The 461373-nt window shown below is 46.9% G+C and carries 368 protein-coding genes, 2 tRNA genes, 3 rRNA genes, 5 pseudogenes and 1 riboswitch (2 of these 379 only partly in view); of the genes and pseudogenes, 157 read left to right on the top strand and 221 right to left on the bottom strand.

Going from position 1 to position 461373, the window contains the following annotated elements; all coding sequences use genetic code 11:
* The 4 genes from OX890_RS06490 to OX890_RS06475 form a co-directional block, all read left to right on the top strand.
* Positions 1-305, top strand: partial view of an MFS transporter gene (locus tag OX890_RS06490; protein WP_268650287.1) — the final stretch only. The gene continues 904 nt to the left of window position 1, outside the view; only the last 305 of its 1209 coding nucleotides appear in the window; its start codon lies off the left edge, out of view; it ends in the stop codon at positions 303-305.
* A gap of 212 nt (positions 306-517) precedes the next feature.
* Entirely contained in the window at positions 518-1357 is an 840-nt protein-coding gene (locus OX890_RS06485) for a TIGR03899 family protein (protein WP_268650286.1), read from the top strand.
* Between the two features lie 142 nt (positions 1358-1499).
* Positions 1500-3734, top strand: a complete 2235-nt coding sequence (locus OX890_RS06480) for an EAL domain-containing protein (RefSeq protein WP_268650285.1) — start codon at positions 1500-1502, stop codon at positions 3732-3734.
* Positions 3731-5629 carry a sensor histidine kinase gene (locus OX890_RS06475; RefSeq protein ID WP_268650284.1) on the top strand — a complete coding sequence of 633 codons (1899 nt, stop codon included), beginning with the start codon at positions 3731-3733 and terminating at the stop codon, positions 5627-5629. Before OX890_RS06480 ends, OX890_RS06475 begins: the two co-directional genes overlap by 4 nt.
* Before the next feature lie 259 nt (positions 5630-5888).
* Here the strand turns inward: OX890_RS06475 and cysC are convergent, their stop codons facing one another.
* The 5 genes from cysC to cobA all read right to left on the bottom strand — a co-directional run bounded on the left by cysC (position 5889) and on the right by cobA (position 11676).
* On the bottom strand, positions 5889-6506 hold the full coding sequence (gene cysC / locus OX890_RS06470; protein WP_006082881.1) for an adenylyl-sulfate kinase: 618 nt from the start codon (positions 6504-6506) through the stop codon (positions 5889-5891).
* Between the two features lie 64 nt (positions 6507-6570).
* Positions 6571-8295: an SLC13 family permease gene (locus OX890_RS06465; RefSeq protein ID WP_268650283.1), complete on the bottom strand. Its 1725-nt coding sequence runs from the start codon at positions 8293-8295 to the stop codon at positions 6571-6573.
* Between the two features lie 3 nt (positions 8296-8298).
* Positions 8299-9741, bottom strand: a complete 1443-nt coding sequence (gene cysN, locus OX890_RS06460) for a sulfate adenylyltransferase subunit CysN (RefSeq protein ID WP_268650282.1) — start codon at positions 9739-9741, stop codon at positions 8299-8301.
* Positions 9742-9824: 83 nt separating this feature from the next.
* Positions 9825-10733, bottom strand: a complete 909-nt coding sequence (gene cysD, locus OX890_RS06455) for a sulfate adenylyltransferase subunit CysD (RefSeq protein ID WP_259560190.1) — start codon at positions 10731-10733, stop codon at positions 9825-9827.
* A 106-nt stretch (positions 10734-10839) separates the two neighbouring features.
* Positions 10840-11676 carry a uroporphyrinogen-III C-methyltransferase gene (gene cobA / locus OX890_RS06450; RefSeq protein WP_259562545.1) on the bottom strand — a complete coding sequence of 279 codons (837 nt, stop codon included), beginning with the start codon at positions 11674-11676 and terminating at the stop codon, positions 10840-10842.
* A 444-nt stretch (positions 11677-12120) separates the two neighbouring features.
* Between cobA and OX890_RS06445 the strand changes: the two genes are divergently transcribed.
* Together OX890_RS06445 and OX890_RS06440 are read left to right on the top strand one after the other, a co-directional pair.
* Positions 12121-13005, top strand: coding sequence for a phospholipase A (locus OX890_RS06445; RefSeq protein WP_006082886.1), 885 nt, complete (start codon positions 12121-12123; stop codon positions 13003-13005).
* A 193-nt stretch (positions 13006-13198) separates the two neighbouring features.
* The gene (locus tag OX890_RS06440) at positions 13199-14755 is read left to right on the top strand and encodes a S41 family peptidase (protein ID WP_268650281.1); all 1557 of its coding nucleotides are present in this window, start codon (positions 13199-13201) and stop codon (positions 14753-14755) included.
* 87 nt (positions 14756-14842) lie between these two features.
* Here OX890_RS06440 and OX890_RS06435 read toward each other — a convergent pair whose 3' ends face one another.
* The 6 genes from OX890_RS06435 to OX890_RS06410 form a co-directional block, all read right to left on the bottom strand.
* Positions 14843-16579, bottom strand: coding sequence for a hypothetical protein (locus OX890_RS06435; protein ID WP_268650280.1), 1737 nt, complete (start codon positions 16577-16579; stop codon positions 14843-14845).
* A gap of 265 nt (positions 16580-16844) precedes the next feature.
* Positions 16845-17558: a 2OG-Fe(II) oxygenase family protein gene (locus OX890_RS06430; protein ID WP_006082889.1), complete on the bottom strand. Its 714-nt coding sequence runs from the start codon at positions 17556-17558 to the stop codon at positions 16845-16847.
* A gap of 95 nt (positions 17559-17653) precedes the next feature.
* Positions 17654-18439 carry a monofunctional biosynthetic peptidoglycan transglycosylase gene (mtgA, locus tag OX890_RS06425; protein ID WP_259483531.1) on the bottom strand — a complete coding sequence of 262 codons (786 nt, stop codon included), beginning with the start codon at positions 18437-18439 and terminating at the stop codon, positions 17654-17656.
* Between the two features lie 755 nt (positions 18440-19194).
* On the bottom strand, positions 19195-19977 hold the full coding sequence (locus OX890_RS06420; protein WP_259483530.1) for a phosphoadenylyl-sulfate reductase: 783 nt from the start codon (positions 19975-19977) through the stop codon (positions 19195-19197).
* Positions 19970-21667 carry an assimilatory sulfite reductase (NADPH) hemoprotein subunit gene (cysI, locus tag OX890_RS06415; RefSeq protein ID WP_259578367.1) on the bottom strand — a complete coding sequence of 566 codons (1698 nt, stop codon included), beginning with the start codon at positions 21665-21667 and terminating at the stop codon, positions 19970-19972. The genes OX890_RS06420 and cysI overlap by 8 nt, the downstream gene beginning before the upstream one ends.
* A gap of 99 nt (positions 21668-21766) precedes the next feature.
* Positions 21767-23566 (bottom strand): assimilatory sulfite reductase (NADPH) flavoprotein subunit, encoded by a 1800-nt coding sequence (locus OX890_RS06410; RefSeq protein ID WP_268650279.1) that lies wholly within the window; start codon positions 23564-23566, stop codon positions 21767-21769.
* Positions 23567-23985: 419 nt separating this feature from the next.
* Here OX890_RS06410 and OX890_RS06405 point away from each other — a divergent pair, with 419 nt between their 5' ends.
* Entirely contained in the window at positions 23986-25512 is a 1527-nt protein-coding gene (locus OX890_RS06405) for a Re/Si-specific NAD(P)(+) transhydrogenase subunit alpha (protein ID WP_006082895.1), read from the top strand.
* A gap of 11 nt (positions 25513-25523) precedes the next feature.
* The gene (pntB, locus tag OX890_RS06400) at positions 25524-27008 is read left to right on the top strand and encodes a Re/Si-specific NAD(P)(+) transhydrogenase subunit beta (protein WP_006082896.1); all 1485 of its coding nucleotides are present in this window, start codon (positions 25524-25526) and stop codon (positions 27006-27008) included.
* A gap of 156 nt (positions 27009-27164) precedes the next feature.
* Here pntB and OX890_RS06395 read toward each other — a convergent pair whose 3' ends face one another.
* The 5 genes from OX890_RS06395 to hldE form a co-directional block, all read right to left on the bottom strand.
* Positions 27165-28247 carry a rhomboid family intramembrane serine protease gene (locus OX890_RS06395; protein ID WP_268650278.1) on the bottom strand — a complete coding sequence of 361 codons (1083 nt, stop codon included), beginning with the start codon at positions 28245-28247 and terminating at the stop codon, positions 27165-27167.
* 145 nt (positions 28248-28392) lie between these two features.
* On the bottom strand, positions 28393-28977 hold the full coding sequence (locus OX890_RS06390; protein WP_126491250.1) for a hypothetical protein: 585 nt from the start codon (positions 28975-28977) through the stop codon (positions 28393-28395).
* Positions 28978-29133: 156 nt separating this feature from the next.
* The gene (locus OX890_RS06385) at positions 29134-29613 is read right to left on the bottom strand and encodes a TetR family transcriptional regulator (RefSeq protein ID WP_006082899.1); all 480 of its coding nucleotides are present in this window, start codon (positions 29611-29613) and stop codon (positions 29134-29136) included.
* A 151-nt stretch (positions 29614-29764) separates the two neighbouring features.
* Positions 29765-30592 (bottom strand): hypothetical protein, encoded by an 828-nt coding sequence (locus tag OX890_RS06380; RefSeq protein ID WP_268650277.1) that lies wholly within the window; start codon positions 30590-30592, stop codon positions 29765-29767.
* A complete protein-coding gene (gene hldE / locus OX890_RS06375; protein ID WP_259576503.1) occupies positions 30589-32019 on the bottom strand; it encodes a bifunctional D-glycero-beta-D-manno-heptose-7-phosphate kinase/D-glycero-beta-D-manno-heptose 1-phosphate adenylyltransferase HldE in 1431 nt (476 codons plus the stop codon). The genes OX890_RS06380 and hldE overlap by 4 nt, the downstream gene beginning before the upstream one ends.
* A 103-nt stretch (positions 32020-32122) precedes the next feature.
* On the opposite strand from hldE, the gene OX890_RS06370 reads away from it, so the two are divergent.
* On the top strand, positions 32123-33049 hold the full coding sequence (locus tag OX890_RS06370; protein WP_006085939.1) for an LpxL/LpxP family Kdo(2)-lipid IV(A) lauroyl/palmitoleoyl acyltransferase: 927 nt from the start codon (positions 32123-32125) through the stop codon (positions 33047-33049).
* Positions 33050-33190: 141 nt separating this feature from the next.
* On the opposite strand, the gene OX890_RS06365 is transcribed toward OX890_RS06370, so the two are convergent.
* Positions 33191-34921 (bottom strand): potassium/proton antiporter, encoded by a 1731-nt coding sequence (locus OX890_RS06365; protein WP_268650276.1) that lies wholly within the window; start codon positions 34919-34921, stop codon positions 33191-33193.
* Between the two features lie 921 nt (positions 34922-35842).
* Here OX890_RS06365 and OX890_RS06360 point away from each other — a divergent pair.
* Complete coding sequence (locus OX890_RS06360) at positions 35843-36757, top strand: L,D-transpeptidase family protein (protein ID WP_006085940.1); 915 nt, start codon at positions 35843-35845, stop codon at positions 36755-36757.
* A gap of 94 nt (positions 36758-36851) precedes the next feature.
* Here the strand turns inward: OX890_RS06360 and OX890_RS06355 are convergent, their stop codons facing one another.
* Positions 36852-37679, bottom strand: coding sequence for an N-acetyl-ornithine deacetylase (locus tag OX890_RS06355; RefSeq protein ID WP_006082905.1), 828 nt, complete (start codon positions 37677-37679; stop codon positions 36852-36854).
* A 217-nt stretch (positions 37680-37896) separates the two neighbouring features.
* Here OX890_RS06355 and OX890_RS06350 point away from each other — a divergent pair, with 217 nt between their 5' ends.
* Both OX890_RS06350 and OX890_RS06345 read left to right on the top strand, forming a co-directional pair.
* Positions 37897-39315, top strand: coding sequence for a M16 family metallopeptidase (locus OX890_RS06350; RefSeq protein ID WP_259581837.1), 1419 nt, complete (start codon positions 37897-37899; stop codon positions 39313-39315).
* Positions 39312-40943, top strand: coding sequence for a M16 family metallopeptidase (locus OX890_RS06345; RefSeq protein WP_268650275.1), 1632 nt, complete (start codon positions 39312-39314; stop codon positions 40941-40943). The genes OX890_RS06350 and OX890_RS06345 overlap by 4 nt, the downstream gene beginning before the upstream one ends.
* Before the next feature lie 36 nt (positions 40944-40979).
* Here the strand turns inward: OX890_RS06345 and OX890_RS06340 are convergent, their stop codons facing one another.
* From OX890_RS06340 to OX890_RS06310, 7 genes are all read right to left on the bottom strand, one after another.
* Positions 40980-41660 (bottom strand): response regulator, encoded by a 681-nt coding sequence (locus OX890_RS06340; protein ID WP_268650274.1) that lies wholly within the window; start codon positions 41658-41660, stop codon positions 40980-40982.
* A 100-nt stretch (positions 41661-41760) separates the two neighbouring features.
* Complete coding sequence (locus OX890_RS06335; protein ID WP_268650273.1) at positions 41761-43374, bottom strand: ATP-binding protein; 1614 nt, start codon at positions 43372-43374, stop codon at positions 41761-41763.
* 15 nt (positions 43375-43389) lie between these two features.
* Positions 43390-44910: a tripartite tricarboxylate transporter permease gene (locus tag OX890_RS06330; protein WP_011623841.1), complete on the bottom strand. Its 1521-nt coding sequence runs from the start codon at positions 44908-44910 to the stop codon at positions 43390-43392.
* 2 nt (positions 44911-44912) lie between these two features.
* Positions 44913-45380, bottom strand: a complete 468-nt coding sequence (locus OX890_RS06325; RefSeq protein WP_006082912.1) for a tripartite tricarboxylate transporter TctB family protein — start codon at positions 45378-45380, stop codon at positions 44913-44915.
* Positions 45381-45390: 10 nt separating this feature from the next.
* Entirely contained in the window at positions 45391-46344 is a 954-nt protein-coding gene (locus OX890_RS06320; RefSeq protein ID WP_259574594.1) for a tripartite tricarboxylate transporter substrate binding protein, read from the bottom strand.
* Positions 46345-46356: 12 nt separating this feature from the next.
* Positions 46357-47637, bottom strand: coding sequence for an OprO/OprP family phosphate-selective porin (locus OX890_RS06315; protein ID WP_259576517.1), 1281 nt, complete (start codon positions 47635-47637; stop codon positions 46357-46359).
* Positions 47638-48245: 608 nt separating this feature from the next.
* Positions 48246-49049 (bottom strand): bactofilin family protein, encoded by an 804-nt coding sequence (locus tag OX890_RS06310; protein WP_268650272.1) that lies wholly within the window; start codon positions 49047-49049, stop codon positions 48246-48248.
* A gap of 282 nt (positions 49050-49331) precedes the next feature.
* On the opposite strand from OX890_RS06310, the gene zapE (OX890_RS06305) reads away from it, so the two are divergent.
* Together zapE (OX890_RS06305) and OX890_RS06300 are read left to right on the top strand one after the other, a co-directional pair.
* Positions 49332-50627: a cell division protein ZapE gene (zapE, locus tag OX890_RS06305; RefSeq protein WP_268650271.1), complete on the top strand. Its 1296-nt coding sequence runs from the start codon at positions 49332-49334 to the stop codon at positions 50625-50627.
* 672 nt (positions 50628-51299) lie between these two features.
* Positions 51300-52925 carry a methyl-accepting chemotaxis protein gene (locus OX890_RS06300; protein WP_268650270.1) on the top strand — a complete coding sequence of 542 codons (1626 nt, stop codon included), beginning with the start codon at positions 51300-51302 and terminating at the stop codon, positions 52923-52925.
* A 182-nt stretch (positions 52926-53107) separates the two neighbouring features.
* On the opposite strand, the gene OX890_RS06295 is transcribed toward OX890_RS06300, so the two are convergent.
* Complete coding sequence (locus tag OX890_RS06295) at positions 53108-54106, bottom strand: LysR family transcriptional regulator (protein WP_268650269.1); 999 nt, start codon at positions 54104-54106, stop codon at positions 53108-53110.
* Between the two features lie 138 nt (positions 54107-54244).
* Here OX890_RS06295 and OX890_RS06290 point away from each other — a divergent pair, with 138 nt between their 5' ends.
* Positions 54245-55204: a sodium-dependent bicarbonate transport family permease gene (locus tag OX890_RS06290; RefSeq protein ID WP_012586902.1), complete on the top strand. Its 960-nt coding sequence runs from the start codon at positions 54245-54247 to the stop codon at positions 55202-55204.
* A 62-nt stretch (positions 55205-55266) separates the two neighbouring features.
* Here the strand turns inward: OX890_RS06290 and OX890_RS06285 are convergent.
* The 3 genes from OX890_RS06285 to glnE form a co-directional block, all read right to left on the bottom strand.
* Positions 55267-56495, bottom strand: a protein-coding gene (locus tag OX890_RS06285; RefSeq protein ID WP_107946623.1) for an IS3-like element ISSba4 family transposase whose coding sequence is annotated in 2 segments (ribosomal slippage) — positions 55267-56144 and positions 56144-56495 — 1230 coding nt in all. Because the reading frame shifts where the segments join, the coding sequence is not laid out codon by codon here.
* Positions 56496-56597: 102 nt separating this feature from the next.
* The gene (locus tag OX890_RS06280) at positions 56598-57569 is read right to left on the bottom strand and encodes a GGDEF domain-containing protein (protein ID WP_268650268.1); all 972 of its coding nucleotides are present in this window, start codon (positions 57567-57569) and stop codon (positions 56598-56600) included.
* Between the two features lie 117 nt (positions 57570-57686).
* On the bottom strand, positions 57687-60542 hold the full coding sequence (gene glnE / locus OX890_RS06275; protein ID WP_268650267.1) for a bifunctional [glutamate--ammonia ligase]-adenylyl-L-tyrosine phosphorylase/[glutamate--ammonia-ligase] adenylyltransferase: 2856 nt from the start codon (positions 60540-60542) through the stop codon (positions 57687-57689).
* Positions 60543-60780: 238 nt separating this feature from the next.
* Between glnE and OX890_RS06270 the strand changes: the two genes are divergently transcribed.
* The 8 genes from OX890_RS06270 to OX890_RS06235 all read left to right on the top strand — a co-directional run bounded on the left by OX890_RS06270 (position 60781) and on the right by OX890_RS06235 (position 67817).
* Positions 60781-61755, top strand: coding sequence for a hypothetical protein (locus OX890_RS06270; RefSeq protein ID WP_268650266.1), 975 nt, complete (start codon positions 60781-60783; stop codon positions 61753-61755).
* A gap of 13 nt (positions 61756-61768) precedes the next feature.
* Positions 61769-62668 carry a DUF350 domain-containing protein gene (locus tag OX890_RS06265; protein WP_006085958.1) on the top strand — a complete coding sequence of 300 codons (900 nt, stop codon included), beginning with the start codon at positions 61769-61771 and terminating at the stop codon, positions 62666-62668.
* 4 nt (positions 62669-62672) lie between these two features.
* Positions 62673-64397 carry a polyamine aminopropyltransferase gene (locus tag OX890_RS06260; protein ID WP_268650265.1) on the top strand — a complete coding sequence of 575 codons (1725 nt, stop codon included), beginning with the start codon at positions 62673-62675 and terminating at the stop codon, positions 64395-64397.
* 78 nt (positions 64398-64475) lie between these two features.
* On the top strand, positions 64476-64889 hold the full coding sequence (locus OX890_RS06255) for a YjfI family protein (RefSeq protein WP_006082925.1): 414 nt from the start codon (positions 64476-64478) through the stop codon (positions 64887-64889).
* Between the two features lie 11 nt (positions 64890-64900).
* Complete coding sequence (locus tag OX890_RS06250; protein ID WP_006082926.1) at positions 64901-65590, top strand: PspA/IM30 family protein; 690 nt, start codon at positions 64901-64903, stop codon at positions 65588-65590.
* Between the two features lie 162 nt (positions 65591-65752).
* Positions 65753-66406 (top strand): hypothetical protein, encoded by a 654-nt coding sequence (locus tag OX890_RS06245; protein WP_268650264.1) that lies wholly within the window; start codon positions 65753-65755, stop codon positions 66404-66406.
* Between the two features lie 101 nt (positions 66407-66507).
* Positions 66508-66837 carry a hypothetical protein gene (locus OX890_RS06240; RefSeq protein ID WP_006082928.1) on the top strand — a complete coding sequence of 110 codons (330 nt, stop codon included), beginning with the start codon at positions 66508-66510 and terminating at the stop codon, positions 66835-66837.
* A gap of 155 nt (positions 66838-66992) precedes the next feature.
* The gene (locus OX890_RS06235; protein ID WP_006082929.1) at positions 66993-67817 is read left to right on the top strand and encodes an ion transporter; all 825 of its coding nucleotides are present in this window, start codon (positions 66993-66995) and stop codon (positions 67815-67817) included.
* A 145-nt stretch (positions 67818-67962) separates the two neighbouring features.
* On the opposite strand, the gene OX890_RS06230 is transcribed toward OX890_RS06235, so the two are convergent.
* On the bottom strand, positions 67963-69459 hold the full coding sequence (locus OX890_RS06230) for a CYTH domain-containing protein (RefSeq protein ID WP_268650598.1): 1497 nt from the start codon (positions 69457-69459) through the stop codon (positions 67963-67965).
* A gap of 231 nt (positions 69460-69690) precedes the next feature.
* On the opposite strand from OX890_RS06230, the gene OX890_RS06225 reads away from it, so the two are divergent.
* The 4 genes from OX890_RS06225 to putA all read left to right on the top strand — a co-directional run bounded on the left by OX890_RS06225 (position 69691) and on the right by putA (position 75914).
* Complete coding sequence (locus tag OX890_RS06225) at positions 69691-70371, top strand: TIGR00153 family protein (RefSeq protein ID WP_006082931.1); 681 nt, start codon at positions 69691-69693, stop codon at positions 70369-70371.
* Positions 70372-70396: 25 nt separating this feature from the next.
* Positions 70397-71686, top strand: a complete 1290-nt coding sequence (locus tag OX890_RS06220; RefSeq protein WP_259512851.1) for an inorganic phosphate transporter — start codon at positions 70397-70399, stop codon at positions 71684-71686.
* 227 nt (positions 71687-71913) lie between these two features.
* The gene (locus OX890_RS06215; RefSeq protein ID WP_259512877.1) at positions 71914-72462 is read left to right on the top strand and encodes a TIGR04211 family SH3 domain-containing protein; all 549 of its coding nucleotides are present in this window, start codon (positions 71914-71916) and stop codon (positions 72460-72462) included.
* A 257-nt stretch (positions 72463-72719) separates the two neighbouring features.
* A complete protein-coding gene (putA, locus tag OX890_RS06210; protein ID WP_172481204.1) occupies positions 72720-75914 on the top strand; it encodes a bifunctional proline dehydrogenase/L-glutamate gamma-semialdehyde dehydrogenase PutA in 3195 nt (1064 codons plus the stop codon).
* A 717-nt stretch (positions 75915-76631) separates the two neighbouring features.
* Here the strand turns inward: putA and OX890_RS06205 are convergent.
* Positions 76632-77291 carry a hypothetical protein gene (locus OX890_RS06205; RefSeq protein ID WP_268650263.1) on the bottom strand — a complete coding sequence of 220 codons (660 nt, stop codon included), beginning with the start codon at positions 77289-77291 and terminating at the stop codon, positions 76632-76634.
* A 61-nt stretch (positions 77292-77352) separates the two neighbouring features.
* Between OX890_RS06205 and OX890_RS06200 the strand changes: the two genes are divergently transcribed.
* A protein-coding gene (locus OX890_RS06200) for an IS3-like element ISSba5 family transposase (RefSeq protein WP_086012240.1) occupies positions 77353-78530 on the top strand; the annotation gives its coding sequence in 2 pieces (ribosomal slippage) (positions 77353-77611 and positions 77611-78530; 1179 coding nt in all).
* Positions 78531-78580: 50 nt separating this feature from the next.
* On the opposite strand, the gene OX890_RS06195 is transcribed toward OX890_RS06200, so the two are convergent.
* A complete protein-coding gene (locus OX890_RS06195; protein WP_197721138.1) occupies positions 78581-79144 on the bottom strand; it encodes an SLATT domain-containing protein in 564 nt (187 codons plus the stop codon).
* Positions 79145-79925: 781 nt separating this feature from the next.
* On the opposite strand from OX890_RS06195, the gene OX890_RS06190 reads away from it, so the two are divergent.
* Positions 79926-80669, top strand: a complete 744-nt coding sequence (locus tag OX890_RS06190) for a DUF599 domain-containing protein (RefSeq protein WP_268650262.1) — start codon at positions 79926-79928, stop codon at positions 80667-80669.
* Positions 80670-80762: 93 nt separating this feature from the next.
* Positions 80763-80939: a helix-turn-helix domain-containing protein gene (locus OX890_RS06185; RefSeq protein WP_006082937.1), complete on the top strand. Its 177-nt coding sequence runs from the start codon at positions 80763-80765 to the stop codon at positions 80937-80939.
* A gap of 357 nt (positions 80940-81296) precedes the next feature.
* On the opposite strand, the gene cyaB is transcribed toward OX890_RS06185, so the two are convergent.
* The 3 genes from cyaB to cydD form a co-directional block, all read right to left on the bottom strand.
* On the bottom strand, positions 81297-81884 hold the full coding sequence (cyaB, locus tag OX890_RS06180; RefSeq protein WP_268650261.1) for a class IV adenylate cyclase: 588 nt from the start codon (positions 81882-81884) through the stop codon (positions 81297-81299).
* A gap of 93 nt (positions 81885-81977) precedes the next feature.
* A complete protein-coding gene (gene cydC / locus OX890_RS06175) occupies positions 81978-83729 on the bottom strand; it encodes a heme ABC transporter ATP-binding protein/permease CydC (RefSeq protein ID WP_268650260.1) in 1752 nt (583 codons plus the stop codon).
* On the bottom strand, positions 83726-85678 hold the full coding sequence (gene cydD, locus OX890_RS06170) for a heme ABC transporter permease/ATP-binding protein CydD (RefSeq protein WP_268650259.1): 1953 nt from the start codon (positions 85676-85678) through the stop codon (positions 83726-83728). Before cydD ends, cydC begins: the two co-directional genes overlap by 4 nt.
* Positions 85679-85958: 280 nt before the next feature.
* Between cydD and OX890_RS06165 the strand changes: the two genes are divergently transcribed.
* Positions 85959-86477: a type II secretion system protein gene (locus OX890_RS06165; RefSeq protein WP_011847675.1), complete on the top strand. Its 519-nt coding sequence runs from the start codon at positions 85959-85961 to the stop codon at positions 86475-86477.
* Positions 86478-86589: 112 nt separating this feature from the next.
* Here the strand turns inward: OX890_RS06165 and OX890_RS06160 are convergent, their stop codons facing one another.
* Positions 86590-87636, bottom strand: coding sequence for a DUF3626 domain-containing protein (locus tag OX890_RS06160; protein WP_006085967.1), 1047 nt, complete (start codon positions 87634-87636; stop codon positions 86590-86592).
* A gap of 583 nt (positions 87637-88219) precedes the next feature.
* Between OX890_RS06160 and OX890_RS06155 the strand changes: the two genes are divergently transcribed.
* On the top strand, positions 88220-89764 hold the full coding sequence (locus OX890_RS06155) for a DEAD/DEAH box helicase (RefSeq protein WP_268650258.1): 1545 nt from the start codon (positions 88220-88222) through the stop codon (positions 89762-89764).
* Between the two features lie 312 nt (positions 89765-90076).
* Here the strand turns inward: OX890_RS06155 and OX890_RS21200 are convergent, their stop codons facing one another.
* From OX890_RS21200 to OX890_RS06125, 6 genes are all read right to left on the bottom strand, one after another.
* A complete protein-coding gene (locus tag OX890_RS21200; protein ID WP_268650257.1) occupies positions 90077-91033 on the bottom strand; it encodes a methyl-accepting chemotaxis protein in 957 nt (318 codons plus the stop codon).
* A 71-nt stretch (positions 91034-91104) separates the two neighbouring features.
* Positions 91105-91644, bottom strand: a complete 540-nt coding sequence (locus tag OX890_RS21195; RefSeq protein ID WP_268650256.1) for a PAS domain-containing protein — start codon at positions 91642-91644, stop codon at positions 91105-91107.
* Between the two features lie 464 nt (positions 91645-92108).
* Positions 92109-93485 carry an ATP-dependent RNA helicase DbpA gene (dbpA, locus tag OX890_RS06140; RefSeq protein ID WP_268650597.1) on the bottom strand — a complete coding sequence of 459 codons (1377 nt, stop codon included), beginning with the start codon at positions 93483-93485 and terminating at the stop codon, positions 92109-92111.
* A 320-nt stretch (positions 93486-93805) separates the two neighbouring features.
* Complete coding sequence (locus OX890_RS06135; RefSeq protein WP_126491229.1) at positions 93806-94663, bottom strand: pirin family protein; 858 nt, start codon at positions 94661-94663, stop codon at positions 93806-93808.
* Positions 94664-95465: 802 nt separating this feature from the next.
* Positions 95466-95936 (bottom strand): Dps family protein, encoded by a 471-nt coding sequence (locus tag OX890_RS06130; protein ID WP_259522133.1) that lies wholly within the window; start codon positions 95934-95936, stop codon positions 95466-95468.
* 1064 nt (positions 95937-97000) lie between these two features.
* The gene (locus OX890_RS06125; protein WP_012088350.1) at positions 97001-97204 is read right to left on the bottom strand and encodes a YheV family putative zinc ribbon protein; all 204 of its coding nucleotides are present in this window, start codon (positions 97202-97204) and stop codon (positions 97001-97003) included.
* Positions 97205-97457: 253 nt separating this feature from the next.
* On the opposite strand from OX890_RS06125, the gene OX890_RS06120 reads away from it, so the two are divergent.
* Together OX890_RS06120 and OX890_RS06115 are read left to right on the top strand one after the other, a co-directional pair.
* Complete coding sequence (locus OX890_RS06120; protein WP_006085975.1) at positions 97458-99371, top strand: ABC transporter ATP-binding protein; 1914 nt, start codon at positions 97458-97460, stop codon at positions 99369-99371.
* A gap of 54 nt (positions 99372-99425) precedes the next feature.
* Positions 99426-99887: a TIGR02444 family protein gene (locus OX890_RS06115; RefSeq protein WP_126491226.1), complete on the top strand. Its 462-nt coding sequence runs from the start codon at positions 99426-99428 to the stop codon at positions 99885-99887.
* An 84-nt stretch (positions 99888-99971) separates the two neighbouring features.
* On the opposite strand, the gene OX890_RS06110 is transcribed toward OX890_RS06115, so the two are convergent.
* Positions 99972-100382, bottom strand: a complete 411-nt coding sequence (locus OX890_RS06110) for a GFA family protein (RefSeq protein WP_268650255.1) — start codon at positions 100380-100382, stop codon at positions 99972-99974.
* A gap of 113 nt (positions 100383-100495) precedes the next feature.
* A complete protein-coding gene (locus OX890_RS06105) occupies positions 100496-100831 on the bottom strand; it encodes a winged helix-turn-helix transcriptional regulator (protein ID WP_006082956.1) in 336 nt (111 codons plus the stop codon).
* Between the two features lie 102 nt (positions 100832-100933).
* Between OX890_RS06105 and OX890_RS06100 the strand changes: the two genes are divergently transcribed.
* A complete protein-coding gene (locus tag OX890_RS06100; protein ID WP_268650254.1) occupies positions 100934-101716 on the top strand; it encodes an SDR family NAD(P)-dependent oxidoreductase in 783 nt (260 codons plus the stop codon).
* A 137-nt stretch (positions 101717-101853) separates the two neighbouring features.
* Positions 101854-102519 (top strand): cupin domain-containing protein, encoded by a 666-nt coding sequence (locus tag OX890_RS06095; RefSeq protein WP_107402586.1) that lies wholly within the window; start codon positions 101854-101856, stop codon positions 102517-102519.
* A gap of 139 nt (positions 102520-102658) precedes the next feature.
* Here OX890_RS06095 and OX890_RS06090 read toward each other — a convergent pair whose 3' ends face one another.
* Positions 102659-104254, bottom strand: a complete 1596-nt coding sequence (locus OX890_RS06090) for a GMC family oxidoreductase (RefSeq protein ID WP_259562499.1) — start codon at positions 104252-104254, stop codon at positions 102659-102661.
* A 69-nt stretch (positions 104255-104323) separates the two neighbouring features.
* Entirely contained in the window at positions 104324-104830 is a 507-nt protein-coding gene (locus OX890_RS06085; protein ID WP_063883924.1) for a hypothetical protein, read from the bottom strand.
* A 188-nt stretch (positions 104831-105018) separates the two neighbouring features.
* Between OX890_RS06085 and OX890_RS06080 the strand changes: the two genes are divergently transcribed.
* The 3 genes from OX890_RS06080 to OX890_RS06070 all read left to right on the top strand — a co-directional run bounded on the left by OX890_RS06080 (position 105019) and on the right by OX890_RS06070 (position 107269).
* On the top strand, positions 105019-106062 hold the full coding sequence (locus tag OX890_RS06080; protein WP_268650253.1) for a hydrolase: 1044 nt from the start codon (positions 105019-105021) through the stop codon (positions 106060-106062).
* Entirely contained in the window at positions 106046-106291 is a 246-nt protein-coding gene (locus OX890_RS06075; protein WP_006085983.1) for a YheU family protein, read from the top strand. Before OX890_RS06080 ends, OX890_RS06075 begins: the two co-directional genes overlap by 17 nt.
* Before the next feature lie 90 nt (positions 106292-106381).
* Positions 106382-107269, top strand: a complete 888-nt coding sequence (locus OX890_RS06070) for a phosphoribulokinase (protein WP_006082963.1) — start codon at positions 106382-106384, stop codon at positions 107267-107269.
* Between the two features lie 445 nt (positions 107270-107714).
* On the opposite strand, the gene OX890_RS06065 is transcribed toward OX890_RS06070, so the two are convergent.
* Positions 107715-108224, bottom strand: coding sequence for a GNAT family N-acetyltransferase (locus OX890_RS06065; protein ID WP_268650252.1), 510 nt, complete (start codon positions 108222-108224; stop codon positions 107715-107717).
* Between the two features lie 190 nt (positions 108225-108414).
* Positions 108415-109707 (bottom strand): aminopeptidase PepB, encoded by a 1293-nt coding sequence (pepB, locus tag OX890_RS06060; RefSeq protein ID WP_107946599.1) that lies wholly within the window; start codon positions 109705-109707, stop codon positions 108415-108417.
* Positions 109708-109888: 181 nt separating this feature from the next.
* On the opposite strand from pepB, the gene sfsA reads away from it, so the two are divergent.
* From sfsA to panC, 7 genes are all read left to right on the top strand, one after another.
* Positions 109889-110593 carry a DNA/RNA nuclease SfsA gene (gene sfsA / locus OX890_RS06055; RefSeq protein WP_107946598.1) on the top strand — a complete coding sequence of 235 codons (705 nt, stop codon included), beginning with the start codon at positions 109889-109891 and terminating at the stop codon, positions 110591-110593.
* A 163-nt stretch (positions 110594-110756) separates the two neighbouring features.
* Complete coding sequence (gene dksA / locus OX890_RS06050) at positions 110757-111200, top strand: RNA polymerase-binding protein DksA (RefSeq protein ID WP_006082967.1); 444 nt, start codon at positions 110757-110759, stop codon at positions 111198-111200.
* 163 nt (positions 111201-111363) lie between these two features.
* Positions 111364-112278, top strand: coding sequence for a tRNA glutamyl-Q(34) synthetase GluQRS (gluQRS, locus tag OX890_RS06045; RefSeq protein ID WP_107946597.1), 915 nt, complete (start codon positions 111364-111366; stop codon positions 112276-112278).
* 19 nt (positions 112279-112297) lie between these two features.
* Positions 112298-113839 (top strand): polynucleotide adenylyltransferase PcnB, encoded by a 1542-nt coding sequence (locus OX890_RS06040; protein WP_268650251.1) that lies wholly within the window; start codon positions 112298-112300, stop codon positions 113837-113839.
* Complete coding sequence (gene folK, locus OX890_RS06035; RefSeq protein ID WP_268650250.1) at positions 113839-114327, top strand: 2-amino-4-hydroxy-6-hydroxymethyldihydropteridine diphosphokinase; 489 nt, start codon at positions 113839-113841, stop codon at positions 114325-114327. The genes OX890_RS06040 and folK overlap by 1 nt, the downstream gene beginning before the upstream one ends.
* A 56-nt stretch (positions 114328-114383) precedes the next feature.
* Complete coding sequence (gene panB / locus OX890_RS06030; RefSeq protein ID WP_006082971.1) at positions 114384-115178, top strand: 3-methyl-2-oxobutanoate hydroxymethyltransferase; 795 nt, start codon at positions 114384-114386, stop codon at positions 115176-115178.
* Between the two features lie 27 nt (positions 115179-115205).
* Positions 115206-116051 (top strand): pantoate--beta-alanine ligase, encoded by an 846-nt coding sequence (gene panC / locus OX890_RS06025; protein WP_071940073.1) that lies wholly within the window; start codon positions 115206-115208, stop codon positions 116049-116051.
* A gap of 83 nt (positions 116052-116134) precedes the next feature.
* Here the strand turns inward: panC and tnpA are convergent, their stop codons facing one another.
* Complete coding sequence (tnpA, locus tag OX890_RS06020; protein WP_268650249.1) at positions 116135-116572, bottom strand: IS200/IS605 family transposase; 438 nt, start codon at positions 116570-116572, stop codon at positions 116135-116137.
* A gap of 509 nt (positions 116573-117081) precedes the next feature.
* On the opposite strand from tnpA, the gene OX890_RS06015 reads away from it, so the two are divergent.
* The 3 genes from OX890_RS06015 (at position 117082) to OX890_RS06005 (ending at position 120094) form a co-directional block, all read left to right on the top strand.
* Positions 117082-117609: a DUF4124 domain-containing protein gene (locus tag OX890_RS06015; protein WP_268650248.1), complete on the top strand. Its 528-nt coding sequence runs from the start codon at positions 117082-117084 to the stop codon at positions 117607-117609.
* A 560-nt stretch (positions 117610-118169) separates the two neighbouring features.
* Positions 118170-118589 carry a curlin gene (locus OX890_RS06010; RefSeq protein WP_259523455.1) on the top strand — a complete coding sequence of 140 codons (420 nt, stop codon included), beginning with the start codon at positions 118170-118172 and terminating at the stop codon, positions 118587-118589.
* A gap of 14 nt (positions 118590-118603) precedes the next feature.
* Positions 118604-120094: a curlin gene (locus tag OX890_RS06005; protein WP_268650247.1), complete on the top strand. Its 1491-nt coding sequence runs from the start codon at positions 118604-118606 to the stop codon at positions 120092-120094.
* Between the two features lie 172 nt (positions 120095-120266).
* On the opposite strand, the gene OX890_RS06000 is transcribed toward OX890_RS06005, so the two are convergent.
* On the bottom strand, positions 120267-120932 hold the full coding sequence (locus OX890_RS06000; RefSeq protein WP_063883912.1) for a helix-turn-helix transcriptional regulator: 666 nt from the start codon (positions 120930-120932) through the stop codon (positions 120267-120269).
* 361 nt (positions 120933-121293) lie between these two features.
* Positions 121294-121902 (bottom strand): DUF2238 domain-containing protein, encoded by a 609-nt coding sequence (locus tag OX890_RS05995; protein ID WP_106649534.1) that lies wholly within the window; start codon positions 121900-121902, stop codon positions 121294-121296.
* 154 nt (positions 121903-122056) lie between these two features.
* Here OX890_RS05995 and serA point away from each other — a divergent pair, with 154 nt between their 5' ends.
* On the top strand, positions 122057-123286 hold the full coding sequence (gene serA / locus OX890_RS05990; protein WP_106649533.1) for a phosphoglycerate dehydrogenase: 1230 nt from the start codon (positions 122057-122059) through the stop codon (positions 123284-123286).
* 153 nt (positions 123287-123439) lie between these two features.
* On the top strand, positions 123440-124402 hold the full coding sequence (gene ygfZ / locus OX890_RS05985; RefSeq protein ID WP_106649532.1) for a tRNA-modifying protein YgfZ: 963 nt from the start codon (positions 123440-123442) through the stop codon (positions 124400-124402).
* A gap of 179 nt (positions 124403-124581) precedes the next feature.
* Here the strand turns inward: ygfZ and OX890_RS05980 are convergent.
* From OX890_RS05980 to OX890_RS05970, 3 genes and pseudogenes are all read right to left on the bottom strand, one after another.
* Positions 124582-125597, bottom strand: a pseudogene (locus OX890_RS05980) (response regulator).
* Positions 125598-125642: 45 nt separating this feature from the next.
* Positions 125643-130997: a PAS domain S-box protein gene (locus OX890_RS05975; protein WP_268650246.1), complete on the bottom strand. Its 5355-nt coding sequence runs from the start codon at positions 130995-130997 to the stop codon at positions 125643-125645.
* Positions 130998-131140: 143 nt separating this feature from the next.
* Positions 131141-132499: an alanine/glycine:cation symporter family protein gene (locus OX890_RS05970; RefSeq protein ID WP_268650245.1), complete on the bottom strand. Its 1359-nt coding sequence runs from the start codon at positions 132497-132499 to the stop codon at positions 131141-131143.
* Positions 132500-132749: 250 nt separating this feature from the next.
* Positions 132750-132878: riboswitch (glycine riboswitch) on the bottom strand.
* Between the two features lie 463 nt (positions 132879-133341).
* Here OX890_RS05970 and OX890_RS05965 point away from each other — a divergent pair.
* From OX890_RS05965 to napB, 11 genes and pseudogenes are all read left to right on the top strand, one after another.
* Positions 133342-134052, top strand: coding sequence for an ABC transporter ATP-binding protein (locus OX890_RS05965; RefSeq protein WP_006082983.1), 711 nt, complete (start codon positions 133342-133344; stop codon positions 134050-134052).
* Positions 134042-136681 (top strand): ABC transporter permease, encoded by a 2640-nt coding sequence (locus OX890_RS05960; protein ID WP_268650244.1) that lies wholly within the window; start codon positions 134042-134044, stop codon positions 136679-136681. The genes OX890_RS05965 and OX890_RS05960 overlap by 11 nt, the downstream gene beginning before the upstream one ends.
* Entirely contained in the window at positions 136681-137919 is a 1239-nt protein-coding gene (locus tag OX890_RS05955) for a lipocalin-like domain-containing protein (protein ID WP_268650243.1), read from the top strand. Before OX890_RS05960 ends, OX890_RS05955 begins: the two co-directional genes overlap by 1 nt.
* 317 nt (positions 137920-138236) lie before the next feature.
* A complete protein-coding gene (locus OX890_RS05950; protein WP_310473064.1) occupies positions 138237-138617 on the top strand; it encodes a type IV pilin protein in 381 nt (126 codons plus the stop codon).
* Complete coding sequence (locus OX890_RS05945) at positions 138618-139055, top strand: GspH/FimT family pseudopilin (RefSeq protein ID WP_107946583.1); 438 nt, start codon at positions 138618-138620, stop codon at positions 139053-139055.
* A complete protein-coding gene (locus tag OX890_RS05940; protein WP_006086004.1) occupies positions 139052-139462 on the top strand; it encodes a type IV pilus modification PilV family protein in 411 nt (136 codons plus the stop codon). The genes OX890_RS05945 and OX890_RS05940 overlap by 4 nt, the downstream gene beginning before the upstream one ends.
* Positions 139463-139464: 2 nt before the next feature.
* Positions 139465-140034, top strand: a complete 570-nt coding sequence (locus OX890_RS05935; RefSeq protein WP_259560246.1) for a PilW family protein — start codon at positions 139465-139467, stop codon at positions 140032-140034.
* Between the two features lie 18 nt (positions 140035-140052).
* The gene (locus OX890_RS05930) at positions 140053-141696 is read left to right on the top strand and encodes a DUF7305 domain-containing protein (protein WP_268650242.1); all 1644 of its coding nucleotides are present in this window, start codon (positions 140053-140055) and stop codon (positions 141694-141696) included.
* Positions 141697-141949: 253 nt separating this feature from the next.
* The gene (locus OX890_RS05925; protein ID WP_006086007.1) at positions 141950-142219 is read left to right on the top strand and encodes a chaperone NapD; all 270 of its coding nucleotides are present in this window, start codon (positions 141950-141952) and stop codon (positions 142217-142219) included.
* A pseudogene (gene napA / locus OX890_RS05920) lies at positions 142216-144709 on the top strand (nitrate reductase catalytic subunit NapA). Before OX890_RS05925 ends, napA begins: the two are co-directional and overlap by 4 nt.
* Complete coding sequence (napB, locus tag OX890_RS05915) at positions 144706-145137, top strand: nitrate reductase cytochrome c-type subunit NapB (RefSeq protein ID WP_006086009.1); 432 nt, start codon at positions 144706-144708, stop codon at positions 145135-145137. Before napA ends, napB begins: the two are co-directional and overlap by 4 nt.
* A gap of 267 nt (positions 145138-145404) precedes the next feature.
* Here napB and OX890_RS05910 read toward each other — a convergent pair whose 3' ends face one another.
* Positions 145405-145557: a hypothetical protein gene (locus tag OX890_RS05910; protein WP_006086010.1), complete on the bottom strand. Its 153-nt coding sequence runs from the start codon at positions 145555-145557 to the stop codon at positions 145405-145407.
* Positions 145558-145650: 93 nt separating this feature from the next.
* On the opposite strand from OX890_RS05910, the gene OX890_RS05905 reads away from it, so the two are divergent.
* On the top strand, positions 145651-146538 hold the full coding sequence (locus OX890_RS05905; protein WP_006086011.1) for a LysR family transcriptional regulator: 888 nt from the start codon (positions 145651-145653) through the stop codon (positions 146536-146538).
* 176 nt (positions 146539-146714) lie between these two features.
* On the opposite strand, the gene fusA is transcribed toward OX890_RS05905, so the two are convergent.
* On the bottom strand, positions 146715-148808 hold the full coding sequence (gene fusA, locus OX890_RS05900; RefSeq protein WP_107402610.1) for an elongation factor G: 2094 nt from the start codon (positions 148806-148808) through the stop codon (positions 146715-146717).
* A 440-nt stretch (positions 148809-149248) separates the two neighbouring features.
* Positions 149249-150708, bottom strand: a pseudogene (locus OX890_RS21160) (diguanylate cyclase).
* Between the two features lie 574 nt (positions 150709-151282).
* Between OX890_RS21160 and OX890_RS05885 the strand changes: the two are divergent.
* A pseudogene (locus OX890_RS05885) lies at positions 151283-152277 on the top strand (IS110 family transposase).
* Between the two features lie 372 nt (positions 152278-152649).
* On the opposite strand, the gene OX890_RS05880 reads toward OX890_RS05885, so the two are convergent.
* The 5 genes from OX890_RS05880 to OX890_RS05860 form a co-directional block, all read right to left on the bottom strand.
* Positions 152650-152726 (bottom strand) — tRNA-Asp (locus OX890_RS05880).
* Positions 152727-152762: 36 nt separating this feature from the next.
* A 5S ribosomal RNA gene (rrf, locus tag OX890_RS05875) occupies positions 152763-152878 on the bottom strand.
* A 190-nt stretch (positions 152879-153068) separates the two neighbouring features.
* Positions 153069-155971: ribosomal RNA gene (locus OX890_RS05870) — 23S ribosomal RNA — on the bottom strand.
* Positions 155972-156338: 367 nt separating this feature from the next.
* Positions 156339-157882, bottom strand: a 16S ribosomal RNA gene (locus OX890_RS05865).
* The 16S, 23S and 5S rRNA genes sit together here with 1 tRNA gene alongside, the layout of an rRNA operon.
* A 960-nt stretch (positions 157883-158842) precedes the next feature.
* The gene (locus OX890_RS05860; RefSeq protein WP_268650239.1) at positions 158843-163396 is read right to left on the bottom strand and encodes an ATP-binding protein; all 4554 of its coding nucleotides are present in this window, start codon (positions 163394-163396) and stop codon (positions 158843-158845) included.
* A gap of 121 nt (positions 163397-163517) precedes the next feature.
* On the opposite strand from OX890_RS05860, the gene OX890_RS05855 reads away from it, so the two are divergent.
* Positions 163518-164429 (top strand): LysR family transcriptional regulator, encoded by a 912-nt coding sequence (locus OX890_RS05855; RefSeq protein ID WP_006082994.1) that lies wholly within the window; start codon positions 163518-163520, stop codon positions 164427-164429.
* Positions 164430-164593: 164 nt separating this feature from the next.
* Here the strand turns inward: OX890_RS05855 and blaOXA are convergent, their stop codons facing one another.
* Positions 164594-165481 (bottom strand): OXA-548 family class D beta-lactamase, encoded by an 888-nt coding sequence (gene blaOXA, locus OX890_RS05850; RefSeq protein WP_126491200.1) that lies wholly within the window; start codon positions 165479-165481, stop codon positions 164594-164596.
* Positions 165482-165814: 333 nt separating this feature from the next.
* Here blaOXA and OX890_RS05845 point away from each other — a divergent pair, with 333 nt between their 5' ends.
* From OX890_RS05845 to OX890_RS05800, 10 genes are all read left to right on the top strand, one after another.
* Positions 165815-166984 carry a hypothetical protein gene (locus OX890_RS05845; protein ID WP_268650238.1) on the top strand — a complete coding sequence of 390 codons (1170 nt, stop codon included), beginning with the start codon at positions 165815-165817 and terminating at the stop codon, positions 166982-166984.
* 247 nt (positions 166985-167231) lie between these two features.
* A complete protein-coding gene (locus OX890_RS05840) occupies positions 167232-167891 on the top strand; it encodes a SprT family zinc-dependent metalloprotease (RefSeq protein WP_126491198.1) in 660 nt (219 codons plus the stop codon).
* A 173-nt stretch (positions 167892-168064) separates the two neighbouring features.
* Positions 168065-168841 carry an endonuclease EndA gene (gene endA, locus OX890_RS05835; RefSeq protein WP_006082998.1) on the top strand — a complete coding sequence of 259 codons (777 nt, stop codon included), beginning with the start codon at positions 168065-168067 and terminating at the stop codon, positions 168839-168841.
* A gap of 8 nt (positions 168842-168849) precedes the next feature.
* Positions 168850-169581: a 16S rRNA (uracil(1498)-N(3))-methyltransferase gene (gene rsmE, locus OX890_RS05830; protein WP_126491197.1), complete on the top strand. Its 732-nt coding sequence runs from the start codon at positions 168850-168852 to the stop codon at positions 169579-169581.
* Between the two features lie 91 nt (positions 169582-169672).
* Positions 169673-170626 carry a glutathione synthase gene (gene gshB / locus OX890_RS05825; RefSeq protein WP_126491196.1) on the top strand — a complete coding sequence of 318 codons (954 nt, stop codon included), beginning with the start codon at positions 169673-169675 and terminating at the stop codon, positions 170624-170626.
* A gap of 74 nt (positions 170627-170700) precedes the next feature.
* A complete protein-coding gene (locus OX890_RS05820) occupies positions 170701-172020 on the top strand; it encodes an alkaline phosphatase (RefSeq protein WP_126491195.1) in 1320 nt (439 codons plus the stop codon).
* Positions 172021-172191: 171 nt separating this feature from the next.
* Positions 172192-173235 (top strand): methyltransferase, encoded by a 1044-nt coding sequence (locus OX890_RS05815; RefSeq protein ID WP_268650237.1) that lies wholly within the window; start codon positions 172192-172194, stop codon positions 173233-173235.
* Between the two features lie 480 nt (positions 173236-173715).
* Positions 173716-175404 (top strand): DUF342 domain-containing protein, encoded by a 1689-nt coding sequence (locus OX890_RS05810; protein ID WP_126491193.1) that lies wholly within the window; start codon positions 173716-173718, stop codon positions 175402-175404.
* A 229-nt stretch (positions 175405-175633) separates the two neighbouring features.
* The gene (locus OX890_RS05805; RefSeq protein ID WP_006083004.1) at positions 175634-176011 is read left to right on the top strand and encodes a DUF4144 family protein; all 378 of its coding nucleotides are present in this window, start codon (positions 175634-175636) and stop codon (positions 176009-176011) included.
* Positions 176012-176235: 224 nt separating this feature from the next.
* Complete coding sequence (locus tag OX890_RS05800) at positions 176236-177378, top strand: site-2 protease family protein (protein ID WP_006083005.1); 1143 nt, start codon at positions 176236-176238, stop codon at positions 177376-177378.
* Positions 177379-177518: 140 nt separating this feature from the next.
* Here the strand turns inward: OX890_RS05800 and OX890_RS05795 are convergent, their stop codons facing one another.
* The 4 genes from OX890_RS05795 to OX890_RS05780 form a co-directional block, all read right to left on the bottom strand.
* Positions 177519-178970 (bottom strand): efflux transporter outer membrane subunit, encoded by a 1452-nt coding sequence (locus tag OX890_RS05795; protein ID WP_268650236.1) that lies wholly within the window; start codon positions 178968-178970, stop codon positions 177519-177521.
* 7 nt (positions 178971-178977) lie between these two features.
* Positions 178978-181026: a MacB family efflux pump subunit gene (locus OX890_RS05790; protein WP_268650235.1), complete on the bottom strand. Its 2049-nt coding sequence runs from the start codon at positions 181024-181026 to the stop codon at positions 178978-178980.
* A gap of 2 nt (positions 181027-181028) precedes the next feature.
* A complete protein-coding gene (locus OX890_RS05785; RefSeq protein WP_268650234.1) occupies positions 181029-182261 on the bottom strand; it encodes an efflux RND transporter periplasmic adaptor subunit in 1233 nt (410 codons plus the stop codon).
* Positions 182262-182727: 466 nt separating this feature from the next.
* Positions 182728-183507, bottom strand: coding sequence for a TOBE domain-containing protein (locus OX890_RS05780; protein ID WP_268650233.1), 780 nt, complete (start codon positions 183505-183507; stop codon positions 182728-182730).
* A 205-nt stretch (positions 183508-183712) separates the two neighbouring features.
* On the opposite strand from OX890_RS05780, the gene modA reads away from it, so the two are divergent.
* From modA to modC, 3 genes are read left to right on the top strand one after another with little or no spacing between them, the layout of a single operon-like run.
* Positions 183713-184504 (top strand): molybdate ABC transporter substrate-binding protein, encoded by a 792-nt coding sequence (gene modA, locus OX890_RS05775; protein ID WP_268650232.1) that lies wholly within the window; start codon positions 183713-183715, stop codon positions 184502-184504.
* Between the two features lies 1 nt (position 184505).
* Positions 184506-185213: a molybdate ABC transporter permease subunit gene (modB, locus tag OX890_RS05770; protein WP_234371359.1), complete on the top strand. Its 708-nt coding sequence runs from the start codon at positions 184506-184508 to the stop codon at positions 185211-185213.
* Positions 185207-186292, top strand: coding sequence for a molybdenum ABC transporter ATP-binding protein ModC (modC, locus tag OX890_RS05765; protein ID WP_268650231.1), 1086 nt, complete (start codon positions 185207-185209; stop codon positions 186290-186292). Before modB ends, modC begins: the two co-directional genes overlap by 7 nt.
* Before the next feature lie 73 nt (positions 186293-186365).
* On the opposite strand, the gene OX890_RS05760 is transcribed toward modC, so the two are convergent.
* A tRNA-Leu gene (locus OX890_RS05760) sits at positions 186366-186452 on the bottom strand.
* A gap of 146 nt (positions 186453-186598) precedes the next feature.
* Complete coding sequence (locus OX890_RS05755; protein WP_006086035.1) at positions 186599-188188, bottom strand: bacteriohemerythrin; 1590 nt, start codon at positions 188186-188188, stop codon at positions 186599-186601.
* A 314-nt stretch (positions 188189-188502) separates the two neighbouring features.
* Between OX890_RS05755 and OX890_RS05750 the strand changes: the two genes are divergently transcribed.
* Entirely contained in the window at positions 188503-188634 is a 132-nt protein-coding gene (locus tag OX890_RS05750) for a DUF3149 domain-containing protein (protein WP_268650230.1), read from the top strand.
* A 142-nt stretch (positions 188635-188776) separates the two neighbouring features.
* Here OX890_RS05750 and OX890_RS05745 read toward each other — a convergent pair whose 3' ends face one another.
* A complete protein-coding gene (locus OX890_RS05745; protein WP_006083015.1) occupies positions 188777-189388 on the bottom strand; it encodes a superinfection exclusion B family protein in 612 nt (203 codons plus the stop codon).
* A gap of 168 nt (positions 189389-189556) precedes the next feature.
* Between OX890_RS05745 and OX890_RS05740 the strand changes: the two genes are divergently transcribed.
* Complete coding sequence (locus OX890_RS05740) at positions 189557-191188, top strand: ATP-binding protein (RefSeq protein WP_071938616.1); 1632 nt, start codon at positions 189557-189559, stop codon at positions 191186-191188.
* 87 nt (positions 191189-191275) lie between these two features.
* Here OX890_RS05740 and tcdA read toward each other — a convergent pair whose 3' ends face one another.
* Entirely contained in the window at positions 191276-192085 is an 810-nt protein-coding gene (tcdA, locus tag OX890_RS05735; RefSeq protein WP_268650228.1) for a tRNA cyclic N6-threonylcarbamoyladenosine(37) synthase TcdA, read from the bottom strand.
* A gap of 426 nt (positions 192086-192511) precedes the next feature.
* On the opposite strand from tcdA, the gene OX890_RS05730 reads away from it, so the two are divergent.
* Together OX890_RS05730 and OX890_RS05725 are read left to right on the top strand one after the other, a co-directional pair.
* Positions 192512-193576, top strand: coding sequence for a porin (locus tag OX890_RS05730; protein ID WP_268650227.1), 1065 nt, complete (start codon positions 192512-192514; stop codon positions 193574-193576).
* Positions 193577-194011: 435 nt separating this feature from the next.
* Positions 194012-195136: a porin gene (locus OX890_RS05725; protein WP_268650226.1), complete on the top strand. Its 1125-nt coding sequence runs from the start codon at positions 194012-194014 to the stop codon at positions 195134-195136.
* Positions 195137-195312: 176 nt separating this feature from the next.
* On the opposite strand, the gene parC is transcribed toward OX890_RS05725, so the two are convergent.
* From parC to nudF, 7 genes are read right to left on the bottom strand one after another with little or no spacing between them, the layout of a single operon-like run.
* Positions 195313-197589: a DNA topoisomerase IV subunit A gene (parC, locus tag OX890_RS05720; RefSeq protein WP_006083020.1), complete on the bottom strand. Its 2277-nt coding sequence runs from the start codon at positions 197587-197589 to the stop codon at positions 195313-195315.
* On the bottom strand, positions 197582-198754 hold the full coding sequence (locus OX890_RS05715; protein WP_268650225.1) for a PQQ-dependent sugar dehydrogenase: 1173 nt from the start codon (positions 198752-198754) through the stop codon (positions 197582-197584). Before OX890_RS05715 ends, parC begins: the two co-directional genes overlap by 8 nt.
* 52 nt (positions 198755-198806) lie before the next feature.
* Positions 198807-200693 (bottom strand): DNA topoisomerase IV subunit B, encoded by a 1887-nt coding sequence (gene parE, locus OX890_RS05710; RefSeq protein ID WP_106649494.1) that lies wholly within the window; start codon positions 200691-200693, stop codon positions 198807-198809.
* A gap of 56 nt (positions 200694-200749) precedes the next feature.
* A complete protein-coding gene (locus OX890_RS05705; protein ID WP_006086042.1) occupies positions 200750-201325 on the bottom strand; it encodes a YqiA/YcfP family alpha/beta fold hydrolase in 576 nt (191 codons plus the stop codon).
* 26 nt (positions 201326-201351) lie between these two features.
* Positions 201352-202191: a 3',5'-cyclic-AMP phosphodiesterase gene (cpdA, locus tag OX890_RS05700; protein WP_268650224.1), complete on the bottom strand. Its 840-nt coding sequence runs from the start codon at positions 202189-202191 to the stop codon at positions 201352-201354.
* Positions 202192-202206: 15 nt separating this feature from the next.
* Complete coding sequence (locus OX890_RS05695; RefSeq protein ID WP_268650223.1) at positions 202207-202647, bottom strand: DUF1249 domain-containing protein; 441 nt, start codon at positions 202645-202647, stop codon at positions 202207-202209.
* A 6-nt stretch (positions 202648-202653) separates the two neighbouring features.
* Complete coding sequence (nudF, locus tag OX890_RS05690) at positions 202654-203256, bottom strand: ADP-ribose diphosphatase (RefSeq protein WP_006086045.1); 603 nt, start codon at positions 203254-203256, stop codon at positions 202654-202656.
* 244 nt (positions 203257-203500) lie between these two features.
* On the opposite strand from nudF, the gene tolC reads away from it, so the two are divergent.
* Positions 203501-204808 carry an outer membrane channel protein TolC gene (gene tolC, locus OX890_RS05685; RefSeq protein ID WP_006086047.1) on the top strand — a complete coding sequence of 436 codons (1308 nt, stop codon included), beginning with the start codon at positions 203501-203503 and terminating at the stop codon, positions 204806-204808.
* Between the two features lie 89 nt (positions 204809-204897).
* Here tolC and OX890_RS05680 read toward each other — a convergent pair whose 3' ends face one another.
* From OX890_RS05680 to OX890_RS05670, 3 genes are read right to left on the bottom strand one after another with little or no spacing between them, the layout of a single operon-like run.
* A complete protein-coding gene (locus OX890_RS05680) occupies positions 204898-205635 on the bottom strand; it encodes a TIGR04219 family outer membrane beta-barrel protein (RefSeq protein WP_006083028.1) in 738 nt (245 codons plus the stop codon).
* 2 nt (positions 205636-205637) lie between these two features.
* On the bottom strand, positions 205638-206606 hold the full coding sequence (locus tag OX890_RS05675; protein WP_006083029.1) for a DUF2333 family protein: 969 nt from the start codon (positions 206604-206606) through the stop codon (positions 205638-205640).
* An 11-nt stretch (positions 206607-206617) separates the two neighbouring features.
* Positions 206618-207100 carry a copper chaperone PCu(A)C gene (locus OX890_RS05670; protein ID WP_012586826.1) on the bottom strand — a complete coding sequence of 161 codons (483 nt, stop codon included), beginning with the start codon at positions 207098-207100 and terminating at the stop codon, positions 206618-206620.
* Positions 207101-207133: 33 nt separating this feature from the next.
* Here OX890_RS05670 and OX890_RS05665 point away from each other — a divergent pair, with 33 nt between their 5' ends.
* Positions 207134-207871 (top strand): enoyl-CoA hydratase, encoded by a 738-nt coding sequence (locus OX890_RS05665; protein ID WP_006083031.1) that lies wholly within the window; start codon positions 207134-207136, stop codon positions 207869-207871.
* A gap of 139 nt (positions 207872-208010) precedes the next feature.
* On the opposite strand, the gene OX890_RS05660 is transcribed toward OX890_RS05665, so the two are convergent.
* The 5 genes from OX890_RS05660 to OX890_RS05640 all read right to left on the bottom strand — a co-directional run bounded on the left by OX890_RS05660 (position 208011) and on the right by OX890_RS05640 (position 213058).
* Positions 208011-208211, bottom strand: a complete 201-nt coding sequence (locus OX890_RS05660) for a PspC domain-containing protein (protein ID WP_063882269.1) — start codon at positions 208209-208211, stop codon at positions 208011-208013.
* A 144-nt stretch (positions 208212-208355) separates the two neighbouring features.
* Positions 208356-208646, bottom strand: coding sequence for a hypothetical protein (locus tag OX890_RS05655; protein WP_107402634.1), 291 nt, complete (start codon positions 208644-208646; stop codon positions 208356-208358).
* 209 nt (positions 208647-208855) lie between these two features.
* On the bottom strand, positions 208856-209860 hold the full coding sequence (gene dusA / locus OX890_RS05650) for a tRNA dihydrouridine(20/20a) synthase DusA (RefSeq protein WP_126491175.1): 1005 nt from the start codon (positions 209858-209860) through the stop codon (positions 208856-208858).
* A gap of 230 nt (positions 209861-210090) precedes the next feature.
* Positions 210091-210765, bottom strand: a complete 675-nt coding sequence (locus OX890_RS05645; protein WP_126491174.1) for a Fe2+-dependent dioxygenase — start codon at positions 210763-210765, stop codon at positions 210091-210093.
* 100 nt (positions 210766-210865) lie between these two features.
* On the bottom strand, positions 210866-213058 hold the full coding sequence (locus tag OX890_RS05640; protein WP_006083036.1) for a TonB-dependent receptor: 2193 nt from the start codon (positions 213056-213058) through the stop codon (positions 210866-210868).
* A gap of 843 nt (positions 213059-213901) precedes the next feature.
* Between OX890_RS05640 and OX890_RS05635 the strand changes: the two genes are divergently transcribed.
* On the top strand, positions 213902-214366 hold the full coding sequence (locus OX890_RS05635) for a chemotaxis protein CheX (protein WP_006083037.1): 465 nt from the start codon (positions 213902-213904) through the stop codon (positions 214364-214366).
* 550 nt (positions 214367-214916) lie between these two features.
* On the opposite strand, the gene alr is transcribed toward OX890_RS05635, so the two are convergent.
* Both alr and dnaB read right to left on the bottom strand, forming a co-directional pair.
* Positions 214917-215993, bottom strand: a complete 1077-nt coding sequence (alr, locus tag OX890_RS05630) for an alanine racemase (RefSeq protein ID WP_006083038.1) — start codon at positions 215991-215993, stop codon at positions 214917-214919.
* Positions 215994-216096: 103 nt separating this feature from the next.
* Positions 216097-217503 carry a replicative DNA helicase gene (dnaB, locus tag OX890_RS05625; protein WP_006083039.1) on the bottom strand — a complete coding sequence of 469 codons (1407 nt, stop codon included), beginning with the start codon at positions 217501-217503 and terminating at the stop codon, positions 216097-216099.
* Positions 217504-217628: 125 nt separating this feature from the next.
* Between dnaB and OX890_RS05620 the strand changes: the two genes are divergently transcribed.
* The gene (locus OX890_RS05620; protein ID WP_268650222.1) at positions 217629-219827 is read left to right on the top strand and encodes a S46 family peptidase; all 2199 of its coding nucleotides are present in this window, start codon (positions 217629-217631) and stop codon (positions 219825-219827) included.
* A 267-nt stretch (positions 219828-220094) separates the two neighbouring features.
* Here the strand turns inward: OX890_RS05620 and rplI are convergent, their stop codons facing one another.
* The 4 genes from rplI to rpsF are packed head-to-tail and all read right to left on the bottom strand — an operon-like array spanning position 220095 to position 221533.
* Positions 220095-220547 carry a 50S ribosomal protein L9 gene (rplI, locus tag OX890_RS05615; RefSeq protein WP_006086059.1) on the bottom strand — a complete coding sequence of 151 codons (453 nt, stop codon included), beginning with the start codon at positions 220545-220547 and terminating at the stop codon, positions 220095-220097.
* A gap of 36 nt (positions 220548-220583) precedes the next feature.
* Positions 220584-220811 carry a 30S ribosomal protein S18 gene (rpsR, locus tag OX890_RS05610; protein ID WP_006083042.1) on the bottom strand — a complete coding sequence of 76 codons (228 nt, stop codon included), beginning with the start codon at positions 220809-220811 and terminating at the stop codon, positions 220584-220586.
* A gap of 12 nt (positions 220812-220823) precedes the next feature.
* On the bottom strand, positions 220824-221129 hold the full coding sequence (priB, locus tag OX890_RS05605; RefSeq protein ID WP_006083043.1) for a primosomal replication protein N: 306 nt from the start codon (positions 221127-221129) through the stop codon (positions 220824-220826).
* Positions 221130-221137: 8 nt separating this feature from the next.
* On the bottom strand, positions 221138-221533 hold the full coding sequence (gene rpsF, locus OX890_RS05600; protein ID WP_006083044.1) for a 30S ribosomal protein S6: 396 nt from the start codon (positions 221531-221533) through the stop codon (positions 221138-221140).
* A 213-nt stretch (positions 221534-221746) separates the two neighbouring features.
* Between rpsF and OX890_RS05595 the strand changes: the two genes are divergently transcribed.
* Both OX890_RS05595 and OX890_RS05590 read left to right on the top strand, forming a co-directional pair.
* Positions 221747-222490, top strand: a complete 744-nt coding sequence (locus tag OX890_RS05595) for a DUF481 domain-containing protein (protein WP_006083045.1) — start codon at positions 221747-221749, stop codon at positions 222488-222490.
* 237 nt (positions 222491-222727) lie between these two features.
* Positions 222728-224170 carry an MFS transporter gene (locus OX890_RS05590; RefSeq protein ID WP_268650221.1) on the top strand — a complete coding sequence of 481 codons (1443 nt, stop codon included), beginning with the start codon at positions 222728-222730 and terminating at the stop codon, positions 224168-224170.
* Positions 224171-224315: 145 nt separating this feature from the next.
* Here OX890_RS05590 and rlmB read toward each other — a convergent pair whose 3' ends face one another.
* From rlmB to zapE (OX890_RS05550), 8 genes are all read right to left on the bottom strand, one after another.
* Positions 224316-225056 carry a 23S rRNA (guanosine(2251)-2'-O)-methyltransferase RlmB gene (gene rlmB / locus OX890_RS05585; protein ID WP_006083047.1) on the bottom strand — a complete coding sequence of 247 codons (741 nt, stop codon included), beginning with the start codon at positions 225054-225056 and terminating at the stop codon, positions 224316-224318.
* The gene (gene rnr, locus OX890_RS05580; protein ID WP_006083048.1) at positions 225057-227480 is read right to left on the bottom strand and encodes a ribonuclease R; all 2424 of its coding nucleotides are present in this window, start codon (positions 227478-227480) and stop codon (positions 225057-225059) included. It abuts the gene before it with no gap.
* Between the two features lie 39 nt (positions 227481-227519).
* Positions 227520-228176: a flagellar protein MotX gene (gene motX / locus OX890_RS05575; RefSeq protein ID WP_011847814.1), complete on the bottom strand. Its 657-nt coding sequence runs from the start codon at positions 228174-228176 to the stop codon at positions 227520-227522.
* Positions 228177-228288: 112 nt separating this feature from the next.
* Positions 228289-229584, bottom strand: coding sequence for an adenylosuccinate synthase (locus OX890_RS05570; RefSeq protein ID WP_006083050.1), 1296 nt, complete (start codon positions 229582-229584; stop codon positions 228289-228291).
* Positions 229585-229656: 72 nt separating this feature from the next.
* A complete protein-coding gene (locus tag OX890_RS05565) occupies positions 229657-229845 on the bottom strand; it encodes a DUF2065 domain-containing protein (RefSeq protein WP_006083051.1) in 189 nt (62 codons plus the stop codon).
* A 154-nt stretch (positions 229846-229999) separates the two neighbouring features.
* Positions 230000-230392 carry a 30S ribosomal protein S9 gene (gene rpsI / locus OX890_RS05560; RefSeq protein WP_006083052.1) on the bottom strand — a complete coding sequence of 131 codons (393 nt, stop codon included), beginning with the start codon at positions 230390-230392 and terminating at the stop codon, positions 230000-230002.
* Between the two features lie 14 nt (positions 230393-230406).
* Positions 230407-230835: a 50S ribosomal protein L13 gene (gene rplM / locus OX890_RS05555; RefSeq protein WP_012088240.1), complete on the bottom strand. Its 429-nt coding sequence runs from the start codon at positions 230833-230835 to the stop codon at positions 230407-230409.
* 290 nt (positions 230836-231125) lie between these two features.
* A complete protein-coding gene (gene zapE, locus OX890_RS05550; RefSeq protein WP_115335535.1) occupies positions 231126-232238 on the bottom strand; it encodes a cell division protein ZapE in 1113 nt (370 codons plus the stop codon).
* 413 nt (positions 232239-232651) lie between these two features.
* Here zapE (OX890_RS05550) and degQ point away from each other — a divergent pair, with 413 nt between their 5' ends.
* Both degQ and degS read left to right on the top strand, forming a co-directional pair.
* Positions 232652-234004, top strand: coding sequence for a Do family serine endopeptidase DegQ (gene degQ / locus OX890_RS05545; protein WP_011847817.1), 1353 nt, complete (start codon positions 232652-232654; stop codon positions 234002-234004).
* Positions 234005-234119: 115 nt separating this feature from the next.
* Positions 234120-235202, top strand: coding sequence for an outer membrane-stress sensor serine endopeptidase DegS (gene degS, locus OX890_RS05540; RefSeq protein WP_006083056.1), 1083 nt, complete (start codon positions 234120-234122; stop codon positions 235200-235202).
* Positions 235203-235318: 116 nt separating this feature from the next.
* Here degS and murA read toward each other — a convergent pair whose 3' ends face one another.
* Genes murA through mlaF form a run of 7 tightly spaced genes read right to left on the bottom strand, consistent with a single transcriptional unit; the run spans position 235319 to position 239950 of the window.
* Positions 235319-236578, bottom strand: coding sequence for a UDP-N-acetylglucosamine 1-carboxyvinyltransferase (murA, locus tag OX890_RS05535; protein ID WP_006083057.1), 1260 nt, complete (start codon positions 236576-236578; stop codon positions 235319-235321).
* A gap of 9 nt (positions 236579-236587) precedes the next feature.
* A complete protein-coding gene (locus OX890_RS05530; protein ID WP_006086065.1) occupies positions 236588-236845 on the bottom strand; it encodes a BolA family protein in 258 nt (85 codons plus the stop codon).
* 19 nt (positions 236846-236864) lie between these two features.
* The gene (locus tag OX890_RS05525; RefSeq protein WP_006086066.1) at positions 236865-237149 is read right to left on the bottom strand and encodes an STAS domain-containing protein; all 285 of its coding nucleotides are present in this window, start codon (positions 237147-237149) and stop codon (positions 236865-236867) included.
* Positions 237146-237808: an MlaC/ttg2D family ABC transporter substrate-binding protein gene (locus OX890_RS05520; protein ID WP_107946539.1), complete on the bottom strand. Its 663-nt coding sequence runs from the start codon at positions 237806-237808 to the stop codon at positions 237146-237148. The genes OX890_RS05525 and OX890_RS05520 overlap by 4 nt, the downstream gene beginning before the upstream one ends.
* 11 nt (positions 237809-237819) lie before the next feature.
* Positions 237820-238293, bottom strand: a complete 474-nt coding sequence (gene mlaD, locus OX890_RS05515; RefSeq protein WP_006083061.1) for an outer membrane lipid asymmetry maintenance protein MlaD — start codon at positions 238291-238293, stop codon at positions 237820-237822.
* Positions 238294-238349: 56 nt separating this feature from the next.
* The gene (gene mlaE / locus OX890_RS05510; protein WP_011847819.1) at positions 238350-239135 is read right to left on the bottom strand and encodes a lipid asymmetry maintenance ABC transporter permease subunit MlaE; all 786 of its coding nucleotides are present in this window, start codon (positions 239133-239135) and stop codon (positions 238350-238352) included.
* A complete protein-coding gene (mlaF, locus tag OX890_RS05505) occupies positions 239132-239950 on the bottom strand; it encodes a phospholipid ABC transporter ATP-binding protein MlaF (RefSeq protein ID WP_063882287.1) in 819 nt (272 codons plus the stop codon). Before mlaF ends, mlaE begins: the two co-directional genes overlap by 4 nt.
* A gap of 644 nt (positions 239951-240594) precedes the next feature.
* Between mlaF and OX890_RS05500 the strand changes: the two genes are divergently transcribed.
* From OX890_RS05500 to mgtE, 11 genes are all read left to right on the top strand, one after another.
* The gene (locus OX890_RS05500; protein WP_006086070.1) at positions 240595-241572 is read left to right on the top strand and encodes a KpsF/GutQ family sugar-phosphate isomerase; all 978 of its coding nucleotides are present in this window, start codon (positions 240595-240597) and stop codon (positions 241570-241572) included.
* Positions 241572-242123: a 3-deoxy-manno-octulosonate-8-phosphatase KdsC gene (gene kdsC / locus OX890_RS05495; RefSeq protein WP_006083065.1), complete on the top strand. Its 552-nt coding sequence runs from the start codon at positions 241572-241574 to the stop codon at positions 242121-242123. Before OX890_RS05500 ends, kdsC begins: the two co-directional genes overlap by 1 nt.
* Positions 242120-242680 carry an LPS export ABC transporter periplasmic protein LptC gene (gene lptC, locus OX890_RS05490; protein ID WP_006083066.1) on the top strand — a complete coding sequence of 187 codons (561 nt, stop codon included), beginning with the start codon at positions 242120-242122 and terminating at the stop codon, positions 242678-242680. The genes kdsC and lptC overlap by 4 nt, the downstream gene beginning before the upstream one ends.
* On the top strand, positions 242667-243221 hold the full coding sequence (gene lptA, locus OX890_RS05485) for a lipopolysaccharide transport periplasmic protein LptA (protein WP_126491165.1): 555 nt from the start codon (positions 242667-242669) through the stop codon (positions 243219-243221). Before lptC ends, lptA begins: the two co-directional genes overlap by 14 nt.
* Complete coding sequence (lptB, locus tag OX890_RS05480) at positions 243218-243949, top strand: LPS export ABC transporter ATP-binding protein (protein ID WP_006086073.1); 732 nt, start codon at positions 243218-243220, stop codon at positions 243947-243949. Before lptA ends, lptB begins: the two co-directional genes overlap by 4 nt.
* A gap of 107 nt (positions 243950-244056) precedes the next feature.
* Positions 244057-245535: an RNA polymerase factor sigma-54 gene (locus OX890_RS05475; protein ID WP_268650220.1), complete on the top strand. Its 1479-nt coding sequence runs from the start codon at positions 244057-244059 to the stop codon at positions 245533-245535.
* A gap of 28 nt (positions 245536-245563) precedes the next feature.
* Positions 245564-245851 (top strand): ribosome hibernation promoting factor, encoded by a 288-nt coding sequence (hpf, locus tag OX890_RS05470; RefSeq protein ID WP_006083070.1) that lies wholly within the window; start codon positions 245564-245566, stop codon positions 245849-245851.
* A gap of 2 nt (positions 245852-245853) precedes the next feature.
* Positions 245854-246297 carry a PTS IIA-like nitrogen regulatory protein PtsN gene (gene ptsN / locus OX890_RS05465; protein WP_006083071.1) on the top strand — a complete coding sequence of 148 codons (444 nt, stop codon included), beginning with the start codon at positions 245854-245856 and terminating at the stop codon, positions 246295-246297.
* Entirely contained in the window at positions 246294-247148 is an 855-nt protein-coding gene (gene rapZ, locus OX890_RS05460; RefSeq protein ID WP_006086075.1) for an RNase adapter RapZ, read from the top strand. Before ptsN ends, rapZ begins: the two co-directional genes overlap by 4 nt.
* Positions 247135-247410: an HPr family phosphocarrier protein gene (locus OX890_RS05455; RefSeq protein WP_006083073.1), complete on the top strand. Its 276-nt coding sequence runs from the start codon at positions 247135-247137 to the stop codon at positions 247408-247410. The genes rapZ and OX890_RS05455 overlap by 14 nt, the downstream gene beginning before the upstream one ends.
* 340 nt (positions 247411-247750) lie before the next feature.
* A complete protein-coding gene (mgtE, locus tag OX890_RS05450; RefSeq protein WP_063882291.1) occupies positions 247751-249115 on the top strand; it encodes a magnesium transporter in 1365 nt (454 codons plus the stop codon).
* A 118-nt stretch (positions 249116-249233) separates the two neighbouring features.
* Here mgtE and OX890_RS05445 read toward each other — a convergent pair whose 3' ends face one another.
* Together OX890_RS05445 and OX890_RS05440 are read right to left on the bottom strand one after the other, a co-directional pair.
* Positions 249234-250070, bottom strand: a complete 837-nt coding sequence (locus tag OX890_RS05445) for a molybdate ABC transporter substrate-binding protein (RefSeq protein ID WP_268650219.1) — start codon at positions 250068-250070, stop codon at positions 249234-249236.
* 261 nt (positions 250071-250331) lie between these two features.
* Positions 250332-251021, bottom strand: a complete 690-nt coding sequence (locus OX890_RS05440; RefSeq protein WP_162096847.1) for an OmpA family protein — start codon at positions 251019-251021, stop codon at positions 250332-250334.
* A gap of 935 nt (positions 251022-251956) precedes the next feature.
* Here OX890_RS05440 and OX890_RS05435 point away from each other — a divergent pair.
* Positions 251957-252190 (top strand): transposase, encoded by a 234-nt coding sequence (locus tag OX890_RS05435; protein ID WP_006083078.1) that lies wholly within the window; start codon positions 251957-251959, stop codon positions 252188-252190.
* Between the two features lie 912 nt (positions 252191-253102).
* Here the strand turns inward: OX890_RS05435 and OX890_RS05430 are convergent.
* Positions 253103-253963 (bottom strand): PA4780 family RIO1-like protein kinase, encoded by an 861-nt coding sequence (locus tag OX890_RS05430; protein ID WP_006083079.1) that lies wholly within the window; start codon positions 253961-253963, stop codon positions 253103-253105.
* A gap of 335 nt (positions 253964-254298) precedes the next feature.
* Positions 254299-254616: a hypothetical protein gene (locus OX890_RS05425; protein ID WP_006086079.1), complete on the bottom strand. Its 318-nt coding sequence runs from the start codon at positions 254614-254616 to the stop codon at positions 254299-254301.
* 179 nt (positions 254617-254795) lie between these two features.
* On the opposite strand from OX890_RS05425, the gene OX890_RS05420 reads away from it, so the two are divergent.
* Positions 254796-255344, top strand: a complete 549-nt coding sequence (locus OX890_RS05420; protein WP_259576907.1) for a DUF2799 domain-containing protein — start codon at positions 254796-254798, stop codon at positions 255342-255344.
* 75 nt (positions 255345-255419) lie between these two features.
* Here the strand turns inward: OX890_RS05420 and OX890_RS05415 are convergent, their stop codons facing one another.
* Positions 255420-256181 (bottom strand): phosphatase PAP2 family protein, encoded by a 762-nt coding sequence (locus tag OX890_RS05415; protein WP_268650218.1) that lies wholly within the window; start codon positions 256179-256181, stop codon positions 255420-255422.
* A 224-nt stretch (positions 256182-256405) separates the two neighbouring features.
* On the opposite strand from OX890_RS05415, the gene OX890_RS05410 reads away from it, so the two are divergent.
* Positions 256406-258346 carry a bifunctional diguanylate cyclase/phosphodiesterase gene (locus OX890_RS05410; protein WP_268650217.1) on the top strand — a complete coding sequence of 647 codons (1941 nt, stop codon included), beginning with the start codon at positions 256406-256408 and terminating at the stop codon, positions 258344-258346.
* Between the two features lie 227 nt (positions 258347-258573).
* On the opposite strand, the gene OX890_RS05405 is transcribed toward OX890_RS05410, so the two are convergent.
* The 7 genes from OX890_RS05405 to OX890_RS05375 form a co-directional block, all read right to left on the bottom strand.
* Positions 258574-259116, bottom strand: a complete 543-nt coding sequence (locus tag OX890_RS05405) for a hypothetical protein (RefSeq protein ID WP_063882305.1) — start codon at positions 259114-259116, stop codon at positions 258574-258576.
* A 752-nt stretch (positions 259117-259868) separates the two neighbouring features.
* The gene (locus OX890_RS05400; protein ID WP_268650216.1) at positions 259869-260699 is read right to left on the bottom strand and encodes a hypothetical protein; all 831 of its coding nucleotides are present in this window, start codon (positions 260697-260699) and stop codon (positions 259869-259871) included.
* Between the two features lie 98 nt (positions 260700-260797).
* Complete coding sequence (locus OX890_RS05395) at positions 260798-261505, bottom strand: LysE family transporter (RefSeq protein WP_268650215.1); 708 nt, start codon at positions 261503-261505, stop codon at positions 260798-260800.
* Positions 261506-261637: 132 nt separating this feature from the next.
* Positions 261638-262480 carry an AraC family transcriptional regulator gene (locus tag OX890_RS05390; RefSeq protein ID WP_268650214.1) on the bottom strand — a complete coding sequence of 281 codons (843 nt, stop codon included), beginning with the start codon at positions 262478-262480 and terminating at the stop codon, positions 261638-261640.
* 302 nt (positions 262481-262782) lie between these two features.
* On the bottom strand, positions 262783-263511 hold the full coding sequence (locus tag OX890_RS05385) for a hypothetical protein (protein WP_006086088.1): 729 nt from the start codon (positions 263509-263511) through the stop codon (positions 262783-262785).
* A 193-nt stretch (positions 263512-263704) separates the two neighbouring features.
* Positions 263705-265342, bottom strand: coding sequence for an alkaline phosphatase (locus OX890_RS05380; protein WP_006086089.1), 1638 nt, complete (start codon positions 265340-265342; stop codon positions 263705-263707).
* 40 nt (positions 265343-265382) lie between these two features.
* The gene (locus tag OX890_RS05375) at positions 265383-266879 is read right to left on the bottom strand and encodes an alkaline phosphatase (RefSeq protein ID WP_268650596.1); all 1497 of its coding nucleotides are present in this window, start codon (positions 266877-266879) and stop codon (positions 265383-265385) included.
* Between the two features lie 297 nt (positions 266880-267176).
* Here OX890_RS05375 and OX890_RS05370 point away from each other — a divergent pair, with 297 nt between their 5' ends.
* Entirely contained in the window at positions 267177-267992 is an 816-nt protein-coding gene (locus tag OX890_RS05370; RefSeq protein WP_268650213.1) for a hypothetical protein, read from the top strand.
* Positions 267993-268323: 331 nt separating this feature from the next.
* Positions 268324-270318 (top strand): diguanylate cyclase domain-containing protein, encoded by a 1995-nt coding sequence (locus tag OX890_RS05365; protein ID WP_268650212.1) that lies wholly within the window; start codon positions 268324-268326, stop codon positions 270316-270318.
* A 3-nt stretch (positions 270319-270321) separates the two neighbouring features.
* On the opposite strand, the gene OX890_RS05360 is transcribed toward OX890_RS05365, so the two are convergent.
* The gene (locus OX890_RS05360; protein WP_268650211.1) at positions 270322-271284 is read right to left on the bottom strand and encodes a hypothetical protein; all 963 of its coding nucleotides are present in this window, start codon (positions 271282-271284) and stop codon (positions 270322-270324) included.
* Position 271285: 1 nt separating this feature from the next.
* Positions 271286-271672 carry a PadR family transcriptional regulator gene (locus OX890_RS05355; protein WP_006086094.1) on the bottom strand — a complete coding sequence of 129 codons (387 nt, stop codon included), beginning with the start codon at positions 271670-271672 and terminating at the stop codon, positions 271286-271288.
* Positions 271673-272084: 412 nt separating this feature from the next.
* Here OX890_RS05355 and OX890_RS05350 point away from each other — a divergent pair, with 412 nt between their 5' ends.
* The 3 genes from OX890_RS05350 (at position 272085) to OX890_RS05340 (ending at position 273353) form a co-directional block, all read left to right on the top strand.
* Positions 272085-272738, top strand: coding sequence for an excalibur calcium-binding domain-containing protein (locus OX890_RS05350; protein WP_126491153.1), 654 nt, complete (start codon positions 272085-272087; stop codon positions 272736-272738).
* A 55-nt stretch (positions 272739-272793) separates the two neighbouring features.
* Entirely contained in the window at positions 272794-272943 is a 150-nt protein-coding gene (locus tag OX890_RS05345; RefSeq protein WP_006086096.1) for a hypothetical protein, read from the top strand.
* A gap of 62 nt (positions 272944-273005) precedes the next feature.
* Positions 273006-273353: a thioredoxin family protein gene (locus tag OX890_RS05340; RefSeq protein ID WP_006083097.1), complete on the top strand. Its 348-nt coding sequence runs from the start codon at positions 273006-273008 to the stop codon at positions 273351-273353.
* Positions 273354-273360: 7 nt separating this feature from the next.
* On the opposite strand, the gene OX890_RS05335 is transcribed toward OX890_RS05340, so the two are convergent.
* The 4 genes from OX890_RS05335 to OX890_RS05320 form a co-directional block, all read right to left on the bottom strand.
* Positions 273361-273888, bottom strand: coding sequence for a NifB/NifX family molybdenum-iron cluster-binding protein (locus OX890_RS05335; RefSeq protein ID WP_259527657.1), 528 nt, complete (start codon positions 273886-273888; stop codon positions 273361-273363).
* Positions 273885-274181, bottom strand: coding sequence for a DUF134 domain-containing protein (locus tag OX890_RS05330; protein WP_006083099.1), 297 nt, complete (start codon positions 274179-274181; stop codon positions 273885-273887). The genes OX890_RS05335 and OX890_RS05330 overlap by 4 nt, the downstream gene beginning before the upstream one ends.
* Before the next feature lie 454 nt (positions 274182-274635).
* On the bottom strand, positions 274636-276603 hold the full coding sequence (locus OX890_RS05325) for a M1 family metallopeptidase (RefSeq protein ID WP_268650210.1): 1968 nt from the start codon (positions 276601-276603) through the stop codon (positions 274636-274638).
* A gap of 407 nt (positions 276604-277010) precedes the next feature.
* Positions 277011-278507, bottom strand: coding sequence for an ATP-binding cassette domain-containing protein (locus tag OX890_RS05320; RefSeq protein ID WP_268650209.1), 1497 nt, complete (start codon positions 278505-278507; stop codon positions 277011-277013).
* Between the two features lie 166 nt (positions 278508-278673).
* Between OX890_RS05320 and OX890_RS05315 the strand changes: the two genes are divergently transcribed.
* Positions 278674-278925, top strand: coding sequence for a DUF2999 family protein (locus tag OX890_RS05315; RefSeq protein WP_268650208.1), 252 nt, complete (start codon positions 278674-278676; stop codon positions 278923-278925).
* Positions 278926-279083: 158 nt separating this feature from the next.
* On the opposite strand, the gene OX890_RS05310 is transcribed toward OX890_RS05315, so the two are convergent.
* From OX890_RS05310 to OX890_RS05280, 7 genes are all read right to left on the bottom strand, one after another.
* Positions 279084-279470, bottom strand: a complete 387-nt coding sequence (locus tag OX890_RS05310; RefSeq protein WP_219253638.1) for a carboxymuconolactone decarboxylase family protein — start codon at positions 279468-279470, stop codon at positions 279084-279086.
* A 116-nt stretch (positions 279471-279586) separates the two neighbouring features.
* On the bottom strand, positions 279587-280162 hold the full coding sequence (locus OX890_RS05305; RefSeq protein ID WP_268650207.1) for a hypothetical protein: 576 nt from the start codon (positions 280160-280162) through the stop codon (positions 279587-279589).
* Positions 280163-280920: 758 nt separating this feature from the next.
* Positions 280921-281595 carry an HNH endonuclease gene (locus tag OX890_RS05300; protein ID WP_268650206.1) on the bottom strand — a complete coding sequence of 225 codons (675 nt, stop codon included), beginning with the start codon at positions 281593-281595 and terminating at the stop codon, positions 280921-280923.
* 97 nt (positions 281596-281692) lie between these two features.
* Entirely contained in the window at positions 281693-282994 is a 1302-nt protein-coding gene (locus tag OX890_RS05295) for a HipA domain-containing protein (protein WP_268650205.1), read from the bottom strand.
* A gap of 3 nt (positions 282995-282997) precedes the next feature.
* Positions 282998-283234, bottom strand: a complete 237-nt coding sequence (gene hipB / locus OX890_RS05290; RefSeq protein WP_220591948.1) for a helix-turn-helix domain-containing protein — start codon at positions 283232-283234, stop codon at positions 282998-283000.
* A gap of 410 nt (positions 283235-283644) precedes the next feature.
* Positions 283645-285282 (bottom strand): chaperonin GroEL, encoded by a 1638-nt coding sequence (gene groL / locus OX890_RS05285; RefSeq protein ID WP_012196636.1) that lies wholly within the window; start codon positions 285280-285282, stop codon positions 283645-283647.
* 57 nt (positions 285283-285339) lie between these two features.
* Complete coding sequence (locus tag OX890_RS05280) at positions 285340-285630, bottom strand: co-chaperone GroES (RefSeq protein WP_006086113.1); 291 nt, start codon at positions 285628-285630, stop codon at positions 285340-285342.
* 224 nt (positions 285631-285854) lie between these two features.
* Between OX890_RS05280 and OX890_RS05275 the strand changes: the two genes are divergently transcribed.
* Positions 285855-287222, top strand: a complete 1368-nt coding sequence (locus OX890_RS05275) for an MATE family efflux transporter (RefSeq protein WP_268650204.1) — start codon at positions 285855-285857, stop codon at positions 287220-287222.
* A 1-nt stretch (position 287223) separates the two neighbouring features.
* Here OX890_RS05275 and OX890_RS05270 read toward each other — a convergent pair whose 3' ends face one another.
* Entirely contained in the window at positions 287224-288213 is a 990-nt protein-coding gene (locus OX890_RS05270; protein WP_268650595.1) for a LysR family transcriptional regulator, read from the bottom strand.
* Between the two features lie 128 nt (positions 288214-288341).
* On the opposite strand from OX890_RS05270, the gene OX890_RS05265 reads away from it, so the two are divergent.
* The 3 genes from OX890_RS05265 (at position 288342) to OX890_RS05255 (ending at position 293250) form a co-directional block, all read left to right on the top strand.
* On the top strand, positions 288342-289424 hold the full coding sequence (locus OX890_RS05265; protein ID WP_268650203.1) for an efflux RND transporter periplasmic adaptor subunit: 1083 nt from the start codon (positions 288342-288344) through the stop codon (positions 289422-289424).
* A 3-nt stretch (positions 289425-289427) separates the two neighbouring features.
* Positions 289428-292517, top strand: a complete 3090-nt coding sequence (locus OX890_RS05260; RefSeq protein WP_268650202.1) for an efflux RND transporter permease subunit — start codon at positions 289428-289430, stop codon at positions 292515-292517.
* 196 nt (positions 292518-292713) lie between these two features.
* On the top strand, positions 292714-293250 hold the full coding sequence (locus OX890_RS05255; protein ID WP_126491138.1) for a hypothetical protein: 537 nt from the start codon (positions 292714-292716) through the stop codon (positions 293248-293250).
* 125 nt (positions 293251-293375) lie between these two features.
* Here the strand turns inward: OX890_RS05255 and OX890_RS05250 are convergent, their stop codons facing one another.
* Positions 293376-293984 carry an FxsA family protein gene (locus OX890_RS05250; RefSeq protein ID WP_012088203.1) on the bottom strand — a complete coding sequence of 203 codons (609 nt, stop codon included), beginning with the start codon at positions 293982-293984 and terminating at the stop codon, positions 293376-293378.
* A 251-nt stretch (positions 293985-294235) separates the two neighbouring features.
* Here OX890_RS05250 and cutA point away from each other — a divergent pair, with 251 nt between their 5' ends.
* The 5 genes from cutA to OX890_RS05225 all read left to right on the top strand — a co-directional run bounded on the left by cutA (position 294236) and on the right by OX890_RS05225 (position 300888).
* Entirely contained in the window at positions 294236-294559 is a 324-nt protein-coding gene (gene cutA / locus OX890_RS05245; RefSeq protein ID WP_012088202.1) for a divalent-cation tolerance protein CutA, read from the top strand.
* A complete protein-coding gene (locus tag OX890_RS05240; RefSeq protein ID WP_126491137.1) occupies positions 294556-296415 on the top strand; it encodes a protein-disulfide reductase DsbD in 1860 nt (619 codons plus the stop codon). Before cutA ends, OX890_RS05240 begins: the two co-directional genes overlap by 4 nt.
* Positions 296416-296596: 181 nt before the next feature.
* The gene (locus OX890_RS05235; RefSeq protein ID WP_063883603.1) at positions 296597-298252 is read left to right on the top strand and encodes a cation:proton antiporter family protein; all 1656 of its coding nucleotides are present in this window, start codon (positions 296597-296599) and stop codon (positions 298250-298252) included.
* Positions 298253-298547: 295 nt separating this feature from the next.
* Entirely contained in the window at positions 298548-299693 is a 1146-nt protein-coding gene (gene galK, locus OX890_RS05230) for a galactokinase (protein ID WP_006086123.1), read from the top strand.
* Between the two features lie 160 nt (positions 299694-299853).
* Complete coding sequence (locus OX890_RS05225; RefSeq protein ID WP_006083131.1) at positions 299854-300888, top strand: aldose epimerase family protein; 1035 nt, start codon at positions 299854-299856, stop codon at positions 300886-300888.
* Positions 300889-301057: 169 nt separating this feature from the next.
* Here OX890_RS05225 and OX890_RS05220 read toward each other — a convergent pair whose 3' ends face one another.
* Both OX890_RS05220 and OX890_RS05215 read right to left on the bottom strand, forming a co-directional pair.
* Positions 301058-301462: a hypothetical protein gene (locus OX890_RS05220; RefSeq protein ID WP_006083132.1), complete on the bottom strand. Its 405-nt coding sequence runs from the start codon at positions 301460-301462 to the stop codon at positions 301058-301060.
* A 496-nt stretch (positions 301463-301958) separates the two neighbouring features.
* On the bottom strand, positions 301959-302960 hold the full coding sequence (locus tag OX890_RS05215) for an NAD(P)H-quinone oxidoreductase (RefSeq protein ID WP_126491136.1): 1002 nt from the start codon (positions 302958-302960) through the stop codon (positions 301959-301961).
* A gap of 449 nt (positions 302961-303409) precedes the next feature.
* Between OX890_RS05215 and OX890_RS05210 the strand changes: the two genes are divergently transcribed.
* Complete coding sequence (locus tag OX890_RS05210; RefSeq protein WP_268650201.1) at positions 303410-306535, top strand: M9 family metallopeptidase; 3126 nt, start codon at positions 303410-303412, stop codon at positions 306533-306535.
* A gap of 165 nt (positions 306536-306700) precedes the next feature.
* On the opposite strand, the gene OX890_RS05205 is transcribed toward OX890_RS05210, so the two are convergent.
* From OX890_RS05205 to OX890_RS05190, 4 genes are all read right to left on the bottom strand, one after another.
* Positions 306701-308518, bottom strand: coding sequence for a sel1 repeat family protein (locus tag OX890_RS05205; protein ID WP_268650200.1), 1818 nt, complete (start codon positions 308516-308518; stop codon positions 306701-306703).
* Between the two features lie 193 nt (positions 308519-308711).
* A complete protein-coding gene (locus OX890_RS05200) occupies positions 308712-311789 on the bottom strand; it encodes an efflux RND transporter permease subunit (RefSeq protein WP_268650199.1) in 3078 nt (1025 codons plus the stop codon).
* Positions 311789-313021, bottom strand: coding sequence for an efflux RND transporter periplasmic adaptor subunit (locus tag OX890_RS05195; RefSeq protein WP_011847873.1), 1233 nt, complete (start codon positions 313019-313021; stop codon positions 311789-311791). Before OX890_RS05195 ends, OX890_RS05200 begins: the two co-directional genes overlap by 1 nt.
* Before the next feature lie 294 nt (positions 313022-313315).
* Positions 313316-314671 carry a leucine-rich repeat-containing protein kinase family protein gene (locus tag OX890_RS05190; protein ID WP_268650198.1) on the bottom strand — a complete coding sequence of 452 codons (1356 nt, stop codon included), beginning with the start codon at positions 314669-314671 and terminating at the stop codon, positions 313316-313318.
* Positions 314672-314891: 220 nt separating this feature from the next.
* Here OX890_RS05190 and OX890_RS05185 point away from each other — a divergent pair, with 220 nt between their 5' ends.
* A complete protein-coding gene (locus OX890_RS05185) occupies positions 314892-316343 on the top strand; it encodes a LysM peptidoglycan-binding domain-containing protein (protein ID WP_268650197.1) in 1452 nt (483 codons plus the stop codon).
* 159 nt (positions 316344-316502) lie between these two features.
* Here the strand turns inward: OX890_RS05185 and OX890_RS05180 are convergent, their stop codons facing one another.
* On the bottom strand, positions 316503-317624 hold the full coding sequence (locus OX890_RS05180) for a sterol desaturase family protein (RefSeq protein ID WP_006083140.1): 1122 nt from the start codon (positions 317622-317624) through the stop codon (positions 316503-316505).
* Positions 317625-317875: 251 nt separating this feature from the next.
* Positions 317876-319249, bottom strand: coding sequence for a DUF4397 domain-containing protein (locus OX890_RS05175; protein ID WP_268650196.1), 1374 nt, complete (start codon positions 319247-319249; stop codon positions 317876-317878).
* 375 nt (positions 319250-319624) lie between these two features.
* Here OX890_RS05175 and OX890_RS05170 point away from each other — a divergent pair, with 375 nt between their 5' ends.
* A complete protein-coding gene (locus OX890_RS05170) occupies positions 319625-322342 on the top strand; it encodes a DEAD/DEAH box helicase (protein ID WP_268650195.1) in 2718 nt (905 codons plus the stop codon).
* Between the two features lie 56 nt (positions 322343-322398).
* On the opposite strand, the gene OX890_RS05165 is transcribed toward OX890_RS05170, so the two are convergent.
* From OX890_RS05165 to ansB, 6 genes are all read right to left on the bottom strand, one after another.
* Positions 322399-324099, bottom strand: coding sequence for a hypothetical protein (locus OX890_RS05165; protein ID WP_268650194.1), 1701 nt, complete (start codon positions 324097-324099; stop codon positions 322399-322401).
* A 180-nt stretch (positions 324100-324279) separates the two neighbouring features.
* Positions 324280-325239 (bottom strand): HTH-type transcriptional regulator YidZ, encoded by a 960-nt coding sequence (gene yidZ / locus OX890_RS05160; protein WP_268650193.1) that lies wholly within the window; start codon positions 325237-325239, stop codon positions 324280-324282.
* Positions 325214-326407 (bottom strand): MFS transporter, encoded by a 1194-nt coding sequence (locus tag OX890_RS05155; protein ID WP_268650192.1) that lies wholly within the window; start codon positions 326405-326407, stop codon positions 325214-325216. Before OX890_RS05155 ends, yidZ begins: the two co-directional genes overlap by 26 nt.
* A gap of 237 nt (positions 326408-326644) precedes the next feature.
* On the bottom strand, positions 326645-329452 hold the full coding sequence (locus OX890_RS05150) for a M16 family metallopeptidase (protein ID WP_268650594.1): 2808 nt from the start codon (positions 329450-329452) through the stop codon (positions 326645-326647).
* Between the two features lie 600 nt (positions 329453-330052).
* Entirely contained in the window at positions 330053-330778 is a 726-nt protein-coding gene (locus OX890_RS05145) for an NYN domain-containing protein (RefSeq protein ID WP_259541743.1), read from the bottom strand.
* 181 nt (positions 330779-330959) lie between these two features.
* Positions 330960-332018, bottom strand: coding sequence for an L-asparaginase 2 (gene ansB, locus OX890_RS05140; protein WP_006083145.1), 1059 nt, complete (start codon positions 332016-332018; stop codon positions 330960-330962).
* A gap of 554 nt (positions 332019-332572) precedes the next feature.
* On the opposite strand from ansB, the gene aspA reads away from it, so the two are divergent.
* The 6 genes from aspA (at position 332573) to OX890_RS05110 (ending at position 340474) form a co-directional block, all read left to right on the top strand.
* Positions 332573-334012 carry an aspartate ammonia-lyase gene (aspA, locus tag OX890_RS05135; protein ID WP_012196633.1) on the top strand — a complete coding sequence of 480 codons (1440 nt, stop codon included), beginning with the start codon at positions 332573-332575 and terminating at the stop codon, positions 334010-334012.
* Between the two features lie 114 nt (positions 334013-334126).
* Positions 334127-335428 carry an anaerobic C4-dicarboxylate transporter gene (locus tag OX890_RS05130; protein WP_006083147.1) on the top strand — a complete coding sequence of 434 codons (1302 nt, stop codon included), beginning with the start codon at positions 334127-334129 and terminating at the stop codon, positions 335426-335428.
* A 139-nt stretch (positions 335429-335567) separates the two neighbouring features.
* The gene (locus tag OX890_RS05125; protein WP_006086136.1) at positions 335568-336293 is read left to right on the top strand and encodes a fumarate reductase cytochrome b subunit; all 726 of its coding nucleotides are present in this window, start codon (positions 335568-335570) and stop codon (positions 336291-336293) included.
* 151 nt (positions 336294-336444) lie between these two features.
* Positions 336445-338454: a fumarate reductase flavoprotein subunit gene (locus OX890_RS05120; RefSeq protein WP_006083149.1), complete on the top strand. Its 2010-nt coding sequence runs from the start codon at positions 336445-336447 to the stop codon at positions 338452-338454.
* Positions 338451-339176, top strand: coding sequence for a fumarate reductase iron-sulfur subunit (locus OX890_RS05115; protein WP_006083150.1), 726 nt, complete (start codon positions 338451-338453; stop codon positions 339174-339176). Before OX890_RS05120 ends, OX890_RS05115 begins: the two co-directional genes overlap by 4 nt.
* A 230-nt stretch (positions 339177-339406) precedes the next feature.
* Positions 339407-340474: a porin gene (locus OX890_RS05110; protein WP_012196631.1), complete on the top strand. Its 1068-nt coding sequence runs from the start codon at positions 339407-339409 to the stop codon at positions 340472-340474.
* 176 nt (positions 340475-340650) lie between these two features.
* Here OX890_RS05110 and ssb read toward each other — a convergent pair whose 3' ends face one another.
* The gene (gene ssb, locus OX890_RS05105; protein ID WP_006083192.1) at positions 340651-341355 is read right to left on the bottom strand and encodes a single-stranded DNA-binding protein; all 705 of its coding nucleotides are present in this window, start codon (positions 341353-341355) and stop codon (positions 340651-340653) included.
* A 109-nt stretch (positions 341356-341464) separates the two neighbouring features.
* Positions 341465-342832, bottom strand: coding sequence for an MFS transporter (locus OX890_RS05100; RefSeq protein ID WP_126491123.1), 1368 nt, complete (start codon positions 342830-342832; stop codon positions 341465-341467).
* A gap of 415 nt (positions 342833-343247) precedes the next feature.
* On the opposite strand from OX890_RS05100, the gene uvrA reads away from it, so the two are divergent.
* The 3 genes from uvrA (at position 343248) to OX890_RS05085 (ending at position 349846) form a co-directional block, all read left to right on the top strand.
* Positions 343248-346130 (top strand): excinuclease ABC subunit UvrA, encoded by a 2883-nt coding sequence (uvrA, locus tag OX890_RS05095; protein ID WP_012586712.1) that lies wholly within the window; start codon positions 343248-343250, stop codon positions 346128-346130.
* 402 nt (positions 346131-346532) lie between these two features.
* Positions 346533-347729 carry a M28 family peptidase gene (locus OX890_RS05090; RefSeq protein ID WP_268650191.1) on the top strand — a complete coding sequence of 399 codons (1197 nt, stop codon included), beginning with the start codon at positions 346533-346535 and terminating at the stop codon, positions 347727-347729.
* A gap of 194 nt (positions 347730-347923) precedes the next feature.
* Complete coding sequence (locus tag OX890_RS05085) at positions 347924-349846, top strand: DEAD/DEAH box helicase (RefSeq protein WP_006083196.1); 1923 nt, start codon at positions 347924-347926, stop codon at positions 349844-349846.
* A gap of 145 nt (positions 349847-349991) precedes the next feature.
* Here the strand turns inward: OX890_RS05085 and OX890_RS05080 are convergent, their stop codons facing one another.
* Positions 349992-350516, bottom strand: a complete 525-nt coding sequence (locus tag OX890_RS05080) for a type II secretion system protein (RefSeq protein WP_006083197.1) — start codon at positions 350514-350516, stop codon at positions 349992-349994.
* A gap of 218 nt (positions 350517-350734) precedes the next feature.
* On the opposite strand from OX890_RS05080, the gene OX890_RS05075 reads away from it, so the two are divergent.
* Positions 350735-351100, top strand: a complete 366-nt coding sequence (locus OX890_RS05075; RefSeq protein ID WP_126491121.1) for a DUF6677 family protein — start codon at positions 350735-350737, stop codon at positions 351098-351100.
* Here OX890_RS05075 and OX890_RS05070 read toward each other — a convergent pair.
* Positions 351097-351711: an HAD family hydrolase gene (locus OX890_RS05070; RefSeq protein WP_126491120.1), complete on the bottom strand. Its 615-nt coding sequence runs from the start codon at positions 351709-351711 to the stop codon at positions 351097-351099. The genes OX890_RS05075 and OX890_RS05070 overlap by 4 nt on opposite strands.
* Before the next feature lie 76 nt (positions 351712-351787).
* Positions 351788-352761, bottom strand: a pseudogene (locus tag OX890_RS05065) (DMT family transporter).
* A gap of 319 nt (positions 352762-353080) precedes the next feature.
* Between OX890_RS05065 and OX890_RS05060 the strand changes: the two are divergent.
* Both OX890_RS05060 and OX890_RS05055 read left to right on the top strand, forming a co-directional pair.
* Positions 353081-353884 carry a hydratase gene (locus OX890_RS05060; protein WP_126491118.1) on the top strand — a complete coding sequence of 268 codons (804 nt, stop codon included), beginning with the start codon at positions 353081-353083 and terminating at the stop codon, positions 353882-353884.
* A 245-nt stretch (positions 353885-354129) separates the two neighbouring features.
* On the top strand, positions 354130-355242 hold the full coding sequence (locus tag OX890_RS05055; protein ID WP_126491117.1) for an energy transducer TonB: 1113 nt from the start codon (positions 354130-354132) through the stop codon (positions 355240-355242).
* A gap of 17 nt (positions 355243-355259) precedes the next feature.
* On the opposite strand, the gene OX890_RS05050 is transcribed toward OX890_RS05055, so the two are convergent.
* From OX890_RS05050 to slyA, 8 genes are all read right to left on the bottom strand, one after another.
* The gene (locus OX890_RS05050) at positions 355260-355589 is read right to left on the bottom strand and encodes a cysteine-rich CWC family protein (protein WP_126491116.1); all 330 of its coding nucleotides are present in this window, start codon (positions 355587-355589) and stop codon (positions 355260-355262) included.
* A gap of 325 nt (positions 355590-355914) precedes the next feature.
* Entirely contained in the window at positions 355915-356322 is a 408-nt protein-coding gene (locus tag OX890_RS05045; protein WP_115335588.1) for a hypothetical protein, read from the bottom strand.
* A gap of 75 nt (positions 356323-356397) precedes the next feature.
* On the bottom strand, positions 356398-356760 hold the full coding sequence (locus OX890_RS05040) for a hypothetical protein (protein WP_115335589.1): 363 nt from the start codon (positions 356758-356760) through the stop codon (positions 356398-356400).
* A gap of 770 nt (positions 356761-357530) precedes the next feature.
* The gene (locus tag OX890_RS05035) at positions 357531-358598 is read right to left on the bottom strand and encodes a c-type cytochrome (RefSeq protein ID WP_126491114.1); all 1068 of its coding nucleotides are present in this window, start codon (positions 358596-358598) and stop codon (positions 357531-357533) included.
* 10 nt (positions 358599-358608) lie between these two features.
* Positions 358609-359235, bottom strand: coding sequence for a c-type cytochrome (locus OX890_RS05030; RefSeq protein ID WP_006083208.1), 627 nt, complete (start codon positions 359233-359235; stop codon positions 358609-358611).
* Positions 359236-359441: 206 nt separating this feature from the next.
* Positions 359442-360470, bottom strand: coding sequence for a DUF2955 domain-containing protein (locus tag OX890_RS05025; protein ID WP_006083209.1), 1029 nt, complete (start codon positions 360468-360470; stop codon positions 359442-359444).
* A gap of 187 nt (positions 360471-360657) precedes the next feature.
* A complete protein-coding gene (locus tag OX890_RS05020) occupies positions 360658-361716 on the bottom strand; it encodes an HlyD family secretion protein (RefSeq protein WP_006086999.1) in 1059 nt (352 codons plus the stop codon).
* Positions 361717-361724: 8 nt separating this feature from the next.
* Entirely contained in the window at positions 361725-362198 is a 474-nt protein-coding gene (gene slyA, locus OX890_RS05015; RefSeq protein WP_006083211.1) for a transcriptional regulator SlyA, read from the bottom strand.
* Positions 362199-362419: 221 nt separating this feature from the next.
* Between slyA and OX890_RS05010 the strand changes: the two genes are divergently transcribed.
* Positions 362420-364321, top strand: coding sequence for a methyl-accepting chemotaxis protein (locus OX890_RS05010; RefSeq protein ID WP_006087001.1), 1902 nt, complete (start codon positions 362420-362422; stop codon positions 364319-364321).
* 73 nt (positions 364322-364394) lie between these two features.
* On the opposite strand, the gene metF is transcribed toward OX890_RS05010, so the two are convergent.
* From metF to metB, 3 genes are all read right to left on the bottom strand, one after another.
* A complete protein-coding gene (gene metF, locus OX890_RS05005; RefSeq protein ID WP_006083212.1) occupies positions 364395-365282 on the bottom strand; it encodes a methylenetetrahydrofolate reductase in 888 nt (295 codons plus the stop codon).
* A gap of 217 nt (positions 365283-365499) precedes the next feature.
* A complete protein-coding gene (locus OX890_RS05000) occupies positions 365500-367893 on the bottom strand; it encodes a bifunctional aspartate kinase/homoserine dehydrogenase II (protein ID WP_006087002.1) in 2394 nt (797 codons plus the stop codon).
* An 11-nt stretch (positions 367894-367904) separates the two neighbouring features.
* Positions 367905-369068: a cystathionine gamma-synthase gene (metB, locus tag OX890_RS04995; RefSeq protein ID WP_012196614.1), complete on the bottom strand. Its 1164-nt coding sequence runs from the start codon at positions 369066-369068 to the stop codon at positions 367905-367907.
* Positions 369069-369280: 212 nt separating this feature from the next.
* Between metB and metJ the strand changes: the two genes are divergently transcribed.
* From metJ to OX890_RS04980, 3 genes are all read left to right on the top strand, one after another.
* A complete protein-coding gene (metJ, locus tag OX890_RS04990) occupies positions 369281-369595 on the top strand; it encodes a met regulon transcriptional regulator MetJ (RefSeq protein ID WP_006083215.1) in 315 nt (104 codons plus the stop codon).
* An 81-nt stretch (positions 369596-369676) separates the two neighbouring features.
* Positions 369677-370420, top strand: coding sequence for a sulfite exporter TauE/SafE family protein (locus OX890_RS04985; RefSeq protein WP_268650190.1), 744 nt, complete (start codon positions 369677-369679; stop codon positions 370418-370420).
* A gap of 124 nt (positions 370421-370544) precedes the next feature.
* A protein-coding gene (locus OX890_RS04980) for an IS3-like element ISShes2 family transposase (RefSeq protein ID WP_268650189.1) occupies positions 370545-371773 on the top strand; the annotation gives its coding sequence in 2 pieces (ribosomal slippage) (positions 370545-370896 and positions 370896-371773; 1230 coding nt in all).
* A gap of 55 nt (positions 371774-371828) precedes the next feature.
* Here the strand turns inward: OX890_RS04980 and nrfD are convergent.
* From nrfD to OX890_RS04955, 5 genes are all read right to left on the bottom strand, one after another.
* Complete coding sequence (gene nrfD / locus OX890_RS04975) at positions 371829-372776, bottom strand: NrfD/PsrC family molybdoenzyme membrane anchor subunit (protein ID WP_268650188.1); 948 nt, start codon at positions 372774-372776, stop codon at positions 371829-371831.
* 2 nt (positions 372777-372778) lie between these two features.
* Positions 372779-373345 (bottom strand): 4Fe-4S dicluster domain-containing protein, encoded by a 567-nt coding sequence (locus OX890_RS04970; RefSeq protein ID WP_006087006.1) that lies wholly within the window; start codon positions 373343-373345, stop codon positions 372779-372781.
* 12 nt (positions 373346-373357) lie between these two features.
* On the bottom strand, positions 373358-375640 hold the full coding sequence (phsA, locus tag OX890_RS04965) for a thiosulfate reductase PhsA (protein WP_268650187.1): 2283 nt from the start codon (positions 375638-375640) through the stop codon (positions 373358-373360).
* A gap of 442 nt (positions 375641-376082) precedes the next feature.
* On the bottom strand, positions 376083-376745 hold the full coding sequence (locus OX890_RS04960) for a pentapeptide repeat-containing protein (RefSeq protein ID WP_268650186.1): 663 nt from the start codon (positions 376743-376745) through the stop codon (positions 376083-376085).
* A gap of 105 nt (positions 376746-376850) precedes the next feature.
* Entirely contained in the window at positions 376851-377330 is a 480-nt protein-coding gene (locus tag OX890_RS04955) for an SRPBCC family protein (RefSeq protein ID WP_268650185.1), read from the bottom strand.
* A 78-nt stretch (positions 377331-377408) separates the two neighbouring features.
* On the opposite strand from OX890_RS04955, the gene OX890_RS04950 reads away from it, so the two are divergent.
* Positions 377409-377837, top strand: coding sequence for a hypothetical protein (locus OX890_RS04950; protein ID WP_310473075.1), 429 nt, complete (start codon positions 377409-377411; stop codon positions 377835-377837).
* Positions 377824-378927 (top strand): phosphoribosylaminoimidazolesuccinocarboxamide synthase, encoded by a 1104-nt coding sequence (locus OX890_RS04945; protein ID WP_268650183.1) that lies wholly within the window; start codon positions 377824-377826, stop codon positions 378925-378927. Before OX890_RS04950 ends, OX890_RS04945 begins: the two co-directional genes overlap by 14 nt.
* A 499-nt stretch (positions 378928-379426) precedes the next feature.
* On the opposite strand, the gene OX890_RS04940 is transcribed toward OX890_RS04945, so the two are convergent.
* From OX890_RS04940 to OX890_RS04905, 8 genes are all read right to left on the bottom strand, one after another.
* Positions 379427-380185, bottom strand: a complete 759-nt coding sequence (locus OX890_RS04940; RefSeq protein WP_172599548.1) for a restriction endonuclease — start codon at positions 380183-380185, stop codon at positions 379427-379429.
* 48 nt (positions 380186-380233) lie between these two features.
* Entirely contained in the window at positions 380234-380863 is a 630-nt protein-coding gene (locus OX890_RS04935) for a hypothetical protein (RefSeq protein ID WP_126491101.1), read from the bottom strand.
* Positions 380864-381762: 899 nt separating this feature from the next.
* Complete coding sequence (locus tag OX890_RS04930) at positions 381763-382341, bottom strand: porin family protein (protein ID WP_012088141.1); 579 nt, start codon at positions 382339-382341, stop codon at positions 381763-381765.
* Positions 382342-382808: 467 nt separating this feature from the next.
* A complete protein-coding gene (locus tag OX890_RS04925; protein WP_268650182.1) occupies positions 382809-383498 on the bottom strand; it encodes a DUF4336 domain-containing protein in 690 nt (229 codons plus the stop codon).
* A gap of 346 nt (positions 383499-383844) precedes the next feature.
* Entirely contained in the window at positions 383845-384702 is an 858-nt protein-coding gene (locus OX890_RS04920) for a class I SAM-dependent DNA methyltransferase (protein ID WP_107946465.1), read from the bottom strand.
* 254 nt (positions 384703-384956) lie between these two features.
* Positions 384957-385418 (bottom strand): hypothetical protein, encoded by a 462-nt coding sequence (locus OX890_RS04915; RefSeq protein ID WP_126491099.1) that lies wholly within the window; start codon positions 385416-385418, stop codon positions 384957-384959.
* Positions 385419-385695: 277 nt separating this feature from the next.
* Positions 385696-386469 carry an EAL domain-containing protein gene (locus tag OX890_RS04910; RefSeq protein WP_268650181.1) on the bottom strand — a complete coding sequence of 258 codons (774 nt, stop codon included), beginning with the start codon at positions 386467-386469 and terminating at the stop codon, positions 385696-385698.
* 204 nt (positions 386470-386673) lie between these two features.
* Positions 386674-387387, bottom strand: coding sequence for an oxidative stress defense protein (locus tag OX890_RS04905; protein WP_268650180.1), 714 nt, complete (start codon positions 387385-387387; stop codon positions 386674-386676).
* 417 nt (positions 387388-387804) lie between these two features.
* Between OX890_RS04905 and rimO the strand changes: the two genes are divergently transcribed.
* Positions 387805-389223, top strand: a complete 1419-nt coding sequence (gene rimO / locus OX890_RS04900; protein ID WP_198573078.1) for a 30S ribosomal protein S12 methylthiotransferase RimO — start codon at positions 387805-387807, stop codon at positions 389221-389223.
* A gap of 210 nt (positions 389224-389433) precedes the next feature.
* Here the strand turns inward: rimO and fumC are convergent, their stop codons facing one another.
* Positions 389434-390837, bottom strand: a complete 1404-nt coding sequence (fumC, locus tag OX890_RS04895; protein WP_268650179.1) for a class II fumarate hydratase — start codon at positions 390835-390837, stop codon at positions 389434-389436.
* 216 nt (positions 390838-391053) lie between these two features.
* Positions 391054-391278 carry a ribosome alternative rescue factor ArfA gene (locus OX890_RS04890; protein ID WP_006083236.1) on the bottom strand — a complete coding sequence of 75 codons (225 nt, stop codon included), beginning with the start codon at positions 391276-391278 and terminating at the stop codon, positions 391054-391056.
* A gap of 275 nt (positions 391279-391553) precedes the next feature.
* Here OX890_RS04890 and OX890_RS04885 point away from each other — a divergent pair, with 275 nt between their 5' ends.
* The gene (locus OX890_RS04885) at positions 391554-392402 is read left to right on the top strand and encodes a substrate-binding periplasmic protein (protein ID WP_126491094.1); all 849 of its coding nucleotides are present in this window, start codon (positions 391554-391556) and stop codon (positions 392400-392402) included.
* A 269-nt stretch (positions 392403-392671) separates the two neighbouring features.
* Positions 392672-394798, top strand: coding sequence for a TonB-dependent receptor (locus OX890_RS04880; RefSeq protein WP_268650178.1), 2127 nt, complete (start codon positions 392672-392674; stop codon positions 394796-394798).
* A gap of 252 nt (positions 394799-395050) precedes the next feature.
* Here OX890_RS04880 and pmbA read toward each other — a convergent pair whose 3' ends face one another.
* Complete coding sequence (gene pmbA / locus OX890_RS04875; RefSeq protein ID WP_006083239.1) at positions 395051-396394, bottom strand: metalloprotease PmbA; 1344 nt, start codon at positions 396392-396394, stop codon at positions 395051-395053.
* Between the two features lie 437 nt (positions 396395-396831).
* On the opposite strand from pmbA, the gene yjgA reads away from it, so the two are divergent.
* Both yjgA and OX890_RS04865 read left to right on the top strand, forming a co-directional pair.
* Positions 396832-397368 (top strand): ribosome biogenesis factor YjgA, encoded by a 537-nt coding sequence (gene yjgA, locus OX890_RS04870; RefSeq protein ID WP_105251298.1) that lies wholly within the window; start codon positions 396832-396834, stop codon positions 397366-397368.
* Between the two features lie 29 nt (positions 397369-397397).
* Positions 397398-399911, top strand: coding sequence for an Ig-like domain-containing protein (locus OX890_RS04865; protein WP_268650177.1), 2514 nt, complete (start codon positions 397398-397400; stop codon positions 399909-399911).
* Positions 399912-400049: 138 nt separating this feature from the next.
* Here OX890_RS04865 and OX890_RS04860 read toward each other — a convergent pair whose 3' ends face one another.
* Both OX890_RS04860 and OX890_RS04855 read right to left on the bottom strand, forming a co-directional pair.
* Positions 400050-401381, bottom strand: coding sequence for an APC family permease (locus OX890_RS04860; RefSeq protein ID WP_268650176.1), 1332 nt, complete (start codon positions 401379-401381; stop codon positions 400050-400052).
* Positions 401378-401533 carry a hypothetical protein gene (locus tag OX890_RS04855; RefSeq protein WP_268650175.1) on the bottom strand — a complete coding sequence of 52 codons (156 nt, stop codon included), beginning with the start codon at positions 401531-401533 and terminating at the stop codon, positions 401378-401380. Before OX890_RS04855 ends, OX890_RS04860 begins: the two co-directional genes overlap by 4 nt.
* A 466-nt stretch (positions 401534-401999) precedes the next feature.
* On the opposite strand from OX890_RS04855, the gene OX890_RS04850 reads away from it, so the two are divergent.
* The gene (locus OX890_RS04850; RefSeq protein ID WP_006083244.1) at positions 402000-402401 is read left to right on the top strand and encodes a hypothetical protein; all 402 of its coding nucleotides are present in this window, start codon (positions 402000-402002) and stop codon (positions 402399-402401) included.
* Positions 402402-402486: 85 nt separating this feature from the next.
* Here the strand turns inward: OX890_RS04850 and OX890_RS04845 are convergent, their stop codons facing one another.
* From OX890_RS04845 to OX890_RS04685, 33 genes are all read right to left on the bottom strand, one after another.
* Positions 402487-403638: an ABC transporter permease gene (locus OX890_RS04845; protein ID WP_037392698.1), complete on the bottom strand. Its 1152-nt coding sequence runs from the start codon at positions 403636-403638 to the stop codon at positions 402487-402489.
* Position 403639: 1 nt separating this feature from the next.
* Positions 403640-404857, bottom strand: coding sequence for an ABC transporter permease (locus tag OX890_RS04840; protein WP_268650593.1), 1218 nt, complete (start codon positions 404855-404857; stop codon positions 403640-403642).
* Positions 404858-404937: 80 nt separating this feature from the next.
* Positions 404938-405912, bottom strand: a complete 975-nt coding sequence (locus OX890_RS04835) for an HlyD family secretion protein (RefSeq protein WP_268650173.1) — start codon at positions 405910-405912, stop codon at positions 404938-404940.
* Positions 405902-407323, bottom strand: a complete 1422-nt coding sequence (locus OX890_RS04830; RefSeq protein WP_268650172.1) for a TolC family protein — start codon at positions 407321-407323, stop codon at positions 405902-405904. The genes OX890_RS04835 and OX890_RS04830 overlap by 11 nt, the downstream gene beginning before the upstream one ends.
* Before the next feature lie 271 nt (positions 407324-407594).
* Positions 407595-409043 carry a metalloprotease TldD gene (gene tldD / locus OX890_RS04825; protein ID WP_268650171.1) on the bottom strand — a complete coding sequence of 483 codons (1449 nt, stop codon included), beginning with the start codon at positions 409041-409043 and terminating at the stop codon, positions 407595-407597.
* Between the two features lie 113 nt (positions 409044-409156).
* Positions 409157-409987 carry a carbon-nitrogen hydrolase family protein gene (locus OX890_RS04820; RefSeq protein ID WP_268650170.1) on the bottom strand — a complete coding sequence of 277 codons (831 nt, stop codon included), beginning with the start codon at positions 409985-409987 and terminating at the stop codon, positions 409157-409159.
* Positions 409911-414167 (bottom strand): YhdP family protein, encoded by a 4257-nt coding sequence (locus OX890_RS04815; protein ID WP_268650168.1) that lies wholly within the window; start codon positions 414165-414167, stop codon positions 409911-409913. The genes OX890_RS04820 and OX890_RS04815 overlap by 77 nt, the downstream gene beginning before the upstream one ends.
* The gene (gene rng, locus OX890_RS04810; RefSeq protein ID WP_006087039.1) at positions 414167-415633 is read right to left on the bottom strand and encodes a ribonuclease G; all 1467 of its coding nucleotides are present in this window, start codon (positions 415631-415633) and stop codon (positions 414167-414169) included. The genes OX890_RS04815 and rng overlap by 1 nt, the downstream gene beginning before the upstream one ends.
* Positions 415634-415882: 249 nt before the next feature.
* Positions 415883-416485, bottom strand: a complete 603-nt coding sequence (locus OX890_RS04805) for a Maf family protein (protein ID WP_115335620.1) — start codon at positions 416483-416485, stop codon at positions 415883-415885.
* 2 nt (positions 416486-416487) lie between these two features.
* On the bottom strand, positions 416488-416976 hold the full coding sequence (gene mreD, locus OX890_RS04800) for a rod shape-determining protein MreD (protein WP_006083254.1): 489 nt from the start codon (positions 416974-416976) through the stop codon (positions 416488-416490).
* The gene (mreC, locus tag OX890_RS04795; protein ID WP_268650166.1) at positions 416973-417983 is read right to left on the bottom strand and encodes a rod shape-determining protein MreC; all 1011 of its coding nucleotides are present in this window, start codon (positions 417981-417983) and stop codon (positions 416973-416975) included. Before mreC ends, mreD begins: the two co-directional genes overlap by 4 nt.
* Positions 417984-418027: 44 nt before the next feature.
* Positions 418028-419077, bottom strand: coding sequence for a rod shape-determining protein (locus tag OX890_RS04790; RefSeq protein ID WP_006083256.1), 1050 nt, complete (start codon positions 419075-419077; stop codon positions 418028-418030).
* Positions 419078-419417: 340 nt separating this feature from the next.
* Positions 419418-424025: a DUF6701 domain-containing protein gene (locus OX890_RS04785; RefSeq protein ID WP_268650165.1), complete on the bottom strand. Its 4608-nt coding sequence runs from the start codon at positions 424023-424025 to the stop codon at positions 419418-419420.
* Complete coding sequence (locus OX890_RS04780; RefSeq protein ID WP_268650164.1) at positions 424018-424494, bottom strand: MSHA biogenesis protein MshP; 477 nt, start codon at positions 424492-424494, stop codon at positions 424018-424020. Before OX890_RS04780 ends, OX890_RS04785 begins: the two co-directional genes overlap by 8 nt.
* A complete protein-coding gene (locus OX890_RS04775; RefSeq protein WP_268650163.1) occupies positions 424484-425332 on the bottom strand; it encodes a PilW family protein in 849 nt (282 codons plus the stop codon). The genes OX890_RS04780 and OX890_RS04775 overlap by 11 nt, the downstream gene beginning before the upstream one ends.
* Positions 425332-425886 carry a prepilin-type N-terminal cleavage/methylation domain-containing protein gene (locus OX890_RS04770; RefSeq protein WP_268650162.1) on the bottom strand — a complete coding sequence of 185 codons (555 nt, stop codon included), beginning with the start codon at positions 425884-425886 and terminating at the stop codon, positions 425332-425334. Before OX890_RS04770 ends, OX890_RS04775 begins: the two co-directional genes overlap by 1 nt.
* Positions 425876-426358, bottom strand: a complete 483-nt coding sequence (locus OX890_RS04765) for a type II secretion system protein (RefSeq protein WP_268650592.1) — start codon at positions 426356-426358, stop codon at positions 425876-425878. The genes OX890_RS04770 and OX890_RS04765 overlap by 11 nt, the downstream gene beginning before the upstream one ends.
* Before the next feature lie 187 nt (positions 426359-426545).
* Complete coding sequence (locus OX890_RS04760; protein ID WP_268650161.1) at positions 426546-427055, bottom strand: type II secretion system protein; 510 nt, start codon at positions 427053-427055, stop codon at positions 426546-426548.
* A 111-nt stretch (positions 427056-427166) separates the two neighbouring features.
* Positions 427167-427784, bottom strand: a complete 618-nt coding sequence (locus OX890_RS04755) for a prepilin-type N-terminal cleavage/methylation domain-containing protein (protein ID WP_071938714.1) — start codon at positions 427782-427784, stop codon at positions 427167-427169.
* A 75-nt stretch (positions 427785-427859) separates the two neighbouring features.
* Positions 427860-428354, bottom strand: a complete 495-nt coding sequence (locus OX890_RS04750; protein ID WP_268650160.1) for an MSHA biogenesis protein MshF — start codon at positions 428352-428354, stop codon at positions 427860-427862.
* Between the two features lie 50 nt (positions 428355-428404).
* Positions 428405-429625 (bottom strand): type II secretion system F family protein, encoded by a 1221-nt coding sequence (locus tag OX890_RS04745; RefSeq protein ID WP_012586663.1) that lies wholly within the window; start codon positions 429623-429625, stop codon positions 428405-428407.
* 2 nt (positions 429626-429627) lie between these two features.
* On the bottom strand, positions 429628-431388 hold the full coding sequence (locus OX890_RS04740; protein WP_115335629.1) for a GspE/PulE family protein: 1761 nt from the start codon (positions 431386-431388) through the stop codon (positions 429628-429630).
* Complete coding sequence (locus tag OX890_RS04735) at positions 431385-432737, bottom strand: tetratricopeptide repeat protein (RefSeq protein ID WP_268650159.1); 1353 nt, start codon at positions 432735-432737, stop codon at positions 431385-431387. Before OX890_RS04735 ends, OX890_RS04740 begins: the two co-directional genes overlap by 4 nt.
* Complete coding sequence (locus tag OX890_RS04730; protein ID WP_011847945.1) at positions 432734-433642, bottom strand: ExeA family protein; 909 nt, start codon at positions 433640-433642, stop codon at positions 432734-432736. The genes OX890_RS04735 and OX890_RS04730 overlap by 4 nt, the downstream gene beginning before the upstream one ends.
* Before the next feature lie 6 nt (positions 433643-433648).
* Positions 433649-435328: a pilus (MSHA type) biogenesis protein MshL gene (mshL, locus tag OX890_RS04725; RefSeq protein ID WP_268650158.1), complete on the bottom strand. Its 1680-nt coding sequence runs from the start codon at positions 435326-435328 to the stop codon at positions 433649-433651.
* Positions 435329-435342: 14 nt separating this feature from the next.
* Positions 435343-435663, bottom strand: coding sequence for an MSHA biogenesis protein MshK (locus tag OX890_RS04720; protein ID WP_126491071.1), 321 nt, complete (start codon positions 435661-435663; stop codon positions 435343-435345).
* On the bottom strand, positions 435650-436300 hold the full coding sequence (locus OX890_RS04715; protein ID WP_126491070.1) for an MSHA biogenesis protein MshJ: 651 nt from the start codon (positions 436298-436300) through the stop codon (positions 435650-435652). Before OX890_RS04715 ends, OX890_RS04720 begins: the two co-directional genes overlap by 14 nt.
* The gene (locus OX890_RS04710) at positions 436297-436899 is read right to left on the bottom strand and encodes a hypothetical protein (protein WP_012088113.1); all 603 of its coding nucleotides are present in this window, start codon (positions 436897-436899) and stop codon (positions 436297-436299) included. The genes OX890_RS04715 and OX890_RS04710 overlap by 4 nt, the downstream gene beginning before the upstream one ends.
* Positions 436896-437774 carry a hypothetical protein gene (locus OX890_RS04705; RefSeq protein ID WP_063883333.1) on the bottom strand — a complete coding sequence of 293 codons (879 nt, stop codon included), beginning with the start codon at positions 437772-437774 and terminating at the stop codon, positions 436896-436898. Before OX890_RS04705 ends, OX890_RS04710 begins: the two co-directional genes overlap by 4 nt.
* Before the next feature lie 245 nt (positions 437775-438019).
* Entirely contained in the window at positions 438020-439963 is a 1944-nt protein-coding gene (gene csrD / locus OX890_RS04700) for an RNase E specificity factor CsrD (protein WP_126491069.1), read from the bottom strand.
* 185 nt (positions 439964-440148) lie between these two features.
* Positions 440149-441393 carry a malic enzyme-like NAD(P)-binding protein gene (locus OX890_RS04695; protein WP_006083276.1) on the bottom strand — a complete coding sequence of 415 codons (1245 nt, stop codon included), beginning with the start codon at positions 441391-441393 and terminating at the stop codon, positions 440149-440151.
* A gap of 536 nt (positions 441394-441929) precedes the next feature.
* Positions 441930-442142, bottom strand: coding sequence for a 50S ribosomal protein L31 (rpmE, locus tag OX890_RS04690; RefSeq protein WP_006083277.1), 213 nt, complete (start codon positions 442140-442142; stop codon positions 441930-441932).
* Between the two features lie 181 nt (positions 442143-442323).
* Positions 442324-443385 (bottom strand): FimV/HubP family polar landmark protein, encoded by a 1062-nt coding sequence (locus OX890_RS04685; RefSeq protein ID WP_268650157.1) that lies wholly within the window; start codon positions 443383-443385, stop codon positions 442324-442326.
* Between the two features lie 102 nt (positions 443386-443487).
* On the opposite strand from OX890_RS04685, the gene priA reads away from it, so the two are divergent.
* From priA to OX890_RS04665, 4 genes are all read left to right on the top strand, one after another.
* On the top strand, positions 443488-445683 hold the full coding sequence (priA, locus tag OX890_RS04680; RefSeq protein ID WP_259560287.1) for a primosomal protein N': 2196 nt from the start codon (positions 443488-443490) through the stop codon (positions 445681-445683).
* A 134-nt stretch (positions 445684-445817) separates the two neighbouring features.
* A complete protein-coding gene (argS, locus tag OX890_RS04675; protein WP_006083280.1) occupies positions 445818-447563 on the top strand; it encodes an arginine--tRNA ligase in 1746 nt (581 codons plus the stop codon).
* 3 nt (positions 447564-447566) lie between these two features.
* Positions 447567-448283: an SPOR domain-containing protein gene (locus OX890_RS04670; protein WP_012088109.1), complete on the top strand. Its 717-nt coding sequence runs from the start codon at positions 447567-447569 to the stop codon at positions 448281-448283.
* Positions 448284-448639: 356 nt separating this feature from the next.
* Entirely contained in the window at positions 448640-448864 is a 225-nt protein-coding gene (locus OX890_RS04665; RefSeq protein WP_006083282.1) for a hypothetical protein, read from the top strand.
* Positions 448865-449070: 206 nt separating this feature from the next.
* Here the strand turns inward: OX890_RS04665 and OX890_RS04660 are convergent, their stop codons facing one another.
* Genes OX890_RS04660 through OX890_RS04650 form a run of 3 tightly spaced genes read right to left on the bottom strand, consistent with a single transcriptional unit; the run spans position 449071 to position 451427 of the window.
* The gene (locus OX890_RS04660) at positions 449071-450009 is read right to left on the bottom strand and encodes an SPFH domain-containing protein (protein ID WP_006087061.1); all 939 of its coding nucleotides are present in this window, start codon (positions 450007-450009) and stop codon (positions 449071-449073) included.
* A complete protein-coding gene (locus OX890_RS04655) occupies positions 450009-450944 on the bottom strand; it encodes an SPFH domain-containing protein (protein WP_006083284.1) in 936 nt (311 codons plus the stop codon). Before OX890_RS04655 ends, OX890_RS04660 begins: the two co-directional genes overlap by 1 nt.
* A gap of 12 nt (positions 450945-450956) precedes the next feature.
* Positions 450957-451427, bottom strand: coding sequence for an NfeD family protein (locus OX890_RS04650; protein ID WP_126491065.1), 471 nt, complete (start codon positions 451425-451427; stop codon positions 450957-450959).
* Between the two features lie 474 nt (positions 451428-451901).
* Here OX890_RS04650 and OX890_RS04645 point away from each other — a divergent pair, with 474 nt between their 5' ends.
* Positions 451902-452654 (top strand): outer membrane protein OmpK, encoded by a 753-nt coding sequence (locus OX890_RS04645; RefSeq protein ID WP_126491064.1) that lies wholly within the window; start codon positions 451902-451904, stop codon positions 452652-452654.
* Between the two features lie 102 nt (positions 452655-452756).
* Here the strand turns inward: OX890_RS04645 and udp are convergent, their stop codons facing one another.
* On the bottom strand, positions 452757-453515 hold the full coding sequence (udp, locus tag OX890_RS04640) for a uridine phosphorylase (RefSeq protein ID WP_006083287.1): 759 nt from the start codon (positions 453513-453515) through the stop codon (positions 452757-452759).
* Between the two features lie 413 nt (positions 453516-453928).
* On the opposite strand from udp, the gene OX890_RS04635 reads away from it, so the two are divergent.
* The gene (locus OX890_RS04635; RefSeq protein ID WP_006083288.1) at positions 453929-454141 is read left to right on the top strand and encodes a YdcH family protein; all 213 of its coding nucleotides are present in this window, start codon (positions 453929-453931) and stop codon (positions 454139-454141) included.
* 64 nt (positions 454142-454205) lie between these two features.
* Here the strand turns inward: OX890_RS04635 and OX890_RS04630 are convergent, their stop codons facing one another.
* Both OX890_RS04630 and OX890_RS04625 read right to left on the bottom strand, forming a co-directional pair.
* Positions 454206-455381 (bottom strand): type III PLP-dependent enzyme, encoded by a 1176-nt coding sequence (locus tag OX890_RS04630; protein WP_006083289.1) that lies wholly within the window; start codon positions 455379-455381, stop codon positions 454206-454208.
* A gap of 377 nt (positions 455382-455758) precedes the next feature.
* A complete protein-coding gene (locus tag OX890_RS04625) occupies positions 455759-456238 on the bottom strand; it encodes a hypothetical protein (RefSeq protein WP_011847957.1) in 480 nt (159 codons plus the stop codon).
* Positions 456239-456408: 170 nt separating this feature from the next.
* Between OX890_RS04625 and OX890_RS04620 the strand changes: the two genes are divergently transcribed.
* From OX890_RS04620 to OX890_RS04600, 5 genes are all read left to right on the top strand, one after another.
* A complete protein-coding gene (locus tag OX890_RS04620) occupies positions 456409-457245 on the top strand; it encodes a mechanosensitive ion channel family protein (RefSeq protein ID WP_011847958.1) in 837 nt (278 codons plus the stop codon).
* A 118-nt stretch (positions 457246-457363) separates the two neighbouring features.
* Complete coding sequence (locus OX890_RS04615; RefSeq protein WP_268650156.1) at positions 457364-458899, top strand: tetratricopeptide repeat protein; 1536 nt, start codon at positions 457364-457366, stop codon at positions 458897-458899.
* A 236-nt stretch (positions 458900-459135) separates the two neighbouring features.
* Positions 459136-459909 carry a substrate-binding periplasmic protein gene (locus OX890_RS04610; RefSeq protein WP_115335641.1) on the top strand — a complete coding sequence of 258 codons (774 nt, stop codon included), beginning with the start codon at positions 459136-459138 and terminating at the stop codon, positions 459907-459909.
* A 497-nt stretch (positions 459910-460406) separates the two neighbouring features.
* On the top strand, positions 460407-460736 hold the full coding sequence (locus OX890_RS04605; RefSeq protein WP_268650155.1) for a c-type cytochrome: 330 nt from the start codon (positions 460407-460409) through the stop codon (positions 460734-460736).
* Between the two features lie 193 nt (positions 460737-460929).
* Positions 460930-461373: the start of a DUF3373 domain-containing protein gene (locus OX890_RS04600; protein WP_259522112.1), read on the top strand. The gene runs 1281 nt beyond the window's last position; the window shows 444 of its 1725 coding nt (coding positions 1-444); its start codon is at positions 460930-460932; its stop codon lies off the right edge, out of view.

The raw sequence follows: 461373 nt of genomic DNA, 5'->3' as shown, positions 1-461373 counted from the left end.
ATTTACTGTTTGCTATGGCTATCGCGATGAAAACCTATTTTCAAAAAATCGCCGACAGCAAAGATATTGCCGCCACTATGTCGGTCAGTTTCACCATTAATCACATTGCCGCTGTGATTATTCCTGTGCTTTTGGGCTTATTATGGTTAACCGATCCCGCCTTGGTATTTTACATAGGCGCAGGCTTTGCCGTATGTTCGTTAATTCTGGCGCTCAATGTACCGCGCCATCCTGAACCGGGTAATGAAACCTTATGGTCTTGGACGAGCAAAAAAGCGAAATCCATCGCTAAAGCGATCGAATAAAGCGGCATAATTACGGGCCAAGGAATAAGCTAAGCTCAATGTTGAGTCTAGAACTGAACGCTAAAGTGATCGCCATCTAAGCTAGGCACTCAAGCGAGCTATTCAAACAAGATATTCAAGTTAAATGCTAAAGCTAGGCAAACAAGTTAGACAGATAAAGGTGAGCGCTTTGCTCTCACCTCCCCACCAATGCAGGCTCAAGGATTAACGCGATGAAGGATTCAGATATTTTAATGTTGGCAGAAGAAGGCGAGTCAACATCCGAGGCATCTGCTCGCAAAAAAGCCCTGCTACTCGGCCGTCAATTAGGCTTAGCCAGTGAGCAAGAATATCGCCCTGCGAATGCTTCCATCGCCGAACGCGCCCAACATAGAGCCCGCAAGTTATCGAGCCAGTATCAAGCCAATGTGGAAACCATTTTTGCCTTAGCCCTCAGTTATACGCCATCTGATGTGACTGGAGTCGATCTCGATCCCGATTGGAGTCATCAATTCTTTTTGATGGCGGAGCAAATCCATAACCGCAGAATGCAAGACTTGTGGGCACGGATATTATCGAGCGAGATAATTAATCCCGGCAACTTCAGTCTGCGCACCTTAGCGCTACTCAAGCAACTGACGCACAGGGAAGCACAAATCCTTGAAAAAGCCCTCGGCATGGCGGCTAAGGTCAATAGCGAACAGCGCCTAAAACTCATCAGCGGCTATCGCTTATCCGGTGGTATTGGCCAGTATTTTCGTAAAACGACCTCAGTCAATTTAGGCTTATCCCAGTTTGGCCTACCCTACTCGAGCATTCTGACCTTAGTCGATGCGGGAATACTGCACAGCAGCGAGTTCGAAACCGGCTTGCTCAACAATAAAACACCGATTCAATTTGCCCTGCAAGGCATACAAATGAAGCTCACGCCTAAGAGTGGCAATCTGCTTTTTAGCTATTATCGCTTCACGCCGATTGGTGATGAACTCGCCCAACTCGTGCAACCTAAACCAGATCAAGAATACCTCAAGGCCCTGCAACTCTTGTTCGCTAAGGATTTTAAGATCGAGTAGCGACATAATCGCTTATATTATTGACTAATAAAAATATTTGCTTGAATAAACTCCATCTGTCGCAAATACTCTATGTATAAAAAATGCTCGTTTTATTTGCTGAGTGAATAAGGATGCGAATGGCATCTCAAGGATGGAGATAATGATTAGTCAAGAACAAGATGTCTTTTTTTTAGACGAACAACCGTCACCACAACACCTCGAAAATCAAAAAACAGTCAAAATACTCACGGTCGACGATGACTCAAACTTCCAACGTTCGACCGCCTTCGCATTATCTACCCTCAAAGTATTAGATTGTAAAATTGAGCTGGCCCAAGCCTTTAGCTATGCAGAGGCCTGCCAAGTGTTAACGAAGGAAAATGATTTTGCGATCGCCTTAGTCGATGTGGTGATGGAAACCGAAGATGCAGGGCTACGGTTAGTCCGTGCTATTCGGGAAGTGCTCGGTAACGAAAAAATCCGCATTATACTGCTTACAGGTCAGCCCGGTATGGCCCCTATTTTCGATGTAATGCGAGATTACGATATCAACGACTATTGGACTAAATCCGAGTTATCGGCCGATAGACTGCAAACTATCCTGACGACTAACCTGCGCTCATATCAACAAATTAGCAGTATTGCCAATGCTAAGCGTGGTTTGCAACTGATTGCCGAGTCCAGCGGCGCGCTCTACACCTCACGCAATATCAAAGAACTCTCAGGCAAGATGCTGCGACAATTATCCCAGCTATTAAACCTGCCCCATGGTGGCATTGTGTGCGTGAAATCAATGGGGGAATTAACTGAACAGAGTATTTCCCACCAAATCATTGCCGCATCGGGCGAGTTTGAACCTTATTTTGGCTATGCTTTACAGCAGCTTGAGCAGCAACACATACGGGCACAACTTGAACTTTGCCTGAGCCGCAGGGAATCCCGTATCGAAAATGACTTTACTTGCCTCTTCTTCCCCGACGAACTCGCAGGCGCCGATTACTCCGTTTATTTAGCCACAGGCAGACCACTGGATATCACGGAAACTGAAATGATCCGTGTGTTTAGCATGAATATTTGTGGCGGCCTGCATAGCGTGTCGCTCATGAGCCAACTAGATAAGATTGCTTTTGAAGATCCGCTCGTCAAAATCCCTAATCTCAACGTGTTGCTCCGCACCTTAGAAGGCGTGCTGGCGGAAGACATTCGTGAAAAATTTAATTTATTGATCATTGATATTGATAAGTTTTCCGACTTTAATCGTGTATTTGGTTCGCCACAAGGCAACGAGATGCTCAAACACGTTGCCTCTTGTTTGCGTGAACACTTTGATGCTTGTGTGTTAGTCGCTCGCCTCAAGGATGATAAATTTGCCGTGCTCGGCCCTAAAACCTTAGTCACCGCCGACATTATTAGCCGACTGTTTATTCAACCCTATCAACAGGGAAAATCGAAGATCACGGTCAATATCAGCACAGTCACACTGCCGCTAGAATTAGCCGATGGCACTGCGGTTGATGCCATAACACAAGTCAACATGGCCCTGAAAACTGCCAAAAAGTTAGGTATTAGACAACATGTGACTTACCAACAAGCCAATGACGATAATGTGGCCTATCACTTTGAACTCTTACAATCGCTGCAACACAGTATTACCTGTAATGACATCCATATTGCACTGCAGCCGCAAGTCTTTATTAAAACAGGTGAAGTCGTCGGGGTTGAAGCGCTGGCTCGCTGGACCTTGCCAAATGGTCAAAATGTGCCGCCGTTGGATTTTATCCCCATTGCCGAAGCGACAGGTTTGATCACCCAACTCGGTGAGCAACTATTCGTGCAATCTTGCCAAGCACTCTGCGCACTCAATGAGGCGGGTTATACCAATTTGTGTATGGGAGTGAACTTATCGGCTATGCAGTTCGAGCAGGAAAACATCGTTGATATTTTAAAGCAGCACATTGCCGACGCTAACATGCCTCCAGGTCAGATAGAAGTCGAAGTCACTGAATCGATTGCGATGCAAAATTTCGAAACCATCCGCAAGCAGTTAAATGACTTACGCTCGATAGATATTAGAGTCGCGATTGACGATTTTGGTACCGGATTTTCCTCATTAGCCTATCTCAGCAAACTGACCTTCGACCGCATTAAGATTGATAAATCCTTTATCGACAATGTCACCTCTGATGATGGCGCCGCGGCGATAGTCGATAGCATTATCTTGTTAGGACAACGCTTCCACATGAATGTGATTGCCGAAGGCGTTGAGACTAAAGAGCAAGCGAAATGGCTAAGCGACCGCGGCTGCCACGATGCCCAAGGCTACTTTTATGCTAAGCCCATGCCACTACCGGAGTTATTAACTTGGCTTAAAAACTACCAAAAAACACCACTATGACAGCGCCATCGCAATTGACTCAGCCTACCTTCTGGGGCTACTGGCTCAGATTCATGCTGCCGTGGTTATTGTTGGTGCCCATACTCACCACTTTGCTTTATCAAAAGCGCCATGAAGATGCCATGGTGCCCTTATACCAAGAGGCGAATACCCTTTTAGGTGATGCCGCTAAAACCATTGCCTACCATATTGGTAATATTAAGCGCGACGCCCTATTTCTTGCTAAATATCAAACACTCCTCGATGCGGCGGCGGGAAATGAGCAAGATCTCACTCAGGTCGAACATTTCTTCGAGAGCTTTAGTGCCGCATCACAAAACTACGATCAAGTACGTTGGCTCGATAATAACGCCTTAGAAAAAGTCAGAGTCAATCTTGTCCAGAATCTCCCACACATAGTTGCTAAACCATTATTACAATTGAAGGCTAAGCGATATTACGCCATCCAGAGTTTAAGCTTAGCCCCTAATAGTTTTTACTTTTCGCCCTTAGATTTGAATGTCGAAAAGGGAGAAATAGAAAATCCAATCAAGCCCGTATTAAGAGTCACCACTCCCGTGTTTTTACCTTCGGGCGAGCGCCAAGGCTTTATTGCCCTCAATTTTCTAGCCCAATCAATGTTAGACGCCATTGCCAAAATTACAGCTAACAGCAATGTCGAGCTTTCACTGCTGAATAAAGAGGGTTACTGGCTACTCTCATCCAATCCCGAACTCACCTGGGCATTTATGTTTAATCGCCCGGAATTAACCCTAGCTAAGCTCAATCCCGATGCTTGGCAACAGATTACCCAAGATAGCGAAGGCGCCTTTATTACCCCCGAAGGGCTCTGGGATTATGAAAATGTACAAGATGCGACCAACACTTCTGACCAAGATTGGAAGCTCGTGATACGGGTTCCCAATGATCAACTCTCAAAGATTAATCAACGCAGCCTGCTGGAAGCGCTCAGTCTAGGGATTTTATTACTGTTACTCGGCGGTGGGATCTGTTGGCGCGCTGCAAAGTCCATGCGAGAACGGGATAAGTTAAATCAAGAGTTAACCGAGCAACAGCAAAAACTCACCCAATCCAATACCGCGTTAGCCGAATCGTTACAGCACTTACACGACACTCAGCAACAACTCATCGAGACGGGAAAACTCTCGTCCTTAGGCATGATGGTGGCTGGCGTCGCCCATGAACTCAATACCCCAGTCGGCGCAGCACAGGTCACGTTATCGAGCATGAAAAATGAATGCACTAAGTTGCAAACCGCCTTCGAAACGGGTCTTAAGCGATCTGATGTTGATACTTACTTTATTCACTTCCATGAAGGCGCGGAGATAGTGCAAGCCAACTTAAGCAGAGCCGCAACCTTAGTCAGTAGTTTCAAACGCTTAGCCGTCGATAGAACAAGGGAAGAGCGCCGTAGTTTTAAGCTCACGAGCCTCGTTCAGGACATGCTACATACCTCATGGCTGCGGATGAAGAAGCAATCCCATGAGCTCGAAATCGACGTTGATGCCAATATCGAACTGAACAGCTACCCTGGCGCACTCGGACAATCCCTTGAAAACCTCGTCACCAATGCGATAACTCACGCTTTTGAAGGGCGAGTTAATGGTCAAATCAAAATCTCGGCAAAGATGATAGAAGAGCAAATAGTCGAAATCACAGTCTCAGACAATGGCATAGGAATGAGCGAGGAAACAATGAAACAAATCTTCGATCCCTTCTTTACCACTCGTAGGGGAAATGGCGGAACTGGGCTGGGTTTACACTTAACCTATCAACTTGTCAGCCAACTTCTTGGCGGGAAAATTACGGTCAGCAGTACGTTAGGTAAAGGCAGCGTTTTTAGTCTAACAATCCCAGTAACAGCCCCAGAAGCCGCAGAGCTGAACCTGAATTAACCGGTTATACGCAACGGCAACAGATAGCCAATATGCTGGCCGAATATGATGCTAAAACTTGATGTCTAAACATGATGCTTGAACTATGGTGTTTGAACACGGCGCTTAAACCATGTTGCTTGAATATCAGCATTGAACATAGCGGACGCATTGCGCCCAAAACAAAACAGGAGCCCAAGGCTCCTGTTTTTTATGACCATTCAATCACTTGCTAAGGCATAACTTGGCTTGATATGGCTAGGTATAACTAGTCATAACACTAGGCGAGCGCTTTAGCCTTATCGGCATTGATAACATTGATTGCCGTTAGATAATCGATTAAGGCGCGGACTTGAGTCGCTAAATCGCCTTTGCTGGTATCTATGGTCAATTCTGCCGCTAATGGCGCTTCATAGGGTGATGAAATACCAGTGAAATTACTGATTTCACCACTGCGTGCTTTCACATATAACCCCTTAGGATCACGCTGCTCGCACACACTTAATGGCGTCGACACGTGCACTTCAATGAACTGACTGGCAGGGAAACGGGCACGAATGCTATCGCGCTCCTCACGAGTCGGGGAAATAAAGGCCGATAACACCACAAGCCCAGCATCCACCATTAATTTGGCCACTTCGCCGACACGGCGCAGGTTCTCGTCACGGTCTTCAACCGTAAACCCTAAGTCTTTACACAGGCCATGGCGCACATTATCACCATCAAGCAAATAAGTGTGGAATCCCGCCTCAAATAACGCCCGCTCTAATGCACCCGCCAGTGTCGACTTGCCCGCGCCAGACAGTCCGGTAAACCAGAGTAATACTGGATTTTGGCCTTTCTGTTCGGCTCTGGCGGCTTGATCTACAGGATGTTGATGCCACACGATATTTGTCATAAAAACTCCTCAATTCCCATGCTGTTAAACGGCTAACACAAGGGCAATAAACTCAAGCTAATCACTAAAATGGAAAGATGATCGGCACCATAAATATCACTATCAGGGAATACAGCACAGATAACGGCAATCCTAGGCGGACGAAGTCACTGAAGCGATAATTACCCGCGTTAAATACCATCAAATTGGTTTGATAGCCGTAGGGTGAAATAAAGCTCGCGCTGGCACCAAAGACCACGGCCATAATAAAGGGTCTTGCATCGACACCGTAATTAAGCGCAATCGCGTAGGCGATGGGGAAAGCTAGCGCTGCGGCAGCATTATTGGTAACTAATTCAGTCAACAACAAGGTCATAAAATACACACCGACAAAAGCGCCAAACACCCCATAACCATTGATAACCGAGAGCAATCCTTGGGCTAAACTGTCCGCAAGGCCAGTGCTCATCATCAAGTTAGCGAGCCCTAACGCACTCCCCACTATCACCACTAATTCCAATGGAAAACGGCGTTTAAGCTCAGCCAAAGTGACAGCGTCAATAACAAAATAACTCAGCAGCAGGAGCACTAAACCTTTAGCCAATGGCAATACACCGGTGACACTCAAAACGATCGTGACCGCAAAGCCGAACAATACCCAACGACCACGGCGACTGTCTAAGCGCACATTCAAATCTAAGCCGCTGATCGCCGCAAACTCTGAACTCAATTTTGCGCTATTGCTGAAACCATCGCCGGGCGTCAATAACAACACATCGCCGGGTTGCAGAATAATGTCGCCAAGCCCGCCTTTCAGCGGATGATTGCCGCGGCGAATGGCCATCACGGCCGCATCGAACTGCTCACGAAAACGCGACTCTTTCAACGAACTGCCGACTAAACGGGATGATGGCGCGAGCACAGCTTCAACTAAATTTTGTCCCTTAGCTTGATGCTTACCAAACCAATCTAAACCATCGAATTGATGTAATAACTCAACCGATTCCACCGCGCCACTGAAGCGCAGCACGTCGTCCGCTTGCAGTACTAACTGGGGCGGCACAGGGCAAATACAAATGCCACTGCGTTCTAATTCAACCAGATATAACTTTTTAAGCGCCCTGAGTTTGTTATCCACCACACTGCGACCCACTAAGGACGAGCCTTTTGCCACATGGGCTTCGAGCAAGTAAGGCAGCGCCTCTTCACCCGACTCTTCCCGTCTGTCGGGCAGAATGTTCGCTAGTAAGATCAATAACAACATACCAGCGACGACGATCACAACCGCGACCGGCGTGAACTCGAAGAAACCTAAGGCGGGTAAGCCGGCGTTTTCCACAAAGGAGTTCACAATCAAGTTGGTCGAGGTACCAATCAGGGTCAGTGTGCCACCTAAAATTGCCGCATAATTTAACGGCAATAATAACTTAGCGGGTGCGTGTGCTTGATTGCGACGCACAACCCCGATAAGCGACGCCACCACCGCAGTGTTATTGGTAAAGGACGACAGCAAGGCGGTCGATAGCCCAAGCTTTGCCATTGTCATAGGCAAAGAACTATTGCCTATGACTTGACTCAACTTCCCCAGCAGGGAGGTTTTTTCTAACGCCGTCGCGGCCAATACCAACAGAACAAGTGTGACTAAGCCAATATTTGTAAAGCTTGTTAATGCGGTATCGAGCGCAACCATGCCAAGCAAATAACACAGCAAAAATGCAAATAAAAACAATACCGCTGGATTGATACGGCCGCTAATTAAGCCAGCCACTAGACCTAACAAAATAATCGCTAACAGCCACAAGTCACTCACAAATTAAGCTCCAAGCTTAGAGATATCTATCGCTTGCCAATGTGGGTAGTGTTTACGCACTAAGGCATTAAACTCAACTTCAAAGGCACTAAATTGTGATGCTGTTTGCTTGTTAACATGCTGACCCGACACCACCATCACTGCGGCAACCGTCGCATTGCTCAGGCGATCGATTAGGATCATTCCGCCCGTATCACGCACTAATGAATACGCATCGAACACTATGTCTTCGGTCAGCTCTAAGGTCACGCGAGCAATCGCGTTTAACCCAAGCGTGTCCGTCGCGCTGCGCGCTAAAGTATTAACATCAACCACATAATCGATGCCAGTCACAGAGGCTTGCGTCTTCTTACCGGCCACTTTGATGTCGTATAACTGGCCGAGTTGCAATTGCTTTTCATCCATCCACACTATGTCGGCGCTGATCACGTTAGCGACGGCAGGTGCAGAATCCGGTCTTGCCAGTAAATCGCCACGGGAAATATCAATTTCATCTTCCAGCGTGATGGTCACAGCTTGGCCAGCAACCGCTTCTTGTATGTCACCATCGAAGGTAACAATGCGTTCAACCTTGCTGCGTTTGCCCGATGGCAAAGCGACTAACTCGTCGCCGACATTGATAATGCCAGAGGCTAAAGTGCCTGCAAAACCGCGAAAATCTAAGTTAGGACGCGACACATATTGCACAGGGAAACGCACTGGCAATGAGCTGAGTTCACGTTGAGTATCAATGGTTTCTAGCAGTTCCAGCAGAGTACCACCTTGATACCAGTCGCTTTGCGTACTGCGCTCAACCACGTTGTCACCATTAAGTGCCGATAACGGCACAAAGTGGATATCGAGGTTACCGAAATCTTTAACGAAATCGGTAAAGTCAGCACGAATGCGATTGAATACTTGCTCGTCAAACCCAAGCAAATCCATCTTGTTCACGGCAACAACGAAGTGACGAATCCCCAGTAATGACGCGATAAACGCATGGCGTTTAGTCTGAGTCTGCACGCCGTAGCGGGCATCGACTAAGATCACCGCCAAATCACAGGTCGATGCACCCGTTGCCATGTTGCGCGTGTACTGCTCATGCCCTGGCGTATCGGCGATGATGAACTTACGCTTATCACTTGAAAAGTAACGGTAAGCCACATCGATAGTGATGCCCTGCTCGCGCTCAGCTTGCAGACCATCCACCAGCAAGGCTAAGTCGATAGCTTCACCTGTGGTGCCCATCTTAGCGCTGTCGCTCTTTAGGCTCGCCAATTGATCTTCATAGATCTGGGCGCTGTCGTGTAACAGGCGGCCGATTAAGGTACTCTTGCCGTCATCCACACTGCCACAGGTTAAAAAGCGCAGTAAGCCTTTGTGCTGCTGCAGGGCTAGATATTCTTTCACACCATGGAGGGTAATTTCTGCCGCCATGAGATTGGTTTTATTGACCGCTTTGTCCATCTTATTCTCACTCTTGATCTGCTTGGCTGAAGGTCGCGCTTTACTTGCGCCACCTTCGCGAAATAGGGCTAACCTTGCCGAGATTAGAAGTAGCCTTGACGCTTCTTCTGCTCCATCGAGGCACTTTGATCTGAGTCGATCAATCGGCCCTGACGCTCGCTTGAACGGGTTAACAGCATCTCTTCAATAATCTTCTCTAGGCTGTCGGCCTCAGAATGCATGGCGGCCGTAAGTGGGTAGCAACCTAAGGTTCTAAAACGCACCACTTCTTCTTTAAACTGCTCGCCTTCGGCTAACTTCATCCGATCGTCATCGGCCATGATTAACTGACCACCGCGCTCAACCACTTGACGTTTAGCCGCAAAGTACAAAGGCACTAACTCAATGTTTTCTTGGTAGATATATTGCCAAATATCCAGCTCAGTCCAGTTAGATAACGGGAAAACGCGAATACTTTCGCCCTTGTTCACCGCGCCGTTATAGGTGCGCCACAGTTCTGGACGTTGATTTTTAGGGTCCCATCTGTGGTGACGGTCGCGGAACGAATACACACGCTCTTTGGCGCGAGATTTTTCTTCATCACGGCGAGCACCACCGAAAGCGGCATCGAAACCGTATTGGTTAAGTGCTTGCTTTAAACCTTGGGTTTTCATGATGTCAGTGTGTTTCGCACTGCCATGGTCGAAAGGGTTAATCCCCTGCGCCAACCCTTCTGGGTTGATGTGCGTCAGTAACTCGAAGCCAAATTTCTTTGCCTGCGCATCACGAAACGCGATCATCTCTTTGAATTTCCAACCCGTGTCGACATGCAGCAACGGGAATGGGATCTTGCCCGGATAAAAGGCTTTACGCGCTAAGTGCAACATAACGGAAGAATCTTTCCCGATGGAATACAACATCACAGGATTATCGAATTCGGCTGCAACTTCACGAATGATCTGGATGCTCTCGGCTTCCAGTTGTTGTAAGTGGCTTAATTCACGCCCGGCCATACTATTCTCCGTTTACCTTAAATTCGCTGCGTTACCACAGCATGGGTTAGCTTAATTTGCTCAATATCTTTAATTGCTAAATATCTGTAACTGTTTGCGGCTTAGCTTATCGACGCGGCGAGACTCTAACCGATTGAGTCTGCTCATCACTGGCATGACTCGATTCAACCGCTTCAGGGTTGAACCAATGCAAAGTGTCACTCAGTGCAACCACTTCACCTATGATCATCAAGGCTGGCATTTGTAATTCGGGATCGGCGGCAAGCTGTTCAAGCTCACCTAAACGGCCGATAAAACGACGTTGTTCTTTAGTGGTCGCCTTTGACACTATCGCGACGGGAGTGTCAGGGCTTCGGCCCGCATCGACTAAACCTTGGCGAATAATGCCGGCGTTAAGAATCCCCATATACACGACTAAGGTATTGTTAGGATTAGCATAACCTTGCCAATCCATAGGGCGGCTCTCTAACTGACAATGACCGGTGATAAAAGTGACGCCTTGGGCATGGTCTCTGTGGGTCAGGGGAATTCCCGCATAGGCCGATGTGCCGCTGGCGGCGGTAATACCAGGGACGACTTCAAACTCAACCCCAGCTTCGACTAAGGTTTGCAACTCTTCACCACCGCGACCGAAAATAAAAGGATCGCCGCCCTTAAGACGCACCACATTTTTACGGGTGTAGGCTTTAGTAACGAGTAACTGATTAATCTCGTCTTGTGCGGCGCTATGCTTACCCGCACGTTTACCTACGGCAATCTTTTCAGCGTCTTTGGGAATAAGATCGAGGATATCTTGACTGACTAAAGCGTCGTATAGCACAGCATCTGCGGTTTTAAGGATGCGCCAAGCCTTTAACGTCAATAACTCAACGTCACCAGGACCTGCACCCACCAGCCAGACTTTGCCTTTGGCCGCTTGGCCCGGTAAAGATAAAATTTCCATCAGCATCCCCAAGATCACTTTAGTCTGTAGAAATATAGCGCGTCTTATATTCCATAATAAATAGATAATTATTAGTTTTTATATCTTTTAGATATAAAAGAAATCACTGACGTCGATTTAAAGTGGAAAAATATTGAGTTTCAAAATCAAAAATGCCCCAGCACACTAATAACCAGTTGAATTTAAATAACTTAATGTAGATTCATCTGTTATATAAAACGAACACCGCTCAGCTAAGTGTGTGATTCTGGCACTATGTTATTGCCAAAAATTCTACCCAAACCAGCCCTAACAGGGCGAAACCTCACTAACAAGATAAATTGTCACCAAATGACGCAGAATTTTTACATAACCATAAATTCACTTTCTAATGGTAAGCTGGGCATAACTATCTTTGTTGAGTACGACTGACAAATACACAAATAAGCACATCAAGGAGGGCCGATGAAACGACTTTATTCAGGTATTGCAATGGCTGGGCTATTAGCTTGTACGAGTATAAATGCCGAAGAATCATTAGTAGAAGGAAGAGTCAAAGATGAACTTGCCACGGCAGAACTGCCTTTTGTGATTACACCCCATAAAGTGAATTACATTTTACCTGCGACCTATAGCCCAGATCCCAACATGGCACCGTTCGCTGAAGATGCCCTCATCAATCCCTACACTTTGGATGAGTTCGAGGCTAAGTTTCAAATCAGTTTTAAATTCCCTATTTGGTACAATGTCTTTGGTGATAATGGTCATTTATTCTTTGCCTATACCAATCAATCCTATTGGCAGGTTTATAACAAAGACACCTCATCTCCGTTTCGTGAAACCAATCACGAGCCTGAAGTCTTTATGCTGTTTAATAACGATTGGAAAATAGGCAGTGTGACCAATTCCTTTTGGGGCGTTGGTGCTGTGCATCAATCGAATGGTAAATCAGGACCGCTTTCTCGCAGCTGGAATCGACTCTATGCCACTATGATTTTTGATGCCGGTCCACTCGCCTTCTCAACCAAAGTCTGGTGGCGTATTCCTGAGGATGAAAAAACCGATCCGCATCAAGCTCGCGGTGACGATAATCCCAATATTGATGACTACATAGGAAGAGCTGAGTTTATTGGTGTCTATGGTATCGATGAACATAGATTCACCTTAACCCTTAAAACAAACCTAGAAGATATCGACAGAGGCTCAGCAGAACTGACCTGGAGTTATCCTATCGTCGGTAACTTACGCCTTTATACTCAATACTTTAATGGTTATGGCGAGAGCCTAATCGATTACAACTATCACAACCAACGTATTGGTATCGGGATTTCGCTCAACGATATTCTGTAGCAAATATAAAAGTGACAGAGTACAAAAATCAGCCATAATTTGCTGCTAATCTACAAAACCTGCTGCTAAATTGCTCAGATGGACCTGAGTTTATGGCTCAGCGGGACGATTTACATTGATCCTAATGGCATTTAAGCCGATAGTCGCACACCTTTTTGTGCCCTGAAGCAGCGCCTTAACATCATGGAGGAATATGAGTTTTAGCTACCGCAGCATAGTCATGCTACTCAGTGTCATTATTTTCGCGAGCTTACTTAAGCTCGCGTTTTTTGCTGTGCCAAAAGATAACACTGCACCTATGCTTAATGCGCAAGAGGTACGCCAAGATCTCTATGCCTTATTAGATCAAATCGAGCAACACTCGGCGTTTTATGCGTTAACGCCCGACAAAGCCAGTCCGCAACTCAAATATATGGCGAGCCTGATTGTCGAGCAGTATCAAGATATGACTCCCAATGACCGCTTTGCCGCTGAAATCACTAAGCTACTCAATAGCCTCAAAGATCCCGGTGCTCAAGTGCATGACTTCGATGATCAAAGCGGCGATCTCCCGTTAACCTTACGGCCACTCAACGACCAGTGGTTAGCCTTAGATAGCAGTAATAGTCCTATTAACAACGACTTTCCCTTTGTGACTCATATCGACGGTTTACCTATGAGTAAATGGGTGGCGGCCAGCCAAGCCTATCTACCTGAGCCTGCAAAACAGAGCCAAGAAATGCAGTTACCTTGGCTGAAAAAACTGAACCTGCTGCGTGAAGATTTAGGCCTCAGCATCAAGCCCTATGTGCTCATTACGCTGATTAATGATGATCTGCAAACCCAGCAGGTGACCCTCGCCCTGCCAAGCCACGAACCGCAGGCGCAATTAGCGGCAAGTAATCAAGAAGATAAGACACAAGATATGAGTGTTTTAGAATTCATTAATCAGTTGTCTCAATTTGAGCGCTCCGAATTCCAAGACGTTCCATATCAATTAGAGACGGTTAATAATACTACGGTCAAACTGAAGATCAGCGATCTGTACGCCTTTGAATTGGATAGAGATCTACAGCAAGAACTGCTCAAGGGCATGACACATCCCCTACTGATCATCGACTTACGTGATGCTAGTGGTTTTAGTCCAAAGTTATTGACCCTATTATCGCGATATCAAGATGCTGATTTAAATAACACTTTAGCGCCGAACGTGATGGGATTTGCACACTATCGCCGCTCACCAGAACTGAGAAATGACTATCTGCAGCCACTCAACTTTAAGCCTTTAGATGCGCTCGAATACAGTGTGCCTCGACTAAAATCCCTCACCCGCAACTTACCCTCAGTCGATGAAAATAAATTCAGCCCTTGGTATATTCGCACTAAACCTACGGTGACTCCTGAAGGGCGAAATCGCTTAGCGCTGCTCGTGAGCCCCAAATGCCGCCAAGAATGTGAGTGGATTGCCTATCGCACTAAATCTTGGTCTAGGGCGAATTTGATTGGTGAAAAAACCTCGGGCGACTTTGCTCGACAGTACCATTTTAAACTGCCAAACAGTGGGTTAGACATAAGATTCAGTAGTTCGTTAACCTATGACGCCCAGGGAAAACTCTTGTCAGGTGCTGGGACTGAGCCCGATATTTGGCTTCCCCAAAACAGTGATATTCAATGGCAAGGACTAGTGAGTTTAGTGCGTTCCACTAAGCCAAAAACTCAGCTCATTCAAACATCACAACCCACTAAGTTGGCTCAAGCTAAGCTGAATTGAATCCAAAAAAGAGCCAGCAATCTGCTGGCTCATTTCAAACATTGATTCGTTAACTGATATCAGTTAGCTAAAGAAGGGATTCTAGAATTATTTCTTTTCAGTCGCTTTAGAATTGGCAACTGAACCTATAACCAAACCTTGCTTATTCACATCAAAGCTCATTTGAACTCGCATGTTGTAATCTTTAAGCATTTTCATTTCTTCAGGGATTGGCTCGCCGCTCATTTCTAACAACGTCAGCATTGGAGTGAACATCTTGCCGTAGTCAGCAGATAAGCTGTACATGCCATTCGCAGACAGTTTCTCGCCCGCTAATTTGTTTGCCAACGCTAGACCTTTATCACCGCTATACACCACTAAATGCTGACCTTTAATCGCGAGCATAGGCTTAACACCTAACTCAGGAGGCAACATCAATATGGGTGATAAGTCAGTGGCATCGCCGTTATCGGCTAATTGCGCTTCGGCCAACATAGGCGCGAAAGGTTTCACCATATTGAACAGCATAGATGGGTTTTCGGCGCTGAGGCTGACTAACGCATCTAAGCTTTCTAACTTAGGCTCTTGATCTTGCGTGCTCATTTTAAAGTCGAGCAATGAAACGCTCATGCCTTTCACACCGTTCGCCATACCAGTGAACATGCCTAGCATAGCTGGGCTCTGTTGGCTCAACTCAGCTTGCAACTCGGCCAGTGGCTCACAGGTCAATTGCGGCTTTTGCAGATCATCCCAAATAGCCGTTAATGAAGGTGCAACTTCGTTGACATCTAAGCCTATGCCCATAGAGAAAATAGTGCTGTCGATATCCGCCAGATGTGCAGGAATAAAGCCACGCATCTTTTGCATTGCCGCAAGAATTGGTTGATTCTTAGTTTCAACCACAAATGAGGCCGCCATATGGCTTTCTTTTTCTGTCACAGAAAACGCGGTTAAACCCGCAACCGTGCGCGGCCAATTAGCCGCAATAGCGGTTAATTCGGTGCGACATTCTGGTGTTCTAATTTGAGCTAATGGATCTTCACCAACGCTTTCATTAGCAAAAAACTTTGTCAATTGCTTGGATAACATATTGCTATCGGCTGAAGTCAACGCCTTTACAATTTCCACATGGTTGATAAAGCTGATGCTGTCATCTTTAAAACCATGGGTCTTAATAATATCGTCTAATATGCCAGAAGCGGCCAATGAGTGCGGTGCCTTCTTAATACCGAATGCCATTTCTAATAACTCAGGCTCGGTAATAGAAGTGCTGAAAGTAATCGTTAAAATGCCATCTTTCTGGGCAAATAACAGTTCAGCTTTCTCATTTGAAGTCTCATCCGATAATGCATAAGCGCGATAATCAACATCACCCACTTTACGCATTTCGTGGGTCACACCACTGTCTTTTTCGGCTTTATCTAATACAGCCCAAAAAGCATCGACTTGATTAACGTCAATCTTTAATACAGGTAAAGCGCCTAACGTGTAGATATAAGGCTTAACTTCATCTGGAAAACCAAAGGTTTTCAACAGTAAGGCAGGCTCTTTAATGCCATCCATATACTGCTGATAAATGCTGACGAAGAACTTACCCATAGGGCTATCCAGCTCACCAAATTCGGCAAGCGGGTTACTTGGATATTGCTGGTAATTTCCAGAAATAGACTGTAAATACGCTTTTAACGGGAAGGGTTTTAGCTGACCCGAAAATATCGGCGTATCAGCAGGCACATAGTCGAGCAAAGGATTTGCAGAGGCACTCGAGCCAGTACCATTCTGCGTATACCAATAACCACCCGCACCAGCTGCAATAATTGCCGCGGCAATCACAATCTTTTTCATTTAAGAAACTCCATTTAATGACAATTCAATTTTATGAAATCAATACCTAAAGTAATCCCTAGGTATTTGAATATTTATCCGCTCTTACATATCCCTTACGCAGATAATGCAAAATCAGAACCTTATTACTTTTAGTTTGGTCATGAAGACGAAGTAACGACCAAGGCTAACAAGGGCTAATCGCCCAGAAAATTTGGCGATAATTTAGCATTAAAACGCCTCTGATGCTAATTACGACAGTATCAAAATCTAATCTTCACTAACCTTATTGAGGCGCTATAGTACGAAACCATCCGGTAACTGAAAATCTTGAGTGCCTCGCAAAAGGCGCAACATAAGAAACTGAATGTGGATGGTGCACGTCAAATAATGCCAAATTATTAAAAGTGGGAACCCAAGTGTCAGTAAGAACTCCTTGAGGTGTAAAAAATTGCAGTAAACCTCCCCAATCAGGATGCCACTCTGGTGTAAAACCAAAAACAAAAGCGACTTTACGTCCTTCGCTTTCCACTACATCATTATGTCTCGTTAAGAAATTTCCCTGTATATAGCGACTGGCCTGTAGTGAGGCATAGCAAATACCTTCAATACCTGTAATCGCTTGGATAAAGTTAAACATTTCAGGGCGGTTAATAAAACGATGTAGCGAAGTAAGTAACTCAGGCGATGCTTTTCCGTCAAGGCCGCCGACTAGATGACTACCATATAAAAACCCAATACCATTTGAAGCATTCTGTAATATTTTTTGCTGTAAATCCTTTTGAGTGGAGACAGGCAATTGGCGTATTTGTTGATCTGAAACTCTCATCGGCTTATTTTCAACAAACATTGCATTATCAAACATCACTTCACTCGCGAGTGTTTTGGCAATTATTGCAGCAGTATCATTCTGCCAAACTTGTTGAATGTTGATTTTTGCGTCTCTGGTATATTCTTCACGTAATAAAGCCATATCTCGCTCAAAATTAAACTCAAACATCATTTATTCCTTGAACTATTCAAACACTCTACTTTTCAAGCTACGAATCAAATATGCCATCATTACAATTTAACAACAAAATCACAATCGCATTTTCATCCCGCTTCGTGGACTTTTTTAAGCGTGACGTCACCTAACTGGCGCATTTGTTTGCGGATCCACGCGGAACGCTGCTGCACATAGGACGACGGAGGTGACACTTTATAACGCCAAGGATTAGGTAAGATGGCTGCGAGTAATGAAGCCTCATATTGGGTTAGTTTTGCCGCAGACTTTCCAAAATAATGCTTTGATGCCGCTTCGGCGCCGTAAATACCTGGGCCAAATTCGACGATATTTAAATACACTTCAAGGATGCGCGACTTATCCCAAGTCAGTTCCATCATTAAGGTAAACCAAGCTTCTAATCCCTTACGAAAGAAACTGCGGCTAGACCACATAAACAGGTTTTTCGCCGCCTGCTGACTTAAGGTACTGGCTCCGCGAACTTTAGTGCCTTTCTGATTGTATTTCAGCGCCGAGCTTATCGCGGCTAAATCGAATCCCGTATGCTCGGAAAAACGTTGATCTTCTGCGGCGATCACCGCCAATTGTAACTCAGGAGAAATGTGCGCTAAATCGCGCCACTGATGCATGACTTCCCCCATAGGTGCAGGTGGAAATAAGGCGCGCTCAATACGCCAAGTCCACATGGGTGGATTAACGAATCTGAGTAGAATAACCAATAAGATTGAGCAAATTAATGCCCATACTAATCCCTTGAATAGCCAAGACAATAAACGACGAAAGCCACGCTTACGCCTTTGAGGAGCAGGACTACTCGACTTATTGGCACTAGGACGCCTGACATGATCTCGCATCGCATATAAAGGAGCCGTCATTTACACCATCTCATCCGCGCACTCTCATCTCTCATTTATGATATCCAGTCAAGCCAATCCATTAGGCATTCTTTACAACACCCAAGGCTTATTAGAAAACCGCCTAAAGCGTTAAGGGAGTTGCGGGTCGATCATGCTACGACATTGGAGGAAACACCAAGGATATCTTACTCGAGAATCAAAGATAGGCAGAGAAATAGCCACAATAACAAATCACTATTGAAGATGGCGAGGGCTTGACTTAACTTGACCTCGGCAGCTTTGACGACAGCTGACCGAGGTAATGATGGCTGATTAACGAGGGCTAGCAAGTCAATCAAACTGCTTTATACTCGCAGCTGCGAGTCAGGTTTTCAACGCTTTCACTGCATCCAGTCGAATGATATCAATACACAGCAAACCCAGCCCATAAATACCGATATACAACCACTTAACCTCGGAAAAGACATGAATCATGTCAATTTCACAGTAAAATCCCTCAAAACCATCTACGGGAACTTCAAAATATAGTTCAGGCTTAACCAATGTGCATAACTCTGTGAGTAAAAATGTACAACATTTTTATCCTTTAAAGAGCCACCAACACTAACCCTATGAATATCAATATATCTCAGTGAAATGACGCTTAAATGACATCGATTCGCTTTATCGTCAATCCAGAGTATTAAATTCAATCAAAGATAACACTTATCACACAGAGATAAAAAATGCCCCAATGGCAATTGAGGCGTTTAATATTTTAAATCAATAAGATACTAGATATCGTAATGCAGACCACACTCACGTTTCAGCCCATTAAAGCGCGTTTCTTCCTCTGTCATGCCTAATTCAAGTGGTTTACTCGAATGGGTATCACCAACAGAAACATAGCCTTGGTCCCAAAGTGGGTGGTACGGCAAGTCAAACTCAGTCAAATATAGGTGCACATCTTTATTCGACCACTCGATAATCGGCAGTAACTTAAAGCGAGTGCCATGAATCGCCAGTATCGGCAGCGCCTCACGGGTGCTGGCTTGGCTACGTCTCAGCCCTGCAAACCAAGTACCAACGTCAAGCTCGGCTAAGGCGCGTTGCATAGGCTCAACTTTGTTTAAACGGTTGTATTGCTCTAACCCGTCTATGCCTTGCTCCCACAACTTACCAAAGCGTGCCTCTTGCCATGCGGCTGTCATCGGCGCTTGATATACTTTTACATTCAGTGATAAACGCTGTGTCAGCTCATCGATAAACTGATAGGTTTCAGGGAACAAATACCCTGTATCCGTGAGGATAACCGGAATATTCGCCTGTGCCTGGCTCACCATATGCAGCATCACTGCGGCTTGAATACCAAAACTTGACGACAGCGCATGATTACCGGGCAAATAAGTTAAGCCCCATAACACTCGCTCTTGTGCGCTCAATCCGGCTAAGAACTGATTTATGCGCTCAAGCTCTATCGTTTGCTCGGCCTTAGGCGCACTCAATAGCGCCGTTAACTCGGCCGTGCTGACCACAGTCGGCACTGTATCACTGGTTTTTTGTTGATGATCAACCATGAAAATCCTTAGCGGCATCAATCACCGCCTTCACAACGCCCACGCGGACGGTGAAGTTACCAAAGGTTTCGCCTGCATCACGCTCGACGGCGTAGCGGCCAAACAGGGCATCCAATTCGGCGAGAATTTCCGCCTCTTGGATATTTTCTCTGTGCATCTTGTTCAGACGAGTCCCTTCAAAGCTTGCGCCTAAGTACAAGTTGTAACGACCTGGTGCTTTACCCACAAGGCCAATTTCAGCGGCAAATGGACGTGCGCAACCGTTTGGACAACCTGTCATCCGCACTACAATCGCTTGCTCGCTGATGCCATGTTTTGCCTGCAGCGCATCGATATGATCGATAAACTCAGGGAAGTAACGCTCAGCTTCCGCCATTGCTAATGGACACGTCGGCAAGGCCACACAGGCAATCGAATGACCGCGGGTTTGCGTCAACACTTGGCCCAGTAGTCCGTGTTTGCGGGCTAAGCCTTCAATCGTGGCTTTATCTTCTGCCGCGACACCTGCAATGATCATGTTTTGATTCGAGGTCATGCGGAAATCGCCTTTGTGGATCTTAGCTATTTCACGCAGTCCCGTTTGCAGGGTTTGGCCCGGTAAATCTTTAATGCGGCCGCTTTCGATAAATAAGGTTAAATGCCATTTACCGTCAACACCTTCAACCCAACCATAACGATCGCCGCGATCGCCAATCACTACATCACGCTTAGGCTCAAACTTCACCCCAGCGCGCAGTTCGACTTCGGCTTTAAATTTCTCATAGCCATGGTCGACGATAGTGTATTTAAGGCGTGAGCGTTTACGGTTAACACGATTACCCCAGTCGCGTTGCACTGTCATGACAGCTTCGGCAAACTTCATCACGTCTGCAGTTTTGATAAAACCAAAGTCGTCAGCCAGACGTGGGAAGGTTTCCACTTCGCCATGGGTCGAGCCCATGCCGCCGCCCGCGGTTAAGTTAAAGCCAACCAGCTCGCCGTTTTCGGCAACGGCGATAAAGCCTAAATCATTAGTGTAAACGTCAACATCGTTATCGGGAGGAACCGCAACCGCCATTTTGAACTTACGTGGCAGATAAGTTTTGCCATATACAGGTTCAACGGTTTCATCTTCGGTTGAGAGTAACTTTTCTTCGTCTAACCAAATTTCGGCATAAGCACGCGTGTGTGGCAGCAGATGATCAGACAGTTGTTTCGCCACCGCATAGGCCTGCTCATGCAGTTTCGATTCCACCGGATTAGGATTACACATCACGTTACGATTAACGTCACCACAAGCGGCAATCGAATCCAGCGCTTCACGATCTAAGTCTTGAATAATGGTCTTCAAGTTACGCTTAGGAATACCGTGGTATTGGAAGGTTTGACGGGTCGTCAAACGAATGCTGTTTGAGCTGGTTAAGGTAGACGCAATTTTGTCTACGCCTAACCATTGCTGCGGCGAACAGATACCACCAGGCACACGAGCACGCAACATAAAGCTATATAAAGGCTCAAGTTTTTGCTCTTTACGCTCGTTACGTAAATCGCGATCATCTTGCTGATAGAAGCCGTGGAATTTGATCAACTGCTGATCGCCGTCACTGAAACTGCCGGTTACCGCAGAATCTAAGCCTTCTTTAATCGTACCGCGCAGGTAATCACTGTCGGTCTTTAGGTATTCGTTTAACGCTAACTTTTGCTCACTCATGGCAACTGCCTCTTCAAATTCGGTTCGCTAACTGCACAAGTCATCACGTGTGCAGCTTTGGCTATTCTTATGCGTTTCTTATATGCGCAACGGTTGAGATTAATACACGTCTTTTTGGTAACGTTTATCGCTGCGCAGTGTTTCAAAGTAGGCTTCGGCAGCTTCGGTATCCAAACCACCGACTTCGACTGCCACCTCTATCAAGGCTTGGTGAACATCTTTTGCCATACGTTCAGCATCACCACAAATGTACAGATGCGCGCCGTTTTGCAACCATTGCCACAGGGCTTGGCCTTGTTCTTTAATACGGTGCTGCACATAAACTTTATGGGCTTGATCGCGTGAGAACGCCACGTCGATACGGCTTAAATCACCATTTTTCAAATACTGTTGCCACTCAGTTTGATACAAGAAATCCTGCTCAAAGTGTGGATTGCCGAAGAATAACCAGCTATCACCTTGAATACCTTGGGCCACGCGCTCCTGCATAAAGGCACGGAACGGCGCAACACCTGTGCCTGGGCCAACCATAATAACTGGTGTGTCTGGATTCTCGGGTAAACGGAAATGCTTATTCGACTCAACATAAACCTTAACCTGAGTGCCTTCCTGCGCAGAGGCTAAGAAGTGTGACGCGCCGCCAAAACGGGCCGCGCCGTGACGCTCATCTTCCACTAACGCCACGGTTAAATGGACTTCGGTTTCCACTTCACTTTGGCTTGAGGCGATAGAGTAAAGTCTTGGGGTTAATGGGCGCAGTAACTCAAGCAATCTTGCCGCGCTTAACGTGACAGCGCTATTTGTTAACGGATACTGGGCGACTAAATCCGCAAATTGATGCTTAAGAATAAAATGACGAACTTGTTCTTTATTCTCAGTCAATGCTAGCAGTTCAGCGCTGCCGCTCAGTTCGGCCCACGCTTTGACTAATCCAGGATACAACTGAGTCAGCTCTTTCTTCTCAAGCAAAGCTTGCTTAAGGGTCAAGGATTCTGTGCCTAAGGTCACTAACTCATCGGCGGCCAACGACAGACCCACGAGGACTTCATCGACTAACACTTCATTATTGCTAAACCACACACCGAGGGCATCGCCCGCTTGATAGCTTAAGCCTGAATCGCCAAGGTCAATTTCAACATGGCGCACATCTCGGTCTGAACCGCGGCCGGTAATTTTTTGGCTCGCTAGCACTTCAGCGCTATAGGGGTTTTGCTTAGTAAACTCGCTTTCGCCAATCGTTTTAGCGGTACCGATAGATACCACACTGGCGGACGAGGTTTCGATAAGCGGCTTAACGGCCTCTAACACATCGGCGTGCCACTGACCAGCGGCGGCTTCATAGTCCACATCACATTCAACCAAAGGTAACAATGACTTAGCACCCAGTAGCGCTAGACGAGTACTAAAGTCTTTACCGGTTTGGCAGAAGAATTCATAGCTTGAATCCCCCAGCGCAAGCACTGAGTAATGTAGATTGTCTAACTTAGGCGCACGTTTCGATGCTAAAAACTTATGTAATTCAATCGCGTCATCCGGCGCTTCACCTTCACCATGGGTGCTGACCACCAGCAAGAGCACAGTTTCTTGTTTCAGTTGGCGAACATTGTATTCGCCCATTGAAGCCAGATTGACCGCATAACCTTGCGCCTGTGCTTTATCGGCGAGCGCTTTGGCGACACCACGGCCATTACCCGTTTGGCTGCCATAAAGAATCGTCACTGTTTGAGCGGTTTGCGCCTGCGCGGCGGGAGCTAGTTGGCCAGCATTGGCGGTGGCAGCAAGATAGCCACTCACCCAAGCCAGTTGCACAGCACTTAACTCAGAAGTGAGTTGTTTTAGCTTCTCGACTTGTCCTTGAGACAATGGCGAAGCCAGCGATGAAAGTTCTTTTAACAACATGAGACGGCCCTATGACAGTGTAATGTCCACAAGCTTATCGCGGTTTAAGAAAAGCAAAAAAGAATAAAATCGGATTTTTAATTCCATTTTGGAATATACAAAGTGCAAAATTTAAGCTACAAAAGTGTGCACTGGTTAAAAGTTTTTGATCCGACCAGTGCAGAAACGGCCTGCTTGAGAAATATGCACTTGTGCCAAGCTAAAGTATTGCCACAATGGTCATGAGCCTGTCGAACAGAAATTTCTGTTGCCCACAGAATAGTTTGTTTTTAAAACAAAAAGTGTCCATCCTAGATTGAATGCCCGAACTGACTCGAATCACCAGCCGAGTAATCGCTGGCGATGACAGATTTTGCAGTTGAGTACGATGAAGGAAGCACAGCAGGCGGAACGATTATATAAACCATCAGGGAGTAGTCATGCAGATTGGAATACCGAGAGAAAGTCTCGCCGGTGAAACTAGGGTCGCCGCGACTCCAGCCACCGTCGAGCAGCTTAAAAAACTCGGCTTTGAAGTTGTTATTGAGGCCAATGCGGGTCAACTGTCAAGTTTCGATGATGCAGCCTTTGAAGCTGCAGGCGCGAAAGTGACAACTGACGTTTGGCAAGCCGATCTGATTTTTAAGGTCAATGCGCCAAGCGACGCCGAAATAGAACAAATCAAAGACGGAGCAACTGTCGTCAGCTTTATTTGGCCCGCACAAAACCCTGAGCTGGTTGAGAAGTTATCTAAACGCAAGATCAACGTGATGGCGATGGACATGGTGCCACGCATCTCCCGTGCCCAGTCACTCGATGCCCTTTCCTCTATGGCCAACATTGGCGGTTATCGTGCCGTTGTTGAAGCCGCGCATCAATTTGGCCGTTTCTTTACCGGTCAAATTACCGCTGCCGGTAAAGTGCCTCCCGCTAAAGTGCTAGTGATTGGTGCCGGTGTGGCAGGTCTTGCTGCCATTGGTACTGCGGGTTCGCTTGGCGCCATAGTGCGCGCCTTCGATACTCGCTTAGAAGTGGCGGAGCAAATCGAATCTATGGGCGGCCAGTTCCTTAAACTTGATTTTGGTAACGAAGAAGGTGGCTCATCCGATGGTTATGCTAAAACCATGTCGGATGAATTTATTGCCGCCGAAATGGCGCTGTTTGCTGAGCAAGCCAAAGAAGTCGATATCATCATCACTACGGCGCTGATCCCTGGTCGTCCTGCGCCTAAGCTCATCACCAAAGCTATGGTCGATAGCATGAAGAGCGGCTCAGTGATCGTCGATTTAGCCGCTGCAACTGGCGGTAACTGCGAATACACGCAATCGGGCGAGCTGTTTGTCACTCCGAACGGTGTAAAAGTGATTGGTTATACCGATCTACCCGGTCGTCTGCCCGCGCAATCGTCACAGCTTTACGGCACTAACTTAGTCAACCTGATGAAGTTAATGTGCAAAGAGAAAGACGGCACTGCCAGCATCAACTTCGATGATGTGGTCATGCGCAACATGACTGTGATTAAAGAAGGTGAAGTGACCTTCCCGCCACCACCGATTTCGGTTTCTGCGGCGCCGGCAAAACCTGCCGCGAAAATCGCGCCTAAAGACACCACCCCGAAAGCGCCATCTAAGCTCAAATACGTGCTCGCCGCCTTAGGCGTTGCTGGATTTGCAGCCGTGGCATCGGTTGCACCGCCAGAGTTCCTGTCCCATTTCACGGTATTCTTGCTGTCCTGCGTCGTCGGTTATTATGTTGTGTGGAACGTATCCCACTCACTGCATACGCCTTTGATGTCAGTCACTAACGCGATTTCGGGCATTATCGTGGTCGGCGCCCTACTGCAAATCGGTCAGGGTTCAACTTTGGTCACTGTACTGGCGTTTATCGCCGTGCTGATCGCCAGTATTAACATCTTCGGTGGCTTTACCGTCACTCAGCGCATGCTGAAGATGTTCCGTAAGGATTAAGGGGGTTTAACGTGTCTCAAGGACTGGTAACAGCAGCTTACATTATTGCCGCCATTCTCTTCATCTTCAGTCTCGCGGGACTGTCTAAGCAAGAGACGGCAAAACACGGCAATTTATTCGGTATCTTAGGTATGGCAATTGCCCTACTGGCTACCATTTTCAACCCTGATACTAACGGTATTGCGTGGATCTTAATCGCCATGGTGATTGGCGGCGCGATTGGTATCCGTTTAGCATTAAAAGTCGAAATGACTGAAATGCCTGAACTGGTTGCCATATTGCACAGCTTCGTCGGTATGGCCGCGGTATTGGTTGGCTTTAACAGCTTTATCGACTTACACCCACAGGAAGTATCGCAAGTCGTCGTAGCTGTCGGTGGCGATATTAATATGACCCTCGCCGCAGTGCACGATGCCCTCAATGAAGCGGCCAAAGCCGCCAGCAAAGAACATCTCACTGGCGCCATGCTTAACATTCACTTGGTCGAAGTTTTCCTCGGGATCTTCATCGGTGCGGTCACCTTCACAGGTTCTATCGTGGCCTTTTGTAAGTTACGCGGCGTGATTTCATCTAAACCTTTGATGCTGCCACATCGCCACAAGTTGAACCTAGTGGCTGTGCTCGTGTCTTTCGCCCTGTTGGTGTACTTCGTCCAAACTGGCGGCACTATGCCAGCACTGCTATTGATGACCTTGATTGCCTTCGCCTTTGGCTGGCATTTAGTGGCATCGATTGGCGGCGCAGATATGCCAGTGGTGGTGTCTATGCTGAACTCCTACTCAGGTTGGGCAGCAGCGGCAGCGGGCTTTATGTTGTCGAACGACCTCTTGATTGTCGTTGGCGCATTAGTGGGTTCATCGGGTGCAATTCTGTCTTACATCATGTGTAAGGCGATGAATCGTTCGTTTATTTCAGTTATCGCTGGTGGCTTTGGCACAGATGGCGTGGCCTCGACTGCCGATGAAGAAATGGGCGAATACCGTGAAACCAACGCCGAAGATGTGGCGGATATGCTTAAAAATGCCACCTCTGTCATCATCACCCCAGGTTACGGTATGGCGGTAGCACAGGCGCAATATCCTGTGGCTGAAATCACCAAAAGACTGCGTGATCTTGGTGTGAAAGTCCGCTTCGGCATTCACCCAGTTGCAGGCCGTTTACCCGGTCATATGAACGTACTGCTGGCGGAAGCGAAAGTCCCCTACGATATCGTGCTTGAAATGGACGAAATCAACGACGACTTTAACGACACTGACGTAGTACTCGTAATTGGTGCGAACGACACGGTTAACCCTGCGGCAATGGAAGATCCAGGTAGCCCAATCGCAGGCATGCCAGTGCTCGAAGTGTGGAAAGCGCAAAACGTTATCGGCTTTAAACGCTCGATGAACACAGGTTATGCCGGCGTGCAAAACCCACTGTTCTTCAAAGATAATACCCAAATGCTATTTGGGGATGCGAAGGCCAGTGTCGAAGCGATTTTAAAAGCGCTTTGAGTCTGATGTAACCTTTACAGAGTGGCAATCGTTTAGGCGAAACACACTGTTTCAATGATAAAAAGGGAGCCGCTGGCTCCCTTCTTATATCGTATCTCGCGCTAACTGCCGAATTGATAAAGCCACTCAAGCACTAAGCGTAAGAAATGCTAACGTTTAGCGCGCTATCTTAACCTCAGGTTCGTTGAGCATGGCAATCAGTGGATTAGCTTGCATCACTTTGTCTTTTAGGAAAATACCCATCAACAGACCCGCGACAAAACCACCGATATGTGCCCAGTAAGCAACGCCTTCACCAGCCATAATTAAACCAATAATATTAAAGACTAACCAGATGCTGAAGAATGCCATAGGCGAAAGCTTCTTCTGATAAATGATAAACATGAAAGTCAGACTCGCATGTCTAAACCACATTAAATACATGCCAAATAACCCAGCAATGGCACCACTTGCACCAACCATATAAATATTCGAGCCAGGATCGGCAGCAATTTGAGTTGCAGCGGCGGCAAAACCACACACCAAATACAACACAAAAAAGCGGGCGCGGCCAAGCGCATCTTCGAGGTTATCGCCAACTACATATAAAAAGTACATATTACCGGCAAGATGCATTAAATCACCGTGTAAAAACATATGGCTAAATAGAGTCCAAACATTGCTACCGTGCATTACGTCGTCAGCCCGTAGTGCAAAACGAGCAAACACGTTATCAGTCATATCCAGATCGAATCCATAGCCAACAAAAACCAAAATATTGAGCGCCAGTAACAAGTAGGTCACTACAGGCGGCTTTTTCGGCTTGAGGTTAAACTCAACTGGCATCTGGGATAAGAATTGGAATATCCAAGTCTTAGTGCTTATTTTTGCGTCCAGTTCAGCGAGCAGGTTTTTAACAAGTGGAGATTTCACCACTTTGTCGCTTTCATCCCTGTCTATCCATATGCCGCTGCAGCTATGGCAAACATCGACTTCTATTTGGTAACCATCCATCAAGTGGTAGCGCTCAAGCGACACCTCACAATGGCCACATTGGCGCTTAGCCTGACCTAAATGTGCACCGAGTGTTTCTTCAACACGCACTTTGTCATCGCCATTGTCAGCCTTCGACAACGCTTTGTTGAGTTCACCGTTATCAAACCACAATCCTCCACAGGCCTCGCAAGTATCCACTTTTTCACCGTGAAACTCATATTCACGCATTTTATGGTTATGACAACCAGGACATTTGAAACTCATAATCTTCCCTTTCTTTGAGCTTTGAGCTGACTTTTTTAAATATAACAGTTCGACTTAATCACCAAAAAAGCCAGCAGTTTACACACCACTTTTCATGCTTGTGACGCGAATCAGACCCAGCGTTTTGGCAATGGCTTCCCTAGAATTAATCGAGCGAAATATCGTTTGCTCTTAATTCAGCGGCTAAAGACTCATAGTTTGCTTTTAATGCGGGCAAAGTGGATTTGGTCAGTTCTTCTGTTAACTCAACGAGTTGGGTGGCCCCAAAACGTGGGCCGTAGAATTTACTTTCTATCTTTTCAACCACATTTGCCGATGTGAGGTAGAAACGACGTGCATCACTCAGTATTTTGCTTGGAGTTTCTAAAGTATTGGCTGAATAACGCATATTTTCCCATACAAAGGTCGCCATATTGGGATGCACTGACTTTATGTCATAGGGTGCCTCAGTCCGAATCTTCTCTGCATACGCGTTTAGCACTTCAACGTTGTCACTCAACTCATCATAGAGCGCATGACGCAGATGATAGTTGTTTTGCATATTACTTAAGTTATCGAACTTAATCGCCTGCGATAAACCTTCTTGCGCGGCTAAATACACCCCGACAACCGTCGCAATGATCATAAAGACCTGACTCACCCAAAAACTGGTTTTGATGAGCTCTGTATTATCGAGCTTGATGTTACGTTTGGGAGCCTCGGCGACATTAGAGCTGGGTGTCATGTCCATATGTTTATCCTGTCAAATCAAGAGTAAAAGGCGGTATAACGCAATAAAGGGCATATCTTACACGACTAAAGAATGAGTTTCCTCAGTAAAAATCACGATTTTTACCTATAAAAAAGGAGCCATCAGGCTCCATTTTTATATTAATTGGTCAGTTTATTATGCTGCTTTTGCCACATCGAAATTGGACAACAACATCACAGCAGTACGGCCTAATAAGTGGTTGATCGTGCGATCGCCCGCTAAACCTAACTCAGCAATCGCTTGCTGACGTGCTGTGCTCACCGCTCTAAAGAGGGTAATTTCATTGTTGGCACCACCACAAAGACTAAAGAACAGTCTCAATACTGCGCGGTAATGTTCTTCCTGCATTGCCTGCATCCACGATGTTTCTAATGCCTCTTGGCTAGAAAAATCCAGAGCCGCAACAAATAGATTGCCGATACGGCTATCTAAACGAACGAGAAAATCGCTCTTGCGTGGAAAATGGTGACTAATACCTGTGCGGCTAATACCCGTTGCTTCAGATAACGTGGTATAAGACATAGTCTCAAAGCCGATAGTCAAAATTTGTCTTAACGCTTCATCCATAATCTGATTTATGGTTTGCTCAGTTTGTACTCGCGAGCGCTTAGCCATAGTAAAGTCTCCCCTCTTTTTTTTAGGGGGAAAGCTTACCAAAGCCGCTCAGGGATTACTGCTGTTCACTCGGCTGCAACCAGCGTATTTCGCTTTTGTTCAGCTAGGGTTCAGTTTAAAACAGGCTTAAACGCCGATTCTGTTAACACCTTCATAACATTGAATTTTGTACCAACCAGTTATGCGCTTTTTCCTCACCCATGAGTAAAACGAAGGTGGGTTGTAGATAGTGTCCAAGATCGGCTTTTCGCCAAAATAGATATTCAGGAAGGGGTTGCAACACACTCGCGCCAAAAGTCCGTTGCATTAAGCTCGAATACTCGCCTAATAACCTCGGCTCTAATTGCTCAGCGTTAGGATAAAAATCCGCCAGAAAATCCCGATAATCGGCGAATCTCGCCACTTGAGCCACCTCGTAGTGACGCAACACTTGTATCAACATTGGCGAGCTCCAATGCGACAAGTATTGCGGACTTGTTAACGCGTCAAGATTGCGTCTATGGTATTGCTGCCATGCCAAGGCAAAATCACCTCGCTCCCGCGCGATACGCCAAACCAGATAGATATCGGCTAGCCATTCATGCTGATATGCGCTCAATTGAGTCGGTAACACTGTGCCTTGTAGGGCGAGGTTCTCCAAATGACCAAGCTCATGCCATAGGGTTAATTGCGGCTGTTCGAGCAAAGGTAATTGATAAGTCACGAGATCGACACTGGCTAACTGCACTTGCGGCGTCTGCAACTCATTGACTAAGACTAGGCCCGCAATCTTATTGTCATCGACGGGCATGACCATGGCACTTCTGCGGCCTAAATCGCGCTTAAATTGATCTAACGTAGCGGGCAGCTGCGCCAACACTTGCTTAGGCAATAATGCCAAGCAAGTGTCCAGCTCTGGTAAAGGGCAAATCAAAGCCTGCTTATCGGCAATGGGCGTCCAAGACAAGCTAGATGCGAATACCAGAGCAACTAAGCTCACTGATTCGCCATGATATTTTGAATAATCGCCGTGGTTGAAATACCATCCTCAAAGCCCAGTACTTGCACTTGACCACCAGCGGCAATCACTTCAGCACCGCCTGCGATATCTTCAAGCTTATAGTCGCCGCCTTTAACCAGTAGATTTGGCAGCAGTCGAGTGATAATGCGCTGCGGCGTATCCTCACTAAAAGGCACCACCCAATCGACAGAGGCTAAGCCTGCGAGCACGGCCATACGGCGATCAACCTGATTGACCGGACGACCATCACCCTTAAGGCGTTTAACCGAGGCATCATCGTTTACTGCAACAATCAAACGATCGCCTAAGGCTTTGGCTTGTTTGAGGTAACTCACGTGGCCCGCATGCAAAATATCAAAGCAACCATTGGTCATCACCACACGCTCACCGCGCAGTTTGGCCTGCTCTAGGGCATAGGCGAGTTGATCTTCACTCACCACACCAAAACCCGATTCTCCATGATGCAAAGCCAAAGCTTCAATAAGCTCAATGCGGCTCACGGTAGAAGTGCCAAGTTTACCGACCACCACGCCAGCGGCGGTGTTCGCAATTGCGCAAGCCTGCGGTAAATCGGCGCCCGCGGCTAATGAGGTTGCTAAGGCAGAAATCACAGTATCGCCAGCACCCGTCACGTCATAGACTTCACGGGCAACGGTAGGAATATGCAGCTCGGGCGCATTGGTGGTCACTAAGGTCATGCCCTTTTCTGAGCGGGTGACTAAGATGGCATCAAAATTATGTTGCTTGAGTAAGCCACGGGCTTTTTCCAGCAGATCCGCTTCTGAGGTCACAGTGCCAACAACGGCTTCAAACTCGCTCATATTCGGGGTGATCAACGACGCGCCCTGATAACGGCCAAAGTCACTGCCCTTAGGATCGACTAACACCATCACACCTTTTGCGCGGGCAAGCGCAATGAAATCTCGCGGCTGATCGATAGCGCCCTTCGCATAGTCAGACAACACCACCACATCGACGGAATCGAGTAAAGCCTCAGATTGATTGAGCAAACGCACACTATCGGCCTTGTCAAAAGCTTCTTCGAAATCGAGGCGGATCAACTGCTGGTTACGTGATAACACCCGTAACTTAGTGATGGTTGGCTTGTCTGCAATGGTTAACCATTGTGGTTCAACCCCTAAGGTTTGCACGCCAAGCGTTAAGGCATGGGCGGTATCGTCTTGACCGACGAGCCCAGCAAGTTGGACTTGACCACCTAAGGTCGCGATATTGAGCGCCACGTTGGCCGCGCCGCCGGGTCTGTCTTCGACTTGATTAATCTTCACCACAGGTACGGGAGCTTCGGGGGAGATACGTCCCGTTGGGCCAACCCAATAGCGGTCTAACATCACATCGCCGACGACTAACACTCTGGCTTTTTCAAATGCTGGCAGAGAAACCTTCATAGTGCTCTTATCTTTATGCAGAAATTAAACCGTGATTGTACCTAATTTTCAGTAAAAATTGAGTTAGAATAAGCAGTAATTTTCAAAAGTAGTGAGTATTTTTGTGGTCGAGAAAGCCGAGTTTTCATCTTCTTTATATCATCCTAAGCATTGGCCCATGTGGTTTGGCGTATTTTTAATGCGCTTAACTCAGCTTCTACCGCTCTCTTGGCAGATGAAACTGGGTAAAGGTTTAGGTCGCTTAGTGATGAAATTTGCTGGCAGTCGTACTCATACGGCGCGCCGTAACTTGAGCCTCTGTTTCCCTGAAATGTCAGAAGCACAGCGAGAAGCACTACTCACGCGTAACTTTGAAGAAACGGGCAAAGCCATTTTCGATACCATCAATGCATGGTGGTGGTCCGATGAAAAAGTGCAGCAGCACATGAGCATCACAGGCAAAGAACACGTGCAAGACACCCTCGATGCTGGCCACGGCGTTATCCTGTTTGCAGTGCATTGTTTACCGCTGGAAATGGGCGCACGTATCTTCGGCCAATTCCAACCCGGCGTGGGGGTTTATCGCCCACACAACAATCCTGTGATGGAATACCTCCAAGTTAAAGGCCGTTTACGCTCGAATAAAGGTCTCGTTTCTAAACGCGACTTGCGCCAAATGGTGCGCTGCCTACGTAATCCCGATGTGATTTGGTACACGGCCGATCAAGACTTTGGCCGATCAAGCGCGGTATTTATCCCGTTTTATGCCATGCCAGATGCGGCAACGATTACGGGGGCCACCACGTTAGCCAAACTCGGCAAAGCCAAAGTATTACCCTTTTTTGTGGAACGTACCGAAGGTGATGAGGGCTATCGGATTGAAGTGATGCCACCGCTGGATAATTTCCCCGGCGAAGATGAATTAGCCGATGCGATTCGTGGTAACAAGATTATCGAATCCATAATAGATAAAAACCGCGCCCAATATATGTGGTTGCATCGCCGCTTTAAAACCCGTCCAGATCCAACGGACAAATCCTTATATCAGTAACTCATTCCGTTTTTGAATACAAAAATGCCAGCAAGTAAGCTGGCATTTTTTATGGCGACTTTCGATTACAATTGTCGATGACAACTTTCAACTTCAACTCTATGACAGCTCTCTATGGCAAGAAGCATCTAGCGCATGGGATTACAGCGAATGCTCGGTCGGTAAACGAATACCGACGTTAGTGACTTTACCTTCATACAGCCCCGCCACCACCCAATGCAACGACTGCCATTGGAACTGATCGCCCAGCACAGGATTAGCGCCAAGCTGTGACACCACCAGATCGGCGACTGTCATATCATCGGCGAGATTATCTAAACTCAAGCCATAAATTGGTGCGAGATCTGCAAGCTTAACGTCTGTTTCAATAAAGAAATCACCGAAGAAACGTTGTACTTCTTTATTTTCTGGCGCTTGGCTAAAGAGGTTACTCAAGGCTTCTAAACTTTTCTCCTGACCCAGCACACAGAGTATATCTCCCGCTTCGAGGCGAGTACTGCCCGACGGATGCAGTAAAGTGTCATTCCTAAATACCGCCGCAATCCGTGTTCCATCAGGCATAGCTAAGCGTTTTAGCGGCTCACCAATGCACCACTTACTTTCACTCAAACGATAGACAAACACTTCCCATTCGCTGCTCGGGTAAATTTCAATTCCCGAACGCGAAACGGGCAACGGCTTTGGGGGCAGTTCCACCTTAGCTAAACGCGCCGCAGTGGTCAAAGACGCACCTTGAACCAGTAACGATACTAATACGACGAAGAAGGCTAAGTTGAAGTACAACTGAGCGCCCGGTAAGCCCGCCATCATAGGGAACACCGCCAAGATGATAGGCACTGCGCCGCGTAGTCCTACCCACGAAATAAACCAGCGGTCGCGACTGCTGAAGCTCTTAAAGGGCAATAGGCTGATCCACACAGCGACAGGACGAGCGAATAGAATCATCCCAAATGCCAGTGCAAAACCTGGGATCAGGATATCGACTAAATCTGAAGGGGTAAGCAATAACCCTAATACCAAGAACATACCGATTTGGCTGACCCAAGTCATGCCATCCAGTACGTTTAAAATCGCATGGCGACCACGGGTCGGCTTATTGCCGAGGAAAAGCCCGACTAAGTAAATCGATAAAATGCCACTGCCGCCGAGTTTGTTAGACGCAGCATAAATAATCAGACCACCGCTTAAGACTAAAATAGAGTACAGGCCGTCGGCTAATTTGCTCAAATTAACCAGCTTCCACAGCATCCAGCCGCCGCCTAAACCTAAGCAAATACCCAGACCAAATTGCTTAATAAAGCTGATAAACATAAAGCTGAAGGACATCTCAGTGTCCACATTGGCGAGAATCGCAATCAGCGTCACGGTTAAAAACACCGCCATAGGGTCGTTACTACCGGACTCGATTTCTAAGGTTGCCCCAACCCGCTCGTTGAGACTGCGCCCTTTCAATAAGGAGAATACTGCGGCGGCATCGGTCGAGCCCACAATCGCGCCCACCAGCAAACCTTGCAACCAATGCAAGTCAAACAGCCATGCGGCCATCATGCCAGTGATACTGGTTGTGATAGCGACGCCAAAGGTCGCTAGCGATAAAGCAGGCCACAGCGCCACCCTAAAACTGGCGACACGGGTACGCATTCCACCATCGAGTAAGATGATCGCTAACGCTAAGTTACTGACTAAATAAGCGGTGGAATAATCATCAAACAATATTCCGCCAGGGCCATCTTCACCGGCCAAAATACCCACGGCGAGGAAGATCAAAAGAATAGGGATACCCAAACGGGAAGACATGGGACTGAGTAAAACACTCACTGCAGTTAGCAAGGCGCCAATCAGAAAAAAACTATTGATGGAATTTGCATCCACAAACGCCTCCTTATACAGGTTGTTTAGTTAAACGATAGACAAATCACCGAGGTTAAAAATGACTCAACTTACAATTTTATGATTTTATATTAGCACAAAAATAGCGAATTATTGGAGCGTTAAATATTAAATTTCAATCATCTACATAGAAAACGCCATAAATGTAACTTTTCATTAACCTTGAGATAAAGGCTAACGTAAAACCTAAAGAACCGCAGAACATTTTCACACGACTTATAAAAATTAAAATAAATAAATATCAGACAGTTAAAAATAACAAACTAAACGTAAACTTAAATCATTCAAGCAAAATTAAGCTCATAAACCTGTATAAACTAGGGTTATCATAGTGAATTCAGTACCAGACAAAACAATGTCGACTGAAACGGCGAATATTCGAACATCACCCTCAAGCCAATTGTTTTCACTCCATTTATCCGACAATCGGCTCAGCTAGGCGGACTTTGTCAGGTTGAGCATCACCCCGTTAGAAAAGTACTTTAAAAAAGTCTCGTAAACGCTGTTTTCGCGAAACCCATCAATTCAGCCCCCCTTAATTCGCTATCAAAGAAGACACTGTGCATAACGCCAATATTTTAGACGGAGCGATCACCATAGAAGCGTTGCAACACAGCAGCTTAGATCAGGGATTTGCAGCACATAGAACAATAAAGCAGGCACAGGGTTTAATGATAAGCCGAAATACTGACAATCTCAGTCGCCGATGAAAACCGTTAAAACAAAAATTAAGCGATAAATACGCTGTACGGATCATATTTCAGTTGAAATAATGTCCAAAATAAGGAAGGATGCGAGCTTCGCGCGCCAGTGCATTTTGCTCGTCAAATTGCCGCTCTCGTTTTAACAGAGAAAGCTGCGTTAAACACGCTTTTTTATTAACAGGAATCGTAGTATCCGCTTATGAGTATGCTTCGCACCACAGCTTTATTATTGACTTTGGTTTTCCCTAGTCTGTCCGCTTTAGCAACGGAATATCCTTTACCAGCCGCCCAAAGCAGGCTAATTGGCGAGAACCAGTATTATACGGTTCCAGAGGGTAAACACACTCTCGAAGATATTGCTGCCAAATACCAGCTCGGTCTCAGTAACTTACTCGAAGCTAACCCAGGTGTAGATCCATTTCTGCCAAAGCCAGGTAGCCAACTGTTAATTCCATTACAACTGATCCTGCCTAACGCTCCCCGTGAAGGCATAGTGATCAACGTGGCTGAAATGCGTTTGTACTACTATCCAAAAGGCAAAAAGACAGTTGAAGTCCTGCCTATTGGTATTGGCCAGATTGGTAAAGACACGCCAGAAAACTGGGTAACCTCAGTACAACGTAAGCGTGCCAATCCAACTTGGACACCGACACCACGCATTCGTAAAGAATATGCTGCTAAGGGTGAAATCCTGCCAGCAGTATGGCCAGCGGGTCCAGACAACCCTATGGGACTGTATGCGCTGTATATCGGTAATTTGTATGCGATTCACGGTACTAACGCGAGTTTCGGTATCGGTTTACGTGTGAGCCAAGGTTGTGTGCGTTTACGCCATGAAGATATCGAGCATCTATTCAAGACTGTACCTGTGGGCACCCGCGTACAATTCGTGAACCAGCCGATTAAAGCAACTGAAGAGCCAGACGGTAAGCGCTACTTAGCCGTGCATCAACCTCTGTCTCGCACTGTGGCTGAGTTTGAATCCAATGAGCCAGTCGCGATTTCATTACCTAGAGATATCGCCAAGTTTATCGCTAAAGCTGACACAAATTCTTCTGTGATCAAAAAGCTGCTCGATGAACGTACCGGTGTACCGATGCGAATTAACCAATAATTCACTGGCAAATATCACCTAAAAAAATACCCGCTATTAGCGGGTATTTTTTTGTCATTTATTAGATGATTAAACACCTAATAGAATAACAAGATCAATCACATAAAGGTGCACACAGGGCTAAGAAGTGAGTCATAGCAGCACTGTTTGCCAATACGCGTTGATCGAAGTTTTGCAGCGCTGGTGTTTCGGTACAAGCACCGACACGGGCACCACTTCGCACTAAACACGCTTCAAACGACGTATCGAAGTGATTGAAGATCAAGCCATCCTTCACAGGACACGCATCAATCTCGCCATCCACAGCAATCGGGAAATAACCGCCTAAGGTATCGCGCAAATCGAGGCTAAAGCGTCCTGGCACTTGGCTTGGCTCAAAAGAATACACATAGGCTTCACGGCTCAAGACATCTTCGTGGCAAGTTAAAATACCGTCACGGCAAGCGGCAATCAGTAACTGCGCATGATCTAACAACAACTTACCTTCCACCGACGTATGTTCGTTGGCTTTAGGTTTACCATTCTCAAATACAAAACCGCGATTTGGATTTTCACCGTATTTGTTAAATCTATGGCCGCGGCTGAATCCGGTTGGATTAACGAGGGGCAATAAACTCAAGTTCACCCGTTCAAATAGGTCTGCTGAAGCTTCACTCAAAAAATGCAGCAAACCCCAAGGGCCAGCAGATTCTTCGCCATGAAATCCTGCGCTGATCAATAAAGAAGGTAAGCCTGACTTAGCGGCGGGAGACTGATACAAGCTAACCTTGTATTTACCGACTTCACCCAAATTCTTTTCAACCATGCCCAAACGGGTCATTTCCTGCTCAAGCAGCAGATAAAAATTATCAATATCAGTGCTTTCACAGTTAAAAATATCGCTTTTCCACTGAAAGGATTCGAACGGGGATCTGCTTACCATATCTTGTACTTATGCCAGAAAAAGAACTGTGCCATCATAGCAGTTCTTTTTAAAAACTGAATGCTATTCAACTGATTTCGATGAAATCCGAGCAGTCGCTAACCACATCGCAATCGGTATCGATACCTGTTGATGGGTTAATCGCCACTTGGTAACGGCATTCAGCTTCGATGAGTTATTTAACGAATTCAAAAAATATGCTCGGCAGGATGCACTTATGAAAACTCACATCGCCTTTTTTATCGCCCTTGCGACCAGTGCTTTTAGCAATACGCTGCTGGCACAATGCAACGCCGAGTATGATGCACAAGCCTTATACGCGCTCGAAGCGAACCTAAAAACCTACACACTCGAAAATGGCTTGACGGTGCGGTTACTGCCCATGGCTGATAAACAGACAGTCACAATCGCCAGCCAATTTAATTTAGGCGCCCGCAACGAAGCTGAGGGCCAAAGCGGTTATGCCCATCTGTTTGAGCACATGTTATTTAAGGGCAGCGAAAATGCCCCCGGCGATACCTATGCCCAGCAGCTCAGTGCCTTAGGTGCACGTTTTAATGCCAGCACACATTTTGACTACACCAATTACTATGTGACGCTGCCAAGCCCAGCATTAGAACTGGGGCTGTATCTCGAAGCCGACCGCTTTATCCGTCCAAGCCTTAATGCCACTACCGTTAAAAATCAGCAGGAAACCGTACTGCAGGAAATGGCGCAAACCATAGATAATCAGCCCTATGTCCGCAGCGCGATGGCGTTCTTACTCGATCAAGTGCAAGGCACGCCCTATGGTCACGGTATTATTGGTAGTCGCGAAGATATCTTGCAAGCCACACCTGAAAGTCTCACCGCCTTTCACCGTGCTTATTATCGCCCCGACGCGATGCAGCTTTCCCTTGTCGGCAAGTTAAGCCCACAAACCCTGCAATGGATTGAGCAAGATTTGGCGACTTGGCCTAAACCAGCGACGACTAAGCCTAGATTCACTGAGCTGAACATCCAGCCTAAACAAGTGCATGCTGAGTTAGTCGATGAGCGCGGACCTTGGCCTGGATTACTGCTCGCTTGGCATACCGTAGGTAAAAATCATCCCGATGCGGCAGCGATTCAACTGCTCGAAGGCTATTTATTTCAAAATACCGCCAGTGCAATCGCGAAACTCAGCCAGCATAATCCCGCGCAGATGCTCAGCTATTCCCTGCCCTTTGAGCTAGAAAATCATGGGATTGCCAATATTGTCTTAGTTCCACGCGCTCGCACTTCACTCGATGCCTTAGTGGAAAAAGTGCTGGGGCTTGTCGCACAAACGCAACAAGAGACTCTGGATGAAACCAGCCTGTGCACACTTAAACAAGTGTGGTTAAACAATCGATTACAACAACTCAGTGACACCCAAGCATTAGCCACGCAGCTTTCGGCGACCTCAGTTCAAGATAAAGACCATCCCTTTAGCGCGCAGTGGCTGCGGATCAATGCTGTCACGGCAGGCGATATCCAAAGAGTCGCAAAACAGTATTTTACTCAAAACTATGTACGGGTCGACCTACTGCCACCTTGGTATATTCGCTGGGGAAAAACGCTGCTGGAATGGCTGCCTGGTGATATGAGCGACAGCCTAGAGGATGCGGTATTATGATGAACCTAACTCCTGTAACTCATAGACGACCTAAACAACTACAAAGCTTATTGTGCTGCGTTATGGCGTTATTACTGAGCGCCTGCCAGCAAACACAAATAGTCTTTACGCCGACTGAACCGCCAAGCTTAGCCAGCTTTGAAATACCCTATCCACTAGACAATCATTTACCCGAAAGCGGTGTCATCATCCCCGCAACGGATCCAATGTTTAGCGATGAAGTGCATACCGAGTTGGATTTACCCTATCAGTTACATAGACTTGCTTCAGTGCAAAGAACTCATGATCTAAGCAGTAATAGTCTAAGCAACAGGGTCAGTTTAGCGGCGATAAGTCCGCAGGCTCCCTTCAATAATCCCGATATTTTACAGATTGCCTTGCAAGAGAAAGCCCGCGCACTGGCCATTCATCTCGCAGATCCCTGCCTTGAGACCTTCAGTATTCGCGTCAGCTTGCATAGCATAAATCTAAGCCTCACCTGCCCTGACGATGTTAATCATATCTACGGTTTGCTAGTGCAATTTTGGCAGCCAAATACCTTTGTTGATGCGACAACCGCCCCCGTCGATATTGACAATATTCGCCGTCAACTCAAGCTCAATAAGCACTTGAATGCCTTTAGTGGCGCAGAGATAGATAAACTGTGGCGCGAGAAATTGCTCGGACCTGAACATCCCTACAATAAAGTACTCAATAATGATGCACTGTTCGATTCACTTAACCTAAAGCAGCTGCAACAGATCCAGCAGCAGGCGGCATCGCAAGCACAGTGGCATCTGTTTCTACCCAATATGCAGGCTAAAAACGCCAAATTTGATCTTCAAGCCAGCATAAAACTGTGGCCTCTGTTGACGACATCCTTACCTAAATCCTTGTCTAAATCGTCACCGCAAGCAGATAAGCGAGAAACAACCACACCTAAGCAAACCCAAAAGATTTACCTTATCGATGCGCCGGGAAGTGTGCAAACTCAAGTCCGCCTAGGCTATCGCATAGACTATCGCATAGACCATCCCATAAATCATGCCATAGGTCATACCATTGATAGTGAGTTAGGCGATATGTCCGAGACGAGTCAACTCAGTTCACAGGAAGTCGCCTTAAGCTGTCGCAGTTTATCCGCGCTGATGGGACGCAGTTTTTCGGGCAGACTCTATTATGATTTGCGGGAAAAGCGCGGCCTCACCTATGGCATTTACGGTCAATGTGCCAATGCACCGCTGTCCAGTAGCATCAAGTTTTACGGCAGTACAGCCATAGAACATACGGGTGCGTTTGTGGTGGGCATACTTGATCACCTCGCGCTCGTTAAAACCCAAAGTGCCAGCCAAGGCGAAATCAATGCACTTAAAACCTATTTGATAGGTGAGGATTTACTCAGCCAAGACAACAGCATTCAGCGTGAAAACCAATATCTCCAACAAGTTGCGACAGGATTAACTCAAGTTGATGTGCAAAAGCTAAATGCCGAGTTGCAGGCGCTAACGCCAAAAAGGCTGCAACAGTTAGCCAACGGGGCGTTTAGCGGTGAGCCATTGATTATCTTGCGGGGCGATATCGATAAAATAATCCCAGACTTAACCTCTAAGCTGCCAGAGTGGCAGCTTGAAAGGATCAAGGTGGACTAACTTCTTAAAGTAGAAAAGCAAAAGCTGAACAGAAGACTAGCGCACTCTGTGGTAGCAACGTTCGGGGCGGCCGATGGAACCATAACTCTGATCCGCCGCCAGCTCATTGCATTCCAACAAAAATTCTAAATAACGCCGCGCAGTAGAACGGCTAACGCCTAGCTTTTCACCCACCATTTGCGCCGTGAGTTTATCTTGCGGCTTAGCATCAAACACTTCACGGATTTTCTGTAGGGTCAATTGATCGACCCCCTTCGGCAAACGAGCGGCAGCCTTGGTCGTCCCTGTCGGCACTTCCATAAAGGCATCGACCACGGATTGAGTCAGCTCTTCTGTGGCAGAAAGTTTGAGCTGGCGACTCTCAAATCGACTCAAAGCTTGGTCTAACCGGCTCAAGAGTACAGGTTTCACCAAAAAATCGAACACCCCCAGCAGCATGGCTTTTTCTAAAATCTGCACTTCCTTGGCCGCAGTGAGCAATACCACTTCGCTGCGGATCCCTTGGCTGCGTAATTCTGCTAGTAAATTCAAACCATTACCGTCGGGTAAATACACGTCTAACAGTAAGAGGTCCGGCGTGATGGCGCCCAATAAAGATCGCGCCGTACTGATATCGCTGGCCATGCCAATCACTTTATAACGATTAGTCGAGAACAAATATTGCGCAACCAAATGGGCGACTTCGACTTCATCCTCGACGATGATCACTGTATGCATTAAACAATACCTACTTCAGGCAGAAGTTCAGGAAACAAATACGGTGCGGTTAACTCAGCAACACACACAACTTGGTCCGCAACAATCATGACGGTATGCATTAAACGGTACCTACTTCAGGTAAAGGTTTAGTGGGAATATACACAGAAAAACGCGCGCCACCTAAATCTGAGTCGGCGAACTCTAAGCTGCCATGGCAGGCACACAGGTAGGTATTGACGATATACATGCCCACTCCATGCTGCGTCCCTTGCTTAGAGCTGTAATCTGGATCGAATATCGTGCTGTACTCGGTTTTAGAAATCCCATCGCCGCTGTCTTCCACATCAAAAATCAGGTTAGAGGCGGTTTCATCTAAAGTTACGACCACGCGGCGGGGCTTATGATTGTTCGCCCTGTGCACGGCCTCAATGGCATTATCGATAAGGTTGCCCATAATCGACACCATCCGCTCAAGCATAATGGCGTCTTGCACATCGCTAAGTTGACTATCTGGGCTGATTTGAAACTCAATATTCAGCTCTTTCGCCTTGTGGTACTTACCCAAGAGTAATCCGGCTATCGTCGGCTCATGGATTTGCGACAGTAATAAATGGATTTGAGCCTGCCAACCTTGGCTTTCTTGGCCGATAAATTCGACCGCTTTGTCGTAGGCTTTGAGTTGCAACAAGGCGCCTAGAGTATGCAGTTTATTCGAGTAATCATGGGTTTGCACTCTGAGCATTTCGGCGAACTCTTGCACTTTGGCCAGTTGTTGGCTCAAGCGCTCAATTTCATCGGCTGGGCGCATCGTCAGTAGTAAGCCATCATTTTGATCCCGTACCTGAAACGGCACCCGCGACATCACCAGCCATTGCTCATTGGCAAATAACTCGAATCCCCTGATGGTTTTGTTTTGGTTCGTCAGTAGAAAGTCGGCGTGCTGCGGCAATAAATCACTCAACATCAGAGTATTAGGTTGGCAGGTCGGAGATAAAGCTAAAATCTCCCGCGCCCTTTGGTTCAACTTGCGGATACGGCCATCGGCATCCATTGCCACCACGCCCATTCGCACTGTGTTAAGAATCGCGTCCTGCTCGACGAATAAACGGCCAATTTCAGCAGGTTGCAAGCCGAACAACATCTCCCGCACTTGCCGTCCCATCCAAAAAGCCACCAGCACGCCCATCAATAACACCCCTAGGACTGTCATGATAATTTCAGGAATACGTTTATCGATTAACGCGCCCACGGACTGGCTCAAAAAGCCCACGGAAACCAAGCCGATAATCTGGCCTTGCTCGTCAAGCACTGGCACTTTACCACGAATAGAGCGACCTAAACTGCCCTGCGCCTCGGAGATATAAGACTCCCCTTCTAATGCCGCTTGGCTATCACCGCCCTCCATCTTCTTGCCAATTTTATCTGAATCTGGGTGCACGATACGGTATTTATGAGTATCGCCCACCACGATAAAATCGGCCTTAGACGCTAGACGTATTCCTTCTATCGCGGCCAGTAATTGGGGACTCGAATGCCCCGTTTTCAAAGCGGTAATCACATCGGTCCGTGTCGCGACCGCATGGGCCAGCCCTAATGCCTTAGCTCCCGATTGCTCAGTAATACTGCGACTCAAAATTTGATAGCTGATGCCGCCAAATAAGGCGCACAGCAACAAACTCAGGCAAGTCACCCCACTGATTAACCACGTTTCTAAGCGCTTAGGGCGTCTCATTAGCGTACCTTTACATTAAGAGGCTTTCGCCAATTTATCACTACGATGACTACGAATAAAACCGATCAATGGCACAGCCAGCATCGCAATTGCCACAATCAAGATAGTCAGTGTCAGCGGGCGTTCCCACAGGAAGCTCAAAGAACCATCGGAGGCGATCATAGCACGGCGGAAGTTACGCTCAATCATATCCCCAAGGATGAAGCCCAGTAGCAGCGGCGCCATTGGGAATGCCAGCAAACGTAGCACCACAGCGACAATCGCAAAACCTATCATCAAGAACAGATCGAAGGTATTAAATGAGACTAAATACACCCCAATCAAACTGAAGAACAGGATCATCACAGTCAGAATCGACTTAGGCAAAGCCAGCACTTTGGCAAAATAAGGGATCAGCGGTAAATTCAGCACCAGCAGAATAATATTGCCAAAATACATAGAGATAATCACAGACCAAAACACGTCTGGACGCTCTTGCATCAACATAGGGCCAGGTTGAATACCATAAGCGATCAATGCACCGAGCATGATGGCCGTGGTACCCGACCCCGGAATACCTAAGGTCAATAACGGGACAAATGAGCCAGTACAGGCCGCATTGTTAGCCGACTCAGGCGCCGCAACACCGCGAATCGAGCCCTTACCAAACTCATCGCGTTTCGCGCCGCGGGATAAATTACGCTCAGTGCCGTAGGCCATAAAGCTGGCAATCGTTGCGCCTGCGCCCGGTAATACCCCAATCAAAAAACCGAAAATCGACGAGCGACCAATCACAGGCGCTATCTCTTTCACTTCCTCTTTGGTTAAGCGAGTGCTGCCAATCGGCTGCGCCGAAAAGTTGATGTTTTCGGTCGACTTAGGCGGCTTAATCACATTCATTAAGGCTTCCGAGAGGGCAAAAGTCGCCATGGCGATTAACAGAAAACTGATGCCATCGAGTAAATCAGGCTGACCGAAGGTGAAGCGTTCCATCCCCGAGAAAGGATCGATCCCCACAGACGAGAGTAACAAACCTAAGTGAGTCATCATCATGGCCTTGAGGAAGTCGCCACGATTCGAAAACGCCGCAATGGCCGTCAAACCGAGGAACATCAAGACCACATAATCGCCCGATTGAAAGCTCAGTGATACTTGCGCTAATAATGGCGCCGCGACCATCAACATAATGGCGCCGATAGTGCCGCCGGTAAACGAAGCATAGGCCGCAATCGCTAATGCCTTACCTGCCATGCCTTTTTGCGCCATCGGATAACCATCGAATGACGTCGCAACCGTTCCTGCCACGCCCGGGGCGTTGATCAGAATTGATGAAGTCGACCCACCAAAAATAGCGCCGTAGTACACGCCCGCCATTAAGATCATGCCTGAGCTGGGGCCAATGCTGTAAGTCACAGGGATCATCAAGGCGATCGCTGTGATCGGCCCTAATCCCGGCAGCATACCGATCACTGTGCCGACCAAGCAGCCTAAGACCACATACATGAGGTTTTGCAATTCAAACGCGGTCGATAGACCAATAAACATTGCATCGAACATAGTTAACTCCAAAGAGAACCTGAGGCCAAGTAAATACCTAAGACTTGCGTCATCAACACCCAGAACACCAACACCACGGGCACAGAGGCGAGCAGCAAAATCTTAAAGCGGCGCTCTCCCATCAACCAAAATCCAGCGACCAAAAACAATAAGGTAGCGACAACAAACCCCAACGGTTCGAGTCCGGCGGCATACAAGACCATCAGCACAATCAGCGCCGCGGTTTGTTGTAAGGCGGCTTTTGTCAGCAGCGCCCCCCGCTGTTGAACCGTGTTTCCTTTCAGCAAGACGGCAACCAGAGAGAACAGACTAAACATCAGCCCCATGGCAGCATAAATCTTCGGCATAGTGGAAGACGTCACGACTTCAAATTCTTCAAACGGCAATAAGGGAATTTGCCATGCCAGCACGCCATATCCGGTAAACACGGCGACAAATAGCAAGGAACCAATCAGATCACGATTCAACATCTGTCACTCCTTACTTAATAAAGCCCAGTTGCAACATAGTGGCTTTAAGCTGTTGCTCCTGTGCTTCCAATGACTTAATGAATTCGGCTTGGGGTTCAAACAAATTGATCCAACCATTACGGGCACGCACTTGTTCCCATTCTGGCGTCTTAATCAGCGCCGCAAACTTGGCCACATACTCATCAACTTTGGCTTTAGGCGTATCGGGTGCCGCAAAAAAGCCGCGCCAGTTAGTAAACGTCATGTCATAACCGAGGGATTTAATCGTCGGAACCTCTGGATGCTCGGCAACGATTTCAGGTGCCGTCATAGCAAGGATCCGCCCTTGACCACTGCCTGCAATTTCTAACGCTTCACTGAATCCCGTCGACAATAAATCGACTTCGCCCGAAAGTAAGCCAGCCTTAGCTTGACCACCCGCATCGTAGGGAACATAACGTAAACGACCGCCATCTAAGCCCGCCGCCGCAATCGCTTGCGCCGCAACTAAGTGATCCATACTGCCGCGCGCCGAGCCGCCAGCGATATTGAATCTTTGTGGATCCGCCTTAAAGGCCGCCAACACATCGTCCCAGGTTTTCAACGGTGAATCGTTACGCACCACAAAGGCACCGTAATCGGCGACTATGCCAGCAACCGGCGTTAAATCACGATAACTAAACGGGATTTGCCCAGAAAGTGCACGGAGCACAATCGGAGTCGAGTTAACCAGTAAAATATCACCCTGTTTGTTTTTCGATTTGATCATAGAGGCAATCGCACGACCGCCACCGCCGCCCGAGAGGTTCTCAAAAGAGGCATTACCATCAATTTTCGACTTCACTAAGGCTTCACCGACGCCGCGCGCCGTAGTATCCCAACCACCGCCTGGACCGCCAGGAATGATAAAGTGGATATCAGCACTCGCCATGCCAGAGACACTCAGTAACAGCGCACTCATGACTAAAGATTTCATTTTCAACATGATTCATTACTCCTAAAACACGTATTGCAAACGGGCAGCAAAGGCATCACCCACATCTTCATTGCCGACTAAGGCAATCGTGCCAGCGCCATCGACGGAAGAATGGATGTAGTTAGCCATCACTTTGATTTTTGGATTGAAGTAGTAAGACACGCCTAAGGTATAGGTCTGAGCTTTAGTACCTTGGAAGTCGGAGCTCGCATCCACGCTAGAAAAACGTGCCGCCAATTCCCATGCATCGGTTACGCCCTTAGGCTGAGAAAACACCGCGCTGCCCTTGGAATAGCTGCGCTGTTCGCCCGTTAAGAAATAACTCGCCTGCAGGTAATACGCCTGATAACGCTCACCATCGAGCACTGACTGAGGATCTTGGGTGTTTAAACTGCGCTGGGCGTATTCGCCCTGCAACAACAAAGCATTATGTTGAAATGCCAGCTCTAAACCCGCTTGGTTTAGATTATCAATCGCTGCGGTTTCACCACCGGCGACATAGTTAATCAGGCGAGTATTAGTCTCGCGCAGTTCGCCGCGGGCAAAGCTGGCAGACAAGTCATCGCCGCCCATTTGACGTGCTGAGTACCACAAGCCCGCATGTAACACTTGGCCCGGTTCTTTGGCCTGTGACCAAGTCACTCGCGAGCTAAGGGCATAATTCAAATCATCGGTTTCATCTTTGCCATCGCTTCCAAAGGCATCGTTTTTATAAACACCCAAGGCGTAACGTAAACCTGTGCTTGGGAAATATTGATAGGCAGAAACACCCCAGCGGAAGTACGGCGACATAGTATCGGCGAGGCTAGAACGTTCGATCAGTGCAATGTGATTACTGCTGGTGAGCGCATCGAGGCTGATATCCTCACGCAACTTACCAAATTGCAGTTTAGGGCCATTCTCAAAACCCGAATAACGCATCCGAGCCATGACGATTTCAGCGGTATTTTCAGCAAATTCAAGCAACAGCTTGTAATCCCAATCCTGTAATTCGCCTTCAACAAAGGTTCGGACTCGGCGGGGGAAAATATCCTGCGCGCTACTGCCGTTATGTTCGGCGTTATAGGCACCATTGAAGAGGTTGTAATCGAGTTGAATGCGACCACCTATCTCAAAAGCTGGCGCGCTAGGCTTAGATGGAGTCACAGTGGCATTCGCTGCCTGCTGTTGTTTTAGCTGGTTAACTTCTTGAGTCAATTGGGTGAGTTGTGCTTGAAGCTCTTGTGGCGTTAAGTCTTGCGCATTCGCAAAACCAGTAAAAGCCACAGCGGTTGCCGCGGCAAGTAAGGTCAATCTAGGCATCAATGCCTCCTGTATTGCAGTCTGCCATTCCCTGTGGGAATGCCTGTGTTATTAGAATTGTGTCAGGTCTGTGACGGACTACTTCCTCGCCCAGAGGAGGAAATGTATCGTTAACATTTCGTTAAAGATATTTAACGCACTTAATCTTCATTAAGGGACTTAAGGTGACTAAAAATCATAAAGTTCATGAACAAAATGAACTTAACTCAATGGAAACGGCTTGAAGTGCACAAAACGGGTAAGAATGAGAGATAACTCAATGAAAATATAACAGGAATATTAGCGGACGCTGAATGTTAACAAATGAGTGAAATAGCAGAAAAATAGGACGAATTTACCCTTAGAACGTTAAATTAAGCATAGAAGCCATCCATAAAAGCAAAGCGCCGTTAAGCGCTTCTGAGGGAACTAGCAGCAATACTTGAAGAGATATTGAGTAGGATTGAGCAGGATATTGGGCGATAAGCATTAGCAACGATGAGCAAATAAGAATGGTCGAACAAAAAACACCAAATGCTCGACCCAACGATGCGAGTACCTATTTATTCGAGCTAATTGATTCAAGCTAATAAATTCAAGCTTATTGATTCGAGCTTATCGCTTAGCAATCAGAGCTTATTGCCTGCATTCTCGCTGGCGGGCGCGGTGCCATTATCACCCTGCGCCATCTGTGCATGGCCTTGTTCCATCTGCTGTAAATCTTCCATCGCCGAATCCTGCGATAAAGCCAGCGGATCGGGATCTGCGGATAACGCCGCCGTATTGTCGGCATTCGCGGTATCTGGCGCAGTCGTTTGTTCAGTCAGTAATGGATTGGCAGCCTTTTCAGCATCTAGCCCCTGTGCCACGGGAGACACCTCAGTATTGAGCGGACTATCACTCACATTCGGTAACCACTCACGCAATTGCTCGGGTCCAAAACTAAAGCCCAAGGCGATGACAACAGTTGCCGCAGCAACATACAACCAAGGGCGAATCGCCCGATTATCGCCTCTTAATGAACCGCTCTCACTGGCATATAGGTGCGCATCCGAGCGTTGAGCCGCTGGCGCGATCGCTTTTAGCATGTCAGGCAAGGCATCAAGCTCAGGGCCTTTAATCCGCTGACCAATAAACTGGCCACCTTCGTAAATCTCCATCTGATGGCTAGCAACTTCACCGTCAACCACACCAGAACTGGTAATAATCAACTTATTACAACAGACTCGACCACTAAATACGCCGCACACCCGCAACTCATCACAGCTGACTTCACCGGAGATCTCGCCGCCAAGTTCGATCTTAATTTGTCCCGCTGAACCAATCTTGCCCTGCAATTTACCCGCAATTAATGCCGTGCTCTCTAACTGGATGTCACCCTCAATCGAGGTTTGTGCACTGATAAAAGTAATGCCATTGCCTTTGCTAGCCATAGGATTCATTCCATATCATTATTTTTGTGACAAAGATGTTAAGGTAAAAATCCCCGAGAATAAAGCACTGGTTTCGTTTAGTATTTGACCTAAGCCTCAGAGCGAGATTTAAGTCACGCCAGCGACTATGTTACCCTGAGCATCTTGCAATATGGCTCCCGAGTACCTAAGTATGAGTAGCATGATGCCTCAAAAGGCGAGCGCTGATATCGCACTTAATCAAAGCTAAAGCACACACTGACTGCAGTAAACACCTTAAACAACCGCCAACGAGACCCCGACATGGCTCATTCAAACTTCGCTAGCTCGCAATCGATAACGCCAATGATGACGCCACTGGAAGTGTATCGCGCCAAAGTGAGCGAAAATCTAGTTGACGATCCGGCGCAACAACAGGCGGTGTTGGCGCTCGATATGTTATTTAAACACTTGATGCCACAACCCTATTCAGCACGCCACTCCCATTCACAATCCATCAAAGGCTTGTATCTGTGGGGCGATGTAGGTCGGGGTAAAACCTTTCTGATGGATTTGTTTTTCGATTGTTTGCCAAGTGAAGGCAAATTAAGACTGCATTTCCACCGTTTTATGGCGCGGATACACAATGCACTGCGTGAGCATTCGGGTAAACGCGATCCGTTAACCCTGATTGCTAAAAATCTCGCGAAAGAGTGCAAGGTGCTGTGTTTCGATGAGTTTTTTGTCTCAGACATTGGCGATGCCATGATACTTGCAGGGCTATTTGAGTGCCTATTCGAACAAGGTGTGGTGCTGGTCGCAACCTCTAATATTCCTATTGAGCGCTTATATGAGAACGGCTTAGCCAGACACAGATTTTTACCTTGTATCCAATTGCTGCAAACGCACACACAAATGCTACATCTCGATGGCAACCAAGACCACAGGATGCACGCCATCAATGCCGCATTAAACAACGGGATTGGCATTGATAGCGCTGAAATGAGTGCCTCGATTTCCCGCAATATCGGCATTACCGGAACACTCGATTTTGAGCAGATTTTTGACAAGCTAGTGAATGGGTTAACGCCAAATACACTCAGTATGAGCGCTGTTGGCATTAGCGGTTCTCACATTAGTGATAGCAAAATGAGCAATGCTAGCCTCACCATCTGTAACCGTGAAATCCCAGTGATCCGCGCAGCTTTAGAGCTCACAGACAACGCTGTTGCTTGGTTCGACTTTTATGCCCTGTGTGACGGCCCGAGATCCCAACTCGATTACATCGAAATCGCCAGTCGATTTAAGATCTTAATGGTGAGCGGTGTTCCCAAATTAGGCGGCGAAGTGAAAGGCTGGATCCGTGCCCGCGGCACGGAGGACGGCACAGGAGAAAACCAAGCCGCAGCTACGGGCGAGCGCAAACTCTCCTACGCCGCCAACGACGACCCTGCGCGACGTTTTATCAGCTTAATTGATGAGTTGTACGATCAAAATGTCAGCCTTTATCTCAGCTGCGACGTGCCACTGAGTGAACTCTACCAAGGTGGCGCACTTAGTTTTGAATTCCGCCGTACCTACAGCCGATTAATAGAAATGAGCCGACATGAATTAGCGTAAAAAAATTGATTATTTATCGCTTTGCAGAGACAACAAAAAGAGACAAGAAATAAGTACCAAAATTTTGTTCGAACTATTATTGGACAATCATTAGCAAAAAAATAAAAACGTCCAAAGGAACAGTGGATTACGAAGTAACTTATACAATCAGAATAGTAAAAGCTTGAATAACACCTTTAAAAAACTGGCATGACACATGAGTCTAAAGACCTAGATTGCCAATCTAAAACCTTATCAAATCAGCACAAAACTTCACTTTAACCATTTAGAATCAAAACACTAATCACAGCTCACTCCTTTATTTAGACTACTAACCTTAATAAAACCAGAGGCATTACTCCACTCAATTCAGCAATACGGTTTGCTAACCTAGATATTTAAGGTACGGTATAACTTAGTTTCAATTATGCTAATTTACGCCCTATAGGTTTTAATCAATTAAATTTACACTCTACGACAAGAAATTTTAAAAATATAATCTATAGTGTATTAAACCAAAGACTCATAGTTCCGACTCTGCGCAATAACGCTTAGTTTTAAAGTTAGGAAGCATAAGTTCGACTTTATTTACTCGAACTTTATGGCTCGACAGCAGTAGTTCGAAAGCATTAGTTTAAAAGCAGTAAGAACGACCTTAGACGGAACTAATTTAAATACAGGGACGATTCGCTTATGTGGTTACGACAAATTAAGATTGGCTCACGACTCATTACTGCGTTTGGCTTACTCGGTCTAGTATTGTTACTTCAGGGACTTATGTCTCTGCAAACTATGTCATCCATGCGAGTCTCCTCAGAAGAAATTGAAAAAAATACCCTGCCGACACTCGTAACGCTATCGAGCATCAATCTTAACGTGATGCGCGCTAGGGTATTTACATTTCGTCTATTACTCGCCGATTCGGCGGCTGAGCGCGATAAAGGGCTCGAAACCTTAAGGCAAATTCGCGAGAATATTAAAGCGGATCAAAAGGCCTACGAGCCTTTAATTAGTTTGCCTAGTGAGCAAGCCCTCTATCAGGATTTTAGTCATAATTTAGAGCTATATTTACAGAATCAAGATCAAATGATCAGTAAGCTGCAGTCCAATGACACGACTGAAGCTAAACGGATAATGGATGAAGTAATGACGTTACAAGCTGATAAAATAACTAAAACGCTTATCAGCATTGGCGACTTAAATACCGAATATGCAGGCAAACAGGGCGAGATCACCGCACAAGCCTACGAGGAAAGTAAGCTACTCAACAGCGTAGTGATAATAGCCTCCTTGATTGCCGCATTTGTCGTAGCCACACTGTTAACCCGCAGTATTGTGCAGCCGATGAAAGAAGCGGTAGATATTTCAGTGACGGTCGCAAGCGGTGATTTAACGCAGAAAATCCGTACAGATGGCAATGATGAAACCAGTCAGCTGATGCAGTCATTAGCAGGGATGCAGCAAAACCTGCGCGATACCTTATCCCATATAGCAAACTCCTCTAACCAGCTCGCCTCCGCCGCCGAAGAGCTCAATTCTGTGACTGAAGATGCTTCCCGCGGTATACAGCAACAAAATGATGAAATACAACAGGCTGCAACCGCAATTACCGAGATGAGTTCGGCGGTGGATGAAGTCGCTAATACCGCAGTCCTCGCTTCAGAGGCCTCAGAAGAAACCGCCCGCAATACTGAATTAGGTAAAAAACAGGTAGATCAAACCGTCGCTGCCATTATCGACATGAATCAGGATGTGACGCAAAGTTCGCAAATTGTCCAAACCTTAGCCATGCAAGCTGTCGATATTGGTAAAGTTTTAGATGTGATCCGCGCAATTGCAGAACAAACGAATTTACTGGCTCTCAACGCAGCCATTGAAGCGGCGCGAGCGGGCGATACTGGCCGTGGTTTTGCGGTGGTTGCCGATGAAGTGCGCGCGCTAGCCCATCGCACTCAGTCTTCGACCCGCGAAATTGAAGACATGATCAACAAGATCCAGCACGGCACCGAAACCGCTGTGCTATCGATGCAGCACAGTGGTCAAAAAGCGGAGCAAGCACTCGCTGTCGCAAGGCTCGCTGGGGATGCATTAAACACGATTAACACTCAAATCAGTACGATGAATAACAGCAATATGGTCATCGCAAGCGCCGCAGAAGAACAAGCCAAAGTCGCCCGTGAAGTCGATAAAAACATTGTGAACATTAGCGATCTCGCCAGCCAAAGCGCCGCGGGTGCCCAGCAAACCAGTGCATCGGCGCATGAACTATCAAGGTTAGCAGTTGAACTGAACAACCTACTGACGCGCTTTAAGGTATAAAGTCACCAGGTAAAGTCGTCTCGATTTAAGGCCAAAAGCCTCGCTTTTCGATTTGAGGTCAAATCTCGTTTTACAATGGGACCAGAGGGTAACGCACAAGATGTGCTAAAAGACGTTACCCTCAATGTATCAACACATATCTAACTTAATAAAATCATTCAGTATCAAAAACATGAACTCAGCTAAGACCGAGTTTGCTGCGCCTGATTAAAGTGCATAGCCAGTTCACTGATATCGGCGGCAACCCATTCTGGCTCGATACACTCGGCCAAATGCTCCGCCATAAAGTCCACCAGCTGCATGGCAGCATAGGGCAAGCGTCGATCTTTGCGGCCAACCAGATACCAGTTACTTTCGAGCGGAAAACCCGTTACCGGCAAAATAGCCGGTTTTTCGCGCCCTTCTTGCAGCGTGTGCGCCGAAATCACTGACAAGCCTAAGCCCGACGCGACGCTTAAGCGTATCGCCTCATTGCTCTCAATTTGCATAGTGTCACTAAGCGTGATGCCTTGACCGCTGCACCAAGACTCAAACATCAAGCGGGTGGCAGAACCTGGCTCGCGCACGATAAAACGCTCATTTTTGAGATCGTTAAAATTCACTTGCTCACGGCCCACCGCCCAATGATTTTTTGGCGCAATCAATTGCAGCGGATTTTTAATGATCCGCGCAGATAAGACGTTATCGCCACTAGGAGGATGACTAAACAGATATAAATCATCTTCTTGGCGCTCAAATCGACCTAATACATGGGCACGGTTACCTATGTTTAAGGTCACTTTAACCTGCGGAAACTGCCGATAAAAAGCCCCTAAAATCCGTGGTAACACGTATTTGGCGGTAGTGACGATACCGATATTAATGTGACCAACGCTGCCACCTTTAGCCTGCTGCATAAAGGCATCGAAATCCTCAAAACGACTCAAGGTATCGCAGGCTGCGCGGTAGAGTTCATTGCCAATCAAGGTCAGTAACATGCGGCCATCACGACTCTCGAGTAACGGCTCACCCAATACATCTGCCAGCTTTTTAAGCTGTAATGACACTGTGGGTTGGGTTAAATGTAAGGCCCTCGCCGCTGCGGAAATATTACCTAACCGCACCACTTGTACATACACCTGCAGCAAACGGAAACTCAAGTGCCGCAATTTAAGCTGAGTCGATGACGAACGCTTATCCATAGACAATTATCTATACCTAAGTGGTAAACAATTTATTTTTCAATATAACCAATTAGGTCCAAAATCACCAGCCATCAGGATCACCCGACATTTAAGCCTGTTTTACACGGCTTAAAAATCAAACTTAATGAGATACTTATGCCCGATATTGTCATTGCCTTTTTTGCCTTAGGCTTGTTAGCTGGCCTAGTAAAGTCAGATCTTAAAGTCCCCCCCGCGATCTACGAAACCCTATCTATACTGTTAATGCTCACTTTGGGCTTAAAGGGCGGAATGGCGCTCCACGGTCACACCCAAAACTTAGTGATCACTGAGCTGTTAGCGGTTGTTGCTTTAGGCTTTATTATCCCCTTGGCCCTATACCCAGTGTTAACTCGGCTGGTTCGCATTGGTCACACAGATGCTATTAGCATTGCCGCACATTACGGCTCCGTTAGCGCGGGAACCTTTGCGGTGGTGATGGCTATGGTGGAAAAATCTGGGCTGATCTTAAGGCCCGAAACCACCCTGTATCTTGTGCTGCTGGAACTGCCGGCGATCGTCGTGATGCTCTGGCTACACAGGTACTTAAGCGCCAAAAAAGCAATTGAAACATCACCCAAGAATGAAACTCAATCGAGCGTATTGCACGAAGCGTTAACTAGCCGCGGCGTTGTCTTACTCGTGGGTGGCGTAGTGATAGGTTGGCTTTACGGCCCAACGGGGCTTGCGCCGCTCACACCAGTGCTACTAGGCGGATTCAAAACTTTACTGGCATTATTTTTACTGGAAATGGGCTTAGTGACGGCCAAAGTGTGTTTGCCGCTACCACTAAAACAATGGCGCTTATTGGTGTTCGCCGCCGTAACGCCCTTTGTATTGGCTTGGTGCGGTATCGCCGTAGGATTATGGTTGGACTTACCTTCTGGCAGCATTTTAGTGCTAGCAGCATTAAGTGCCAGTGCATCTTATATTGCAGCGCCTGCGGCCATTCGAGCCGCAATACCCGAAGCCAATATTGGACTGGCTATGCTGGCCTCACTCGGCATTACGTTTCCGGTTAACGTGTTAATTGGCTTACCTTTATATCAACACTGGGTCATGCTCATTACGGCTTAATGGCGTAGCTTAGTACTTCTTAGCCGAATAAAGTGTCCCGTCCTAAGATAGGTTGACAGTTTCTAGGCCAGCTCCAGTAGCTGGCCTTTTCTATTATGCACCTGATTGGGTGTTTCCATATCCAAACTCAGATGCGGTCTCATTTCGTTGTATATCGCTATCGATTCTCTAACAAGTCTCTTCAACTCTTCCAGCGTTTTACACCGGTAGAGTAAAAACTCCTGCTTCAGGATCCCGTTTACTCGTTCTGCTAACGCATTTTGATAGCAATCATAACCGTCTGTCATCGACGGCTGAATATGGTTGGCCTGCAGTTCATCTTGATAAACAGCTGAGCAGTATTGCGAACCTCGGTCTGAGTGATGGACCGCATTAGCGCTATAGCGCTTATCTTTGACCGCCATTTTCAGTGCTTTCACTACGCTTTCTGCTTTCATGTCCGTACTCAAGTGATGACCGACTATCTTACGTGACGCGGCATCGGTCACTAGTGACAAATAGTGCACGCCTTGGTCTGATTCGAGATAGGTGATATCGCTGACCAGTACATGCTCGGCATCGTGTAGTCCCTCTTCCTTCAGCAGGTTGGGATGCTTCTTCATCCAATGCTTGCTGAATGTCGTTTTTGTGAAGCTTCTCTTGGGCTTAACTAGCAAGCCTTCACTTCTCAAGTAGGTAAAGAACCCGTCTCGCCCGAGTTTGATATCATGTTCAACCAGCTTAGGCTGTATCAAAGTATAGAGCTTACGCGTCCCCAATCGTGGCATATAGTTACGCCAATATTGGACCCAGTCTTTGATGACCGATAGCTCAGTGCTTCGGCTCGCCATTCGGGCGACAGCCTGATAAATACCTTGCCGTGAAATACCGACAGCGCGACATGCAACGGCGAGGTTTATTTTGCTTTGGGTTTTGGCTTGCCAGAGATACCGGATAAGTACTTTTTTCTGAGGCCGGCTCCGTATTCATTGTCCATGATATCGACCATACCATTGAGAATTTGGTTACGCAGTTTCGCTTCGGCTAACTCACGCTCAAGGCGCTTGATAGTTTCGGCTGGGGTTTCTTTTAAATGAGGCATAAGGGGATGCTGAAAGAGTTTCGACCAATCGAGTTTACCATGCTTTCTCAGCCAGACGAGTACCGTTGTTTTACCCTGAATGCCAAAACGAGTCTGCGCTTGCTTGTAAGTCATTTCGCCTTTTTCAACACGTTCAACAACGCCTAATTTAAAAGCTAAGGTGTAATCGCGTTGAGTACGCTTACGGCTTGAGTTACTTGATGTTGTCATAAAGAAGTCCTCTTTATGTCAACGTATTTCAGGACGGGACAAAGTCCAATGAAAAGGGAGACATAATTGTCTCCCTTTTCATCTTGCTTAAGCACACATCAATTAAGGCGCACCAGTGTGGTGGGCGGCTTTATCCTGATACATGGCCTTATCGGCGGAATCTAATAGATCCTCTAAACTCATCTCAGAATCTGGCGTCCAATGGGCGATACCAATACTGGTCGCTAAGCTATGTTGCTTAGGATGCTGTTGATTATATTGCTCAAGTAACTGCTTAAAACGCTCAATCACGCGATCGACTGTATCTCTATGCACAAAACTTAATAGCACCACAAACTCATCACCGCCAAGCCTTGCGATCACATCCGACTCCCTAAAAGCTGTCATCAAGATATGGGCAAAATCGTATAACACTTGGTCGCCCTTGAGGTGACCAAAGTTGTCATTCACTTCCTTAAAGAAATCGAGATCGAAGAAGAGTAAAGCCGCCTCAGATTCGGTACGTCGACAACTGGCCAGCGCCTGATGGGCCAGTAACTCAAATCCACGCCGATTCGAAATCGTAGTCAAAGGATCTAAGGTGTTTTGCGCGATAGAGAGTAATTCCGCCTCCACCATTTCGCCTAAATCCGTCAAGGTTTCAATATCTTCAGCCGTAAACTCCCGCGGTTCAGTGCCGATTAAACACAAGGTCCCTACTCGATATTGCCTGTGAATGGTTAAGGGATAGCCAGCGTAGAAGCGAATATGCGGCTGCTCGGTCACCAGAGGATTGTCACTAAAGCGCGGATCTTTGAGGGCGTCGTTTACGATAAAAATATCGTCTTGATTGATCGCATGGCCACAAAATGAAATTTCCCTTGGTGTTTCAGTCACCTCCAATCCTTGGCGAGATTTAAACCACTGCCGCTCGGCATCCACTAAGGTCACAACACAAATCGGCAAAGAGAAAATTCTGCGCGTGAGCCGAGTAATACGATCGAAACGTTCCTCGGCATCGGTGTCGAGCACATTGAGTGCGCGTAACGTGGCCAAACGTTGCAGCTCGTTTTCAGGGATAGTAGGTAATTGCATGGTGCTCTCTGCTAACTGCTCTCATTAAACTCTAGCCTAAATTGTGCATTCTTGCGGTGTTAAGGCTGATATTCGTTTCAGCCTTACTCCCTTTAAATGACTGTATAGATGACTGTACTATTCAAGCACAGCACGGTAGATATTGAGCACTCGCTCGGCATGTTCCTCAACCTCTAACACAGGTAACTGCCCCGCCTTTTGTTGCAGAGTCAGTCGATGATTTTCATCCCTGAGTAAGCAATAGGTTTGGGTTAAATGCTGGGCACTCATCATAGGTAAGAGTTCAAGCTCAGCCAACACCCCAAAAATCCGCACATTGTCAGACCAAATCGTCAGCTCAGGATACTCATGGGCATTAGCCAGCACTAAGTACTGGGCGATAAACTCGATATCTGCAATACCGCCGGGACTCTGTTTTAGATCAAACATGCCATCGCTGGCTTTGAGCAAGTGATCACGCATCTTCTGACGCATCTCACGTACTGCTTTTTGCAGCTCAGTTTTATCCCGTGGTTTTTCCAATACCGAGGCGCGAATTCGGCTAAATTTGACCGCTAAGCTATTGTCGCCGAAAACAAAACGCGAGCGCACTAAGGCTTGATGTTCCCACGTCCACGCCTCGTTAGCTTGGTATTCGCCAAAGCGTTCTATCTCACTAACCATCAAACCCGAGGCGCCAGAAGGACGCAAACGCATATCCACTTCATACAACTCACCCGAAGTGGTACGAGTAGAGAACAAATGCAGAATACGCTGGGCAAGTTTGAGGTAGAAATGGCCAACTTCAATCGGCCGTTCACCATTGGTCTGGCTGTTATCTGCTTTGTTTTCACACAGGAAAACTAAATCGAGATCAGAGCCGTAACCTAATTCGATTCCACCGAGCTTGCCATAACCAACAACGGCAAAACCTGTGTCATTGCCCTCAAGGAGAGCGGGCACGCCGTGACGCACGGAAACCTGTTGCCACGCCTGCATCACCACTTGTTCTATAATGGCTTCGGCTAAAAAGGTTAAGTGATCGCTCACTTGCATCACAGGTAAAACCCCAGTGACATCGGCGGCGGCGATTTTAAGTTGTTGTGACAGCTTAAATTGTCGCAGCGCTTCCATCTGCTGCTCCATATCATCCTCGGGAACGCGCAACATGTACTGGCGCAGCTCGCTCGGATAATCATCGATGGAGGTTGTGTCATAAAGCTGCGATGGATCGATAAGCTCATCGAGCAGCATGGGAAATTTAGCTAACTGCGCGGCAATCCAAGGGCTGGCGCAGCACAGGCTCACTAATTGTTGCCGTGCGCCTGGATTTTCACATAAAAGCTCAAGATAAGTGGTACGAGTTAAAATCTGCTCCAGCACCTTAGACACGGGCTCAAAGGCAGCCGATGGACTCTGTTGATTAATCAACTCTTCCAATAATCTTGGCATTAATTTATCTAAGGTTTCCCGCCCGCGTGGACCAATGGAACGCTTAGTGACAGTCTCACGCCAACTGCTGAGCATAGGGCACAGCTTGTCATCGTCGATTTGCTGTTCGGCCAATAGCGCGACGGCATCATCAGCATCTTGCACATTCCACAGCTGCGCCGTCCAGTGTTCGGCCTTTTCTTCGCCTTCTTCACCGCCCACGGTGGCTTTAAAGTGACGATGAATTTTGCTCATCGCCGCTTCAATATGGGTACGTAAATCAACCTCGTTGGCCATATCCAGCACATGGCACAATCGCGCCCAATCCAGTGGATTATTCGGCAAGGTTTGGGTTTGTTTATCATCTATAGCTTGCAGTAAATTCTCCACTCGGCGCAGCAGTAAATAGCTGTGTTTAAGCTCATCGACCGCCAAATATTCAAATTGCCCTAAGCTGTAGAGCGTATCGATAGCGCCGAATAAACTCTGCTGACGCAGCGCAGGCTCGCGGCCGCCACGAATTAATTGGAAACTCTGCACCACGAACTCGACCTCACGAATACCGCCCGCGCCGAGTTTAATATTGTCGGTCAAATGACGGCGACGCACTTCTTGGGCGATGAGTTGCTTCATTTTTCGCAGGGATTCAATCGCTGAGAAGTCGATATAGCGGCGATACACAAAGGGTCTGAGCAGGCTGTGTAATTCATCGGAGAAATGGCTCCAAGGTCCGAGCGCACGCGCCTTGACCATGGCATAGCGTTCCCAATCTCGGCCCTGTTCTTGGTAATAATCCTCAAGACCACTAAAACTCACCACCAGCGGGCCACTTTCACCGTAGGGGCGCAAACGCATATCCACGCGGAACACGAAACCATCGACGGTAACTTGGTCGAGCAAGTTCACTAGCCTTTGTCCCATGCGGATAAAAAATTGTTGATTGTCTAAACTGCGACGACCACCGACGGTTTCACCATGCTCAGGGAAAGTGAAAATCAAGTCGATATCAGAGGAGAAATTGAGCTCGCGGCCGCCTAACTTGCCCATGCCTAAAATCAGCAATGGCTGTGCATTGCCTTCTTTGTCCATCGGCGTGCCGTATTGGGCGCACATATCTTTATAGAGCCAGTCGCGGGCGCAAATCACTAACGCTTCGGCAAGCGCCGACAGATCGAGCAGAGATTCCTCTAAACTGGCGTAGTCTAAAAAGTCACGCCAGGCTAAGCGCACCATTTGGTAGTTACGAAACCGTCGCAGGCTGGCTTTTGCCATCTCTTCAGTTGTGGCGCTACTCAGCACTTCGTGTAACTCAAGATCAAAGTTTTTACGCTCAATCAAGCTTAACTCGCCGGCAAACAGCCTGTTAATCCACTCGGGATGTCGGCATAACTGGGCCGCCACGTAATCACTGAGCCCTAGAACCGTTTTGAGTTCTTGCTGCTGGGCAGGTGTTAATTGCACGAGTCCTTCGGACCATACTTCCTCTAACCGCAGCCAGTTATGCTCAGCGGTTTGATTAACGAGAATAGACAATGACTTATTACTGTCTTTTTGCATGGTCATAATAATCCCTAACAAATTTAGCTATCGACATATTATGTCGTAAATGATATAGATTGACGCCACATCATGTTATGTTCGACGAGACTTGCAGCTACCTGATGTAGCACACAAATAAAGGTATCCCCTTTTATCTGTGGCATTTAAGGGTACTATAACCTGCGCAGCAGGCATATTGGGCAAGCAGATTATTATTGCCTGCAAGTATTTGAGTTTTATTTCATTACCATTTGGAGAAAACATGGCAGGAATGCTAACCCGTGTTCTCACATCGATCCTCTTTTTAGCCGTTATGCTGTCGCTGACGGGTTGTGGCGATGAGAGACCGGATAAAATCGCGAAGTATCAACAACTCACGCAGCAACGTCTCGCTACGCTCACGACGATGATCGATGACGGGCAGTTGCGTAACGCTAACCTCTTAAAACAATACACCACACTGTTAAAGCAGCAGAAACCTGATTTAGCCCCATTACTTGATGAATTAGCAAAGGATTCTGGCACCCAAGGTCCCATGTATACCTCGCTGAAACGTCGATTAGATGAATCGAAAGTGGCGAGTAACTTTGCCGATCTCGATCAACAGCTGGCCGAAGCGGAAAATCTTTATCAAGCCGCAGATCCCAGTCTGTTTAACGATATGTTGTCCGACCCTGTCAACGTGGTCGCCGATATGTCCTACGGCAAACTGGCCCGCGTGAATGCGATTAGCCGTGAGGCCGCAACATTAGCCAATGGCGGCGAAGATTTTGGTCCAGGCAGTCAGCTCGTTGGTAATCCGTCTTACGGTAACTGGCAAACCGACTCGAGCGGCACGTCGTTTTGGGCTTGGTATGGCATGTATTCGATGTTTTCGAATGTCTTCAATCGCCCAGTTTCCTACGATCGTTGGTCGGGTAACCGGGGTTATAGCTATTACAATGACGTAGGTCGTTATCGCTATACCTCACCCAAACAAGCGGATGCGCAAAATAAGACCTTCGAACAAACGAAAAAACGTTTCGATTCCCAAGGTAAGCGCTTCGACAGCCCTTATGCCAAACCGCGTACCGGTGGCACGGCGTTATCCCGTGAAAGTACCAGCACGCCAAAGGCCAGCAACACCACGAGCGCAAGCAAGAGTTCGAGTAGTAAGTTCCGCTCTAACTATGCTAAAGACAGCAGTTTCCGTAATTCCAGTAATCGCACGACCCGCAGTGTGCGCCGGGGCAAGTAACTAAGGATTTCCAATGACACTATTTCAGGATTTCGGTATCACACCAGAGCTAGCCATCATTCTGGCTATCGATCTCACCATAGCCGTGATTTTGCTAACGCTAATGCGTTATTTGCAAGGTTGGAGCGTAAAGGTTAACAGCAGTAAAGAACTGGCGGAGCGTGATAACTTTGCCTTCGGTATCAGTACCGCGGGCGCCGTTGCTGCATTGGGTATAGTGCTAACGGGCGCTATCACTGGTGCTGCTGCGCACTCTTATCTTAATGAAGCCATTGGCATGAGCGCCTACGGTTTATTCGGCTTAGTGCTGATAAAATTGGGTCGTTTCCTCCACGATAAGATTGCCTTAAACGAGTTCGATAAGAACGAGCAAATCATCAAAGGCAATGTGTCTGTCGCGATTGTCGATGCCAGTGCCGCAATCGCCACTGCGATTATTATCCGCGCCGTGTTGTTATGGGCAGAAGACTTAACCCTAGATACCTTTATCGCTATCTTCAGTGCCTTTGCGATTTCACAGTTAATGTTAGTGCTACTGACGCGCTGGCGTGAAAACCGTTTTGCGAGCCGCAATCAAGACTCGTCAATGCAGCAAGCCTTAGTACAAGGTCATACGGCATTAGCGCTGCGTCATGCGGGTTATATGATAGCAATGGCGCTGAGCTTTAACGCTGCCAGCCACTTTATTATATTCAATCCAACGGCTTATGTGACTAACGTGATCGGTTGGTTAGTGTTCTCAGTCATCATGCTGATCGCGCTTTCCTTACTGCTGTTCGTAGTGAAGAAACTGGTATTAGCCCGTATCGATTTAGCCGATGAAGTAGAAAGACAACACAATATCGGCATCGCCGCCGTTGAAATGGCGATCAGTATCGCTATCGCACTTATCCTCACGGCACTGATGGCCTAATCGAATGCAAGAAACCAGCTTAACCCCCTCGGCGGCTAAACCTAGCCGCCTAGGTTGGTTCGACGATGTCTTATTATTGGGCATTATGGCCGTATTAGCAGGCTGCGGCCTGATTTACGAATATCTTTTATCCCACTATGCCGGGCGCATTTTAGGCGCATTAGAAGCCGCCATCTACACCATGATTGGCTTGATGATAGTCTCCATGGGACTAGGTGCCTTCGCCGCCCGTAAGATCCGTGATGCCTTTACCGGTTTTGTGATCTTAGAACTCACAGTCGCACTCTGTGGCTCACTCGCCATTTTAATCACAGCGGCGGTCATTGGTTTTGGACAACAACTGCCCTTGATGATTGCCAACACCTTAGGTTTACCGCCAGATCAACTGCCCGAAGGCGGCATGATAGGCTCGCTGCAAAAACTCAGCGAATACTTACCCTATGTGTGGGGCGTGTTACTGGGCCTGATGATTGGTATGGAAATCCCACTGATCGCCAGAGTGCGCCAGTCTCTTTCTGACGAGCATTTGCTGCACAATGCGGGGACAATTTACGGCGCCGATTACATAGGCGCTGGCATAGGGGCCGCCATTTGGGTGGGCTTTATGCTCGCCATCGATATCCAACTTGCCGCCGCCTTAACCGCCAGTTTCAACCTGTTGGCGGGCTTTGTGTTTATCGGGCGCTTTTGGCCTAAAATCCGCCGCCCTAAACTGCTTTTAACTGGGCATTTTATCGTGACTGGCATTTTACTCGTGTTAGCCATCCACGGCCCACGCTGGGAGCAAGAATTCAATAATTTGCTCTATAAAGACAAAGTGGTTTACGCCAAGGCGACACGTTTCCAACAGCTGACCTTCACCGAGCGACTGCGCGGTAACGGTCTGCCGCCCGTTTATGCGTTATACATCAATGGTCGCTTACAGTTTTCTAGCATAGACGAACACATCTACCATGCGTTTCTTGTGCACCCTACACTCGCAGCCAGTGCCCGCCATAACAAGGTGTTGATCATTGGCGGCGGCGATGGACTCGGTCTTAAGCAAGTGTTGCGCTGGGAGCCTGAGCAAGTGACGCTGCTCGATCTCGATGTCGGCCTAGTGCAATTATTTAAGTCGCCCGATACGGATATGCCCGAGCGTTTGAGCCGCGCTATGTTGACGCTCAACGGCAATGCGCTAAACGATCCCCGTGTCACTGTGATCAACGACGATGCATTTAATGGCGTCGATAAGCTGATTGCAACAGGCGTGAAATACGATGCGATTATCGTGGACTTGCCCGATCCGAGCCATCCCGATCTTAATAAGCTGTATTCGGATTATTTCTACCGTAAATTAAAGGAACTTATGAGTAGTGATGGTGCTCTGACTGTACAGTCAACATCGCCTTACCATGCCCCTAAGGCCTTTATTTCGGTAGCAAAAACCTTGGCATTGGCAGGATTTGACGTCAAACAGTACCACCATAATGTGCCCAGTTTTGGCGAATGGGGCTGGAGTATCGCCACCGCAGGCGGACTCGATGCACAACACAGATTAGCTAAGTTAATTGAGCTGCCCATCAAAGATGACTGGCTCACCTTAGGTTTAGTGGATGGCGCCTTTGAGTTTCCAGCAAATTTTTATAAAGATGCCGCCAAAATAAAACCCAATGAATTGGGTTCGTTGCAGCTGTATCACTACCATTTACAAGATTGGTCCGAGAATCAGGGACTGAATCTTTTTTAATAGGATGAGATAGTGCTTGACATATTATGTCTCAGTGCTATCTTTGAACACAGACATAATATGTCAATAAGGACAAATATGAATATCCATACCATTGCCAATCACCTCAACAGTCTTGGCAACACCAGCCAAACTGGCTTTCAATTTGATTGTTATCCAATCGATGGTGAAGTCGAAGTGTTGCAAGTGAATGTGGTTGGCCGTGAAGAAATCCCGGTATTTGTATCGGTAACGGACAACCAAGTGCTTTGCATCAGCTACCTGTGGGGCGAGAACGAAGTAAACCAAGATCGTCGCAGTGAAATGTTTGAAACCATGCTAGAGCTCAACATTCCAATGCCTCTGTCATCCTTTGCAAAAATTGATGACAAATACGTAGTTTACGGTGCGCTATCACTACAATCTAGCATGCTCGAAATCGAGCAAGAATTATCAGTTTTATCCGATAACTGTTTAGAAGTTATCGATGAAATGGTCGACTATCTGAAATAAGGAGCCACAAAATGGGCATTCTGAATAAAATTTTAACAGCGTTTCGTGGTGGTGCTACCGAAGTGGGTCAAGGCATCGTTGACGCAAACTCAACCCGTATTTTCGAACAGGAAATCCGTGACGCAGAAAAGCATTTAACCAATGCTAAACGTGAACTGACCGATGTCATGGCGAAAGAAATGCAAGCCAGCCGTGAAATCGACCGCCTGAAACGTTCGATTGCCGAACACGAAGGTTATGCGACTCAAGCATTGGACAAAGGTAATGAAGCCTTAGCAATTGAAATTGCAGAGAAGATTGCCGAGTTAGACCAAGAGCTGTCTGAGCAACAAAGCGCCAACGATAGCTTTAGCGCCCATGCTGCACGTTTGAAAGATTTAGTGAAGAAAACCGAGCGCCAACTGTCTGATTATCAACGTCAGCTGAGCATGGTTAAAACCACTGAAAGCGTGCAAAAAGCCACGGCTACCATTACTGACTCGTTCGCGTCTAGCAACTCTAAGCTGCTGAACGCTAAAGATTCACTCGAGCGCATCAAGGCACGTCAGCAGCAGTTTGACGACCGCCTGAAAGCGGCAGAAACCTTAGCCGATGAAAACAGTGACAAGTCACTGCAATCTAAGCTAGCCGAAGCCGGTATTGGTGAACAAAAGTCGAATGCAAATGCTGTGCTAGACCGAATCAAAGCACGTAAAAGCTAAGCAATGATTGACCGAATGCCGAGTATCAGTGGGATCATCACCCCCTACTGACCTCGGCATTTTTTTGTTTCATCCGCATAAAATAATTGACCACTATTGCCCGTTACGATCCGCAGCCAATCGATTTGAAGCCGCACGCGAGCATAGTCAGCAGGAGTCACTATGGGATTTTTCAATAGTATTTTTGGTAAGAAAGCAGCGCCACAGCGCGAGCTCAATCACCCATCCCAGCTCAATGTGGGCGACATGATCTCAATTGATGACAGCTTTGCCCTGCCGCCACAACTTCGTGGTCAACAATTGAGGGTCGAAGCCGTACATACCTACGAGTCTGAACGTAAACAGCAAACCGAATGGTTACTCAAAGGTCATGGCAGCGACACACTCTTTTTAAGTATCGAAGAAGACGACGAAACCTATCTCGCCTTTTCGATTAAGATTTCCCGCGCCCAAGTGGAACAGTTATTCGATCTTGAGCAGTTCAGCGCCCTGTTCGATGAACCGGGTCATGCCGAGTTAACCACTCAAATATTACCGGCAGACTTAGCGGAACAACTGGAACAATGGCTTGGAAAGCAATATCACCAAGTGACGTTTGCCGCTTTTGGCTATTTCCATCGTCAGGATTACCGCGGTCAAAAACCACCACAAGACGTCAATGGCGCCACGGGTGAGCCCTTCGAGTACTATTTACTGCTCGATGACGACGAAAGCTGCGCCGTCGAAGTGGAAGTCTACGAAGGTGGCGACACAGATGTTGTCTTGACCCTATATCGTCCACTGACGGATATTCGAGATTACTGGCCAGCGAAATAACCCAAAAATAAGATAAAGTGCGTGCTCGCACTTTATCGATAATCCCAATACAATCTCACAGATAAGCGCTAGAAACGGTTGATAGCAATAGGTAATACGCCATGAGTAAAACCAAACACCCTCTCCCCGAGCAATGGTTGAAGAACCAACAAGCCGCAAAAGCAACGCAAGTGGCTTTCGATCTCGATGAAAAATTTCAATACTCAATTCGTAAAGCCGCGTTAGATGCAGGCGTGAGCCCTTCGGATCAAATTCGCACTATTTTGGGCTTGAGCGTATCGAAGCGGCCATCGCGTCCGCGCCTTACCGTGTCACTCAATGCCGATGATTATGTGCAACTGGCAGAAAAATATGGGTTAAGCGCCGATTCACAGCTAGAAATTAAACGCCGTGTACTCGACGATTTAGTTCACTTTGTGGATGAAACCTAACGCCGCAATCACTTCACGCGCCAGCCCTTTATGTGAATGGCTGGCGTGATTAATCGACAAATAGCCCTTTTATTGACTAAGACAATTTACTCATAGCCTAAAGTCTTTTACTTTAGTTGAGATATTCGCCGCACTTAACAGGGATCATGTTTGGCATGACAGATAAAACCCCATGGTCACTTCGCACCCTTGGCACCCCTTCTCCATTCGAAATGGCGATGATGCTGTTATCCTTGCTGTCGGTGATCATTGTGCTCGTCATGACCTTCGGTCGCCTCGATAGCGAAACCTACCGTTTACTCTTTTTCGTCGATACCAGCATTTGTATGATCTTCATGATCAACTTCTTTATTGGGTTGGTCCGTGCTCGCGATAAGCGCTTTTTCATTCGGCATCATTGGATTGATTTTATTGCCAGTATTCCGGCAATTGAAGCCCTGCGCATGGCGCGGCTGTTTCAAATACTGCGGGTAATACGCCTGATCCGTATGAGTCGTTCACTGCTGCTTCCGCTGATCAAACAACGTAAACAAGCCACCTTAGCCAGTTTGCTCGTCGCCATGGTGACGATTCTGACCTTAGCCTCAGTGATCATTTTGATCGTCGAAAGCGGCACAGAAGGCGCTAATATCCAAACCGCAGAACAAGCGATTTGGTGGGCGTTAGTCACTATCTCGACTGTCGGCTACGGCGATTATTATCCGGTGACGACAGCTGGCCATATCATAGGCGGTATTGTGATTGTCAGCGGCGTGAGCTTTTTCGGGGTGATCTCAGGTTATATGGCGTCGGTATTTGTCGCTCCCGATGAAACTGAACGTCAGGAACGCCAAGAGGCACATAAAGCCGAAATAAAGTCAGAGCTTGAATTAGCCTTAGCGAGAATGGAAGAAAACCAGCAGAAAATGGAACAGAACCAAGCGCAAATGCTCGCCAAAATTGCAGAGCTTAAACAGGTTATCGAAACCAGAAATAACTGATTTAGCGAAGAATGGGCTAACAATCTACAAAAGAAAGGGCTCAATCCATATTGGATTGAGCCCTTAGTATTTTTCAGTGCCGAGCTAGAATCAGTGCTGCGCCAGTCAATAGACTTAGGATCAGTTCAACGTTATAAACATAACCCTACCAATAGGCCTGTTGCTGCATCGCATTACGACGCGTCGACTCCATGGCAAATAATAAACTTTGCTGTTTGTCTTCCAGCCATTCATTTAAATCAATATCCAACTCTCGGCTCGCATCCTGCACCGCGCGGTAGCAGGCTAAGGTTTTAATCCCGAGTACCAGATCTTGCCAAGGTGCGCGAAATGCATCCCGTGATTTCGCCTCATATAAACTGCCATAGGCGTGACCGACTAAGATGCTCTCATCAAGTACTGCAGCCACTTGCAGGTAATTTGCGGTAGTCATGACAGTATTGAGTGGCATTACCTCAACGATCGCCATCCAAGAGGCTTGCTGGGCAAGGTCGGCATGCTGGCGTAAGCTAGGCTGATTGCTGATATCCACTTCACCGGCACTGACCTTAAGCAAAATCTCGACAATCGCCAGCTGTAATTGACCATATTCAGTTTGCTGCCACAAGGAGAGTAAACGTTCTGTTAGATGTATTTCACTCAGCTGCGCCATGAGCCGCGCTTTAACTTGGGCATGTTGGCCAAGTTTTGCGAATAAGCCCCTTTGGCTCCCAAGCAAGGCGGTTAGCGTCTGTGCTTGCTCGATAAAATCGAGCTGTTTTTCAATCGACATGAATTGACTCGACAGTGTCACATTCAATAATCCGAACTGACTTAAGGTCATCCGCAGTAGACGAATACAGGCGCGCATCCGCCACCACAGTGCCACACAGGCTTCGGGTTTGCTTTCCTCTGCAATCATGCTTTCTAATAATTGCCAACGCTCAAGCGCGGTTTCAAGCAAGATTTGGCAGTTTGCGGTTAAATCCTGTGTAGAAGAATCGCGGGGTTCAGCGAGAGGCAGAAATTCTAACGCGGTTAAATCGAGCGGCTTAGCTTTACCCGCCAATCGATAGCCGCGCTGCGCCTTACTGGCTTTGCCTAAACGCACGGGCACCACACTAGCCACTTGCGTTGCCAGTTTAAGTAGCGCTTCGGTATCGCCACTGAGGAGTTCAAACTCTAACTCGCACAGGGCTTCTTGCTGACCATTAGCGGTGATTTCACCTATGTCTAACGCCACTTCAACCACGCTATTATCAATCTGAACATGCCAAGCGCGGCGATAAAAATCGGTGTGAAATATACAGGTCAACTGGGCTTGAGTGGCCGCTAAATCGGCATCGGCAGGCCAAATACTGGCTGGAAATAGACTTAAATCTGGGCTATCAGCTTGGATAGTCACGTTATATTCGGGCCTCGAATGAATCCCGCCCACGACTTGTCCTGCGGTTTTTATGGTCTGCTCCCTGTGCGCATCGTAACCGCGCACCCGCAAACCCATGTCCCACTGACGCAGTTGTAAGTCAGGGGTGTCGAAGTAACCATTCGCCAAACGACGTTTACCTTGAGGTACGGCATTATCGAGACTATCTAACTTATTTATCAGGGATTCTTGATATATCGGCAGGAAAAACAGTTTTAATTCAATCTCAGCATTCATTGCGTTACCGCTCATTTTGTCATCAAACATTCATTGATGCGTCATCTTTAGTTCATAATGTCACAAATGTGTCATAAAAATCCCGTAGGATTTGGTTTTGCAGTTGGTATATAACCCGTTAGAATAAACCTGTCGTTTTTTCTGAAAAAACACAGTTTCAATACGCGGACGCATAGGTTAACATGCGCCCGCTTTTTCCAATAATGGAACAATCTAAATAGGTAAACGGCAATGCCAGTAAACTCTATTTTGGGCGTGTTTGCAAAATCGCCAATTAAGCCTCTTCAAGAGCACATGGACAAAGTACACGATTGTGCATCGTTACTCGTCGCCTTTTTCGAAGCCACTATCACAGGTAACTGGGACAGTGCGGTTCAATTACGTAAGCAAATTAGTTTAGCCGAGAAGCAAGCAGATTCACTAAAGCGTGAAATTCGCCTTACTCTGCCAAGCGGTTTGTTTATGCCAGTAGAACGTACAGATTTATTGGAACTTTTAACTCAACAAGACAAGATTGCCAACAAAGCAAAAGATATTTCTGGTCGTGTTATCGGCCGTCAGCTGTTAATCCCTCAGGTCATGCAAGTCCCTTTTATTGCTTATCTACAACGCTGTATTGATGCGGTAGCACTAGCAAAACAAGTCATTAATGAACTCGAAGATCTGTTAGAAACAGGTTTCCGTGGTCGTGAAGTCGACTTAGTGGCAAAAATGATCAACGAACTCGATATCATCGAAGAAGATACTGACGATCTACAAATTCAGTTACGCCGTCAGTTATTCGCCATGGAATCTGAATTGAATCCTGTCGATGTGATGTTCCTATACAAAACGATTGAGTGGGTCGGTGGTCTTGCAGATCTCGCCGAACGCGTCGGTTCACGTCTTGAGCTTATGCTGGCTCGCGTTTAACAAATAAGGTTATCAAGGTATCAATATGGTTGATGCAGGTATTGAGGTGGCTAACGTCTTAGTCACCAATGGCCCGTGGCTTATTGCCGTTGCGGCTGCATTTGGTTTTCTCATGGCATGGGGTATTGGCGCGAATGACGTTGCCAATGCGATGGGAACCTCTGTAGGTTCAAACGCAATTACGATCAAACAAGCGATTATTATCGCGATGATCTTTGAGTTTGCGGGCGCGTTTTTAGCGGGTGGCGAAGTCACCAGTACAATCCGTAATGGGATTATTGATCCCAGCTACTTCACTAATACACCTGAATTGCTGGTTTACGGCATGATAGGTTCGCTATTAGCGGCAGGTATTTGGTTAGTCGTCGCGTCTGCTTTAGGTTGGCCAGTATCGACTACACACTCTATTGTCGGCGCCATTATTGGTTTCGCTGCAGTAGGTGTAGGCACTGATTCGGTTGAATGGGGTAAAGTGGGCGGTATCGTAGGTTCTTGGGTGATTACCCCTGCAATCTCAGGCTTTATGGCATTTATCATATTCCAAAGCGTACAGAAACTTATCTTCAACACTGATGACCCATTGAGTAATGCTAAGCGTTATGTGCCTTTCTACATGGCATTTGCTGGCTTTATGATGTCTTTAGTGACCATCCTTAAGGGCTTATCCCACGTGGGTATTCACTTAAGCGGCGCTGAAGCTTATATGTTAGCGGGCGCAATCGCGGTTGTGGTTGGTCTAGTGGGTAAAGTGGCGATTTCACGTTTAAAAATGAGCGACAAAACTGACCGTCAAACTCAGTTCAAAAACGTTGAAAAAGTGTTTGCGATCCTGATGGTACTGACAGCCTGTTGTATGGCTTTCGCCCATGGCTCAAACGACGTTGCCAACGCGATTGGTCCTTTAGCGGCGGTTGTTTCTGTCGTTAACAGCGGCGGTGAAATTGCATCAAAATCGCCATTAGTCTGGTGGATTTTACCTTTAGGTGCCATAGGTATTGTGATGGGTCTGGCGATTTTTGGTCAGCGCGTTATGCAAACCATCGGTAAAAACATCACTCACCTGACGCCAAGTCGTGGTTTTGCGGCTGAATTAGCAGCGGCTTCGACAGTGGTTATCGCATCGGGCACAGGCTTACCTATCTCCACCACACAAACCTTAGTCGGTGCGGTATTAGGTGTGGGTATGGCCCGTGGTATCGCAGCGATTAATATTGGTGTAGTGCGTAATATCGTTGTGTCTTGGGTTGTGACCCTACCTGCAGGCGCAGGCCTATCAATCATCTTCTTCTACATGATTAAAGGTATCTTTAATTAAGAAGTTTCGCTAAATAAGTTGCTGAAGTTAAGTAGCATTAGCGCCTAGGACTAGAAGGTCATAGGAAAGATTGAGTGAAAAGGGAATGGTCATAGCATGGATGCAGTAAAGTTGAGGGAAGTCTATGACTTCCCTCTTGCATTACAGGCCTCAAATCCCTAGCATGTGCAGACTATTTCGTTGATGAGAATACAAAAGTGTTTAGACTCCTGACTCTGGTAGGAATGATGTTACTGTCTTCCAACCTGCTGGCCGAAGGCCAATCCCGTTACATCTCGGATAACGTGTTTCTTTATCTTTTAGGTGGCCCTGGTACTGAGTTTCGAATTCTTGGCTCAATTGAAGCCGGTCAACCTGTGACACTGCTCAACGAAACCCAAGGTGATTACTCTAAGATCATCGACCATAAAGGCCGTGAAGGTTGGGTACAGACTAACTTAATCAGCTCGACTCAAAGTTTCCGTGAACAAGTGCCAGCGTTAACCACTGAGCTTGCACAAGCTAAAGCTAAGCTAGCGGAAGTATTAAGTTCGACAGATAACCACGCCGACGAAGTTGCCGAACTGAAGGCTAAGCTAAGCGAGTTAGAAACAAACCTAGCCAAAACTACCCAAGAACGTGATCAACTGAAGAATACAGTAGATCGCACCGCCCAAGACGAGCGTTTTGAACTTTGGCGTCAAGGTGGATTAATCGCAGGTTTAGGTTTAATCCTAGGCATTATTTTAGTGTACTTACCCAGACCACAACGTCGCAGTAAAAAACGTTGGATGTGAGTCTGACACACAAAAAGTCTTAATTTACCTTCTAAAAGCCAGTGTTTTCAAACACTGGCTTTTTTGTCAATCAAGCGTTACATCTACTTATTAACAAGCCAATCAAACAAGCTTCACAATCTTTCACGCTATAGTGTTGTCCGTCACATTTTGGTTGTATAATCGGCGCGCGCAAACCTTCATATTGTATACAAAATATCAAATGCGTTTGGCGCCTCCCAATTTGTTTCAACAATAGCGCCCCAATAACGGCCAAGATGGAAGCGATAACTATGTTCAAAGCGAGTGAAGTGCTGGCAGGCCGCTACGATTCTGCCAATCTCGACGAACTGTTCAAAGCGATCAGCGACAACTACATTGTCGATGAAGAACAATACTTGTCAGAGTTGATCCAACTAGTTCCCTCAAGTGATGAAGCCATAGAGCGCGTCACTCGTCGTGCCCACGAACTGGTTAACAAGGTTCGTCAATTCGATAAAAAAGGTCTGATGGTTGGCATAGATGCCTTCCTGCAACAGTACAGCTTAGAAACACAGGAAGGCATTATCCTGATGTGTTTAGCCGAAGCGTTGCTGCGTATTCCTGATGCGGCCACTGCCGATGCACTGATTGAAGATAAGCTTTCAGGCGCTAAGTGGGATGAGCACATGAGTAAGAGTGATTCTGTACTCGTTAACGCATCGACCTGGGGCCTTATGCTCACGGGTAAAATTGTTAAGCTCGATAAAAAAATCGATGGCACCCCAAGTAACTTACTCAGCCGCTTAGTTAATCGTCTCGGCGAGCCAGTGATCCGCCAAGCCATGATGGCCGCGATGAAGATCATGGGTAAGCAGTTCGTGCTGGGCCGCAACATGAAAGAAGCCCTGAAAAACAGCGAAGACAAGCGTAAGTTAGGCTATACCCATTCATACGATATGCTGGGCGAAGCGGCGTTAACTCGCAAAGATGCAGAGAAATACTATACCGATTACGCCAATGCGATCACTGAGCTCGGTGCTCAAAGCTATAACGAAAATGAATCACCGCGCCCAACGATTTCAATCAAGCTATCGGCATTGCACCCACGTTACGAAGTGGCCAATGAAGACCGCGTTTTAACTGAACTGTACGACACAGTTATCCGCCTGATTACACTGGCTCGCGGCTTAAATATCGGTATTTCTATCGATGCTGAAGAAGTCGATCGCCTCGAGTTGTCACTGAAACTGTTCCAAAAACTGTTTAATTCAGAAGCGGCAAAAGGCTGGGGATTACTCGGTATTGTGGTTCAAGCTTACTCTAAGCGTGCCCTGCCCGTACTGGTTTGGTTAACTCGCCTTGCGAAAGAGCAAGGAGATGAAATCCCCTTACGTCTGGTAAAAGGCGCCTATTGGGATAGCGAACTGAAATGGGCCCAACAAGCTGGCGAAGCCGCTTACCCACTTTACACTCGTAAAGCCGGTACTGACGTTTCTTACCTCGCCTGCGCCCGCTACTTGTTATCGGATGCGACTCGCGGCGCTATCTACCCACAATTTGCTAGCCACAATGCGCAAACCGTTGCGGCGATTTCAGATATGGCGGGCGATCGTCACCATGAGTTCCAACGCTTACACGGCATGGGACAAGAGCTGTACGACACGATTTTGTCGGAAGCTGGCGCCAAATCGGTACGTATTTATGCGCCCATCGGTGCCCATAAGGATCTACTGCCCTACTTAGTGCGTCGTCTGCTGGAAAACGGGGCCAACACTTCGTTCGTCCACAAGCTCGTTGATCCTAAAACCCCAATCGACTCATTAGTGGTGCATCCGCTAAAAACGCTGACGGGCTATAAAACCCTGGCTAACAATAGAATCGTTTTACCTGCCGATATTTTCGGTAGTGATCGCAAAAATTCCAAGGGACTCAATATGAACATCATTTCCGAATCTGAGCCATTTTTCGCGGCAATAGAACAGTTTAAAAATACCCAATGGCAAGCAGGCCCTCTGGTTAACGGCAAAACCTTAACCGGTGAGCACAAAACCATAGTCAGCCCATACGACACCACCCAAACAGTGGGTCAAGTAGCCTTTGCCGATGATGCGGCCATAGAACAAGCACTCGCGTCTGCTGAAGCGGCGTTTGCCTCATGGGCACGTACGCCGGTTGAAACCCGTGCCTCTGCGCTGCAAAAACTCGCTGACTTATTAGAAGAAAACCGCGAAGAATTGATCGCCTTGTGTACCCGTGAAGCGGGCAAGAGCATTCAAGACGGTATCGACGAAGTACGTGAAGCCGTTGATTTCTGTCGTTACTACGCAGTACAAGCCAAGAAAATGATGGCGAAGCCTGAACTGCTTCCTGGCCCAACAGGAGAGCTGAACGAACTGTTCCTCCAAGGCCGCGGCGTATTCGTGTGTATTAGCCCGTGGAACTTCCCATTGGCCATCTTCCTCGGCCAAGTGTCTGCGGCATTAGCGGCAGGTAACACAGTGATCGCGAAACCTGCGGAGCAAACCTCGATTATTGGTTACCGTGCAGTACAACTTGCTCACCAAGCAGGTATTCCTGTTGAGGTTCTGCAATTCCTACCAGGTACGGGTGCGACTGTGGGTAGCGCAATTACAGCCGATGAACGTATCGGCGGCGTATGCTTTACCGGTTCAACTGGCACTGCAAAACTGATTAACCGTACACTGGCCAACCGTGATGGCGCGATTATTCCTTTAATCGCCGAAACTGGTGGTCAAAATGCCATGGTAGTGGACTCAACCTCACAACCTGAGCAAGTGGTTAACGATGTGGTTTCATCGTCATTCACCAGCGCGGGTCAACGCTGTTCAGCATTGCGCGTACTCTTCCTACAAGAAGACATCGCCGATCGCGTGATCGAAGTGCTGCAAGGCGCGATGGATGAATTAGTGATTGGCAACCCAAGCTCAGTGAAAACTGACGTAGGCCCAGTGATTGACGCCACCGCCAAAGCCAACTTAGATGCGCACATCGACCACATAAAGCAAGTCGGTAAGCTTATCAAGCAAATGCCGCTGCCTGCTGGCACTGAGAACGGTCACTTCGTTTCGCCCACTGCGGTTGAAATCGATTCGATTAAAGTGCTTGAGAAAGAACACTTTGGCCCAATCCTGCACATTATTCGCTACAAGGCTGCAGAGCTAAGCCAAGTGATCAACGAGATCAATAGCACAGGCTTTGGCTTAACCTTAGGCATCCACAGCCGTAACGAAGGCCATGCCCTTGAAGTTGCAGATAAAGTGAATGTGGGTAACGTCTACATCAACCGTAACCAAATCGGCGCTGTGGTGGGTGTACAGCCTTTCGGCGGTCAAGGCCTGTCTGGTACTGGCCCTAAAGCCGGTGGCCCACACTACTTAACCCGTTTTGTGACTGAAAAGACTCGCACTAACAACATCACCGCCATCGGTGGTAACGCGACGTTACTGTCTTTGGGTGATGGCGAAGAATAAGCTTGCTACCGTCTTCGGCTTTAAGCTGAGACCATAATGTAAAGTTAAGGCCAGACACTGTCTGGCCTTTTTATTAGCCGAAAATTGACGTACGGAGTTAATGTTCATACCCAAACTTCCATTCGAGAAATGATCACTGAGATTATTCATTACAACAGGATCCCCATAACTCTTTTCTGGGATCTTTTTCGTCCTGAAAGTAGTGGGTGAAAGTTGTGCACAAACTTTTTTATTGGTTGATTCCGCTCATTTTTGCCAGTGTTTACCAACGGCGATGGGTTGCTAGTAGCTTAAAAGAGACTGATATCGAGTTCACTTTATCTATGCAGATAAGCTTGCCAGGGCATTCACTCATCGACACGCAGCTAGTCCGTCCTTGGATGCTCGACCGCCCCGTCCATGGGGCGGACGGTCGTCTCGCAAAAACCCCTAGCGCACCCTTTTAGCATTAGCGATATCTGTAGGTTCAAGAGGCAGGAGTTAGTATGTAATGGTGGCTAGAACTGTTTGTTTTGGTGTTTTTGGCTCATTAGAGCAGACAAAGAATAAGGGTGTCCCCACTTTTTTTATTATGTTGTTTTAACTTGGGTGGCCGGATTTCATGGTGGATATGATTATATAGGTAAGGGAAGTACCGGTGATTGGATTAAATATGCTTATGAAGGACGAATATCTAGATCAAAGTTAAAGACCTCGCACTTATTGGAAGGCATTTCGTTAGTAGCTAAAGTCTTTGATATCTACTTCTAGATCTTTGACTTGGCCACCAATTTTCTTATGGAATTCGTATTTTATTTCAGTAGCATTTAAGCCTTTAAGTTCGTAACCAAAGTACTGAACCAAAACTTCACTCATCTGAGCAATATCATAATCATCAAAGTTTGGCACATAAGTGGTCTCATATTTTCTATGAGTGATCTCTTTAAATGAACGCACAAATTTCTTGGGAACTACATCAACTTTAAATCGCTTGCAAAGCTTCGATACATAATGATCAAGTCTATGAAGAAGCTGTTCATCATTAATTTCTGAGAAGAAAAATAACCAACCTTTGCTCTTATTTTCGAATATACACCCTGTAATTCGTAAATTAATTCTCCATTCGAGAAATTCTTGCCTAGGAGAACTCGCATGTTTGTGACTAGTAAAGATACCAGATAGTGATGACTTTAGATTCTCTATAGTTCCATTTCTAGCAGATATTAACGTCCCCTTAAAATCATAACCTAGATAGTCGAATCCAGTACATATTGTGTCAATTTTTGATTTCTCAGGGCTTTTTATAGGGCAGTGAACTGTTAGACCAACAGCTTTAAATTTACTGATAACTTTATCAGCAATCTGCTTAGATTCATGCCGTTGACTGTAGTGGCACACTGATTTTGGCCACCTAAATAGAGGTGATATTATTGCCTCATAGATGACCTTAGGTGAACACATGAGATCGACAACCAGAAAAACATTTAGTGCTGAATTCAAACTTGAAGCAGCCCAATTAGTCCTCGATAAAAACCATAGCATCATCGAAGCTGCAAAGGCGATGAACGTAGGTAAGTCCACTATGGATAAATGGGTGAGACAGTTAAAACTAGAACGCCAGGGTGGCACACCAAAAGCATCTCCGATTACCCCAGAACAAATTGAAATCCGTGAACTGAAGAAACAAATAGCGCGTCTTGAGGAGCATAATCTAATCCTAAAAAAGGCTACCGCTCTCTTGATGTCAGACTCGATGAACAATTTACGCTGATCAGCGCACTCAAGCAGAGCCACTCTATTCTCACAATTTGTAATGCATTCAAAGTGCATCGAAGTAGCTATAAATATTGGCTAAAAAGAAAAGAACATATCGATGCTGATTTTACAATTTTATGCAGTGAAGTGAAGGCCGCGCATCGTATTAGTCATGGCTCTGCCGGTGCTCGAACGATAGCGCAATTAGTGACTAACAAAGGGATCTGTCTCAGTCGTTATCGAGCCCGTAATCTAATGAAAAAGCTTGGGTTATTGAGCTGTCAGCAGCCTAAACATTCTTATAGGAAAGCTGCACAAGAGCATGTAGCGATCCCGAATACGCTTAATCGACAGTTTGCCGTAACTCAACCAGATCAAGTGTGGTGTGGCGATGTGACGTATGTTTGGGTCGGTAATCGTTGGGCATATTTAGCGGTTGTTCTAGACCTGTTTTCCCGTAAACCTGTTGGGTGGGCTTTGTCATTATCACCTGACAGCGAGCTGACCTGTAAAGCCTTGAAAATGGCATTTGAGTTAAGGGGGAAACCTGAGAATGTGATTTATCACAGCGATCAAGGTTCACATTACACAAGCTTGAAATTCAGACAATTAATATGGCGTCTTCAGATTGAGCAAAGTATGAGTCGCCGCGGGAATTGTTGGGATAACGCACCAATGGAGCGTTTCTTTAGAAGTTTGAAATCTGAGTGGATACCCGCCAGTGGTTATGGGAATTTTACAGAAGCAGATAAAGAGATCACAAATTACATTACTGGATATTACAGTGAGACCAGACCCCATCAATATAATGGTGGGTTAACGCCAAATGAGTCAGAACGTTTATATTGGAATGACTCTAAAACCGTGGCCAATTTTACTTGACCACTACAAACACATAATTATTACTGGTAGAGTGTATAAAAAAGATAAAACTATAAGACTTTGATAAAATAGAAGAAAAACTGAATTTTTTGATAAGTTCTAGGCTCATGCGTACTCGTTGATGCAGGTATTATTGTAGATGTAGGTGTTGTTGGCTCGGCATTTACAGTCGTGTTGTTTGATGACCAATAATCGGTACAAAGAGCTATGACATAATCTTCATCAGTGTGATTTTCACAGGCGTTTAAAGATTGCTCATAGTCTTTTGAAATTATGGATAAAGTTACTTTATCATCTCCATTTTCTTCGTTGTGCTTAGCTTTTAAATGTAAGCTCTTGAGTCCAATGTAGCACTCTTTGATCAGGTTTGCTCTTTCCTTGAAGGATAAGCCATTGATAAAGCATGACATGACTAAAACTAGAACGGAGTACACTACCCAGTAAGTAGCACTTATCTGCGATTGAGGATCATTGAGATAATAAATTGAAACTGCAACAGAAAAGAATGAATACCACAATAACAATAATTGTGAATGAAGAGCATTTGATAAAAGTCGTTTTTCAGCCCTTATCCGAGATTTCCTTGTCCACCAAATATTACTAGATAATCCCACTATTCTTCTCCATAAATTAGTAGTGTGTCCCAAGGAGTTTGTGAGTTATCAAGTTAACACCCCATACAGGGCAAGCACGAAGCTAAGAGCAAGCTCTTCAAAATTAGTTTCACTCTCAAGAGAGTGGGCAACACAAGTGTTACCACTCCTTGAAACACTTCAAGAATGTAAAGGATCTGCGATATGTATACAATAGAAAAATTTTTAAAAGTAGATACTTGCTGCATTCATAAGAAGTTTAGGAATTTAATAATCCACCCATAATTAAATTTTTAGATGTTCAGTTCTTAATAACTCAATTTCAGGTTGTTGAAGGGTTTAGGGTAATTAAGTTTTGTCATAAAGTGGCCATTCGCGGCATGGTAACGCTAGTCTTTTGAATCGGCAGATTACGCTGATGTTCAAAAGGCAAACCATGGTAATGGGCGAGACGACCGTCCGCCCCATGGACGGGGCGGTCGAGCATCCACGGACGGACTAGCTGCGTGTCGTCGAGTCAGTACCATGATTGGCCTCACTCCTATGTTTGACCTGATGCCGATAATAACTATCTCTCAGCGAAACAGCACACTTACCCATTTAACTTTTTAACTCACGTTCCCAAACTAAGTCTCACCAATTGAGAGGTTTCAACACCAATGTGAGCGGCTTCAAATTGTGAATAGGATGGATTTCAAAGTGATACTAGGGGATTGCGCCTAGGAGATAAAAACCTTCATAATCAGCCTTCAATCAATCGATTGTTTTTTCACTTTCTCAAGGTCACTTTCTCAAGGTAACTATGGAATTTTCGTTGTTAGATATTTCTGCATTGGTGTGGTTTATCGTTTCTTGGGCTGGCTATACCGCCTTTGCCCGTCGTAAGGCGAAAGATACCGACTGTATTGCCCGAGGTCTGCATAAGCATAGAATTTACTGGATGCTTGAGGTAATGACCCGCGGCGTGCGTGTGGGTGATGCGGCACTACTGGCCAACCTTGAGCGCAATATTGCCTTTTTTGCCTCGACCACCCTATTTGTGCTCGCGGGTGTGCTGACCTTATTTGCACAAGTTGAACGACTAGAAAGTGTTATTGCGACGATTCCCTTCGCCACGCCACCGAATCATGCGCTGGTGCAAGTCAAGCTCGCCTTGCTAGTCAGTATTTTTGTGATGGCCTTCTTCCAGTTTACTTGGTCGATGCGCCAATACGGTTTTGTGAACGTGATGATAGGCGCGGGTCCTTTAGACAGCGATGGCTCGAACGACAATCTCAAAGCCTATGCAAGACAAATGGCGACGGTACAAGATCAAGCGGCGCACTCCTATAACTATGGCTTACGCGCCTATTACTTTTCGATGGCAGTATTGTGCTGGTTTGTACACCCGATACTCTTTATCTCGGCGAGCTTATTTGTGGTCGCGACCTTATATCGCCGCGAGTTTAAGTCCCGCGCGGTTCTGGCGATCACTGCGGCAAAAGGGCATCTGCAAATAGAGAGTCAAGTGCGGGAAACGGCACGCAACCACAAAATAGAGTCATAACCTTAGCGGTTTAGGTTGCAGGTATCATCTTGGTTGAAATTATTGTTCTATACTCTTTGGGTTATGTTTCTATTGAAATACTGGGAGAGTGCTATGAGCGATAACTTATTAACCTTAGATGAAGTGTGCAAAATGTTAGATAAAACACCTGCGACCATCAAACGCTTCGCTCGGGAGAATTTACTCTCGAGTGTTCAAGATGGTGACGAATTAAAATTCCCTGAAGCGGAAGTGAAACGCTACCTCGCCTTTTCACAACGCTTAGGCTAAAACGCATTTGGCAATTAACGGCAAATAAAGCGGGGTAACCGCTGCTTAAATCGTTTGAGTTTGAATTTGAGTTTAAGTTTGTGAAAGTGGCTTGAATGTAAATGCGATGCTTAAGTTTAAATACAAGGCTTAAGTTTAAGTCGTCGATAGCGAGTTAAAACAAACCTTGAATGCGATATGGACAGTGACGCTCAAAGGGATTTGAACTAAGCCATAGCGGTTTGTTGCGAGGGATTGATTAGCCGGATTTAGCATCCGGCCATTAAACTTACGCCACTAATCTTTAAGCTACTAAACGTTAAGCTATTAAACGTTAAGCCATGAACCTTAAGCTATGAATCCAACAAGATTGAATCATCACTGATCATTTAAAGCCTGCTGCAACTGCCGATAGGATAGCAACTCCCGCTGCGTTTCACTTAAACCCAAATCGGCGGCGAGTTGTTGTAATTGCGCTTCATATTTAGGCAACAAGGTTTCATCGTTAGTCATAATCGCAAGCTCGGCAAAATCCCCTAAACCTTCGATATGATCGATTGTTAGATGAAATTCACCCAGAAAATAGATACTGCGGCGCTTTTTAATTTCCAGTACGCACTCATAACCTAAGGTATGCAACATACTCTTTGCCTTGGTCGCTTCGGTGATATTAACGGCTTCACAGCGGTCTTTTTCTGGCCCTTTCACTATCCACAGCATTATCCCCGATGGCTGCATCTCACGGATACACAAGCTCTTGTGTTCGCCTTTAAGTGATTGTGATGGCAGATCAAAGTAACAATCATGCTCAAGATTATCTTCGAGCATGATCTCAGGATTTCTCATCTGCAAGGCAGCGAAAAAAGCGTGGCGATCCAATAAGCGATATTTAAGCTCGACCTCAAATTTACCATTAAAATGGGCATTGATTTGTGGGGCTAATGCTTCTGGCATCGCAGGGTTCATCGATTTATATCCGCTTTTAATGGGTAAAAAATATCGCTATTCATCATATTGAACGTCAAAGACTTGAACGTTAAAGGCTTGAATACAGGAGGCTTAAGCGAGTCTTTGGTATAAGGCCTGATACTCTGCACTGTTTTCAATTAAGCTCTGGTGAGTGCCAGAGGCAATAATCTTACCCTGACCGAGTAGATGAATGTGATCCATCTTCGCCATAGCAGTTAAACGATGGCTAATCATCAGCAAGGTTTTATCCTGAGCAAACTCAAACAGTAAACTTAAAATTTCTCTCTCGGTACGTTTATCTAGCCCTTCAGTCGGTTCATCGAGCAATAGCAGCGGCGCATCACGCAGCAGCGCTCTTGCAACACCAATTCGGCGCTGCTCGCCACCCGAAAGCTGACGTCCACCTTCACCAATCCACATATCCAGCGGTTTATCTCCCGTGAGTAAAGCGCCAAGTCCAACCCGCTGTAACACATCAATCAAGCGTGCGTCGTGGGCCGTGCGTTTCTCGCCTTCGATAACAGGTAGCGCTAATACTAAATTTTCCCGCAAGGTGCCCGCAAACAGATAGATGCGTTGGCTAATCACAGTTATCGCATCCCTAAGACCGCGCTCGCTGTAATCTGAAAGAGGAAGACCATCGAGCTTGATGTGCCCTTGCTGGGCTTGCCATTCGCGGGTAATCAGCGCCAGTAAACTCGACTTACCGCAACCCGTTGGCCCAAGTAACGCGACTTTTTGCCCCGCTTTTATCTCAAGGGACAAGCCTTGCAGCACGTGTTGATCGTCTCGATAACCAAAGTGGATATCTTCAATCTGTAAGGCGCCAGATTTTGCCCTCAGGCCAGTATCGGCAACAAATTGAATATCGGCCTCTTGTTCGGTGATTTCATTAATCCGTGTCGCCGCCAATACGCAGCCAGACAAATGCTGAAACGCGCCCGCAATCGGCATCATCATCTCAACGCAGGCCATAGTGGCAAACACCATAAGCGCAAACATGGGGCCCGGCGGCACGGCATCACCCACGCCTTGAGCGGCTAAATACAGCATCATGATCAAGGCTGAGCCAGTGGAGAGGATCAACATGGCTTGGCTGAGCGCTGTGATATTGGCCATCGCACTTTGGCTGCGAAACAGCTCTGTCTGCGCATCATTCAGTTTCTGCCTGAATCTGTCGTTGGCGCCAAATAGGCTGAGTTCGGCTTGGCCTTGCAGCATATCTAACAACTGCACCCGATAATGGCGCTTGGTTTCGAGCATAGTTCGGCTCGGCGCGTGTCCAAGGCGATAAAATAGCAGTGGCATCACCAGCCAAACGGCGACTAAAAATAGGCAAAGACTGAGGGCAAGTTTGGCATCGAACCAAGCGAGGAATAGATACAAGAGCCCAGTCATCAGCAGTGATGCCGCCATAGGCGTGAGCAGTCGCAGATATAGATGATCTAGGGTATCGATATCGGCAACTAAGCGATTGAGCATGTCGCCACGGCGTAGCCCCTGCAGATTTTTAGCACTGAGCGGCAAGAGTTTACGCCACGCCCAAACGCGAAGCTCAGTCAGCAACTTAAAGGTCGCCTCATGGGTCGCTAAACGCTCGCCATAACGACTGGCAGTACGGGCAATTGATAAGAAACGCACACCGCCAGCAGGAGTGAAAAAGTTAAAGGACTGCGCCGTGACTATCGTCAAACCCGCGACCGCGGTAGCGGAAAGAAACCAGCCCGACAGTGACAGTAAACCTATGCCAGCCATCAAGGTAATGATAGTCAGCAGTAAGCCCACGGACATCATCAGCCACTGGCGCGAGAACAATCGAATAAAGGGGATTAGCACTTTCATTGGGCGTCTCCTTTAGTGGGCTCGGCGGCACTGTCGAGTGGAGCGTCACTGTCAAGCTGCGTATCACTGCCGCTGACCGATAACGGTACAAGTTCAATATCCGCCACGGACTCAATATTCTCACGCAGCAAGGTTTGGAATAAGCCGTGCGTGTTAGACAAAGTGGTAAAGTCGCCCCGCTGTACTATCAAGCCTTTATCGAGCACAAGAATAGTATCCATTTGATCTAACTGATCTAATCTGTGGGTCACCATAATGCACATCTTACCCGTCATGGCCCGATTTAACGCAGAACTCACCGCCTGCTCACTCTGGCTATCTAAACTGGCCGTAGGCTCATCAAGGACAAACAAACTCGCCTTTTGCCCAAGCGCCCTTGCCAAGGCAATACGCTGGGCTTGGCCGACGGATAAACCGGAAGATTGCTCACCGACTGGCGCGTCTAAACCCAATGGCTGCGCCTTAACGAAGTCGCTAATATTGGCCTCTGCCAGCAAGTGCCACAGCGTATCGTCGGGCAGAGTGGGGTCGGCTAAAGCTACGTTATCCCGCACAGTACCGTGGAATAACTGCGGTTCTTGGCCCAGCCAAGCTAAATGCTGTCGCCAATGGGCTAAATCTAATGCGGATAACTCATGGCCATTAATCAGCAAATGGCCCTTATAGGGTAAAAATCCCAATAAGGCATTGAGTAAACTGGTTTTCCCCGCACCGCTTGGGCCAACTAAGGCTAAACGTTGATTGTCTTTTAATTCAAAACTCAGCGGGCCGAGTAAACGCGTGCCATCAACACTAAACACTTCAAGATGATCAGCACTCAGGGTTTCTATGCTATTGATACGCACTTGGCCGACAAACTCAGGTTCAGGATGTTCGAGCAAGGTAATCAAGGCTTCCGCGGCGCCGACGGCCTGCGCCTTAGCGTGGTAATGAGTGCCCATATCCCGCAGCGGTTGATAAAACTCAGGGGCTAAAATCAGAATAAACAGCCCAGTAAACAGGCTAAATGGAATACCGACTATTTGAGGATCTGTACTTGAGCTGATATTGGCATGCGCGCCATAGTAGCCAAAATCTAAGTGACCTAAGTAACTGAAACCAAAATAAACCGCCAGCACAGCAATCGAAACCGCCGCAAAAAACTCTAATACCGCCGAGCTTAAAAAAGCCATGCGCAGTACCGACATAGTACGACTACGGAACTCTTCCGAAGCAGTGGCGATTACCTTTAGCTCAGCGTCACCACGGTGGAAGAGTTTCAACGTGCTTAAGCCTTTTAATCTATCCATAAAGTGGCCGCTCAATCTTGCAAGCGCACTGAAATTCTTGCGATTGGCATCGGCAGCGCCCATGCCAACTAAAATCATAAACATAGGGATTAACGGCGCTGTGAGTAACAGAATTAATCCTGCCGCCCAGTTAATCGGGAAAACCGCCGCTAAGATGAGGATGGGAATAAAACCAGCTAGGCTGATTTGTGGGAGGTATCGGGCATAAAAGTCTTGTAAATCTTCGACTTGTTCTAAAACTATGCTGGCCCAACTGCCTGCGGGTTTACCTTTAATAAACGCCGGACCTAGCTTAGTCAACTTGTCCATCACTGCCGCGCGGATATGACCACGAAGGCGCTTACCCGCCTCAAAACTGGCGCGTTCACGGCCATAAGCCAGCAAGGCGCGCAGTAACATCAAGGCGATTAACGCAATCAAATGAGGAGTATAAGTATCAATACTCACGCTGGAACTGACCATTTGGGCATTGGCAGTTAGCGGTATGACTTGCTGCCCCATGATCACGCCATCCAGAATCGTCGCGATAATATAAGCCTGCGCCACCATAGCGACGGCGCTTATCATCCCAAGCCATAACGACAATTTAAGGAACAAGCCACAGGCTTTTTTTTGGGCTTTAAGCCAAACAAGAAGGGATTTTTCTAACGACTTATCCATGGTGCTCCAACAAGAAAACAATTAAGCGACTCGTAGCGGGGATCGGCTATCGATAACTACTCAGTTTACGGGGCTTGCAACGGCTAAAAAGTTCCGATAGGGACGCAGTATCGCAGGCATCTAAAGCAGATGAAACCCTATTACAGACTTTTGCTAGCAGACTCACAAAAACGAGCTAAAGATAAACAAATCCCTGAGTTAACGGAACTTTCCCTAGCACTAGCCTGTTTGGGGAAACTTAGGTAGCATGAACCTCTTTGTATTAATTATCCCCTTACCTATGCCAAATAAAAATGCCGGTTTTACCCTGATTGAACTCGTTGTGGTCATTATTATTCTAGGAGTATTAGCCGTAGTTGCTGCACCTAAATTCATTAATATACAATCAGATGCCTATAAGAGTCAGCTTTCAGGTGCACAGGCTTCGATGAAATCCGCCGTCACCCTATTCAAAGCTAAGTCGGAAATTGCTAACAGCGGCACCACCAATCGAGTCGTTTACGACGGGATCCGTGGCGAAAACTACCAACCTTGGGCTGCCAGTGCCAGCGGTACAGCACCAAGCGCCGCTTATACTACGCCGCCAGAGATCTTTAAGGCTGCTGGGCTCAATGTCGATGAATGGTCCTATCGAATCCATACTACTGGCGGTACCTACCAAGTCATTGCCACACCGAAGCAAAAACTGAACCTTGATACGCCGACTCAAGCGCAAGTCGAAGCGACAAATTGCTATATAGACTACAAGTGGGAGACGACGGGAATCCCCACCTATAACAAGGTCGACACAGGTTGCTAGAACGACCTTAAAGCTGAAATATAATAGAAAAACAGCGAGCTAACCTGAGGTTATCTCGCTGTTTTTGTTAGCGCCACATTTTACAATCAAACGTTTTTTAAAAACGTAATCCTTACTGCACTGCGCCGTATTTCACTAACACATGCCAGAGCAACTTAAGTTCGTGGGCGACTTGAGCACGGTTACCGCGTTCGCGCCAATGCTGGGGTGAATGATATAAATCCCGCGCGGCCACACCTATCGCATAGGCATCGACTCTGTCTTCTATGGCGATACGATTGGCCAGCGATGGCATAGTCGGCCCGCGAAAATCGCTTGGGATCTGCGCCGTATGTAGGCTAAAACCATCATGATATTGCAACTCGATATCATATCTGTCGCAAATCTTGCTTAAGCTGGCGCCAATATCAGTGCCTTTAAAACTTGGATCGGCCACCAGCATAGCGATATCTTCATCGAGGGAAACATCACCGTGGATCTGCGCCTCGATATAATGATCGAGATTATTCGATAACGGCCGCTCGAAACGTGACAGCAAGGAAGCATTGAGCTGATGCCCCAAATAATGAATCACATTCAGTGGCTTAAAGTCGGATTTGCCTAAGGCATAGTGACGCTCAAAACTCTCGGTCAGCAGCGCCGCTAACACATCATCGAAGCATGATAGCGTGCCCTTCTCTTTCGGATTGCGGTACGAGTCGAGATAACAAAAGGTTGAACGTGCCATCACACTGGCGTGGGTCAGCAAATAACAGCTACCAAAACGCGGCGCGGGGCCGTCCTGCCACATGCCCAGATCGAGTGCGCCATATTTAGGCCGAGATTTAGTGCCCTTGTATACATCACCAAACAGCTGATTTTCCCAGTGATCCCTTGGGCCACCTAATTCAGGGGATAACTGACCGTTAGAAATATGGGTCTCAAACTGACTGCGGTATTGACCATCGCGCAGCAAACCTTCGGCCACTGTCATACCACGGCTGTCGATTCTATCGGGGTGAAAATGCAGCGCAATTCGGCCGCAGTTGAGCAATTGTTTGAGGGCGAGTTGCATCTCATGCATGGGGATGTTCGACATCTGCTGCACATTTTTAATCACAGCGACGGCCTGTTCACTGCGACCTCGAGCAAGACGTTCAATATGCTGTATCGCTGTCATAATCCACCTATAAATGAGAGGCGTTTAACCATTTCCCGCGTTAGCTCATCCTAAAATAAACACGAGAGTAATCGCAAGCATGCAGAGAATAGATATTGATGAATTCTACTCCTATCGCCTTGAGTTTATACCACTCAAATTTATCTAGCGTGATCTACCGCTAACTCACTCTAACTTTTAGATAAAAAGTGCCGACAAGTTAACTTTAAACCGGCTTGTTTAGCTGATTGAATCAGCCTGATAGCCATCCTGTACATTTGGAGAATCCATTAAGCTCAACCGCACCCAAAAATAACAGTAAAAGTCCAACTCCAAAGCCTCTGCCAGTACAATACAGCACTTAACCGAATGCAGATTCGCCCTCAATAAGCTCAAATTCGACTGAGGAAACTTGCGCCTAAAAGATAAGCGAGACCGAGTGAAAGCCGCTGACAAGCGATTTATGTGCCAATATGAATGAAACCCGCTGTAAAAGTCTTTATTAGATGGCACTTAAAGCCCTGATCCTGTAAGCTGCACGCCCGCCAGCAGACCTGGCTATTGACCATAAATGCAGCAAAGCGTTGCCACAAGAGACCAATCTATGAGTTTTACCTCCCTGGGCTTATCGGCCCCGATACTTAAAGCCGTTGCCGAACAAGGCTACGACACACCTTCGCCAATCCAAGCTCAAGCAATTCCCGCTGTGCTTCAAGGCAAAGATGTGATGGCGGCCGCCCAAACAGGAACAGGTAAAACAGCAGGTTTCACCCTACCTATGCTCGAACTCCTGAGTAAAGGTAACCGTGCCCAAGCAGGCCAAGTGCGCGCATTAGTGTTAACTCCGACACGCGAATTGGCGGCTCAGGTTGCAGAAAGTGTTGAAACCTATGGTAAGAATTTACCACTGCGCTCAGCGGTGATATTTGGTGGCGTGCCTATCAATCCACAAATCGCGAAATTACGCCACGGTGTCGACGTATTAGTCGCCACACCAGGTCGATTGATGGATCTGTACAATCAAAAAGCGGTGAAATTCAGCCAGCTTGAAATCTTAGTATTAGATGAAGCCGATCGCATGCTCGACATGGGCTTTATCCGCGACATCCGTAAGATCCTGGCCATTTTACCTAAGCAACGCCAAAACCTGATGTTCTCAGCCACCTTCTCCGATGAAATTCGTGAGCTGGCAAAAGGCTTAGTGAATAATCCGGTCGAAATTTCGGTTACGCCACGTAACGCGGCGGCGACCACAGTAAAACAATGGGTTTGCCCAGTCGATAAGAGCCAGAAATCGGCACTGTTGATCCAACTCATCAAGCAAAACGATTGGCAACAAGTGCTGGTATTCTCGCGCACTAAACATGGCGCTAACCGTCTGGCGAAAAGCCTTGAAGATGCGGGCATTAAAGCCGCCGCTATCCACGGTAACAAGAGCCAAACAGCGCGTACTAAAGCCTTGGCCGACTTTAAAAATGGTCAAGCTCGCGTACTGGTTGCAACCGATATCGCTGCCCGTGGTTTGGACATTGACCAATTGCCACAAGTGGTTAACTTCGACTTACCGAACGTGCCAGAAGATTATGTGCATCGTATCGGCCGTACTGGCCGTGCTGGCGCATCGGGTCAAGCCGTGTCACTGGTGAGCAACGAAGAAATCAAACTGCTGAACGATATCGAGCGTTTGATCAATCGCGTATTAGACCGAGAAATGGTTGAAGGCTTTAACCATGTATTGCCTGAATCACGTTTAGGTGGCGGCGGAAAAAGCAGCGGTAAATCAGTGCCAAGCCGTAGAAATACCCGCAGCTCAAACCAACCTAGCTCACGCGATGGTGCCCCAAGAAGCGCCGAGCATAAAGATGGTCAACGCAGCGGTGACGTCGCGCGCGGCCACAAGCCAAACGACAAGAACCCAAGACACAGCGGTGAAGCCAGTAGCGCACCCCGCAGTGATGCCAAACCACGTCCAGCACGTTCAAACGATGGTAGTGCTAATAGCGCAGGCGCTAGTCGTCCAAGTGAAAGCCGTTCAGGCGCTGGCGAAAATCGTGGCCAAGCGGGTGAGAACCCTTACGCCAATGGCCCAAAGAAAAATACCCGTCGCCCAAATAACGGTGCGAGTCGTCCAAGAAATTCACAGGATTAATGTGATACCGTTTAATCGGTGCTTAATAGATTAAAAGATTAAGCACTAAAGTTAAGCGGTTAAATTAGATACTGATGTTTAGAATTGTTTTACAGTGGTTTGGTCGGTTTTATACGAGCCGCTCGTGATATGAATGGTGTCGACAGATCATTCCTAGTCTCGCGAGCATGAACTTACCCAAATAAACAAAACTCAATCTTAAAACGTCAGTACTCAAGACATTAACTCTCAATAAAGAAAGCCCAAGTTCTGATGAACTTGGGCTTTTTTGTTTGTTCAATCAAGCGATTTGATCACTATGATCGATTCATGTCATACCTTGCGAAAACGTGCGACTAACTCACGTAATTGCTCAGATGTCAGCTGTAAAGATTTACCACTTTCACTTACTTCAGTTCCTTGATGCAATGACGTGTCAGCAAGCTCAGAAATAAGCACAATTTGATGGTTAATATCTTCAGCTACATGTGCCTGCTCTTCCACTGCTGCGGCCATTTGTATTGCCATATTTGCAATGCTGCTAACGGCAAGACTAATACCCTCTAATGACTGCTGAGTAAGTTCTACTTGGGCAACGCCTAATTCAGTGTCTTTACAACCATTCTCAGCCACTAACACTGACGCTTTCGCTTTCGCCGACAACAGTTGAATAATACGGTAAATATCTTTGGTTGATTCAGTAGTTCGTGAAGCAAGCAGCCTTACTTCATCGGCAACTACAGCAAAGCCTCGGCCTTGATCACCCGCCCTCGCCGCCTCAATCGCGGCGTTAAGCGCGAGCAAGTTAGTTTGCTCCGCAATCTGTTCAATTAATTGTGCAGCACCGACAATATGATTCGTTTGCTCGGCTAAATCGGCGACAGACTGACTAATATCATTTACTGTTTGTTGTAGCTGCTGCATTGCAATCCGTGTTTGTCCCGCCACGACAGCACCAGAACGCGCTAGCTCATCAGCATCACTGGCTTTTGTTGCCGTATCTTGCACATGTGCAGAAACTTCGGCGATAGTCGTAGTCATCTGATTCATTGCGGTGGCAACTTGCTCAGTTTGCATTTGCTGCCTAAGGATGCAATCCGCAGCCTCTAATGATAAATGCATCACTTGGTCAGACTGACTCGCCACTTTAGATGATGCATCTTCAATCCGGGTTAGTACTGTATTTAAATGGGCTGACTCAGCGAGTAATGCCACCTCTAATTGCCCTAACCTACCTGAGTTCTTAGCATACGAAGCAACGGCAAGGGGATCAGTAAAAGGCGTTGGCATTAGTACCAGTAAATGAGTGAGTGATTGCTGTAAACGATATATTCCCAAACCGTGGATGAATAATGCGGTAATTAAAAAAGCAATAGCGGCTTCAGCGGACCTAGACTCCACCACAACAATAACGAAATAATAATTGCGGCTAAAGGTAAACTAAATCCGAATAAATGACTCATCAGCTTTGAAGTGGAGTTATGAGGATTTTTACCCGTATTAATAGCAGTATATAAACGCTCAGCATAGGCAACTTGCTCACGGCTAGGCATAGAGCGAACCGACTCATACCCAACGACTCGCCCATGTTCAGTTACAGGTGTCACGTAAGCATTAACCCAATAGTAATCCCCATTTTTACAGCGGTTTTTGACTAATCCCATCCAAGGTTTACCCTGCAGCAAGTAGCTCCACATTGTTTTAAATGCGGCTTCTGGCATATCAGGATGTCGAACAATATTATGAGGGCTCCCAACTAACTCTTCTCGACTAAAGCCACTGATAGCGATAAAAGCATCATTACAATGTAGGATAGTACCTTTAATATCAGTAGATGAAATAAGTTGCTGCTCCTTCGGAAAGGTTCTCTCATTCCCTGTAATAGGTAAATTCTTGCGCATCTATGGCACTCTCCCTAGTGAACAACGACAAACGTTAGATCAATCAAATTCAATTTATCTTAAAAATGCTGATCAAAATTTAGCAGCTGATTTAACTATTCGATAGTTTATAAAAATTTTATTTTAAAAATAAATCTATATTTCAATTACATCAAAGTGATATAAAATACCCACTAGAATTAAACTGCAAAAGTTAAACTAACGAAAAATATCGCTGCTTGATGATAGCACTGCGATTCCGCATTAGACCAACTCAAAAATGCCATAGTGAAAATGGGTTATGAATAATATTTAAATGTGAGTTCTAAAAAATAAACTATCTCATCCCAGTATATGGATAATCACATTGCGCCAATTGACGGCTACCACACGAATAAAGCATTAAACGTAAAATGAGCCGAAACGGCTCATTTTATTTTGTGCTTCAAAATAATTTTTCTAAAAATTTATTCGTAAAAGCAAGCTTACTTCATTGGCCAAGCGCGGTAAGATTTTCCTTTAATGCGGCCGCCAGTAATTTTGTTCAGCGCTTTCTTGGCAACCTTACGATTAACGGCCACATAGGCGCGATAATCGGTCACTTGGATTTTACCCACCTGTGAGCCTTCGATACCGTTTTCGCCCGTCAGCGCGCCTAAGATATCCCCTGGACGCAGTTTTTCTTTCTTACCGCCATCGATCTGCAAAGTGATCATGGTTGGCGCTGCAGGCGTGTTGCCGAGCAGGCTTTCAGATGGCAGTGATTCGCTGGTAATTTCGCGCTCTAAATACTCTTCTAACAAGGCAATTTTGTAACCGTCTTGATCGTTATAGAAGGTATAAGCGGCGCCTTTACTGCCCGCACGGCCAGTACGACCGATACGGTGAATGTGGACTTCGGTGTCGTAGGCAACGTGATAGTTAAACACGGCATCCAGCGCATCGATATCTAAACCACGGGCGGCAACGTCGGTCGCCACTAATACACAGGCACTCTTATTAGCAAATTGCAGCAAGGTTTCGTCCCTGTCTCTTTGCTCTAAATCACCGTGCAAAGCCAATACGCTAAAGCCTAAGCCTTCAAGCTCATCGGCCACTTTTTGGGTTTCGCGTTTAGTGTTACAGAACACCACTGCGCTTTCAGGCTTATGTTCTAACAACAATAATTGCAGCGCTTGCATACGCGCCTTGTCATCGTCTAAATGATAAAAATGTTGGGCTATGCTCAAGCTGTCGTGATTACCTTCAACTTTAACCATGCTTGGGTCATACATGATTTGCTTAGCAATCGATTGAATTTGCTCAGGGAACGTCGCGCTAAATAGCAACGTCTGACGCTCACGCGGGGCTTGTTCGATAATCGCATCGAGGGCGGGTTGAAAGCCCATTTCTAACATGCGATCAGCTTCATCGAGCACTAACATGTTGAGATTAATTAAATCTAGGCGATTGCGATCTAAGTGATCGACGATACGGCCAGGTGTACCCACAATAATGTGCGCGCCGTGTTCCAGCGAGCCAACCTGTGGCCCCATAGGCACACCGCCGCAAAGTGTCAGTACTTTAACGTTATGAATACCACGGGCAAGGGTACGGATTTCCTGCGCCACTTGGTCGGCCAACTCGCGGGTTGGGCATAACACTAAGGTTTGAATACGAAAGCGTTTAACGTCTAACTTGTTCAGTAATCCTAAGCCGAAGGCGGCCGTTTTACCCGAGCCAGTTTTACCCTGACCTATCACATCCTGCCCCGCTAAAATGGGTGGCAAACTTTGCGCCTGAATTGGCGTCATCTCGTTGTAGCCCATAGAAGAAAGGTTCTCAAGCAGTTCGGGTTTTAGCTTAAGAGTCGAAAAAGCCATTGATGGATTAGGCTTAGTATCAGAGTTGCTCAAGGTGAATATCCTGTGGTGGGTAACGAAGCGGCTGCTAGGTTACTGAAATTGCGTTACTTATCGATTAAACTGTTCTATCAAGATTCAGGCTAGCTTGAGTTAAGAATAAAGCGCTAGGCTCGCTCAACCCAAAAGCATGGGTATTGTAGCAACAAAGCGCGGCTTTTGCCTCAAGTCCTTAAGCAATAGAGATAGCAGACCGAACAGCAACAAAAAGCCCTGTAGGGATACAGGGCTTAGATTTAGGCTTGGGTTTAGAATTAGCTCAGCGCGACAGATTTAACAAATTACGCGATTTGGCCGAAACGCCCTTCTTGATAATCGCGAATCGCCTGCTGAATTTCCGCTTGGGTGTTCATTACAAATGGACCCATCTGGACGATTTTTTCACGGATAGGTTTCCCCGCAAACAGTAACATCCCAGCGCCGCGCTCATCGGCTTTAAGCTTAAGCACAGTTTGGCTATCGAGCACTAAAAACTCGCCCTGATGATATGACCACTGTGAATCTTCACCCTTGCTTAAGTCACCTTGGTACAAGTACAAGGCGACAAACTCGTGTTGAGACAAATCAAGCGTGGCCTCAGCATTTGGCGCTAGGCTCAAATCAGCAATGGCAGCTTCGCCCGCTAATCCTTGAATAGCCGCACTAATCAGTGGCTGATCTTTAAAGCCCCAATCACCCGCTAAGGCTTTTAAGCTAGCGCCAGTGTTATTGGTCGCTTCAACGCTCGCGCTACCCGCAGTATCTTGATACTTAGCTGGACGCAGCTTGTCTTTGGCGGGCATGTTGACCCAAATTTGGAATCCATGCAGACCATCGACAGCATCGGCAAGTGGCATTTCAGAATGCACTACCCCAAACCCGGTACTCATCCACTGCACATCGCCGGCACGAATCGCCTTCACATTGCCCATTTGGTCACGGTGCTCAAAACCGCCCTTACGAATATAAGTGAAGGTCTCCATTCCGCGATGGGGATGTGCGGGAAAACCGCCAATAAAGTCTTGTTCATCATCGGATTTTATTTCGTCGATCATCAAGAAAGGATCAAATTTAGTCGTCACAAAATCGGCGACACGGCGAATATTGACCCCATCGCCATCCATCGCGGCTTTGGCGGAAAACTGACTTAATACTTTCATTGCTGCTCTCCTATCGGTTGAGCAAAGCTGTGCGTGAAACGCCAAGATCATACGGCTAACACAAGACGCAAACGCTTTGCTGATGGAGGCAGAATAACAAGGAAGTTTACAAAAGAATAACGCGAAATCACGCTTGGATTTTTCGAAAAAGTAGAATGGTTGAAGATTGAGCACAAGGCGTTCTTGCTAGCCTAAACGAGACTGATCACTTAAGCGTTTTGAAAGAAAAACTGAATAACGTTTGATCACTGGTTCAGAGGTAATTGCCATTATCTCCCCAGTGACACGCCGTAAACTCTTCCATGAGGGCTCGACGGCGACATCCATGTCGCCAACGGTCACTGATGCCCCAATGGCAATTCTCACACCCGATACAACTGTTTTGTCATCTAAAAATGGAGCATAACCTTGTCAGATAATTTACTCTATATTAGTCAGATTCGGATTAGATATTCTATTAATAACGCCTCTTTCGACTACAAACCAATCAACGCTTGATATAACTAGTCAGAATGGGCGTAACAGGAACATGAATCAGTTCTCTAGAGATTTGATTCATCTTAAGGGAAAAAACCGCCCCAGAATAGCCGCAAACGGGGGGTTGGGACGGGTTTTAGCGGTTGGCGTGAATCAGTCTGGTGTAGAGTGATTCTACTAGCTCATTTTTGGACAAAAGCGTGATATACCCTTTGCTCTAACTCGTCAGTTTCGGATTCAAATTTCTATGGAGATAACGCCTCAAACACCGGCGCAGCTTTGCTGCGTCCGAGTGCTTTGACTTGTTAAGTTCTGAATCACTAATCTACTTTCTCGTAGCTCTCAGCATCCATGATGTTTTTTCATGTATGCGCAAACGATCAGAGACCAAAGCTGCCGTTGACTCGTCATCTGCAGACTGCGCAAGTTTTAATACATCTCTAGAGGTCTTAATTACTTGCTCATGCCCTTTAGTCAGTAAATCAACCATTTCTTCCGAACTTGGAACGCCTTCAACTTCTTCAATAGAACTAAGTTTTGAAAACTCTTTGTATGTCCCCGGAGCGGCCACATCTAGAGTACGTATACGTTCCGCTATATCATCAACAGCAATAGCCAGCTCAGTGTAGTGCTCTTCAAACATCAAATGTAGCTCACGGAATTGAGGCCCACTCACGTTCCAGTGAAAATTATGTGTTTGTAAATATAAAGTATATGAGTCAGCTAAAAGGCGTTTGAGACCTTCAGCGATCTTCACTCTATCTTCCGCATTAATTCCTATATCAATATCTGTCATTTTGCTTTCCTCTCTATGGTTCAATTAAACTACTGACCGAACTTAACATTTTATTCGTACGCATGCGCGTTTACCTCGTTGAACCAGTGAAAACGCACACGGTTAACTATTTGTATGTAAAGAACTTATCATCTTTCTGCTAAATAAACCATCTGGAAAAACGCGCATGCGCGTTTTCCAAACCTATTAACTAAAAGTCAGCTACTATAGTCATCTAATTTTATAGAGTTTTATTTGTTGCTAATGGAGTTAGTGCGCACTGTTCTTGTCTTCAAATCATCCAAAAATACCTAAATTTAAATACGACTGTATACCCATACATTGTAAGGCGATTTACGGCAGGATCAAACATTAGGAAAAAAGATGAGAATTTGTATGGTAACAGGAGCGGGAGTTTTTGATTAAGCTAACGAGCTGAAACACGGAATGGGGCAAAAACGCGTTAGCCCAAAGCTAACGCAAAAAGACGGTGTGTCAGGACATGAATCAGACTAGGCAAGTCTGATTCACTGTAACGGTGGTTGCAATCCCTCACGGTCAGGTCTTACTTTTTAGTATCTATTACTTTTTGTATCTCTAGCTATCAGACAACAAGGGACTAATCTTTGAGCCGTTGAGGCAATAGCTTTTTAGCTAAACGAACAGCGATAGGGTTAGTTAAGATTGGCATTGTTGCAACAGTGACCGTTGGCGGCATGGATGCCGCCGTCGAGCCTATAGGGATATATTTACGGCGAGTCACTGGGGAAACAACGACAATTCATGCTGCACAACTGACGACAAAGTTATCTTGCTTTGGGGCATGAGCTTTTTAGGACAGGCTGAGATATAGAGAACATTCCCAAGATTGGCATTATTGCACCAGTAAACGTTGGCGACACGGATGCCACCATCGAGCTTATAGGGATACTTTTTTAAATAAAAGGGCGGCGAGTCACTGGGGAAACAATGACAATTCATGCTGCACAACTGACGAGACCGTTATCTTGAATGGTTAGCCAAGCTTTAGAATGTGACCTTAAAAGTGGTCACATTCAGATTCTCACTTGAATTGAATCTTCAACCTAATCCGGTTTAAATACGCCGATCACTGCTCCGGTGGCTTTTTCTGTGACCTTTTCATCGGTTTGCTGTTCACGGTAATCACACTCAGTACATTCAACGGTTTCGATGCCGTTTTCCTTGTAGAGTAAAATGCTGTCTTTAGCGCTGCATTTTGGGCACTTAGCACCGGCTACGAAACGCTTTTTGATTTTAGTGTTTGTCATAATAGATAAAGGACCAGATAGCAGGGCCAAGGGACTCGGCCGAATAAATTGGCGCTATTTTGCCACACTGATGATTGAATACCAGTGTTACCTGAAAGTATGAGGCCTTAGGTCGATGTGATGCGATTCGCTGAAGATCGTCCTGAAAAGTCGAATAATTGTCCGAGTTATCGGGTCAGGCTGTGGTTTGAAACTGGGTTGTACGCTATTATCTGTGCCCTGACGAATTCACGTTCTAACCAAGTTGTAGTCAATGATCAGCATCAACCAAGCGCAATTAATCCGTGGCAGCAAAACCCTGCTAGATGAGACCTCTCTCACGATTTATCCCGGCCATAAGGTCGGTTTAGTCGGTGCTAACGGCACAGGCAAATCTTCACTGCTCGCATTAATTTTAGGTCACTTAAGCCTAGATAAAGGTGAATTTAGTCTGCCTTCTGGCTGGCAAATTGCCACTGTGGCCCAAGAAACCCCTGCGCTCGACGTCTCGGCACTGGAATATGTGATCGATGGCGATAGCGAATATCGTCAATTAGAAGCCCTATTACACAAGGCCCAAGAAGATAACGACGGCAATGCCATCGCACTCTTACACGGTAAAATCGACGCTATCGGTGGTTATGCGATTCATTCGCGCGCGGGTTCATTGTTAGCGGGTCTGGGCTTTAGTGAAGCCGATCAAAGCAATCCAGTGAAAAGCTTTTCGGGCGGCTGGCGTATGCGCCTCAACTTAGCCCAAGCGTTACTGTGCCGCTCTGACTTATTGCTCCTCGACGAACCCACCAACCACTTAGACTTAGATACCATGTACTGGCTCGAAGGTTGGATTAAGTCCTATCAAGGCACGCTGATTTTAATCAGCCATGATAGGGACTTTATCGATGAAATCGTTGATGAAATCGTCCACGTTGAAAATCAAAAACTCAATTTCTACAAAGGCAATTACAGTGCCTTTGAGCGCATTCGTGCTGAACGTATGTCGCAGCAACAGGTTGCCTTCGAGCGTCAACAAAAAGAACGTGCGCACATGCAGTCCTTCGTTGACCGTTTCCGTTATAAGGCCAGTAAAGCCAAACAAGCCCAGAGCCGCTTAAAGGCGTTAGAGCGCATGACTGAGTTGTTGCCGTCTCAAGCCGACAGCCCCTTTTATATGGAGTTTCGCGCCCCAGAAGCCCTGCCCAATCCACTGATTAAGATGGAGCAAGTCGCGATCGGTTATAGCGATAAGCCAATCCTGAGTAAGGTGCATTTAAACTTAGTGCCGGGTGCACGCATTGGTTTACTCGGCCGTAACGGCGCAGGTAAATCGACATTAATCAAGCTGTTATCGGGTCAGTTATCGCCAATGACAGGTTTGTATGAACCTAATCCTGGCGTCAATATCGGTTACTTTGCCCAGCATCAAATCGAATTTTTGCGCCTCGACGATACGCCGATGCAGCATTTAGTGCGTCTTGCACCCAATGCCAGAGAGCAAGAGTTGCGTAACTTCTTAGGCGGTTTTGGTTTTAACGGCGATATGGCGCTTTCTCCGGTGCGCCCCTTCTCCGGCGGCGAGAAAGCCCGTTTAGTGTTGGCGTTATTAGTTTGGCAACGCCCTAACCTATTGCTGCTCGATGAACCCACCAACCATTTAGACTTAGAGATGCGCCACGCCCTAACAATGGCACTGCAAACCTTTGAAGGTGCTATGGTTGTCGTCTCGCACGATAGGCATTTACTGCGATTAACCTGTAGCGATTACTATCTGGTCGATCAAGGTGAAGTGCGCGCCTTCGACGGTGACTTAGACGATTATCACCAATGGTTGCTCGATGCGGCGAAAGCCAACTCGAATCAAAACAGCACCAGCGACGAGATCAAACCTGCCGCCGATAAAAAACAGCAAAAACGCCTCGAGGCCGAAATCCGCCAAAAGGTATCGCCGCTCAAGCGCAAACAAACTAAGTTAGAAACCGAACAGCAAAAGCTGAGCGAACGCCTCGCCGAGCTAGAACACTTGCTGGCCGATAGCGAATTGTATGATCAAGATAACAAAGCCAAGCTAACCTCGGTATTAACTGAGCGAACGAGCTTGACGCAAACCTTAGAAGACAGTGAAATGCAATGGCTCGAGTTGCAAGAAGAGATAGATGCAATGGAACTTGAGGTCATGGAGCAACAATAACTCCAGCATTCTTTTACATAAAAGTCAGTAGCAGCGGCAATACAAGGAAATAGTATGGCGGTTTTAACCCAGTTCGACAGTCAACTCTGGCAATGGTGTGATATGAGCTATGCGCAAAACAAAGCACTCTGTCTCGAATTGCAAAATAGCTGTCAGGTGAACGTCAATCTACTGCTACTGGCACAATATTTAGATATCACTATGGATGTGTCTGGGCCGCAGCAATACAGCACAGACCAATGGCAAACGCTGATGAGCGCCGTGGGTGAATGGGATGAAAGATTTCTCATGCCCTACCGCAAATTACGCAAACTCGCCAAGTCCAGCTTGAATGAGCAAGAGTATCAACAAATGCTCGCCGTTGAGCTGATGATGGAACGTAAAGCGCAGCGAACCATCTTAAATAAACTCAATGAACTCAGCCCAAGCGGCCAAGCAACGAATCTGGTGAGCTACTTAAGCTTGTTTGGACTCAGTGACATGGACGCCAACGAAATCGGCCTCATCGCGCCCTGATCTAATCCAAACAAATCACGTTAAATCAAGCACAGCTAAGTTAGATCGAGCTCAATCAAATTAACACTATGATCATCTGAACCGCTAACAGCTGCGGCCTTGTGGATAGCGTTGACAGTCATCCTTGATCACCAACCAATTCAACTGACTCTCAGTATAAATATGGTACCTAGGCTGAACTTGGTTAGCGTCGTCCAGACTCGCTATGCTCAAGGTCGAATAATCGGGATATTGAGTATGTCGGTAAGTTAACGATGTACCGCACTTGTCACAAAATCCACGACGGATAAGTTCGGACGATGCGAACTCAGTTACCAGACCTTTCAACCATCTAACTTGGCCTCTCTTGAAATCCATCCAAGCACCAAATGCAGATCCCGTGCTTTTTTGGCACGAACGGCAGTGGCAATAATCCGCATCAAAGGGTTCACCTTCAATCTGATAACGAATCGCCCCGCATAAGCAGCCGCCTTCCCGTAATCTCTTTTTAGGCATATACACTCCTATTTCCGACTACCCGCACGCTCCCTTGAGTAGCGCTTCATCTCGATAAAATAAACCGCTGCGATTTACCTTATCGAAATTGAACTGCTACAAAAGAACGTTAATTAAGCGTCGATTTCTTGCTGTAACTTTTCCAGCTCATCCAAAATATGCAGAAATTTTTGGCCAAACTCAGTCACTTGATACTCGACACGCGGCGGCAGCTCGTTATAAATGACCTTATCTAAGATGCCAAATTCTATGTTCTTTTTTAAACATTGATTCAATACCTTAGTTGAGAGCCCCTCAACGGATCGCACCATTTCCCCCGGTCTTTGTACCCCACTGGCCAACAGCTGATAAACCGTTAATGACCATTTACAACCATAAATCGTCTCGACCATACGCGCTGAACGCTCAGGGGGCGATTTGCGTGAAATAATTTTTTCATTGTTATTCATAAAGATGTACCAAAAAGTACCTGCCTTACCTATTTGTACTTACTGTTCAGACAGTTATTGAGTTCTTAAGATTACCACCTTGATAATACTTAGGAGTAGAAAATGCAATTTAATACCTCAAATCTCGCCATTATTGTCGGTGGTAGCAGTGGCATAGGTTTCGAAACGGCCAAACAACTGGCCGAACAAGGCGTATCAGTGCTCATCGTCGGTAATCAACAAGATAAACTCACCGCAGCCGTTGCTGCGATCAAACAAGCCCATCCAGCAGCCGAGTTACGCGTCGACGGTTTTCAAGCCAACCTTTACCAAGCTGCGGATGTTAATCGGCTGATTGCGCACATTACCCAGCTTAAGCAAAAGGTCGGCTACCTAGTCAATGCGGCGGGGTATTTCAATCCCAAATCCTTTATCGACCACTCAGAGGCTGATTACGATCTCTATATGGCGTTAAATAAAGCCCTGTTCAAAATCACTCAAGCCGTAACCCACAAGATGATTGATGCGGGCGGTGGTAGTATAGTGAACATAGGTTCTATGTGGGCAAAACAAGCGGTTAAAGCCACACCTTCGTCAGCGTATTCCATGGCCAAAGCAGGATTACACGCATTAACCCAGCACTTAGCGATGGAACTGGCAGACAAGCATATTCGCGTCAACGCGGTTTCACCTGCCGTGGTGAATACGCCCATCTATAACGCTTTTATCCCAGAGGCAGAGCTAGACCAAGTGATTGAAAGCTTCAACGCTTTTCACCCTATTGGTAGAGTCGGCACGCCAGCCGATGTAGCAAACAGCATTTGTTTTCTTCTATCCGATGACACTAGCTGGGTTACCGGCGCGATTTGGGATGTTGATGGCGGCGTGATGGCTGGACGCAACTAATATTGCAGACACAGCGAGTATGCTAGTGCGTAGCTAACGGTGCGCTTACTCAATTAGCGCACTGTTAGCGCAGCAAGACGCAACGAACACAGTAAACAATCACTATTCTAAGTTAAGGTTAAATAAGGTCTAACACTATGCTCAATATGAACTTTAGCGAACGTGTCGTTATTGATACGCAGCAGCAACCCTGGTTGCCAAGTCCTGCTCAAGGCGTTTGGCGCAAACCACTCGAGCGGGAGGCTAAAGAGTCAGGACACACCAGCAGCATAGTGAAATATGACGCGGGTTCGCAGTTTGCGACCCACCCGCATCCGCTGGGCGAGGAAATTTTTGTACTCGAAGGGGTATTTTCCGATGAAAACGGCGATTACCCCGCGGGCAGTTATCTTCGCCATCCGCCAGGGAGCCAACACGCGCCGTTTAGCCAAGAAGGCTGCGTGATCTTAGTAAAGCTCAATCAATTCGATCCGCGAGATCTTGATGTGGTCAAGATTAACACTCAGAAGACTGAGTGGTTACAAGGCATAGGCGGCTTACAAGTGATGCCGCTACATGAGTTCGAGCATGAACATACTGCGTTAGTTAAATGGCCTAAGGGTGAAACCTTTCAACCCCATCGGCATTTTGGCGGCGAAGAAATATTGGTGTTATCGGGCAAGTTTCAAGATGAGCAAGGGGAATATCCGCGCCACACTTGGATACGCAGTCCGCACATGAGCGGCCATTTTCCTTTTGTCGAAGAGGAAACCATTATCTTAGTGAAAACAGGACATTTACCCATTAGCACGATTCAACCCTAAATCCACGGCGAGCATTGTCTTAGCCAACATACGTTTTTACAGTATAAGTTGCTGCTACATACGTTTTTGCAACTAAGCCTTCTGCAGCTGAGCTATCTGCAAGTAAGCTTCTGCATCAGAATCATTGGCTAAGGTAACATCACCCTTTGCCGTCGGTGAGCTTTTGCGCGAGTGCGGTGGCATTACGTGCTGTGATGCCATAAATCGACAGCTGCGGGTTAGCGCCAAGGCTGGTCGGGAAGATAGACCCATCCATTACTGACAGATTTTCTAAATAGTGCGACTGACCATAACTATTTACCATAGAAAGCTTTTCATCTTCGCCGAAGGGACAACCGCCCATCACGTGCGCCGATGCGACGATAGTGCGCAGTGGCGCGAGTGACATCTGCGCAATGCTCTCTTTGGCGTCTTTCCACGAAGATAAGTAAGGCATACCATCGCTGATCGGCAACACTTTTAAGGCACCCGCCGAGAATTGTAGCTCCGCCATACTGGCAAAAGCGCGTCTCGCTGCCCGCCAAAAGGCATCGGTCAGCGGATAATCTAGGGTAAATCCCTTAGGCGTTAAGTGCACTTCACCACCCTGACTGTCGGGATGATAACCATCGCGGATTAGGGCAATCGTCACTTGCAACTGATTGAACTGCGCCATTAACTCGGCATGACTCGCGCCATAACCTAAGGTTTTAGAGGCAATTAAAATCGGGTGCACTGGCGGCACTTCGAGTTTATAGCCGAGCTCCCCATCGGCGTCATTCTTCCACACAAATTCATCGGAATAGATAGATTGCGGCGCGCCACTATGGCCATTGATCGAATCGGCAAACACGCCGCCGGATAACAAAGTCGGATGTAAAAAAGTGCGTTTACCCAAAAGTTTGTGGGGATCGGGCACCTGCGAGCGCATCAAAATCGTCGGCGTATGGAGAGCGCCCGCACTCAAAATATAATGTTTAGCCTTAAATAACAGCTCAACGTTAGTGGGTCGTAAATTCACATCCAACGCCTGCGCCTTTAACGCAAACACTTGGCCGTTATGGTGCTCAATCTTAGTCACTTTAGCACGGCTAATCAGCTGCGCGCCTTTCTCAAGTGCCGAGGGAATCGTGGTCACTAACATAGATTGCTTCGCATTGACCGGACAACCCATGCCGCAATAGCCAGTATTCCAACAACCCGCCACATTGCGTTTAATGACTGTGTATTCCCAGCCAAGATTGATACAACCTTGCTTCAGGGCGGCATTATTACGGTTAGGCTCATAGTTCCATTCATGGATATTGAGCCGCTGCTCCATTTGCTCAAACCAAGGGTCTAAGCTCTCGCGATTAAGCCCTGCAACCGACTTATGTTGCGCCCAAAAAGCTAACGCTTCGGTCGGCGTGCGAATAGAAGTGGTCCAGTTAACTGTGGTTGAGCCACCGACTGCGCGGCCTTGAAAAATCCCAATCGCCTTGTCGGCGGTTTTCATCGCCGCGGCTTGTTGATACAAGTTGGGATAAGCGACCCGCTCTTCCATATTAAAATCACTGGAGGATTTTAGCGGCCCCGCCTCAATCATGATCACGCTTAGCCCAGCTTGGGTGAGGATTTCGGCCGCCACACCGCCGCCAGCACCTGTGCCGACAATAATAACATCGGCTTCAAACTGTTGGTTTTCTTGCAATTGGCTCGCGTCGGTATGTAACCAACCTGAGTTTAAACCATTCACTATAGGATCTATGACTGCCAACTTGAGTGCTCCACTGTCGCGGGTAAGATGCTTATTATTGGACGTTTTATTCGGTTACAAACGGGCGAGCTATTTGAACAGTTCAGGTTTGGCATAATGCAGGCGGCTCCAGTGTTCAGGGCAAGCGTAGTAACTGGCCATCACTAATTCCCGCAACCCGAGATAAGCGGTTTGTAACAGCGCAAAATAACTGTGGCGCCAAGTTTCTAGCATTTCAGTTAACTCGGCGGGAGAGCGCATCAATAACGGTGTCATGCTTGAGGTCAGTACGAGTAAGCCTAGGCGATTTTCGAGCATATCGAGCAGTTCAAATAACTCGGTTTGCTGCTCCTCGGGTAGCACAGAAATTGACTGTTTGATGGCATCTAAAGTGCGATTTTGCGCCGCGAGCTTGTGAGTTGCCACATCGGGCAAAGCGCCGTCGAGCATTACCGGTAAAAGCACGCTAAACAACAAACGATAATCTTTGCCTTCGCTGTCCTTGGGCAAACTAAACTCAGGAGAATAGAGATTGACCCCTAAGGCTAACGCCGCCGTACCGGCAAACGCGCCCATCAAAAAGGTTCGTCGCTTCATCTCTATCTCCTAAATATCAATCTAAATGTCGGCCTAAATATCAGCATAAAAAACAATTGTGCTAAACTGCCCACGCGTTTATATCCATGCGACCTCAAAATAAGAATTTCAGCATTTTGAAGTCGCTTGGATATAAATTAAACACACGTTTTAATTTTCAGCAATAGCCGATACCAAGATAAACACCCATGCCAAATTCCTTTATGCCGCCTTGGTGGGCCAAGAGTCCCCATGTACAAACGATTTTACCCGTATTCACTAAAGTGGCCAAACCAGCATTACAGCGGCAGCGCTTAGAGTTGCCCGATGGCGATTTTGTCGATTTAGATTGGCAGGATTTTCCGCAGTCTGGCAAACCTATCGTGGTGATCATCCACGGCTTAGAAGGAAGTGCTCAGTCCCATTATGCGCGGCGGATACTGCAAGCCTGTAAAGAACAGCAACTCGCAGCCGTCGTGCACCATCACAGAAGTTGCTCGGGTGAAGCTAATCGCCTCGCTCGCAGTTATCACAGTGGCGACACGGACGATTTACAGTTTAGTCTATCGACACTGAAAAGCGCGTATCCTCAATCGCCCTTATTAGCCGTAGGTTACAGCTTAGGCGGCAATGTACTGACTAAGTATCAGGGCGAATATCAGGATGACGGTTTATTAGCTCGCGCTGTGGTTGTCTCGGCGCCGCTGCAATTGTCCGCCTGCGCAAAACGTTTAGAAAATGGTTTTTCGAAAGTATATCAAAGCTATTTAATCAAACAGTTGCAGCAAAAAATCAGCCATAAACTGAACGATCCCGACTTAGCCATCTCTATGCCGTTGAGCCAGTTGCAGGTCGACCGTTTAAATACCTTCTATGATTTTGACGATAAAGTCACAGCGCCATTGCACGGCTTTGACGGCGTCGACGATTACTATACGCGTGCCAGTGGTTTACCCTTTGTCAGCCGCATTACTAAACCGACGCTTATCATCCATGCCAAGGACGATCCCTTTATGACCGATGAAGTGATCCCCCAGCAAAACCAATTATCGGGTTATGTCGAATACGAACTGCATCCCTATGGCGGTCATGTTGGCTTTATCGAAGGCGGTACACCTTGGAAACCGCGCTTCTATCTTGAGCGACGGATTTTACACTTTTTACTCGGCGATCAAAGTGTTGACCCACTTAGCGTAGAGCCCATCAACGGCGACAATATTCCCCAAGGAAGCACCGATGCTCATTCCCTATGAAACCCTATTACAACTCCCGAAGGAAACGCTCGCCAATCTGATCCGCGAATATCTCTTCGGTCAAGTGGAGGATGGCAGCTTTGCCAGTCTTGATGAGCAGGAACTAGCTCAGGCGATAGTCCAATGTCAACAAGCACTTAAACAAGGTAAGCTGAAATTAGAGTACAGTGAGGACGATGAGTCCTTCGCGATACGCTCGGCGGATCAAATAGCACAGCAGCAAGATTGACCAGTCCTACCTCTGTACCGTATAAATAGTACTCGCGTTTTTATCGCTTCCCCATAAGCGGCTCTTTTGGTTCCTAGCTAGGTAGAAAAAATGTCAGCAAAACATCCCATTATTGCAGTTACAGGCTCATCAGGCGCGGGAACCACCACGACTACCACCGCCTTTAGCCATATTTTTCGCCAACTAGGGATTAACGCCGCCTTTGTCGAAGGCGACAGCTTTCATCATTTTACCCGCGCTGAAATGGAAGTGATGATCCGCAAATCCCAAGCTGAAAACCGCAACCTCAGCTATTTTGGCCCAGAGGCCAATAACTTTGCCCGCTTGGAACAATGCTTTCGCGATTACAGCGCCACAGGCCAAGGCGAAACCCGCAGCTATTTACACACCTTCGATGAGGCAGTGCCTTTTAACCAGATGCCCGGCACTTTTACCCAATGGCGACCCTTGCCAGAAAATACCGACATGCTCTACTACGAAGGCCTGCATGGCGGCGTGGTTACCGGTGACGCCAATGTCGCCCAGCATGTCGATCTATTGATCGGCATGGTGCCCATAGTCAACTTAGAATGGATCCAAAAAATTATCCGTGACACATCAGAGCGCGGCCACAGCCGTGAAAAAGTCATGGGCTCAATTGTGCGCAGTATGGATGACTATATTAAGCACATGACGCCGCAGTTCTCCCGCACTCACATTAACTTTCAGCGGGTGCCAACGGTCGATACCTCTAACCCCTTTAGCGCCAAAGATATTCCGAGCTTAGACGAGAGCTTTGTGGTGATCCGCTTTCGCGGCATCAATAATGTCGATTTCCCCTATTACCTTAATATGATCCAAGGATCATTTATGTCACGGGTTAACACCTTAGTGGTGCCCGGCGGTAAAATGTCACTGGCCATGGAGCTTATCCTCACGCCTTTGATTAAAGATTTGATGGAAAAACGCCAGCAACTCAATACTCCAGAAGCGAACTAAACCCTAGCGGATTGAGGCGGGTTTGACTAAAGGCTAAGGAAATAAAGTCTTTTTTTGCAATAGATTAAGTTTGATTTAAGCCATTAGCGCTAATCTTGTCGGCATCGGGATTTCAGGCGAAAGAACGATAGTTGGCATACTCTTGGGAGTTAATTCCCCCATCTTGATCTGTTGATTTCCTTGAGTATGTCAGCAACCTCTTATGAACAGTTAATTCCACATCCATGCTTGATCTGTTGATTTCCTTGAGTGTGTCAGCAACCTTTTAACGTAACGTTAAGTCTTCAAAGTTAATTCCACATCCGTGCTTGATCTATTGATTACCTTAAGTATGTCAGCAACCTCTTATGAATAATTAATTCCACATCCATTGATTCCCTTCGGTTCGCCAGCAACCTCTTAATAAACAGTTAACTCCATACCTGTGCTTGATCCAGCCTGTATTTTAAACTGATTTTCTACGCACGAGATTCTTGTACATCACCATGCACTCTAAGGCTATGCCTCTGGGCGAGCAGTAGATGGATTCCTCTTCTAAACCTTCACCACCAAAACCACAGTGGCGATAAAAATCTACCGCATTCAAAGTCGATTCCAACCTCAACTGAGCAATGCCCTGATTAAAAGCCATGGTTTCAATAAATTGCAGTAGCACTTTACCGACCCCAAGCCCCATAGTATCGGGGGAGACAAACAGCGCTTCTAACTGGGCATAGGGTTCATCCAACATAACCATACCGACCACTCTCTTAAGCGGCGACGCATCACTGGATTGTTCTGCCACATAAAAATGCGCATCGACAATACGACTAAATTGCTCGGTCAGTTCGCCTTCGGTCCAAATAATCAGATCGCCCGCATCATAAAATCCGGCGCAGCCTTTATTGATGGCAGCATTGCGGATATCCCAGCAGGCCTGAGCATCTGCTTTCGTTGCTTTTCGTATAGTTATCATCATGTTTCCCGATTAAAAACGCTCAGCCATAACATGCCATGAAGCCGCTGAAACGCCAAGTAAACTATCGGCCTAGTATTTCACCCAATAAAAAACCGCCCGTAGGCGGTGTTAATCCAGTCAGCAGAACCTTAATGGATCTGCGCTAACCTATCTGACTTAAGTCTTAGCGTTAAGTGTAGAGCTAGGTTTAGCCTTTGATCAATTCACTAATGGTCAATACTCCGTGGGTCGTTGCACCCGCGCCCCACATGGCAGAAGCTGAATCTTCAAAGGCGCCCGCTAAATCAACGTGCAACCATTTAGCTTCTGGTGAAACAAAGCGCCATAGGAAACCTGCCGCATTAGAAGCACCACCGGCACCGCCACCTTTCATTGCGCGGCTGTTGGCTGTGTCAGCATAGGCTGATGGACACATTTCTTTGTGCCAAGGATCCAGCGGCAGCGGCCATACGCGCTCGGCAACACTCGTGGCTTTTTGCTGGGCCAGTTGCAACACATCTGTCTGTGGCGAGAAAATCGCGTTGTAGTTAGAACCCACCGCCATCACAGCGGCGCCTGTAAGGGTCGCTGCATCGATAATAAAAGGAGCGCCTGTCGCAGAAGCGGCTTGCAGACCATCGGCCAACACTAGGCGCCCTTCCGCATCTGTGTTCACCACTTCAACTGTTACACCATTTTTGTAGGTCAAAATATCACCTAACTTATAGGCACGGCCGCTGATCAAGTTTTCAGCACAACATAAGAAGAGTTTAACCCGTTTGTTTAGGCCAGATTTAATTGCTAAACCGAGCGCTGCAGTCACAGTCGCCGCGCCGCCCATGTCGCATTTCATGCCTAACATGCCTTCAGAGGCTTTGATGCTGTAACCGCCAGAATCAAAGGTAATCCCTTTCCCCACAAGCGCCACAGACACGGGTGCATCGGCGGCTAATGGGTTGAAGTCTAACTCTAACATTGCTGGTGGACGCTCACTGCCGCGACCGACAGCATGGATACCAATCCACTGTTCTTCGAGCAGCGCTTCGCCTTCGATAATCCGATAGCTCACTTTGTCGCCACCGATTTCAGCCAACCATTTCGCCGCTTGTTGGGCAAGCTTCACCGGCGATAGGTTTTCAGGCGTATCGTTGATCAGTTGACGGGCAAAGGTTGCCACATCGAGTCGACGTTGCAATTCAGCTTGTACAGCTTCATCACCACACCAATGGATTTGATAACCTGGTTTTGCCGTCGCGAAACCTTGGGCAAACACCCACTGGCTATTGAGATCCCAAAGCTGCCCGGCTAATACCACACAGCTAATGCCTTGACTGCGCAGTTTACGGGCCGCCATTTGAATTTGACGCAGCTCATCACCACCCGCTAAATGAATTTGCGCACCGTCGGCGGTATAAGTCACATCGGCTTTGCCCCAGTGGGCGGCCGGCGCTTCTTTGGTTAATTGCACTTTCATTAATTCAGTTACTTTTAGTTCACTCATTAGGGATCCTTATTTTTCGATTCGTTTTAGAACAATCAATCAGAACAAACTTTATGGCGGCAGTTTACTGCTAGCAGGCGATGACGCAAAGCGATTGGCTGAAGTTACTCAGGTAAAATCTGTAAACATTTGCGAAATTTGCTAGGCTTTGCGGCCTAGAACAGCCGATATAGGTCTACCGATGGAATTTACTCCGCCACTACAACAGGGCATTTTACTGCGCCGCTATAAACGTTTTCTGGCCGATGTGCAGTTAAGCGACGGCAGTGAGATCACTCTGCATTGCCCCAATACGGGTTCTATGCGTAATTGCCTGTATCCCGGTGAAACAGTATGGTTTTCTACCTCTGATAACCCTAAACGTAAGTATGCCCATACATGGGAACTGATGACCACGCCAGATACTGGCCTAATCGGTATCCACTCGGGTCAAGCGAACACCTTAGCCGAAGAAGCCATCAATAAAGGTATCATCAAGGAGCTCACAGGTTATGACAGCCTAAGCCGTGAAGTTAAATATGGTGATGAAAATAGCCGCATCGACATCCTGCTACAGGGTGCTCAAAAACCCGCCTGTTATATAGAAGTCAAAAGTTGTACTTTGCTCGAGGATGGCCAAGGTTATTTTCCTGATGCTGTAAGCCTACGAGGTCAAAAACATTTACGTGAGTTGATGCACATGGTCAGCCAAGGCCACAGAGCCGTATTGCTGTTTGTGGTGCAGCACAGTGACATATTCAGTGTTGCCCCCGCAGCACATATCGACCCTGAATATGCTAAGTTACTGAAAAAAGCAGTGTTAGCTGGAGTTGAAGTCCTTGCCTATCGCTGCGAAATGTCCCCGACTGAGATTCACCTAGCCCAAGCCTGTGCTGTCCGAGTATGATGTTAAGGCTGAGTTAAATTTGATTTCATTTGAATTAGCGAACATAGTCAAAAAATTCAATCAAAGCAGAATGAAAAGTTTGCCTCGATGTGAAGATTCTGCTATAGATAGCGGCCGTTCTTAAGGACGCCCTACAAACGCAAATGATTACAGGAGATGCGTTATGCCTGAAGGCACCAAAAAACTTGGCGTACTCGCTATCGCAGGTGTAAATCCTTACCAGGAAAAACCGGGTGAGGAGTATATGAACGCTAAGCAACTGGGTCACTTCAAGACAATTCTTGAAGCTTGGCGCAATCAGTTGCGTGAAGAGGTCGACCGTACTCTTAGCCACATGCAGGACGAAGCCGCAAACTTTCCCGATCCTGTTGACCGTGCAGCACAAGAAGAAGAGTTTAGCCTCGAACTTCGTGCTCGCGATAGAGAACGTAAGCTGATCAAAAAAATCGAAAAAACACTGCAAAAAATTGAAGAAGACGATTTCGGCTTCTGTGATTCTTGCGGTATCGAAATCGGCATCCGCCGTCTCGAAGCGCGTCCAACAGCCGATCAATGTATCGACTGTAAAACGCTTGCAGAGATCAAAGAGAAACAAATGGCTGGTTAATCAAGCATACTGGGCGGGGATTTCCCCGCCTATTTGTTTCTAACAACACCTTGACTCTTAGAGTTGAAGCCAAGCTCACTCCAATTTACCCCGATTCGCTTTTATCCTTGTATCCCTCTAAAATACGCCCACTTTGACTGACACTAACTGCTAACTCAGTAATATGGCGACTTTATCTTCTCCAACTTCAACTCATCGCCCCTATGTCGGACGTTTTGCGCCTTCGCCTTCGGGTGCCTTGCACTTTGGCTCGCTTATCGCCGCCCTTGGCAGTTATCTGCGTGCGCGTTCGCAACAGGGTAAATGGTTAATTCGCATTGAAGACATCGATCCTCCACGGGAAGTCAAAGGCGCCGCCGATGATATCTTGCGCACCTTAGAAGCCTATGGATTTGAGTGGGATGATGTGCCTTTGTATCAGAGCCAGCGCACTGCGGCCTATCAAGCACAAATTGATTCACTACTCGCCCAAGATAAAGCCTATTTCTGCCAATGTAGTCGCAAGCAAATTCAAGCCATGGGCGGTGTCTACGATGGCCGCTGTCACCGCTTGCCACAAACCCAAGCTGCAAATGTGGTTAAGTCTGGGGCGGTGCGGATAGTTAATACCGCGCAAGTGCAACAATTTGACGATAACCTCATGGGGCATATTTGCGTCGATAGCCATTTTGCCGCCGAGGATTTTATTATCAAACGCAGCGATGGCCTGTACGCCTATCAACTGGCCGTAGTGCTCGACGATGCCTATCAAGGCATCACAGAAGTGGTTCGAGGTTGTGACTTAATCGAAGCCAGTTGTCGCCAACTGAGTTTGTATCAAAACTTTGGCTTGGCTGCACCGCAATGGTTGCACTTGCCGCTTGCCTGTTTGAGCAAGGGATTTAAACTCTCTAAACAAAATCATGCGCAAGCGATTGATACACTTAATCCACAGTCGAGCCTCAATGCGGCGCTGGCATTTTTAGGCCAACAACCTGTTGAGACCCAAGGTTCTGTGGCACAAATGCTCGCTCAAGCCGTAAATCAGTTTCAATTATCCACTATACCGCAACAATCTGAGATACTGATCGAGCCCTGATATACTCATTAGGCTGCATTTGGTATATGATAGCCGCCAGATTTTTAATCAAATAACAGATCATATTTCGAGGTGTCCCATTTTTCGCCGTATCAGCCAATTCTGCAAACAGCTATTTGAAGACGCGCCTAAAACGACCGCTCCGACTCAAGCTCAGATTGAACCAACAACACCTGAACAAAGTTCCGGTGCGTTAAGCTTAGAGTTAGTGCCGAGAGATGCCCATACCATCTCGCGCAAACAAATCAGCGAAAATGCCCTTAAGGTATTATACAGACTGAATAAATCAGGTTTTAAAGCCTATTTAGTCGGCGGCGGTGTACGCGATTTACTCTTAGGGATTGAACCGAAAGATTTCGACGTCGTGACCAATGCGACGCCGGAAGAAATCAAAAAACTATTCCGCAACTGCCGAGTCGTCGGTCGTCGTTTCCGTCTGGCCCATATCGTTTTCGGCCGCGATGTTATCGAAGTGGCGACCTTTCGTGGTCACCATGGCGAAAGCAATGAGAAAGTCTCTAAAGCTAATGCCGAAGGGCGTTTGCTACGTGATAACGTCTATGGCGAAATCGACGAAGATGCTGAGCGCCGCGACTTTACCGTGAATGCCCTCTATTACGATATCAGCGATTACTCGATCCGTAGCTACGGCGGCGGCATGACAGATCTTAAAGCTGGCACACTAAGATTAATTGGCGATCCAGAAACCCGTTACCGTGAAGATCCGGTACGTATGTTAAGGGCGGTGCGTTTCGCCACTAAACTCAACATGGGTATCGAAACAGTTACAGCAGCGCCGATTAAACAATTAGCGCCACTGCTAAAAGATATTCCCGCAGCGCGTATGTACGAAGAAGTGCTGAAACTCTTCTTTGCAGGCAAAGCCTTAGCCAACTTCGAACTGATGCAAGAATACAAGCTATTCGCGCCGCTATTTCCGCAAGTGGCCGCTCTGCTAAAAGATGATCCTAAAGGCACGACCATGAAAATGGTGCAAGCCATCATGAAGAGCACAGATCAAAGAGTTAACGAAGATAAGCCAGTGACGCCTTCATTCTTCTATGCTGCGCTTCTCTGGTATCCACTGCGTCAACGCGCCGAAGATATTGCCGTTGAAAGTGGCCTGACGTTATACGATGCCTTCTTTGCCGCTATGGGCGATGTGATGGAGCAGCAATGCCAAACCATTAGCATTCCACGCCGTTTTAGTACGCCAGCAAAAGACATTTGGCAGTTACAGTTACGCTTTGATCGTAGCCAAGGCACTCGCGCCTTTAAACTGATGGAACACCCTAAGTTTAGAGCCGCATACGATTTGCTATTGCTCAGGGGCGAAGTCGAGGCGGGTAATGTCGCTAAGAGTGCCGCTTGGTGGCAACAGTTTGTTGAAGCCGATGAAACTGAACGCTTAGCCATTGCGCGCAGCGGCAGTCAATCGCCGAATCGTAACCGTAATGCCACTCAACGTCGTCGCCGTCCTCGCGCGCCGAATGCAGATGGTTCAGCCGCGACGAGCGCACCTAAAACAAGTGGCACGCCAAAAGCGAAAGCGGCTGAATAATGCCTCGCGTCTACGTCGCATTAGGCGCAAATCTTGAAGATCCCAAGACGCAATTGGACAATGCCGTCACGGCATTGTCCGCATTAGCCTTAGGCAATAGTCTACTGGTTTCCCCCTATTACCATTCGACGCCCATGGGCGATGTGGTGCAACCCGATTATGTTAATGCGGTGGCCAGTTTCGATACTGATCTTGAGCCATTAGCCTTACTCGATGCATTGCAGCATATCGAAAACACCCAAGGACGAGTGCGCCTTGAACGTTGGGGGCCCAGAACCTTAGATCTCGATATACTCCTGTATGGCAATGAAAACATTGACATACCTAGACTCAAAGTGCCCCACTACGGCATGAAAGAGCGCAGCTTTGTGCTCGTGCCTTTAGCCGCAATCGCACCGAATCTTATTCTGCCGTGCAACACTGCAATCGGCAGTCTTATCGATACAAAAATGTTGGCCGAGTTACAACAACTGGGCATTGATCATTGAAGTCCGTCCCCAGTTAGCTTATAACACCACTTCTATTTGGTTTGAAGATCATCCATATGTCTAAAATTACTAGCTCAACCCTGTTGAAATACAAACAGGAAGGTAGAAAATTCACGGCACTGACAGCCTATGATGCCAGTTTTGCCAGCGCGTTCGATAGCGAAGGTGTAGATGTGCTGCTCGTCGGCGATTCTCTAGGAATGGTTCTCCAAGGCCATGACGATACCCTACCCGTCTCTACGGCAGATATCGCTTACCATACTCGCTGTGTCCGTCGCGGTATCGAACGTGCCCTGCTGATCGCCGATATGCCCTTTATGAGTTACGCCACACCAGAACAAGCTATGGTTAATGCCACTGAGTTGATGCAGGCTGGCGCGAACATGGTCAAAGTCGAAGGTGGCCACTGGTTACTCGAAACGGTCACTAAGCTAACCGAACGCGGTATTCCCGTGTGTGCTCACTTAGGGCTAACGCCTCAGTCAGTCCATGTGTTTGGTGGTTTTAAAGTGCAAGGCCGCGACGCCGAAAATGCCCAGCGCATCCTCGACGAAGCAAAAGCATTAGAAGCAGCCGGTGCTCAACTATTGGTTGTGGAATGCATTCCAGCGCCACTCGCAGCGGCGATCACTCAAGCCTTAACAATTCCGGTTATTGGGATTGGCGCGGGCGCATCGACCGATGGCCAAATTTTGGTGATGCATGATGTGTTAGGTATTTCAAGTGGTTATATTCCACGTTTCTCGAAAAACTACCTGAAGCAAACCGGTGAAATTCGTTCTGCCGTGCGTGCTTATATCGACGAAGTTGCCCAAGGAACATTCCCTGGCGAAGAACACACTTTTAACTAATAACCGATTTATGCAAGGTAAGGCTCAATGATCACTAGCGCCCATATTGATGATATTCGCACCCAAGTGCGTGCATGGCGTGCCAAGGGCGAAACTGTCGCCTTTGTGCCTACCATGGGTAATCTCCATCAGGGACACATTACTTTAGTCAAAGAAGCGGCGAGCAAGTGCGACCATGTGGTGGCCTCTATTTTCGTTAATCCAATGCAATTTGGTCAGAACGAAGATCTGGATGCCTACCCACGCACACTCGCTGCCGACAGCGAAGCCCTCACGGCTGCTGGCGCTGAGCTGTTATTCACTCCAACGCCAGCCGTGATGTATCCCAAGGGTCTAGAGCAACAAACCTATGTCGAAGTCCCTGGGATTTCCAACGTGCTTTGTGGTGCGAGTCGTCCGGGGCATTTCCGTGGCGTTGCGACTATCGTTTGTAAACTGTTTAACATAGTACAGCCCGATGTGGCCCTATTCGGTAATAAAGACTATCAACAGCTATTAGTGATCAAAACTATGGTTGAAGACTTGTCATTGCCGATTGAAATTATCGGTGTCGATACCATACGTGAGGACTCAGGTTTAGCCATGAGTTCGCGCAATGGTTACCTCACTGCCGCAGAAAAAGCCGCAGCGCCTGCGCTAAAACAAGCCATAGATGCCATGGCCGCAGGGATCAAGCAAGGCGAAAGCTTTGAGCAAGTGACTGAGCAAGCAAAAGCCAGTTTAGTCGCGGCTGGTTTTACGCCGGATTACCTCGAAATTCGCCACGCTCACACGCTGGAACAAGCCCAAAATCAAGATCAAACCTTAGTGATTTTGGCCGCGGCCTATATAGGCAAAGCGCGGCTTATCGATAACTTAAGGTTCGATCGCTAACACTTAGCGTTATCAATCAGTAAAGAATCCGCCTTCTTAGAAGGCGGCTTTGACTTGCCCCTGGAAGGGGCTATTCCAAGAACCTACATCATCTGCAACGACAATTGAGCCTCATGTTCCTGATCTTGTTTATCTTGATGGCGTACATATCGTCTAATGATTTCTTCATTAATCCCTACTGTATCTACAAAATAACCTCTGGCCCAAAAGCTATTGCCCCATAGCTTTTTACGTACATAAGGGAATTTATTGAATAGCCTTATCGCACTTCTTCCTTTCAATACTCCCATCAGCGTTGATACTGACAGCTTCGGCGGGATTATGACTACCAAGTGAACGTGGTCTATCTGAACGTTTAATTCTAAAACCTCACAACCCTTCATATTGCAAAGGATATAAATTGACCTATATAACTCCTTACCAAGGTTTCCTTTTAAAATTTTAAAACGGTACTTCGGAGTCCAAACAATATGATATTTGCAACGCCAATAAACATGTGATGAACTTCTATAATCGCCCATGCTTTTCGTTTCCTCTTACTTGTGGTGAATAAGAAGTCTCTTTTAGCATGGGCGTAATTCAGGCTATAGCCTCAAGGAACAATCACCACCGCCAGAGGCGGTGGTTTTGGGATGACAATAAAAAGGAGCGCTCGCTCCTTTTTTTATGTTTTAATCTCCCTAGCACCCTCAATTTTCTTGTTTAGAATCAACCCTAGCGCCAAAAAATTGAATCGTCAAAAAACTGGTTTTATCCCTAAACTTACGCCATAGTATGATGCAGATGTTAACGCTAAGTAAAAAGTTGGCCACGACAATAAACGCAGTAAATTTGCCCCTTTACTGATATATGGCTAATACTTTAATGCCTTAGGTTTAATGGCTCAAGAACCCAGCGTCCCACCAGGACGAGACATAAATCACTGGTTGAACAGACTTAATAACGCGAGCGTTAAACTAACTTTTTATCAACTGTAATCAAATGATTAAATCATAATCGCTATGCTAGTGTACAAAGGATTTGTCGCCTAATGGCAAGACTGATACTCACCCTAATTTGTGTTATGTTGCCTAGTGCAGTACAGGCAAATACCATTTATAAATGCCGTAAAGATGACAAAATTGTCTTTAGCCAAACCGCTTGCCCGCAGGAATTTAGCCAACATAAAATCGAATATCAGTTGGGGATCACCACAGAAGTCGACTCAGATAAAAGGGACATTCCAGTCGATCCCCTGCAAGCGCTACTGAATCGCCAAACCATTTCTAAAGAAAAATTACTGCAATTACTCGATGGCGAGATCTATCGGCTTAAACAAGAGAACAGCTATTTTGAAATCCTGCGCGCCAGTGAATTACAAAAACTAGAACGTAAGCGTTATTGGCAAAATAAGGAAAAAAGCGATCCTGAATACATTAACGAAATGGACGATATCAATACTCGCTTCAATGCGTTAACCGTAAGCAATAACAGTGCGATGCAGCAACTGAAAGATCGTAAAAGCCAAATCAGTACTGAGGTATCCCCTGAAGAATCAAAAGAACCAGAAAAACACTGATCTGATATAAAAGTTAGTGCTCAGCTTGCTACTCATTCACCAAGGAATTCGACCACTATGGTCGAATTTTTCAACTCATTAAACCGCTCATTGACTCTTCATCACTCTCTAAGGACAGCCGTAGATAAAACCACCTAGCTCGCCTTTTAACACGCTGTAATACCGCTAAATAGCCTTTGAATTGAGTCAATCCCACAACACTATTCCCACCATATTTCCTATAACTTGTTTCCCCGAAAAATATCACGCTACAGTCGATGCATTGCTTAATTTTGTTGCACCATTGTTTAAAAGCCATGAGATAACTATGCAACGAATACGACTTAACTACTAGCCCAACTAGACTACTCAGCCTAAAAAAACATTCTCTAAAAAACAGATAAAAGTTACTGAATCAATTGGATAACGATACATTCATCATTTATCTACTGTGAATCCTTTGCGTAATAAATACCCTTTTGGCCAATTGCGACATATCAGCGGGACTCGTATCTTCAGGGCTGAATTTGGAGTGCCTGTTGTTTTAGGCAACCCAAGATATTTGATGCAAGGAGTCACCCGTGCCAAATACCTCGATACGCTTTTTGGTACCGCTGATCTTGCTCTGTAGTTGTATGACCTCAGCACAAGAGCTGAATGTCAATGAGTTACCCGTAACCCTGCAGGCATTACTGGAACGTTCCGGTCGCGATAATCTTATCGAGCTGGTGCAACAAGGCAATGCCAACCAAGGATTACTGTTCCAATCAGGCAACGATAACAAGGCCGATGTGACACAAGTAGGCAATGATAACGATGCGCTAATCACACAAATTGGTTCAAACAATGAAGTGCAACTACTGCAGGTCGGCAGTCAAAATACGGCTTCAGTGACACAAATTGGCAACGACAATCTAGTGCAACTGAACCAACTAGGAAGCGGCAACTTTTCGATTCAACAGATTGCAGACGGTGCTGCAATCTCAATAACTCAATATTAAACAGGGAGCGTCACATGAAATCACAAGCTAAAAAATCACTTATTGCTTTAGCCATTGCAACGGGTTTAAGCGGTCAAGCTTTTGCCGCCAGTACTGTGAGCGAGATTAGCGTAGTGCAAGCGGGTCAAGGTCAAGACACGTTAGTTTCACAAACGGGTGTCATTAACGCTGCAGCGGTTGTGCAAACGGGCACAGATCAAACCGCAACAGTTATCCAAGACGGTGTGTGGCATGAAGCCGCGATTAATTCGACGGGTGTTGATAACAAAGTCCAAATAACGCAACAAGTTGACTGGCATGTGGCAAGTGCAAATGTTGTCGGTGACAACAACAATGTCAATGTGTCGCAAGACGGTTTCTTTAACCAAAGCAGCAATGATGTTACTGGCAACAATAACACGGTATTCGTTAACCAATTGGGCGAAGTCAACGAAAGCCAAGTTGAAATCACTGGCGCTGAAAACACAGTGTTTGTTGAGCAAGAAGGCGATGCTAACTTTGCAGTATTCCGCGTTGAAGGCAGCAACAACGATGGGAAAATCACCCAAGTCGGTGACAACAACCAAGCGGGTTTAATTGCCCTTGATTTAACCGCTAACGTGGGTAACAACAACGACGTTTCTGTTAATCAAAAAGGTAACAACAACTTTGGCGCAGCTAAAGGTATTGCAGGTAATGACAACACTGTAGATATGGACCAAAAGGGTGATAACCATGTTGCCTTCGTTTACGCACTTGCAGGCAGCGACAACGATATTTCAATGGATCAAAAAGGTAACGGCAACACGGCTTATCTTGCTATGACTACGGGTGATGACAACACTGTCGATATTACCCAAAATGGCAGCGGCAACACTATCGGTGATACTTTAGTGGCCGATATCCAAGGTAATGACAACGATATTACTATCACCCAAAAAGGCGATGTCAACGGTGCAGAGTTCCAAGTATGGGGCGATAGCAACGACGTTGACTTGAAACAAAAAGGCGATGCTAACTTCGCGACCTTCGGTGCATACGGTACAGATAACGACTTCGATTTATCTTCTAAAGGCGATAACAACGAAATCGTTGCCTTCGCATCAGGTGAAGACAACAGTATCGAAGTGAGCCAAGAAGGCGATGCTAACTTTGCCTATGTCGATGCAGTGGGTAGCGATAACGAAGTTGATGTTGAGCAAGATGGCGCTCAAAACGAAGCCGTCATTTCCATTGCTGGCAACAATAATGCCGATGTCACTGCACTGCAAAATGGCGATCTTAACCTTATCGATTTAATTATCGAAGGTGATGAAAACACTGCACAAATTGCTCAATCAGGTAACGGTAACTGGATTGGTGGTGACGCAAGTAGTTCATTTGAAGTAAGCGGTGATAATAACAGCCTGTTGATCACTCAAACAGGTAACGATAACTTAGTACTAGGTTCTCAAGCTGGTAATAACAACAGCATCAGCGTTAATCAATCAGGTAATATGAACGTTGCTACTGTAGTGCAATACTAGTCAATCCTGTTAAAACCACCACAGCTACACTCTTTGGTGGTTTATCAAAAGGGTGTTGAACAAAAAGCGGGAATGTTTAAATAAACATTCCCGCTTTTCTATTCTGATTAACCAGTAATTATTAACATTAACCACTCAAAGCGAAAAGCTAACGATCAATATCTTTAACTGACTAACTGCACAGCTCAAAGTGAGTCTGATAGGTTTGTGCCCAACGCAACAACTCAACACGATTACGGGACTGGGTTTTACGGAAGATAGAGGAAATATGAGCCTTCACCGTATGTTCGCTGATGCACAATCTGTGGGCGATTTCTTTATTCCTCGCGCCACTCGACACAAATTGAATGATAGTGCGCTCACGGGAAGTTAGCATCTGCAGCATAGCCACAGTATCGGAGGGCATCTCATTGTTGCCATCGAGTTTTTGTACTACACGACGGAACATCTTACTCAGTAGTGTTCTGTCGTACCACAGCTCCTCTGCCACCATTTTACGTAAACCTGTTAACATCAAATCCATACGTTGATCGGCAAATAAAATGCCTCGAATGCCAAGTAACATAGCTGACTCTTGATCTAAAGAGTCTCGCTCGACTTGATACAGCGCCACGGGGAAGTGTGATACTAAGCGCGAAGCCAGTAAAGGGATCCCCTTGTTATCGAGTGCAGAGCCTTTTTGGGTGATCAGATAAAAACTTCGACGACTCTTATCTAAATCTAATTCCGCCGCATGCTTAACGATACGAGTTTTCAAGCCTATGGATTCAGCGAGTAACGCTAAATGACATGGCGCTGCCATTTGATGTAAAAAAACTAATTCATTAATTGTGCTCAATGACTCTCCTCCCTGAAAAGTATTTTCTATTAGCAAAATGGTATGTTTGACCAGCCTCTTTAGTTAGATTTTTAAACATTCCATTAACCTAGTTGATTTTGACTAGTTAAAGACTGAAAAACATCACCCAAATGTACTATTCCCTCTTTAATCCTAGTAAGTTCGACTAACTAACCACAGATAATTTGAATAACAGTAGAAAATACCATTGAACTTAATCAACTCACGAAACCTAGTACTTTCAAACTATGAAGATATCAGCCCAAAGTTGCAACATAAAGATAACATTAAAATGTGACAGCTAAATGCCATCACACTCACGCCAAATTTTTTATGGAAGGATGAACGCAACTCACTGCCACTAGCTCCTGAGTTTAAGTGCTGCTATTTGCTTATCTTGAAAACGAGACAATAAAACGAGTGCGACAATTGCGCCAATTAATGCCATCAACATATCTGATTGAGTATCCCATACATAGCCTTGGGTGCCCAAAAAGGCTTCGGCGCCTTCACCTGTTGCCACGGCAACCCACCATTCGATGAGTTCATAAAACGCCGAAAACGCGAGCACAAAACACGTGACTAAAAACGCACACCAAGCACCGGGTTTGACCGCTTGATTACGCAGCATAATTTCACGCGCTAACATGGCAGGGATAAAGCCTTGAGCAAAATGACCTAACTTGTCGTAATTATTACGTTCTGAGCCCATCCAATGGGCAATAGTGTCGAATAATGGCACTTCAGCATAGGTGTAATGTGCGCCGACAAACAACACACAGCAATGGGCTAACACTAAAACATACACCAGCGGCGTTAATGGGAAGCGTTTGCGGGTAAAAAATAGCAGTGGCACAGCCACTAATGCTGGAACCGCTTCGAGCCACCAAGTGAAAGAATCTGCGGGATTTATCACCGACCACACGAGCACTAAGAGGTAAATAGCACACCACGCGATTTTGTTATTCAATGTTTCTTCCTCTTATGCGATATTGTTCTTAATTTAGAATATTAACTTTAGCCATCTAGCCCTCCACACTGAGTAAAAAAAGTGCTATTTTGGTGGGTGAAGGTTGTCAGCATATCATAAGAAACATTTCTATTAATTAGAGGGTACCCATATCATGGCGAAACATTCGCTGGACAAGGATAAGATCAAGATCCTGCTGTTGGAAGGCGTCCACCAATCTGCGGTCGATGTACTTGAGCGTGCGGGATACACCAACATCGAATACCACAAAGCCTCATTAGGCGATGAAGCATTAATTGAATCCATCAAAGATGCACATTTCGTGGGACTTCGTTCACGTACCCAATTAACTGCCGAGGTGCTAAAACGCGCCGAGAAGTTGATCGCGGTCGGTTGCTTCTGTATCGGAACCAATCAAGTTGATCTTGCCACCGCCGAATCCCTTGGTATCCCAGTATTTAACGCGCCATTCTCCAATACTCGCAGTGTTGCCGAGCTCGTGATTGGCGAAATCATTATGCTGATGCGCGGTATCCCTGAGCGTAACGCCATCGCCCACCGTGGTGGCTGGATGAAAACCGCCGCTGGCAGCTACGAAGTGCGCGGAAAAACCTTAGGCGTAATCGGTTACGGTCATATCGGTACTCAGCTTGGCATTCTGGCTGAGACGCTGGGCATGCGCGTTGTGTTCTTCGATATCGAAGACAAACTGCCGTTAGGCAATGCACAGCAAATTCATTCAATGGAACAATTGCTGGCGCAATCTGACGTAGTGAGCTTACACGTACCAGAAACCCCACAAACCAAAGACATGATAGGCGCAGCTGAATTTGCGGCGATGAAAAAGGGCAGCATCTTTATCAACGCATCACGCGGCACTGTAGTCGATATCGAGGCCTTAACAGTCGCACTCAAAGAGCGCCACCTTGCGGGCGCGGCGATTGATGTGTTCCCAGTTGAGCCGCAATCGAATGACGATGAATTTATCAGCCCACTTCGAGGTCTTGATAACGTATTGCTGACACCGCATGTTGGTGGTAGTACTGCTGAAGCCCAAGAAAACATTGGTATCGAAGTCGCTGGCAAGCTCGCTAAATACTCAGACAATGGATCGACCGTATCTGCAGTTAACTTCCCTGAAGTTTCGCTGCCTATGCATAAAGGCACCTCACGCTTACTGCATATTCACCAAAACCGTCCAGGCGTGCTGATCAAGATCAACCAAGCCTTCTCGGAAAAAGGCATCAACATTGCCGCGCAATATCTGCAAACCACCGCAGAAATTGGTTATGTGGTCATGGAAGTTGACACCCACCAAGCCGAAGAAGCCTTAGTAGAGTTGAAGGCCATTGAAGGCACACTGCGTACCCGCGTGCTGTTTTAAGAGTTAAGCCGAATCGCATTAAGCGTTTCGGCTAAAGTACAAAGACTAAGGCGCACATATCATTCACAGATATGTGCGCCTTATGCTTTTGAGCCAACAGGAATTCCGTTACAATCTAGCCTCTCACATCGCCTTCATTTTCAGGATCTCGCTATGACTATTTCAGTTTCTACGCCCCATTGGGATCTGGACGCTTCTTTGCCTCCACTCATGCTTGCCAACTTATCTCATATGGGCCTTATTAAAGTGGTTGGAGAACAAGGCCGCAGTTTCATCCATGGCCAAGTGACCACTGACATCAGCTCATTAGCCGATAACCAATGGCGCTGGGGTGCACATTGCGATCCAAAAGGTAAAATGCTGGCCAGTTTCAGAACCTTTGCCATCCAAGATGCGCTCTTTATGCTGATGCCAAAGGATGCCATTGAAGTCGATTTACCCCAGTTACAAAAATATGCCGTGTTTAGCAAAGCCACCTTAAGCAATGCATCCGCTGAATGGACTCTGCTCGGGGTTGCCGGTGAACAAGCAAGCCAGTTCGTGAGCGAACATTTTGGCGACATTCATCAAGAATTCACGCCCATTGAACATGGCGCGATTTTAAAAGACGCTGACCGTTTCATTTTAATGTTAACCCCAGAAGCGGCTGCAGCTTTAGTGGCCAAATCAAAGTTGAGCGTATTTGATGCCAGTGCTTGGCAAGCGTTAGAAATTATCGCGGGTTACCCCAACCTTGCCGCCAGCCATGCCAGCCAATATGTACCGCAGATGTGCAATCTACAGGCAGTCAACGGTATCAGCTTCAACAAGGGCTGTTACATGGGGCAAGAAACCATAGCGCGGATGAAATATCGTGGCGGCAATAAACGCGCCCTGTATATTCTGCATGGTCATACTAATCTGCAAATCAGCCTAGAGTCAGGCCTTGAAATCGCGATGGAAGATGGCTTCCGCCGTGGCGGCCATATTATTGAGTTTGTACAGCGTGGCAACCAAGTGTTGTTAACTACGGTGCTTGCCAACGATACCAGCAACGATACTAAACTGCGTTTTGCCGACGATGAGCAATCAAGCTTAACGATTCAAGCCCTGCCCTACTCATTAGACGAAGCATAAGGCTTTGATTTAATAAAATGGTGTAGAGATTGAAACAGAATAAAGGCGCCAATGGCGCCTTTAGCTTATCTTATACTCAAGCCCTCGAGCACTTGAGCATTCGAGCATTCGAGCATTCGAGCATTCGAGCATTCGAGCATTCGAGCATTCGAGCATTCGAGCATTCGAGCATTCGAGCATCAGTTTTCCAAATAAGTATCTCGAATAGCGATCGCCTCAGGCAGGATTTCTTTAAACATTTCCACCAGCTTAGGATCAAAATGTTTTCCCGCTTGATTGTCAAATAACTCCATCGTCGCTTCGATCGTCCAAGCCTGCTTATAAGGCCTTTGCGAAGTCAAGGCATCGAACACATCGGCAATCGCAGTGATCCGCCCTTCAAGGGGAATATCCTCTCCCACCAAGCCATTAGGGTAACCTGAACCATCCCACTTCTCATGGTGAGTTAAGGCGATACGACGGGCCATCTGCAATAACGGACGCTGTGTTCACCGATAATTTCGGCGCCGATAGCGGCATGTTGCTGCATGATGCGCCACTCCTCGGCATCAAGCTTACCCGGTTTTTTCAGCACTGCATCGGGTGTGCCGATTTTACCGATATCGTGCATCGGCGCCGCATTAAAAATTAAGTCGCAGAAAGTGCTAGGTAAACCAAGCTTTATCGCCAATATTCGGGCGTAGTGGCTCATGCGTACCACATGTAGACCTGTCTCGTTGTCCTTATATTCGGCGGCGCGGCCAAGACGGCGGATGATTTCGAAGCGGGTTTCTTCTAACTCGTGGGTACGTATTTTAACTTGTTGTTCGAGTAGGCGTTTTTGATCATAGAGCGCAAGATGGGTTTTAACTCGCGCCTTAACCACAGGCGCACTCACGGGCTTAGTGATGTAATCCACTGCGCCCAAAGCAAAACCTTGGGCTTCGTCGGAGGATTCAGATAAAGCAGTCACAAAAATGATTGGAATATGACTGGTCAGCGGATCTTGCTTTAGCAGCTTGCAGACCTCATAGCCATTCATTCCCGGCATCATCACATCAAGCAGAATTAAGTCGGGCCGCGACTTTGCTACTAAGGCTAACGCCCTTGGCCCGTCGATCGCCACTTTGACTTTATAGTCATCACCCAAAATACCGATCAAAATATCGATATTCTCCGGTGTGTCATCGACGACTAATATTGTTGCCTTTTCCATTAACAACTCCACTTCATGCGCTTTGAATTTAGTGTGTCACTTTTTTTATCCAAACTGAGCAATGACATCATCAATCAAGTCGATCGCCTCATCAAACTGGTACTGATTAATCATAGACAAGGCAGGGCTTAACGCTTGCCACATTGCACTGCTCACCTGCGGCTTTAAGGCATCAATTTTTGCCACTGCGCTGGCATCGGCATCATCTAAGTTCTGCCGCAAGGCCAGTAATGCCGCCCTTAAATCTTCAGCAGATAATAAATCAACAGCTTGGGGTTCAGCTTGATTCACCGCTGCGGGTTTGGCGTATTCAATCGCATCACAGATAGAAGCCACTAGCGGTTGAATTTGAACTAACTCATCTTCAAAGGGCACATTCTCAGTTAAATGCAACTCAAGTAAACGCGCTAACTCCACCAATTTAGCCGAGCTTAAATTGCCCGCTAAGCCTTTAAGGGTATGGGCAATACGCACCGCATCTTCGATTTGATTCGCCGCGATAGCTTTGCGAACCTGTTCCACCACATTACGCTGACTGCTCACGAAACGATCAAATATGCGTTGATAAAGCCGCGTCGAGTGTTGCACCAGTTGCAAACCTCTATCGATATCCAGCTCTGGGTGCTCTGGCCACTTAAGCAATACGGTTTGTTCTGCACTATGGCCTGCCTCACCCTTAGTGTTACTCAATATCGATTGAGTAAAGGTATCTACTGCAGCCGTTTCAGATGCGGGTGCGAGGTATTTCAACAGGGTTTGATAGAGAACATTCACTTCTATCGGTTTGGCGATATGGTCGTTCATGCCCACCCTGATGCACATGTCCCTATCGCCCGCCATCGCATTGGCTGTCATGGCGACGACAGGTAAATTTGCCAACTCAGGCCTTTTTCTTATCGCCTGAGTGGCTTGATAGCCATCCATCACCGGCATTTGGCAGTCCATTAATACTAGATCGAAATGCTGCTGCGACAGTTTATCTAAGGCGATTTGGCCATTGGTCGCTATGGATAGAATAATCCCCACTTGCTCTAAAAACTCGCTTGCGACTTCGAGATTCATCTCGTTATCTTCCACTAAAAGGATACGTTTTCCCTGTAGCGGCACTAACAACTGCGGAGCCAACTCTTCGGTTCGGCGCCTCACGGGCAATATGCCTTCGCGGCCAATCGCATTCATTATGCCATCGAGTAAGCGTGAGGCACTGATGGGTTTACTGATATATCCCGCTAAAGCCAGTTGCCCAATTTGAGTGAGGAACTCATGATCCGCATGGGCAGAGACCATCAATATTTTGGGCTGAGGATGAGACTGAGGTTGTGATTGAGATTGCGACTGAGCCTGCAATTGGATTTGACGCGCGGTTTCCAGCCCATCCATGTTAGGCATTTTCCAATCAATTAACGCCACTTCATAGGCTTGCAGTAGGCAGCGGCTTATCGCTTCTTCACCCGAGCGAACCGTATCGACCCTAAAACCCATACTTTCGAGCGTAGTGCGCATAATATCTCTAGCGGTCGCGTTATCATCGACCACCAGCACAGACATGCCCTCAAGCTCTTGCTCGAGTACTAATTTCTGACCATCGGAAATGTGCAACTTGACCGTGAAATAGAAAGTGCTGCCATGACCGAACTGACTTTCAACCCCTATCTTCCCGCCCATGAGTTCGACTAGCTGCTTACAAATAGCCAAACCTAAACCTGTGCCACCGTATTTACGGGTGGTTGAAGTATCCGCTTGGGTAAAGGATTTAAATAATTTTGCTTGCTGCTGCTCAGTTAAGCCTATGCCGCTGTCACGCACGCTAAAACGCAGCACGACATCATCATCTTGTTGCTCAACTAAGCTTAGCGACAGCAAAACCTCACCGCGTTCGGTGAACTTAATGGCGTTATTCATCAAGTTAATCAACACTTGGCCTAATCGCAGCGAATCCCCTAACAGATAACGAGGCACGTTGGGCGCAACGGCGAACAATAATTCAATCTGTTTGTGGGCAGCTTTCTCAGAGAACATATCGCTGAGATCTTCCAACATAGTATCGAGCTGAAAGGGTACTGAATCTATGTCTAGCTTACCCGCTTCAATCTTAGAGAAATCCAGGATGTCATTGATAATCGACAGCAAAGACTGCGATGCCCGCTCAATCTTCTCTACATAATTCTTCTGTTTTTTATCTAATTCTGTCTGCAAGCACAGCTGGGACATGCCAATAATGGCATTCATTGGAGTACGGATTTCGTGGGACATATTCGCCAAAAAGTCACCCTTGGCTTTACTGGCCGCATCGGCTTGCTCTTTGGCGAGTAACAGTTCATCTGAGAGCAATTTAAGCTCTGTCATATCGACCATGCTGATCACGGCCGATTCAAATTGTCCTTGAGCATCAAGCAGTGCCGACACATTGACTGTCATCCACAAAGGCGCACCGGAAGGACGAATAAAACTGCGCTCGCCGCGATAATGGTCAATCTTACCTTCAACCAACTCCTGAAATTGCGCCTTGGCTATGGGTTGATCTTGCTCACTGAGAACCTCAAAAATAGCAGTATTACGTAAATGGTTACGTGACAGCGCCATATCGGCACAGAATTGGTCATTACAATCTAAAATAACGCCTTTAATATCCACATTGACTATGCCAATGGTCGCCCCATCGAACAGCGCCTTAAAGTGCGCCTCACTGAGGGCTAACTCTTGCTCTATGGTTTTGCGTTGGGTAATGTCCATCACATAACCATTCCACGTGATGGCACCCTCTTCACCCAAATGACCGCTCGCGCCCGCTTCCATCCAACGTATGCTGCCATTAGGGTGGCGATAGCGAAACTCGCGTATCCATTGCAGTCTGTCTTCACTCTGACCCGACAAGGCCCGCACAACATCGGGCCTTTCTTCATCAAAAATCCGCTCGGCTATGATGTCAAAATTACTCATCAGATCATCGCGATGCAGCCCAAGCATCTTCATTGCCGCACCAGAGAGGAAGGTAAATCTTCGGTCTGTAGGCGAGTGCCACTGCAATTGATAAACAGTGCAAGGAATAGACTCAGTAATATTGGTCATCTGTTGACGCGATTGCTCTAACTGTACCAGCGCGAGTTTACTCTCGGTAATATCGTCGATACTGCCGTCAAACCAGAGTGGAATGCCCTCTTCGGTATAACTCGCCTTACCTTTCTCATGTACCCAGCGAATACTGCCATCGCGGTGGCGAATACGATATTCCACTTCAAAGGTTTCTTGCTGCGCGAGTGCTCTATCAATATGCAAATGACATGTAGGCCTATCCTCCTCTAAAATCAGCGAAGCAAAGGTACGTTGGCGATTTTCAATAAACTGACTCGCTGCATAACCCGTAATCTCAGCAATATTGTCACTGATATATTCCATAAACCATACATCCCCGATGCGAGTCCGATAAACGGCGCCGGGAATATTAGTCACTAGCCCACGAAAACGCTGTTCGCTATCACGGATCTTCTGCTCAACGGCCAGTTTTTGTGTCATATCGCGTATTGAAGCCGCGACTTGCCTTTGTCCATCAAAGGCGGTGGGAAGAATACTCAGCGCTATTTCCGCAATAAATTCATTACCATCGGCTTTTAACGCCCGCACATGACGGGCATTTGCCATACTTCTATCACGGCCCTCTCGCAGGAATGTTTGCCGTTCAAGTACATGCCTTTCTCCCAATTCTTGCGGCAATAACGCCTCAACCTGCAACCCCAGCATAGCGCCCGTTTCGTATCCAAAGAGCTGCAGACAGCGACTGTTGGTGAACACGATTTGCCCTAGCTCATCGACAATCAACATGGCTTCGGGTGCGGCTTCCAGTACCGCATTTGACCAGACCGCCGCCGAGAACTGCTCTGTGACATCGGTAAATAACATCTCCACCGACATTAACTCACCGGTGTCAGACATTAATGGCTGCATAAACACATCGAGCCTTCTTAAATGCCCTTGATCATCCAGCATTTCCACTTGATGCGAAGGAACATTTTGGCCTTTTAAAGCCAAATCAGTGTATTGCCAGTTTTTCTCATTAAGGGGATTGGCCGAAAACAGTCTTTGGTATTTGCGCTTCAGCAGATCAGGGGAGATCCCCAGCACCTTAGTCACGCCCTCGCTCACTTGCGCCAGCTGGCCGTCAGGATCGAGGGAACAATAGAAAGACTTATCGCTCATACCATCAATCAAACGAGCAAAGCGGTTGCCACGGGAATCAAGAATGGCTTGCTCACGTTCGGCGAGTAATTCCGCCATTTGATTGAAGGTATTGCTTAGCGTCACAATCTCACTCACAGCACCTTTAGGAACAATGAGCTGCTGGGTTTTACCCTGTCCAAAGGACAAGATACCCGACTCGAGTAGCTCTAATGGCCGAGTCAGTCGCTTAGCGGCCAGATAGCAAGTCAACAATAATAAGAGGGTTAGCAAACTCAAATTGAGTATTATGGATGCCATATCATCGAGCAGGGAACTGAATAATTCTTGCTCTGGCGCTAGCACTATGACGCGCCATTTTAGCTGCGGAACGGTTGCAATACTCGCGAGGTAAACCACATCCTTATCGTCAACAAACCTTGCCTGACCATCAAGTCCTTTCGCTTGTAAGGCCCAAAAGTCAGCATTCCTGTATTTATTTTTATCGAGCCACTGTGTTGAAGTCGTGGCCAACACTTTTTCCCTATCGACATGATAAATCAGTCGCCCTTGATCGTCTAAAACCACCAGCCGATTAGGCGCAATTCCTAATTGCTTTGGCAAGCCATCTAAGGCTAAGTCAACCGTCGCGACACCAAAATAATGCTCGGCCTCACCAAAGGGAGCCGAATAAGTCACCATCAGAATATTGCCCGCCCCCTCATCAAAGTACGCCTTTGACCAGTAGCCCGCCGCTTGATTGATGGCATTGTTCCACCAGTCCCAAGTGCCATCGGTATAATCGTAACCCTCGGCACCAATATCGAGATAATGGAGATCGTCGCTGCCACTGGTGTCGCGGTAAACATAGGGAGAAAAGAGTTTGCGATTGGGGAAGGTGTTGGGTTTAAACGCGACTGCGGAGCCAAAGAAATCAGGATTACGTTTGAGTCGATTCATCAAGACACTTTTAACGCTCTCAGCGTCATTCATATCTTCTTTGCTTGACAAAAAACCAATAAAATCAGCAAGACCTTGGGTATTGGCTTGTGCGTGCTCGAGTAACAATTGCAGACGAGAAGCCGAGTGACTCGCCTCCTGCGTAAGGCTATGGTAGAGCCGTTTCTCCGAGGAGAGATAACTAAACCAAGCATTGACAGCATAAACGCTCGCCATGATTAAAATGAGAGGCAAGGCTATGTGGGATAAGATTCTGCGGCGAAAAGTACGAAGTTTACTTTTGTCCATGGCGTCGCCCTAAAGTCCTCGATTTTATATGCACTATTTTTTAAATAGTGCATATAAAGTAAACGAAGAATCCAGTGGCGACAATGTCAAAGTTAAAATAATGTGAAGTAATTTATTGTTTTAAAAACACTAATAAGCCGTCTCTAAGAAGCAGTCTCTAAGGTTTGATTTGGCAAGATACGGGCAAAATAGCTTTGGGTTTCAGCGATAATGATATGCCTCAAACCTACAATCGCGATCAAGTTTGGAATCGCCATCAAGCCATTAACCGTATCGGCCAGCAACCAAATCACATCGAGCTTGATAAAAGCACCACCTGCGATCAGTACTAAAAACACCACTTGATACAAGCGTAAACCGCGCTCGCCGACCAAGTAATACCAACAGCGTTCACCGTAGTAATGCCAACCTAAAATCGTCGTGAATGCAAAACACACCAGCGCAATGGTCACCAGATACTGACCCACAACCGCAGAGCCTCCGAGGGCGAACGCCGCGCTCGTCATCGCCGCGCCCGCAGTTTCACCACTCCATACTCCTGTGATGATCAGCACTAAGCCCGTCATAGTACAAATAATGATGGTATCGAAGAAGGTGCCCGTCATGCTGACTAAACCTTGCTCAACGGGTTCATTGGTCTTAGCGGCGGCCGCGGCAATGGGCGCACTACCAAGGCCAGATTCATTGGAGAACACGCCGCGAGCAATACCGATTTGAATCGCCTGCGCCACTGTCGCCCCTAAAAAACCTCCCGCTGCCGAGAGTGGCGTAAAGGCCGATTCAATCACTAAACCTAAGGCGGGTAAAATTTGCTCAGAAAATCCCACTAAAATCCACACGCAGGCCAGCACATAACCAATCGACATGGCAGGCACTAGCTTTTGCGCCACATTCGAAATGCGCTTAACCCCACCTAAAGTAACGGCGGCAACGAGCACTGTCAGCACGGTCGCCGTCAACCAAGTCGGCACTTCAAAGGCAATCGTCAGCGCATCGCTGATGGCGTTAACTTGTGCAAAAGTACCTATGCCGAAAAAGGCCACACCAACCCCGAAGATAGCGAACAATTTCGCCATCCAAGGCAGACCAAGGCCGTGCTCGATATAGTACATTGGGCCACCCGCAATCTGCCCGCGCGCATCGGTCGTGCGATATTTTACCGCCAACATACACTCGGCATATTTAGTCGCCATGCCAAAAAATGCCGCCAGCCACATCCAAAATAATGCGCCTGGCCCGCCCATTTTGATGGCTGTCGCCACACCGACAATATTGCCCGTGCCTATGGTTGCGGACAACGCAGTGCAAAGCGCTGCGAAGGAAGACAAGTCACCATGACCTTTTGCCGGTTTGAATAATAATCCCAGCGCCATAGGCAGACGGATAACTTGGATAAGCTTGAGGCGTGCAGTGAGATAAATCCCCGTGCCCACCAGCAAACAAAGGGTGATTGGGCCCCAGACGATGCCATTGATGCTGGCAAGAAAAGCTTGAAAACTCATGATATTCCTCGAATATTAAACAACAAAATTAATAAACGGAGGAGGAAAAGAAATGGCTGTGACGCGCCGCAGTCGGACGCTATTGCAAACTATTTCTAGCCTGTTCTCGACTGAGATTCGCCCCAGCTGAACGCGAAATGCGCAGCAAGCGAGTCCTCTAAACGAGTGCTTTTAATAGATGCAAAAATACACTATATCAAGCAAAGGGTAAAAATAGCCCACGACGACAAACGACAGGGACTGTGCAGTCATCCTCTCCTCTGTCCTTTTGCCTGAGCGTTTCGCGTCGCTTCAATAACACCACGACACTTTCGCCTTCGGCGCCACCTGATCACACTTTAAATTAAGTGCAATTGGCAGTCTCTCCAGAGGCTCGTCCAGTAACAGTCCACGCCTATCGGCACCTGAAAGAGTGCTTTGTTTTTATGGGAAGATTCGATTCAATAAAACCGTCGCTTCAAATAAAACCAAAGTTGCCTCGTCGGTGTGGGGTCAATTCCCCACTCTCCTGCTACCTTCATCCGAACGGATTGTTAGATTGAGATTGACTCCCAAGCTAACAGGACGCACAGAATGCAACAAACGCGGCGTCAGCTCAAGCCGTTTGCTCACAGTTCGTCGAGGATTTAATTCAATTGACTATTTTTACGGCAAGTGACGATTTATGTTTTGTGATCCCGTTTATGATCCCATTACTGGAAAAATCAGTATCTATCTGAATAGAAAATGCTTTATCTTGAACACGGGATTGCAATGCTAAATTGCAGCCAGGATATGTTGGAGCCACAGCTTGAAACACTGCTTACCAAATAAGCCGCCAATGGATATAAAGGAGTTGCTCAATGGCCGACGTCGCTAAACCAAATCCTGTCGACAAGCTTCACCCAGTCGCCAAGCTTAACCAAATCAGCAAGTGCTTTCGCGATGGCGAGCAATATCATCAGGTACTGCAAGCGGTTGACCTACAGATCCATAGAGGCGAAACCGTGGCACTCACAGGTCCCAGCGGCAGCGGCAAGAGCACCTTACTCAACCTGATCGCCGGTTTTGAAATGCCAGACTCGGGCGAAATCTTACTAGAACAAGCGTCCACCTCAACTTGGCAAGACAAAGATTGGAGCCGTTTCAGGCGCAATTCCTTAGGTGTCGTGTTTCAGCAATTTAACTTACTCACGCCACTCAACGTGAAAGACAATATCGCCTTCTCCTTAAGTTTAACCGCGCAGCCGTGGTCTGCCTGGTGTGACTATCTGGTTGAAAAACTTGGGCTGATGCCATTACTTCACCGCCAAGTTGAAGCCCTGTCCGGCGGTCAACAACAGCGCGTCGCCATCGCCCGCGCCTTAGCCCATAAACCGACATTGCTACTTGCCGACGAACCCACAGGTAACTTAGATGATGTATCGGGTAAGCAAGTCATGGCATTACTGTGTGAACTGGCACGGGAAAGCCAAACCAGTATCTTAATGGTTACTCACAGTGAAGAGTGCGCCGCCTTCATGCAAAAACGTTGGCACTTATCCCAAGGTGCAGTCGCTATCTATGAACAATAAACCGCTCACTAAGGCGACTCCCACAGAACTTAAGCAGATAGAACTTAAGCAAACTTGGCTGAGGCTGACGTGGCTCAGCCTAAAGGTGTTTATCGCCCATTATCGTCATGCGCCCTTGCAGGCGTGCGCGATTCTACTCGGTATCGCCTTGGCCGTGACTCTGCTGATTGGGGTTAAAGCGACCAACGACAATGCGGTGCGCAGTTATAGCGATGCGACTGAGCTTTTGAGCCAGCGTGCCGATGTACTACTTACTCCGCCCCTTGGACAAAACACCTTAGATGAATCTGTTTATTTCGCCTTAAGACGAGCCGGATTAAGTCAGGGTCTCGCCGTGGTGAATGGCAAAATTTCCGGTAAGAATGGTCAGTTTTGGCAACTGGAAGGCAGCGATTTGATTGCCGCATTAACGCTACAAAAATCGAGAAGTCACGCCTCGACTGAAACGCAGTCAACGACCTCGCCACAGATGAATGAGTTACCGCTTGCCGATCTCCTCAACGGCGCCCCCACAGTAATAATGAGCCACAGCCTCGCCACAAAAGTAGCGCCAGACGGTAAACTTGTTTTAGAAAATAGTACCTTAGATGTCATTGCAATTGATAACAATTTTGGCCTCGGCAGCGCCATCTTGGCCGATATTTCCCTCGCCCAGCAATTACTGAACATGCAAGGCCGATTAAGCTATATCGCCATGTTCAGCGAGCGAGAAAACTTACCTCAACTAAAATCCCAACTCGACGCTTTAGGGATTACGCCGCAAAAGGCCAGTTTTAGCCAGCAAGATCAAGGCCAAGCACTGATAGCGCTGACCCGCAGTTTTCATCTTAATCTCAATGCCATGAGCATGTTAGCCTTCGTTGTCGGCCTTTTTATCGCCTACAACGGTGTGCGCTACAGCCTAATGAAACGGCAAAAACTGTTAGTGCAGTTATTGCAACAGGGAATCGAGCGCCGCGCCTTGATGACGGCGCTAATGTTAGAATTAATTTTGTTGGTTGTCATAGGCTCAAGTTTGGGCTTTATCAGTGGCTTGCAACTCAGCCACTGGCTGCAACCTATGGTCGCCATGACCTTAGAGCAAATGTATGGCGCCCACTTACTCCCCGGTATTTGGCAATGGACTTGGCTTATCGAGGCAATTGCCCTCACCTTAGGCGCTGCGTTCGCCGCTTGCTTGCCCTTGTATTTAGATCTTACGCGCCAAGCATTGGCACAAGGGGCGAATCGTTATCAGCAGATGCAGGCACACCGCAAAACCCATAGTATTCAATTTGTCTTAGCCTGTGGTTTACTGACCGTAGCGGCGCTGCTATTTCCCTTCAGTCAAAGCTATAACATCAGCTTAGTGTTACTCGGTATCGTCGCTATCGCTATTCCCTTGTTGTTGCCGCAATTATTACATTGGGGCGTCAGTGCGTTAATGCCCTTGGCCCGCCCTGGACTTTGGCAATATCTGCTCGCCGAAACCCGTGAGCTTATCGCACCGCTCTCCTTGGCTATGATGGCAATCTTGCTGGCGCTCAGTGCCAATGTATCAATGAACACCCTAGTGGGAAGCTTCGAGCAAACCCTGCGGACTTGGCTAGAAACCCGCTTGCATGCCGATCTCTACATTCGCCCACCGAGCCAGCGCATCGACACGATTCAAACCCAACTGATGCACGATCCTAGAGTCAGCGGTCTTTATCAGCAGTGGCAAATTGAAGCCCAGCTTTCACCCCCTGCATCGACGGATAATTCAAGCGAGTTGACGATTCCAATTAGCCTACTTAGCCGTGATGAATATTCGATTCGCCACACCAGCGCCCTAAAAGAAAGCCTGCCTACACTGTGGCAATCCTACTTTAACGCCCCCGTTATCTTAGTGAGCGAGCCCTTAGCCATTAAATATCAATTGCAGCTTGGCGATAGCGTGTCATTGGATGCGCTTAAGCAAACCGGTAGCAGCAAAGCCATTATCGGCGGCATTTATTATGACCACGGTAATACCCGCAACGAGGTGATTATCAGTCAGCCGCTTTGGCAAAAGGCACAGTTACCTGTGCTGCCAGTCAGCTTGGCGGCGAGTTTTCATGGTGACGCGCAGGGCAGCAAGATAAGTGAAACACAGCTCGATGAACTGCAAATCCAACTGGCTACCGAGTTAGGCTTATCTCAAGCACAAATCTACAGCCAAACTAAGATTAAAACCCAAGCTATCGCCATGTTTAAGCGGACTTTTTCGATTACCTTAGTGCTAAATAGTTTGACGCTGATTGTTGCCGCGATTGGCCTCTTTAGTGCCTGTTTAATGTTGACTCAGGCAAGGCAGGCGCCACTGGCACGGCTGTATTCCCTCGGCGTCAGTCGTAATGCTCTGCGCGGTATGGTGTTTATGCAAATGCTGATAGTGGTGCTGATCACTTGTCTGCTCGCTATGCCAACGGGTGCGCTATTAGGTTACCTGCTCATCAACAAGATCACCTTGCAAGCCTTTGGCTGGACGATAAAAATGATTTGGGATTGGCAAGCCTATGGCGAAGCAATACTGATTGCCTTAGCCACCTGCACCTTAGCCGTGCTCTTGCCGCTATATTGGCAAACCCGCAAACCACTGGTCGCCAGTCTGCAGCAGGAGACACTGTGATGAAAACACTCAATCTGAACAGTATTGTATGGGCAGTCGTTGGGTTAATGCTGATCGGCGGCTGTGATAAAACACCATCGACCCCAAATACTCAGTCCAAATCCATGGCCAATGTGGTGGGGAAAACCTCGACTAATCAAGATGATTTAGCCTTTGCCCCTGTTGTTCCCGGCTATAGATTTGAATTTCCGCGGGATCACTTGGCGCACAATCACTTTCGCCAAGAATGGTGGTATCTGACCGCCAATTTAACCACAGAAACAGGTGAGCAACTCGGCGCTCAGTGGACGCAGTTTAGAGTTGCCCTTAACCCCACAGATTTGCAAACATTAGTTCCGCAAGAAACAACTCTGCAAGCAATCATTTCACACACAACAGATCTGCAAGCAACTGATGCAACACCCAAAAGTGAATCAACTTGGGCGACTCAGCAACTTTACTTGGCCCACAGCGCATTAACCTCGAGTCAAACTCATCTGGCTCACGAAAAGTGGTCGCGCCGCCATAGCGAGTTTGCCGAGGTTAAATTGGATCCCTATCAAATCCGCCTCGATAACTGGCGCTGGCAGAGCGAAACCAATGCACTCTTTCCCGCGACCTTAACGGTGGAGAATTCTGATTTTAGCTATCGACTTCAGCTTAATAGCCAAGCGCCACTGCAATACCAAGGCGTTAACGGCTATAGCCTTAAAAGCCGCGACGGCCAAGTAGCCTCTTACTATTACAGCCAACCCTTTATTGAAATTTCAGGTGAAATCAACCGCAATGGCAAAATGGAGCGAGTCACAGGCCAAGGCTGGCTCGACAGAGAATGGAGCTCGCAATTTCTCACTAAAACGCAACAAGGCTGGGATTGGTTCGCGCTCAGGTTAAACGATGACTCGACGCTGATGTTGTTTCAGCTACGGGATCAGTCTCCAGCAGAGTCCGCAAAAAATGCGCCTATCTCGGCATTTTATAGCGCCAGAAGAATGTTTACCGATGGCACTGGGCGCAATATCAATTCCACCGACAATCCCAATGACATTCAGATGACGCCTCTTAAATGGCAACACACAGTCAATGGCGACTATCCCGTCTGCTGGCAAGTTAAGATCCCCAGCGAGGATATCGATCTCACTATCACCCCGCTCAATCCTAATAGCGCCATGCCATTATCGACACCCTACTGGGAAGGCCCAGTACAACTCGCTGGCAGCCATACTGGTACAGGTTATATGGAACTGACGGGCTATTGAGCCCAAACATAGTTCTTATAACCAGAAATGCTAAGTCAGCGCGAAGTAGCATAACAAGATAGTTATTCAGAGAATGATCTTAAGCTGCTGTTGTATAAAGACATCGCAATACGCAATACGTGACCAAGCCCACAATAACACCCTATTTGCGATCGAGTTCAAGACTAATAATCAACCAATTGTTGCATTTTAATGTCAACCCAAATACATTATCATAAATTGAAATGACAACGTTGTCATAGCATACAGATAACAGTTTAACTCTCACGTTAATGAGTAACTGCAATACGCATCAACCAGCACAAATGGAGTTGTGAATGAGTTCTATCATCCGCATAGAGAAAGGTTTTACCTTAATTGAACTCATGATCGTCGTAACCATCATCGGCATTCTCGCCGCTATCGCTATCCCTTCTTTTTCCGAATACCTAAAGCAAGGTCGTCGTTTCGATGCCCAGCAATATTTGATGACGAGCGTGCAAGCATTAGAACGCAATTATTCCCGTCAAGGTAAGTATCCTGCTGCGCAAACCTTAACCAACAGTCCTTACTACACTTTTAGCTACACACCGGCGGACGACAAGTTAAGTTTCTCCCTCTCGGCAGTCCCAACCAGCCGCCAATCGGATAGCTGTGGCACCTTAAGCATTAATCAGAAAGGCGTGCGAACTCCTGCTGCCAATTGTTGGACAAATTAAATGTCGAACACGTGGAATCAAGGATTTACCTTAGTTGAGCTTATGGTTACCGTCGCGATTATCGGTATTTTAGGCAGCTTAGCACTCCCTTCGTACCGCGATGTTATGGCACGTGAACAGCTAACCGCTGCCGCGAATGAATTGGTCTCTAGCTATAAATTTGCCCGCAGCGAAGCGATAAAACGCAGCACTTCAATTACCCTCACGGCAACAGAAGCGGGACTTTGGGTCATTAAAGATAGCGACGATAACGAATTGAAGGTTTTTACGCCCCCGACACGTGGGGTTGCTGTAACAGGACTGGCTAGTATCAGTATCAGTGCCACGGGCAATACAGCCAAAACCAGTATTTCATTGGCGAACAGTCAAGGTGAAAACATGAATTTATGCATTTTACCGAGCGGCCAAAGTCAGCTTCAGAGCGGGGATTGTGCATGAAAGCCTTTAATCACATAGGTAAAAAACACCTTGGCTTTACCATGACAGAAGTTTTAGTCTCACTCGTGGTATCAGTCACTTCATTGCTTGCACTGGCAAAAGCGCAGCTATCATCGCTACAACATGCCACCAATAGCTTTCAATACACAGTTGCCACAGTGCAAGCGCAAAATGTCATTGAACAGATTTGGCCAAGATTATGCGAAGTGCAAAAGCAACCCGCCCGTTTCGAAGATATCAATTTTAGAGCCAGTTTAAGCCAAGATTTCCCCGTAGGCTTTGACTTAGTGTTACCCGCCACTTATCAAGACAACATGGCAATTACTGTGACTTGGCAAGATGGTCGAGTCGATACCGATAATAGCGTCAGTCTTAACGCCAGTTTTCCCCATCTGTGTAAGGCCTAACTGTGATTTCAGCTCATCACACTCAATGGAGACACATTAAACCCGCCTTAAGACAATCGGGGTTTAGCTTATCCGAACTGATGATTGCCATGGTATTAGGGCTGATCATCATGATCGCTGTGATCAATTTCTTTGCGCCACTTAAGGCCACCGTTGAGGAAAGTAAACGTCTAGAAAATGCCGCTGACGCCTTAAGATACGCCACGCTAACGCTCAGTAAAAGCATCAAACAGGCTGATAACGTCGCAAATGTATCGGCTAACGAACTCGTCTTAAGCACGCGCGCCTCCGCAAGCCAACCAAGTATTAGCTGTTTAGGCCAAAGTAAAACCGCTGATTATATTGAAACATTTAGCTTTATGGCACCTAACTTATCCTGCAACGATGGTGATGGCGCGCAAACACTCCTCACCGGGCTAGAAGCGGCTCACTTCTCTCAAGCTGGTGAACTCGTCAGTATCAATCTGAAGCCCTTAGCTTTGCCGACGCAATATGGTCAGGGTATTAGCTTGCAGGTCGCACTGCGTAAACCCCTTTGGCAACAAGCCATTAATTCACAACAAGTGCCATAGGCACAAGGAAGCACGGACATGCACACGGGACGTTCATTTGCTCACGCTTCGCCACCTCGCGGCAGTATCAATAAGCAAAAGGGTGCAGTGTTACTTATCGTCTTAGTCTTCAGCCTATTAGCCAGTTTATTAGTCGTGACATCATTGCGAGATAACTTAGTACAAGAGCGACTGAGCGGGAACTTCCAGAAGCAAGTCAATGCGCAACTCACCGCCGAACAAGGCATGTATGAAAGCTATAACACCCTCAAAGCGACTTTAATTAAAGCGCCTCAAAGCACGGCGGCCTCCTTAAATGACAGTCTGCCAAAGAGTGCCTCAGGCAGTATCGACAGCAGCGCCTATACGTTGACAAAAACCGTGACCCCGAGCGCCGAACTCAGCGTCAACAGCACTGGGCAACACTTAGAAGGTCAGGCCAAACTCAATGCACTCTTCGCTCTAAAAGGCGCAAAGGGCAATAACATTTTTAACGATGCCATCGTTTCCTGCGAGAGCCTCAATCTTACTGGTAGTAGCACAATCGATGGTTATGACTCACGAAAAGGCGCCTACGGCGATAGCTTCAATAATGATCAAGGCAACAGCCAACTCAATAAGCACGGCAAAGGCAATGTGACGACGGTTGAACCGAATGCCGATGTAACCTTGTCGGGCAATTCGCCGATTTACGGCGATGTCAGTGCAACGGGAAATGTTACATTGACAGGCTCATCTTCATTAATGGGCAATATTCAGAGCAATAAAGATGTCATCTTAGGCACAGGTACTGTCGGGGGGAATATCGCTGCGGGTCAGAATTTCGAGCTAAAGAACAGTGGGACAGTTGAAGGCTCAGTGCAAGCCAATAACAACGCATCAACGGCTCCCGGTGCCAAAGTGAATGGGACGCTTCAATATGGCGGTGATGGCAACTTCCATCAAAATAGCAGCATTGGCCAAGCAGTGAAACAAGTGCCTAATGTCCCTCCCGTCCCCACTAAGTCCTGTGATCCATTAGATATTGGTGCCGTAATGGGAGGGTTTAAAATGCCCAACAATGGCGCGAGAACAATTGCATCAACCCAGAATGTCACCCTTTCCCCAACGGGTTCGACTGCGAGTTCAGGTAACAGTAATGCGTTTCCAGCACTGTCCTCAAGCTCCGAAAACATCTTCGGTTCTGAAACCCCAGTATTTAATCTCGACAGTTTAGTCATGAGTAGCGATGGTGTATTAAACATCAGCGGTGGGGATGTCACACTGATCATCAATGGTGACTTTAAAATGAGTGGCGCAAACCAACTCAATATCGCCCCAGGCTCAAGCCTAACGCTATTTGTGAATGGTGAGATTTCCTTTACGGCGGGTACCAATAACGGTAATAGCATTAAAAGCCAAACCCTAACCAGCAGCAATAAACCGCCGTTAGCGATTTATTCGAGTTCAAATAAAGATGTTACTGTCAGTGGAAGCGTGCCGATTTACGCCGCGCTTTATGCGCCTAAATCCAAAGTCAATCTGCCCGGTGGCCCCGAAATCTTCGGCTCAGTAAGAGGAAAATCCATCACCGCCACGGGCAATGGCAAGATCCATTATGACAATGCCCTAGGCGAAGCCGATTTGGGCAGTGACAATGCCATTCCACCCGCGATATTGCTTAAAGGTTGGCAATATTTATAAACTTGAATTATTGGCCGTATCCCATATACGGCCAAGTACAACACACCTCATCAGCAATAAACTCACCGCTTAAATTTCAAACTGAGAGTTAGATCACTCGCAAAACTTTGATCCGGATCGACTATCGCTTGTAATACCTCTTGTGAGGTATACCCACATTTTTTATCAGGTCTAGACTCGCCAGTATCAGCACTCGGTTGCTCTCCTTTTTAATATTAAGCAACCGAGTTAACGCCAATACAGGTCAGCCCTTATGAGTCAGGAATACCACGTCACCAGCCTTGTGGTGCATGCCGCGCCTAAAGTCTTACAGCAGGTTGAAGCCAATATCCGCTCATTATTGGGCGCCGATATTCATGCGGTTACGCCCGAGGGGAAATTGGTTGTCACCCTCGAAGGGAGTAGCCAAAGGGCGATACTCGACAATATTGAAGCCATCAATGCCCTGTCGGGCGTGTTATCTGCCAGTTTGATTTACCACCAAGTCGCACCTTTAGAACAAGAGAGTGAGGAAAGATTATGAGCATAAGCCGCCGCGAGTTTCTCAAGGCCAACGCAGCGGTTGCCGCCGCAACAGCCGTTGGTGTCACGCTTCCCATTAAAATGGTTGAAGCCGCCGAACAGCCAGACAATATCAAATGGGATAAAGCCCTTGCCGCTTCTGCGGTGTGGGTTGTAGCGTATTAGTCGGCACCAAAGCGGGTAAAGTCGTTGCTACTAAGGGCGATCCTGAAAGTCCAGTCAACCGTGGCCTTAACTGTATTAAAGGTTATTTCCTCTCAAAAATCATGTACGGCAAGGACAGATTAACCACGCCCTTGCTGCGGATGAAAGACGGCAAATACCATAAAGAAGGCGAGTTCACCCCAATCAGTTGGGATATGGCCTTTGATACTATGGCGGCTAAATGGAAACACAGTCTCGCCACCAAAGGCCCGACGTCTGTAGGTATGTTTGGTTCAGGTCAATGGACTATTTGGGAAGGTTATGCCGCCTCTAAACTTCATAAAGCAGGTTTCCTTACCAACAATATCGACCCTAACGCACGCCACTGCATGGCCTCTGCCGTAGGCGGCTTTATGCGCACCTTCGGTATCGATGAACCCATGGGTTGTTATGACGATTTAGAAGCCGCCGATCAGTTTGTGCTTTGGGGCGCGAACATGGCCGAGATGCACCCAATTCTATGGGCACGTTTATCCGATAGACGTTTAAGCAGTCCAACTTGCCGCGTGCATGTGCTGTCGACCTTTGAAAATCGCAGCTTCGATTTAGCCGATAATCCTATGGTGTTCCGCCCGCAATCGGACTTAGTGATCCTCAACTTTATTGCCAATTACATTATTCAAAATAACGCGGTTAATACCGACTTTGTCACTAAACACACTAAGTTTGCCTTAGGCGTTGACGATATCGGCTATGGCCTGCGTCCAGATCATCCATTAGAGAAAAAAGCCAAAAATCCAGGCAATGGTAAATCGACACCGATTAGCTTTGACGAGTATGCCAAGTTTGTCAGCACATATACGCTGGAATACGCGGCTAAGATGAGTGGTGTGGAGCCCGAGAAATTAGCAACCTTAGCCAAGGCCTATGCCGATCCTAACGTTAAAGTGATGAGTCTGTGGACCATGGGCATTAACCAACATGTTCGCGGCGTGTGGGCAAACAACATGCTCTACAACATCCACTTACTCACGGGCAAAATTGCTACACCGGGTAACAGTCCATTCTCGTTAACGGGTCAACCTTCGGCTTGCGGGACTGCCCGTGAAGTGGGGACGTTCGCCCATCGTTTACCCGCCGATATGGAAGTGACCAACGACAAGCACCGCGCCATTACCGAAAAGCTATGGCAAGTGCCTGCTGGGACGATTCCCGCAAAACCTGGCTACCATGCCGTACTCCAGAGCCGTATGCTCAAAGATGGCAAGCTCAACTGCTACTGGACCATGTGTACCAATAATATGCAAGCTGGCCCTAACATCAACGATGAAATCTATCCGGGTTTCCGTAATCCAGAAAACTTTATCGTGGTTTCAGATCCCTACCCAACCATCACAGCCATGGCGGCGGATTTGATTTTGCCAACAGCAATGTGGGTCGAAAAAGAAGGAGCTTACGGCAATGCCGAGCGCCGTACTCATATGTGGCATCAGCAAGTAAAAGCCCCGAAGGCGCAACCTCAGATCTGTGGCAACTAGTCGAGTTTTCAAAACGTTTCAAAGTCTCCGAAGTCTGGCCAGCCGAACTGATAGCCAAACAACCGGAATACGCGGATAAAACCTTATATGAAGTGCTATTTGCCAATGGCGTGATCGACAAGTTCCCCACATCCGATTGCAAAGCCGAATTAAACGATGAGAGCGAACACTTTGGTTTCTATCTGCAAAAAGGCATTTTTGAAGAATACGCCACATTCGGTCGTGGTCACGGCCATGATCTAGCTGACTTTGACCGTTACCACGAAACCCGCGGCCTACGCTGGCCAGTCGTTAATGGCAAAGAAACCCTGCGCCGTTTCGTTGAGGGGAGCGACCCTTATGTCAAAGCGGGTGAAGGCTTTAAATTCTATGGCAAGCCAGATGGTAAAGCGGTGATCTTCGCCCTGCCCTACGAACCCGCCGCCGAAGAGCCGAATAAAGAATACGATCTGTGGATGTCGACTGGCCGCGTGCTGGAACATTGGCACACAGGCTCGATGACAGCCCGCGTACCTGAGCTTTACCGCGCCTTTCCCGACGCGCAGATTTTTATGCACCCAGAAGATGCCAAAGCCCGCGGTGTACAACGCGGTGATGAAGTCATAGTCGCATCACCACGGGGTGAAGTAAAAACTCGTGTCGAGACCAAAGGCCGTAACAAACCGCCACGCGGCGTGGTATTTATGCCTTTCTTCGATGCACGCCAGTTAGTCAACAAACTGATATTGGATGCGACCGATCCCCTGTCAAAAGAAACTGACTTTAAAAAATGCCCAGTGAAAGTCTTCAAGGCGGAGAATAACCAATGAGAAAAATACTCACCTTAACTGCGTTACTCGTCGCCATTACCGGCTGTTCCGGTCAGCAAACCGACACCAATGCAGCGCCAGTTAATATTCAATCCCTCGCAGGAAACATGGCGATCACCGACATTCGCCCAGCCGATGCCATGGCGATTTATCCCAATCGCGGCACCGCCATTGAGCGCAGCTTTAGCGAGCAACCACCGCTCATCCCACATAAGGACGATTACAAGATCACCTTAGATAAAAATGGCTGTCTAAGCTGCCATAGTTGGGACAAAGCAAAACGCATGAAAGCCACGCCTGTTGCTAAGTCCCATGTGATTGATGATAAAGGCACAGTTAACGGGCATAACTATTTCTGTACTCAATGCCACGTCGCTCAAGCCGAAAACAAACAACCACTCGTGGAGAATCAGTTCTCAGACAAGTAAATCACCTTCCCCTGCAAAGCAAAGCCACCCGAATTTATGAGGGTGGCTTTTTTGCTATTTAAGCGTCCTATCCTAATGAGTAGGCTTAGAGCCAGCAATGAGTATTCAAGTAAATATAAGACTAAACGTCTATCGCTGGTTCAGCGTCCGTTGCTGAACAGTGCTTTCACCAAGGAAGGGATTGAGCAGAAGTTAAAACGGCGAAGTAAGAATCGAGGGACATGAAGATAAGAGCAGAATCTAAAGCGCAGAAAAGTAAAACCCAGCCTAGGCTGGGTTTACTTGTTGTTTTGCTTTATGCAAATCACCCGCTGGAGCCGTTTTAGTTACTTGCGCCGCTTTTGCTTTTTGCACATCTTTTGCCACAGGCATAGCCGCCTGCCACAAAGCACCTACCCACAGACTTGAACTTGATTTCATCGGTATTCCCCTGTTTTGTTAACAAGGTCAAAGTAATACTTAGACTATCATTAGTAAAATGAATAAATTCCATAATATGGATTCCATTTGAGCATGAACATCCCAATCAAGACCTTACAGTGTTTTCTGACCTTAGTGGAAACTGAAAATTTTACCCGCGCCGCGCAGAAATGTTTTATCACCCAGCCGACACTAAGCAAAATAATCCAGAGACTTGAAGAAAGCCTTGGTGAAACCTTGCTGATCCGGAATAACCAAAAGGTTGAGTTAACTCAAGCTGGTCAGCTCTTTGAGCACAGTGCACGGGAAATCCTCGGCCAATGGCATAGACTGCAAGAGGACATGAGTAACCTTAGCGGTCTCAAATCGGGGCGGTTGCGACTGGGTGTATGTCCTATGATGAGCAGTCTTATTATTGGTTTGCTCACTAGCTATCGTAAGCGTTATCCGGGAGTTGAACTACACATGTATGAGTACGGTGGATTCGGCTGCGAACAAGCATTGCTCAATAACAGTCTCGATATCGCCTTTACCGCGCTACCCACGACCCATGAGACAGAACTCGTCAACCAACCCCTGACTAAGTACCCTTTACTCGCATGCCTGCCCGAGGGACATCCCCTAGCCGAGAAAGACCACTTAAACTGGCAGGACTTCCAGCCCTATCCTTTTATCCTCTATAACGAAGACTTCTCCCTCGCTAAACTGATTAATCGCCTCAGTCGCAAAGCAGGTGTTCAACTCAATATAGCCTTTCGCAGCGGCCAGTGGGATTTCCTCGCCGCCATGGTCGAAGCCGATATGGGCGTCGCTATTTTACCTGAGCCTATCTGCAATCGATTAAGCACCAGCAAACTGGTCTTTAAACCTATGCAGCCCGCAATGACATGGGATCTGGCGCTTATTTGGCGCCAAAGTTTACCTTTAACACCGGCAGCCAAGGCCTTGCTCGAATTGAGTAAACAAAAAACTGAACGCTGAGAAGATAAAGCAAGAACTAATACCAATCACATTATTTTAAACAACGGGATACGAAACTTCGTCAGCCGTAGCGGGTGATTACAGTTGGATCTATCCCATAAAAAAACCGCTGCGAGCCTAGAGGCCGACAGCGGTTTTTATTAGCTAACTAAATATTAGCCAAGATTAGTTAAGAATTACTTCTTAGCTTCAGCAGCTTTACGTTCTTTAACTTGAGCAACAACTTTCTCAGCTACGCTAGCTGGACATTGGCTGTAGTGTGAGAACTCCATAGAGAACTGACCACGACCAGAAGTCATTGTACGTAAAGTACCGATATAACCGAACATTTCTGATAACGGTACGTCAGCTTTAACGCGAACACCTGTCACACCAGCAACTTGGTCTTTGATCATGCCGCGACGACGGTTTAAGTCACCGATCACATCACCCACGTTGTCATCTGGGCTGAACACGTCAACTTTCATGATTGGCTCAAGAAGTTGTGGTTTAGCTTTAGCGATAGACTGACGGAAAGCGCCTTTAGCAGCGATTTCGAACGCGATTGCTGATGAGTCAACTGCGTGGAATGCACCGTCAGTTAATTCGAACTCAACGTCTAACACTGGGAAGCCAGCGATAGTACCTGTGTTCATCATGCTCGCGAAACCTTTCTCAACTGCTGGCCAGAATTCCTTCGGAACGCTACCACCAACAACTGAAGATTTGAACACGAAACCAGTGTTTGGCTCACCTGGGCGGATGATATATTCGATCTTACCGAATTGACCAGAACCACCTGATTGTTTCTTGTGAGTGTATTGATCTTCAACCATTTGAGTAATGGTTTCACGGTAAGCAACTTGTGGCTCACCTACGATCAATTCAACACCATAAGTACGCTTCAGAATGTCTACTTTGATATCTAAGTGAAGTTCGCCCATACCTTTAAGGATGGTTTCACCTGAATCTTCGTCAGTTTCTACGCGGAATGATGGATCTTCAGCGATCATCTTACCGATAGCGATACCCATTTTCTCAGAACCGCCTTTATCTTTTGGCGCTACTGCGATAGAGATAACTGGCTCTGGGAACACCATAGCTTCTAAGGTAACTGGGTGTTTCACGTCACATAAAGTGTGACCAGTTTGAACGTTTTTCATACCCACGATAGCGATAATGTCGCCAGCTTGAGCAGATTCAATTTCAATACGGTCATCAGCTAGCATTTCACACATACGGCCGATACGTTCAGTCTTGCCAGTCGCGCTGTTCAGGATGGTATCACCCTTCTTCAGACGGCCTGAGTAGATACGTACGAAAGTCAGGGCACCGAAACGGTCATCCATGATTTTGAACGCTAACGCTTTTAATGGCTCATCAGCAGAAACGATAGCGAATTCGCCAGTTTCGTTGCCTTCTTCGTCAGTTAATGGCTGTGGTTCAACTTCGTCTGGTGCTGGTAAATAATCAACAACAGCATCAAGAACCAGTTGCATACCTTTGTTCTTGAACGCAGAACCACAGTATGTTGGGAAGAAAGCCATAGTACGAGTACCTTTGCGGATACAACGCTTGATATCTTCGATAGATGGCTCTTCGCCTTCCATGTACGCTTCCATCACAGCATCGTCTTGCTCAACGGCAGTTTCGATCAGCATTTCACGGTATTCTTCAACCATGTCAACCATGTCAGCAGGTACATCTTGGATATTAAAGTTTTCTGGTAAACCAGACTCATCCCACACGTATGCTTTACGAGATAACAGATCAACAACACCAGTGAATTCGTCTTCAACACCGATTGGCAGAACCATAACCAGTGGAGTAGCAGCTAATACGTCTTTAGTTTGCTTAACTACGCGTAAGAAGTCAGCACCCATACGGTCTAACTTGTTTACGAAGATAATACGCGCAACTTCAGATTCGTTCGCATAGCGCCAGTTAGTTTCTGATTGAGGCTCAACACCGCCTGAACCACAGAATACACCGATACCGCCATCAAGCACTTTCAGAGAACGATAAACTTCAACGGTGAAGTCAACGTGTCCTGGAGTGTCGATAACGTTGAAACGGTGATCTCTCCAGAAGCAACTTACAGCAGCAGACTGAATAGTAATACCGCGCTCAGCTTCCTGTACCATGAAGTCAGTGGTAGATTCGCCATCGTGAGTCTCACCGGCTTTATGGATTCTTCCTGTTAACTTAAGGATACGCTCGGTGGTCGTGGTTTTACCCGCGTCAACGTGAGCGAAGATACCAATGTTTCTGTATTTGGATAATTCGGTCATGATTCAACTTTAATGAGTAGTTTAAGAAGTAGACGGAGTATGCGACAAATACCGACACACCGCACATCAGATTATTTTAGGCGCATATTGTAAATTGGAACCCAGCTACACGCAAATGGATAGCGCACTTTTTCACGATAAAGTCGCGTAATAATTTAGGTAAATAGCCATAAACACGAACTAAAACAGATAAGTAAAACACTTTAGCTTATTTTTCACCCAATCAATAAAAATCGTTAAATAAACCGCATTCTAATGGGATAAGGTGATTTTCAAGGGATTTCTATCATATCGTCAGTACAAACATCGAACATTAACCGATATGCATTGCTGCTGGCGCAATAATGTTAATCCTTTCTTTAAAATAAAGATGACATCATTGATTCAACTGAGTGGAAGCCATTTGCTCAGATAACGGCAAATCACGCTTGCGGAAATGCTTATTTGTCGGTGCACATTTGATTACGCCCTTGTGCTTTAGCGCGATAAAGCGCGCGATCAGCACGTTCAAAGCACAACATCATAGGTTCGTTATCGGCAAGCTTAGCAACACCAAAACTGCAGGTTAACTGCACATTGTCAGTAAATTGATAATGTTTGATCCTCTCAGCTATCCGCACACACAAGCTTTCAACTAAGGGCAAAGATGACTGCTGACAGAGGATTACAAACTCTTCGCCGCCCCAACGGGCAACCACCTCAGATTCACGCACACAGTGCTGTAGCACCTGCGACACTTGCTCAAGGATCCGATCACCGACGTTATGCCCTAGCGTGTCATTAATCTCTTTAAAGTAATCGATATCAATCATCACCAGGCACATGCCTGCTTTAGCAGATTTATCATGCTGCTCATTATTAATAAACAGGCGATTAAAGTAATGTCGGTTATACAACTTGGTCAGGGGATCATGGGTAGATAAAAACTCGAGTTCGGCATTTGAAGCCTCGAGCTGCTGTCGTAAGGTTTCGAGCTGCTGATTCTTATCGGTGAGTCTACGGTTATACTGGCTGATAAAGTAAGTTCTTGCCCCCAGCATTAGCAATAACAAACACGTCGCGCAGATAACTTGATAAACAAGCGAATAGTTAGTCTCATCTATGACAGTCACATTATTCCACTTCTGATAAATCAAGATCCGCTCCTGCTCACTCACAGCATTTAAGGCCTTATTTATCACAGGTAACAAGGACTCTTGACCATAGGCAACCCCATCCCCAACTCATCTTCTGGTCCGCCCCAACCGGCTATTTTCAAATGATTAAATCCAGTTTGTTGGATGTAGGAGTTAACCGAAAACATCGATCCCACAAACAGATCGGCACGTTTATCCAGCACCGACTGCAATCCTGCTGGCTCACTGGCAACGGTAAGCGTCTCAATTTGAGGATAATAATGCTGAATATATTCGGCTAAACGATAACCTTTTGGTACGGCTAAAGTACGCGCCCCAATATTCTCAAATCCTTGCAAGAAAGGCTGATCTTTAAGTGACACCAATACATTAGGAGAGCGGAAATAGACATCACTGAAGTGCAGATAAGTCTCTCGTATCAGGGTTTTATTCAGCATAGGGGTTAAATCACACTGCCCGCTTTGCAAAAAGTATAAGGTCTCGGTCCAAGAGGAAGTCGGCACCAGCTGAAACTTAAGGGAGGAATGCGATTCGATATAATTAATATAGTCTGACGAAATACCCAGATGTTTACCCTCTCGGATTCCTTCATAGGGTAACCAGTCAGGATCAACACAATAACGGACTGTCTGAGTCATGCTAACGCTAACGTCTTGGCCAGCAAGCTTAGCATTCGCCATCGCCATCGCTAAACGGTCAGCATGAGCCAGTAATGGCATACACATCAATAGCGGCAATAACCTCAATAAGTCACGCAATTCCATTGATAGTTTCAACCTAAAAGCAGACGCTCGATGGGGAATGTAAAAAAGTGTATACGTCAAAACCGCATAATACCAATTCCCATCATTACGAATGCGTAGCTATTATTTATCAATAGTCGGATCAAAACGCTGAAATATGTGCCTGCGCGACGCAATAATGGGTGTGTAGACTGGAAAGAAAACCTCTTGAGTGAGGAAGGTTAACGTCGCTGCAAGTGACAATTGAGGCAACGTATCACTTTTTTTCAGATTTCAGATTTGGGCTTTCAGCTTTAATGAGCCTAACAGGACGCAATGAATTGATAGTGATATCGAGGATGTACCTGTCTATAAAGATAAAGCAAACCCGCAATCGTTTTGGCAAAAGTGATATTGTCTAATATGCCGAAACGAAAAAAGCCTCTACATTGCTGTAGAGGCCTTCATCTTTATGTTGGCGGGTGAAATATCGCGCAGCGATAAGCCCATGAACGAGAGGCATGGATAATGGAATGGACCCATCCACTTTTAATCGGCCTCACAGTGGGCCACGATGTAGTCGCTAAAACTCATCAGAAAGAGGACGGGTCCACTTATGAAGATTACTACAATTGGTTTAGATATCGCAAAGTCTGTTTTTCATGCTGTTGGTGTCGATAAAGCAGGCAAGTTAATCAAAAAGAAAATGCTTAGACGCAAGGACTTACTTTCCTTTCTTGCTCAAATTGAGCCGTGTCTGATTGTGATGGAAGCCTGTGGTGGAGCAAATTACTGGGCCAGAGAATTTGAGCTGTTGGGCCATAACGTCAAGCTAATCGCACCTCAATTTGTGGTGCCTACTACAACGATGCGCTAGCCATCGCTGAAGCTGCGCAGCGACCCAACATGCGGTTTGTAAAACCCAAAAGCGTTGAGCAGCAAGATGTGCAACTGCTCCACCGCATGCGCGAACGATTAACTAAACAATCAACCGCCTTAATCAATCAAGTCAGAGGGATGTTAGCGGAATACGGCATTGTGATAACCAAAAGTAAATCGGCTTTTAAAGTACAGTTTCCAGATATTTTAGCGGATGAAACCAATGCGCTGACTACCAAAGGTCGGGCCATTTTTTATCAGTTATATGAAGAGTTTAGTGATATAGAAAAACGGCTTAAGGGTTGTGACGTTCAAGTGCTCACTGAAACTAAAAACAATGTGATTTGCCAGCGTTTAGAAACTATCCCAGGTATTGGTCCAGTCACCGCTACCGCCTTTTATGCCGCCGCAGGTGATGGTAAAGATTTCAGTAATGGTAGACACTTTTCAGCTTGGTGTGGCTTGGTTCCCAAGCAACACAGCAGTGGAGGTAAAGATAACCTCCTTGGAATAAGCAAGCGGGGAAATGCTTACTTACGTACCCTGTTCATCCACGGCGCCAGAGCTGTGTTACAGCACAGTTGTCATAAACAGGATAAATTTAGTTGCTGGGCAATCCAGTTAGCAGAACGCCGAGGTTTTAACCGAGCCTGTGTAGCCGTCGCCAATAAACTCGCGAGAATGGCATGGGTTATCGCGGCGCATGACGAAGAATATCGACTTCCAGTATAGTGCTGAATAGATTCAATAAACGTTAATAATTAACCAACCAGCAAGTTGCTAAGACACTTGAATTGATGATGAGACAGTCAGACTGATCTACTGAAAACCTTAGCTCGGCATAGGCTCATAATGAAGCCGCAAGGATGATAAGGACAGTAGAAGCAGATATCCATCAGGGCCAGAGGCATACCTCAATAACAGGCCGAATATATGGGTGCAATGAACTCTTCTCAAAATCGCTATCGAATGTCTTGCAAACCGGATGGGTCCATATATGCCGAGCTAGGCTGTTAAGCAGGAATGCTGTTCCGCGACGATTGAAATAGATAAATTCCAGATACGAAAAAGCCCTAACATTGCTGTTAGGGCTTATCGAAATGTTGGCGGAGCGGACGGGACTCGAACCCGCGACCCCCGGCGTGACAGGCCGGTATTCTAACCAACTGAACTACCGCTCCTTTAGTCTAACGTTTGCACGTTAACCTAAATTAGGCGCTTGGCGATGACCTACTCTCACATGGGGAGACCCCACACTACCATCGGCGCGTTTGCGTTTCACTTCTGAGTTCGGGATGGGATCAGGTGGTTCCACAAGGCTATTGTCACCAAGCAAATTCTGTTTATTACCGTGTCCATCTCTGGCTCACGCTAATAATAATTCGGAAAGCTGATTTGCTTTGTTTGAGTTCACACTTCATTAAGTGTCGATATTCTGTCTAAGGCTTTTCGTACGACCTCCATGGAAGGAGGAAGTGCTAGAAAATGTCTGGAACATTTTCAGTAAAACCCATCTGGGTTGTATGGTTAAGCCTCTCGAGTCATTAGTACATGTTAGCTCAACGCCTCACAACGCTTACACACCATGCCTATCAACGTCCTAGTCTCGAACGGCTCTTTAGAGGAATTAAATTCCTAGGGATGACTCATCTTAGGGCTCGCTTCCCGCTTAGATGCTTTCAGCGGTTATCGATTCCGAACGTAGCTACCGGGCAATGCCATTGGCATGACAACCCGAACACCAGCGGTTCGTCCACTCCGGTCCTCTCGTACTAGGAGCAGCTCCCTTCAATCATCCAACGCCCACGGCAGATAGGGACCGAACTGTCTCACGACGTTCTGAACCCAGCTCGCGTACCACTTTAAATGGCGAACAGCCATACCCTTGGGACCGACTTCAGCCCCAGGATGTGATGAGCCGACATCGAGGTGCCAAACACCGCCGTCGATATGAACTCTTGGGCGGTATCAGCCTGTTATCCCCGGAGTACCTTTTATCCGTTGAGCGATGGCCCTTCCATTCAGAACCACCGGATCACTATGACCTACTTTCGTACCTGCTCGACGTGTATGTCTCGCAGTTAAGCTGGCTTATGCCATTGCACTAACCGTACGATGTCCGACCGTACTTAGCCAACCTTCGTGCTCCTCCGTTACTCTTTGGGAGGAGACCGCCCCAGTCAAACTACCCACCAGGCACTGTCCCTAATCCCGATAAGGGACCTAGGTTAGAACATCAAAACTACAAGGGTGGTATTTCAAGGACGACTCCATCATGACTAGCGTCATAACTTCAAAGTCTCCCACCTATCCTACACATGTAGGTTCAATGTTCAGTGCCAAGCTATAGTAAAGGTTCACGGGGTCTTTCCGTCTAGCCGCGGGTATACGGCATCTTCACCGCAATTTCAACTTCACTGAGTCTCGGCTGGAGACAGCGTGGCCATCATTACGCCATTCGTGCAGGTCGGAACTTACCCGACAAGGAATTTCGCTACCTTAGGACCGTTATAGTTACGGCCGCCGTTTACCGGGGCTTCGATCATGAGCTTCTCTTGCGATAACCCAATCAATTAACCTTCCGGCACCGGGCAGGCGTCACACCGTATACTTCCTCTTGCGAGTTTGCACAGTGCTGTGTTTTTGATAAACAGTTGCAGCCACCTGGTATCTGCGACTCCCGTCAGCTTAGAGAGCAAGTCTCATCACCAACAAGAGCGTACCTTCTCCCGAAGTTACGGTACCATTTTGCCTAGTTCCTTCAGCCGAGTTCTCTCAAGCGCCTTGGTATTCTCTACCCGACCACCTGTGTCGGTTTGGGGTACGATTCCCACTAACCTGAAGCTTAGAAGATTTTCCTGGAAGCATGGCATCAACTACTTCAGTCCCTTAGGACCTCGTCATCAGCTCTCAGTCTGCACACTAAAGTGCGATTCCCCGGATTTGCCTAAGAAATCAACCTACCACCTTAAACGCGGACTACCAACGCCGCGCTAGCCTAGCCTTCTCCGTCTCTCCATCGCAGTTAGCGGAAGTACAGAAATATTAATCTGTTTCCCATCGATTACGCCTTTCGGCCTCACCTTAGGGGTCGACTCACCCTGCCCCGATTAACGTTGGACAGGAACCCTTGGTCTTTCGGCGAGGGGGTTTTTCACCCCCTTTATCGTTACTCATGTCAGCATTCGCACTTCTGATACCTCCAGCGTGGGTTACCCCTTCACCTTCAACGGCTTACAGAACGCTCCTCTACCGCGCACAGTAAACTGTGCACCCGTAGCTTCGGTGACTAGCTTAGCCCCGTTACATCTTCCGCGCAGGCCGACTCGACTAGTGAGCTATTACGCTTTCTTTAAATGATGGCTGCTTCTAAGCCAACATCCTAGCTGTCTAAGCCTTCCCACATCGTTTCCCACTTAGCTAGTACTTTGGGACCTTAGCTGACGGTCTGGGTTGTTTCCCTTTTGACGACGGACGTTAGCACCCGCCGTCTGTCTCCCGAGTAGTACTCATTGGTATTCGGAGTTTGCAAAGGGTTGGTAAGTCGGGATGACCCCCTAGCCTTAACAGTGCTCTACCCCCAATGGTATTCGCTCGAGGCGCTACCTAAATAGCTTTCGAGGAGAACCAGATATCTCCCGGTTTGATTGGCCTTTCACCCCCAGCCACAAGTCATCCGCTAATTTTTCAACATTAGTCGGTTCGGTCCTCCAGTTGATGTTACTCAACCTTCAACCTGCCCATGGCTAGATCACCGGGTTTCGGGTCTACACCTTGCAACTAAACGCGCAGTTAACACTCGGTTTCCCTACGGCTCCGCTATTCGCTTAACCTCGCTACAAAATGTAAGTCGCTGACCCATTATACAAAAGGTACGCAGTCACGGTCTCAAGAACCGCTCCCACTGCTTGTACGTATACGGTTTCAGGTTCTATTTCACTCCCCTCACAGGGGTTCTTTTCGCCTTTCCCTCACGGTACTGGTTCACTATCGGTCAGTCAGGAGTATTTAGCCTTGGAGGATGGTCCCCCCATATTCAAACAGGATGTCACGTGTCCCGCCTTACTCGTTTTCATCAATGGTTAGTTTTCATGTACGGGGCTATCACCCTGTGCCGCTGTGCTTTCCAACACATTCCACTAACACCCCACTGACTTAAGGGCTAATCCCCGTTCGCTCGCCGCTACTAGGGGAATCTCGGTTGATTTCTTTTCCTCCGGGTACTTAGATGTTTCAGTTCCCCGGGTTCGCCTCGCAACACTATGTATTCATGTTGCGATAACAGCTTATGCTGCTGGGTTCCCCCATTCGGACATCGTTAGCTCAAATGCTTGTTACTAGCTCGCCAACGCTTTTCGCAAGTTACTACGTCCTTCATCGCCTCTGACTGCCAAGGCATCCACCGTATACGCTTAGTCGCTTAACCATACAACCCAAATGAGTTTCACTCATCTGAGTCGCATTGCGACCAGCTTGGTTTTACTTGTCTCACTTCCGACCAAGAAAGTGGACGCGCCTTAGACGTAAACTATTCAGTAAAGAATAATTTACTTTTGAATATTCAAGACACTTAATAAAGTGTTTGAGAACTCATGATGCAAACGTTTCCACGTTTACATCGGTTTGTAAGTAACATGACGACAGACATCATCACGTTACATACTATCAGCTTTCCAAATTGTTAAAGAACAATGCGTACCGGCTAGCGGCGCATTCAGCTCTGACTTCTCCTAAGAGAAGATAAACAAGCAATCTGTGTGAACACTCAACAAACATTAAGTTAGTCGTATAGGTAAGGAGGTGATCCAGCCCCAGGTTCCCCTAGGGCTACCTTGTTACGACTTCACCCCAGTCATGAACCACAAAGTGGTGAGCGCCCCCCGAAGGTTAAGCTACCCACTTCTTTTGCAGCCCACTCCCATGGTGTGACGGGCGGTGTGTACAAGGCCCGGGAACGTATTCACCGTGGCATTCTGATCCACGATTACTAGCGATTCCGACTTCATGGAGTCGAGTTGCAGACTCCAATCCGGACTACGACGAGCTTTGTGAGATTAGCTCCACCTCGCGGCTTTGCAACCCTCTGTACTCGCCATTGTAGCACGTGTGTAGCCCTACTCGTAAGGGCCATGATGACTTGACGTCGTCCCCACCTTCCTCCGGTTTATCACCGGCAGTCTCCCTAGAGTTCCCACCATTACGTGCTGGCAAATAAGGATAGGGGTTGCGCTCGTTGCGGGACTTAACCCAACATTTCACAACACGAGCTGACGACAGCCATGCAGCACCTGTCTCACGGTTCCCGAAGGCACTAAGCTATCTCTAGCGAATTCCGTGGATGTCAAGAGTAGGTAAGGTTCTTCGCGTTGCATCGAATTAAACCACATGCTCCACCGCTTGTGCGGGCCCCCGTCAATTCATTTGAGTTTTAACCTTGCGGCCGTACTCCCCAGGCGGTCTACTTAATGCGTTAGCTTGAGAGCCCAGTGTTCAAGACACCAAACTCCGAGTAGACATCGTTTACGGCGTGGACTACCAGGGTATCTAATCCTGTTTGCTCCCCACGCTTTCGTGCCTGAGCGTCAGTCTTTGTCCAGGGGGCCGCCTTCGCCACCGGTATTCCTCCAGATCTCTACGCATTTCACCGCTACACCTGGAATTCTACCCCCCTCTACAAGACTCTAGTTCGCCAGTTCGAAATGCAATTCCCAGGTTGAGCCCGGGGCTTTCACATCTCGCTTAACAAACCGCCTGCGCACGCTTTACGCCCAGTAATTCCGATTAACGCTCGGACCCTCCGTATTACCGCGGCTGCTGGCACGGAGTTAGCCGGTCCTTCTTCTGTAGGTAACGTCACAGTAACAGCGTATTAAACTGCTACCTTTCCTCCCTACTGAAAGTGCTTTACAACCCGAAGGCCTTCTTCACACACGCGGCATGGCTGCATCAGGGTTTCCCCCATTGTGCAATATTCCCCACTGCTGCCTCCCGTAGGAGTCTGGGCCGTGTCTCAGTCCCAGTGTGGCTGATCATCCTCTCAGAACAGCTAGGGATCGTCGCCTTGGTGAGCCATTACCTCACCAACTAGCTAATCCCACCTAGGTTCATCCAATCGCGGAAGGCCCGAAGGTCCCCTCCTTTCCCCCGTAGGGCGTATGCGGTATTAGCAGTCGTTTCCAACTGTTATCCCCCTCGACTGGGCAGATCCCTAGGCATTACTCACCCGTCCGCCGCTCGCCGGCAAAGATAGCAAGCTATCTTCCCGCTGCCGCTCGACTTGCATGTGTTAGGCCTGCCGCCAGCGTTCAATCTGAGCCATGATCAAACTCTTCAATTAAAGTTTTTTGCTTCCGTCTTGCGACTTCAGCTGCTCAATGAATTCTGATTTTTTGTTTCTCGCACTCTTTATAAAAGAAGTGTCGAAACAAACTGTACATATTGCTATGAACACTCTTCATCATTGATTTAATTCTTTGATTACTCACTCGAAAGTAAAGTAATTTCGATTAACTCAACACCTGCGAGTGTCCACACAGATTTCTTGTTTTATCTTGTTAAAGAGCAACTCAATATTCGTAAGAGAACTTGAGTACCACACTGAGCGCTGAACGCTTCCAGTTGGCTAGGGCTGCGTATTCTACGCATTTCCCGTTTCACGTCAAGGAGTATTTTTCAACTTCTTGCTGCGCTTGAATTAAGTGCCATTCTCAACAGAGAGTAAGCCATTTAATTCAACCTAACTCGTCAGCTTGCTTTCGCTGTCTGCCGTGTCAGTGGATGCGCATTATAGGGAGATTGAGAAAGTGCGCAACCCCTTTTTTAAGGAAATCTGCAGTTAATTCATATCATTCAAGCTAATCACATCATACCCACCACTTACCCCCAAACTTATCCACACTCAGCTCAATTTTGAGTCAGTTTCAGCTTAATATGAGGTTGGATTGGCCTGTATTACTAAGGATAAGGCATGGGGTTTTCGTTGATTATCGAGGCCAAAGGTAGGTTCTTGGTGCTGCCTATTCAGTTTTAATAGGCGAACGGCTGATTAAAGAGACTCTTTGACGACTTAATCAGAAATACAGGTCGTATTGCACAAAGCTGATATTGGCCACTTGTTAGTTATGAGCTTATCTATATAAAGCTAAGTTGATTCATCAAAGACGTCATGCACATTATGAGCGGCATGCTCGCTGACCTATATTTTGTGACAGGAAATTTAGTGGCAATAATTTTGAAGCAAAAAATACCCGCCAGTGGCGGGTATTTTCTTATTTAGCTATGGCGTTAAACGCTGAGCTTATTCTTCTACTGGCGAGACCACGAACAGTAAGTCACCTTGAGACACTTGCTGACCATTGCTGTTCAGGATGCGCTCGATGCGATACTTCTTATTCTCAGGGTACAGAATCGCACTCTGACGGTTAAAGCCGGCTAAGGTCACTTGCGAGAACATCTTCATCGCTTCTGTTAATGCTAGCGTTTGATCGACTGTGACTATGTCACCTTCTTTCACGAAGTCCGCTTCACCCGGTGCAGAAGAGGTATAGAAGATACCTGCGCCTTGGGCTAACACTTTCAGTTCGTTACTTTCACCAACGCGCAGTGACTCAGTGTCCACTTCCACAGTTTCAGCGGCGGCTTCCATTTCAGCGATCAACGCAGGAATGTCCAGCTCAGCCATTAAACGTGGCAGATAGTTAGTATCGTAAACACCTTCGTTGAAGGTGCCGTCTTTCAGAATAAGCTTGAGTAACGGAATGTTAGTCGCGATGCCTTTCAGCACTACGCTGTCTAAGTATTCGTACAGTTTGGCAATCACATCCTCACGGTTTTCACCGCGCATGATGATTTGCGCAATCAAGCTATCGTAGTATGGCGATACTTCTTTACCTGGCGCTGCAATCGAAATGATTTCCACATCGGGATGATCAGGGAACACACACTCAGTGATCTTGCCCGGATTTGGGATCAACTGCAGTATACCATGGCTATCGAGCGCCGCTTTCTCAGCCGTCACACGTACTTCCATCGCATAACCAATTTCTTTAGGTTCTAACGCTTCAATTGAACGGCCAGCGGCAATATCAAACTGCGCACTAACGATATCAATACCTGAAGTCGCTTCCGTAACTGGATGCTCAACCTGCAGACGCGTGTTCATTTCCATAAAGTACACTTCGTTGGCATCTAAGTTATAGATAAACTCAACGGTACCTGCGCCCATGTAATCGGTCGCGTCACCTAAGGCACGAGTATAAGCCAGCACTTGTCGCTTCAGCTCATCTGGCAACATAGTTGAACCAGATTCTTCGACCACTTTTTGGTTATTACGTTGAACCGAACAGTCACGCAAACCTAATACTTTCGCATTACCGAACTTATCACGCAGTAACTGCACTTCGATGTGACGCAGTGATGTCACATATTTCTCTAAGTACAAGTCACCGTTACCAAAGGCTGCAGCCGCTTCGGTTGCCGTTTTTTGGAATAGACCAATCATGTCTTCAGGGCGTTTCACTACCTGAATACCTTTACCGCCACCACCTTGTACCGCTTTAAGCAGTACTGGATAGCCAATTTCGCTCGCCACGTTCACGGCTTGCTCTGCATTGGTCAGAATGCCGTGAGAACCAGGCACTACAGGTACATTTTGCGCTTGTGATGTCTTAATTGCGTTCGACTTGTTACCCATAGTCGTCATTGAATGCACGCTAGGACCGACGAAGTTAACACCGTTATTCACACACAGTGCAGCAAACTGCGGGCTTTCTGATAGGAAACCGATACCAGGGTGTAATGCATCCACTTGCTCATACTCGGCCACTTTCAGCACTGAGTAAGCATTCAAGTAACTTTCGTCCGAGGTATTACCCCCTAAACAAACTAACTTGTCGGTGTCTTTCAACATGTCGGCTGGTACTGACGTCATATCAGGATCAGACGCCACTAATACCACATTGATATTATTGTCGTGAGCCTTACGGATCAATTTCACCGCAGTACAACCACGGGCGTGAACCAATACTTTGTTAATTGGCTTCATTAACTGGCGTGGATCGTTCTGCACTATCACTTCTTCTTCAACAGTTGCTTCAACCACTAAGGTCGACAGTGCATTGATGATCACGTCGTTAATTTTTGCCGAAGGCATTGGCATCAGAGGATCGATACCCGCTAACTGAGAGTCTAAATTGTCGCTGAATGGGTTATGGACTAAGCCCGCCATTGCGCCAGGTACTTTCGACAAGTAGTTAGACAGAGTCGCCGTTGATGGTAAGTAAGCTGGCACTACCATTTGACCCGCGAATGGCATGTTAGTACCAGACAGGTAGTAAGTTTGCACTAATGGGTGAGTCACAAAACTCGCCTGCGCACCACCGGTACAGTCACCAAAACCAAACATCAATACTGGCAATTCGTTATCACGAACAAAGCGCGTGATACGGTCGTTCACCACAGCCATAGAGAATAGTGCCGCAGCACCTTCTTTAGTCTGCATACCGCCAGAACTGATAAAGCACACGACAGGTAATTTACGCTTAGCACACTCGATCAACAGCGCAGAGAATTTCTCGGCACTGGCCATATCGAATGCACCGGCTTGGAATGCAGTGTTAGACACAGCCACACCCACACGCACTTTTTGACCTTTCTCTTTGAAGTCAGCAATACCTGTGATCAAACCACATGGGCGAATGCCTTTATCTAACGCGTCTTCAATCGATAAACGGAAGCCAGGGAAGTTGAGCAAGTTAGCCGACATTTTGTCGCCATTGATCTCTTCGAAATGGGTAAAGAACTGCTTAACCACATTTTCCCAAGTCATGTTGCCTTTACGTTTTTCGTCACGCAGCACTTTTTGGATCAATAGATCCTGATAACCCATGGTCAAGCGGTTCCAGAAGTCCTTACGACGACCGATACGCACAGGGTTGATCGCGCCAGTGTACTTACTGGTATCGCTTTCGCTATCGAAATACTCAGGCAGTAAACGTTCGAAGAAGTAAGTCAGTACCACGAATAGACTGTCGTTAAGCTGCGGGAAACCCACACTCTTCCACTGTTCTACGCGGACTAATAAATCTGCACGGTTCGATTGACCCATGAAGTATTTAAGCCACTTGTAGAACTTAGCTTTGTCGTTCGAGGTATCTTGTGTCGACATTGCATGGTCAATTGACTTGTGCAGCAGGTTGTTCACTGAATTACGTGACAAACTCTTCGACATCATGGCTTCTTTCGCGATTGACGCTAAGCTGCCGACAACGTTGTCGTACAAGGCATTGAAGATCAGAATGTTATGGCATTGCCAAATAAAGTCTTCACGCAGCTCTTCATTCACAACCACATCGAGTACTGTCAGCTGATTCAGCTCAGGCCATTTAGCTTGAGTCACAGACTTTGGCAAACTTTCTAAGTGCTGAATCAGCCCTTTGAAGTTGTTGGCCGCATTACTCTTCCAGCGGTGATACAAAGACCAGCTGATGTTAAATAACAGCGCCTTACGTGCTTTCTTATAGTTCTCTTTTGGTTCACCCAAAATCAAACGAGTCAACATGTTACGCTCGGTAGACACTTCATCACGCTTAGCGACAAAAGTAGTCCACAATTTATTCAGTTCTTCGTCATAAACCAGTTTATCTGGGTTAGATAACCAAGCTTGGAACACACGATCTTGTTCCTGTTGGATACGCGCCAACAAATCACCTTCTGGCACACTAGCACGTGACAGACGACCATATTGCTCTTGAGAAATTGAATGGATACGGCTACGTAGCGTTAAATAACGCAGATAACGATAGGCGCTGCCGAACAGGTTGTGGTGACTGGTTGGGCTCGTTGCCACAGCCAATTCTGCGTTCAGTTCCAAAGCCATCAGGTTTTTAGATGGATTTAGGAAACGGGTTAAGCTGCGATCATAATGCTCACGTAAATCTTTAGATTCACGTACAAAATTCATCGCTGCACGCTCAACCGCTTCTACGCTGCTAATAATAGCGCGGCGCAGATTGTGCTGACGCTCATCACGGTCGCCCGGTGAAAAGTCGATAATACCGTCGATACAACCAGAGGTATAAAGCTCTTCTGGTGATACACCCACAGATTTCGCACATTCTTGCCAAGATAAGTTGTACTTACGGGCAATACTTTGCAGACCTTGTGGCTGGATCGTGTTGAAAATACCGTCACGCAACGACAACAGAATGTTCGCCGCCGCTAATGGAATCGCACCACCAGAATAACCGGCACCGATCACAATACCGACTGTCGGTACGTCAACGTTAGCGCTTTCTGCAATAGCTTTAGAAATTGAATGCGCTTGGTTTTGGCTGTTAGCGATTTCGCCAGCATCCGCTCCAGGAGTATCAATTAAATAGATAATAGGCATAGACAATTCGGCAAAATGACGAATTGCTTTACAGGCGGCGTAATGATGCTCAGGCATCCAAGCACCGTTTGCGGTAGTGCGTTCTTGGGCGATAAAGCCAATACGACGAGTGCGTGAACCAAAGTTCAGCTCGACCTCAGCACTGTAAAAAGAGCCCAAGTGAGTTTCAGTAATCAAGCGACCTTTAAGATCGGCAATGATACGTTTTGCACCAGGACGACCTTTATCTTGGGTCGGCTGGATTACTTTAGTAACGTAACCGTCGACATCTAACGATGCCAAGTCTTTCAAGTTTGCCTGAATGGCATCCTCATTTAAAAGACCTTTAATTTCTTCCGATAAACTCTGTTTACTGTGCTTAGGAAACAGAGAAAAATCCTTTGCCAAATGCTCGGCTTGTAAAAAAAGCGGATCGGGCGTTTGGGCTTGAGTCATGTGTGTGGGCTGATTATTGCTGGTCATCAAAAGATCCTCTGCTTAGCCTCTGAAAATTTTTAGCCAATAAATATAACTTTGTTATCCCGTCAAATGCCATTAAACTGCATAAGACGCTATGTTCCAAATATGAGACAGTGGGAAAAACATGCCAGATTTAAACGGTATGATGCTATTTGCAGCCGTAGTTAGAGCTAAGGGATTCTCCCAAGCTGCACGTGAAACCGGCCACCCAAAATCCACCATAAGTCGCAAAATCGCGCAGCTTGAAGAACAACTTGGCGTGCGATTGCTACAGCGCGACACCCGTAACTTGAGTCTGACCCAAGTCGGGGCACTCTTTTACCAACACTGTGATTCCATTCGCAATGAGGTGGAAGCGGCCAAGGCTGTTATCGAGAATACTCACGATGATGTGTCAGGATCATTACGGATTGCGATCCCTGTGTCATTTAGCCAAGAACTTATCGCTAACCTCTGTAGCGGATTTATGCGTTTATATCCCAATGTTGAATTAGATGTCCAGTTTACCGACAACGATATTGGTTTGGTCGGCGAAGGATATGACATAGCCATCAAATATGGCCCACTTCAATCATCGGACTTAGTCGCACGATTACTGTTTGAACGCCAACCGATTTTAGTCGCAAGCCCAGGTTACTTAAAACTAAAAGGCACGCCCGCAACGCCAAAAGAACTCAGCCTGCACAGTGGCATTTTATTGGGGACTTCTCGCTCGGCGCCGATTTGGCCACTGGGTAAAGGTTCGCGTAAAACCATGGCAAACTTCCAGCGTAAAGTGCGGGTCAACAGCCCTATCATGGTAAAACAGTTAGCCATGGATGATTTTGGCATCGCCATGTTATCCAATTCGGCCTGTAAGACCGAACTCGCCAATGGACAACTAGTACCGATTTTACAGGAATGGCCGATTGAACCCTTTAAGGTTTACGGGGTTTATTCGAGCCGACGTCAACTGGCCACCAACATCAGCGTCTTTTTGGATTTCTTCGTAAAACGCTTCAGCAGCCAAGAAAGCCTGCAATCCCTCATGGGTTAGAGTTTCCCGTCGCATCAAGGATGCCTGTTTCAAAAAAGCCCAATAAAAAAGCCTAGATCTGAGTCTAGGCTTTTAGTATTACGATTTAAGTCAGCCAAGTATCCGACTTAAATTCAATACGCAATACTGCAAGGTTTTAAGTTAGAGACGCGACCTAGCATGACCTAAGGAATAACGTGTTCCAGTTTTAAAACTTCTTTAGTGATGGCTTGACGCAATGGCAAACCTGCGGCGTCAGGTATATCCATATTCATTGCAAAAAACCACACATTATCATCGAGTTCTACCCAACCCACCCACCAGCCAATACTTGGCTCAGCTCTGACCGCATAGCCGGTTTTTGCGCGAATAATATAGTTAGAATTCGCCTCGGTGAGCATGGCCTGCTTAACGATTCGTTGACTGCGCTCTGAGGCATGGATCTTGTTGTGATAAAGCCGACGCAGGAAATCAATTTGCTCAGTGGCCGAAATCCGAATACCGCCATCGAGCCAAAAGCTATCTAAGTTACCCGAGATATCCTCATTGCCATAATCGAAAGAGGCGATCATCTTCGACATCCGCGCCTCACCAATTTGGCGGGCAAACTCTTGGTAGACGGGCACAACCGAATACTTCATCCCGGTAATCAAGTTGTGGTCACGATTCCAAGTGGCGATATCACGACTTTTACCATCCCATTTAAACACTTGATGCTCATCCTTCACCACACCCAACTCGAGCGCAATCAAGCTATTGGGGATTTTAAAGGTCGATGCCGGTAAAAAACCTTGATTGGCACGTTTGAGATTATTGGTATATCCCTGTTGCTTATTTTCGTTCCACAGCACCACTACGCCCGAGGCTTGTTGGGACTTAGTTTTTTGCGGTTTAGCTTGTTGTTGCTTAGCTTGTTGCGGTTCAACTTGGTGCTGAGTAAAAATGGCATCCCAACTGCGGGTTTCTTGCCACTCCGTCTTCGCCGCTGTTGAGGCAAATGTCGGGGCAGCTATGATTGACGACGCTAACAGTGAGGACATCACCAACACAGTCGATATGGCGAACGAACGCATAAAGTCTCCTTGTAGAAAACAAAAAATCCAATGAACTAAAAAAGTGCTTAAGGCTATCACTTAGCGTGTTTGCATGCCCTAGCAAACTGCTGACCAATTGTGGCAAAAAAGAGGCAAGTAAGTTCTGCCATAGAAGGACTGATGCCAGCTCCGCCGCCTTTGAAATAGAAGATGTTGAGATAGAAGATATTGGCATAAGATGACGAAGATCACTGAGCATAACTTTATTACCCTCAGCTTGTAGTGCATACTTTTTGGCATAAGAGCCTTCCGCAGGACGAGATGGACATCATTTCCAATCAATAACGTCTTATCACTACAGGGAAATCAAAAATGTTGAAGCCAGTATTGAAGCCAGTGTTAACGCTAATCCTCGCCAGTAGCTTGATCAATACGGCCAGTGCTATGCAGCTATTTGGTGATGTTGAAGTTTCCCGCCTACCGACAGCCGAAACAACCATGGGTGAAGTCGTGACTCGTTATCAAGCACTCGATGATGGCCTGACCCAGCAGCTAAGCTCTAAGAAAAACGAAGTCGATGCCACCCAATTAGCGGCGCGCCAAGGTCACAGATTATGGCAACAGGCGGTACGCGATGTGCAGTCCGGTCATGTTGACGACCGACCTTTATATTGGGCGCGCCTTGCCATGCTTAATAGTCTTAAGAGCACCAGCGCCAACTTTAAAATGGCCGATTGGCAACAAGACATATTAATGAGTGCGGTTGAAAAGGCCTCTCGGGGTTTTAGCGATATTCAATATGCTGATGATGTTCAAATCAAAATATTCCTCACGGGTTTCGATCCCTTCTTCCTCGATAAAGATATCACCCAGAGTAATCCTTCCGGCTTAGTCGCCCTCGCCTTGGATGGTTTCCGCTTTGATGTAAATGGCAAAACGGCGCAAATCGAAACTGCTATGGTGCCAGTGCGTTTTGAAGATTTTGACCAAGGACTTATCGAATCGCTACTGAGCCCGATATACCGCGATCCTAAAACCAAATTTGTATTTACCGTCAGCATGGGCCGAACTGACTTTGATATTGAACGCTTCCCTGCCCGAAATCGCAGTGCCGCGGCGCACGATAACCAAAATGTCCTCACTGGCGGCACTAAAACCGCACCGGTTGCCCCCAAGCTCAATGGCAAAGATTTTATCGGCCCGCAATTTGTCGAATTCTCGCTGCCTGTTGCAGCCATGCAAGTAAAAGATGGCCAATGGAAAGTCAACGATAACCACACTGTCACGACCCTTGCTCGCGGTGAGTTTAGTGCAACATCATTGAATGAGCTGCAAAACGAAACGTCGGTCGAAGGATCTGGCGGCGGTTATCTTTCTAATGAAATTTCCTATCGCGCCATAGTGTTGCAGCAAAAGTTTAATAGCCGTGCGAAAGTCGGCCACATTCACACCCCTAGAGTCAAAGGCTATGACGCCGATACTGAGCAAGCCATAATCGAACAAGTGCGCACTATGGTGATGCAAGCGGTGGCGAGTTTATAACCAAGCCACACTGGCTGAAACTGGCATTGTCAGATAGCGTTCGCTATGATGCGAACGCTTGGCCTGACTCTTATTTCAATCGCTGATTTGGAAGGCTGAGTATAAGAGCGGATTGCAAGAACAAGCGTTCGAACGCAGAAGCCAAGCGCCATACTTAGGATTGGCTTCATAACTGATGCTTTTATAACTAAATGAGTGTTAAGCACTCAATGTTTACCTTTAACCGACGAGATCCAACGCTAACCCTATGTTGAAACCTGCAGACTTACTCAATGCTTTACGTCGTCGCAGCAGTGAAGCACTCGCCCCACTGACAAAATCGACATACGCAGCCTTGGGCCAAAGCCAAGATAAGTCGCAGCTGATAACGAGTCCACCAGTACAAGATCTGGCTCAGGCACATATTTTCACCGGTTCATCACGCCCACTCTCGTCACTGCAAATACAAGTACTAGAGCGAATTGAAGCTTGTTATCAAGAAGCTGAGATATCGCTTAAGCGCGCTTTCCCACGCCCAGTCACACAATTTAGTCTCAGGGGAAAGAGCGCGGGTACGGCTCATCTGCAGCAGAATCATTTGCGATTCAATCCCGTGTTACTACGCGAAAACAGCGAAGCTTTTCTAACTGAAGTTGTACCGCACGAAATTTGTCATTTACTGTGTTTTCAGCTTTTTGGTAAAACCAAGCCCCACGGTAAAGAATGGCAATCTTTGATGCTAACGGTATTTAAGGTTAACCCGAGTACCACCCACAGCTTCAATACCACTTCTGTGGCAGGTCGCGACGTGGAGTATCGCTGCGCCTGTGGACCTATTCGGTTGAGTATTCGCCGCCATAACAAGGTGCTACGCGGTGAAAGCCGTTATATCTGTAAACGCTGTAAGACCCATTTAACGGCGATCTAAGCCCTCTTCGCGCACAATCCTCACACCCACTCCACAATTCGAATTTCAGCATTTGGGAATTGCGTGAGTAAAAAGTACGACGCAATTTGCATAAGCAGCGGTATTTCCCTTACCATCACGCCATAAAAGACGAGCCAAAGGCTCGCGTAGTGTTTGTTATTTTGGGATAAATTTTGAACAAAACTTCTTTAACCGTTAATTCGCGGCGACTTTTGTTGTGCCTAATCACTTGGGCCGCGACCTCATCTGTGCCCGCTAGCGCCTCAGTGTCACACCCCAGCAGTTTCAGCCAAGCGAAAACCAAGTCGCAGGCGCTCTACGCCGGAAGTCGCCAAGGCACTCTACCCGCCACCAGTTTTTACTGTGGCTGCGATATTCAGATCAAAGGCAAATCGTGGAAACCCGATCTCGCCAGCTGCGGTTATCAAGTCCGTAAACAGGAAACCCGCGCCAACCGTATCGAGTGGGAACACATAGTGCCCGCTTGGGAATTTGGCCATCAGCTCCAATGCTGGCAAAAGGGCGGGCGTAAAAACTGCGCCGATAACAGTAATGAATTTAATAAGATGGAAGCGGATATGCACAACTTAGTGCCCGCTATCGGTGAAGTGAACGGCGATCGCAGCAACTTCCGTTTTAGCCAATGGAACGGTAAAGCCGACCAGTATGGCCAATGCGCTATGGTGGTCGATTTTAAGAATCGTCAGGCGCAGCCGCCCGTAAACGCCCGCGGCAAGATAGCCAGAACCTACCTCTATATGCAGCAGACCTATGGGCTTAAAATCGCGTCGAGCCAATTAAAATTGTTTAAGGCATGGGATAAAACCTATCCAGTTGATACTATTGAGTGCAAACGCGATAACGCCATAGCGCAAACTCAAGGCAACCATAACCCCTTTGTGCAGAATGCCTGTAATGCGCCACCACTGCGTCAACAATTAGCCGAGTAAGGTCGACAATGAGAGTCCCAAGAATTTATCAACCTCAGCCATTAGCCATCAATCAACAGTTGAACTTAGACGAAGATGGCGCGGCCCATATCGGCAAAGTGCTGCGTATGGGTAACGGCGAACATATCAGCCTATTCAATGGCGATGGCCATGATTATCTTGCTGAAATTGTCGATGCGGGTAAAAAGCATGTCACAGTAAAACTGCTTTCCTGTGAGGCCAATTTATCTGAGTCGCCACTCAACTTGCACTTAGGCCAAGTGATTTCCCGTGGTGATAGAATGGAATTCACCATTCAAAAATCGGTCGAGCTGGGTGTGAATACCATTACGCCGCTGTTTTCCGATCGCTGCGGTGTAAAGCTTAATGGCGAACGCCTAGAGAAAAAAATTCAACAATGGCAGAAAATCGTTGTAAGCGCCTGTGAACAATCGGGCCGCAGCCAAGTGCCCCTGGTTCGCCCAGCGATGGACTTACACGATTGGTGCAGTGAGCCAACCTCGGCACTGAAACTCAATTTACATCCACGTGCCGCACACGGCATCAATGGCTTAGATTTAGCGCACACACGCGTGCGCCTGTTAATTGGCCCAGAAGGTGGTTTGTCGGCGGAAGAAATCGCCATGACAGAAACCTATCAATTTACCGATGTGTTGCTTGGCCCCAGAGTGCTTCGCACCGAAACTGCCTCGCTCACGGCCATTACAGCGCTGCAACTCAGATTTGGTGATTTAGGCTAAACCGCAGCCGCAAGCTGCGCTGGCATAACAGACCCCATTATCCAATAAATGCTTTTTTGCCTGCAAACGGCGACAAATAAGGAACAGATTAATGATAAAACTCGGCATAGTGATGGACCCCATCAGTGAGATCAACATTAAGAAAGACTCCAGTTTTGCCATGTTAATGGCCGCGCAGGACAGAGGTTATCAACTGTTTTATATGGAAATGGCCGATCTTGCCATGGTCAACGGTGTGGCGATGGCCAATATGCGTCCGTTAACGGTCATCAATGATGCGAGTAAATGGTATGAACTAGGTGAATCTGAAGACACGCCAATGAGCGAACTCGACGTGATCTTAATGCGTAAAGACCCGCCATTTGATACTGAGTTCATCTACGCCACTTACATGCTTGAGCGCGCCGAAGAACAAGGCGTGTTGATCGTCAACAAGCCACAAAGCCTACGCGATGCTAACGAAAAGCTGTTCACCGCATGGTTTAGCGAATTCACCCCAGAAACGATCGTGACCCGTGATGCCAAACGTATCCGCGCTTTCCACCAAGCTAAGGGCGATATCATTCTCAAGCCTTTAGATGGCATGGGCGGCACCTCGATTTTCCGCGTGAAGCAGGATGACCCTAACCTTGGGGTGATCATCGAGACCTTGACCAGCTACGGCCAACAATATGCGATGGCGCAAGCCTTTATCCCTGAAATTACCAAAGGCGATAAACGCATTTTAGTGGTCGATGGCGAGCCTGTACCTTACGCGCTGGCACGTATCCCAATGAAAGGTGAAACCCGTGGCAACTTAGCCGCCGGCGGTAGCGGTGTGGCGCAGCCTTTATCCGACAGCGATTGGGCAATTGCCCGCGCCATTGGCCCTGAGCTTAAAAAACGTGGACTGATTTTTGTCGGGCTGGACGTGATTGGTGACAAGCTGACTGAGATCAATGTGACGAGCCCAACCTGTATCCGTGAAATCCAAGCGGCATTCGATGTCGACATCACGGGCATGTTAATGGATGCTATCGAAGCACGCATTAACGCAAAAGCATAAGAATTTACCAACGAGTTTGTTGATTGTAAGGCGCGAGCAAATCGCGAGCGCCGAACCACTTCTAGGGATGTGATATGAGTTTCACCAAAGCGCCACTCTTGTTACTCGGCATCAGTTTGCTGTTATCTACGCCAGTTTGGGCAGATGAAACGGGTCCAACGAAAGCGCCATCGCGACCGAAAAATATCGTCATCATGATAGGTGATGGTATGGGGCCGTCTTACACCAGCGCCTACCGCTATTACAAGGATAATCCTGACACTGAAGAAGTAGAGCAAACCGTATTCGACCGTTTACTGGTGGGCATGGCGAGTACCTATCCCGCGAGCGTCAGTGGTTATGTGACTGACTCAGCCGCCGCGGCAACCGCACTCGCCACTGGGGTAAAATCCTATAATGGGGCGATTTCGGTCGATACCCAAAAACAACCGCTGCCGACCATACTCGAAAAAGCCAAATCCCTTGGCCTCAGCACAGGTGTCGCGGTAACATCGCAAATCAACCACGCTACGCCAGCGGCCTTTTTGGCCCACAACGAAAGCCGTAAAAATTACGACGCTCTGGCACTCAGCTATTTAGAAACCAACGCCGATGTATTTTTAGGCGGTGGTCAAAAGTATTTTCCTCCTGCGCTGTTAGAGCAGTTTAAAGCCAAGGGCTATCAACACATCAGCCGTTTTGAGGATCTCGCCAGCATCACCCAACCAAAAGTGTTGGGCCTGTTTGCTGAAGTACAATTGCCTTGGGCGATTGATGAGAAAGATGCAAGAAAACTCAGCACCTTAACCCAAAAGGCACTCAGCTTACTGTCGCAAAATGACCAAGGTTTTGTGCTGTTAGTCGAAGGGAGTCTCATCGACTGGGCGGGCCACAATAACGATATCGCCACTGCCATGGGTGAGATGGATGAATTCTCCAATGCCATTGAAGTGGTTGAGCAATTTGTGCGCGAACATCCCGATACCCTGATGGTGATCACCGCCGACCACAATACCGGTGGCCTATCGATTGGCGTCGATGGTAACTACAACTGGAACCCTGAAATCCTGCGTAATATCTCGGCTAGCACAGACACTTTAGCCTTAGCCGCCATCAGTGGCGAACAATGGCAAGCCGATCTTGCCCGCGGTTTAGGCTTTGAACTTAGCGAAGAAGAAGTCGCCAAATTAAACGTCGCCAGAATGCAGGGATTAGAAACCATGGCGGTGGCAATTCGCCATCTTATTGATAAACGTACTGATACAGGTTGGACAACCGACGGCCACACAGGCACAGACGTACAAGTCTTTGCCGCAGGTCCGGCATCTGAGCTGTTTAACGGCCATCAAGACAATACCGATATCGCCAATAAGATTTTCAGCTTATTGCCAAAACCGAAGAAACCTAAGAGCTAATGTCTAAGTGATTCAACGAATAGAAGGCAACCGCATAATGCAGTTGCCTTTTTTATTGGGTCTTTTTATTAGGGATTTTATTAGGTCTTGGCGCAGGGATTCGATGCAAACTGGCTCAGGCGTGAATAACGGGTATAATGCCCACACTTAAGTTTATAGGTGCCTGTAACCGTGTTAACCAATCCATCGCAAGTCATTATTCGTAATCAAGACAGCCTAAGCCAACATAAAGTTTTAGTGCTCAATCATGAAGCCGATCTACTGCCAAAAGCCCTGCTCGATGTCGCGGCATCAGTCGATGCACTCGCCTTGGATTACCACCATTACTTGCACTTAGCGCCGCACGCCAACTCAAAGCTGCGTTGCTATTTCGGCCATGAACTGCCAAACCAAGACCCAGTTGAGCGAGAAAAATACGATACGGTTATTGTTTATTTCCCCAAGGCCAAACCCTTAGCACCTTATTTGTTTAACCTCGCCGCCAATCATCTTGTGCCTAACGGCCAACTGTTAGTCGTTGGAGAAAACAAAGGCGGGATTAAGTCTTTAGTAAAGCTGTTGCCTGAGTATTTTGCGACTGGAATGAAGCTCGATAACGCTCGCCACTGCCTGTTATTTGGCAGCAGTTTAGAAGGCGGCTCACCAGCGATGAAGCTCAGCGACTGGGTCAGTCAGTATCAACTGACTACACCACAGGGCGAAATCAGTATCTGCAATTTAGTTGGGGTGTTTAGCGAAAAACGCTTAGATCTGGGTACTGAATTGTTACTGTCGCACCTGCCGACACTCTCGGGCCGAGTGCTCGACTTTGGTTGCGGCGCCGGCGTGATTGCCGCAGCCCTGCTCAAAGCGCAGCCGAGCTTATCTTTAGAGTGTGTCGATATTAATGCGATGGCCTTGGCTTCCTGCGAACTCACCTTAGCCGCCAATGGCATGACGGCCAAAGTCTATCCTTCCGATGGACTCGCGCAAACCACTGGGAAATTTAACGGCATTATCTCTAATCCGCCGTTCCACGATGGCCTTGCAAGCACCACCAGCATAGCGCAGAACTTTGTCACTGATAGTGCCAAGCAATTACAACATAACGGCATTTGGCAAATTGTCGCCAACCGCCACTTACCCTATTCCGATATCATTGCCGCCGAATTTGGCCAATTAAAAGTGGTTGCCGATAACAACAAGTACAAGCTGTATTACTTCCAGCACAAGTAAAACCCTATAGATAACGCGCTTATGCTTTGGTTATAGGCGCGTTATTGACTACGCCTCATACTCACTCGTATCACTATCCCTGTTTTTTCAGATAAAGCTTATCTTTCCTCACGTTACAAAACTCAATATTGTGATCTGCCGCATGTCAGCGATTCCGGTAAACAGGCTTTCATTTACATCAAACTGCCGTTCCTAGCATAGGGATTTGATTTAAAACATCAAAATAATGGCTAAATCGAAAGTTAGCATTAAGTTGCGGCTTGCACTGCTATTAGTAAAGATAAACCAGAGATAACACTGCTTATCCCATTCAATTTCTTATAAAAAACTATTTATAAATCACCCCATAGACCATTAACAACAAAATGCCAACATTTGCTGCTTTTGCAACCAAAAAGGCTTCTTTACCCTAAGTTTCTACTGTTATACTCAAATCAGCTTCTTAAACAATAATAAAACGCAATTACTAGGAATGCCCCTATGCTGGACCCTGAACTCCTTGAGCTAAGCAGCGATAAAACCAAAGCTGAGTTACGCCTAATTCCTAATGTCCATGGACCTGTGAGCCAAGATGACATCATGCGCCTGCTATCTTTACCCGAATTTTCCTCCCTGTTTCCGCTAGAGCCTGCCATTGCTAAAACCGTCGCTAAAATCAACTCTCTTTATAATCAGGATGATGGAAAATTTGAGCTGTTTGCTGTTTTAGCCGAACGCCGCGATGGCACCATAGCAATCGAAATTAGCCCAGATAAAATGCAAGCCAGCCTCAAACTGACCGCAGCATGGGGCGGTAAACAGATAGATTTGCCAGAGATCCTTACCCATCTCAAAAAGAACAACGTCTGCATGGGGTTGAGCAAACTCAAAATTCAAGCGCTACTGAAACAACTCGGTACGCTCAAGGCGGGCGAAGTCTGCCAAAGTGACATCGCCCAAGGTAAAGCCCCAGTCAATGGACTCAATGCGGTATTAGAACGCAAAGTATTCCTCGCGCGTGAACGCTTACTCCAGCCACAAGAGCGGGAAGATGGCAGTGTCGATATGCGCAATCTCGGCTCGCTTATCGTCGTCAAAGCCAATGATCTCTTGATGGTTAAGCACCCCGCCACCGAAGGCACGCCGGGTTACAACATCAAGGGCGAAGTGCTTAAACAAAAACCGGGTAAAGATGCCGTGCTTCAAGCCGGTACAGGCACAGATTTTCATCCCAAAGATCCCAACAAACTCATCGCCACAGTGCCAGGGCAACCCGTCGAAACCCGTACTGGTATGAATGTTGATGATATTTTGCAGCTTAAAGATGTCGACATAGGCACAGGTCATATCAGCTTTAAGGGCAGTATTTTAATCACCGGCGATGTCCACGAGGGCATGGTTGTTAAAAGCTCGGGCGATATTACCGTGATGGGCTTTGTGGACTCCGCTACCCTAGAGGCTGAAGGTGATGTCACAGTCAGTAAAGGCATCATTGGCAGACAAATCAAAGCCAATGAATACTCTACCAATATCCATTCTCAAGGGCAGATCAGCGCCCAGTTTGTGCAATATTCCAATTTGGTAGCCAAGGGCAATATCTTAGTCACTAAACAGTTGCTGCACAGCCATACCAAAACCGCCGGCAGTTTAACGGTCAGCGATCCGAGTGGTCGTCGTGGCGATCTGGTGGGCGGTGTCGCGCGTGCTGAGAAAGGCATCACGGCGGTTGTCATAGGGGCAACGGCGGGAACCAAAACCGACGTTTATTGCGCGATGGAACATGCCGAACTCAAACAAGATCTCAAGCTGCTCGATGAAAGCGTTAAAGCTATGGTCGTCGCCAGTTTAGATATTGAGGCTCGCCTCAATAAGCTGCCGCCTAAATCAGAATGGCAAGGCGACGCGGCGATGATCGAGCAAATCAAAATGATGCTCGATGAGAAGAATCGCATTATGGATGAACGCACCCGCGAAGAACTCGAGTTCGATACCTTCAAACAAGAGGTCGAAGGCTATTACGAGAAATACCGTATCGAAGTGCTTAAACACGTATTCCTTAACGTTGAGTTACATATAGGTCCAGCGAATCATCGCACCGCCCGTGAACACGGCACTTGCTGCATTGCCAATGTCAGTCAAGAGATTAACTTTGACTATAACGCCAAAGCCAAAGCCGCACCGACCGCATAATCTTGGCTAGGAGTGATGACTCAGTCGTCACGTCTTCCTCATTCAGCCAGACTCAGTGAACTTGCTCTGGCCTCTATCAATCTTCCCTCAGCGTGGCATACTGCTGTCAGATAAACTCACGCAGCAGCATGCCAAGTATCTTCTTGTATAATCCTAATCCTTGTCTACTGCCGCCGATTGTTCTCAGAGACTGTCTCGGAGCCCATTTTAAACTTCCTAAGGATCTGAAATGACTAGCGTTAAGATGTCGAGTATTGAATGGCCAGCCATTGTAAAACTGACTCAAAGTGACGAATTACTTTACCTAGAACACCAAAGGGATTGGCTCGAACTCGCCTGTCTCTATCAGCATCATTTTATCGATACCGATCAATTACTCGACTCAAAAGGCCAGCGTTATCTAATCAGTGCCTGTCCGCAGAAAATCCATGAAGACCCCGTCGGCGAACTGCCGCAATTACTGCGCCAAAAACAAGATTTGCCGCTCAATGAATTTATCAAGTGGGTTCAAAACCACGCCCAAGCACTGGGGCAATGCTGTGTCGCTAAACTGGCTTTCACAACGATTTCCCAAGGGATTGAAATTGTACGCACCCTCGATGAATAATCGGCAAGCAGCTGAGATACTATCTACCAACAACTCAGTTGCTCAATAAAAAACACTATGACCTTAAAAGCTAATATCCTCATAGTGAATTCACAGGCATAATTTGCCGCTGTGTAGCAGCGCCGAGTCCACTGGCAAAGCGCGGCTAAAATACACTTCAAAATGACCATTTTCAGCGTCGACTCAAGGGATGACGTTTAAGTTGGCACTAAATATACAAACAGATGGAACCGAAATTGGAACTACTTAAGATTGACTGCTTAGGCAAACAACTGCGCTTAGAAGGCTCACTCGCGGGCTGGCAACAACTCTTCTGGGACAACACCTTAGTCTCACAAAAAGAAGCTTCCGTCGACAATGGCGGCCTCAAGGTTCATGTCTTTGAGCTCACCCACCACAGCAGTCCATTGGCGACAGAAAGTGGCGAGCAAGCCATCGCCATGACAGAAAATAAAATTCAAGTTCGCCTCGAAACTGATCTCGTTTGGCAGCCTTTCCGCCTCGATTACTGCTTGCTGCAGGATGACAAAATTATCGACCAAGGGCGACGGACCGAAAAAGATATCGAACGCCAAACTCCTGAAACGCCCATCGTTAAGCAGCAAAAACTGAGCATGGTAGGACTTGCCTCCCTTGGTTTTAAACTGTTAAAGAGCGCCAAAGTCATAAAAGTGGTGTTAGCGGGCGCCAGCGTTGCCGCTTATTCTTGGCTATTCTCCTTCCAATTTGCCCTCGCGCTCATCGCCTGCTTGGTATTCCACGAATACGGCCATATCCGCGCGATGAAATATTTTGGGATGAAAACCAAAGGAATTTACCTTATTCCCTTTATGGGTGGGCTCGCGCTCTCCGATGAAAAAATTAATACGCGTTGGCAAGATGTTGTTATTTCCATCATGGGGCCAACCTTTGGCCTCCTGATGTCCATCGCGTCCTTGATTGCTTACCACGCCACGGGCAATGTGTTTTTTGCAGGCCTTGCCGCCTTTAATGCGCTGCTTAACCTATTTAATTTATTGCCAATTTTACCACTCGATGGCGGCCATATTTTAAAGAGCATCAGCTTTTCGATGAACAGCATCATGGGCTTGGTCGCCTGCGCCGCCGGTGCCGCTTTCGGTGTGTATATCAGCTACACCTTAGGCTTAGCCTTATTGGGATTCTTGTTGTTGATCGGCAGCTTAGAAATCATCTTCGAGTGGCGCACACGCCATCAAAGCCACCTGCTGCCATTAGACAGATACGGACAAATCTTCTCAGTGATTTGGTACTTGCTCACGGTTGGCGCTTTAGTCGGCATCATCTGGCACTTAGCCGGAACCGGCGATGATATGCTCAGTCTGCCGCTGCAAATATTGCGCAGCTAATTCAGCTTAACGGCTAAACGCAGCGCAAAGGCACTAGCAACTCAGAGGCTTGCGCTTGCCTGAGTTATATTAAAACGAAAAACCGCTATTAATAGCGGTTTTTGTTTTTCTATAGTGCCGTGATGCTTTACAACAATGCGTTATTCCTTTGCCAAAGGCGGGGCGATATCGCTGCCGCCAAGGGCTTGATAAAGCGTCGCTTGGGCGGTGAGTTGGTTGTAACGATTCTCGAGCAAAGCCGCCTCGGCGCTGCGACGATTCTCTTGGGCATCAATCCAATTCTGAATACCGATAGCGCCATTGCGGTACTGACTCTCATAAATGGCTTCAACGGCTGCCGCGGCGCTAAATTGTTGCGCCAACTTATCCCCTTGATAGCGATATTGCTGCTTAGCCGAAATCGCGTTATCGACATCTTCAAAGGCGGAATAGAGCGTCTTGCGATAATTCACCACAGCGGTTTGATAATCAATATCGGCAATGTCGTTATTGATTTGCATTTGATTCCACTGCAAAAAGGGCAAGACAAGCCCAGCGCCTAAGCTACCAACAGGATTGCGTAACAGCTCTTTTAACTCTGAGGTCGACTCTCCAATACCGCCGGTTAAACTCAGGCTGGGGAAATAACTCGCATAGGTGGCGTCTTTACTCGCCAAGGCGGAGCGCAGTTGATACAAGGAAGCCTTCACATCAGGGCGTCTGACTAACAAATCTGCGGGTACACCCACGCTAACGTCCGGCACTGCCACATCGGGGAGCTGCTTAATCTCAACCCAAGTATCCCCTGAGGCTAAACTCTGCGCTGGGTCAGCAGCAGGTGCCTGATTGAGTAATATCGCGAGGGCATTTTTAGCCACAGTTAATTGCTGGATAAGCTGACTATGGGCCGCCTCTTGTCCCGCCATGCTGCGCTGCGCTTCGAGCACATTCACTTGCGTCACGGCGCCAGAATCATACTGCCTTTGGGTTAAAGCCAGCGTTTGCTTGCTGTACGCTATGCTCTTTTGGCTCAAATCAACCCGTTGATTTAAATATCCTATCTGCCAATACAAGGATGCAGTGGTCGCCACTAGGCTTTGGGTGGTGCTTTCCCTATCTTCGGCGCTCGCCAGCGCCGCCCATTGAGCTTGGTCGATATTGGCCGACACTTTGCCCCACAAATCCACCTCATAACTGACAGACAAGTTGGCTTGGTAACTCTTAGTCGCGTCACCACCATCAAGTGGCTGATTACGGGAAGCACCAAGATTGGCCGATAATTGCGGGTATAGAGCGTCCCGCGTTAGCCCTGCCTGCAAGCGCGCTTTACGCAGGGTTAAGGTCGCTAGAGTTAAGTCATTGTTGGTACTCAATACTTGGCTAACCAGCTTATCAAGCTCAGGCTGATGAAACTGCTGCCACCAAGGATCGACCTTTACTTGCTCGTTCACTGTGGTGTTTTGCCACTGTTCAGGAATCGCCAATGCGGGCGGTTCAAAGTCTGAACGCATGAAACTGCCACAGCCACCCAGCAAGGTGATTCCCAAAGCCATGCCCACAGCAATCGCGCAGCTACGAGGCGAAAAGTGTCGATTAAATATTTTTGTATTCATGGTGTTATTACTCTCTGGCTAATGCGTCAACGGGATCTAACTGCGCCGCATTGCGGGCGGGTAAGAAACCAAATAGCACACCAATTAAGGTCGAACAGGCAAAGGCGGCAACGATGGAGGTGGTGGAATAAATCATTTGGAAACTGCCTCCCGTTTGAGCAAACACCACGCCAATTAAGTAGGACAAAGCAATGCCTAAGGTTCCGCCACACAAACACACTAAAATGGCTTCGATAAGGAACTGGCGCAAAATATCACTCTGACGCGCGCCCACTGCCATACGTACCCCGATTTCACGGGTCCGTTCAGTCACAGACACTAACATAATATTCATCACCCCAATTCCGCCAACGACAAGGGAAATCACCGCGATAGCCGAGATCAATAAGGTCATGGTTGCTGTGGTTTTTTCGATGTTCTGCCTAATGGTATCGGTATTGATGGTGAAGAAATCTTGAGTGCCGTGGCGCATTTTAAGTAGCGCGATAATGCCCTGCTCCGCCGCATTACTCGGCACAGTTTCATCGAGTCGTACTGTGATGCCATCCAAATAGTTTTTACCTATCATACGGCCAGAAACTGTGGTGTAAGGCACCCACACATTGAGCGCATCGCTGTTACCAAAGGCACTTTCTTTTGGCTGCGTCACACCTATGATGCGCACGGGTAAATCCCCGAGGAAAATCACTTGGCCGATGGCCGAGTTATTACCGCCAGCACTGTTAGGAAAGAGCTCCTTACGGGTGTTGTCATCAATCACCGCATCTTGGGCGAGTGTTGCAACGCTGGCATCATCCCAAAACTGCCCCTGCGCTAACTCATAACCTCTCACGCGAAAGAACTCTGGCCCCACCCCATTCACCGAGGCAGATACTGCTTTATTGCCAAAACGTACCGTCGCGCTAGAGCCAATACTAGGGGTCACGCTATCGACATAGGGCAGATTTTTAAGGGCATTGGCATCGGTCGCCGTTAAGGTACGCACCCGCGCCGAGCGTCGATCGCCAAAACCTGAACCCGGGCGAATATCAATCGTATTGGTTCCCATCGAACTGATACTTTTGAGAATGGCCTGCTGCGAGCCTTCACCTAAGGCCACCACAGAAACCACAGAGGCGATACCGATAATAATCCCGAGCATAGTCAAGAAGGTACGTAACCTGTGGGTCGACATCGCCACCAGCGCCATTTTAAGCGCCTCGACATATCTGTCCCACGAAGCCACTCGCGCACGCGAGCTGTCTTTTGCTGCCACTGTTTTTGCGATCACAGTGCCGTTAGGCTTTTGTGGCGCCGTATTTTGTGAGGTCGTGTTTTGTGATGACGAATGTTGTGACGCCAAGCTTTGCGGCTTAGCCGTCTGTTTATCCTGACTGCGCTCATCGCTGATGATCACGCCGTCTTTGATTTCGATAATGCGGTCGGCATATTGGGCCACGTGCATATCGTGGGTCACGATAATGATGGTATGACCGTCGCTGTGCAGCTCCTGCAACAGCTGCATCATTTCTTCACCACTGTGACTATCCAGCGCACCAGTCGGCTCATCGGCAAGGATCACATCGCCGCCATTCATCAAGGCTCGCGCCACACTGACCCGCTGCTGTTGACCACCACTGAGCTGATTGGGTTTATGGTCAAGCCTGTCGCCAAGGCCTAAACGCGTTAACAAATGCTCGGCCCTGTCTTTACGCACCGTGCGCTCTTTACCCGCATACACAGCAGGCACTTCGACGTTGCCTATGGCGGTTAAATCGCCCAGTAAATGATAACGCTGAAAGATAAAGCCAAAGTGCTCGCGGCGCAGCTGCGCCAACTCATCCACGTCCATCGTTGAGGTATCTTGGCCGTTGATAAAATACGCGCCCTTTGACGGCTTATCTAAACAACCAAGAATGTTCATTAGGGTCGATTTACCCGAGCCAGAGGCGCCCACTATCGCCACCATCTCGCCACGGTCAATCGACAGGTTCACATCTTTCAGCACAGTGAGTTGCTGCTCACCCGCCTGAAAAGTGCGATAACAACCTGAAATTTCAAGTAATGCCGTTGTCACTGTTAAAACCTCACGCTAGGTGGACGACGGAACTTGCTGCTGCCATCATCGGAAGACGGCATACCAAGCACGACCTGATCGCCTTCCTTTAAACCTGCGATGATTTCAGCATTGATTTTGTTGTTAATCCCCACAGTGACATCCACATATTGCACTTGGTTATCGACTAACACAGGCACTTGATATTGCGGGCCACTGCGGGCTTTGCGCTCGCCAGACTTAGCCTCTGGCGCCGCGGATTTCTCCCTCGGCTTGATACGTAATATCTGCGCAGGCACTAATAGCGCATCATCGGCCTTAGCTAACACTATGGACACCTGCGCCGTCATGCCGATACGCAAGGTGCGGTCAGGATTTTCAACATCAAATAACCCATGGTAATAAATGGCGTCTGAGTCGCTAGAGCTCATATTACTATCGTCGCCATCCATCGAAATCGGTCCAGGTTCAATCGCCCTTAAGATGCCACGGTAGGGATGATTTGGTTTGCCAAGAACCGTGAAATATACGGCTTGACCCGGATGGACATTGACGACATCGGCTTCGGAAATCTGTGCTTTAACTGTCATGGTATCGAGCTGCGCCATTTCCACTATCGTCGGCGTCGTTTGATTGGCGTTAACGGTTTGCCCCACTTCCACCGCCGAATACACCACAGTGCCATCCATAGGCGCGGTGATTTTGGTATAACCTAAATCGATTCGGGCACTGTCGACGTTAATTTCAGCCTGTTGTTTTTGCGCTTCTAATTGCTCAAGCTCGGCTTGATAAACCGTTAAATTAGCATCGGCCACTTCATAATCTGCGCGGGAACTGGCCTTGTCGGCAAGCATTTGCTGCTGGCGGCTAAATTCCAGCTTGGCTTGGCGGATCTGCGCCTGTTTGGCGCGGAACTGGGCATTGATACTCTTGAGTGATGCGAGGGCATCCTTCAAATTATTCTGCTGCGCTAGACTGTCAATTTGAGCAATCAAATCGCCTTTCTTTACTTCATCCCCCAGTGCCAGCGGCAAACTTAAAATTTGCCCCGATACCTGCGCGCCCACACTCACCAGTTTAGAGGCCTGCAACATGCCATTGGCCAACACTGAGTTTTCGATATCGCCACGGCGCACCGCTTCAGTCACATAGGCAGGTGCCGTTTCAGGCTTATGCCACATAAAATAAGCACCGCCACCTAGGAGGATTAAGCCGCTTAACGCGAGCAGCAATTTACGCTTTGAGGATTTTTTCATCGGTATTGTCGTGTCCATCAATGCTAAAGACAGCAAGCATTCATCTTGCTAAGGAACAGAAATTGTTCCAACAGTATATAGAGTTAGCCAAAGACAGTAGACGAAGGAAGTGTCGTTAACAGGTAAAGATTTGCAAATATCTGTGTAGAAATTTGCAAGGGAAGCACAGCTGAGCATTAGGTAGCAATGCCGATTGAGTGCGATACCAAATCGTTAGGCGGTAAATTGTAGGGGTTCGACGTTCTATGATTGTGCCACTTGTGGTAGTTCTGCCATTCAAACGAATCTAGATACAGACTTCATTTAATTCTTTTTCAAGAAAGATCAAGGTCGTGGGGTGAAGCCTTATGACTTTGATGTCGATTTAAATACAAAAACGACCAACCCGCTACGAAACATTCACGCCAAGTACTGACCATCCCCAGTGAATAACCCAGTGATTAATCGAATTAATCACTTCATTCGGTTAATTCATGCTGGCGAGGATCACCTGCGTGGCATCAAAACAGGCAAAACATGGCTCGCCGACAGCCAAACTCTGCATTTGGGTGAGTGGCATCACTGAATAGATGATGTCTTTACCATTAATATCTATGGCTAATTCGGCCTTATCGCCAAGCTCAGTCACGCTCAGCAAACGGCCGCTGAGGCAATTTTGCCCATCCAGTTCACAGGCATGTGTCGTCGCCCGTACCGCGGGGGCTTTAAACAGTAACAACACAGATTTATCCAAGGCTAACTGCAAGCGCTCGCGGCTCGAATGGGTCACAGAAATCTGAATCAGTTGTCCGCCCGCTAAGGTCACGCTAATTTTGTCATTTAATCCAAATGAATCAATGCCATTGATACGAGCCGTTAACTGATTGCGGGCGCTAGTATTGAGGGAGAAATGCGCCATCACATCCAATAAACTGTGCATATCGACGGACTCATCGAGCAAGGCAGCCAAAGCCATTTCTTGTACTTGGGAAGTGATGGAATACACCTTGAGCAACCGCTCGCCAAATTCGGTGAGTTTAGCGCCACCACCACCTTTGCCGCCCTTTTCGCTACACACTACGGGTTCGGGCATGGTGGTGTTCATCTCATTGATTGCATCCCACGCCGCTTTATAACTGATCCCCGCAAGCTTGGCGCCTTGGCTTATCGAGCCTGTGTTGGCGACCTGCTCAAGCAGGCTTATCCGCCTAGGATTGGCGAAGGGCTTATCCCCGAGGGAAAGCGTAAGTAATGCATGTAAATCCATCGTTTATCCCGCACCCAAGTCTGACTTGAGTCCTATTGTCCTTCATCACCTTGAGGATACCAATAAGATTGCCGAGATATTTCAGCGGATTAATACCATTAATCAGCAAGAAACCACACACAGATCACTGATTGATTGCTTAGGGCTTGAATGATCGATATATAGACTGGTATATATCGATCACTTTTTATCACGGAGGAATACAATGAAATCCATTCACCTTAAGCAATTACTGCGTTTTACCACGGCTTCATTATTCACAATTGCACTGACATCTAGCCCAATTTTTGCGGCAGACAATGAGCAAGTGACTGTTTTTGCTGCTGCATCACTCACCAATGCCCTTAACGAAATCGGCCAGCAATATGAAAAGGAACACAATACTAAGGTGGTCTTCTCCTTCGCCTCTTCTTCAACACTGGCAAAACAAGTGGCCAATGGTGCGCCCGCCGATCTGTTTGTCTCGGCCAATCAAAAGTGGATGGATTATCTGGTCGATGCCAAAGCGGTTGATGTTAACAGCCGTAAAACCTTGCTAAAAAACACCTTAGTCTTGATTGCCGAGAAAAATAGCCCCATCACAGAGGTGGTGCTCAATGGCGATTGGGATATCAAAACCGCATTAAAAGGCAGCCGTATGGCAGTTGGCGATCCTGATCATGTGCCCGCAGGACAATATGCCAAGCAAGCCCTAGAAAATCTCAAGCTGTGGCAAGCTGCTGAGCCCTTACTCGCCCGCGCTAACAATGTCCGCGCCGCACTCGCCTTAGTTGAACAAGGTGAAGCGCCGCTAGGCATAGTGTATTCAACCGATGCGAAAGTCGCCCAGAAGATCAAAATCGTGGCAACCTTCCCAGAGACGAGCTACAGCCCAATTGAATACCCTATCGCCTTAGTCAAACAAGAATCGACGGCAAGCGCCAAAGCGTTCAATGAGTATCTGCAAGGCCCAAGCGCAAAAAATGTGTTTGAAAAATATGGCTTTGGAGTGAATTAGGGTGCTGAGTGGTTCTCTACTAAGCGACTATGAAATTGCCGCACTGCTGCTCAGCTTAAAGGTGTCATCCGTTGCCGTTATCGCCAGTTTACCCTTGGGCATTTTATGCGCTTGGGTGCTGGCCAGAGTCGAGTTTCCTGGCAAGGCTATATTCGACAGTGTGCTCCATCTACCACTGGTGTTACCGCCCGTGGTAGTGGGTTACCTCCTGCTGATTAGCATGGGCCGCCAAGGTTTTATCGGCCAGTGGTTATTTAATTGGTTTGGTATCAGTTTTAGCTTCAGTTGGCGCGGTGCGGCCCTCGCAGCGGCGATAGTGTCATTCCCTCTGATGGTCAGAGCCATACGCCAATCCTTTGAAACTGTAGATATTCGACTAGAGCAGGCCGCACGCACTTTAGGTAGCAGTCGATGGCGGGTATTTCTCACTATCACACTGCCGCTCACCTCTCCAGGGATAGTGTCGGGCATGATTATCGCCTTTGCCCGCAGCCTAGGGGAATTTGGCTCGACTATTACCTTCGTCTCCAATATCCCCGGTGAAACCCGTACGATTCCGCTCGCCATGTACTCTTTTATTGAAACCCCAGGGGCTGAATATCAGGCCATGCGTTTATGCATTATCTCGATAGTAATCGCACTCGCATCTTTACTCGCCTCCCAATGGCTGAGTAAAAAAGCCCTGCAGAGGACGGCAAGCGTATGTTAACAATTAATATTGAAAAACAACTCGGACAACTGCAACTGAAAGTCGATACCCAATTGCCATTGCAAGGCGTGACCGCCGTTTTTGGCCGCTCGGGTGCAGGTAAAACCTCGCTCGTGAACCTGCTCGGCGGGCTTTCGACCCCAGATAGCGGTGAAATCCGCCTCGGTGACAAACTGCTTTATCAGCACGGCAAAGTGAACCTTCCCCCAGAAAAGCGCCATATTGGCTATGTATTTCAAGAGGCACGGCTGTTTCCACACTATAGCGTGAAGGGCAATCTCAACTATGGTGTGCGTAAAGCCAACCCAGTATTATTCGATAAAATTGTGCGGTTACTGGGAATTGATAAACTGCTCAGTCGTTATCCCTGCACACTATCGGGCGGTGAAAAACAACGGGTTGCCATTGGCCGTGCTCTGCTGACATCGCCCGACATGCTGTTGATGGATGAACCGCTGGCGTCACTCGATTTACCCCGTAAACGCGAGTTACTGCCCTACCTGCAAACCTTATCGCAGGAACTAAAACTGCCGATTGTGTATGTGAGCCACAGCCTAGATGAGATCTTACAACTGGCGGATTATATGCTGGTGCTGCATCAGGGGAAATTGATCGCCCAAGGCGCCTTAAGTGAAGTGTGGAATAGCGAGCAAATGCGCCCTTGGGTGCCATTGCAGGAACTCAGCTCACTCCTCAGTGCTAAGGTTGCCGACAGACATCCCGACTACCCCATGACGCGACTCGTGATGGCTGATGGTAACCATCTATGGGTAAGCGGTTATCTAGCTGAAACGACAAAGAAACTCAAAGTGCGTATTCAGGCAAACCATGTCTCGGTTTGCACCGAAATCCCCAAAGGGTCGAGTATCCGTAATCTATTGAAGGGAGAAATTAAAGACTTATACCCCAGCGATAATGGTGAGCAAATCCAATTAAAAATCGCCCTAGGCCGCGATGAACTTTGGGCCAACATCACCCCTTGGGCCTGCGATGAACTGCAACTCACCCATGGCAAAGCGATTTATGCACAAATCAAAGGTGTGACTATGACGCAAATGGATATCGCCGAATCCCACTAAATCGACCTACTGCCAAATTTCAGGTACAAAAAAACCGACGCTAGGTCGGTTTAGTTCCTTCATCAGAAGGATTTGGTACCAGTGGCCAGACTCGAACTGGCACGCTTTTAAGGGCGCGGGATTTTGAATCCCGTGTGTCTACCGATTTCACCACACTGGCATATCAAATATGCACTTAGAAGCAATCAAAACAACTGGCTGTCTCTAAGTGCTGGGAATTATACCTTTGCCCATGACAATGGCAAGTCTTTTGCCGCGACTTTAATACAAATTGCATTTAACCGCTCAAAAATCATGCTCTTGGGGTTATTCTGCGCCATGGGATAACAAAAAGGCGGTATATTCTTTATCACTTTTTTGGATATGGTTAACCAACCAAGCCTTCAAGAAAGTCATTAATTCGTCGGCAACATCTTCCCCTTTTACAACCCGCTTTTGAAAATCAAGTACTTGCCCGACTAACTTGCCGTGCTTTTCCTTATGACTGTCGGTTTGTGGGTAGCCAAAACGGGCAAAGAGCTCTTCTTCATAGGCAAAGTGATTGGCGGTGTAATCCACCAGCCCTTGCACGATACGTTTGATGGCTTCGAGTCCATACTCTTCGTTTAATGTGCGATGCAGTTCATTGATCAGCGACACTAATCGTTGATGTTGACGATTGATCTCTGGCATTCCTATGTCTAACTCAGGCCCCCATTTCACAAACAGTTTATTTTGTGCCTGACTCGAGTTAAAGAATGCCGCATTCACATGGAATCGGTGCAGCAAGGAGCCGATTTCCTGCGACATGTTATACACTTTCAAACTCGATAAGTTAGTGTTGTTGGTGTGGGACGCATTACTCAGTGCGAGCTCTGCCATCACAGTGATATTTTTATTAATTTCTTCAGCAACAGTGTGTTGTTGCCCCGATGCCGTGGCGATTTGATGGGACATATCGGTAATGGTCTCTACCTGCGTGACGATTTGTCCGAGCGCGCTGTGGGCTTGATTGACCATCTCAGCGGTTTCGTCGGCAATGACCACGTTTTTCAACATGACTTCAACGCCATGTTGTGCACCTTTTTGTAATGCTGCGATTTGTTGTTGGATTTCAACCGTGGCTTCAGATGTCCGTTTCGCAAGATTACGCACTTCATCGGCGACAACGGCAAAGCCGCGGCCATGTTCACCGGCTCTCGCACTTTCAATGGCGGCGTTTAAGGCAAGCAAGTTGGTTTGCTCAGCCACCTGTGAAATCGTTTCGATAATGCTACTGATATTGTTGCTGTCGGCGGCCAAGTGTTCAATTACAGTTCGAGTGTCATGGATCTGTGCTGACATAGCGCCAATTTTAGTCACTATGCCATTCATGATTTGGTCGCCATGCTTGGCAGAACTTTGGGCAATATCGGCAGCCTTGGCCGCACTCACGGCATTTTGCGATACTGCTTGCACGCTTGAAACCATTTGCGTCATCGCACTGGCGGCCAGTTCCGTTTGATGTTCTTGCTCTAACACGCCTTGTTTTGCCTGCTCACTGATGACCTTGATATCCGAGGCCACTTTTTTCATCCCTTCGCAGGTATCAGACAAAGATAAAATCGTGCGGCTTACATCCTCGCCCATGCGGTTGATACTATGCACGACCTTAATGAACACGCCCGCATCTTTCTCTTCTAATTGATAGCTTAAATCCCCCTCGCCTAAATGATGGGCGGCACGTTCAAGCTGTCTTAAATTGCGAATTAATTTATTGATGTTGAACATTAAAATGCCAGCGAGCGCGCTTAAACACAGGATGGCGACAAAGTGCCCTGTGATCACTAAACAATAGAGTGGATAAATCAGCAACAGCAGTGGCGCAAAGATAGAATTATATCCCATTGAATCCTTGCGACTTTTATTAGAATCCATTTTTTACTCCTTTAAAAAACTGATATCACAGCATTCATCTAAAAAAACAAGAACAAATAAATAGCATGGTGCGATAACAAAATATCGATCTGGTTAAGTAGATTAATCCTAGACGCTAACTGAAGAACAAACAAAGCTAAATTATTTGAACTCATCCCAGTTAAACATCGACAGGAATATGACCAAGATCACAGGGTTAACTAAGGGTTATGACTTTGTATTCCTATGTCGATTCTTTATTGATCGAGATCAGTATTTTAGCTATCGAATACCGCTAATTTAGAGAGGACTTCACAGGAAAGAGGATTTCAGTCATGGCATTTTGGTTAAATCTAATGTTTGGTAACCCCATAGGCTTACTTTCAATGATCGTTATCTTTAGCACAATAGGGATAGTGTCTTATATCACTTGGATGTTCATTGTGAAGTCGGCACCGAAACAATAGTTTTTGCTCCAGTTGTTCTTCATGTTCTTGTATAAATGCAAAATCTAGGGGGTTTTTATCACCCCCATTTTTTGTTGTCTCGCTTTTCAGAATACTGCAACTCATCTAAAGCCAGCACTCATCCGAGCGAGACAAAACACGCCTATGCAGCGTGTTTTCTGTTTTGTACTAGACCATTTAAAAATTGCGGACGCGCTTTAATCAACGACTGCATCTCTTCTTGGCTCGGCTCACCTGCTGGCAAACGCAGCACATCGCGGTTGAGATACATGCGGGCCTTCATGGCAATCTTATAGTCAGCTGTCGGTCCCTGAATCGCATAATGGCGCTCGTTACCGAGTTTTTCTAAGATGCAGGCATTCAATAAACTTTTCACTGCGGTTTCATTTTGCGGCAGAGTCAAAATTGTGGCGCCCTGAAGAAAGAACTCTCTGACTAACGCTCGCTCAGCGGGATCAAGCAGGTTCACTTTAGCTTCAATCGTCTCAATAACACGCTTATCACTTAAATGACGAATTGATTCATCTAAGCCTAAGTTAATCAACTGGCTCAAAAAATAGGCGATAGATATGATTAGGCCTAATCCAACAAACTGCGCATGTTCCGGCACAAATTTATCGAGCGCCAGCACTGCCAACACGTTCGGGGGAATAAGGAGTAAGACAGTACAACTCACCATTAGCCACAGCATGACCCTGAACATCATTTTCTTTGGACTAACAAACTTAACTGAATCCAGCTTGAGTTTAAACATAGTGCTATCCCAGTGACAAAAAATTGAACTTATCGGCTAGTAAGCAAATTTAATGCCATAAATGAAGAGATATTTCGTTGATTTTATTCGCAAGAAAATGCACTTTCTGGATCTGTAGGTCTATGCTTATAAGCATCTCAAGCCGCTATTGCATAAAGAAAATTTAAGATGCTGACATTCTTTAGCCAACTTATCAAAAGTCCCATAGGCAGGCACCTTACCTTGTCTATTGTACTTTTTAGCTCTGTTATCACCTTAATCACTACTGCCTATCAGTTGATCAGTGATTATCGCAATGACGTTGTGCGTATCGACAGAGTGTTTTCCAATATGGAAAAGGTGAACTTAGATGTGCTCGCCGCCAGTATTTGGGTGATTGATGAGCGGCTCATTAACACTCAGCTCAATGGCTTAATTCAACTGCCCGATATTAACTACATTTCGATTAAAGATGACAGCGGCCAAGCGTGGAATGCCGGCGTGCAAAAGCAAGAACACTCCTTAGATAAAACCTTTCCTTTAGTTTATAAATCCCCGACCGAGAGTATTAATGTCGGCACACTCGAAATACAAGTCGATGTCGATGCCATCTATCAGCGCTTGTATGATAAAGCCATTATCATTCTGCTCTCTAACGGAATAAAAACCTTCTTAGTTGCTGGATTTATTCTGTTTTTAGTATGGTTCAATATCACCAAACACTTAGATAAACTCAGCCAATACTGTAAAAATATCGACCTAGATCAAGAATACGAGCCACTGCAATTTGCCCGCCAAGAAAAAATTGATGAGTTTAAACAAGTCGCCGACTCCATCAACAGCATGCAAGTGCAACTGAGAAGCTCATTTGGCGCCTTAAAGAAATCTAAGACTGAACTGCAAACGGCCCTGGAAGACAGAGAGCGGCTACTCAAACTCGAACGTAGCTATAAAGAAGAACTCGCCAGGCAAGTCAAAGAAAGAACTATAGAGTTAGAGCAATCTCTTAGTGCGCTAAAACGGGCGCAGCAGGTGTTGGTTGAGCAAGAAAAAATGGCGGCCTTGGGTGGACTAGTGTCGGGGGTTGCTCACGAGATAAACACGCCGATTGGCATTTGTTTGACGGCGGCGAGTGCGCAGCTCAGCCATATTGAAGAGCTGATCGACCTGATCCACAGCGACCAAGCCACCTTAGATGAAATCAATGAGATCCTTAATGAGTATCAAGAAAGCTGTGAACTCATAGTCCGCAATATCACCAAAGCCAGTAGTTTGATCCAAAAATTCAAAACGATCGCCATTGATCGCAGTCATGAAGAACACCAACCTTGTAACTTAAGTCAGCAACTCCACGAGATTTTAGAGTCGACATTAATTATGCATCCGCATGTCAACGCGGTAACAGAGATCAGCGTAGAACCCACACTCAATATTCAAACCAATATCAGTTTATTAAATCAAATCGTCAGCAATATTCTGTCGAACGCCTTTACCCATGCCTTCCAAGGACGTGAAGATAATCTCATCCACATCAGCGCCACAGTGGACGAAGAGTCGATTCTAATTAGCATTCAAAATAATGGCTTAGAAATTCCAGCCGATGTCGCTGAACACATGTTCGAGCCATTTTTCACTACGAATCGTAATAAAGGCGGCACGGGCTTAGGATTATCAGCGGCCTTTAATGCCGCGACGCTGTTGAAAGGCACTATGAGTTATCGCGCAGACTCAAAACTTGGCGGCCCGCAATTTGATATCAAATTTCCGTACACTCAATGTGAGCCTACGGTCCTCAATGGCCAACAAGATTTTTATATCTAGATATAACGCAGTGGAATGACACAATATTGTAGTGATACTCACCGCTCATACGAGCGGTAAAATCATCAGTAGAAAAACGTTAACCCTTTAAAGCGTTTCTTGAGCCTGCAGCGCTAAGCGCGCTAATACTCGGCTTGCCGCCACGAAGCCAAATGTCCCTGTGACCATAGTGACAGCGCCAAAACCTGACGCACAATCCATTCTCATGCTGCCATCGGCCGCCGCTTTAGTTGCACAAACAGAGCCATCGACTTGCGGATAAACTAACTGCTCACTGGAAAAAACCGCATCGATAGCAAATCGGCGTTGCACGTTTTTAGAGAAGTTATATTCGCGGCGCAAAATATTGCGCACTTTGGCTAACAAAGGATCTTGGTAAGTTTTAGCGAGATCAGTTAACTGAATTTGAGTCGGATCTGTCTGCCCACCCGCACCGCCTACCGTAACAATCTTGATTTTTTGACGTTTACACCAGGCAATTAACGCGGCCTTTTGCTTAACGGCATCAATACAGTCAATAACATAATCAATGTTACCGCCCTCTTTAGCCCCGAGCAAATACTCGCCTAGATTATCCAATGTAATAAAATCTTCAATTTCATTCACTTGGCAATCAGGATTAATTTCACGGATCCGCTGCGCCATCACAGCGACTTTAGAGCTGCCGATAGTGGAACTGAGCGCGTGAATTTGACGGTTAGTGTTAGTGACACAGATATCGTCTAAATCCATCAAGCTTATCTGTCCGATGCCGCTTCTCGCTAAGGCCTCTGCCGCCCAAGTACCTACGCCACCAATACCAATCACCACCACGTGGGATGTGGCAAATTTAGCCAGAGCCTTTTGTCCATACAAACGGCCAATTCCGCCAAATCGATTTAGATAGGCCTCAGTCATAAATACTTACCTTATATTACCCAATAACAGCAGGAGCGCTTGCCCTAGCATCGAATGGATGCCAACAGGGGCAGCTTAATAGCAACACCAGAAATGTGCGGTGGATTCTAAACGATCTGGACATAAATCGAAATCAGATCCGTAGACACATAACGCCAGATGCAAAAGGATACGATTGCCAAGCAAGCGTAATAAATGCAAAGACTCATAATGCATGACCGAACAACTCGGTAATCAACATAATGAAAACCTGTATTTCACTTGTAAAACAATATGTTGAATAAACCGCTCTTTATATGAAACTTGATCCAGATCACGCTTTATTGCTGACAGTCTGTGCAGACTTTGCCACACAAAAGCTCAACAGCATGCATAGATACTTAAGTTATCCATGCATATAACAGCGATAAGCACAGGAAAATGAAGATGAAAAAGACTCTGCTGACTACGGCTATTATTTCAAGCCTCACACTCTATTCATTCACAGCACTCGCCGATGGCCCTGAATTCTATGGTCATGCCGATCTTGCTATTACCAACTCAGACACAGGTTACGCAACTCAGAACCAAAAGGACGGCACTGTCCTTGAAAACAACTTCTCATGGTTAGGCGTAAAAGGTTCTGAAGCTGTAAGCCCCTATTTTGACATCATTTATCAAATGGAATTTGGCGTCGAAAACTTTGATAACTCAAACAAGACGTTTAATGCCCGTAATACTTTCCTTGGTATCAGAAGTGCGGCTGGTACTGCTTTAGTGGGCCGTAACGACACAGTATTTAAATCAGCTGAAGGTAGCTTCGATCTCTTCGGCAACACCAACGCCGATATCGACTTGCTGGTTGCAGGCCAAACTCGCTCCGCCGATGGCATTTCTTACTATTCACCTAAAATTGCCGATCTGGTGACGCTTAATGCCAACTATCTGATGAGCGATAACTATGATCAAGTGGATAGCAATGGCGACGAGGTGTACAGCAGAGATCACATGTATGCACTGAGCGCCACCTTAGGGGATAAAGCCTTTAAAGCACAAAACTACTATGTCGCTGCCGCCTATAGTGATGGTATTGATAACGTTGAAGCCTACCGTGGTGTGGCCCAAGCTAAATTCGGTGACGTGATCTTAGGTGCCTTATATCAACACAGCGAACATGTGGATGATAAGTTTGCCAACCTCTCAGGTGATACCTACTTCGTCAACGCAGCCTACTTAATTGGCGACTTGAAATTGAAGATGATGTACGGCAAAGATGACTCAGGTTTAGGTAAATACGTGAGCCGTTATGTCGGTGACCAAAACAACAGCGGTTTGGAACAGGTTCGCGATGTTGACCTGCAACAGTTCAGTGTGGGTGCGGATTACCGTTTGAGCACTAAGACTATGGTCTATGGTCACTACACGCGCTTCGATGGTGATCTTATGTTGGCCGATGTGAAGCAAGACCTTAATGACAACATCTTTACTGTTGGTTTACGCGTTGATTTTTAAATAGATTAATCAACTAACCACAAGGTTATTTCTTGATAAAAAAGCGGCTTCGGCCGCTTTTTCTGCTTAGATATCGTCCCCAAACACATATCCATAGCCGATATGACAGACTTGCTACAGTATTAGTATATGCTACAGTTACCCTCGCCGACCCACTGTCTAAGGCAATCTGCCTTACCTACCACTTAAGTAGTAAGTGAAAAATACAGTTTTGCACCTTTCAGGTAAATTTGCAGTCAAGGTATAAGGAAATATCCTAGAAATAGCCCGAATATGGACAAGGAGAGCCAAAAACATGATCTGCACCACAGCCTGCGAGTCGTAAAACTGTAAAAATCGGCTGCAACTTTGTTACCGACTCAGGTGACAAATGCGTTAAACCACACAAAAACCATGAAAAATGGAAAAGAACTTAGGTTCGAGGGAGCACAAAACATGAAAAAGACATTCATCTCTGCATCAGTTGCATCAGTATTGGCATTGGCTTCATTCGGTGCGCTAGCCGAAGGCCCAAGCTTTTATGGTCGTTTAGAGCTTGCTTTAACCCATACTGACACTGCTGCTACCCTACAAGGCGGTACTAACGGCATTGATACCAAAAACTATGCCGATGAAAATAACGCTGGCACATATTTAGAAAACAACTTTTCTCTGTTAGGTGTAAAGGGTTCAGAAAAGATTGCTGATGGCTTTGAAGCTATCTATCAAATGGAATTCCAAGTTGAAAATACATCAACAACGGGTGATGTATTTAAAGCGCGTAATACTTATTTAGGTTTAAAAACTAACGCAGGTACTGTGTTAGTGGGTCGTAACGATACAGTATTCAAACAAGCCGAAGGCGGTGTGGATATTTTCGGTAACACTAACGCCGATATCGACCGTTTAATCAGTGCTCAAACCCGTAGCGCTGATGGTGTGTGGTACTACTCTCCAAAAATCGCTGGCTTAGTAACACTTAATGCGACTTATCTATTCGATGATAATAATGATTCGACTACAGATGGTCAAAAAACAAACGAAAGCTTATATGCCCTAAGTGCAACTTTAGGCGATAAAGCGTTTAAAGATCAAAACTACTACGTCGCTGTAGCCTATAACAAAGGAATTGCAGGTGTTGATGCATACCGTGGTGTGGCTCAGGTTAAATTAGGCCAATTCAAAGTCGGTGGTCTATTCCAACAATCTGAAGATGTTGTAAATAGCGATATCGATGGCAATACTTATTTCGTGAACGTTTCTTACGATCTGAACGGCGTAAACCTGAAGGCTGAGTACGGCTTTGATGATGCAGGCTTCGGCAATTACTACAAGAACGTTAACAAATACACTGTGATAACCCAAGGGACTGATGGTAAAGATATTATTACTGCGAAATCTTGGTCTGGCACTGATATCAGTGTTCAAAACTTCAACGTAGGTGCTGACTACCGTTTAGCTAAATCAACTATGGTATACGGCCAATACGCTATGTACCGCGGTGACCATGTTGTTGCTGGTAACAAAGTTGATCTACAAGATGACAACGTATTCTCTGTAGGCGTACGTTACGACTTCTAATCTCTTAACCAAGAGATAATTAAAAACCTACTGTAGCGATACAGTAGGTTTTTTTATGTCTCGAATCGAATAAAAGGTCGAGACTCAGGCGATAAAAACAAAAAAGCCACCCAAGTAAACTCAGGTGGCTTTCATTTATGTCTTTAATGCTTCAAAACCTTGAGTCGATCAAGGCATTAAATACTCGGTAATGGCTCGCCGCCGTCACCTAATTCAACGCTATCGACACGTTGTAAGCCTCTAGGCAACTTAGCGCCACGACGACCACGTTCACCACGATAATGCTCAAGATCGCTAGGCTTAAGTGTGAGTTTGCGCTTACCCGCCCACAAGGTGACTGGCGTGTCACTCGGCACTAATTGTAAGTGCGTCATCAGCTCTTCACGGTTCTTGGCTCTTTCCGTAGGAATGCCGATAATCTTGTTACCTTTCCCCTTAGATAATTGCGGTAAGGCCTCAAGGGAGAACAACAACATTCGACCTTCGTTCGTGATCGCTAAGAGCGACATTTCCTTCGTGCGATCAATCAACTTAGGCGTTAATGACTTAGCGTTTGTCGGCAAACTCAGTAATGCCTTACCCGCCTTATTGCGCGACACCATATCATTGTACGAGCAAATAAAACCGTAACCCGCGTCAGTTGCCAACAGATAACATTGGTCTTCCTCACCCATCAATACATGCTGCATGGTTTCGCCAGGCGCCATATTGAAACGAGTCGTGATAGGCTCACCTTGGCTACGGGCCGATGGTAAAGTATGACTGTCGGTCGCAAATGCCCGCCCAGACGAATCAATAAACACAGCCGCCTGATTACTACGCCCTATGGCACTGCACAAGTATTGGTCGCCAGACTTATAGGAGAGCGATAATGGATCGATATCGTGGCCCTTAGCACAACGCACCCAGCCTTTTTCAGACAAGACCACTGTCACAGCCTCAGTCGGCGTTAACTCTTGTTCCGTTAAGGCGCGAGACTCGTTGCGCAGCACTATTGGAGAGCGACGATCATCACCGTAGGTTTCGGCATCTTGAATTAATTCTTTCTTGATCAAGGTCTTCAAGCGACGCTCTGAACCCAATAACTGCTCGAGTTTCTCGCGCTCGGCTTCAAGCTCATTCTGCTCGGCCGTGATCTTAAATTCTTCTAACTTCGCTAAATGACGTAACTTTAACTCGAGGATCGATTCGGCTTGTTTATCACTGAGTGAGAAACGGGCCATTAACTCGGCTTTAGGCTCATCGTGAAAACGAATAATCTCAATCACTTCATCAATGTTGAGGAAAGCGATCATTAACGCTTCGAGTATGTGTAACCGCGACACGACTTTATCTAAACGGTATTCCAAACGACGTTTAACCGTGTCAACGCGGAACTCTAACCACTCAGTTAATAAGGTTTTTAGCCCCTTCACCCGTGGACGACCATCAAGACCCAGCACGTTTAAGTTAACTCTAAAGCTCTTTTCTAAATCCGTGGTAGCAAACAAATGCGCCATTAACTGATCGCAATCGACACGATTTGAGCGCGGCACGACCACCAGCCGCACTGGGTTTTCATGATCCGATTCATCGCGTAAATCGGCCACCATAGGCAATTTCTTCGCCTGCATTTGACCGGCAATTTGCTCTAAAATTTTCCCGCTACTGGCTTGATGCGGCAGCGCCGTGATGATGATTTCACCACCATCGACTGTATAAACTGCGCGCGCTCTTAATGACCCACGGCCCGATTCATAAATTTTTGCAATATCGGCAGACGGGGTAATGATCTCGGCTTCGGTCGGATAATCAGGCCCAGGTACAAAGGCCATCAATTGCTCGAGTTCAAGCTTAGGATCATCAAGCAATGCTACGCAGGCCGAGACTAATTCCCTGACGTTATGCGGCGGAATATCCGTCGCCATGCCCACGGCAATACCGGTAATGCCATTGAGTAAAATATGCGGTAAACGTGCCGGCAATACTTTTGGCTCTTTTAACGTGCCATCAAAGTTAGCGCCCCACTCGACCGTACCTTGTCCCAGCTCGCTGAGCAGCACTTCTGAGAATTTAGATAAACGCGCTTCGGTGTAACGCATGGCCGCAAATGACTTAGGATCATCGGGCGCCCCCCAGTTACCTTGACCATCGACTAACGGATAGCGATAAGAGAATGGCTGCGCCATCAATACCATAGCCTCATAACAGGCACTATCGCCGTGGGGATGGTATTTACCTAATACGTCACCAACCGTACGTGCCGACTTTTTATGCTTAGATTGAGCCGATAACCCTAACTCACTCATCGCATAGATAATTCGACGCTGTACCGGTTTAAGCCCATCACCAATGTGTGGCAGGGCTCGGTCCATAATGACGTACATGGAATAGTTCAGATAAGCCTCTTCGGTAAAGCGCCGTAATGGCATTTGCTCTACCCCATCGAGACTTAACTTGATAGCGTCACTCATTTTCTTCTAGTTCCTGTGGTTCTTCAGTACTATCGCCCTTGTAGAACAAGCGATACACGTTACCTTTTAAATCATCTGAGATGTACATAGCACCGTCGGCTGCCGATAACAGCGCAAAGGGACGAGCGACGGGAAATTCACCGTCAAGGAAACTGACAACCGTTTCACGACTCACCACTGTTTGATCTTCGATCTTAAGCATAACCACTTGATAACCGACTTTGCTCGAGCGATTCCACGAGCCATTTTCGGCGACAAACAACTGATTATGGTAAATATTTGGAAATTGACTGCCGCGATAAAACGCGAGCCCCGTGGGTGCAACATGGGCTGGCAGTTCATATACTGGCAGCGTAATTTTTAGATTTTTTGGCTTTTCATAGGCAGGCTCAACCACAGTACTGGCATGTAAGTAAGGGAAGCCATAATGACTCCCTATCACATCGACGCGGTTAATCTCATCGGGTGGCAAGTTATCCCCCATCCAATCACGGCCTTGATCGGCAAACCATAATTTTTCGTCAAGCGGCGACCAATCAAACCCACTCGCATCACGCACACCAGCCGCTATCTGCTCACTCGCGCCAGTATCGATATTGATCGCTATGATACTGCTGTAAGGCACTGGCGCTTCACAGACGTTACAGGGCGCACCAATAGACACGTATAAGCGACCATCTGGACCAAAATTAATTGACCGAGAACTCTTCTTCTCAGAGTAAGGCAAGTCACTGTAGATTTCTTTGGGTCGACTCGGGCGGCGCAATCTTTGCTCAATATCAACAAAGCGCACGATCTGATTTTCAGTGGCGACATATAAGTCGCCATTGTGAAATGCAATCGCATCGGGTGATTCAAGCCCTTTAGCAATCACGTAGCGCTTATCGACACGACCATCTTGATTGCTATCGACTAACGCATGAATAGTGCCGCTCTTATTGGAACCGACAAATAAAGTGCCATTCGCCCCCATCGCCATTTGCTTTGCATCACCAATATCCGAGGCATAAAGCGATAAACCAAACCCCTTAGCGACGGTAATCATGATCGATTGGGAACCCGCAAAGGCGCTATTGCAGAGCAATAACGTTACACTCGCTAGGAGTGTAAAACCGGCAGACAACACCTTTAAGCAATTATAATTATTAGTTTTAATACACAACATTGTAATTTTCTTTATGCCTATGTTTTATTGTTATCGGCAATAGTGCACAACATTAAAGTAAAGCCATGTCACCCTTATCTTCGAGCCAGTTTTTACGGTCCGGCGAACGCTTCTTAGCGAGCAACATATCCATCAAAGCATCTGTCTCTTCGATATCATCTATGGTCAACTGTACTAAACGACGGGTGTTCGGATCCATCGTTGTTTCACGAAGTTGTAAAGGATTCATCTCACCCAAGCCTTTAAAGCGGGTGACTTGTACCTTGCCCTTTTTATTCTCAGCGGCAATGCGATCTAAAATTCCCACTCTTTCGGCTTCATCTAAGGCGTAATACACCTCTTTGCCGATATCGATACGGAACAGTGGCGGCATGGCAATATACACATGCCCTTGTTCAACCAAGATACGGTAATGCTTCAAAAATAGCGCGCATAACAAGGTAGCAATGTGCAATCCGTCGGAGTCAGCATCCGCAAGGATACAAATCTTGCCATAACGCAGTTCAGAGATATCACTGCTATCGGGATCACAACCAATTGCGACCGAAATATCATGGACTTCCTGTGAGGCTAACACTTGTGAAGCATCGACTTCCCAGGTGTTTAAGATTTTGCCACGCAGCGGCATAATGGCTTGAAACTCGCGATCGCGGGCCTGTTTCGCACTACCGCCCGCAGAATCTCCTTCCACGAGGAATAACTCTCCGCGCATCGGATCTTGGCCACTACAGTCCGTTAGCTTACCCGGTAGTGCAGGCCCTGAAGTCACTTTTTTACGGGCGACTTTTTTAGCGGCCTTTAACCGACTCTGGGCGTTATTAATGCACATTTCGGCTAACGATTCAGCGAGTTCAGTATTGGAGTTCAACCAAAGTGAAAAGGCATCACGCACTACGCCAGACACAAATGCAGCGCATTGGCGGCTCGAAAGCTTTTCTTTGGTTTGGCCAGCAAATTGCGGTTCTTGCATCTTCACCGACAAAATAAATGCGGCGCGATCCCAAATGTCTTCGGGTGAAAGTTTAATACCGCGGGGAATTAAGTTTCTGAACTCACAAAATTCGCGCATTGACTCCAATAAGCCTTGGCGGAAACCATTTACATGAGTACCACCGAGCGGAGTCGGAATTAAGTTAACATAACTCTCGCCAATGGATTCACCGCCTTCTGGCAGCCAAGTAATGGCCCAATCAGCGGCTTCTAGCTGGCCCTTAAAACAGCCGACAAACGGCTCGTCTGGCAACCTTAAATTGTCGCCAATCGCCGCCTTCAAATAATCAGTTAGGCCGCTTTCATAGAACCATTCATGGACTTCATTTGTCTGTTTGTTGGTGAATTTAATCCGTAAGCCTGGGCACAGTACCGCTTTAGCCCGCAGCAGATAAATCAGTTTTGAATTAGAAAAGTTAGCCGAATCAAAATAGCTGGCGTCGGGCCAAAAATGCACTCGGGTCCCGGTATTGCGACGACCACAAGTTCCCGTTGGGCGTAACTCTTCAACCTTAAAGCCATTTTCAAATGCGATATCATACACTTGGCCATCACGGCGAACTGTCACTTCAACACGGCGCGACAGCGCGTTAACGACTGAAATCCCCACACCATGCAAACCGCCAGAGAACTGGTAGTTTTTATTCGAAAATTTACCGCCGGCATGCAATTTGGTCAGGATTAACTCGACCCCAGGAATGCCTTCTTCAGGGTGGATATCCACCGGCATACCACGGCCATCATCGGTGACTTCGAGGGAGTTATCTGTATGTAGAACAACTTCAATTTTGGTCGCGTGGCCCGCTAATGCTTCATCGACACTGTTGTCTATGACCTCTTGGCCCAAATGGTTCGGTCTGGAGGTGTCGGTATACATACCTGGACGGCGTTTAACAGGATCGAGTCCGTTGAGAACTTCAATGGCGTCAGAGGTGTATTGATTCGTCATAGGGCACGCTATAGGTTGTTATATCCGGCCATGTTGCGGCTCGGCATGTCTGTTTGTCAAGGTAAGTGTAAAAATTGGCTTACAGTTTGCAGATGCGATTCGTAGCCAACAAAACTGTGATCGCCTCCCGCTTCAATTCGCAATTGGCAGTGATGGTACTTATTGACCGCTTCGCGATAATCCAGCACTTCATCACCCGTCTGCAATAATACCAAAAAACGATCCGGATTGCGGATAACAGCTGTATTAAATTCAGCAACTTCCCGCTTATGCTCGGGCATGACAAGATAATGCTGTTCAGTATAGGGATTAAATTGCGGCCCCATAAACTCATCAAACAATTCAAAGGGTTTTACCGCTGGATTGACTAACACAGCTTTGCCGCCATAAGTTTCGGCTAAATAGCTGGCAAAATATCCGCCTAACGATGAACCTATGTAAGCTAATGGCTCTTTGGCATCGAGAGCCGCCTCAACATAAGTGGTTAACAGCGCCATGGCAGCCTTGGGTGTATTGGGCAATTGAGGCTGATGAAAGGTCACACTCGGGTGATGCTGCGCCATGTACTTAGCCGTCATCACAGCTTTATCTGAAAAGGGTGAGCTATTAAATCCGTGAATATAAAGCAGCATATTTCCTCAGGCTGCGGTTATTCGCGTTAATAACCGCTTGAATTGTTGTCGGGGGAAAAATGGTTACCCGGTACGCGATACACTTTAGTGTTGATGCTACCATCGGCTTTCAACTCCAGCAAACGATAACCCGGTTGGACGCTATCCAAGGCAAAATAAGGCGATAACGGCTTAAATTGAATACAAGTGGAAGGTGTCGCCATCAGCTGCATGCTGCCATGGGGGCCGTTGTGGTGGGTATCGATACATTGGTGCACATGGCCCCAGAGCAATCCTTTGACCTGCGGATACTTTGCTACTCGCGCAATAAATTCGGCACCATTGTCCATGCAGTGTTGATCCAGCCAAGTGCAATTCACGACAATGGGATTGTGGTGCATCACCAATAAAGTGTGGCATTCGGGATGTGCGGCAATGGCTTTATCAATTAATTCAAACTGAGTCTCGGCCATATTGCCGCCGGGCTTTCCCCGCACGGTTGAATCCAACATGAGAATTTGCCAGTTTCCGGCCAGAATACGCTGCTGTCCAAAAATCTGTTCACCTTGCATGTGCAGATACATAATCCGCGGATCATCATGGTTTCCGGGAAGATAATGGCAAGGTAAACCAATAGGAGTGACGGCTTTCACAAATTGCTGATAGGACTCAGCCGAGTAATCTTGACTTAAGTCACCCGTGGCAAGCATCAAATGAGCGGGATAGTCCACAGCTCTAATTGTATTTAATACGGCAGCAAAACTCTTGCTAGTATTGACCCCTAATAGCTGAGCTTCAGGATCGGCAAAAAGATGCGGATCAGTGACTTGCACGATACGCACGCTTTCCCCTTCAGCTATGGAGTAAGAGACAGCCTCTTTCAGCACATTGAATACCCAATTCTAAGACTGGCACACGACACTATGGTGGTAACCAATCTTTAATAACTCTTCCAGGAATGCATTCACCTGGTGCTTTTCATCACTTTGATACATACGTACATTGGGATAATCATACACTGGGCGTAATTGGTAAATCTGTTGACCAGTTAACACTTCTGCTAATTTAGCATCGTGATAAATTCTCACTAACACCTTGGGAGTATTGACAAACTCCTTGATTGCGATGGGACGAGATATCTCAACTAATTGAGTATATTTGGTATTTTCTAAAATTCGTACTACTAATATACCAAACTCACCTTCGAGTCGCCATGACTCACCGATAGCTATCTCTAACGGTAACCATTTCAACATGTAACCATAATTTCGCCCGCACAGTGCTAGAAAATCACTGACGTTAGGTTTATAGCGCTGTTTTAGACTCGAAGTAGCCAAATTCATCCCAACTTAAACCAGTTGTTGATAGTTTAATTGTAACCATTGTAATCCAATGACGGTCGACGCATTATCGATCTCGCCCGCAACCACACTATTATAAGCTTGCTCGCGGCTCATGACATGCAATCGAATATCTTCGTGCTCTTCTGCTAATCCATGCAATCCACGGGCGTCGTTAGAATCGACATCGGCCCAATAGAAATAGAAACGTTCTGTGCTGCCACCAGGGCTGGCAAGATAACTATTCACGCTGTGCATTTGCTTAGCAACTAAGCCTGTTTCTTCCATTAACTCGCGGTGCGCAACGTCCAGAGGCGTTTCTTCGGGCGCAATCATACCCGCGACCAACTCGAGAAGCCAAGGAGATTTAGTGGTTGCTAATGCAGGAAAACGCACCTGTTCGATGAGTACTACTTTATCTTGTCTGGCATCATAGGGCAGAACGACCACGGCATGACCCCGTTCAAACACTTCGCGAGTGACAGGTTTGCTCCAGCCGCCAGCGAATAATTTATGTTTGAAAGTGTATTCGTCCATTGAGAAAAATCCTTGGTATAGGGATTTTTTTTCTAAGATCTCAATATCCGTTTGCGAAAAAACAGGGGGTTTCATACTCTATCCTTAAAAGTTGAATTTGCGCCTATAATCAAGGCAATTTGAGCACATTTTTAAAATAAAATCTGTTACACTTCGAATTTGACTTGAAAGTGTCAGAGTTCTTAGACTCTAGGTCATTAAGTTTTAGCTGTATCGGGAAGCGTCGGGAAGCGCAAACCGCCTTGGTAAAGGCATTACTTAGTCTAAACGAAGTTAAAATATTCCTCCGTGGGGGGATTTTGTCTAATAAGGACAGCAAATGAAATTTAAGATCCATAATTTATGCGCAGCATTAACACTTGCGGCCTCCGCTTCAGCGGTGCAAGCAGATGATTTGTTGCAAATTTATCAACAAGCACTGACCAGCGACCCGCTCGTATTGCAAGCCCAAGCCCAGCGTAATGGTTTGTTTGAACAAATTGAACAAAACCGTGCACCGCTGTTGCCAACCATTAGTGCAAACGTCGGTTACGACAAAGCTTGGAATGATCCGAAGGATGATTCAAGCGGTCTAGTAGGTAGCCTGAAATTAAATCAAGTTATCTATGATCACAGTGCTTGGGTCGGTTTAAGCCTTGCTGAGAAAGCCGCTTCTCAAGCTGATTCTGCCTATGCTTCAGCATTACAAAACCTGATTACTCGTATCACTACAGCCTATTTCAACGTATTAACGGCGAAAGACAACTACGAGTTCCAAGGTGCAGAAAAACGCGCGATCGAACGTCAACTTGAACAAACTAAACAACGTTTTGCTGTGGGTTTAACCGCAATTACCGATGTGCATGAAGCCCAAGCTCAATATGACTTAGCCTCAGCCACTGAAATTTTAGCTGAAAACACACTCGCTAATAGCTATGAAGCCTTACGTGAAATCACTGGCATCGATCACAAGACAATCAACGTATTAGATACCAACCGTTTCTCGGCCGTTACGCCAGCGCCAACATCTTCAAACGAATGGTTGAAGATTGCTGAAACCAATAGTGTCGATTTGATGACTCAACGTATCGGTAAAGATATCGCTCAAGAAACCATTAAGCTTTATCAAGCAGGCCACATGCCTTCTTTAAGCTTGAATGCAGGTTACAACAAAGGTCTTGAGCAAAAAACCGGTAATATCAATGAGCCTGACTTTGATAACGTCAGTGTCGGTGTCAACTTAAGCATTCCGATTTTCGAAGGCTTTAAAGTGAGCTCACAAGTTAATCAAGCGCAATTTCAATATGTTGAAGCGAGTGAAAAACTTGAGCAAGTTTACCGCGGTGTAGTGAAAAACGTCCGTAATAACTACAACAACGTAGGCGCTTCTATCAGTTCAATCAAAGCCTATGAGCAATCGGTTATTTCATCAGAAAGTGCACTGAAAGCCACTCAAGCGGGTTTCGAAGTCGGTACGCGTACTATCGTTGACGTATTGAACCGTACTCGTGACTTGTACGACTCAAAACGTAAGCTATCAGATGCACGTTATAGCTACATCAACTCGGTCATTGCCTTGAAGCAAGCTGCGGGTACATTGAATGAAGATGACGTGATTGCCATCAACAATGGCTTAATTGCAGAGTAATCTCACTCTCGGTTCTCAGCTATAAAAGTTGTCAGATAAAAAAACCGCCGATAGGCGGTTTTTTTATACTCAAACGCTAAATCAACAGATTAGAAGTTGATTTCAACACCTGCAAAGTAACCTTTAAATTTAGTATCGGCACTCACACCCGAGAAGTTACTCACGTCGAATAAAAACTCACGGTAGCCTACACGTACACGGGTATCGACAGCCAAACCATCGAACTGCCAACCTAAACCAATCGCATAGTCGTGAACGCTTGATTCATTTACGCCCTGCATCAAATCAGCAAAACCGTATAAACCTAAGCCAGGCATGCCCACATGCGTACTGGCATAACCCATCACAATGCCGCTATCGACATCTTTCTCTTCAGGGTGACCAGGATCTTGCACGCGCAGTGAGCCATTCATTAACTTGTAAGCAGCACCGAGATCCAATGACACTATGTCGTTATCCAATATTTCGTAATACAACACGAAATCTGTGTTGCTCAGATCGGTATAAGCAGTCACATTACCTTTAAAATCATGACCATTGAAGTTGAAATCAGCACCAGACATGCTGCCTTTCTGATCTAAGCTATTTTCACGGATTTTAATATTAGGGACAAATGGCAATGGATGCTCAACCGCAATCCAGTAGCTACCTTGAGCCGATGAACTGTAATCAAATGTTTGCTGTGGTTGACCTTTATCGGCAAAAGTACCGCTAGTATCGGCGCGCCAGTAGTCACCGCCAATTGTGAAACCGACCACAGTTGCCGCTTGGGCTGATGTGGCCATGCATAATCCTAATACCGCACTGGCGAGGAGAGTTTTTTTCATAATTAACCTTGAGATAGCAAGTTCGTTAAATCAATCACCGCGGCATTCGCACGGGATACATAGTTAGCCATAACCAATGAATGATTAGCGACTAAGCCAAAACCGCTGCCATTAAGCACAACAGGGCTCCAGACAGTTTGCTGAGTCGCCTCCAGTTCACGAATGATCTGTCTTAGGCTCACTTCAGCATTTTTCTTCTTTAAGACATCGGCAAAATCGACTTCAACGGCGCGCATAAAGTTCAGCAAGGCCCATGAAGCACCACGACTCTCATAGAAAACATCATCAATTTTCCACCAGCTGGTTTTCACCTGATGGCTTGCCAAGTTAGGCGTGGATTGACGCGCCGCATTATCGCCGGCTAAGTCGGTATTTAAACGCTCTTGGCCAACGCTGGCCGATAAACGTTGTGACATGCTGCCCAGACGCTTCTGCACTTCTTTCAACCATTCATTGAGGTTGTCGGCGCGGGCATAAAACTGTGCATCTTGATTGTTAGGGTCCATCATGCGAGCACGGTACAGCTTCAGCAATTTAATGGCATCGCGGTATTCGCTTTCAGCACTTGGCACTAACCAGCTCGTGTGATCGATATTGAGCTTAGATTGGGCTTCGCCTAAATCTTTATCCGCTGCCGATTGAGACTGCGAGCGACTAAACTCTTTACGCATAATCAAGGCTAAATCGCGGGCTTGTTCTAATGCGCCGTATTCAAATGCGGGCATGTTATCCATAAAGATAGAAGGTGGCATCACATCGTTTGATAACCAACCGCCTTGTTTATCCAGTAATGTTTCGACCGTGAGGATCAGCGAAGTGGTGGTTGCGTATCCGACCACATTTTTATCGGTAGCCGTCAATTGTTGAGGATTGATAGGATCGGGCTCGATACTCCACCACACACTCAGGCCATAACCGATTAATACTAAAAATAAACCGACACCGGTAACTTTTTTCCATGTAATTTGCATCAAGCGACTCCTTAATGATGGTGATGATGCTCTTGCTCAGCGGCGTTTTCTGCTTCTTTACTAACAGGCAGTGTAATCGCCATTTTCTCGCCATCGTCAAACTCTAATTGCAGTTCAACTTGCTGCTCTAACACCAATGGCGCTTTTAAACCTAGCAACATGACGTGATCCCCTGACGGCGTTAACGTTAATGCGCCATGGGATGGGATATCAAAACCTTCAACATGGCGCATCTTCACCATGCCTTGATCTTCGATAATAGTGTGTAATTGGGCATCCTTTGCCACAGGAGTACTGACGCCGATAAGACGAACCGCTTTATCTGTGTGGTTTTCAAGCGTAAAATAGGCGGCAGTATTTGGTACTGTCTCAGGCATGGCGCGTACATGACCTTCGGTCACTATCACGCTCGCCAACGCTGAAAATGATGCACAAGATAAAACTAGACAATTAAACAGCTGTTTGAATATTGGTTTCAATGTCTTAAACTCCATGTCTACCCAATGTCGTCGTAAAGGAAACAACCCATGAGTCATATACAGGTTCAGGATGATCAGGGCGTACGTATTATCAGCTTTAATCGCCCCGATAAACGCAATGCACTTGATCTTAATATGTATAAACAACTGACAGAATACCTGATCGAAGGTGAAGCAGACAACGACATTCGTGCCTTTATGCTCCATGGCCAAGATAATTGCTTCACCTCAGGCAATGATGTTGCAGACTTTTTGAAAAATAGTGACTTAGGGCCAAATCACCCCGCTGTACGTTTCTTATTTTGCCTGCTGGAACTCAAAAAACCGCTAGTTGCCGCCGTTTCTGGCGCCGCCGTCGGCATTGGCACTACCGTACTACTGCACTGCGATCTGGTATATGCCGATAACACGGCGAAGTTTCAACTGCCCTTCGTCAACTTGGCACTGGTGCCAGAAGCGGGGGCCAGCCTACTGTTACCTGAACTCGTGGGTTATCAAAAAGCGGCAGAGCTATTGCTACTCGGCGAAAGTTTTAATGCCGAGACGGCCCACAGACTCAATATGATCAACGAAATTGTGGCCCATGAAGATCTACTCAGTTATGCATTGTCTCAGGCTAAAAAGTTGGCAAATCAACCGCCACAAGCCCTACAAATCACACGTCAATTAATGCGTCCGCATAAAAATCGTGTACAACACCAAATGCATCAAGAATTAGAACAATTTAGCGCTAGGCTAAAAAGTGATGAAGCCAAGAGCAGATTTCAGGCTTTTTTGAAGAAGTAGTCTGCAAGCAGTATGCACATACATGTCGCATGAGGGTCAAAGTGCCCTCTTGTTGATAGGTTTAACACCCTATTTTTTTAAAAAATTCTTTCAATTTTTCAATCAAGACAAGCCTCAAATATAAGTCATCACTGCGGACTTAAACGGGTCTTTTCCATTGATCAACTAACAGTGCTAAAACAAAGTAAATCAACAAACTCACGCCAGGCATAAATACCGTCGCGCCAGCCCACACCAATCGAGTCCAAAAGCAAGACCAACCAAATTTCCATGCCATACCAGCGGCAACACCACACACTAATCGCTCTGGGCTCTCCATACGTGCTTTTACTCGTTTCATCTAAAACCTCGACTCAATTGATTGTAATTTATTTATCACTATGCCACTGAAACCAGCAAATAATGCCTGAAAACAACGCAAGACTAATTACAGGTAACAGTAGCAAAGTCATTAAAGGTGCTACAAACCACATAAGCAGATCCCCTACTTAGCGCTATATTCATCGGCGCTTGCCGACTCACCTTCATTCTCAGCGCTTAAGCCAAGTTGACTGTTGAAGTCATAAATACTTTCAGCAAGTTGTGCTTGCAATGACATCACAAACTCACGCTTAGCACTGACTAACATTTCTTGTGTTTGGGTAGTTAGCGTTTGCTCAATGGTTCCGACAACATCCGATATTGGCGCGGCTTCTGCATGTACTGCAACGCTACCGACTAACGCACCTAATAACACACTCATTTGTACTGATTTTTTAATGGTTAACGTAAACATGATGGCATCCCTTTCGATTAATTAACTTGACGAAAGGAGTATTACAAACTGCGTGCCAACTTATAAAAGTATTTTTAAGATTATGATTTTAATCATTTAAAAAATTTTTATGTGGATAAGATGAGATATAGGGATGGATTGAAAAATAACAAGTGGTGAAAAATACTACTCAAATTAGTAAATTTCACCATCTTTTAAGTCGAGTGGAATTACTCTGTAACTTCAGCCTGAATATTCTGAAAAGCCTGCTTTACTACTTCTATCCCAGCGCCGTTTTTATGGGCATTTTCGCTCAAATAACGACGCCACGCACGGGCACCCGGTAAGCCTTGGAATAACCCTATCATATGGCGAGTAATATGATTAAGTCGCCCACCCGACTGCAAATGTGCTTCGATATAAGGCAACATAGCCTCAATCACATCCTCACGGCTGATCACCGCCTTTTGGCTGCCACATAAAACTTGGTCCACCTGCGCCAGAATATAAGGATTCTGATAGGCCTCACGCCCCATCATCACGCCATCGAGCTGCGCTAAATGGAGTTGCGCTTGCTCAAGTGTGGTGACGCCGCCATTAATACCAATATTGAGCGCGGGATAATCGCGCTTGAGTTGATATACACGATCATAATCGAGCGGCGGGATCTCGCGATTCTCTTTCGGACTCAAGCCTTGAAGCCAAGCCTTACGGGCATGAATAGTAAAATCCGTACAGCCTTTTGCACTGACCACATCAATAAACTGGGTTAAAAACGCATAACTGTCTTGTTCATCAATCCCGATACGTGTCTTAACAGTCACAGGAATATCAACCACTTGCTTCATGGCATCAACGCACTCAGCCACTAATTCAGGTTCAGCCATCAAACACGCGCCAAAGCGACCATTCTGCACTCGATCGGAAGGACAACCCACATTAAGGTTCACTTCATCGTAGCCACGCTCAGCCGCGAGTTTAGCGCAACGCGCTAAATCGACAGGATTAGAGCCACCTAACTGCAACGCCAAAGGATGTTCTTCTTGGTTATATGCCAAGTAGTCACCACGACCATGCAATATCGCCCCAGTCGTTACCATTTCTGTATACAACAATGCATTAGCCGACATCAAACGTGCAAAATAACGGTAATGACGATCAGTCCAATCCAGCATGGGCGCAATGGAAAAGGTGCGGTCGAGCGGTAGGCCATCATTAAGATTATTTTTCAACACGTTACTATCGACTCAAGTAATTAAAATTTGCCAGTAAGTTATCGCTTAGAAGGATAAAGAACCTTAATTTAAGCCGCAGATTACCAATAAACCTTAAGCTTAAAAATGGAAAAACAGTAAACGAGTTAACGTTTACTGTTTTATTGCCCCTCAGAGCTAGCGGGATTATATCCTAAACAGCCCGCTTTGGGGAGATTAAGCTGGTATTGAAGCCTGTCTCTGAGCCAAAACTATAGCTCGCTCCAACGCCTGAGCAAGTTATGGTAAATCCCCGTCAGATTAAACAACTCTTGTTCTGCAGCCTGCTGAGCTGTGAGTGTTTGAATCGATTGATCGAGTTGAAATAGCAAGCGGCGCTGACCTTCATCACGAACCATACTTTGCAGCCACATAAAGGCGGCGGTACGCTCGCCCGACAGAACTGGCGTGACCTGATGCAAGCTGCTCGATGGATACAGCACTAATGAACCCGCTGATAATTTTATGCTTTGTTGGCCGTAGGTATCTTGGATAACTAATTCGCCGCCCTGATAGCTTTCTGGTTCGCTGAGAAATAAAGTCGCTGACAGATCGGTACGGATCATCCCATCAGTGGTCGAGCGGATAGCATTATCTATGTGATACCCAAAGGTTTCACCGCCTTGATATCGATTAAACAAAGGCGGATAAAACTGTAATGGTAATGCGGCAGATACAAATTGTGGGTGTGCTAACAGCCTGTCCATAATCTGCTGACCTAGCGCGACAGCTACTGGGTCGTCCTTATCTAGTTGCTGATTGCGCTTACGAGTTGTCGCCATCGCGCCGGAGGTTTGATTACCGTCTATCCAGCGGCGAGCATCTAACTGTTCGCGTAAGTGACTCACTTCTTGTTTTGAGAAAACATTAGGAATTTCAATCAGCATCTCTGGGTTCCATAGGGCAAAAAACACGGCATGACGTATACCGTTTATAAAACATAAAAGGCAGCCCGAGGGCTGCCGTAACATTAACTAATGACTGACATTAAAAATGCATATCGGCACTGAGCATGACCAAACGTCCGGGCGCCATGTTAGCAAAATGCGCAGTGTAGGCTTTATCATAGTAACGCTCGTCAGTGAGGTTTTGCACATTCAAGCGCAGCGTCAGAAAGTCATTCATCTTGTAAGATGAAACCACATCAAAACGCCAGTATGAAGGAATCGATAAGGTATTGGCGGTATTACCGTAAACCTGTCCCATGTAATACGCGCCAGTTCCGACATTTAACTGTTCCGTAATGTCGTAAGTGGTAAACAGACTGATGCTGTTTTTGGCCGTATTAGGGAAACGATTGCCATCATAAGCGGCATTAAATCCGTTACTTTCTAGGCTAGCATCAAGATAGGTGTATCCACCAAATCCATGCCAATGCTCAGTGATATCACCTGAAAAACCAATTTCGAAGCCCTTCACTTTCTGCTCACCGACGTTTTCTTGCGGTGAATTGCGATCGGCAGAAGTCGCAACGCGAGCGTTGTTCTTCTCGATTTGGAATACTGAACCATTAAGCGATAAGCGGCCACTAAAGAAATCCCACTTAGTACCTAGCTCGTAACTTTCAGTATCTTCAGGCTTTAAATCTTCATTGTTACTTCCAAGACGATCTGAACCATCGCCATTAGATGTCCCTGGCGGATTCGAAGATGTGCCCCACGCCGCATAGATACTGCCGTTGACCGCAGGTTTATACAGCACTGATAGTTGGTAGTTTAAAAAATCATCGTCATTGGATAGTGACGAAGTCGAGTTCTGTGCAGCAGTGCTGTAATCATCCCAGCGCACGCCGCCGTTAATCATCCAAGACTCATTCAACTCTATGGTATTAAAGGCATAAACTGAGCGAGTGTCCGTTTCAGTCACAGTGGCATCTGTCCCTAGCGTCACGCTGCCGACCCAAGGGTCGTGAGGATTAGGCTTCGATAGCAAAGTACAATTGTAATTAGCCAGTAGTGCATCATTACAACCCGCATTACGACCATTACCCGTATCGACCGTATAACTTAAGTTACTGGTGCGCTCGTTGCTAAATTCAGTGCCAATCGCAAAACGGTTGGTGAATCCAGCCAGTTTAGCCTCACCCGCCAGTTGTAATTGGGTAGCGAGCGTTTTAGTGACTGAATGGCGTGATTTAGTGTTACGCCATACATAACCATTGGCGACGTTGCCTGTCGTGTCATCGGGGTTAGTCACAATGTAATAATTGGTATTACGGCTATACACTGAGGTCGACGTAAATTGCATGTCATTGTTGAAGTCATGGCTTATCAGCACTGAAGCTGTGTCGTCATTATTATCGCGAAAATCCCGCGACAATAAGCCATAGAAGTTATTGGGATCTACATCGGCAGGCCTACCTGTCGCTTGATCATAGGGGATCCCATAGTCAGGTATGTCATGGTTTTCAAAATGATAATATTCCAACGTCACCTTAGTGGGTGTCGTCAAGCCAAATGTCACCGAGGGCGCAATGCCCCAGCGATTACCAGAGACTTCATCACGACCCGGCGTATTGGCATCGTGCGCCATTAGATTCACCCGCACGGCAGCTTCATCTGCAATTACATGGTTAACGTCAAGGCTTGCTCGTTTTAAAGCATCAGTACCAATTGCAACATCCGCATTAATAAAATCTTCGGCTTGGGCTTTTTTAGTCACAATATTGATACTACCGCCAACTGCACCACGGCCGTTATAAACAGAACTCGGCCCCTTTAGCACCTCAATTTGTTCGATATTAAAAGTCTCACGGCTCTGGGAGCCCACATCCCGCATACCGTTAATAAACGTTGAAGATTGAGCGTCATAACCACGAATAAACGGCCTGTCACCATAGGGATTTCCACCTTCACCCGTACCAAGCGTAATACCGGGTGTTGCACGCAGAGCATCGGTAAAACTTTGTGCCCCCATGTCTTTGATCAGATCTTGATTAATCACAGTGACAGTTTTAGCGCTATTGAGCAGATCATCAGTAAATTTACCGGATTGTACTTTGCGCGTGTTGTAGCCCAAATATTCGCCGTTAACCTCAATATGTTCGACTTTCTTACCAGCGACTTGTGCCTGCTCCGCTGCTATCGCAGGGGTAGCTGATACAGCCATACCTATAGTTAATGAACCTAAAACATGGGCGCCGAGTGCGACTCGGCCATTGCGGCGTTTTGCAAATTTCATTAAAAGCTTTCCTGTTGCGGACTAAACCCTGTAACAGATGTCCCCCACCTGTTAATCGCCCGCTAATATAAGGAAATCACACAAACTGATCAATAACTATTATCATTTGCATTATTAATTAACATTGGTTGCATAATTTATCGTCCAGCAATGCAGGTTTTTTCATTGCCTCTGAAATTGAGAGTAGTGGAGAAAGTGAGAGTGTCTTGATGTTTAAAAAAACTGGCGACGAGCTAACCACATAAAAATATTACGTTATTACGCGAGCCGAGTCAGTTTGTGCAATGACGACTGTAATGAAATTATCTACGGGGGATATTTTAATGTTGCTGTTGAGAAATCTCGTTAGCTGCCAGACGATAGCGAATGGAATGGTATCGCAGAATCGCACTAACCGAGATGCCACAGAGTCGGGCAATAACCGCTCTCCCCTCAGTTGTTGAATAGATAAAAGTCGAGTTACTCCATAAAAAGGCTAAAAAACTTTGCAGCATCGGCACACATGGGCCACTATGAATGGGGCTAATAGTGTCGATATTGCATCATGTTTTGTATTTATGTAGCGTAAAACAGCGCCATTTGACGTTCAACGTCTTCCTGAGTAACACTTGTAAACTATGATGCAAAGCGATCGCAACCATAAATGGCACAGTGATATTGGGCCATAGCCGTATATATCTCGGATAAATGATAAGAATATCTTTAAATTAGCCTCACATTTATAGCTGTCTCATCTAAGCTGATAGAGTGTGATCAAGATTGCTGTCGATAAGCAACTTTTCTAATAGCCTTAAGCAATGCCATTACTTCATGGTTTAGGCTCAAAAGAGGACAAACTTAGGCATGAACGTTAATTTTATTAATCCTTTCCTCCAATCTCTGCTCAATGTCATTTCGACTATGGCGAGCATGGATTTGACGCCGGGCAAACCTCAAATCAAATCAGATAACTTAGCGAAGGGGGATGTGTCTGGCCTCATTGGGCTCGTTGGCCCCCAAACAAAAGGATCACTATCGATTACCTTCGAACAAAAGCTAGTTTTGCAGATAATGCAGAATATGCTGGGCGAAAACCCGGGTAAAATTAACGAGGAAGTGACTGACCTAGTGGGTGAAATCACCAACATGGTGACTGGCGGCGCAAAAAATCTATTGGGTCAGAAAGGCTATGAGTTTGAAATGGCCACCCCTATGGTCGTGTCAGGAAAAGGCCATACCATTTCCCATAAAGCAAATGGCACTAAGATTATCATGCCTTTTACCAGCCCACATGGGACCGCTTATATCGAAATATGCTTTGAAAACTAAAAGCTTAAAATGTACCAAGCCAACATAGCTCAAATTACATTAACGCTCCTGTCGCTCTGGATCTTATGTTGCATTTGCTGATTTAAAGCCAGATAACAAAGATCAGAACGGCTGGATTACCACCACCTGAACATGTTTTGACCGTTCTTTTTACTGTCTCATTTATGTTCGAGAACTGTTCAATTCGCGCGGCTCTACCCGTAAACATATCGAGTCACCCAGCCTGCACATCAAATAAGTACTTAACTGCAATGCGCTTATCTAAGCCCTACTCGCTCAGCACATATCACACTGCAAAAATTACTAATCTATGACGGTTTTATTCACTGCAATCAGTAGATGCAAACATAGTGCTGATGATTCACCGCGAGACTTCACCCTAGAGTTGCCACAAATAAAAAACGGTGTTTAACACACCGTTTTTATGATTCTGTATCTTGATCTGAAGTCGCTCAAGCTAACGAGGTTCATTTCACCAGGCTAGTCTCATGAGACCAAGCACGCGAGATTAAGCCCATGAGAGTAAACTCACGCGATGAAGTTAACAAAGCTAAGCTAAACAAACCGCAACCCTTGGGGTGAGCTTAGTGACTAATTCATAAGCGATAGTACCGATATGTTCAGCAACTTCTTCAACGGGTAATGCCTTACCCCACAACAAAGCACTGTCGCCAACCTTATCCTGCGCATCTTGGCCTAAGTCGACAGTCAACATGTCCATAGAGACGCGGCCTACTATGGGTACGCGACGACCATTGACCCACACAGGTGTACCTTCCGGTGCATTGCGGGGATAACCATCACCATAACCAATTGCGACGACACCTAAACGGGTATCTTGCTTCGCGGTCCAGAAACAACCATAACCCACTGGCTGATTGGCTTTATGATCCCGCACCGCAATCAACTGCGATACCAGTTCCATCGCAGGTACTAGTCCGTGATTCGCACCGCAATCTCCAGTGACGGGTGACACACCATAGAGGGCGATTCCCGGACGGATCCAATCGCCTTGGCTTTGCGGCCAATACAAGGCACCGGCGGAGTTGGCTAAGGTTCTAAATCCGGGTAAGCCAGCTGTTAAGGTATTAAAAGCCGCCATCTGTACTGAGGTATAAGTGTTATCTGGCTCATCTGCACAGGCAAAATGCGTCATCAAATGAATCGGTTTTGCCACATTGGAACAGGCCATTAATCGATCGTAAACCGTTGAGAATTGCTCGGGCGTAAAGCCTAAGCGATGCATACCTGAATCCACTTTCAGCCAAACAGTCACAGGTTTAGACAGCACAGTTTGCTCTAACATCTCAAGCTGAGAGCTATGATGCACCACAGTGTCGATATCATGCCCGACGAGTAACGGGAGATCGGTGGCGCGGAAAAAACCTTCCAGCAATAACAACCGCGCTGTCACGCCGCCCGCTCGTAATTCTAAGGCTTCATCCAATCGTGCTAAACCAAAGCCATCGGCACTGACTAAACAATTAGCGACATTCAATAATCCATGACCATAGCCGTTCGCTTTAACGACGGCCATTACGCGACTCGCTGGTGCCTGTTGACGCAACGCAGCGAGATTGGTTTGCAGTGCACTACTGCTAATTTCTGCACGGGGAAAAGGGTTCAAAATTTACCTTGCTCACTCAGGAAATAAAAAGTCACGGATATAAAAAATACATCAGCACAGCACGTCTTCTGCATACGCAAATTTACAATTTTCAAACATGAATTTAGTCTTCTTCAAACTGAGGTCCGGCATAATTATCGAAGCGCGAAAACTGCCCTTGGAAGGTGAGTCGCACCCGACCAATCGGGCCGTTACGTTGCTTACCAATAATGATTTCGGCCGTACCTTTATCTTGAGAATCGTTGTTATACACTTCATCGCGATAAATAAACATGATGAGATCCGCATCCTGCTCGATAGCGCCCGATTCACGCAAATCCGAGTTTACCGGGCGTTTATCGGCCCTTTGCTCAAGTGAGCGGTTAAGCTGCGACAGGGCAATAATCGGGATTTCTAGCTCTTTGGCTAACGCCTTTAGGGAGCGTGAAATCTCAGAAATCTCTAACGTACGGTTATCTTTCAAGGCGGGCACCTGCATTAACTGCAGGTAATCTATCATGATCATCGATAAGCCACCGTACTCACGGGCGATACGACGCGCGCGGCTACGAACTTCGGTCGGCGTTAATCCCGAACCATCATCGATATACATTTTGCCCTGCTCGAGCATGATGCCCATGGTCGATGAAACCCGCGCCCAATCCTCGTCATCGAGCTGACCGGTACGGATTTTGGTTTGATCAACGCGGCCCAAGGAGGCCAACATACGCATCATAATCTGTTCTGACGGCATCTCGAGACTGAAGATAAGCACCGGCTTGTCTTCATTCATCGCGGCTTGTTCGCACAAGTTCATCGCGAAGGTGGTTTTACCCATAGAAGGACGCGCCGCAACGATAATCAAGTCACCGGACTGGAAGCCGGCGGTCATCTTATCCAGATCGTTAAAGCCGCTCGAAACCCCAGTCACACCGTTATGGGGGTTATTATAAAGCTGCTCAATCTTATCGACGGTTTTTTCCAGAATGGTTTTAATGCCTTCAGGACCTTCGTTGGAATTGGTGCGCATCTCAGCGATCTTAAAGACTTTACTCTCAGCAAGGTCGAGTAATTCGCTCGAATCGCGGCCTTCTGGGTTGTAACCTGCATCGGCAATTTCGTGCGCTACGCGGATCATGTCACGTACTACGGCACGTTCACGGACGATTTCGGCGTAGGATAAAATGTTACCCGCACTTGGGGTATTTTTCGCAATCTCACCTAAATAGGCAAAACCGCCGGCATCTTCTAATTGATTTTCAACTTCGAGCTGTTCAGAAACCGTGATCAAATCGATCGGCTGCCCCAGATCGACCAGTCTGTGCATGGCAGAGAAGATCATCTTGTGTGAGCGGGAGTAAAAGTCATCTTTTACGACGGCCTCAGCGACCCTGTCCCACGCTTCGGCATCTAACATCAAGCCGCCTAATACCGATTGTTCAGCCTCAATTGAATGCGGTGGCAGCTTGAGTCCATCAAGCTGCAAATCTCTTGGCTTACTTTTAGGCTTAAAAGCACCTTGTTGTGACATTAACGCTCCCGATTTCCAACAACTTAACAAAATATGATATAAAACCCGCGTCAAGCAAACAGGATGTTTACACTCGCCTGTTATCTCATTCCAACGGACACTCTAATAATCAATAAGGAAAGAACATGCGTATTGCATTGGTTGCGGCCTTAGTAATGACATCCGGCATAGCAACTGCCGACGAAGGACAATGGCAACCTTATCAAATGCCTTCTATTGCAGACAAACTCAGTGAACGCGGAATCGATATTCCTGCAGAAAAACTGGCCGATCTTACAAGTTATCCAATGAACGCCGTTGTAGGGCTGGGCTATTGTACCGCCAGTTTTGTCTCCCCCCAAGGGCTAGTTGTGACAAACCACCATTGTGCCTTCAAGGCGATACAATATAACACTAAGAAAGAACATAACTATCTCGAACAAGGCTTTTTAGCTACATCAATGGACAAGGAACCCTCTGCCGGTCCTAACGAACGTTTATACATCACAGAGGCAGTAACCGATGTCACCGCCCAAATCAATCAAGGCCTAAGCCAAGACCCGCTGAGCCGTTACGAAGACATTCAAAATCACAGCAAAGAATTGATCAAAAGCTGTGAAGCCGATGCGAATTATCGCTGTAATGTCCGCAGTTTCCATAACGGCCTAGAATATTACTTAATCAAGCAATTGATGATCCGCGATGTACGCTTAGTGTATGCCCCACCAGAAAGTGTCGGTGCCTTTGGCGGCGACATCGATAACTATGAATATCCACGTCATTCGGGTGATTTTGCCTTCTTGCGGGCTTATGTCGGAAAAGATGGCCAACCCGCTGCCTATAGCGACGATAACATCCCTTACAAGCCAAAGAGTTACCTTAAAATAAACGCCGATGGCGTGAAAGCCGGTGACGGCGTGTTCGTCGCAGGCTATCCGGGCTCAACCAGTCGCTATAATCTTACTAGTGAACTTAAGTTTGCCAGTGACTGGCTGTATCCCACCCAAGCTAAACGCTATCAATTACAGATTGATACTATCGAAGCTATGGGACAAAAAGATGCAGACATCGCCATTAAATACGCTGGTAATATGGCTTCAATGGCCAACCGAATGAAAAAACTCAACGGCCTGTTAGCGGGTTTTAAAGCCACGGATATCGTGGGTATTAAACAAAGCCGTGAGGATAACTTTTTAGCTTGGCTTAAACAAAATCCTAAGCTAAATCAAAACCTCATCGCTGAGTTAGAAGTGCTACTTGCCGAGCAACAACAGGCGTTCCAAAGTAATTACTACTTTACTAATGCCCAATCGAGCACCCTGTTAACCGCAGCAAACAGCTTGTATCGTCTTGCGAAAGAAAAACAAAAGCCCGATGCCGAACGTGAACAAGGCTATCAAGAGCGTGATTTAGCGATGCTGAGCTCGCGCCTTAAACGTATCGATTCGAGTTTCGATGTCAAAGTCGATAAGACATTGTGGTTACAGGATTTAAATGCTTACCTAGGTCAATCGAATCGCGTGGCAGCGCTCGATAAAATGTTAAGTGTAAACAGTAAAGACGTAGATCTGGCGGCTAAGCTCGATGGTTTGTATTCACTCACTACGCTCACAGACCAAGCCCAACGTCTGGCGTGGATGAATGCCGATGTTAACGCCTTCGAAACCAGTGCCGATCCCTTTATTCGTTTAGCCGTAGCACTTTACGACACTAATATGGCGCAGGAAAAAACGGAAAAAATCTTAGACGGTAAGTTATCCACTGCTCGCCCAGACTATATGGCCGCAGTGATCGAATACTATAAAGCCAACAACTGGCCAGTCTACCCTGACGCCAACGGTACGCTGCGTATCAGCTACGGTATGGTCGATGGTTATCAATCCCGTGATGCACTCTACAAACAGCCGTTTACTCGTCTAGATGGCATAGTCGCGAAACACACAGGCGTAGAGCCCTACAATGCACCGAAAAAACTCCTCGATGCGATTGCCGAGCAACGTTTTGGCAATCATTTAGTGAAATCGGTGTATCAAGATCCCCGCGGCTGGATTTGCAGACTCTTCTCTTGCTTAGACAAACCCGAAGAATTTAACTCAGTACCGGTTAACTTCTTATCGAGCGTGGACACCACAGGCGGCAACTCGGGCTCACCAGTCTTCAACGGTAAAGGTGAGTTAGTGGGTCTTAACTTCGACTCCACCTATGAGGCCATTACTAAAGATTGGTTCTTCAACCCAACCATCACCCGCGCAGTACACGTGGATATCCGCTATATCCTGTGGATGATGGACGAAGTCGACCATGCCGATAATCTGATTAAAGAACTGGATTTAGTGAGAAATTAATACCTTGAGCTAAATCCGTTGTTCTAAACAAAAAGCCGCTCACTGTTCTGCAGTAAGCGGCTTTTATTTGGGCTCGTATTTTAGCAGCGAATACACTTTGGGATGATAAGATTGAATGAGTAGGCGCGTATCACCTAGCAATTATACCAATCGTATTAAATCCATCGCAGAGCCGATATCCAAACCTAAATACACTCAAATCCTAAATTTCAGCCATAAAAAAACACCGCCTAGGCGGTGTCTTTTTATATTTAAAGCGAGTCGTAATTAAGCTTCTGCAACCACAGATACTTTAACAACAGCTTTAACTTCAGTGTGTAACTGAACTTCAACTTCGAAGTCGCCAGTAGTACGCAGAGCGCCTAATGGTAAACGAACTTCTGATTTAGCCAACTCAACACCAGCAGCAGTCACTGCATCAGCGATGTCACGGTTGCCAACTGAACCAAACAGTTTGCCTTCATCACCAGCTTTAGAAGCGATTACAACAGCTTCCAGTGCAGTGATTTTCTCAGCACGTAGGTTAGCAGCAGCTAATTCAGCAGCTAATTTAGCTTCTAATTCAGCGCGACGAGCTTCAAATACTTTAACGTTGCTTTCGTTAGCAACAACAGCTTTACCTTGTGGCAAAAGGAAGTTACGTGCGTAACCAGCCTTAACTGATACTTGGTCACCCAAGTTGCCTAGGTTAGCGATTTTATCAAGCAGAATAACGTTCATTATCAAATCCTCTATATTCGATTAGGAATACTGCAATTACTGATGTAAATCAGTATATGGCAGTAGAGAAAGATAACGAGCACGCTTGATAGCGCGAGCTAGTTGGCGCTGATATTTAGCACTAGTACCAGTGATACGGCTAGGAACAATCTTGCCGCTTTCAGTGATGTAGTTCTTTAAAGTAACGATATCTTTGTAATCAATTTCTGCAACACCTTCAGCGGTGAAACGGCAGAACTTGCGACGACGGAAATAACGTGCCATGTTGACAGTCTCCTAAGTTTTCAATTCGACATTTTCGGCATGGATAACTAAGCGGTTTTGACCATTGCGCCCCTGTTGAAGCGTCATAAAGCCTTGCACTTGTACTTCCACACCTGCTTTCAGATCTTCTGCGACGCTTTCAAAGCGTGGGCCACTCAATATCACTTGAATTTGTACGTAGACGTTGCGGAGCATATCTGCTTCATAACGCTGCGATTTGTGTTCCAACATTATCACACTGTGTGCAATACCTGCTGGGCTTTTAAAGCGTCTTGAACGAGTTATCGTTCCTGACAACACCAAGTTATTGGTGGTCACAGATTACCTTACTCAGCGATTTCTTCAGCGTGAGCTTCATCGTATGAGCGTTCGCCAGCTGGGCCACGACGTGAATCGCGCTCATCTCTAGCTTTAGCCATTGGAGATGCTTCAGTAACGGCAACTTTAGTACGCATTACCATGTTACGCAGAACTGCGTCGTTGAAACGGAAAGCTGTTTCTAGCTCTTCAATCGTCTCTGCTTTAGCTTCAACGTTCATCAGAACGTAGTGAGCTTTATGCAGATCAAGGATTGGGTAAGCCAGTTGACGACGGCCCCAATCTTCTAAACGGTGGATTGTGCCGTTAGCTTCGGTGATAACACCTGTGTAACGCTCAATCATACCTGGTACTTGTTCACTTTGATCTGGGTGAACCATAAATACGATTTCGTAATGACGCATTTATTGCTCCTTACGGTTATGTAGCCTCGGTATTGGCTCAGTCAAACCAAATGGAGGCAAGGAACGAAAAATAGTGACTGATTTGAGCGCGAGATAGTACAGAAAGCAAGCCAGAAACTCAAGCAATAACTTTGCCTCGCCAATCAATACAGGTATGATGGCGCTTCATCTATATTCGGACGTCTGACATCAGCTAACCAAGAATAAAACATAATGCTAAAAGTTATTGCGCCAATCTTTTTATTTTCCCTTTCATTTCCTGCGCTTGCGCTTGTTCCACCTGATTATCAGGAACCGCCCAGCGATTTTACCGCAGAAATCGAAGCGGGTTTGCAACTGAATACAGGCAATACCGAATCCAGCAGTTTTAACGGTCGAACCCAACTGATTTACGACACTAAGCAAACCAAGCAAGAAGCCACGCTCAAAGCCTACTTTGCCTCAGAAAAAAGCAAGACGACTTCCGAAAAATACGAACTCCAACTCCAGTCGAACTATAAACTCACTAAGGGTTATATCTTCGGACGCGGTGATTTTACCTGGGATCAATTCGGTAGTTACACGCAAATATCAACTATTTCGAGTGGTTACGGTTTTAATGCCATCAGTAGCTACAAGACCAAACTCAGTCTCGAAGTCGGCCCCGGTTATCGATATAACTTACCGGCCGAATCTGTCGATATTCCCAATCCTGATGCTGAGAAAGATGTCATTCTGCGTACCGCGGCAAAGTTTTCTCAAAAACTGCAGGAATACAGCAGTCTCAATGCCGATTTAACTGCGGAAATGGGCGAGAACAACAATACCCTCACCTTAGACATGAACTACAAGAATCTGGTGTTCCAAGATTGGGCTTTTAAAATCGGCATGAACATCAAATATACTGAAGTGGTACCTGAAGGTAGCCAGCAGACAGATACCATCACCACCTTCAACTTACTTTATACCTTTAGATAACCGCTTTTAGATAGTCCGAAGCAATACAAGAACACGACGCCAATGTCATCTTCGGCTGGCGTCAATGTTAAAGTTCCTCCGCCCCCTCTCAAGTCACTTCGACATAATCTAAGGATTTTTCGAGCAGAAATGCGCAATTAATCAAGATTTACCAACAATTTGCAACACAACATAAACACCAACCCCTGATATACTCACGGTTTATTATCAATCTTGTTTGTGTTTTCGGAGTTGTATATGACTAATCCGCTGCGCACTTTTGCCTCTTTATATAGCACCACCTTGTTAATGGTACTGGCCGGCGGTTTGCTCACTACTTACCTTGGGCTCAGGCTCTCGGTGATGAATGTGCCACAGATATGGATAGGTGGCATGATGTCGGCCTATTATGTTGGCCTTGTGGCGGGCTCTAAGATTGGTCATAGACTTATCGCCCAAGTGGGTCATATCCGCGCCTTCGTAGCCAGTGCAGGCATAGTCGCCGCATCTGCATTGGGTCATGCACTCGTGGATGAGCTAGCAGTTTGGCTGCTCCTCAGGCTCGTTGTCGGCATGGGAATGATGTGCCAATACATGGTGCTCGAAAGTTGGCTTAACGAACAAGCCGAAAGTAACCAAAGGGGCACAGTGTTCGCGAGTTATATGATCGTATCTTACTTCGGTTTGATTTTGGGCCAAGGCGCAATCAGCATCTTCCCCGAATTAGGCCTTGAGCCATTACTGCTGATCGCGATTTGTTTCTCACTCTGTATCGTACCGATTTCACTCACTCGTCGTCTTCACCCTGCGCCTTTGGTCCCAGCTCCACTCAAAATTGCCCATTACTGGAAAAAAGCGCCGCAGGCACTCACAACCATCGCGATTGGTAGCATGATAGTGGGTTCGTTTTATGGTCTCGCGCCCGCCTATGCTAGTAACTTAGGTTTGCCGCCTGAAAAAGTCGCCACTTATATGACTGCAACGATTTTAGCGGGGTTACTGGCACAATGGCCTATGGGGAAACTGTCCGACATTATGTCCCGCAGTCGCCTTATCCGTATCAACTGTATATTGCTCGGTATCTTAGCCTTAGCTATCGCCTTAACCCCCTATCATCCGGTGATTTCACTGGTGATGACTTTCCTATTTGGTATTTTAGGCTTCACCTTCTATCCGCTTGCCACAGCGCTTGCCAACTCTCGAGTAGAGCAAAATGAGCGAGTCGGCTTATCAGCAACAATATTATTAACCTTCGGCTTAGGCGCCAGTATCGGTCCACTGATCGCCTCTACGTTGATGCAATGGCTTGGCAACAGCATGTTATATGGCTTTATGTCTGCCTGTACCTTGATCCTGTTTGTGCGTTTACGTTACGTGCATTCACAGCAAAAAGTCGAAACCAATGTCACCCAAGATTACATAATGGCGACGGGCGACTTAGTCTCTTCACCACTGGCGGCGGCGCTTGACCCAAGGGTTGATGTTGAATCGATTCAAGAGCATATGACGCCCAGTGCTAACCTAGATGAATCTGAGCATGATTTAGGGGCTGATGGCGTCGATGACGATATTATCGACGCAAATGACAGTGATGAGGAACAACTCACCTTCAGTTTCGATATCGAACAAGCAGAGCCAGAAGCCGTTCAAACGGATGAAGCTGATAGCCATCAGGTTAACCTAGACAAAGCACTGACATAAAAAGGCCAACAAAAAAGACCGATTAACTGTTTAAAGTTAATCGGTCTTTTATTACTGCTAATGCTAACTACAACAAATAGTACTACAACAAGTCGTTACTGCAAGCCTGATACCGCATGTGCGAAATCAGGCAAGCCTGAGCATATTAGCTACGACGCTGACGCACAGCTTCAAATAAGCAAATACCGGTCGCAACCGATACGTTCAAGCTAGACACACTTCCGGCCATAGGGATAGAGATCAGTGAATCGCAAGACTCACGGCTTAAACGGCGTAAACCTTTATCTTCCGCACCCATGGCAATCGCCAGTGGCCCTTTAAGATCGGCTTGATAAAGCTCGCAATCTGCCTCGCCCGCCGTACCCACAATCCATACACCTTTATCCTGCAGGTGACGCATAGTGCGCGCAAGATTAGTCACTTGGAATAAAGGCACAGTTTCCGCCGCGCCACATGCCACTTTACTCACAGTCGCAGTTAAGCCGACTGAGTTGTCTTTAGGCACGATAATACCTTGCACGCCTGCCGCATCGGCATTACGTAGGCAAGCGCCTAAGTTATGGGGATCCGTCACGCCATCCAAAATCAGCAGAAATGGTTGCTCAGTGTTGGCAAGCAGCACATCTAGATCTTGCTCATTCAACACTTTCGCCGCTTTAACGCGCGCGACTATGCCTTGATGTTGGCTGCTTTCCGCTTTGTCATCCAAGGCTTTACGAGAAGCGACTTGAATCGTAGTGCCAAAGGCTTTGGCCTGATTGGCCAGCACAGTTAAGCGCTCATCGTCACGGCCTTGTAAGAGCCATAACTCGATAATGCGCTCAGGGCTGTGTTTTAACAGGGCTTCAACTGCGTGGATCCCAAAAATAATATCTTGTTTTTTCATTTATTTCTTTCTCGTGCTCCGCTTAGCGGCTTTTGGCTTTTTAGCCGGATCTTTTACTGCTGTCTTTTTCGCTTTAGTGCCCGCTTTAGCCTTAGGTTTGGCTTTGCCAGCTTCAGCCTTAGTGCTAGGAGTTGCGGTTTTACCCGCTTTGCCTTGCTTAGCACCTTCGCGATTAACACGCTCACGGGCAGTCATCGGCTTATCACGGCTGGCAGATGCTTTACGCTTGCCACCTTTGCCGTCATCGCCCAGCATGACTAAATCAATCTGTCTGTCATCTAAGTTAACTGCAGCGACCTTAACCGTCACAGGATCGCCCACTTGATAGACTTGGCCTGTATGCTCACCGATAAGGCGTTGACGCATAGGGTCGAATTGGTAGTAATCGCTACCTAGGCTTGAGATATGCACTAAGCCATCGATAAACAGCTCATTTAAGCGCACGAACAAACCAAAGCTCGTCACTGAGGCAATCACAGCTTCGAAGGTATCGCCGACGTGATCTTGCATAAACTCGCACTTGAGCCAATCGCTAACATCACGAGTCGCTTCATCGGCACGCCGTTCTGTAGTCGAACACTCTTCGCCCAATTGGTCGAGTTCATCGAGTTGATAGTGGTAGCCACCATCCTGCGTCCACTTTTCTGTGGCTTCGCCTCTTTCCTTCGCCAGTAAATAACGGATAACTCTATGTAAGACTAAATCCGGATAACGGCGAATCGGCGAGGTAAAATGCGCATACTCTTCTAAGGCTAGACCGAAGTGACCTTCATTATCTGGAGTGTAAATGGCCTGACGCATAGAGCGCAGCAACATCACTTGGATAAGTTCAGCATCGGGACGGTCGGCAATTTGCAGCATCACGTTCTGGTAATCAGACGGCGTTGGCTCAAGTCCGCCAGGCATAGTCAAACCACGCTCAGCAAGGAACTCTTTAAAGTTCGCCAACTTTTGCTCAGATGGCGCTTCATGCACTCGGTACAGCACGTCGCCTTTGTGTTTCTTCACAAATTTAGCTGCAGAAACGTTGGCTAAAATCATGCATTCTTCAATGATTTTATGTGCTTGATTACGGCCACGCGGCACGATTTTATCAATCTTGCGCTGCTCATTGAAAATGAACTGCGTTTCCATGGTTTCAAACGCAATCGCACCACGCTCAGCTCTTTGCTCATCTAGCGCTAAATACAATGACTGTAAACACTGCAGATGCGGGAACAAGGCTTCATGCTCAGGCGCAATCGGGCCGCCTTCTAACATCTCCGCCACTTGGGTATAAGTGAAACGGGCATGGGAATACATCACAGCCGGATAAAACTTATAACCCGACAACTTGCCTTTGGCAGACACAGTCATCTCGGCGACCATACATAAACGGTCGACGTGAGGATTAAGTGAACATAGGCCATTGGAGATTTTCTCCGGCAGCATAGGGATCACTTGTGATGGGAAATACACTGAGTTACCACGGGCACGCGCTTCGGTATCTAAGGCCGAATCGGTGCGAACATAATAACTAACGTCAGCAATCGCAACCCATAAACGCCAGCCGCCACCGGCTTTTTTCTCCGCATACACGGCATCGTCAAAATCGCGGGCGTCTTCGCCGTCGATAGTCACTAATGGCAGATGACGTAAATCTACACGGCCGACTTTATCGGCGTCGGTCACTTCATCGGGAATTCGGCGCAGTTTCTTCTCGATCACTGGTGACCAAGTATGGGGTAAGTCATAGTTACGCAGGGCGATTTCGATTTCCATCCCCGGCGCCATTTGCTTACCAAGCACTTCAGTCACTTTACCCGCAGCCTTAACAAAACGACCTGGGCGACGCGTTAATTCAACCACAACCACATCGCCTTGACGGGCGCCGTTGCGGTCTTCATTCGCGACTAAGATTTCTTGGGTTATACGCTTATCATCGGCAATGACAAATGCCATACCGCTATCAACATGATAACGGCCAACAATCGCGGCACTGCGCGGCTGGATCAAACGCACCAAACGCGCTTCGCGGCGACCACGACGATCTGTGCCCGCTTTTTGCGCGAGCACTTTATCACCGTGGAAATACATCAGCATATCGCGGTTCGAAATAAATAAGTCATCACCGCCTTCATCGGGTTTGAAAAAGCCGAAGCCTTCTCTGTGTCCGAGTACAGTGCCGGGGATAAGATCCATTTTCTCGGGCAAGCCATAGCTCTGCCCACGGGTGAACACGAGTTCGCCATCGCGTTCCATCGCACGAAGGCGACGGCGCAGGGCCTCAAGTTGTTCTTCCTCTTGGATGTTTAACGCCGCGGCAATACTGTCACGAGTGATAGGTGATTTCTGAGAACGTAAGTAATCGATAATATACTCACGGCTTGGGATAGGGTTTTCGTACTTATCCTGTTCACGCTCAAAATGAGGGTCTTTGATCATTCAATATCCAAATAATGTGTCTCTAGATTAAGAGACCACTTAACGGGTTCGCAACTGTTCTTGCTGGGCCCGCGCCACTGCACTGGGGGGCATTTTAGCTGCTAACACCTGCAGTAAAGACAAGGCTTTTTTCTTCGTCGCCTCGTCCGCAAATACATCGTTATATAACCAGTGATAGGCCATCTCGTAATCCCTAGGACTACCATAACCTTCACCGAATAAACGCACTAACATCATACGAGCGGGTAAATCACCACTTGCAGCCGCAGGCAGTAAATAATGCACTGCTCTGTCTTTATTGCGGATGACAAATTTCCCACTCTGATAATACTCGGCAAGCTTTAACATCGCTTCTGAGCTACCTTGTTCGGCCGAGTCACGTAACAAAGCAATGCCCTTCACAGGGTTTGCCTTTACACAGGTTCCATAATTGAGCATTTCGCCCCACAGGAATTGATATAAAGGCTGTTTTAAGACCTGGGCTCGCGCCTCAATGTCTTGGACTAACTGGCAATCATCACGCTTCACTTTTGCTAAATATTGATCGCTACGGATCAAATCAAGCAATTGATCTTGGCTATAAATATCCACCGCCTGCGTTTCAGCAAAGCACATTGAAGATACTAAGGGCAGTAGCGCAACTAGTGCTGTACGTAGCATAACGACTCTCAATGACAATAGGGTGAATACTTGCATCGGCAGTATAACCTATTTCTTGAGCTTGAGCTGAATTTCTAACCGCAGAATTAAACAGAGAAAGGCATAAAGAAGCAGAGAAAAAGGCCGTGAAACACGGCCTTAAAAGGTCTTAATTGAACGGATTAACCAAAATCATGGTTTCGTTACGGTCAGGACCAGTAGAGATAATGTCGATTGGTGTTTCTAATAGCTCTTCAAGACGCTTGATATAATTGATCGCTGCCGGTGGCAGTTGCTCAATGGATGTCGCGCCAAAAGTCGACTCGCTCCAACCTGGCATAGTTTCATAAACAGGCGTAACCAGTTCATAACCTTCAGCCGCAAGCGGGGTCACTTTAGAGATAGTGCCATCAGGATTCTGATAACCCACACAAATCTTCACTTCTTTCAGACCATCAAGTACATCTAACTTAGTCAAGCAGAAGCCACTCACACTGTTGATTTGAACTGCGCGGCGCATTGCCACAGCATCCAACCAACCTGGACGACGCTTACGACCCGTTGTCGCACCAAACTCATGACCTTTAGTACCTAAATGATCACCAACTTCACACAATAGTTCAGTTGGGAATGGACCTGCACCCACGCGAGTGGTGTAAGCCTTCATGATACCTAAGACATAGTCTAAGTGACGTGGACCAAAACCTGAACCCGTCGCAACACCACCGGCAGTGGTATTTGAAGAGGTTACAAAAGGATAAGTTCCGTGGTCGATGTCGAGTAATGTACCTTGAGCGCCTTCGAACAGGATTGGCTCACCGGCTTTACGCGCAGTATCCAACAGTTCAGTCACGTCAACACACATGCTCTTCAGATAATCGGCCATAGCCAAAGCATCTGCTAGTGTTTGCTCGTAATCAACAGCTTCGACTTGATAGTACTCTGTCAGCATAAAGTTATGGTATTTCATAACTTCTTTCAGCTTTTCAGCAAACAGTTCAGCATTGAACAAGTCACCTACTCGCAGACCGCGACGGGAGATCTTGTCTTCATACGCAGGTCCGATACCGCGGCCAGTTGTACCAATAGCTTTATTGCCACGTGCTTTTTCACGGGCGATATCTAAGGCGCAATGGAATGGTAGGATCAGCGGACACGCTTCAGAGATCAACAGACGTTCCTCAACAGGAACACCACGATCTTTCAGCATGTTGATCTCTTTCATCAGGGCGTCAGGTGCAAGCACCACACCGTTGCCAATAATGCATTTCACATTATCGCGCAGGATACCCGATGGGATCAGATGAAGAACGGTTTTATCACCATCGATAACCAAGGTATGACCAGCATTGTGGCCGCCTTGATAGCGAACTACATATTTTGCCTGTTCTGTTAGAAGGTCGACAATCTTACCTTTTCCTTCGTCACCCCATTGGGTGCCGAGAACAACTACGTTTTTGCCCATTATTTGCTGCAAGGTTGCGGTTAAAAAAGAATTTTAACAGATCTTAGTAAGCAAGGGCAAGCAGGCTGTTTTTTACGCAAAAATCACCAAGATCACCACGCCTGCCGTGACTAACGCGCCACCAAGTCGCTGGATAACCTGCTGATTTTGATGGGAGAGCTCATTTAAATAACGACGCCACTTGTTCGGAAAGAGTAAGGGTCCGACTCCCTCTAAAAGTAATACAAGTGCTACTGCCAGCATAAAAACTTGAAAAGTCATGCGCACCTCAAACTCAGTCGTTCAATACACATTGATTGTATATCAGCCCACTCCAACAACAGAGTCTCTTCTTTAAATGAATTCGCCAGTACCATAAATTTTAGCCAATAAAAAACCCAGCATAGGCTGGGTTTTTTGATATTCCAAAAACGAATTAACGCTTAGAGAATTGTGGCTTACGACGTGCTTTACGTAGACCCACTTTCTTACGCTCAACTTTACGAGCGTCACGGGTAACGAAACCAGCAGAACGTAGTGATGGACGCAGTGCTTCATCTAATTGCATCAGAGCACGGGTAATACCGTGACGGATTGCGCCTGCTTGGCCAGTGATACCACCGCCTTTAACAGTTACATAGATGTCCAGCTTGTCAGTCATTTCAACTAACTCTAAAGGTTGACGAACAACCATACGAGCAGTTTCACGACCAAAATACTGATCCAAAGGACGTTGATTTACAACGATGTTGCCACTACCTGCTTTAGCGAAAACGCGAGCTGTAGAGGTTTTGCGACGGCCAGTGCCGTAGTACTGAGTTGCAGCCATTTGCTTAATCCCGTTTAGATATCAAGAACTTGAGGTTGTTGTGCAGTGTGGTTATGTTCTGCGCCAGCGTAAACTTTCAGTTTACGGAACATGGCACGGCCCAGAGGACCTTTTGGTAACATACCCTTAACTGCTTTCTCGATGATCATTTCTGGCTTTTGCGCTTGCAGCTTTTCAAAGCTGATTTGCTTAATGCCACCAGGGAAGCCTGAATGCGAGTAGTACGTTTTGCCTTTCGCTTTGTTACCAGTAACAGTCACTTTTTCAGCATTAACAACGATGATGTAATCACCGGTATCAACATGTGGAGTGTATTCTGGCTTATGCTTACCGCGTAAACGGATAGCGATTTCAGTAGCGATACGACCTAAAGTTTTGCCGTCTGCATCAACGACGAACCAGTCACGAGTTACGGTTTCTGGTGTAGCAGTAAAAGTCTTCATTATTACAAAAACCCAAAGTTAATTTTCTGTCTCACATGCTGCCTGCATTTGCAAACAACACAAAATTGCCTTTTAGTACCCCTTCGAGCACTGACTTCGGCTTACAACTTCCGCCCAATTGGCGGAGTAACGTGGGCAGGTGGCGGAGTATAGACAAAGCTGAGTTAAAAATCACCTGATATTTTGATAAAAATTATAAAATATCGACCAATCTGGCTTGTCATCCTAAGGATTAACAAGCCACTGGCGATTTAACACGGGAGTTAAAGCAAAACTCTTGCGCCGCAGGGTTAAGGCAGGTGCTCTGTTTTCAAATAATCGTGGGATTGCATCTCAATAAGACGCGAGCGACAACGTCTAAATTCGAAGTTAAGCAAGCCATCGGCGTAGATGTCTTCGAGTGGCACTTGGGCCGATACGATAAGCTTTACATTGCGCTCGTAAAACTCATCAACCATAGCTAAAAATCGTCTGGCGATATCATCACCGGTCAAAAATGCGCCCATTTGCTCAATGCCGCTGACCAGCACAGTATGGTAAATCCGCGCCAATTCCATGTAGTCACGCTGACTTCGCGGACCATCACAGAGCGCTCTAAAATCGGCCAACAATACGCCCTGCGCCTGCTGACGAATACTGATACTACGACCTTCGATTTCGATGTCGGCGGTAAGCACCTCAGACTCAGGCGCTAACTGGCTAAAATAACGCATAAGATTGGCATCGGCTTGTGCATCTAACGGATGATGATAAATCTCCGCTTGCTCAAGGGTGCGCAGTCGATAATCGATACCAGAATCCACATTGAGTACTTCACAATGTTGATTAATTAAGGCTATCGCGGGTAAGAAACGTGCCCGCTGTAAGCCATTTTTATATAAGTCATCGGGGATGATGTTAGACGTAGCGACCAGCACAACGCCTTCTTTAAATAGCGCTTGAAACAGCGTACCTAACAACATGGCATCGGTAATATCGGAGACAAAGAATTCATCAAAACAGATAACGCGATATTTCGCGGCCATCTTTTTCGCAATCACCAGCAAGGGATCGCGCACGCCTTTCAGCTCATCTAAATCTAAATGTAGCTGATGCATGAAACGATGGAAGTGAGCCCGCAGCTTTTGATCGCCAGGCAAGGCATCAAAAAAAGTATCCATCAGATAGGTTTTACCGCGCCCCACACCGCCCCAAAGATACAGGCCTTTAGGTGAAGCAGGCGCCGATTTTAAGCCTAATGCACTAAACAATTTCCCTACGATAGAACTCGGCTCTTCCGCCGCCGTTAAGTCTTCATAGACACGTTGTAATGCTTTGACCGCAATTTCTTGGGCCGGATCATGGGAAAAACCGTCACGGGTAAGATCTTTTTGATAATGCTGCCAAGGGCTTAACTGAGGCACTTTTTAATTCTCTTATGTCCTTTATTAAAACTGCGATGATATTAGCACGGCCAATGTGGCGCAGGATATATTAATGCTGAATACGACTTTTGCCTCAACGCTAAACAGCATACAAACGGCGAATAAACCTCTATGCTGTAGGTCATTTTAATCGGCAAAATTTGCTGATATCAGGGCTTGAAAAATGAGTATCTTGCCCACAGTTTTCCACTCAGCAACGAGTATGAAACAGCCGATAAAATAGGCTCAAAAAAATTAACATTTGTTAATATGATGAACTTTTTCAATTAGGTGCGTGTCCGAATGGTTACCTAGGCAAATAGCCGGTACCGATACAGATTTGATCTGGCACTCGCACAATAGCTGATGCATTACATCCAGATCGTTCAACCCTTATTTGGAGTTATGAATAGATGAAAACAAAATTATCTGTACTTTCAGCCGCAATGTTAGCCGCGACCCTGACTATGATGCCTGTCGTCTCACAGGCCGCCATTCCACAGACGGTTGAGGGACAATCCATTCCAAGTCTTGCGCCCATGCTTGAGCGTACGACACCTGCTGTTGTGTCCGTAGCCGTTACGGGGACTCATGTTTCAAAACAAAGAGTGCCTGATGTTTTCCGTTACTTCTTTGGCCCCAATGCGCCACAGGAGCAAGTGCAGGAACGTCCTTTTAGAGGCTTAGGCTCAGGCGTTATTATTGATGCCGAAAAGGGCTATATCGTTACCAATAACCACGTGATTGATGGTGCTGATGATATTCAAGTTGGTCTACATGACGGTCGTGAAGTAAAGGCCAAACTCATTGGTACTGACTCAGAATCGGATATTGCATTGCTGCAAATTGAGGCAAAAAATCTTGTCGCAATCAAGTCATCAAACTCTGACGACTTACGTGTTGGTGACTTTGCCGTTGCCATTGGTAACCCCTTCGGTTTAGGGCAAACCGTGACTTCAGGTATTGTCAGTGCTTTAGGCCGTAGCGGTTTAGGCATAGAAATGCTGGAAAACTTTATTCAAACCGATGCCGCGATTAACAGTGGTAACTCGGGTGGTGCACTCGTTAACTTAAACGGGGAATTGATTGGGATTAACACCGCAATCGTAGCGCCGGGCGGTGGTAACGTTGGTATCGGCTTTGCGATCCCAGCCAATATGGTGAAAAACTTGGTCGCGCAAATTGCCGAACACGGTGAAGTACGCCGCGGAGTACTGGGTATTTCGGGACGCGATCTTGATAGCCAACTCGCCCAAGGCTTTGGTTTAGACACCCAACACGGCGGCTTCGTGAATGAAGTAGCCAAAGACAGTGCCGCCGAAAAAGCCGGTATTAAAGCGGGTGATATCATTATCAGCGTCGATGGCCGTGGTATTAAGTCCTTCCAAGAACTGCGAGCCAAAGTCGCCACTATGGGGGCGGGTGCTAAGGTTGAGTTAGGACTCATCCGTGACGGTGATAAGAAAACCGTTAAGGTGACCTTAGGTGAAGCAAGCCAAACCAGTGAATCTGCGGCTGGCGCCGTGCATCCTATGTTGCAAGGTGCATCCTTAGAAAACACATCTAAGGGCATTGAAATTACCGATGTCGCCCAAGGTTCACCAGCGGCAATGAGTGGCTTACAAAAAGGAGATGTGATTGTCGGTATTAACCGTACTGCAATTAAAGATCTTAAGGCACTTAAAGCACAGCTAAAAGATCAAGAAGGTGCGGTGGCACTGAAGATCATGCGTGATAAGAGCATGTTGTATTTAGTCCTACGTTAATCGACTAAATAGGTCATTTTTTCTGCCACACATAAGCATAGGGAGCTTAGGTTCCCTATGCTTACATAGATTAAACATGTTAATCTAACTCACCTTTTTCAAGATCCATCCTGCCATGACGATAAAAGACACACTATTATATCTCGGTAAAGCCACCCTTTTCGGTCTTATCATGGCGGCCATGTTTTTATTGGTAACCCGTTATTTCGATAACCAATCCCTCGGTAATAGCCTGCTACAAACCCGAGCCAACAACACAGTCGAGCTCTCCTTTGCCAAGGCGGTCCGCCGCGCAGCCCCTGCGGTTGTTAACATTTATAGCCTCAGCATAGATCAGAACCGCCCACTTAACTCGGGTTCGCTACAGGGCCTAGGTTCTGGGGTGATAATGAGCAAAGAAGGCTATATTCTTACGAATTATCATGTCATTAAAAAGGCCGACGAAATTGTTGTCGCCCTGCAAGATGGACGCAAATTTACCTCTGAAGTGGTTGGCTTCGATCCAGAAACCGATTTATCGGTACTCAAGATTGAAGGCGATAACTTACCGATTGTCCCCGTTAACCTCGACAGTCCACCTCAAGTCGGTGATGTCGTGCTCGCCATTGGTAATCCCTACAATTTAGGCCAAACCATTACCCAAGGCATCATCAGTGCCACAGGTCGTAACGGTTTAAGTTCTGGTTACTTAGACTTTTTGCAAACCGATGCGGCGATTAATGCCGGTAACTCTGGCGGCGCCCTCATTGACACTAACGGCAGCCTTATCGGTATTAATACCGCAGCATTCCAAGTGGGTGAAGAAGGCGGCGGCCATGGGATTAACTTCGCTATCCCGATTAAATTGGCCCACAGCATTATGGGTAAGTTGATTAAGAATGGCCGCGTGATCCGTGGTGCCTTAGGGATTTCTGGCGAGCCAATTAACCCTGTGGTGGCGCAGATCCTTAATCTACCCGACCTAAAAGGTGTGCTTGTTACAGGTGTCGATCCTAATGGCCCAGCGGCGCGTGCCCTCTTAATGCCAAGGGATGTAATTATTAAATACGATGGTGAAGATGTGCCAGGCGTTGAAATGCTGATGGACCGCATCGCGGAAACCACACCGGGTAAGAAAGTAATGATGACTGTGATACGCCAAGGGAAACAACAGGAGTTACCTGTGATTATCGATGAGAAGGTTGTGGTCGATAACTAGAACGACGCCCCTCATTGCGTAGCACACTAAAACGCAGACAACAAAAAACCAGCTTTTAAGCTGGTTTTTTTTATTGGGTCGAGATTTTAATCTCTCAGGCCTAACTCAATAACTCGTTACTGAGTACGCACAACCTGCGCGCCTAAACCTTGGAATTTATTCTCAATATGTTCATAACCACGGTCTAAGTGATAGATACGATCGACGATCGTCTTGCCATCGGCCACTAAACCCGCAATCACTAGACTCGCTGACGCACGTAAATCCGTCGCCATCACCTGTGCACCACTTAAGGATTCAATCCCTTGGATAATGCAGGTATTACCTTCAAGCTCCATGGTTGCGCCCATACGAATAAGCTCTGGCACGTGCATAAAGCGGTTTTCGAAGATGGTCTCGGTAATGGTTGCCGTACCTTGCGCTAAAGCGTTGAGCACACAAAACTGCGCCTGCATATCCGTTGGAAAACCGGGATAAGGTGCCGTCTTGATATTGACCGCCTTTGGACGCTTACCTTGCATATCGAGCTCAATCCAATCTTCGCCCGTCGTAATCTTAGCGCCCGCATCTTCAAGCTTAGCGATAACTGACTCAAGTGATGCAGGATCGGCTTTTAGGCAACGAATACGCCCACGAGTTACCGCAGCAGCGACCAGGAAGGAACCGGTCTCGATACGATCTGGCATCACGCGGTAATTACAGCCCTGTAAACGCTCAACCCCTTGAATACGCAAGGTTGCACTGCCTACGCCGGTGATTTTTGCACCCATAGCAATCAAGCAATTGGCCAAATCGATCACTTCAGGTTCGCGCGCCGCGTTTTCAATAACGGTTTCGCCATCGGCTAACGCCGCAGCCATCAGCAAGTTTTCGGTTGCACCGACACTCACCATGTCCATGAAAATGTGTGCGCCTTTAAGACGACCATCAACACGGGCTTTAATATAGCCTTCTTTCACTTCAATCTTGGCACCCATCATTTCGAGGCCATGTAAGTGTAAGTTCACCGGTCTTGCGCCAATGGCACAGCCGCCTGGCAATGACACGTCTGCGGTACCATAACGCGCCAATAACGGCCCTAAGATCAAGATAGACGCGCGCATGGTTTTCACGAGATCGTAGGGAGCGCAAAACTCATTCAGATTAGTGGTTGAAATGCGGATCTGTCCGTCGCCAAGCTCAGTCACTTCAGCACCGAGGCAGCGTAATAATTTACAGCTAGTAGTCACATCGCGAAGATTCGGCACGTTAGAAACCACAAAATCGGTTTCGGCCAATACGCCTGCCATCAGAATAGGCAGAGCCGCATTTTTAGCACCTGAAATGATCACATCACCGGCAAGCGGGGGGCTTGCCTGAATTGTTAGTTTATCCACTTTTCCTCACTAGCTAGGCATGTTGAAAACTTTTTCGCGTTTCCATTGAGTCGGCGTGAAAGTTTTGATCGTTAATGCATGTAATTCACCGCTGGCAATGTGTGCTGTCAACGGTGCATAAATGGCTTGTTGCTGTTTGACTCGGCTCATACCATCGAAGCATTCGCCTACGGCGATCACTTTATAATGGCTACCATCCGAGCTAGCGTGAACTTCTTCAAGCCCTAACGCATCACGTAAAATCTGTTCGATTAAGCTGCATTCCATGAAATCTATTACCCTATTCTCAATGCGCTTCTTCGGTAAAGAAGGCATGTAAATCATATAAATCGATGAGTTTTTTAAGTTGTGGTGAGGCAGAACTCAATTCAAGTTGACTGCCATGTTCACGCACTAACGCCAGCAAAAATGCCATGCCAGCGCTATCACTGTATTCAAGCCCAGATAAAGACAATATCTGAGTAGACTCGCCCAGCAGTTGTTGCCGCTGTGGCCAAAGTGTAATGACATCGGCTTGGGTTATGCGCCCTTTGAGATGACAAACTGTGCCTTGTTGCACAAATTCAATCACGACTGCGACTTCCCTGATTTAGCCTTGATCGTCACTTTTTCTTTAGTGCGATCTTCGAGCATCTTAATCACAGGATCGATACCCTGCTGGCGAATCAGATTCGAGATTTCAGACTGCTTAGAAGACAGTAAGCTCACACCTTCGGCAACTAAGTCGAATGCCTTCCATGAGTCATCTTTCAAACGGCGCGCCTTAAACAGCAATTTGATTGGCGGCCGGCCGGCTTCGATGATCTGCACGTTCACATCGACCATTTTCTCTTTGCTGAAATCAACCCCAGGTGAAAATTCCACTTTTTGATTGGTGTATTCAGTAAAAGCTTGGGCATAGGTCGACACTAAATAACCTTCAAAGGCATCGACGAAACGATTACGCTGATCTTCGGTTGAATCCTTAAGATATTGGCCTAAGACTTTGTAAGAAGCGTATTTATAATCAATATAAGGCATCAGCTCTTCACGAACGATCACCTTTAAATGATCTGAGTCAGCATCGATTAACGCTTTATCTTTATGAAAACGATCGAAGGTTTTATTAGCAACGGCTTTCACCATGGCATACGGGTCCTTAGTGTCGACCACCACATCGGCGGCGACAGCGCTCGTTGCCCCTAAAACCATCACTAACGGCAGTAAAAAACGAGATAAGTTTTTAAACATAGCGGTAACCCCTATTTATCCTTCGAACCCATACTATATAAGAACTGACCAATCAGTTCCTCCAACACTAATGCCGAGCGCGTGTCATCAATCTTGTCGCCATCTTTGAGCATACTGACATCATCGTCGACAAAACCCGGTGTTAACCCCAAGAATTGCTCGCCCAATAAACCCGAAGTCAAAATTGCTAAACTACTGGTTTCAGGGAATTTATCGTAACGCTTATCCATCACTAAAGTGACCACAGCCACTAACTTAACGGGATCTAAATCAATGCCACTGACGCGGCCAACCACAACACCGCCGACCTTAACGGGCGAACGTACCTTCAAGCCACCAATATTGGTGAAATTGGCTTTTATGGTATAAGTGCTATCGCTGCTTTTAACTTCAATATTGGCGACGTTAAAGACCAAGACCAAAAAAGCGGCCAATCCCGTTAAAAGAAACACACCCACTAATAATTCAATTTTTCGTGTCAACATGTTCAGCTACCACTCTGTTAATCCATCTTACCTGTGTCGAAATCCGCAGTGTTCCGTTAGCGGCCAAACATCAGGGCTGTCAGTAAAAAATCTAATGCCAATACAGCGAGGCTCGACTGAACCACAGTCTGAGTCGTTGCACGGCTGATGCCTTCCGGATTTGGGATCACTTGATAACCGCGATATAACGCAATCCAAGTCACCACTACGGCAAACACACCACTCTTGATCAAGCAGTTAACTATGTCCTGACGCCATTCGACCGACGCCTGCAGAATCGACCAAAACGCCCCGCTGTCGATACCCTTCCATTCCACGCCTACTATGTGACCACCGTAAATACCCACAGCGGTAAACATTAACGCCAGCAATGGCATACTGATCACCCCAGCCCAAAAGCGTGGTGCAATAATCTGCCTTAATGGGTCGATAGCCATCATCTCTAAACTCGAGAGCTGCTCAGTACTTTTCATTAAACCAATTTCAGCGGTTAAGGCTGAACCCGCACGTCCCGCAAACAAAAGTGCGGTAACCACGGGCCCTAACTCACGCAGTAAACTGAGCGCCACCATAGGGCCTAAGCTTTCTTCGGTGCCGAAGCCAACTAAGATGTTGTAGCCTTGCAGCGCCAACACCATGCCGATAAAGAGCCCTGATACTAAAATAATCACCATAGATTGCACGCCGACTACATAAATCTGGCGCACTAACAATGGAAAGCCTTTGCGCACGCGTGGCCAACGAAAAATCGCCCCCCACAACATGAGCCCTGCGCGGCCAAAACCGAGCACTAACTCAATCGCGCTGCGGCCTAAGTTGGCAATACTGTCTATTAACTTCACTTGCCAACTCCTTTTGCCATTAATTCTTGTTGGTAATCATTCGCCGGATAATGGAACGGTACAGGGCCATCCGGTGCGCCTTGAATAAACTGTTTCAGCTGCGGATTGTCGGCGTACTTCAATTCTTCTGGCGTGCCATGGGCGATGACTTTTTTATCGGCCACCACATAGACATAATCGGCAATACCGAGGACTTCATCTACATCGTGGGACACCACAATAGAGGTCAGATTCAGCGCATCGGATAACTCACGAATAAGCTTCACTAACACGCCCATAGAGATAGGATCTTGGCCGGCAAAAGGTTCATCGTACATCACCATTTCAGGCTCAAGCGCGATGGCTCTGGCCAATGCCGCGCGGCGTTGCATACCACCGGATAACTCACTTGGCATCATCTGAGCGGCACCACGTAAACCTACGGCTTCAAGCTTCATCAGCACGATAGTGCGAATAATGTCTTCTGGCAGACCTGAATGTTCGCGCAGCGCAAAGGCCACGTTATCGAACACATTAATGTCGGTAAACAGCGCGCCGCTTTGAAACAGCATGCTCATCCGCTTACGCAGACTAAATAATTCATTGCGACTCACGCCATGGATATCGTGGCCATCAAATAGCACTTGTCCGTGGTCAGGCGTTAATTGGCCGCCGATCAACTTTAACAGGGTCGTTTTGCCTATGCCGCTCGGCCCCATGATCGCCGTCACCTTGCCCCTTGGAATGGACAGGCTAATATCTTCATATATCACACGCTGACCGCGGCTAAACCCCAAATTACGGATCTCAACCAACGGCGTTTGTTCTTGAGTCATGCTTGATTCCGACATTTGCAAAAGAGGTGATCCTAGTCTTCCTAGACTGACCAATCGAAGAGCCGCAAATTGTACGTAATTGCGCTTTAACCTACAACCGAATCGACACTATCGCCCTGCGATACTTTCAATTTGCCTCATTTACAGCGAAAATGCGCCCTAAGTTTTCACTCTGCACAGGTAAAATGTTACTTAATGTTTTCAACCTAGTTGCAGAATTGGCGATATTGGCTAATTCGTTCGCACTTAGCTCGCTCTTCGTCCAATTTTAGGTGCAATGAGTCGATATACGAGTGTGAAATAGAGGCATCCCGTGCGGTAATACCCGCCGCGATACGGGATAAATGCATTGAAATAAACGACAAAGACGATGATATTGCTCAAGACCTTCGGCCGCTAAACAGGTTATTGTGCATGAATAGCTGCCGCAGCTGAACTTGACGAGTCGGATCAATCGCTCTAGCCTGCCGCAATTGTTTTGTTGCTTTAGGGAATTCACCACAACAAGACATAAGCTAAATCGTCTGAAAACAAACTAAAACTTGGCAGAAAGCCTATTACATATCATCTTTATCGCGTACCAAATTGTGCTATTCCAATCCCATCAATGGGGCGACAAAGACAATGCAAAAAGAGAGATAGACATGGTAGACAAATCACAACTGCGCCAATGGGGCTGTAAAGTTATCGACATTGAAAAGTCAGCCCTAGACAATCTTTATCAATATGTTGATTCGGCTGAATTTGCAGAAGCTTGCGAGTTGATCCTTAACTGCACAGGCAAAGTGATTGTCATGGGAATGGGCAAGTCGGGCCATATCGGCAATAAGATTTCTGCCACCCTCGCTAGCACAGGAACGCCCGCATTTTTTGTGCATCCGGGTGAAGCCAGCCACGGCGATCTCGGTGTATTAGCCGATAACGATGTGATTTTAGCGATTTCAAATTCCGGTGAGTCGAGCGAAATCCTCACCTTAATGCCCGTCATCCAACGTATGGGCGTGCCCGTTATCGCGGTAACAGGCAAACCCGAATCGAATATGGCGCGCTTATCTAAAGTACATTTATGTATTGAAGTCCCAGAAGAGGCTTGCCCACTTGGACTCGCGCCAACGTCGAGCACCACAGCGACCTTAGTGATGGGCGATGCGATTGCCATTGCGCTGCTACAAGCGAAAGGCTTTACCCGTGATGACTTTGCTATGTCCCATCCTGGCGGTGCTTTAGGACGCAAGTTATTGTTAAAAGTCTGCGATGTCATGCATAGCGGTGATGACTTACCGCTCGTTAACCACGATATTTGCATCACAGAAGCCCTGTACGAAATCTCCAAAAAAGGCTTAGGCATGACGGCGATTATCGATGATCAGCGCAAGCTGGTTGGTATCTTCACCGATGGTGATTTACGCCGCGTTATCGATGCCGAAGTAAATCTACGCACTACGCCCATCGCCGATGTGATGACCCGTAACTGCGTGACCATCACCGACGGTGTGTTGGCCGCCCAAGCGCTGCAAGTGATGGACTCAAAAAACATCAACGGATTAATTGTTATAGATAAAGACCGCCATCCAATCGGCGCTCTTAACATGCTAGACATGGTTAAAGCAGGAGTCATTTAATGCCACAGCAAGGATTTTACGGCCCAATCAGTGATGATGTGTGGCAACGCGCGCAAAAGATTAAACTGTTGATCTGTGACGTCGACGGGGTGTTTTCCGATGGTCGTATTTACCTAAGCAATAGCGGCGAAGAGCTAAAAGCCTTCCACACCCGCGACGGCTATGGCGTGCGCTCGATACTCACCAGCGGTTTTAATCTTGCGGTTATCACTGGACGTCAATCCAAAATCGTTGAAAACCGTATGACGGCGCTCGGCGTAACTCATATTTATCAAGGCGTAGACAATAAGTTCGAGCCCTATGAAGCATTGCTCGCACTCTATGGTGTTACCCCAGAAGAAGTGGCTTATATCGGTGATGATATTGTCGATCTGCCAGTGATGAATGTCGTCGGTTTAGCAGTCAGCGTAGCCGATGGTCATCCCTATGTTCGTCAGCACGCCCACTTTGTGACTACGCTCAATGGCGGCCACGGTGCCTTGCGTGAACTCACAGATCTATTGCTACTCAGTCAAAATAAATTCACTTCGGCCCATGGAATGAGTATATGAGTCGTGTGACACTCGCGATTATCGCTTTTTTTGGAACGGCATTAGTGCTTTATTGGCAAGTGCAGAACAAACACAGCGGTGATACCGATAACAGAGTAAAAGATCAAAATACCCCAGATTTCATCGTTGAAGATCTGCGCAGTGTTGAGTTCAATGAACAAGGGCTAGTCAATAGCCGTGTGACGGCGAAACACATGGAACATTATGATTCAACGAATCAAACTTACTTTACTCAACCTGTTTATCTTGTTTATCCAGACCAAGGTAAAGCACAATGGCAACTCAGAGCAGATCAGGGCAAGCTAAACAAGGAAACGGGCAAGGTTGTATTAGAAAACAATGTTATTATTGATGCCATTAGCCCAGAAGAACCGATCCAGACCTTGTCCACCAGTTATCTGGAACTCGATCTCAATACGATGATAATGACCTCTGACCGCACCATTTACGTCACAGGGAAAGATTTTAATATTCAAGGCCAAGGCCTTTATGCCGACCTCAACGCGCAAGAAGTGCAATTGACCAGTCAGGTAGTAGGAACATATGAAGCAAAATAACGTATTACTTGCCAGCCTAATGCTAATAATGAGCATGAGCGCCTTTGCTAAAGTCGACGACCTGAAACAGGAAGTCAAAATCAAGGCTGTGAGCCAAACGGCAGATATCAAAAACAACCAGATCATCTTCTTTGGTCCGGTTGAAGTCACCCAAGGTTCGATTAAAATCCATGCAGATCAACTGCGTGCATTTTCTGCCGAAGGTGAAAATAGCAAAATTTTAGTGGCCACTGGCAACCCTGCGACGTACAGCCAAGTGTTAGACGATGGCCGTCCAGCCTCGGCGAGCGCGAAAGAAATTCGTTACGATATGGCGAGCCGCACCCTGACACTTAAAGGTTTAGCCTCGTTAGATCAAGCGGGCAGCCAAGTGACGGGTAATTTAATCCGCTACAACATCATCCAGCAAAAATTGATTGCCGAGAGTACCGGCAGTGGCGACGATCGCGTGATCACTATCATTCAGCCAGAAAGCTATCAAGATGATGCCAAACCAGACGCGCCAGCAGAAAAACCTGTGAAAAAGCAGGACTCTAAATGACCCAAATCACCCTAAGAGCACAAAATCTGGCGAAGAGTTACAAGAGTCGCCAAGTGGTTAAAGACGTTAGTCTGACGGTAAAAACCGGTCAGGTCGTTGGCCTACTCGGCCCGAACGGCGCGGGTAAAACTACCACCTTTTACATGGTCGTCGGTCTGGTTAAGAGCGATAAAGGCCACATCTTTATCGACGATGATGATTTAACCGCAGATCCTATGCACCTGCGTGCCCGCAAAGGTATAGGTTACTTGCCGCAGGAAGCCAGTATCTTCCGTAAACTGACCGTCCATGACAACATCATGGCCGTGCTGCAAACGCGTAAAGAATTAAAAAAAGAGCAAAGGGAAGAAGAGCTAGAACATCTGCTTGAAGAGTTCCACATCACCCACATCCGTGACAGCCAAGGCATGTCATTGTCGGGCGGTGAACGTCGCCGTGTCGAAATTGCGCGGGCGTTAGCAGCAAATCCTAAGTTCATTTTGCTCGATGAACCCTTTGCTGGTGTCGATCCGATTTCGGTTATCGACATTAAAAAGATTATCGAACAGCTCAAAAGTCGTGGCCTTGGCGTGTTGATCACAGACCACAATGTCCGTGAGACATTAGATGTGTGTGAACATGCCTATATCGTGAGTCACGGAAACTTGATTGCCGAAGGAACACCCGCAGAGATCTTAGACAATCAGCAAGTTAGGGCTGTGTACTTAGGTGAACAATTCAGGCTATAGTTAATCAACCGGAGCCAATGCAGGTAATTTATGCCACCATTGGACTCCACTCAAGATGATAACAAGCGACCTCATCCAACAATAATAACGTAGGGATCAGCGGTAACATGAAAGCGTCACTCCAGCTCAAACTGGGTCAACAGTTAACCATGACGCCACAATTACAACAGGCCATACGTCTGTTGCAACTGTCGTCATTAGAACTGCAGCAAGAGATCCAGCAAGCCTTAGATTCTAATCCCCTTCTCGAGCTGGAAGAGGATCAATTCGACGCCACTAAAGACCCTGTAAACCAAACGCTATCCGATACGGATTTCAGTGAATCAAGCACCCTGCCGCCAGAAAAAGACAGCTCCACCATAGATACGGCAGAGTCGCTCACGAAAGAGTCCATGCCCGACGAACTCCCCATGGACACCACATGGGATGAAGTGTTCACCGCCTCTCCCAATTCTGGCCCCGGCGGCAGTCGTGAAGACGATATGCCCTTCCAAGGTGAGACCATTGAAGGCTTGTATGAACACTTAGAATGGCAAAAAAACCTCACGCCGTTTTCTGAAACCGATTTAGCCATTGCCACCGCCATTATTGATGCCATCGACGATCAAGGCTATCTCACCCAAAGCACTGACGAAATCCTCGAAGCCATGGGCAATTCGGAGGTCGAGCTCGACGAAGTCGAAGCCGTACTCAAGCGCATTCAACATTTTGATCCCATTGGTGTTGCCGCCCGCGATTTAAGTGAATGCCTGTTGATCCAACTGTCGCATTTCGCCGCTGACACGCCCAACCTAGAAAACGCCCGCATGCTGATCAAAGATCATTTAGATCTGATCGCCGCCCGCGACTTTAGGTTGTTGATGCGTAAGACTAAATTAAAAGAGGATGAATTAAGGGACGGCATAGCGCTTATCCAAACCCTCAATCCCCGCCCAGGTTTATTGATTACGCCCAACGATGACGAATACGTCATCCCGGATGTGTCAGTGTCGAAAAAAAATGGCCGCTGGGTGGTCGAGCTTAATCCTGACTGCATGCCAAAAATCAATGTAAACCAACATTATGCCTCGATGGCGCGCAGCACTAAAAGCCAAGCCGATAGCCAATTTATTCGTGGTCATCTGCAAGAGGCTAAATGGTTTATCAAAAGCCTAGAAAGCCGTAACGACACTTTACTTAAAGTTGCGAACTGTATCGTCCAATATCAGCAAGGTTTCTTTGAATACGGTGAAGAAGCCATGAAACCTATGGTGCTGAACGATATTGCCGAAGCGGTAGAAATGCATGAGTCGACCATCTCACGGGTGACGACACAGAAATACATGCATACCCCTAAGGGACTTTTTGAACTAAAATACTTCTTCTCTAGCCACGTCGGTACTGACGATGGTGGGGAGTGCTCATCCACAGCAATCAGAGCCTTCATTAAGAAACTGGTTGCAGCGGAAAACCAGAAAAAACCATTGAGCGACAGTAAGATGGCACAACTTCTGGCAGAACAAGGGATCAACGTAGCCCGCAGAACCATTGCGAAGTACCGAGAGGCTATGCTCATTCCGCCTTCTAATCAGCGTAAAAGTTTATAACCTACAGTGGATATCGGAGGACGTTTCTATGCAAATAAACCTGAGTGGACACCATGTCGAAATTACCGAATCGTTACGTGCATATGTAGAAGAAAAGTTTTCAAAACTTGAACGCCATTTCGAACAGATCAATAATGTGCACGTTGTGCTCAATGTCGAGAAAATGCAACAGATTGCCGAAGCGAGAATAAATCTTATCGGTGGTGAAGTTTTTGCTACTTCAGAGCATGCTGACATGTATGCCGCTATAGACGCCCTGATTGACAAGCTTGATCGTCAGGTTATTAAACACAAAGAGAAGTTAACAAAACACTAATAATGGAACTTTGTACCATACTGCGGCCGGAGTGCACTACCTGCGCCACTCCGGGCAGCAAGAAAAAGGTACTGGAACTCATCAGCGACTTAGTCGCTGCCCAGTACCCGACCCTCTCATCTCAAGAGATATTCGAAAGCCTAGTGGCGCGCGAAAAGATGGGGAGCACAGGTATAGGTAACGGCATCGCCATTCCACATGGTCGACTAGCCGATATAGATCAGCCCATTGCCATACTCATTAAGTGTGAAGAGCCGATAGCATTCGATGCTATCGATAAGCAACCTGTTGATATTTTATTTGCACTACTGGTGCCTGCAGACCAATGTCAGCAGCACTTAAGTACCTTGTCTTGCATGGCCGAAAAGCTGAGCGACAAGCAAATATTAAAGCAATTACGCAAGACGCATGATGAAACGGAACTCTATCAGGTAATCACTGGATGAAACTGGTCATAGTGTCGGGCCGCTCAGGCTCAGGCAAATCTGTCGCCCTAAGGGTACTCGAAGATCTCGGCTATTATTGTGTCGATAACCTTCCCTTGCCCTTAATCGGCACTTTGCTTGAGCAACTCAAAGGCAGTAACGATCTCGTCGCCATCAGTGTCGACGTGCGTAACTTGCCTGAGCAGGATAAAGTCTTAGTGAAGCAACTAGCGAGCCTGCCTCCTGATACTGAGTTAACCAGCTTCTTCCTCAATTCCAGCGATAAAATTCTGCTTAAGCGTTACAGCGAGACCCGCCGTTTGCATCCTTTGTCGAAGAGCCAAGTCTCTTTGCAAGAAGCGATAAAGCTGGAAGGGAAACTGCTCGAGCCTATGTCAAAACTGGTCGATCACTACATAGATACGTCGAATCTGAATATCTATGATTTAAGCGATCAAGTGAGACAAATTCTGCTCGGCAGCGTCGATAAAGAGTTAGTGATTAACTTCGAGTCCTTTGGCTTTAAGCACGGTATGCCAACCGAAGCCGACTTTATGTTTGATGTACGCTTTCTGCCTAACCCACACTGGGAACTGGCGCTGCGTCCATTGACAGGCTTAGATGAGCCCGTGGCTGAGTTCTTAAATCGTCAACCACTCGTGAATAAGTTCATCTGGCAAATCGAAAATTTACTGGAAACTTGGCTGCCACATCTCGAGCGCAACAATCGCAGTTATTTAACTGTGGCGATTGGCTGCACGGGTGGGCAACACAGATCGGTTTACGTCGCAGAGCAATTGGCTAAACGCTTTAGTAACGGTAAACATAAAGTTTATGCCCGTCATCGAGAGCTCAATAATGCCAAAGCTTGAACGTCAGATCACCATCTGTAACAAACTGGGATTACATGCCCGTGCCGCCACTAAGTTGGTGGTACTGGCATCCGAGTTTGATGCGACTATCACCTTGATACAAGGCGATAAACAGGCATCGGCCGCCAGCGTGCTTGGCTTATTGATGCTTGAGACTGGCATGGGTAAAACCATTAAGCTTATCGCCGAAGGTCCAGATGCTGAGCCCGCTCTGGATGCCATTTGTGCCTTGATCGATGCTAAGTTTGACGAAGCCTGTTAGTTTCATTTCATACTCAGCGTTCCACACAGACACTCAGATTAGTACACCTCACATTTAGCACTGCTTATTTGTGCAGTTCACATCTCGTTTCAAAAGCTTGGCGACACATTTGTCGCTCGACGGCACGAACCATAGGCGATTACACTAGCGAGCATTACCGCTGACTCACCTTAGTTTTAGCCGCCTTAATCTATGCGTAAAACGCATGACCTATGCCAGAGCGCTCTATCTGTGACTGAAGCATAGCTATCGCGAAGTCACCGCTAAGTCTCAGCCCTGCGCCAAGCAGCGCACTCTCGAACCAATTTGCCGCACAGTGGCGGACAACTATGGAGAACAAATGCCCGTAGATAATTCAGAAAACGATCACACCGGACATAGTCTCGACCAGTTAAACCAAGCGCTTAGCAGTGGAATGTTTGTGCACGTGCGTAACATGCTGCAAAAAATGGCCGCCTCAGATATCGCGCTGATCTTAGAATCCTCACCACCCAGCGCCAGACAAGTGCTGTGGCAGCTTATCGATCAAGAACAAATAGGCGACATACTCGACGAGTTAAGCGAGGAACTCAAAGATCCGCTGATCCGCAGCATGAGTCCTGAGCGGGTTGCGAAAGCGACGGCGAGCATGGACACCGATGATCTGGCCTATATCCTACGTAGTCTTCCCGATGCCGTTTACAAGCAAGTGCTGCAGTCTATGACAGAACAAAACCGCCAGCGGGTAGAACAGGCCTTATCCTATCCCGATGAGACCGCCGGCAGCTTGATGAACACAGATACCGTCACCTTAAGACCCGATGTAAATATCGATGTGGTGCTGCGCTATCTTCGCCAAAGGGGCAACCTGCCAGACACCACAGATACCTTATATGTCGTCGATAAACAGGACAAAGTGCTCGGCGGTGTCAGGCTGGCAGATCTACTAACTTGCGCGCCAAGCACCACAATTCGCAACATCATGGACCCCGATATCCAAAGTATTCCTGTGAGCATGTCCGACAGTGAAGTGGCGCAGAAATTCGAACGCAATGACTGGGTATCTGCTCCCGTTGTTGATAGCGATGGCAAGCTGCTAGGACGAATAACAATCGATGACGTGGTCGATGTTATCCGCGAAGATGCCGAACATTCCATGATGGGGATGGCGGGGATGGACGATGACGAGGATACTTTCGGCCCAGTGCTAAAAAGTACCCTACGTCGCTCACTCTGGCTCACTATTAACTTGTTCGCCGCGCTACTCGCCTCCTCGGTCAGTAATATGTTTGAAGGCACTATCGAGCAATTTGCTACCATCGCCATCTTGATGACAATTGTCCCTAGCATGGGCGGTGTGGCCGGTAATCAAACCTTAGCACTCGTGATCCGCGGTATTGCCTTAGGCCACATAGGCCAAAGCAACGCCCGTTGGCTTATTGGTAAAGAATTATCGATTGGTTTTCTCAATGGCTTAATGTGGTCGATTTTGGTGTTTATTGCCGTGTTGCTGTGGAAGGATGATATGGCACTGGCGGGATTAATTGGCAGCGCTATGCTGATCAACATGACAGTTGCTGGGCTTGCAGGTGCGAGTATTCCATTGATTTTAAAACGCCTTAAAATCGATCCCGCCCTCGCTGGCGGCATGGTGCTCACCACTGTCACTGATGTGGTTGGCCTATTCGCCTTCCTCGGATTAGCGACGCTCTATCTGATGCACTAACGCACTAATGTTTTAACGCTTTAAAGCTTTAACGCTTTAACGCTTTAACAATTTGAGTTTATAACAAAAACGGCACCGAAAGGGTGCCGTTTTTATCTCGCAAAAAAGCTAAAGAATGCTATTTTGCTGGAGGTTGAAAACCATAACTGCTCAGTATAGCTTGGCCTTTTGCCGATAGAATAAACGAAGCTAACGGCATTGCGGCAGCATTGGCGCCCTGCAAAACCAATAAACCATAGTCGGCCCCCACGGCGAGTTCCTGCGGTAAGTCGATGATTTGGAGACTCGGCACTTCTTGTTTAGCCAGCACAGCATTGGTGCAATAGGTTAAAAAGATATCTGCTTGCTTGTTTTCCATTACCCAGCCATAAGGATTGCGATCTTTAGGTGGTTTAGCACTCTCAGGGCCGCCCGTCAGTTGCAATGCCTTGGTCTCTAACGCGGCTTTCGCATTGGGTTTTACCGCTTCGGCCTTAGCAAAAACAGCCCAGGCATAATCACCCGCCGGATCAGCTTTCGGGGTTGAGGTGCCAACTTTGACCTTAGGATCTAACATGGTATCGAGTAGCGTTGCACTCGTCACCTGAACATTATCCTGAGCAACCGCGCAGAGTTGATTACGGGCAAACATTTGCACCGCTTTCCCCTGACCCGCATCCACTAACGCCTGCGGATGTTTCATATTCGCCGAGGCAAAAATATCGACTTTTTCACCCTCTTGAATGCGTTTTAACAATAAACCTGATGGCGCATATTGTGCCGCAACACTCGTTTGCGACTCGGCTTGATAAGCGGCAATAATATCTTTCATCGCAGTCTTTAAACTGCCTGCGGCGCGCAGCTCTATCGGCGCAGCTCCTGTGGTCACTTCGGCTTTCATCGGCATTCCTTGTACAGCAGCCCCCATGATGACAGGGCTAAAACTCAAGGCAACTAACACGTGTTTGCTTATCATAGTCATATTCTCCTCTGGGCGCTAAAAGTCATTCTTGTGACTTATCCCCATACAGAACGTGAAATCGATAAAGGGATCAAGCTGAACTCATCCCGAAGCAAACCGCTGTGATGTGATTGTGGTGCAGATCACCCAAAACACAGATTAGAGAGGACAAATTGTCTAGCTAAAATCTGCGGGGCACTTATCGCTAAATATACGTAACACAGAAACAAAAAAGTCGCCCTCAGGCGACTTTTGTAAAACTAGAATGCTTAATGTCTATTGACCCGTCGGCGTTAATACAATCTCAACACGGCGGTTTTGTGCGCGGCCATTGGCATTAGCATTTGATGCGATAGGACTCGCTTCACCCATGCCTTTTGATTTTACACGGGCAGAGGCGACGCCTTTGCTCATCAAGTAATTACCCACTTCACCCGCACGCACTTGTGACAGACGTAAATTGTAAGAGTCTGAGCCACTGCTATCGGTATAACCTAATACGTTAAGCTGCGTTTTGCTGTATTCCTTGGCCACAACCGCCACAGAGTTCAGCACGCGTTTAGCGCCGTCGCTTAACTCGGTTTGATCTACGCCGAAGGTGACTTCATTAGGCATGTTCAAAATGATGTTATCGCCACTACGGGTCACACTCACGCCCGTTGAGGCGAGTTGTTGGCGTAATTTGGTCTCTTGCACATCCATGTAATAACCAATACCACCACCGACTGCAGCGCCTGATGCAGCACCAATTAAGGCACCTTTACCGCGGTCGCTTTTGCTCGAAGAGACTACGCCAATGGCAGCCCCTGCGACGGCACCAATCAATGCACCACTGGTCGCTTTAGCGGTTTGTTGTTCGTTTGAATAGGGATTAATTGTTGTACAACCCGATGCAACTAGCGCGGTCGTCAATACCACTATGGCTAACAGGGATGGTTTAGATTGCACTGCCTGAAAACACTTCATCATTTATAACCTCTTTATATGATTGATGACTGTGAATACCGCTCAAAGGGCAAGAAATATCACTTCACACTAAATAATACGAATGACCTAGGGATTGCCACAAGGCAGGCAGTATATACCCAAACAACCTGAAGATGCAGGATTCAGCGGGAGTTTAACGCACTTTAGGCAAGGCGGTTATTTGCGGACCTAGTGGACTAAGTTAAAAATAACCAACGCAGCATAAAGTGCGTTAAAACCCGCCGTGACGGAGCGCCTAGGGCACTCCACTTCCGTGTTGCATCAATTCAAAAGGTGGCCGACATTCTGTCATTGATGCGCCTTGAATTGAAGCACCCTAGGCGCTCTGAAACTCGTATCTTCAGGTAGCTTGGGTATATAGACAATTACGCTCGAGACAATCCTTTATCCATATTCAATTCTGCTAATCCAGATTTTAGTCAGCAAAGATACAGATTTCGGGCTTCAATCTTGGCTTAGACCGCCCAGCTCCATATCAAGCCGATGGCACCGAAATAGTGCGCCTTGCACCTTTTTTGGTGGCACTAAAAAATCACGCCGTTTTAATCGAACATACAAACTAATGATTTTAAACATTAAAATAAAAATTAGAATATTGGCACGAATTTTACATACTACTAAGTGAGTAGACAGTCAGACGCGGTATAAATCGCCGAAAACTCAAGTCGACTTCAACAGGATTAATCCAAATTAAATGGACCTATCGAGACAAAAAATGAACTCGAGTATTTAGGGTCATAAAGGAGGAAGTATGAAAACAGTCATGAACTTTATCGCACTATGTCGCCACGAATGGATTTGTCTGCGCCACCTAGGTCTGAGCCAGTGGGATTTAGAACAGCGTCAATATCATCAATAAAAGGCAACGCAAACGGTCATATTTTAGTTAGAAAGCAGTAAAAGAGGGAACGCTCATGGGAATCGCAGAAAATAGTCTCAAGCTACATGTTATCACCGAGGTTAAAGTGCAAGGTCGCTTACTGTCGGATGTTGCACGTCAATACGGTTTATCTGCCAAGGCAGTCTACCAATGGGTGCGGGAAAGCGATCTGCAACCCCAGCAAAGAGAATGCGCATTAATGAGCGAGATTGCCCAACTACAGAAAAGGATTAAACAGCTCAATAACGAGCTACGCACCATAGGTTAAGCGCTGCATGGCAATTGAGTGCCTGTACAACAAGTTAAACGTGCCCGAATAGACAAGGCCGGACGAGATTGCATATCGCCCTGCTGATAACGCTAACGATGTAAAAGATGTGCTAACAACAATAATAACAGCGCCCTTTTTAGTCCGGCCTTGTCGTCCAAATTGTTAAGCGAGAAAAATTAAGATTAAGAAAGTTAACCAGTTTAGGCAGAGTCGGATGGGTATCTATTATCGCTCCCCAACGACCTAAGATATGAATTGTGCAAATAACAATAATAAGTGTGCTGTTTACGACTATCTGACTCTGTCACTTTATTGATGAACCCAGCGAAGATTGGGAAATAGTATTAAAACCGACAAACGAAACGAACAGAGACAATGCAAAAGTTTCGGCAAGACTGGGGAGGGAGTTATCTCCCCCAAGATCAAATATGTGAATTGTGCTCCCCCAAGTCATGAACATATTTCTCTCTCTGGTCTTGTCATTTTATTCACAGGATCAATGATGATCCAGCGCTATAACGAGTGTGGCGCGCCAAGGAAGGCTGTGATTTAGTGTCTGTTTTACTTAGATTTATTTAAGAAGCACCAAGGTTTCGGCAAGGATTGAGGGAGTTGTCTTCCCCAAAGATTAAATATGTGAATTGTGCTCCCCCAAGTCATGAACATATTTCTCTCTCAGCTCTTGTCCTTTTATTACACAGTTTGATGATTGCTAGCTTGTTTTTAGCAACAAGGATGGACCCAGCTCCAATCGGAGATTAAGCCATGGATTGGCTAACGCCAAAAAATAAATAACAACAATAAAATAACTAACAAAATCAACAACAAAAACAATAGTGATACTTAATTTTTAGCATAAAAAAGACGCTACTTTGAGCGTCTTTTTTATGGGCGAAAAACGACTGACAATTAATAGTCTTCTTCGTTTGCCTCTTGGATCCTTTGTTTACGCTCTTGCGCCTCTTCAAAGGCCGCTTGAATTTCCTCTAACACGGCACTGACATCGGCTTCGACCAACACTTCGGTAAACTCACCGGTTAATGGCGTTTCAGGTTTTAACTCACCCGCTTCAAACAGAGCCCAAATCTCTTTGGCATATTGCGTTTTTAACAGCTCAGGAGCATACAAGCCATAGTATTGGGTCATGTTATTCACATCACGCGCTAACATCCATTTGGCATGGTTATTCGCCGCGGCATCGACCGCCTGAGGCAAATCGATAATCACTGGCCCTTCACTATCGACTAACACGTTAAACTCAGACAAGTCACCGTGCACTAAACCTGCACAGAGCATACGTTTGACATAGGTCATCACCAACGCATGATCGTTCAGGGCTTTTTCTGCCGACATACTCACATCGTTCAATCTCGGTGCGACATTGCCCTCGGCATCCGTCACTAACTCCATCAGCAACACGCCATCAAAACAGCCATAGGGCGTTGGCACGCGCACACCCGCATTAGCTAAACGATAAAGCGCTTCAACCTCGGCATTTTGCCAAGCTTCTTCCTGCTGATCGCGACCAAATTTAGAGCCTTTCTCCATCGCACGTGCACGACGGCTGTTGCGGACTTTTCGGCCTTCTTGATACAACACAGCTTGCTTAAAACTGCGCTTGTCCGCTTCTTTATAGACTTTGGCACAGCGGATATCATCACCACTGCGTACAACGTACACAGTGGCTTCTTTACCGCTCATTAACTGGCTAATGACCTCATCGACCAGTCCTTCATCAACCAGGGGTTGGATTCGTTTCGGAGTTTTCATAGCGCCCTTATACCTTACTTAGGCATGATATGGAATACTGCGGGCAAATCTTCATACAAAAGCGGTCTCCAACGGAAGTTTGATGAATATAGTTCAGGATTGTTAAACGAATTTTAAGTAAAAACTAATGCACTTGCGTGTTAAACACAATACCAGATTTACTGAGGACTTTGGCAAAGAAAGAGACTGAAAATGAAGCTTAAACTAAAAGAATATTCTTTTCCGCCAACCTGTATAAAGCAAGAGGTAAAACCACAGCCACTCTCCTACAGCGAACATGTAAATCCAAGATCGCTCAAATAGATATCCGAGCTAGGTTTACGCAGAAACTTAACTCACACAAATAAGGCAATCACACTTCCCACGGTCGCCGCCGCTTTCAATATTTGGCCAGCGCTGTAATACGTGTCGTTCGAATCATTCGCGTCATTAGGGGCTGTATCGGGAGTAGGCGCCTCAGTTTTGCTCATCGCAGCAACATCGGAACTGGGCTCAGCTTTGGGAGCCGCCAAGCCCAATGCGCCATAGGTAAAGGATTTCAGTCCACTTGGCTCCGCCGTATCACTAGATTGATGAACCGATTTGGCCGTCGGTAATGAAGCAGAATGCGCCGATGAAACGGGTGAAATCATAGCTAACCCCAAAGCAGACATTAAAGTGTTAATCGCAAACTAACACAATATCAGCCTGTTATCATGCATTCATCCACTAAACTGTGATGGATTCTGCCCAACAAAATGCATCTATGACAGTATAAACGGCGGTATATAAAACTAGATCTCCCCCATAAGAGCCTTTATCCTAAACGCCACAGCATATAGAGAACTTGTCCATGCATTATCCTAGCCTTTTCCTCGCCCTTTCGGTCCTATCACTCACTCAATGCAGCAGCTTATCGATTGAAGAATGCGCCAATAGTGATTGGTTTGCCCTAGGAATGGCCGATGGCAACCGTGGGACGAGCGCAGGACAATTGAATCAATATCAAAAAGATTGCCGAGAATTTAATCTCAGCGTCGATACCGCACAGTGGAAACAAGGATACCAGCAAGGGTTAGCCAGTTACTGTCTTCCAGAAAATGGCTACCGCGTGGGCTTAGCGGGAGAAAGCTATTATGGGGTTTGCAGCAATAACGCCTTCGTTGAACGTTATAATCAAGGCCATCAACAATATCTGACTAACAAACGCTTATCTGAAATAGCCGATCGCTTAAATGCCATCGATAGAGAGATAAGCAGTCTTGATGGCAAGATCAATAATCTCACCGATAAGGCCGACTTATTGAAACAGAAAAACAGCCTACTCAATGAGAAGAATCAACTGTTAGATGAAAGATCTCGCCTACGCAGACCCGATATGCGCTTCGAATTGAGATTCTAAGCCATAAAAAAACACTGAGCCCAATTAGACTCAGTGTTTAAGTTAATCGCATAGGTTAGTCAGTTTCACAGTCCGCTATTTTTGTGGTAATCCAGCAGTGGATTTAACATTGACTCTTTGGCTAACATCGGCAAATTTAGCTTTTTTTAACCCTGATGGACGTAGGAAAAAACCATAGTAAAGTAGACTCGCCGACGTCCATGCAATAGCTAAACTCCATAAGTCATGGCTCAAGAAATGGGCACCGCGTAACTCTTGGCCGATACCAAACACTAGGCCTAAACTCACCCCGAAAATCAAACCAAACTTAGCTAAATGCGGACGATACTCACGCAAAACGTAATACAAGGCAACCCAAGCAAACCCGCCGCTGGCATGGCCGCCAGGGAAACATTGACCAAACTCAGCGCCTTCAGGTAAACGGGCAAACAGGGATGAATGCAGCATACGGCCGCCAAACTCAATCACATCCCACGGGCAGGTTATATGGGTAAAGCTCTTGCCAATGCGTACCAGCAACACACTCGCTAATACGCTACAAAATAGATAAATCAAACCTTTGCGGTACGGCTTAACCCTGTCACTTCGAAAACTAAAGGCAATGCCGACTACAACGCTCACCGCCAGCAAGATAACAAAGTTACGCCCAGCAACGTGCAATACATTTTCGGTCAGCCAATGGCCTCTTAATGGCCAAGAGTCGACGCCACCCTGCCAATGAAATAACAAGGTCGCCACTTTCATATCGGCGTGAGTCCATTCAAGCCCAAAGATGATCACCGCAAACACTAACAGTGGTGCGATTAGATGCCCTTTGGCAAAATCGATAAATGTCATCCTAACATTACCTTTCAAATAGTTACTCACTCATAAATCCAATGACTAGAATATCTTGCGTTAGGGTAGCGCTGAATTCTTATCTAAAACTTAAGAAACGCAATTGCGCCGACGTTAACACAAAATTTACATCACAATGCAACTAAATTTATTCAAAAAACTCACAACATGAGTAAAAAGACTATAGTTTATAAATAATATCGCGCCTCTAGGACTGAGCATTCATGCCATACAATTTCGCCATTAATCAGTCTCAAAAAGATCGTTTATTCGCCGACATTGCTATCGACACAGACAAAATCGTGGTTCCCCAAATAATGGTTGATAACTGGCAACAAACCTTAGATTTGCTCTCTGAATTGGTCGACACACCCGCGGCTTTAATCATGCGTGTCCATCAAACCGATATAGAAGTGTTTACCTCGAGCCGCACTCAGGGGAATCCCTATAAAAAACACGACAAAGACAGTTTAGGCCACGGACTTTACTGCGAGACAGTGATAAAAGCAGGCAAGGAACTCCACATTCCGAATGCCCTAAAAGATAAAGACTGGGATAAAAATCCGGATATTAAACTCGGCATGATTGCCTACTGTGGCTTACCTTTACGCTGGCCCGATAACAGCGCCTTTGGAACTATCTGCATGCTCGATAACAAAGAGCATAATTACAGCCAATCGTTTCGCAGCTTACTCGCTCGGTTTCAAAATGGTATCGAAGCCAACCTAGTCACCCTTTATCAACAGGCAAAGCTGCAACTGCACAACCAAGAGTTAGAGCAAAAAGTGCAACAACGCACCCATGAACTGGCCGAACTCAGTAGCAAACTCATCAAAGAAATCGAAAATCGGACCTCCACCGAAACCTCACTGGAATACCATAAAAGCTATGATCCACTTACGGGATTACCGAATCGCATCAATTTGATTAATAGCCTTTCGACTATGCTCGAAGAAGTGAATCGCAAGGAAAAGATTTCAGTACTCTATCTGGGGCTGCGTAATTTCAAGTCCATCAACGACAGTTATGGCTACCTGATTGGCGATAAAATTCTCACCATTCTCAGCCAACGTTTACAACACTATGCCGATGAAAATACCTTCATCGCCCGTATTGCCGGCGCCGAGTTTGTGATTATTCAAGCCCATAAACCTTCGAACAACGAAACCAACAAACTCATCAATAAAGTGCTTAGCTGCTGTAATACTCCCTTTGGCGTGGCGGATTTTGTGATCACCATTCCATCGAGCATGGGTATAGCTCAAGCGCCCATCGATGGTATAGATGCCGCCATTTTGCTGCAAAAAGCAGGGGCTGCGATGACAATCAGCAAGGCCGATGGCTCAACTCACAGCTTCTTTAATCAAGATACTCAAGCGGCTTTGAATCTACGCTATCAACTGGAATCTCACTTAGTCGATGCATTGAAAAAAAACGAATTAAGCCTTCATTACCAACCCTTTATTAACTTAAAGACTCAAAAGGTGATAGGCGCCGAAGCCCTGCTGCGCTGGCACAATCCGATCCTTGGCAATGTCGCCCCAGACAGATTTATCACCTTAGCAGAACGTAATGGGCAGATTATTGATATCGGTAATTTTGTATTGCATACCGCCCTGGCTCAGGCGGCGAAATGGTGTCGCGAGCTAGACCAGGAGTTTAAAATCGCCATCAATATCTCTCCTTTGCAAATGCGCAATCCCCGTTTTAGCGAGCACATAGCTGACTTACTCACCCTCTATCAATTGCCACCGACCGCCCTAGAGCTTGAAATTACCGAAGGCATGTTGATGCAGGACGAGCACATTGCCCACAATGCCATCCAAAAGCTGCAGGAACTCGGGATCCGCATCTCCTTAGATGACTTTGGTACTGGCTATTCATCCCTAAGTTATCTACAAAAATACTCTTTCGATACTTTAAAAATCGATCGCTGTTTTATCAATAAACTCGAAGAAAACGAACAAGATAGGGAGCTCACCAAAGCGATTATTGCCATAGGCAAGAAACTGAACTTAGTCGTGATCGCCGAAGGCGTGGAAACCTTAGAACAAGATGCCTTTATTCGTCACGAGGAATGCGACTTAGGTCAAGGCTACCTCTACGGTAAACCCATTACCGCACAAGAGTTTGAGCAGGAATTTATCCATAAAAAAGAGCATTAAGTTCATCCTTAATGCTCTTTTTATCTCACGAATAAAAAATCGACTGAATAATGCTAGGTGAATTGTTATTTCCACAGAATGTTATAACTAAAATTTAGGCGAGTAGTGCGCTAGTTTTTTACAAGATAAACAGCTCCAATAATGAAGAAATCTATAAGTAACTCAGTATTAAGCGGTAAAAAGTTGCCAAAAAATGTGATGAAAAAAACAAAGCCAACTATTTCTTATTATGCCTGCTGTAACGCTTGAATCACCCGTTTAGATAGTAATTGATATTCTTTGGCAGATTCGGGGCTAATATTAGAGTCTTGAAGATGAACAGCCTCATTTCGTAAACGCCTTAAACTTTCGAGGATTGTTATAGTTCCCTTACCCAAAGCATTGTAATCAAGATTGTGCATCTTGATGTCTTGAATTCTGAATGGCTTTTTAGGATCGACTTCAATTCCATGCCTCAGGGCAAATTTATGTAATTCTTTTTCTACACTAAGCCAAGACTCTATAACTGCACCTCTCGGAGACAATAAAGCTAATTCACTACTGCCATAATCAAAGCTATCACTTTTCGGTAACCCAACAGTTTGAGATGCGACTATTGCAGTATCTTTTAGCTCTTTTCCAAAGTCTATTTCTGTATCTTTATGCTTGAGTTTTCGTATGTTATTTAGCGCTTTACCAATATCTGCTTTTAGCATAAAGACTAAAATACAGATTGATACTGGCCATGCTAAATTTTCCACGAGTTTACTAATCAGTGTAAATGTATCCATATGGCCTCTGTAGGCATAATATTTGAAGAGTGTGCATGCTCATTAATGTTACTAAAACAGTAAAAACGCGCGAAATTAACTAGCAGCTTTCATTCAATAAAAATTTTCATTGAATGTATTATCTCGCAAAATGCATTTGCTCGGGCTCCCAATCCTACTATATAAATCTGACGACTTGTAATAATTTGATTTTATATCAGATTAAACTCATCAAAGTGAGATAACGTACACAAATGTTGGAATGAGAACTATCTTAATCAGGTTGATACTTGTACGACCATATAAAGTCCATTCTTATATTCTGCTCTGAGAGCAGTCGCTGATAGCAGAGCATTTATGGGAAGATGTTGGGTAATGAGGTCAGAATATTGTTGAACAATTTTTTTGCTAACTCGACATGGGGACAGAGTTTTTTAAGACAGACTCCGATACTGAGAACTTATCTAGAATTGGCATTGTTGCACCAGTGACCTTCTAAACCATGTTTTAGAAGAGCTCTCATGGATGCTTCTTTTAGAAGAAATAGACGGCGAGTCACTGGGGAAACAATGACAATAAATGCTGCACATCTGACGATACAATTACCTTGCTTTGGGACAGTAGCGTTTAGCTGAAGGAACAGCGACAGGGTTAGTTAAGATTAGCACTGTTGCAACAGTGACCTTCTAAAACATGGATGACTAAAGCAACGACCATCAACGGATAGTCGCTGTTTTACATCTCACTCATAGGGATAGGGAAGGAAAACGAGACTAGTCTGCTTTGATGACGGCTTGTTTTAGTATTTCTTGGTCATTTTTATACACCACTAGCTCGCCTGGAGGGCTATCGCTGGTGCCTAAGACGGTGACATAACAATGATACAAGTATGGGCCGCTGCGAAATTGGAATGAATGATTCCCGCCGCTACCATCGAATACGAGTTTGCCCTTATTCAGCACTAGATCTGGCTTTTCGCTCAATGACTTACCCTTTGCCCAAGCGGCATAACGGTATTGGCTGTTCCCCATATTATCGACACGAATCGTAAACTTAGCGGTTTCCCAAGTTAATTCTGGGCTCACGAACTCACTCACGCTCGCATGTAATCCCGTTTTTTGCTTAGCGATCAGCTCAGCTTTCAATTTTGCCTCTGCGGGTGTTTGGTAGTTAATGGCTATAATCTTGCCATCTAAATCCAGCCACACTTCACCGCTGCCGAGCATAATGCCCCGCCACCCCATAATCTGCCAATCAGCATCGACCTTAGAATTGGCAATCTGCTCAAGCAGTTGTGGATCGAAGACTTGGTTGAAACGTGCAACCATTTCCTGAGTATTTTGAATCGCTGGGATCGGATATTCACGTTTAAGTGGGTAAGCCACTCGCTTAGCAATCGCCTCTGGATCATTCGCTTTGGCCGCATCGATAAGCCCTTGCACCAGAGGAATATATTCCTTTGGTAATGCCTCGTCGGCCGCATTCACTGCGCTACTTAACCCCATAGCACCGAATATCAAAGCGGCATAACATAGGATTTGCATCAATTTAGCTTGGCCGAAAACAGCGGTTTTTATTGCCTTTAATGGTGAGGCGAGTGACATCTTTATCCCTTATATCCAAACGTCTCTGCTGAGACCCAAAGCGAAGAATAACATAAGTACACAGGACAAAAACCTAAGCTGATTGACGCAATGCCTGACTAAACCGTCAGCAACAGGTTAGCGTAAATCGCCAGCGCGACCGACATAAAGATAACACCAATAATTGCATCGATAATAGGTGTCAGTCGCTGCAATCTAAGTTGCACCTGCGCCTTAGATAACATGACAGCCACAAAGCCAAACCATGCTAGCGACAGCGATAGCAACAAAATAGCGGCAGCGATTTTAGTGCTTGTGGTAACGCTTGGAGTAATCAAGGCCGAAAACAGGGTTAAGAAAAACACCAATGCTTTGGGATTCAATAAATTGGTATAAAGCCCAGTCAAAAAACCTTGCCTGCGCGACATAGAGCCACCTAAGCCACCAGCAATAGACGCCGCGCCTTCAACGTCAGCAGAAAGAGCATCAACATTTGTCCCAGCATTTGTACTGGCACTCGCTTTACGTTTAGCCAGTATCGCAAGGCCTGCACGCAGGGCACCAAACCCCATCCAGGCTAAGTAAGACGCACCCACAATTTGCACTAATAGATACAGAGTGTGTGAACTCTTAATAAGCAGACTCACGCCAGTCAGACTTAAAATCGTGTGGGCTAAAATGGCTATTGAAATCCCCACGGCTGCGGCAATCGCCGTGCTTCTGGACTGCTGAGTAGCAATCTTCACCATAATAGCGAAATCGGGTCCGGGGCTGATCAAGGCAACCGAGTGGATCACGGCCAAGGTGAGTAATAAAGATAAATCCATAGAGATGCGGCTCCGCAAAAAAGGTGATAAACGATAACTGAGGCTGCCAGTATGGCCATTTGTCGCAGGGTTGAATTGTAATAAATTGCACTATTTGTTTTATTCGAATAAGTCGTCGAAAGACGGGGAAAACTAGAGCATACGTCGCTGAAATTGCACCGGCGATAATAGGAATGCCTGCTTAAAGGCTTTATTCAAATGGCTCTGGTCAAAAAATCCGAATTGCTGCGCCACATCCGCCACTAGAGCGCCATGACTTAAGGATTTTTTCGCCAACTCTAAACGCACCCGCTTGAGATAAGCGTGGGGTGTCATCCCTGTTGCCTGTTTAAATTGCCGCAAAAACTGAAACTTACTTAAGCTCACTTCATTGGCTAAGGTTTCAAGCTGAGTATTATGCCAAGGCTCATCGTGAATTCGCTGCTTCACTAAGCTCACCTGCAACTTAGATAGCCCCTGCGGTTGATTCGGCTTAGTGATGCAAGATGAAACGCCGCTTGGGTAACGCTCCAGCAGCAGATGAATAAAGTTCAGTAGGTGTGACTCGCCCGCGAGCGCACTGCATTGGCCTTGGATTAATAGTTCGTGTAGCTGAATAAAATATTGATAAAGCGTTGGGTCATCCACCATAGGCGCGCTGAAAAAGTGCTCCTTCAAGCCCAGTTCTTGGCTCACTTCATTCATGTATTCAACGGGGATAGACATGACTTTCACCCGATAACCGTCGGCATCGCGGCTCTGGCCATCGTGGGTTTCGTCAGGATTTAAGGTCGATAGACTGTGCTGACCAAGCTGATAACTGCTGCCCTTATTCACAAACTGCTGCGCACCTTGGGTGACCACACCTAAGTGGTAATCCAGATGCACATGTTTATCAAAGCTAAAATGCGTGAATTCCGCCTGACTCAGTTCTATGCCTGATAAGCTGGGATGACGCCAATAGTTAATGTTTTCAACGGGTGTTGCTGTACTCATCGCTCGCGGCTATTACCTATAACATCAGTTTTAACACTGGGAAAACTCAAATCCACTAGGGTTCATTCTAGCCTTCATTGTTAGCGTGGGAATAGTAAATTATTGCAGCCATATCGTTTGATGAAATGTGCGCATAGATTGGCACATTAACTAGCGCATGAATGGGCGTTCACATTAGCGCCGAAGACAAACAAAAACGCCCAACTCTGTGGGCGCTTATAAATGCGGACTGGCTTACGTTATAAGTTTTACTCAGTGCTAAGCTCGTCAGTATCACTTACACTTAATATCGATTAAATCGATTAATGCGAATGGCTGCCGTGTCCGCCCTGGGCTTCAATCGATTGGCCTTCACTGTTGTAAAAACCGCTGCCGCCATGTTCAATAAAGCCTTGGTTGATCATCTTAGCGATAAAAGGATCAGACTCACTGTCGCCGACATCGGCAAAATCAATATCTTGATAATCTTGGGTTAATACCACAAACGCATCGCTATCAAATGGCTCTACGCCCACCAGCTTGTAGGCTAGATTCGGTTGAGATTGACCTAAGATAAACTCAGCGGGCAGGCTGATGGCATCAATCCAAACAAGCTCACTCTCTAAGCCGTTAACCTTACCTTCAAAGCCTTGAGTCGTAAAACACGCCTCTTGCTTAGCTTGTGTCTTGGTCATGTGGGTCGGCAATGCTGGCGATACCACATGGTACAACTGGTCGCGATCGTGTTGAATGTTGAGTGCGCGTAAATCACCTTTGCGGTAAGTTACAGAACGTTTTTCAGCGGGGAAATAGCGCACGTACTCGCCATTGCTCGACCATTCTTCAAATGTTGAACCATCACGCTGAATAATAAAGTCTTGTCCATTACGGATGAGGGTCATTTGCCATTGCTGGCCCTTGCCATTGGTCACTTGATATTGAGCCTTTAAATGCTCGGCTTGTAGCGTTGGACACTGAGCCTCTTGCGCTGACATAGCAACATTGGGCAGAACTAAGCTGGATAACATTAGAGCCAATAGACGGTTTTTCATTAGACTTCTCACTTACTGAACAGGGTAAACACTTAAGCTTTTGTAAACGCTTTGGTATGTTAAATCGTTAGGCTAAAGGCTGATGGATGACGTATGCCATCCATCAGCGCTGCTTTTACTTAACTATTACTGCTACTGCACTATGTCTTACTGCACTATTTCTTACTTCACTTATGCAGAGACTAAGCAGGGCTTACTTAACCGCAGCCGCTTCAGCTTTAGCCACTAAATTTGCCGCGCGGTTCATCACGTGGAAAATGTGGTTCTGCTCAACCGTACCTTGGATAAGATCCGAACTTGGGCCGCGGGCGAAAATCGCTACGTCTTCCCCTGCATGGGTCTCGTCACTTAATGGCACTAGCGCTTCTTGGTGGAATCCGGCACTTTGGGTATCAACAAAGTTCAAGTCCTTACGACCTGCGTCCACTGGGAAGTTGTAACGCTCATCGCCACCTGTTGCTAATGACGCATAGCCCATGCCGTTAGCGTAACCGACTGTGGTATATGGCAAACCGTTAGCATCGGTAGAGTTAGTCACTTCAGCAACGCCGTTGGCGTCGTTCGACTTCACTAAACCTAGGATAGGGTTACCGCGAGTTGGATAACCTGCAATGGTGAACACATGGCTGTGATCCGCTGTAACCATTAACAAGGTATCGTTTGCCGAGGTTTTTTCCATCGCCACACGCACCGCTTCAGAAAGCGCAACTGTGTCATACAGCGCACGCGCCGCATTACCTGCATGGTGAGCGTGGTCGATACGGCCAGCTTCAACAATCAACACGAAGCCTTTTGAGTTTTTCTTCAGAATATCAATCGACTTAGCCGTCATTTCCGCCAGTGATGGCTCGCCAGTCACGCCAGCTTCTTTACGATCGTAGTCGTATTCCATGTGCGATGAGTTGAATAGGCCCAGCAAATGATCTGTGCTTGCCGCATCCACACTGAGGAAACCGTCCCTGTCTTGCACGTAAGCGGCGTTAGTGTATTTAGTCATCCATTCAGCTGTGAGGTCACGACCATCGTTACGCTTACCTGCTTTACCTTCTGGATCAACGGTCGTCTTAGGAATAAAGGCGCGGCGACCGCCACCCATCATCACGTTAAGACCGCTGCCGTAGTTAAAGTCGAGCATTTGCGCGGCGATATCTTTACAGCCATTAGTCACAGCTTCGGCTGGCAGGTTTGAATCGGCTTCCCAATCACGTTCTGGCACATGGGCGTAAGTCGCCGCAGGAGTTGCGTGGGTTAAACGCGCCGTTGTCACCACACCCGTTGCCATTCCCGCCATTGCGGCAAGCTCGAGTGACGTCACTAAATTTTGATCTTTAGTCGAAGCACAGTTAGCACGTACTACGCCTTCAGCCTGTGAAATCACGCCTACGTCGGTTTTGACACCTGTCATCATCGCCGACATAGTGCCTGCAGAATCCGGCGTTTGGCCGTCGACGTTATAGGTTTTAGAAAGACCCACATAAGGCAGAGTTTCGAAAGATAACGAGTTTTCTTCGCCCGTTTTGCCTTTGAGCTGGCCTTCTAAAATACGTGCGGCAGTAATGGTTGATACACCCATACCATCACCCACAAACAGGATCACGTTTTTCGCGGCGCCAACATCATTGTTAACAGTTAAGCCTTCGGCTTTGGTCACGCGAGCTTGTGCATCGACATACCACTGATTCACAGCAGTCCAATCTTTGCCATTGCTACCGTTAGACCCATTTGATCCATTGCTACCCGGTGTTCCCGCGGTACCGTTATCACCATCGCTACCGCATGCGGCTAAACCCAGCATGGCTGAAATCGCGACTACTAGTAATTTCTTATTCATTTTTTGCTCCAAAAGTGAGGACTCAGTAACTAATCCGTGATTAGTACTTAGTGCCGCCAAGCTGCTGCGCTTGGTTGATAATGTGGAAGATCACGTTCTGCTCAATCACGCCCTGAACCAGATTCGAACCTGGACCTCTGGCATGTAAGCTGATGTCTTCACCGGCGTGAGTCTCACTTTCCATTGGGATAAGCGCTTGTTGCATAAAATCTTTATCTTGCGTATCGACTGAGGTTAAGTCGTCACGCACACCCACCACAGCACCTGGGCCGTTGGTATAAGCCAGCGTGGTGTAAGGCTTGTTGTCATTCGCTGTCGCTAACGTGCCATCGACGTTATGCACTAAACCTAAGATAGGGTTACCGCGTTTTGGGTAGCCTGCGATAGTGAACACATGGCTGTGATCCGCTGTTACCATGATCAAGGTATCGTCGCTGCTCGTTGCATCCATTGCCGCTTTCACTGCATTAGATAACTCAACCGCATCGGTCAGCGCACGGCTTGCATTGCCCGCATGGTGACCGTGGTCGATACGGCCAGATTCAACGATTAGCAAGTAGCCTTTGTCGTTCTTCTTCAAAATATCGAGGGATTTGGCGGTCATTTCAGTTAGTGATGGCTCACCACCTACGTCATCAGCGCGGTCTGCTTCGTATTCCATGTGTGATGGATTGAATAGGCCGAGTAAATGATCTGTGTTGGCAGCATCAATGGCGTCGAAGCCTTTTTTGTCCCACACGTAAGCAGATTTGCTGAAATTATCGACCCAAGCTTTAGTTAAGTCTTTACCGTCTTTACGTTTACCGGCTTTGTTCTCGCCATCTTTCACTGTTGTGGGTAGGAAGTAGCTACGGCCGCCACCTAATGCCACAGTTAACGAATTGGCTTCATCGCGCATCACCAATTGGCTTGCGATGTCGGTACAACCGTTCGCAACCGCTTCGGCAGGTAAGTTGAAATCGCCTTCCCAATCGCGCTCAGGGGTTTTGGCATAGGTTGCCGCTGGCGTAGCGTGCGTTAAACGCGCCGTAGTGACTATGCCTGTTGATAATCCTTTGGCATTAGCAAGGTCGACCAGAGAAACAAGTTCATTGCCTTTTGAAGACAAACAGTTACCACGTAAGCTGGTATCTGAAATAGAGATAATACCCGCCTTGGTTTTAACGCCTGTCGCCATGGCTGTCATAGTGCCCGCAGAATCTGGCGTTTGTTGGTTAGTGTTATAGGTTTTCACTAACGCCGTGTGGGGGAACTGTTCGAAACTTAAGAAGTTTTCTTCGCCGCCTTGGTTGTCAGCTTTATCCTGCCCTTGCAGAATACGGGCTGCCGTTAGCGTCGAAATACTCATGCCGTCACCGACAAATAAAATCACATTTTTAGCGGTTTTTTTAGTGTCGACTTGGACTTTAGCCACCACGTTTGCCGCACTGTCTTTAAACCACTGGCTGTCTGTTTGTGTTGCGGGCAGGACTGCAGCATGCGCTACAACCGTCATTAAGCTGCAGGAGATAGCTGCAGCGATCCGTTTAATATTCATCACGTTCATCACCGATTTATTATTGAGTGTATGAGGGTATTCCCTGTAGAGGCGACCCGATTTTCAGGCATTTATGTGACGAATAAGCGTGATTTGGATGGCGGTTTTATTGCAGCTAAGTGTCAGATTTATTTCAACTAACAATATGCAAGACGTTAAGTTTGACCACCAGCAGATCACGTTTTAATGTCCTATTGATGTGAGCTCATGGAAACGGATGATTAAACTTGAATAAAAATGAACCCATTTATCAGGCTAGCTATACTCTAGTTAACTCAACACGGCTAGGAACAGGTTATGCAGCGACGGAGCAATATGCGCATTTGGAGTGTGTTGATAGGTCTATTCTTTTGTATCTCTGTTCATGCGACCAGTAAATCCACAGCAGAAACTACAGCGGTACTTGCTGATAAACCTATCATTACCATGGCGTTTTATGAGGACCCCAAACACAACTTCTACTTTAAATGGGCTGAACTGATTTACACCCAAGCCTTTGAACGCTTAGGTTATGGCTTCTCCTATCAAGTGGTTCCCGCTGCCCGCGCCAGTATGATGGCGGACTCAGGAAAAGTGGATGGCGAGCCGGGGCGTGTATTTCGTTATGGCGAGAAGTTTACCAACCTCATTCGCATCGAGGAACCGGTTGTCGATACCCATTTAATTGCCTTCGCACACAATCCCAAAATCAAGATTACCAACTGGCAAGCACTGCAAAAGAGTCGATATAAGATCGAATACTATCGAGGCGTGTTCCTCGCAGAACAAAAGCTAAAGGGACTCATTCCAGAGGAGCGCCTGACTGAATCCTCATCCCCTGTGAGCTCTTTTCGTAAAATACTCCGCAACCGAATCGATATCTATATAGATACAGAGGCAAGCTCATTGGATCTATTACAAACCCCAGAGTTTCAAGGTAGCGAGATCATCGCGATTGCCACCCTAGAAGAACTCACTAGCTATGGTTACCTGAATAAACGTCACGCGGCACTCGCCGTAAATCTTGCTCGGGAGCTAAAACAGATGAAGCAAGAAGGCATATTTGAAATCTATAAACAGCAGGCGCGAAAAACGCTGAATGATGCAATGAATAATGGCGATACCCCACAATAACGCAATCAGCATCGCCAATCTTGTTTCAATTATTTCATTGACTTAATTTCAAAGCGTTTTAGTGTTATCTAAAGTATGTCGCTGACATATATGGCTTAACTGACAGTACATTACTTAACTGGCAATACATTAATTAACTGACAGTGCATTGCCCAACGAAGAGGCAGACCCACAACCAAGCGGTACTTTGATTTAGCATGTGGAACAATCAATCTAAGGAACAGATGAACAACAAAATAACCTTCAAAAATAGCAGGCAAATTGATTCACTCCTTCTCCCTAAGTTGCCCACTCTAGAGTGGCGCCACTGTATTGGTTGTGGAGCGTAAGGATGGGGACTCAGTTCGCGCGCACATTAGCTATTTTACGGCAACGAACTCGCTCAACCGTTGCTAAGGTTCTGTTGATCATCAGCATGTTTATCGGGATCTGCATCGCCCTCGTCGCACTTGTGTATATTCAAGGCAATATATTTGATGGTGTACGCACCTATGTCCGCGGTGAAGGCTTGTGGGCCAAGGCGCAAAAAGATGCGGTACTTTATCTCACCCATTACTCTTACACCCAAAATGATGTGGACTTTCAGCGTTATCGCGCAGCGACGAGCGTCATGGAAGGTGATCATCAAGCCAGGCAAGCCCTACTCGCAACGCCAATCGATGAACAGGCAGCCAAACTGGGTTTTATTCAGGGCCTCAATGACGAACGGGATACCGACTCACTGATCTGGTTCTTCCGTCACTTTCAATCCAATTCCTATATGCGGCAAGCGATTCAGCTGTGGGGCTTAGCCGATCAACGCTTCGAGTTTGTAATGCAACTCGCCGAGAATATGCTTATTGAAATCAATCAACTGGGTGGCAGGCCCGAAATCCTCGCGCAATACCGCCAGCAATTGATTGATGTAAATGAAGAATTACTCAGCCTAGAAATTGAATTTTCAGCTGTGCTCAGTGAAGGCGCACGTTGGGTAAAGCAAATGACCTGGTTGATTAGCCTTGGCGCCCTACTGCTGTTTATCAGTATTGGGATCTTCGCCAGTCGGCAGATCATTCGTAACATCGCCAAGTCTGAACGGCAGTTACTGATCAGTGAATCTCGCTTCACTAGCCTGAAAAACTCCGACACCATAGGGATTATTTCTTGGCAGCTCGATGGCACCCTCCATGATGCCAATGATCATTTCCTCAAGATGCTCAATTTTGACCGCGCGGATTTGACCTCAGGCTTAATCAACTGGCGCTCAATTACCCCACCTGAATATGAAACACGAGATGCCATTGCGATTGCAGAGTTAGAACAGTTTGGTCACTGCCAACAATATGAAAAACAACTTATCAGCAAGAGTGGTGCCTTAGTGCCTGTGATGTTAGCGGCCAGTTTTTTAAATGGCAGCAAATATGAAGGCGTGGCTTACTTTATGGATCTCACCGCCAGTAAACAGGCCGAAGATAAACTCAGGCTCGCGGCAACCGTGTTTAATGCCAGCACCGACGGCATAATGATCACCGATCCCCTGCTGAGTATTATTTCTATCAATCAAGCCTTTACTCATATTACTGGCTTTACCCAGCAGGATTTGCACGGCGATGCCAACCACTTCCTCAATGACGGGCACAATAGTGATGACGCCCGCCAAGCCATGCTAAATCTGCTTCAACAAGGCGAGCAATGGCAGGGGGAATTACTCAAACAAGTTAAATCGGGCGACTTACTGCCGCTCAGTGTGCGCATCAATACAGTGCGCAATGAGCATGACCGCCTGACTCATTTTGTCATTGTGATTACCGACATTGCCGAACGTAAGGCAGAGGAGGAATATCTGCGTCATATCGCCCATCACGATGCCCTGACTAACCTGCCTAATCGTGTGTTATTCCACACTAAACTTGAACAAGCCATAGTGCACGCCCAACGGTCTGATGATATTTTTGCAATCCTTTTCTTAGACTTAGATAACTTTAAGCCAGTGAATGACCAGTTTGGTCACGATGTGGGAGATAAACTATTACAGGAAGTCGCGAAACGGCTTTCATCTGGGATTCGCCAAATGGATACCATCACTCGCCTCGGAGGCGATGAGTTTGTGATCCTGCTAGAACACCTTGCCAATACACATAGAATCGGCCAACTGATCCCTCAGATAAGCCAAGCTATTTGCGCGCCTTACACTATCAATGGTCATCAAATCCATATCGGTGTCAGCGTCGGTTTGGCGATTTATCCAGAAAACGGCACAGATGCAAAAAGCCTGATCAATCATGCTGATCAGGCCATGTATTCGATGAAAAAAAACAATAAGACTCACCTGCAAAGCCTAGGTTAAGCCTTACTGGCTGGCGAGTTTACGCCAACGTAATCCATCACGAATCACCTCATACCCAGGGAACATAGCGGCAATCACTAGACTATAACTGAGCCATTTATCTAGCTGCAGTAACGTAAATATCCCCTGTAATTCAGGTCCTTGGTTTTGTACTTGGGTTTGTAATAGTGGCGAACTAAATGCCAGAAAGACTAAGAACGAGGCATAAGCAAGATTAATCCCCATATTCGCCAGTAACAATTCAGTGGTCCACACTCTGCGGCGTAACTGCCACAGACTATTGCCCATAGACAGCAAAATAATAGGGCTAAACCATTGCAGTAATTGCTGAGCATTGGCGCTAAAAATCACGGTACGTGTAGCTAATTGCTCGCTACTCATCCACACAGAACACCAGATCACGAGCAAGAGGAAGAGATACGTCGCCAGATCGGCAAACACATCGCTTAAACTAATATGCTGCCAACCGGGGCCGACCTTTGGCAAATTCTGCGGCTGCCATTTTTGGCAATTGCTGCCAGATAGCGGTTTTCCTTGAGCCGAAAAGCTCCAAAAAGACAAGCCAATTGCAGTAAAGGCAAGACAAGCATCGCCGATAAAACCTTTGGCAATATGATGGATAAATCCGAATAGATTTCCCTCTGCCGAGCCCAGCCATTGAGTCGTGCCGCCTACCACCTGCAGCACAAATAAAACACCAAGCACCATGAAAAGTGTATGTTTAAAAAGCGGAATATCCTCAGAGGCAATAATAGGCACTGCCGGTACAAATTGCTGCGCGACCTTACAGGGATGACCCATTTGCTTTAATACATCGGCAATTTGCGATTCGGTCAATTCACCTTGCTCAGATAAGGCATCCAATTGGTCGCAGATATTGGCTTTTAATTCACGACCAATTTCCTGACGCTTGTTCTCGGGCAATTCACGCTGCACCGCGGCGATATAGCGATCGACTAATTCCATATCAAATCTCCTCTGCGCTCTCGTCTGAGCGGTTAATATCAGAGCCATTAGTGTCAGCGCTTTGCTCCAGCAAAAAAGCCAAGGCGCCATTAAGTTGCTGCCATTCATCGGTAAGTTGACTGAGTAACTCAGCCCCCAATGACGACAATTGGTAATAACGACGCTCACGCCCTTCGGCCTGTCGCCACTCACTATCCAACAATCCTTGATCGGCTAGGCGGCGCACTAAGGGATACAGAGTCCCCTCATCAATATCGATACCGCCTTCCTGCAACTGTTTGCGGAGCGAATAACCGTAATGGGGTTGTTTTAATAATCCCAGTACTGCCAACACTAATACCCCACGACGCAACTCGAGTCGCATTTTGACTAGCTGTGAACTTGTCATAGTCGAATTCCCATCCTGAACACTGTGTCACACACACTGTGCGCCACACAGCAAATACTATGCAGCACACAGTAATATTGCAAGTTTTTATTGCGCACTTTTTGCTCTCTATGTTCAAAATAAACACAAACACTTGTTTGTATTGAATTTAGAAAAATGCCAACCGTTTCTGCAGAGTGCTCACATTTCCTCTGTGCCATACACTCAAAGCAAATGACTCCCACATAAGCAAATTCAAGATAAAAAATTGCAAAACTTCCTATGCTTGAGTAACTTAGCATCCAACATTGAATAGCCGACTCGCCAACCTAAAAACGGTTTATTCCTCCAAGGGGATAAATCGGATCGACTCAAGTAAGTATTGATATTCAATAACTAAAACTATTAAGCCGTTAAATTAAGGACATAGAAAATGCTCATGGATAGAGGCGTGCTGGTACGCTGGAACGATGAAAAGGGATTTGGCTTTATTCAGCCTGAAAAAAACGCCGCCCAAGATGTGTTTATTCACATTTCGGTGCTAAAAAAGATGGCGAGAAAACCCATAGTGGGCGACAGCATTCTGTTTCAAACTGAAGTGCAAAATGACGGAAAAAGAAAAGCGGTTATCGCCTCGATTGAAGGCGTCGCGGTGGTAGCGGCAAGCTCAGCGCCACGCACCGATTCCCACTCTCATGTCCAATCACGCAATGAAAACTTCAATAACAAAAACAAAGCCCATTACCATAGCCCACGAAAATCTTCATTTAATACGATAATCCCGCTGCTAATAATCGTTGCCATAGTTATCTTTGGCTTTAAACAATACCAAGAATTTAATGAAGCTCCTGCAATCGATGAAGTACCAGTCCTCACAAATGAAGACATTCAGCCAATGCCCATGTACGAAACTAAAGTGAGAACTCAAACACCTGCAACGCCAAGATTCCAATGTGAAGCGGGTAAAACCCATTGCAGCCAGATGAGTTCCTGCGCAGAAGCGACATTCTATATCCAACATTGCCCCAATACTCAAATGGATGGTGACAATGATGGCATTCCCTGCGAGCGCCAGTGGTGCCGTTAGCGATACGACATATGTAAAGTTACGCGTGTAACCTTAAGCCTGAGCAGGTAGTAAAATGATAAGTAATCTAAAACAATGGCGAGATAGCCTGACAGGCATACAGCAAACCGGAGTGATTGCTGCCAGTATCGGGCTTCTCATGCTTGGCTTATTCTACCTTGGTCAATTTATCGGTAGTAGCGTGGTAAAAATGGGCTGGCTTTAACCCTAAAAACACGCAAACTAGCCCATTAATTCATACCCATAGCAACTTCCCAATGGCAACGCATGCACACTGATATCATCACGCAAATTGACTCACCAGAGATGCTTGAGTCTTTGTTAACCGAGCACGCAGCGGTGCTGTTGTTATTTGGCGCGCCGGACTGCGGTGTGTGCCAAACGCTCAAACCGAGAATTGCTGAGATGTTAGCGCAAGCGTTCCCGCTGATGCAGATGGCCTATATCGATTGCCAAGCCCAAGCTGAGATAGCGGCGAGCCACAATGTATTTACTCTGCCAGTGGTGGAATGTGTGTTCTATGGCAAAACCTTTGGACGGTTTTCTAAGGTGTTTTCGTTAGCGGATATTCGAGGGGCGCTTGCCCGCCCCTATGGTTTAATCGTGACGGAATAATCCAGAGTCAACACTGGGATGACTTGTGTGTCAGCGGTCTAAAACCAGCGTAATGCACTGACTTATCGAGTGTAACCTGTGCTGCTGGCGTGCTTATAAGACGTGTTGAGCCAGATGCTGCTTTAGCTTTTCCGCTGCAACCGCAGCCGTCACCTGTAGAATGACAACATCCGCCCTTGGCCGCATGTTTGAGTGAAGCGCGACCTTGGGATGCATCCGTCAACCTAAGATTAAGATCCGCCGTTTGTGCAAGCAAAGTCGCCACAGTTTGACTGACACTGCCTTTACTCACGCTAATCCCCGCATCGAGCAACTTTCCTAACATGCGCTCACCGATATTCTGGGCAATCACAATGTCGGTACCTTGTTGAATAATAAGCTCTAGTAAGGCTTTTTTAGCACTACAGTCACCCTCTATAGCCGGGCTATCCACCAGCTTAATTAGCTGAAACTGTTCGTTATAAAACCCAATTTGCACGGCTTTAGTAAAGTGACTGGCAAGTCGTTCGCGGCTAATCGGCATGGCAATAATCATGATAAATCCTTGTCTGTTTGGGTTGGCAGCCTCAAGGCTTGACCTTGAGTAATGGCCGTAGCCACCTTTTTACGGGCATTGGCGAGAAGGTATCCAAAGGTTTGCCGAGAGATCCCCATCAAGGCTGCGGCTTCGAGCTGGCTTAATCTTTTCACATCACCCAGTTCGAGGGCCTCAAACTCATCGGCTTCTAATTGAATATGGGTTAATTCAACCGCAGGGATCCCATTTGGCTTAAATAGGCTACAGGGCACACAGCTCGATAATTGACGGCATTTTTTGGGTCTTGGCATAATGTTTATATCTTTAGCTAATTTTTAAATAGTCTTTATCTATTGAAATAGTGTTTTAGATCTTAGTGCATGTTTATGCACACATAGTGAAACTCGGGCTCACTTAGCCAACGCAGTAAATGGATATAAACGATTCGCAAGCTTGATGGCTAAGTTCAGTTGATGAACCACAATAATCATCGAGTTTCTGGCCTAGGCCAGAAACTATTATTCACGCCAGTGGCATAACAAACTGCAACACAGCTCACAGTTAGTTATATCAAGCATGGCTAATTCAACGCCTTAAGCGGAGTGCAAACCCAAGCAACTGTCTGTGCATCAAATGAATTAAGCCATTGTTATGGATATGACTTCAATAAAATCCCGTTATAAAAACCCAGCCATAAAACCCGTCACAAAAAGCCTATAAAAAAGCGCCACTAGGGCGCTTTAGGGATTTTCAACACTAAACCGATTACAAGCTCAGGCTATTATTGCTGCGGTCGGCGTCGGGTAATTTATGCTCGGGATCCAGTGTCGCCGTCTTCACAGGTTTAGTCACAGGTAAGACAATCGTTGGCGAAACACGGTGCATCCAGGTTTCAACCGGAATACGAAAATCTTCACTCGTCCCGTCAACATATTGCAAACGCAGCGTGGCTGGCATGACCAACTTTTGTTTACTGGTCAAACTGATAGCAGTACCTTTGCCATGTTTGTCATCTACAGCTTTTACACCTGTGACTGCCATATCCAACTGCCAATTATTGAGATACCAGCCACGCCACCACCATGCGAGATCTTCACCAGCGGCGCTTTCCATAAAGCGGAAAAAGTCCGATGGCGTAGGATGCTTAAACGCCCAAGTAGCAATGTATTCTTTAAAGGCGGGATCGAATCTATCTGGCCCTAAAATCTGCTCACGCAGCAAGACCAGCCCTAAGGCACCTTTAAAGTAACTCACTGAATGGCGATAGGTTTCAGCAACCGCTTCCGAGGGTGCCATCAGAGTTGGCGCTTCTGCATCGGCCAACACAGACAAGATTTCATCCACAGGATTGCCGCCCTTAGGCGCATATTCGCTGTCGCGTTTAGGTGCAAACTCGCCTTGATTGAAAGCATCCGAGGCATACACATCGATAAAGGTATTAAACCCTTCGTCCATAAAGGCGTGGCGACGTTCGTCTGAGCCCACAATCATAGGGAACCAGTTGTGGCCGAGTTCATGGGCGGTGATCCAAAACAGCAGATCGTCCTTATCGTCCATGCCATCAAACACTATACCGGGATATTCCATGCCAGCGCCCTGACCGCCGAGGTTGACCGCCGCAGGCCAAGGATAAGGATACCATTGGGAAAAATGCTCAATATTGGCTTTCACATACTCAGTGGCGCGGTCCCACTTATTCGATCCCACACCTTCGGCGGGATAGGCGGACATCGCCAGCGACGTTTTGCCATTGGGTAGATTAATCCGCGCCGCATCAATCACAAACGCGGGCGATGCAGCAAAGGCCACATCGCGGGTGTGCTCCATACGGAAATGCCAATCTAAGGTTTTGCTCGCACTTGGGCGACTGTCGGTTTTGGTAATATCTTCTAAGGTGCGGATATACACAGTTTTATCACTTTTCTTGGCCGCGGCGAATCTCTGCTGCTCGGTTTTGGTTAGCACATCCTTAGGATTCACTAACTCGCCAGAACCCACCACCCAATAGTTACCCGGCACTGTGACCGTGTAATCTATGGTGCCATATTCCAAGTAAAACTCAGAACCTATGTAGGGATTGTTGTTCCAACCATGGAGATCGTCATATACGGCCATGCGCGGAAACCACTGGGCGATTTCAAAAATCTTGCCATTGGTCGACGGCGTGACTGAAGTGCGGCCGCCCCAAGTGCCGGGAACTTGGTAGCTATAATCGATTTGCAGTTGTAGCTTGCCGCCGTTCGCCGCCAGAGGCTCGGCCAAGTCCACCCGCATGCGGGTATCATCGATTAAGAATTTAGCATCATAGCGTTTACCGCCAATCAAGACTGTGACCTTATCGAATTGATATCCATCGGTAAATTGACCACGACGCCATTCTGACGCCACAGTACTGCGGGAATCCTTGCGGTACATGTTTTGATCTAACTGCACCCACAGCGTTGGCAAGGCATCGGGACTGTTATTGGTATAAGTGATGACTTCTTTGCTGCTTAACTTATCGTTTTGCGTATCGATAGTGGCGTGCAAACTGTAATCAACGCGATTTTGCCAAAACATCGCACCGGGCTTGCCCGCACCATTACGCAGCGCAGTCGCGGGATAAGGTAACGACAGCGGCGCAAACAAGGTTTGTGGATCAAAGTGTGAAGGTGCGGGGGTGCTGGGCGCCGCGACAGCAAGCGCCGAGCAGCCAGCCCACAGGATGGCAGTTGCCCTGAGCCAATGAGGCATAGTGGAGATTCCTTTATTATTTTTAGATGGATGCACACAACAGCAGTAGCGCTTTAGACTGACGCTAAACATGGACTATACGATATCAACTCAAGCCAAATGAGGCAGCCCTTAAAATGCCTTTGAGCGCCGAGGAATTGTTACAAAGGGTGTGCTGTACGGGTTACCGCGAGTGAAATAGCAAGCTTGTGACAGATCGCTTGTAATAAAAGCTCAATGGGATGGCAGGCCTCAGGCTTTTCATCCCAGCTTTGCATAACAACACTTCCATCACCGATTTACATTACACGCTCAGCAAACAGCTAAGTAGCCGTGACTCGCCAGCGGTTGCTGATGCTTGCTTGCTTGCTTGCTTGCTTGCTTGCTTGCTTGCTTGCTTGCTTGCTTGCTTGCTTATTAAGACGGGCTCAATCCTTGGACTCGCTATCACTCACCTGCACCGAATAACCGTCGCCCTGCTTAATAAAATCCACAAAATGATGGATAGCGGGCAACGCATCTTCCCTATGGTGCGACACGTACAGCAATTGGCTCAGATGATGCTCGGCTATCATCTCCAACGCCAGCATCACTAAGGTGCGATTGATAAAATCTAAGCCCTGATACGGCTCATCTAAAATCAGTAATAAGGGCTGTTTAATCAAGGCGCGACCAATAAGCAATAACCGCTGCTGCCCATAATCGAGCTTCTTAAAGCTGGTGCTTGCCAGCCCTGTCATGTGCAAAATGGCTAACCATTCCTTTGCCAAATCTAGCTGAGGTTTAGTGGGTTTCTGGTACAGACCAATCGAGTCAAAAAAGCCAGAAAGCAGCACATCTAATGCCGAGCAACTGACGCGATACTGTAAGTGCAGCGCCGACGATACTATGCCAATCCGTTGTTTAATCTGCCAAATACTCTCGCCGCTTCCGCGAGGTCGGCCAAAGAGCGTGATGTCATTGCTATAGCATTGTGGATGGTCGCCTAAAATCAGCCCCAGTAAAGTGCTTTTACCGCAGCCATTTGGGCCGCGAACTTGCCAATGTTGCCCTGCTTCGATGCGCCAATTCACGCCGCTGAAAATCAGCCCACTGACATATTCCACTTTGCCATTTTTAATCTCGACCAGAGGCTCAAACGCCTCGGCGTTGTGCCTTTGCCGCTCCATCAAGGCCAAGAGTTCATCGCTACGCTGCGCCGATAACGCATTCAGCTGCGCCATCACAGGATGATTGTGCCATTGCTCAATCGACATCGACGGGCTGAGTTTGTGCACACTCTGCCCCGATTTGAGCATCTCGCCATTAAACAGCGCCACATGGCTGATACACGGCGGCAATTCCTCTTGGCGTGAGGTAATGATCAGCAACTGAGTATGCTCGGCCACTTCACTCAGCAGCTCAGATAAACTCGCCTGATGTTCAACATCGAGGCCAGCGTAAGGGTCATCTAAAATCAGCAATTGCGGTAACATTGCCAGCGCACGCGCCAGCATGACTCGGCGTGTTTCGCCCGTCGATAACTGCCGAAAACCACGCAGGCGCAGCGGCTCAAGCCCAACCTTTTGTAATAGTGGCGCGAGTTGTGCGGCATCTTGGCAGCATTCCAACACTAAGGATTCGACACTCGAACCGTAATCCAACTCGTCTTTTTCTAACTCGCGTGCCAGCAACGCTTGCTGCAACCCAAGTGACACCCAGCCGATACGTTGCGGCAGGCCAGCAATCGTCCCTTCATCGGGCAGAATGTCACCGGTTAATATTCGCCCGAGCAAGGAACCGCAATAACTGTCGGTCGCGAAAATCGCCCAATGTTCAGCAGGGTGCAGTTGCCACTCATCGACGACTAGCACCTCATTATCACGCCCGTATCGTAACTGTTTAACCACAATACTTTTGTCTTGGTTCGCGACAACATCAAGCATAACCACAGTTCCTTTCTATTTTTAAGGGATGATAAAATCTAATACGCTTAATGGCATAGGTAAAGCGTGGCAACATCCAACGGATACCCATGTGTGAGGCAACCACTCTGGCAGAACTGTGATAAAATCGGCACCTGTTTAACTTTCATATCAACAAGGTAATGCAATGAATCCCATTATTGCCATCTTAAAAGAACACAACGTCAGTGACGCTAAGATCCAAGAACTGTTTCAAACATTAACCGAAAATCCATTAATGGCGATGGGTACGCTCGGTCAATTAGGTATCCCAACCGAAAAATTACAACAACTGCTGGGACTAGTGATGCAGAAACCGGCCTTGATCAAAGAAGCCGTGCTTGAACTCGGTTTGGATTTCTCAAAAGTAGAAGCCGCAAAAGCCCAACTGCAAAAATAAGCGCAGACTGTTCAAGTTTGTAGACATCATGCGCTAGGGGAATCCGCGTAACTCAGATCCCCTAGCGAATGTTAAAACCACTAAACCGCAAAGTAATTAAATCTCACAGCAACTAAACCTCAAAGCCATTGACGCTCAAAATGATAGTACCAAGTGAGCTAACTGTTTTGCGCCTGCCACTCCTCAATCGCCTCTTTCGCCGCTCGAAAAGCTTCAATCCCCGCAGGCATACCGCAGTAAACGGTGCAATGCAGTAAGACTTCTTGGATCTCTTCAACCGAGCAGCCATTGTTTAGCGCCCCCCGCACATGGCCCTTTAACTCAGTCGGCGCCTTTAATGCAGCCAGCGTCGCAATAGTAATCAAACTGCGCGTTTGCCTTGAGATGGCATCACGTACCCAAACCTCACCCCAGCAATTGGCCGTAACTAAATCTTGCAGCGGTTGCGTAAAATCCGTCGCACTATTGAGCGCCTTATCCACATAACTATCGCCCATCACAGCACGACGCACCTCAAGCCCCTTCTCGTATTGCTCATCGTTCATCGATGCATCCTTTTTCTTATGTGATTAAACTATGTGATTAAGCGATGTGATTAGACTTATTGAAACCGCCAACCAATCTGCCTTATATCCTTACCACCTATAACTGATAACCAACGTTAGATTGAGCGCACCCAAGCAACGAACTCTTCGGCGAGTCTGGGAGGGTTACAGGCCTCTGTCTGATCTGCGATCTCGTTATAGTACTCGAGCTCGTGAACTATGATGGGTACCGAACGACCGAAAACGCGACTAACGGTTAAGTTGGAATGGAGTGTAGAAGCGACAACGCATACTGCGGCAACAAATTGCTCGGTTATCTCCTGACCGAGCTCAAGGCAGCGCTCAAAATCGACATCTTCCTCCGCATCACTGTACCCGAGACCGAGATCGGCCACCCAGCGAGCTAAGATATCCGCAGTCTGAGAGTCAGGATCCCCAAAGATGAGGAGTTCGTTTTGAAGCCAGAAGGCATAGTTCCATTTTGCTTCGTCAGAGCTAGAAGCCTTTGGAATCGAGGCATGCCACTCGTCGACTGTGTTATAGCCGACTGTCAGCGTAGGTAGACGGGGATCGTCATATTCGTTGTTGATATAGAAAGACAATGCATAGATCTGCTCCGCCTCAGAGCTTGGTATACTCTCGAGCGCTTCGGTAATAGCACTCTGAAGCACGGTAATCATTGGGATATTCATACTGGGTTTCCTGCTCGTTTAATGCCGCATTTAGCGAATAAAAATAGTGCATTGTAATTGAGAATAAGAGCTTAACCCACTATTTTTGTTCAGCTTAAATGTCTGCCAATATATTAGTATTCAACCAATTTTCCAGTTATCTGTATGCCTTTTTACAAGCATAAACTCTGCAAATTTAACAATGGATGGCTCGTTAAATTCTTTTGCTGCTCGTTTGCTGCTTAACAGCGGAAGTTGATTATTAAGTACTGTCATTCCAGTGACACGCCACCCCTTTTATTTCACAAGAAGTATCCATGAGGGCTCGACGACGGCATCTGCTACATACGGAAGTGCAAATGCCGCGATCACATGGTCAATGATGTTCCAGACATCATAGTGACATTTCCCATATCCCTATGGGTCAGATATGAAAGAGCGGCCATGCCGTCAACGGTCACTTACATGCCAATGCTTAGTCCAACCAACTATCCAGTTATCTGTATGCCTTTTTACAAACATATACTCTGCAAATTTAACAATGGACGGCTCGTTAAAATCTTGTCTGCGATTTACTGAAAAAGATATGAATGTCCTATCTTTTTATTGAGTGTTTTGAGATGGTTAAACGCGCGATTGTTAGCTGTGGCCTTGCCAAAATAAAAAATCGTCTCATCTCTAGGATCGACCAACGCATAGACGTAGTGCCCTAATTGCTTTTGTACATCCTTGCTAAAACTCATACTTTCTCCGTTACTCATTCCCACTTGGGACTGTTACTAATTTCTAGTCACTAATGCTTTTAACTCCTCGATACTTAATGGCTCTTTTCCTCGATGGAGCATAGAGTGGCAGTTTGAGCAGACTGGGATTAGGTCGTTAATTGGATCGACCTGATAACTTCCTTTGATCTCGTTAAGTGGTTTTATGTGGTGTACTTCGATGAAGCCTTCACCATTTTTGCCATATCTGTCTGAAAAATCGAATCCACAAACGTTACACTTACACCCATAGCGAGCTATGCATGCTTTTCGAGCTTTTGGATCTCTTTCATACTTATTTACAACCACTTGCTTAACAGCGCCTTCTGTATACACTTCTCCATCATCTACTTCATGTGGAGATTTAAATTCCTCGTTATCTTCTTGTCCAAAATATAGTTTGTCGATTTGGTTTTGTGCACTGATATCAGTTTTCTTTCCAGTGCCACTTGAGGTAACTTCTCTCACAATTATGTAGTAACCGCTTTCCTCACTGCCACCATCAGGGTTTAAAGACTCCATTTCAACTTTGAGTCCGGCGTATGTAATGAAGCGGTCCCCAATTGAGAAATCTCTAACAAAAATTTCCCCATCATTATCACGAATCACCCGCAGTGTTGAATCACGAATTTCTTCAAAACTGTAGCGTGGTTTTTGACCTCGGACGGCTTTAGTCCTTTTCCATTGCAACATAGGTTTATCCTTAAGTATGGTTTAACGAATAAAGCGAAGATGACAGAAGTCCCCCTTCCCTGCGAAATTACCGCTGGGTGATAAGATGTAGCTAGCACTACACTTTGACATCCCTGACCTCGGCGGCAAAACTAAGGTAACGATCACATCTCGCCAGCAACTGCGCTTTGTAATGAGCCACAAATACTGTTTCACTCTCATCGAGAGCTGGGAGCATTGAAACCACCTCCGCTATTGCCTGCGGTATTCTTTGCGCTATTGACGTTAAGTTACTGATTAATAGATTTCTTGGTAAACCTAAGCCATCAATAAATGCGGCCAATTGATACGCGTAAATGCTGTTTGGATCAAATTCGTCATCGATTGCCATCGCAAGCTGTTGTTCAAAATCCTCATACATAGCCACGCTGACCAAATCGTACCAAGGAGTTGGCTCCATTCCGCTTGGCGTCATAAAAAATGAATAGTTTTTACCGTGTGCATCGGCATTGCCGGTTAGTAAATTGAACAGCGCCCATTGCAACATGTCTTGCTTAGCAGCCACTGGATTGCGACATTTTACAGCAAGACTAAAGAGCCTGTTAAAACTTACCCCTTCACGAATATCTTTAACATCACGCCCTGAACCAAAATTACGTTCATATTTTTTGCTAACACTAAAACCAAGTGCTTGGCAGCTATCGACAATATGCCTTCTTAATACCCTTTGCTCATTTGGCATATAACGTCGGTCAAAGCGTTCGACACAGAGTACTTTGTAATCTCCAAAATGAACGATATCAACATTAGCCACATTCATTCCAATCGCCTTGGCTAAGCGCATCGTCATAAATTCATTGAGCACTAAATGGCGATATTTTTCGAATTTAACAATATGGGTAGATGACAGTGCGCCTTCGGCAAATGCAAATTCTTCACCGTTATAAAACAGGTTTAATTTAGGTTGCACACCCGCAACCGACAGTCGAGGTTTGCCGTCCCAAATTTCCATCGGCCACATTGTGGGATCTTCAATTCGCTGAATAACTTCTTCAGCCTTAATTGGCCGTAATTGTGTTTCAGGCAGCAAAGTCCCTTTAGGAACAAAAGCAACAGCACCTGCGGTATCGAGACCAATGGCTCGGATCAAGGCAAAGGTATTTCCCTTGGAGACGCCAAGCGATTCAATTAGATAATCTAATCCTTTGTTTTCCGGTAATAAGTTAACCAAAAACATCGATATCTGACTGCTACTTCCTGTGCCATCTAAGGGAATTGTTGGGGATAGTGGAAATCCGCTTTGCTGCCAGTGCTTGGTGTAATGTACGGCAAAGGTGTCGGTCGTCGCATCAAAGGATAACTCCCCGATAATTAAATCACCGAGGTGCATCTCTAACGTGAGCTTTTTGGAAGTACTCATAGGTTAATACCAGCCGTTAGTTTCGGTGTCGCTGGTTTGAGCCGCAACGATATCAATCCCCAGACCATCAAGAATTTTGAATACGGTTGAGATATAAACATCCTCACCTTTTTCAACTCGGATCAGCGTTTTTTTGGTTACGCCACACAGCATGGCCGCCACGTCTTGAGTAAGAGCAGCACTTTTCCTTCGCTCTTTAATTAACAAACCGAGGGATTGTTGATTTAGCGGTGATGCCATTATCATCTCCAAAAGTGTAACTTCATACACCTTAGCCCTAAAACCAGCCCCATTCAATATAAAAGTGTACAGAACTACACTTTTTGATTGTTGAAAATGACAAGCCAACCAAAAGTGTACAATGTTACACCTTAATGATCATTTCACTGCTTAAAACCCAAAAAGTGTAGGTAAGTACACCAGAAACTTACTCACGTCGTTAGACCAAGAAAACAAAACCCCGACTCAGTTACCCGAGTCGGGGTTTTCATTTTTCTCTTACAAGAATTTAGGTTTAAGCGATTAAGCTAAAGACCGCAGATGTTTTGCGCAGGATAAAACGTTCAATACAAGGCGCTGTGAGCGTAGCATACGTTGTGTGTATGTGAGCGAGCAGCAACGCCGTAATCAACGTTTTAGACCAGCAAAAATTACATCATGCCGCCCATTCCGCCCATACCACCCATTCCGCCCATATCTGGCGCAGAGTTTTGTGGAATTTCAGCAACCATAGCTTCTGTAGTGATCATCAGACCTGCGATAGACGCAGCGAATTGCAATGCACAACGGGTCACTTTAGTTGGGTCAAGGATACCCATTTCTAACATGTCACCGTAAGTGTCGTTACCGGCGTTGTAACCGAAGTTACCGCTACCGTTCTTCACTGTGTTAGCAACAACTGACGCTTCTTCACCCGCGTTAGTAGCGATTTGACGCAGTGGCGCTTCCATTGCACGCAGTGCGATAACCACACCGTGTTTTTGGTCTTCGTTTAATACTTCAACTTCAGCGATCTTAGAAGCTACGCGAACCAGAGCAACACCGCCGCCAGGAACCACGCCTTCTTCTACCGCAGCGCGAGTTGCATGCAGAGCATCTTCAACGCGGGCTTTTTTCTCTTTCATTTCAACTTCAGTCGCTGCGCCAACTTTGATTACTGCTACGCCGCCAGCTAGTTTAGCCATACGCTCTTGCAGTTTTTCTTTGTCGTAGTCAGAAGTTGATTCTTCAACTTGTTGTTTGATTTGGCTTACACGAGCAGCAATTTGTGTTTGCTCGCCGTTACCATCGATGATGGTAGTGTTGTCTTTAGTGATCACAACACGCTTAGCTGTACCTAAATCTTCCAGGGTTGCTTTTTCAAGCTCTAGGCCGATTTCTTCAGCAATAACAGTACCACCAGTCAGGATTGCTACGTCTTGCAGCATTGCCTTACGACGATCGCCAAAGCCTGGTGCTTTAACCGCAGCCACTTTCACGATACCGCGCATGTTGTTCACAACTAGCGTTGCTAATGCTTCGCCTTCAACGTCTTCAGCAACGATAAGCAATGGCTTACCGGTTTTTGCTAGACCTTCAAGGATAGGTAACAGCTCGCGAATGTTAGAGATTTTCTTGTCTACTAACAGTACGAATGGGTGGTCTAATTCAACGCTGCCGGTTTCTGGCTTGTTGATGAAGTATGGAGACAGGTAGCCACGATCAAACTGCATACCTTCTACTACGTCCAATTCGTTTTCTAACGCTTGGCCTTCTTCAACTGTGATCACGCCTTCTTTGCCAACTTTTTCCATCGCAGTTGCGATGATTTCGCCGATAGATTCGTCAGAGTTTGCAGAGATAGTCGCAACTTGTGCAATCGCTTTTGAATCTGCACAAGGTTGTGATAAGGCTTTTAATTCAGCAACTGCAGCGATAACGGCTTTGTCGATACCGCGCTTCAGATCCATTGGGTTCATACCGGCTGCAACGGCTTTTAAGCCTTCAACGACAATGGCTTGAGCCAGTACAGTTGCAGTAGTAGTACCATCACCGGCGGCGTCGTTGGCTTTAGAAGCAACTTCTTTCACCATTTGCGCGCCCATGTTTTCGAATTTATCTTCTAACTCGATTTCTTTGGCAACAGACACACCGTCTTTAGTGATCAGTGGTGAGCCGAAGCTCTTGTCTAATACCACGTTACGGCCTTTAGGGCCTAAGGTCACTTTTACTGCGTTTGCGAGAATGTTTACGCCAGCCAGCATTCTTACGCGAGCGTCATTACCAAATACAACTTCTTTAGCTGCCATCTTGATTATCCTTTAAATTTTTAATGATTAATTGGAATGTCGAATTGATGCTGAGGATTAACCCACTACTGCCATCAGGTCAGCTTCCGACAGGATCAAGACTTCTTGTCCGTCGATTTTTTCTTTCTTAACGCCGTAACCTTCATTGAAGATCACCACGTCACCCACTTTGACATCCAGTGGTTTAACTGTGCCATTTTCTAAGATACGGCCATTGCCCACAGCAAGGATTTCACCGCGAGTTGATTTTTCAGCGGCGCTACCGGTCAGTACTATGCCACCCGCTGATGTTGATTCAACTTCTAGACGCTTAACGATTACGCGGTCATGTAATGGACGAATATTCATCTATGAACTCTCCTAATGATTTGATGCCCTACAATCGAGCCTATTTGTGATTAAAAAAACAGACACCTGAGTCTGCTCTTTTGCTGTCTGAGATATGGGGCTGGTAGTGTCGAGATCCAAGGGCATTTACAAAAAAAACTTCAATTTTTTGATGTCGGTTTTTTCAAGTCCGCACAATCCTGCTAGAATCTCGCCTCCGCTCGCTAACAAGGCACTATTTTTCCATGAAAGACAGACACGGGCTGCTCACCGCGCCAATTGGTCGTGTACTGCTCAACATGAGCCTCCCCAACTTAATTGGCATTATGACCATTCTAGGTTTCAGCCTCGCTGACACTTTTTTTATCAGCCAATTGGGCACGGAAGCCTTAGCCGCCATCAGTTTTACCTTTCCGGTGACCTTAGTGATCTCGAGCATCGCCATTGGTATTGGTGCTGGAGTATCGACCAATTTAGGCCGACTTATCGGCTCGGGTAATGCCCACAAGGCCAAAGTATTCTTGCATGATGCCTTATTGCTGACCTTTGGTTTGATTGCCAGTTTAGCCGCCCTGGGTAGCATTTTTATTACGCCACTGTTTCGCTTACTCGGAGCAAACGATGACAGCTTGCCGCTAATCCACGACTATATGATTTACTGGTATGTCGGTGCGCCGCTGCTGGTGTTGTTGATGGTGGGCAATCAGGGTTTACGTTCCACTGGCGATACCCGCTCGCCTGCGATGATTATGGCGCTGGCGGCAATCATCAACCTCATTCTGGATCCATTACTTATCTTCGGTATCGGGCCGTTTCCGCGCTTAGAAATTCAAGGCGCCGCGATTGCAACCCTGTTCGCTTGGTTGGTGGCGTTATCTTTGTCGGGATATTTGCTGATTGTCAGGCGCAAGATGCTCGAATGGACAGTGTTTGACATCGACAGAATGCGCGCCAACTGGACCAAACTAGCCCATATCGCCCAACCCGCCGCCTTGATGAATTTAATCAATCCGTTAGCCAATGCCATTATCATGGCCATGTTGGCGCATATCGACCACAGCGCAGTGGCAGCCTTTGGTGCAGGAACTCGCTTAGAGTCAGTGTTATTAATCGTGGTGATGGCGTTATCGTCGAGCTTAATGCCCTTTATCGCGCAGAACTTAGGTGCAGGCCAGCCACAAAGGGCGAAAGAAGCTCTGCTGCTATCGATAAAATTTATCTTTATCTTCCAAACTATACTTTATATTCCACTGATCTTTTTGGCTGAGCCCATCGCGCACTTATTCAGTACCGATCCGCTGGTGATCGAGTGGTTGAGTTTTTACATCTTAGTGCTGCCCTGCGCCTATGGGCCTTTGGGCATAGTAATTATTGTGGCGACCTCGCTCAATGCTTACCACAGACCTATGAGTTCACTGGTGATCAACCTGTGCCGCTTAGTGCTACTTATGCTGCCGCTGGCGGCTTTAGGATCCTATATAGGTGACGTTAAAGGCCTGCTGCTGGCGCTACCTGTGACCAATATTTTGATGGGGATTGCCTGTTACTGGCTGGCGCAACGGATCTGTGAACCGACAAAGATCACAACCGCCAACGCCATTCGCGAGGGGTAAACTAGCTTGATTTTTTAACGGGAAAGCGCAACACGTCGTCTGAAAGCGCTCCCGTAGAGGCTTTGCAGGATCGACTTGGGCCTTGCTCGCTCATGTTGATCGGCACGCCATTTGGCACTAACTCTTGCATTATGTAGTCGATAAAGCGTCGGCAGGCTAAACTCACGTAACGTCTTGATGGATAAGCTAAGAAACACTCACCTTGGTGGGGCTGGATTTCAGGTAACAGAGTCACCAACTCACCGCTTTGTACATATTCATCCACGACTTCAGCAGGCGCATACACGATACCGCGTCCTTGCAATCCAAACTCAACCGCCACTTCAATACTGTTAGAGCAGAAATTGCCTCTGACTCTCACCTCTTGTTCTGAACCGATAAATAACTCATTAAAAATTTTGCCGTTGGATAAACGGAACATAGACACATTATGCGCTTCAATCTCTTTCGGTGTTTTAGGTGTGCCGTGTACCGCTAAATATTGAGGACTGGCGTAAAAACGTAAGTCAGTGGTAAAAATTGGCCGCACTACTAAATCTAAGGTATCCAACGCAGGCTCGACCACAAAGGCCACATCGAGATTATGTTTCACCATATCGACGGATTCTGAGCTGCTGATGACTTCTAAGGTGAGTTTAGGGTGCATATCCATAAAGCGGAAAATGGCTTGCATCAAGATTTTCATGCTGTGGATCGGGAACATTTGAATACGCAGATGCCCGCTGATCTCAGCATCATCATTGGTCATTTCGAATAGGGTTTCATCGAGCTGGGCCAGAATGTTTTGCGAGCGCTGGTAGAAATGACTGCCCGCAGACGTGAGCGTCATTGAGCGGCTCTGGCGGTGGAACAATTTAATATTCAGCTCATCTTCCAAGGCTTGCAAACGCCGACTGACAGTCGATTTTGGCAAGTTAAGCAAATCAGCCGCTTCGATCAAACTACCGGTTTCAGCAATTCGGTGGAATAACGCTAAGTCCTCTGTCTTCATTTTGACCTTAAGTTCAATCTCATTATGTGGGACTGATAATCCCAAAGTATCCCGTTTATTGCAACTACTTTAGCTGGTATCTTCGCGCCCAGAAATGCTGACAACTTGTTAACTAGGAAATCGCCACCATGAAATCATATCGACTCTTGCCACTGGCAATGCTGCTTCCAGCCCTGCTCAGTGGTTGTTCGCCTGCGGAAAGTTCAGTACAAGTGGACACTGTCCGTCCGGTTAAACTGTTTGAAGTGCTCAACGTAGAAGCTGGAGATTTTAGAACATTTCCTGCCCGCGTTTCCGCTAACAGCCGCGCCGAATTGTCGTTCCGTATTTCAGGGCAATTAACCGAACTGACATTAGTCGAAGGCCAAAGAGTCGCTCAAGGTAGCCTGCTCGCCCAGCTTGACGACAGGGATGCCAAAAATAACTTAATGACCCGAGAGGCCGAACACGAACTGTTAGCCGCCGACTTTAAACGTAAGGCCGAGCTACTCAATCGTAAGCTGATTTCACAGTCTGAGTTTGATAGCACGCAAGCGCAGCTCAAATCGGCCAAGGCGGCCCTTGCGGCAGCGCGCGATCAGCTGAGTTACACCCGTTTAACTGCGCCCTTTAGCGGCACTATTGCAAAACGTTTAGTGGATAACCACCAAATAGTGCAGGCCAATCAAGGGGTGTTAACACTGCAAAACAACAACTTGCTCGATGTGAGCATTCAAGTGCCCGAGGCGATGGCGGCGGGGTTGAAGCAATATACCGATCAAGCTCACTTTACCGCTAAGGTGAGTTTTAGCGCCTTCCCCGAGCAGAGCTTCGACGCCAAATTTAAAGAATACTCCACCCAAGTCACCCCAGGTACTCAAGCCTATGAAGTGGTGTTTTCATTGCCTCAACCCCAAGATATTCAATTACTTCCTGGGATGAGCGCCGAGTTAACCTTAGCCTTAGTTAAAGATCCAAGCACCCTTGCATCCAGTATTGTGCCCGTGACCGCTATCGATAAACGCGATCAAGATGGCCAAGTGCAAGTGTGGGTTTATCAAACCCTATCAGGTGAAGTCAAACCCACTATGGTGACCCTAGGGCGCGTGAGTAACCAAGGCGTTGAGATTTTAACGGGTATCAACAAAGGCGATCTTATCGTCAGCGCTGGGGTGTCTCAATTATCCGCTGGCATGAAAGTCAAACCACTACGCTGGCAGCGTGGGGTGTAATTGATGAACATTGCAGAATATTCGATACGTCACAAAGTCATCAGTTGGATGTTTGTGTTGCTGCTACTCGTGGGTGGCGGCGTGAGTTTTACTGGTTTGGGGCAATTAGAATTCCCCGAATTCACCATTAAAGAAGCCCTAGTGATCACGGCTTATCCCGGCGCATCACCTGAACAAGTTGAAGAAGAAGTCACGCTGCCGCTCGAAGATGCCCTGCAGCAGCTCGATGCCATTAAGCATGTGACCTCGATTAACAGTGCGGGCCTGTCACAAATCCAAATCGAGATTAAAGAAAGCTACGACAAAACCACCCTGCCACAGGTGTGGGATGAAGTGCGTCGTAAGGTCAACGACACGGCGGGCAACTTGCCTCCGGGCACCACTGCGCCGCAGGTGATGGACGACTTTGGCGATGTGTATGGCATTTTATTTAATCTCTCAGGCCCCGATTACAGCAACCGCGAGTTAAGCAATTACGCCGACTATCTGCGCCGCGAACTCGTACTCGTGCCCGGGGTTAAAAAGGTCTCGGTTGCAGGCAGCGTCACCGAGCAAGTGGTGATTGAAATCTCCCAACAAAAGCTGTCGGCACTGGGATTAGATCAAAGCTATATCTATGGTTTAGTGAACAATCAAAACGTGGTCTCCAACGCGGGCAGCTTAGTGATTGGCGATAACCGTATTCGCATTCATCCCACGGGCGAATTTAGCAATGTGCAGGATCTGGCGCGCTTGATTGTCAGCCCACTGGGTAGCACTGAGCTGATTTACCTTGGCGACATTGCCAATATCGAAAAGGATTACGACGAAACCCCGAATGTGCTTTACCACAATAAGGGCGAAGCGGCGTTATCACTGGGGATTTCTTTCTCTAGTGGCGTGAACGTGGTTGAAGTTGGACAAAAGGTCAGTGACCGTTTAGCCGAGCTTGAATCCCAACGCCCAATCGGCATGAATTTAGCGACGGTTTACAATCAGAGTCAGGCGGTCGATGAGACAGTTAACGGCTTCTTAATCAACTTATTAGAATCCATTGCTATCGTGATCGCCGTGCTCCTGCTGTTTATGGGGCTGCGCTCGGGTATGTTGATGGGCCTGATCTTACTGCTGACGATTCTGGGTACCTTTATCGTGATGAAAGTGCTGGGGATTGAGCTGCAACTCATCTCCCTCGGCGCACTCATTATCGCCCTCGGCATGTTGGTCGATAACGCGATTGTGGTCACCGAAGGTATTTTGATTGGCCTGCGCCGTGGTAAAACCCGTCTCGAAGCGGCGAAGCAAATTGTGGCTCAAACCCAGTGGCCGCTATTGGGCGCGACTGTCATTGCCATTATTGCCTTTGCGCCCATTGGCTTATCGCAAAATGCCGCAGGTGAATTCTGCCGTTCTTTATTCCAAGTGTTGATGATTTCGCTGTTTATCAGCTGGATCACCGCCATCACCTTAACGCCGTTCTTCTGCCATCTGTTATTTAAGGATGCGCCGAGCGACGAAGAAGCCCAAGACCCTTACAAGGGCTGGTTCTTCAGCTTATATCGCGCAAGTTTAACCCTAGCGCTGCGCTTTAGATTGGTGAGTATTCTGCTGGTTATAGCCATGCTGTTCAGCGCTGTAGTGGGCTTTGGTCATATCAAGAATGTGTTCTTCCCTGCCTCTAACACGCCGATTTTCTTTGTGGATATCTGGATGCCAGAGGGCACGGACATTAAGGCGACCGAACGCTTTACTGCCGATATTGAGCGCCAGTTACTGCAACAGAACGAGCAAAAAAACATTGGGTTGAAACACTTAACCAGTGTTATCGGCCAAGGCTCGCAGCGTTTCGTCCTGCCTTATCAGCCAGAAAAAGGCTATCCCGCCTTTGCCCAGTTGATAGTCGAAATGCAAGATCTCGCCGCCGTTAAAGCCTATATGCCAGAGTTAGAAACCTTGTTAAATCAACGTTTCCCACAGGCGCAATATCGCTTAAAAAACATGGAGAACGGCCCTTCGCCCGCCGCCAAAATTGAGGCACGCTTCTACGGCGACAATCCTGAAGTGCTGCGCGCTTTAGGCGCCCAAGCCGAGGCCATTTTCCACGCCGAACCGAGCATGGATGGCATACGTCACAACTGGCGTAATCAAGTGCCCTTGATCCGTCCACAGCTGGAAAATGCCCAAGCGCGGGAAACGGGAATCAGTAAGCAAGATCTCGACAATGCCCTATTGGTTAACTTTAGCGGTAAGCAAATTGGTTTATACCGAGAAACCAGCCACTTGTTACCCATCGTCGCCAGAGCGCCCGCCGAAGAGCGTTTGCAGGCCGACAGCCTATGGAAGTTGCAAATTTGGAGTAGCGAACACAACACCTTTGTGCCTGCCACCCAAGTGGTGAGTAGCTTTAACACTGAGTGGGAAAACCCGCTGGTGATGCGCCGAGATCGTATGCGTATGCTCGCTGTAATGGCCGATCCTAAGCTTGGCAGTGATGAAACCGCCGACTCTGTACTGCGTAAAGTAAAAGACAAGGTCGAAGCGATCGGCCTACCCGCAGGTTATCACTTGGAATGGGGCGGTGAATTTGAAACCGCAGGCGAAGCGCAAACCGCGGTATTCAGCTCGATTCCCATGGGTTATCTGGCGATGTTTTTAATCACAGTATTCCTGTTCAACTCAGTGCGTCAGCCCTTAGTGATCTGGTTTACTGTGCCCTTGGCCCTGATTGGGGTGTCTGCGGGACTCTTGTTATTCGACGCCCCTTTCAGCTTTATGGCGCTACTCGGCCTGCTGAGTTTGTCGGGTATGGTGATTAAAAACGGTATCGTCTTGGTCGATCAAATCAACCTCGAACTCAGTGAAGGCAAACCCGCTTATTTCGCCTTGGTCGACTCCTGTGTCAGCCGTGTTCGCCCCGTCATGATGGCGGCAATTACCACTATGCTCGGGATGATCCCGCTGATCTCAGACGCCTTTTTTGGTTCAATGGCGATTACGATTATCTTCGGTCTCGGTTTTGCTTCACTGCTAACACTCATAGTACTGCCTGTGATGTACAGCCTAGTATTCAATATTAACGCGACAGCGATAGGAGGTGAGTCACCTAACAAATAACACTCAACTTTTTAGCTCCGCAATTGATCCAAAAACGCTTCCCGGCGCGGCCGGTCAGTCACTCGTGGCTGGCTGGTCATTTCTAATACATGTCCCACCCCTAGCTATTGCGATCTGTTGCGCTTATCTGACTTGCCATTTACACTTAATGGCGAGCGACAGGCTCAAGGAAGTGATTATTAAATAAGGAAGTTATATGAAGCTTATCAAGCTAGCTGTGCTGCTCGGCCTCGTTTTTATGGCGTATCAAAAATGGTATGCAGTCAAACCCCTCGAATCCCATGTATTAACTTCTGTCCCCGTGAAAGTGCACATGTTACCTAATCCCAAGGCGCTACATAAAAACTCGGGACAGGTCAGCGTTGAAACCATCACCACTCAAAAACAAGCTCAAGAACCGCTGGTATTGAGCGTTATCGCCTACAGCTCCCAGTTTGAAACTATAGATGAGGAAGACATTACTGAGCTTTCCTTCGATGACACCAACACGCTAGCGAAAAAGTTTAAAGAGATGCAGGGAACAGATGAGCTGAAATTGACGCGCGGTTATATCGAACACGGCGGGCAGCGGGGTTATGAGATCAGTATGGATATGGGTAAAGATCTTGGCACTTTAGTGCAGCATGCCTATGCCTACAATAATCACCTGCTGATTTTAACCGCCAGCTATGATGACAATGACCAAAACCGTCGCACCGCAGAAGCCTTTCTCAACTCAGTGGAATTTTTATAACGAGTGGATGAAATACACCAGCGGCGCAGCTCAGAGGATTCTGAAGGCCGCTGGTATTGAAGCGAGGTTTGGGTAGAAGCTCAAACGAATAAACGCGTAAATCAAATTAGCTAGACCATAACAGACTAAGGCTTAGGATCTCTATCCTGCGCGTTATCTTGTTCTTTATTCTGATCTTTATCAGGCAGCTGATGGCTCGCCGGCTTGACATCACTCGGATCGACTTTATGTTCGAAGTCGCCCTCAAACACATTACCGTCTTTCTTCACGCTATCATCAAACGGCGCTTGGCCAAATGGGTCCTGCGGCTTAGGCCCAAAGGGACTTTGGCCCGCTTGAAAGCCACCGTGCATTCCGCCCTGTAACCCCGCCACAACCCGCAACTGCATACGCTTGAACAGCAAGGCAGCAATGGGACGACGGGTGAATGGCGTCAGCAATAATAGGCCAATGGCATCGGTCACAAAACCGGGGATCACCAGTAAAATACCCGCCATGGCTAACATCATGCCTTCGACGATTTCTTGCCCCGGCGCTTCACCGCGAGCGAGTTTTTGCTGTACTTGCATTAAAGTGCTTAAACCTTGGCTGCGAACCAAGGAGACCCCGAGCACGGCGGTAAACAGCACTAAACCTATGGTAGTCCAAGTGCCAAGCACTTCACCCACACGGATCAGCACCGACAGCTCTATTACTGGGATCAGCACAAAGAGTAAAAATATAATGAAAAACATACCGACCTCAGGTTTATCTGACTATCTGTGTAAACTAAATGGGGACTATCCGGTCTTAATTCAAGTCAGGCTAAGCATTGCGACAGACTAAAGGGCTAATAACCTCTGATTGAGCAACGGATTTAACAACTGATATTTAGCTCACCCTTTTGTTAACGCGCTAATGTATGAGACCATTAAAACACGTAAAGTAGCCTAACTCAGTTGGCTTAAGCGAACTTTAAGATTCTTAAGAGACGATACCTAATACCATGCAGCATCAGTATTTAATGGTTAGCACTACCTGCCCCGATGAAGTACAAGCCAATACCTTGGCTCGGGCTTTAGTTGAGTCGCGTATTGCCGCTTGTGTTCATATCTCCGCCCCGATACGTTCAATTTATGCTTGGGAAGGGAAAATCTGCGAAGAACAAGAATTTAGCTTACAGATTAAATGTTTACAAAGTCGATATTCAGAGTTAGAACAACTTGTGCTTAGACTCCACCCTTATCAAGTACCCGAAATTATTGCCGTGCCTGTGACTCACGGGCTACCAGCCTACTTAGATTGGATAAAAGACAACACTCAGCCATGAAAAAACTACTCAGCCTTATTTTCACGTCTTTATTGCTCCTCACGCCCTTAGCACACAGTGAAGGGGTTTTCGGTAACAAATTCGACTTCATGAAGAGTGAACCGGAATTGATGCCTGTCGATCAAGCATTTGCCTTCGATTTCAAGCAAGAAGGTAATCAGGTCAAACTCAATTGGGTGATTGCCGACGGTTACTACATGTACCGCGACAAGCTTAAATTTACTGTCAATGGCGCCGAGCTAGGCACAGTGGCGCTGCCCAAGGGCAAGCCCCATGAAGATGAGTATTTTGGCGAGCAAGAAGTCTATTACACCTATGTGGATATTCCCGTTGCGTTAAAACAGGCAGATGAAAATGCCACGCTTACCGTCACTTTTATGGGCTGTGCCGAAGGCAAGTTGTGTTATCCACCGACCAAACGTGACGTCGTGCTAAAAGCGATTGCCGCCAACGATGGCTTGATCGCAGGTGCCGAAGCGAGCGAATCGACCGCCGCAGCAAAGCCTGCCAGCACTGAGTCAGCCAGCAATGAGCCGAGCACGGCCGACAAAGCCAATACCCAACCTATTACTCAGCAAGATACCCTGAGCCAAATGCTGTCAAACGACAGCCTGATTTGGACCTTAGTGATCTTCTTTGGTCTAGGTGTCGGTCTGGCATTAACGCCTTGCGTGTTCCCTATGTACCCGATTTTGTCTGGCATTATTGTCGGCCAAGGGCAAAAACTCTCAACCGCGAAAGCCTTTACCTTGTCTATGGCCTACGTGCAAGGCATGGCAATCACTTACTCTATCTTAGGGTTAGTGGTCGCATCGGCAGGACTGAAATACCAAGCGGCGTTGCAACATCCCGCCGTGTTAGTGGTTCTGGCGATTCTGTTCTTTGTGCTCAGCTTATCTATGTTTGGCCTGTACGATTTAAAACTGCCATCGAGCTGGCAGGAGAAGATGAACTCAGTATCGAACAACCAAAAAGGCGGCAACTTAGTTGGCGTATTCTTGATGGGCGTGATTTCAGGTCTGGTCGCATCACCTTGCACTACTGCGCCGCTATCGGGTGCGCTCGTTTATGTGGCGCAAACCGGCGACTTACTCCAAGGCTTCTTAGCCCTGTATGTGCTGAGTATGGGCATGGGTTTACCTCTGCTGATTATCGGCACCTCAGGCGGTAAATTATTACCTAGAGCAGGCGCTTGGATGGACATCATCAAGACCGTCTTCGGCTTCCTGTTGATCGCTGTGTCTATCGTAATGCTCGGTCGTATTTGGACGGGCGTGGTATCCGATGTGCTTTGGTCACTGTGGGGCGTGAGCTTCACCGGCTACTTGATGCATCAGAACAAACTCAGCCCCTTCAACTGGAAACAAACTGTCCGTTCAGTGCTATTAACGCTGACGCTACTGGCGAGTTTCTCCTACGGATTCCAAGCTGTGATGGGCCACTTTGGTTTTAATCACAATCCCGTAGGCACTGCGGCGACGACCGAAGAAGCCCATGGCTTTAAACGGATTAAATCCATTGAAGATCTTGAGCAAGAAATCGCCGCCGCTGCCGCCCAAGGTAAGCCTGTGATGCTGGATCTCTACGCCGATTGGTGTGTTGCCTGTAAAGAGTTCGAAGCCATCACCTTTAAGGATGCTGACGTGTTAGCCCGCATGAATAAAATCGTGCTGCTGCAAGCCGATGTGACTAAGAGTGACAAGGTTGATGTGGCCTTACTCGAAAAATACAATGTGCTCGGTTTACCTACGTTGTTGATGTTTAACGAACAAGGTGAGCAAAGGGAAGATTTACGTGTGACTGGTTTTATGGGCCCTAAAGATTTTGCCGCCCATTTAGATCATCTGGTGAAATAGTCACGATTTAGACTTAGACCACTAAAGCGATTTAACTCGCGCCGGTTTTAACCGGCAAGTGTATTTGCCGCAACACCAATAGAAAGCGGACTTTTTTCATTAAAAGTCCGCTTTTTTGTTCCAGTGTCATAGATTTCTTATACAATCACTCATAATTTTGGACTTTTTAGATTGGAGCATCATGGAACCCGGTATCCTCATTATCACACTCATCTGCGGCATGCTCGTCAGCCGTATAGGACTGCCACCGCTCATCGGCTACTTAGTGGCGGGCTTTGTACTATTCGTCCTCGGGATAGATAAAGAAAGCCTGCCATTGCTGCAAGAACTCGCAAGCCTAGGCGTGACTTTGCTGCTGTTTGCGATTGGTTTAAAACTCGATATTCGCAGCCTGTTCAAGGCCGAAGTGTGGGCGGGTTCGAGTGTCCACTTAGTACTCTCAATCGTGGTTTTTGTGCCGATTCTGAAACTCTTCGGCTTACTGGGTTTAAGCCAACTCACGAGTCTTAACCTTGAGCAACTGACGTTAATCGCCTTCGCGTTAAGCTTCTCCAGTACAGTATTTGCGGTCAAAGTGTTAGAAGATAAGGGCGACGTCCAATCCCTCTACGGCCGGGTCGCCATTGGTATCTTGATTATGCAGGATATCTTCGCCGTACTGTTTTTAACAATTTCTAAGGGCGATGTACCTTCAGTATGGGCCTTCGCACTACTCTTACTGCCACTGGCTAAGCCTCTCATTTATAAAGCCTTCGACCGTGTCGGCCACGGTGAACTGTTAGTCCTTTTCGGCCTAGTGATGGCACTCGTGGTTGGCGCTTGGTTATTTGAATCTGTTGGCCTGAAACCCGATCTCGGCGCACTGATCATAGGTATCTTGTTGGCGGGCCACAAAAAGTCCTCAGAGCTGGCAAAATCCCTGTTCTATTTTAAAGAACTCTTCCTCGTCGCCTTCTTCTTAACGATTGGTCTCAACGGTTTACCTACGGTATCGGATATCGTTCTCGCAGCACTGTTAGTGCTGCTAGTACCACTTAAAATCCTGCTGTTTGTTTACATTCTTACCCGCTTTAAGCTGCGTTCACGTACCTCTATGTTGGGCTCGTTCAACCTAGGTAACTTCAGTGAATTCGGTTTGATTGTCGCCGCCGTCGCCACCTATAAAGGCTGGTTACCTCCCGAGTGGCTAGTGATCATCGCCGTGGCATTAAGCTTTAGCTTTTTACTCGCCGCGCCGCTTAACGCTACCGTCGGTAACATCTATCAACGATTCCAGCAGCGTTTAATCAAGCTTGAAAAACGCCCATTGCACCCAGAAGACAGACCGATAGCCATCGGCAATCCACGCTTCTTAATCTTAGGTATGGGCCGCATTGGTAGCGGCGCCTACGATGAACTCAGGGAACAATTTGACGGCGAAATTCTCGGCATTGAGCACAAGCAAGACTTAGTCGATTTACACAAAGCCAAGGGCCGCAACGTAGTGCAAGGTGACGCCGCGGATACCGACTTTTGGGAGAAACTCGATAGAGCCCCTAACCTTGAGTTAGTGCTGCTGGCCATGCCGCACCACGCGGGAAATATGTTTGCAGTTGAGCAACTTAAAAAACTGAATTATCAAGGCAAGATCAGTGCGATTGTTCAGTACAGTGACGATGCCGCGGCACTTCGAGAGTCGGGCGTACACAGTGTTTACAACCTGTACGAAGCCGCCGGTGCCGGTTTTGTGGATCATGTGATTTATGAGCTGTTGCAAGACTCGGAGAAAAACGCCGCGCAAGCGGAAGAAACAGCGCAAGTGGCTGATCCTAAAATTAATGCAGAGTCCAATAGTTAAGTGCCTACTAATGCTGCATTGAATTAAAATCACGCCATAATAGGCCGCACAAACGAGCAGTAACCTCCTCTGCAAGTTTGTGCGGCATCCAACTAACTACTGACTAATCTTTACAAATCAATCGACTAGATAACGCACTGAATACGTTATTTTGACTTCCTATCACAGTATCGATTTTCTCATTACCGCCTATCGCCATTTCAGCAAAAAATCTCAGTTACATCACCGACTCAGTCGTGATATAAATCGATGACGGTAACGAAATTAGCTCAGCTTTTTTGGAATTTTTTACAGCATGTCAAACCCTGCGCAGCGCGCCACAAAGTTATTTGTCCAAACCTTTGGCACTAAAGCCGACGATTTATATCAAGCCCCTGGGCGCGTCAATCTGATCGGTGAATACACGGATTACAACGACGGTTTTGTACTCCCGGCAGCCATTAATTTTCATACAGTGATTGCGGTAAAACGCCGTGACGACACTAAGTTTCGTGCCGTTGCCGATGCCTTTCCCGGACAAATTAAAGAGTGGACCTTCGGTCAAGAAAACGACATGGACCCGCAAGATGGCTGGGTGAATTACCTCAAAGGTTTTACTGCGGCTATGGCGCAAACAGGTTTATTAGCCAAGGGCTTAGACTTAGCCATTGTGGGCGATGTACCACTTGCAGCAGGTTTATCCTCATCGGGCGCCCTCGTTGTCGCCTTCGGCACTGCCATCAGTGATACCAGCCAATTGCATTTATCACCAATGGCGGTAGCGCAACTGGCCCAACGTGGTGAGCACAGATATGTCGAATCGGCCTGTGGCATCATGGATCAAATGTGCAGCGCCATGGGTGAGCAAGACCACGCACTGCTGATTGACTGCTTAGATCTGGACAGCGAAGCCATTCCCATCCCAGAAAACCTAAGCCTTATCATCATAGATGCCCATATTGAGAAACAACGTTTAGCCGCCACCAATCAACAACGTCGCAACGAATGCGCCCAAGCGGCAGAATACTTTGGCTTAGATGCGCTGCGTCACCTCGATTTACGTCGATTAGAAAGCGCAAAAGCCGATTTAGATGAAGTGTTATATCGCAGAGCAAAACACGTCGTCACAGAAAACCAAAGAACCCAGAGTGCAGCCCGCGCGTTAGAGCAAAATAACATTCAAAAATTCAGCCGCTTAATGGCGGAATCCCATGCTTCACTGCGGGATGATTTTGAAGTCACACTGCCCGAATTTGATACCTTAGTTGAGATTGTCAGCCAAGTGATTGGCGAGCGTGGTGGCATCCGCATGACCGACGGCTGCGTGGTGGCCTTAGTTGATCATGAACTGACCGATGCTGTCGTAGCCGCCGTTGAACATGAGTTTTTCGACAAAACCGCAATCGATGCCACTGTCTATTTATGTTCCGCCAGCGCTGGCGCGGGCCGCATAGACAATTAGCCAGAACAGGCTTAAAACAAAGAAAACCAATACAGTGACAAGGCCGTCGATAACATACGAATTCATCGCTGAACTTTATGGTGTTGATGGCAAATAATAGGGTTAACATACTCATTTAACACAATAAGCAGTGAGCATATTCAACACAGAGGGAAGCTAAATGGTACGTTTCAGTGTTTTGGATCCTTGGACCGATCCCCGCGGCGGCGAAATCGAACGGGTGAGGATCGACAATGGCATACTCGCATTAGAAGTCATCAGCTTAGGCGGAATTATCCGTGCTCTGTGGACCCCAGATAAACACGGCGAACGTGCCAATATCGTCCTTGGTTGCGACAGCGCCGAAGACTACCTGACGCAATCGGCTCACTTAGGCGCCATTGCTGGCCGTTTTGCGAATCGTATCGCTAACGGCAAAATGCACTATCAAGGCCAAGATTATCAACTTGATGTCAACCAAGCGACTAACTGTTTACACGGCGGCCGTGAAGGATTTAACCGTAAAAACTGGCACTTAGGCCAACTGCCCGATGGTGTGCGCTTGACCTTAATGAGTCCAGACGGCGACATGGGTTTCCCCGGTAATTGCACGGTTCAACTAGATTACCGCCTCGCAGGCAATAATCTCTATGTGGAGATCTTAGCTTCGGTGGATAAAGCCTGTCCCGTGAGCTTAACCCAGCACAGTTATTTCAACCTCGATGGTTCAGAGACCAATCACGAGCATTTGATGCAAATCGATGCCAAGCGTTATCTCACCATGAATGATGTCAGTGTTCCCACTGGGATTGCCGAGACTGCAGGATCGATTTTCGACTTGAGTCAGCCGATACGCTTAGGCGACAAACTGCATGCCGCAGAATTAGCGAGCACGCGCGGTTATGATCACTGTTATATGATGAATGACCCCGACGGTTCACTCGCCCGCTTTGGCTGTTTAAGCAGTCCAGTAAGTGGCCGCGCTATGACGGTTTATACCAATCAACCGAGCGTGCAGCTCTACTGCGCTAACTTTTTAGATGGCACTGTGGGTCGCAATCAACAGGTATTAAATCAACATCATGGCGTGTGTTTAGAACCGCAGATGCTGCCAGACTCACCGAATCAAGGCGAGCGCTTTGGTGATGATGTTTGGTTAGTGCCAGGCAAGGTTTATCACCACATCAGCCGATATCAGTTCGATGCCGATGCGTAACATTAGCTATAAATTAGCGGTATATTAACGGGTAAATCGAGTCGCGATAAAATAGCGATGAATTGAGGTTAAAACTCGGTTTCGCGGAAGGAAATAAAGCGATAAGGAATAAAATAAGCACTATTTTATTCCTTACACTCACAGTGTTAGCCCTTAAGCCGACACTGTGTTAATCATCAAAATCATCGACCCAATCATCGTCAAAATCGACGCCTACGGCATCGGATTCCACTTCTGGTTCAACTTCAGGCTTCGCCTTACGAACAGGCGCAGTTTCCTTCACGTTGTTTAGGTCAATACGAGCTTGATGCTTACTCATGAATTGAGCTCTAGCCGCCTTCCATGCACCACTAAACTTAGCCTCAGCAGCTTTTAACGCAGCCTCATCTAAGTCGTATAGGTTCACTTTGACGATATCTTCCACATACTCAATGATCGCATCGCGATCGGAATTGTATAGGTAGATACGTCCTGGGGAGGCATCGGGCAGCTGGTTGTCATGGACGACAATCGCGTTGCCTTTCGATGTTCTCAGCTCACCATACCAAACCTGTTTCTTTGCTGTGTTATACATATATGCTAATACCCTTAAATCAACACATACACTATGAGTTTTTTAGCCTGAATAAGCGAAGCATCGCTTGCTTTGATCCACGAATAGCGCCTGAAAGTCTCTGACGTTTTCAACTGGGTATTTTTACAGAATATTTCCGATAATCAATGCCTCATACCATGAAATTTTCACTAATTACGTATTAATTTCTGCCAAAGTACCCAAAAAGTTTAATCATTAACGACTTTAGTCTAAAAAATCGACGCGGCAAGTTTTATTCCCAATAAAAAGCAATCATATCGACCATGTTCGATGGGCTTAAACTTTGCGATTCGAAGTTGCCGTTCGAGGTTACTGCAAGGTTAAGCATCAGGTTTAACCATGACGATTTAACGACAGTCGCGCAAACGGCTATTTACCACTGCGTTACTCAGCCACACTTTTGTCAGAAAGATCGCAGACTGGCATCGAATGGCAGCGACCTAAACCAGCTCGCTGCCAAGCCAAGGTGCCTAATCTAAATAACAGTCAATACCACCTTGCCCCTGTGCTCACCCGACTCCATCAGCGCATGGGCTTTCGCGGCTTCGCCTAATGGAAAGGTCGCAAAAATATTCGGCACAATTTTATGGGCATTTAACAGTGGCCAGACTTTCTCAAATAATTCGGCGGCAATCGCGGCTTTTGCCTCCACGCTTTGCGGTCTTAAGGTCGACCCTGTCCACATAATGCGTTTTGCCATCAAGCGGAAAATCTCGACTTCAGCCTTAGGCCCGCGCTGCATCGCCACCGACACCATACGACCGTCCATCGCCAAGGCTTGTAAATCGAGGTTAATAAAATCGCCACCCGCGATATCAAAGACCACGTTTACCCCCTTATCTTGGGTGAGCGCCATGACGGGCTCAACAAAGTTGTGGGTGCGATAGTTGATGACTTCAGCCGCCCCAAGGCTCAAGCAATAATCGCGCTTCTCATCTTGCCCCGTCGTCGCTATCACTGTTGAACCTAAAGCGCTGGCGAGTTGAATGGCCGTACTACCAATACCGCCCGAGCCGCCATGGATCAGTACCGTCTCGCCCGCTTTCAGTCCCGCACGCATAAACAGGTTGCCCCATACGGTGAAGAAGGTTTCTGGCAGCGCGGCGGCCTGCACATAACTAAAGCCCGTTGGAATAGGTAAACAGTGGGCAGCATAGGTGAGCACGTACTCACCATAGCCACCGCCCGGTACTAAGGCGCAAACCTTGTCGCCGATTTGCCATTGGCTCACGCCGTCACCGAGGGCACAAATATCACCCGCGACTTCAAGACCAATAATCGGTGATGCACCCGGTGGTGGTGGATAAGCACCCACCCTTTGTTTGACATCGGGGCCATTTACTCCTGCTGCATGCACGCGGATCAACACTTGGCCAGACGCTGGCACAGGCAAAGGCGAGCGCGATAGCTGCATCACCTCGGGGGCACCGGGTTGCTCAACATAGATATGGGTGTATTCGCTTGGTAAAGCTGACATAAAAGCTCCTTTGGAATGGCATCGACCTCATCACAGATGGCTTAGCATCTCAGGGGTCGAGTGCTAACTGCAGAAAAGTGCATCTAACCTTAATGCGGCTAAGCTAGCGCGAATTCAAGCCAAATAGCCACTCTTATTCAATCAGGCATTTCATAAGGTGTGGAGTCCCACAGACTCAGCTTCCGGGGCAAACCCATTTAGCAAAAGCTGAACCTAAGCTGAACCTAAGCTGAACAAAAAAGATGTATCGAGTAAATATTGAGGTAAATACTAGATATATTAAAAACTTACAGCCATCATTTGGACGCATTATTTGCTAGCTGCGATGTTTGTCGCGCTATTGTTATCACGCAAATAATCCAATGAGGTTTGATGCAAGCTTAGGTTCCACGCATCAAATAACGCCCAAGGAAGATCTGCTTTGCAGACTAGATAACTACGGATACACAATGAAAAACACACTGCTCTTCGCAGCTATTAGCTTAGCTTTTGCGACTCCCGTTCTCGCCCATGACACTCATACGAGTCACCCATTAGGCAGCAACACACCCAGTAATCCACAAGCGCAACCGGCACCACGACCACCCTCGGCGCCCATTAGCCAAATAGAATCCCATAGACCGCTACTGCGGGAGACGCCATTGATGGCATCCCCGAATGAGCCAACTATGACAGAACAGACAATGACAGAACCGCCTAAGATGCATTCACGCAAGAAGCGAGAAGTATCTGAGCAACCGCCACTTAAGTTACAGAGTCGCAGCGCCGCACTGCAGAGCAATGACTGCAGTGACTTTGTCGGTAAATCGGGCCAAGCCCTAGTGGATCAATTGAGCCAATCGACACCCGAGTGCGTCGGTAAGCTCTATAGCCTCAAAGGCAGTGCTGCGACCGCGCTGTTTAGCGAGGCCAATGTGATCAGTGTAGCTAACGCCATTGCCACTAAAGCCAAGGACTACACTGGGGTCGATGTTCAGCATCTTGAATCGCATATTTACTTTGTCCGCGCCGCCCTCTATGTGCAGTTTTACAGCCCAAATGATGTGCCCGCTTACAGCAACGCCGCTAAGGCCAGCTTAAAATCGGCCCTCAACGCTTTATTTGCGAACGCTGCGATTTGGACTGTCTCCGATGACAATGCTGGCGTGTTGAAAGAAGCCTTAATCCTGATTGACTCTGCCGAGCTTGGCGCCGATTTTAATCATGTCACCATAAAAGTGCTAACGGACTACGACGCTAACTGGCAAGCCAGTTTCGCCATGAACGCCGCAGCAAACTCAGTGTTTACCACCTTATTCCGCGCCCAGTGGAATGATGACATGCAGGCGCTGTTCGCACGTGACCAAGGCATTTTAGATGCGCTAAATAACTTCCAGCTCGAACACCGCGACTTGTTAGGCACCAATGCAGAGTATCTGTTAGTCAACTCAGTCAAAGAGTTATCTAGACTGTATTACATTGATTCCATGCGCCCGCGAGTGACTCTGCTGGTTAAAAACATCCTCAGCAGCACCAGTAAAACCGAACCGAGCAAAGTGCTTTGGTACGCGGCGGCAGAAATGGCCGACTATTACGATCGCAGCCATTGTAACGATTACAATATCTGTGGTTTTAAGGCGCAGTTAGAGGCCGATGCCTTACCTTTCAACTGGAAATGCTCCGACAGTCTCAAGATCCGCGCCCAAGATCTCTATCAAGATCAAGCCAAGTGGGCCTGTGATGTGCTGACCAGCCAAGAGAGCTATTTCCACAGTAAACTCGAAACGGGCATGCAACCTGTAGGGCAAGATAACAACGATGACTTAGAGCTAGTGATCTTTGGCAGTTCGTCTGAGTATAAATCCTTAGCCAACAGTATCTTTGGCATCAATACCGACAACGGCGGCATGTACCTTGAAGGCTCGCCCGCCGGACTCAAAAATCAGGCGCGTTTTATCGCCTATGAAGCCGAATGGCGCACGCCGGATTTCCATGTCTGGAACCTGCAACACGAATATGTGCACTACCTAGACGGGCGCTATAACCTGTTTGGTGACTTTAGTCGCGGCACTTCGGCCAATACTATTTGGTGGATTGAAGGCCTAGCGGAATACATTTCTTACCGTGACGCCAATACCGCGGCGATTGCCATGGGCGAAACCGGTGAATTTATGTTGTCGACCATATTCAAAAACAACTATGAATCGGGCCAAGACCGTATCTACCGTTGGGGTTATCTGGCGGTGCGCTTTATGTTTGAGCATCACAGGGACGATGTAAGACAGATTCTCGCTTACCTACGTAACGACCAATATGCTGAATATCAAACCTTTATGGATGGTATTGGCACACGTTACGACAACGAGTGGCAAGGTTGGCTCGCCAGCGGCTTGAGCACGGCTGACAATGGCATTGTCGATAAAGGCCCAAGTGATGTCGATGCTGAGCCCAGTGGCCGTGAAGGTAATTGGAGTGGTCCTGCGGGCACTATCAGCAAGGATTACTCGCCTTGCCAAGTGACGAACGAAGCCTACCGTTACACTGAATCGGCCAGCCTGAAAATCGATGTGCCGATGGAATGTATTGATTCTAAACTCGGCCGCGCCAGTTTCAGTTTCACTAATACCGATCGCTCGGCCCAAGATCTTTGGATCAAGATTGGCGGAGGTTGGGGTGATGCCGACATTTATTTCAATTCTAAAGGTTGGGCAAGCCCAGAACAAAACCAAGGCGCGGGGATCGGCAACGGTAACTATCAAGTCATTAAAGTGCAGTTAAACCCTGACGAATATTGGCATTACATTACCTTGTCGGGAGATTTTGGCGGCGTTGATATGCAAGTCAGCACCACTGAGCTGTTCGCTGATGTTGATCCCGATCTGGGAGATGGCGGCGTGGATCCTGAGCCACCAGCAAATTGCGGTGCAGTAACCTTAGATTACGGCCAGCTCACACTGGGTAAAAACGAGTGTATCAGTGGTGGACGCAACAGCTTCTACTTCTGGGTTGAGGAAGATAATACCCAGTTCACCGTCACCACTAAGGGTGGCTCTGGGGATGCCAATCTCTACTTCAATGCCAGTCAGTGGGCCGACGCCGATAATGCCGATGCCAAGAGCACTCAAGTGGGTAATCAAGAGTCGCTTAGCTTCAGTGCCAATCGCGGCTGGCGTTATATCACAGTGGACACTGCCACTGAGTTTAGCGGCGTCACACTCACCCTCAATACAGGCGCGAGCAATACACCTACGCCAGCTCTAATCGCTAATGCCTGCACGACGCAATCGCCCTTGAGTCATGGTGAGCTGAGTTCAGGCAAAGCCATCTGCACCGCCGATGGCCGCAGCGATTACTATCTTTGGGTGCCAGAAGGTACGAGTCAGTTAAGTATCAACTCGGCCCACGGCAGTGGTGATGTGAGCCTGTTTTCGGGGACGACTTGGGCCAATGCTCAACACTTCGATGCAGCGTCTGTCACGCCTACTAATACTCAAGAAAGTATCACAGTCAATGCGCCAAACGTGGGGTGGTATTACATCACAGTACAGAGTGAACCCCAGAGTTCAGGAGTCGCACTGCAGGTTGATTTACGCTAGTTGGCTGTCGTTGTTTAAGCCAGATCGTTTAAATCAGCTTTTGAACTCTAGCCACTTAACACTAGAGGCTTAAATTAAGTGTATGAATAAATAGAAAAATCCCTGCCATGGCAGGGATTTTTATTGGCTAAATGCTAACGAATACTCTTTTATATAAGCATGAGGTTATAAGCGCAGCTGTTCGAGCACTTGCACTCTGTCCTTGGCCCTTGCTTCATAGTCATTTGAAAATCGCTCAGCCATTTCAATGCTCTGCTGATAAAGCGTTAACGCTGTTTTCGCATCGACCGCGCCGCCCTCGCCTTTATCTAATAAGGTTGCGAGTTGAAAGTATGCATTGCCTAAAATATCCGCCTGCAAACCTTGCTTGGCACCCAGCGTCGTCACTCTTGCTAACCAGTAGCGCGCGTTAACTGCATCTCGATGGGCTTCCGATAACAAGATATTGGCAAGTTCGGCTGCGGCGTAGAGATCCCGCTCGGCGGCAATCTGCCAAAATTCCTCACCCACAGCAAAATTATCCGCCAAATAGTAGTAATCGCTGGCCGCCGCATGGGCCAGTTCAGGCTTAGCTTTCACGCTCAAACGATAATTTTCCAGCGCGGCATTAGCATCAAAATACGGCGAATAAGGTAACAGTTGATAGAAAGCCATAAGGCTGCTTGCCTCTGGCAATCCTTGGTCAACTAATTGATTTAACTGCTGCCACGCTTGCGTTTCTCTGACCTTATCCTCACCCGTATTAACGAGGCCACGTTCGATGGCAGATAAAGGCAAATGGATTAACTCAAGCTTTGCCTCTTTATCACCAAAGCTCGCGGCGCGCCCGAGCCAATAGGTTTTTTCATCAATTCGCCCCGCGTAACCGGCTTGATCTAGCATCCAGTGCAAGGCTTCAATATCGCCCGCCTCTGCGGCTTCACGGTAATACTCTTGTGCCTTAGCCTCGTCCTTAGGTAAGGCGTGGCCCAACTCATAGATACGCGCCAATAAGCGCTTATCTTCGGCCTTGGCACTTTGAGCTAAGGTCTTGATTTGTGATTCAGGTTTGCCATAGGCATACAGTTTTACTTCACTGTTGGCATAAGCATATTGAGTGCCGTCGGGATACTTCACTTCAACCGTATCGGGCTGATACCAAACATCGACCTCGTAATGTTCGGCAATCTGTGGATTAAAGTTCACCCGCATTACCGCCTCATCGCCACGCCGAACCGCTTGAGTATACGGGCTGGCCCACAGGCTAGAAGTACGCTGCAGGCTACTCTTCAGCCGTGCCTCGAAGGGCTTGTCTTCCTCTGGATAATGAATAAAAACCGGATAGTAAACTGGGGCTAACGATAACGGCGTGGTCGCAAGCAGAGAATTATCTGCCTCGCTGCCCGCATGAATAGGATCGATATTAAGCTCATGACTTAAATAAAAATCATCGTGGGATGACACTTGAGTCGGCATCGCCGTTTGGCTGGCAAGCTGAGCCGCATCTACCGAGGTGCCCTGCAACTTGGCGAGGTAATCCCGTTGCAGCGTTTTAGCTCTCTGCCACAACGGATGGTTCGGCAATATCGTCACATCGAGCATTAAATCCTCGAGATGCCACTGGCAATCACCGCCACCATTTAAGGCTAAGGGCAGCGAAAACTCACTCGCTTCACTGCCGCTACTGATGACTTGTCTTAGCACTGAGGTTTCTTCGAGTGTGGCGCGATAGGGATTGGCAAGATCGCCACTGGGAAAACGGATTTCCTTGCGGGTACAAATCGATGAGGCGTAATAACCGACGAGTTCTAATTGCGTATTGGCGGGCAACACACCGACAAACTCGAAACGCTGGCTGTCCGCCGGCGCCGTCACTTGATCGACTGGCAACTCACTGCGAAACAAGGACTCCCAAAAAGAGGCCATGACCGGTGAGGCAAACATCAGCCCAGCCGAACAAGCCAAATACAGGGGTGCCCTGTGAAAGCACTGTAACAAACTCATAATGCCAGCTCTCCGTCGCTGATGAGGCAAATCCACTCGCACTAAAACACTCGCTTAAATACAAAAAAAGATCATTAAGTTATCGACAAAATTAAGCCAACGCTTTAGCTATTGGCTTTGATCATAACGTATTTGCGGGCAAGTTGAACCCATGCAGTCGATCTAGTCTCGATAAACCCCAACGAACAGGCGACTAAGCTTTGGCGCTACGCAACCTTGCAAGTACATCCTTAGCTTTGAGTTCGGCCATAGCGACATAGGCCACAGGCACTACAAATAACGAGAAGAAGGTCCCCGCCAATAGGCCACCGACTAAGACTAACCCTATGTTGGCTAACCCTAATGAGCCCGGCCCAGAAGCCAGCGCTAAAGGAATAGCACTTAAAATCATGGTTAACGACGTCATTAGAATCGGTCTTAAGCGAGATTTAGCACTGCTTCGCGCCGCCTCAATCGCACTCAAGCCTTGGTCTTGTTGCTTATTGGCAAACTCCACCAGCAAGATGCCGTGCTTGGTCACTAACCCCACTAAGGTTAATAACCCTATCTGCGAGTAGATGTTCACGCTCTGGCCAAACAAGGTTAAGGTCAACAGCGCGCCAACAATACACAAAGGTACAGTCAGTAAGATGATTAAGGGATCGACGAAGCTTTCAAACTGCGCGGCTAAAATCAAATAGATAAACACCAGTGCCAGCAAAAATAGCGACTGGGTACCCGCTTGTGAATCCATTAAATCTTTCACAACCCCATTGTATCTAAAGCCTTGGGCATCGTTGAGCAGCGTTGGCAGTTGCTCGTCTAAGTAAGCTTTGATTTCATCGGTGGAATAGCCGGGCATAACGTCCGCCGTCAGCTCGGCGCTATCAAGGCCCATAAAGGTCTTAATGTTCGATTCAGCCGTGGTCTGCTTAATCGACACAAACTGCGATAACGGCAGGGCTTGTCCAGATTCTGAGGTGACGTACAGCTTATTCAATACTTTGAAATCACTGAGCTTATCTAAGTTTACTTGCACTTGAATCGGATAAGTAAAGCCATCGGTGGCATGTAAGTCTGCCGCCTTAACTGAGCCAAGGAAGGTCGACAGCGCATTCGTCACATCACCATAGCTGACGCCCGAGAGGATAATGGCGTTGCGATCGATAGACAGATCGTAGCGCAGTTGATCCCTCAGCACTGAGTTACCCACATTGTTCAGTCCAGGATAATCCTCGAGTAACTTTTGCACTTTGGCGGCGGTATCATTGAGCTCGTCCTTGTTGCGATCTAAGGTCGTTAACTCTAATCGCAGGTTATTGGCAATACTGAGATTATTCGCCGAGCGAATACTAAAGGACATGTTATAGGCAGAAACGCTTTCCTTTGATTTAGTCATCAAGTCACTGATCACATCATCTATGCCCTCGCTACGCTCACCCCAAGGTTTAAGCAGCACATGGTTTACTGGCTCGCCCTCGATGTAAGACAGGTTCGCTCCAACGGCGGGATGCTCATCCATCACGCCATTAAGCTCAGCGTTATGGTTCAGATGATACTGGCGACCCACACCCGTTGGGCCATTCGACACCACATCGATAAAGCCTGAATCTTCTGCAGGCAAGAGGATTTTCGGCAACTGCCAGTAGGCGATACCTGCAAGACCGATAAGCACCACAGCCACGCCTAGCATTAAGCGCTTACGGGTAAACCACTTATCCAGCTCTTTGATATACAAATCGTTTAACTGTTGCAGCGCATGCTCGACTCGGCTAAACCATTTCGGCTGCTGCTCAGTGGTATTGATAAGATAGGCGCTCATCATAGGCGACAAAGTTAACGCTACCACCCCAGAGATCATCACGGCGGCGGCCAAGGTGAAGGAGAATTGCCTAAACAGATCGGCGGTTAACCCCGACATTAATCCTATCGGCAAATACACGGCCGCGAGCGTTAAGGTCATGGCAATGATCGGGAAGATGATTTCCTGACAGCCTTTAATCGCCGCGTTAAAAGGCGTTTCACCGTTTTCGATGTGGCGATAACAGTTCTCCACCACCACAATAGCATCATCAACAACCAGACCGATGGCCAAAATAATAGCCAGAATGGTCAACACATTGATGCTAAAACCGAGGGCCGACATTACGGCAAACACCCCAATCACACACACGGGAATGGTAATAATCGGAATCGATGCCGCCCGCAGGCTGCCCAAAAATAACACTACAATCAGCGACACTAAGATCACCGCCTCAATCAGCGCGGAAAAGCCTTCGTCGATGGAAGCCTCAATAAAGTCGGCCTGATTGTAGGCCAAGGTCATTTCTAATCCTTGGGGTAAATGCTGCTGCATACGCGCAATTTCGGCCTTAATGTTCGAGGCAACTGTCACAGGATTAGCATTGCTCAGCGGTAAAATTTGCAGCGACATAGCGCTATGGCCACCGATAGACAAGATACTCGGCGACAGACTTTCTTCGCCCATCACCACATCGGCGACGTCGGCCACTCGGATGATCTTGCCTTCGCTGACCTTGATCACTAAGTCCTTCACATCTTCGAGTGTTTCAACTTGATTCAATGGGTTAATCGAGAAATCCCGCGATTTACCTTTAATCGCGCCCGAGGTGAAGCTGGCATTGTAGGAGCCTAACGTGCCCACCACGTCGGCGGCCTTAATGTTCAGCGCCTTCATCTGCTCGGGGTTGAGCCAGACTCTAACCGCCTTTTGTGAGCCGCCATAGGGCCCCCATACAGCGCCAACACCTTGCACTTGCTTGAGCTGCGGCACTAGCTGCTGGCTAATGTAATCGTACATGGCCTGCTTTTCCATGCCACCCGCGTTCACAAAGGTAATGATATTACTGGCAGAATCGGTGGCCGAGGTATCGTCGGTGACCGTTGGCTTATCTATCATGCTCTGGGGAAAATCGTTAATCCCTTCGACGCTGCTACGCAACTTATTCATTAAGTTTGTGTATTCGATATCGCTGGTATCGTCATTGAATTTAATTGTTAACGAGCAGCGCCCCTCGCTACAGTCGGTCGACATAGTATCGACCTTGTCTATGCCCGAAGCCGCAGCAATCAACTTATCGGCCACATTGCTCGACATAAAATCGGCGCTCGCCCCTGCAATCGATGCATTCACAGATGCCGAGTGGGTGGTGTGCTCAGGAAAATATTGGATATCGAGTTTTTGAAAGGCAATCAAGCCCAGTAACACAGCCATAATGCTGAGTACGGAGGCGAAGATAGGATGACGAATACAGACTTCGGGTAAACGCATTATTCGGCCCCCTCAGTGCTAGGTTCAGGACTTGGAGTAGCACCCGCACCTGAGTTGGAACTGGAGGCTGAAGCTTTATCTGCCGTGTTTTTATCCTGAATGACTTTGATCTTGCTATCGGACTTGAGGTTTTGCATGCCCGTCTTAACCACGAGATCGCCTTCGGCTAAACCTTCGGTCACGACCGCATAACCGTCGTTGGTGTTTTGCGCGAGTTTAACCACTTGTTTTACAGCGCTATCGCCCCGCACTAACCAGACAAAGCGTTCGTCGTTATTGGCGATAATCGAATTTTGCGGCACTAATAAGCGTTTAATCCCACGGCTATAGAACTGCTTAATATTGGCGAACATGCCGGGCGCCAGTTTGAACTCTGGGTTGTCAAGGGCGGCGTGCACTTCAACTCGTCCTGAGCTTTCATCCACCGCTGGAGCCACATAGTTAACTAACCCTTTGAACACCTTATTGCCATAAGCTTCGACAGTTACATTTACCTTCTGGCCTTTTTGCGCCTTACCAAAATCGTTCTGGCTGATGGCATAACGGACTTCGACGGGATTTAAACTATAGAGAGTGACTAAGGCTGTACCTGCGCCAATTTGGCTGCCGATGGACTGGCTAAAGCTTGTCAGCTGACCGTCGAAGGGCGCCTTGATCAAGTAATCGTTCATGGTCGCTTGTTTCTGGCGAAAATCGGCATCGGCCAGATTCACATTTTCCCGCAGCTCATCCACATCTTGCTTGGCGAGTGCGAAAGGCTCTTTGATCAGCAGGTCTTCAATACGCTCAAGCTTAGTTTTCGCCAGTGCTAAGGTGCTCTTAGCCTTGTCTAAATCGGCCTTGGCCTTAGTGTTATCTTGCTCGGCAATCACTTGGCCTTTCGTCACTTTGTCGCCGTTACTAAAATGAATGGCACTGATTTTTTCGCTGGCGTTAAAGTTGAGTATCGCCGAATCAATGGCGTTAATTTTACCGACTTCATTGACGACATCGGCAAAGGAGGTTTCTTTAATGGCCTCGACCGTCACAGGGATAACGTCGACCTTGTCCGCCGCAGATACGGCTATAGGGGTTAAGGTGAAAAGACTCGCCAATAGAAACGTCAAAGGCGCGAATAAGGGCGCCTTTGGGAGATGATGGGGGCTTTTTAATGAAATATCGCATGCACTGCGTGCTCGTTCAGTCACTCTTTGTATAAACAGCGTTTGTGTAAACAGCGTTCGTGTAAACATAGTATGCAAACCTATCGTTCTTACTATTCAACGGACATCCTATCCGACAACAGCAAACCGGATTGAACCCAAGACTAATACCAAGTCCCCCAAATGCCTGTTTCAGCAATTTGAGGTTATTTGGGTATACAGCCTATAGGCATAATCCCAGTCAGTGCCAGTAAAAATACTGTTACACATTCAAACAAAACAATGAGTTAACGAAAAACCTAATCGACAAAACTTAAATCACACAAAATCACACAAACCACAACAAACCAGAAACAGATGTAAAGCCAGCCTGTTAGCAAGCCACTATTTGCCTTTTAGCAGGGCTCCGATGGCCTTTTTCACGTCTGCAAAACAGGGGCGCTGAGTCACATCTAACTGCATGCACTCATCCTTAATCGCACTCAACTTTTTATAGTGTTCAAGGCCAATCGAGGCACTCACATAGGCTGATGCATCCACATAGGCCAACAAATCTTCAATCAAGCAGCCCAGCGCACGCACTTCAATCGCCTCCATTGCCAAGCGCTCTACTGTAGACAGATTGCGTAAATTGGATGCCGCGCCAAAATCACCAAACAACAAGTTCATCTGTTGATTAATCATAATGTTATGGGCGTAGACATCGCCGTGGCTGACTTGCTTGGCGTGCATGTGCGCCATCGCATCGGCCAATTGGAGTGTAATCTTAGTCACGTCATCAAGGCTGAACTGGGTATCAGCATGAAAGGTATCACGGGTGCAGGTTGCCAAACTTGGCGGTAAACCTAAATTGCTAAACCCGGGCGGGATGAGCTCCATCACTAAGCCCAATTGGTCTTTCTGGCTGATGTGCGCCACCACCTTAATAAGGCTCGGGTGATCTCCCGTTGTGAGGCAGCAATCTAACTCGTCGGCGGGATAACCATCGCTCGTCACCTCCCCTTTAAAGAGTTTTACCGCAATCTGTGATGACCCCGTCGCGGCTATCATGGCTTGATTCAACCAATCACCACGGTAAATTACCCCAGAAGCCCCTTCGCCCAGTTTTTCTGCCAACTTGATATCATGCAGAGTCACGTTTGCCACTGTGGCCACATCGGCATGGGGATCGACCAAGGTATGGCTGAACGGATTACCCGCAAAAGCGAGCCAAGTTAGCTTAGGCAAACTCAGTAGCCAAGCTGGCAGCGCTTGCAGTTGATTGGCCGATAGACGCACTAATTCTAAGTTACGGCAATTGACCATAGACTCGGGCAAAGCCGTTAACCGGTTGCCCGCTAATGCTAATTTTTGCAGACGAGGTAAATCGCCCATAGCCGCAGGCAAGGTCTCGATGTAGTTATCGGTAAGAATGAGCCAGCGGGTTTGTGGCGGTAACGCGGCGGCAGTCACAGTGCGGATTTGATTCGCCTTAAAGCCAATCATCTCTAAATTCGCACAGCGCCCTAATGTCTCGGGTAAGTGTTCGAAGCGGTTATTAGAAGCAAAGAGGATCCTTAAACGCGATAAACGGTGCAAGTCCTCGGGCAAAGTATTCAATTGATTATTCGATAAATCGAGGATTTCGAGGGTATCGGCTAAGTCAAAAATCTCCCGCGGAAACTCGGTTAACTCCTCGACCAATTGTAAACGCGTGATCCCTTGTAACTGCCCTGCTCTTAACTGCGCTAACGTCTGCACTTTGCTACCCAAGTCAATGAAAAATCGCCGCTATGGTAGCGCATTAATAGCTAAAGCTAAACGCAAGATATCCAGCCAAAGGGCAGCACAATCGGCGTTAAGCTGGCGTTAGGCGGGCGCTGCAAATAGGGGGAAACCGTGGGGAGCTATCCAGAAACGCGAAAACAGATTAGCATGTGCACCAATATGGAATGCCCAGTTAACTCATCACAGGACAATCATGCGGAAACATTTTCGCCAAACGCACTCTTTTACAGTGCTAATGCTGGCCATGTTCGTGGCCCAATTGAGCGGTTGCGCGACCACGTCGGCAAGCCCATCGACCACAGAATTCAGTGCCCCAGCAAATGATGTGAGTAACGGTAGCGACCACTCGCCACAACACCAGCAGCACACACCACCCGCAGTGGTTGAGCAGTACAGCGACGTTTGGGAAAAGATCCAACACGCCAATACCATTGACGTACATGACGATGCCGAAGTGCGCAAACAGCGTAACTTTTTCGATGATAAACAGAAGTTTATGAATCAAGTCGGCGAACGCGCCGAGCCCTTTTTGTATTACATCATCAGCCAGCTCGAAGCCCGTAACATGCCATTAGAATTGGCGTTATTACCCATAGTCGAGAGTGGTTACAATCCACTGGCACAGGCAAACGGCCCGGCTGGACTGTGGCAGATGATCCCCGCCACAGGACGTAATTTTGGCTTAACGGTTAACTCTGCCTACGACGGTCGCAAAGATGCGCTGGCCTCAACCGATGCCGTGCTCGACTATCTACAGCATTTATACGACACCTTAGATCACGACTGGATCAACGCCGTCGCCGCCTACAATACCGGTGAATTGGTGATTAAAGCCGCCATCGACAAGAACAAAGCCAAGGGTAAACCGACGGACTTTTGGTCGCTGGGCATTCCGGCGAAACGCGTACAAACTGTGCCTAAGTGGCTGGCGTTTATTCAAATTATTCGCGCCCCTAATCATTACAATCTAAAAGTACGGCCGATAGCTAACCGCCCTTTCTTGGATAGAGTACCTGCGCCCAATGGCGTGGATATCGGCCAAATCGCCAATGCGGCAGGGTTGAGCAAGGCAGAATTTAAAACCTATAACCCTGGCTTTCGCCAAGGCGTGATCCCGAGCAAAGGCAAATATCAAATCGCCTTACCGCTGGAAAACATAGGTCAATATCAAGAAAATCACGACAAACTCTACGCCCAAAAACGCTATGACAGCCAAAGCTACATAGTTAAATCCGGCGACAGCCTAGGCACAATCGCGGCCAAGTTTGATACGTCAGTCAAAGCATTAAAACAGGCTAATAATCTGACCTCTGACCGTCTCAAAGTCGGCCAAGAGCTCACACTATTAACGCCAATGGCGGCCAATGACAATGCGCCTGAACCCGCTAAAGCCAACACTAAGGCCGATAGCAAAGTCAGCAGCAAGTCATCGACTAAGTCGAATGCCAGTAGCACTAAAGCCGCCAGCTCAAAATCGGCCGACAAACCAGCGGCAAAAGCGAAAACCTACAAGGTGAAATCCGGCGATTCACTGGATAAAATCGCCCGTAAGAATAAGGTCAAACTGGCTGATTTAATGAAGTGGAACCAGCTCAATGGCAAAAGCATTATTAAGCCAGGTCAAGAACTGAAAATCAGCGAGTAACGCTTACGGCGTTAACAGCAAAAAGCCCAACAAAGCGCTAATTAAAAACGCTGTGTTGGGCTTTTTTCTGTCCCACGCTTACAGGAAGAGTGGCTTATGCCTTATGCCTTATGCCTTGTGACTTGTGACTTGAGAAGAGTCACTTCAAATACAACGCTGCTATTTTGTGTCTTTCTTCGCTAACCCAAGGGGATACAATTGCTGCTTAAACATACCAACAGGCATGTAATCGCCAACGACACCATATTGCTCTGGCCACTCTTTCTGACCTCGAACTGCGGTCCCAAAGAGGTAATCTAAAAAAGAAAAATGGGCAGCATAGTTACGATCGATGGCCGCCTTATCGGAAGCATGATGCCAATGGTGAAACTGCGGGCTGACAATTAAGTAACGTAACCAGCCGAAGTTAACTTGGACATTGGCATGATTAAAGACCGCCTGCACGCCAACGATAATCACATAAATACTGATAATGTCTTTAGAGAATCCCAAGATAAAAATCGGCGTGAGTACCAAACAACGGGTAGCGATCAACTCAAACATATGTTGCCGAGATCCCGCCAACCAATCTAAATGCTTGGCGCTATGGTGCACCGAATGGAAGCGCCACAGGAAAGGAATTTCATGATAAGCGCGATGCGCCGCATATTGCATTAAATCGGCGACCAATAGGATCAACAGCAGTTGCAACACAAAGGGAAGACCCGCGATAAAGCTTTGCACTGTGCTGGAAATGGCCCAAGAAAAGCTCGACTGCACAAATTGGTTTGCCACCAATAATACAAATCCAATCGCTAAATGATTCACCAGAAAATGATTCAAATCCCCTTGCCACTCGGGTCTCAATATTGCCTGTTCTGGTTTATGGGGTAACCATTTCTCGATAAAAATGAAAATTAAGGTTGAGCCTAATAAGTCTAAAATAAACCAATCCAAACCCAGTGAGACCTTATGATTGGCAAAAGGCTCGACCTCGACTTGATGGCCACCAAAGGCGATCGCTAAACTCACAAATACCCAAGCCACAAAGCCAAATCGTTTATTTTTATTTCGAATAAAATTCAATAAACCTAAGCTACCCGACACCACTAAGGCGACAAATATCAAACTACGAATAACATCGACGTTATAGCTTTGACGTAATTCTGGAGTGGTGAGATATTCGGGGAAATGAAATGCCAATACACCCAGAAACGATAATATGGCTAACATACACGCTATGGTGCCGCTAATACTGCCTTCACCAATTTGGAAATGGCCGTCTTTAAATCCTTTACTCATCACAGTGAACTCCTTTTCCTATTGTTGCTCGCGTTATCCACGCAACAGCGCTATTCACACAACAATCACTCAGCTTAATTTTTGCCGATTAGCCTACATTAACCTCACTGCCACAATCAATAAAAAGCGCACGCTAAGAGAATAATGCTGAATCTATTAAGCCTCTCTAAAACCAACACCTAAAAAACAGCCCAAAAAAAGCGCTACCTAAGTAGCGCTCTTGTATTAGCTAAGTTTACTCACCTTAGCGGTTAGATCTTAATCAAGTTATAACCAAAGCTAGTCGCAGGATCTTTATTCAGCACCATAGTGACATTATCTTCATTGCTGAAATCCATTAAATCGGATGCATAGACAACGGTTTTAGTGCCGTTTTCGACTGCGATAACTTTAATAGAATATTCGCCTGCAGGTACAGTGACTGACTGAGGGCTCGCAGGATTGACTGCAGTGATTTTATTTACCGCAGTTTCAATCGTGTCATTTGCTTTTAAGAAATACACAGTGAGATTGCTTTTATCGGCAAAACTCACAATGTCGAACTTAAAGCTATAGGGGCTTGGAGTCTGAGTTTGCTTCATCTCCATCGCCTTCACTTGGCTGCCCTGCTCTGTCGCCTGCTCGTAAATGAAGATGGTTTTAATATCATCTTGATTAAGGGTGATCAGCACATTGTCGAGTAATTTAGCTTGGCTAGTATGGTCAAGTACGCTCACACCAAAGTCATTAAACTCGGCGCCTTGGTAAGCTGTTACGCCGAAGGGGGCCACATTGCTAAATAGCGCTTCTTGCTTACTACTCGCCACTTTCACATCGACATTATGTGTAACCAAACCGTTGAATACTCTAAAGTCTACACTGCTTTCGAGGGCGACATGGTTACGCACATTGGTGGTTGAGTCGACGCTGTCTAAACTGATTTTAGCGGCTGAAGCGCCAAAGCTTTCCCTTAAAATCAACTTATAAGGCACCTTGGTTTTAAAGTTAATGCTTGCCGTGGTGTAACTGATATTGGTCGTACCCGCCGCAGTCAGATAAATTTTATAGTCGCCTGTATCTAAAATCTGTGGTGTTGAAACCTCACCATAGGAGACGCTGCCTAGCATCACTGCATCGGCAAAGCCTTTATCCGCTTTGGCAATATAGGCATCGTAGGCAGGTGCATCAGTCGCAGTGTGTGCAATCAATAATTGCATCTTGCTCTTGTCCGCTTCGGCATTTTGTTTATCGAGCTCGGTACGCGAGTAATTGATATTCAAAAGGGCTGGCGAGGCAAAATCCCCATGCAATACAAAGAAATGGTCGGTTGCCGTTTTTAAATCGATATTCTCTTTGTAGAGTGAAATATCTTTATTTGCCGCATCCTTACCCATCACCTCTACCTCACTCACACCGGGGGTAGATGTAAATCGTGGCATCGCATCTGCGTAGCTCACGCTTTCATAGGTTTTATCGCCAATCTTCAGCGCGGTAGCAGTGCTCCCCACTGTCGCATTATAGAATTGCACATAAGTATCAGTTTTAGAGGTATCCTCATCCTTGTCATTATCAGAACCACCGCAAGCGGTCACGCCTAAACAGGCGAAGGTCAAAACCGCGAATCCCTTTAGCTTACTTTTTATCATTGTTTCCCTCATTAGCAGACAAAAATTCAGTTCAGTCTACGCAGTTATACAATGACAACAATGGCAATTTCCACTAAAAACAAAAACAAATATTTCACAAACTCAAACACTTAACAAACATTTCAATAACACACAAAATACTGATACAAACGCCACTTTTCGGGCCCTTAATTGATACAAATGCGATTGCTGATACCTTAGTTCACATCTACAAAAACGCTTCCGCTCCAGAGCAATAAGGCTGGCATATCGAATACCTCTCTTTTAGGCTATTGCGACCATGGAGAAATCATCCACAGTTGGTGCAAACCTTGTTCGACTTATGCGATTGAGTTACTCTCGCACCGCCAATTAAGCCTTTGGGATGGATAGGGTTTGCAAGGGATTCTTAACTACTACAAACAGTGTTTTCAACACGATAGTGCTGAAATTAACCTTTGGTCTAGCCACAAACTTGCTGAGCAAGAAAAGCTATTGCTCCAAGGTGAAGACGAGTTAAGCAGTGGCTTTCTGCCTCGCTTGCCGGTGCCATTTGCTCCTGCCTCCGCATTAATGGCGCGTAGTGCCTTGTATCTACGTGAAAAAGTATTATTGCACTCTTGTCTGTTTTTCTGCGGCACTGTCGAGCTTAATGGCGAAAAACGTAAAGTCGTCACGCCATTGCTGTACCGCGAATGCCAATTGCAGGCCGATGGCGATAACATTTACCTCGAATCTAATAACAGCTTCTCTGGCGGCGGGCCATTCACCATCAATGAAGCCCTGTTAGAAAAATTAGTCGTTGAAGGACACAGCTTAAGTCAAGAGTTACGCGATAATCCAACGGATGTCAGTGGCTGGATAGCTTGGCTGCGGGCGGGCCAAGCCGATGTTGATACCAGTCATTTATTGCATTTTCCCAAGCTGATCGATGAGACTGAATTCACTGGCTTATGCCGTAAACGTGGGCGGTTTATGGTTAGTCGCAGCCAAATTATTCTTGCAGAGCGTTCGCAGGCAAGTCGCGGCATATTGCACGAACTCGACAATCTCATCACAGCGCCTTCACACTCTGCGCCGCTTCAAGCGCTGTTTGGGCAAGCGCCAACTCGAGATTCAGTTAGTCACAATGTCGATACCCAAGAGAATTACCTTCCTGGGCTATTAAGCCGCGCACAAATTCAAGCCTTAAAGGTGGCGGCCAATCAAACTTTGGGGCAAATATCGGGTCCACCGGGAACGGGTAAAAGTTACACCATAGCCACAGTGGCGGCGGAGCAGGTATTAAGGGGTAAATCTGTCCTCATCGTCGCCCACACCGATGTTGCCGTTGATGTGATTGCCGATAAGTTGCAGCAACAATTCCAGCTTGGGAGCAGCCTTATTCGCGCCGGCTCGCCGCAATTTATTAAAGTCCTTAAAAACCAGATAGATGAAATGCTGCATGGTCAGCATCCTGCGACTGCTGAAACCCTCTCGGATATCCTACTACTCAATGCAAAACAGCAACTTAATACTGTGACTCGCGAGCAAACCAAAATGGAAGCCGGTTTTATTCACCATTGCCGACACGCCATACGTCGCGGCCAAAAACTGGCGACCTTACAACAAGGACAATCGCGCTGGCGCTTAGGATTTTACAACTGGGCTTACCGTGCCGGGATCAAACAGTTTGCTCAGCAATGGGATGTGCTCGATAAATTAACGGCCCTCATCGCCCAAAAAGAAGACTTAAGCCTCAAATACTTACAATTGGCCACTCACTATCGATTAAACCAATTACTCAAACATAAGCGCAGTACGCTGGTGAGTTTTGCCAGTGCACTTCGCGCTCGGCAGTCCGCTAAGCAACTCGAAGGTTTCTACAAAACGGATTTTGATGCCCTAAAACAAACCTTTCCCATTTGGTTATCTAGCCTTGCCAGCTTACATAAAGTGCTCCCTATGGAGCAGCAAATGTTTGATTTAGTGATTATTGATGAAGCCACTCAAGCCAATATTGCCGCATGTTTACCGGCCTTGCAGCGAGCCAAGGCGGCATTGGTGGTGGGCGACAGCAAACAACTGCGACATTTCTCGTTTTTGTCCCGCGCAAAACAAACCCAAATCCAGACTCAACTCGGACTCGCTGCGGATTGCCGCGGTCTAATGAGCTACCGTGATGCCAGTATGCTCGACTTAGTATCACAATCCCTTGCGAGCCAATCCCAAGTGGTATTTTTAAATGAGCATTTTCGGAGTAAACCTGAGCTGATCCAATTTAGTAATCAGCAGTTTTATCAAGGCATGCTGAAGATTATGCAGCACAGACCCTGCACAAGCTCTGGACACTTACACCGAGTCAATGTGACTGGCAGCCGTGATAGCAAGGGCATTAACGCCATAGAAGCGGAGGCATTAATTCAAAAACTTTCTCAACTGATTGATGAACAAGAGAATGTCTTAGTGCCTTCCAGCATTGGTGTGCTCTCCTGTTTTCGCAATCAGACGGAGTATTTATCCCAGCAGATCCTCGCGCGCTTTAGCACGCAGCAAATAGAACGTCACCAATTACGGATTGCCACCCCCTTTGGTTTTCAAGGGGAAGAGCGCGATATTATGCTGCTGTCGTTTAGCATTACGGCCAACGACAGCCGCGCTGCCATGTATTTAAATCGAGCCGATATGTTCAATGTCGCCATCACTCGCGCTAAACAAATGCAGTGGCTATTTTTATCGGTACAAGCGCATGAGCTCCCCAACAATAATTTACTGGCAACTTACTTAGCATCGGCGGGCCAATTTCAAGCGGCGCACAATTATGTCGATGCCCTCGATAGCTTCGGCCAGTCGGTGGCACAGGCGATTGAAGCAAAAGGCATAACAGTCTGGCGCGCCTACCATATGGCGGGGCTAGAACTGGATATTCTGTGCCGCTATGGTAACCAATATTTAGCAATAGATTTAATCGGTTACCCAGGACCATGGGCGGACTTTTTCGATATTGAACTGTATAAACTCTTACAGCGCGCAGGCATTAAACTTATCCCCGTGAGCTATGGGCTTTGGTGTCAGCAGCGGGAACTGTGTATCCAATATATTTGCCAGCAATTGAGTATACCCCAACAAAGTTAATGCTCGTAACGCCCAAGGAAGGGCTACTACGCGCGGCCAATACTTATTTGTTAGTTTTATTCTATTTCACTCAATGCGCTTGTAATAATCTCAATAGACTCATCACAATCAGCACATATTTTTTCGTAATGATTTTTATAGCTGGCATATTCCGTTATCGCTGTTTTTCTAAGTTCTTCAGCCTCTGAGCCTAGGGTGTGCCCTTTTAGAATTGAACGAGCATTGTGAACTATATGAAATGGAAACATTATTTCTCGAGCATGCTCTTCATCAAATCCGACACCGACTAGAATTACTTCGAGTAACTTTAATGCACGCAATCTGGCATCAGGGTTTAAATTTAAAGCCTTAGCTTTCTTCCTGAGCCATTTTTCATCTAAACCTTCAACAAGCAACTGATCTAGATTTAGAATTTCTTCAGCCCATTCATCCCGAGAACTAGTATACGGATAGTGAACTTTATCTGGAGCGTTTCTATCCCTAAGTTTCCACCACAAAGAACCTTTTGAGTCTAAATTCACCAATTTAGCTTTTAAACTTAATAATGCATCATACTCACTACTCCACTCGCCTTTTATATCATTTTTCATAGCACGAGATGAAATTGGTGCTTTAGGAGCCTCATTATACTGTTTCCAATGTAATTGTTCTTCATAAGGCAAATAACTAAGATATATCAAATAGGTATGAACCTGACCAGCAGTATTAACATCAAAAGTTTTTAGTTCCCATGCTCCTCTGCAATATATACTACGACTATTCAGGGTAAACCTATCTCGGTCTGTTTTATACTTTAGAAGTACTTCAGGCTTAAAAAACACTGGTGTAATTTCAAATGGTAAATCAGATTCAGTAAAGTAGTTAGCTAGGCAATTTGGATTGCATGAAATTTCCTTTATCTCATTATTCTTCCAATCTTGTGCAATGTAGCTACAATATTGTTTCTCAATTTCATCATCAGAATGCCCCCAAATATTCGCTATTAACTTTTCTTTTGAAACTGAAATATCTGAAAGCTGAAAACCCCTAGAATAGCTCCCAACATATTTCACAATATTTATTTCACCAAAGATTCCATTTTCATTTAAAGTCACTTTTTCTCTACTTGAACCCCAACCATTAAAACTACCTTTTTTGTAACGAGTAAAATCAAACATACGAAATAACTTCATACCTTCAATTCCTGCATACTCACCAATAATATTTCTTTTGGCACAGATGATGGTTCCTTCATCATTTTTCAGAGCATTTGATACTTTAAGAACCTTAATAACTTCATTAACTTCACCGTGCGAATCTAATTTACACCATGATTTTCTTTCGGGTACATAGTGTAGGTCTAAAGAATGAGATATTTTTTGATTAAGTTCGTAATAGGTTTCATCATTATCAATACATTGAAATGAACGAGCGAAAATAATTTGCTCCCCATACACCAATTCGTTGCAGCCCAAACTCGACATAGGACTTTCTATCGATATATCTTCAGACGAACAAGATATACTCCAAGAAGAAAATGGATTTCCACTCCAACGAAGTAAGTTATCATAGTTATCTTCAATAGCATTTTTTTCGGGTAGAAACACCGCATGGATAAACACATGTGGCATTGATGCATATAAAATTACATATTCATCGCCAATATCTGAAGTCAAAAAACCAGCGACATCACTCTGTTGACTCCATAAGCTAAATTCATTTTCAGAACTAGGCTCATCAGATAAAGCTTTTAAACTATCTAAATCATATATATTCATTACCAGTTTCCAGTAAAACGCGCATAGTTAATTACTTGTAATAAAAGGAACTTATCAGCTTTTTATCAAATACACCATGCGGGAAATCACGCAAGATTGAATACTAAGGTATAACGATCCGGTTCTAGCCACTAGTTGTGAGTAACTGAAAACAGAACATATAAATGATGGTTAACAGCCTTAATCATGCTGTTGATAAATCGCTTTTATCTTGCTTCGCAGCCAAGTGATTTTGGGGTTATGGCTGTTTCTCTTATGCCAAATCAAGGTAAAAGGGATCGCGAGTTTATCAAGATATTCACCACTTATCGGGATCGGGCGACTGACTAAGTCAGGATGTAATTGACGAGCATATTGCTCACAATATTGCGGCGCGATTGCCATCATACTGTGGTGAGGCTCTGCCGCGACAAACAGTGACTGCTCAAAGCTGGCCAAGGTGAGCACTATATTGCGACTTAAACCAAGCTCAATAAGTACATCGTCTAAGGCCCAGGTTTCGCTCTTTTCCCACAAGATATTAATATGCGAGTATTTTAAGAAAGTGTCTATATTCCACTCTTCCTGCAAAGCGGGATGATCGCGGCGTAAATACACCTGAGGAAGATCGGTAAATAAAACCTCAAAATCGATAAAATACGGCAATAAATCAAGGGATTCCTTGGAGCGAGGATGACTTTCTCGGCCAGTAAAACCTATGTCAGCCTCACCGCGAATAATGGCCTCCAGTGAATCATAATCCCAATTTCGTACTTTCACTTTTGCATCAGGGTAGTTTTGATAAATAGCCCCCGTTAATTGATTAAGCATAATGAGCGACAAAGGTGACTCAAGCATCAGCTCAAAACTGAGCCCTTTCGTCATATCATCCCCGCGCTTGCCCATAAGCTGTTTGCCCATTTGCAACCAATCGGCTAAGTCTTGCTCCATGCTTTGAGCTAATGGCGTTAACTGGAATCCATGCGGTGTTTTGACAAACAGAGGATCATCAAACCAATCCCGTAATTTTGCCAGCGACTTACTTACCGTTGATGGGGTGACATTGAGCTTTTTAGCCGCCTTAGTCACACTCCGCTCTTTTAAGAGAAGTTGTAGAGTAAACAATAAATTAAGATCAAGACGTGCGAGTGATTTCTTCATCTAGATAAACGCTCGGTGCTATAGGCACGCATAATATGAGTAAGGTACTGATAACAGAGCCCAAGGCTAATATCAGCAACAATATGTTAAGTGGGCTAATGCCTATTAACCCCATCAGCCAAATATACAGTGCTGAAGTACAAACCTGTGCAATACCTAACAATGAACTTGCCACCCCGGCACGCGATGCAAAGGGGCTCAGTGCTTGGCTCATAGTCACACCAAATCCAATAGCGAATCCGCTACAGACAAAACCAAAGCCTAGTAAATTCACATTAAGGCTAAAATATTGCACCTGAGTTAGCACAAACACTAGCGCGGCCGCTGCAAATAACAGCTGTGAAATCAACATCAAACTTTTTTCTTTAAGCACAGCAAGTGCAAAAGGAGTCGAGAACGATACCAGCATGCTCACTAACGCTGTCAATGCCATAACATTGGAATATTGACCACGGTCAAAACCCATCTGCCCCATGATCAGCATGGGAGACACATTTACATAACTGAGAATCGTAGTCACACCTAGAGTCGTCATAACAAGCCGGCTAAGAAAAAAGGACTGCCGAAAAGACTCTTGCGACGTCAGCTCACGATTAACATCCTCAATCCTACTCTGCGCTGGCTTAGTCTCCCTTAATACAAAAGTACATAACAAACAGACCAATAGTCCCATACCAGCCATAGTGTTAAACAGACTCTGCCAAGGGAACTTGAGCATAATTACATGACCAATAACAGGTGCGATGACCGGGATAATACATGTAATACCATTGATCATTGAGAGCACTTTAGCTCGGAGCTTATCGTCTAAGGTGTCGCGTAGAATAGCAAAGGCGACAACGTAACAGGAACCGGCACCAATTCCCTGCATAAAACGAATGAGTAAGAACTGATTGCTTGTCTCAGCCATGCCACCTAAATACGAAGCTAAGGCAAAAATGATAGCGCCGAATAGAGTGACAGGTTTGCGTCCTAATCGGTCCGCAACGCTGCCAGCAAAAAGCATAGTTGCCGCCATTCCGCCAAGATACACAGAAAAAGCGATGTGCAACTGTGCTTCACTCGCGCCTAAATCCTGCGCGATTTGCGGCAAACCGACCAAGTACATATCTATCCCAGTTGGATACAGAAGCACTAAACAAAAACTACACAAAAGATATCGCAACATATACCTCACCCCATCCATCTCCTCGCAAATAAGTTGCGCCTAGAGTAGTGGGGCGACCGCAGTTAAGTGAGTGGCATTTTCGACAACAGGTATTTCCGTTTGCGACTTATGGAATATAGGCCGTGGAATTGGCCCTAAATTGAAGGAACAGAAGGAACAGAAACAAATATCCCCTGCACTGGCTAGCACAGGGGATATGGCGGTAAATGATCAATCTTCTATTCTATGCACCAACACTCATTGCTGGGGTTCAAGTGGTGCAGGAAGGACTTGGATGGTTAAACTGCCATCAACTGGCAGATATTGCTGTGCCAGTTTACTAAGCTCTGCCGGTGTCATCTTCTGCGCCAACGCTTGTCTTTGTTTGAAAGCAGCAAAGCGTCCAGGATAACTCTGGGCATTTGATGCCAAATCTAACCAAAAACCATTGCTCTGCGGCGCGGCTTGCATCCATTCAAGTACAGGTTGACGGGCTCGGTTAAGTAAGTCCTCGCTAATCCCCTGCGGCTGCTTCACTTGGTTAACTGCAGCGGTGAAATACTCGGAAACCGTTGGCAACATGGCTTGAGTCGTCACGCTAAATAGACCGAGATAACCATAACCGCTGGCATTGAGATCATTGTAAGAAAAGGCCGATGGCGAATAACTCGCGCCCGCTTTTTCTCTCACATTTTCCGTTAATAGGATGCTGAGCACTTGCTCCAACAATCCCAGTCCAGCGTGTTGGCTTAGGTGAGTCATATCCGTTGTTGGCCACACCATGGCCAGCGCTGCTGAATCTGGATGACCATAGTGTGTTAACGTCATCTTAGCAGGCACTTTCGGGAACACAGGCACTAGCGATTGGCCATTTTCAGTGGGGCTGCGTTTGATTGCTCCGAGAGTTTCAGCCACAGCAGTAATGGCGCTGGCTTCGTCGAAATCCCCCACTATGGCGATTTCAATTGCTCCTTGCTCGACGGCTGAATGGAAACTCGGCGCCAGCTCTGCAAACTGACGTTTTAAAATGTCTTCCGGTTCACCATAACCATAACGTTTATCACCACTGTGGGAGATACGGTCAAACTGATTAGAAAACTCAGTTTGCGGGTTGCTATGGAGACTTTGCTGCTCGGCAATCACTTGCTCGCGGAACAATTGCTCGGCCTGCTTATTCATGCCGGGTTCAATCAAAAAGGCCGTCATTAAACCGAGCTGCGTGCGCAGTTCTGCAGCATTGGTACTAATCTCACCGCCAAAACTCTGCTCACGCACGCCTAGGTTGATGGAAATATCTTGCCCAGCAAAAATCTCCTGCAGGCTTTCATAATCATGGGCCTTGAGTCCACCCTGCACAAACGCACTGTTAAACAGATAAGATAAGCCATCTAACTCAGGGAATGGCACTTCACCAAAGCCTATGTTGAGGCTGACCAAAGTAGTGCCTTTATTAAAGTCAGTAGGCTTAAGATTAAGGCGTACGCCATTGGCAAACTGTAGCTGGCGAATGCCCGTTTCGGCATCGCGACTATCGGCCACTAACTTGCCTTGATCGCCAAATTGAGTGTATGCAAACTCGTCAATCGCCTTAGTTGCTGGCGCACTCACAGCTTGTTTGCGGCTTTTCTCATAGCTAGCGATAAGCTGTTTTTCAACATTTTCGATGGGCTTATTGCTCGTCAGATACAGATACGGCGTAGCATTCCATGTCTGATTAAACACTTGCTTTAGCTTTTGCGGCGTCACTATCGGCAGTATTTTTTCAAAAAATGCCAGCTGCCACTCAGGCTCTACAGGCACGCGATTTTCCGCGACCGAATACACTAACCCCTCGGCAATATTCACACTGTGGATAGTAGTGCTACCCGCAGCGCTGAGCTGATACCCTTTGTGCATACGTTTGATTTGTTGGTCAATTTCCTGCTGACTAAAACCAAACTCTTGTGCTTGGCGCAGGGTTTGCTCCAATATTGCTATGCCCTCTTGCCAGTTATTCTCCTGCGTACCTAAGCTCATTTGAGTGCCATAGGCGATATCAAATTGATCCCCAACCTGCAGGCTAACGCCAGATAAACCTTGGCTATGCAGTAACTGCGACTCCATTCTGCGATACAAGATGCCGTGGGCGAGTTCAAGCAGTATTTCCTGCTCTCGCACGGCAGGGCTGTCGGCAGGGTATGCCATAGGCTTGAGCATACCGAGTGAAACCGAGGTCGATAGGCTAGGATCGAAAAATGCCGCCGCATCGACGCGTTGACGCTCTTCGACAATGCCTAGCGCTTGCGGCTTAACCTTCGCCGCCAAAGGCGCGGCCTGCCAACTGGCAAACTGTTGTTTTATCTTTTGTTCAACTGCGGCTACCTCGATATCACCCACCACAATTAAGGTGGTGCGTGAGGGCGCGTAAAAACCTTGGTATAAAGACAGCAGCGTCTCGCGAGTAGCATTCTTGATGCTGTTCGCCTCACCCACAGGTAAGCGCTTTGACAACAGTGTATCTGGCATTAAAAACTGTAATTGATTGCGGTAATTCTCCAGATCCGCACCGCTACGCTCACGCAGTTCAGCCAATACCACAGCTTTTTCACGCTCGATAAGCGCCGGGTCGAGTAATAAATTACTGCCAATTTCGCGCATTAAAAACAAAGCGGTATCGACTTTATCTTGGCTATTACTGGGCAAGTTGAATTGATAAACCGTCTGCTGAAACTCAGTCACAGCATTGGTATCGGCGCCAAAACTCAGACCAAGACGCTGCAATGTCGGGATCATCTCCCCCGCAGCCAAACCCGTCGAGCCATTAAAGGCCATGTGTTCAAGAAAATGCACTAACCCCTGCTCGGTATCAGACTCCACCACTGAGCCCACGTCCACCCGCATGCGTACTATGACAGCCTGCTCTGGCGTCTTATTGCTCACTAATAAATAGCGCATGCCATTGGCAAGTTCACCGGTATGGACTCGCCCACTCATGGGCAAGTCAGACGTCCCCATCCACAGCGGATCTTCGCTCGCCTGTAGCGGTAACGCCACACTTAATAATGCCAGCAGTAACCACTGACGCATCAAACTAATCACCTTGAAATTGTTCATTAAAATTCGCACTTTTCCCCCAAAATCAAATAAGAAACCTAGGAAGCGCACACCTAAGTTTCAGACAAAATAAGCTTTCACTATAGTACCTAAAGCACTTTAAGTCACAAAATCAATACCTTATGCCGTACTAAAAATAGTTTATAGCCTTGATATCTAGTAGGAATATGCTGAAAAATAATGAGTGAGGAAGAAAAACTGCAACAACTGTGGATTGAATGGTTACAGTGAAATGGTATGCATATATTAGCGAGATATTGAGTACGATCATTCCAGTGACACGCATCAAGCACATCCTTGTGTGCTCGACCGTGACATCCATGTCACGAACAGTCACTTCCATGCTAGTGCTTAATTGGCGATGCCCTTTATACCTCTGATTATCAGCAGATAACCCAGTTTCAAGCCTGACTAAATTACTTTTAAAGGCATCTTATTAATCACTTCTAGCTTAGTCGCTGGTAAACGGATTGATTTAATCCTGCTTATCAACTAGCCCCATGAATATTAGCTTCTCACTTATAAAATAACTCATTAGAAATCTTACAACAAAAGTATCTGGTTTAATGGGTCTTAGTTTGGCTTATTCAGTAACTTTGCTTTTTTCTTATCCCTCACCCAGAGTACAGAACCATTTGTTTTCTTCATCTCAAAAAGATCGATAGCCATAAATAAATCACTAAGCTTTTTAAAACCATAATTCCTCTGGTCAAAAGATGCATGATTTGAAATATGAGTTCCAATAGGACCTAACATAGCCCATCCATCATCCTCTTCCACTGCCTCAATAGCTTGTCTAATTAGGTTAATAAGCTTTGTATCACTTTTGATGTTTTTAGTTTGTTTTTGGACGGGCAATTCTTGCTCAGCCTCATCATCCAAATATAAAAATCTTGAACAGCAGTTTACAAAAGCGAGGGGAGCTTTTCGCTCACCAAATCCAATAACAAACTTGCCATCAGCAAGTGAACGAGTTACCAGAGGTGTAAAATCACAGTCAGAGGATACTAAACATATAACATCAATGTTTTTCGTATAAAGCACATCCATTACGTCAATGACTAAGGCCATATCCGTAGCATTTTTTCCTTTTGTTAAATCGAATTGCTGAATCGGCTGGATTGCAAATTCATGTAATACATCTTCCCAAGGTTTAAGATTCTGATTCTTCCAGTTACCATATGCTTTCCGAATATTAACAACACCGTAGCGAGCTAACTCCGATAGGACTTTATCTATTTTTTTAGCAGGTGCATTATCTGCATCAATAAATACTGCAATTTTTTCTTTATCTTTCACGGAGTGCTCCTTGCTACTTCCTTGTGATTTATAAATGATAAATCGACAAAAAGTACATTTCTAATTCAAATGTCTAGTCTACATTTCATCCGTGACGAGGTAAATCCAGTTGATCTCAATGACAAAATGCAAAAGCCCTACGAATATGCGCAGGGCTTTTTTTTACCACTCAACTGAGATCCTAAAACTGTTGAAACCAACGTTGGATCTGCTGTGGATCTTTGCTTTTCGTTAAAGATAGCATCAACAATATACGGGCTTTTTGCGGGTTAAGATTACCTGCTGCAATAAAACCGTATTTAGCGTCGTCTATTTCGGCATCGAGCGTCGTTGCTCCGGTTGGCACTCGGCTAGAGCGAACGACTAAGGTGCCTTTTTGACTCGCTTTAGCTAAAACATCGAATATAGAGTGGTAGATATTACCGTTACCCACACCGGCACTGACTATGCCATCAAAACCCGCTTCAACCATGGCTTTGGCTGGTAAATCACTGGCATTGGCGTAGTTATACACTATGCCTACCTGCGGTAACTTGTCGAGTTTGCTGACATCAAATGGTGTTTGCGTTGTATGTTGACGCTCAGTATTACCCATGTACTCAATCTTGCTGTTATGGATCACGCCAAGCGGGCCAAAGTTAGGCGCGGCAAAGGTATGCACTCCTGTGGTATTAGTCTTAGTAACGTCGCGGGCGTTCAATACGGTATCGTTCATTACCACTAATACACCTCGACCTTTAGATTCAAGGTTCGCGGCGGTTGCGACGGCGTTATACAGATTCATTGGACCATCGGCGCTCATGGCGGTTGATGGACGCATAGCGCCAACCAGTACGACAGGTTTATCGCTCTTGATGGTGAGGTTTAGAAAATAAGCGGTTTCTTCTAAGGTGTCGGTACCGTGGGTGATGACGATACCGTCGACCTCTTTATCGGCCAGTAACAGATTGATGCGCTTGGCTAACGCTAGCCAAACTTTATCGTTCATGTCCTGCGAACCGATTTTAACCAGTTGCTCACCTTGAATATCGGCAAGCTGTTTCATTTCAGGCACAGCCGCAATTAAGCTACTAATGCCCACTTCACCAGCCTGATAGTTAGACTCAGTGGCCGATTGCCCTACTCCGGCAATGGTGCCACCCGTGGCAATGATCCGTACCTGTGGAAGCGCCTGTGCCGCAGAAGAGAGAACTAACCCTAAGGTGACCGAGAGCAAGAGCTTACGCATTGAAAAATTCATGCTTACATCCTTTTATTAATAATAAACGCTCCACAGTGTGCACTATTATTTAAGTCTAACCGTGATAATTCTCACTAAAATGAAATAACAAATTTAGCGTTATCTAATTGATTATTTAAACTTAAATAAAACACCATGCATTTATTATTGAGTAGATTTAACTAATCAATGATTATTCGCGATTGATAAAGTGGAGATTAAATAGCGTACGGTTTATTTAGATTAAAAAACACTTGAGTAAATATGTCGCCAATTGGTTAACGAATAACAAATCTATAGCTAATTTGCATCAAAAAGTAATAGCTCACACTAGCTAACCGAGTTGAGATACTTATCTAATAAACAAAACAAATCTACCATTTCAAACAGTTAAGTGATCACCATCTAAATCCTGTTATTGCCAAAGCGTTAAGATCTGTGTCGATAGTCAAGGAGACGATTCTCCTTCATGTTTTCGATGAGTTATTTTTGAAGTGTTACGCATACTTATGTACGCACCACAACTCAATACTCGGAGATATATCTTACTATTAACCGGATTTAATAGGATCGAAATGAAAGATACTAATAGCGTACGGATCGAAGAAGATTTATTGGGAACGAAAGAAGTGTCCAATGAATTTTATTACGGCATACATACATTACGTGCCATCGAAAACTTTAAGCTGAGTAATCAAAAAATTTCCGATGTACCTGAATTAGTCCGTGGCATGATGCTAACAAAGAAAGCAGCTGCCATGGCCAATAGCGAATTAGGCGCCGTAAGTCCTGAAATCGCTGACAAGATTATTGAAGCGTGCGATTTGATACTCACAACGGGCCGATTTGTGGATCAATTCCCAGTCGACGTGTATCAAGGAGGCGCAGGCACTTCAGTCAACATGAATACCAATGAGGTATTAGCCAACGTTGCACTGGAGATCATGGGGCTTGAAAAAGGCCGTTACGATGTCATCAATCCTAATGACCATGTCAACAAGTGCCAATCGACCAACGATGCCTATCCAACAGGCTTCCGTATTGCGGTCATCAACAGTACCGATATTCTGTTAGATGCATTAACTGACCTTATTAGTGCCTTCGACACTAAAGCCGCAGAGTTTAAAACCGTCTTAAAAATGGGCCGCACTCAGTTGCAAGATGCCGTGCCTATGACCTTAGGCCAAGAGTTTCATGCCTTTGCTGTCACACTGCGAGAAGAAATTAAGTCCATCAAGCGTTGCCAAGAGTTGTTGTTAGAAGTGAACTTAGGCGCAACGGCTATTGGTACCGGCCTTAACACGCCAGTGGGTTATTCCTCACTCGCCATTAAACATCTGGCTGAAATCACTGGCCGCGCTTATGTGCCAGCGGAAGATTTAATCGAAGCGACCTCCGATTGTGGCGCCTACGTCATGCTGCACAGTGCGATTAAGCGCATGGCGATTAAAATGTCCAAGATTTGTAATGACCTACGCTTACTGTCCTCGGGTCCACGTACAGGTCTGAAGGAGATCAATCTGCCTGAATTACAAGCAGGTTCTTCTATCATGCCAGCCAAGGTTAACCCTGTGATCCCTGAGGTCGTCAATCAGGTTGCCTTTAAGATTGTCGGCAACGATATCACTATCACTATGGCCGCCGAAGCGGGCCAGTTACAGCTTAACGTCATGGAACCTGTGATTGGTCAGGCGATGTTTGAGTCACTCAGTTTAATGGGTAATGCCTGTATCTCCCTACGTGAGAAATGCGTTGAAGGTATCACTGCAAACCCAGAGATCTGCATGGCCCATGTGATGAACTCCATCGGGATCGTGACCTACCTTAACCCCATCATCGGCCACCATGAAGGTGACATCATCGGCAAGATTTGCGCCCAAACAGGTAAAAATGTCCGTGAAGTGGTACTAGAACGCGGTTTGTTAACGGTTGAAGAACTCGATGACATTCTCTCGATTGAAAACCTGATGAATCCTAAGTACCAAGCTAAACGCAGTAGCAAAGCCAAAGTGTAACTCAGTGGGGCTGGGGAACCTTTCCCAGCCCAAAACTCGATGATTCAAGAATAAGCCTGCGTATAGTGAATATGCGCAGGCTATTGAAATTAAAAACAAAATAGAGTTAACACTATGATTATATTAGAGATAATTATCGTACTCGGGGCCATTTACCTAGGTGCAAGGATGGGTAGCATGGGAGTCGGCTTTGCCGGCGGTGTCGGGGTACTGATACTGACCGCAGGGATGGGACTCAAACCGGGCAATATTCCGATTGATGTGATCCTCATCATTATGTCGGTTATCACCGCGATTGCGGCCATGCAAGTATCGGGAGGGATGGATTATTTAGTCTCACTGGCAGAAAAATTATTACGTAAGCATCCAAAACAAATCACTTTTCTGGCACCTGTAGTCACTTATTTCATGACACTCTTTGCAGGAACAGGCCACACCGCATTCTCAACCTTACCTGTTATTGCCGAAGTCGCAAAAGAGCAAGGTATTCGTCCCTCTCGTCCTCTTTCTATCGCCGTTGTTGCGTCCCAAGTCGCCATTACCGCTTCACCAATTTCAGCGGCAGTCGTGTTCTTCTCAGGCATTCTAGAACCCTTTGGCGTGGACTATTTAGTACTGTTAGCCGTATGTATTCCTTCAACTTTCTTAGCCTGTATGGTCGGCGCCGTTGTTGCTAACTTAATGGGTAAAGAGCTGGCTGATGATCCTATTTATCAAGACCGTTTAGCTAAGGGCTTAGTCAAAACACGCGGTAAAACGGAGATCAAGATTAAAGCCGGCGCAAAACGCTCTGTGATGATTTTCTTGCTGGCGATTGCGGCTGTGATGGCTTATGCCACTGCGATATCTGACAAAGTCGGCTTGATTGTTGACCCTGTACTGCCACGCGATGCCGCCATTATGGTATTGATGCTAACGGCAGCTGCGGCTATCACGATTTTCTGTAAGTTAGACGCAAGTGAAATCTCCAATGCGGCCACCTTTAAATCGGGCATGTCAGCCTGTGTTTGTGTGTTAGGTGTGGCTTGGTTAGGCGATACCTTAGTGTCGAATCATATTGAGGAAATCAAAGATTTAGCAGGCACCTTACTGCAAAGTCAGCCTTGGTTATTGTCGGTAACCCTGTTCTTTGCCTCCATGTTGCTCTACTCCCAAGGCGCAACCACTAAGGCACTGATGCCTGCGGCCTTAGCCATTGGCGTGAGTCCTTTAACTGCCGTTGCCTCTTTCGCCGCCGTCAGCGCGCTGTTTGTACTGCCCACTTATCCCACGCTACTGGCTGCGGTTGAGATGGATGATACCGGCTCGACGCGGATTGGTAAGGCGGTATTTAACCATCCGTTCTTGGTCCCTGGCGTAGTGACGATTGCCACCAGCGTGGCATTGGCCTTCCTGTTTGGCGGCATGATGCTGTAGCGCAACTTTACCCAAAGTGTTCTAAGGGCTAATGCCAATAATTGGATTAACCCTCTTCTTTTAATCTGGATCTAAAGACTTTGTGTTGGCGTGATGCAGGTACATTCACGCCACAACAAACCTGGTAAGAGGTGAATTAATGTCAGCGAAAACGCGTGTTCCTACCGCCATTAACGGCGGACCATTTGGCCAAGCCTGGTCGGCTAAAGCAGACTGCTTACAAAGTGCGACAGGGCTTATATTGGGTATTTTCCTGTTATTTCATATGCATTTCGAGGCGAGCATTTTATTTGGTAAAGAAACCTTCTTTCACATGGTGCAATTCTTAGAAGGCAGTATGTTTAGCTCGACGGGTCATGGCTTCCCCATAGTGACCAAGATCATTTCAGTCATTATGCTGGTGATTGTTGCAGTACATGCCGCCACCGCACTACGTCGTTTTCCAGTGCAATTAGGCCAATGGCGAGCGATGCGTGGCTTCATGTCGAGTATCAAGCATAGAGATACCCAAGCATGGTTTTGGCAGATGATTACCGGGTTCTTACTGTTTTTCTTAGTGTCAGCCCATCTTGCCACTATGATTTTAAACCCTGATATTGGCCCTCACCTTTCGGCCGAACGGGTTTACCACGATAACGCTTGGCTCTTATATGTGGTGTTTTTACCTATCGTGTTATTCCACGGCATCGTTGGTTTATACCGAGTGATATTAAAGTGGGGTGTGAGTAGTAACCGCCCACTTATCCGCACTATAGCGCAAGTATTGATCGTCTATTTATTGTGTTTAGGCACATTAAGCCTAGTGACCTATATCAATATTGGTATCGAATTAGTTCTGCCAGTACAACCGTTTATTCCTCAGTAATGGGCATGACGCTATCGGCGCACTTAGCCTGTATAGCAAGACAAACAACATACGGATCCTCCTCTGATACATAGTTGCCGCGCATCTATGCCCGAGGAGTGCAATGATAAATCCATGAAATGTTATCTAAATTATTAGATAAGGATCTGATTTGAAAATCATTTATACAGACTCATTAGTCATTGGCGCAGGATTGGCAGGCCTCAGAGTCGCGATTGCCACCAAAGAGCGAGGCCTAGATACCTTAGTGCTATCGTTAATTCCCGCAAAACGTTCACATTCGGCCGCCGCACAGGGCGGAATGCAAGCCAGCCTAGGCAATACCGTTAAAGGCATGGGCGATAACGAAGACATTCACTTTCAAGACACAGTCAAAGGTTCTGACTGGGGTTGCGATCAAGACGTCGCCCGCATGTTTGCCCACGTTGCACCGAAAGCGATCCGCGAACTCACCAACTGGGGCGTGCCTTGGTCGAGGATTTCCGCCGGCCCACGTGAAGTCATCATGAATGCGCAAAGGGTAACGCTCAATGAGGCCGAAGAAGCTCACGGCCTGATCAATGCCCGCGATTTTGGTGGCACTAAAAAATGGCGTACCTGTTACACCGCCGACGGCACTGGCCACTCTTTACTGTATGCAGTGGATAACCAAGCTATTTCTATGGGCATTCCTGTACATGAACGGATTGAAGCCCTGTCGCTTATCCATGACGGTAAGCGTTGCCATGGGGTGATTGCCCGCTGTTTAGTTACAGGTGAACTGCGCGCTTATGTGGCCAAATCCACTACTATCGCCACCGGCGGTTATGGCAAGATTTATGAAATATCGACCAATGCCACCATCTGCGAAGGCATAGGCCAAGCGTTAGCACTCGACACAGGTGTCGCCACCTTAGGCAATATGGAAGCGGTGCAGTTCCACCCCACCGCCATAGTGCCTGCGGGGATCCTCACCACTGAAGGGTGTCGTGGTGATGGCGGTATCCTGCGCGATAAAGACGGCCACCGCTTTATGCCAGATTACGAGCCAGAGAAAAAAGAACTCGCTTCACGCGATGTGGTTTCCCGCCGCATGACAGAGCACATGCGCAAAGGCAATGGCGTCGAAAGCCCTTATGGCCCACATCTGTGGCTGGATATTACGCAGCTGGGCCGTGAACATATCGAAACTAACCTGCGCGAAGTGAAAGAGATTTGTGATTACTTCCTAGGTATCGATCCTTGCAAAGATTGGATCCCCGTCAGGCCAACCCAGCATTACTCTATGGGCGGCGTGCGCACCAATGCCACAGGCGAAAGTCCACAACTCAAGGGGCTGTTCAGCGTCGGAGAAGCGGCCTGTTGGGACATGCACGGCTTTAACCGTTTAGGCGGTAATTCAGTGGCAGAAACTGTGGTCGGCGGCATGATCATCGGCAAATATGTGGCTGATTTTTGTGAGAATAACGATTTAGAAATTGATACCGCGCTGACTCAAAAATTCATCGATAAATTACAGCAAGAAATCGATGGGCTGGTCGAAGGCAACGGCACAGAAAATCCCTTCCAAATAAAGAAAGAAATGCAACGCATCATGATGAACTACGTCGGGATTTTCCGTAATGGACCCGAATTAGATAAAGCCATCAAAGGCTTGAAAGACTTGCTGCTGCGGGCAAAAAATCTTGGCCTTAAATGTAAAAAACGTCACGCTAATCCTGAGTTAGTCGAAGCGCTACGCGTCACCCGTATGTTGAAAGTGGCCCTCACCGTCGCCTGTGGCGCAGAAGCTCGCACTGAAAGTCGCGGTGCCCATTCACGGGAAGATTACCCACAACGCAATGATAAAGATTGGCTTAACCGCACGCTGGCAACTTGGCCAGATGCCGAGTCACTGGAACCTGTGCTGCGTTATGAAGCGTTAGATGTGATGAAAATGGAGCTACCACCGGGATACCGAGGCTACGGCAACGATAACACTATCGCCCATCCTGATACCGAAAAACGCGTACAAGAAATCAATCAAGTGCTCGCGCGCTTAGGTGACGATCCCGATAGAAACACACTGCAGCGAGCCCTAATGCCATACGAGCTGCCAAGTCATCTGCAGGCTCCCAATGGACGCCTCAGCGATACCTTAGCGATCACTCCAGCCCAACCGGTAGGGAATAAACCACTATGAGCCGTCAAATCAGCTTTAATATCTTCCGCTACGATCCGCAAGATGGCCAAGACAAGCCAAAGATGGAACGTTATCAGTTGACTGAAACACCGGGCATGACAGTGTTTATCGCCTTAAATCAATTGCGTGAACAACAAGATCCCTCACTGCAGTTCGACTTTGTCTGCCGCGCGGGCATCTGTGGCAGTTGCGCCATGGTGATCAATGGTTTCCCCACATTGGCCTGTCGCACGTTAACAGCGAATTATCCCAATGGTGAAATCACCCTAATGCCGCTGCCCGGCTTCGAACTGATTGGCGATTTGTCGGTGAACACGGGCAAATTTATGCGCGAATTAGCCGAACGCTTAAAACTCTGGCTGCATCCTAAACCCGATGATCAGGACATTCATCGCCTCGAAAATCCAATGGCACCCGAAGAAGCCGCGCGGATCTATGAGCTAGAACGCTGCGTCGAATGTGGCGTTTGCGTGTCAGCCTGCGCCACCAAACAAATGCGTGACACCTTTGTCGGCGCGGTTGGCATGATGAAAATTGCCCGCTTCGAAATGGATAGCAGAGACAGCCGCAGCGCGGATGATTTCTACCATGTGATTGGCAATCAAGACGGCGTCTTCGGCTGTATGACGCTACTCGGCTGCCAAGATAACTGCCCTAAAGATTTGCCGCACATGCAGCAGATTGCTTACCTGCGCCGCAAAATGGCCGCAAGCATACTCTAGTTTTCCTTAACCTAAAGTTCCGCTGCATTAGCGGGGTTTTAGGGCAACACCTTTCCCAAACCAGCGGGTAAATCATATCTGCCCGCTGCAGATATGCGACGCCTTGCCTCTGAGCTAGGCGCCCCCTTGAGCACTATCACAAGTGCAGATCCTTACTACTAGCAGTACTGTTCCATCGGCAACAAAATCCATTAACGGCACGCTAGTAGTTGTTATGTAAGGAAACATAAATGAAGCAGTTCAAACTAACATCAGCCGTGCTTGTGCTGAGCTTTGCCACACCTATCTTTGCTGTTCAAGCCAATGATACCGCTGCAACCAATGACGAGTTACGCACTGAGTTACAACAAATTCAGCAAAGACTCGCCATGCTCGAAGCCCAAGAAAAAGAGGCATCGGTTTTATCGGATACTCAGTTTAATTTTTATGGTTCTTTACGCCCGACTTTCGGCCTGACCCACACTAACTCGGACGATGTGTGGGATGTGGGCGATGCGAACTCGCGAATTGGCTTTGCCGCAGAACACCAACTTGGCAATGGCTTAGTCGGGTTTGCGAAAGGGGAATTTAAGGTCGATATCAAAGATGACGGCGACTTTGGCGATGCACGCAAAGCTTATGTCGGATTAAAGGGATTTTTTGGTAGTGTTGCCATAGGTAAACAAGCCGTCACTCAGGAAATCATTTCCGATCCCGTCGACATCTTTAACCGCTCAGGAACCCCACTCGCCTATGACAGTGCGAGCCCCTTCAGGCTCAATAATCTCGTGACCTATCGTAAAGAATTTGGCGACCTGTTATTTTCGGCCGATGCACAATTCGATGGCAACAAAGGCAGTGGCGGCAGTGACTTCGTTAACGCGGGTATCCGTTATAAAACTGATTTAATCTATATAGCCGCGGCTTTTTATAACAAAGAGTTAGACGACGGCAAAGATGAGAACACTGTCGGTGTCACCCTAGCAAAAAGTTTCAATGCCTTGTACCTCGCGGCAGCCTATCAAAACATTGAAAAAGACGATATCGATGGAACCACATTGGATGGCTCAACACTCGATGTGGTCGCGTGCTATCCCATCACTGACAGCTATAAAATCAAGCTGGGCGTGTCCAGATACGACGATGGTGGCAATGACATCACCTCTGCTAAATACAACGCCTATAACACTACGCTGGAGTGGCATAAAACACCGCAATTCAGCACCTTCATCGAATATCAAAAGACAGATTTTGAATACCGCGAAACCAATGACCAGATCATGCTGGGCATGCGTTATAACTTCGATTACACGTTCTAAGTTTTATCTCAAACTTGTAGCGAATGTGAACAAGCAAGATGAGGGGTTTAACGACCTCGCCCACAGCTTCACGGCATAAAGACTAAAAACATAAAGACCAGAAACAACAAAGCCACGACTCGCGTGGCTTTGTTCATTTAAGACGATACCGTCTTTACACTTCGATACGTTCTAAATTAAAACGGAATATCGTCATCCCAGCCATCATCCAAATCTGGAGTGAAGTTTTGCTGTGGTTGTGGTGCAGGACGTTGTGCCGGTGCGGCTGGCGCTTGATAAGCAGGCGCTGGAGCGGCTTGTGGCTTAGGCGCATAACCACCTTGTTGTGGTTGAGCTTGTTGCTGTCCATATTGCTGCTGAGCAGGTGCTGGCGCAGCATATTGTTGCTGAGCTGGCGCTTGGTAAGCAGGTGCAGCTTGAGGGGCTGGCGCATATTGATTTTGCGCTGGTGCCGCTTGTTGTGGTGCAGATTGGTAACCTGCGTTTTGTGGCATGCCGCCGCCCATTGGCGCGCCTTGTGCTTGGCCACCTTGACCACGGCTACCTAGCATTTGCATGCTACCGCTTTGATCGATAACCACTTCAGTGCTGTAACGGTCTTGACCGCTTTGGTCTTTCCACTTACGGGTTTGCAGTTTACCTTCGAGGTAAACCTGTGAACCTTTACGCAGGTATTCACCTGTAATTTCAGCTAATTTGCCGAACAGAACCACACGGTGCCATTCAGTACGCTCTTGCTGTTGACCTTGTTGGTCTTTCCACGATTCGCTGGTCGCAACTGTAATGTTAGCGACTGCATTACCGTTTGGCATATAACGCACTTCTGGATCTTGTCCCAAATTGCCAACCAAAATTACCTTGTTAACACCACGACTGGCCATTGAAATCTCCTGCGATTCTTTAAATAATCTATTAATTCAGTATGTTGTTTATCTGTGTCGCCATAGAGGAAAATCAGCTTCCCCAAATACCACACGGCAGACCCAGATATTATTGAGCAGAGCCTAACACAGCTCGTGCTTCTCTTAAATCGAAATGCTCATCAACCTTTAAGTAGGCCACTTTCTCGTCCAACACGACGATCGCTTCGACGACGCCCATCAGCTGTGATAACTGAGCCGCCATATCCCGCGCTTGCGCCTTGTCTTTGACTTCGGCTTCTAAGGTGTAACTCTTTAACAGCACGGGATTTTCCATGCCCAATGTCAGGAATAACCAAATAGACATTAAGATCACAGCAACGATAAACACCCCGACCGCGCCCACTAATTGGAAGGCGCCACCGCCCAGCATACCACCACAAAAGGCCCCTAAAAACTGGCTAGTGGAATACACGCCCATGGCCGAGCCTTTTTCACCGACGGGGCAAAATTTGGCAATCAAACTGGGCAATGAGGCTTCTAAATAGTTAAAGCCAGTGAAAAACAGCACCACGGCAAAACTCAACACCCATAAGTTGTTAGAGAATAAAGCCATCGCCAGCAGCGCCACTATCATGATCACTAAGGCGATTTGGAACATAGCTTTAGTATTCTTACGTTTAACCCCTATGATAATTAACGGCACCATCAGGAAAAACGCGCCCACAAAAGCGGGGAAATACAGCATCCAGTGTTTTTCTTTCACGAGCCCCGCATCCACCAGATCCAGCGGCAAGGCCACGAATACTGCGGTTAACACTAAATGCAGAATAAAAATTCCCGCATCGAGTCTAAACAACTGGGGATCGGTCAACATACGCTTGAGTCTGGCAGGCGTGGCTAACGTGTCACCCTTAGGCGCGTGGGAAATCGGATTCGGTACTAAAAATTGCACGATCAACATGCCCGACACAGCGAGAATCGCCGTGAGGAAGAACAGGCCTGATAAGCCCACATGTTGTGCCACAATCGGCCCGACCAATAAGGACAGCGCAAAAGAGCCGCCGATACACATGCCGATAATCGCCATGACCTTAGTACGTTGTTCATCACGGGTTAAATCCGCCGCCAGCGCCAACACAGCAGCGGCAATCGCCCCCATGCCCTGCACTGCTCGACCAAACACCACGCCGTAAATCGAATCAGCGTTGGCGGCAATCAAGCTACCAATGGCAAACAGTACCAGACCGATAAGGATAATCGGCTTGCGACCATATTTGTCAGATAAAATCCCCATAGGGATTTGCAGAACAGCTTGAGTCAGACCGTAGGCGCCGATAGCAATACCGACCCACAGCGGCGAGAAGCCTTCGAGGTGCTGACCATAAAGTGCAAAGACGGGCATGATCATAAACAAGCCCATCATGCGTAAACCAAATACACTGGCTAAAGAAAACGCGACTTTTTTCTCAGTACCCGAAAGTCCGTTGTTACCCATGATTTTGCCCTGGATTGAAGTCTTTTAAGGGGCGCATGTTACCACACCCAAAAGGATTTGCTCAAAAGGAAATAGTGGCCTAAACCACTGCCCGTACAGTTAACTTTTATCCCGATTATCACAGACCTATATTGGCCGTGCTCGGGTTAACATGTTTATTTTTCTGCCCTATTTAACGCTCAGGCACAGGGAACCGAGTCTAACATAGTGTTCACATTTGTCCTGTGAGTCAGTACGCAACAACCGCATTAATCTTAGTTAATCCACTCGGTACATAACTGCCACTGTCAGCAAGGTGATTAAAAGCCAGTGCCAGCCCTAGGATTGGTGCCGATCACAGAATCAACTAAACTCAGCCGCGGAACTGTGCGATACTTATGCTCATTTTTTTAAGCATATGGCATTAGAGCGATAGATGGATAAGATTGAAATACGCGGCGCACGCACCCACAATCTCAAGAATATCAACCTGACTATCCCAAGGGATAAACTGATTGTCATCACGGGCTTATCGGGATCTGGCAAATCCTCCCTTGCTTTCGATACTTTATATGCCGAGGGCCAGCGACGTTACGTCGAGTCCCTGTCAGCCTATGCTCGCCAATTTTTAAGTTTGATGGAAAAGCCCGATGTGGACCATATCGAAGGTTTAAGCCCAGCGATATCCATAGAGCAAAAATCCACTTCCCATAACCCGCGTTCCACCGTGGGCACGATTACCGAAATTTACGATTACCTGCGTTTGATGTTTGCCCGCGTGGGTGAGCCGCGTTGTCCGACACACAATCAACCTTTGGCGGCGCAAACCGTCAGCCAGATGGTCGATAAAGTGTTAGAAATGCCCCAAGACAGCCGCTTAATGCTGCTCGCGCCTGTGGTCAACGCCCGTAAGGGTGAACACGTTAAATTGCTCGAAGGTCTATCGGCGCAGGGTTATATCCGTGCGCGTATCGACGGTGAAGTGTGTGATTTAACCGATCCGCCAACCTTAGATTTACACGTTAAGCACACGATTGAAGTGGTCGTCGACCGTTTTAAAGTGCGTGACGATATCAAGCAACGCTTAGCGGAATCCTTCGAAACCGCACTGGAACTCTCCGGCGGCATCGCGACCGTCGCCACCATGGATGACGACACAGGTACTGGTAAAGCAAAAGGCGAAGAACTGATCTTCTCTGCCAACTTCGCCTGTCCGCATTGCGGTTATTCGATGGCGGAATTAGAGCCAAGGATCTTCTCCTTTAACAATCCAGCCGGCGCGTGCCAAACCTGTGATGGTTTAGGAGTACAACAATTTTTCGATCCTGAGCGCGTGATCAGCAACACTGAGCTGTCACTGGCTGGCGGCGCGATTCGCGGCTGGGATAGACGCAACTTCTACTATTTCCAAATGCTCAGTTCACTCGCCGAACACTATAAGTTCGACGTCGAAGTGCCCTATGAGCAACTCAGCGAAAAAGTTCGCAAAATCGTCCTGTACGGTTCAGGCAAAGATAGCATTGCCTTTAAGTACATCAACGATCGCGGCGATGTGGTGGTGCGTAATCACCCCTTCGAAGGCATTCTCAACAACATGGACAGGCGCTATCGCGAAACCGAAAGTAACTCGGTACGTGACGAATTAGCCAAGTTTATCAATACCCAAGCTTGTCAAAGCTGTGGTGGTTCACGTCTGCGCGAAGAAGCCCGTAACGTGTTTTTAGGCGATATCAATCTGCCGCAACTCACCACTTGGTCGATTGGCGAAGCCTTAGATTACTTCGAGAAAGTCGAGTTTAGTGGCCAAAAAGCGCAGATCGCCGAGAAGATTTTAAAAGAAATCCGCGATCGCTTAGGTTTCCTCGTGAACGTGGGCCTCAATTATTTGAGCCTATCACGCTCGGCGGAAACCCTCTCGGGTGGTGAAGCCCAACGAATTCGACTCGCCAGCCAAATTGGTGCCGGACTTGTCGGCGTGATGTATGTGCTCGACGAACCTTCAATCGGCCTGCATCAAAGAGATAACGAACGTCTGTTGCAAACCCTGATCCACCTGCGGGATTTGGGCAACACAGTAATTGTGGTTGAGCACGATGAAGATGCGATCCGCATGGCGGATCACGTGATCGACATCGGCCCTGGCGCTGGCGTACACGGCGGCGAAGTGATTTGCGACGGCCCGATTGAGAAAATCATCGCCTGTGAAGAGTCAGTTACCGGACAATATATTTCCGGTAAGCGCTGTATTCATATCGATACGCCGCGTATTCCGTTCGACAAAACTCAAGTGATTGAGTTATTTGGTGCGCGTGGCAACAACCTGCGCAATGTGGACTTAACCATACCGATTGGCCTCTTCACTTGTGTAACGGGCGTATCGGGTTCAGGTAAATCAACCTTAATCAACGATACCTTCTTCAAGATCGCCCATAGAATGCTCAACGGTGCGACTGTGGATGAGCCATCACCCTATGATCGTATCGAAGGGATGGAGCTGTGCGACAAAGTAGTCGATATCGACCAAAGCCCGATTGGCCGTACGCCACGCTCTAACCCTGCCACTTATACTGGCATCTTCACCCCTATTCGCGAGATTTTTGCCGGAACCCAAGAGTCACGAACTCGCGGTTATCAAGTCGGCCGCTTCTCCTTTAACGTTAAAGGTGGACGCTGTGAGGCTTGCCAAGGCGACGGCTTGATCAAGGTCGAAATGCACTTCCTACCCGATGTGTATGTACCTTGTGATTCCTGTAAAGGTAAGCGCTACAACCGCGAAACCTTAGAAGTACGCTATAAAGGCAAGAATATTCACGAAGTACTGCAGATGACAGTGGAAGATGCGCGCACTTTCTTCGATGCCGTACCTGCCATTGCCCGTAAGCTGCAAACTTTGATGGATGTGGGTTTGTCCTATGTGCGCCTCGGCCAAAGTGCGACCACACTTTCGGGCGGCGAAGCCCAAAGGGTGAAACTTGCCAAAGAGCTGTCTAAACGTGACACGGGCCAAACCTTGTATATCTTGGATGAACCGACCACGGGCTTACACTTTGCCGATATCCAATTGCTGCTCGATGTATTGCATCGTCTTAAATCCCACGGCAACACCATTGTGGTGATTGAGCATAATCTGGACGTGATCAAAACGGCGGACTGGATTATCGATTTAGGTCCAGAAGGCGGTGGTGGTGGCGGTATGATTTTAGCCACAGGCACACCGGAAGAAGTCGCCGAGCATCCAACCTCCCACACGGCCCGCTTCTTAAAGCCACTGCTAAAACGGGATATTGAAATGGCAAAGGCAAATAAAGCCAAGGCATAAGTTTCGAGCCCTTGGTCTGAGTACAGTAGAAGCGCAGTCGCATAAGCACTGCGCTTCTTTTTTTAGTTCAGCATGTTAAGTGCATAGTGCTAATTCTAGTGCTCGTTTTAAGCTCCAATGCTGACGATTTCGCATTCCAATAGGTTTAAGCTGCTATATAAGACAAGCTGGTGAATAAGGCCTAAGCTTTCAACATCTAGCCACTCTCTGTAATAGCACAATCAACATCAGCCACTGACATAAGAACAGTCGACTCACGCAGCATGTCGCCTTGGCTTATATTCGCCCCTCGTTGAATACGGCGCTGGTTAAACTCGACTTAGGTTGAATTCGGATCGGCTTTAAGCAAAGATGACAGTTATCTTCAGGCGAAGGCATCAGCAATAAGGACAAGGAATATCCATGCGTGATAGTACTCAGCTCCCGGTTACCCGCCGTATGTTACCGAGCCTATATCAGTCACTCTGCCTAATCTTAAGCAGCCGAAACCTCAGCGGCATAAATCTAAGTGGTATAAGCCTAAGCAGTATAAACCTAGGCCCATCGACCTTATTCCTCCACAGTCGTATCTGTCAGCGGCTCGCCAAGTTCCAAATCCCACGTCCTATAAAACATCAATCCCAACGATTCGGCATATTCGCACTGGCCTGCTTTGTGGCAGCGACTCTCAGCGGCTGCGCTAACTCACTAGAAACCTGTGCGCGCACTGAGCTTAAACTCACTTGGGCCGAGCCAGCAGAGTTACAAGCGACTGTCACAAGATTAAGCTCGGATGAATTTGAAGGCCGCAAAACCCAAACGCAAGGCGCGGCCAAAAGTCGTGACTATATAAAGCAGCAATTTGAAGATCTCAATTTACAACCTTGGGGAGCGGACTTTATCGTGCCCTTTGAATATCAAACCTTCTTCACCCAAGAAACCGGCGCCAATGTGGTCGCCACTGCGGTGGTGACAGAGCCAACGAATCGATGGCGCATTATCGTCGCCCACTATGATCACTTAGGCATGAGCGGCAGCAAGATTTACCACGGCGCCGATGATAACGCCTCCGGCGTCGCCGCTATGCTGGCGATTGCCAAACATTGGCAGCAGCAATTTGCCCTGCAACCCAATACCTTGCCTAAGATAAACCTCATGTTTGTGGCAACCGATGCAGAAGAACCGGGACTCTATGGCAGCATCGCCTTGGTCGAACAACTCAAAACCCGCCTGCCAGAGGCGACATTTGAATTAATGATTAACCTCGACATGGTAAGTCACCCCGGCAGGCCCTATGGAATTTACCTTGAAGGCAGTCGAAACTTCACTCAGTTCAATCAATTTAAACCCCTACTGAATCAACAAAACCGCCTCTGCATTAAGCTCACGCACCCAAAACCCGTTGGCCGTAGCATACAAAGTACCGACTGGCTGCGGGCGTCGGATCATTATCCCTTCCACAAAGCCAATATCCCTTGGCTGTATTTTGGTGTGCCGACCCATCCCCAATATCACACCCCTGAGGATACCGTCGCGACAATCGACATCACTTTTCTGGCGGCCGTGACTGAGTCAGCATTTGAGTTACTTCAATTAAATGCCGAATATTTAAAGAATTAATGGGAAGTGGCGCGTTTCTTGCTCAGTTTTAGCGAAAAAAATGCAGAAAACAGGTTAAATAGCGTGACTCTGATTGGTAAAGTGCCGTCCATGCTGCTATAATCCGTCGTTCGCGGGAAATCGACACGGGGTTGATTTTCTGTCTGTGAAACTTTAGCGCCATTTCGCGCGCGCATCCACAAGGCTACAACCCAATGTCATCCGATGAAAGAACTTTCCGTGAACTCGGCCTATCCGAGAATTTGTTGCGTGCTCTTGACGAGCTAGGTTATGAAAAACCAACGCCAATCCAATCAGCCAGTATTGATCCACTTATGGCTGGCAAAGATATTTTAGGTCAAGCGCAAACAGGTACAGGTAAAACTGGCGCCTTCGCTTTACCACTATTAAACAAAGTTACCAGCCAAACTACACCGCAAATTTTAGTCTTAGCACCAACACGTGAATTAGCCGTGCAGGTTGCTGAAGCGTTCAGTAGCTATGCCAAATTTATGAAGAATTTCCACGTTCTTCCTATCTATGGCGGCCAAAGCATGCAACAACAGTTGAATGCCCTGAAACGCGGCCCACAAGTTATCGTTGGTACGCCAGGTCGTGTTATGGACCATATGCGTCGCGGCACCTTGAAACTCGACTCATTACAAGCTTTAGTGCTTGATGAAGCCGATGAAATGTTAAAAATGGGCTTCATCGATGATATCGAATGGATCCTTGAGCACACGCCAAGCGAGCGCCAACTGGCGTTATTCTCTGCCACTATGCCAGAGCAAATTAAGCGTGTAGCTAACCAGCACTTACGTAATCCTGTACATGTTCGTATCGAATCAAGCCAAACGACGGTTGAGTCAATCGAACAGCGTTTCGTACAAGTATCACAACACAACAAACTTGAAGCTTTAGTACGTGTATTAGAAGTTGAAAACACTGAAGGTGTGATCATATTCGTACGTACTCGTAACTCATGTGTTGAGTTAGCTGAAAAGTTAGAAGCCCGTGGTTACGCTTCATCACCACTACACGGTGACATGAACCAGCAAGCCCGTGAGCGTGCAGTTGACCAACTGAAACGTGGCAAGTTAGACATACTGATCGCGACTGACGTTGCGGCCCGTGGTCTTGACGTTGAGCGTATCGGTCACGTTGTAAACTACGATATTCCGTATGATGCCGAAGCTTATGTACACCGTATTGGCCGTACAGGCCGTGCTGGCCGAACTGGTATGGCGATCCTGTTTGTAACTAGCCGTGAAATGCGCATGCTGCGCACTATCGAGCGTTCAACTAACAGCCGCATTTCACCAATGAAAATCCCAAGCCCAGAGACTGTTGCAGAACGTCGTCTGTCTCGCTTAGGTGAGCAATTGGCTGAGACGATCAACGGCGATTTAGATTTCATGAAAGAAGCTGTTGCTCAATTATGCCAACAGTTAGAAGTCGATACTGATCTGCTAGCCGCTGCATTATTACAGCAAGTTCAACAAGAACGTCCTTTGCAATTGCCAGCAATTCAAGAACGTGCTCGTGATGAACGCAGTGAACGTGCTGAACGTAGCGACCGCGGAAGTGATCGTGGCGACCGTGGTGGTGAGCGTGGTGAACGCAGAAGTCGCGAACCGCGTCCAATGCCAGCAAGCTTAGGCTCAGCTGAAGCGTTGAAAGACAACCCAGATTTGAAAATGTGCCGTTACGTGATCGACGTAGGTCGTGAGAATGGTGTAGGTGTGGGTAACATCGTTGGCGCTATCGCGAACGAAGCTAACATCGACAGCCGTTACATTGGCGCAATCCAACTTTACGATGCAGTGACCACTGTTGACCTGCCAGACGGCATGCCAAAAGACGTGTTACAGCACCTACGTAAAGTACGTGTTTGTGGCAAGCCATTGAACATCCGCGAAGCTGGCGATCAAGTATTTGTTGATTCAGGCCGTAGTGCTCGTTCAGACCGCCCTGCTGGTGACCGTAAACCACGTGGTGATCGTCCAACGGGTGACCGCCCAGCTGGTGACCGTAAGCCACGCGCTGCGTCTACTGGTGACAAGCCATTTGCTGACCGCAAACCACGTGCAGACAAGCCTGCCGGTGAGCGTAAGCCACGTAAACCACGTGAAGACTAATCTAGCTTAAGCTAGAGACTAAAAAAGGAGCCTAGGCTCCTTTTTTGTTGGCTTAAAATCAGTAATCTGTCTCTAACGAAGAGAGCCTACGACCATTCACAACACTAATATATGCCTCAGATAACGAGTTTACTAACAGCTAAAACTAGCATCCATCGGTCTCGAATAAAAACGAGTGTCCAGTTGAGGTATGGTGATATTCGGCATAGCACTGGCCGGCAGTTAAATCTCCCGTTCCATAACCCAACCGCGAATAGTCATTATCTTCAAATGCTTGTATATCGCCGTAATCAGCCTGCCTTTTGGTATTATCTTTAGTCTGTTGTTTAGGCACGCCTAAATCCATAAAAGTCTCTAAGAAATACAAATTAGGTGACGTAGATTCACTCTTAGTTTCAGGAAAACCTGCATAGAACTGATAATCACCGTATTGGGTCGCGATAGTAACATCGTCGCCAGTGGTGTTGACGATTTGTGCTTTCATATGCAGCATCTTGGTCATATCTTGCATCTGCCCCAAATACCCTTTTACGGCATTCACTTTGGCATCTCTTTGCAAGTTCATAAATTTAGGCGCGGCGATAACAGCCAAAATGCCTAAAATAATGATCACGACGACCAACTCAATTAAGGTAAACCCTTGAACACGTTTCTTTAAAGACATCTGCATTTTTATTCCTTTTCCTCCAGAAGCTGCCATGCAAGCAGTGGAAGAATACGCTCTGTATAGACTGATGTTAATAAATAAACGACGAATAGGCAGCGCAAAGACGCAATATCGACAAAAACAGACTCCTTAACAAGCAGCCATGGCTCAAGATTGACTCTAATGCTTATTCGCTTAACAATGTCATCCAAACGCTAAGCGTTCCCTTTGAGAGTTTCCCCATGAAAAAAGCCCTTACCGCTGGACTATTATCCGCCTTCGTCGCCCCTGGCAGCGGCCATTTTTATCTGCGACATAAACGCAGTGCCTTAGTGTTTTTTGTGCTGGCAATACTGAGTCTCGGCCTGTTGCTGCAACAAGTCATGCAAGTGGCGCAGCTGATCTCGCTGGATATTCAAACTGGTGTTTTGCCGCTGGATATGGGCGTAATTGCGGCCGAAGTGACCAAACAAACCACGGCAACCATTCGGGATGGTGCAGACAAGCTGATGTACGGCTTTATCCTCTGCTGGCTGATTGCCTTATTGGATAGTGTACGCTTGGGACTGAAGCAAGATAAGCAAGATGCAGCCCCAAACAATGCCTAGTCACCCACTGTCCACGCTTCGATAAAGCTATGGTAGCAAGCCACTAGCATGTCGGCCTCGTGGGCATAATCAGGAATAATTTCAGGGCAATATAATGCGCAGCGGCTACCCGCATTACGCGCGGTTTGCAGATCAAACAAATAATCGCCCACATATAAGATATCTGCGGGGGCAAGCTGCCACTGCTGGCAAATAAGATGAATACCTTCGGGATGCGGCTTAGGCTGCGCGTCGTAGCGGGTTAATACTAGTTCGATATCTATGCCAAGCTTATCGATAGTGATTTGCGCAGCTTCCGGCATATTGCGGGTCAAAATAGCCAAGGGCAGCGATTTAGCCCGTAGGCATTCGATAAGCTCACGCGCGCCATCAATCCAACTGGCATTGAGTGAGCTTTGTCTCTCGTACTCATGGACGATTTCCAGCGCCTGAGCCTGTGCTTCACCCGCACTCAGGCTATCCACATGGGCCAAGATATCCGTACCAGAATGAATCCCCAACTCACGCCGCAGACCAGCAAAATCGGGATTGGAATGCGCTAAAGTGCCGTCAAGATCGAAGATGACCCCACGGACATCCTTAAGTTTTAAATCGCTAAGTCTAGTGATCACTGGCCTTTCCCATGGGTGAAAATGTATGTTTCATACGCTAATTAAATACCATTGGGCTAATCAAATACCATGGATATTAGGCAGCCTGCAAACGCTTCGCCTGACGATTGCGATACAGTGGCAGTAATTGTACCACCATCACAGACACAATAATGACGCCAATCCCTAGCAGAGATAATCCATCTAATTCATCGGCATGGAAGACTTCTGGCCACCAGCCAATGCTCACCACCAATGCAGTGGCACTAAAGCTAAATACAGGCGTTAGGGCCAACATGGCGCTCACCTGCGCCGTCGGCCAGTACTTCATCGACTGCCCAAAACAGCCATAGGCGATCAAGGTATTGGCGGCGCAAAACAGCGCGATCTGCCACTCGAAGCTGTCCATACTGGCAAACTGACTAAAGTCGCTAAAGGGAGCCATTACGAAAATACCTAAGCCATAGATCACTAAAAGCACGTTCGCGGGCGATAAACGATTGAGTAATGATTTTTGCAACAAGGCATAGCTAGTCCACGACAACGCCGAGAACTGGATAATCATTACACCAATCCAGACCTGATGATTATTGGCGCCAGATAAATCCAAATACGGATGGAAAAACATCAACATGCCTAAGGCCAGTGTCGCAAAACAACTGAGCTGCACCGCATTCAGCCGTTCTTTAAAAAACAGCACGCCACCGAAGGCAAGGAAAAGGGCGAAGTCTGGAAATTCAGCTGGGCAGCACCCGGCGCGAGATAATCGAGTGAGTAAACAAAAGACACATAATTGAGCATCAAAAACACGCCCGCAAGCACTAGCCGTAACCAGACTTTGGCATCGAGCGCCGCAAATTGCTTAAGGCTACCCGCGCTCCATTGGATCAGTATGCTGACCACAAGCGCGACCAAAAAACGAAACCAAGTCAAAGTGACAGGATCGATAAAAGCCCCCGAAAGCTTCAAGGCTATGGGTAACATACCCCAAAATACAATCGCAACTGAGATGAAGAGCAGCCCGAGTTGAGCATGATTATTTGCCTGAGGGGCGTTATGGCTAAGGTTCACGGAGATGTCCAGTAGAGACCGCAAAATGGAGCGTCATTCTGGCACTGAGTCAGCACAATATCTAGCAGCACATAATGGAAACATTCGCGTTAACATGGATACTTTAGCTGACACTTATGTGGGGCAAGTATCAGCATCTTACGATGATTGGAATATTGGCCGTACTCTTGATTCAACTGCAGCTGATTTACCCCAAAAGCCAATATTGGCATTTCCAGCGATGGCAATAACCGAGTATATTTGGCCGATTAAATGGCTTCTCTGCCACACTGTTTCTACGTCACGTCTTTCTAGGCTCACTCTTAAAATAGGAAAGTTAATGTCATCTACCGCCCCGCTCGAACCAGTTCAAATGCAGATTCATGCCGCAGCAAAGGAACTCGCCGAGCGCCGCGCCGCAGGCACCAGCGGCGATTTACTGATCCCAGAGCTGAGGCCAACGAGCTTCGAACAGGCCTTCGCCATTCAGCAAACCGTGGCAGCCATCTATAAGGCTAACAGTAATCCTATCGCGGCGTGGAAATGCCTATTACCCTCGGCGGAAAAAACCGTCGTAGCGCCTATTTATCAAGCTGATGTGTATCAACAATCGGCCACTTGCCCACTCTATCCATCGACTAAAGATCTGGCCCGAGTCGAACCTGAACTCGCCTTCGAGATTGCTCGCGATTTACCACCAAGAGCCACACCTTACACAGAGGCTGAAATCGACGCGGCCTTAGGCCACACTCGCTTAGCCTTGGAATTGATCAAAAGCCGCTACCATACGCCCAGTGAAGCGACGCATTTCGATGCCCTCGCCGATGGCTTAGTCAATCAAGGATTATGGTTAGGGCCAGTGCTAAACCCGCTAGCAGGTTTAGAGACCAGCCATTTCGAACTCAGCGTTAACATTCACAATGGCGAAACACTGCAAAAATCCGCCATTCATCCTAATGGTTTCCCTAAAGCGGGACTCTACTGGTTAGTGAACTTTTTATCCGCCCAAGGCATTGGCTTAACTCAAGGGCAATATGTGATCACAGGCTCCTACGCTGGCGTCCTCGATCTGCCATTGGCGCAGGTTTGTGACTTTGAATACGGCGCGCTCGGGCAATTTGCCGTGACTTTCACTGCGAAGTGATGGTAGCGAGTAAAGCACTTGCGGCTAATAGAAGTTATAACGGCTAATAAAGCGACAAAGCACTGATAAATAAGCGAACTCGGTTTCAACTGGGCTCGCTTATTTTTAATCTCAACTCTCAATTCTCAGTTATCAGTTATCAGTTATCAGCACTCCCCCAGCATTATTAACAAAAGCCAAACCGACTTGTCCCATAACGCACATCTATGTATCATCTAAATTCATCAATAATAAGGATATATAGAATGTCGCACGGAAAAATGCTGCCAATAGCCTGTCTTCTTGCCCTCACTTTAGGCACATCTCTTAGCGTGCACGCCTCAGAAAATAGCTTTGCCAAAGCCTACAGCGATTATCAAGCTGCCGTTGAGAAAGGTGATTCCGCCAAAATAGAAGCCAGCGCAAAAGCGGCTTATCAACTCGGTGAAGCTCAATATGCCAAAGACAGTGTCGACTTAGCTAACCTCGCCTTGAATTGGGCCAGTGCGATAGAGAAGCAAGTCGACCCTTACCCATTTACAATAAATAATCGACCAAAAACAGCTAAGGCGAATGAGTTGTATCAACTCGCTCTAGCTAACTATAAAGTTCATTATGACAAACAAGCGCTTGAGCTTATCGATCCCTTACTTGGCGCTGCGCAAACCGCCGTCGAAGCCAAAGATGCGAAAGAGGATTTGCTTACTGCAATCGCAATTGCTGAAAAGTCCGATAAAAAGAAACTGATCGCCGATGTAAAAATGGCAGCCTTTAACCGCTTATCCAATACTGAGCTATACACGAGAAGCGTAAGACGCTATGCCTTCGATGCCTATGATATTTATAAAGAGATTTTGCCAGAGAACGCCATAGACAGAGTCAAAGCAACCTTTACTGTTGGCGCCGTTGAATTTGCAGACAAACACGATGGTAAAGCCGAACCTTTACTGCTGGAAGTGGTTAAACAATTCGACGCACTCAATTTCAGTCACCCCTATGCCTTGAGTGCCCATGCGTATTTAGTCGAACTGTATGAGCGCCAGGGAAAGCGTGACGAATCCACCGCTCACTGTATTGCTATCGGCAAAATGCGTCCTTGGGCCGACACGCAGGAACAACAACCTATTTTCCGTACCGTACCAGACTATCCAATGTCCTATGCACAGCGAGGTAAAAGTGGCTGGGTTCAGCTTAAATTTACTATCGATGAGCATGGCTTCGTCAAAAATCCTGAAATTTTAGCTTCTAAGGGTGGTGCTTTATTTGAAAAAGAGAGTATTGAAACCTTAGAGAAATGGCGTTACGCACCCAAGTTTGAAAATGGTATAGCCGTGGAAGCACAAACTAGCGTGCAACTGGATTACACCATAAATCGATAGCTCATTACTTCAGCCCGCTATTTCACCTCATAACCTAGCCCATCGCTCACACTCGATGGGCTTTTTTCATCCTGCATTGTAATCTGCCCCTGACTTAAACTCTGCTTGAGTTGGCTAAGACAGGTTTGGCAAATACACGCATCGGCAGACGGTAAAATGGGGCTGATTGCCCCTTGCAGCGAATCTGATGCTTGCGCTTGCATGGCGGCCAAAGGTGGGAACACCTGCTGCGCACACCAACAATCCTCAATGCCCTTACCAACAATCACCGCACATTGATTCGCGCCTTTGCACAAAGGGCAAATTTGCGCAGCTTCTAACTTAGGTTGTTCCGATGGCTTAGACACGGTAATCCTTATTGCAAGATAAGTTGTTATAGCGCGGAGATCATAATGGTTTTTCAATAAGCGCGAGATAGATTATTCAATGAAGCAAGGTGCTCATGTCAATTCAGCGTGCAAATTAACACCTAGGTGTTTCTTATCCTTCAATTGGTTATATTCATCAAGTTATCTAACTTAAATGATATTTGGGTGTATTCATTTTGCTCAGAGAGCCGCATTCCTGCGTTAGAGCAAGTGCGTTCGCAGATGCATACATGGCGAATGCGTTTTGTCATTAATCCGTAAGCTGAATAAAGGAAGTAAATAGTTAGCTGAATGTTTTAACTTGTTAAATGATATTTTGCTTACACTTATCTTGTTGTTTGATCCTTGGCATTTGTATTTGCAGGCAAATAAATACTGGTCCTAGGGGAATGAAAGCTAACCAAGATTGCATTTGAAAAGCCCAAAAGTAAACAAACCAACATTCAGCGGCAATCAACCCTAGTAGCTTTAACCAACGCGTAAAAAGCAGTAAATCGCCCATTGCAGCTAAAGGTAACCCAAAACAAAGCGCACCTAAGCCATATAGCCAAAGGTTGAAGTTTACCGAAGATTCAATCAGGCCAACATCAATGGCAATGCCAAAAAAAGAAGGAGATAAAACTAACATCATGACAGTTGTAAGAAAGTACTCATTGCGTCTATGTTTTTCTTGAGCTTTATTTTTCTCTGCAAGTCTCTCTAAAGTATCCATGGAATTTAACGCCCAAAGCAGTGGCGAAGCAGTCCTGCCCGCAGAGCGATGGTGCCTTTGCTTGTTAGTTGCTTACTATACATAGCTAAGATTGCCGTCAACGAATCCAACCGCAAAAGCCTTTGCAGATTTTAGCTTGTGAGCGTTTTTTGAGTGGGATTGAAGATACCGCTTCGCCATTGCAAGAATATTCTCCTGAGCTTCTTCCCATGAATTTCCGAAGAGAGCACTAGAAACTGAAATTAATCGGTTTTTAGGAAGCCAGTCTTCGTTGCACGCCCAATCTTCATCTTCAGGGGCGAACTCACTGGAACCAACTATTTCAATAATGAAAGGAGATTCATATATATTGATATTGAAGGCAACAATTTGAGCGGGAATGTCCTCAATCAATTGTCCGTCAATCCAATCAATAAAATCCTTCTCGCTTTGAATCATGCTCGAACCTCCCCATGGCAACTAACAATGTATTACCCACTCTTCTAATAAAACCTAACTCGGAAATGACCGAGTAAATAACTTAATTATGCCAATAAGTTAGCATCATCCTCAGCGGACTATCAATATTTTTCATCCAGAAAAATCGAGACTTTATTTACCGAGAAGCGTTTTAGCGTGGTAAATAGTATTAGGAAAAGTGAAAGAGCAATAAATTCATTTGATTGCATAAAAAAACCAAGCAAAAAACGATACCTTTATAGGCTCGCTTTGAAGGCGGTATCTAAATTACCCATGATACCTGCATGTTTAACAGTGCTTGAGGTTAGAACGCTCGAGATTTCCCCTCACCAAAGAAATACAGTAAGGTGTAACAAGAGTTTGTTTCCTTTGACCAAAAACCAACGTAAATCAGCTTCTTAGAAAACGTATCGAGGGTTCGACTCCCTCAATACGTTTTGCACATTTGAGATAGTGAATAAGTCACTTATAGCGAAAATCTCCGTATGCTTTTAAAGCGACAGTTAACACTGATGTCCGAAAGGTGAGTCATGGTGATTTGCGAGACGACCGTCCGCCCCATGGACGGGGCGGTCGAGCATCCAAGGATGGACTGGCTGCGAGTCGACGAGCCAATGCCATGACAAGCCTAAACTCGAAAACTTATTAATAATAAAAAAGCCAGCAAAGCTAAATGCTTGCTGGCTTTTCTGTCTAACTTATTAACTCGCTTTATTTCATCACACGAGCACTAAATCAAAGCCGCTCAACTATGACTTCTTAGGAAAAATGGGATAGGACTCAGTGCCTAACACTTTGCCATCGACCGTGACACCATAGTAATCACTGTCATTATGGTATTTTTCCTGCGCTTGCTTCACATCACCTTTGCTACGCGGGTCCTGTGGACGCTCGTGGGAGTTGATATAAGCTGCAACGTCCCAAGCCTGTTGGTTAGTCAACTGCATACTCTTGCCAAAAGGCATGTTTTCATGAATGAAGAATGCGGCAGTATTGACCCTGTGCATTCCTGCCCCCCAGTTGTAACTCTTAGGCCCCCACAGCGGTGGCAGCGCATAAACGCCAGCAATCGCTTGACCTTGGCCATCAACACTATGGCAAGTTTGGCAATGGGCGACATAGACCTCTTTACCCCGTTCAGGTGAATAGGCTTGTTCGGGTTTTGGGATCTCAGGATAACCACGACCCGGCAAGTTGGCACGCTGCTCAACTGTCATCGCCTTGGCTAATATCTCAGGTAGCGGGAAGTCTTCCCGTTTGGCACCTTTGACTAACTCGGCATCGCTAAGCTCAGGGACTGGGCCGCTAATATTAGCTTCGTCCATCAAGCCGCCCATGCCTAACCAATAGGCGTAGGCAGAAAGCGCCACTAACTCAGGGCTCGCCGATGCAGGGGCTTTACCATTCATCGAATAATTAAAGCAGCCCTGAATGCGCTCTTCAAAGCTACTGACCTTATTGTCTTTTTTGCGATACGCCGGATAAGCAAAATACGCGCCCCAAAGGGGTGAAGCATTGGCTTTTCGGCCTGCATCCATATGGCAGTTGGTGCAATTAAGCTCGTTGCCCACATACTTATCACGCAGCTGTTGGGTATTCACAAATAGCTGATAACCCAAACGCACTTTGTCACCAAAGGCGCCTTCAGGAATGGCACTCAAAGGTCTAGGGACGAGATAGGTTTGATCCGGTATCTTAGGGAAAGAAGGCAGCGGGGCTTGTTTATCTGGGCGCTCTTGCACCGGATCCGATTCGGCTTGCGCCTGCACGGTTAACGACCCCATAGCGGCCAGTAATAACATTGCGGAATATTTCATGGCCGGCTCCTTATTTCAAATTAGCAAAGTAGTTTGCTAAGGCATCAACCTCAGCGGCGGTAAGCTTGTTAGCCACGTTCGCCATCATGCCATCGACATCACCTTTGCGCGTTCCCGACTGCCATGCCAGTAATTGAGTTTTAATATAACTCGCTTGCTGACCGGCTAAACGGGGAAATAAGCCGCCACCTAACCCCGAAGGACCATGGCAGGTCACGCAGGCTGGTAAACCACGTGACCAATCACCTTGGTAGGCTAAACGGGCGGTATCGTCATTGAAAACCACCTGTTCACCGCGGATAACGGGCTTGACCTCATTGGCAGGCTTTGCAGAAAAGTAGTTTGCCACTTGCTCAATCCCATCTCCTTGTAACGTCATTGCCATCGGCATCATGGTTGCGTTTTGGCGCACACCCGCTTGGAAATGCTGTAATTGGGTCGAGATATATTGTTTAGATAATCCCGCTAATCGAGGGCCGAGCGGTTCAACGCCCTGACCTTCTACCCCATGACAAGACACACATAACTGTGCCGGTTGGGGGATAATTTCCATCAATTGTTTGCCAGAAGGCGCAACGGAGGCGGCCGCATAGCCGCTGCATAGCGTTAAGCCTATGACGAATGTTTTAATCTTCATGTTCTATCCTTGAAGAGAGTTAAGCTCTAAAGCATAGGTGGTAATTGTTATTTATGTTGCTGCTCACACACTGAGCCCATTTTTAACAGTCAATAAATGAGCCTTAGCGTTCATTAAAGCTCACTTATTGTTCAATCCAAATGGGATAAATTTACCTTACTCTTTGAAAGGGTATGCTGCAAGTCTTCAAGCCCGAGTAGCCAGAATCAATAACCAAATCGCGTCGATTCAAAACGATTCAATAACTTATGTATCAAATAACACAGGAGTAGCGTGCCGACGATGGCGGTGAGAATGCTGCTCACTCGATATAAGGCGCTGAAGATTAAATCGTTGCCTGGGGTCAGATACTGGCCAAACAGAATACCTAAGGTCGTCATGGCGCCAAAACCCACGCCTGAGCCACTTGCCTCTCGCACATGGGCTTGGCTAAAGATCATCAGTCCAATCCATAGCAAGGGGACGATTAATATCAATAGTCCTGACCAGTCATAGAGTACCAACTGCACAACGACCCCAAACGACACGCCTAGCAAAGTACCTATAGCGCGCTTACGGGCATAGTCGAGTGCGCCATTCCAATGCATAGGAAACAAGAGCAACAAGGTGGTCGCCTGAGCCGACATAGAATCCCGCAGATCAAATATTTGGAATACCAGAAACGATGCGGTCGCTATGGTCGCGCCGAGTAACGCTTCGTGGCGCATTCGATGTGGCGCCTTAGGTCCAGGCTTGTAAGCCGCCCTTGGTTCCACATCGGGCCAGAGCGCCGTCATAGCGTAGGCAATAACGACCGACAGTGCCGTCGCCCAAAAGTTACTGAAAACTAAGTCATTCAGATTGGTATTGGGATAACTAGCAAAGTGCAGCATGATGCTGAGGCTGAGCACTCCATTGGCGCCAAAGAGGAATAGACTGCCACGGGACATGGCCGCAAAACGGTATAAAAATAACAGGAAGACGATGGGCGTCATCAGGCCAGGATGGCTACCGAAGAAACCACCGAGCAGTCCAACCTCTAACCCCGCCATGGCAGATGAGGCCAATAACTGGCGCATGGCGTGGCCATTCATCACAGGCACGAGTCCGAGTAATAACATGGGGGTCACAGTGAAGAAGACTCCATTGCTCCAACCAAACATTTTACACAGTGTAAAACCTATGGTCGCGCCAGTCGCAATCCGTAAACACTGGCGTAAATCGTTGGCCGTCAATGGGCTATGGCGTAGTAACATGCTCGTCGCCTTGTTCTATCGATACGTAAAATTGGGGATGTTTAGCTGGCTTATGCTGCATTCACATTTATGTTGCTTTGAAGCGTTCACTCAAGCCACTCGCGGCTAACACACCGACCGCGAGTCACTCGCCCGTCAACAGCAATAAGTGCGAGTAGATAGGCGAGTAAATACGCTAGCAAATAGGCTAATAAATATAGTGCAGCAGGCTAATGACTTTAATCTGCACTTTAGCCAGCAGACTAAACAGGCTATTCTCAGGCAGCAGTTGCACGGTCGCACGCGCACCAGCTGGCAAGCTGTTCATCGCCATCCCATCTAACTCCAAATGCAGTCTCAATCTTTGGGCATCACGCACCCAACGATCAGATTCCTGCGGCGCCGCTAAACGGCCATTGGCATCGAATTGCCCCGCGCTCACGCCCGCATCGACACTGCTCACCGTAGCCCGATATAAACGGCCGGGTTCGCCATCAAATGCAATCAAAGCGGTCGATGAAGCATTGACGCCACGCAAACTCTTTTCACGAAAATCAGCAATAATATCAATCTTATCCGATACCACGGCTAACAGAGGTTGCCCCACAGTCGCAAAACTCCCAACTTCTAACTGCAGGTTAGTTACTATCCCGTCCTGATCGGCATGGATTTGGGTGTAAGACAAATTAAGCTCGGCTTGGGCAAGATGGTTTTGCGCCTGACGCACCTTAAGATTCTCTTCGCCATAACTGCCACGGCTCACTTTGAGTTTTTCTAAACGCGCATTGGCGGCGAGCAAATTAGCTTCCGCGGCGGCGGCATCACTATCGGCCTGATCCCTTTGCTGCTGCGATACACCATGGGTGGCATAAAGGGCATCGAGACGTTTAGCTTCGCTACGTTTCTGTTGCGAGGTGGTTTTGTTGGCATTAACCTCGGCCTTAGCGGCCAGCAGCGAGGCATCTAACTCAGCATTGTCTTGGCGGGCTTGCTCTAAGGCCAATTTAGCTTGCGATACTGCTAACTCATAGGGCGCGGGATCGACTTGAAACAGCAAATCGCCCTTGGCAACCGCTTGATTATTAGTCACGGCTATGGTCTGAATTTTACCGCTGATCTGCGGTGTCACTTTAGTCACTACACGGGTCGCCATAGCTTGCGGCGTCAATGGCATCATAGTGTCGGCCAGCATGAAATAGCCGAAAACCATCACAAAGGCGAACATGGCAAATTTTACTAAACGGGCAAACTGTTGATCCGGTGTCATCTTCTTTCTCACAAAATAGTTGCTGTTGCCTTGGCCAATTTGGCGCTGGCGTTGTCACTAATCAGGCTAATAATGCGTTCAAATTCGCTGAGTTCACTGGCACTGATCCCAGCTAATAACTCACGGCGGACTTGAATAATCCGCGCTTCCATTTGCTTTAGTACATCCAATCCCGCAGGCGTTAATGTCACAATCCTTGCGCGCTTATCTTTGTCGCAGCAATGACGCTCGACTAAACCTTGCTCTTCTAATTGCCCTAAGGTGCGCATTAGCGAAGCCAATTCAATTTCTAAGGCATCGGCCAACACTTTCTGGCTCACGCTGTCGCCTAAACGCAGTAATTTCCACAATGCCGTCCAGCGGGGATGGGTTAACCCCAAAGGCGCCAGTTCGACATCGGCCACGGTACGCCACAATCGATGCAGACGGCCTAAATGCTCCGCCAGTGATAACTCTTTCAATCGCTCTAATTCTTTTTGCATCTTGCTCACCCACTTAGTTAGCGTGCTAAGCATTATACTTAGTTAGCAGGCTAAGTAAATGTGCTTATATAAAAAATTTTCTGTGTCCTATGGCGCAAAAATGTCGCATTGGGAAACAAATAATCCAAAAGGCTGGCGCCATCTCAAATATAATCAGCCGTATCTCTATAATATTAAAAAGATAAATCAGACTGATGAAGTGAACTGGGAGGTTGGCTTTGGTGAATTTAAAAATTAGTACGAGGATTGTGGTTGGGATATGTCTATTACTGTTGGCCATGATGAGCTTTATCATGCTGCTAGTCCTGTCGGAATTCAGCAGTCAGGTGAAAGAATCTGAGCAAAGAGAACTGCATAAACTGTACGAAACTGCGGTAGCCAACATAGCCTCATCCGGTAAACTCGCACAGGCCATGGCAACGATAGTTTCACTGACGCCAGAGATCCAAAGTAACTTCGCCGAACGGGATCGCCCTGCACTCAAAGACCGTACTCTGCCGCTGTTTGCCAAGCTTAAGCAAGATTTCGACATACAACAATTTCAGTTTCATACGCCGCTGGCAACCTCTTTTTTACGATTACATCGCCCCGAAAAATTTGGTGATGATCTCACTGCAATTCGTAAAACCATTGTGGAAACCAACACCACAAAACAGCCCTTAAACGGTTTGGAATATGGTGTTGAAGGTTTAGGGATTCGCGGTTTAGTGCCCATGGGTTATCAAGGCCAACACACAGGCTCAGTGGAATTTGGTATGTCCTTTGGACAACCTTTCTTCGACAGTTTTAAAGATGCTTATCAAGCTGAAATCGCACTATTGTTGCCCAATGGCGCGGATTTTAAAGCATTTGGCGCCACGTTCACGCCCGATATTCAGGCCATAAGTGAACTCAATAGCGTGATGCAAGGCAATGAAGTGATTCGCACTATTAGCTTAGAGGGCAAAACCTTCGCTTTGTATCGCCACGCCATAAAAGATTACTCGGGACAAGTCTTTGGGGTACTGGATATTGCGATGGACAGAAGCCATTCAGAGCAAGTTATGGCGGATATTCGCCTCAAGTTGATTCTCATCGGTTTCGCTGCAATGTTAATCGGCACTGCCATTGCTTGGTTTATTGCTAAGGGCATTACCCGCCCAATAGCAGAAACAACCCAAGCCATGAATGACATCGCCGAAGGCGAAGGCGATTTAACCCGTCGAATTACCATAACGAGTAAAGATGAAATCGCCGAGTTAGCGCAGGCATTTAACCGTTTTGTGGAGAAAATCCACCACACTGTGACTCAAGTATCTGATGCAACGAGTTTACTCGCAACCTCAGCGGAAGAGATGTCGGGCATTACCCACGAAACTCAATCGATGGCCAATCGTCAGAATCTTGAAACCGAACAAGTCGCCACCGCAATGAATGAAATGGCCGCCACTGTTCAAGAGGTTGCCCACAATGCGACCGATGCCGCGGATGCTGCCAATCACGCCAATGAGTCAACCGAACAAGGCAAACTCGTAGTGCAAAAAGTCGTCGCGACGATTGCTGTATTAGCGGAAGAAATCGCCGCAGCCGCCAATGCCATTAATGAACTCGAACGTAATACTGCCGAAATTGATTCTGTATTAGTTGTGATCCGCAATATTACCGAACAGACCAACTTGCTGGCGCTTAATGCCGCAATTGAGGCTGCCAGAGCCGGAGAGCAAGGACGAGGATTCGCCGTCGTAGCCGATGAAGTTCGCACCCTTGCGACTCGCACTCAAGCTTCAACCACAGAAATTCAAAAAATGATTGAAGCGCTACAGCTTAAAGCCAAATCTACCGTTTCGGCGATGGAAACCAGTTCACGCACTACTCAAAGCTGTGTTGCCCAAGTTAATCAAGCGGGTGAAGAACTCGTGGCCATCACCCAAGCAGTTTCGACCATTAGCCAGATGAACATCCAGATCGCCAGTGCGGCAAATGAGCAATGTGCTGTTTCCGCAGAAATTAACAAAAACATAAATAACATCAACGATATTGCCACGACGACAACCAATAGTGCGGTGCACACTGCGCGGGCGGGTGACGAACTTGCCCAGCTTGCGGCTCGCCTGCAAGTGCTACTGGCACAGTTTAGGATCTAATACCTACACCACTGACACAAAGCAAAACGCCGCATTATCTGCGGCGTTTTTATTGGTTTATGTTGTTGATGTTTTACTTAGGGCGCACACCTAACGTATGGCAAATGGCGTAGGTCAGTTCGGCGCGGTTTAAGGTGTAGAAGTGGAAATCCTTCACGCCTTCACGGGACAGGACTTTTACCATGTCGATTGCCACGTTTGCGCCCACCAATTGGCGTGTACCGGCATCGTTTTCTAAACCATCGAATTGCTTGTGTAGCCAGCCCGGTAACGACACATTGGTCATGCCCGCGAAACGTTTTAACTGGGTAAAGTTAGTCACAGGCAAAATGCCTGGCACGATTTCAACGTCGATACCGGCGGCAACGCAGCGGTCACGAAAACGCAGGTAAGATTCCACATCGAAGAAAAACTGGGTAATGGCACGGCTAGCGCCCGCATCAATCTTACGCTTAAGGTTGATCAAATCCGCCTGTGCGTTGCTCGCATCGGGATGCACTTCTGGATAAGCTGCAACGGAAATATCAAAGTCGGCCACTGAGCGCAGCAAACGTACTAAATCCACCGCAAAACGAGTGGGCTTGGGGCTGCCCGCAGGTAAATCACCCCGCAGTGCCACTATGTCACGAATGCCCGATTTCCAGTAATGCTTAGCCAGTTCTAATAGCTCTTCATCACTAGCATCCACTAAGGTTAAGTGCGGCGCGGCAACAAGATCCGTTTCCTGTTGAATACGCTCAATCACGCCGTGGGTGCGGTCGCGCACACCTGAGTTAGCGCCATAGGTCACAGACACAAATTTAGGATTAAGCGGCTCTAAACGACGAATAGAGTTCCACAGGATCTGTTCCATTTCGGGGGTCGATGGCGGAAAAAACTCAAAAGAAACATTAATATCGCCATTAAGCTCAGACAAGCTCTGGTTCAGCGATTGTGAATGTTGTGCGTGATGAAAAGCCATGTGTATTTCCTCAACCGCCCTTGGCGCTACTCTTTGCTAGTATGAATTAGTTCAAATGGACGTTTGGACGTCTATATGTCCATATACTAGAGAAACTGAGATGTAAGTCAAGCCAAAAAATGTCCATAAACCGCATTTAATCTCGGTTAATTCGATAGATTTATTCTAGCCAATAAAAAAGGACTCGAATGAGTCCTTTAAGCTGCTGAATTTCAGTCTACTCTTGCAAGAGATCGCGACAGATCTGCGTCAGATCCGACTGCACCGCTGCCGCTGTCACTTCACGTCCAGCGCCCGGTCCACGGATGATCAACGGATTGCCTTGATAGAAGACGCTGCGGATCACAAACACGTTATCGCCTGGGGTCAAATTAGCGTAGGGATGATGGGCATCAATCCACTGCAAACCGACTTCAGCTTTAAGCTCTGAGCCGCTGTTATCTAAGGATGCCACGTATCTGAGCACCTTATTTTGCTCCGCCGCCGCACCGTATTGTTGCAGCAGATCGGCATCTAACTCGGCAATGCGGGCGAGAAACTGATCTAAGGGAATATCCGCCAAATCGGCTGGCACTAATGAGCGTAATTCAATATCTTCAAGCTCGATTTCAAGGCCAATTTCACGGGCCAAAATGAGCAATTTACGCTGCATATCACGACCGGACAGATCGTCGCGGGGATCGGGTTCAGTGATGCCTAAGCCTCTGGCTTCAATCACTAATTCAGAGAAAGGCTTGCTGGTATCGTATTTCTCAAACAACCAACACAAGGTGCCAGAGAAAATCCCGCCCACGGCTTCAACGCTATCACCGCTGTTACGCAGATCATTTAACGCATGTTGGATAGGCAAACCCGCGCCACAGCTGGCGTTATAGCGCCAAAATAAACGACGATTACCCAGTTGCTGTTTTAACTCACGGTAGAAAGGCAGTGGGCCCGAGCCTGCGAGTTTATTCGCGCTCACCACATGGATGCCACGCTCGAATAGCTCTGGATATTGCAGTGTCAAACTGGCGCTGGCACTGATATCTAAGGCCACCAGCTCATCGCAGTTAACCCGTTCTAATTGCTCGAACAAGTGCTCGTACTGCCAAGGCGTAGCCTCGGCATTAAACTCAGTCTGCCACGCGGCAAGATTAATGCCTGTGGATTTAATCAAGGCTTTACTCGAACTGACTAAACCGACTAACTCAACGCTGGCTTCGAGTTCATGATCCAGTGATGGCGACACCGACTTAAATAAATCGACCCAAGCCTCACCTATGTTGCCCACGCCGAGCAGTAAGACGCCAATGCGTTTACGCGGCCCAGCGCAGCGGCGGTGTACCTTTTGGGTTAACAGATTCACCTGTGACTGAGGCACCAGCGTCACTAAACTTAAGTCACCACTAAACAAAGGTTTAGCATCACGACTTAATAAACGAGCAAAACTGCGGCGATAATGTTCGGCATCGGCACTGACTAACGCCACTAGGCCGAGATCTGTGTTGATCTGTTGTTCGCTGATCCCTAATGCTTGTGCCTCGGCGTCGAGCAATCTTTGCACTTGTTTTTGATTTTCAGCGGTATAGGCAAGCTCAACCCTTTGATGGGCAGACGTCCAATGGGCCAATGGCGTTAAACCCGCGGCGATCAACGAATCTAATAAGCTCGTTAATTCACCCGTGAGCTTAAAGCCGAACAAGACGACAGCATTGAGGTTCGTCACCACAGGCGCGCTCGCAGACGAACTGTGGGGCGCAATCAAGGTAAAGTCGGTGTGTGATGCATAACTTGAGCGCACCGCTAAACTCACTTCGGTATTAAACAGAGGCTGCAAAGTGCGCGAATGCAATACCGGCGAGCCTAAACGCGCTAAGCGGTCGGCTTCGGCAAGTGACATGCTTTTCAATAATTTTGCATCGTTGATTTTATTAGGATCGGCGTTGAACACCCCTTCCACATCGGTCCAAATGGTCACGCGCTCAATATCGGCAAGGCTGGCAATCAAGCTGGCGCTAAAATCTGAACCATTACGACCAAGTAATAAAGTATCGCCGCGCTCGTTAGCGCAGATAAAGCCTGTGATCACTAAGCGTTCATTTGGGTGGGCGGCCAATAGCGCTTGTACTTTAGCGCGGGATTCTTGCACCCGAATTTGCGGCACGGCGGCTTCATCGGCCACTAAAATTGAACAGGCATCCACATGGCTTGCCGCCACGCCAGATTCGCGCAGCAGCGCCGCCATCAGGCGTGCCGACCAACGTTCACCAAAGCTCACCACATGGTTAACTTGGTATTCGTTACGTTCGTCGAGGGACAATAAACTGATGAGTTGCGCCTGATCTGTCGCCAAACGCTCGCGCAGATCGCGGGCTTGTTCGTTCGACAATAACTGCTCTACCAACCCCTGTTGATAGCTGGTCAGCACTTGTAATTCTTCTTGCCACAACTGACCCGCATCACGCAGCGCTAATAATTTATACAGGAAATTCGTGCTCTTACCCGCCGCAGAGACCACCACAAGGTCATCGCTATGACCGTGGGTTAACAGGATATGGGCGACTCGACGATAACAATCGGCATCCGCTAAACTGGAGCCACCAAATTTATGTAAGTGACAACGTGCCATCTATTATTCCTCTACTGACAAGCCGCAACGGCGGCTAATCCTGCTTGAATATCTGCAACTAAATCGGCGGCATCTTCAATACCCACCGATAGACGCAATAGGGTGTCCTTAATGCCTGCCTCAAAACGCGCCTGCGGCTCCATGGCTCTGTGGGTCATAGTTGCGGGCACGGCCACCAAACTTTCAACGCCACCTAAACTTTCCGCCACACTAAATAAGCTGAGTGCACCTAAAAAGGCCACCACTTCTGCCTCGCCGCCCTTGAGCTCAAAACTCAGCATAGCGCCAAAGCCCTGTTGTTGCTTGGCTGCAATCGCATGACCAGGGTGATCCGCAAGACCAGGGTAATAAACTTTGCTCACCACAGGGCTTTGCGTCAATACCTCAACAATGCGCTGGGCATTGGTTTGATGTTCACGAATTCGCACCGCTAAGGTACGTAGGCCGCGCAGGGTTAAGTAGCTATCAAAAGCCGACCCCGTTAAGCCTAACGTGTTCGACCACCAATGTAAGCTTTCGCCGATTTGTGCATCTTTAGCAACCACAGCGCCGCCAACCACATCGCTGTGGCCATTGATGTATTTAGTGGTGGAGTGGATAACGATATCCGCGCCTAACAATAGGGGTTGTTGCAATATCGGCGATAAAAAAGTGTTATCGACCACCACCAGCGCGCCGACCTCATGGCTCGCCTTGGCAATGGCTTCGATATCCACCACTCGCAATAGCGGGTTAGATGGAGTTTCGAGCCACACCATCTTAGGATTCTGCCCGATAGCGGCGGCTAACGCTTGGCTGTCGGTTTGATCAACCACAATCAACTTAAACTGGCCTTTCTTCGCCAAGTTAGTAAATAAACGGTAAGAACCGCCGTAACAATCGTGGGGCACAACCAACAGGTCATCAGGGCCGAGCAAAGTGGTCACTAAGGTGATGGCCGCCATGCCAGTGCAGGTCACTATGCCAGTGGCGCCCTTTTCTAATTGCGCTAATGCTTCGCCTAAAATACAGCGTGTTGGGTTGCCTGAACGACTGTAATCGAATTCGCGAGGATTTTTATGACCATCGAAGGCGTAATTAGTCGACAAATAAATCGGTGGCACAACTGCACCATATTGAGTATCGCTTTCGATACCCTGACGCACTGCCAGTGTGGCTAATTGACGCTCTGCCATGGGTGGACTCCTAAATTCGGTAGACTGATAGAGATGTCTGGACGTCTAAATGTACCTAAGCCCAACGCCATCGTCAATAGGCGTTAAGACGTTTAGACGTCTGAACATAAAGAAATCTGTTTGCAATCACAAAGAAATAGTAGCAATAATTTGACTGTTCTTTGTAAGGGTTTAAAATCTGCCCCGAATTTAGCGTTATAACAGGTGAGTCAATGACTGAATGGAATGGGGAATACATCAGCCCCTATGCTGAACATGGCAAGAAGAATGAACAAGTAAAAAAAATTACTGTGTCTATTCCGCTCAAAGTGCTTAAGGTCCTTACGGACGAACGAACTCGTCGTCAGGTCAATAATTTGCGTCACGCCACCAACAGCGAGCTGTTGTGTGAGGCATTTTTGCACGCCTACACTGGCCAGCCATTGCCTAACGATGAAGATCTGTCAAAAGATAGCCCAGACAGCATTCCCGCCGAAGCCAAGTTGCTGATGGACGAGATGGGGATCGAGTGGGAAGACATGGAATAGCGACTTGTCGCTGGCAAAGTTACATCACAGTGCTCATCAATAGGGATCGTTAACGATCCCTTTTTGTTTATATGGAATCCTATGTTTTCTATGATAGATCCACAGACTCTCGCCTTGGCCTCACTGATTGTGTTTCTTGGCGCCTTAACCCAGAGCCTGATTGGGTTTGGCCTAGCGGTTGTCGCCAGTCCTTTGCTTTATATCGTCGATCCGCAGCTCGTACCTGCGCCTGTTATTGCTATGGGTTTCTCCATCGCCCTGCTGACCTTAGTGCGTGAGCGTGGTCATTTAGAATTCAATGGCTTGCAATATGCACTCCTAGGTCGCGTGCCCGGTGGTTTTATCGGCGCGAGTCTGTTGCTGTTTGCGCCTCAGCCCATACTCGGGTTATCCATCGCCGCCATTGTGACTGTCGCAGTGATCCTCAGCCTGTATAAATTCAGCCTGCCAGTGAATAAGAAAACCCTCTTCGGTGCGGGTGTGGTTTCAGGGATCTTCGGCAATATCGCCGCAATTGGTGGCCCGCCGATGGCGATTCTATTGTCAGGCAAAGACGCTTCGCAGTTTCGCGCCGCCCTGTCGGCCTTCTTCATTTTTAGCTCCACCATAGCTATGGTCATTCTGGCGATCACTGGCTTATTAGAATTAAAGCACCTGTGGCTGTCGTTGATGTTGCTACCTTCAGTGCTTTTAGGGTATTTAGTCGCGGGGCGATTAGTGGGCAGTGTCGATAAAGATAAAACTAAAATGGCGACATTAGTCCTCTGCAGTATCAGCGCCTTAGTGCTAACGGTGAAGTCGGTTATCGAGTTATTACCCCAATAAGCGTCCTGCTTGTATTGGCAAACCTTCTCAAGATTCAAACAATAAAAAAGCACTGACATTACCAGTGCTTTTTCTTTATCTATTGTCCCGTCCTGAAATACGTTGACATAAAGAGGACTTCTTTATGACAACATCAATTAACTCAAGCCGTAAGCGCACACAACGAGATTACACCTTAGCCTTTAAATTAGGCGTTGTAGAGCGTGTCGAAAAAGGCGAAATGACGTACAAACAAGCCCAAGCCCGTTTTGGCATTCAAGGCCGTTCAACGGTACTCGTTTGGCTTAGAAAACATGGTAGACTCGATTGGTCGAAACCTTTTCAGCATCCCCTTATGCCTAAGTCAAAAGAAACCCCTGCCGAAACGATCAAGCGCCTTGAACGTGAGTTAGCAGAAGAGAAACTGCGTAACAAAATCCTCAATGGCATGGTTGATATCATGGACAATGAATATGGAGCAGGCCTCAGAAAAAAGTACTTATCCGGTACGTCTGGCAAGCAAAAGGCAACGGAGAAATAAACCTCGCAGCCGCATGTCGTGCTGCGGGTATGTCGAGGCAAGGTATTTATCAGGCAGTTGCGCGAATGGAAAGTCGTAGAGCTGAGCTATCGGTCATCAAAGACTGGGTTCAGTACTGGCGTAAATATATGCCAAGGTTAGGGGCCCGTAAGCTCTACACGCTGATAAAATCCAAGCTGGTTGAGCACGATATTAAACTCGGGCGAGATGGGTTCTTTACCTATTTGAGAAGTGAAGGTTTACTGGTTAAACCGAAGAAAAGCTACACAAAAACCACGTACAGCAAACACTGGATGAAGAAGCATCCTAATCTGCTGAAAGAGGAAGGACTGCATGATGCAGGGCATGTACTGGTCAGCGATATCACCTATCTTGAGTCAGACCAAGGTGTGCACTACCTGTCACTGGTCACCGATGCCAGTTCTCGTAAGATAGTCGGTCATCACGTGAGTAAAGACATGAAAGCCGAGAGTGTGGTGAAAGCGTTAAAAATGGCCATAAAAGATAAACGCTATATCGGCAACGCAGTGCATCACTCCGACAGAGGCTTACAATACTGCTCAGCAGTTTATCAGAATGCGCTTCAGGCGAGCCAAATCCAGCCGTCAATGACGGATGGTTATGATTGCTACCAAAATGCATTAGCAGAAAGAGTGAATGGCATACTGAAGCAGGAGTTTTTACTGCACCGATGCAGGACATTTGCGGAGCTGAAGATACTTGTTAGAGAATCGATAGCAATATACAACGATATGAGACCGCATCTGAGTTTGAATATGGCAACCCCTAATCAGGTGCACAATAGAAAAGGCCAGCTACTGGAGCTGGCCTAAAAACTGTCAACCTATCTTAGGACGAGACATATCAATATTTAAAGCCAGCTTACACTCAGCTTAAATAGCTTTGCCCTGCGTACACAATAAAGTGTCTTAAGGCGAGTACGCCCGTTAAGCTCGCACAAGCCACCATGATCATTGCGCCCTTAGTGTGGCGAGTCGCGGCTGGTAGCAGCATAAACAGCAATGGAATACCAAAGCCGATACCGACAACCCCTATCCAGAACACGCTTGCCCATAGCCCAGAGGTTAACGACGCTAAGGCCGCAGCCGCCGCGCCGCCCTTGAAGTACAAGGCGCAGAACAACATGAACAGGAACAAGATTTCAATCGCCATCACAGGTAACTCTAAACCGTGCATCTTGACTAAAGTTTTATCGTGGCTGTCAGTCTTAAACAGCAAGAGTGCCAGTACCGCGTTTGCCGCAGCGCCCGCCGATAAACCCGACACTAAAAACAGCGCAGGCAGTACCGCAGTGTTGAGCATAGGGTAAGCATTCATCGCCGAAATTAAGAAGCCAGTGTAAGCCCCTACGCCAATGGCGAGGACAAACAACAATACTTCAATCAGCTTTCGAAATGGCATAAGTAACGTAGCGATAGGCGCTAGGAAACCCAAACCCCATTTTGGTAAGTCATCCCGCAGCACAATAATGGCGTACACAAAGGCTAAGGGAGAATACGCCAGCAGCGCCAGCACCCCAATGGCCATTACAGACTGGAAGTTATAGTGAATTAAGATCAGCCAGAAGTGGAATGGTTTGGTTAGATCAAACACTAGGCAAGCTAGACCTAAACTAATTGCCACAGGCCCAATAATGGCGGCCGCCTTAAGAATGCTGCTTTCGGCTCCGGCGCTGAGTTCCTTATTCGCCCAACGTAAACCAATGCCAATCAATAAACTGCCCGCGGATAACCCCGCCATAAACAGGTAAACGGCGATGACCCAGTGCCAAGTGACAGGATCATATTGCGCCATGTCGCCCCAAGTATTGTTCATAATCAAATCCCCCCTCTTTTGGTAGGAACGCGATATACCCTAGGTTTAGTGCCTAAATGGGTTTTATCTTGGTATGTGATTTTAGTGTTGAGCATGATGGCCACGTCACTCTGCGGGTCATTAGCATCGCCAAACACTAAGGCATCGGTTGGACACACAGTCACACACGCTGGCTCTTCGCCCCGCGCTAAACGACTGTCTTTACAGAAGTTACACTTATCCGCCGCCTTGGTTTCTGGGTTCATAAAGCGCACTTTATAAGGGCACGCTGCCACACAGTACATACAGCCGACACACTTCTCGGTATGGATAGAGATAATGCCGTCTTCACCCACATAGGCTGCGCCCGTTGGGCAGACCTTAACGCAGGGCGCATCTTCACATTGCTGGCAAGATACCCTGTGGTATTTGAAGTGCAGATTGGGCATCTCACCAAAGGGGCCTTCCACACGCACTTGCAGACGAGTAACGCCTTCGGGTACGCCATTTTCACTGCGACACGCCACGTTACAAGCTTGGCAGCCGATGCACTTATTCTCGTCGTGCACCATTACATATCGTTTATTCATTTAAGCCTCCGATTAGCGCTTTGCCAGCGTGACGCCCGTGGTGTGCACAGTCATGCCACACACAGGAGCAGTCACGTGCGGCAGTAAGTTACCGCAGTGGATACCTTTGCCTGTTGCTCTGACCAACTCTTTGTTTTTAGAACCAAAGCCCATGTAAGCAAATACAGTATCTTGGCGAATGCCCGGCGTGACTAAGGCATGGCCTTCTTCTGTGCCAACACTGCTGGTGAGGCGGATTGGGTCGCCATTGCTGATCCCTAACTTGCCCGCTGTGACGGGGTGAACCCACACAGCGTTATCCGACATCAGGTTAGCGAGCATAGGCACATTGTGGGTGGCGCCATTGGTGTGCACCGCCACTTTGCCTTGGATAAAGTACAGCTCATCTGCTTTTTTAAGATGCACTTCGCGGAACTTGATCACCCCACGGCCCGGTGCCATGGCTTCCACTTTGGCGGAGGTGAGTTCAATCTTGCCACTCGGGGTTTTAAAGGTGAGTGCACTGGCGAAAGTGCCGTCGTCATCGGCAGGTCGCGCATTGGGGTATGCCTTAATAAACTCGGCAACCATCTTAGGCTCGCACAACATAATTGGTTTACCAAAATTCACAAAACCTTCGTCTTTGATACGGCGCAGCAGGTCAGTGTCGCGGTTCACCTGCAGCATTTGCAGGGTTTCCATGTTTTCCCATGGATAGAACTCGCCAAGGCCCATAGCCACACCCACATCCTTAAAGATCTGCCAAGAAGGCTTAGTATCACCTAAGGTTTCAACCACACGTTGGCGCACATAATAGGCGGGATTTTTACCGGATTTGTCAGCAATTTCTTCATCACGTTCAAGATAAGTGGACTCAGGTAAAATCACGTCCGCATAGGCGGCAGTTTCGCTGATATACACATCACACACGGCGATAAAGTCGAGCTTTTTCATGGCTTCAACTACGCGTGCTCTGTCTGTCATGGTTTGCATTGGGTTAGTGCGTGACATCACCCAGCCGTGTAACTGGTAAGGCACAGCGCTTAAGGTAGCATCGAGAATGGTTTGGTAGACGCCGCCCGATGTCCACATCATGGCGTACTGTTCTTCCACTTGATCGATTCGTTTCGCTGCTGGTTTTGGCATGTCTTTCACGCCAGGTTTTGCCAATACGGGCGCAACTGCTTCACCGGCAAGCTTGTTGTAATCACCGGGTTTCAGGCCGATATAAATCCCGCCCTTACGCTCAATATTACCAATCAAGACGTTGGCGGCGTACAGGGCGCGGCGCATCTCAAACTCTTCGGTGGTAAAGGTGGCTCTGTGACCAAAATCGACCACGGCATGGGGCGCTTTAGCGGCATATTCGTGGGCGATGCGGCGAATGTCTTTGGCAGGTACATCGGAAATGGTTTCGGCCCATTCAGGGGTATAAGCTTTCACTTCGGCGGCAAAGGCTTCGAAGCCTTCCACATAGCGCGCGACGAATGCCTTGTCGTAAAGATTATCTTCAATCAATACATGGCATAACGCCAAGGCGACGGCCACGTCGGTACCGGGGCGAATGGCGTACCATTCATCGGCTTTATCGGCCACGACGGAGAATCTTGGCTCGAACACCACCAGCTTGGCACCTTTGTCCATTTGCGCCGCCATCATGCCGCGGGTTTCGGACATATTGATGCCTTCATACAGGTTATGGCCGAAGTTAATGATGTATTTAGAGTTACTTAAATCTCGTTTGACCTTAGTGCCAAAGATGGCCTTAGCGGCAATTTCATAACCACCAGGGCAAGTCGACGCGTGGGTAAAAGTATTTGGACTACCAAAGGCGGTCGCGAGGTGAAACAAATGCTTTTCTTGTGAGCCCGATTTAGACGAGAATGCCACTGCCTCTGGGCCATGTTCTTTTTTGATTTTATTTAGATTTTCGGCGATAAGTTGATAAGCCTCATCCCAACTGATCTCGGCCCATTTGCCTTCGCCACGCTCGCCAACCCGCTTTAACGGTTTAACGATACGCTGTGGATCGTACAGTAAGCTATGGCCTGCGCCGCCTCGGGCACACACTTTACCGCCAAAGGACTTAGCGGCCTTGTTGCCACTAATGAAGACGTTTTTGCCCTCAATCACCCGCGCCGAAATCGGGCAACGGGTTGAACACATTTCGCAAATACTGGCAATTTCCTTGCCCATGCCCTTTAGCTGCTTATTCTCTAATGCCGCTAAGCTGCCCGGCAGCAGACTGGCTAACGCACACGTGGCGCTACTCGCTCCCGCTCCCTTTAAAAAGGTTCGCCTATTAAGCTCAATCATGGTTACCTCCATCACGCTCATCCCACCCGTCAGTCGCCATTTGTGGCGCCATCGAGCAGAGGTTTGCTCACTGATTTGATTACTTTTTTAGTTATAAAAGCATTAAAACAGCGCCGCTATATCTTCAAAATACCAGCATCCGCTGAATACACTGCTCATCCACAAAGATTGTTATCCCGAAAGAGGTAGGCGGATATTGTGGTAAACCACATGGGGAAGCTCGGTGTGATCTATCGCAACTAAAACCTAAGACTGACGCTGAAATACGTGAATAAGATCAATAGGCTTGTTGGGAACAGGCTTTACATCGACGGAGAAGACAGAAAAAAGCCGCCAGCTTGGACACTGGCGGCTTAGAAGAAAACTGACATTTCAGTCAATTGCGATTACCCGAGCAGGATAAGAACATCGCACTAGCGGGCGCAAACTGATTACAATCGCATCAATCCATTAACTCTATATCGAGGCAGTTGAGCAGGCGAATCGCTTCGTCGCGGCTAAACTTAGCGCCTTTGATTTTATTGTTAAAAATGTCGATATCGTAATTGGAGGCCTCGCTGAAATCCGCCTCCAATAATTGAGTTCGGCCAAACAGACTATGGCTAAAATCCGTGTAGGTGAAATTGGCTTGGTTGAAACTGCCCTCGCGAAAATCGACATCGTGGGCCTTGCACTCTTCGATGATGATTTCATCGAGGGACAAGCCTAAAAATGAGCAGTCATTTAGGATGCATTGCTTAAAGGAAAAGGGCGCGGCAAAGGATAAACGCGACCATGCGGCGCGGGTCCAATCGATACCGACTAACTTACACTCTTCAAACTCGACCCCGCTGAACTGGCACTGGGGCACTTTCACTAAGCTCAAGTTGCAGCGTACAAAGCGACAATCGATAAACTTACATTTACGAAAAACGCTCTCGCTAAAATGACAGTCTTGAAAGCAGCAATCCTCAAACTCTATGCCCTGTAGCTCTTGGGCTAATTCCGACAAGCCATTAAACTGTTTTGATAAAAAACTATTGCCCTGCAAAACCGCTCTTTGCGCCAGTTGCGATGGCGCAAGCACTGATTGTTTAAGCACTGGCACTTCTTTCTGTGACGACATAACACCTCTAATCCTGCCCAATCCCCAACAATATGATAATGCAGGGCAATTGGGCTAGGTACTGCTTATTGTTTACTCACTGATACGAGGCTTGAGACTCACCGGCTAAATGTTCGCGACGAGTTCCTCAAGCTGATCGGTCGCCTTAGACCAACCCTGATGAAACCCCATATCCTCATGATTCTGCCTATCTTCGCTATTCCAATGCTGCACCCGCGCAGTGTACTTGGTTTTACCGTCCACAGGTTCAAAGGTGATGGTTGCCGTCATAAAAGCTTTATCGGACGGCACCCAAGCCTCGGTAAAGGCATCGGTAAATACGATTCGCTCATTCTCAACCACCTCGAGATACACGCCGCGATTCGGGAAATCCTGTCCCTCAGGGCTGCTCATCACGATCACATTTGAACCACCGGCACGCACATCTAAGCTCGCGCTAGCCACAGTCCACGGCCTTGGCGTAAACCAAATTTTGAGGAGTTCTGGATCGGTCCACGCACGGAACAGTTTTTCCGTCGGCGCGTCGATAATCCGCTCTAATATCAATTCTCTGTCGCTATCTAGATGTGGATGACTTGTGCTCATATTCCCTCCATTGGATATTTAGCTTGATGGTCTTGTGGGGTGCAACTGTGTCATAAGCTCGCACATCAGCAAAGAACAATGCAAATAGCCGTGGCAAATTTTGTCAATAAAGGTAAAATGTCGCCACTTTTTCGCGGCAGTCTAGCACAAGGTTCTCTCGGATTAATGGTTAGCATTTTCGAGCAAAATGGCACGGGCCAAGCCCGCTTTAACAGACCACTTTCACTGTGGTGCCAACCTTGCCCTGCGTTTGTTCCATCCCTTGCATTATCTCCAGCTGACACTATTCAAACACCGCCCGAAAATACCCCTTTTGCTGTTCAAGATTTAACATCAAATCCCGTAAACTGGCCGAACGCTTTACGTCCTAAGCCACGCGCGAATAATAAAGCGGTTGCAATGAATCTGGCTGTTGCTAACGCCATAGTCCATCTGCAAACCGACACTTATAAAAACCTTATCCCTACACTCTCTATCCTAAGGAATACTCGTCATGAGTCTTGCTGATTCCGTACTTGCCATCAATAACGATTTGCCTATCCGCACCGACAGCCCAGTCCACAGCGGCAAGGTTCGCAGCGTTTACTGGCTAACCGACGCCGACAGCCGCCGTTTAATTACCACTAAAGGTTATAACGTCCCCGAAGATACTCCGCTCGCCATCATGGTGATCAGCGACCGTATCTCAGCATTCGACTGTATCTTCCACGGTGAAGGTGGCCTCAAAGGCATTCCCGGTAAAGGCGCGGCATTAAACGCGATTTCTAACCATTGGTTTAAACTGTTCGCCGAAAACGGCCTAGCCGACAGCCATATTTTGGATATCCCGCACCCGTTCGTATGGATAGTCCAAAAAGCTCGCCCTATTAAAGTCGAAGCCATTTGTCGCCAGTACATCACCGGCTCAATGTGGCGCGCTTACTCAAAAGGCGAGCGAGTATTCTGTGGCATCACACTGCCAGAAGGCTTAGAAAAAGATCAAAAGCTCCCTGAGCTGTTAATCACCCCATCGACTAAAGGCATTTTAACCGGCATCCCAGGCGTGCCAGCCCAAGATGACGTGAACATCAGCCGCAGCGATATCGAAGCCAACTACCAAGCCTTTGGCTTTGAAAAGTTAGAAGATATCGACCTGTACGAGAAGCTGTTAAAAGATGGCTTTAAAGTGATTTCTGCCGCGCTGGCAAAACTTGACCAAGTGTTTGTCGACACTAAGTTTGAGTTCGGTTATGTGACTGACAAAGATGGCAACTCAAAACTGATTTATATGGATGAAGTCGGCACCCCAGACTCATCACGTATTTGGGACGGCGCCGCCTACCGCGATGGCAAGATTTTGGAAAACTCTAAAGAAGGTTTCCGCCAGTTCCTGCTGAATCATTTCCCAGACCCTGATGTGCTGCTTAACAAAGACAGAATGCCAGAGCGTGAAGCCCTAGCCCGCGATAATGACCTGCCACTTGAGGCCATGATGCAAGTGTCAAGTACTTACACTGGCGTTGCCGAGAAAGTGACTGGTGCTCCAATCCCGCTGCCTGCGAATCCAAAGGCAGATATCATTAAGATACTCAAAGATGAGTATGATTTGATTGTGTAATCAAATCATTGTGGGATGGGGCGTTTTCCCTTTCCCCAAGAGTAGAAAAGGCGCTTCGGCGCCTTTTTGTTTTTTAAACTTGAGTTTGGATTTATTTGTATGAGTCAATTTAACTCAATTCTGAAATGCAAATCTGAGAAAAATCAAAGTCAAAGTCGTGGGGCTTCACCCCACACCCGACCAAGGAGGACTGCTCGTCCTATCCTCCTTGGATTCTCCAAGACGCCCCTAGCGAAGTTACATGCATTAGATACTAGCCTTGGTCTTATGGATAAATCGCTATCGCTTCCGAAGGATGCGTCCCTGCACCTGCGGAAGCTAGCCAGCCATCCATGGCTGGACTCACGCAATTTATTCCAACGCCCCGCGGCAACTTCGCAGGGGAAGGTGTAATTCAGAGGCTTTGGTGTTGCTTGCGAGTAATGCAAAGCAAACAGAGTGATACCAAACATCACTTTTAGAAAATTTAACAATGGGTGGCTCGTTAAATTCACTATTGTTAGTTTTTTCCATAACCCTTTAACCACTCAAGTAACTGCTCTTTGTCTGCCAAAGTTAAATCTAAATTTGTTGTTGCCTCATTCTCAATGAATTTCCTTGCTTCTGATGTAAACGTAGATGTGGTTACGATGATCCCTACATTACCGCCAGAACGAGAGTTTTTGACACCATACAATGCTCTGACAATATCTACTCCAACTTTATTGGTATCAGAATAATGCTTACATTCGATGATATATTTTGTTCGTATACCGAGTTTATCTTTATGGAACGCAATTACATCTTTGCCGCCGTCTCTTGTACGCTTTGTCAGTTCTACTTCAAAACCTTTATTTCGGAAAATTTCTGCGGTTACTTCTTCGAACTGACGAGGCTCTAGGTCAGTTAGCAAATCAGGTTCAGCTTTTAAAGCTAAAACTAATTCTGATACAGATTCATAAAGCTCGAAGATGTCTCTTGCAGAATAAATTTCACGAATATATTCGATATCTGGTTCATTTAAAGCAGCTGCACCAACACATTTGTCAATTATGAAATTAATAAGACCAACAGGATACTCAGAAACTTCGAAAGCTAAGCAGATCGGGCTTGAGCAATCATCACAGCAAAAAGCACAGGATAACTCGTAAATCTCCTCATCACCCATGGACCGCTCACTACCACCGAGACACTCACAGTCAAACTCATCTATCGGTATTTCTCCATAAGATGAACAAATTGAACACTCATATTGAATCTCACCAACGAATTTCCACATCCGCATAACTCCAAGAAAAAAGAAAACTATGTAAGTTTTTTCGATTTTTTAGTAGTTATCGAAAATTTGTGTTTGTTGTTCTTTAAAATTGTCAAACTCTCCAAGAGTGAAGCAGTTACATCCAGAGGGTGTTAGATGATAGGCAAAAATTTCACCACCAATATAAACACGTTCATTTTCTTGCTTGGTGTTCTGAATTTCACGCTGTTCATTCATCATCTGAGGAACTAGCTCAATCAAATTTCCATTTAGAATGTTACATTCAGGTTTAACCCCTGTGCCATATTGCAGCAGTTCAGATTCAAAATTACTTGTAGAACGATATGCATATGACACAATTTGGGCGCTCTCTTCACAGACACCAAATTGATACACTGTTGTAGTGAAATCATCTGGAAACGAATACTCGGCTTTATACTCACACCATAACTTTCGAAGAGCATTTGGTGTATGAAAGTCAAGATTTCTGATTCCTTTAACAATCATTCTAGTGCTAACATCAAGTAGCCATCTATTAGCAAACCCTCCAGCACCTGTCCCTGCAATAATAGTTCTCAAATTAGGGATATAACCAGCTTTAGATACAAACGCAAATGGCTGACCTAGGAAATCTACAGCCAAAGTATCTGTAGCTACTAACGCTTGTGTACTGTCTGTATAAAAAATTAATGATGACATATAACCTCAAAAATTAACGATTTTAGTGTGCTGACTCGTTTACCTCGTTAGACCAATTAATACTCGCATGGTTAACTATCTGTATACAAAATAACTTATCAGCTTTCTATCACGAAAGACGGGACAGGCGTAACCCTTTAGGGATTAACAGCAAACACCGAGATCACAGAAGTTCACCTTCCCCTGCGAAGTTGCTGAAGGGCGTTGAAGAAAATCGCGTGACGCAGACAGGACGTCTGCGTAGCTTTCGGGGGGAAGGGACGCTCCATCGGAAGCGTTAGCTATTTTCGAATAAGCACGAAGCCACTAACTAATGCATATAACTTCGCTAGGGACGCCGGGGGATTTCCAAAAGGGGAACAGGCGCTTTTCCCCTTTTGGTCGGGTGTGGGGTGAAGCCCCACGACTTTGATTCACCTCGTCCGTAAGGCCGCAATGACAACAAAGATGGGACATGCATAACGATCTTGGGATTGCGGCCAACACCGCGGTAACAGAAGTTCACCTCCCCTCGGAGTTGCCGCAGGGCATTAGCGTTCGTTGCGTGATCGAGGCATGGTCGTTCTCGTGCATCCATGCACTTCACGACATTCAGGCATCCTGCCTATCAGATGCCGAGATAGCGTCAGTCGAATCAGGGACGAGCGTCTGACGCGATAGCATAAGAACGCTTAATGCCCAAGGGGCTTTCAACTCCGTTAGGGAGCGGCAAGGGAGATCTAAGAGGGAATTGCTGTTGATCCCCTCTTGGTCGGGTGTGGGGTGAAGCCCCACGACCTTGATTTTGACTTTGCTTAAAAAACTATGAGGGACATATTAATCATATAAAAAAGGTGTGACACTTAGCGTGTCACACCTAGATGATTAATACTTAAATTATAAATATCAAAAATGAATAATTAGAATCGATATTCAACACCTAAACTGGCTTGTTTAAAGTCTGTATCAGTATCTGCACCGTTGCTAACATTCTCAACGGTAATTCCTGCATCATACCAAGTGTACTCGGCATTAATTAAGAATCGATCTGTGACTTTAAATGCGACACCGGCACCGGCGAACACACCTTCATCATCTTTATTTCCAGAAAAACCTAACACATCATAATCAGTGGAATACCATAGTTGCCCACCTTTAGCGTACAACTCAACGCGATCAACAATGGGATAAGAGACTTTTAGCGCAGCGGTATAACCATCTGTTTCTGCATTAGATAAGCTATTACCATAATCACCGAAGTTAACGTATCCGCCTTCGATGGCTAAATATTGGTTAAAGCGATAACCAACAAGCCCTTGAATAACATCGCTATTGTCATCGAAGTCATCTTTACCATCAACTTTTAAATAACCATAGTTAGCACCAACATAAATGCCATTTTCTGCGACATCATTATTTTTCATGTTCTCCGCATGAGAGTAAACACTAACAGAGGCTAAAGAAATAATGGCGGCCAAAGTAAGAATGGTATTTTTCATAATGTACTCCTAGTTAATTATTTAAATACGCTAAGTACATTACAAAAGTAATGCCAGACTTACCGAACTCAAGCTAAATAGATTTAAGAAAGTTAATAAAAAACATTACTATCAATGCTATACCTTAACCAAGATAATTTAAAATGAAGAAAAACAGTCAAAAATAACAGCTAAAATCACTTATATATTAATAGCTGTAAGTTGCACTCACTCTGGCGAATGTATTTATTGCCTATTGCATTGTAACTATTTCATAGATAAGGAATAAACTCACAAACCCGCTACATCCTATCAACCTACTACCTCTCATAAATTAGTCATCATTCATGTCGCACTGGTTAATTTTAAATAATATTGCAGATAGTTAACTCCCGAATTCAACTATAAAGTGTCCGCCTTTTATTCGCTGATAATGTATAGCGGTTTAAACGCTAAAATGATATTGGGGAAAAATAATAATATTATCCTTACCTATTTACCCAAGAAAATGATTTTTCCAAAAATGCCGTTGCATCATTCTCGATAATAAGACCATGGGCCATGATGATGGCTTTTGGCTCCCAAGCTAATATTTTATCAATATGACTGCGCGCTTGTGTCTTAGCAAACATAAAACTTAAGCGCCAATCTAAGGGCATTTTACCGTTTGGAGCGAGTATTCCCGCTCCGCGAGCCAATAATCGCTGTAAGGCATTAAAAGATTCGGGTGAAAAGTTCTCGATAAGATCCGTCACAATCAAAGTACGCGATGCTTTATGAAGGAACACACATTCCTGCATGAAATGAGAGCCCGTAAATAATATTTGGTCAATATCAGTCGCCCACATGGCATGAAATTGAGCGGTGAACAGCCCGTCAAAATGGAGATCTGGCCGCTTTGTTTGAACTTCCGCAGTGCCAAAGCTTTGGGCCTGCGGATAACGTTGCTGCCAGTCCTTTAAAAATAGGTGGTGCAAGTGGTTAGGCGCAATAAGATAACGAACTTCGCCTAACGCTTCGACCAGTGCCTGAAGTTCAGAGGTGAGTTTGATTGGGCTATGTACCCACAAAGTACCATTATTCAAACGGATCACTGTCATCCGTGTGGTATAGGGCAAGGTAAAAAATGGTACGGCTTCACCATCAAAAATCCACAGGTTTTCTGCTAGTTGCTTCATATCAACTCTCCATACTGCCAGTCATTCCATCAATAATAGCGTTCGCTTTACCGTACATTGAAGCACGAAATCAGCCGCCAGCCATCATCACAAAAGTATGAAAAGAGAATTGAAAAGACAGAGCACCCAAGACTCATTTTGTTTTTAAGGGCTAACAAACCTTACTTAAACCCAATGAATCGCCCTTCGACGTTGCGAAGAGGCATTGCGACGCTTTATTAAAAAAGATGGGGTGTGGCTGGGGGAAATTAAGGGAGTAAACGCTTTTTCCTTTTGGTCAGATCTTGATTAAAAATCTGTGGGGCTTAGCCCCACGACTTTGAGTTGCCGAACCTTCAACAGAAGGTCAAATCTTCACGCAGACAAACAGCGCGTTGCCGGATGCTAAATCCCACGGGACGATTCTTTCATAATCATGTTCGAAAACATGTACTTCAAAATAGGGGGCTAACAGTTCCTGCAGTTCTGTGAAGCTAGTCGCGACCATGGCATGTTGATCTTGCCATTGCTCAATGCTGTGTAGTTCTTGTAAGCCAACCTCCTGCAAACCTGCAGCCTGTAACCCCTCTTCCAGCGAGCCTAAATCTTTCATGTCAGAGACTGGTAAAGCCGAAGCTGACACCTCAGTAAACGGCAGACTGCTTTTGGCAATACTCAACTTTAATGATTGTTTCTCGCCTTGACCACTGTAATGCCAACCGGACTCGAAGGCGAAATGGCTACCATCAAACTCGGCAAAATGCTTAACCGAGGCCGTGTTATCAATTCTGTGTTTATCGACCGTGTTAAAACAAAACAGTCCGCCGTCATTGAGCGCACTGTGCACACTGGCGATACAACTTTTAAGTCGTTCGATACAAGCACTGTAATGGATGGAATATAAAAAACAGGTGATCAAGTCGACGCGCTCTTCTAAATAAAAAGCTGTCATATCTTGCAGGTTAAACTGGGCTTCGGGACAACGGCGCATGGCCATGTCGAGCATCGGCTGATTGATATCAAGGCCACTGCATTGATAACCAAGATCGATAAAATGCCGCACATGCGGACCCGTACCACAAGCTAAATCAAGATGTTGTTTACCGTTATTGCCAAGGAACTGATGCAGACGATGGATGCTCGCACTCTGTTGCTGGTAGTTAATATCAGAACACATTAAATCGTAATAGCCGGATAAATCGGTATAGAGCGCGTTGGAAGACATAGTAGCGAATAGGTAACAAGGGCAATTTTAGGTGGCGCATGATATATCAGTTAGCCGATATCAGAAACAAACAATTGCCCCGCAGCTCAGTACGGCTAAAGCTAAAGCGGCCAATTGTACACTCAAGGATTCAAATAAGTATGTTGGGTAGGAGAGCCGCTAAGCGCGATAATCGCAGATAGAATAATATGTTAGCCAAAGAAATGAAATCGCAGTGAACTCACAACACACATCGAGCTCACACTCGCAATTAACTACTTGCAGGCGCATCTCGCGGATTGCTCGCAAGGCGGCGCGGCGGCCACTTCACACATACCCGCAGTTTTACCTTCGCCGACACACCAAGCATTACAGTCAAAGGTATCAGGATGACCTAAGTCGTCACTGTGACCGTGTATCACATCTTTGCCGGGATTGGATTCGACTAACAAGCCATCGGGCAAACACGCCTCACCAAACATTCTGCCATTAGGCACACCTTGTGCATCGGTACCGACATGGCAACCGGCAACACCGGGCGCAACACCATCACTGTCCTTCCACCAGCTCTGTTTATTCTCTTGCCAATCTGAGGGTTTAAATTCTATGGTGCCCATGGCACCCGCCATTCCCTTGGCGCCATCCGAGGGTTCACCGATTTCACCGTGGGCAAATACTGGGCTAGCTAGCAGTAAGGAACAAGATACTAATAGGGTTAAAACTGTAAATTGTTTCATAACACCTCCTTTGTTTGAGTCAGTAAGCTTAGTCAGATGTGTCGATATCACCACCTTTTCGCGGCGCTAACTCCGCAAGGGTAAGAGCAACGATTCAAATATCCGCCCCAATTTAAACTAAGCCATCATCGCGTTTGTCGTTTTTACTGACAGGCACAGACACACTCGCCGCACTTAACGTGCAGGCAAGTGTCTGTTAATTAAATATTTTAGATTCGATGGTAAACGCACAAAGCAGAAGAATAACCAGATAGTTTAAGACGTCGAACGAGCGCAGCTATGGTGCATGAAAGCTCAACTCTTCATAGGAACTCAAATATTCGAGTCGTGGTTTGGCAAAATAATAACCCTGAAAATACTCAATCCCTATTCCAGCGAGATAATTAAGTTCGGCTTCAGTCTCAATGCCTTCGGCCAAAACTCTTGTATTAAGCTCTAAACAAATACGCAGTATTTCATCCACGGCTAACTGCTTTTCTCTATCAAGATCGATATCACGGATCAAGGTCATATCAAGTTTTAATACTTGAGGGCGCAGGGCTTCGAGCCAGCTTAAATCAGCAAAACCACTGCCAAAATCATCGATTGCCGTGATAAAACCACGCTTAGCATAGCTCTCGAAGATACGGACTAATTTTGCCCGATCGACAATTTGCTCGCCCTCAGTCACTTCGAACATGATTTTGTGAATATCAAACCCATACATGTCGGCGGCTTCAATCGTCGCACGGATACAGGTCTCAGGGTTATATACGGCATTAGGTAAAAAGTTGATACTGAGCATCTTATCGAGTCCCAGTTTTGAAGCGGTTTCTATCGCTTTAACACGGCAAGCCTGATCAAAATAGTATTTATTATTTTCATTAATCCGCTCAAACACCCACGCAGCCCCTTCACCATCAGGGCCTCTGACCAGAGCTTCATAACCGCTAATCTCACGACTAGGCCAATGGATAATAGGTTGAAATGCCATTCGAATTTCAAATCCTAATGACTTACCACTTAAGCAATCCATGCAAGTTTGTTGCTTTATTCGAGCGGGAAAATCCATAAACGGCCTCCTAAACATTAACCTTACTAGTGTGAGGATAAATACTTAAATTTGCCAGTTTTTACTGTTCATCATCCTAATAAAATCCATCACATATAGAGTGAAGAATGCTATTTCCAAAAATATAAAACGATTGTAAACGGCATAAAAAAATGGATGAATCCCAATAGGAGCTTCATCCATCACCATAGGCCTCAGACTGATTTACTTCAGTTTATAAATCACTTCAACTCTATCTTCTATGCTCACTTGACCATATTGATAACTCTCGGCGGCGCCCATGGCATCGGCTTTAGCGCTCATGCGTAACATGACAGGTTGCACAGGGCGTTGATCGTAATAACGGATCTGCCAGATCTTACCGAGATTTTCACCAAAGCCTTTAGCCAAATATTCGGCTTTTTGTTTGGCATCCACAATCGCGGCTTGACGTGCTTTGGCGACGTATTCAGCTTCTTTGCTCGACTTAAGGGCGATGTTATTCACCCGATTCATGCCCTCTTCTAAGGCAGAATCTAAGATTGCATTCAAGCGGCTTAAGTCTGTTACCGTCACGGTAATTTGGCGACTGGCAGTATAACCCGTCAGCTCTGGCGCTTTATCCTGCACATAGACGTATTGCGGCTGCAGATTTAAATTCGCGCTCTGGATCTGATCTTTAGTCACACCCGCTGCGGTGAGACGGGCGATAAACTTAGCCACGGCGGCATCGGAATTATCTTTGGCGGCTTTAGCGGTTTTTTCGGTCACGGCCACTTCCACATTCACATCCGCCATATCGGGCTCGACTTGGATTTGACTCACACCCATGGTTTCAATATGCGGGAAATCGACCTCAGCGGCGAGTACCGCTGGCGCCATAAACACGCTAGAAAAAAGACCACCCGCCACCAATACCGCTAAAAGAGAATTTTTCATAACTTACTCCAAAATAATGTGCTTATACCTAAACCACTTCAAATAGAACGCATATTCAAAACGAGACGGCTAAAACGACTGTGTCGCTTATTTAGCGCTTAGGCTATCAGTAAAAAGTGCCAATACTTGTGCCAATATGTAACAGCATCAAGAAATTGTCTCTTGCCCCTATAAACGCGGCCAATTTTAAAAAGGGTTAATTTTTCTGAAAAATGTTTAGCGCTTTTTATCCAGATGAGTTCGACCTTGGATCTTTGGCTTGTCTTCCTATATCCACACCCAAAATAGGCCTTAGGGTTAACTGGCATATTCAGCGCCCCAGTTGTACACTTTTCAGCCAAAGCTACTGTACCTTTTAATCACTTCAGGTATAATCCGCCAACTTTTTTAAGGCGGCTTATACCTCAGCGAGAAACCATGACAGTTGAAACTTTTAAACCCAAGCAAACGACCACGCTTGATATCCCAGTCAAAACATTAGAAGCAGCAAGCACTAATGCTGTTACCACTGGGAATCGCATCGGTTTCGTGTCTTTGGGCTGCCCAAAAAACCTCGTGGATTCAGAGCGTATTCTGACTCAGTTACGCATCGACGGCTACGAAGTCACTAATAGCTACGACAATGCCGACTTAGTTATCGTCAATACCTGCGGCTTTATCGATGCTGCGGTGGAAGAGTCTCTAGATGCTGTGCGTGAAGCCTTAGAAGAAAACGGCAAAGTGATCGTCACTGGCTGCCTTGGCGCCAAAGAAAACCAAATCCGCGAAGTGCACCCAGATGTGTTAGAAATCACTGGCCCACACAGCTACGAAGCCGTGTTGAAGCACGTTCATAAATATGTGCCTAAGCCAGAGCACAACCCTTTCACCTCATTAATCCCACAAACTGGGGTTAAGTTAACGCCTAAGCATTACGCTTATTTAAAGATTTCAGAAGGTTGCGACAACCGTTGTACTTTCTGCATTATTCCTTCGCTACGTGGCGATCTCGACAGCCGCCCAGCGGGCAGCATCTTAGATGAAGCTAAGCGTTTAGTGGAATCAGGCGTACAAGAAATTCTAGTTGTGAGCCAAGACACCTCGGCCTACGGCAAAGACAAAGGCGGTCGTACCGATTTTTGGAACGGTATGCCAGTCAAGCAAGACATTACTAGCCTAGCGCGCCAACTGGGTAAAATGGGCGCTTGGGTGCGTCTGCATTATATCTATCCCTACCCATGGGTTGACGATTTGATCCCGCTAATGGCGGAAGGTTTAATCCTGCCGTATTTGGATATTCCAATGCAGCATGCTAGCCCGCGCATCCTGAAGATGATGAAGCGTCCAGGCCGTGTTGACCGTCAGTTAGAAGCGATTCAACGCTGGCGTGAAATTTGTCCCGATCTAGTGATCCGCTCGACCTTCATCGTCGGCTTCCCAGGTGAAACCGAAGAGGATTTCCAAATCCTGCTCGATTTCTTAAAAGAAGCACGTCTTGATCGCGTCGGTTGCTTTAAGTATTCTGAAGTCGATGGCGCTGTCGCCAACACTATCGCTGAGCTTATCAGCGAAGAAGTGAAAGAAGACAGATACCACAGATTTATGGAACTCCAAGCCGAGATCAGCGCCGAGCGTTTAGCCCGTTTCGTTGGCCGTACTTTAGATATTCTGATTGATGATGTAGACGAAGAAGGCGCCATTGGCCGCAGCTTCGCCGATGCACCTGAAATCGACGGCATGGTGTTTATCAATGGTGAAACTGAGCTGGAACCTGGTATGTTGGTTCGTGCCCGCATCACCCATTCAGACGAACACGATCTGTGGGCCGAAGTAGTCGACGCTGACACCCAAGACTAAGCTGTTCTGATATAGGACAGGCTATGACTCAAAAGCGAACCTCTGGTTCGCTTTTTGTTTTTATCATTTCGTAAGCATTAACACTGCGAATGCTTCAGCATCCTTACTCCACTGTTTCTTCACACTGTCTTGGCCCACGATATTGATTCATTGCCAGCCTCAATTTCGCTGATTTATCAGCAGCTAGAATGAGACGTTATGAATTAAGCATTAAGCATCGGGCCCCAACATCTTATTGGCATCAACCCAAAGCTCGAATTCTTCTGCCGTCACAAACTCAAGTTCTAATGCCGCTTGGCGCAGTGTCTTATGCTCGCTATGGGCTTTTTTGGCTATCTTAGCGGCCTTTTCATAACCGATATGTTGATTTAGCGCCGTCACTAACATGAGTGAATTTTCCACATGTAGCGCGATTTGTGACTCGTTCGCCACTATGCCGACCACGCAATGATCGCGAAACGATTGGCAAGCATCCCCCAATAAGCGCCCAGATTGCAGCACATTGGCGATAATCATCGGCTTAAACACATTGAGCTCAAACTGACCATTGCTGCCGCCAATCCCAACGGCGACATCATTACCCATGATTTGCGCGCACACCATAGTCATAGCCTCGACCTGAGTTGGGTTCACTTTTCCCGGCATGATCGACGAACCGGGTTCATTTTCAGGCAGTAATAACTCACCAATGCCACAGCGCGGGCCAGAACCTAACATCCTAATATCATTTGCGATCTTCATTAAACTAACCGCCGCCACTTTATAGGCCGCCGACAGGGAGACTAATTCATCGTGGGCAGCAAGGGCAGCAAACTTATTCGGCGCCGTCACAAAGGGCAAGCCCGTGAGTTTTGCGATATTGTCCGCCACCTTAACGGCGTAATCCTTGTGTGTATTCAGCCCAGTGCCCACGGCGGTCGCACCTAAGGCTAACTCGGCCACACGCTTAAGACTGTGCTCAATGCCTTCGATGCCATGACTTAACTGCGCGGCGTAACCCGAAAACTCTTGGCCTAACGTTAACGGTGTTGCATCCATAAAATGTGTGCGACCGATTTTAACGATTTGCGCAAACTCCTCGGCCTTCTTCTGTAAGCTCTGCTGCAATAACCTCATGCAGGGCAAAACGAGCTCAACCGCTTGGCGATAGGCGGCAATGTGCATGGCGGTGGGAAAAGTATCGTTGGAAGATTGCGAGCGATTAACATCGTCATTGGGATGTAAACATTTAACCGCATCGGTGAGTTGCCCACCTGAGAGCACATGGCCGCGATAGGCGATCACCTCATTGACGTTCATATTGGTTTGCGTGCCCGAGCCCGTTTGCCAAATCACCAAGGGAAATTGCGTATCGAGTTCGCCCGCAATCAGCTCATCGCACACTTGGGCAATCAGTTGGGCTTTAGCTTGAGTCAAAGTGCCGAGTTGTTGATTGGTGATGGCGGCGGCCTTTTTGAGATAACCAAATGCATGGATCACTTCAATCGGCATTGACGCTTCGACACCGATACGAAAGTGCTGCCGTGAACGCTCGGTTTGCGCGCCCCAATAACAGTCTGCGGGGACTTTTATCTCACCCATAGTGTCGTGTTCGATTCGATATTGCTGTGCCATGCGCATCTCCTTCGCTAAAACCCTCTAAGCGTTCACCATACTCGCTCAGGGTAAAAGTACCAATTCATTCCAAGCTAAGCTCTCAGAAGGAAAGCGACTATCGGCAATAAAGCTGATTTAAGCGTAAAGACGGATGTTGAGGCTGGCGAAGTAGCAGTAACGGGCAGGACTAACGAGGGACTAAAGCAAGCGGGCTAAAACAGGGGAAACAACAGATTAACAAAAGCTCAGACGTAGAAAGTCAAAAGGGGCATCGCCCTTGTGCTGATGCCCCTTTCGGTTTTGTGCCTTACGGTCATATGACCCTTTGCCCTTTTTGGCTTTCTCGGTGCGGGTCCTAAACAGGGGACTCGTCACTAACGCTTTAAGTGCGTTGTCGGTAATGGTGCCTCGGCCACTTTCGTGTTCTAAGGTCATATTTTGCGGTTTTTGCTTAGTCATTTTATCCCTCACTGCTTAATGAAAGTTAAGCCCATGGCCTAACAGCGCAAACTATAACGCAATCAAATCAGATGTACAGAGTTTGTGCACTCCAACATAAAAAATGGCGTTGACTAATAGGAAAGTATGATAGATTATTCAAACAAAAATAATATATTAAGCTTAATAATCAATAAGATTTAGTTAATGAATTTTAAGATTTAGTTTACGGATTTTGCCATAACCTTTATTGGCACTCAGGTTACACTTTGTAATCGACAGATAAGGAGATCAATTTGAAATCCACGTTAGTCGCTCAACCTTGGCTCGGCGCACTGCTCTTACTGATGACACTTCAAGCTCCGCTCGCCAATGCCTTTTCCAGTTCAGACGCCTGTGTGATTACCATGGGGTATCGCACCAGCGAACGCTTACCTTTTATTGGAGATGAGCCCAATAACACGGGATTTTATCACGACCTTTACCAAGCGGCAGCGGACAAGATTGGCTGCAAACTCAATGTGGTGCGCGCACCTAAATTACGCATACTGCGGGATCTCAAACTCGGCAATATCGACTTTTATCCCGGGCTTAACTTCACCGAAGATCGGGCTAAATACGCGCACTTTATCCCTAATGGACTTTCGGAACGCGCCATAGGCATTAGCCGTGCGGGCGCCGCCGATATTCGCTCGATTGAGCAGTTAGTCAACAATAAGATGACCCTCTTAATCGCCCCCGGCAGTTACGACTTTGGCGGCCTGCCGGACAAAATACAAGTACGTAAACCGCCTGAACTCAATGTGTCTAAAGCCTTGGATTATTTGCTTACTAACCAAGGGGATTTTTTCATCTATGATCAAACCACACTGCATTATTACCTTAACGATCGCGACCCCACTCAGTTCAAACTCCACTATAACTGCTGCCAATCAGCGCAGGAAATGTACCTCGGCTTCTCTAAAAAAAGCCGCCACTACCGCGGTAGGCACAACCCTAACTATCGCGCCGAAAACCCCATCAGCCCAGACAATAATCCCACAGTGTTAGCGCCTGATTCTAAAGCTTTCCAGTTTGCCAAAGCACTCGCTGCCATGGATTCCCAAGGCGAAACTCAGCGGCTGTATAGCAAGTATTTTGGTTAGCTCAAGTCTTAAAAACTCACGCCTCCTCTAACGGCCGATAAAGCAGGATTCCATTGATGTGCTTATCGATGATTGATGAGCACAATGTTTAAAGAGTCAAAGAAAATCATGGCCTAAGTGATTCAAGTGCGAGGAATTTACCTTCTGCTCAAGCTCAATTCTGTTTTTAACCCGCTTTGTTGCCCTCTGCGACAATATGCCGCACCTGTCACTCATAGATGCTCTTTATAATGCAGCGCAATTAATCCAAGTGAATGGAAGACAATAAGATGGCTGCAAATTCTGCGTATTTATCTCACCCGTTTAAAACTTCAGTAATTTCCTCATCCCTCGCAATCGCCATGGGCTTATCGCTAGCGCCACAGGCAATGGCCGATGACAGCGAATTAGCCAATATTGAACGCTTAGAAGTCCACGGCCAACAGACCGAAAACCGCAACACGCTAGGTTCGGCTGAAAACCTGCTGAAAGGACAAGGAGTAGATTTCTCCGAAGCGGGTGGCGTATCAGCTCTGCCTATTCTCAATGGCATGATGGGCGATCGCATCAAAGTGTTAGTTGATGGTGCGGACATTACTGCTTCCTGCGCCAACCAAATGAATCCACCGCTGTCCTATATCTCCGCCAATCAAATCACTACAGCCGAAGTTATTGCGGGCGTATCGCCAGTCAGTGCCGGTGGCGACAATATTGCGGGCGTGATTAAGGTTAGCAGCCTTAACCCTAAATTTGGTGAAAGCGAGGCTATCAAGTGGAATAGTGGCGATATTTCAACGGGATACCGCAGCGTGAGTGACACTTTATTACTCGGTACCAACGCCACTGTCGCCAGCAAAAATGTCAGTCTTAGCTATCAAGGCGCCTATGAAGATGCCAACAGCTATAAAGATGGCAATGGCGATAAAGTCATCGATACCCTGTACCGCGCACAAAACCATGCACTGACCGCCGCATGGCGCGATGAGACTCAAGAAGTTGCCATCAAATTGACCCACCAAAATATTCCATTCCAAGGTTTTGCTAACCAATACATGGACATGACGGATAACAAGAGTTACGGTGCCCTCGCCCGTTATCAACTCAAACTCGACGATGACGGTGAATTCAGTGCCCAAGTAAACTGGCACGGCGTGAAACACGAGATGGGCTTTTTCACCCCAGAAAAAACCGGCAAGATGCCAATGAACACTGAAGGTGATGACTACAGCTATCAACTGCACTGGCGTTTGCCAATGGGTGATGACAGCACCTTACTGGTCGGCCAAGAATATTATAGCTACCAGCTCGACGATGTTTGGCCTGCGGTGCCTGGCACTATGATGGCGCCCAATGACTACATCAACATCAACGATGGTGAACGCCGCCGCGCCGCCGTTTATGGCGAATGGCAGCAAGATTTGAGTCCAAGCTGGTGGTTATCGGCGGGTGTTCGCTTTGAGTATGTCACCACTAATACCGGTGAAGTCCAAGCTTATAGTGACATGCCAATGATGGGCATGCCGAATATGGATGCCGCTGCGGCGCAGGCCTTTAACGAGATGGACAGAGAGCGTAATGATGATCTGATTGACGCCACTTTACTGGCGCGCTATCAGTTATCGGCCAATCAACAACTTGAGTTTGGCCTTGCCCGCAAGAATCGAGCCCCCAATCTGTACGAGCGTTACAGCTGGGGTCGCGGCACTATGGCAACCACTATGATAGGTTGGTATGGCGATGGTAATGGTTATGTAGGTAATCCAGATCTTAAGCCAGAAACTGCCCATACCCTGAGCGCGGCCTACAAATATAACGGTGATAGCTGGCAAGTCTCGACCACAGCTTGGTACACAGCGGTGACTGACTATATCGATGCAGAAGTGATTGGCAGTTTCAATCGCACTAGCTCAGCTGATGGCAAACGCAATATTCTTCAATTCACTAACTTAGATGCCAATCTCTATGGTGCACGTTTTAATGCGCTCTATCAGTTTGCCGAAACCAGCACAGGTAAATGGCAAGTGTTAGGCAAAGTAAATGTGACCCGTGGTGAGCGAGATGAAGGCAATGAGCCTTTATATCAAATCAAGCCGCTGCAAACTGAGCTGGCACTGCAACATCAACTCGGTAACTGGGAAAACAGCCTTTCATGGCAATGGGTTGCGACCAAAGATCGCGTGGATGACCGCCGCCTTGAAAATGAAACCGATAGCTACTCCTTGCTTAACTTGAACAGCAGCATGAAATGGCAGGATCTGACTGTCACCTTCGCCGTGAATAACCTATTCGACAGTTACTATGAGCTGCCGCTGGGCGGTGTGAGTGTGGCGGAATTTAAGGCCGATAACACCAATGGCTTTAACCAGATTGCCGGTGCAGGTCGCTCGTTCGAACTCAGCGCAAGCTATGCGTTTTAACGACCGATTTTAAAGGCACTGTTTTTAATAACATAGTTTTTAACCACATGGCTTTTTAACGACACGGTTTTTTAGGGCGAATAACTCTAATCCAAACGTTAAACAAAAAGGGCAAGCAGATTAAGTGATTAATCGCTTGCCCTTTTTTATGCTCAAACCATATTCATGCTACTAGCGCTAAAGCACAGGCACTAAAACGCTGAGACGACTTAAGCGTACTATGCAGCACGGCTGAACGAGTGAAGCTATGGATTAGTTACCCGCAATCTTCATTTCAGATAACAGGATACCGCCGGTACGAATCGATGAGCGCAGATCAAAATCCTTACTCACGGCTTGCACGCCACGGAACATCTCTTTCAAGTTACCCGCGATAGTGATTTCTTCCACTGGATATTGGATCTCACCATTTTCAACGTAGAAACCCGCCGCACCTCGGGAATAATCGCCCGTTACCATGTTCACGCCTTGGCCCATAACTTCGGTCACAATCAAACCTGTGCCCATGTCTTTTACCAATTCGTCGAAGGTTTGGCCTGTGTGGCCGAGCGTCCAGTTATAAATACCACCCGCGTGACCCGTGTTGGTTAAGCCTAACTTGCGCGCCGAGTAGCTGGTCAGCAAATAGGTTTCTAACATGCCGCGGTCGATAATCCGTCTATCTTGGGTCGACACGCCTTCGCTGTCGTAGTTCGCGCTCGCCAGTGCGCCCAGTAAATGCGGCTGTTCTTCAATATTGAACCAATCGGGGAAGATTTGGGTGTTGATCGAATCCAATAAGAAACTGGATTTACGGTATAAACTGCCACCGCTGATCGCACCGATGAAGTGGCCGATTAACCCTGTGGCGATATCTGGCGCCAATAAAATAGGTAAACGCGTGGTAGCAATCTTGCGCGCACCGAGGCGGCTTACTGTCTTCTCGGCTGTTTTTAAACCGACCGTTTCAGGTGCAAGCATCTCGCTGAATTTACGGGCGATAGTGTAATCGTAATCCCGTTGCATATTGCCTTCGCTATCTTCACCGATCACGCTGCAGCTTAAGCTATAACGCGAGCTGCAATACCCGTTTAAGAAACCGTGGCTGTTGCCATACACTTTAACCGCAGTGTGAGCATTGGCACTGGCGCCGTCGGAATTATTAATGCGCGGATCGGCATCGAGTGCCGCAGTTTCGGCGCGGATCGCCAGTTGGGCTAACTCATCGGGGGAAATATCTTCTGGATAATACAGCTGAAGATCGCGGATCTGAGTTGCCATCAAGGCTTTATCGGCAAGACCACTGAATGGATCGGGAGAAGTATAACGGGCGATATCGTCGGCCGCTTTCACCGCTAAGGCGATGGCCTCTGGACTTAAATCCGACGTTGATGAACTGCCCTTGCAACCATCGCGGTAAACCGTAATCCCTAAGGCACCATCTTTATTAAATTCAACGGTTTCGACTTCTTTTAAACGGGTAGAAACCGACAAACCTTGTTGTTTACTGATTGCCACTTCGGCAGCATTCGTTCCTAATTTGTTGGCATATTCCAGCGCCACGGCCACCGCATCTTTCAGCGCGCCCAATTCACTATCGATTCTGTTCAAAGACACAAAGCTACTCTTTCGTTGTCGGCAATTGCCGTAGCATAACAAACACAAAACCCATTCACATTAATTATTCGCGGCCGACTTAGGCTTGAGAGCGTATCCTATACCCAAACAACCTGAAGATGCAGGATTCAGCGGGAGTTTAACGCACTTTAGGCAAGGCGGTTATTTGCAGGCCTAGCGGGCTAAGTTAAAAATAACCAACACAGCATAAAGTGCGTTAAAACCCGCCGGGACGGAGCGCCTAGGGCACTCCACTTCCGTGTTGCATCAATTCAAAAGGTGGCCGACATTCTGTCATTGATGCGCCTTGAATTGAAGCACCCTAGGCGCTCTGAAACTCGTATCTTCAGGTAGCTTGGGTATAAACACATTCACCTAGGCGATTTTTGGTTGGAGATGTTATTATTAGCCAGTAAATTACTTGAGGTTTTATCTATATGAAGATTGTTGGTGATTCAGAACATTTTAAACAGCCCTACGACATAGATGAAGATTATGTCAGCAGCAAAACAACGGACAAGCGCGACAGCGAAGCCGTGCAAAAAGTCGGTATGGAGCTTGTTTCACTGAGCAAGACTCAGCTAGATAAAATCGAGCTGGATGAGTTTTTGTACGACGCTATCCTGCAAACACGCAAAATCAAGGTCAATACTGAGGCGTATCGTCGCCACATGCAGTATATCGGCAAATTGATGCGTAATTTTGATATTGAGCCTATCAAGGCTTCACTCGCTATCGTGTTGAATAAAAACAACAACGAAACTGCGAAGTTGCAGATGTTCGAAAAAATGCGTGAACGCTTACTCACCCAAGGTGATGATGAAATTCAAACTGTCGTCGAGCATTATCCGCAATTAGACAGACAAAAACTGCGTACTTTGGTGCGTCAAGCCACCAAAGAACTGGCCAAAGGTCCAGAATCAAAATCATCTAAAGAGCTGTTTAAATATCTACGCAGCGAAATCCAAGACTAATTAACTTCAGCCCCACAAGGATGTTGCTTATGCGACTTAGCAAAACGTTATCGGTATTTTCTTGGGCATTACTGGGCGCATTAGCGCTCAGTGGTTGTAACGGCGCCGCAGATGGCACCGACACTGACGGTACAACAGACAGCTACAGCTTAACACTGGGCTATAAAACTGTAGTCAACGGCAAGTGTGCCGATACAACCACTAACTTAAGCTTTGCTTCCGATGCTAGTTTTTGTGCCGTCGCCACCTTAAAAAAAGGCTCGAGTAAACTCAGCGGTCAGCTCGTTAGCTTCACTGCCACTTTAGGCACTGTTGCGCCTGCAACTAAACTCACCAATGCCGATGGCGTTGCCGAAGCCATCATTTCTAACCCTACGTTAACCGAAGAAGCCGGTACAGCAACGGTTAGCTATACGCCGTCAGATGCCGACGCATTAACTGCGAGTCGTAACTACGAGTTCGTTGGTTCAGGCAGTGGCAGCACAATTGAAACGCCTAAACTCAGCGCCAGTATTTTAAACAGCGCAGCCTTAGTGACTCGCTTTAAAGTCGATGAGCCAGTGCAACTGCAAGCCATATTGCTCGATAGCGAAAGCAAAGGTATCGAAGGCGCGAAAGTGACGTTCACCGCAGGTTCTGCAGCGCTGAATCCTGCAAGTGCGCTGACCAACACCCAAGGTATTGCGCAGGTGCCCTATACGCCAAGTGCAACTGAATTAGGGGCAAACTCCCTCACAGTAACAGTGGACTATCAAGGTCAATCGTTGCAAACCAGCAGTCTGTATGAAGTGTTGAGTAAAGATGCGGTCAATCAAGAAGGTACGCTGAAACTCGGCTCATTCAATGGCGCTGTTTTTACCGAAGGCAAATTGGCGAGTACCTTAACGGCCGATGCCAATAGCGCATATACAATCAGCGCAGGTGGCAGCTTTGGGGTGACCGCAAGTTTAGTCTTAGAGGCCAATGACGGTACTATTACCCGAGTGCAAGCACCCTCTTCCATCAGCTTTAGCTCAGATTGCACCAGCAGTAATAGTGCGACACTCGATACCCCAGTTACGACCTTATCGGGTAATGCGAGCTCAACCTTCCAAGACACCAGTTGCAGTGGCAACAGTGAACGTAGCGACCAAATCATCGCCACGACAGTGGCCGGCAATCAGACGCTAACGGCGAATTTCCCGTTCACACTGCAACGCCAAACACTTGCCAGCTTAAGTTTTGAGTCGGCAGAGCCGGCACAAATTCGCATTAAAGGTGCGGGCGGCACAGGTTCAAGCGAATCCTCTTTAGTCAGCTTCAAAGTCACCAGCGCTAATGGTCAACCCGCAGCGCAACAGAAAGTCAGCTTTACCTTAGACACTGTGGTTGGCGGTTTAAGTTTTGCCAATGGCACTGCGAATGCGCAAAGCCTGACTAACTCCCAAGGTATCGCCAGTGTGCGCGTATTATCCGGCACAGTACCGACACCCGTGCGCGTAGTCGCTACTGCCGTTGACGCTGATACGAGCGAAGTCATCACTAGCCAGTCAGAGCAACTAACAGTCAATACCGGCTTACCGCAACAGCTTGGGTTTAGTCTAGCAACTACGAATGCCAATCCTGAAGCGGGTAATGTAGATGGTGAGAAAGTCACAGTGACCGCTAGACTGTCCGATAGTTTTGGCAACCCAGCGCCAAATGACACAACAGTTAACTTTACCAGTGAAGGCGGCCAAATAGAGCCAAGCTGCTTAACCCAAAATGGTGCCTGTAGCGTCACTTGGACCTCGAGCGATCCAAGACCTCAGGACCATCGTATAACTGTGCTAGCTTATGCGTTAGGCCATGAAACCTTTTTCGATACCAATGGTAACAACCAGTTTGATTCAGCCGATGGTGGTGCAATTCTAAAAGCCTGCTTAATGAATGGCGCCCCCGTTGCCTGTCGTGGTAACGGCCTAGATGTAGAAACATTCCACAACTCAGGTTTTAGCGATTTGCCGACAGCCTTTCGCGATGATAACGAAAACTTCGCCTATGATAGTGGTGAACGTTATTTCGATAACCTCGCTAGCGACACCTATAAAGGTGCCGATGGCAAGTTTAACGGTCCTCAATGTCAAGGCGCACTCTGCGGAACAGGACAAGCCAATAAAACTTACGTCCGCAAAGCTGTCGTGATGATAATGTCTGGCTCTAAAGCGTATTTCACCCTGTGGCAAGATGGTGTCAAAGTATATGAAGATCACCAAGGTCAAAATATTCTTAACAATCTTGATTCGTTAACGGCCATACCAGCTGGGCAAACATCCAAATTTATCGTAAAACTCTACGATAGTGCCGATCAAATTATGCCCTCTAGTACAACGCTTAATGTAGATGCAGATAAAGGTGAATTACTGTCAACGCCTTATACTGTGCCTAAAACGAATGATGCTAATGCAAGTATGGCGGACTTTTACCTCAAAAATACTGAAACCGCTAGCAGCCAAGTGGTGCTAACAGTGAACACACCTCGTGGTGTCCAAACCCTACTTAAGTTCAATGTTCTGCTGCAATAATAGCTAATTAACACATAAACAAAAGACCCGCGAATGCGGGTCTTTTCAATTGGACGTTTTATTAGAAGACTATGATGCCTCAATCAAACCCTTGTCAGTTGTTAGCAATAGCTGCGACTCTACAATCCTATGCTGCAACTAATTTTGTAACTCTACAGTTCGGCGTAAACGTAAGCTACGCAGGGCTAGATATAAGGCTCCCACTGCAGCCCAAATCAATCCCAACTCTAAAGACTGTGGCTCTAAGTTTGCCCAAAGCACACCAATAGTGCCGGCGCCACACAGGGGCAAGACTAAGTATTGCAGGTGATCCTTAAAGGATTGATTACGTCGCTCCCTCACATAAAACTGCACAATGACGGATAAGTTAACGAAGGTGAATGCCACTAAGGCGCCAAAATTAACTAAGGCTAAGGCCATTTCCAAATCAAATGATACCGCAGACAGCGCCAATGCCCCCACCAACAAAACATTAAATGCAGGGGTGCGCCACTTAGGGTGGATATAAGCAAACCCTTTACGTGGCAGCATGTTGTCCCGCCCCATCACATACAAAATCCGTGCAACCCCAGCATGGGCAGCCATACCGGATGCCAACACCGCCACAGTAGTCGCCACTAATACGATGGACTGGAATAGGTTTCCTCCAACGTAGAGTGCGATTTCGGGCAACACAGCATCAAGCTCCTGGAAGCGGGAAATGTCGGGGAAATAAAGTTGAAGAAAATAAGACACGCCGACAAAAATCACCCCACCAATCAAGGCGGTCAACACAATCGCGCGAGGAATAACACGTTGAGCATCTTTAGTTTCTTCGGTCAGCGAGCTCAAACCGTCAAAGCCGAGGAAGGAAAAACACAGAATAGTGGCACCAGTAAATAACGGCACAATCGACATATTCTCGGCATAAAATGGTCGCACGCTTGCAATCACACCTTCGCCCTCACCAAGGGAAATGCTATAGGCCATTAGACCAATAAACACGAGGATAATGGCGATTTGCACAAACACTATCACCCCATTAAAGTTAGCCACCAGATCAATCCCTTTAAGATTGAGCAGGGTCATTATGGTAACGAGTGCGAAAATGAAGATCCAAGGTTCGACAGTGGGGAACATGGCAGTTAAATAGATTTTTGCCAGCAACATGTTGATCATTGGCATAAACATATAATCAAGTAGCGACGACCAGCCCACCATAAAACCGACATTCGGACTAAAAGTTTTCTGGGCGTAGGTGTAGGCTGATCCTGCGTAGGGATATTTACGCACTAAGTGGCCGTAACTGAACGCGGTAAACAAAATTCCCGCCAGCGCGAATAGATAAGACGTAGCCACATGGCCAGAGGTAATCTCAGAAACAATACCAAAGGTGTCAAAAACAGCCATAGGCGTGAGATAGGCGAGCCCCATCACTACCACTTGCCATAAATTGAGGGTCTGCTTCAAACCCGGTTTGTGTTGACTCATGAGCACGCCCCCATTGCACAGGGGTGAACAACTAACCATGCATCTGCAATTGGTTCTGGCATGTGACTCACCATCAGCACTTTAGGCTTAATGGCTAACTCAACAACTTGATTTACGGCAATGACCGAAAATTCGGTGCACAACAGCCCCATTGATTTGTCCTCATTAAAATAGGTTCAGCCGAACCTCATATCATTTCCGGATGTTTACCGGCCTCAATTGTTTTAAAACACATACTCTCTAAATAAAAATAACCGAGATACTGAGTACCTCGGCCATTTTTTCGGCGCGCATTCTCCCCCAAAACCCGCAAGAAGACAACCCAACAAGGACACTTTGCTGGCTATCTGCGCGATGAAAGTTAAATTAACGGAACAGACAAGGATAAAGATGGCTTAAAGCAGTTTAAACACTGAAACACGCGACAGGAATACAAGAGTAAGACTGATGACATACCGAAGGACAAGCTCAATACAAGATAATTGTTCATTTGTATTAAATTTGTTATTGGAAATGAAGCAGATATAGATATAATCGTTCGGCAAAAAATTAAACAGGGGCCGTTTAATTTGCGAAGCGACTGCTTCATTTGTTTTATCGCATCAAAAGGAAGATGAAATGCGTAAAATTACTTTAATCTCTCTGGCCATTGGCAGCTGTTTTCTCGCCGCCTGCGCCGCAAAACCACCTATTATCGCTCAAGAAAAAACTGTTGAAATCGATGGTATTAACTTAGTTTTTGGTGGCAGTTTTGATACAGAACGAAAAAACATTTCACTCTCAGTGAATGGCGACTCTGTTATGAAAGGCACTTTCCCTCCTTACACTCCTACTCAACATTTGAGCGGCAAATACAAGGATTTCAAGATTTCTAGCCAATGCTATTTCGGCTCAGTGCTCAGCAGCCAAGGTGGCGCATTTGGCGCGATTGCCGGCGTCATTCAAGCGACTAAATCGAGCTCAGGCGATAAGTGCGATATGCTCGTGGATGGTAAAATTGTTGAAAGTCTCTACTTCTAAAGATTAATTCCAGAAGTACCTAAACTGCCCCTGTAAAGTACAAGACCTGTAAACACTCGCGAGATGCTCTGTCCCGCGAGTCCCATCAAAGCTGATTAGCTTCAGCCAACAATCTCGCTCTGCGCTTAATACCCAAGATCGCTAAGCCAAAAAAGACGGCAAATAAGCCCCAGAGTTGTAGCCACTTAGGCATCACACTCGCCCAACTTGCGCCCATTTGATTGAGCTCTAGCATGCCCATAATTGCGGGAACGGCAGGGATAAACTGCGAACCTAAAACCAGAGGTTCAGGAATGAGCGCTATCGGCCAGACAAAACCAGACACGAATAGAATCGGCATTGAAATCAACAACAATACTTGGGTCGGTAAATCGCGGCGGGTAAACAAGGTGCTCATGGCGACCCCAGCAGCGGCGGTAGCCAATAAAAAAGGCAACAACCATAACGCGACAACACCCAGGCTCGCCTGAATGCTGACGTTATACCAGTGATAACAATAGCCGATGTAAAAGCTGGTAAAGAAGAGATAAATCAACATGAAGGCGAGTATTCGCCCACATAAGAGTTGTACGGGCGAGACCTGCTGCCAATAGCCTTTCTGGCGCCATTGCCCTGCCCCTAAAATGCCTGTGCCTATGAGCAAGGTTTGATGCAAGATCAGCAAAAATAGTCCAGGTACTACATAGGGCGTATAACCTAGGCTTGGGTTAAAGGCGGGCACGCTATTGAGGTGAATCGAGTTGACACTCTGCTCAGCCTGTTTAGGATTTGTGCCTTGGGCCAACATGCCAATCAATTGCACTTGCTTACCCGCGTCCATACCCGCGCTCACTAAGCCTTCAACAACCGCGGAGTAAATCAGGAAATAACTGGCATCGCCGCCATAACTTAACGTCACTCCCTTACCCAGCATTAAGTCGCGGCGGAAACCTTCTGGGATCACCAGTAAACCGTGGGCCTTGCGCGTCTCAATAAAACGCTTCGCCTCGGTAATCGAACCGACTTGGCCTATGACTTGGATTTTTGCACTGGCGTCGGCGTGGCGGATCAACTGGCGGCTTAAGGACGAATGATCTAAGTCCACCACGATCAGCTGTTGCTCAGTAGGCACTTGGTTTAAATAGGGTAAAGGATACAAAATCGAATAAAACAGCACGCCACCAAACAAGGTCACTGCGATCGCTTTATCGCTAATAATGGCCTTAAGTTCAGTTAACATCAGTCGCCACATGTTCATCCTATTGCCCCTTCGCAGGTAAGGCTGCGTCCGAGTCATATGCAGTCACGATAGTATTGGCGGTGATCGTGATGGGCAGTAATTTACGCGATAACAAATAGATCAAAGGCAGCAAACAGATAAAGCCCCAATAACTGCTAAGTTGGCTCGCCACATTCGGCCAAGCGGCGCCGTAACTGACGACGCTCACATGGGACTCAATATAGTGACTTGACGGCATTATCTGTCGCCACCACTGCGCCAATTGCGGCATATCATGGGTGGGGAAAGTGATCCCCATAAAGGCAAAAGCGGGCGCAAATAAAGCTGTGCAAAAACTGATAACCCGCGCACTGTCACGCATTACCACAAAGATTAATAACACCACACTCCAGACCGCCAGCAACATCACTAATTGCGCTAACAGCAATAGGGCTAAACTGCCGGCCATCGGCAGCGCGAGATACAAGTACAGCCAAGCTAAAATAAAGCCGCCCTGCAGCATCAATATCGGCGTAAACAACACTAATTTCGCCAGCACCTTAGGCCAAAAATGCTCGGTTAAGGTATTCGATATGCCATTGACCTGAGTCGTGGGCGCTAAATGCAGCTCTCGATTTAAGCTGTTGGCCATGACCAACATAGATAATAATTGCCACAGCGCCACGAGCACTGGCGGCACTAAGAATCCTATATAGTTGTTATTTCGGTTAAACAAAGCCGTTGTTTGGCTTTTGATTGGGCTTAAATTGACTGCCACTTGGGATTTAGGTGTACCGTTGGCGAGCTGTTTTAAGCCCGCGACTTGCAACAAACCGTCACCCAGACTCAGCTGAATTTGGCTTGAGAGTAACTTACCCACCAGCAAAAATTGACTGTTGTAGCGCACATCTATGGTGGGCTTGTGGCCAGTGAGCAAATCTTTTTTCATATCATAGGGAAAGACCACTATAGCGTAGACTTTCGCCTGCTGCATCGCCGACACCGCCGCGGCTAAATCGGTGAAGTTTTGTGGCTCAGTCACAGGATTAGCCTTCAGCTGACGGGTCAGCATACGGCTTAATTGACTGTGGTCTTGATCGACAATCGCCACCGGCAGTTGCCTTGGTAAGCCTGCACTGAACAGCCACCACAGGCAGAAAATCCCGAGCAGCGGAATATAACTGATCAGCGCCAACTGCCAAGGATCGCGCCACAGGGCACTGAGTTCACGGCGAATTAACGCGATGAGCAAGGCCATAAAGCTTCTGCTCGATGGCTGTGATTCAGCTTTAGTCTTGTCGACTGTGTTAGCGTTGGGCGTGCGTTCAGTCACGGCTTTTACTCACTGCGCAGCAGCACAGACATGCCGACACGCAGATCGGCAATCGGCTGGCTTGGACGCAATTCCACTTCGAAGGTGCGCATATCAAAATCGTGGCCGCTCTCGGTCGAGCGCCATGTCGCAAAATCCCCCATCACGCTGATATGGGACACAGTAAAGTCCACATCTTGCCCGAGCGCCGGAATATTCAGCTGAACTTTTTGGCCTTGCTTGAAGCGCTTAAGTTGATCTTCACGCACTTGGAACACGGCCCATGAATCCTGCATGTCAATCAGGCTCACAATCGGAAAACCGCTCGGCGCTAATTCACCTGCCTGCAATAGCACGTCGCTGATTTCACCCGATTTAGGCGCACGCATTTGGCTATCTTGCATAATGGCGTTGACTTCTTTTACCGCACCTTCGGCCATACGGGCGTTCCCGGCGGCAGCAGCTTTGGTTTCGACCCGCGCGCCTTCCTGCGCCATTTGGTACATGGCTAATGCCGCTTGTTCTGTGTATTTCGCCGCTTGCCATTGGGTAAAGGCTTCATCGCGTTTTTGTCTTGCGGCCACGCCTTCGTTGAAGAGGTTTTCGACGCGGGTATAAGTGGTTTTAGCCAGCGTTGCAGCTGCCTGTGCCTTGAGCCATTGCTCTTTGGCCGCCATCACTTCTTGGCTACGAGCGCCGTTGTTGGCTTCAAGCTGCATCGCTTTAGCGGCATCGCGGCCACCTTCGGCTTGCATCAACTTAGCATCCAACTCAGGGCTGTTGATGGCGAACAGCAAATCCCCTTCGGCCACACTGTCACCACGGCGCACCAGCACTTGCTCAACACGGCCTGGCACCTTAGATGAGACATTGTATTCGCGGGCTTCAATCTGGCCCTGCAACAGACTCGGCTGCGGACTGTAAGCGAGCTTGAGGCCATAGGCCAAGATAAGGCCTAATGCGACCAACGCCACAAGGGCAAGTATTCTGTTAGCGCGCATTGTTTGTCTCCTGCACTTGGGTAAGGGCTATGGTACGACCGATAAATTCATCTAATTGACCACTGATGGCCATTAATCTGGCATAGGCTTGCACATAACGATAACGGGCGGCCAGTTGTTGAGTTTTGACTGCGCTGAGTTTCAGCTCGGCATCGACTCTGTCGATAGAAGTTGAAAGCCCTTGATTAAAGGCGATTTCCCGCAGGCGCAGGTTTTCGGTGGCGAGTTCAAGTGAGGTATCGAGCGCCTTCACTTCTTCTTCGGCCTGTAATAATTGGCGATAGCTTTGGTCCAGTAACAGACTCAAGTCTTGCCGCGTTTGCGCTTTGGTGTAACGGGCTTGCAAGAGTGCACTCTTGGCGGCCTCGACCTTACCACTGCGACCGTCGCGGCTGAGAATGGGCACTTTAACGCCGACGCCGACCATCCAATCGGGCTCTACCTGAGAAAACAGGCTGTCGTCTTCGTAAAGTGTGTAATTACCAAAGAGGAATACTGTGGGGTAATACTTGCCCTGTTCTAATGAAACCAAGCCATTGGCCTGAGCTTCCTTCGCTTCGAGCAATTTAAGCGCAGGATGTTGGCTCAGCGTCACTTGAGTGAGCTGACCTAAAGACGGCGCATGCGGCAAGACAAATAGAGGTGACTCAGTGCCAACATCGCTTTGCTGCAACATGCGCGACAGGGCAATAACTGCCATTTCGTGTTGACGGCGAGCGCTGCCTAAATTGACTTTGGCATTGTCTAAGGCGACCTGCGCATTGAGGCGCTCAACCTTAGCGATTTGCCCTTCTCGCTCTAACGCTAGCGCATGATCAACATGCTTAGTTAAAGAGCCGACAAGATCGGTTTGGGTATTCACCAATGCCAGCGTGACATCGACAGCGTAATATCTGTCCACCAGCAGGGTAAATAAATCACGGGTGGCAAGCTGTAACTCTTGTTGCTTCTCAGCCACCATAGCCGCGTGTATACCTTGGGCTGCAGTGATCTGCCCGCCCGTATAAATCGGCCACATGGCTTGTAAGCTCGCGCGGAAGATATCTTGCTCAGTAAAAGGCGTAACAAACATTGACCCCGGAATACTCGCCAGAGCTCCGCCAAGGGCTGGAGGTAAAGTCGCGGGATCAAGGGAGGCTAAGGGATTGAGATCCCGAAGATCCAGTTCAATCGGTTTTTCGAGGTGGGTATAACTGCCATTAATGCTCAAGGAGGGCAGATTTAAGCTCTCGCCCGCCTCTTCTTCACCTTTAGCGCGATTAACTTCCTGAGATTGCGCTTGCAACTTGTCGCTCACCTTCAGCACTTGTTGCCAAGCGTCGGTGAAGCTCGTGGGCTGGGCATGGCCAGCCAAAGGCAATAAACAAGGCAAGGGCAGTAAACACAGCCAAGCCACACGTGATAGTTTCATTAACACCTCTAGAGTAGTTACTCTAATTTCCTTTGCGAATGATAACATCCATCATGGTAAGCGGCTAGAAGGACGATCACAGAGGATCGAACCTAGTACTCTTCGACCGAGCGACTAAGGCGATTTATCTCAGTTTTGCTCCTTGGCGCTCAACATGCTCATGCACTGTAACATAGCCATGAGCATACCTTTCCGCATGAGCCCGAAGCCGAATCGAGCCTTACCTATTACCACGCTTATCGCCATCGCGCATCTACAAGCTCAACGAATACTAAGCCGTACCACCCACAGTTAAACGATCTAACTTCAAGGTGGGTTGGCCTACGCCTACGGGGACACTTTGACCATCTTTACCGCAAACGCCAACACCTTGATCTAAAGCCATATCGTTACCGACCATAGAGATCTGACTCATGGCCTCAGGGCCGTTACCGATTAAGGTGGCGCCCTTAATGGCTTGTGTGACTTCACCATTTTCAATCAAATAGGCTTCGGATGCGGAGAACACAAACTTACCCGAAGTGATATCCACTTGGCCACCGCCAAAGTTCGGGGCGTAAATGCCCTTCTTCACTGACTTGATGATCTCACTTGGATCCGACTCACCCGCCGTCATATAGGTGTTAGTCATACGTGGCATAGGTAAATGCGCGTAAGATTCGCGACGACCGTTACCCGTTGGCGCAACGCCCATCAAACGAGCATTGAGTTTGTCTTGGATGTAACCCTTTAAAATACCGTCTTCAATCAGTACGGTTCTTTGGGTCGGCACACCTTCATCGTCGATGCTGAGTGAACCGCGACGATTAGGCAAGGTGCCATCATCGACCACAGTCACTAACTTAGAGGCGACTAACTGACCCATCTTACCGCTGAAAGCACTGCTGCCCTTACGGTTAAAGTCGCCCTCTAAACCATGTCCAACCGCTTCGTGGAGCAATACACCCGGCCAGCCATTGCCTAACACCACTGGCATTTCGCCCGCTGGTGCATCGATAGCATTAAGATTGACCTGCGCTTGACGCACAGCTTCGCGGGCAAAGGCGAAGCACATAGGTAAACCAGTGTCATCGCTTGCCATCAACACGCCGTAGTCATGACGACCACCGCCACCGGCACCGCCACGTTCACGTTTACCGTTTTCTTCTAAGATCACGCTACAGTTAAAGCGCACTAAAGGGCGAATATCGGCCGCTAAAGTGCCATCGCTGGCAGCGATCAGGATTTCTTCGTGCACGCCCGCAAGGCTAACAACGACTTGAATAATGCGGCTATCTAAACTGCGAATAAAGGCATCGGCTTCTTTCAGCAGATTGATTTTTTTGACTTCTTCCATCGCCGCAATCGGATCTAAACTGTCGTATAACGCCAAGGCTTTTTGACGTTTAAAGGCTTGAACCTGAGTTTGCTCACCGGCACTGGCAATGCCGCGTGCGGCCTGAGAGGCAGCGCTTAGAGCTGCTGGCGTAATATCATCGGCATAGGCGAAACCGGTTTTTTCACCGCTGATCGCCCGCACGCCCACACCGCGTTCGATATGGAAACTACCGTCTTTAATGATGCCGTCCTCCAGCACCCAAGACTCGTGGCGACTACCTTGAAAATAGAGATCGGAATAATCGATTTTGTGCTGATGTATGGTGTTTAGATAGGTTTGCAACCCCTCTAACGCTAACCCATTCTTCAATAAACTTTGATCTACTTGTGCTAAAAATGGCATCTATGCTCTCTCTGACCCCAAGGGATCTTGATATTCTGAGTGTAAATTCGCTGTACTAATTCTGTACGTAAATCGCTGTCTAATTCGGTATTGCCGCTCGCCAGTGCGAGCGGTTATTTCAAGCTTGGCTCAAGGAAACGATTATGCTGCATCACGGGCATTTTACGGCGAATACTGTGCAGTTCGGTTAAATCGACCTCAGCCTGCACCCAACCCGTACCCGTTTTACGTTCAGCCAAAATATTGCCCCAAGGACCGACTATCATGCTCTGCCCCCAGGTTTCACGACTGCCTTCGTTATGCTGTCCCCACTGAGCGGCAGCGAGAATAACGCATTGGGTTTCAATCGCTCTGGCCTGTAGCAATACTTGCCAATGGGCTTCACCGGTAACTTTAGTGAAGGCCGACGGCAAGGTAATGATCTCGGCACCCGCAAGACGCATCGCCCTAAATAAGTCGGGAAAGCGTAAATCATAACAGATGGCTAGGCCAATTTTGCCAAAAGGTGTATCGATAACGCTAATGTGATCACCGGGGCAGAAGGTTTCGCTCTCACGATATTGTTTTGTACCATCGGCAACATCCACATCAAAAAGATGCAGCTTATCGTAGTGCCCTAAAGTATCACCTTTATCATCAAACAGATAACTGCGGCTATACACGCGGCCATCCTCAGCCAGCGCCGGAATAGTGCCTGCCACCATAAAGACCTGAAATTTGGCTGCCAGTGCACTTAAGGCCGACTTGAGCGGGCTCTGATGAGCATCACCCGCATAGGCGAGTTGCTGACTTTCGTGGCCACCAAACAGTAAACTGCATTCGGGCAACACGACTAAATGGGGCGCATCGGCATCCCGTTTGAGTTCGTTAAGCTGCGATTCGATAAACAGCAGATTGGCGCTGACGTCGCGACTGCTCTGACATTGCAACAGGCTGATGTGCATTCTGATCTCCCTGAATTTGCTTAATCGGTTCTACTGCTGGCTGATTCTCTGGTGTGGCAGGCGTGTTCGGCGCTTCAGGCGAAGGCGTCGCTTGAGGTTGCACTAACTTTAAATCGGGCGCTTTAATTTGATCTGTGGCTGGCTTGGGCTCTTCTGACTTTGATTCTTCAGTTCTGGCCTCTTCAGGCTTAAGGTCTTGTAGCTTGAGCGCTTCTGATTGTGCTTCTTGAAGCTGTGGCTCAGATTTCGTCTCTACCGGCTGAGTGATATCGGTATTATGACTCGCGGCTTCGGTCGGCGCCGCTGGGCGCTCAACTCCAACAACAGGTAAAATGGCCTCAGGAATTTCAATTTCTTTACTCTTACGCTCCAGCTCTTCAACCACAGGTTCAGCCATAGTGCCGGTCACCCGAAAACGAATTTCTGAAATTACTTCAATCACAGGCTCAAGCACTTTTGTCAGCGCAAATGCGCCCAGACCGAGTGTCCACGCACTGGTACTGAGCAATACCACAGTCGGCACACTCGAGGCCAATTGCGGCACAAAGCGGATATCGTAATTCAAACTTTCAGTGGTGAGATCCGTATAGCCACGGACCTTCATATTGCCCGCAATCGCATCCATTTCGGTATCAGTGGTTTTCACCACGCCGTTATCAATTTGCAGATTGCCATTGAAGGAGTTGAAATACATGCCCTGACCGAAGACATCGGTGAAATCCAGCGACAGTTTGCGTACTAGAGAATCTAAGCTGAACAGGGAGAAAATGCGCGCGCCCTTATCACTCACCTGAGATAAATGCCCTTTGCCTAAGTCGAACTTCACCTTGCCATTTAAGGTTTCGAGGGAGAAAGCATAAGGCGCACCTTGCCAAGACAAATCCGCGTTAACCTTTAATGGCGCTTCATTGACGCCGGGATCTATGCCCAATTGGGCCGAGAGGTAATTAAACTGAGTGGCGTTCAATTCGACACTCAAATCAGTTTCATTCTGCCCTGCCTGTTGCTGCCAAATACCGCTGCCCTGCAAGGTCACATTAGGCGTAGTTAGCGACAGGGTTTGGATTTTATAGCCTGCCGCTTGTGGGCCCGCCTGCAAGACTAGCTTGCCAAAAGGCTTATCGAAGAAACGAAAATCTTCCACATTCACGGCCACGGGCGGCAGGTTAGTGAGCACTTGATCGCTGGCAAAATCAGCATCGGTATCCGACTTAACCTCGGGTGAAAAATAGAATTTGCTCGCCACAACTTTGAGGCCTTGGGTTCGCCAGTTGGGATAGAAATCGACCCAGCCGTCAAATTCGTTGGCAACGGTATTAAAACGCCAGCCCGTTTCATTGGGTTTCGCATTGAGCCTAAGCTCGGTCAGCTGTTGCCCTAAAAGGTCGAGGCGGCCAATATGGGAATCGATACTCGCCACGGCAGGGAATAAACTGTCATGGGCAATATCGTCGACAAGGATGCCAGTTTTAGGTAATTTGTCTTGGCCAACAAAGGCATTAATCACAGGTAACCAGTCGGCTAGTTTCGCCTTGCCAAGGTCAATTTGAATATGACCTTTTTCAGTATTTCGGGCTTCATCCTCATCGAATAAACGCCCCAATAACAAATCAAAATAACTAAAATTAGCGCCTTTTTCGGCATCGAAACCACCGATAAACTCGGCATGACTCGCTAGCTTTACATCTAAGGTCGCATCATTTTGATCGCCAATAAACTCAGCGACTAAAGGCCGCGGCTCATCTTCGGGTTTGGCAAAATATCCCGGGAATGACAGTTGAGTGCCAATCATATCCGAAGTTACTTTGGCTTGAATTTGATAACCTTTTTCAGTAAACAGCATAGTCATAGCGCCGTCCCAACTGATTTTACCCTGATAAAAATCACTCAAAGGATTATGCAATTCTTCGGGGAGACGATTCAGATCCCAACGACTTTTGAGTAAAAGATTAAGGCCAAAATCTTTGCCTTTAGGCTGAGTATCAAAGGTTAAGTTGAGCGGCTGTTCGAACAAACGCGCTTTAATACCTTTACCTGTCACCACCTCATTCGCAAAGTCGACGATACCCGTTACGCCATTAAGCTGCAGTCCGGGCTGAGCAATATACACGGGTGTGTTATCAAAACTAATTTGACCACGAATATCTTCTGCGCCTCCGTCATACAGCGGAATACTGATATCCAAATTACCAGTCACAGCGCCTTGTACTTGCACGACATCTAAGGTTTTACCCACTGAACCCGCCAAAGGCGAGGCTTGCAACACCTTAGTCGCCGCGCTGCCTTGGGTGGCAAGTTCAGCTTCAATCCTTAGCAGCGTGTGTTCGCCAATCGCGGGAATAAATACATGGGCACCCGTGGCATCCACGTTCATCAGCTTGCCTTGGTTGAGCCAAAGATCCATACGAGCATTTTCAAACAAAGCATTAAGGGATAAGTCTGTGACAGCAGGCCAATCGGGTTGAAACTGGAATTGGGCATCCGTTAAAGTAAATGCCGCTTGAAACACGCCGCTATTGTCATCGAAGGGGAACCCGTTTAACGGACCACGCCAAACGACCTGTGCATCTTGGGTCTGACCCGCTTTAAGTCCTGTATCCAAATATTCAGCCAGCGATTCGCCCATCGCCTTATTGGGGAAATACTTGTCGGCATTGGCGACATTATTGATATGAACATTAGCAGCCAGCGCCATATGCGCCGCAGCACTGAAATCCAATTTAAGCGCTGCATCTAAGCCTATATCATCGTTCTCAAGCTGCAACTGAGGCACATTTAAACTCAACTCTGCAGTATTGAACTGACCATCAATTGCCGCACCGTTAAAGACGAGTGGCGCCGAAAATTCATCCCCAAAATCCACGGTATAAACTTGTGCAGGCAAAGAGAAATACAGCGTCTTGTCTTGCCAATGTAAGTTCAGATCCAAAGGATGAGTATTGGGGATACCGTCGACCTTCTGCCAATGTAACTGTTTCACCTCAGAAGTAGCGAGCAAAGGCTGATCGGCCTTTTGATACAGTCGAATGGGCCCAATACTGGCTTCAGGCGATAAAGCATGCCATTGATGTAATATGGCTTTATCGACTCCGGGGAATAGCGGTAACAGGGGTAACAGATTTTGAGTGTTAACTTGATTCACATAGGCAAAGAATTCGTCATGTTGACGCTTAGCCGCCAGCGTTAACTGCGGCCAATGCTCACCGTTAGTGACAAAGTCGAGCCCTGAGCTCTGTACTTCCCAGCCAGAGTCCTTTGGCTGCCAAACGATATCACCCGCTTGGATTTCAAATCGTTGTGGCACTTCCTTTAAGGTCCATTGCAACCAGCTCGGCTCAAAATGCACCATGGCAGAACTGATGCTGCGATCGGCAAACGTAAGCCAAGCCTTAAGATTAACGACCCCTTCTAAGGGTAATTTTTTGCTCGCATCATAGGGATTAGGCTGACGCGATGCCCACTCACCTAAGTCTAATGAGTTAGCCGCCAGATAAATCTGCCCCGTTAAGCTGTCGGGATTCGCGCCATCGCCATTGAGATCTAACTGCAATCCCAGAGATTCATGCTCAGAGGCATTATCATCAAGATACAGTTCCCCTGCACCGCGGTGACGCTCGCCGTTATTGCGCCAATTTAGCTGGCGAATATGGATCGGGCGAAACTCTTGGCGCAAGCTGAGCAGCTGCACTGTGGCATGAGTTAACGAAAATCTGTCGAGTTGCTTGAGCAATAATGCATAGAGCCAATCAACTTGCGGCGCTTTATTGGTTGCGGCGGGATTATTTTCGGTCAGCTTGTCCATATTTAACGCGATATGGACACCATCAAAATTGACATCTTCGATACGCGGCGTGAAGGTCAGCAGCGATTGCCAAAAATCTAACTTCACTTGTACATTCTTGATAATCAGGGTAACAGGCAGCTGCTCCTGCGGCGGGATAACTAGATTATCTATGTTAATTGCCGGACCAAACGCTTGCCAGTGGGCGGATAATTCCCCCACTTGCACATCAACCTTATATTCGCTTTTTACGTAATCAACCAGTTGCTGGCGCACCCCATCAACCTGTGGCAATAAGCCACGGATCAAACTCACTGCAAGCGCAAATAGCACTAAGATTAGCGCGATAAATTGCCAACAAAAACGACTTAGTTTTTTTGCAGTAAAAGGTGCCGCCACTACATCATCACCACATCGTATTTGTGCTGTGAGTACATAGGCTCATTTTGCAAACGGATACGCTTACCTATGTAAACCTCAAGTTCAGCAATCAGATGATTTTCATCGGTATGCAGGCTTTGATACACGGCTGGCGAACAGTACAACAGGAATTCATCGGCATCATAGGCGCGGTTTAATCGAATGATTTCGCGAAACACTTCATAGGAAACGGTCTCAACCGTCTTCATGCTGCCCGTGCCATGGCAGGCGGGGCATTCGCCGCAAACCACATGCTCTAGACTTTCGCGGGTTCGCTTACGGGTCATTTCAACTAAACCTAAGCCAGAGAATCCACTTACATTGGTTTTCACTCTGTCTTTAGACAAAGCGCTGGTTAAGCTGCTAAGAACACGAGCCTTATGATCCGCCGTCATCATGTCGATAAAATCGATAATTATGATACCGCCGAGATTACGCAGACGTAACTGCCTCGCTATGGCTTGGGTCGCTTCGAGATTGGTATTAAAAATGGTTTCTTCAAGATTTCTGTGCCCAACAAAGGCGCCGGTATTGATATCCACAGTCGTCATGGCTTCGGTCTGATCGATAATCAAATAGCCGCCAGACTTGAGCTCAACCTTACGACCAAGCGCGCGTTGAATTTCGTTCTCCACATCGTAGAGATCGAAAATTGGCGCAGGCCCTGAATAATGCTCAATCTTCTCAGCAATTTCAGGCATAAACTCTTGTGCAAAGGACTGCAACTCGGCAAAGGTACGGCGAGAATCGACCTGAATACGATCAAGCTCAGTGCCGACAAAGTCACGCACAATCCGCACAGGTAAGGCTAAATCTTGATATAACAAAGACACGCCGCTGCGCTTACGTCGCTCACTGACCTTTGACCAGACACGCCTTAAAAACGCCGCATCTTGGGATAATTCGTCTTCACCCACGCCTTCGGCGGCGGTGCGGATAATAAAACCACCGTCATCATCGACATAGGGCAGAGTGATTTGCTTAAGGCGACTGCGTTCTTCTTCAAGCTCGATACGCTGGGAAACGCCAACGTGGCTAGAGCCAGGCATAAAGACTAAATAGCGGGAAGGCAGCGTGATATCGGTTGTCAGACGTGCGCCCTTAGTGCCCAGCGGATCTTTAACCACTTGCACCATAATATCTTGTCCTTGACGGACTAATTCGGCGATATCACGGACAACAAAATGACCTTTCTCAACATCGGCAACGCATTCAGTGTGCGGCACTATGTCGGAAGCATGTAGAAAAGCGGCTTTATCTAAGCCAATATCGACAAAGGCGGCTTGCATACCGGGCAACACACGGCTGATTTTACCTTTGTAAATATTGCCAACTAAACCCCGTTTCATGCGGCGTTCAATGTGTACTTCTTGCAGCACGCCATGCTCAACTAAAGCAACGCGCGCCTCAGAGGGGGTTACGTTGATCAGTAATTCTGAACCCATCTTGCGCTGTATTTTATTTGGATTTAAGCGACTGGTATTCACGACTCACCCCATTCGGGAAACTAGATTAATTAATCGAAGTTACAAACTAGAATTTACAAACTAGAAGTTACCAACTATCTAAGCATGAAAACCGAATAAAGGAGCAAGGCTAAGGGTAACTTCATGGGGATTCTCGATTAAGAGCCTAAAACTCCCGCAAGGTTCATTCTAACCTTATGCCTAAGCCGCAATACAAGTAACAAGCCGTTAAATCAGCCCAACCTCGGCTAACAACTCACGTGTTTCAACCAAAGGTAAACCCACTACGCCAGAATAACTGCCTTCAATCGCAGCCACAAAGCAACCGCCAAGCCCTTGGATACCGTAACTGCCGGCTTTATCCATTGGCTCTTGTGAAGCGACATAAGCGTCAATATCGGCGGCCGATAAAGCGCAAAAACGCACTTGTGTTTCGACTAAGCGCACTGAGGTTTTGAAGCTTAAATCTGCATCCGCTTGGTAAGTCAGCGCCACAGCGGTCATTACTGTATGTGTTCTGCCAGATAATTCACTGAGCGTTCGCTTAGCATCGGCCACATCCAGTGGTTTGCCTAATATTTGGTTTTCAAGCACAACGATAGTATCAGAACCTAATACAGCAGGCTGTGACATATCTGCGCATAATGCCAGTCCAGCATGGGCTTTTTCGGCGGCTAAACGGCGTACATAATCCCTTGGCGCTTCACCTTGCTGCACGGTTTCATCGATATCCGGCGCCACTTGCGTGAAACAAAACTCAGGACGACCGAGTCCGATGTGTGCCAATAATTCTTTGCGACGTGGCGAAGTTGAAGCTAAAACTAAATCCACAGTTAGCGAACCTTATAATGACGTCGAACCCGACGTAGAATCCAAAATATCCAAGGCCAGATCACTAATCCTGAAATCGCAGGTAAGAATAGATCCGTATCGAACACCGCCTCTTGCATGACAAACTCGACCCAGTAAATCACTAAGTGATACATACAAATGAGCAGCATGATCACCAACGACTGTTGCCACTTAGGGAAATTTCGCAATCGCTGGCAATGCAAGATGGCGACATAAATCACCAAAGACATCGCTAAAGAGCGCACACCTAAGGTGGCACCCAATAAAATATCTAGCACTAGGCCTAAGACCCAAGCAGTTAAAATGTTGTATCTATGGGGTAATGCGATAGACCAGTAGAGCACAATCATTAACAACCAGTCGGGACGCCAAGCATCGACCACACTCGGCAAAGGCATGATCTGGCTGATCACGCCGATAAATAATGTCACCCAAACAATGAAGCGCCCATTGGCGGCTTGAAAACTCATTGGTGCACCTCAGTCGCTGGAGGAGTGGTTTCCGTTGCCGGTTTGGCCACAGTGGCTGCGGGTGCAGTCACAGGCTTAGTCGCGTCTGCAGATGTGCTTTCCGCTGGACTCGCACTGCCTATTTTTGATGAATTTTCGATAAGCGAATGATCCGCAGCGGGGACTGTAGGCTGATTAGGCAAGGTCACACCCGAATCGGGAGACGGCCAAATCAACAACACATAGCGAATACGATCTAAAGCCGCTAACGGTTGGGCCGTGACTCGAGCGTAACTTTGGCCATCTTCAGTTAAGACTTCCAAAACCCGTGCGACGGGATAACCTTCGGGAAAACGATTGCCTAAGCCTGAAGTCACCAGTAAATCGCCGACACGAATGTCAGTACTCTTGGCCACATGGCGCAGTTCTATCTCATCAAGCTCACCCGTACCATTGGCGACAAGGCGCACATCATTACGGGTAATACGCACAGGCAAACCGTGTGATACGTCGGAGAGCAATAATACCCGGCTGGTCATTTCACTGACCTGCACCACTTGGCCGACAACACCTTGTGCATCCACCACTGGCTGACCGACAAATACACCGCTACGGGAACCGTGATTCAGCACCACGTAATGATGGAAAGGATCGCTGGCGACCTCTAGCACTTCGGCCACCATCTTGCGCGAATCCAGATAGGCAGGTGAGCCTAACAGTGCACGCAAACGCTCATTTTCTTGGCGTAAGTGTTCGAAACGCTGTAAGCGTTCACTCATCAGCAGTTGTTGCCGCAGCAGCTCTTTATTTTGCAACGCCAGCATATTGCGGGTGGCAAAACTTTCAGATGACCAGTCAAGCGCCGCACCGGGCACGCTGGCTAAATACTGTAATGGACTAAAGACAGAGGATAGGTTTTGCCGCACAGGATCGAGGCGATGATTAGCAACAAGCAAGGCCACCGACAAAATAATTGCCAGTGTCAGACGGAATTGGTTTGAAATACCACGAACAAAAATTGGCTTCATATGAAAGCTAAGGCGGTGATTAACCGCCCTATACCGAAGTTAAATTAGGTTTCTTCGGAGAACAGATCGCCGCCGTGCATATCAATCATTTCGAGGGCTTTACCACCGCCGCGCGCTACGCAGGTCAATGGATCGTCCGCCACCATTACTGGAATGCCGGTTTCTTGCATTAATAAACGGTCTAAATCACGCAATAACGCACCACCGCCCGTTAACACCATACCGCGCTCAGAAATATCTGAAGCTAATTCTGGTGGAGATTGTTCTAACGCCACCATCACAGCACTTACGATGCCAGATAATGGCTCTTGTAAGGCTTCTAAAATTTCGTTGCTGTTCAGTGTAAAGCTACGAGGTACACCTTCAGCCAAGTTACGGCCGCGGACTTCGATCTCTAGCACTTCATCGCCAGGATAAGCAGTACCGATAGTGTGCTTGATACGCTCAGCCGTGGCTTCACCAATTAAGCTACCGTAGTTACGGCGAACATAGTTGATGATCGCATCATCAAACTTGTCACCACCGATACGGACGGAAGACGAATACACTACGCCATTCAGCGAAATAATCGCGACTTCAGTGGTACCACCACCGATGTCCACTACCATAGAACCCGTCGCTTCAGATACAGGTAAACCCGCACCAATCGCAGCAGCCATAGGTTCTTCAATCAAATACACTTCGCGAGCACCAGCGCCCATGGCTGATTCACGGATCGCACGGCGTTCAACTTGAGTGGCGCCAACTGGCACACACACTAGAACCCGTGGACTTGGACGAAAAAAGCTATTGTTGTGCACTTGTTTGATAAAGTGCTGCAGCATTTTCTCTGTCACATAAAAGTCAGCAATTACACCGTCCTTCATTGGGCGGATAGCTTGGATATTGCCAGGCGTTCTGCCGAGCATTTGTTTAGCTTCTGTGCCGACCGCGGCAACAGATTTCTGACCGGAGCCACCACGCTCACCACGTATAGCAACAACAGAAGGCTCATTGAGCACTATGCCTTCGCCACGAACATAAATTAATGTGTTAGCTGTACCCAAATCGATCGATAGATCATTAGAAAAAATGCCGCGTAGCTTCTTAAACATGTAACTAGCCTGTATTCTGTGGAGTCAGAAGAAAAGAAAAATCAGCTAACTTTATCAATGCCACCCTGATTCCACAAGACCGAGGAGGTTAACAATCGCTAATGAAGTGATTTTTTTTCAAATCGTCCTCTAAAAAACAGTATTTAAGCGGAAAATACTGTTTATTGACGAAAATATCGACAACTAAAAACGAAGAAACATACAAACTAACAACAAATGTCAAACTCAGAAATTGCATTTAAAATCTGTCGCTAGGGTTTCAATCGACCTTCAATAAATGAAACTGATGCGCATTTCATACGAAAGGCTCAGCTCAATTCAATAGCTGAGATAACTCAGATTAGTTTACCTCACGCCAATAGATAATTTTGTCATGCCCTCGGTAGCGACCAAAATACGCACTTGCCCGCGGATCAGTAAGATCTGTTGGTGATACACCATTCCAATTCCAGTACCATTCTAGCCATGGCGGCACATCCAAGGGCGCAGTCACTTGACCGCGGTATGGCGCGCCACTTGAGGTGACCGCTTGCCAGAGCAACTCAAATTGGCCAGCTTGGAATGTTGCAGTCCCGCCAGAACGCACAACACTTTGTCCCGCCACTAAGTCGGGCTCAAAATTGTAGCCAAGGCCGGAATTATCAACCTGCGAAGCCAAACCATATACTGCGGTGGTGCAGCTATCATTGGTATTCAATACCCAACTGCTACCATTCCAATATTCGGCCCGAGTCGGCATACCCAGTATTTCAGTTTCAGGACCATAGGTGTTATCCATCACCACACGGCCATGACGATATTTCTGTTGGTTAGCGGATAATACAACTGCATCACAATTGCTACCGACACTGCAGTCGCCAAGGGTGGCAGCATTCATATTGGGTGTTGCTACTGAACTCACATTACCGTCATTATCAAATACTTTAATCCCCAACAGCATTTGTTCATAGGGACCATCAACTTCACCACCTACTAAAGCAGGGAGGCGCGAGAAATGAGGTTGATAATCTATGTTAGCCTCACCTATCGCCCAAGAACTCGATTGCAAAGGTACAACCACGTCATTTAATCGTGCCTGCATATCATTACCATCATCATTATTTTCCCCCACCAGCAATCCCGATGCCTTAGCAAAACTGCCACGATAGTTTTCTGTCACAACGCCAGCGATATTTAGCGCTTTAAGATTAAATGCCACAGCAAAATTTTGATCCATATAACTAAAGCTATTGCTACATGCAGGCATTACGCTCGATGCGTTCACCCCAAAGCGGTCAGGAACAAATCGGCCTATGTTGGTACTCTTTGCCAGTGGTATTGAGTAAAAACTTGATCCCAAGTAACTCGCGGGCGGCGCAGCACTAAAGGTAAATACCCCCACCTCACTGATACTTTGAACGACTGTATTGAGATTATTTGTCGCGGCCACTTGATCGTAACTGGTAATACCTACTTCGCCCTGAGCACCGGGACTTGGCGCCACCAGTTGCCTCGACAACGCAATACCGGATTGAACGTAATTGGGCGTGCTTGGGTTATCGCAATAATTACTGTCGTTATCAATAACCCAGGCTTTTGCAGCAATCTGCAAATTAAAACTCTCACTGGCTTTTTTATATACAGCGCAACTAACGTCTCCCGCTGGGCACAAAGCACCGCTGTCTTTGGGCGTGATACACAGGCCAACAGGAAAACTGACGAAATGATCGCTGCCTATCATCACCAGCCCTTCATCGGGAGTGCCAGCAACACCGGTATATTTGGCGTTTAGCTCAACTTTACCAGCATCGCTATAATTAACCGCTATCGTTGCTTTACCGCTGGCATCAAAGGTTAAATTCTGGGAAGAAGGTGACGCACTCGAACCACTGATAGAAGTTGAGTTAACGCTAACGGCTGTAGGGGTAAACATAGATGTAGCGACAGGCGAAATATATTGACTCCATAAGTCGACCCTTTTAGTTTGACCAGCGAACGTCGGCACACACTCTAAGTTGTCATTTGACTTTCTGACCGCAGATATAGTCGCATTTTGCGCTTTATTGGCCAGTTTATCCGGCATATCAATTAAAAAGCCGCTATCGGCAAATGACAGAGTACAAGCCGCGGTTGATAACGCGCCAGCGCCACTGCGGCACAAGGTATTACTACCGGGGACGGTGGCAGGATTTGAACTCGATACTCCGATTGTTACTGGGGTGGTAACATTATGGCGTAAATCAACAGAGGCGATTCCGTTGATGAAACTGACATTACTGACACTGCTACCACTTTGGTACCAACCGCCATTAGTAGCAGGACTCAATGACAATTGCGCACTAACTGGGTCAGTAAACGTGGTACAAGGAGTGTTTCCATCAGCACACGCTTTGATCTGCATCGGCTCTGCTTTACATGTGAGCGGCGATGACGAATAAGCAAATTCAAAATGATGTACTTGTAAGCCAATAGGTTTGGATTTTATTGCACAAACTTTAAAATTATCGATTTCGTGGTTGTTATTGGCGCCGCCGGTAGAACCAGTAAAAGACAGATAAAAATCAGCAGGAACAGAATCTTGACCTGATATAGCTCTAGCATTAAATCGAGGGACAAGTACCTGATATCCATTACCATCACGCACATCTCTGTCTAACGATACCCAAGCTTGACCCGTGCTGGTTGAATCAACTTTAATCCGATACTTATGATTTGGTGCCGCGGTTGTCGTACTACGAACATCAATTCTAGGATTCAAATTCGCGGCGGTACCAGCCAAATATTTATAATTTGCCGACACAGAACCACGCAATGTTACCGATTGTGATCTAAATCCAGGGCCACCGTTCTTCCCCTCATTCGGATTGGAAAAATTACCATACTCATCTAAACCAACGCCAATCCAACCTCCCGCAAAGCCCGGCGTACCATCATCACGTTGTGCATATCCGAGTGAACCACCAAAGCTGCCAGGTTGCGGTGTAACAGAAGCATCCGATAAAATAACCGCAACCCCATCACCTCCCGTTCCAGATGTAGGTGACCAAGCATAATAATCAAACTCTATCGTGACTAGATTGCCTTCAGCAGGAAATAACCGCTGGTAAGTACTTGCAGTGGCCTGATTACCCAATGCTGGCGTGATTCTTAATCGCCCCCCGTTGATAGCCGGCGGAGTAGAAGAACCCAGCACTTTCGTTGCCCAATCGTTACCTAAGCTGCTGCGGGAAAAGTCATCAGTAAAACACTCTTCAACTGGCGCGACTTTCTCAAGCGCTACAAAGCCATAGTCTTCCGAAATATGCGTCCGATCAGTATCTTGAAAGGTATCTTCGTCATTGACGACACTTACCTGTGTCGATGTCAGCGTACAACGCCTTAACCAACCACCATCACTACCATTACGAGATGACTTTCCCGCCACAAAGGTGGGAGCATTTTCAAACCCAGTTAACGCCGTGGTATAAGCACATTGCTGTGTTAATGAACTTCCCGATTGATGGGTGATGGTGTTAGCGAATTGATAGCGAACATTTTCTCCACCGAGAGCCATAGTGCCAACACCAGGTTCGATGGCAAGATAAGCAATCGTCTCATCATTAAGTGAATTAACACCTCCGGGCTGACAACGCCGATTATTAGAATACACTTCAGAAGTATCTAAATTTAATTGCATGCCGCCGTTATAGGGCTGTGAGATACTGGTTAGCCAACAATTATTATTGCGTGTTTGCAACTGGTTGAGTCTTACAGTTAATCCACTGGCAAGAGGTTGATTCACCCAAGCAGACGAAGACATATTCAAAGCGCTATTGGTAGTGACAGTTCCTGCAGTAAAACGTTTACCGTTAGATAAAGTGTAGCTACCAGGTGTTACCGCAATCCAATGCACTTCAGGCATGGGCGAAGATTGAACGTAACGATTGTTTGGGCTCGAAGGCTCCGCCTGGTACCAAGTAAAGCCTGTATTGCTCACATTCGACAAGAAAACGGAGGCTGGTCCATCTGCATTAGTGGATGAACTAGAAATAGTAGGCATCAAGAATACGAGGGGAGTCACTCCTGCAGAAAATGCCTCATCAAAAACTACTGAAGTAGATGTCGCTTTACCAAAACTCAATTGTAAGTTTGAACCACCAATAATTTTTGAATCATCATTAACCGTTAATTTACGGGAAGTTATACGCCCCCAAATGGTATTAGTGCCATTAATAGTAACTTCCGCATCACTGTAGATATAGGCATTAATATCAATATTAGATGTGTTTAGAGCGATATTACTGTATCCCAAAAACAGTAACTCACCTGCTCCAGATGCATTAAACTTTAGGGCGCCTGAAATGTTAATGGTATTTTTAACAAAAAATCGAACATCGCCAGCGATATTAATATTGGGTGAACCACCAGTAACAGTAAAATTCTCTACCCAATAATCTCCTGCAGATAAATTAAGCACAGTCGATTTATCGAGAATTAGGTTTTTAATTTTATAATTAGAGTGATTAGAAGAAAACGTTAGCTGACAGCCATTTTTATCTAAGATAATTGAACCAAATTCCGTTGTACTATCAGCCCCAAAGGTTGTACTGGGTTGACATTGACCATAACCAATCTCAACAGAACCATTGCTAGTTTGAAACTGATTTGCGGGAGAGCTCAAATTAAGGCCAGCGATATCGGAACCCGTAATATCGCAATATCGCACGCCTCCGACACCATCATCACAGACATTATTCTGCATACTATTACCTGCTTTATTGCTGCTGCAATAAGCGAGATTTTGCCCACCAGTTCCATCAATAAAACCGCGATAGATAGTTAAGTTTGAAGAAGGAATTGCACAACCGCTTGCGGTACCGTGATGCCCTTGAACAACAGCAGGAAAATACTTACCATAGTCAACATTCTCAAAAGCTTGAATTGAGAAGCTAAATAGTAGAATAAATAATAGTGTTGCAAATCTAATCACGAGCTTCTACCTCAACTTTTCGGCTGACGCGAGTCTCACCGCTTTCGCATACCGCTTTACTGCTGATTCGATATTGAGTGACTGTGTCTACCGCATATGCTGTACAAGTCAACGTCACACTACAGGCATGAAAACCAGTTACATCGGGCGGCGTCCAAACATCTGATGCTAAACACGTTCCGACGTTACCATTCAATGGAAACAACTTCGCCAGCGCCGCATCGGCGCCACTGTTCGCCGCTGCAAAGGCACGGGTTCCCCATACTTCTTGGGTGAGCCCAACATCACCGTCTTCCACAATATTGATCAGTGCCGATGCCAGCAGAAACATCACGGTAATCACAAACACACCAATGATTAACGCACTACCACGCTGGCGCTCAGGCAGAGCGTAAGATTTTGATCTTGATAGTGATGATCTGGATGCTGAATTACGCCCTATCGAGCGACGCTGTGAATTAAGGAACATTGATCACCTGCACTTGATGTCGATATTGGAACGTCTCACCATTGACATTAAATCTTGGCTGCAAGTGCACCATGGCATTATTGACTAAACTCGATGGCGTTAAGATCAACGGCAAGTCATTACTATTATCGAGACGATTCGCCACACTTTGCGCCATTAGCACGCCCGTACCCATAGTGGCTGGATTTGGTTGAACGGTATTAAAGTTATAACCAGCATAACGCACTATTTGTAAATCATTACCGCTTGCACCCTTTTCAAAGCAATAGCTCACAGGACTTAAACCAAAATAGATCCTTTGTCGTGGTGATGCTTCGGCAAAACGTGTTGGCGCAGTAAAAGTCAGTGTCACTTGATTACCCGAGATAGCAATCGTTTTAACCTGTGCCCGTTTTTGTCTCGCGCTGCTATACACATCGGCATCAATCAAGGGATAGATCCAAGCGAATTGATTCACGCGAATCGCACTCGAGGTATTATCTAGAATAACTATCCCAGTACTCGCGGCAGCTGCGGGGATGATTGGCATAGTGAGATAAGTCGTGCTGGTCTCGATAGGCACAAATTCAATACATTGATAGGTCAGCGAATCGGTATTAACTCGCAGGCTATTGGGCAAAGCACTACGCAGCTCACGGGTCATTCGCTCAACGGCAAAACGGCTCTGACTGAGTACCTGATCGACCGAGCTCGACTCCACAAAAATCCGCGTACCAAAAATAATAAAACTACTCACCCCGACCACAAGAATCCCCAGAATCAAGATAACTGTGACCATCTCGACTAAGGTAAAACCCCGTTTGGATGTTTGCATACGCTTGGCTGAAAAAGAGCTCATTAGTAATTGCTCCTCACCAGATTGTAAGTAATTACTTCATTGTCCGGCGTAGTCACATTAATGGTGACTAGCTTAGTATTGGGCGCAGGCCCATAGGCGACAGTGACACTTAAACGATAGTTAGGATAAGCAGCGGCATAGGTTTGGGTTGAGTTGAGCATAGTCGCTGTTTCATTTAAGCCGTTGTAATCGTCCACATCGTTAAAGTCGTTACGGCTCTCACCCACCTCAGGGCCTAAGGAAATGGAACAATTGCTTCCTAGCGGACTACCACAGGCCGGCGTTCCACCATTGGCATCAGTGTTTTGATCATAACGCTTGCCCCATATTTCATTCATCACCGAATGGGCAAGCTCAGCACTGCGTACTCTATGTAAGGTACTGGCCGCACGATCTGCTTGGGGAAATAACATGCTGGTTAGCATCACTATCGCAATGCCAATCACTAACATACCAATGACTAATTCGATAAGGGTAAAACCCTGCTGTGGTTTGGCTTTTTGGGATGCTTTTATTGATTTTTTTATAGAAAACAGTAGAGGATTAATTCGCATAAATATAACCCTCGCTGGAGACGTTAATCATCACAGTGTCATTAGCAATCACATTAATGCATTGCCCATTACAAGCCAACGAAGTGCTACCATCGATATCGAAATCTAGGCTGAAGTTGCTACTGTTAGTACTGTTAGGGCTTACTAGCACTAATTGAGCACCACCTTGAAAAGCTTGGCTATAAAGCGGGTTTGGCGATAATTCAGTACCAGAACAAGCAGCCCCATTTCGGGCAGAGAATTGACTCACTTGATAACCAGTGCCAGAAACAGTTACACGAAAACACCTGTCAGTATTATTGAGCGCTTTTTGCTGTACTTGACGCAGCTCGCTAATGAACTCGTTACGTAGGCTATAAGCACTGTAGGAAGACTGGGTAAACAGGCGAGGCAGTACAACTACAGCAAGAATTGAAATCAAGATGATGGTCGTCACTAATTCGACTAAGGTAAATCCGGCCTGTTTTGACATAGAAAAGTAAGCATCGCTCGGGTTAATTGCTGATTTCAAGTGCTAGGTTCAGTTTCTGCCAACAATATGATTAACGCAAATAAATGTCGGTAAATTCTTGGCGGACTCATTTCTTTAAAATAATGCAAGAACCGCATTTTACCTAAAAAAAAGGCCTGCTAGGCAGGCCTTTAAGAGTATTAATCAACTAGCATTTCGATGCGTCTGGAATTGCACTATAAGTTGGAGTGCTTGTCGCTGTCGCAGGTGTATAAATCAACACACATGAATCTGGCGCGCCATTTTGCCAAAATGAAACTGTACCGTTATCTGAAAACATAGCCCAATCTTCACCATCAGTAGTAGTGACATTTCCAGTAGCAGGAGCAGCACCCAATGTCTCCATGCTTACTTCTAACGCCGTAGGGAAGTTAGTTTCCGTATCATCCATATAACCAAAAATAGTCGATACTGTATCACCTGCAGCATTTATCGTTACGTCGGTTGCTGTAGTATTTTTATCAACACCAGCGATTGCCGCCTTAGAATAAACTAAAGTATTTGCACCTTGAACCGATGCTTTAAAACCCTCTAATGTCGACACACGAGCATCAGATTGCAGGTTAATAAACTTAGGTGCCGCTGTGACAGCAAGAATACCTAAGATAATGATCACTACGACTAATTCAATTAAGGTAAAACCTTGTTGTCTTTTCATATCAAACTACCTTTCTTTATAAGTGAGTACTCATGTGAGTACTGATTAAGTTAAGTCACTTCTGAACTAAGTTACTTAAAACATGAACAAAATAAAACTGTTAATTACAGCCTATGGCACAAATGGCGTTTGGGTAAAGCTTAGCACTCTACCAGTACCAGGGTTATACACTATCCCTTTCGCACCAGCTGTTGATAAATCCGGTGTAGGAGTCGGTACACCAGTTGTTTGATTTAGCACCAGTGAAGCCACTTGGTGATAAACACATAAATCTAAACCAGCAACGACAGTGCCTGTAATCGAATTAGCGCTACCACCTGCGCCATCAATCACGCGCACGGTATAACGTTGATTACGCGCATCTTGAGTGTAGAGCACATTACGAGGAGCACTCTGCAGCACGGTATTAAATACTTGTTGGCAACTCGCATCCGTCATTGCAGTCACATCCGTCACGGAAGTCCCAGTAGGATAACCAAAACGTGGATCGAGAGAAACTGACGTACCGTCGAGGATCACGCTGCTATTTTGGCGCCCATCAACTTCCCACTGCGAACGTACAAAGCTAACCGCAGTCGATAAACCACCCGCGACACCGTCAACACTGGCGTCTTCAGCATCATCGGTAACATTTAAAAATCGTGGGATCGCGGTTGCAGCGAGTAGCCCTAAAATCACAATCACAATCACAAGCTCTATTAATGAGAAACCTGTTTGCTTAGTTTTCATATATATGCCCCATACTAAAGAAATTTTATTCTAACAGCTAAATCAATTTTAAAAAGCCATTGAGTTAACAATATTTTACGGTGCAGTCAAAAAAATGACCCTGCCAGAGTTCAGTTGATAGCCTAAACTATCGCCATTGTGCGACCGATAGTGACAGCTGTTATCCTTAACTAAGTAATCCGCAACCAGCCCTGCGTTATCCACTTCGGCACCCATAAGTTGCTGCCATAAATCTTGGCAACCTTGGCCGCTTAACTGTTTAGGTTGCGGCCAACCTAAACCATTCACATCAACGACACTTGGCTCAGTTTCCTTGGCGGAATTGTCAAACGCCTCCCAATTCAACTGCATCTGCGGCGGCTTACCTAAAGAAAGCCATTGGGAACGCACCATCACCAGCACATTTAAAAAACGCGCATGATCGACTTCTAATCCACGGGCCGCGATTTGCGGTAGGGTAAAAAAGTACTTAGCTCCAATCACCGCCATGATAACCAACACTAACCCTATGGTTATCATACGCCCATAGATGCGTAATAGATCGCTTTCTGCCTTTTGCTGAGTCTGCATTTAACCTCAGCCCCACACATAAGATAGAAGATAAACATTATCCATATCGATTATTTACCGCCCTTGACCACATTAAGCATATCCCACATGGGCAGGTATATCCCCAAGGCCAACACGAGTACAATCACGGCCACAAAACCGATCAAAATAGGCTCCAATTTAGCGGTGAGGTTCTTTAAATCATAGTCTACTTCGCCCTCATAGAAGTCTGCCGCATCATTGAGTAATTGATCGATTTGCCCCGTCTCTTCACCCACGGCCACCATTTGCAGCACCAGCGGCGTAAATAACTTGCTCTGATTCGATACCCTTAACATAGAGTCGCCAGACTCAATCCCACGGCGCATACCGACTATTTTGTCGTGCATGTAGGCATTATCTACCGCATCAGCCACTAAACTTAGGGCCTGCGTCATCGGCACGCCAGCGCTCAGCATCATAGAGAAACTGCGACAATAACGGGCTAACGTCGAGCGCTCGATAATCGATCCTACGGCGGGGATGTGCAGTTTCCACTTATCCCACTGTTTCTCGCCCTTTTCCGTATGGTGCCAATAACGGATGCCGATAATAGTGCCGATCAGCGCCACCAACATCAGCGCCCAATAATTCACAAACAGATTCGATGTACCAATCAGCACTTTTGTCGCCCAAGGTAAGTCGGCACCAAAGCGGGAAAACATCTCGGCGAACTTAGGGATCACCATGATATTGAGGATCACCATAGCGAGTGCAATCGAAATCAATACAAACATGGGATAACGCATGGCCGATTTAATTCGTCGCCGCGTTTCCTGCTCACGCTCGATATAACCCGACAGCTGAATAAAGGCATCTTCTAACTTACCGGTGTTCTCACCAACGTGCACCATAGAAACAAACAAGGAATCAAACACATCGGGATGTTGATTCATGGATGATGACAAGGGGCGCCCTGCGGTGAGCTGCTCAGAAATATCGTTAAGCGCATCTTTCATGCGCTGGGAATGCGCGGTTTCAGACAAGCCCGCAATCGCCCGCAAAATCGGGATGCCAGAACGAGTCAGAGAATACATTTGCCGAGTAAAAATCTGTAATTCTTCTAACGCGACTTTACCGCCAAACAGCTGGGTCAGTGAGAATGACTTAACCACTTTAGCGACTTTGACTTCGAGGGGAATAATTCCCCGCGCCAATAGCATGTCAGCGGCAGCACTTTCCGACGCAGCATCCAATTGCCCCGTAACAGACTGACCTTGACCACTGCGTCCACGGTATTGATAAATCGGCATAATTACGCCTCAACGCCTTGTTGGCTAATAATATCCTTCGACAAAGGTATCTGAGATTCACTCACGTCCTCTACCAGCTTAGCCACCTCTTCAATGGTCGTCATGCCTTCGCTCAAATATTGCAACGCTGACTCGGCGAGCGGGGTAAAGTTAGGGCTCTGCAACGCGGCTCTGGCGAAATCCTGCGGATTACCGGTACGCATCGCATCGATCATCTTTTCGTCGAGCTCGAGGATCTCAAAAATACCAATACGGCCACGATAACCACTGCCGTTACAACTCTGGCAACCGGTACCGATTCTAAAGTTTGCATGGGTAAAATCTTTGCGACTCACACTACTCAGCCAAGCTTTTTCCTGCGGTGTCGGCTGATACTCAACGCCACAGTTATGGCAAACACGGCGCACTAAACGCTGGGCAATAATCACCCTTAAGGCACTGGCAACTAAATAACTCGCAGCGCCCATATCGAGCAAACGCAGTGCACTGGTGACCGCATCGTTAGTGTGCAAAGTCGATAACACAAAGTGACCCGTTAATGCGCCCCTCAGACCAATCTCAACAGTTTCTTGATCACGCATTTCCCCGACCATGATGATATCGGGGTCTTGACGCAAGGTGGTGCGCAATACGTTGGAAAAGTTCAAGCCAATCTTATGGTTAACTTGTACTTGGTTTATCCGTGGCAATTGATACTCGACCGGATCTTCAACCGTGATGATCTTACGGTCGGCGGTATTGAGCTCGCTCAAAATACCGTACAAAGTAGTGGTTTTACCGCTACCCGTGGGACCAGTGACCAACAACATGCCGTGGGGGCGTTTAATCTGTTTACGAATACGCGCCAAAATAGCAGGCGGCATACCGGTTTCGTTTAGGGTCAATAAACCCGCCGATTGGTCGAGTAAACGCATTACCACAGATTCACCGTGGTAAATCGGCATGGTCGACATACGCACATCGATATGATGACCTTTGATTTCCATATGAAAACGGCCATCCTGCGGCAAACGTTTTTCAGAAATATCGAGTCCTGCCATCAACTTAAGTCGCAATACTAAAGCCGCGGCAATATTAACTTCATTCAGAATCGTTTCGTGTAACTGACCATCGATACGCTGGCGAATACGTAGGGCTTTATCACCGGGTTCGATATGGATATCCGAGGCGCGCATTTGCACCGCATCCTCAAAAATCGACTGCAGCAGCTTAACCACTGTGGTTTCATTGTCACTGTCGCCAGAAGTCAGGCTGGCTAAATCGAACATCTCATCGGCGGCGTATTCTTCTTCGAGCTTACCGGCGATCTGAGCAATTTGATCTGTACGGCGATATAAGTTATCAAACGCTTGCAGCAGTTGCTGCTCGGGCGCTACCGCTAACTTCAAACGCTTAGGTGCGATAAGCATTTCGAGGTGATCGAGCGCCTGCAAATCGGCAGGATCACTCATTGCAACCAGTACGCTATCGCCCCTGTCTTCAACCGCTAAAGCGCGGAAACGTCGAGCTTGCACCTCAGGAATAAGATGCACGACTTCCGCTGGGATTGGCATTTTACTGATATCAAGCAAAGGCACATTCAATTGTTGCGACAAGAACTGCAGCAACTGATGCTCAGTAATCGATTGCAAATCAATGAGGGTACGGCCCAGTTTTTTGCCCGTATTACGCTGCTCGCCTAACGCCTGTTGCAACTGCGCTTCGGTAATAATGGCTTCTTGAACTAACAGATCGCCCAAACGCATTTTTAATCTGGGTTTCATTGGCTATCTCCTAGCTGAGTCAAACGTTGTTCGATAAAGGCACTCGCCTGCGCCGATAAGCCTCTGTGGCCTAATGCAGTCCGATAGGCTTGGCGTGCTTGGGAGAATTGCAGCTGCGAATCAAGCGCATAAGCTAGTCCCATCCACCATTTAGCCTGTTGGGGTTCTTGTTGTAATAACTGCCTGTAGGCTTGTTCCGAAACGGAAAACTGCCCTAGCTTTTGCGCCAGATCCGATTGTGCCATCCACTTTTGTCTCGCCAGCGGATGTGTATCAGGTATGTTGGCTAACGTCGCTAATGCGAGATCAGCCTGACCAGCGGCTTGCTGAACCCGAGCGAGCAATAAGGCAAAGTCTAATTGCTGCGGGAATAACAGCATACCTTGCTGCAACACTTCGCTGGCTTTGGCTAATTGACCTTGACCATAATGCAGCGCAGCCAATTGCTTGCGCGCTTCGTGCATACTGGGTCCAAGCGCCAAGGTTTGCTCATAGTAACTAATGGCATCTTTGAGCTTGCCATCCCTTTCGGCCTCGCTCGCTAACGTAAACCGCTTCTTTGCCAGCTGCTTTGGCGTTAACTTCACCTCAGTAATCGCCATTTGCCCTTGTTCTTTGGGCGCGAGTTGATGAGTGCCTGCATCAGCTTTAACTTCTTGTACGTTAAGCCCATTACTCGCGTTACCTTCATTATCGGCGGCCACACTGGCCCGCTCCGACATCATTAACGCAGAGGGCGCTGCTACAGTGACCTCGGCGCTACGCACGCTCGATGTCGCACTATTTGGCTGCGAGTGGCTTGGCTCGCTTACCGTATCGACCTTGTTATCTGCGAGTACAAGGCTCACGTCTGCTTGTGGTTTTTGTTGTGGTTGCGACTGAGACTGAGCTTGTTGCTCATGCTCAGCTTCTTTTGCGGTTCCTAATTCTGGTGCCTGACTCGATGCCCCTTCGGTGGCACTTGGTTCAAACTCTTCACTATTCGCTGTCATCACTGCCGCAATCTTCTGCGCAGTCGCAAGCTTCAAGGGTTCAGCAGCGGCATCGACGTTAGGTGAAGACTCTTTTGAGACAAGACTCTCCATCCGCACAGGCTCAGTTTTAGCGGTAAATCTATGTTGTTCATACACTTGAGCTGAAGCTGTCGCTTCTGCAGGCTTTGCCATGAAAAATTGCCAGCCATAAACCGCGCCGCCACCGAGTAGCAGTGACACACCACAGAGTAGCAGCCAATGAGATGATGAACGCCTGCGAGCTAAATATTGCACCTGCGGCTGAGCCACATTGCTGAGTTCATGTCCCTGCTGACGTTTGTCGAGATCCTGCAACATCTTGTTGATCACGCTCATACAACACTCCTCAAAACGTGTTGTAATCCCAAACCGAACACCACAGTTATCAGAGTGAAAAAAGGCAGCCATTTCCACGACAATAATCGGCGCACGCTCGCATCTTCAGTGTCTTGAATCGCCGCTTTAACGTGGGAGGTTTGCACACGCGTAGCACCCTCGCCGAAACTCAGTAACAAGGCTTTGTGGGCAAGAATATTGATCAATCTGGGGATCCCTCGGGACGCATAGGCAATTTGACGTGTTTCCCGTGATGTAAAGAGTGGTTCGCCCGCACGCCCTGCTATGGCTAATCTGTGACGAATATAAGCATCGGTTTCATCCCATGTCAGTGGGCGAAGGTTGTAGCTAAAAGTAATACGTTGTCTTAATTGCCTGAATTCTTGGCGTTTAAGCCTTTCATCAAGCTCAGGTTGCCCAAATAACACCACCTGCAATAATTTTCGCGTCTCGGTTTCGAGATTAGTGAATAACCGCAACGCTTCTAGACTGTCGTCCGGCAATGCCTGCGCTTCATCGAGCACTAATACGATGGCGTGACCATGGGCGCTCAACGCTAAAAGCTGCTGCTGGATAAGCCCAGTGAGCTGCTGCTGATCGATATTGCTGGCGTATTTAAGGCCTAACTCACTCGCCACCGCCCAGCGTAACTCTGCAGGCGTGAGGTAAGGATTGGGCAGATAGGCACAATGGAACTTAGTCGGTAATTCATTGATAAGCTTGCGGCAAATCAGAGTTTTACCTGTCCCCACCTCCCCTGTCACCTTGATAAAACCTTCACCCGTTTGTAGCGCAGTTTGCAACACTTGCAAGGCTTCTACGTGTGGCGATAGGCCGAAAAAAAATCCGGTATTGGGTGTCAATGAAAATGGGGCTTGGTTTAAGCCAAAATGCTTCTGATACATAGAAGCTTACTTTGTCTCCGGATACCAACGATCTAATAAGGTCTTAGAACGTTGTAGCTCAGTTTTCCAGGTATCGACGCCAACTACCGTAGGTTTTAACAGAATAATCAGCTCAGTTTTCTTCTTTTGCTTGCTGCGGTTTTTAAACAATTCCCCGAGGAAAGGAATATCACCCAACAAAGGCACTTGCGAGACGACTTCGGTATTTTCGCTCTTCATCAAGCCACCTATGATGACTACGTCACCGGAAGCGGCGCGGATAACGGTATCAGACTCGCGAATTTCACTCTGCGCTAAAGGTAGCTCCAACGAAGCATCACTCACTTTGATATCTTTAGTCTGCTCTTTCACATCGATAACGGATGGATGCACGTGCAATAACACATTGCCGTCACTATCAATTTGCGGCGTGACATCTAAGGCAATACCTGAGAAAAACGGCGTAAGCTCGACTTGTGGAGTGGTCACAGGCGTTGCGCCCGCTACTGTGGTCGATGAAACGTCGGTGACAAAGTACTCATCAGTACCGACTTTAATCACCGCTTTTTGGTTATTCGATGCAGTCACCCTTGGGCTAGACAATACATCCACATCGCCTTGGGTATCTAACAGATTGATCATGGTCGTAAAGTCTGAGCCTTTAATGCTCAGCGAGGTCACGCCACCAATCGCCGAGGTGATTTTATCGCTTAAACCAGGGCCTTTCGAAGTCCCAAAATTCACATTCGTATTGCCAACATGACCAAGCACATTCTCCCATTGGATGCCCTGCTGATAGCCATCAGATAATGTGACTTCGATGATCTTAGCCTCCAAGATCACTTGGCGCTGCAGATGACTCTCGGCGGAATTTAAGAAAGTGCGAACTTGGCGTAATTCACTTGGGAAAGCACGAATGGTCACTAAACCCGCCTGCGGCGTGACCACCACTTGCCGCCCATTTCCTGTGTCACCAATAATCGCCGTCAACGTTTCTTTCAGCTCGCCCCAAAAATCAGTCTTAGTGCGCGAGCGGATAAATGTGCCGTTACTGCTATCGCTGCTACCATTGCTGCTGGAGTTATTACCATTACTGCTGTTGGAGCTGTTATTACTCGAACCACTATTATTTGAGTTGTTATTGCTCGAATTACTATTGGAATTATTGCTATCGGAAATGCGCCCAGAACTCACTGAGGTCACTGATAAGCCGTCGCGCTCCATATAAAGATAATTCAGCGGGAAAGTCTCAGTACGCATTCCAGCGGGGAACACTCTTAGAATACGCCCTTCACGGCTCACTTCGTAACCGTAGATATCTTCAACCACTTGAATCGCTTCGCTTAAAGTTACACCTTTAAGGGATAACGAAATCGTACCTTGCACATCGGGATGCACGGCAACACTCAGCGGCGTACCTTGGACTAAGCTTGGAAAAAATACTTTGGCATCCACATCATGGGCAGAGACATCAAAACGACGCTCAGTTTCCAGCGCAGGGGTTAAGCCTGACAGTAAAGCGCCCGAATTCAATTCTCGCTGAACCGCATCCGGCATAGTCGCAGGCGGTGGCGTCGTTGATGCCGTCGCCGTCGCCATTGAGGCCGCTAATTCCGCCTTACTCGCCTCCGGCTGTGGCCTGTTTGTGGTCTGACACGCCACAAGGCAAAGTGAGAGCAGAGGTGTAAAGTATTTAATCGCTTTCATCTGAGGTGTATTCCCTATCTCTCTGTTATTGCTTGAAACAATGTCAATTTCCGTCCATCGGACAGCGACACATAAGTGGGGGTGATCTTGACGATACTCTGCCCCTCAATGCTGTCGCCAACCGACAATATCTTGTTATTTATCACAGCATAAGCCGTGTTGCCTGAACTCACTATGCTGTTAAGTACCATTGCCTGAGCCTGCACTTGACTCGCATGACCTACCACTGCAAAACCTTTACCGGGCAAGGTAGGGTCACGCAGTGATTCAGCAGACACCATAGGGCTGCTGAACAATAACAACACACTGATAATATGAGACTTATTTAGAGACACTGATAAAGTCCTTATTAATGCTCAAGGTATAAAGTTCAATCTCTACTGTCGCTTGGGGATATTCTGCGACTTTATAGTCGAGACGCTTCCAATAAAGTTTATCAGGCATGGCCTCAACGGCTTCCACAAAGCGCAGCACAGAGAAATAATCGCCCTCTAAGCTCATACGAATACCATGGCTATACAGATTGAGTTTCTTCTCGTCACCCACAGCTAACAGGGGAATGGGCGCTATCGACATAAACTTAATTAATTTAATCCCTTGCACTTGTCCCAGTAAATTACCCAGCAGCTGTGGCATATAGTCTGCCGGCACCATATCCACCATCTGCTCATTGAGCTGGGCATCTAAAGCTTGATTTTGTTGCTCTAATAATACTAAACGCTGTTGGTAATCTTGATTGGGATCCAAGGCTAAACGTTGCTGATACAAGTCAACCTGCTGGGCCGAAATCGCGTTTTCTTGCTCTAAAGCTTTTAACTGTTGTGACAACGCCACATGGGTTTTCCACAGGGACTCTAAGGGTAAATAGCTCAGCATGCCGACCACAGCCAGAATGGCGACTGAGATCAACACTCGCTCTCGGCGACTTAACGCATCAAACTGTTGTCCTATTTGGGCTAACTTTTGCTTCATTGCGCGGTCTCCTCCTTGTTATCGCTCTTCAAGGTAAAGGCCAAAGGTTTATCTTCACCGCGATCCATGCTCATCGACGAGAAAGCTTGCCCCTTTAAAGTCTGCGTAGTCTTAAGTTTGCCAATCCACTGCGGAATGCTTTGGGGATGGTCGGCAAAACCTTCGAACATAAAATCTTGCTCATTAATGACGATATGACTAAGCCACACGCTAGCATCCGACACGACCGCTAAATCTTTAAGTACAGGCGCAAAACCTCGGCTGGTTAGAGAGGCCCTAAGGCTCAATTCACCCATGAGTAACTGCTTAAGCTCTAACTGTTGTGCCGCTAAATCGACTCGCGCAACAAGATCGGCATCGGGTTTACGCGCGGCAATTTGTGCTTCTAATGCCTGTTTTTGGGTATCGAATTGCAACTTTTGCTGGGCAGCCAATTGCTGAGCCTGTTGCAGCTCACTGACTTGCCAGTAGCTATAACCGCCTAAAGCCGCAAATAGGACCAAAAATCCCGCAGCATAAGCCCCCAAACGTGCAAAGGTTAATCTTTGCTTCGGCGGAAGTAAGGAAGGAGTGTAGAGATTGACTCGGTATTTAATCACTCAGCACCTCTGGAAAATTCGGCGAAGGCTAATCCCGCCATTCGCGCGCCAACACAGCTTTTATCGATAACATTCACAGCTTGATTAAAGTTTGCCGACACTAGCTTAGCTAAAGTATCCACGGCGCCATCGGCAAGGAGCTCAATAGAAGATACCGGAGCTTGCCTTAACTGGCTTTCAAAGTAATCCATAGAGCGCTGAATTTCTAAACTTAAATTGTCTGCCATGCCATAAGTTAACTCATCGGCTTGGGTCTTATCCAGCTGAGCAAATCCGCGCACACGCCGCTGCATATACAGCTGACCTTGCTTAACCACAGTCAATAACAACTCTTGCCCTGGAATATGGCTGACCACCAGACGAGCTTGGTTGTCATCACCAAATAAGTTGGTCATGGCTAACTCTTCGATACTGATACCGATAAGTTGTAAATTTTGTTCATGAATGACCTGTACCATACTCACGAGTTTAGCTTTATCGACCACCACCACATTGATTTTATTACTGGGAATGGGTGACTCGAAATAGTCTAAATGGATTTGCGGCACAGGTAGCGTAACCATGTCTTTAATTGACCACAGCAAGGCTTGGGATAATTCGACAGTATCGACATTGGGTTTATCGGTCAGCAGTAATTGATAAAGCCCTGAAGCCAAAATCAGTTGTAACTGGGCATTAGGGAAGGATTTAGCGACGGCAGCAAACGCCGATGACCAGTGTTCATCTTTAAGCTCAAACGGTAACCACTGCTCAGCACTATCTCCTTGAGCAGGTGCGTAAACCCATAATTTATCGGCACAAACATAGACGCCAAGGCTAGTCGGATCCGTTCTTTTTTGCCAAAAGGCGAGTCGACCTATAAGACTTTTTTCCATAAAGATGCCTGTAACCAACTGAATTTAAAAGCGTGAGTAGTCTCTTATGCTTAAACTTCCTGTTACTCCACTCTCCAGTGTTCCTTGCCCTATGAGCTGCTGTATACCTAATTTAAACGGCAAACGTCATTATTTTGGCACTGAATAGTTTAGCTGCTAATACTCGTATTTTATAGATAAATACGTGAATAATAGGATCTATTTGTCTCTAAGACGACATTAGTCACCCAAATACCGCACTTGCCTTACTTAGCTTCAATGGGTTCACTGAAATACATTCCCTGCGCTGCGCCAACGCCGAGGATTTGCAGTGTCTGCCATTCTTCGAAGACTTCAATCCCTTCGGCACAAACTTGCACTTCCGTTCGATACAAACCGCCAATCAAGCTACGGATGAATAATTGGTTTTCTGGGCGTAAATGAATATGCCGCACAATCGATCTATGTAGCTTAATTAAATCAAAATGACATTCACGGATATAGTAAGTGCCAACGACCTGCTGGCCCACATGATCGACGCATAATCTCGCGCCCATTTTACGGATCATATCTAATTTAGGCTGCAACTTTTCTTGATGCTGAATCACGATATCTTCCGACACTTCGAAAATCAGTCGTGTGGTCAAATGACGATATTCTAACAGCGTCGTTTTTAGCCATTGGGTAAAAGCTCGACTCATGAGCGAATCCAAACTCAGATTAATACTGTATATCTGTGGCGCTGATTTTTTATTTGTTTGAGCATTCGACACGCCGTCCGCTAATTCATTCGACAGTAACAATAATACCCGCTCAATAATTTGCCGTTCGACTTGCGGCATTAAACCACATTTATTCGCCATTGGAATAAACAGTGTGGCACGAATTAACGCTCCTTGATTATCCCGCGCCCGAGTAAATATCTCTTTATGGTGCTCATTACCATCTGAATCAATTATCGGCTGGCTAAAGGGGAAGAATCGCCTTTGCACTAACGCGTTTTCTAAAAAGCTACGCCAACGCACCGAGCCTTTAGCAAACTCTTCATCAATCGCGCCTTTGTCGTACATAAACCAATTACTGTTACCCTGTAATTGTGCCGCCCTCAAAGCCATATCGGCTTCTTCAATTAACTGCGCCGCATTGTCGCCTGCGGTAAAATAAGCGCATCCGAGGTGGAAAAAGTTATCGCTATTCTCGACTTCGGGTAAAGGCTGGCTCAAACATATCTTAAGTAACTTACTGGCAAATTGGTCGGCTTCAATTAACGAGATTTGCGGCACGACTATGGCAAATTGATTGTGGGAACGACGGGCAAAAATACTGTTGGCTTGAGTTTGCAGCAATTGGCTTATCGCGTTAACTGTTGAGTTTAATAACTCTTTGGTTACCGCTTCACCTTGGGATTGCTGCAGTAAATCCAGATCATCCATCTCTAATAAATAAATCACCCCATGGGCGAGCATCGCCTGATTATGGCTAAGGGCGTCGAGACGGTTATTTAAGAAAAGTCGATTACCAATGCGCGTTTCCGCATCGAGAAAGGTATTAGAACGAATGAATTTGTCAAAACGACCGCGTTCTTTTTGTGCGTCTTGTAATTCTTCTAACAACTTGGTCAAAGCGCGGTTAATCAGCCTTGGCTTGCCATTTCCGGGAGCCGCGAGTGCTTGCTCGTGCTTACCTTGCAGAATCAATCGACTGCGTAAGGCTAATTCTTCAATGCCATCCAATTGCTGGGAAAACCATAAATAGCCAAAACGCACTAAGGCAGCCACAGCTAACACACCGACCAACAGGATCAAGATTTCATACCAACTAAAAGTGTAATGATCGAAGGGTTGGGTCAAGGTCAGCTGCATACGCAGACCAGATTTTGGATCTAACACATGGTCATACACCATGGCATTTTGCGTAGTGAGATTGCCTTCATAGGCAAAGATCACTTCATCTTTCAAGGTCAGCCGAAAATCAACAGCATTGTAGGCGAGCAGCATGGGCGGCAGCCAAGCTTCCAAATCCCAATCGGGTTGGTGTTGATATTGGTCCACTAACATAGTTTCGAGTTCGGCGACTTTCTGCTGCTGAAATTTATAGGTCAGCTGCACGAAACTCATCATAGCGCTCAGCAAAAATACGAAGGCAATAGCGGCTAATGACATTAACCAAAAGCTGGTTAATTTTGTAGTTAACATTCGGGTGAATTTCATCTATCCGCTATCCTGCAGGATTATTATAATTATTTGTGCGATTTTAACAGGAGTACAACAAAGTTGTCCGTTGATTATTCAGTAGCATAACCTAAAAGGCAACCAAGACGCTGTGACTTTAATGTCCACTTAAAAACAAAAAAGAGGCTAATTAGCCTCTTTTCGATGTTTTTACCACTTCTAGCCTAGTCGGCGTATTTAGGTAAAGTAGGGATAGCAGCGACACCAGAGTCGATAGCCGCCTGTGCAACCGCACGGGCAACATTAGGCAATAAACGTGGGTCCATAGGTTTTGGCAGCACGTATTCAGGGCCAAAACTCAGTGAAGTCACATTAGGATAAGCCTTTAATACACTCGCAGGCACAGGCTCTTTTGCCAGTGCAGCAATGGCATGAACCGCGGCGATTTTCATCTCATCATTAATGCATGACGCACGCACATCCAAGGCACCACGGAAAATAAACGGGAAACACAATACGTTATTCACTTGGTTTGGATAATCGCTGCGACCGGTACCCATGATCAAATCGCTACGCGTTGCGTGAGCCAGTGCCGGTTTGATTTCAGGATCTGGGTTAGAACAAGCAAAAATCACCGGCTTATCAGCCATCAGCGCAACTTCTTCTGCACCAATCACGTCAGGACCTGATAGGCCTAAAAACACGTCTGCGCCTTTAATAACATCAAGAAGCGTGCGTTTATCGGTATCATTCGCAAATAGCGCTTTATATTCATTAAGATCCGTACGGCCAGAATGAATAACACCTTTAGTGTCTAGCATATAAATGTTAGCGCGATTCGCACCACATTTGACCAGCATAGTCATACAAGCAATGGCAGCAGCACCGGCGCCCATACACACAAACGTTGCATCGCTGATCAACTTGCCTTGAATTTCCAGCGCATTAATCATACCCGCCGCAGTCACAATTGCGGTGCCGTGCTGATCGTCATGGAATACCGGTACTTTACAACGGGCAATCAATTCACGTTCGATAACAAAGCATTCGGGCGCTTTAATATCTTCAAGATTGATACCACCAAAAGTGTCAGCAATCGCTGCAACTGTATTGATAAATTCTTCAGGCGTATTGTGGGTGATCTCAATATCTGTCGAATCGATATTTGCAAAATGCTTGAACAATAATGCTTTGCCTTCCATCACAGGTTTAGAAGCCAAGGGGCCTAAATTGCCTAAACCTAAGATCGCCGTACCATTAGTAATCACGGCAACCGTATTACCTTTATTGGTATAACGATACGCATTATCAGGATTAGCCGCGATTTCACGCACAGGCTCAGCCACACCAGGGCTATAAGCTAGGGCGAGATCGTGACTCGTTTCGGCAGGTTTGGTAAGGCAAACTGCGGTTTTGCCTGGTATTGGAAATTCATGATAATCGAGTGCTTGTTGACGAATATCTGACATTTTAAAATCCTGAAATGCGACATTTATAATTTATGAGAGTAAGGCCTACCAACACACATCTAGTCTCACCAAAGGGTGATGTTAACAGTCTGGCTGGTCGGGGTAAGATACGCCAATAAGGGGAATTTTTAAATAAGAGATTCAGAAATTTCACTTTAGCCTGCAAATAGACCCTCTAAGCTTAGTTTTATAAACTTATCTCCTATAATAAAGCTACATTTCTTAATATATTTTGTAGGAAACAAACATATATTTTGTAGTTATAGCGCTAGTTGTAGCGCGTTAATCTCAAAAATGTTGGTTAAATTACAATATATAGCGGCTAGCATATTTATCTTATAGTTAATTGCTATAAATAAGTCGAATTACATACTTGAACTCGCAATACGCAATAAGTTGACGATTAATTGAGTGAAGTCGTACCAGATGGGGGATTTAACATAAGTATTAAGATAGGCGTAAATAAAGCGGTTCGGCAAATGATAGAAAGCAAAAAGGCGCCATAGGCGCCTTTTCTAGAAACATTGCAATCGCAATTATTTCTTTGCAAGCACTGCGAAGCGCTTGTTGAATTTGTCGATACGACCGCCGGTATCAACAACTTTTTGTGTACCAGTGTAGAATGGGTGACATGCACCACATACGTCTAAATGCAGATCTTTACCAGCAGTAGAGTTTACTTTGATAACGTTACCACAAGTACAGTTTGCAGTGATGATAGCGTATTTTGGGTGGATACCTGGTTTCATTGGGGTTACCTCAAAAGTGTAAGGCCATGTCGCTCTTCCAACCCGTAGTCGGACACCACATGCATGTTAATAACAATATGTTTAGGGCGCAGAATGGTACAGCATACCCACAAGGGATACAAGTAGATTATCTGAGCGTTTGACGGTTATTCTGCGTCTATTTTGACTTTAGTTCGCCGCTTCATTTCCCCGCCTCTTTAGCTTCAAACATCGCCTGCGCCTCTTTGGCGTTAGCATGCTGTGCCAAAATCATTTTTGAAGGACAGGACAGAGCCGCATTACTCTTGAGTGCGTTGATTTTATTTTTTGAGAATGCTGCTGGATTCGCCTCGTAGATCGCCAGCATAGCGCCATAAACACTCACGTCCCAATCGTTGGCATAGCGATTCGCAATACGCCACAAGGTCTCACCTGTAAGATAAGTTAACTGACAATTTTCAGGTGTCTGCGAAGCTGTTGGGGACGTTTCAGTGGCATTAGCTTTGAGTTCGCTATTTGTTGACTTAACTGTTTCAGTGGCCACTATTCTAGACATAACAGTCTCAGGCACTACATTTTCAGCAGGCGTTGTTTTAACAGCTACAGGTTCAGAGATTTTAACGACAGGCTTTACCTCAGCAACCTGTGTATTTTGCTCATTCGCTGCTTCAGGGAATTTAAAACCAGTCACGACTTCAGGCGCTGGCACTGTGGGCTTAGTATTTACATGAGTATCGACATGAGTATTTGCAGCCGCGATAACCGCCGTCGCAGGCTTAGCCTCCACCACTGGCGTGGATTCAGCGGCCACTTTTACAGGCTGAGCATTCACTTTATCCGCACGCTTTTGCACCAGCGCTGTCGTCGTATTTTTACTGCCCGATGCCGCTTTTACGGTTAGCGTGGCCAATGTTGGCTTAGCCTCACCAAATAGATTGATACTTTTGACCTCATACCATCGGTCGAGTCGATACTCCCTCACTAAGAGTTTAGCCTTGTCATCTTTTACATCTTCAACACCCGTAAGCAAAACTAAAAAGCGATTAAGCGCCTCAACCATTAACTTTTCTTCGCTGCCGGCTTGCTGCACTACAAACTCTAAGCGCGACATGTCTTGATTGTCCGCAATCACATTCACCCTGAGTTTAGGATAACCACCTAACTCAAACATGCGGCTGTTAACGCTCACATGGGAGACTTGAGCCATGCTCTGTGCGCTACACACTAACGCGAGTAGACCTAATGATTTCACTATATTAGCCATTTATTTACTCTCAACTATCCTTGGTAAACCATCATTAGGGCTAGCCCTAGCCAGCCGCGCTGAGTACACTAAACCACATTCTTGCCTAAGACTTGCCTGCATATGTCATTGTTTGTCGAAGTTGCGTTACCTGTGCCTATGCGGCAAACCTTTAGCTACCGCGTACCCGAAACTTATCCTAGTACACCGCAGATAGGCGTGCGCGTTAAAGTCCCCTTCGGTCGTCAACAATTAATCGGATTAGTCACAGGTATCACAGATACGTGCAGCTTAGCGCCTAAGCAGATTAAGTCTGTGCTTGAGTTTATCGACGATAAACCTTTGTTGCCTGAATCACTTTATAAATTAACCCTTTGGGCCGCGAGATACTATTTTTGCAGCCAAGGGCAGATGCTAACCCAAGCCTTACCAGTGGCCCTTCGCAAAGGGCTCGATGCCGCGCCGCAAAAGATCCAATTCTGGCAATTAACTGAGATAGGCCAAAATATTGCGCCAGAAGCGGTTAAGCGAGCACCCGCACAGAAAAAATTACTCGAGTTACTCAAACCCGCCAGCTTAACCCAAGAAGAAGTGATCAGCTTAGATATCAGTAAAGCGGCACTGAAAGCCCTAGAAGATAAAGGCTGGGTGGCGCGCCACGAAAAAATCGCCGAGCTTAACCTCGACTGGCGCACCACACTCGAAATGGACGAAACGCCACATAAACTCAATAAAGAACAAGCCGTCGCCGTTGCCACTTTAAATCTGCAACAAGGGTATCACTGTACTTTATTAGAAGGCATTACCGGTTCGGGTAAAACTGAAGTCTATTTGGCGGTGCTCGAGGAAATCCTCAAGCAAGGCAAGCAAGCGTTAATTTTAGTGCCTGAAATCGGCTTGACGCCCCAGACAATCAATCGCTTTAAGCGCCGTTTTAAAGTCAATGTCGCCATATTGCACTCAGGGTTAACCGACAATCAAAGACTCGAAGCTTGGCGCCAAGCCCGCTGCGGTCAGGCCGCCATCATTATCGGCACCCGCTCGGCCTTGTTCACGCCGATGGCCTATCCCGGCATCATCATACTCGATGAAGAACACGACAGTAGCTTCAAGCAACAGGAAGGTGTCGGTTATCACGCCCGCGACTTGGCAGTCATGCGTGGCCATTTAGAATCAATTCCTGTGATATTGGGCACGGCAACCCCCTCACTCGAAAGTCTACAAAATGCCTTAAGTGGCCGTTACCATCATTTGCAATTGGGTGAGCGCGCTGGCTCGGCTAAAAAAGTGCGCCAAGGGATTATCGACATTAAAAATATGCCGTTAAAAGCAGGAATGTCGGTGCCGCTGCTGAACGAAATCCGTCTGCATTTAGACGCAGGCAACCAAGTATTACTGTTTCTCAATCGCCGCGGCTTCGCACCAGCCCTGCTTTGTCACGAGTGTGGGCACTTACACGAGTGCGACCGCTGCGACGCGTTTTTCACAGTTCATCAATCCCTTGGTGAAATTTGCTGCCACCATTGTGGCAATCAATATGCCATCCCTAAGCAATGCCACAAATGCGGTAGCACTATGCTGATGGGCCAAGGTATAGGCACAGAGCAACTCGCCGAGGCACTGCAACTGGAGTTTCCGAAACATCCAGTAGTGCGCATCGACCGCGATACCACTCGCTTGAAAGGCTCACTAGAAACCCACTTAAACGCAATTCATAAGGGCGAATATAAAATCCTCGTCGGCACGCAAATGCTGGCTAAGGGTCATCACTTCCCTGATGTGACGCTTGTTGGGCTACTCGATGTCGATGGCGCCTTATTTAGCGCCGACTTTCGCGCGCCCGAGCGTTTTGGGCAGCTCTATACCCAAGTCGCCGGTCGTGCGGGCCGTGCCAGTAAACCCGGCACGGTATTATTGCAAACTCACCAGAGCGACAATCCCATTTTGCGGGATTTACTGCACCGCGGTTATGGCGAGTTTGCTCGCAGCCAGTTAAAAGAACGTCAACAAGCACTGCTGCCGCCAGCATGGCACATGGTGTTGGTGCGCGCCGAAGCCCATTTAGCCAGTGATGCCGATAACTTTCTCAACGCCTTCGCCGCGCTTTTGCCGCAAGATAAAGAATTTGAGGTAATTGGTCCTATGCCAGCGCCCTTAGATAAAAAAGCCGGCAAGTTCCGTCGCCAACTGCTATTCCAAGCTAAAAACCGCAACCGTCTGCAGCAAGAGTTTGAACGTATTCATCCGCTTGTAGAGCAGCTTATCGAAGCCAAGCGCTGCCGATGGAGCTTAGACAGAGATCCGCAGGATCTCCTCTGAGTAGCGTATTTGATAAGTATTTAAGCGCCATTTGATAAAAAATCATCGGGAAGATAGCAATTGTTAACCACAAACGGCTAAAATATGCGGTTATTCCCTGTATTCACTCTTAAAGTTAGTGCCGATTAGAACCCATGAAATCACATATCCAATCATTACTTGAACAAACTCTAGAATCCTTTAAACAACAAGGTATTGTGCCTGCTGACTTTGAAGCGCGCATTCAGGTAGATCGAACCAAGGATAAGAGTCATGGCGACTTGGCAACCAACTTAGCCATGATGCTGACTAAGGTCGCAGGCAAGAATCCACGCGAATTAGCCCAACTGATCATCGACACCTTACCAGCTTCGGCTTATGTGGCTAAGGTTGAGATCGCAGGTCCTGGCTTTATCAACTTTTTTATCAACGACAGCGCCTTAGCGGATCAACTGCAAAATGCCGTCAACGATGAGCATTTAGGTATCAAGTTACCGACACCGCAAACCGTTGTTGTCGATTACTCTTCGCCAAACCTCGCCAAAGAAATGCACGTAGGTCACCTACGTTCAACCATCATTGGTGACAGTGTGGTACGTGCGCTGGAATTTTTAGGCCACAAAGTCATTCGTCAAAATCATGTGGGCGACTGGGGGACACAATTTGGTATGTTGCTGGCCTATATGGAAGAGCTACGCGCCAAAAACGGTGAGAAAGCGCAACTTGAACTGTCTGATTTAGAAAACTTTTACCGCGCTGCCAAACTGCGCTTCGACGAATCGGCAGAGTTTGCGACCCGCGCTCGTCAATTAGTGGTTGAGTTGCAATCTGGCGACGAATACTGCAACAAATTGTGGCGCGAATTTAACGACATTTCGTTGAGCCACTGCCATGAAGTCTACGCCCGTTTAGGTGTGAGCCTGACCCGCGCCGACGTGCACGGTGAAAGTGCCTATAACGCCGATCTAGAACAAGTAGTTAAAGATTTAGATGCCCAAGGTTTATTAACCGAAAGCAACGGCGCCAAAGTTGTGTTCCAAGAAGCCTTCCGCAATAAAGAAGGTGAGCCACTGCCAGTGATCATCCAAAAAGCTGATGGCGGCTACTTGTATGCCACCTCAGATCTTGCGGCAATGCGCTACCGTTCGAACGTGTTAAAAGCCGATCGTGTACTGTATTTTGTTGACCTACGTCAGGCGCTGCATTTCCAACAAGTCTTCAGCCTAGCCAAGCTGGCTAAATTTGTTCGTGAAGATATGTCATTGGAACACTTAGGTTTTGGCACGATGAACGGCGAAGATGGCCGTCCATTCAAAACCCGTAGCGGCGGCGTCGTTAAGTTAGTCGACCTGTTAGAAGAAGCCAACGTGCGCGCACTTGAACTCGTTCGCAGCAAAAATCCAGATATGGATGAAGTCACGCTGACTGAAATCGCTCGCGTCGTTGGGATCAGTGCCGTTAAATATGCTGACTTGTCGAAAAACCGTACCAGCGATTACATATTCAGCTTCGAACAAATGCTCAGCTTCGAAGGCAATACCGCACCTTACCTGCTGTACGCATACACCCGTGTTGCAGGCATCTTCAAGCGTGTAACCGATCTGGATCTCAGCCAAGCGAAAATCGTGCTTGAGCATGAAAAAGAGAAAGACCTCGGTAACAAGTTAGCGCAGTTCGGTGAGATCCTCAGTCGCGTTGTCGATAAAGGTCAACCGCACGTACTGTGTGCTTACCTGTATGAATTAGCGGGAGCTTTCTCAAGTTTCTACGAAGCGTGCCCCGTACTTGCTGCTGATAACGACGCGCAAAAGAACAGCCGTTTATTACTCGCACAGCTGACGGCTCGTACGTTACAAAAAGGCCTAAATCTACTCGGTATCGAAACCTTAGAGCGGATGTAAGCCATGAGTAATCGCGATTATGCCAATAGAAGGCCGCAGTCGGGCGCTAAACCGCGCCCAGTCCGCGCGACTCGCCCAACCCGAGCAAAGCCTTCACAATCTAAATCAGCGCCGCGTAAGAAGCTGCCGCTGACGCTGATAGGCTTTGTCATACTCGCTGTGGGTTGTTTCGTCTATTTTCTATGGAGCATTAAAGATAATGCTCAGCAAGAAGAGCAGCCGAGGCCAACTCCGGCTAAGAAAACTGAAGTCCGAGTTAAGCCGCAAGAAAATGTGGTGCTCACCCCTAAGGTGAAAGAACCCGAGCGTAAAGCCGTCGTTATTCCTGTGGCGACAGAGGAGACAGCAGAGCCTGTTGCTCCGCCGAAGAAGGACCCTAACGCTCTGCCGCCTCAACCGAAGGAAGAATGGACCTATCTCAGTGAGCTTGAAAACAAGCATGTTGAAGTCGATATTCCCGATGTGGTCGCGAGCCGAACACCGATGCAATATCAGTTGCAGTGTGCTTCTTTCCGCCAAGAATCACAGGCGAACGAGATGAAAGCCGTGATCGCTTTCCAAGGTTTAGAGGCGCAAGTAAGACAGGTCGAAGGTACGACAGGTATGTGGTACAAAGTCGCTTTAGGTCCTTACGAACGTAAGCGTGATGCAGAACGTAAGCGTCATACGCTACAAAATGCGGGGATTAATGGTTGTCAGATTCTGGCAATCCCTAAATAAGGCTTCACCCTTTCTAGGCTTATTTTAATAAGCCTAGTCACAAAAAATAGCGGCCAGCGTTTATAGCTCGTCGCTATTTTTTATCCGCTAGACTTAATGTGATCTCGCTTTAGCTTGCCACATAACATCACTCACTATTTACCCAAGCTCACCTCGACATCCCCAGTTTTAAACAGCCCTATTTTTTAATAGTACTGTTTTGTTAAATCTATAACTGATTATTTATAAACAACAAAATCCTTTATTAATAAAGATTAATATGCAGTTTAATTGACCTAGATCAAACTTAGGCGTATCTCTTAAGTAACAGCAAGACTGTTGTATCTGTGTCAAATCCAACCTTAGGGTGAAGTATTATGAATGCATTAATAGAGATAGAAGCCACCGAATTCAGCCAACTTTTCAAAAGTGGTGACATGCTAGGAATTAGAATGTTTATGGAGCATGTTCGCATGCCGCTGGATGTTCAAGACAAGATTTATGACGAAATTTCAGCGCTTCAGCAATTAGAACAAAACCAAATTGCGAAACTCATTGAAACCCACGCCCATTCCCAAATTCATGAACGCCTAGCTTATTAGCCTTCCATTCAATGAAAAATTTATCTATGCCCAACTGCAGCTTCTGGCGGTTCATTCAACAGAAGCTGTATGATCTCCCCCTCTCCTCTACACTATCCACCACACAAACCGTCACACACATCACCCAATTACAGCCAAAAAATAAGGCCAAATACCTGAGTATTTGACCTTAATGATCTAGCTAGTTTCAGATGTTAACCACAGCCTTAGCTCGGTTTTTCTTCCGTTAAGCCTATGCTATTCATCCAGTAATCGAAATCCACCATATTACCCGGCAATACCACTCGGCTATTCTTCTGGCTTAAGCCATCGAGCTGTTTAAAGTACTGTTCACCAAGTTGCATCCGCAGGGCATTGTGGCCACCCGGCGCAGCAATAACTGTGGCAAGACGTTCGATCGATTCCGCCGTCGCACGGGAAATAGTTAAAATTTCCTCAGCCTTACCTTCAGCTTCGTTAATACGTCGCTGCATCTCACCTTCAGAGCGGTTTACCGTCTCAGCTTTAACACCTTCTGAACGGTTAATCTTGCTCTGCTTGTCGCCTTCACTCTTAGCCAATAATGCCCGGCGCTCACGTTCAGCATTCACTTGCATTTCCATGGCATTTTTAACGGTTTCAGGTGGGGTGATATTTTTAATCTCATAACGATGCACGCGTATTCCCCACATGGCACCGGCTTGATCTAATACCTGCACGACCTTGGCAGAAATCACATCACGCTCTTCGAACGTGCGGTCAAGGTCCAGCGTCCCAATGACAGAGCGTGTGGTGGTTTGCGCCAACTGGATAGCCGCGTAGCGATAATCGGTAATACCGTAACTGGCTTTGACTGGGTCGGTCACAGAGATATAAATCACCCCGTCCACTTCAACGTTAACTTCGTCGCTCGAAAAACACTCCTGCGGCGGTACATCGATGGTCTCTTCTTTCAAATCATGAATGAAAGCGACTTTGTCCACAAAGGGGATCAAGGTATGGAAACCCGCATCTAAGGTGCTGTGGTACTTACCTAAACGCTCAACAATATAAGCCGATTTAGTGGGTACTAGGCGAATTGATTGGAAAAGCTTAATCACGAAAATGGCAAAAATCAGTCCCCAAATTGCCATCACAATCAAATCTGTATCTAATGGAATATTCATTATCGCGCTCCTTTGCCACTATTATTCTGGCCACTCACAGTCTGAGTAACTTGCTCCATGCCTTCGAAGAAACCTTCAAGTTTCGCCATTTCAGCGGGGACCACAGAGACTTGTGCATCATTGAGGATCTTGCCAACCTGAGCAATAAACTGCTCTTTTAATAACATATTCATCGCATCGGTGCCGCCATTAACCGCTAACGCCTGCGAGATCATTGCCATGCCTTCGGATTTCGCTTTAGCGATAATAGCAATCTCTTGCCCGGTACCTTTGGCTTCATTAATCCGTTTCTGCTTTTGACCTTCTGACAGGTTAATCGCCTCTTGGCGCTCACCCTCAGACATATTAATCATCGCCGCTTTTTCCGCATTGGCTAAGGTGATTTCGGCGCGTTTTCGACGTTCAGCTTCCATTTGTTTCTCAAGTGTATGGATCACATGGCGCGAAGGCGTAATATTACGAATTTCATAGCGCAAGACTTTGATCCCCCAAGGCTCAGACGCCTTATCGATTTCCCGCACTATGGATTCATTCAAGCTATCACGCTCGGAGAATGTCTCACTCAAACTCAGCTTACCAATCTCAGAACGCATTGTAGTTTGGGCTAAATTCACCGCCGCTTTACGGTAGTTTTCAATACCATAACTCGCCAATTTGCCGTCCATCACTTTTAGATAGACTAAGCCGTCCACTTCCAGTTGAGTGTTATCTTTAGAGATACAACTCTGTGGCGGCACATCTAATACTTGCTCACGGGTATCGTGACGGTAGGAGACGCGGTCGAAGAAAGGGATCAAAAAATGAAATCCAGGGCTTAATACTGCACGGAATTTGCCAAGACGCTCAATGACATGCACTTCACGCATCGGCACGATAAGCATCAACTTATAGAGAATAAAAAAGATAAATAAAATGACTAAGGTAAATACAAACATAGATTCCATCCTTTAGTTTTTGGAAGCTTCTATTGAAATAGGCTCAACGACTAGAGCGATATTTTCACGACAAATAATTCTGACTTCGGTCCCCGCAGCAATAGTGGTGCCATCGCCCAGCGCTGGCCATTCACTCCCCTGAAATTCCACCCGCCCAGGTGCTTGCCCAGGACCTATGGTCTGCTTTACGCGAACAATTTGATTGTATAGATCGATTGCTTCATCCGTGTTATCCACATGGGAATCACCACCAACGAGCCTTTGAGTCACTTGTCTGAAGGTCAATAACAGCACTATGGCCGAGATAAACCATAGGGTCATGCTCTGCACTACGCCTTCGACTAGCCCTATGGCTAACGCGCCAGCCACGACTAAACAAGCCGCCCCCAGCAACACTATGATGCCACCGGGAACCACTATTTCGGCGAGCATGAATACTAGCCCCACCACTGCCCACACTAAAATCGGATTTGAAAACTCCATATTTCCCCCTGAAATGAGAGTGTCCTTGCAGCAACTATAACAGCAGCTTTTCGGATAAGCGACATAATATGTCAAAATTTACGAAGCTAAACGCGCAATCAATCGCCTATGTATTAAGCCTCATTCTCCCACATCCACACGGCAATGCCCTTAGGTTGTTTTAAAATTAAGCATAATCAATTCAAAAAGATAGCTAACCTCAAAGGAAACACTCATACAATAAGAATAAAATCCATTTAAAATCAATTGGCTAAAAATTGATTTTAACCATAATGATTATGTGATTTTGACAACAACATTCGATAAAAACTTTGAATAAATGTAAATTTTTGCATATATTGCCCCCACTTTTGTGCCAGTCCTTTGACGTACACCCACGCTAGGTTTGAACTTACCCATCAAACCATGCCATAGGTCAGAGAGCGGATTGAGTAAGACACGAATTAACTTCGACCTATACAACAGGAAATAACAATGAAAAAAACATGCCTATGCCTAGCACTCATGCTTTCTCCTCAAGCATTTGCGGGTGACTTAGTACAATGGTGGGATTTCAGTGCAACAGCTCTCTATGGTGAAGACTACGATTTAGCACCATCGGACAAACAAGCCACTATCACCTTAGAAACGGCGGGCGGCTGGAAATACGGTGATTGGTTTGCCTTCCAAGACTTTATCTATTTCAAAGGCAACGATACAGGCATGGAAAGCACCACCTATGGTGAAATTTCGCCACGCTTCAGTGCCAGTAAAATCCTCGGCGAGAAAATCGCCTTTGGCCCAGTGACAGATTTGTCTCTGGCACTGACCTATGAAGAAGGTGAAGGCCCAGTTCACAGCCTGCTGTACGGTTTAGGCGTTGATGTCGTCGTGCCTTATTTCACTTACCTGAACTTTAATACCTATCGCCGCAATGGCATGAGCACAGGTAACAACAGTGACGGCTGGCAGTTCACCCCAGTATTTCGCATCGACATTCCAGTTGGCTCAGCCAACATAGTGCTCGATGGCTTTATCGACTGGGTATTTGCCACCGATGATAATGGCTACGAACAGAACTTCCACTTCAATCCACAGTTAAAATACGATCTTGGTAAGAGTCTGTTCGGTGATCATCAAGCCAATAAATTATTGGTGGGTATCGAATACGATCTGTGGACCAATAAATACGGTGTGAAAGGCGTCGATCAAGACACTTACTCTGTGATTGCCCAATACCACTTCTAATCGGTATCGGCATAGTTTTAAAGCAACAAAAAAGGTGCCATTGGCACCTTTTTTAGTTTGTTCACTCACTTTGCAGGGGAGTGTCGCTTAGCGTAATAAAAATTAGGCTAACAGTTTTTTCGCTGCAGCAACCACGATAGAAACCGCACTTACTTCGGTTTTCTTCATTGTGGCTTCATCAGGAATTTCTTGTTGGGTGCGGTTTACAATCACACCAGCAACACAGGCTGCACGCCAGCCTTGAGTGGCACACATAGTGAACAAAGTGGAAGATTCCATCTCATAGTTCAGTACGCCCATATCTTGCCATTCTTTCATTGAACCCGCGAAACGACGCGTTACACGGCCAGTGACAGTGTCATAACGCTCTTGGCCTGGGTAGAAAGTATCAGAAGAAGCCGTTACGCCAATGTGTGGCTCTACACCTGCATCGCGACACGCTGCAACCATAGCAGTGGTACATTCAAAGTTTGCAACCGCAGGGAACTCCATAGGTGCAAAGTGTAAGCTCGCGCCATCTAAACGCACTGAAGCTTGAGTCACAATTACATCGCCCACATTCACATGGGGTTGAATTGCGCCTGTAGTACCAACGCGCAGGAAGGTATTCACACCTAACTGTGCAAGTTCTTCTACTGCGATAGAAGTAGATGGACCACCGATACCGGTTGAACACACTACTACTGGCTTGCCATCGGCATAAGCTAAATAGCTTGTATACTCGCGGTGGCTAGCAAGAAACGTCGCATTGTCCATTAGTTCGGCAATACGTTTTACGCGCTCTGGATCACCAGGAACGATTGCCAAAGTTGCACCATCGAGCATTGCTTTGGTCAAACCTAAATGAAATACATCAGCCATTGTGAAAACCCCTTTCATTTTTGATAATTAAATTCTTATAAAATCGACTTTAACCTAGTATCGAAGCGGTGAAGGTTAACTTGATCACAGAATTATCGGCAAGAAGTAATTGTTTAGTCGTAATGAAATTACCAATTACCCTCGCATCTGCTCACAAGATAGCAAATTTGCCCGCGCAGCGAATGTCAGTCTGATTTATGCCTAACAAAGTGTGAACCAGATCCTAATCACATGCTATAGACAGCGGCCGAAATCATCTAATCCAATGATTTATAAGTGATTAAAATAAATCATCATTTAGTATTAATCTGAAGCAGGGAGAAGAGTGATCTAAGTCACGTTTCACTGTAGAGTGAAAGGTTAGGGTTAAGGCGAAACCAGAAGTGTAGTAGATGACGACAAGGAGAATGCCGATGTTTCCAGAGTACAGAGAATTAATTTCCACCCTGAAAACCCAAGATGCTCATTTTCAACGTAAGTTTAACGAGCATAATCAGTTAGACGAGGAAATCAAACAACTGGAAAAACGTGTCGCCAGTGATTTCAATCCGACAGTGAAAGAGCTCAAAAGCAGAAAGTTACACCTAAAAGAAGAGATTTATCAGATCCTCAAATCCCACGAGTAATCCCAAACTTCTTTAGTTAACAACAAGGGCGCCTAAGCGCCCTTATTCATGTCATCGCAATCGCTTACAGATAGTAATCTTTCAGCGGTGGGAAACCGTTAAAGCACACTGCAGAATACGTCGTCGTATAAGCGCCAGCAGTTAACCAATACATGCGGTCACCAATGGCTAAGTCATTCGGTAAACCGTAGCTGTAGTGCTCATACATGATATCGGCACTGTCGCAGGTTGGGCCGGCAATCACGCATTTATCCAGCTCGCCTTGACGATCAGTATAAATTGGGAACTTAATCGCCTCGTCCATCGTTTCAATCAAGCCTGAGAATTTACCCACATCGGTAAATACCCAACGCTCTAACGCTGTGTAGGATTTTTTGCTGATCAGTACCACTTCAGACACTAAAATCCCCGCGTTAGAAATCAACGAACGACCTGGCTCCAGAATAATTTGCGGTAAATCGTCACCGAAATCTTCCTTCAGGAAGTGAGTGATCTGCTCGGCATACACACCCAATTGATTGGTTTTATCAATATAGTTAGCAGGGAAACCGCCGCCCATGTTGATCATCTTCAAGGTGATATTGTGCTCATCACGCAGACGGTCGAAAATGCTTTTCACTTTACCAATGGCAGAATCCCAAGCACCGATGTCACGTTGCTGTGAACCGACGTGAAACGAAATACCAAAAGGTTCTAAACCCAATTCCTGCGCCAATACTAATAGCTCATAGGCCATTTCGTTTTGGCAGCCGAATTTACGCGATAACGGCCAATCAGCCGTGTCTGTACCTTCGGTCAAAATGCGCACGTAAATACGCGATCCCGGTGCTTCTTCGGCGATCATTCGCAGATCAGCTTCTGAGTCGGATGCATACATACGCACGCCGCGCTCATAAAATGCACGTACATCTTGACGCTTTTTAATGGTATTGCCGTAGCTGACTCGGTCGGTTGTCACGCCGACATTCATGACCATATCTAGTTCATAAATTGAGGCAATATCAAAGTTTGACCCTTTATCTTTAAGTAAAGATAAGATCTCGGCCGCGGGGTTTGCCTTAACTGCATAATAAACGTTGGCGTAAGGAAAACTATTAACCATGTCATCGTATTGTTTCGCTATGATACTGGTATCAATCACTACGAACGGGGTTGCTTTGTCTTTGGCAAACGCTTCAATACGCTTGAATGTGTCCATGTCATAATAGTCAGCAACATCAATAGATTGAAATTGGCTCATTGGGCCAGAGTCTCCTTTGGGTCAGGTAGATAAAAGTGAGTGTAATGTCTTAAAAAACGTGCGCAGTAAACGATATTTTCTCGCTTTACGCAACGAATTTTTATGCTGAATTTATAACTTTTTATTCCACAATATTTTAAGGGGCTAAACCACCAAAAAAAGCCTCTATAAAACAAATGATTATGCACACAAACCCTAAGGTAAATTTGTGTGCATTATCAGAATAAAAAGTGAATTTTTTACGACGTTATCGCAAAGGAGATGGATAGACTGGCTCAAGCCAACATTTCCATCCCAAAGCGATAAGCTTGAGGGGCGAGCGCACCAAGAAAGAAGGCTAATGTGATGCTTTAAAATAGGTCAGTTAAATTGAATCGTTACTGCGGCTGATTCAATTTTGCGAGTGCTTGGCCCAAGGCTTCACTGGAATCAAAATAGGCGATATCTAAAATATTACGCTGATTGAGCAATATCATAGTGGCCATATCTTTGGTATCGGGTAATAAACGACTGATCTCACCTTCCCTATCTAACCCAATCGCAAAGGGTAAATCTTGCATTTGTGGCACAGCAACAAACTTAGCGATTAAAGAAGGCATGCCACTGATATCCGCGACATAAACTAACCCAGCAGGCATTTGAGTCATACTCAGAGGCGTGAGTGCTTCTTTAATCACATCGCCGCCTTTCATGCTGCGGCTAAAGAGTAAAACTTGAGTTTCATCTGTCACACTTATCGTTTGATCATTTTGATCGAGAAGTGAAATAGGATTAATCGCATCGCCAGCAACATAACTCGCAGCATACGCCCACATGGGGGTTAATAGACAAGACAGACATAACAACAGCGTTTTCATAAACACTCGACTCCATTATTGGATAGGCGGACAGCATACCTGACTCCCCCTATCGACTCATTAAACCAACCGCGATTACATGATACGCTTCACACATGCATGGCGAATAAGTATTTGATGGGATTTCTGCGCTATAATCGCACAGTTAAGTTTATTACAAGGATATCATAATGATAACACCTGGACTCGATCAGGAATTGCAGCAACTACAAGGCGTTTATCAGCTGATCACAGAGTTTCTAGTCACCTACAGCTTCCAATTGGTCGGCGCTTTGCTGATCTTTTTACTGGGTTTGTGGGTCGCTAGTAAGGCATCACGTTTAGTCGCAAAACAGTTCGAAAAACACAATATCGACATTACCTTAAGCAATTTTGTCAGTAACCTTATCCGCATTCTGATCATCATCATGGTCGGGATCATCGCCCTCGGCAAAATTGGCATCAGCGTCACCCCTATGGTAGCAGCCATTGGTGCAGCCTCCTTAGGTGCTGGCTTAGCCTTACAAGGCATGTTAGCCAACTATGCCGCCGGCGTGACCATTATCGTCACCCGTCCTTTCGTTGTGGGAAACACTATCGAAATCAAAGGGGAAAGCGGCGTCGTTAAACGTATTCACTTAGGCATGACCATTCTGAGTAATGAGGAAGGCGAACAAATCAGCATTCCCAATAAGCATATCGTCGGTGAGATCCTGCATAATTCCTTTAGCAATAAACTGGTCGAAACCCAGTTTAATCTCAGTTACAACACAGATCCCGAACGGGCCATTAGTGTGATCACTGAGTTATTGAGCAACAATCCCTATGTCTATCAAGAGACCATGCCCAATATCGGCATCAATGGTTTTAATGCTATCGGGATTGAAATGGGAGTGCGCTATTGGGTGCCCACGCAAAGCTATTTTCAGCATAAATATAAGGTGAACTTAGCACTCTACAACGCCCTTAAGCAGGCGGGAATCGAGATTGCCTGCCCCATCAGAGAGATCCATCTGCAAGATAAATAACGCTAATGATCATGGGGTTGACCGGCGTAGTCGGTCAACCTAGCCCACATTGTAAACTTGCATTCTTGTACGAATTTACGTTTACTATGCTCCCAAATATCGATAGTGATGGATTACTATGTTGTTGATACTCATAATTATTGCTTTTGTTGTACTGTTTATTTTCTTCGCTAAATATCAAAAAAAACAAGCTCAAGCCGAAGCGCTTGCCGCAGGAGAGCCCAATGCGCTACTCCATCATGGCATCGCACTGATTAATAAAGATCAAGTAGAAACAGGCTTAGATTTTATTCATCAAGCCGTGGATAAAGGGCTGGCCGTTGCGGCTATCACTCTTGCCGAATTATATTCGGGTCGATTCCCACAAGTGCCAGCCGATACTAAAGCCTCGAACGATTGGTATAAAAAAGCGGCCGAACTCGATGCCCAATACTTATCACTGTTAACGCTACCGAATTTGCTTTCGCCTGAAGCGCAAACTCGGGAAGATCTAGAAATGCTGGAGGCTCAGCTCAAATCCAATGCTGAAGCAGGCGACGCCGCCTTTCAGTATGAACTCGGGCTTTTATATGAAAGGCAGCCTTTACTCGATCCAGATGCGACTCAAGCAATTGATTGGTTTGAAAAAGCCGCAGCCCAGCAACATCCAGATGCCGATTACCACCTAGGGGCGCTTTATTGGCATGACAAACGAGTGACGTCTGACTTTGCCAAAGCGAGGCAGTACTTTGAAAAGGCGGCGGCTAATGGCGATGAACTGGCCAAAGAGCACTTAGGCAATATGCTCCTCGCTGGCCAAGGTGGGCCAAAAGATGTAGCTCGTGCAGAGGCTTTGCTCAGCGAACAAGCCGAAGACAATGATTTCAGACAATTTTACTTGGGTAGACGCTTCTTTTATGGCGAAGATTTTCCAGTGGATTATGTCAAGGCCCGTTATTGGTTAACGAAATCCTTTGAAGCAGGTAATAGCTTTGCTCAGGTCACGTTGGCCAATCTTTTACTCGTCGACCCGCAAAATGATGATGACTACCTAAAAGCCAAAAATTACTACGAAGAACTCATCACAGAATGGAATGAGGACGCCCTATCAGGCTTAGGCAAAATACATGAACAAGGCTTAGGCGTGAGCCGCCAGCCGATTAAAGCGTTAATGTATTATCAGCTCGCGGCCATGAGCCATAGCGCTGATCACCTAAAAGAATTAGCTAGATTGAGTCAACAATTAGGCACCTTAGAGATAAGAGAGGCCGAGCGGCTGCGTGACAGTTTCTTGCATCAGTATCCGATCCCCACTGAGCAACAAGCCTATTTCTATGGCAACAAGGCTGAATCGTTTCTAAGTGGTGAAAATCCTACGCGAGAGGATCTACAGGCAGCAGAAGCTTGGTACATCAAATCGGCAGAGCTAGGTAATGAAAATGCCATGCAAGAACTGGTGGACATTTACAGTACGGAGCGATTAAACAAGCCAGTACAAGTGTTTATTTGGTCTAGCTTATTACTGCGTCATTTTGGCAAATACGGTATGAATAGCGATCAGTTGCTCTACCAAACTAGCGCTAAATCTTGCTTAACAGAATCTGAACTTGCCTACGCCGAAACCCAAATTGAGGCCATTGAAACTCAATTAACGCCCTATCTTGAGTCTGTATAGGTAAGTTTCGCAGCAGCGAATGAGTCCCAGAAAAGGTTTGGCCAAATTAAATAAGCCAAACCTTTTAGTGGCAAAATAGAGTGCATTTATAATTACTTAAAAAGCACAGTGGATTTATAAGCACTACAATCATTGTATTCACTAAACCTGTACGGCTAAATGACTAGACATAAAACCTAGTCGGATTAACTGTCCAGCCCGATAATTAAAACTGACCATTTTAATAGGCAAGATGAATGAGGCTGATACTGATAATCGTCATTTCATGCTTATTTCTGCCCCAAGCGAGAGCAGAAACCTCTGCTATTGTCTGGCAAGCACACTGTCGCGATAGGCATCCTGTTATTTATTTCGAAAATGGTGAATGCAAAGGCCCAGGTGCTGCGGTGATCAATCAAGTTATCACCCATCTAGGTCACAAGGTAAATTGGAGTAATGTGCCTTGGGCACGCACGATTAAAGTCGCCGAAACGGGACAAGTCGACCTCATTCCCGTCCATTCGATGACACCCGAGCGCAACGATTTTCTGGACCCTATGCTACTGGGCTACGACAAGCGCTACGTCTATTACTTTGCCCTTGCGAATCGACAGCTTGAGGTCAAAAATTTCGATGAATTAAAGCCTTATATCATTGGCGCACTCAGAGGCGCTTTTTACTGTCCGCAGTTCAATGACAATCAAAACCAACTAAAAGTGTCTTTTGTTAATGATAACGGCCAGTTAATCAATATGTTGAAGGCAGAACGTATCGATTTAGCCATCACCTCCGAACAACATGAGATGCCATTCTTTGCTAAAGATCCCCAACTTAAGCAGATGGAATACGTCGACATCAGCAAGAACGGTCGCTATTTCAGCATTCCGCTCAAGTCGCCACTGCATCAATATGCCAAGCAAGTTCACCAGATAGTCGACGACATGCGCACCTCAGGCGAAATCACTCGGCTATTTGAATCCTATGGTGTCGAGCCTCCGCTAAATCTCACCGAATCGCCCACCACTCACTAAGCTGATAGTCAGTCCCGAGTCCCTATTCGCCTAGACTGTTTAGGCTTATACGGTTCAGAAACACTCATCAAACCCGAGCCAAAAACTAAAAATATCTGATCATGCTGTGGCATTTTCAGCTTAGTGCCACATCCCTCCACCATCTCGCTAATTTTAAAATAGCTACTTTTGTTAATGCATATTTTACAAAGTGTTAACCAAGTCACAGTCACTTTTTGCGTGTTAAGTACCAAACACGACAGGTAAAATCGTCATGGCTAATTTAGCTAAAAAATCAACCTATTGGTTTTACTGAAATAAAAATGACGTAAACCGCGACAAAATATAGTCAATTAGATTTTTATCAATGATATTTTTATCAATTAGATTTTTTTAATGGAAGTGATGCACCTCAAATTTATCCGCTGTATTTTTTGATAAATTTCTTCACAAGGCGGAATCAATAAAAACACTTCGCCAACAAAGTCATACAAATGACCACAAACGTAAGGAACGAGATGATGAAAACGTCAACCAAGGTAGCAATAGCAATGGCCGTAATCGGCAGCTTAGGTATCAATGCCTACGCAGCAGACGGTGGTAACCCAAAGAAAGGTAAACATTTATACAAAAAAGAATGTAAAGCCTGCCACAGCCAAGGTGGCGAAGGCGGTGAACTCACCCCGATGACCAAGACCATGAGCCAATGGGATCGCTTCTTTGATAAAGATAAGCACAAACTCAAACCAGAGGTATTCAACGGCTTCACAGAACAAGACCTCAAGGACATACAGCAATTTTTGTATGACCACGCCGCCGACTCAGACCAACCACAAACCTGCGGCTGATCTCTGCCAATTTAACGGCCTAAGGCAATGGTAGAAAGCAGCCCTGCAACTGCGACCTAACTCATTGACTTAAAGAATTTAAAAACCCAATGCGAGAAAAATGGGGAAACACCTCAGGGACTCCTATTGGGTAAATTTGGCGAAATGCTTCTTAGCGAGATAGCGCCAACAGAAAAACTCAGGGAGAAACCTTATGCGTACCCTTATCTCAATACTCGTTGCTAATGCCTTGTTTATGTCGGGCCAAGCCCTTGCTGCACCGAACGATGTGCAAAGTGAAACGCAAAAAATTACCGAACTCAAGCAGCAACTTGCCGATATTACCGAGCAATTGGATGACCTTAATGATCGCGTAGATAAAACCGAGCGACACACATCCTTAGATCGACTTGAAATTACAGGTGATTTCCGCACTAAAGCCCATTCATTGCATTACCAAGATGTAGTCTGGAGCCCCGCGATGAAGGTTAACTTCAACGACTTTGGCGCCAAAGCTATGTCTGGCGCCTTCGGCATGCCCAACGATCTAAATTCGCCACTTGGAAAAATGATGCAAGCCAATCCAGACCTTGCCGCCGCCTTCCAAAATGGCATGTTGCAGGGCGTGATGCCCTATGTGCTCGCCCCCAAAAGCGTG

This window comes from Shewanella sp. DAU305 (assembly GCF_026802235.1).
GTDB classification, from domain to species: Bacteria; Pseudomonadota; Gammaproteobacteria; order Enterobacterales; family Shewanellaceae; genus Shewanella; species Shewanella baltica.
Note: the sequence above shows the minus strand (reverse complement) of the source record. Positions and strands in the feature narration are given on the sequence as shown.

Bases quoted from the DNA above. Each gene is read 5' to 3' on its own strand.
- OX890_RS05220 (WP_006083132.1), bottom strand. From the start codon at position 301,462: ATGTATAACACAGCAAAGAAACAGGTTTGGTATGGTGAGCTGAGAACA.
- OX890_RS04605 (WP_268650155.1), top strand. From the start codon at position 460,407: ATGATGAAAACGTCAACCAAGGTAGCAATAGCAATGGCCGTAATCGGC.
- OX890_RS06165 (WP_011847675.1), top strand. From the start codon at position 85,959: ATGCCAAATAAAAATGCCGGTTTTACCCTGATTGAACTCGTTGTGGTC.
- OX890_RS05045 (WP_115335588.1), bottom strand. From the start codon at position 356,322: ATGGATACTTTAGAGAGACTTGCAGAGAAAAATAAAGCTCAAGAAAAA.
- uvrA (WP_012586712.1), top strand. From the start codon at position 343,248: ATGGATAAGATTGAAATACGCGGCGCACGCACCCACAATCTCAAGAAT.
- OX890_RS04650 (WP_126491065.1), bottom strand. From the start codon at position 451,427: ATGGAGTTTTCAAATCCGATTTTAGTGTGGGCAGTGGTGGGGCTAGTA.
- OX890_RS04620 (WP_011847958.1), top strand. From the start codon at position 456,409: ATGATAACACCTGGACTCGATCAGGAATTGCAGCAACTACAAGGCGTT.
- OX890_RS05435 (WP_006083078.1), top strand. From the start codon at position 251,957: ATGGGAATCGCAGAAAATAGTCTCAAGCTACATGTTATCACCGAGGTT.
- OX890_RS06310 (WP_268650272.1), bottom strand. From the start codon at position 49,049: ATGGCTAGCAAAGGCAATGGCATTACTTTTATCAGTGCACAAACCTCG.
- OX890_RS05375 (WP_268650596.1), bottom strand. From the start codon at position 266,879: ATGAATATTAAACGGATCGCTGCAGCTATCTCCTGCAGCTTAATGACG.
- lptC (WP_006083066.1), top strand. From the start codon at position 242,120: ATGAGTCGTGTGACACTCGCGATTATCGCTTTTTTTGGAACGGCATTA.
- OX890_RS05960 (WP_268650244.1), top strand. From the start codon at position 134,042: ATGAACAATAAACCGCTCACTAAGGCGACTCCCACAGAACTTAAGCAG.
- OX890_RS06215 (WP_259512877.1), top strand. From the start codon at position 71,914: ATGTTACTGTCTTCCAACCTGCTGGCCGAAGGCCAATCCCGTTACATC.
- OX890_RS06335 (WP_268650273.1), bottom strand. From the start codon at position 43,374: ATGAGACGCCCTAAGCGCTTAGAAACGTGGTTAATCAGTGGGGTGACT.
- groL (WP_012196636.1), bottom strand. From the start codon at position 285,282: ATGGCAGCTAAAGAAGTTGTATTTGGTAATGACGCTCGCGTAAGAATG.
- OX890_RS06360 (WP_006085940.1), top strand. From the start codon at position 35,843: ATGAGTATGCTTCGCACCACAGCTTTATTATTGACTTTGGTTTTCCCT.
- dksA (WP_006082967.1), top strand. From the start codon at position 110,757: ATGCCTGAAGGCACCAAAAAACTTGGCGTACTCGCTATCGCAGGTGTA.
- glnE (WP_268650267.1), bottom strand. From the start codon at position 60,542: ATGACCATGCAAAAAGACAGTAATAAGTCATTGTCTATTCTCGTTAAT.
- OX890_RS05320 (WP_268650209.1), bottom strand. From the start codon at position 278,507: ATGCTTGATGTTGTCGCGAACCAAGACAAAAGTATTGTGGTTAAACAG.
- OX890_RS06065 (WP_268650252.1), bottom strand. From the start codon at position 108,224: ATGATAACTATACGAAAAGCAACGAAAGCAGATGCTCAGGCCTGCTGG.
- tcdA (WP_268650228.1), bottom strand. From the start codon at position 192,085: ATGACTGAGGCCTATCTAAATCGATTTGGCGGAATTGGCCGTTTGTAT.
- OX890_RS04970 (WP_006087006.1), bottom strand. From the start codon at position 373,345: ATGAATAAACGATATGTAATGGTGCACGACGAGAATAAGTGCATCGGC.
- OX890_RS04705 (WP_063883333.1), bottom strand. From the start codon at position 437,774: ATGGAAAAAAGTCTTATAGGTCGACTCGCCTTTTGGCAAAAAAGAACG.
- OX890_RS05060 (WP_126491118.1), top strand. From the start codon at position 353,081: ATGTCATCTACCGCCCCGCTCGAACCAGTTCAAATGCAGATTCATGCC.
- OX890_RS04655 (WP_006083284.1), bottom strand. From the start codon at position 450,944: ATGTTTGTATTTACCTTAGTCATTTTATTTATCTTTTTTATTCTCTAT.
- OX890_RS06075 (WP_006085983.1), top strand. From the start codon at position 106,046: ATGCTCATTCCCTATGAAACCCTATTACAACTCCCGAAGGAAACGCTC.
- OX890_RS05240 (WP_126491137.1), top strand. From the start codon at position 294,556: ATGAAAAAACTACTCAGCCTTATTTTCACGTCTTTATTGCTCCTCACG.
- mlaD (WP_006083061.1), bottom strand. From the start codon at position 238,293: ATGTTGACACGAAAAATTGAATTATTAGTGGGTGTGTTTCTTTTAACG.
- OX890_RS04940 (WP_172599548.1), bottom strand. From the start codon at position 380,185: ATGTGGAAATTCGTTGGTGAGATTCAATATGAGTGTTCAATTTGTTCA.
- OX890_RS04755 (WP_071938714.1), bottom strand. From the start codon at position 427,784: ATGAAAACTAAGCAAACAGGTTTCTCATTAATAGAGCTTGTGATTGTG.
- motX (WP_011847814.1), bottom strand. From the start codon at position 228,176: ATGCAAGTATTCACCCTATTGTCATTGAGAGTCGTTATGCTACGTACA.
- OX890_RS05235 (WP_063883603.1), top strand. From the start codon at position 296,597: ATGGAACCCGGTATCCTCATTATCACACTCATCTGCGGCATGCTCGTC.
- OX890_RS05780 (WP_268650233.1), bottom strand. From the start codon at position 183,507: ATGGATTTACATGCATTACTTACGCTTTCCCTCGGGGATAAGCCCTTC.
- OX890_RS05205 (WP_268650200.1), bottom strand. From the start codon at position 308,518: ATGAGTTTGTTACAGTGCTTTCACAGGGCACCCCTGTATTTGGCTTGT.
- OX890_RS04665 (WP_006083282.1), top strand. From the start codon at position 448,640: ATGAATGCATTAATAGAGATAGAAGCCACCGAATTCAGCCAACTTTTC.
- OX890_RS05705 (WP_006086042.1), bottom strand. From the start codon at position 201,325: ATGCTGCTTTATATTCACGGATTTAATAGCTCACCCTTTTCAGATAAA.
- parE (WP_106649494.1), bottom strand. From the start codon at position 200,693: ATGACGAATCAATACACCTCTGACGCCATTGAAGTTCTCAACGGACTC.
- OX890_RS04660 (WP_006087061.1), bottom strand. From the start codon at position 450,009: ATGAATATTCCATTAGATACAGATTTGATTGTGATGGCAATTTGGGGA.
- OX890_RS05125 (WP_006086136.1), top strand. From the start codon at position 335,568: ATGTCAGCGAAAACGCGTGTTCCTACCGCCATTAACGGCGGACCATTT.
- OX890_RS05440 (WP_162096847.1), bottom strand. From the start codon at position 251,021: ATGAAGTGTTTTCAGGCAGTGCAATCTAAACCATCCCTGTTAGCCATA.
- OX890_RS05645 (WP_126491174.1), bottom strand. From the start codon at position 210,765: ATGCTGATTGAAATTCCTAATGTTTTCTCAAAACAAGAAGTGAGTCAC.
- pepB (WP_107946599.1), bottom strand. From the start codon at position 109,707: ATGAGTGAACTAAAAGTAACTGAATTAATGAAAGTGCAATTAACCAAA.
- OX890_RS05315 (WP_268650208.1), top strand. From the start codon at position 278,674: ATGAATCCCATTATTGCCATCTTAAAAGAACACAACGTCAGTGACGCT.
- OX890_RS05030 (WP_006083208.1), bottom strand. From the start codon at position 359,235: ATGAAGATTAAAACATTCGTCATAGGCTTAACGCTATGCAGCGGCTAT.
- OX890_RS06295 (WP_268650269.1), bottom strand. From the start codon at position 54,106: ATGGATAAGCGTTCGTCATCGACTCAGCTTAAATTGCGGCACTTGAGT.
- OX890_RS04695 (WP_006083276.1), bottom strand. From the start codon at position 441,393: ATGTCAGATATTCGTCAACAAGCACTCGATTATCATGAATTTCCAATA.
- OX890_RS05940 (WP_006086004.1), top strand. From the start codon at position 139,052: ATGAAAGCCTTTAATCACATAGGTAAAAAACACCTTGGCTTTACCATG.
- OX890_RS04790 (WP_006083256.1), bottom strand. From the start codon at position 419,077: ATGTTTAAGAAGCTACGCGGCATTTTTTCTAATGATCTATCGATCGAT.
- OX890_RS06235 (WP_006082929.1), top strand. From the start codon at position 66,993: ATGACAGATAAAACCCCATGGTCACTTCGCACCCTTGGCACCCCTTCT.
- modC (WP_268650231.1), top strand. From the start codon at position 185,207: ATGTTAACAATTAATATTGAAAAACAACTCGGACAACTGCAACTGAAA.
- blaOXA (WP_126491200.1), bottom strand. From the start codon at position 165,481: ATGCGTTCGTTCGCCATATCGACTGTGTTGGTGATGTCCTCACTGTTA.
- lptA (WP_126491165.1), top strand. From the start codon at position 242,667: ATGAAGCAAAATAACGTATTACTTGCCAGCCTAATGCTAATAATGAGC.
- OX890_RS04835 (WP_268650173.1), bottom strand. From the start codon at position 405,912: ATGCGCGCTAACAGAATACTTGCCCTTGTGGCGTTGGTCGCATTAGGC.
- OX890_RS05500 (WP_006086070.1), top strand. From the start codon at position 240,595: ATGGTAGACAAATCACAACTGCGCCAATGGGGCTGTAAAGTTATCGAC.
- OX890_RS04850 (WP_006083244.1), top strand. From the start codon at position 402,000: ATGCGTAAAATTACTTTAATCTCTCTGGCCATTGGCAGCTGTTTTCTC.
- OX890_RS05800 (WP_006083005.1), top strand. From the start codon at position 176,236: ATGGAACCGAAATTGGAACTACTTAAGATTGACTGCTTAGGCAAACAA.
- dnaB (WP_006083039.1), bottom strand. From the start codon at position 217,503: ATGTCACAACAAGGTGCTTTTAAGCCTAAAAGTAAGCCAAGAGATTTG.
- metF (WP_006083212.1), bottom strand. From the start codon at position 365,282: ATGGCTTTTCATCACGCACAACATTCACAATCGCTGAACCAGAGCTTG.
- cysI (WP_259578367.1), bottom strand. From the start codon at position 21,667: ATGAGTGAGCAAAAGTTAGCGTTAAACGAATACCTAAAGACCGACAGT.
- mreD (WP_006083254.1), bottom strand. From the start codon at position 416,976: ATGAGTTTTCAAGCCGCCAATGGGCGCTTCATTGTTTGGGTGACATTA.
- OX890_RS05970 (WP_268650245.1), bottom strand. From the start codon at position 132,499: ATGAGTTTTCAAGCTTTTCTTGCCAGCATCAATGGCATCGTCTGGGGC.
- OX890_RS04735 (WP_268650159.1), bottom strand. From the start codon at position 432,737: ATGAGCGTGATCAACAAGATGTTGCAGGATCTCGACAAACGTCAGCAG.
- OX890_RS05200 (WP_268650199.1), bottom strand. From the start codon at position 311,789: ATGCGTTTACCCGAAGTCTGTATTCGTCATCCTATCTTCGCCTCCGTA.
- csrD (WP_126491069.1), bottom strand. From the start codon at position 439,963: ATGAAATTCACCCGAATGTTAACTACAAAATTAACCAGCTTTTGGTTA.
- OX890_RS05400 (WP_268650216.1), bottom strand. From the start codon at position 260,699: ATGTCACTCGCCTCACCATTAAAGGCAATAAAAACCGCTGTTTTCGGC.
- gshB (WP_126491196.1), top strand. From the start codon at position 169,673: ATGATAAAACTCGGCATAGTGATGGACCCCATCAGTGAGATCAACATT.
- OX890_RS06340 (WP_268650274.1), bottom strand. From the start codon at position 41,660: ATGCATACAGTGATCATCGTCGAGGATGAAGTCGAAGTCGCCCATTTG.
- OX890_RS05165 (WP_268650194.1), bottom strand. From the start codon at position 324,099: ATGAATATATATGATTTAGATAGTTTAAAAGCTTTATCTGATGAGCCT.
- OX890_RS21195 (WP_268650256.1), bottom strand. From the start codon at position 91,644: ATGCGCAAGAATTTACCTATTACAGGGAATGAGAGAACCTTTCCGAAG.
- rimO (WP_198573078.1), top strand. From the start codon at position 387,805: ATGACAGTTGAAACTTTTAAACCCAAGCAAACGACCACGCTTGATATC.
- cobA (WP_259562545.1), bottom strand. From the start codon at position 11,676: ATGGAAATTTTATCTTTACCGGGCCAAGCGGCCAAAGGCAAAGTCTGG.
- OX890_RS05100 (WP_126491123.1), bottom strand. From the start codon at position 342,832: ATGGGTAACAACGGACTTTCGGGTACTGAGAAAAAAGTCGCGTTTTCT.
- OX890_RS05000 (WP_006087002.1), bottom strand. From the start codon at position 367,893: ATGGCACGTTGTCACTTACATAAATTTGGTGGCTCCAGTTTAGCGGAT.
- OX890_RS06220 (WP_259512851.1), top strand. From the start codon at position 70,397: ATGGTTGATGCAGGTATTGAGGTGGCTAACGTCTTAGTCACCAATGGC.
- OX890_RS06105 (WP_006082956.1), bottom strand. From the start codon at position 100,831: ATGAATAACAATGAAAAAATTATTTCACGCAAATCGCCCCCTGAGCGT.
- aspA (WP_012196633.1), top strand. From the start codon at position 332,573: ATGAAAGATACTAATAGCGTACGGATCGAAGAAGATTTATTGGGAACG.
- OX890_RS05195 (WP_011847873.1), bottom strand. From the start codon at position 313,021: ATGTTTACACGAACGCTGTTTACACAAACGCTGTTTATACAAAGAGTG.
- OX890_RS06120 (WP_006085975.1), top strand. From the start codon at position 97,458: ATGATCAGCATCAACCAAGCGCAATTAATCCGTGGCAGCAAAACCCTG.
- OX890_RS21200 (WP_268650257.1), bottom strand. From the start codon at position 91,033: ATGCCAACGCCTTTTACTGATCCCCTTGCCGTTGCTTCGTATGCTAAG.
- OX890_RS05055 (WP_126491117.1), top strand. From the start codon at position 354,130: ATGTCGCACGGAAAAATGCTGCCAATAGCCTGTCTTCTTGCCCTCACT.
- OX890_RS05640 (WP_006083036.1), bottom strand. From the start codon at position 213,058: ATGAAATTTGCAAAACGCCGCAATGGCCGAGTCGCACTCGGCGCCCAT.
- OX890_RS06110 (WP_268650255.1), bottom strand. From the start codon at position 100,382: ATGCCTAAAAAGAGATTACGGGAAGGCGGCTGCTTATGCGGGGCGATT.
- yjgA (WP_105251298.1), top strand. From the start codon at position 396,832: ATGAAGATTGTTGGTGATTCAGAACATTTTAAACAGCCCTACGACATA.
- OX890_RS04730 (WP_011847945.1), bottom strand. From the start codon at position 433,642: ATGTATCAGAAGCATTTTGGCTTAAACCAAGCCCCATTTTCATTGACA.
- OX890_RS04930 (WP_012088141.1), bottom strand. From the start codon at position 382,341: ATGAAAAATACCATTCTTACTTTGGCCGCCATTATTTCTTTAGCCTCT.
- OX890_RS04880 (WP_268650178.1), top strand. From the start codon at position 392,672: ATGGCTGCAAATTCTGCGTATTTATCTCACCCGTTTAAAACTTCAGTA.
- OX890_RS05250 (WP_012088203.1), bottom strand. From the start codon at position 293,984: ATGTTTTTCATTATATTTTTACTCTTTGTGCTGATCCCAGTAATAGAG.
- rpmE (WP_006083277.1), bottom strand. From the start codon at position 442,142: ATGAAACCAGGTATCCACCCAAAATACGCTATCATCACTGCAAACTGT.
- OX890_RS04610 (WP_115335641.1), top strand. From the start codon at position 459,136: ATGAGGCTGATACTGATAATCGTCATTTCATGCTTATTTCTGCCCCAA.
- OX890_RS05445 (WP_268650219.1), bottom strand. From the start codon at position 250,070: ATGATAAGCAAACACGTGTTAGTTGCCTTGAGTTTTAGCCCTGTCATC.
- OX890_RS05110 (WP_012196631.1), top strand. From the start codon at position 339,407: ATGAAGCAGTTCAAACTAACATCAGCCGTGCTTGTGCTGAGCTTTGCC.
- OX890_RS05305 (WP_268650207.1), bottom strand. From the start codon at position 280,162: ATGAATATCCCAATGATTACCGTGCTTCAGAGTGCTATTACCGAAGCG.
- OX890_RS05345 (WP_006086096.1), top strand. From the start codon at position 272,794: ATGATAAGTAATCTAAAACAATGGCGAGATAGCCTGACAGGCATACAG.
- OX890_RS05810 (WP_126491193.1), top strand. From the start codon at position 173,716: ATGCTGGACCCTGAACTCCTTGAGCTAAGCAGCGATAAAACCAAAGCT.
- OX890_RS04765 (WP_268650592.1), bottom strand. From the start codon at position 426,358: ATGTCAAAACAGGCCGGATTTACCTTAGTCGAATTAGTGACGACCATC.
- OX890_RS06015 (WP_268650248.1), top strand. From the start codon at position 117,082: ATGGCAAGACTGATACTCACCCTAATTTGTGTTATGTTGCCTAGTGCA.
- OX890_RS04820 (WP_268650170.1), bottom strand. From the start codon at position 409,987: ATGCACATCAGCCTGTTGCAATGTCAGAGCAGTCGCGACGTCAGCGCC.
- OX890_RS05175 (WP_268650196.1), bottom strand. From the start codon at position 319,249: ATGATAAAAAGTAAGCTAAAGGGATTCGCGGTTTTGACCTTCGCCTGT.
- OX890_RS04685 (WP_268650157.1), bottom strand. From the start codon at position 443,385: ATGGCTAATATAGTGAAATCATTAGGTCTACTCGCGTTAGTGTGTAGC.
- OX890_RS04860 (WP_268650176.1), bottom strand. From the start codon at position 401,381: ATGAGTCAACACAAACCGGGTTTGAAGCAGACCCTCAATTTATGGCAA.
- OX890_RS06225 (WP_006082931.1), top strand. From the start codon at position 69,691: ATGCCAGTAAACTCTATTTTGGGCGTGTTTGCAAAATCGCCAATTAAG.
- modA (WP_268650232.1), top strand. From the start codon at position 183,713: ATGAAATCCATTCACCTTAAGCAATTACTGCGTTTTACCACGGCTTCA.
- OX890_RS06280 (WP_268650268.1), bottom strand. From the start codon at position 57,569: ATGCAATTACCTACTATCCCTGAAAACGAGCTGCAACGTTTGGCCACG.
- OX890_RS04945 (WP_268650183.1), top strand. From the start codon at position 377,824: ATGAGTCTTGCTGATTCCGTACTTGCCATCAATAACGATTTGCCTATC.
- OX890_RS05740 (WP_071938616.1), top strand. From the start codon at position 189,557: ATGCTGACATTCTTTAGCCAACTTATCAAAAGTCCCATAGGCAGGCAC.
- OX890_RS05530 (WP_006086065.1), bottom strand. From the start codon at position 236,845: ATGGAATGCAGCTTAATCGAACAGATTTTACGTGATGCGTTAGGGCTT.
- OX890_RS06440 (WP_268650281.1), top strand. From the start codon at position 13,199: ATGAGTTTTAGCTACCGCAGCATAGTCATGCTACTCAGTGTCATTATT.
- OX890_RS05150 (WP_268650594.1), bottom strand. From the start codon at position 329,452: ATGCGTCAGTGGTTACTGCTGGCATTATTAAGTGTGGCGTTACCGCTA.
- OX890_RS06435 (WP_268650280.1), bottom strand. From the start codon at position 16,579: ATGAAAAAGATTGTGATTGCCGCGGCAATTATTGCAGCTGGTGCGGGT.
- OX890_RS05115 (WP_006083150.1), top strand. From the start codon at position 338,451: ATGAGCCGTCAAATCAGCTTTAATATCTTCCGCTACGATCCGCAAGAT.
- ptsN (WP_006083071.1), top strand. From the start codon at position 245,854: ATGGAACTTTGTACCATACTGCGGCCGGAGTGCACTACCTGCGCCACT.
- OX890_RS05750 (WP_268650230.1), top strand. From the start codon at position 188,503: ATGGCATTTTGGTTAAATCTAATGTTTGGTAACCCCATAGGCTTACTT.
- OX890_RS05670 (WP_012586826.1), bottom strand. From the start codon at position 207,100: ATGGAGTTTAAGACATTGAAACCAATATTCAAACAGCTGTTTAATTGT.
- sfsA (WP_107946598.1), top strand. From the start codon at position 109,889: ATGGAATTTACTCCGCCACTACAACAGGGCATTTTACTGCGCCGCTAT.
- OX890_RS05075 (WP_126491121.1), top strand. From the start codon at position 350,735: ATGAAAAAAGCCCTTACCGCTGGACTATTATCCGCCTTCGTCGCCCCT.
- OX890_RS05785 (WP_268650234.1), bottom strand. From the start codon at position 182,261: ATGAAAAAATCCTCAAAGCGTAAATTGCTGCTCGCGTTAAGCGGCTTA.
- OX890_RS04670 (WP_012088109.1), top strand. From the start codon at position 447,567: ATGAGTAATCGCGATTATGCCAATAGAAGGCCGCAGTCGGGCGCTAAA.
- OX890_RS06405 (WP_006082895.1), top strand. From the start codon at position 23,986: ATGCAGATTGGAATACCGAGAGAAAGTCTCGCCGGTGAAACTAGGGTC.
- OX890_RS05425 (WP_006086079.1), bottom strand. From the start codon at position 254,616: ATGTCTGCTTTGGGGTTAGCTATGATTTCACCCGTTTCATCGGCGCAT.
- OX890_RS04715 (WP_126491070.1), bottom strand. From the start codon at position 436,300: ATGAAGCAAAAGTTAGCCCAAATAGGACAACAGTTTGATGCGTTAAGT.
- OX890_RS05355 (WP_006086094.1), bottom strand. From the start codon at position 271,672: ATGACAAGTTCACAGCTAGTCAAAATGCGACTCGAGTTGCGTCGTGGG.
- OX890_RS05975 (WP_268650246.1), bottom strand. From the start codon at position 130,997: ATGGACAAAAGTAAACTTCGTACTTTTCGCCGCAGAATCTTATCCCAC.
- rlmB (WP_006083047.1), bottom strand. From the start codon at position 225,056: ATGAAAAAACAAGATATTATTTTTGGGATCCACGCAGTTGAAGCCCTG.
- OX890_RS06410 (WP_268650279.1), bottom strand. From the start codon at position 23,566: ATGTTGTTAAAAGAACTTTCATCGCTGGCTTCGCCATTGTCTCAAGGA.
- OX890_RS06135 (WP_126491229.1), bottom strand. From the start codon at position 94,663: ATGAAAGTATTAAGTCAGTTTTCCGCCAAAGCCGCGATGGATGGCGAT.
- OX890_RS05325 (WP_268650210.1), bottom strand. From the start codon at position 276,603: ATGCCTCATTGGCTCAGGGCAACTGCCATCCTGTGGGCTGGCTGCTCG.
- OX890_RS05925 (WP_006086007.1), top strand. From the start codon at position 141,950: ATGAGTCAGGAATACCACGTCACCAGCCTTGTGGTGCATGCCGCGCCT.
- OX890_RS06330 (WP_011623841.1), bottom strand. From the start codon at position 44,910: ATGTTCGATGCAATGTTTATTGGTCTATCGACCGCGTTTGAATTGCAA.
- OX890_RS06160 (WP_006085967.1), bottom strand. From the start codon at position 87,636: ATGACAGCGATACAGCATATTGAACGTCTTGCTCGAGGTCGCAGTGAA.
- OX890_RS05390 (WP_268650214.1), bottom strand. From the start codon at position 262,480: ATGAGTACAGCAACACCCGTTGAAAACATTAACTATTGGCGTCATCCC.
- fumC (WP_268650179.1), bottom strand. From the start codon at position 390,837: ATGGCACAGCAATATCGAATCGAACACGACACTATGGGTGAGATAAAA.
- OX890_RS05090 (WP_268650191.1), top strand. From the start codon at position 346,533: ATGCGTGATAGTACTCAGCTCCCGGTTACCCGCCGTATGTTACCGAGC.
- galK (WP_006086123.1), top strand. From the start codon at position 298,548: ATGTCAAACCCTGCGCAGCGCGCCACAAAGTTATTTGTCCAAACCTTT.
- gluQRS (WP_107946597.1), top strand. From the start codon at position 111,364: ATGGCGACTTTATCTTCTCCAACTTCAACTCATCGCCCCTATGTCGGA.
- OX890_RS05340 (WP_006083097.1), top strand. From the start codon at position 273,006: ATGCACACTGATATCATCACGCAAATTGACTCACCAGAGATGCTTGAG.
- lptB (WP_006086073.1), top strand. From the start codon at position 243,218: ATGACCCAAATCACCCTAAGAGCACAAAATCTGGCGAAGAGTTACAAG.
- tldD (WP_268650171.1), bottom strand. From the start codon at position 409,043: ATGCCATTTTTAGCACAAGTAGATCAAAGTTTATTGAAGAATGGGTTA.
- metB (WP_012196614.1), bottom strand. From the start codon at position 369,068: ATGGCAGAGCGTCAATTAGCCACACTGGCAGTGCGTCAGGGTATCGAA.
- OX890_RS05415 (WP_268650218.1), bottom strand. From the start codon at position 256,181: ATGACATTTATCGATTTTGCCAAAGGGCATCTAATCGCACCACTGTTA.
- OX890_RS04865 (WP_268650177.1), top strand. From the start codon at position 397,398: ATGCGACTTAGCAAAACGTTATCGGTATTTTCTTGGGCATTACTGGGC.
- hpf (WP_006083070.1), top strand. From the start codon at position 245,564: ATGCAAATAAACCTGAGTGGACACCATGTCGAAATTACCGAATCGTTA.
- OX890_RS05210 (WP_268650201.1), top strand. From the start codon at position 303,410: ATGAAAAACACACTGCTCTTCGCAGCTATTAGCTTAGCTTTTGCGACT.
- OX890_RS05930 (WP_268650242.1), top strand. From the start codon at position 140,053: ATGCACACGGGACGTTCATTTGCTCACGCTTCGCCACCTCGCGGCAGT.
- ansB (WP_006083145.1), bottom strand. From the start codon at position 332,018: ATGAATTTTTCAATGCGTAAGCTCTTGCTCTCGGTCACCTTAGGGTTA.
- OX890_RS06260 (WP_268650265.1), top strand. From the start codon at position 62,673: ATGCAAGAAACCAGCTTAACCCCCTCGGCGGCTAAACCTAGCCGCCTA.
- OX890_RS04855 (WP_268650175.1), bottom strand. From the start codon at position 401,533: ATGGGGCTGTTGTGCACCGAATTTTCGGTCATTGCCGTAAATCAAGTT.
- OX890_RS05405 (WP_063882305.1), bottom strand. From the start codon at position 259,116: ATGGATACATTTACACTGATTAGTAAACTCGTGGAAAATTTAGCATGG.
- OX890_RS05300 (WP_268650206.1), bottom strand. From the start codon at position 281,595: ATGTTGCAATGGAAAAGGACTAAAGCCGTCCGAGGTCAAAAACCACGC.
- OX890_RS05905 (WP_006086011.1), top strand. From the start codon at position 145,651: ATGAACATCCCAATCAAGACCTTACAGTGTTTTCTGACCTTAGTGGAA.
- degQ (WP_011847817.1), top strand. From the start codon at position 232,652: ATGAAAACAAAATTATCTGTACTTTCAGCCGCAATGTTAGCCGCGACC.
- OX890_RS06130 (WP_259522133.1), bottom strand. From the start codon at position 95,936: ATGACAGATATTGATATAGGAATTAATGCGGAAGATAGAGTGAAGATC.
- OX890_RS05820 (WP_126491195.1), top strand. From the start codon at position 170,701: ATGAGTTTCACCAAAGCGCCACTCTTGTTACTCGGCATCAGTTTGCTG.
- OX890_RS05675 (WP_006083029.1), bottom strand. From the start codon at position 206,606: ATGCAAATTACATGGAAAAAAGTTACCGGTGTCGGTTTATTTTTAGTA.
- mreC (WP_268650166.1), bottom strand. From the start codon at position 417,983: ATGAAGCCAATTTTTGTTCGTGGTATTTCAAACCAATTCCGTCTGACA.
- OX890_RS04775 (WP_268650163.1), bottom strand. From the start codon at position 425,332: ATGAGCTCTTTTTCAGCCAAGCGTATGCAAACATCCAAACGGGGTTTT.
- OX890_RS05590 (WP_268650221.1), top strand. From the start codon at position 222,728: ATGACTAATCCGCTGCGCACTTTTGCCTCTTTATATAGCACCACCTTG.
- ygfZ (WP_106649532.1), top strand. From the start codon at position 123,440: ATGACTATTTCAGTTTCTACGCCCCATTGGGATCTGGACGCTTCTTTG.
- cysC (WP_006082881.1), bottom strand. From the start codon at position 6,506: ATGACAAATATCGTGTGGCATCAACATCCTGTAGATCAAGCCGCCAGA.
- OX890_RS05330 (WP_006083099.1), bottom strand. From the start codon at position 274,181: ATGCCAAGACCCAAAAAATGCCGTCAATTATCGAGCTGTGTGCCCTGT.
- yidZ (WP_268650193.1), bottom strand. From the start codon at position 325,239: ATGAAGAAATCACTCGCACGTCTTGATCTTAATTTATTGTTTACTCTA.
- OX890_RS05745 (WP_006083015.1), bottom strand. From the start codon at position 189,388: ATGTTTAAACTCAAGCTGGATTCAGTTAAGTTTGTTAGTCCAAAGAAA.
- OX890_RS05180 (WP_006083140.1), bottom strand. From the start codon at position 317,624: ATGAGTAAAGGATTTAAAGACGGCCATTTCCAAATTGGTGAAGGCAGT.
- OX890_RS05965 (WP_006082983.1), top strand. From the start codon at position 133,342: ATGGCCGACGTCGCTAAACCAAATCCTGTCGACAAGCTTCACCCAGTC.
- OX890_RS05215 (WP_126491136.1), bottom strand. From the start codon at position 302,960: ATGTCAGCTTTACCAAGCGAATACACCCATATCTATGTTGAGCAACCC.
- OX890_RS04625 (WP_011847957.1), bottom strand. From the start codon at position 456,238: ATGAAAACGCTGTTGTTATGTCTGTCTTGTCTATTAACCCCCATGTGG.
- cysN (WP_268650282.1), bottom strand. From the start codon at position 9,741: ATGGACAAAGCGGTCAATAAAACCAATCTCATGGCGGCAGAAATTACC.
- folK (WP_268650250.1), top strand. From the start codon at position 113,839: ATGCCTCGCGTCTACGTCGCATTAGGCGCAAATCTTGAAGATCCCAAG.
- OX890_RS05795 (WP_268650236.1), bottom strand. From the start codon at position 178,970: ATGAATACAAAAATATTTAATCGACACTTTTCGCCTCGTAGCTGCGCG.
- mtgA (WP_259483531.1), bottom strand. From the start codon at position 18,439: ATGACGGCTCCTTTATATGCGATGCGAGATCATGTCAGGCGTCCTAGT.
- OX890_RS04925 (WP_268650182.1), bottom strand. From the start codon at position 383,498: ATGAAGCAACTAGCAGAAAACCTGTGGATTTTTGATGGTGAAGCCGTA.
- OX890_RS04630 (WP_006083289.1), bottom strand. From the start codon at position 455,381: ATGAGCCAATTTCAATCTATTGATGTTGCTGACTATTATGACATGGAC.
- putA (WP_172481204.1), top strand. From the start codon at position 72,720: ATGGAAGCGATAACTATGTTCAAAGCGAGTGAAGTGCTGGCAGGCCGC.
- nrfD (WP_268650188.1), bottom strand. From the start codon at position 372,776: ATGAACAATACTTGGGGCGACATGGCGCAATATGATCCTGTCACTTGG.
- OX890_RS04890 (WP_006083236.1), bottom strand. From the start codon at position 391,278: ATGACTAAGCAAAAACCGCAAAATATGACCTTAGAACACGAAAGTGGC.
- OX890_RS05295 (WP_268650205.1), bottom strand. From the start codon at position 282,994: ATGAGTACTTCCAAAAAGCTCACGTTAGAGATGCACCTCGGTGATTTA.
- OX890_RS06085 (WP_063883924.1), bottom strand. From the start codon at position 104,830: ATGAAGCGACGAACCTTTTTGATGGGCGCGTTTGCCGGTACGGCGGCG.
- OX890_RS05665 (WP_006083031.1), top strand. From the start codon at position 207,134: ATGAGTCATATACAGGTTCAGGATGATCAGGGCGTACGTATTATCAGC.
- mlaF (WP_063882287.1), bottom strand. From the start codon at position 239,950: ATGACTCAAGAACAAACGCCGTTGGTTGAGATCCGTAATTTGGGGTTT.
- OX890_RS05755 (WP_006086035.1), bottom strand. From the start codon at position 188,188: ATGGATTCTAATAAAAGTCGCAAGGATTCAATGGGATATAATTCTATC.
- OX890_RS05475 (WP_268650220.1), top strand. From the start codon at position 244,057: ATGAAAGCGTCACTCCAGCTCAAACTGGGTCAACAGTTAACCATGACG.
- ssb (WP_006083192.1), bottom strand. From the start codon at position 341,355: ATGGCCAGTCGTGGTGTTAACAAGGTAATTTTGGTTGGCAATTTGGGA.
- OX890_RS06230 (WP_268650598.1), bottom strand. From the start codon at position 69,459: ATGAATGCTGAGATTGAATTAAAACTGTTTTTCCTGCCGATATATCAA.
- OX890_RS05275 (WP_268650204.1), top strand. From the start codon at position 285,855: ATGAAAGACAGACACGGGCTGCTCACCGCGCCAATTGGTCGTGTACTG.
- OX890_RS05225 (WP_006083131.1), top strand. From the start codon at position 299,854: ATGGTACGTTTCAGTGTTTTGGATCCTTGGACCGATCCCCGCGGCGGC.
- parC (WP_006083020.1), bottom strand. From the start codon at position 197,589: ATGAGTGACGCTATCAAGTTAAGTCTCGATGGGGTAGAGCAAATGCCA.
- OX890_RS05270 (WP_268650595.1), bottom strand. From the start codon at position 288,213: ATGAAGACAGAGGACTTAGCGTTATTCCACCGAATTGCTGAAACCGGT.
- OX890_RS06480 (WP_268650285.1), top strand. From the start codon at position 1,500: ATGATTAGTCAAGAACAAGATGTCTTTTTTTTAGACGAACAACCGTCA.
- OX890_RS06350 (WP_259581837.1), top strand. From the start codon at position 37,897: ATGAAAACTCACATCGCCTTTTTTATCGCCCTTGCGACCAGTGCTTTT.
- OX890_RS05350 (WP_126491153.1), top strand. From the start codon at position 272,085: ATGCTCATGGATAGAGGCGTGCTGGTACGCTGGAACGATGAAAAGGGA.
- OX890_RS06100 (WP_268650254.1), top strand. From the start codon at position 100,934: ATGCAATTTAATACCTCAAATCTCGCCATTATTGTCGGTGGTAGCAGT.
- OX890_RS05725 (WP_268650226.1), top strand. From the start codon at position 194,012: ATGAAAAAGACATTCATCTCTGCATCAGTTGCATCAGTATTGGCATTG.
- OX890_RS04960 (WP_268650186.1), bottom strand. From the start codon at position 376,745: ATGTCGTCACAGAAAGAAGTGCCAGTGCTTAAACAATCAGTGCTTGCG.
- OX890_RS04740 (WP_115335629.1), bottom strand. From the start codon at position 431,388: ATGAAACCCAGATTAAAAATGCGTTTGGGCGATCTGTTAGTTCAAGAA.
- OX890_RS05310 (WP_219253638.1), bottom strand. From the start codon at position 279,470: ATGAACGATGAGCAATACGAGAAGGGGCTTGAGGTGCGTCGTGCTGTG.
- rapZ (WP_006086075.1), top strand. From the start codon at position 246,294: ATGAAACTGGTCATAGTGTCGGGCCGCTCAGGCTCAGGCAAATCTGTC.
- rplM (WP_012088240.1), bottom strand. From the start codon at position 230,835: ATGAAGACTTTTACTGCTACACCAGAAACCGTAACTCGTGACTGGTTC.
- cyaB (WP_268650261.1), bottom strand. From the start codon at position 81,884: ATGAACCCTGCGATGCCAGAAGCATTAGCCCCACAAATCAATGCCCAT.
- dbpA (WP_268650597.1), bottom strand. From the start codon at position 93,485: ATGGCTTTTTCGACTCTTAAGCTAAAACCCGAACTGCTTGAGAACCTT.
- panC (WP_071940073.1), top strand. From the start codon at position 115,206: ATGATCACTAGCGCCCATATTGATGATATTCGCACCCAAGTGCGTGCA.
- OX890_RS04905 (WP_268650180.1), bottom strand. From the start codon at position 387,387: ATGAAAAATTCTCTTTTAGCGGTATTGGTGGCGGGTGGTCTTTTTTCT.
- OX890_RS06300 (WP_268650270.1), top strand. From the start codon at position 51,300: ATGTGGTTACGACAAATTAAGATTGGCTCACGACTCATTACTGCGTTT.
- udp (WP_006083287.1), bottom strand. From the start codon at position 453,515: ATGGCTGATGTATTTCATTTAGGTTTGACCAAAGCAATGCTCGATGGT.
- OX890_RS05260 (WP_268650202.1), top strand. From the start codon at position 289,428: ATGAACATTGCAGAATATTCGATACGTCACAAAGTCATCAGTTGGATG.
- OX890_RS06430 (WP_006082889.1), bottom strand. From the start codon at position 17,558: ATGTTTGAGTTTAATTTTGAGCGAGATATGGCTTTATTACGTGAAGAA.
- OX890_RS05025 (WP_006083209.1), bottom strand. From the start codon at position 360,470: ATGTTACTACGCCATAGCCCATTGACGGCCAACGATTTACGCCAGTGT.
- OX890_RS05395 (WP_268650215.1), bottom strand. From the start codon at position 261,505: ATGGATTTATCTTTATTACTCACCTTGGCCGTGATCCACTCGGTTGCC.
- OX890_RS05185 (WP_268650197.1), top strand. From the start codon at position 314,892: ATGCGGAAACATTTTCGCCAAACGCACTCTTTTACAGTGCTAATGCTG.
- OX890_RS05255 (WP_126491138.1), top strand. From the start codon at position 292,714: ATGAAGCTTATCAAGCTAGCTGTGCTGCTCGGCCTCGTTTTTATGGCG.
- panB (WP_006082971.1), top strand. From the start codon at position 114,384: ATGTCTAAAATTACTAGCTCAACCCTGTTGAAATACAAACAGGAAGGT.
- OX890_RS05840 (WP_126491198.1), top strand. From the start codon at position 167,232: ATGTTGAAACCTGCAGACTTACTCAATGCTTTACGTCGTCGCAGCAGT.
- OX890_RS06255 (WP_006082925.1), top strand. From the start codon at position 64,476: ATGAATATCCATACCATTGCCAATCACCTCAACAGTCTTGGCAACACC.
- OX890_RS04830 (WP_268650172.1), bottom strand. From the start codon at position 407,323: ATGAAACTATCACGTGTGGCTTGGCTGTGTTTACTGCCCTTGCCTTGT.
- OX890_RS04635 (WP_006083288.1), top strand. From the start codon at position 453,929: ATGTTTCCAGAGTACAGAGAATTAATTTCCACCCTGAAAACCCAAGAT.
- OX890_RS05455 (WP_006083073.1), top strand. From the start codon at position 247,135: ATGCCAAAGCTTGAACGTCAGATCACCATCTGTAACAAACTGGGATTA.
- OX890_RS04645 (WP_126491064.1), top strand. From the start codon at position 451,902: ATGAAAAAAACATGCCTATGCCTAGCACTCATGCTTTCTCCTCAAGCA.
- OX890_RS05420 (WP_259576907.1), top strand. From the start codon at position 254,796: ATGCATTATCCTAGCCTTTTCCTCGCCCTTTCGGTCCTATCACTCACT.
- OX890_RS04935 (WP_126491101.1), bottom strand. From the start codon at position 380,863: ATGTCATCATTAATTTTTTATACAGACAGTACACAAGCGTTAGTAGCT.
- OX890_RS05280 (WP_006086113.1), bottom strand. From the start codon at position 285,630: ATGAATATTCGTCCATTACATGACCGCGTAATCGTTAAGCGTCTAGAA.
- OX890_RS04760 (WP_268650161.1), bottom strand. From the start codon at position 427,055: ATGAAAAGACAACAAGGTTTTACCTTAATTGAATTAGTCGTAGTGATC.
- hldE (WP_259576503.1), bottom strand. From the start codon at position 32,019: ATGAAGGTTTCTCTGCCAGCATTTGAAAAAGCCAGAGTGTTAGTCGTC.
- tnpA (WP_268650249.1), bottom strand. From the start codon at position 116,572: ATGGGCGATTATAGAAGTTCATCACATGTTTATTGGCGTTGCAAATAT.
- rpsI (WP_006083052.1), bottom strand. From the start codon at position 230,392: ATGGCTGCAACTCAGTACTACGGCACTGGCCGTCGCAAAACCTCTACA.
- OX890_RS05910 (WP_006086010.1), bottom strand. From the start codon at position 145,557: ATGAAATCAAGTTCAAGTCTGTGGGTAGGTGCTTTGTGGCAGGCGGCT.
- OX890_RS04910 (WP_268650181.1), bottom strand. From the start codon at position 386,469: ATGGATTTTCCCGCTCGAATAAAGCAACAAACTTGCATGGATTGCTTA.
- OX890_RS04840 (WP_268650593.1), bottom strand. From the start codon at position 404,857: ATGGCCTTGCTCATCGCGTTAATTCGCCGTGAACTCAGTGCCCTGTGG.
- rpsF (WP_006083044.1), bottom strand. From the start codon at position 221,533: ATGCGTCATTACGAAATCGTATTTATGGTTCACCCAGATCAAAGTGAA.
- mgtE (WP_063882291.1), top strand. From the start codon at position 247,751: ATGCCCGTAGATAATTCAGAAAACGATCACACCGGACATAGTCTCGAC.
- OX890_RS06420 (WP_259483530.1), bottom strand. From the start codon at position 19,977: ATGGTTGATCATCAACAAAAAACCAGTGATACAGTGCCGACTGTGGTC.
- cydD (WP_268650259.1), bottom strand. From the start codon at position 85,678: ATGGATAAGTCGTTAGAAAAATCCCTTCTTGTTTGGCTTAAAGCCCAA.
- OX890_RS06155 (WP_268650258.1), top strand. From the start codon at position 88,220: ATGAGTTTTACCTCCCTGGGCTTATCGGCCCCGATACTTAAAGCCGTT.
- OX890_RS05410 (WP_268650217.1), top strand. From the start codon at position 256,406: ATGCCATACAATTTCGCCATTAATCAGTCTCAAAAAGATCGTTTATTC.
- OX890_RS06345 (WP_268650275.1), top strand. From the start codon at position 39,312: ATGATGAACCTAACTCCTGTAACTCATAGACGACCTAAACAACTACAA.
- slyA (WP_006083211.1), bottom strand. From the start codon at position 362,198: ATGCAAAAAGAATTAGAGCGATTGAAAGAGTTATCACTGGCGGAGCAT.
- OX890_RS05730 (WP_268650227.1), top strand. From the start codon at position 192,512: ATGAAAAAGACTCTGCTGACTACGGCTATTATTTCAAGCCTCACACTC.
- OX890_RS04845 (WP_037392698.1), bottom strand. From the start codon at position 403,638: ATGAACATGTGGCGACTGATGTTAACTGAACTTAAGGCCATTATTAGC.
- OX890_RS05080 (WP_006083197.1), bottom strand. From the start codon at position 350,516: ATGCAGATGTCTTTAAAGAAACGTGTTCAAGGGTTTACCTTAATTGAG.
- OX890_RS05855 (WP_006082994.1), top strand. From the start codon at position 163,518: ATGCCAGATTTAAACGGTATGATGCTATTTGCAGCCGTAGTTAGAGCT.
- OX890_RS06080 (WP_268650253.1), top strand. From the start codon at position 105,019: ATGCCAAATTCCTTTATGCCGCCTTGGTGGGCCAAGAGTCCCCATGTA.
- OX890_RS04750 (WP_268650160.1), bottom strand. From the start codon at position 428,354: ATGCAGACTCAGCAAAAGGCAGAAAGCGATCTATTACGCATCTATGGG.
- priA (WP_259560287.1), top strand. From the start codon at position 443,488: ATGTCATTGTTTGTCGAAGTTGCGTTACCTGTGCCTATGCGGCAAACC.
- OX890_RS06320 (WP_259574594.1), bottom strand. From the start codon at position 46,344: ATGTTGAAAATGAAATCTTTAGTCATGAGTGCGCTGTTACTGAGTGTC.
- OX890_RS05845 (WP_268650238.1), top strand. From the start codon at position 165,815: ATGTTGAAGCCAGTATTGAAGCCAGTGTTAACGCTAATCCTCGCCAGT.
- OX890_RS06390 (WP_126491250.1), bottom strand. From the start codon at position 28,977: ATGGACATGACACCCAGCTCTAATGTCGCCGAGGCTCCCAAACGTAAC.
- argS (WP_006083280.1), top strand. From the start codon at position 445,818: ATGAAATCACATATCCAATCATTACTTGAACAAACTCTAGAATCCTTT.
- OX890_RS06475 (WP_268650284.1), top strand. From the start codon at position 3,731: ATGACAGCGCCATCGCAATTGACTCAGCCTACCTTCTGGGGCTACTGG.
- OX890_RS05360 (WP_268650211.1), bottom strand. From the start codon at position 271,284: ATGGAATTAGTCGATCGCTATATCGCCGCGGTGCAGCGTGAATTGCCC.
- OX890_RS05155 (WP_268650192.1), bottom strand. From the start codon at position 326,407: ATGTTGCGATATCTTTTGTGTAGTTTTTGTTTAGTGCTTCTGTATCCA.
- hipB (WP_220591948.1), bottom strand. From the start codon at position 283,234: ATGGCATCACCGCTAAATCAACAATCCCTCGGTTTGTTAATTAAAGAG.
- OX890_RS05695 (WP_268650223.1), bottom strand. From the start codon at position 202,647: ATGAATTTGGCTACTTCGAGTCTAAAACAGCGCTATAAACCTAACGTC.
- OX890_RS06485 (WP_268650286.1), top strand. From the start codon at position 518: ATGAAGGATTCAGATATTTTAATGTTGGCAGAAGAAGGCGAGTCAACA.
- OX890_RS05365 (WP_268650212.1), top strand. From the start codon at position 268,324: ATGGGGACTCAGTTCGCGCGCACATTAGCTATTTTACGGCAACGAACT.
- OX890_RS05945 (WP_107946583.1), top strand. From the start codon at position 138,618: ATGTCGAACACGTGGAATCAAGGATTTACCTTAGTTGAGCTTATGGTT.
- OX890_RS05635 (WP_006083037.1), top strand. From the start codon at position 213,902: ATGAACGTTAATTTTATTAATCCTTTCCTCCAATCTCTGCTCAATGTC.
- OX890_RS06115 (WP_126491226.1), top strand. From the start codon at position 99,426: ATGGCGGTTTTAACCCAGTTCGACAGTCAACTCTGGCAATGGTGTGAT.
- degS (WP_006083056.1), top strand. From the start codon at position 234,120: ATGACGATAAAAGACACACTATTATATCTCGGTAAAGCCACCCTTTTC.
- cysD (WP_259560190.1), bottom strand. From the start codon at position 10,733: ATGGCCGGGCGTGAATTAAGCCACTTACAACAACTGGAAGCCGAGAGC.
- OX890_RS05370 (WP_268650213.1), top strand. From the start codon at position 267,177: ATGCAGCGACGGAGCAATATGCGCATTTGGAGTGTGTTGATAGGTCTA.
- OX890_RS06355 (WP_006082905.1), bottom strand. From the start codon at position 37,679: ATGGTAAGCAGATCCCCGTTCGAATCCTTTCAGTGGAAAAGCGATATT.
- OX890_RS05430 (WP_006083079.1), bottom strand. From the start codon at position 253,963: ATGAAAACTCCGAAACGAATCCAACCCCTGGTTGATGAAGGACTGGTC.
- OX890_RS06070 (WP_006082963.1), top strand. From the start codon at position 106,382: ATGTCAGCAAAACATCCCATTATTGCAGTTACAGGCTCATCAGGCGCG.
- OX890_RS06385 (WP_006082899.1), bottom strand. From the start codon at position 29,613: ATGGCTAAGCGCTCGCGAGTACAAACTGAGCAAACCATAAATCAGATT.
- phsA (WP_268650187.1), bottom strand. From the start codon at position 375,640: ATGATTGAGCTTAATAGGCGAACCTTTTTAAAGGGAGCGGGAGCGAGT.
- OX890_RS06185 (WP_006082937.1), top strand. From the start codon at position 80,763: ATGAGCGATAACTTATTAACCTTAGATGAAGTGTGCAAAATGTTAGAT.
- OX890_RS06265 (WP_006085958.1), top strand. From the start codon at position 61,769: ATGACACTATTTCAGGATTTCGGTATCACACCAGAGCTAGCCATCATT.
- OX890_RS05950 (WP_310473064.1), top strand. From the start codon at position 138,237: ATGAGTTCTATCATCCGCATAGAGAAAGGTTTTACCTTAATTGAACTC.
- OX890_RS04780 (WP_268650164.1), bottom strand. From the start codon at position 424,494: ATGTTCCTTAATTCACAGCGTCGCTCGATAGGGCGTAATTCAGCATCC.
- OX890_RS05715 (WP_268650225.1), bottom strand. From the start codon at position 198,754: ATGTTGTGTATTAAAACTAATAATTATAATTGCTTAAAGGTGTTGTCT.
- OX890_RS06190 (WP_268650262.1), top strand. From the start codon at position 79,926: ATGGAATTTTCGTTGTTAGATATTTCTGCATTGGTGTGGTTTATCGTT.
- OX890_RS05520 (WP_107946539.1), bottom strand. From the start codon at position 237,808: ATGTTTAAAAACTTATCTCGTTTTTTACTGCCGTTAGTGATGGTTTTA.
- OX890_RS04745 (WP_012586663.1), bottom strand. From the start codon at position 429,625: ATGCCGATTTATCAATACCGTGGACGCAGTGGTCAAGGTCAGTCTGTT.
- OX890_RS05020 (WP_006086999.1), bottom strand. From the start codon at position 361,716: ATGACACCGGATCAACAGTTTGCCCGTTTAGTAAAATTTGCCATGTTC.
- mshL (WP_268650158.1), bottom strand. From the start codon at position 435,328: ATGAAAGCGATTAAATACTTTACACCTCTGCTCTCACTTTGCCTTGTG.
- napB (WP_006086009.1), top strand. From the start codon at position 144,706: ATGAGAAAAATACTCACCTTAACTGCGTTACTCGTCGCCATTACCGGC.
- zapE (WP_268650271.1), top strand. From the start codon at position 49,332: ATGGCTCATTCAAACTTCGCTAGCTCGCAATCGATAACGCCAATGATG.
- nudF (WP_006086045.1), bottom strand. From the start codon at position 203,256: ATGAAACCCCCTGTTTTTTCGCAAACGGATATTGAGATCTTAGAAAAA.
- OX890_RS05680 (WP_006083028.1), bottom strand. From the start codon at position 205,635: ATGAAAAAAACTCTCCTCGCCAGTGCGGTATTAGGATTATGCATGGCC.
- rng (WP_006087039.1), bottom strand. From the start codon at position 415,633: ATGGGTTCAGAATTACTGATCAACGTAACCCCCTCTGAGGCGCGCGTT.
- OX890_RS05130 (WP_006083147.1), top strand. From the start codon at position 334,127: ATGATTATATTAGAGATAATTATCGTACTCGGGGCCATTTACCTAGGT.
- OX890_RS06095 (WP_107402586.1), top strand. From the start codon at position 101,854: ATGCTCAATATGAACTTTAGCGAACGTGTCGTTATTGATACGCAGCAG.
- OX890_RS05040 (WP_115335589.1), bottom strand. From the start codon at position 356,760: ATGATTCAAAGCGAGAAGGATTTTATTGATTGGATTGACGGACAATTG.
- OX890_RS05860 (WP_268650239.1), bottom strand. From the start codon at position 163,396: ATGACCAGCAATAATCAGCCCACACACATGACTCAAGCCCAAACGCCC.
- OX890_RS04985 (WP_268650190.1), top strand. From the start codon at position 369,677: ATGTTTTCTATGATAGATCCACAGACTCTCGCCTTGGCCTCACTGATT.
- OX890_RS05265 (WP_268650203.1), top strand. From the start codon at position 288,342: ATGAAATCATATCGACTCTTGCCACTGGCAATGCTGCTTCCAGCCCTG.
- fusA (WP_107402610.1), bottom strand. From the start codon at position 148,808: ATGACCGAATTATCCAAATACAGAAACATTGGTATCTTCGCTCACGTT.
- tolC (WP_006086047.1), top strand. From the start codon at position 203,501: ATGAAATTTAAGATCCATAATTTATGCGCAGCATTAACACTTGCGGCC.
- OX890_RS04950 (WP_310473075.1), top strand. From the start codon at position 377,409: ATGCAAATAGCCGTGGCAAATTTTGTCAATAAAGGTAAAATGTCGCCA.
- OX890_RS05660 (WP_063882269.1), bottom strand. From the start codon at position 208,211: ATGAAACGAGTAAAAGCACGTATGGAGAGCCCAGAGCGATTAGTGTGT.
- OX890_RS04770 (WP_268650162.1), bottom strand. From the start codon at position 425,886: ATGCGAATTAATCCTCTACTGTTTTCTATAAAAAAATCAATAAAAGCA.
- OX890_RS06290 (WP_012586902.1), top strand. From the start codon at position 54,245: ATGCCCGATATTGTCATTGCCTTTTTTGCCTTAGGCTTGTTAGCTGGC.
- OX890_RS04920 (WP_107946465.1), bottom strand. From the start codon at position 384,702: ATGTCTTCCAACGCGCTCTATACCGATTTATCCGGCTATTACGATTTA.
- OX890_RS06270 (WP_268650266.1), top strand. From the start codon at position 60,781: ATGGCAGGAATGCTAACCCGTGTTCTCACATCGATCCTCTTTTTAGCC.
- OX890_RS05620 (WP_268650222.1), top strand. From the start codon at position 217,629: ATGCGTATTGCATTGGTTGCGGCCTTAGTAATGACATCCGGCATAGCA.
- OX890_RS06245 (WP_268650264.1), top strand. From the start codon at position 65,753: ATGGGATTTTTCAATAGTATTTTTGGTAAGAAAGCAGCGCCACAGCGC.
- OX890_RS06445 (WP_006082886.1), top strand. From the start codon at position 12,121: ATGAAACGACTTTATTCAGGTATTGCAATGGCTGGGCTATTAGCTTGT.
- cutA (WP_012088202.1), top strand. From the start codon at position 294,236: ATGCAGCATCAGTATTTAATGGTTAGCACTACCTGCCCCGATGAAGTA.
- OX890_RS05805 (WP_006083004.1), top strand. From the start codon at position 175,634: ATGACTAGCGTTAAGATGTCGAGTATTGAATGGCCAGCCATTGTAAAA.
- OX890_RS04955 (WP_268650185.1), bottom strand. From the start codon at position 377,330: ATGAGCACAAGTCATCCACATCTAGATAGCGACAGAGAATTGATATTA.
- OX890_RS05655 (WP_107402634.1), bottom strand. From the start codon at position 208,646: ATGTTTACGTTAACCATTAAAAAATCAGTACAAATGAGTGTGTTATTA.
- OX890_RS06005 (WP_268650247.1), top strand. From the start codon at position 118,604: ATGAAATCACAAGCTAAAAAATCACTTATTGCTTTAGCCATTGCAACG.
- OX890_RS05955 (WP_268650243.1), top strand. From the start codon at position 136,681: ATGAAAACACTCAATCTGAACAGTATTGTATGGGCAGTCGTTGGGTTA.
- OX890_RS05035 (WP_126491114.1), bottom strand. From the start codon at position 358,598: ATGAAATATTCCGCAATGTTATTACTGGCCGCTATGGGGTCGTTAACC.
- OX890_RS05565 (WP_006083051.1), bottom strand. From the start codon at position 229,845: ATGACTTTTCAAGTTTTTATGCTGGCAGTAGCACTTGTATTACTTTTA.
- OX890_RS06125 (WP_012088350.1), bottom strand. From the start codon at position 97,204: ATGACAAACACTAAAATCAAAAAGCGTTTCGTAGCCGGTGCTAAGTGC.
- serA (WP_106649533.1), top strand. From the start codon at position 122,057: ATGGCGAAACATTCGCTGGACAAGGATAAGATCAAGATCCTGCTGTTG.
- rplI (WP_006086059.1), bottom strand. From the start codon at position 220,547: ATGAACGTTATTCTGCTTGATAAAATCGCTAACCTAGGCAACTTGGGT.
- OX890_RS05385 (WP_006086088.1), bottom strand. From the start codon at position 263,511: ATGAAAAACCGTCTATTGGCTCTAATGTTATCCAGCTTAGTTCTGCCC.
- rpsR (WP_006083042.1), bottom strand. From the start codon at position 220,811: ATGGCACGTTATTTCCGTCGTCGCAAGTTCTGCCGTTTCACCGCTGAA.
- OX890_RS05570 (WP_006083050.1), bottom strand. From the start codon at position 229,584: ATGGGCAAAAACGTAGTTGTTCTCGGCACCCAATGGGGTGACGAAGGA.
- OX890_RS05335 (WP_259527657.1), bottom strand. From the start codon at position 273,888: ATGATTATTGCCATGCCGATTAGCCGCGAACGACTTGCCAGTCACTTT.
- OX890_RS06250 (WP_006082926.1), top strand. From the start codon at position 64,901: ATGGGCATTCTGAATAAAATTTTAACAGCGTTTCGTGGTGGTGCTACC.
- cydC (WP_268650260.1), bottom strand. From the start codon at position 83,729: ATGAAAGTGCTAATCCCCTTTATTCGATTGTTCTCGCGCCAGTGGCTG.
- OX890_RS04915 (WP_126491099.1), bottom strand. From the start codon at position 385,418: ATGAAACAATTTACAGTTTTAACCCTATTAGTATCTTGTTCCTTACTG.
- rnr (WP_006083048.1), bottom strand. From the start codon at position 227,480: ATGATCAAAGACCCTCATTTTGAGCGTGAACAGGATAAGTACGAAAAC.
- kdsC (WP_006083065.1), top strand. From the start codon at position 241,572: ATGCCACAGCAAGGATTTTACGGCCCAATCAGTGATGATGTGTGGCAA.
- OX890_RS06395 (WP_268650278.1), bottom strand. From the start codon at position 28,247: ATGAGTTTCAAATGTCCTGGTTGTCATAACCATAAAATGCGTGAATAT.
- OX890_RS06240 (WP_006082928.1), top strand. From the start codon at position 66,508: ATGAGTAAAACCAAACACCCTCTCCCCGAGCAATGGTTGAAGAACCAA.
- rsmE (WP_126491197.1), top strand. From the start codon at position 168,850: ATGAGAGTCCCAAGAATTTATCAACCTCAGCCATTAGCCATCAATCAA.
- OX890_RS05595 (WP_006083045.1), top strand. From the start codon at position 221,747: ATGCTAAAAGTTATTGCGCCAATCTTTTTATTTTCCCTTTCATTTCCT.
- OX890_RS06325 (WP_006082912.1), bottom strand. From the start codon at position 45,380: ATGTTGAATCGTGATCTGATTGGTTCCTTGCTATTTGTCGCCGTGTTT.
- metJ (WP_006083215.1), top strand. From the start codon at position 369,281: ATGACTGAATGGAATGGGGAATACATCAGCCCCTATGCTGAACATGGC.
- OX890_RS06315 (WP_259576517.1), bottom strand. From the start codon at position 47,637: ATGCCTAGATTGACCTTACTTGCCGCGGCAACCGCTGTGGCTTTTACT.
- OX890_RS05085 (WP_006083196.1), top strand. From the start codon at position 347,924: ATGTCATCCGATGAAAGAACTTTCCGTGAACTCGGCCTATCCGAGAAT.
- OX890_RS04615 (WP_268650156.1), top strand. From the start codon at position 457,364: ATGTTGTTGATACTCATAATTATTGCTTTTGTTGTACTGTTTATTTTC.
- OX890_RS05380 (WP_006086089.1), bottom strand. From the start codon at position 265,342: ATGAATAAGAAATTACTAGTAGTCGCGATTTCAGCCATGCTGGGTTTA.